The organism is Pseudomonas cremoris (assembly GCF_014230465.1).
Map to the genome: position 1 here is coordinate 283,244 of NZ_JAAXCY010000004.1, position 398,712 is coordinate 681,955.

Consider the following 398,712-nt stretch of genomic DNA (forward strand, 5'->3'; position numbering starts at 1 on the left):
TCGCCGCGATTGTTGGCGCTGCGGGGCTGCGCCCGACGCTGGCAGCCGTAGATGCTGGCAAGAAGATCCTGCTGGCCAATAAAGAAGCCCTGGTCATGTCCGGTGCGCTGTTCATGCAGGCTGTGCGCAAGAGCGGTGCTGTGCTGCTGCCCCTCGACAGTGAGCACAACGCAATCTTCCAATGCATGCCCGGCGACTACTCGCGTGGCCTGAGCCAGGTGGGTGTGCGCCGCATCCTGCTGACGGCCTCCGGTGGTCCGTTCCGGCAAACGCCGCTGGCTGAGCTGGAGCACGTCTCGCCCGACCAGGCATGCGCGCACCCGAATTGGTCCATGGGGCGAAAGATCTCCGTAGACTCGGCGAGCATGATGAACAAAGGCCTGGAGTTGATTGAGGCCTGCTGGCTTTTCGATGCGCGGCCCGATCAGGTCGAGGTGGTGATCCACCCACAAAGTGTGATTCATTCCCTGGTCGACTATGTAGATGGTTCGGTGTTGGCGCAGTTGGGCAATCCTGATATGCGCACGCCCATCGCCAACGCCCTGGCTTGGCCTGAGCGCATCGATTCCGGTGTGGCGCCATTGGACTTGTTCGCTATTGCCCGCCTGGACTTCGAAGCGCCGGATGAGCAGCGCTTTCCTTGCCTGCGCCTGGCGCGACAAGTGGCGCAAGCGGGTAACAGCGCGCCTGCGGTGCTCAATGCGGCCAATGAAGTGGCTGTGGCGGCGTTTCTCGACGGACGCATCCGCTTTCCGCAGATCGCGAGTATCATCGAGGACGTTCTACAGCTTGAACCCGTTGTGGCGGTGGATGATCTTGCGGCGGTGTTCGAGGCCGACAGCAAGGCTCGGGTCCTGGCCGAACAGTGGTTGAACCGCAACGCGCGTTAAACTGTTGGCGCGTTTGAGCCTGGCAGGCACTGGATTGGAATGCGGAGAAATTAGATGAGTGCGCTTTACATGATTGTCGGCACCCTGGTTGCTCTGGGTGTGCTGGTTACCTTCCACGAATTCGGTCACTTTTGGGTGGCGCGTCGTTGCGGCGTCAAGGTATTGCGCTTTTCAGTCGGTTTCGGCATGCCGTTGTTGCGCTGGCACGACCGCCGTGGCACTGAATTCGTGATCGCGGCCATCCCGCTGGGCGGCTACGTCAAGATGCTCGATGAGCGCGAAGGCGAAGTGCCGGCTGACCAGTTGGACCAATCCTTTAATCGCAAGACCGTTCGTCAGCGTATCGCTATCGTTGCTGCCGGCCCAATCGCCAACTTTTTGTTGGCGATTGTGTTTTTCTGGGTCCTTGCGATGCTGGGGAGCCAGCAGGTGCGTCCGGTCATCGGCGCGGTCGAGGCTGACAGCATGGCGGCCAAGGCCGGCCTGGTTGCGGGGCAGGAGATTGTTTCCATTGATGGCGAGCCTACCACCGGATGGGGCGCGGTCAATTTGCAGTTGGTTCGTCGTTTGGGCGAGAGCGGTACCGTCAATGTAGTGGTGCGTGAACAGGATTCCAGTGCCGAGCTCTCGCGTGAGCTGGCGTTGGACCACTGGCTCAAAGGTGCTGATGAGCCCGATCCGATCAAGTCCCTGGGGATCCGTCCGTGGCGTCCTGCGCTGCCGCCGGTGCTCGCCGAGCTGGATCCGAAAGGACCGGCCCAGGCCGCGGGTCTGAAAACCGGCGACCGTTTGCTCGCATTGGATGGTCAGCCGCTGGGCGACTGGCAGCAAGTGGTCGACTTGGTGCGTGTACGTCCTGATACCAAGATTGTGCTGAAAATTGAGCGCGAGGGTGCTCAAATCGACGTCCCTGTGACCCTGGCGGTACGTGGAGAGGCCAAGGCAGCCGGGGGTTACCTGGGTGCGGGGGTCAAAGGTGTCGATTGGCCGCCGTCGATGGTTCGCGAGGTGAGTTACGGGCCGTTGGCAGCGATTGGCGAGGGTGCAAAACGTACCTGGACCATGAGTGTACTGACCCTCGAATCCCTCAAGAAAATGTTGTTCGGTGAGCTCTCGGTAAAAAACTTGAGTGGACCGATAACCATTGCTAAAGTGGCGGGCGCTTCTGCCCAGTCGGGTGTCGCGGATTTCCTGAATTTCCTGGCTTATCTGAGTATTAGCCTGGGCGTTCTGAATTTGCTGCCCATTCCTGTATTGGATGGGGGGCATCTGTTGTTTTATCTGGTCGAGTGGGCGCGTGGTCGTCCCTTGTCGGATCGGGTGCAGGGTTGGGGGATACAGATCGGTATCAGTTTGGTGGTCGGGGTGATGTTGTTAGCCTTGGTCAACGATCTGGGAAGACTGTAACGCTTCGCTGAATTGCGAATCTGCCGCATTTTGCGGCAGTTTGTTTATTGCCAGTTGGAATAAGAAAGGACTTCATGAAACGTCTGCTGCTAACTGCGGTTCTCACCGTATTGATGATCGCCGAAGTTCACGCCGAGTCCTTCACCATCTCCGATATTCGCGTCAACGGCCTCCAGCGGGTTTCCGCGGGTAGCGTCTTTGGTGCATTACCGTTGAACGTCGGTGAACAGGCTGATGACCGTCGCCTGGTGGAATCCACTCGTGCGCTGTTCAAAACCGGTTTCTTTCAAGACATCCAACTGGGTCGCGAAGGTAACGTCCTGGTCATCACCGTCGTCGAGCGACCTTCCGTCGCGAGTATCGAGATCGAAGGCAACAAGGCGATCTCTACTGAAGACTTGATGAAAGGTCTGAAGCAATCCGGCCTGGCCGAGGGCGAGATCTTCCAGCGCGCCACCCTTGAGGGTGTGCGTAACGAGCTGCAACGCCAGTACGTCGCCCAAGGTCGCTATTCCGCGACCGTGGAAACGGAAGTGGTTCCGCAACCTCGTAACCGTGTTGGCCTGAAGGTCAACATCAACGAAGGCACCGTGGCGGCGATCCAGCACATCAACGTGGTGGGTAACACCAAGTTCGCTGATGACGACCTGATCGACCTGTTCGAACTCAAGACCACCAACTGGTTGTCGTTCTTCAAGAACGATGACAAGTACGCCCGCGAAAAACTGTCCGGTGACCTGGAGCGTCTGCGTTCCTACTACCTGGACCGTGGCTATATCAACATGGATATCGCTTCGACCCAGGTGTCCATCACCCCGGACAAGAAGCACGTCTACATCACCGTCAACGTCAACGAAGGCGAGAAGTACAAGGTTCGTGACGTCAAGCTGAGCGGCGACCTGAAAGTACCTGAAGACCAGGTCAAGGCCCTGCTGCTGGTGCAGAAAGACCAGGTGTTCTCGCGCAAGCTGATGACCACCACCTCCGAACTGATCACCCGTCGCCTGGGTAACGAAGGCTATACCTTCGCCAACGTCAACGGTGTACCGACCCCGCATGATGATGACCACACTGTGGACATCACCTTCGTCGTCGATCCAGGCAAGCGTGCCTACGTGAACCGTATCAATTTCCGTGGCAACACCAAGTCTGCGGACGAAGTGCTGCGTCGTGAAATGCGTCAGATGGAAGGTGGCTGGGCGTCGACTTACCTGATCGACCAGTCCAAGACCCGTCTTGAGCGCCTGGGCTTCTTCAAGGAAGTCAACGTCGAAACACCAGCCGTACCCGGTGTGGATGACCAGGTTGACGTGAACTACGCCGTGGAAGAGCAAGCGTCGGGTTCCATCACCGCCAGCGTCGGCTTCGCACAGAGTGCCGGTCTGATCCTCGGTGGTTCGATTACCCAGAACAACTTCCTGGGTACCGGTAACAAGGTGTCCATCGGCCTGACCCGAAGCGAATACCAGAGCCGCTATAACTTCGGTTATGTCGACCCCTACTGGACTGCTGACGGTGTGAGCCTGGGCTACAACGCCTTCTACCGCACCACCGACTACAAAGACCTCGACGTTGACGTTGCAAGCTATGCGATCGACAGCCTGGGTGCTGGCGTGAACATCGGCTACCCGATCAGTGAGACCTCGCGTCTGACCTTCGGCCTGACCGCGCAACAGGATGAGATCAAGACCGGTGTGTACACCGTGGACGAAATCTTCAACTTCGTGCGTACTGAAGGCGACAAGTTCCTGAACTTCAAGGCGTCGGCCGGCTGGTCCGAGTCGACCCTGAACAAAGGTGTACTGGCAACCCGTGGTCACTCCCAGAGCTTGACCCTTGAAGCCACCACGCCGGGCAGCGACCTGTCGTTCTTCAAGCTTGACTACCGCGGCCAGCTGTTCCAGCCGTTGAGCGACAACTACACCATGCGCCTGCACACTGAGCTGGGCTATGGCGATGGTTATGGTTCCACCAATGGTCTACCGTTCTACGAGAACTACTATGCGGGTGGCTTCAACTCCGTACGTGGTTTCAAAGACAGCACCTTGGGCCCGCGTGGTACTCCAAGCCGTGGTGTTGGTGTAACCGGTAACCAGGGCACCGTGGCTGACTCGGACAATGACCCGCTGCCGTTCGGTGGCAACGTACTGATCCAGGGTGGTGCGGAGATTCTGTTCCCGCTGCCATTCGTCAAGGACCAGCGCTCGCTGCGTACGTCGGTATTCTGGGACGTGGGTAACGTGTTCGACTCCAAGTGCGAGCAGATCAGAAACCCGAGTGGCGTGAAGTCTGAAACCCAGTGCAACGACGTGAGCCTGAGCAACCTGGCAAGCTCCGTGGGCGTGGGTGTGACATGGGTGACTGCGCTTGGCCCATTGAGCTTTGCTCTGGCCATGCCGATCAAGAAGCCTGATAACGCTGAAACCCAGATTTTCCAATTCTCCCTCGGCCAGACGTTCTAAGCGTCTGACCCAAGATAACGACAACGGATTCTGTAGGAGTGCATCGTGCGTAAGTTGACTCAATTGGTACTGCTGGCCACCGTGTTGGTAGCAAGCCCGGCCTTCGCCGAAATGAAAATCGCCGTCCTGAACTATCAGATGGCTCTGTTGGAATCCGATGCGGCCAAGAAGTACGCCGTGGATGCCGAGAAAAAATTCGGTCCTCAACTGACCAAGCTGAAAACTCTGGAAAGCAGCGCCAAGGGGATCCAGGATCGCCTGGTTGCCGGCGGTGACAAGATGCAGCAAGGCGAGCGCGAGCGCCTGGAGCTTGAATTCAAGCAAAAGGCCCGTGACTACCAGTTCCAGTCCAAGGAGCTGAACGAAGCCAAGGCTGTTGCTGACCGCGAAATGCTGAAACAGCTGAAGCCAAAACTCGACAGCGCTGTGGAAGAAGTCATCAAGAAAGGTGCCTTTGACCTGGTGTTCGAGCGTGGCGCTGTGATCGACGTCAAGCCTCAATACGACATCACCCGCCAGGTGATCGAGCGCATGAACCAGCTGAAGTAAGCCATGACCGCGACTATCAAACTCGGCGAGTTGGCCGAGTTCCTGGGAGCCACTTTGCGTGGCTCCCCGGAGAAAGAAATCACTGGGCTAGCCACTTTGCAGGAGGCTGGCCCAGCTCAGTTGAGCTTCCTCGCAAACCCCCAATACCGTAAATACCTCGTCGACAGTCAAGCCGCCGCCGTGTTGCTGAAAGCTGCTGATGCCGAAGGGTTTACCGGGGATGCGCTGGTGGTGGCCGATCCGTACCTGGCGTATGCGCAGGTGTCGCACCTGTTCGATCCAAAACCCAAGGCAGCCGTCGGTATTCATCCGTCGGCGGTGATCGCCGATGATGCCCAGGTCGACCCTGCGGCTAGCATTGGCGCCTTTGCGGTGATCGAAAGTGGCGCGCGTGTCGCGGCTGGCGTGACGGTTGGCGCCCATTGTTTTATCGGCGCGCGCTGCGAAATCGGCGCTGGCGGCTGGTTGGCACCCCGCGTGACCCTGTACCACGACGTGCGTATTGGTGAGCGTGTAGTGATTCAATCCGGCGCGGTCATCGGCGGTGAAGGTTTTGGCTTTGCCAATTCCAAGGGTATCTGGAACAAGATTGCCCAGGTCGGCGGCGTATTGATCGGCGACGACGTGGAAATTGGCGTGAACACCGCGGTCGATCGTGGGGCCCTGGCCGATACCGTGATCGGTAATGGCGTGAAGCTCGACAACCAGATCCAGATTGCCCACAACGTGCAGATTGGCGATCACACCGCCATGGCCGCCTGTGTGGGCATCTCCGGCAGCACCAAGATCGGCAAGCATTGCATGCTCGCCGGTGGCGTTGGGCTGGTGGGGCATATCGACATTTGCGACAACGTCTTCATCACCGGCATGACCATGGTGACCCACTCGATTACCGAGCCAGGGGCCTATTCGTCCGGTACCGCCATGCAGCCTGCGGCTGAGTGGCGCAAGAGTGCAGCACGTTTGAGGCAGCTCGACGACATGGCTCGACGTCTCAAACAGCTGGAAAAGCGTGTTGGGGACGTGACCCCTGGCGGTAATGCTTCATCAGAAGGCTGATACCATTTCCATATCAAGTGTGCACAGCCGCTAGACTGCCTCCTTGATTTGCTAGCGGGGCGTGCGTTTAGTTCGCCCGCCCCCAATCTTTATTACAGGCTTCCCCCCGAAATGATGGACATCAACGAGATTCGCGAATACCTGCCTCACCGTTACCCGTTCCTGCTGGTGGACCGTGTAGTGGACCTCAATGTTGAGGAAAAGCGCATTCGTGCCTACAAGAATGTCAGCATCAACGAACCGTTCTTCAACGGTCACTTTCCCGCGCATCCAATCATGCCGGGCGTGTTGATCATCGAAGCGATGGCCCAGGCTGCCGGTATCCTTGGTTTCAAAATGCTCGACCTCAAGCCTGCCGACGGCACGCTTTACTATTTCGTGGGCTCCGACAAGTTGCGTTTCCGCAACCCGGTCACCCCGGGTGACCAGCTGATCCTGGAAGCCAAGTTCATCAGCTGCAAACGCCAGATCTGGAAGTTTGAGTGCCAGGCTTCGGTTGACGGCAAGCCGGTGTGCTCTGCCGAGATCATCTGTGCGGAACGCAAACTATGAGTTTGATTGACCCTCGCGCAATCATCGATCCGTCGGCCGTTCTGGCCGCCGACGTTGAGGTCGGCCCTTGGTCGATCATCGGCGCAGGTGTTGAAATCGGCGAGGGGACTGTCATCGGGCCGCATGTGATCCTCAAAGGTCCGACCCGCATTGGCAAACATAATCGTATCTACCAGTTTTCCTCGGTAGGCGAAGACACCCCGGACATGAAGTACAAGGGTGAAGAAACACGCCTGGTAATCGGTGATCACAATATCATTCGAGAAGGCGTGACCATTCACCGTGGGACTGTGCAAGACCGTGCAGAAACCACCCTGGGTGACCACAACCTGGTGATGGCCTATGCCCACATCGGCCATGACAGCGTAATTGGCAACCACTGCATCCTGGTCAACAACACTGCGCTGGCTGGCCATGTGCACGTTGATGACTGGGCGATCCTGTCCGGTTTCACCCTGGTGCATCAGTATTGCCATATCGGCGCCCACAGCTTTTCCGGCATGGGTACCGCCATCGGCAAGGATGTTCCCGCGTATGTCACCGTGTTCGGCAACCCGGCCGAAGCCCGCAGCATGAACTTCGAGGGCATGCGCCGTCGTGGTTTCAGCGAAGAGGCGATCCATGCCCTGCGTCGTGCCTACAAGGTGGTTTACCGCCAGGGGCTGACGGTAGAGCAGGCGTTGACCCAACTGGCCGAGCCGGCAGCGTTGTTCCCGGAAGTCGCGGTGTTCCGTGACTCTATCCAGGCGTCGACTCGCGGCATCACCCGCTAATCATGGCCAATCTGCGTATCGCGCTGGTGGCCGGAGAAGCTTCCGGCGATATTCTGGGCGCAGGTCTCATGCGGGCCCTCAAGGCCCAGCATCCGGCGGTGGAGTTCATTGGCGTCGGTGGTCCGTTGATGCAGGCCGAAGGGCTCACGTCCTACTTCCCCATGGAGCGCTTGTCGGTCATGGGGTTGGTGGAAGTGCTGGGTCGCCTTCGTGAACTGCTGGCTCGCCGCAAGCTGCTGATCCAGACCCTGATCGAAGAAAAGCCTGACGTCTTCATCGGAATCGACGCGCCGGACTTCACCCTCAATATCGAACTCAAATTGCGTCAGGCCGGTATCAAGACCGTGCACTACGTCAGCCCGTCCGTATGGGCGTGGCGGCAGAAGCGCGTGTTGAAAATTCGCGAAGGCTGCGATTTGATGCTGACCTTGTTGCCGTTTGAGGCGAAGTTCTACGAAGAGAAGGGCGTGCCGGTGCGGTTTGTCGGGCATACCTTGGCCGATACGATCCCCCTGCAGGCTGAACGAGCAGCTGCCCGTGCCGAATTGGGCTTGGCTGAGGGGCCGCTGGTTGCGCTGATGCCAGGCAGCCGGGGCGGCGAAGTCGGTCGTCTGGGCGCGTTGTTTTTTGATGCAGCTGAACGCCTGATGGCCTTGAAGCCCGGCGTGCGCTTCGTACTGCCGTGTGCCAGCCCGCAACGTCGCGCGCAGATCGAAACGTTGCTGGAAGGCCGCAGCCTGCCGTTGACCCTGTTGGATGGCCAATCGCACCTGGCCCTGGCCGCCTGTGATGCGGTGCTGATTGCCTCGGGCACCGCGACCCTGGAGGCCTTGTTGTACAAGCGCCCGATGGTCGTGGCCTACCGCTTGGCACCGCTGACCTTCTGGATTCTCAAGCGCATGGTCAAGAGCCCCTACATCTCCTTGCCCAACCTGCTGGCCCAGCGACTGTTGGTGCCGGAATTATTGCAGGACGATGCAACGCCTGAAGCCCTGGCGCAAACCGTACTCCCCCTGATCGATGGTGGCGAAGAGCAGACCCGTGGTTTTGACGCTATCCATCGCATTTTGCGTCGGGATGCGTCCAACCAGGCGGCGGATGCCGTGTTGACCTTGATCGGCCAAAAGCAGGATTCCCTATGACGACGCAAATGGGCCTGGATTTCAGCCTGGTCGCACAAGCCCACGAACTGGTGGCCGGTGTTGATGAGGTAGGGCGCGGTCCGCTGTGCGGCGCTGTTGTCACAGCGGCGGTGATTCTCGACCCGAACCGCCCGATACTCGGCCTCAACGACTCGAAAAAACTCACCGAAGCTCGCCGCGAAAAGCTCTTCGACGAGATCTGCGAAAAAGCGCTGAGCTGGCACATCGCTCGTGCCGAAGTCGAGGAAATCGACGAGCTGAACATTCTTCACGCCACCATGCTCGCGATGCAGCGCGCGGTGGAGGGGCTGCACGTCACGCCAAAACTGGCGATGATCGACGGCAACCGTTGCCCGAAACTGACGATGCCGTCTGAAGCCGTGGTCAAGGGCGATAGCAAGGTGCCCGCCATCGCCGCCGCCTCGATCCTGGCCAAAGTCAGCCGTGATCGTGAAATGGCTGCGTTCGAATTGATCTACCCCGGCTACGGTATTGGTGGCCACAAGGGCTATCCGACGCCCGTTCATCTGGAAGCCTTGGCTCGCTTGGGTCCGACACCCATCCACCGCCGCTCGTTCGCCCCGGTTCGTCAGGCTTACGAAGCTCGGGAGAGCCTCAGCGAGGTATAGTCGCGAGGCTGATGTTTTACTCAAGGCCCGGTACAATCCGGGCCTTGTTGTTTTCCACGTATAAGAGATCACTATGCCGGCTTCATTCGTTCATCTACGCCTGCACACTGAATACTCCCTGGTCGACGGCCTGGTACGGATCAAACCGCTGGTCAAAACCCTGGTGGGCATGAACATGCCTGCGGTAGCGGTGACCGATCAGAACAACATGTGTTCCTTGGTCAAGTTCTACAAGAACGCCATGGGGGCCGGCATCAAGCCGATCTGTGGCGCCGACTTGTGGCTGTCCAACAAAGACCCCGACAGCCCCCTGAGCCGCATCAGCCTGTTGGCGATGAACGGCGTCGGCTATCGCAACCTGACCGAACTGATTTCCCGCGGCTTTATCGACGGCCAACGCAATGGCTCGATCATCATCGAGCGCGAATGGGTTGCCGAGGCGAGCGAAGGCCTGATCATGCTGTCGGCCGCCAAAGAAGGCGAGATCGGCATTGCGCTGCTGGGCGGTAACCCCCAGGAAGCGGAGGTGCTCGCCAGCGAGTGGATGCAGGTCTTCCCCGACCGTTTCTATCTGGAAGTCCAGCGCACCAATCGCCCCAATGATGAAGAGCACCTGCACGCCGCCGTCGCCCTGGCCGACAAGCTGGGCGCGCCGTTGGTGGCGACCAACGATGTGCGCTTCATCAAGAAAGAAGATTTCGAGGCGCACGAGACCCGCGTGTGCATCGGCGAAGGCCGGGCCCTGGATGATCCGCGTCGTTCGAAGAACTACAGCGAAGAGCAATACCTCAAAAGCGCCGATGAAATGGCCGAGTTGTTCAGCGACCTGCCCGAAGCCCTGGAAAACTCCGTCGAAATCGCCAAGCGCTGCAATATCGAAGTGAAGCTGGGCAAGCACTTCCTGCCCAACTTCCCGATTCCCGATGGCATGACCATCGACGAGTATTTCCGCAAGGTGTCGTTCGACGGCCTGGAAGAGCGCCTCACCGTTCTGCTGCCCAAGGACACCACTGAAGACTACGATGCCAAGCGCCAGGTGTACGTCGATCGGCTGAATTTCGAGCTGGATATCATCATCCAGATGGGGTTCCCCGGTTACTTCCTGATCGTAATGGACTTTATCCAGTGGGCCAAAAGCAACGGTGTGCCGGTGGGTCCTGGCCGGGGGTCGGGTGCAGGCTCACTCGTGGCTTACGTACAGAAGATTACCGACCTCGATCCGCTGGAATATGACCTGCTGTTCGAACGGTTCCTGAACCCGGAACGGGTTTCCATGCCCGACTTCGACGTCGACTTCTGCATGGATGGCCGCGACCGCGTGATCGAATACGTGGCCGAAAAATACGGCCGCAACGCGGTAAGCCAGATCATCACCTTCGGTTCCATGGCCGCGAAGGCGGTAATCCGCGACGTTGCCCGAGTGCAGGGCAAGTCCTACGGCCTGGCGGATCGCCTGTCGAAGATGATTCCGTTCGAAGTCGGCATGACCCTGGAAAAGGCCTACGAGCAGGAAGAAATCCTGCGCGACTTCATCAAGATCGATGAAGAAGCCGCCGAAATCTGGGACATGGCCCGCAAGCTTGAAGGTGTGGTGCGTAACGTCGGTAAACACGCCGGTGGTGTGGTTATCGCACCGACCAAGCTCACCGACTTCTCGCCAATCTATTGCGACGAAGCAGGCGATGGCCTGGTAACCCAGTTCGACAAGGACGACGTGGAGGCCGCCGGTCTGGTGAAGTTCGACTTCCTCGGCCTGCGGACCCTGACGATCATCGACTGGGCACTCAAGACCATCAACCGTGAACGTGCCAAGGTCGACGAAGAGCCGCTGGATATCGCGTTTATCCCGCTGGATGACAAGCCGACTTACCAGTTGCTGCAAAAAGCCGAAACCACGGCGGTGTTCCAGCTTGAGTCGCGCGGCATGAAGGAGCTGATCAAAAAGCTCAAGCCCGACTGCCTGGAAGACTTGATCGCACTGGTGGCCCTGTTTCGCCCGGGCCCGCTGCAATCGGGCATGGTGGATGACTTCATCAACCGTAAGCACGGCCGCGCCGAGTTGGCGTATCCGCACTCCGATTATCAATACGACGGCCTCAAGCCGGTGTTGGCGCCCACCTACGGCATCATCCTGTATCAAGAACAGGTGATGCAGATCGCCCAGGTGATGGCCGGTTACACCCTCGGCGGTGCGGACATGCTGCGTCGAGCCATGGGTAAGAAAAAACCCGAGGAGATGGCCAAGCAGCGGGGCGGTTTCATCGAAGGTTGCGCCACCAACAACATCGACGCGGACCTTGCCGGTAACATCTTCGACCTGGTGGAGAAATTCGCCGGTTATGGCTTCAACAAATCCCACTCCGCCGCCTACGGCCTGGTGTCGTACCAGACCGCCTGGCTGAAAGCCCACTACCCGGCGCCGTTCATGGCCGCGGTACTCTCGGCGGATATGCACAACACCGACAAGGTCGTGACCTTGATCGAGGAAGTGCGCACCATGAAGCTGCGCCTCGACGCGCCGGATGTGAACGCCTCGGAGTTCAAGTTCACGGTGAACGACGAAGGCCGCATCATCTATGGTCTGGGCGCGATCAAGGGGGTCGGCGAAAGCCCCGTGGAGGCTATTGTCGAAGCGCGTCAGGACGGGCCGTTCAAGGACCTGTTTGACTTCTGCGCGCGGGTTGACCTTAAGCGCATCAACAAGCGGACCCTCGATGGCCTGATTCGCAGCGGCGCACTCGACCGTCTCGGCCCGTATTTCCACGATGAGCCGAAAGCCTATCAGGCCAATATCGACCGTAACCGCGCGGTGTTGCTCACTGCCATGGAAGAAGCGATCAAGGCTGCCGAGCAGACCGCTCGCACCCACGACAGTGGCCACGCCGACTTGTTTGGCGGGTTATTCGTCGAAGAAGACTCGGACGTGTACGGCAACCATCGCAAGGCCAAGGAGCTCACGCTCAAGGAACGTCTCAAGGGTGAAAAAGACACCTTGGGGCTGTACCTCACCGGCCACCCGATCGACGAATATGAAGGCGAAATCCGCCGGTTTGCCCGTCAGCGCATCATTGACCTGAAACCGGCTCGCGACACCCAGACCGTGGCGGGCATGATCATCGCCCTGCGGGTGATGAAAAATAAGAAGGGTGACAAGATGGGCTTTGTCACGCTCGACGACCGTTCGGGGCGCATTGAAGCATCGTTGTTTGCCGACGCATTCCACTCGGCGCAGTCGTTGTTGCAGACCGACGCCATGGTGGTGGTGGAAGGGGAGGTCAGCAACGATGATTTCTCCGGCGGCCTGCGCTTGCGGATCAAGCGGGTGATGAGCATGGAAGATGCGCGCACCAACCTGGCGGAAAGCCTGCGCTTGAAGGTGAAAACCGAAGCGCTCAAGGGCGATCAGCTACGCTGGTTGGGCGACTTGCTCAAGCGCCACCGAGGCGCGTGCCCGGTGACCATGGAGTACACCGGCAGTGACGCCAAGGCCATGCTGCAGTTTGGTGAGACCTGGCGAATTGATCCCGCCGATGGCTTGATTCAAGCTTTGCGTGACCAGTTCGGGCGAGACAACGTCTTCCTCCAATACCGTTGATGCACTTGTAAAAAGCCGGGTGACAGCAAATCGCCTGATATCGACAAAACATTTAATCTCGACCTAAACGCGCCTCTCCCTTAAGGTAGGGCGCGAATAGACAACCGGCTGGCCAGGCACTCCTTGGCCGTCGACCCAAGACGGACGCTTATGAACCCGAATTTTCTTGATTTCGAACAGCCGATCGCTGACCTGCAAGCCAAGATTGAAGAACTGCGCCTGGTCGGCAATGACAATTCGCTGAATATCGGCGATGAGATCGCTCGCCTGCAGGACAAGAGCAGCACCCTGACCGAAGACATCTTCGGCAAGCTGACCAGCTGGCAGATCGCGCGCCTGGCCCGCCACCCGCGCCGCCCGTACACCTTGGACTACATCCAGCACATTTTCACCGAGTTCGACGAGTTGCATGGCGACCGCCACTTCTCCGACGACGCGGCTATCGTGGGCGGTATCGCTCGCCTGGACGACCAACCAGTGATGGTGATCGGTCACCAGAAAGGCCGTGAAGTACGCGAGAAAGTCCGTCGCAACTTCGGCATGCCGCGCCCGGAAGGCTACCGCAAGGCGTGCCGCCTGATGGAAATGGCCGAACGCTTCAAGATGCCGATACTGACCTTCATCGACACCCCGGGTGCCTACCCAGGTATCGACGCTGAAGAACGCAACCAGAGCGAAGCGATTGCCTGGAACCTTCGCGTCATGTCTCGCCTGAAAACCCCGATCATCGCCACCGTAATCGGTGAAGGTGGTTCCGGCGGCGCACTGGCCATTGGCGTCTGCGACCAACTGAACATGCTGCAATACTCGACCTACGCGGTGATTTCGCCGGAAGGTTGCGCCTCGATCCTGTGGAAAACCGCCGAAAAGGCACCGGACGCTGCCGAAGCCATGGGCATCACTGCCGATCGCCTCAAAGGCCTGGGTATCGTGGACAAAGTGATCGCCGAGCCACTGGGCGGCGCCCACCGTGACCCGGCTGCTGCTGCCGCGACCATTCGCGCTGAGCTGGGCTCGCAACTGGCGATGCTCAAGAAGCTGGATAACGAAGCGCTGTTGGCGCGCCGTTATGAGCGTCTGATGAGCTACGGTCTCTGATCAGGCACTGATCTGGCAGACAATGCAGTACTCGTGTGGGAGCGGGCTTGCTCGCGAAAGCGGTGTTCCAGTCAACTTATTCAGTGACTGACACGCTTTCGCGAGCAAGCCCGCTCCCACATTTGCTTTGTGTATGCTGGGCCGACGTATTCCAGATTTGCAGCGGTAACCTGTGATGAAGCCAACTCTGCCCGCTAAACTCCTGCAAGCCTTGTCTCCTTGGCGCAACGCCCCGGCTTGGCATATCGCATTCTCCGGCGGGCTTGATTCAACTGTCCTGCTGCACCTCCTGGCCAACGCCAAAGACCTTCCGCCTCTCGGCGCCATTCATATTCACCATGGCTTGCAAGCTGCAGCAGACGCATGGCCGGCGCATTGCCAGTCGGTGTGTGATGCCCTGGGCGTACCCCTGCGCATCATGCGCGTCCACGTCCAGCCAGGCGCCAGCCTTGAACGTGCCGCCCGTGATGCGCGTTACCAGGCGTTTGCTGAGGTGACCGGGGCAGGGGAGGTCTTGCTGACCGGCCAGCACCGTGACGACCAAGCGGAGACCCTGCTGTTTCGCTTGCTTCGCGGGGCCGGGGTGCGCGGGCTGGCGGCAATGCCGGCGTATCGCCCATTGGCGGCGGGTCATCTGGTGCGGCCGTTGCTGGATGTCTCGAGGGTTGAGTTGGAAGCCTACGCTCACGAGCATCGGCTCCAGTGGATCGAAGATCCCTCCAACGCCGACTCGCGTTTCTCCCGTAACTATCTGCGCCATCGTGTACTCCCCACGCTCACCGAGCGCTGGCCCCAAGCCGTATCAAGCCTGGCGCGCACCGCCGAGCACCTGAGTGAAGCCCAGGCATTGCTCGATGAGCTGGCAGGGATGGATCTGCAAGGTGCCGATCAACTTTCGCGGTTTCCCTGGCTACCGTTGCCGTCCTTGGTGCTTGCACCACTGCGTGAGCTTTCCGACGCCCGCCAGCGTAATGCCCTGCGTCACTGGCTGACGCCGCTCACTCGACTGCCCGACAGCGACCACTGGGCCAGTTGGTATTCCTTGCGGGATGCCAAGGGCGACGCACAACCGTTATGGCGCCTGGCCGACGGGGAGTTGCATCGTTGCGCCGAGCGCATCTGGTGGGTGCCCGCTGCTTGGTCGGAATTTTCTGACGCAACGGTGAGCTGGCCCACTCTGCAAAACCCACTAGAGTTACCCGGCAATGGACGGCTCGAATTCGTAGGGGAGGTCCCCAAAGGGTCTTTCGAGGTTCGCTATCGTCAGGGCGGTGAAATCATCGAAGTGCCCGGTCGAGGGCGGCGGGACTTAAAGCGTCTGCTTAATGAATGCGGGGTGCCAGGGTTCGTACGTGGCAGATTGCCGCTGCTGTATCGGGACGAGCAGTTGCTGGCTGTCCCAACCCTTGCAGGGCTATGGCCCAACGCGACAGGTGATTGGCAATTACATTGGATGCCACAGACCTGCGATCAAGGTTTGAGCTGATAGAGCCTTTCCGGTAGACTACGCTCCCTTCTTGATACAACTTCTGTGGATTCTCCTGAATCGCAGCAGTTGCCGATTACCAAGCAGTCTTTGCTGGGCGATTCCAAAAAATGTGTAGCGATCAACGTACCGGTGTTTCATTGCTGGTCTGTCACCACGCGGCGGTTTTTTTGAAAGGTGCACTGTGATTAATGCAGGTGATCGGGGGCTTCGGCCTTCCTTCGCTTTCCCCGGCGGCTCGGACCGCTTTAACGCAGACTTCTAGGGTTTTTCATGACGCGCTACATATTCGTCACGGGCGGTGTTGTTTCTTCATTGGGGAAAGGCATCGCATCGGCTTCATTGGCGGCCATCCTGGAGGCGCGGGGACTTAAGGTCACCATGCTCAAGCTGGACCCGTACATCAACGTTGACCCGGGCACCATGAGCCCGTTCCAGCACGGTGAAGTGTTCGTCACCCACGACGGCGCCGAAACCGACCTGGACCTGGGCCACTACGAGCGGTTCATCCGCACGACCATGACCCAGAACAACAACTTCACCACCGGCCGTGTCTACGAGCACGTGCTGCGCAAGGAGCGTCGTGGTGACTACCTGGGTGCAACCATCCAGGTGATCCCGCACATCACCGACGAAATCAAGCGCCGCATCATCAAGGGTGCAGGCGATGCCGACGTGGCAATGGTCGAGATCGGTGGCACCGTGGGTGACATCGAGTCCCAACCGTTCCTCGAAGCCATCCGCCAGCTGCGCTTCGAAGTCGGCGCCAAGCGCGCGATGCTGATGCACCTGACCTTGGTGCCGTACATCGCGACCGCCGGCGAAACCAAAACCAAGCCAACCCAGCACTCGGTCAAGGAACTGCGTTCCATCGGCCTGCAGCCGGACGTGCTGGTGTGCCGCTCCGATCACCCGATCGACATTTCCTCGCGTCGCAAGATCGCGCAATTCACCAACGTTGAAGAGCGTGCGGTGATCGCGCTGGAAGACGCCGACACCATCTACAAGATCCCGGGCATCCTGCATTCGCAAGGCCTGGACGATTTTGTGGTTGAGCGTTTCGGCCTGCAATGCGGTGGTGCGGACCTGTCCGAGTGGGACGCGGTAGTTGACGCCAAGCTCAACCCTGAGCATGAAGTCACCATCGCCATGGTCGGCAAGTACATGGAATTGCTGGACGCGTACAAGTCGCTGATCGAAGCGATGAGCCACGCCGGTATCAGCAACCGTACCAAGGTCAACCTGCGCTACATCGACTCTGAAGACATCGAGAACCAAGGCACTGCCTTGCTCGAAGGTGTGGACGCAATCCTCGTGCCTGGCGGATTCGGCCTGCGTGGCGTGGAAGGCAAGATCACTGCCGTGCAGTACGCTCGTGAGAACAAGGTGCCTTACCTGGGTATCTGCCTGGGCATGCAAGTGGCCGTTATCGAGTTCGCCCGTAACGTGTTGGGTTGGAAAGACGCCAACTCCACCGAGTTCGACAGCAAGAGCGGCCATCCGGTCGTGGGCCTGATCACCGAGTGGGAAGATGCCACCGGCGCCGTCGAGACCCGTACCGAAGCTTCCGACCTGGGCGGCACCATGCGCCTTGGCGCGCAAGACTGCCTGCTGGAGCCGGGCTCGCTGGTTCACGACTGCTACGGCAAGGACGTGATCGTCGAGCGTCACCGTCACCGCTACGAAGTGAACAACAACCTGCTGCCGCAAATCAAAGAGGCTGGCCTGAAAATCTCCGGTCGCTCCGGTGATGGCGCGCTGGTTGAAGTGGTCGAAGCTCCGGATCATCCATGGTTCGTCGCTTGCCAGTTCCACCCGGAGTTCACCTCGACGCCGCGCGACGGTCACCCGTTGTTCAGCGGTTTCGTCAAGGCAGCACTGACGCAACACCAGAAGAAGGCGTAACCCTGATGGCCCAGAAGATCATTCGCGTCGGCGACATCGAGATTGCCAACGACAAGCCCATGGTGCTGTTCGGCGGCATGAACGTGCTGGAAAGCCGCGACATGGCGATGCAGGTCTGTGAAGAATACGTAAAGGTCACCGAGAAACTCGGTATCCCCTACGTGTTCAAGGCCAGCTTCGACAAGGCCAACCGTTCGTCCGTGACCTCCTATCGCGGCCCGGGCCTTGAAGAAGGCATGCGGATCTTCCAGGACATCAAGCAAGCCTTCGGCGTGCCGATCATCACCGACGTCCACGAGCCTGAGCAGGCTGCCGTGGTCGCCGAGGTGTGCGACATCATCCAGTTGCCGGCCTTCCTGTCGCGCCAGACCGACCTGGTCGTCGCGATGGCCAAGACCGGCGCGGTGATCAATATCAAGAAAGCCCAGTTCCTCGCGCCCCAGGAGATGAAACACATCCTGAACAAGTGCGTGGAAGCGGGTAACGACCAGTTGATCCTCTGCGAGCGTGGTTCGAGCTTCGGCTACAACAACCTCGTGGTGGACATGCTCGGTTTCGGCATCATGAAGCAGTTCGAATACCCGGTGTTCTTCGACGTGACCCACGCGCTGCAAATGCCCGGTGGTCGCGCCGATTCCGCTGGCGGGCGTCGTGCCCAGGTACTGGACCTGGCCAAGGCGGGCATCAGCCAGTCCCTGGCGGGCCTGTTCCTGGAAGCCCACCCGGACCCGGACAACGCCAAATGCGACGGCCCATGCGCCCTGCGCCTGGACAAGCTGGAGCCGTTCCTGGCCCAGCTCAAGCAATTGGACGAACTGGTCAAGAGTTTTCCGACGGTAGAGACCGCGTAAGCAACGTTTCTCCGGTAAAGTATCCCACGCTAAATGCTCAGGCCCCCGGGCCTGAGCCTTGTCGCCTGCAAGCCTGCCCCGTTGTTCCACCCTTGCGGTCGGTCAAAAGTTTTCCTTCAGCTGCGTCGTTTTCGTCAACTTTGGAGTGTTTACAACAATGGCAAAAATCGTCGACATCAAAGGTCGTGAAGTTCTCGACTCCCGTGGCAACCCCACCGTCGAAGCCGACGTGCTTCTCGATAACGGCATCATCGGCAGCGCCTGCGCGCCGTCCGGTGCGTCTACCGGTTCGCGCGAAGCGCTGGAACTGCGTGATGGCGACAAGAGCCGTTACCTGGGCAAAGGCGTGCTCAAGGCTGTAGCCAACATCAACGGCCCGATCCGCGACCTGCTGCTGGGCAAAGACCCTGTTGACCAGAAAGCCCTCGACCTGGCGATGATCAAGCTCGACGGCACCGAAAACAAAGGCAGCCTGGGCGCCAACGCCATCCTCGCCGTATCCCTGGCCGCTGCCAAGGCTGCTGCACAGGACCAGGACTTGCCGCTGTACGCCCACATCGCCAACCTGAACGGTACACCGGGTGTTTACTCGATGCCGGTTCCGATGATGAACATCATCAACGGTGGCGAGCACGCCGATAACAACGTTGATATCCAGGAATTCATGGTTCAGCCGGTTGGCGCCAAGTCCTTCTCCGAAGGCCTGCGCATGGGCACCGAGATTTTCCATCACCTGAAAGCTGTGCTGAAGGCCCGTGGCCTGAGCACTGCTGTCGGTGACGAAGGTGGTTTCGCACCGAACCTGGCGTCCAACGAAGATGCACTGAAAGTGATCTCCGAAGCTGTGGCCAACGCTGGCTACAAGCTGGGCACCGACGTGACCCTGGCCCTGGACTGCGCGGCCAGCGAGTTCTACGAGGACGGTAAATACAACCTGTCCGGCGAAGGCCAGGTGTTCAACTCCGAAGGTTTCGCGGAATACCTGAAAGGTTTGACCCAGCGCTACCCGATCATCTCGATCGAAGACGGCCTGGACGAATCCGATTGGGACGGCTGGAAAATCCTCACCGACAAAATCGGCGAGAAGATCCAACTGGTGGGCGACGACCTGTTCGTGACCAACACCAAGATCCTGAAAGAAGGCATCGACAAGTCGATCGCCAACTCGATCCTGATCAAGTTCAACCAGATCGGCACCCTGACCGAAACCCTGGAAGCTATCCAGATGGCCAAGGCTGCGGGCTACACCGCCGTGATCTCCCACCGCTCCGGCGAAACCGAAGATTCGACCATTGCCGACCTGGCTGTGGGCACGTCGGCGGGCCAGATCAAGACCGGTTCCCTGTGCCGTTCCGACCGCGTTTCCAAGTACAACCAATTGCTGCGTATCGAAGAGCAACTGGCGGGCAAGGCCAAGTACAACGGTCGTGGTGAGTTTCGCGGCTGATCGGCAAATGGTAAAAAGTCGGCGGATTGCGTCGGAAAACTCACGACAGAGTCAATTTCGACGCTAATCTGATGGCTAACAAGCACAAGCCTGGTTTTTCCAGGCTTCGTGCTATCAGTTGCTTCAAAAGTTTTGCATGGCTGTCTTTTTTCACTGGATACCTGATATTCGATGCGCAGTCCCAATTGGTTGTTCCTCGTCTTGCTCTTGTTGCTGGCTGGCCTGCAGTACCGCCTATGGGTGGGGAATGGCAGCTTTGCGCAGGTAAAAGACCTGACCGAGCAAATTGCTGCACAGCACGCCGAAAATGAAGTTCTGCTGGAGCGCAACCGCGTCCTCGATGCCGAGGTGCTTGAGCTGAAAAAAGGCACGGAGACCGTCGAAGAGCGGGCTCGCCATGAGTTGGGCATGGTCAAGGAGGGCGAAACCCTCTACCAGTTGGCCCAATGAGTCACGATTTGCCGGCCTTCTGGGCCGTGATTCCTGCCGCGGGCGTCGGTGCCCGTATGGCTGCGGACCGCCCCAAGCAGTACCTGCAACTGGGCGGGCGCACAATTCTGGAACACAGCCTCGGCTGTTTTCTCGACCATCCTTCCCTTAAGGGCTTGGTGGTCAGTCTTGCTTCTGATGATCCTTACTGGCCCGCTCTGGCCTGCGCTGCCGACCCACGTATTCAGCGTGCGGACGGTGGCTCGGAGCGTTCGGGCTCGGTGCTCAATGCGCTGCTGCAACTCAATGCTCTGGGCGCCAGTGATGATGACTGGGTATTGGTGCACGATGCGGCGCGGCCGAACTTGAGCCGTGACGATCTCGACAAATTGTTGATGGAGCTGGCGGACGATCCGGTGGGTGGCTTGCTTGCCGTGCCGGCTCGCGACACCCTCAAGCGCGTCGATAAGCGCGGGCGGGTGGTGGAAACCGTTGATCGCAGTTTGATCTGGCAAGCTTATACGCCGCAGATGTTCCGTCTGGGCGCGTTGCACCGCGCGTTGGCCGATAGCCTGGTGGCAGATGCGGTGATTACCGATGAGGCCTCGGCTATGGAGTGGTCTGGCCAGGCGCCGCGCTTGATCGAAGGGCGTTCGGACAATATCAAGGTGACCCGGCCGGAGGATTTGGAGTGGTTGCGGTTGCGGTGGGCTAACCGTAGGTAGTCAGCTAGAACGCGGCGACGCCTTCGCGAGCAAGCCCGCTCCCACATTTTGACCGCGTTTCTTCAGGATGCACGCGGTCAAATGTGGGAGCGGGCTTGCTCGCGAAGAGGCCAGTACAAGCCCCCATAATCATCCGCGGTACTCCGGCCTCCCAGCCAACCCTTCCTTCAAGAAATCCACCAACTTCCTCACCTTCGGCGACAAATGCCGCTGCTGCGGATACAGCGCCCACACCGCCGTATTCGGCGGCTGATGCGCCTCCAGCAACGACACCAGCGCGCCACTGTGCAGATGCTCCAGCACGTAATAGTCCGGCAACTGGCACAAGCCCACCCCCTGCAACGCTGCATCCAGCACTGCCTGCCCACTGTTGCAGCGCCAGTTTCCCTGTACCCGCTGGGAAAATTCGCGCCCTTCCTGGGCCAATTGCCAAATGTCAGAGCCCCCGATCAGACAGTTATGCCGGCTCAATTCCGACAGGCTATGGGGCCGGCCATATCGCGCCAGGTATGACGGCGAGGCGCACAGGTACATGCGCCGGGGCGCCAGGCGGCTGGCGACCATGCGCGAATCCTGTAGGCGTCCAAGGCGAATCGCCAGGTCGAGACCTTCGTGTACCAGGTCCAGTTGCCGGTTGCTCAGTTCGATATCCACCCGCAGCTGCGGGTACAACCCCATGAAGCGTGTCACCAAGGGCACGATAAACCGCTCGCCGTAGGCCACGGCGCAGGTCATGCGCAACATGCCCTTGGGCTCGCTGGTGAGATCACCGACGGCGCGCAAGGCTTCTTCTCGACCGTCCTGCAAACGCTGGCAGTGTTGCAAAAAGGTTTGCCCGGCCTCGGTCAGCGTGACTTTGCGCGTGCTGCGGTACAGCAACCGCGTCTGCAGGCGCTCTTCCAGGCGTGCTACTTGCCGGCTGATATGGGATGACGACCCCCCCAGGCGCTCCGCCGCCGCCGTGAATTGGCTGCATTCTGCCACCGCGACGAACTCATCGATGCCTTCCCAGCGGTTTTCCAGCATGGTAATTATCCCTGTACAGCAATAAAGTTTTGCTTTTGTCTGGATTATTAATCAATGGGCCGTGATTTACACTCACCTCCTCAGTTTTTAACCCCTTGGAGAAACCCGGATGATCAAGTCCCGCGCCGCCGTAGCCTTCGAAGCCAAAAAGCCCCTCGAAATCGTTGAAGTGGATGTCGCTATGCCGAAGGCTGGCGAAGTGCTGTTGCGCGTGGTCGCATCCGGCGTGTGCCATACCGACGCCTACACGCTGTCGGGCGCCGATCCGGAAGGTATCTTCCCGTCGATCCTTGGCCATGAAGGCGGTGCGGTGGTTGAAGCCATCGGCGAGGGCGTGACATCGGTGGCTGTTGGCGACCACGTGATCCCGCTGTACACCCCGGAATGTGGCAAGTGCAAATTCTGCCTGTCGGGCAAGACCAATCTGTGCCAGGCCATTCGCTCCACCCAGGGCAAAGGCCTGATGCCGGACGGCACCACGCGTTTTTCCTACAAAGGCCAGCCGATTTTCCACTACATGGGCACCTCGACTTTCTCCGAGTACACCGTGCTGCCGGAAATTTCCGTGGCCAAGATTCCCAAAGAAGCGCCGCTGGAAAAGGTCTGCCTGTTGGGCTGTGGCGTCACCACCGGTATCGGTGCGGTAATCAACACCGCCAAGGTCAAGCCAGGTGACACCGTGGCCATCTTCGGCCTGGGCGGTATCGGCCTGTCGGCGGTGATTGGCGCGGTAAAGGCCAAGGCGGGTCGCATCATCGCCATCGACATCAACCCGGCCAAGTTCGAAATCGCCAAGCAACTGGGCGCGACCGACTGCATCAACCCGAAAGACTACGACCGCCCAATTCAAGATGTGATTGTCGATTTGACTGACGGTGGCGTGGACTTTTCCTTCGAATGTATCGGCAACGTACAACTGATGCGTGCTGCCCTTGAGTGCTGCCACAAAGGTTGGGGTGAGTCGGTAATCATCGGCGTGGCTGGCGCTGGCCAGGAAATTTCCACACGCCCCTTCCAGTTGGTGACCGGTCGCGTCTGGCGCGGTTCGGCCTTCGGTGGCGTGCGCGGTCGCAGCGAATTGCCAAGCTACGTGGAAATGGCCCAGACCGGCGAAATCCCGCTGGACACCTTCATCACCCATACCATGGGCCTGGAAGACATCAACAAAGCATTTGACCTGATGCATGAAGGCAAGAGCATTCGTACCGTCATCCACTTCTGAGGTCGGCCATGAGTCTGGAAAACCTGTCGTGCCAGAAGAGCTTCGGCGGCTGGCATAAACGCTACAAGCATCATTCCGATGTGCTCGGTTGCGACATGACCTTCGCCGTCTACCTGCCGCCGCAAGCGGAGCAGGGCGGCAAGTTGCCGGTGTTGTACTGGCTGTCCGGACTGACCTGCACCGACGAAAACTTCATGCAAAAGGCCGGTGCCCAGCGCATGGCCGCCGAACTGGGGCTGATTATCGTCGCGCCGGACACCAGTCCACGCGGTCCCGGCGTGCCGGGCGACCCGGACAACGCTTGGGATTTTGGCCTGGGCGCGGGCTTCTATCTCAATGCCACCCAGGAGCCCTGGGCCAAGCATTATCGGATGCATGACTACGTGGTGCAGGAATTGCCGGCGTTGGTTGAAGCGCATTTCCCGGCTTCGGACAAGCGCGGCATCAGTGGCCATTCCATGGGCGGCCATGGCGCATTGGTGTGTGCCTTGCGCAACCCTGGGCGCTACCTGTCGGTGTCGGCGTTTTCGCCGATCAACAACCCAATGGATTGCCCTTGGGGCCAGAAAGCCTTCTCCCGTTACCTGGGGGAAGAGCGCTCCAGATGGCGCGAATGGGACGCCTGCGTGCTGATCAGCGAGGCCTCGGAAAAGCTGCCATTGCTGGTAGACCAGGGCGATCGCGATGATTTCCTTGCCGTGCAACTCAAGCCTGAGGCCTTGCAACAAGCTGCGAAGGCGGCCGGCCATCCATTGGAACTGCGCCTGCAACCCGGTTATGACCACAGCTACTTCTTCATCGCCAGCTTCATCGAAGACCATTTGCGTCATCACGGGCGTGCTTTGCTCGGTTAATGTGAGGCAAAAGTAGGTAGAATCACGCCCTGAATTAAATCGGGGCGTTTTTTTATGCGTATTGGCCATGGCTACGATGTGCACCGTTTCGCTGAAGGCGATTTCATCACCTTGGGCGGCGTGCGCATTGCGCACCACCATGGGTTGCTGGCTCATTCCGACGGCGACGTAGTGTTGCATGCCTTGAGCGATGCCTTGCTCGGCGCGGCGGCGTTGGGTGATATCGGCAAGCACTTTCCAGACACCGATCCGACCTTCAAGGGGGCGGACAGCCGTGTACTGCTGCGCCATGTGGTCGGCTTGATCCATGCCAAGGGCTGGAAGGTCGGCAATGTTGATAACACCATCGTGGCCCAGGCGCCGAAAATGGCGCCCCACATCGAATCGATGCGCGCGTTGATTGCTGCGGATCTGCACATTGAGTTGGATCAAGTGAACGTGAAAGCCACTACCACTGAAAAGCTTGGGTTTACCGGCCGTGAAGAGGGCATCGCGGTGCACTCCGTTGCCTTGTTGCTGCGCGCATGAATGACTTGCAATTGCTAGGCCCTCGGGCCTACGGCGAAGCCTTGGGCAGCGCGGTACTGAAAGCCACGGCTGAAGATTTCCAGGTCGATGAAGTGCTCGATATCCCGCTGACCGGCGAGGGTGAGCACCTGTGGTTGTGGGTGGAAAAGCGTGGCCTGAACACCGAGGAAGCCGCACGGCGTATCGCCAAGGCCGCTGGTGTGCCGTTGCGTACCGTCAGCTATGCCGGGCTGAAGGATCGCCAGGCGTTGACCCGCCAGTGGTTCAGCGTGCAACTGCCGGGCAAGGCCGACCCAGACATGAGTGCGGCGGAAAACGACACCCTCAAGATCCTCAAGACTGCCCGTCACAAGCGCAAGCTGCAACGCGGTGCGCATTCGGCCAACGGTTTCACCTTGCGCCTGACTCAGTTCACCGGTGATACCGCCGCCATCGACGCGCGGTTGCAACTGATTGCACAACACGGCATTCCCAATTACTTCGGTGCCCAGCGGTTTGGCCACAATGGTGGCAATGTCGTTGATGCCCGTGAGTGGGCTGCGCGCAAGGCCTTGCCGGAGCAGCGCAATGTGCGTTCGCGGCTGTTGTCCACCGCGCGTAGCTTCCTGTTTAACAAGGTGCTGGCGGCGCGTGTTGCCGATGGTTCCTGGCAGCGCGCCCAGGTCGGCGACCTGCTGGCGTTTACCGACAGTCGCAGTTTTTTTCCGGCGGGGGAGGCTGAATGCAGCGACCCGCGGCTGGCGATCCTGGACCTGCATCCGACCGGGCCACAGTGGGGCGAGGGTGACTCGCCGGCCACAGGTGCAACCCATGAGTTGGAACAAGCGGTTGCTGCCGGTGAAGCCGACCTGCGCGATTGGCTGGTGAATGCCGGCATGAGCCAGGAACGTCGCATTCTGCGACTGCCCATTGGCGGGTTGACGTGGCATTATCCCGGTCCTGACATTCTGCAATTGGAATTCGTCCTGCCGGCCGGATGCTTCGCCACTGTCTTGGTGCGCGAGCTTGTTGATCTGGTGCCGGTGGGGCAGACGGACAGCCCATGCGTATTCTGATATCAAACGATGACGGTGCCACCGCACCCGGTCTTGCCGCGCTCTATGCCGCGCTGCAGAATTACGCCGAGTGCGTGGTGGTTGCCCCCGACCAGGACAAGAGCGGCGCCAGCAGTTCGCTGACGCTCGACCGTCCCCTGCACCCGCAGGTTCTGGCCAATGGCTTTATCAGCGTGAACGGTACCCCCACCGACTGCGTGCACCTGGCAATCAACAGTTTGTTGGATCAGGAGCCGGACTTGGTAGTCTCGGGCATCAACCTGGGTGCAAACCTTGGGGATGATGTGCTGTATTCCGGCACCGTCGCGGCGGCTCTCGAAGGGCGCTTCCTCGGGCGTACTTCGTTCGCCTTTTCATTGGCTTCGCGCCAATTGGACAACCTGCCCACTGCCGCCTACTTCGCGCGCAAGCTGGTGGAGGCCCATGGCTCCCTGGACCTGCCGCCGCGCACGGTACTCAACGTCAATATTCCCAACCTGCCTCTCGACCATATTCGCGGTATCCAACTGACCCGCCTGGGCCATCGTGCTCGTGCTGCGGCTCCGTTGAAGGTGGTCGACCCGCGTGGCAAGGAAGGCTATTGGATCGCCGCAGCGGGCGATGCCGAAGACGGCGGCCCAGGCACGGACTTTCATGCGGTGATGCAAGGTTATGTTTCGATTACCCCGCTGCAACTTGATCGCACCTTCAGTGATGCCTTCAGTAGTCTCGATGGCTGGCTGGAGGCTTTGAACTGATGGCTCGCGAACAAGACGACCTGCTGCGCCGGGGTATCGGGATGACCTCCCAGCGCACCCGCGAGCGTCTGATCCAGCGCTTGTACGAAGAGGGGCTGTCCAACGCCCAGGTGCTGGAAGTGATCCGACGCACGCCTCGGCACCTGTTTGTCGATGAAGCCTTGGCCCACCGTGCGTATGAAGATACGGCGCTGCCCATTGGCCACAACCAGACTATTTCCCAGCCTTACATGGTGGCGCGCATGAGCGAGCTGCTGTTGGCGGCGGGCCCGTTGGACAAGGTGCTGGAGATCGGCACGGGCTCTGGCTACCAGACAGCGGTGTTGTCGCAACTGGTGGAGCGGGTGTTTTCGGTGGAGCGCATCAAGGTCCTGCAGGACCGAGCCAAGGAGCGCCTGGCGGAGTTGAACCTGCGCAATGTGGTGTTCCGTTGGGGCGATGGCTGGGAGGGTTGGCCAGCGCTGGCACCTTATAACGGCATCATCGTTACCGCAGTGGCCACCGATGTACCGCAAGCGTTGCTCGATCAACTGGCGCCTGGCGGGCGGTTGGTCATCCCGGTGGGCTCCGGCGAAGTGCAACAATTGATGCTCATTATTCGTGAGGACGAAGGTTTTTCACGGCATGTACTTGGCGCCGTGCGCTTCGTACCGTTGCTCAATGGCCCGCTGGCCTGATCATTTGTTCGTCTGCAGTGAATTCTGTTGGCGGGGATGTGTCTTACAGCGGGGTTTATAGAGTCAACATGATGAGTGCGCTGGTTTAATCACGATGAATTTTTCGTTTCAGTCGTGTGCCGGTAAAACTCCAATGCCCAGTTATACTTGCGTCATATTTCAAGCCTGATACAGGCATTCATGTTCAGCCACCACAAAGGGAGCGGCGGGTGAGTCTCACAGGTCTTGCGCAGCGTATGAGTAAAACAAGCTTTCAGCGACTGGTGCTTGGCCTTGTCTTGAGTTCCCTGTTGGCCGCGTGCTCGAGCACGTCAAACAACGGTGCGCGGGTGGTTGATCGCAATAATGCCGTGCCGCAAAAGCCGACAGTGACCACCGGACAATATGTGGTACGCAAGGGCGATACGATGTTCTCGATCGCCTTCCGTTATGGTTGGGATTACAAGGCGCTTGCAGCTCGTAACAATATTCCTGTGCCATACACGATACATCCGGGTCAGACGATTCGCTTTGACGGCCGCACCGGTTCAACGCCTACCACGGTGGTGACAAACACCGCTTCTTCACCGTCGTCTTCGAGCAAAACCACCATCATCACAAGGCCAGCAGGCACTGCCTCGCCAACGATTGCGAGCAAGCCCGCGCCGGCGCCTTTGCCCCCTGCAGGGCCTGCTCCGACGGGCTGGGGATGGCCTTCGAACGGTGTACTGATTGGAAAATTCTCTTCAAACGGTAGTTTGAATAAAGGCATTGATATCGCCGGAGATTTGGGACAGCCTGTTTTAGCTGCGTCTGATGGGACAGTGGTGTACGCCGGGAGTGGTTTACGGGGCTACGGCGAGCTGGTCATCATCAAACACAGCGATACCTACGTCAGTGCTTACGGCCACAACCGTAGGCTGTTGGTTCGGGAGGGGCAGCAGGTCAAAGTCGGACAGACAATTGCCGAAATGGGGTCAACTGGTACAGACCGGGTGAAACTGCACTTTGAGATTCGCCGTCAAGGGAAGCCTGTAGATCCGCTGCAATTCCTACCCCGTCGTTGATATGTTGCCAGCCTGTTCCCTCACGTAGAAGGAACAGGCTCAAGCGTTGCCAAGGATAAAGGCGTCGCTAGAGCTTGAGGTCGAACTCACCAAAGGACTATAACAATGGCTCTCAGTAAAGAAGCGCCGGAGTTTGACATCGACGATGAGGTTCTCCTTATGGAGACCGGCATTGCTACGGAATCGATGTCGAATGAGGGACCTGCTGTACCTTCAGTTCGCACCAAGTCCAAGAACTCCACCGCGTTAAAGCAACACAAGTACATTGACTACACACGGGCGCTCGACGCGACCCAGCTGTACCTCAATGAAATCGGCTTTTCCCCTCTGCTTACTCCCGAAGAAGAAGTCCATTTTGCGCGTTTGTCGCAGAAGGGCGATCCGGCTGGGCGTAAGCGCATGATTGAAAGCAACCTGCGCCTGGTGGTGAAAATCGCCCGACGCTACGTCAATCGTGGGCTGTCGCTGCTCGACCTGATCGAGGAGGGCAACCTGGGCTTGATCCGGGCGGTGGAGAAGTTCGACCCTGAGCGGGGCTTCCGCTTTTCAACCTATGCCACCTGGTGGATTCGCCAGACCATCGAACGGGCGATCATGAATCAGACCCGTACGATTCGTTTGCCGATCCATGTGGTCAAGGAGCTCAACGTCTACCTGCGGGCGGCGCGTGAGCTTACTCAAAAACTCGATCATGAACCTTCGCCCGAAGAAATCGCCAACCTGCTGGAAAAACCGGTAGGGGAGGTCAAGCGCATGCTTGGCCTGAACGAGCGGGTGTCTTCGGTCGACGTCTCGCTGGGTCCGGATTCGGATAAAACCCTGCTGGACACCCTGACGGATGATCGCCCTACAGATCCCTGTGAGCTGCTGCAGGACGATGATCTTTCCCAAAGCATTGACCAGTGGCTGTCTGAGCTCACGGACAAGCAGCGCGAGGTGGTGATTCGCCGCTTCGGTCTGCGTGGTCATGAGAGCAGTACCCTGGAGGACGTAGGTCTGGAGATCGGCCTGACCCGTGAGCGGGTGCGGCAGATCCAGGTAGAAGGGCTCAAGCGCTTGCGTGAGATCCTGGAGAAGAATGGCTTGTCGAGTGAGTCGTTGTTTCAATAACGATTGATTCGATCGCTATGACAAAACGCCCGGTGCATGGGAATGCACCGGGCGTTTTGCTGTGCGCTGATCGTTCCTACGCTTTGCGTGGGAATGCAGCCTCGGACGCTCTGCGTCCCAAGGCATGACGCAAAGCGTCACAAGAGGCATTCCCGAACGATAGGCATAAAAAAACCCCGCTTTTAAGGGCGGGGTCTTTTCGACTAAGTCAGTACAAGTTAGATAACTTGAACTTCTTCAGCTTGCATGCCTTTCTGACCGCGGGTAGCGATGAAAGAAACCTGTTGGCCTTCTTTCAGGCTTTTGAAGCCGTCGGATTGGATAGCTTTGAAGTGAACGAACAGGTCGTCACCGGATTGTGGAGTGATGAAGCCGAAGCCTTTTTCATCGTTGAACCACTTAACGGTACCAGTTTGGCGATTAGACATGGTGTATCTCCTTGGACAAAGTTAACTGCGACTCAGGAAAAGCCCTGGCCGAGACTGAGTGCAAAGAGCAGGAAAAATTCTTGGAGATGGTTGGATCGAAATTCAACATATCGTGTAGAGATTCTCAGTGACACAAGCAGCACAGTGGCGCCACCTTAACCCTTTTTCCGGGACGTGCCAATGGTATTTCCGAAGGTTTCTCCATTTTCGTGACTGGCGGTGGTATTTACAGTCTCTAGGTGTGGCAATGCGGACGCCGGCCCCGCTGGCTGCGGCTTTAGCACTAGCACCTCCTTCAGGACATTCATCAACAAAAGTCCCGTGGCCTTTGAACCCCAACGCCGGCCCCGGTAAGATGCCCCACAGAATTTTTCCACCTCGCTATTCAGGACACCCGCCATGAGCATCAAATCGGACAAGTGGATTCGCCGCATGGCGCAAGAGCACGGCATGATCGAACCGTTCGTCGAGCGGCAGATCCGTGGCCAGGGCGATGCCCCGGTGATTTCTTATGGTGTTTCAAGCTACGGTTACGACGTACGCTGCGCCGATGAATTCAAGGTGTTCACCAACATCAACTCGGCGATCGTCGACCCTAAGAACTTCGACGAAAAGAGCTTTGTCGACGTCAAGAGCGACGTCTGCATCATTCCTCCCAACTCGTTCGCCCTGGCACGCACCGTGGAGTTCTTTCGTATTCCCCGTGATGTGCTGACCATCTGCCTGGGTAAAAGCACCTACGCGCGCTGCGGCATCATCGTCAACGTGACGCCGCTGGAACCGGAGTGGGAAGGCCACGTGACCCTGGAATTCTCCAACACCACCACCTTGCCGGCGAAGATCTACGCCAACGAAGGCGTGGCGCAGATGCTGTTCCTGCAGTCCGACGAAGCCTGCGAAGTGTCGTACAAAGACCGTGCAGGCAAGTATCAGGGCCAGCGCGGCGTCACTCTCCCACGCGCTTGATCGAAAGCTCTTACACGTAAAGGGAATTTGTCTGCGGGAAGTGACTCTATTGGGTGTACTGCCTCGGCGCGTGCAAAACGCGCCGAGCCACGCTTGAGGAGTACTTCATGAAGATCAACCCGCGAATCAGCGCCGAACTTGCCCGGCTTGAACCCAACCAGATTGGCGTTCTGGCCTGGTCCCTGATGGCCGACCCCGCCTACGCGGGCGGCATTCCCGGCCAACCTGAGCCGGATTACCCCCAGCCTACCGAACCCGGTGAGCCGACGTTGCCGGACGAGCCACCTCCTGCACCTGTCGCCTGATCCCTAGCCCACTGGCCAGACTTCATGATCGCCAATCACAAAGATTCGGCGGTCATTGTCCTGTTCCACCGCATACCCACCCGTAAACGCGCCAAATGCAGGCAGCAGGCTGAGTCGCGTGCCGATCTGGAAACACGGCAGGCGCAAGCTCTGCCGGCCCTTGCCGCGCAAGCGATACACCGGATGCACATGCCCCGCTAGTACGTGGTGGCTGGTATGAGCGTCTGGTTCGTGCTGCAAGGCAAAGGGGCCCATCAACAGTGGCTCTGCAACCACCTCAATGTTCAGGTCCCGCGGTGGGTCCCCCGCGCGTTTATCGTGATTGCCGCGAATCAGGGTCATGCGTAGCCCCGCACGACGCTCGCGCCAGGCCCGCAACGCGCTTAAGGTGCCGCTGGCGTGAGAGCCGGGGCCGTGCAGGAAGTCCCCGAGAAATATCACGTGCTCGCATGCATGCGCCGACAACAGCCGGTCCAGTCGCTCCAGGTTGGCAGTGGTGGTCCCCTGCGGCACCGGTTGCCCCAGGCTGCGATAAGCCGAAGCCTTGCCGAAATGCACGTCGGCAATCAACAGGCAGCGGCGCGCGGGCCAGTACACCGCCCTATCCGCCAGCAACCACAGTTCTTCACCCTCAAGCAGCAGTGAGCAATGCATCAGCGCTTCCCGTTATCTGCGACTTTTTCCAAGTCCTTGACCATCCGCGCAATGCGCTCCGAGAGTTTTTCCGAACTCATGCTTTCGCGCATCCGCTCCACCAGCAGTGGGAAGGCCAGGGGGGTAGGCCGTTCGATCAGGTGCAGGTCCAGTTTCAGTGCCGACAGATGGTGCAATGTCTCTTCCAAGCGACGAATATCCAACTCGTCTCGCAGGACTTCTTCCCCTGCCTGGGTGAGCAAGAGGTTCTGCGGGTCATATTGTTTGAACACCTCGAAGAACAAGCCGCTGGATGCCTGCACCTGTCGAGTGCTCTTTGGCGCCCCCGGGTAGCCGGCAAACACCAGCCCGGCAATGCGTGCGATCTCGCGAAAACGACGCAGGGCCAATTCCCCTGCATTCAGGCTGGCCGCGACGTCATGCAGTAAATGCTCAGGGCTCAGCAGCGCATCGTCCAGCAACGCAGGCCAATCCAACTCGGTGGCGCTCAACAACTCCAGCCCGTAATCGTTGACCGCAATCGAAAAGGTCACGGCGTGCTGCTGACTGACCCGCCATGCCAGCAGGCTCGCCAGCCCCAGGTGCACCTGGCGCCCGGCGAAAGGGTAGAGGAACAGGTGCCAGCCCTCTCGGGACTTCAACGCTTCTGCCAGCAAGTGCGACCTTGTCGGCAAGCCGGACCAGCGCAACTGAGTCTGCAATAGCGGTTGCACTGCCCGCATCTCCGGGCCGTCAAAGTGCCCGTGTGCCGCCGCATCAAAACGCTCGACGACCGCCTGCGCCAATTCATTGGAAAGTGGCATGCGCCCGCCATTCCAGCGCGGCACGGCGGCTTTTTTAGCGGTGCTGCGGCGTACGTAGGCGGTCATGTTTTCCACGCGCACCAACTCCAGCAAGCGTCCGGCAAACAAGAAGCCATCACCCGGCTTGAGTCGCGCGATAAACCCTTCCTCGACACTGCCCAGGTTCTTGCCGCCGCCGCCCTTGCTCCAGAATTTCAGTTGGATACTCGCATCACTGACGATGGTGCCCACGCTCATCCGATGGCGACGCGCCAACCGTGCATCGGGCACACGCCAGATGCCGTGTTCGTCTGGCTCTACGCGCCGGTAATCGGGATAAGCGGTCAGGGACAAACCGCCATGGCGCACAAAACCCAAGGCCCATGCCCACTCTTCATCTGTCAGGTCGCGGTACGCCCAGGCCTCGCGTACTTCCGCCAACAGCGCGTCCGGTGTAAACCCGCCGCCCAGCGCCATGCTCACCAGATGCTGTACGAGAACGTCCAGCGGATTGTGGGGCGATTCCCGCGCTTCGATGCGCCGCTCGGCGATCGCATCCTGCGCTGCCGCAGCTTCCACCAGCTCCAGGCTATGGGTCGGCACCAGCGTCACCCGCGATGGTCGCCCAGGCGCATGCCCCGAGCGCCCGGCACGTTGCATCAGGCGCGCCACGCCTTTGGCCGAACCGATCTGCAATACGCGCTCTACCGGTAGGAAATCCACCCCCAGGTCCAGGCTCGAGGTGCACACCACGGCCTTGAGTTGGCCGTCTTTGAGAGCTCGCTCCACCCAGTCGCGGGTTTCCCGTGACAGCGAACCATGGTGCAGGGCAATCACCCCGGCCCAATCGGGACGCGCGTCGAGCAACGCCTGATACCAGATTTCCGACTGTGCCCGCGTATTGGTGAACACCAGGCAACTGCTGCTGGCGTCCACCTCGGCAACCACTTGCGGCAGCATCTTCAAGCCGATATGCCCGGCCCAGGGAAAACGCTCGGCAACCGGTGGCAGCAGGGTGTCGACCTGCAGTTCCTTGGCGGTTTGCCCCTGCACATTGATCCCTCCACCTTGTGGGACCAGGACTTCCAGCGCGTGGGATTGATTGCCCAGTGTCGCCGAAATACCCCACACCATCAGATCCGGGTGCCAGCGCCGCAGCCGTGCCAATGCCAGTTGCAACTGCACGCCACGTTTGTTGCCGATCAGCTCGTGCCATTCATCCACCACCACCATGCGCAGGTGCGCCAGGCTCGCTTCGCTGTCGGCGCGGGCGAGCATCAGCGTCAGGCTTTCCGGGGTGGTCACCAGTGCCGTGGGCTGGCGGCGGGTCTGGCGCGCACGCTCGCTGCTGCTGGTATCGCCGGTGCGCAGGCCGATGCTCCAGGGAATCTGCAAGGCCGCAAGCGGCGCTTCCAGGGCGCGTGCGGTGTCGGCGGCGAGGGCGCGCATGGGCGTAACCCACAGCACGGTCAGCGGTTCGGCAGGCGGTTTGCGTTTCCCGGGCGTGGGCGCGCGGCTGATGGCGAAACGATTGAGGGCGGCAAACCACAGGGCGTAGGTCTTTCCTGCGCCGGTGCTGGCGTGCAGCAAGCCCGAACAGCCTTCCCTGACCGCCCGCCATACGTCTTTCTGGAACGCGAACGGCTTCCAGCCTTGAGCTGCAAACCATTGCCTGGCGTAGTCGTTGTGAAGAGGCATGCGGCAGTTAACGCTCTGGGGGGCTTATTCCACAGACCCTCCCGTTGCACCAAAGGTTTAACTAAAGCTGGCCATCGCGACAGTATTGCAGTTGCGAGCCGTTGGCCTGGCCCACGGTATGACAGGTAAACGGCAGCGGTTGCAGCTTGTCCATGCGTTGCACCAGGTAGAAGGGCTCTGCCAGATGAAACTGTTGTGGGGTTTTGTAGTTGCGTGCCCACCCGGCGCTGTAAAACTCGGCGGCATAGGAGCGCGCACCCAGATAGATCAGATCGCCGGGGGCCGAAGCCTGTTGCGCTTTCCAGAGTCCCACGATGTTTTTCTGGTTCTGGGGGCGGTCGGACGCCTTGCCGCTGATGATCAAGCCGCAGCCCACCACCGGCAACACCAGTGCGATGGCGGCGATTACTGTCCCACGGATGTTTCGACAGATCACATCGGCCAGCAATAATGCCCAGGCGGGCAGCGCTGGCAGCACATAGGTCCAAAGAATGTTGGTGGACATGGTAAAGAACAATGGCGCGGAAACAGCCCATCCCAGCACAAAGATGAAGTATTCGGGCTGATCCTCAAGGTGCCCGCGTAGCTTTATCAGCAGCGGTAAAAAAAGCGCCCAAGGCAGTAGCCCGCCCAGCAAGTGCAGCCAGATCATCCCCAACGGCTGCGCATGCGCGCTGCCGTAAAGGTCTCCTTGCCATTGGCTGATGGCATAGCGACTTAAATGTTCCCCGACGATGAAGTATTCCAGGAACCCAGGTGTTTTCTGCTCCGCAAGCCAATACCAGGGCAATGCCACGCCGAGGGTCAGCGCACTGCCCGATAACCAGGGTAGCTCCAACAAGCGGCGCCAATGGGCGGTGACTGCCAGCCATATGGCTGCAGGCATTGCAATCAGTACCAAGGCCAGAGGGCCTTTCGCGAGCAGGCCCAGGCCCAGCCCGAGAAAGCCAGCCAAGGCCCACCCGCGATCGCCGTGCATCAGCCCGCGCCACAGGCCAAAATGCGCGAGCAGCAGGGCGAATACCAGGGCTCCGTCGGTCAGCACGGCACCGCTTGAAAGAAACCCGAGCGTGCACGTCGAATAGATGATTGCGGCGGTCAATCCGACCTGTAGGCTTCGCTCTTGGCTGGCAAAGCGTACGATCAACAGACAGCTCGCGGCGTGCAGCAGCCAGCTCGAAAAGCGGCTGGAAAATTCGTGAATGCCGAACACTTTCATACTCAGGGCCTGGGCCCAAAACGACAGCGGCGGCTTGCCCCAGAATGGAACGTAGTGATCGAACATCGGTGTGATCCAGTCATTGGATGCGAGCATCTTGCGGGCAATTTCCGCATAGCGCGCTTCTGATGTATCCATGAGCGGATACAGCCCAAGTGTCCCCAGGCGCACGAGCAGCACACAAAGCAAGGTTCCCCAGAGCAAGCGAATGGAAACGGAAGGGTTCATGCCGGTAGCCTTATAAATGCGTGGATGAATTCAAGGTTGTTCTCGTTTGCACAGGGAGTTGGGTCTGGGACTGATGATGGCCAGCACCCTGGCGACGTACTCGCCGACCACCGCGGTACCCAGGCACAGCAGCAAGATCGCCTGCATCAGCAAGTGCTGGTAGGTGGGTTCGCCAAATGTTGCGACCCCGGCTATCCACAGAGAACCGAGTAAAAAACTGATCCCGCTCACGTAGCTATAAAGCCGCAAGGGGCGCGTGGAGAAGGCAAGGATCGAGTCGGCCCCGAGGTTTAGCAGCGACAACGTCGACCATTTCGTTTGGCCCGCCTGGCGGGGCTTGCGGTCGTAATTGACTTCGGTGGTGGGGTAGCCGAGCCAACTGACCAGTATTTTCAGGACGCCAGCGTTGTCGTCCATGGCGCGAATGGCGGCCAGCGCATTGGGCCCGATCAGCCGGAAATCACTGACCTCCCGGGGCACATCGAAGCCGTCGATCAACTGGTCCATTGCGGCGTAATAGCACCTGGCAGTCACGCGCTTGTGCCAGGAGTCGCCATGCCGTGAACGGCGCTGCATGTTTACGATTTCAAAACCCTTGCGCCACTCCTGCACCATCAGTGGGACCAGTTCGGGTGGGTCCTGCAGGTCACAATCCAAGATGATCACCGCACGGCCCTGTGCTTCATTAATACCGGCACGCATGGCTGCCTCTTTGCCGAAGTTACGGTTCAGGTGCAGGCTTCTGATTCTCGGGTCCAGGGAGAACTGATCGATTATTGCGGCGGTGTCGTCTTGGCTTCCGTCATTTATATAAAGCACTTCAAACGTGATATTTAATTGTTCAACTGCGTTCAGGAGACGCGCATGAAACTGTGCTAAAACACACTGCTCGTTAAAGCAGGGGATCAATAGCGTAAGTTCTGTAGAGGGCCCAGAGTCAGCGGCGAGGTGTGCGTTTGATGTCATGGTTGAATACCCAGTAATGATTGATCATAAATCCCTGGACGGTAACAATCGCCATTGCCGTTATTTGGGCGAGATACGCATGCATCCCCCAATGGGCCAGTAACCCGACGATAAGCGTGCTGGTTGCAACCTGGGTTGTGGCGCAGACGGCGAACCGAAATCCAATACAGCGGCGTTCGACGAATACCCAAGCCCTGTTGAGGCAGTAGGCGATACCGGCCCCGGTGGCCCCGGCGCAGAATGTTGAAAACGTCGGGCCCCGCCAAGGTAACAAACAGGCAAATATCACCAGGTGAGTTAACGTGGCGATGAAACCGGCCCCCAAGTAACGAATAAATAATCCACGTGTTTTTGGCATGGCTGGAATGTATAAGACTGAATGTGAATCAAATGTCACTTGGCGGTAGGTGTGGTTATGCCTGTTGTTGGGATTTAGTTGGAAGTTGAGGGATTAATCCTACAATCGTGTATGAAGTTGGAGTTTGCTCTGATGGAAATATTACTGGTGGAGAATGATCACGCATTAGCCGGGTCGCTGGGGGACTATTTAGCCGAGTTTGGTTACGACCTGGATTTTGCGCGCGATGGACTGAGTTGCCTGGAGCGTGTTCGGCAACATGAGTACGACCTGATTGTGATGGACGTGGCAATGCCCCGCATGAGCGGTTTTGACACTTGCCGCCAACTGCGTAGCCGGCAGTACCAGACGCCGGTTTTTTTTTTGACCGCACGTGACACTCTTTCGGACAAGGAGGAGGGCTATGCCGCCGGCGGCGATGACTACCTGGTCAAACCATTTGAGCCCCAGGAGTTGCTGTGGCGCATTCGCGCGTTGATGCGCCGCAGGGCTGCGCGCCCGTCGCACAGTCCCAGGCAATTGGGCGACCTTTTCCTTGATCCGGCCCTTCAGTCCTTCAGTTACAACGGTGTCGTCGCGGTGCTGCCAGCGCTCCAGTTCCGCCTGTTGAGCCTGCTCGCAGAGGAGGCACCGCATCCCGTCAGCCGTCGCAACCTGGAGGCGGCGCTGTGGCCAGCAGGCGACTCGCCCGACAGTGACGCACTGCGCACTTACATCTACCGACTCAGGCAGGCCTTGGGTAAACCCCACGGTAACGACTTGATCCGCACCGTCCACGGAAAAGGGTATCGCCTTGCTATTACCGATTGACTCGTTTTTCGCGCGTATGCTTTATGCGCTGCTGCCGTTCACGGTGCTGATCACCCTGTTCTATAGCTTGCTGATCTGGGCCGCAGTGATCCTCACCGAGGATTACATCGTCACCAGCTATCTGAGCCTGGAGTCACAGGCATTCCAGGAAAAATACGCCCAGTCGGGCCGCGCTGCTGTGATGCCCAACGCGATCTACCTGAAAGGCTACTGGTCGACGGATGCCAACCTGCCCGTCGCCGTCCGGCACTTGCCCATCGGCCACCATGAAATCGAGAAAGACGACATCCATGTGCTGGTGAGTGCGGTGGCCGGCGAAGCGGCGTTGCTGGTTCTGGTCATGGATGAATCCAGCCTCAGTCAAACCGAAGGCTATCGGGCTCAGGTCTTCGGGCTACTGTGTGCGGTGGCCGGGTTGATCCTGATACTGGGAGCGATTCTCGCCATCGCGATTGCTCGGACAATCGCCCGGCCGCTCAGTCAGTTGGCCGCCGAGGTGGCTCGATCACCCCTCGGGCAGCCCTGTTTCAGCGGGGTTGAACGTCGGGATGAAATCGGTGCGTTGAGCCGCACGCTGTCGTTACTGGTGGCCCAGCAAAACGCTGCGCTGCTGCGCGAGCAGGCCTTCACCCGACACGTCAGCCATGAGCTGCGCACCCCGTTGAGTATCCTGAACAACAGCTTGGCGATCCTTCGACTGCCAGGCTGCGGGGCGGACAAAGCGGCACGCAGCCTGCTGCGCATGGAGGGTGCACTGGCAGCCATGAAAATGACGATTGAGCTGTTTTTATCCCTGGCTCGTGAGTCGAGCCCGCCGCGCCAAGAGTCGACTGACCTGGCTGCTGTCATCGTTGAGCAGATCGAAAAATCTGAGCTGCTTTACCCGCTCATTGCGAGCGCCTCGGTGTTTATCGGTACAGAGCCACTTACCCTGCCAACAAGCGAGGCGATAGCGCGCAGCGTGGTGCAGAACCTGCTGGGCAACGCTGCCCAGCACGGTGCCGGCAAGGTCCGTGTCATCCTCACCAGGCAGCATTTGGTGATCATCAATAATCGTGTTGAGCAAGCCTCGTCGCAGGGTTATGGGTTCGGCCTGGAGATTGTTTCTCGTGCCTGCGCCATTACCGGCTGGCAACTCGATATACGTCGCACGCGCCACACCTTCAGGGTGTGCATTACGTTCATTTGAGATTGCCACTCAGAAACTGCTGCAAGCGCTCGCTCTTGGGGTTGCCCAGCACATCTTCCGGCGCACCTTGCTCTTCCACCAGGCCCTGGTGCAGGAACAACACCTGGCTCGACACTTTGCGAGCAAAGCTCATCTCGTGAGTCACCATGATCATGGTGCGGCCTTCCTCGGCCAGGCCCTGGATCACCTTGAGTACTTCGCCCACCAGTTCTGGGTCGAGGGCCGAGGTGGGTTCGTCGAACAGCATCACCTCCGGCTCCATCGCCAACGCGCGGGCGATGGCCACCCGTTGCTGCTGCCCGCCGGAGAGAAACGCCGGGTATTGGTCGGCCACGCGCGCAGGTAGACCCACTTTGTCCAGGTAGCGACGGGCACGGTCTTCGGCGTCTTTCTTGCTGCAGCCCAGCACCCGGCGCGGCGCCATGGTGATGTTCTCCAGCACACTCATGTGGCTCCACAGGTTGAAGTGCTGGAACACCATCGCCAGCCGCGTGCGCAGGCGTTGCAGCTCGGCATCATCGGCCACGCGCATGCCGTGGCGGTCGCTGACCATGCGGATCGGCTGGCCATCGAGCGTCATGGCGCCGTCGTTGGGGGTTTCCAGGAAGTTGATGCAACGCAAAAACGTGCTTTTGCCCGAGCCGCTGGCGCCGATCAGGCTGATCACATCACCGGTCTTGGCCTTGAGCGAGACGCCTTTGAGCACCTCATTGTCGCCATAGCTTTTATGCAGGCCTTCAACGGTCAATTTGTACATGGGGCGTGCATCCTCAAGGCGAAAGTAAATAGCCGCTGCGGTAGGCCTCGGTGCCTGCGACATGGGCGATGACCATCCCGGCAGTGGCCATGCGGCGTAGCGAGCGGGCGTAAAGCAGGCCGGCCTTCTGGCAGTGCACAGGCGTTACGCGGTCGGAAATGGGGTCGATGATTTCGGCGATCAATTGCCCGGCTTCCAGGTATTCCCCGGGCAGGGCGCTGAACACCAGCAGGCCGCCCACCGGTGTGGCAACCGGTTCAACCCCAGCCAACGGCGTGGCCGGGTAGGGCAGGTCGGGCAGTGGTGCTGCGTCGCCAGCAATTGCACCGAAATGGATCAGGTAGTCGATGATCGCCTGGCAATCGAGGGCGGCCAGGCCGTGGTTGACGTCGCCTTGGCCGCGCAACTCGACGGTCACCGAAAAACTGCCCATGGGAATCGGGAAGCGCTCGCCGAAGCGTTGCTGCAATTGCCACCACACCAAGGTGAAACATTCATCGAAGGATTGCCCGCCGGAATCGGTCGCGAGCAAGTTCGCCTCCGAGCCGATATAGCGCGCCAGCGGTTCTACCTGTGGCCAGGCCTCGGGCGTGGTGTACAGGTGTGCCACGGCTTCGAAGTCGCAATGCAGGTCCAGCACCATATCCGCATCGCAAGCCAGGCGTTGCAGCAACAGGCGTTGGGATTGCAATTGGGTGCTGGAGGTTTGTTCGGCCAGGGCGGCGGAGAGTGCGTCGCGGATCAGATCGACGTTATGCAGGGGATCGTCGCCAAGCAAGCTTTCGACCTGATCCCCCACCGCTTCACTGAGGTCGACAAACAGGCGATTGAAGTTCTGCCCGCTTTCCAACTCATAGCGGCCCAGCGGGATGTCCATCAACACCTGCTCCAGGCCCACCGGATTGGCGATGGGCACCAGTACGATCTCACTGCGCAGGCGTCCGGCCGCGGCCAGCTCCGCCAGACGCACCTTCAAGTGCCACGCCACCAACATGCCCGGCAGCTCATCGGCATGCAGCGACGACTGGATGTAGATCTTGCCTGCGGCCCGCTCCGGGCCGAAGTGGAAACTGTGGATCTTCCGCGCGGTTCCTGGCACCGGCGCGATCAGTTCATGCACCTGATGACGCATACACGCTCCTTAGTGGCTCGGCCCGAGAAAGGCCAGCCAGCGGCGCTCTGCCAGGCGAAACAGGCCGACTAACGCAAAGGTCACGGTCAGATAGATCAGCGCAGCGATGCCGAATGATTGGAAGGTCATATAAGTGGCCGAGTTGGCATCCCGCGCCACTTTGAGAATGTCGGGCACCGTCGCGGTAAAGGCCACGGTGGTCGAGTGCAGCATCAGGATCACTTCGTTGCTGTAGTACGGCAGCGAGCGTCGAAGGGCCGACGGCATGATCACGTAGGCATACAGCTTCCAGCCGCTGAGGCCGTAGGCTTTCGCGGCTTCGACTTCGCCATGGGCCATGCTGCGGATCGCCCCGGCGAAAATCTCCGTGGTGTAGGCGCACGTGTTCAGGGCGAAGGCCAGGATTGTGCAGTTCATCGCATCGCGAAAGAACGCGTCCAGCATCGGCTGCTCGCGCACCGCCGCGATGCTGTAGATCCCGGTGTAGCAGATCAGCAGCTGGATATAGAGCGGCGTCCCCCGAAACAGGTAGGTGTAGAACTGCACCGGCCAGCGCACCGCGCGGTTGCGCGACACGCGCGCGATGGACAACGGGATCGATACCAGGAACCCGATGACCAACGAGGCACTGAGCAGCCACATCGTCATGGCCAGCCCGGTGATGTGCTGGCCATCGCTATAAAGGAAGGGGCGCCAGTATTGCTGAAGAAGTTCGATCATCGTACGGCCTCCCGGCACCCGGCGGAGTAGCGACGTTCAAGCCTGCGCAGGACGAAGTTGGAGGCACTGGTGATCAACAGGTAGATAAACGCAGCCACCACCAGGAAATAGAACAGCTGATACGTGCTCTTGCCCGCATCCTGGGCGGCCTTGACCAAGTCTGCCAGACCGATGATCGACACCAGCGCCGTAGCCTTGAGCATGACCATCCAGTTATTGCCGATACCCGGCAGGGCAAAGCGCATCATCTGTGGGAACGTCACGTAGCGAAACCGCTGGCCGCGCTTGAGCCCGTAGGCGGTTGCAGCTTCCAGCTGGCCACGGGGCACGGCGAGTATGGCGCCGCGAAACGTCTCGGTGAAATAGGCACCGTAGATAAAGCCCAGGGTGATCACCCCGGCGCTGAATGGGTCGATCTCGATGTAGTCCCATTCCATGAAGTCGGTTAAACCGGTCAGCCAGATTTGCAGGCTGTAGAAAATCAGCAGCATCAACACGAGGTCGGGCACGCCCCGAATCAAAGTGGTGTAGAGCTGGGCGGGGATGCGCAACACGCGCACGCTGGACAATTTGGCGCTGGCACCGAGCAGGCCCAGCAGCACGCTGACGGCCAAGGAAGCGACCGACAACTTGACGGTCATCCACGTACCTTGCAGCAACAGTGGACCGAACCCCTTCAAGCTGAAGGCACCCAGCCCCAGGGTTTGCAAAAGATCTTCAAACATGAATTCAGGACCTGATGGCAATAAAAAAGCGCCCACTGCAAAACAAGTGGGCGCCAGGGTGTTATTTACCGCTGTACAGGTTCAGGTCGCCGAAGTGTTTCTTCTGGATGGTGGCGTAGGTGCCATCATCGTGTAACGCTTTGATACCTTTATCGAGCAAGGCCTTGAGGTCTTTGTTACCTTTTTTGATACCGACCGCCGTTTTCGAAGGCAGCAACGGGTCGTCGATGGCCTTGCTGACTTCGTAGTCAGCGCCGGCTGGCGACTTCAAGAACCCCAGTTCGGCTTGCAGCATGTCTTGCACCGAAGCGTCCAGACGGCCCGAAGTCAGGTCAGCGTAAACCTGGTCCTGGTTGGCGTAAGCCTTGGTGGTCACACCGGCCTTGTCCAGCACAGCCTTGGCGTAGGCTTCCTGGATGGTGCCTTGTTCATAGCCCACGGACTTGCCCTTGAGGGATTCAGGCGTGGAATAGTTCGCGCCTTTTTTGAACACCAGGGACGTCGGGCCGGAGAACAGCTCGCTCGAGAAGTCGATGGCCTTTTCACGGGCTTCGGTCACGGTCATCGAGGAAATCACACCGTCGAACTTGTTGGCGTTGAGCCCAGGAATCATGCCGTCGAAGTCGCTTTCGACCCACTTGCACTTGACCTTCAACTCGGCACAGATCGCATTGCCCAGGTCGATATCGAAGCCCACCAGGCTGCCATCGGCGGCTTTGGATTCAAACGGTGCGTAGGACGGATCGACACCAAAACGCAGTTCCTTGTATTCCTTGGCCAATGCGGTACCGGCGGCCATGCACAGAGCCAGTGCAGAAAGGGTCAGCAATGCTTTTTTCATTATGTAATCCCTGGAAACCAAGATAAGCGCTTGTGGCGCGTTTAGGACTGTTACTGAACGGTGTCAGACGCAACACAAGTAGCAATTTCTGCACCATAGTTCCGAATGATCGTTTTAAAAGGTGGGAATAGGGAGATCTGAGTGTAGGAGATGCCCGAAAGTGGGCACTAAAAATTCAGTGCACTATTTTGGGTCTGGCGAGGATCAAAATGTGGGAGCGGGCTTGCTCGCGAATGCGGTGTACCAGTCACAGATCAGTCAACTGACACGCCGCATTCGCGAGCAAGTCCGCTCCCCCAGGGGATATGTGTCAGGTCAGGAGGTCCTGCAGTGTGGCGAGACTGTCCGCTTCCTCCACCGCCTTATCCTGCCGCCACCGCAACATCCGTGGAAACCGCACCGCAATCCCACTCTTATGCCGCTTCGACAGGGCAATCCCCTCGAATCCCAGCTCAAACACCATGCTGGGCGTCACGCTGCTGACCGGGCCGAATTTTTCCACCGTGGTCTTGCGCACAATCGCGTCGACCTTGCGCATTTCTTCGTCGGTGAGCCCGGAGTACGCCTTGGCAAACGGCACCAACGTTCGCTCGCTGCCGGGCGGCCCGTCCCATACGGCGAAGGTGTAGTCGCTGTAGAGGCTGGCGCGCCGGCCATGCCCGCGTTGGGCGTAGATCAAGACGGCGTCGACGCTGAACGGGTCGACCTTCCACTTCCACCACAGGCCCATGTCCTTGGTCCGGCCCACGCCATATAGGCCTTGGCGATTCTTGAGCATCATGCCTTCCACGCCGAGGCTGCGGGATGCCTCACGCTGTTCGGCCAGGTCTTGCCAGGTGGCGCCCGTCAACAGCGGTGAGGCGCGCAGCACAGGCTGATTGCATTGAGTTATTACCTGCTCAAGTTGGGCGCGGCGTTCGGCCTGGGTGTGGTTGCGCCAATCATCGCCCTGATGTTCCAGCAGGTCGTAGGCCAGGACCGCTACAGGTGCATCCTCTAGGACTTTTTTACTCAACGTCTTGCGCCCGATGCGCTGTTGCAGCAAGGCGAAGGGTTGCACCGCGTCTTTCCACACCACGATTTCACCGTCGATCACCGTGCCATCCGGCAGGCCGCTCACCAGGCTGTGGAGTTCGGGGAATCGCTCGGTGACCAGTTCTTCGCCGCGTGACCACACCCACAGACGACCCTCGCGCTTGACCAGTTGCGCACGGATGCCGTCCCACTTCCACTCCACTTGCCAGTCGGCAGGGGAACCGAGCAGGGTGTCGAACTGCTCCAGTGGTTGTGCCAGTCCGTGGGCAAGAAAAAACGGATAAGGCTGTCCGCCGCGTTGTGCGTGTTCGTCGGACGATTCGGCAGCGATCAGCTTGAGGTACCCCTCAGCCGTAGGGCGATTGGACAAATCGGTGTAGCCCACCAGCCGTTGCGCCACGCGTTTGCTGTCCAGGTCGGCGAGGGCGGCGAGGGCGCGGGTGACCAGCAATTTGGACACGCCAACGCGAAAGCTACCGGTGATCAACTTGATGCACACCATCAAGCTTGGTTGGTCCAATTGCGCCCACAACGCGGGCAGGCGTTCAGCCAACTCCAGGGGCGGCAGGCCACGCAGCGGCAGCAGTTTTTCTTCCAGCCACACCGCGAGGCCATCCTGGGAGGTGTAGGGATAGTCCGGTAGCAGCAGCGAAATGGTCTCGGCCAGGTCGCCCACGGATTGATAGCTTTCTTCAAACAACCACGGCTCGATTGCGGCCGCTTCAGTGGCCATATCCCGCAGCAGTCGGCTCGGCACCAGTTGCCGAGGCCGACCACCGGAGAGAAAGTACACCGCCCACGCGGCGTCTTCCGGCGGGGCTTGGCGAAAGTAGGCCTGCAAGGCGGCGAGCTTGGCGTTGCTTGAGGTGGTGGCGTCGAGGTTGGCGTAGAGCTCGGCGAACGCTTTCATACGCTTGCCTCTTCTTCGTCATCGCCGTATTCGGTAGAAAAGCCCTGGGCATCCAGGCCTTTTTCCCGCAGGTGGCGCACCAGTACGCCGACAGAACCGTGGGTGACCATCACCCGTTCGGCACCGGTTTGTTCGATGGCCCACAACAGCCCGGGCCAGTCGGCGTGGTCTGACAGTACAAAGCCCCGGTCAACGCCGCGCCGCCGGCGCGTGCCACGCAGGCGCATCCAACCGCTGGCAAAGGCATCACTGTAGTCACCGAAGCGCTTGATCCAACTGCTGCCGCCGGCGGAGGGCGGGGCGATGATCAGGGCTTGGCGCAGTAGCGGGTCGGTCTTTTGGAAGTCCCCGGCGTAGAGGGTTTCCGGGATGTAGATACCGGCTTCGCGGTAGACGCGGTTCAACGGCTCTACCGCGCCGTGGCTGAGGATCGGGCCGATGCTGGCGTCGATGCCATGCAGGATCCGTTGAGCCTTACCAAAGGAATAACAGAACAACACGCTGGCCTTGCCGGCGGCGATATTGGCCTGCCACCAATCGTTGATTCCGGCAAAGACCTGCGCCTGGGGCTGCCAACGGTAGATCGGCAGGCCGAACGTCGACTCGGTGATAAAGGTATGGCAACGCACCGGCTCAAAGGGTGCGCAGGTGCCATCGGGCTCCACCTTGTAGTCACCGGATGCAACCCAGACTTCGCCCTGATATTCCAGGCGCACCTGGGCCGAACCGAGTACATGCCCGGCGGGATGGAAACTCAGGGTGACGCCGTGATGGTCCAGTCGTTCGCCGTAGGCCAGGGTTTGCAGATTGATGTCCTGGCCCAGGCGTGAGCGCAAGATGCCTTCGCCGGGAGCGGCGGCCAGGTAGTGCTGGTTGCCGGTGCGGGCGTGGTCGCCGTGGGCATGGGTGATGACTGCTCGCTCCACTGGACGCCAGGGGTCGATATAGAAGTCGCCGGCGGCGCAGTAGAGGCCTTCGGGGCGGGCGATGACAAGGTCCATGGGCGGTGCCGGGGGCGATGGGCTTATCAGTTAGGAGGGAAGTAAGACTTGAGAAGTTCTATCTGAATGCATGCAGAGCAAATGTGGGAGCGGGCTTGCTCGCGAATGCGGCGGTTCAGTCACATCTGCATTGACTGACACACCGCATTCGCGAGCAAGCCCGCTCCCACATGTTGATCCGGTTTCCTCAGGGAGAAATCGGGTTATTTACCGGGAGTCAGGGTAAGCCTGGTCTTCCCGTACACCTTCTCAAAGTTCTGCGGCTGCATCGGGAAGCTCAGGTATTGCGCCTTGAGCGACGGGTCGATGCCATTGGCATAGTTCGGGCTGGCCGGGTTGCCGGACTGGCCGATACCGCCTTGGCCCATCATCGGTTCCAACTGGCCGAAATCGACAATCATGCGCAACGCCGGTACTTGGCTCGTGTTGAAATCCTGGCCCCAGCTATACGGCGCCGGGTTCAAGGTGTTGTGGTCGCCACCACTGGCCAACGGGCCGCGAATCACTTGGCCGTTGATGTTTTTCCAGGTGGTGCTGTGCAACTTGCCCCACTGCCAGGCCTTGCGATCGGCGCCCAGTTGGCTGTCGCCAGCGGTAATCGCTGCCGCCAGGGTGCGGGCGAGGATCGCCGGTTTGTCTTCTTTCTGCGGGGTGCGTGTGTCGTCCCAGAACGGGCTGTCTTCGCGGCCCAGCAGGTGGTCGGCGGTGGCCGAGTAGGACAGGCTGGCAGTGCTGACAAACGCCTTCCAGCTGGCGCTGTTTTCCGGACCGAGCTTGTCGAGGAAGATCTGCTTGGCGCTTTCCTGCAGGAACAGTTCGTAGAGCGCGGCGTCGGCAGACGTCGACACCAGGCGACCGTCGAAGGCCATCAGGCGGCTCAGTGCCTCGCGTGCCTTCGTCTGCTCGGCGGCCGGCAGTGCATCGATCGCCTGTTTCAATGGCTGGGCCATGCCCGGCGCCTGGAACATGGTCTTGAGCTTGGCAGCGAAGGTGGTGGTCTGGTCGTACTGCATGGCGATCATGCTGCGGCTGTCATGCTTGCCGGCATTGGCCAGTTGCGCCAGGCGCTCGCTGCGCTCCGGTGCATCCCACGAATTGGACAACTGCATGCCATAACCGCGCGGAGCGGTGCGCTGGTTGGCTGTGCCGATCCAGCCTTGTGGCGGGTCCTGGTCATACGGGTGCAGCATCGCGTCGGCGTAGCCGTCCCAGTCAAAGCGCGCATCCCAGCCCGGCGAGGGCAGCAGGCCTTCGCCTTCGCGGCGGTTGGGGAAGCGGCCGGTGACTTGCCAGCCAATGTTGCTGGCGTCGGCGAAGATCATGTTCAGGGCGATGGCGCGGATCTCGCGGGTGGCGTCCGAGGCCTTGCCGGCGTTTTGCGCGCGGGACAGGTCGAAGAACGCGTCCAGGCTCTTGTCGTCCTTGAAGTCGGCGGTTTGCAGGGCCAGACCGAAGCCGCTGGTCAGCGCCTGGCTGCTGTTGAGCAGGGCGCCGTGACGGGTTTCGTACACCACTTCGCGGATCGAGCGCTGGCCTTTGATGAAGAAGGTTTCGTTACGCACGCCAGCGGGTAGCCATTTGCCGTTGTTCTCGTAGTACAGCGCGCTGCCTTGGCGTTTGACCTTTTCCAGGAACAGGTCCTGGGTGTCGCCCTTGACGGTGCTCATGCTCCACGCGACTTTGCCGTTAAAGCCGGACAACAGGGTCGGCAAGCCGGCAATCGAGGCACCAACGGCCTGGTATTTCGGCGCTCGGATCTGCACGTAGCTCCACGGCGACGGTGCTTGCGGTTGGGCCGACAGGTCACTGGCCAGCAGGCTTTTGCCGCTGCGGCTGCGTTGCGGGCCAATCGCCCAGTTGCTCGACGTGGTCACGGCCAACGCGTTGAGGCTGCTCAGTTGCTGGCTGACCGTGTCCAACCCGGCGAGGCCGGTGATCTGGCTCAGGTTCACGCCTTTGAGTTTCTCGGCCTCGGCCAGTGGGATGGCTTCATCCGGCGCGCTCGGTGTGAGCCAGGCGAGTTTGTCGACGCCGACCTTTTGCGCCAGCACCAGCGAGGAAATTTCTTCCTGCAGGTTGGCCGACTCGCTGAAATTCAGCAGGCAGAACAGCAGCGCCGAGTCTTCCGGCTTCCAGTATTCCGGCTTGTAGCCGGTCTGGGCCAGGTCCGGCGGCAGCTTGTCGCGGTAGCGGAACAGGTAGGCGTTGACGCCACGCGCGTAGACTTCGAAGAAGCGCTTGAGGCGCGGCGACGAGGCGTTATACAACTCGCCAGCGCTTTTTTTCAGGTTGACCGCACGCATGAAACGGTCGACATCCAGCACCTCGGGCCCGGACATTTCCGCCAGGCGGCCTTGGGCCAGCAGGCGCAGGGTGACCATCTGGGTGATGCGATCACTGGCGTGCACATAACCGAGGCTAAACAGCGCGTCGTGGAAGGTATTACTTTCGATCAGCGGCATGCCCTGGGCATTGCGGCGCACCGACACGTTTTGTGCCAAGCCTTTGATCGGCTGCACGCCGGCAACCGGCGGCAGGGTGTCCTGGGTGCTCTGGAGCTGGCAACCGGCCAGGCTTAACGCACTGGCCACTGCCGCGGCAACGCCGAACCGGGGAAGAAAATGTGAGAGGGCTGGCGAGGCCATGGCAAAGCTCCTGCGGGGGGTAGCGTCAGTAAAGGCGCTACGTTAGTGAGCGCGGCGAAACGACGCAAGCAGGAGTTTTGGCAATTGGGTGAGAACGTGAGACGGGTGGAGATTTAAGTGTGGGAGCGGGCTTGCTCGCGAATGCGGTGTGTCAGTCATATCTGCATTGACTGACACACTGCATTCGCGAGCAAGCCCGCTCCCACAGTTTGACCGCGTGAGACGTTAGATCAGGATTTGGGCGGGTTGACCTTTTGCACCAGTTCATAGGCCCTGATAGTCGCCGGCCGCTCCTTGATGCTGTTGAACCAGCGATGCAGATGGGGGAAATCTTCCAGCCGCTGGCTCTGCCACTTGTGGGAAACAATCCATGGGTAGATCGCCATATCGGCAATGCTGTAGGCCTCGCCCGCCACGAACGCACGGTCCGCCAGGCGCCGATCAAGTACGCCATACAGGCGCGCGGTTTCATCTACATAGCGCTTGATCGCGTAGGGGATTTTTTCCGGTGCGAACTGGCTGAAATGGTGGTTCTGCCCCGCCATTGGCCCCAAGCCGCCCATTTGCCAGAACAGCCATTGCAGGGTTTCCTGACGACCGCGTAGGTCTTGTGGGATGAACTGGCCAGTTTTTTCCGCGAGATAAAGCAGGATTGCGCCGGATTCAAACAGCGAAATCGGCGCCCCACCGTCGGTCGGATGGTGATCGACGATGGCCGGAATGCGGTTGTTGGGAGCGATCTTCAGGAAGTCTGGCTTGAACTGGTCGCCCTGGCCGATATTGATCGGGTGCACCTCGTAGGGCAGTCCGGCTTCTTCCAGGAACAATGACACTTTGTGACCGTTGGGGGTTGTCCAGTAATACAGGTCGATCATGAAGCTCTCCAATTGAGCGAATGCCTGTAGGTATAGGTGATGTTGGGTGTACGAAAATTCAATGAAACATTTGCGCATACCCTTAGAAGCAAATCACACGGCCCCGTCCACCAGCACCTGCAACGACTGCTGCGAACAGCGCTCAATACGCACCTGCACGCGGTAGACCTCGGCAAACAGCAGTGGGTCGAGCACGTCATCCGCTTTGCCGCTGGCGTACAAGCGGCCCTGGCGCAACACGGCGATTCGATCGGCGAAGCGCGCGGCCAGGTTGATGTCGTGCAGCACCACCACGGCAATCAGGTTGTGTTCGCGCACCAGGCTGCGCACACATTCCATGACTTTCAATTGGTAGTTGAGGTCGAGGGCACTGGTGGGTTCGTCCAGCAGCATCACTTGGGGGCGACGGGCGATGAGCTGGGCGAGGCTGACCAGTTGGCGCTGGCCGCCGGACAACGTGCTCAGCAGTTGATCTGCCAGATGGGCGATGCCAATGCGCTGCAACGCCTCGAAGGCTTCACGCAGGCAAGCGTCGCCGGACAACGGAATGCCGTCCACATTGGCCACGCGCAAGGCGGCGATCACACTTTCCATCACACTGAGGCTCAACCCCGGCGGCAGGTTTTGCGGCATGTACGTCACACGTCGTGCACGTTCAGCCACCGACATGGCCGACAAGTCCAGGTCACCCAGTCGCACAACACCTTGCATCTTTTCCAGCCCGGCCACGGCACGCAGCAAGGTCGACTTGCCGGCGCCATTGGGGCCGATCAGTGCGGTCAAGCTGCCTGGCGGCAGGGGCGGCAGGCTCAGGTCATGCACGATCTGCCGACGACCATAACTGACATTGGCGTTGTGGATGCTCAACCCCTTGCTCATAACTGCCTCCCACGCTTGAACACCAGCACCACAAAAATCGGCACGCCCACCAAGGCCGTGACGATGCCCACCGGCACGATCACGCCGGGCATGATCAGCTTGCTGGCAATCGACGACAGCGATAGCAGCAACGCACCGGTCAAGGCGCTGGCCGGCAGCAGGAAGCGCTGGTCTTCGCCCACCAGAATCCGTGCGATATGCGGACCCACCAGGCCGATAAATCCGATAGTGCCTACAAACGCCACGGCGGTAGCCGACAACAGGCTGATGCGCAGCAACGAGAAAAACCGCAGCCGCTTCACGTCCACGCCAAAGCTTTGTGCACGGTCTTCGCCCATGCGCAGCAAGGTCAGGCGTGGCGCGGCGGTGAAGGAAAACGGCAACACCACCGCGACCACCAGCGCCAGGATGCCGAGTTTGTCCCAGTTGGCGCGGGTGACGCTGCCCAGGGTCCAGAACACCAGTTGTTGCAGCACATCTTCAGTGGCCACCAGTTGCAGCAAGGCCACCACCGCGTTGCAACTGAACACCAAGGCGATGCCGAACAGCACCAGGCTTTCTACCCCGGCGCCGCGCAGGCGTGACATGGCTTGCAGCAAAAACACGGAAGCCGCTGCGAAGATGAATGCCGAGAGGGAGATCGCGGTGTTGGCCGACACCCACAGCGTGGTCACCGGAAAGACGATCACCAAGGACGCACCCAATGCCGCCGCCGACGAAACGCCCAGGGTAAACGGGCTGGCTAGCGGGTTATTCAAGATCGCCTGCATCTCGGCCCCGGCCAGCGACAGCGCGCACCCCACCAGCACGGCCATCAGCGCATAGGGCAGGCGCACGTTCCAGATGATCACCTGGTCGGTGGCGCTCAAATGGGAGGGGTGCACAATCCCGTCGAGCAAGGCCAAGAGGCCCATGCCCGACGGGCCGCTGGCCAGGTCTACCAGGATGGCGCAGGACAGCGCTGTGCCGAGCAGGGCCAGCAACCACGCACGCCGTGCGAGCAGGCGACGGTAGCCGTGGGTGGCACTGGCGAGGTCGAGGGTTTGAGAGGTCATGTGGCTCACACAATCTGGAAAAAATGAGGATCCAAATGTGGGAGCTGGCTTGTGTGGGAGCGGGCTTGCTCGCGAATGGGGTCTATCAGTCAACATCTCTGGTGACTGACACTGCGCCTTCGCGAGCAAGCCCGCTCCCACACAAGCCCGCTCCCACAACTATCGGTGTGTTATTTGGATTGGGTGTCGATCCAGTAGGCACCCTGCAACGGCATCCCCAGGAACTGCCCGTTGATCTGTTCCATGGTCGCCTGCGGGTCCAGCTTGGCGAACAACGCCGGGTGCACCCACTTGGCCAGCGCTTCAATGGCCAGAAGGTTGTACGGCGAGTTGTAGAAGTCGTGCCACAAACCGTGGGAATTGCCCTCGCGAATTGCACGAAGGTTGGAGAATTCCGGACGCGCCAGCACCCGGTCAAAGGCCTCGCGGGCTTCGTCGGTGCTCACGCCAGCGCCCAGGATCAGCCCCGGTTTGTGGTTGCCAGTGGCGACATACACATCCGGATCAGCCTTCAGCGCGTACTCCACGCTGATATCTCCCAGCGCTCCGGGCACCACGTCGGCGGCGATATTGCGCCCACCCACCAACTTGATCACTTCCCCCATGCCGCTCTTGCCGGTGGTGTGGCCCGGTGCTTGCCAGGCGCCGGCGAGCAGTTCAAGGAACACGCTTGGGCGTGGGCCCGCAGGCAGGGTGGCCACGGCGTCGGTGATGACCTTGATGTGTGCGTCATAGAAGTCCAGGAATGCCTTGGCCTGGGCTTCGCGACCCAATGCCTGGCCCAGCGCGTTCATGCTGGCGTGGGTGCCTTGTACCGGGTTGATGCGAAAGTCGACGAACAGCACAGGAATGCCGGCCTTGGCCAGCACATCAGCGACTGGGCTGTGTTCGGTAGGGCCGTGGCCAGAGATGCTGAACACCGCCAGATCCGGTTTAAGCGACAGGATTTCCTCGGCACTGACGCTTTGTTCCGACGCCTGGCCGATCAGTGGAATGTCCTTCACCGTCGGAAATTTCGCCACGTAGGCGTTGTAGGTGTGCTGGTCCAGCAGCTTCAAATCGTTCTGCCAGCCGACGATGCGCTGGAACGGTGCGTCCTTGTCCAACAGGGCGAATGCCGAAATCAACCGGCCTTCGCCGAGCACCACACGTTTGACGTGATCGGTGACTTCGACCTTGCGGCCCAGCACATCGGTGACTTCCTGAGCGGCGGCGGACTCGACGTGGCCGATGACCAGCGCGGCGAACAGCATGCCGAGCTTGAGCAGGTGACGGGGTTTGGACATGGCAAGGGCTCCTGATAGAGGGAATTTAGAACTCATAATCGACACTGGCGGTGAGGGTGCGTCCGGCCCCGGGAATGCCGTAGAGCTGGAAGCCGTCGAGGGAGGCGCCCACCTGGCTGTAATAGAATTTGTTGAACACGTTATTGAGGTTGAGGTTGACCGTGGTGTCCTTGTTCACCTTGTATTGCGCCGCCACGTTGCTCAGCCAGTAGCCGGGGGCTTTCTCGTTGTCGCGCACGTAGATGGCGTTCACCCCGGACGGGCCGTTGGCGTAGCTGCTGTTGTTGTTCAAACCGCCGACGTACTTGTTGTCGCTGTAGCGGCGTCGGCCCACGTACTGCTCGCCGTAGCTCAGGCTTAGGGCATCGGTGACGGCGTAGGTGGTCCACAGGTTGGCGGTCAGGTCAGGCACGTTCTTGGCTTCTGCGCCTTTGTTGATGCCTTTGGTCTGTACGCTCTTGAGTGCCGAGAACCCGCTGTAGGCGGTCCAGCGCGGGGTGATATTGCCTTGCAGGCCCAGCTCGATGCCGTCTACCCGTTTAGCGGGCAGGGCGCGTACCGGGGCCGATTCGCCGTCCTGGTACTCCCAGGAGTTCTCCAGCTCTGTACGAAAGATCGCTGCGGTGACGTTGAGCATGTCGTGGGCGATGTCCCACTTGGTGCCCAATTCATAGGTCTTGGATTTGGCCGGGCTGTAGTTGCTGGTGCTCGCCGCGCCGTAGATCTGGTTGTTGGTGGATGCGCCGAGTGCCGAAGGCTGCGCCGCTTCGCTGTAGGACACATAGATGCTGCCGTTGGGCAACGGTTTGAACACCGCGCCAACACGGCCACTGACCGCTCCGTCGCCGCTGCTGGTGGTGGCTTGGCCGCGCTGGCGGGTTTCAGCGTCCCATTTGTCGTAACGCAGTGAGCCCAGCACTTGCCATTGTTCATTGAGGGTGACAGTGTCGCCCAAGTAGATGCCGGCGTTGTCGATCACCGAGCGCGGCTCGCCGACGCCCTTGGTCACGTAGGTGCTGGCGAAGCTATGGCTGGGGTCGGCCATGTCGAACAGCATGTTGCCGGCCGGCACTTCGGCGTTGCGTTTCAAGCCGCCGTAGGTCTCGTGATAGAGCTCCAGGCCCGAGACCACCGCGTGTTGCAGGCTGCCGGTGTTGAACGTAAAGCTGAAGTCGGTCTGGTTATCCAGGATGGTGTAGCGCTTGGACAAACCAAAGTCGCTGCCGCGCAGGATGCCGTAGGCCGTGTTGCTGTTGTTTACGTAGTCGGTGTAGGCATTCACCGTACTGCCCGGCACTTGGCTGATCGGGCCTACACCGGTATAGCCCAACGTCGCACAGCGGGCGCCGGTACAGGTTTTCTGGCCGTTGGCATCGGCGGCGAAAAAGCGCGCTGGAGAGAGCACCGCGAAGTTGTCGCTGCGCTCCCAGCGGGTCTGGTTGCGCAGGTGGGCGTCATTCCAATCGAAGTCATGTTCGAAGCGCGCAGTCAGCGACGTGGTTTTGTTTTCCTGGGTATAGAGGCTGGAGTCACCGTACCAGTTGGAGCGTTTCACGCCGGGCATGCGGTCGCCGTGAGTGCCGCGCTGGATCGGCACGCCGCCGTCCGGGGTGTTGGTGTCTTTCTGGTAGAAGGTGTCGATAAAGAAGCGCGTGTCGGTGCCCAGGCCGAACCCGAACGAGGTCGCAATGCCCCAGCGGTCGTAGTCCACGTCGTCACGCTCGGACACCTGGTTGTAGTGCTTCATCAGGTTGATGCGTACGGCGGTGGTGTCGTTCAGCTGTTTATTGAGGTCGGCGGTGAGGCGGCGATAGGCATCGGTGCCGATACCGGCAGACACGCGATTGGCGTCGCCCAGGTGCGCTTCTTTGCTCACCAGGTTGACGCTGCCGCCGACGGCAGAAACGCCGGACTCAATGGACCCGGTGCCCTTGAACACTTCGGCCTGCTGCAGGTTGAAGGTGTCGGTGCGCGTGGACATGCCGGCATCGCGCACGCCATCGACAGTCAGGCTTTGCTCGGATGAGAAGCCGCGAATCGAAAACAGGTCGCCCCAGCCCAGGTTGCCTTCGCCGGACATGAAGGTGATGCCCGGCACGTTGCGCAGCACTTCTTGCAAGGTTTGCGCGTTTTGCTCCTTGAGCACCTGCTGCGGCACGATGGTCACGCTTTGCGGTGCATCCAGCAGCGGCTGGCTGATTTTTGCCGAGGTCACCCGGTCCACCTTGAAAGTGGAGGTGGCTTCACCGTCGACCGTGATTTCCGGCAGGCTCAGCACAGAATCGTTGGTGGTGGCGGTTGAGGCGTCGGCCCAGGCAACTGGGGTCACGCTGCCGGCGGCAAGCAAGCCGAACATCGGGGCCAGGGTATTTTGCAGCGCGTGGCTGCGGGGTGTAGGCAATGTAATGGGCTGTGGCATAGGATGCATCCGAGTCTAAATTACAATTACTCTCATTTAGGTTCGGTAGTCTAAAGAGCGATTTCCCCTGCCATGCCCTGGCTTTGTATCGCTGATGCGTGATTATCGTTTCCCACAACATTCCATTACATTTGCGTACACAGCTGGCTGAACTTTCGGCTATTTGCTGCGTTTTATAGTTTTTCGGATCAATTGCCCATGGCCAAGCAAGACCATCTCCTGATCGTTGATGACGACCCGCAGATCCGCCAGTTGCTGTGCGACTACTTGAGCGACGCCGGTTTCCAGGTATCCACCGCCGCCGATGGCAAGGAGATGCGCCGGCGCCTGGAACTGAACGTCATCGACCTGATCGTCCTCGACCTGATGCTGCCCGGCGAAGACGGCCTGAGCCTGTGCCGCGAATTAAGGGTGAACTCCAACACCCCGGTGGTGATGCTCACCGCCAAAGGCTCGCTGATCGACCGCATTGTCGGCCTGGAAATCGGCGCCGATGACTACCTGCCCAAGCCATTTGACCCGCGTGAATTGCTGGTGCGGATCAAGGTGGTGCTGCGTCGGGTACAGAGTTTCCCCGACCGCGCACGGTTGGACGAAGCACCGAGCATTGGCTTCGCCGGCTGGCAACTGGACACACGGGCGCGGCAACTGCTGTCGCCGGAAGGGGTGGTGGTCAGCTTGGGCAATTCGGATTACCGCGTGTTGCGCCTGTTGTTGCAGCACCCCAACCGGCCGTTGAGCCGCGACTTTCTGCTCAACCATGTGTTCGACAAGGACAGTACGCCGTTCGACCGTTCCATCGACGTATGCGTCAGCCGCCTGCGCTCGCAATTGCCGGTGGGGCTGATCAAGACCGTGCGCAACGAGGGCTACATGCTCACCGCTGATGATGTGGTGCTGGGCTCGTGAGACTGCTGCCGCGTTCGCTGTTTGGGCGGCTGGTGCTGATCCTGGTCAGCGGCATGCTCGCGGCACAGGCCCTGACCAGCAGCATCTGGTACGACCGTCGCCATGGCCAGGTGCTGGAGATTCCTGCGCGGCTGATCGCCACGCGCCTGGCGGATGTGGTGCGGCTGGTGCACAGCGATCCGCAGCAGGCGGACCAACTGATCAAGTTGCTGGATGCACCGCATTTTCGCCTGACCTTGAGTGATCAAGCGAGCAATACGCCCAGCAGCCTCACCGACAGCGACCGGCCCACCGAGCGGCTGATCAAGAAGGTGCTCTCGGAGAAGACCGGCTACGCCCAGACCCTGATCCTGCTGCGCTTGTCGCTGGTGGATGGCGAAGGGCAAACCGCAGGGCTGTCGACCTTGCTCGGTTCCAAACCGGTGGTGGGGCAATTCCTCATCGACCTGCGCCTGCCCGATGGCCGCTGGCTGCAGGTGGACGCCCGTGAAGAGCAGGGCTGGACCAGTACCTCGCCACTGGACCTGCTATTTGATTACGTGATGCGCATTTACCTGCTGCGGGTCTTGGTGTTGGTGGTGATCGCCCTGGTAGCGGTGCGCTTGGCCATCCGTCCGCTCAACGCCTTAGCCAAGGCCGCCGAGGCCTTGGGGCGGGATATTCAGCGCCCGCCGCTATCGTTGGATGGGCCCACCGAGGTGCGCCGCGCCGCCCAGGCCTTCAACGCGATGCAGCAACGGTTGATCGCCAACATTGCCGAACGCACGCGCTTTCTTGCGGCGATTTCTCACGACCTGCGTTCACCCATCACACGCCTGCGCTTGCGTACGGAGATGCTTGAGGACACCCGTACCCGTGAGCGTTTTCGCAGCGACCTGGAGGAAATGGAGCACATGGTCTCCAGCACCCTGGATTTCGTCAGCAGCGGTGAAATCAACGAGGCGCGGCAGAACATCGACATCAATGCCTTGCTGCAAAGTTTGCAGGCGGACCTGGAGGACGTCGGCGAAAGCGTGCGCATCGAAGGCCGTGCGAAACAACCGTTACCGGGCTACGCCCGCAGCCTCAAACGGTGCGTACAGAATTTGCTGGAAAACGCGGTGCGTTATGGCAGTGACGTGGTGGTGCGGGTCGAGGACCAGTCCGACAGCTTGAAGATTGTTATCAGCGACCGTGGCCCGGGGATTCCCCAGGAACAGCTGGAGCAAGTGATGGAACCGTTTTACCGGGTGGAAGGTTCACGCAATGCCGAGACCGGCGGATACGGGTTGGGGTTGAGCATTGCTCACACCATCGCCAGGGCGCATGAGGGGCGGTTGAGTTTGAGGAATCGGGAAGGTGGGGGCTTGGAAGTGGCGTTGCAGTTCCAGCGCAAACTCTGACCTGAAATGCGATCCAATGTGGGAGCGAGCAAGCCCGCTCCCACACAAGCCTGCCCACATCTGGTTTTTAGCGTGGCTTACGCCCCGTGGCACTTCTTGAATTTCTTCTCACTGCCGCACGGGCAAGGATCGTTGCGACCAACGTCCTTCAATGCATTGCGCACCGGCTCTTGGTGAGCGTGGCCGCAGTTCGGGCCGTGGACATGGCCGTGGTCGTGATCATGATGATCGTGATCGTGGTTGCAGTCAGGACCATGGACATGGGGTTGTTGAGTCATCGATGTCGCTCCGGAATAAAATCGCCGGGGATTATCTCGCCATTGTGGGCCACCTGCACGTCATAACCGATGAATAATCCGGTTTTGAGCTCGCCTTCCAAACGATAGGGCACGGGCTGGTCGGGATTTTTCAGCATCTGCACCACGTCGCGGATCTGCGGCCAGAGGTTGGTGCGTACCGACACCTTGAAAAAAGCATGGCTGCGCGGCGGCACGGTCAGCCACTCATTGGACTCGCCTTCGGTCAGCACGAAGTCGCCCAGGCTGACCTTGTAGATGAGGCCACGCACGGTCAGGTCGGCGTCGTCGCGGTTGTCCACGCGAAAGTACAGCTTGAACTTTTGTTCCAGTAATTTGGCCCGCACCACCTCGACTTTCACCAAGGACACGTGGGGCGGCGGGGCGTCGTTTTCGAACCACGAGGCACAGCCGGTGAGACCCAGGGTTAACGCCAGCATCAAGCTGTAGATCCGAAGCATGGCGTCAGTCCTGTGAGGGATTAGAGATAGCTGGAACAACACTTCTTGAATTTCTGCCCACTGCCGCACAAACACGCATCGTTGCGTCCGGCCTTCACCTCCACCGTTGGGTCGATGAAGTACCAGCGCCCGTCATTCTGTACGAAAGAAGACTGCTCGCGGTGGCTGTGTTCGCCGGTGCTGTCATGCCAGCGTGCGGTAAATGTCACGAACGCGTGTTCTGGCTGGCCGCCGAACACTTCGGAGCTTTCCACTTCCAGGCCCAACCAGGTGCTCTGGGCGCTCCAGGCACCGATGGCCTCGCGGTCCAGGCCGGTCTGTTGTGCGGGCAACGTGGTCGCAACCAGGTAGTCCACCAGGCCCAGCACGTAGGCGCTGTAGCGCGAACGCATCAGCGCGCTGGCACAGGGCGCCGGGTGGCCGGCGTGATAGTGGCCGCAGCAGGCATCCAGCAGGTTGCCACTGCCGCACGGGCAAATGGATGTACTCATCGGGGTTACCACCAATACTTTCCGAAATTTTCCGGGTTGGCCCAGAAGCGGGCGTTGAGCCAGTCCGGCACCTGTTTATAGTCAAGCAGATCGTAGGTAAACAGCGTCAGAACCTGCTCATCGCGCTGGAAACGCTCGCCGGCCTGCAGGGCCAGGGAGAAGAAGTCAGTGTCTTTCCAGTCGCAGGCGCCCAGGTCCACCAGCACGGCGATCTTGCTGGCATTGAGGTTGCGAATACCGCCAAGCAAGGTCAGGCCCTGGGGTTTTGACAGGTGCTCCAGGCAATCGACCACCAACGCCAAGTCAAAACGCTGCGCAGCAAGCTCCGGTGGCAGTGGCCCAGGCGGGGCGACGGACACCTGAGTCTCAGGGTGCGCCGCTTGAAATGCCTCCAGCGCGGGAAACTGGCTGGCGCCCAGCAGCAACAGGCGTTTGGGTTGGTGCAGGTCGAGCAAGGCGGCCAAGGCCTGCTGCGGGGTACGGGCAGAAATACCAGCGGTCATCAGAGATCCTCACATCAGGGCCATAGAGACTAACGCGGCTGAGCGTACGGGCCTAGAGCGGGCGATCGCGAAAAGCCAGCTGTGCACGAGCATCCCCAATGAATACAGGGGCGCGGCGTAGTGGCGCAGATGAAAGGAGCCGTCTTTACTCCACTCGTCGGCCCCCGCCGATCCCCTCAGGAGAAATCAGATGAGCATCATGCGGACAGCTCTACCCTTGGTTCTGCTAACCGGAGTATTGACAGGTTGTGCCGGCTTGCAAAAAACCGATTGGCCCACCTGCGCCGCCGTTGGCGGTGTGACCGGCGCCGCGATCGGTGCAACTCAAAGTTCAGCCTACGCGGGCTATGGCGCCTTGTTGGTCGGCGGTATGGCCGGCGCCTACTGCTGGGTACATGGCGATGGCGACGAGGACGGCGATGGCGTACCGGACAGCCGTGACAAGTGCCCAGGCACGCCAAAAGGTGTGCAGGTCGATGCCAATGGGTGCCCGCCCGTGCCGGTAGCCGCGGTGGTGGAAGAGGTGGTTGTGGTCAAGGAAGAAACCATCGTGATTCGCGATGTGCACTTCCAGTTCGACTCGGCCAAGTTGACCGCAGCGGATAAAACCAAGCTCGACACCATCGCCACTCGCCTGAAAAAAGAAGCGCCAAGTGCCCAGCTGCGAGTCAGTGGCCACACCGACAGCGTCGGCAAAGACGCCTACAACCAGAAGCTCTCGGAAAAACGCGCCCACTCGGTGACCGATTACCTGATCGGCTCCGGCGTGCCACGCAGCAATTTTGTTTCCGTGACCGGGGCCGGCGAAAGTCATCCGGTGGCCGACAACAAAACCGCTGAAGGCCGCGCCTTGAACCGCCGCGTGGAAATCCAGATCAACCGCTGACAACCCTTGCCCCTGTGGGATCCACAGGGGCATTGCTGGCGACCCTCGTTAACCCCCCGTTTATTAACTTTTTTGATCCTTCACTGGCAAAGCGCCTGTGGAAGTCGTTACTGTGCGCCCAAAGAAAAAACTAGAAATGTCTTTTGAAGACACATTTTTTAAGCGCTTAGGGGAGCACCACGATGCGTAAGGTTTTACTGCTGGCCCTGTTGGTCAGCCCCGTAGCTCTGGCCCAGAGCGTCAGCGTTGAAACCAATTCATTGATGCGCCTGCCTAGCAGCACTAGCGTGTTGCAACTGGAGCGCCTGGACGTGGCCGACTACGGCACGCTGCTGATCCCGGCCACTATCAGCCAGGTCACGGTGGATGAACTGCACCTGGGGCGCGAAGCCCGTATCGCCATTGCCCCCGGCAACACCGGGCTGCAACTGCAAGTGCGCAGTGCGCAACTGGACCACGGCAGCCAGATCACTTCACGCGGGGCACCCGGTACCCATGAAAAACCTGCCAAGGCCGGGCGCGACCTGACCTTGCGCATCAATGCCCTGACGGCTGATGAGTTGTCGATTGATGCGCGCGGCGGCGCTGGCGCCCAAGGTTATGCCGGGCTGGATGGCGCCAACGGCGTGGACCCAGGTTGCACCTGGGGTTCGGCAGGCCGCGGCGCCAATGGCGATAACGGCGGCGATGGCTTGCCAGGCGGGGCGGGTGCGTTGGTGCGGGTTGAACTGCCGCAGAACTTCCCGGCCGAGCAGATCAAGGTCTGGGTTGACGGCGGCGCTGGCGGTTTGGCCGGCACAGCGGGCAAACCTGGGCGTGGTGGGCAGTCCAAGGGCTGTCTGGTGTACCAGGCCGATGGTGGTGAAAAAGGCCGTGCGGGGTTGGAAGGGCAGCCGGGGCCAGCGGGGCCTGCGGGTTCTGTCACCATCCAACGGTTGTAACTTAACCGGTCTGACGCCTTCGCGAGCAAGCCCGCTCCCACCTTCGACCGCGTGCATTCCTTGGAATGCAGTCAAATGTGGGAGCGGGCTTGCTCGCGAAGAGGCCCTAACGAACACCTCTAGAACATCGGCCGGGCCGAAGCTATTGCCACCACCACCAACCCCACAATCAAATTGATCCCCACCAACCGGCGAATCTGCCCCAATACCGCAGCCCCTGCCGGCCAGTCCTCAGCCGCCACCGCCGCGCGTAATTCCGGGAATTTCAGCGCCTGGATACGGATAAACAGCGCCGTCATCACCAGATATAACCCCATCATCACCTGCACATAACGCGGCGCGGTCTCAAACCCGCTGAAGCGCAGTTGCAGCAGGCCGACACCGCTGATCGGCAAAATCGCCACCGCGACCCACACCCATACAAAAAAACGTTGAAACACATTTGCCCACAGCTTGAGTCGGGCAGGGCCCTCAAGTGCCGCCACGGCGGCGGGGCGCAGGATCATCCAGGCGAAAAACATGCCCCCAACCCAGATCAGGGCGGCTAATACATGCAGGGTGTAAGCGAGGCTAAACGCGGTCATTGAAGTACTCCGTTCTGCGCGGGATTAATTAGCGGGGTATGATAGCGGCCGATCCGAACCACTGAAAATTTATCCAGCGTTTTTTGCGCCCGACTATCCATGATCAGCACTGAACTCAAAACCACGATCCAGGGCGCCTATTCGCGTTTTCTCGAAGCCAAGAGCTTGAAACCGCGCTACGGCCAACGCCTGATGATCGCCGAAGTGGCCAAGGTCCTCGGGGATATCGACACCGACGACGAAGGTCGCCGCGAAGGTGAGCCCGCGGTCGTGGCCGTCGAGGCCGGCACCGGTACCGGCAAGACCGTGGCCTATAGCCTGGCCGCGATCCCCACGGCCAAAGCCGCCGGCAAACGCCTGGTGATCGCCACCGCCACCGTGGCCCTGCAAGAGCAGATCGTCTACAAAGACCTGCCCGACCTGATGCGCAACAGCGGCTTGAACTTCACGTTCGCCCTGGCCAAAGGGCGTGGCCGCTACATGTGCCTGTCCAAGCTCGACGTTTTGCTGCAAGAAGGCCACGCGCAAACCGCCACGGCCTCGCTGTTCGAAGAAGAAGGCTTCAAGATCGAGGTCGATGAAGTCAGCCAGAAGCTGTTCACCAGCATGATCGAGAAACTGGCCGGCAACAAATGGGACGGTGACCGCGACAGTTGGCCCACCGCCCTGGAAGACGCCGACTGGGCACGCTTGACCACCGACCACAGCCAGTGCACCAACCGCCACTGCCCCAACTTCGGCCAGTGCGCCTTCTATAAGGCCCGCGAAGGCATGGGCAAGGTCGACGTGATCGTCACCAACCACGACATGGTGCTGGCAGACCTGGCCTTGGGCGGCGGCGCTGTGCTGCCAGACCCGCGCGACACCCTCTACGTGTTCGACGAAGGCCATCACCTGCCGGACAAGGCCATCGGCCACTTCGCTCACTACACCCGCCTGCGCTCCACGGCTGATTGGCTGGAGTCCACCGCCAAGAACCTCACCAAGTTGCTGGCCCAGCACCCGCTGCCCGGCGACCTGGGCAAACTGATCGAACAGGTGCCGGAGCTGGCGCGGGAGATCAAGACCCAGCAGCAGTTCATGTTCAGCGCTTGCGAGCAGGTCGCCGACTTCAAGCCCGGTGAAGATGTGGAAGGCCGCGAACGGCCCCGTCACCGCTTTGTCGGCGGCTTGATCCCCGAGCACATGCGCGAGATGGGCATCGAGTTGAAGAAGGGCTTTTCGCGCCTGACCGACCTGTTTACCCGCCTCACCGACTTGCTCAAAGAGGGCATGGACGGCGAGGTCAACATCGGCATCGCCAGCAACCAGGCCGAGGAGTGGTACCCGCTGTTCGGCAGCCTGCTTTCCCGTGCCCAGGGCAACTGGGAGCTGTGGACCGCATTCACGGTCGAAGACCCGGAAGACAACCCGCCCATGGCCCGTTGGCTGACCCTGTCGGAAAGCGGTGCGCTGTTTGATATCGAGGTCAACGCCAGCCCCATCCTTGCTGCGGAAATGCTGCGGCGTAACCTGTGGAACGTGGCCTATGGCTGCCTGGTGACCTCCGCCACGTTGACCGCCCTGGGCACCTTCGACCGTTTCCGCATGCGCGCCGGCCTGCCGAAAAAGGCCGTCACCGCCGTGGTGCCGAGCCCGTTCCATCACGCCGACGCTGGCGTGTTGCGGGTGCCGGACCTCAAGGCTGACCCGCGGGATGCCGCCGCCCACACCGCCGCGATCATTCGTGACCTGCCGGAGTTGGTGGAAGGTTCGCGTGGCACTCTGGTGCTGTTCTCGTCGCGCAAACAGATGCAGGACGTGTTCGACGGCCTCGATCGCGACTGGCGCAAGCAAGTGTTTATCCAAGGCAACCTGTCCAAGCAGGAAACCCTCAACAAGCACAAGGCGCGAGTCGACGGCGGGGATTCCAGCGTGCTGTTCGGCCTGGCCAGTTTCGCCGAAGGCGTGGACTTGCCCGGTGCCTACTGCGAGCACGTGGTCATTGCCAAGATCCCGTTCTCGGTGCCGGATGATCCGGTCGAGGCCGCGCTGGCCGAGTGGATCGAAGCACGCGGCGGCAACCCGTTCATGGAAATCTCGGTGCCGGATGCCTCCTTGAAGCTGGTCCAGGCCTGCGGTCGCTTGCTGCGCACCGAGGAGGACCGGGGCACCATCACCTTGCTCGACCGCCGTTTGGTCACCCAGCGTTATGGCAAGGCTATCCTGAATGCCTTGCCGCCGTTCAGGCGCGAAATTTCTTAAGCCACCGTGGGCGGATTCGCCCACTTCGTGGTCTATCTCACTGCTATGGATTTATGTCATCAGGCCATTCACCGGCCGTTTGGGAGAACCTTGTTCGTATGATTCGCACGCTGCCTGCTCTATTTGCCCTGTTGTTCGCTGCGCCTTTGATGGCCGCGCCTGCCGGGCAACAGACACTGTTCAACTTCGTCCGGCCTGCCGATGTGGTCAAGGTGGCGACCCAGGACGCCAGCCTGCCGCAATACAACGCAGAGCAAACCGCGGAAGGCGAAGTGTTGCGCCGTATCACCTTCAACCCGGCGGCCGAACCGAGCCTGGTGCTCAGCCCGCAAACCGGTACCTGGGACTGGTCCCAATCCAGTGCCATGAGCCTGCGCATTCAGAGCACCATGAACTGGGCATTGACCCTCTACATCAAGGTGCAGAGCGCTGACGGCAAAACCCTGCTCAGCCGCATCGACCTCCCTGCCGGCCCGGCCCAGACGCTGCTGATCCCGCTGCAAGCCAACTCGCCGCTCAGCCAAGGCATGAAAGCCGGCCCGCCGATGCCGATTACCGTTGAGGGGCAACGCGTATTGCTGGGCAGCAGCACCGGGGAAATTGACCGCAGCCAGGTGGTTTCGGTGACCCTGTCGATGATCAAGCCCAACGCCGCCCAAAGCATCTTGCTGGAGCGCTTTGGCGTGCAGGACAGCGAGCCGGTGCTCAAGGCCGCCTACAGCGAACTGGTGGACGCCTATGGCCAGTCCACCCGTGCGCGCTGGCCGGAAAAAGTCAGCAGCGACGAACAACTCAAGGCCGCCGCCGTCAAAGAGCAGCAACAGCTCCAGGGCTGGCTGGCCACGCGGGACAAGTCCGCCCTGGACCAATATGGCGGTTGGAACAAAGGCCCGGCGTTCGACGCCAGCGGGTTTTTCCGCACCGAGAAGCGCGACGGTCGTTGGTACCTGGTGACGCCGGAAGGCCATCCGTTCTACTCGCTGGGCGTGAACACCGTGGCGCCGGACAACAGCCAGACCTACGTGGCCGGTCGTGAATGGATGTTCGCCGCACTGCCCAAGGCAGGCGAGCCCTTCGACAAGTACTACGGCAGCAGCGACAACCGTACTGGCAACGGCGCGGGCGAGGGTCGCAGCTTTGGTGCGGGGCGTTGGTATGACTTCTACGGTGCCAACCTGCAGCGCACGTATGGCGGTGACGGTTTCGACCAGAAACGTTGGGTCACCCATACCCTGGACCGTCTGCAAGCCTGGGGTTTCAACACCGTGGGCAACTGGAGCGATCCCGACCTGACCACTGCAGGCCGCGTGCCGTACACCTTGCCGCTGTCGATTGTGGGTGACTACGCCAGCATCAGCACCGGTACCGACTGGTGGGGCGGTATGCCTGACCCGTTCGACCCGCGCTTCGCCATGGCCACTGAGCGCGCTGTGGCCATTGCCGCTCGTGATCATCGGGACGATCCTTGGTTAATCGGCTTCTTTGCCGATAACGAACTGGCCTGGGCCGGTCCTGGCGATGACCCAAAGTCTCGCTACGCCCTGGCTTATGGCACCTTGCGCATGACCACTGACGTACCGGCCAAGCGCGCGTTCCTCAAGCAACTGCGTGACAAGTACCGCAACGAAGAAGGCCTGTCGAAAGCCTGGGGTATCCACCTGGCAGGCTGGGAGCTGATGGAAGATCCGGGCTTTGAGCCGCCGATGCCCAGCGCCGAGCATCCGGAGATCGAAGCGGACTTCAAATACTTCCAGAAGACCTTTGCCGACGCCTACTTCAAGACCATTTCCGACTCGCTCAAATGGCACGCGCCCAACCAACTGCTGTTGGGTGGCCGCTATGCCGTGAGCACGCCGGAAGCCGTGGCGTCCTGCGCCCAGTATTGCGACGTACTGAGCTTCAATATGTACACCCTCAAGCCCCAGGATGGTTACGACTTCGCCGCCTTGCGACAGTTGGACAAACCGGTGTTGATCACCGAATTCAACTTCGGGTCCACCGATCGCGGCCCGTTCTGGGGCGGTGTGACGCAGTTGGCCAGGGAGGAAGACCGGGGCGTGGCCTATGGCAACTTCCTCAAGCAGGCCATGGCCGAGCCGTCGATTGTTGGCGTGCATTGGTTCCAGTACCTCGATCAGCCAGTGACTGGCCGCTTGCTGGACGGTGAAAACGGCCACTTCGGTCTGGTGGGTATCACCGATGTGCCTTACCAGGGCTTTGTCGACAGCGTGCGTAAAAGCAATCTGGCGGCGGTCGACCAACTGGGTAAGGAAGCTGAAAAAGCCAAGGCCGCCAGCGTTGTGCGCGAGCGTGAAAACGGCAACGGCGGGCATGAAGGCAAAGGCGCGGGGCAGGGCGGTGGACACGCTGGCGGGCACGGCGGCAATGGCCATTGATTGAGGGCTGACGGGTTCACAAAACCTACAATGACTGGAACAATGTCGTCCTCTTTTTAGCGTGTTTTCCGAGGACGTCCAGGTGCAGGTTCAGGGTCATTACGAACTCCAGTTCGAAGCGGTACGCGAAGCCTTTGCCGCGTTGTTCGATGACCCGCAAGAGCGTGGCGCCGCACTCTGCATCCAGATCGGCGGCGAATCCGTCGTCGATCTGTGGGCCGGTACCGCCGACAAGGACGGTGCCGAGGCCTGGCACAGCGACACCATCGTCAACCTGTTCTCCTGCACCAAGACCTTCACTGCCGTCACCGCGCTGCAATTGGTGGCCGAAGGCAAGCTGCAACTGGATGCACCTGTGGCCAAGTACTGGCCGGAATTCGCTGCTGCGGGAAAAGAAGCCATCACCCTGCGCCAGTTGCTCTGCCACCAGGCCGGGTTGCCGGCGATCCGTGAAATGCTGCCCACCGAAGCCCTGTACGACTGGCAACTGATGGTCGACACCCTGGCCGCTGAGGCGCCTTGGTGGACACCGGGCCAGGGCCATGGCTACGAGGCGATCACCTACGGCTGGCTTGTCGGGGAGTTGCTGCGCCGCGCTGACGGGCGTGGGCCGGGTGAATCGATTGTGGCGCGGGTGGCGCGGCCATTGGGGCTGGACTTCCACGTGGGCCTGGCGGATGAAGAGTTTTATCGTGTTGCACATATTGCGCGCAGCAAAGGCAATATGGGCGATGAAGCCGCGCAACGGTTACTGCAAGTAATGATGCGTGAACCGAATGCGATGACTACACGGGCATTTGCCAATCCACCGTCTATTCTGACCAGCACTAATAAACCTGAATGGCGGCGCATGCAGCAGCCAGCGGCAAATGGCCACGGTCATGCACGCAGCCTGGCGGGTTTTTATAGCGGTTTGTTGGACGGAAGTTTGCTGGAAGCCGACATGCTCGAACAACTGACCCGCGAACACAGTATCGGGCCGGATAAAACATTATTGACACAAACCCGCTTCGGCCTGGGTTGCATGTTGGATCAGCCGCAGCTACCCAACGCCACGTTCGGCCTTGGCCCACGTGCATTTGGTCATCCTGGCGCCGGTGGTTCGGTGGGCTTTGCCGACCCTGAACATGATGTAGCGTTCGGTTTCGTGACTAATACATTGGGGCCTTATGTACTAATGGACCCGCGAGCACAGAAGTTGGTCGGAATATTGGCCGGTTGTCTGTAAACCCCTTGCCGTTTCACATTTTTTTGTTACAAAGGCAACTATAAGAAGACGCTGAGCGAAAAGTTGTAACTTTATTCTTCTCTAAGCGTCTGTTTAACGGGTCATCCAGACCCCTGGTTTTTTCTCATTTTGTGGATATCTCATGTTATCGAACAAGTCCTTGGCACTGGCGCTTTGCCTCACTATTACTGGCTGCGCACAAACACCACAAAATGATGCCGATGGCGGACATTGGTGGTCATTTGGATCTGATAAGGCTACTACCAAGGACGCAGTGACCCAAACCGACGCCAAGCCGGCCGCTGGCGCCAAGCCTGCCGCACCGGTAGCCGCCGCTGCCGCGCCTGCCCCGGCTCCAGTAGCGAAGGCTGACACCGGCTCCAGCTGGTGGCCGTTCTCCTCCAAGAGCGCCGATGATAAGGCCGCCGATGCCAAGGCCGACCTGAAAGCCGACCTCAAGGCTGCCACCCCGGCACCTGCCGCCGCTCCAGCTCCAGCCGTAGCCAAAACCGACAGCGAGACCCACTGGTGGTGGCCATTCGAAAGCAAGCCAAAACCATTGGCCAAGGTTGACGTGACCAACGTGCCGATGCCTGATCCGAAAATCACCCAGGCCTGGCTGGACGACTACGAGCCGCGCCTGCGTGTCGCGATCAAGGACAGCAACCTGCAACTTGAGCGCCGCGACAACGTACTGGTGGTCATTGCTCCGGTAGATGGTTCGTACAATCCAAAACGCCCAGGCATGCTGCTGCCGGTCACCCTGGGTCCGTTTACCCGTGTTGCCAAGGCCGTTGAAGGCGACCCGAAAACCGCCGTGCTGGTACTCGGCCACGTCGACACCACGGGTGCCGAGGCGCAAAGCCAGGCCCTGACCAAAGAGCGTGCGCAATCGATCGCTTCGATCTTCAGCCTCAGCGGCTTGAAGCAGGATCGCCTGATGCTGCGTGGCATGGGCGACTTGATGCCGCGTGCTGCCAACGACAGCAACCAGGGCCGTGCGCTGAACCGTCGCATGGAAATTATGTTCACACAGCGTACAACTATGTTGGCGCTGCTGAGCAAGTACAACTCGGCCAACCCACCGAAGGCGGAAATGGTTGCTGTGCAGGACGTGCCTGCACCTGCACCTGCCGCTAAAGCCCCGGCGAAAAAGGCCCCGGTCAAAAAGGCAGCTGCCAAGCCTGCCGCCAAAAAGGCCCCGGCCAAGCCAGCTGCCAAGAAGCCCGCTCCGGCCAAGGCCAAGGCTGCTACCCCGGCTGCAAACGACCAGGCGAAAAACTGATCCGCTGAACCACAAGGATAAAGCTGCATGACCCAGGCACTGGCCGATATGCGCCGTGACTACACACGGGATGGTTTGAGCGAGGCCCAGGCCCCGAGCGAGCCGTTTGCCTTGTTCCACCAGTGGTTCGGCGACGCGGTGAAAACCGAGCAGCCACCGGTGGAGGCCAATGCCATGACCCTGGCTACGGTCGACCAGGACGGTCGCCCGCACTGTCGCATCCTGTTGCTCAAGGGCCTGGATGCGCAGGGCTTTACCTTCTTCACCAATTATCAGAGTGCCAAGGGCGAACAGCTTGCGGCGCGGCCGTTTGCGGCCATGACGTTCTTCTGGCCGACCCTGGAGCGCCAGGTGCGCATCGAAGGACGGGTGGTCAAGGTCACACCTGAAGAGTCGGACGCTTATTACCAGGTACGCCCTCTGGGCAGTCGCCTGGGGGCGTGGGCATCGCCGCAGAGCAAGGTCATTCGTGACCGTGAGGAACTGCAGGAACTGCTCAAGGCCACCGAGCAGCGTTTCAGCGATACCCAGCCCGACTGCCCCGAGCATTGGGGCGGCTATCGATTGCTGCCTGAGCGTATCGAGTTCTGGCAAGGCCGCGCCAGCCGCTTGCATGATCGTCTGAACTACCGCCTGCAAGGGACCGAATGGTCCCGTGAGCGCCTGGCGCCCTGAGCTGCACCTTTCGTCGTACCACCTGAATGTTGCCCATCGCGCCGACGTCTCTATCAAGAGGCTTCGGCCGCGAGCGGCTGCGCAGCTACAATAAGCAAACCTTCATGACACGCCTTGGCACAAAAGCTGAGATACCGTTGGTCGAGTTTTCTGGTACTGGCAGTCTGTACTAAGGCTGAATGAAAGCAGTTTTCTGCCGTGCTTGCCGTGACAGGCGCCAAGCTGCAGCGTTTAATGAACCCCTGTCCTTTGGAGTTGATGCTATGCGTAAGTCCGTTTTACTGGTTGCCTGCTTTACCACCCTGTCGTTGCTGCTGGGTGGCTGCGCCTCGAGTCTGACCGGCGACTCGTATTCCCGTGATGAAGCGCGTCGTGTCCAGACCGTACGCATGGGTACCATTGAATCCCTGCGTCCGGTGAAAATCGAAGGCACCAAGACCCCAATCGGCGGGGCTGCGGGTGCAGTCATCGGCGGCGTTGGCGGCAGCGCCATCGGCGGCGGTCGTGGCAGTATCGTGACCGCAGTGATCGGTGCCGTTGCCGGCGGCTTGCTGGGTTCGGCTACCGAAGAAGGCCTGACCCGTACCCAGGGTGTGGAAATCACCGTGCGTGAAGATGACGGCAGCATGCGTGCCTACGTACAAGCCGTGCAGGAGAATGAAATCTTCCGCATCGGCGACCGTGTCCGCATCATGACCGTTGACGGTACCAGCCGCGTTACTCGCTAAGCGCAGGTTGTAGAAACACAAAACCCCAACCGGGTGACCGGTTGGGGTTTTTTATGGGCGGTCTATCAGGTGGATCAGGCTTTCTTGCGACTCGCCATTGCCGTCACGCCATAGCCGATGACTGCGGCCAGAATCGACCCTGTCAGAATCCCCATGCGGTCTTCACCCGCAAACTCACTGGCGCCAGGCACGAATGCCAGGGAGCCGACAAACAGGCTCATGGTGAAGCCGATACCGCACAGGATCGCCACGCCAAATACCTGGCCCCAGTTGGCGCCTGTGGGCAGCGCCGCCAGGCCAGTCTTGATGGCCAGCCAGGTGAAGCCGAACACGCCGACGGTTTTACCGATCAACAGGCCGGCGGCAATACCCATTGGCACGTGATGGGTGAAGCTCTCCAGGCTCACGCCGGCCAGGGAGACACCCGCATTGGCGAACGCAAACAGCGGCAGGATGCCGTAGGCCACCCACGGATGCAGGGCGTGTTCCAGGGTCATCAGTGGCGAAGGTTCGGCATTCTTGGTCCGCAATGGGATGCAGAACGCCAGGGTCACACCGGCCAGGGTGGCGTGCACGCCGCTCTTGAGAACGCACACCCACAGGATCAAGCCGACGATCATGTAGGGTCCGAGCTTGATCACTCCCAATCGATTCATCGCGATCAACGCGATCAGGCAGGCCCCAGCACCGGCCAACGAAGCGCCTGACAGGTCACTGGAATAGAACACGGCAATCACGATGATCGCGCCCAAGTCGTCAATGATCGCCAAGGTCATCAGGAACAGCTTCAGCGATACCGGTACGCGCTTGCCCAGCAGGGCCAATACACCGAGGGCGAAGGCGATGTCGGTGGCCATGGGGATCGCCCAGCCGGACAGCGCGGCAGGGTAGTCCTTGTTGATTGCCCAGTAGATCAGTGCCGGCACCACCATGCCGCCGATGGCCGCTGCACCCGGCAGCACCACCTGCGAGGGCTTGGACAGCTGTCCGTCGAGCAGCTCGCGCTTGACCTCCAGGCCAATCAGCAGGAAGAACAGGGCCATCAGGCCATCGTTGATCCACAGCAACGCCGGCTTGGCGATTTTCAGTGCGCCAATCTGTGCAACGACCGGCACATCGAGAAAGGCGGTGTACAGATGAGATAACGGTGAGTTGTTGATGATCAGCGCCAGGGCGGCAGCAGCGATCAACAACAGACCGCTGGCGGCTTCCAGCTGGAAGAAACGGGTGAAAGTGCTACGCAGAGGCAAGGGGTGCTCTCCAATCAAAGTTCAATAGGTGGGTACCCTAACCCGTACCGTTAGTTGTTAAAACAAAAATTATATTCTTATTTGTTATAAGGGCAGGGTCCGCCGACGTGGTTTTCACGGCGCGTAATTGTGTGTCCAATTGAGTCATGACTGTATCTGTGTGGAGTGTAGGAAACATCCTAAGATTGGCGATGAAAACTCTTAGAGATCCTCATCATGAGCGACCATCGTTCCTGGGCCCGTGAGGCCATTCGCATCATTGAAGCGGACTTCCAGCGTAGCGCTGACACGCACCTGATCCCTTTGCCATTGCCGGGTTTGCCGGGAATCGAGTTGTACTTCAAGGACGAATCCAGCCATCCCACCGGCAGCCTCAAACATCGACTGGCCCGCTCATTGTTCCTGTATGCGCTGTGCAATGGCTGGCTCAAACCGGGTGCACCGGTGATCGAAGCCTCCAGCGGCTCTACGGCCATTTCCGAGGCGTACTTTGCGCGATTGCTCGGCCTGCCGTTTATTGCGGTGATGCCGGCGACCACCTCCCAGGAAAAGATTGCGCAGATCGCCTTTTACGGAGGCAAGAGCCACCTGGTACAGGATCCGACGCAGATCTATGCCGAATCCGAACGCCTGGCGCAGGAAAGTGGTGGTCACTTCATGGACCAATTCACCTACGCCGAACGCGCGACCGACTGGCGGGCGAACAACAACATTGCCGAATCGATCTTCCAACAGATGCGCTTCGAGCAGCATCCAGAGCCCAGTTGGTTGATCTCCAGCCCTGGCACAGGCGGGACCACGGCGACGCTGGGGCGTTATGTGCGTTACCGCCAGCATCGCACGCGCGTGTTGTGCGCCGATGCCGAACGTTCGGTGTTTTTCGACTTCTACCAGAGTGGCGACGTCAGCCTGCGTCTGGATTGTGGTTCGCGTATCGAAGGTATTGGGCGTCCACGGGTCGAGGCATCGTTTCTGCCAGCGGTGATCGATGCGATGGTCAAGGTGCCGGATGCGCTGTCGCTGGCGGCCATGCATTACCTGGCCGAGCGGTTGGGGCGCCGGGTGGGTGGTTCGAGCGGGACAAACCTGGTGGGCGCGCTGATGGCGGCGCAGCAGATGAAGGCGGCGGGGGAGTCGGGGTCGATCGTAGCGATCTTGTGTGATGGGGGAGAGCGGTATGCCACGACCTATTACGATCGGGCTTGGTTGACGGCGCAGGGGTATGAACTGGACGGTTTGATCGCAGCGGTTGCTGCGAGTGTAGAGCGCGGCGAGCCGCTGCCGGAGAGCATCTTGCGCGCCAATATCTGACCCAACACAAAACCAATATGGGAGCGGGCTTGCTCGCGAATGCGGTGGTTCAGTCAAAACATCTTTAACTGACACGACGCCTTCGCGAGCAAGCCCGCTCCCACATTTGGACTGCAGTGTTTGCAGTATTTATGTCAGGCCTCGATACCCAACATATCCCGCACTACCGCCTCGGCAATCCGGATCCCATCCACACCTGCCGACAGAATCCCGCCCGCGTAACCCGCGCCTTCACCGGCCGGGAACAGGCCTTTCACGTTCAAACTCTGCATCGACTCGTTACGGGTGATCCGCAGCGGCGACGAGGTACGTGTCTCGATACCGGTCAACACCGCATCGTGCAGCGAGTAGCCCTTGATCTGCTTCTCGAATGCCGGCAGCGCTTCACGGATCGCTTCGATGGCAAAGTCGGGTAGCGCCAGGGCCAGGTCACCCAATGACACGCCAGGCTTGTAGGACGGCTCCACACTGCCGATGGCGGTGGATGGCTTGCCGGCGATGAAATCCCCCACCAGTTGCGCCGGGGCTTCGTAGTTGCTGCCACCGAGAATGTAGGCGTGGGACTCCAGGCGTTCCTGCAACTCGATACCGGCCAGCGGGCCACCCGGGTAATCCACTTCAGGGGTGATGCCGACCACGATGCCGGAGTTGGCATTGCGCTCGTTACGCGAGTATTGGCTCATGCCGTTGGTGACCACGCGGTTCGGCTCGGACGTCGCTGCCACCACGGTGCCACCTGGGCACATGCAGAAGCTGTAGACCGAACGGCCGTTCTTGGCGTGGTGCACCAGTTTGTAGTCGGCGGCACCGAGTTTCGGGTGGCCGGCGTATTTGCCCAGGCGCGCCGCGTCGATCAGCGATTGCGGGTGTTCGATACGGAAGCCCACCGAGAATGGCTTGGCCTCCATGTACACGCCACGACCGTGGAGCATGCGGAAGGTATCACGGGCGCTGTGGCCCAAGGCCAGGATCACGTGCTTGGAGAGGATCTGCTCGCCGCCATCGACCACCACGCCGTTCAACTGGCCATCTTCGATCAGCACGTCGGTGACGCGTTGTTCGAAGCGCACTTCACCGCCCAGGGCGATGATTTGCTCGCGCATGTTTTCCACTACGCCGGTCAAGCGGAAGGTACCGATATGCGGTTTGCTGACGTAGAGAATTTCTTCCGGCGCGCCCGCTTTCACAAACTCATGCAGGACTTTGCGGCCGTGGAATTTCGGGTCCTTGATCTGGCTGTACAGCTTGCCGTCGGAAAAGGTCCCGGCGCCGCCTTCACCGAACTGCACGTTGGACTCTGGGTTGAGCACGCTTTTGCGCCACAGGCCCCACGTGTCCTTGGTGCGCTGGCGTACTTCCTTGCCGCGTTCCAGGATGATCGGCTTGAAGCCCATCTGCGCCAGCAACAGGCCGGCGAAGATGCCGCAGGGACCGAAACCCACCACGATGGGGCGCTCTGTCAGGCCTTGTGGCGCGTGGCCGACTACTTTGTAGCTGACGTCCGGTGCCGGGTTGACGTTGCGGTCATCGGCAAACTTGAGCAGCAAGGCGGCTTCGCCCTTCACGTTCAAGTCGATGGTGTAGATGAAGCACAGTTCCGACGACTTCTTGCGCGCATCGTAGCTGCGTTTGAACAGGGTGAAATCGAGCAGGTCATCACTGGCGATGCCCAGGCGCTGCACGATGGCAGGCCGCAGGTCTTCTTCGGGATGGTCGATGGGCAGCTTGAGTTCGGTGATTCGTAACATGACGGGATCCGGTAGGCGGCGGACAAAGAGGCCGGCTGTTTTGCAAACCGGCGATTATAAGCCCCAATGGCGGTTTCCCGTAATGTTAAAACAGCGCAGGGCGTAATCAGTCGTCGCGGGAGCCGCCGAACGACGCGCAGCCACGCTGCACCTGGCCGTTGACCCGCAATTCGGCGGTCATGTGTTGCAGGCTGCCGCTGACGCTGTCCACGCACCGTTGCGGGGCCACCCACAGTTCGACGTGCTGGTTGTTGGCTTCGGTCATCAGGTTGAAGCGGCCGTCGCCGATCTGCTCTTCTACATACGGTACAGCCAATGGCGGCTGGCCTTCACGTTCCAGCACCATGCCCTTGGCGGTGACATTCATTGCCCAGGCCGGCTTATGGCCGTTGGCCCGCAGGATCATGCGTTTGAAGTCCGGGTCGTTGCAGGCCGAGGTCGAACGTTCGACGCGATAGAGTTGCTGCAGGTCCACAGAGCCCTGGGTACCGGCGGCGACGCCGGAGAACTTGCCGCGCAGGTCGGCAAACAGCGCACCTTGCTGGCCGGCCAGGGAGGCCGCCTCCTGGAGGATATTGGTACCACCGGTATCGTTGACCACGTAGTTACGTTTGTCGTCGCACGGCTGGAACAACAGCTTGCCACCGACCGCCGTGAGCTCACCTTGCATACGGGTCAACCCGACAAGCGACGGCTTTGCCGGCTCGCTTTCGAACAGCTGGCAGGCGGCGAACAGGGGAATCAAGGCAAACAGAGCGAAGGTACGGGCGGCGCGCATGGGGGGTCTCCAGACAAGTGTCGCCACGTTACGCAGGCTCGCGATGCATCACAACCCCGGGTCACCATTTGAACGGGTTGCCTCACAATGTAGGGAAACGGAGTATTGCTGATTGCGACGTTTCCTACACTTAAGTTTGGAGACTCGTGAGAGGGTCTACCTCTTTTGACTGGAGTCAGCCATGAATACCAAATGGAGCATCTGCGTTCTTTTGCTTTGGGCAAATGTTGCCCTATCAGACGAGCCCGCCCGTCTCTCCTACTCGTCGGCTACTGACTTTACGGATATTTCGGTGACGCTCAAACGGTCTGGGGACCATGATCTGGCTTCTGTTGAGGTGAATGTCTCGCTGAGCCCAGAGGCGAAGGCAAGGACACAATCCATTTCGCTGCTGGCCTACCAAAAGTACGTAACGCTTTACGTAGACGGTTATCAGTTAAGTACGTCCAAGGTTCAAAGCCAGTTGGGCGGGGCGTTCAGATTCTCAGCCCCGCGTGCGCTGGTGGTTGACTGGATGTCTCAGTTCTCACGTGAGGCAATTGTCGCTCAACCAACGATGTAAGTCTGACCGGTCTGCAAGCCCTCGACACTTTTTGCGTAGGCCAGCGCTACATCGGCACCTGGCGCCGGTTTGAAGCCGCGAAAGTACGGCGCGTAGCTCCCCATGGCCTCCAGCAAGACAGTCGGACTCACCGAGTTGACGCGCAGGCCGCGTGGTAATTCGATCGCTGCGGCTTTTACAAAGGCGTCGAGCGCGCCATTGACCAGGGCTGCCGAGGCGCCGGTACGAATTGGGTCACGGTTGAGAATGCCACTGGTGAAGGTGAAGGAGGCGCCGTCATTGGCGTACTCACGGCCAATCAACAGCAGGTTGACCTGGCCCATCAACTTGTCGCGCAGGCCCAATTCAAAGTCGGCTTCGCTCATGTCGCCCAGTGCCACGAAGTTCACGCTGCCCGCCGCACAGACCAGGGCGTCGAACTTGCCGGTCTGCTCGAACAGTTTGCGGATCGAGGCGCTGTCGCTGATATCCACCTGGAAATCGCCGCTGTTGCGGCCGATGCTGATCACGTCGTGACGCTGAGCCAGTTCTGCCTTGACTGCTGAGCCGACAGTGCCGCTGGCGCCAATCAATAGGATTTTCATAGTGCTGTTCCTCCAGGGGATAAGTGAAGGTTCAGTCTAGTGTGGCTTTTTGAACGGATAAACGTGCTAATAGGCAACCTTTGGTTTTCAAATGGAAACAATCCATGAGCGAGATGGATGACCTTGCAGCCTTCGCGGTGCTGATCGAAGCCGGCAGTTTTACCGTAGCGGCTGAACAGCTGGGCTGCAGCAAAGGCCAGTTGTCCAAGCGCATCAGCCAACTGGAAGCGCAGTTTTCCGTGGTGTTGCTGCACCGCACAACCCGCAAGCTCAGCCTCACCGCCGCCGGTGCGGCGTTGCTGCCCCAGGCCCAGGCGTTAGTGGTGCAAGTGGATCGCGCCCGTCAGGCATTGGCGCGGCTCAAGGACGATCTGGCCGGCCCCGTGCGTATGACGGTTCCGGTGTCGTTGGGCGAAACGTTCTTCGATGGCTTGCTGCTGGAGTTTTCCAAGCAGTACCCGCAGGTGCAGATCGAATTGGAGCTGAACAACAGCTACCGGGACCTGGCGCGAGATGGGTTTGATCTAGGGGTGCGTTCAGGCGCGATTGAAAACGAACGCCTGGTGGCCAAGCCTTTGCTGGCTTGGCATGAGATGACCTGTGCCAGTCCGGCTTACCTTGAACAACACGGCGAACCACAGACCCCTGCGGACCTGGCGGCTCACACGTGCCTGCTCAACAGCCACTACAGCGGCCGCGAAGAGTGGCTGTACCACCAGCAGCATGAACTGTTGCGGGTGCGGGTCAGCGGCACCTTTGCGTCCAACCACTACAACCTGTTGAAAAAGGCCGCGCTGGTGGGCGCTGGTATTGCCCGCTTGCCGTCCTACGTACTGCCTGCGGAATTGGCTGATGGTCGCTTGCGCTGGCTCCTGCGCGATTATCAGACGCGGAGCATGCCGATGTACCTGGTTCATCCCTACCAGGGCGGCCTGCCGCGTCGAACCCAAGTGTTGGCCGATTACTTGGTGGATTGGTTCAAGCGCAGCGGCGAAGCCCTCGACCGGCTTTAGCGGTAGCGGCGGGCGATCAGATGATCGATGGACAGGCACCCAGGCCCCTTGGCTACCAACAGCAGCAACAACGCAATCCAGGTGCCGTGGGTAGGGTAGGCGTCGGGGTAGACAAATAGTTGAATCACCAGCGTCATGCCAACCAGCGCCAGGGCCGAGAAGCGTGTCGCGAACCCCACCAGGATCAGCACTGGGAAGAAATGCTCGGCAAACGCCGCCATATGCGCTGCCACCTCCGGCGACAGCAGCGGTACATGGTATTCGCTGCGAAACAGCGGCAGGGTCGAGGCGGCGAGTCGCGGTTCGCCCAACTTGAACGTGCCGCCGATCAGGTCAATGGCAAAGCCTTCGACTTTGGTTTGCCCGGATTTCCAGAACACGGCGGCGATGGAGAAGCGCGCGACAAAGGCGATGAGGCTGTAGGGAATTTGTTCGAAAAGCTGGATGACCCGTTTCACCAGGCACGGTGCGGAAGTCTTCATGGCGATACCTTTTGTTCTAAGTGCAAATGGGTAATGGCATTGCGGCTGATCAACAGCGTGAGGCATTGGTGCAGATCGAATTCGGGGGAAGCACCCAGGGCTTGTTCAATGGCTTTCTCCAATGGTGTGCCGTGGGCCAGGCTGTTGATAAACACTACCGAGCCCCGGTCGATGGCGAACACCTTGACCTCAAGGCCTGCGCGCAACACCAACGCACCCTGGGCATGCCAAGGGTTAAGGGTGGCAACGCCGGCTTCGGTCTGATGCGCCGCCCACACGGCGACGACGGCGTACGCCGAATCGAGGGTGGACAGCGAAGGGTGCAATTGCAGGCGTAACCCGCCCACGTCGTCCTGGCCCTGCAGGGCCTGGAGCACAGCCTGCTGGTCCAGCGGCGTGCAGTCGGCCGCGTGATAGGCGCAGACCCGCAAGCGTTCCAGCCGCGCGATGTCCGCCAGGTAAGGCACGCTGGCCGCGGGCTCGAAACCCTGGATGAACTGGGCAAACGTGCTGCCGTACTGACTGATCAGCGGGCTGGTGGGCGGGTGCGCCTGAACGAAAATGCTGGCCATGGCGCGGAAAAACTCATCGCCCACCAGCTGCAAGGTCACGGGGTACGCAGTCGCCAATGCATTGATCAATGAGCTATGCACGTTGTTGCGATACACCGCAAAGCGGCTTTGCGGGTCGGCACCATTGCTACTGAACAGTCCCTCGGGGCAGGGCAGTTCGGGGTCCAACAGGGCCTTGGCAAAGGCGCCGTGCAAGCTCATGGGCTCACCTGCGAAAGATGCCATTCGGCGTGTTGGGCTTCGGCCAACAGCACATTGAATGCAGGCACTTGGTTGTCGCGTTCGATCAATGTCGCCATCGGGCCGACACGCTCCAGTACCCTTTCGTACAACTGCCACACGGCGTCATCGATAGGCGCGCCGTGGTCATCGATCAACAGGCGGTCACCGAGGCTGTCAGTGTCTTCGGCAAAACCTGCCAGATGAATCTCACCCACTGCGTGCAACGGCAGGGCATCGACGTAGGACTGCGGGTCGCGCTGGTGGTTGATGCACGACACATAGACGTTGTTCACATCCAGCAGCAAGCCACAGCCTGTGCGACGGATGATCTCGCTGATGAAGTCGGTCTCGTCCAGGGTAGAGCGCTGGAATTGCAGGTAGGTCGATGGGTTCTCCAGCAGCATCGGCCGCTTGAGGGTGCTCTGCACTTGGTCAACGTGTTCGCACACCCGTTGCAAGGTGGTGCTGTCGTAGGCCAGGGGCAGCAGGTCATTAAGGAACACCGGGCCGTGGCTCGACCAGGCCAGGTGTTCGGAAAAAGAGTGGGGTTGATAGCGTTCGATCAGCGTTGCCAGGCGTGCAAGGTGCGCACGACTCAACGGGCCTTCGCCACCAATGGACAGGCCCACGCCGTGCAACGACAGGGGGTACTGTTCGCGGATCAACCCCAGGTAGTGATGAAACGGGCCGCCGGCAACCATGTAGTTTTCGGCGTGCACTTCAAAAAAACCGATGTCGGGTGAAGTGTCGAGCACTTCGAGGAAGTGCTCGGGCTTGAGCCCCAGTCCGGCCCGACGCGGTAGGGCGGGCGCCTGAGCCTGGGAGACAGCGTGCAGGGATGAAAGGGTCATCATCAGTACTCAGGCGTGGCGGGCAATCAGGACTTGGCAGTGAAGGCCGCTTCCTGGCCGAAACCGGTCGGCGAGGTGGAGCTTGGGGTTTTGGCGCAGGTGCCGGCCGGAACCAGTTTCCAGGCGTTGGCCTGGTCTTTGACTTTCGAGGTGCCAGCGCAGGAAGTACCGGCGCCCGCAGCGCAATCGTTCTTGCCGGCTTCAGCGACGCCGAAGCACTTTTGCATGTCGTCGGCAGCGTGAGCGGTGGTGGCCAGGGTGGACAGGCTCAGGGCAGAACCCAGGGCCAGGATGAGGGAGGCGGCGGACAGTTTGGTAGTCATGGTGTATCTCCAGCAGTGGGTTGAGTTGGCGGGCTTGAGTGCCTGCTTGTACCACTAGAGACGACGGGAAGGAATCTGTTACAAGCCTGTCGAAAATAATTTCACGCGTGGCAAAATCCAAGGATCACACAAAGCAAATGTGGGAGCGGGCTTGCTCGCGAATGCGGTGGATCAGTCAACATATTCAGTGACTGACACTCCGTATTCGCGAGCAAGCCCGCTCCCACATTCTTACATCCGGTTTCTGCGGTGACCGTCTCTTAGCCCCCGAGGTAAGCCTCACGCACCTTCGGATCGGTCAGCAACTGCTCACCCGTGCCCTGCATCACCACCCGGCCGTTTTCCAACACATAGGCGCGGTCGGCGATTTTCAGTGCCTGGTTGGCGTTCTGTTCCACCAGGAACACCGTTACACCGTCCTTGCGCAGCTGTTCGATGATGTCGAAGATCTGCTGGATGATGATCGGGGCCAGGCCAAGAGACGGTTCGTCGAGCAGCAACAACTTGGGCTTGCTCATCAGCGCCCGGCCAATGGCGAGCATTTGCTGCTCGCCACCGGACATGGTGCCGCCACGCTGGCTGAAGCGTTCCTTGAGCCGAGGGAACAGGTGCAGCACCTTGTCCATCTGCTCCTGGTAATCGCCTTTGTCGGTGAAGAACCCGCCCATCGCCAGGTTCTCTTCCACGGTCAGGCGCGAGAACACGCGACGGCCTTCGGGCACCACGGCAATGCTCTTGCGCATGATGTGCGACGACTGTTGCCCCACCAGCTCTTCACCCATGTAGCGGATGCTGCCGCTGTGAGCCTGCGGCGAACCGCAGAGGGTCATCAGCAAGGTCGACTTACCTGCACCGTTGGCGCCGATCAGCGTGACGATCTCACCCTGGCGCACTTCCACGTTGACGCTGTGCAGGGCCTGGATCTTGCCGTAGAAAGTGGAAACGTTTTCGAATTGCAGCATTTTACGCTTCCCCCAAATAGGCTTTGATCACTTCAGGATTGTCGCGGATCTGCTCCGGCGTTCCGTTGGCCAGCGGCGTGCCCTGGTTGATCACCACGATGTGGTCGGAAATGCTCATGACCAGTTTCATGTCGTGCTCGATCAACAGCACCGTGGCGTTGTTTTCCTCACGCAGCACGCTGATCAGTGCCTTGAGGTCTTCGGTTTCCTTGGGGTTCAGGCCGGCAGCCGGTTCGTCGAGCATCAGGATCCGCGGGCGGGTCATCATGCAGCGGGCGATTTCCAGGCGACGTTGCTGACCGTAGGCCAGGGTGCCAGCAGGGCGGTTGGCGAACTCGGTCAGGTTGACCTTGTCCAGCCAGTACGCCGCGTACTCCATGGCCTCGCGTTCGCTTTTGCGGAACGACGGCGTCTTGAACAGGCCTGCAAAGAAGTTGGTGTTCAGGTGACGGTGCTGGGCGATCAGCAGGTTCTCGACCGCCGTCATGTCCTTGAACAACCGCACGTTCTGGAAGGTTCGCACAACGCCCTTGCGGGCGATCTCGTGGCCGGCCAGGCCCTGGATCGGTTGGCCGTCCAGCAGGATGCTGCCGCCGCTAGGCTTGTAGAAACCGGTGAGGCAGTTGAACACCGTGGTCTTGCCGGCGCCGTTGGGGCCGATCAATGCAACTACTTGTTTCTCTTTCACGGTCAGGGCCACGCCATTGACCGCGAGCAAACCGCCGAAGCGCATGCTCAAGTTTTCGACTTTCAGGATCTCGCGGCTCATTTGCGCAGCTCCATGTGTGGACGTTGCATGGGCAGCAGGCCTTGAGGGCGCCAGATCATCATCAGCACCATCATGGCGCCGAACATCAACATGCGGTATTCGCTGAACTCACGCATCATTTCCGGCAGCAGGATCATCACGATCGCCGCCAGGATCACGCCCAACTGCGAGCCCATGCCACCCAGTACCACGATGGCGAGGATGATCGCCGACTCGATAAAGGTGAACGACTCCGGGGTGACCAAGCCTTGGCGAGCGGCGAAGAAGCTGCCGGCGAAACCGGCGAACGCAGCACCCAGGGTGAACGCGGAGAGCTTGATGATGGTCGGGTTCAGGCCCAGGGCCCGGCACGCGATCTCGTCTTCGCGCAGCGCTTCCCACGCGCGGCCAATCGGCATGCGCAACAGGCGGTTGATCACGAACAAGGCGGCCAATGCCAGCAACAGCGCCACCAGGTACAGGAACACCACTTTACTGACCGGGTTGTAGTCGATCCCGAAGTATTCGTGGAAGGTTTGCATGCCTTCTGCGGCGGTGCGGTCGAACGACAGCCCGAAGAAGGTCGGCTTGGGAATGCTGCTGATGCCGTTGGGGCCACCGGTGATATCGGTCAGGTTACGCAGGAACAGACGGATGATTTCACCGAAGCCCAGAGTCACGATGGCCAGGTAGTCACCGCGCAAACGCAACACAGGGAAACCCAGCAGGAAGCCGAACGTAGCGGCTGCCATGCCCGCCAACGGCAAGCAGATCCAGAAGCTCCAGCCCAAGTAGTGCGACAGCAATGCGTAGGTGTACGCGCCCACGGCGTAGAAGCCCACATAACCCAAGTCGAGCAGACCGGCCAGGCCCACCACGATGTTCAGGCCCAGGCCCAGCAACACGTAGATCAGGATCAGGGTGGCGATGTCGACGGCGCCGCGCGAACCAAAGAATGGCCAGACCAACGCGGCTACGATCAAGCCGATGATGATGTAGCGCTGGGTGCGCGGCAGGGTCAGGAATTGGCTGACCTTGGGCGATACCAACGGGCCACGGTTGCTCTTGAGCAAGGCACTGAACTGATCGCTGAACAACACGCGCAGGAACATCAGCACCGAACACAGGGCGATGACGGTCAGGGTCACGGGACCCGTGCCGTGCACTTCCAGGTTGATGCCGACAATGCTCAGCTTGAGGCCGAGTACCGGAAAGGCCACGGCCCATACCAGCAAGGCGCTGAAAAACGCCGATTTAAGATATCTGCTCATACTTTCTCAACCTCCGGACGGCCCAGGATGCCGGTCGGACGGAACAACAGCACCAGAACCAAGAGACCGAACGCTACGACGTCCTTGTATTGGTCGCCGAAGATATCGGCGCCGAACGCTTCGGCCACACCCAGCACCAGGCCACCGAGCATCGCGCCCGGAATACTGCCGATGCCGCCCAGGACCGCCGCGGTAAAGGCCTTGAGCCCTACCAGGAAACCGGCGTTGGGGTTGATCACGCCGTACTGCATGCTCAGCAGCACCGCCGCGACGGCAGCCAGTGCGGCACCGATCACGAAGGTCAGGGCGATGATGTTGTTGGTGTTGATGCCCAGCAGGTTGGCCATCTTGATGTCTTCGGCGCAAGCCCGGCAGGCACGCCCCAGACGGGAGCGGGAGATGAACAGGGTCAGGCCCAGCATGGCCACCAGGGTGACGACGAAGACCAGGACCTGCATGTACGAAATCAGCACTTCTTGTGCGCCACCTGGGCCGAAGGAGAAGCTCCCCGGAATCAGGTTGGGAATGGACTTGTCCTTGGAGTCCTGGGACAGCAATACGGTGTTTTGCAGGAAAATCGACATGCCGATGGCGGAAATCAGCGGGATCAAACGGTTGCTGCCACGCAAGGGACGGTAGGCAACGCGCTCGATACTGTAGCCATAGGCACTGGTCACGATGATCGACGCAAGGAACGCAGCGGTCATCAACAGCGGCAGGGAGTGGATCCCCATCATGGCCAGCCCGGCAAGGGCGATGAAGGCCACGTAGGAACCAATCATGTACACCTCGCCATGGGCGAAGTTGATCATTCCAATGATGCCGTAAACCATTGTGTAGCCAATGGCTATCAAGGCATAGGTGCTGCCAACGGTCATGCCGTTAACCAGCGTTTGGAAAAAATGATAGATCTCAGGCATTACAGCGCTCCTAAAAACCCGATACGCATTTCACTGGTGGAGTCATGTTCCGGCCCTGTGCTGTGTTCTGTGAGCACATTTGCACAAAGCGTTTGCCAGCGAACCGCTGGTGACGGTTTTAAGATTTTCAGGTGAGCCAGCGCCCGGATCGCGGGTGTCAGGCCCATAAACCTCGTAAAACAAAGCCCACTGCTCTCACAGTGGGCTTGTTGGACCAGTAACGCCTGGCTTACTGAGGGGAAACTTCGGTTTTAGGTTTGCCGAAGTGCCATTCGTAGACCACGAACTTGAAGTCCTTCAGGTCGCCCTTGGCATCGAAGCTCAGGTCGCCAGTAGGGGTCTTGAAAGTGCCTGCGTGGATGGCTGCAGCCACTTTGGCGGTGTCTTCGCTCTTCGCGGCAGCGATACCGCCGGCGATGACTTCAACTGCCGAGTAGGCTGGGAACACGAATGGGCCGCTTGGGTCTTTTTTGTCAGCGACGAGCGCGTCGACGATGGCTTTGTTCGCTGGATCGGCGTCGAAGGATTTCGGCAGGGTGACCAGCAGGCCTTCGGAAGCGCCCTGGGCGATTTGCGAGATGGAGTCGTTGCCGACACCTTCTGGGCCCATGAACTTGGCGTTCACGCCTTTTTCCTTGGCTTGGCGCAGGATCAGGCCCAGCTCAGGGTGGTAGCCGCCGTAGTAGACGAAGTCGACGTTGGCTTGCTTGAGCTTCTGAATCAGCGAACCGAAGTCTTTGTCGCCAGCGTTGATGCCTTCGAAGAGGGCAACTTTCACGCCTTTTTTCTCGAGGGTCTGTTTAACGGCGGTGGCGATACCTTCACCGTACTGCTGCTTGTCGTGAATAACGGCAACGACTTTTGGCTTCACGTGGTCGGCGATGTAGTTGCCCGCTGCAGGGCCTTGGGCGCTGTCCAGGCCGATGGTGCGGAACACCAGTTTGTAGCCACGGGAAGTGATTTCCGGGCTGGTGGCAGCCGGGGTAATCATGATGACGCCTTCGTCTTCATAAATGTCGGACGCTGGCTGAGTGGAGCTGGAGCAAAGGTGACCGACCACGAACTTGACGCCGTCGTTGACCACTTTGTTGGCTACGGCAACGGCTTGTTTAGGATCGCAAGCGTCGTCGTATTCCTTGGCTTCGAGCAGTTTGCCGTCGACGCCGCCTTTGGCGTTGATGTCGGCAATGGCTTGCTTGGCACCCATGAATTGCATGTCACCGTATTGCGTCACCGGACCGGTTTTAGGACCAGCAATACCGATCTTGATGGTGTCGGCTGCGAACGAATGGCCGGCAACCCCAGCCAGGACCATAGCGGCAAACAGTTTGGAAATCTGCTTAGTAGCCTTATTCATAATGCTCCACTCTTACTGTTGTATTTTTTATAGTTCTAGCGGCCTTGTGAGCTGCAGAACCGGATCGGATATCTCGGATATCCCCCCGGCAGTGCCCTGGCAACTGTACCGGTACAGTGTAGAGCGCCGGTTGATCGCTTGAAAAGCTGGCTGCTGGGGGCAAAACCCGGGTGTGTCGCTTAAATGAAAGAAAAAGACAGAATTGCGGCGGGTTGATGCCAGAGTCTCAGGCAATCCTTGGCTTTTCTGACACTTTCTATCGGTGCTTCATTTGCAACTGGGTTTTTCTGCACGAGTGACGACGTTATGATTGCGCCGTTTTTTACTCAGGTGAATTCCCATGACGCAAGAACCTAGCACCCTCTATGCCAAGCTGCTCGGTGAAACCGCCGAAATATCCTGGAAGGAGCTTGAGCCGTTCTTTGCCAAGGGTGCCCTATTGTGGGTCGACGCCGGGCTGGATTTGATCGAAGCCGCCGAGGGAATGGCCGAAGATAACCGCGATAAAGTCGCTGCCTGGCTGGCCGCGGGCAGCCTTGGCGAAGTGTCTGCGACGCGGGCATTGGACCTGGTGGAGCGTGATCCCAGCCTGTGGGCGGTGGTGGTTTCGCCGTGGATTCTGATCCAGGAAAGGGCATCGCAAGAATAGTTGGCACTAAAAAGGTGCGCGTTTTTCGCGGCAACAAGTGTGTAGCGGAGTAACCGCTGGAGCCGTGATGGCATCTTGCCGTAGAGAAAGGTCACAGCCGAGGGTGACGTGCGCGTAATGGGAACAGTTCTCTCGCCGCCAAAAGGCCAGGGGAATTGTTTCTCGGTGTGAATAAAGGCGGTTGGCCATCAGAAATATCTGACGGAAGCGGTGAATTATCGGTGGATTCCGGTAAAGTTCGTGGCTTGTTCCATGGAGCTAGTCATGCCGTCAGCGCTGCCCCCCTTAGAGAAAACGTCGCACCAGTTGCTCTACCTTATTTACGGTAACCAGGATGTTTACCGGCGCGAGGCCAAATTCAGCATTCTTACCGCCTTGTCACAGCTCAAGCCAGGCGAGTCGTTGTGTATCCGGGTCATGACCGACCGAGCGCAGGATTACATCGGCTGGCCAGTTGAAACCATCGAGCTGGATGAGCAAACCCTGGCCCTGTGGCAGGGCGAGAATGGCTATACCCACCGCCGCAAGGCCTGCGCAATCGCCCATGGCCTGACGCTCGCGGACAAGACCCTGTTCGTCGATACCGACACGCTGTTCCTCAAGTCTCCCCACCGTGTGTTCGAACTGATCGAGCCCGGCAAGTATGTGATGGACGAGTTCGAGTACGACTGGAGCTATGTCTGCAAACGCCCGGACTACCTCAAGTTGGGCCGCCACCTGCATCAACATGGAATCTCTGCCAGTAATAGCTTCAAGCTCTATAACAGTGGCCTGTGCGGCGTGCGCGCCAGTGATTCGCCATTGCTTGACGCGTCGATCCAGTTGATTGATGAGTGGACGCAGGATTCGTTCGATATCCACACCATCGAGCAAGTCGCGATTTCCTTTGCGATGCGTGGCAAAACGGTGCGTGAGGCCAGGAAGTTCGTTCACCATTACTACTCCGACAAGCGCTTTTTCCACGCCATGCAAGCGCATTTCTTCGATTTGCACGGTGAGACGTTCGATCCGACGCTGGTCGCGCGATGCCTGGACGTACCGCGCGTCAAGCCGGTGCCGTCCCCTTGGCAGCGGCTGCGTATCAAATGGAAACTGCGCAATCAGCGCAAGCACATGAAAAGGGTGGGTCGCGACCTGCTGTACGGCAGTTCGGCGCCAGAGCATCCTTACTACGACGTATGCCGGCATGGCTGGTGGGAGTCGGCGTCGCGCGAAATTCGTGGGTGGGATGAAGCTGAACAAAAGAAATTCTTCGGCCCGAATGACACCCACTGGCCGAAGCAGTTGCCCCGGCCTTCAACGTCCGCAGACGAGCAAAAGATCCTGGCTTTCCTGCGCCAGCAGCGGGCTCGCTGATAGGCGACGGCGCCGAGCGGCGCCGTCGCAGGTTCTCAGGCGGTCTTGCCGGTGTGGTTATTCAATGAAATGACCTTGGTCTTGCCGATCCGGTGACGGTAGATCTCACGCAGGTACTTGATCGCCTTCTTCACGCAATCCCGTGACAGGCGAATGTCATTGATCGACACGAACTTCTCTTTGTCGTTGATCAACTCGCGGTACTTCTTCTCGTACATCGGCTTGATCGCGTACCAGTTGGTGTCGAGGATCTTCGCCGGGTTCTCAAATTCGTTGAGCAGCTCATCGATACGGTCTTCGTCGAAGTCCTCATGGATGATGAAGTCCAGGATCGAGTTGTCCAGTGTGTCGTCGAAACGGTACGGGTTGCGGGCAAAGCAGCGCTTGATAAACGCCACGATCAGCGTGAGGAAGTCGTCCGACAGGCACGGGCTTTTGGCGATCAGGGTGGTCAGCGACAGGTTGGCCGACGCGCCGATGACCAGGGCGTAACGTTTGAGCGTGGTGTTGGGGAACAGGCTGTTGAGGTGGGTCTTGAGTCGATTCAAGTCCATGTAGGACAGCTTGTAGTCTTTGGGCAGCGAGACAATCGACACCACCGACGAGCAGTTCTTGAAGAAGTGCAGGTCATGCAGCGCCGCCGCGTCATAACCAGAGTTCTTGTATTGCTCCAGCGACGCCTTGTAGCGCTTGGACTCAATCGGCAACAGGCTGATGCCCTCGATGGCCTGGGTGACTTTGTTGAAGTGCGGCAAGTCGATGGAGCGGAAGAACAGGTCATCAATGTTCAAGCGCTGCGGTTCTTTTTCGAACACCTTGAACTTGTCGCCCGTCGGCACCGGGGTTTCCGGGACGACAGACTCGGCATAGGCAATCGCCACCGGGCCGGCCAGGCTCATGAACAAGTCGTTGGCATCCAGGCGAATGGTTTCGCCGATGTCGATGCCCGCGCGACGGAAGTAGTTCTGGTCGTAGTCGGTGGTCACCGCCTGGGCGGTGAGGATGTTGAAGATCTGCTGGGAGATGTACTGGTTGGCGTGTTTCTCCATGGCATTGACATCAATGTTCTGGATGTTGCCATCGTCGCTTTCTTCGGCGTAACGCATGATGTCGTTGGAGATCAGCATCATCGCGTTCCACGGCCGGATACGGCCTTTTACGCTAGCTTCGCTGCTGTCTTCATTGGCGAAGTTGTACGAGAAATCCCATTCTTCCGACAGATACTTGCACAGCAGTCGACCGGCGTTGATGTGCAGTGCCTCTGACATTTCGCTGCGGTGATCGGAAATGTTCGGCAGCACGCAGATACCGCTGGTGAAGATCGGCTCGAACACAAAGGCGTGGCCGCTCTTGCTGTCATGCTCGTCGGCAGGCTTGGTGTCGAACGTCTTGTTCATGTACGAGTGTTGCTGGGCCAGGCCGAACTCCGAGGCCATGCCCGAACCGGTGCCGCCGCCGGCACTGAAGATCGAAAAGTACAGGCGCGACTGGTTAGCCTTGATGCCGCATGAGTCGATCAGGTACGAGTGGATCATCTTCCAGTCGGGGCTGGAAAAACGCTGGGTGTCTTTGTTGAGGATGATCTTGGCCAGGTACTGGCCGAGGATCGGCGCGTTACCGGCACCACCGGCATGGACTTCCGACAGGTCCATGATTTTCATCTTGCTGTAATCACGCAAGAACCCGCTTTTTTCGCCCTTGCGCGAAAAGCGGATACGCCCGGCGATGTCTTTGTCCAGGTCGCCGAGCATTACCAACGGTTCTACCAGGAACACCGGCTTGCTGGCTTTGCCGCTGCCCAGGCGCAGGTTGTTGCGGATCCACTGGGCGGGGCTGTAGCCCTTATCCAACGACTTGTCTTCAGTGCTGAATTCGTTGAGGTAGAACTTGCGCGCGTTGTACACCAGTTCGGCGACGTCCAGCGCAATGTTCGAACCACAGCGGCCCAGGCCGATCAGGCACACCGACGGAAATTCCTGGTCGTTGCGCGGCTCGCCCTCGGCTTCCATGTAGGGCGGGCGCGGGAACACCATGTCGCGCAGGCCGTCGAGGTTGTCGAGGATGCGGTCGGTATTGGTTTCGGTGAAGTACAGGTATTGCTGCGTGGCCAGCGGGCGCGTGTTGCTCAATGACTTTGAACCTGAGGGTTTTTCCGCAGGAGCTGGGAGCAACACGTCGGATACCACGGTGGCAGAGTTATTTTTAGAAGTCATTGTGCGCCATGTGCCTGGGCGGATGGCTGAAAGTAATCAAAGGGCCATCACGGAATGGGAGTTCGCGACTTTTACAGTGCGTCCTTGTCCGGATCGATTGGGTTTGACCCTGGTGATTCCCAGGAAAACGTGGCCGGACTCTGATGAATCGGCCGTTCGTCGGCGTTCTTTAGGCAAATGATGGCGAAATGCCAAAGATTCGGCGTCAGCGAATTGGCCTGACGATAGAGGTGGACCCTGGGCGGTTGGGGGAGGGCTCTTTCGGAGGGGAGCTGTCCTTGCTGCCCACCGTACTGAACGGGTAGAGCGGGTTGCGCATGTCGATGCCCTGGATCACGCCGATGATGTCACTCGCCGGTACGGCCGGGCTCAACAGGTAGCCCTGGACGAAGTCGCAGCCGTGTTTGAGCAGCAGTTCGAATTGGGCCTGGGTTTCCACGCCTTCGGTCACCACCTGCAAGTGCAGGGTGTGGGCCATGCCGATGATCGCCTGGACGATCTCGATATCGGCGGTGGACTTGGGGATGTCCTGGATAAACGAGCGGTCGATCTTCAAGGTGTTGAGGGGCAGGCGCTTGAGGTAGGCGAGGGACGAGTAGCCGGTACCGAAGTCGTCGATGGCCAGGGATACACCCAGCGCCCGAATCTGCCGCAGCAACGCCAGCGTACTGCTGATGTTGCCCATCAGCGCATTTTCGGTGACTTCCAGTTCCAGGCGGTTGGCGCCGATTGCGCTGAACCTCAGTGCGTCTTCGATTTCATCCGCCAGTTCGTCACGGGCCAGGTTCAGCGCCGAGCAGTTCACGGCCATGGTCAGTTCGGTGTAGCCCCGGTCCGACAGCAAACTCAAGTCATGACAGGCCTGGCGCAATACCCAATGGTCCAGTTCGGCGATCAGCCCGTTGTTCTCGGCGATGCTGATAAACCGATCCGGGGCCAGCAGCCCGTGCTGCGGGTGTTGCCAGCGCACTAACGCTTCCAGGCGGGTGACCTTGCCCAGTTTCATGTCGAAGATCGGTTGGTAGAACAGCACCAATTGGTGACGCGTGCGCAGGGCTGCGCGCAGTTCTTCTTCGAGTTGTAGTTCAAGAAACGCGCGGGTTTTCAGGTTGGAACTGAAGAACGTCAGGCTGTTACGCCCGGTGTCCTTGGATTGGTACAGCGCCAAGTCGGCGGTTTTCAGCAGCTCTTCGCAGGTCAGGCCATCGTCGGGAAACAGGCTGATACCGATACTGGTGGTCATCACCATGCGCCGGCCAGCCAGCTCGATGGGTTCTTTCATCTTTTGCATGATGCGCTGGGCCAGGTGCCGCGCTTCGTCACGGTGATGGACGCTGATGAGGATACAGAACTCATCGCCGCCAAACCGCGCGACCACGTCTTCGTGGCTGCGCACCGAGCCTTTGATATGCCCGGCCAGCACGGTGAGTAACTGGTCGCCGGCATCGTGTCCGAGGCTGTCATTGATGCGTTTGAAGTGATCGATGTCGAGAAATATCACCGCCATCATGCCGTGTGATGTGGTTTTTTCGGCGACTTTCTCCGCAAAGATCTGGTTGAAACCCCGGCGGTTGAGCAGGCTGGTCAGTGCGTCGTAATGGGCCACTTGTTGCAGGGAGGCGCGGGCCTGGTCCAATTCGCTGAGCAGGGCGTTGACCCGGCGCAGGTCGCGTTCCTTGTGTTGCAATTTTTTGTCGGCCAGCGCGGCGCTGATGCTGCTGCCGATCACCAGCAACGTGATGACCGCCACGGACAAGCCCAGTTGGATCGGATTGTTGTCCAGCGGCAACGACAAGTCGGCTTCATTGGGCACCATCAGGCGCATCGCCGCCATGCCGGTGAAATGCATGCTCAGGATGCCAGCGCCCAACACCAGGCTGGCAGCGTATTTGAGTAATTGATGGAACACGCCGGCGCCATTGCGCAAGTAGCTCGACAGCAGCAACGCCGCCAGGCTGGCACCAATGGCGATGCCGATGGAGGCCAGGAACAGCTCCGACTCAAAATACACTTGGGCCTGGGAGCGCATGGCCGACATGCCAACGTAGTGCATCAGGGCGATGCCGATGCCCATCCACACCGAAGCCAGCAAATACTGATGAAAGCGCAGGTGCGTATGACTGAGGGTTTGCATGGCAAACAACGACGCCACCAGCGCAATCAACAGCGAAGCGAACGTCATGAGCAATTCGTAGTGAATGGCAATTGGCGCCTGGAAGGCCAGCATGCTGATGAAATGAGTGGACCAGATACCGCCAGCAAGGCAGCCGGCACCCAGCCAACGCCAGTGGCGTCTTGCGGTGGGGTCCTCGACATGGCCGACTCGTTCGGCCATGTCCAGCGTGCCGAAACCTGCCGCGCAAGCGACCAGATAGGCCAGCAGCACCAGAAAGGGGTTATGACTGCAATTGAGTAATAAGTGCCCGCTTTCTGGAAGGTCAGTGAAAAAATGCAGACCCAGCCATTCCATAGCATGCCCCGTCATAGAGTCATTACGTCACTGCCTACGGCGATGACCTATGGAGTCGAGTATAGAAGTCTGGTGGGATTCGCCACGGGTAATGGCACTTTGCTCTCAACGATTTTGGCATGCCATCCATAGCGTTTGATGCTAAGCGCTGATGGGCAACTCCAGTTCAAACGGCGCTTCCAGGGGCGGCAGGCCGAAAGCGGCGCGGGCGGCATCGCAGTCGACGTTCTGTACGCCTTCGTGCCAGGACGCTTCAAACTCTCGGCAGGGGCTGGACCGTTGTTCATAAATCGAGCAACTCGTGGCCTTGCCCACTTCACCCTCAAGGCTGCAGCAGCGTGCGGGTTTCTGGTCGGTGCCAATCATCGCTACGCGCGTCGGATTGATCTGTACGACCAGGTCATCGGGCACCGTTCCGCCGGATGAGGCGCACTCTCCCCAGAAGAAAGACACGCGAAAGTATGAACAGCAGGCACCGCAACTCAGACACGGACTGGCTTCGGACATGGGCGTCATCGATAAGAAAAGTAAGAAGGGGGGACTACGGGAAGGCTCGCCATTCTATCCGTGCCATGGCCATTGGGAAGGGGGTGGCACACATATATTTTTGTAGGGAAAGTCCCGTAATGCCGGGTGAAATCATGCCCTATCAGCTTTACGAATCATTACAGACAACCGTCGCCCGCCTGACTATGTTGCAGGTACCGGGCAGGATGCATCGGGCATCGCAGCTCTCATAACAATAAAAGAGACGGACCCATGCAGAACTCGACCCAAGCGGCGAATGCCTGGCGCATTCTGTTCCTGCTGTTCCTCGCCAACCTGTTCAACTTTTTCGACCGCACCATTCCCGCGATCATCATCGAGCCGATCCGCATGGAATGGCACTTGAGCGACTTCCAGCTCGGCATCATCGGTACCGCCTTCACCATCGTCTATGCCATTGCCGGCCTGCCGCTCGGGCGCATGGCCGACACCGGCTCGCGCAGCAAACTGATGGGCTGGGGCTTGTTCGCCTGGAGCGGGCTGACGGCGGTCAACGGCATGGTCGGTAGTTTCTGGACCTTTTTGTTGGTGCGCATGGGCATCGGCATTGGCGAAGCCAGCTATGCGCCAGCGGCCAATTCGCTGATCGGCGACCTGTTCCCGGCACACCGTCGTGCACGGGCTATGGGCATTTTCATGCTGGGCCTGCCGCTGGGGCTGTTGCTGGCGTTCTTCACTATCGGTGCGATGGTCAAGGCGTTCGACAGCTGGCGCGCACCGTTCTTCATCGCCGCTGTGCCGGGGCTGATCCTTGCGGTGTTCATGTTCTACATCAAGGAACCCAAGCGCGGCGCGGCGGAAGCCGTGCAAGTCTCCCAGGAACGCGTCGACCGCCCGATCCGCCGCGTCCTGGCGGTGCCGACGTTCCTTTGGTTGGTGCTGGCCGGCCTGTGTTTCAACTTCGCCACCTATGCCTGCAACTCATTTTTAGTGCCGATGTTGCAGCGTTACTTCCTGATGCCGCTGCAGGATGCAGCAGTCGCCACTGGCGTGATTGTCGGCCTGACCGGCTTGGTGGGCCTGACGTTGGGCGGCTGGATCGCCGACAAGATTCATCAACGGGTGCCCAATGGACGCCTGTTGTTTGCTGCGTTCAGCCTGATTATTTCCACCGTCACCACCGCCTGGGCGCTGCACGCCGGGCGCATCGAGATCGGGGTGTTCGTGGCACTGTTCAGTGTGGGCTGGCTGTTTGCCTATAACTTCTACACCTGCGTGTACACGGCGATTCAGGATGTGGTTGAACCGCGCCTGCGCGCGACGGCGATGGCGTTGTTCTTTGCTGGGTTGTACTTGCTGGGCGGTGGTATGGGGCCGGTGGTGGTGGGGGGCTTGTCCGATCACTTTGCCCATTCGGCAATGTATGCGGCGGGGGCGGAGCAGATGACCGAGGCGTATAAAGCGGTGGGTTTGCATGACGCCATGTACCTGATTCCGGTAGCGCTGTTTCTGACCATGCTGTTTCTGTTTCAGGCCTCGCGGTGCTTTGTGCGCGATGCCAAGAAGATGAAAGAGGGGTTGGGGGCGGTGGAGGTGCCGGCTGCTGCGGTTACCGCTTGAGGCCGAGGTGACCCCTTCGCGAGCGAGCCCGCTCCCACATTTGACTGAGTTTCTCCAGTTGAAATGCAATCAAATGTGGGAGCGGGCTTGCTCGCGAAGAGTCCCGAAAGGCATATACAAAAGGCCCGCATTGCGCGGGCCTTCTTTTTTAGCCTGCGACCAGGACTCGGATCGCTTCCAAGCGCAACGCTGCCTTGTCCAACATGGCCAAACCTTGCTCACGCTGGTTACGCAACGCTACCAACTCACTGTCACGCACCGTCGGGTTAACCGCTTGCAGCGCGGTCAAGCGTGCCAGTTCTTCGTCGGTGTCCGCCGCCAGGCGACGCTTGGCCTCGGCCACACGCTCGGCATGCTGCGGGGTGATCTTGTCTTCACCGGCGTTGATCCGTGGCGTCAGCTGATCACGCTGGGCCTGGATGAACTTGTTGGCGCTGGCACGTGGCACGCTTTCCAACTGGTCGTTGAGGGTTACGAACGACACGCGGCTCGACAGGTCGTTGCCATTGGCGTCCAGCAGGCAGCGCAGGGCGGCCGGCGGCAGGTAGCGGCCCAGTTGCAGCGAGCGCGGGGCGACCACTTCGCTGACGTAGAGCAGCTCCAGCAACACGGTGCCCGGCTTGAGCGCCTTGTTCTTGATCAGCGCCACCGCGGTGTTGCCCATGGAGCCGGACAGCACCAAGTCCATGCCGCCCTGCACCATCGGGTGTTCCCAGGTGATGAACTGCATGTCTTCACGCGACAGCGCCTGGTTGCGGTCGTAGGTGATGGTCACGCCTTCGTCGTCGCCCAGGGGGAAGCTGGCGTCGAGCATTTTTTCGCTCGGCTTGAGGATCAGGGCGTTTTCCGAATGGTCTTCGCTGTCGATGCCGAACGCATCGAACAGGGTTTCCATGTAGATCGGCAGGGCGAACTGGTCGTCTTGCTCGAGGATGTCTTCTACCAGTGCATCGCCTTCGCCCGCACCACCGGAGTTGAGCTCCAGCAGGCGGTCACGGCCGGTGTGCAGCTCTTCTTCAAGACGCTCGCGCTCGGCACGGGCTTCGTCGATCAGGGCTTGCCACTCGCCATCGTCGGCGTTTTCCAGCAGCGGCAGCAGGCGCGGGCCGAACTGATGCTGCAAGGCGTTGCCGGTAGGGCAGGTGTTGAGGAAGGCGTTAAGCGCTTCGTGGTACCACTGGAACAGGCGCTCTTGCGGGCTGGTTTCCAGGTACGGCACGTGCAGTTCGATCACATGCTTTTGGCCGATACGGTCCAGACGGCCGATCCGCTGTTCCAGCAGGTCAGGGTGGGACGGCAGGTCGAACAACACCAGGTGGTGAGAGAACTGGAAGTTGCGGCCTTCACTACCGATCTCGGAGCAGATCAGCACCTGGGCGCCGAATTCTTCATCGGCGAAGTAGGCGGCGGCGCGGTCACGCTCCAGGATGTTCATGCCCTCGTGGAATACCGTGGCCGGAATGCCGGAGCGCACGCGCAGGGCGTCTTCCAGGTCCATGGCGGTTTCGGCGTGGGCGCAGATCACCAGGACTTTGGTGCGCTTGAGCATTTTGAGTTGGTCGATCAGCCACTCGACACGCGGGTCGAAGCGCCACCAACGGTTCTCTTCCTCGACGTCCGGCTGGGACTGGAAGCTGACTTCCGGGTACAGCTCAGCGTGTTCGCCCAGCGGCAATTCGAGGTATTCGTCCGGGTTTGGCAGCGGGTAGGCGTGCAGCTTGCGCTCCGGGAAACCCTGCACCGCAGCGCGGGTGTTACGGAACAGCACGCGGCCGGTGCCGTGGCGGTCGAGCAGCTCACGCACCAGGCGGGCGCTGGCTTCGGTGTCGCCATCGTTGACGGCGGTGAGCAGGGCTTCACCTTCATCACCCAGGAAACCCTGGATGGTTTTATGCGCTTTAGGCGACAGGCGGCCCTTGTCCATCAACTCCTGCACGGCTTCGGCCACCGGGCGATAGTTTTCGCTCTCGGCGCGGAAGGCTTGCAGGTCGTGGAAACGGTTCGGGTCAAGCAGGCGCAGACGCGCAAAGTGACTGTCCTGGCCCAGCTGTTCCGGGGTGGCGGTCAGCAGCAGGACGCCAGGGATGACTTCGGCGAGTTGCTCGACCAGCGCGTATTCCGGGCTGACCTTGTCTTCATGCCAGACCAGGTGGTGGGCTTCGTCGACTACCAGCAAGTCCCAACCGGCGGCGAACAGCGCGTCCTGGGCTTTCTCGTCGTCCACCAGCCATTCCAGGGCCACCAGCGCGAGCTGAGTGTCTTCGAACGGGTTGGTGGCATCACTTTCGATAAAGCGTTCTTCGTCGAACAGTGCAACCTGCAGGTTGAAGCGGCGGCGCATTTCCACCAGCCACTGGTGCTGCAGGTTTTCCGGCACCAGGATCAGCACGCGGTTGGCGCGGCCCGACAACAACTGGCGATGGATTACCAGGCCGGCTTCGATGGTCTTGCCCAGGCCCACTTCGTCGGCCAGCAATACCCGTGGCGCAATACGGTCAGCGACTTCGCGGGCAATGTGCAGTTGGTGAGCAATCGGTTGCGCGCGCACGCCACCCAGGCCCCACAGGGAGGATTGCAACTGGCGGCTGGTATGTTCCAGGGTGTGGTAACGCAGCGAGAACCAGGCGAGCGGGTCGATCTGCCCGGCGAACAGACGGTCGCTGGCCAGGCGGAACTGGATAAAGTTGGAGAGTTGGGTTTCCGGCAGGGTGACCTGCTCGTTCTGCCCATTGAGGCCGTGGTAGACCAGCAGGCCGTCGACGTCGTCGACTTCTTGCACGGTCATTTTCCAGCCTTCGAAATGGGTGATGCTGTCACCCGGCGAAAACCTCACGCGAGTGAGGGGCGCATTCCGTAGCGCATACTGGCGAGTGTCGCCAGTGGCCGGATAGAGCACGGTCAACAAGCGGCCGTCCTGTGCCAGAACGGTGCCTAACCCCAGCTCTGCTTCGCTGTCACTAATCCAGCGTTGCCCCGGTTGATACTGCTGCGCCATGCTGCCTGACTCCCGCCGTGAAAAAGCCGACTATCTTAACGGAACAAGGCCCCCCGCCCAAGGACTCTGACAAAAACTACTCCGTTTGCGCGTGGCTTCGGAAGCTGAATCGACGGGTGGCGGGCACTTGGGAGTGTCGACTGGGTCACAGGTTGGCGAGTGTGTGCTCAAGTCGCCCTGCAACCCGCCGACAGCCTGTTGACCAGGAGAATAAAATTTATGCTGCCACCCATGCTGCCCGTCAGCGTTGTGCCGGTTACGTCACAACTCGATCCGGTGCGTCAGAAGCCGGACATCCCGCCCGTGGTGCCAGTCCAAGCGGGCTCCAATGAAAGCACTATCGATCTGAAAAAGGGCGATGCCGAGCAGTCGACGTTTCTGCTGCGTGAAGAGCAGCGTCGCCAGCAAGAGCAGCAGAAACGTCGGCGTGAAGCCGATGAGGACCCGGAACAGCACCTGGCAATTCCGGGGGACCTGCTCAATGCCGACAACACCGTGCCGGTGGTGCCGTTGATTGAAGACGCACCGCGCCAGGGCTTGTGGGTGGACGTCGAGGTTTAATCGCGCAGTTCCCAGAGGGCTGCCAGCAGCCGTTCGATATCGTGCTCGTCGTTGAGCGGGCTGACGGAGATCCGCGCCACACTGGCAAGGCCTCGTGCCTGCATATCCAGTGGCGTGTAGGCCACACCGTTGGCGCCGATATTGATGCGCTTCAAGCCCAATCGGCGCTTGAGTTCGAAGGCGTCCCAGCCCTCGAGGTTGAAGGCGATCAGTCCTGATTGAGCCGTGCCCAGGTCATGCAGGGAAATGCCCGGGATCTGACGCAAGCCTTCGCGGATTCGCGCGCTGGTCTGTGAGACTTGGCTCCAAATCTGCTCAACCCCTAGCCGGTTCGTCTCCTGCAATGCATTGCCCAACCCCGCCAACAACGCGAAAGAGGCCTCGCTGGTTTCAAATCGGCGGGCGTCGTTGCGCAAGTCGAAACCTTCGGCGGTCCAGGGCGCGGAAAACACATCACGCTGGGCGGGGTTCAAGTGTTGCAGAAAGCCCGGCCTTACGTAGAGCAGCGCCGTGCCTCGTGGCCCGCGCAGGTGTTTGCGCCCGGCCGACTTGAGCACGTCGCAGTGCAACGCTTGCACATCCACCGGCAGTTGGCCGACGGCTTGGCCGGCGTCGATGAAGTAGGGGATGGTGTGGCGCCTGGCCACTTCACCGATGGCCTGGGCAGGGTTGATCAGGCCGCCATTCGCTGGCAGCCAGGTGAGGTCGATCAGCTTCACGCGGGCATCGATCATCGACTCCAGCGCCGCCGGGCAAACCGCGCCGCTGTCATCGCAGGCAATGACCTCCACGCGGGCACCCGCCTGTACGGCCACTTGCATGCTCGCCAGGTTGCCGCCCCATTCGTGGCGGCCCACCAGAATTCGGTCGCCCGGCTGCCACGGGCCCAATGCCTGGAACGCCATGCTCCAGGCGGTCGAGCCGCTGCTGGCAAATGCAATGGAGTGGGCGGGTGCATTGAGCAATTGCCCGGCGGCGCGGCGGGCTTTTTCCACCAGCACGGCGCCGTGGTCGCCAGCCTCCATCGGGCCTTCGCGGGCTTCACGTTGCAGTTGCTCGACGATCGCGTCGAGCGTTGCCTTGCTGGGCAGGGAAGCGCCGGCGTGGTTGAAGTGCACGATGCCGGACTGGCAGCCGGGGGTGTCATCGCGCAGGTTTTGCACCTCCAGCGGGCTCACGGCCGCAGCTCGAAAATGGCATCAACCTCCACCGCCACGCCAGCGGGCAGGCTGGAAACACCCACGGCCGTGCGTACATGTCGGCCTTTGTCGCCGAGGGCGTTGACTACCAAGTTGGAGGCACCGTTGGCGACCAGGCTTTGTTGCTTGAAGTCGGCGCTGCTGGCGATAAATACCCCCAGACGCAGAATGCGCACCAGGCGCGACAGGTCATCGCCCAGCGCATCGCCCAGTTGCCCCAACAAGCCGAGTGCTGCGAGTTCTGCGGCCTGGGCGCCTTCTTCATTGCTGAGGGATTCACCCAGGCGGCCCACATAGGCAGGTTTGCCATCCACCAACGGAATTTGCCCGGAGACAAAGAGCTGGTTCTGGCTGATGACGTAGTTGATGTAGTTGGCAGCCGGCTGGCCGGGCGTGGGCAGGGTCAGGCCAAGGGCTTGGACGCGTTGGCGCAGGGAGTCGCTCATGATCAATCCTCTGGGTTAAGAGGTGTCAGCATGTTGGCTGTCTCGAGGGGCGACAAACGGATAGATCTCACACGACGAATCGAAAAAACTCACGTGTCGCTGCAGGCTTCCTTCAACCACTGGCTGAAGCATTCAGCCGCGTCGCTGCCGGGCCCCTGCGGGGCGATCAGCCAGTAGCCGATTTCGCTGTGGTAGGGCGGCCAGTCAAAGGCTTCCACCAGGCTGCCATCCTGGAGCTTGCGCTCGATCAGGCGATGACGGCCCATGGCAATGCCCTGGCCGGCTACGGCGGCTTCGACCACGATGTTGTAGTCGTGCAGCATCACGCGAGGATGGTCAGCGAGGTCGACTTGGTAGTGCTCGGACCAATCGGTCCATTCAAACGGCCGGTGCGAAGTGGCCATCAGCAACGGGCTGTCGTGACGTGCCTTGAACGCTGGGCTGCATACCGGGGAGATCACTTCCGGCATCAGCCGTGTGGCCTGCACGTCGGGCCAGTCGCCCTTGCCATAGCGGATGGCCAGGTCGACTTCGGCGGCGGCAACGTTGGCCAGTTGAATCGCCGGCAGCAACTCCACCTGGATATGCGGGTAGCGGTTCAGAAACCCTGCCAGGCGCGGCGCCAGCCACAGTGTGGCAAAGGACGCCAGCAAGCCGATGCGCAATACCGTGATGCTCGGCTTGACGCGTTGGCTACGTGTGGCGGCGGCGATGGCGTCCAGAGCGGGGCGGATTTCGTCGTAGTAACGCTGGCCGTCAGCGGTCAGATCAATCGCACGGGTGCGTCGGATAAACAGTGGCTTGCCCAAGTGCTGTTCAAGCTTTTGTACTTGGTGGCTCAAGGCGCTTTGGGTGACTGACAGCTCGTTCGCGGCCTTGATAAAACTCAAATGGCGCGCCACGGCTTCGAAGGCGCGCAGGGCCAGCAATGGCGGAAGGTCCTTGTGCAATGCCACCTGAGCGCGTCTCCAGAGCCTGGGAAAGTGCCGATTTTGGGCGATGACCTGCATTTTGTCGCCCGCTGATTTGCGATGGAGCGGGGGAGGCCGCATTATTGAGCCATTCCCGCCACGACGTAAGCCAAGCCATGAGTGATGACGACAAGCTGATCGACCTGAATGCCGAACGGGCCAAACGTGTCCATGACCTGAACGACAAGCGCCTGAATGAAGTGCGCCAGGCATTTGAACAAGCAATGCCGCTCGGCAAAGTTAAGAAAAAACCAAAGAACAAACCAAAAAAACGTTGAAACAACCTGCATCTGTTGATGCAGGTCAGTTATTGCCCTTCTTTACGCCCCGTTGCGGGCGACATTGATCCCCGTCAATTTTCCATTCTGCCTTCTCCATTAACTTAGCCCTATCGCAACAGGGCAAGTGCAGGAGGCCGGTCATGTTTATCGATAATGTGGTATTTGCCGGAGTGCTGACTGTCAGCCTCATGGTGCTGTTTTTTGTAGGGTTTGGAATTTTTATCTGGAAAGACGCGAATAAGCGTAAAAAACCCTAGGTCTTTCCGGGTTACATGAGCACGCAAGGCATTTTGGGCGACTTCGGTCGCCCTTTTTTTGCCTGGGATTTGATCGGGTTGATTAAATCTGTTCCATAAAAAAAGGTGCGGTTCTCAATAGAGGCCGCACCTTTTTTTTAATCGTGGGTTATCAGCTACCCAGCGCCTTCGAGGCCAACCAGAACAACCCGGCCGACAGGCCTACGGTTGCTGGCAGTGTCAGCACCCAGGCCATCAGGATGGTCTTGACGGTACCGCCTTGCAGGCCGCTCTTGTTGGCGACCATGGTACCGGCTACACCCGACGACAGCACGTGCGTGGTCGACACTGGCAGGCTGAAGATGTTAGCCAGGCCAATCATGCTCGCGGTGGTGATCTGCGCCGACATGCCTTGGGCATAGGTCATGCCTTGCTTGCCGATTTTTTCACCGATGGTCAGCACCACGCGTTTCCAGCCAACCATGGTGCCCAGGCCCAGGGCCAGCGCGACGGCGAGGATCACCCAGAACGGGGCGTACTCGGTGGTGGCTGTCAGGTCTTTGCGCAGCTTGTCGAGGTCGGACTTCTCACGTGCATCCAGGCCCGGCAGCTTGCCGACTTTCTTCGCGGTGTCATCCAGGCAGAGCAGGTAGCGACGCACTTCAATGCGGTGCTCGGCGGTCAACGAGTGGTAGTCGGAAACACCTTTGAGCGTCTCCATCAGCGCGCTGATGGTCGGCTCAGTCTGCTGCGGGTTGCACTGGAATTTGCCTGGGAGGTCGTTCTTCACGCTTTTGCCCAGTGCCAGGAACTCGCCAAGGGTGGCGTTGTTACGCTGGTAGAACTGGCTCAGGTGCACAGTGGCGTCGCGGGTGCGTTCGATCTGGTAAGTGGTGCTGCCCAGGTCGAGTACGAACTGCGCCGGTACGATACCGATCAGCACCAGCATGATCAGGCCGATGCCTTTTTGACCGTCGTTGGAGCCGTGCACGAAACTCACGGCCATGGCGGAAATCACCAGGACCAGGCGGTTCCAGAACGGCGGGTGCTTCTTGTCGTCAAGCTTGCGGCGCTGGTCCGGGGTCTTGTGCATCTTCGACAATGGACGCCACCATTTAAGGGCAATCAGCACCAGCGCCGCGACCAGGAAACCGGCCATCGGCGAGAACACGAGGGAGGCACCGATATCAATCGCCTTCTGCCAGTTCACACCGTCAGCCAAGGGGATATCGTTGATCAGCGCGTTGGCCAGGCCGACACCGAGGATCGAACCGATCAAGGTGTGGGAGCTGGAAGCCGGGATGCCGAAGTACCAGGTGCCCAGGTTCCAGGTGATGGCCGCTGCCAATAGCGAGAAGACCATGGCCAGGCCGTGGCCGGTGTTCACATTGATCAGCAACTCCACCGGCAGCAAATGCACGATGGCGTAGGCGACACCCACACCGCCGAGCAACACGCCGAGGAAGTTGAACACCCCGGAGAAGAACACGGCCAGGTGCGGCGGCATGGCTTTGGTATAGATGACTGTGGCCACCGCGTTAGCGGTGTCATGAAAGCCATTGATGAACTCGAAGGCGAGGACAAAGGCCAGGGCGAGCAACAGGCTCACTAGAACCCAAGCATCCAGTCCGCTGAATAAATCGATCATGAAGGTTTTCTGACCCGGTCGTAAGGGGGCGCGATTATGCCAGAAAACCTCGGTAATCGATGCACTAGCTGCTCATCGGTAACAATCTTCACTGAAAAACCAGGCGGGAGAGGCGTGCATCCCACGGTTTTCGGGGCTTTGGCAAGTCTTTGATTTATAACGCGGAGGGGGGATTCGACAGGCAATTGTCACGAAAACGTCATGCCTGAAACATTTGTATGAAATTTCGCTGGTGGCAGTCGGATGAGAGGTAGCCGGTTGCTAGCAATACGCCAGCAACCGAGGCGATACCTTCAGGCTGAAACCGAGTTGCTTATGACTCCTCGGTTTTGAGTTCCTGTTCTATCTTTTGGATTTCCTGGGCAAATGCCTGGTCGAGCAGGCTGGCTCGCTTGCGCCATGGTTTGCGTTCAGGTTCAGGCTGGGCGGCGTAGGTGGTGACTTCCCCGCCGTAAACGTCCTTGTAACGTTGCTCCTGGCGCTCAAGTTCCGCGCGCAGTTCATCTTTCGTCACAGTATTACCTAATTGAGTTGAGTGTAATTACGCTGCAGCTTTTTGCCTGAATGACACCCTCGGTGTTGTTCCAAGTTGAACGCGTGAGACGTTCAAGTTTGAACTAGGTACGAAGGCCATTTGTTAGTGCAGTCATTCGAGGCAGGTTGTTGCGACCGACCATGCACAGCCTGTGCATGACCTGGCGAGCTCTGATCCCGATAGTGAAACCGGGCCGACCTCCGCATAGGGTGCATTATAGCGACGCATTTGAATAACACTATCGGCATAAAGTTAAAAAGCGTCAACTTTGTGTGAGCGTTTTGTTACACGCGAGCGTCAGCCATGTGCGCCTATTCTGGCGCCATAAACGCTTCAATCGATTAAGACTTTATAACGCGGCGCTAAAGTGTTCCGTGACTGCCCTGGCCCTCACGACACGAAATTGCGATTATCGAATGATCGTCCGATAATCGCACAATGTTGCAGGCGCTGCCTTGTGCATCACGGTGTGCGCGGCTTGTAATAGCCAACCAACCTCCCTCGCGGATGACAATAAGAGAAAGGACCCCGACATGAACGATCAATTGCGCAACTCTTTCGCGTCAGTCGCGCCGCCGATCGTTGCTTCACCGGCCAAGCGTATCCAGGCGTTTACCGGTGACCCCGACTTCATGACCTCCTTGGCCCGTGGTTTGGCCGTGGTGCAGGCGTTTCAAGAACGCAAGCGCCACCTCACCATCGCCCAGATCAGCCACCGCACCGAAATACCCCGCGCTGCCGTGCGCCGTTGCCTGCACACCTTGATCAAGTTGGGCTACGCCACCACTGATGGGCGCACGTACTCGCTATTGCCCAAAGTGCTCACCCTGGGCCATGCCTATTTATCCTCGACACCGTTGGCCGTGTCGGCCCAACCCTATCTGGACCGCATGAGTGAGCAGTTACACGAGGCGTGCAACATGGCCACCCTCGAAGGCGACGACATTCTCTATATCGCTCGCTCTGCCACCACTCAGCGCCTGATTTCCGTGGACCTCTCGGTGGGTGGGCGCTTGCCTGCCTATTGCACGTCCATGGGCCGTATCCTGCTCGCGGCACTGGATGACGCCTCGCTGCAGGACTACCTCGACCACGCCGACCTGCAAACCAAGACCAGCCGCACCCTGACCACACCTGCCGCGTTGTTTGAATGCCTGCAGCAAGTGCGTCAGCAAGGCTGGTGCATCGTCGACCAGGAATTGGAACAAGGCCTGCGCTCTATCGCGGTGCCGGTGTACGACGCCTCCGGCCAGGTATTGGCCGCGCTCAACGTCAGCACCCACGCCGGGCGGGTCAGCCGCAGCGAGCTGGAACAGCGGTTTCTGCCGAGCATGCTCAGTGCCAGTCGCGAGTTGAGTGCGCAGTTGTTTGCCTAAGTGTTCGGTGACCGCACAGATCCCGGTTTGATCAATTGACGGTGTTTCCCCTGGCTTATTAATGTGCGGCAGCGCTATCAGCGCCGCGCAAATAATAATGACGACCTCAGGTCGTTGGCCCGCCATCGGTGTGGAAATAACAATAATGAATCAGCCTTCTGTCAGCACCACCCTGGACGTACAGTCCTTTATCAACGCCCAGCCACTGTCGCGTTATCAGTGGCGTGTGGTGATCCTGTGTTTCCTGATCGTCTTCCTCGATGGCCTCGACACCGCCGCCATGGGCTTTATCGCGCCTGCATTGTCCCAGGACTGGGGCATCGACCGCGCCAGCCTCGGCCCGGTGATGAGTGCCGCGTTGATCGGCATGGTGTTCGGTGCATTGGGCTCTGGCCCGTTGGCCGACCGTTTTGGGCGCAAAGTCGTCTTGGTGGGCGCCGTGTTGCTGTTCGGCGCGTTCAGCCTGGCTTCGGCCTACAGCACCAACGTCGATCAACTGTTGGTGCTGCGCTTCCTCACCGGGCTGGGCCTGGGCGCGGGAATGCCGAATGCCACCACCTTGCTGTCCGAATACACCCCTGAACGCCATAAGTCGCTGCTGGTCACCAGCATGTTTTGCGGCTTTAACCTGGGCATGGCCGGCGGCGGGTTTATCTCGGCCAAGCTGATCCCGGCCTTTGGTTGGCACGCCCTGTTGATGATCGGCGGCATTCTGCCGTTGATCCTGGTGGTGGTATTGGTGCTGTGGCTACCGGAGTCGGCGCGTTATTTGGTGGTGCGCAATCGCGGCACCGACAAAGTGCGCAAAACCCTCTCACCCATTGAGCCGAGCATCGTCGCCCAGGCCACTGCGTTCAGCGTGCCCGAGCAAAAGACCGTAAAAGCGCGCAACGTGTTTGCGGTGATCTTCTCCGGGACTTACAGCGCCGGCACCTTATTGCTGTGGCTCACCTACTTTATGGGCCTGGTGATTGTTTATCTGCTGACCAGTTGGCTGCCAACCCTGATGCGCGACAGCGGTGCCAGCATGGAGCAAGCCGCGTTTATCGGCGCGTTGTTCCAGTTTGGCGGTGTGTTGAGCGCCGTAGGCGTAGGTTGGGCGATGGACCGGTTCAATCCGCACAAAGTCATCGGCACGTTCTACCTGCTGGCCGGGGTGTTTGCCTACGCGGTAGGGCAGAGCCTGGGCAACATCACGCTGTTGGCGACGTTGGTGTTGGTCGCCGGCATGTGCGTCAACGGTGCGCAATCGGCAATGCCATCCCTGGCAGCGCGCTTCTATCCGACCCAGGGTCGTGCCACGGGTGTGTCCTGGATGCTCGGCATTGGCCGCTTCGGCGCGATCCTTGGCGCGTGGATGGGCGCCACGTTGCTGGGCCTGGGCTGGAACTTCGAACAGGTACTCACCGCCCTGGTGATACCGGCTGCATTGGCCACCGCTGCGGTAGTGATCAAAGGCATGGTCAGCCATGCGGATGCCACCTGAGGCTAATCGATAGCCTGCCAACAATCCGTTCGATAATCGAACACTCAGTCGATTATCGGATTGTTTGGCCCATTTCCCCCGCTTAATCTTCAAGGCACTGCGGCGCCACCTCAGCGCCTTTTTCGATCCACACCGGGAGCCCACACCCCATGGCTGAAATACTCGCGCTGCGTGACGCGGTGAAGCAATTCGTGAACGACGGCGACACCGTCGCACTGGAAGGCTTCACCCATCTGATCCCTACGGCAGCGGGTCATGAAATCATTCGTCAGGGCAAGAAAGACCTGACGCTGGTGCGCATGACGCCTGACCTGGTCTACGACCAGTTGATCGGTGCCGGTTGCGCCCGCAAGCTGATTTTCTCCTGGGGCGGCAACCCGGGTGTGGGTTCCCTGCATCGCCTGCGTGACGCAGTCGAGAAGCAGTGGCCGCAACCGCTGGAGATCGAAGAACACAGCCACGCCGACTTGGCCAATGCCTACGTCGCTGGAGCCTCCGGCCTGCCGTTTGCGGTGCTGCGTGCCTACGCCGGATCCGACCTGCCCAAGGTCAACCCGCTGATCAAGACGGTCACCTGCCCGTTCACCGGCGAAGTGCTGGCGGCGGTGCCCTCGGTACGGCCGGACGTCACCGTGATCCACGCACAAAAGGCCGACCGCAAGGGCAATGTGTTGCTCTGGGGCATCCTCGGTGTGCAGAAGGAAGCGGCCCTGGCGGCCAAGCGTTGCATCGTCACCGTGGAAGAAATTGTCGACGATCTGAACGCACCGATGAACAGCTGCGTGTTGCCGACCTGGGCTCTGACTGCAGTGTGCCATGTTCCCGGAGGCGCGCACCCGTCCTACGCCCACGGTTACAACGAGCGTGATAACCGCTTCTACCAGGCGTGGGACCCGATCGCTCGCGACCGTGGGACCTTTACCACCTGGATTGACGAATACATCCACGGCACTGCCGATTTCAGTGAATTCCAGGCCAAGCTGGCCACCGCGCAGGAGGCCAAATAATGGCTTACTCCACCAACGAAATGATGACCGTCGCCGCCGCGCGTCGCCTCAAGAATGGCGCCGTCTGCTTTGTCGGCATCGGCCTGCCGTCCAAGGCCGCCAACCTGGCCCGCCTGACTTCATCGCCGGATGTGGTGTTGATCTACGAGTCCGGCCCGATTGGTGCCAAGCCCTCGGTGCTGCCGCTGTCCATCGGTGATGGCGAGCTGGCCGAGACCGCCGACACCGTGGTGCCGACCGGTGAGATTTTTCGCTACTGGCTGCAGGGCGGGCGCATCGACGTCGGCTTTCTCGGCGCAGCCCAGGTCGACCGTTTCGGCAATATCAATACCACCGTGGTCGGTGACTATCACCAGCCCAAAGTGCGCCTGCCAGGTGCCGGTGGCGCGCCGGAAATTGCCGGCTCCGCCAAGAGCGTGCTGATCATCCTCAAGCAATCGTCCCGTTCGTTTGTCGACAAACTGGACTTCATCACCTCCGTCGGCCATGGCGAAGGCGGCGATTCGCGCAAGCGCCTCGGCCTGCCGGGCGCTGGTCCCGTAGGGATTATTACCGACCTGTGCATCATGGAGCCGGAAGCCGGCACCCATGAATTCGTGGTCACCGCGCTGCACCCTGGCGTGACCCGTGAACACGTGGTCGCGGCCACCGGTTGGGCGATTCGTTTTGCCGAACAGGTCAGCACCACCGCCGAGCCTACTGAGGCAGAACTGACCGCCCTGCGTGACCTTGAAGCACGCACGGCCGCCGCCCACGGCCAAGCGCCGGGAGAAGCCTGATGCGCGATGTATTTATCTGTGACGCCATTCGTACCCCCATCGGCCGTTTCGGCGGTGGTTTGTCTACCGTACGCGCCGATGACTTGGCGGCACTGCCGATCAAGGCCTTGATCGAACGTAACCCCTCGGTGGACTGGAGCGCAGTGGATGAAGTGTTCCTGGGCTGCGCCAACCAGGCCGGCGAAGACAACCGCAACGTCGCCCGTATGGCGCTGTTGCTCGCGGGCTTGCCGGAGAGTATTCCCGGCGTGACCCTCAACCGTTTGTGCGCTTCAGGCATGGACGCGATTGGCACCGCTTTCCGCGCCATTGCCAGCGGCGAAATGGAGCTGGCGATTGCCGGTGGCGTCGAGTCGATGTCGCGCGCACCGTTTGTGATGGGCAAGGCCGATGCAGCGTTTTCGCGCAACATGAAGCTGGAAGACACCACCATCGGCTGGCGGTTTATCAACCCGTTGATGAAAGCCCAGTACGGCGTGGATGCGATGCCTCAGACCGCCGATAACGTTGCCGACGACTACCAGGTGTCCCGCGCCGATCAGGACGCCTTTGCCCTGCGCAGCCAGCAACGTACCGCTGCCGCGCAAGCCGCAGGTTTCTTCGCCGAGGAAATCGTACCGGTGCGTGTCGCGCATAAAAAAGGCGAGACCGTGGTGGAGCACGATGAGCACCCACGGGCTGATACCACCCTGGAAGCGCTGACCAAACTCAAGCCGGTCAACGGCCCTGACAAAACCGTCACCGCCGGCAATGCCTCGGGTGTAAATGACGGTGCGGCGGCGTTGATCCTGGCCTCCGCCGAGGCTGTCAAGAAACACGGTCTCACGGCCCGCGCCCGCGTATTGGGCATGGCCAGCGCCGGTGTTGCACCCCGTGTGATGGGCATCGGCCCGGTACCGGCGGTGCGCAAATTGGTAGAGCGCCTGGGCCTGGCGGTGAGCGATTTCGACGTGATCGAACTCAACGAAGCGTTCGCCAGCCAAGGCTTGGCAGTGCTGCGTGAACTGGGCATCGCTGACGACGCGCCGCAGGTCAACCCGAACGGCGGCGCCATCGCCCTCGGCCACCCGCTGGGCATGAGCGGCGCGCGGCTGGTACTGACGGCCCTGCATCAACTTGAAAAAACCGGCGGCAGCAAAGGCCTGGCAACCATGTGTGTGGGTGTCGGGCAAGGCTTGGCACTGGCGATTGAACGCATCTAATAAGAGAGGACTGCACCATGAGTGACAAGCCTGGATACCGGCGCCCGCAAGCGGGCACTCAACCTGATTACCTGCACCCGGCCTATCAGTCGACGAACCTGCGTTCGCCGTCCCAGCCGTTGGTGTTTCTGCCCCATTCCTTGTCGGAAATCACCGGCCCGACCATCGGCGCCGAGCGGGTCAACCCGAAGGACAACGACCTCACTGCCCAGCATGACGGCGAGCCCCAAGGCGAACGCATCATCGTGCATGGCCGTGTACTTGACGAAAACGGCCTGCCGGTGCCGGGCATTCTGGTGGAGATCTGGCAGGCCAACGCCGCCGGTCGCTACAACCACAAGCGTGACCTGCACGACGCACCGCTGGACCCGAATTTCACCGGCACTGGCCGCACTGTCACCGACGCCGATGGCTGGTATCAGTTCCAGACCATCAAGCCCGGTGCCTACCCGTGGGGCAACCACCACAACGCGTGGCGCCCGGCGCACATCCACTTTTCGCTGTTCGGCCCGAGCGTGCTGACGCGCCTGGTCACGCAGATGTACTTCCCCGGCGACCCGTTGCTGGAATACGACCCGATCTACAACTGCGTGCCGGACACCTCGGCCAAGCAGCGCCTGATCGCCCGCTTCGACCTGGAAAAAACCATTCCTTCCTATGCCCTCGGCTACCGCTGGGACATCGTCCTGCGCGGCCGCGACGCCACGCCGATGGAGAAATGAGATGACACTCAACGCAACCACGTCCCACACCGTCGGGCCGTATTACCACATCGGCCTGACCTGGCTGAACCGCGAAGACCTGACCGTCGCCGCTACCCTCGGCGAGCGCGTGGCGATCAGCGGGCAAGTGGTGGATGGCAACGGTGATGTCGTCAACGACGCCATGCTGGAAGTCTGGCAGGCCAATGCCGCCGGCAAATACGACCACCCGGAAGACGAGCAGGACAAGGCTGTCGACCCGAACTTCGAAGGCTTTGGCCGGGTGCCGGTGGATGGGGAAGGGCGTTTTCGCTTTACCACCATCAAGCCGGGTGCCGTTCCGGGCCTGAAGGGCACGACCCAGGCCCCGCACCTGGTGGTGCTGGTGTTTGCCCGTGGGTTGGTGAAGCACCTGCTGACGCGGATTTACTTTGAGGGCGAGCCGATGAATGGGGATGACCCGTTGTTGGCGTGTGTGCCCGCTGAGCGACGCGGTACCTTGATTGCCAAGCCGGATGAGGCGGGTGTGCATCAGTGGAATGTGATTTTGCAGGGGACCGATAAGGAAACGGTGTTCTTCGATTATTGAATTGGCCTTGAGGGCCTCATCGCAGGCAAGCCAGCTCCCACCTTCGAATGTGTTCACGAATCAAAACGTGTAAACACAGTAAATGTGGGAGCGGGCTTGCCCGCGAAGAGGCCCTCGCAGGCACCACATACCCAAAAGTCTTGTTGCGGAACATGGTTGTTGCAAAGTATGTCTAGGCTATAACCGTTCCCACTGAGTGAAAAAACCATGACAACAACAACGAGTCACTACACCGGAGAAGAACGCAGCAAAAGGATTTTTGCGATTGTCGGTGCCTCCTCCGGCAACCTCGTCGAATGGTTCGACTTCTACGTCTATGCCTTCTGCGCCATTTACTTTGCCCCGGCGTTTTTTCCGTCGGACGACCCTACGGTCCAACTGCTCAACACCGCCGGTGTGTTCGCCGCCGGGTTCCTGATGCGACCTATCGGCGGCTGGCTGTTTGGCCGAGTGGCCGACAAACACGGTCGTAAAAACTCAATGATGATCTCGGTGCTGATGATGTGCGCCGGTTCGCTGGTCATCGCCTTTTTGCCGACTTACAAAGACATCGGGGCCTGGGCGCCGGCGTTGCTGTTGGTGGCGCGCCTGTTCCAGGGCTTGTCGGTGGGTGGCGAATACGGCACCACCGCGACCTACATGAGTGAGGTCGCGCTCAAGGGCCAGCGCGGGTTCTTTGCCTCGTTCCAGTACGTGACACTGATCGGCGGGCAACTGCTGGCCGTGCTGGTGGTGGTGATCCTGCAACAGATCCTCACCGAAGAAGAATTGCGCGCCTGGGGCTGGCGGATTCCGTTCGTGATCGGCGCCATCGCGGCGGTGATCTCGCTGTTGCTTCGTCGTACCCTCAAGGAGACGACCAGCAAGGAAATGCGCCAGGACAAGGACGCCGGCAGCATCGCCGCGTTGTTCCGCAATCACAAAGCAGCGTTTATCACCGTGCTCGGCTACACCGCCGGTGGCTCGCTGATTTTCTACACGTTCACCACTTACATGCAGAAGTACCTGGTGAACACCGCCGGGATGCACGCGAAGACCGCCAGCTACATCATGACCGGCGCACTGTTCGTGTACATGTGCATGCAGCCACTGTTCGGCATGCTTTCGGACAAGATCGGCCGTCGTAACTCGATGCTGTGGTTCGGTGCCCTCGGCACCCTGTGCACGGTGCCGATCCTGCTCACGTTGAAAACCGTCACCAGCCCTTTCCTGGCCTTCGTGCTGATCTCGCTGGCTCTGGCCATCGTGAGCTTCTACACCTCGATCAGCGGCCTGGTGAAAGCGGAAATGTTCCCACCGCATGTGCGTGCCCTCGGTGTGGGCCTGGCCTATGCGGTGGCCAACGCGATCTTTGGTGGCTCTGCGGAGTACGTGGCCTTGGGGCTCAAATCCATGGGCATGGAAAATACCTTTTACTGGTACGTCACCGGCATGATGGCGGTGGCCTTCCTGTTCAGCTTGCGCTTGCCGAAACAGGCCGAGTACTTGCACCACGATTTGTAAGGGACGCGTTATGACACTGCGCACGAGCAACCAATTGTTCGACGCTTACTTCACGGCAGACAGCATGGCTGAGGTGTTCTGCGACACCGGACGCTTGCAGGGCATGCTGGATTTCGAGGCAGCGCTGGCGCGGGCCGAGGCCCGGGTCGGTTTGATCCCGCACGCCGCCGTCGCTCCGATTGCCCAGGCGTGCCTGGCGTCGCTGTATGACGTGGATGCCCTCGGCGTGGCAATTGCCACGGCGGGGAATTCGGCCATTCCGCTGGTGAAGGCCTTGGGCAAGTTGATTGCCAGTGAGGATGCTGGCGCCGAGCGTTATGTGCACCTGGGCGCCACCAGCCAGGATGTGATGGACACCGGCCTGGTGCTGCAACTGCGCCAAGCGGTGTTGTTGATCGAAACGGACCTGGCACGACTGGGTGACATCCTGGCCGCCCAGGCCCAGCGTTATGCCGCTGTGCCCTTGGCTGGGCGCACCTGGTTGCAGCATGCGACGCCAGTCACCCTGGGGATGAAAATCGCCGGGTGGCTGGGCGCGGTCACCCGCAGTCGCCAACGCCTGCGCGAACTCAAGCCGCGCTTGATGGTGCTGCAATTCGGTGGTGCGTCCGGCACGTTGGCGGCGCTGGGTGAGCAGGCGATGCCGGTGGCCGAAGCCCTGGCGGCGGAGTTGCAACTGGCCTTGCCTGAGCAGCCTTGGCACACCCAACGTGATCGCCTGGTGGAGTTCGCCAGCGTGCTTGGTCTGATCGCCGGCAGCCTCGGTAAATTGGGCCGCGACGTCAGCCTGTTGATGCAGACCGAAGCGGCTGAAGTGTTCGAACCCTCGGCGCCGGGCAAGGGCGGTTCGTCGACCATGCCGCACAAACGCAACCCCGTGGGCGCTGCCGTGCTGATCAGCGCGGCGACCCGTGTGCCTGGCTTGGTGGCGACGATGTTCAGCGCGATGCCCCAGGAACACGAGCGCAGCCTCGGCCTGTGGCATGCCGAATGGGAAACCCTGCCGGACATTTGCCGCTTGGTTTCCGGGGCGCTGCAACAGGCACTGCTGGTGAGCGAAGGGCTGGAAGTCGACGCCGAACGCATGGGCAAAAACCTCGACCTGACCCAAGGCCTGGTGCTGGCCGAAGCCGTAAGTATCGTGCTTGCCCAACGCCTGGGTCGTGAGACCGCGCACCATCTGCTGGAGCAATGCTGCAAACGTGCGGTCGCCGAGCAGCGGCATCTGCGTGCAGTACTGGCAGATGAACCACAGATCACGGCCGAACTGCCAGCCGCCGAACTCGATCGCCTGCTCGACCCTGCCCATTACCTGGGCCAGGCGCAAACCTGGGTCAGCCGCGCCGTAACCGAACACTTCTCTTGAGGAGACCGCTGTGGCATTTGTACAACTCGCCGAGGGCGAACTGCATTACCAATTGGACGGACCTGTGGATGCGCCAGTACTGGTGTTGTCCAACTCGTTGGGCACCGACCTGCACATGTGGGACCTCCAGATCCCGGCCTTCACCCAGCACTTTCGCGTGCTGCGCTTCGACACTCGCGGCCATGGCAAATCCCTGGTTACCGAAGGCCCCTACAGCATCGAGCAACTGGGTCGCGACGTGATCGCGCTGCTGGATGCGCTGGATATTCCGCGCGCGCACTTCTGTGGTTTGTCCATGGGCGGCTTGATCGGCCAATGGCTGGGCATCAACGCGGGTTCGCGCTTGCACCGTCTGGTGGTGTGCAACACCGCCGCCAAGATCGGCACGCCTGAGGTGTGGAACCCACGCATCGAGATGGTGTTGCGTGACGGCGCGGCGGCGATGACCGCCCTGCGCGATGCATCGATTGCACGCTGGTTTACTGCGGACTTCGCCGAAGCGCATCCGCATCAAGCCAAGCTGATCACCGACATGCTGGCGGCTACATCACCCGAAGGCTACGCAGCCAACTGCGGCGCCGTGCGCGATGCGGATTTCCGTGAACAGTTATCGTCAATCAAGGTGCCGACGTTGGTGGTTGCTGGCACTGAAGACGCGGTCACACCGCCTGCCGGCAGCCACTATATCCAGACCCATGTGCAAGGTGCCGAATACGCCGAGTTCTACGCGGCGCACCTGTCCAATGTCCAAGCGGGTGCTGCGTTCAGCGACCGTGTTGTCGAATTTTTGCTGGCCCCCTGAGGATTTTTTTGTGGACGAGAAACAACGTTACGCCGAGGGCCTGCAAGTACGCCGCGAAGTGCTGGGCGATGCCCACGTCGACCGCAGCCTCAATGCCCTGACCGAGTTCAATAGCGAGTTTCAGGAAATGATCACCCGCCACGCCTGGGGTGATATCTGGACCCGCCCGGGCCTGCCTCGGCACACCCGTAGCCTGATCACCATCGCCATGTTGATTGGCATGAACCGCAGTGAGGAGTTGAAGCTGCACCTGCGTGCCGCTGCCAGCAACGGGGTGACTCGCGCAGAGATAAAAGAGGTGCTGATGCAGAGCGCGATCTACTGCGGGATTCCGGCGGCGAATGCGACGTTTCATTTGGCGGAGTCGGTGTGGGATGAGCTGGGTGTCGAGTCTCGCCAGACTGACTGAGTTGAAATGCGATCAAAAATGTGGGAGCGGGCTTGCTCGCGAATGCGGTGGTTCAGTTTATACATGTGGTGACCGACACGGCGCTTTCGCGAGCAAGCCCGCTCCCACATTGATTTCAGGGTGTCAGTGGGAATCTGCGTCCCATACCCAGTTCCACACGCCAGGCAAATGCACTGGCTCGCTCACCTCTTTAACCGACCTGGCCAACGCCGCCCGCTCCAGCGCGTCATGGTCGGTATAGAACGGCTCCGCCGCCGTCCTCACCCCGGTGACCCGCGCGCTATCGAGCAATATCTGCAAGTACTCCTGCATATGCCGCGCCGTATAGCGGTTGATGTCATGGAACGTCACCACCACTGGTATCACGCCATCCACTGTCGGCAATTCCCCCAGGGCAATGTGCTCGCGTACCACTGAGAGCTGGTGATACAGGTTGGCGCGGCGCCGTGGGCTGCCATTGAAACCCCATATCTTGCCGTCATTGGCGCTCAAGTCAGTGAGCAATACGTGCATGCCGTGGCGCTGGTAGGCGGCGAAGGTGCGCCGGTCGTAGTTCCAGAATGGCGGGCGCACCAGTTGCGGCGGCGCGCCTGTGATCGCCGCAATGTCGGCAGCGCCCTGAGTGAGGGTGCTTTCCAGCTCGGCGTCATTGAGCCAGCGATGGTTGGTATGAAAGGCCGTTGCGGTGTGGAAGGCGAGGATATGGCCTGCAGCGAACTCACGCTCCATGGTCTTGCGGCCCCGTGAACTGCCGCCGGAACGCGACGCTTCGGTCTGCAGGAAAAACACCGCCTTGATGCCCGGCAGTATCGGGTTATGCGCCAAGTCGGCAACCACCGAGCGGCTCGGGTTGTTGTAACCCGAAGCGCTTGGGCCATCATCGAAGGTCAGCAGGAAACGGATCGGCGCCTGGGTTTGCAGGCGTTGTTCGGTCTGCGGCGTCAGGGCGATGGGCGCGCCGATGCAGCCACTGAGGCTCAAGGCCAGGGCAAGCAGGGCGCACGCTAAAGCGAAGGATTTCATGGTGTGCACGGGCTCGAATAAAAAGCCGCTGCTGATTTAGCTCAGCAGCGGCAGGCGCGCACCATACAGCAAGGTCGATGACGGTTTACAGCAGACTGATCGGGTAACTGACGATCAACCGGTTTTCATCGAACTCGTTGTTGCTGTAGTCCCGGCGCATGCTGGAATTGCGCCAGCGCACAGTGAGGTCCTTCAGCGCGCCGCTTTGCACGGTATAGCCCAGTTCACTCTCGCGGCCCCATTCCTTGCCGTCGGTAATGGTGCCGGTGTGCACGTTGCTGCCGCTGATATAGCGGTTCATCAGCGTCAGGCCCGGCACGCCGAGGGCGGCGAAGTTGTAGTCGTGGCGCACTTGCCAGGATTTTTCCTGGGCGTTGTCGTAGCTGGAGTTGTAGCTGTCGTTGGCCAGGGTGCCGCCGCTGGTGCCGTTGACGCGCATCCAGGCATTGTTGCCGGTGAGTTTTTGCAGGCCGACGTAGAAGGTGTTGCCGCCGTACTTGGCCGAGAACAGGCCGGACCAGGTCTTGTTGTCCAGCTCGCCTGCGCGGGCGCTGCCATCGTCCTTGCCGTAGAAGAACCCGAGGTTGGCGCCCAGGGTCCAGTCGCCCAGCGGTTGGCTGTGGATCAGGTTGACGTACTGCTGGCGGTAGATGTCCTTGAGCTGGGCGTTCCACAGGCCGATCTGGGTGCGCTTGTCGTTGAACGCGTACTCGCCGCCCTGGAAGTTGAAACGGTCGGAGGTGAACGCGGTTTTACCGGTCATGGACATGTCGGTCATGCTGCTGTCGTCCCGCGGGCTGTTGGCGCGGAACTGACCGCCGTACAGCGTGAGGCCGGCGATTTCTTTGGAGGTGATCTGCCCACCGCGCAGGGTTTGCGGTAGGGAGCGACCATCGTCGGCGCGCAGGATTGGCAGCACCGGCATCCATTCGCCAACCTTTACTTCGGTCTTCGAGATCTTTGCCTTGAAGGCTACGCCAAGTCGTCCGAAGTTATCGGCCGGGCGACCGTCGTGGTCCAGCGGCAGCAACTGGGTGCCGCCAGTACCGCGTCCGCCATCGAGCTTCAACGAGTACAAGCCCAACACATCCACGCCGAAACCCACCGTGCCTTGGGTAAACCCGGATTTGGCATCGAGGATGAAACTCTGCGTCCACTCCTGCGCGCCGCCCTGGGCCTTGGTGGGGTTGGTGAAGTTGCGGTTGATGAAGAAGTTGCGCAGGTTGAGGTTGGCGCTGGCGTCTTCGAGGAAGCCGTGTTCTTCGGCGACGGCGGGCAGGGCAAGGGTGGCGACAGCGGTTGCCAGCAACAGCTGGCGCGGGTGCAAAGTGCTCATGGCGTTAGGACCTGTTGTTATTGGGGTTATGCAGGTGCGGGCCATGGTGAGAGGGCGATGGGGAAGATTCAATTGGGGGGAATATGGGTTTGGGCGGTGATCGAACGTTATTCGATGTAAGCCTGGTTAATCGTGGAGTTCTGCTATCGACCTGTCAGAGTTGACAGTTGTTCAGGTGTGCCATCGAAGACTAATGTGGCCAGGCGACACGGTATTGGGGGTATGTTCCAATTGAGTTAGTTGAGGTATTCACCATGATCCATTTACACAAACCCAAGACAGTGACCCTGCCTGACGGCTTAACCACTAGCCCCGTTGAAGGTCACATTCTTGGCGAGTTGAGGCTGCAGTTTTATTCGTTTTTTCCATTCGCCTGTATTGACCTGGTTTACGTTGGCGACACAACGTCTGCTTATTTCTTTCTGAAAGGCGTTAGTACAGATTTGAAATACGAGATTATTTTGTCCGGTCCCCACACGCTGGAAGAAGGGAAGACTTACAGGATCGGTGAAGAGACTGGCGATGTGCAGGCCCAGTTTTACATCTATGACGATGACTACGAGGCCTACTCGCCAGCCAGCGGTAGCTTGACGGTGACTACCGTGGAGCAGGTCGACGAATACCAGGTTATTACAGCGAACACGGAGTTCGATTTTGTTGTATTTGATAAGGAGGATGTCGCTCAAAAGGCGAAGGTCATTGCCCATGAGATTCGCGTCAATACTCGCCCTCTCAAAAAAAAAGCACCATGAACATGGCCTGTTTCAAGTGCCCCTAGGCCGCATTGTTTCTGGCAATAGGGGCGCTTGCTAGTGTGCGTGAAGGCGCCCTTATAGTTTGGGTGACACCAGGCGCGTCCACGGAACCTGCGGCAAGTAATGCTGCGCCGCAACGATCACCCCCACCATCACCACCAGGAACGCCGCTTGCAATGGGCTCCAAAATGCCCAGTGCAAGCCGTTCAGCCACGGGTAGCCGTGGCTGAATTTATGGCTGATGTGGCCGATGCGTTTGGTGTGCAGCAGGTTGATTGCCAGCGCGCCGGCATAGGTGACCATGCCCAGTACGCCGAGCATCAGCCCGCAGGCGGCCAGCATGAGCGCTTGGGGCACGCCGTGGCGGATCACCAGCCAATACTTGTTGGGGTTAATGCGCTTGGGGATCAGGTACTGGCTTAGCCACAGGTCGGGTACCCGGTAGGTCGAGCTCATGCTGGCCCAGAACTGGGTGATGCGAAACGCGATCCCGGCCGGAATGAACGCCGCCACCATAAAGATAAACGTCGAATGCAAATCCAGCCTGCCGGGTGGCGTGTGGATCATGCTCAGGCCGATCCCCAAGGCCAAGACAGCCCATACGCGAATAAACACCTGGGTATAAATCGGCCGCGGCACAAATTTGCGCCAGAAGAACGCGTCGGGTTGCGGCAACCGTTCCAGCAGCTGCGGGTAGCGCCAGGTCAGGAGTTCGCCCAGGTGCTGGCAGGCGTTCCATTCGTTCTCGCCAAAGCCGTCGATGATGCGTTTTTGTTGGCTTGCCGACATCGGCGTGAGCAACAGGCGCGCGGCCAGGGCATCGGCCGAGGTGCGGCGAAGGTCCTGGGCTTTTTCCAGCAGGTTGGCGTAAAAGCTTTCCTGCTCGCAGCGCGAGACCAGTTCGCGCCACATCCAGGTGGGTTCCGGGCATACGCCTTTCTGGTCGTCCCAGCCGAAAACCTGGCACACCCGCTCGAACAGCGGCACGCTCCAGGTGGTGTCGTGGAGCAACTGCAGGATGATGCGTTGCCACTGCTGTTGCAGGTCGAACACCCGCAGCCAGGGTTGGTTGTTGTACTGCGTGAGCTGGATGATGAACTCGCGTTCGGCCTTCTGCTCCAGCAGTTCTTGCAAGGTGCGGCGGTATTCCTGCAAGAGTTCGCCGGAGAGCGTTTCGTGTTGCCACGGCGTCATGGCGACCTGTTGCCAGGGTGTCAGCCATTCCAAATGGTTTGCCGCCCAACTGGCTATCGCAACGCGCTCGCCTGGGTGATCGAAGCAATGACGCAACAGGCCCGCCTGGAAGGCGTCGGTGCAATCCTGTTGAATGGCGAGGGTCCAGCGCTCTATGAAGTTGCTGACGTTGAGGCCACTGAGCAGTGCCTGTGCCGGGTCGGCCTTGGGCGCTTCGAATGGGGCCGGGTGCAGGGCACTGACGTCCATCAGTTCGGCGAGGTCGTTGAGGTTGCCGTAGGTTTGTTCGGCCACGGGCGCTGCAGTGGTGGTGGTTTCCTCGTCCTCCCACTCGGCCCGCCAGCGTGCGTAGGCCAATGCTTCTTCATAGGCTTCGCGCAGGCGCTGGAAGCCTTCGGCGTCGTCGTCCGGGCGGCAGCTTTTCAGCAGCCGCGCATAGGTACGCTTGATGGTGCGTTCGTCGGCTTCTTCCGGCAGTTGCAGCACGGTCCAGCAATTCATGGGGTGTTCCCTCAGCGCCAGAACCCGTTGTCGAGCTGTTCAAGTTGACGGGTCAGTTCACTGCGGGCGTCGCGGATCCGGCGTTCGTCCTGGGTGTCGAGCACCTGCTGGAACTGGCCGGCCCAGTGCCCGAGTTGCTCGCGCAGTTCGCCGAGGCTTTCCTGATAGAGCCGTTCGAGGCGCGCGGTGAGTACGGTGTTGACCTGTTGGTCGCGCGGGTGAACCTTCAACTGCGCCAGGGCTTGCAGGCGTTGCTGGATTTCTTCCGGGTTCAGCACGCCGGGGTTGTTCTCGATCACCAGGGAGTGTTGCTCGCCGGTCAGCGGGATACTTACCTGGGCTTCCAACAGGCCGTTGTTGTCGTAGGTGAAGCGCACGTCCAGCGAGACTTCACCCGCCTTGCGCTTGGGCACGGCGATGTCCAGTTGGCCCAGCTCGATGTTGTCTTTGACCAGGCGGCTTTCGCCCTGGTAGATCTTGAGCAGCACCTGGCTCTGGTTGTCATGCAGGGTGACCACGGTCTTGACCCGGCTGACCGGCACGCTGCTGTTGCGCTCGATCAGCGGCAGGTAGTGGCCGCTTTCGATATGGCTGCCGTACTGGTTCGAGGTTTCGATGCCCAGGGTGTAGGGGCATACGTCGGTCAGCACCACTTCTTCCAGCGCCGCCGAACGGGCCTTGAGCGCGGCCTGGATCGCGGCGCCATGGGCGACCACCTGGTCTGGGTCGAGGCTGATGGACGGGAAGCGTCCGAACAAACCGGCGGCAAGTTTGCGCACCAGCGGCATGCGCGTGGTACCGCCAACCAGCAGGATTTCATCGAGGTCGCCGACCCGAATCCGCGCATCGCGCAGGGCGCGTTCGATGGGCGCACGCAGGCGCTCCAGTAGCGGGGTGTACAGCTTGGCGAGTTCTTGCTGGGTGATGGTTTTCACCCATTGCTGGCCGTCCACGCGCAGGGCGAAGTCAGCGCTGTCGTCTTGGCCGAGGGCTTTGCGCACACGCTCGGCTTCACGGCGCAGGGCTTGCAGCACGCTGCTGGTGGGCGGGAAACCCTGGGCATTGCGCTGGCTGTCGACGAAGTGTTCCAGCAGCAGGGTGTCGAAGTCTTCGCCGCCGAGGAAGTTGTCGCCAGCACTGGCGCGCACTTCCATCACACCGTCGAACAGCTCGATGATCGACACGTCAAAGGTACCGCCGCCAAGGTCGAACACCAGGAACGAAGTTTCTTTGTCACGCTGGTGCAGGCCGTAGGCGAGGGCTGCGGCGGTGGGTTCGTTGATCAGCTTGTCGACGTTGAGCCCGGCCAGTTCACCGGCAATGCGCGTGGCTTTGCGTTGGCCGTCGCTGAAATAGGCGGGCACGCTGATCACGGCTTCGGTGACGGTATGGCCGTAGGTGCGTTCGATATCTTCCTTGAGGCTTTTGAGTACCAGCGCGGAGAGCTCTTCCGGGCGGAACGATTTGTCGCCCAGGCGCACTTCGGTGGCACTGCCCATGAAGCGTTTGAACAATGAAGTGGTGAGGTGCGGGTGGGTGTGCAGGCGCTCTTTGGCGGCCTGGCCTACCAGGATGCGGCCTTGGTCATCCAGGCCGACCACGCTTGGGGTCAGCAACTGGCCAAGGGCATTGGGGACTAGTTCGGCGGCATCACCGCGCCATACCGCTGCAAGACTGTTGGTGGTCCCCAGGTCGATTCCTACGATCATTACGACAAGCTCCCTCTGTGGTCTGTAAGAATCTGTGACCAATTTTATCCTGAAAGGTTGAGCGAAAAGCAAGGAGGGCAGCCTGTAGTGAGCGGGCTTGCCCCGCGCTGGGGGGCGGAGCCGCCCTAAACCCAGGCGCCTCGGTGTATCAGTAAGACCGAAGCAGCCGGATTTGGGGCGGCTTCGCCCCCCAGCGCGGGCAAGCCCGCTCACTACAGACGGGCATAAAAAAACCGCTTCCGGTGAGGGAAGCGGTTTTGTTTATCTACAGCAGCGCTATCAGAACAACTTCAGCGCCGGTGCTTCTTCTTTCAACGGCTCGTTCTTCGCAGTCTGCTCGCTCCAGCCACCGCCGAGGGCCTTGTACAGGTTGACCTCGCTGGTGAGCTGCGCCAGGCGGTCGGTGATCAGCGATTGCTGGGCACTGAACAGTTGGCGCTGGGCGTCGAGGAACGTCAGGTTGCTGTCGACACCAATGCGATAGCGACGCTCGGCCAGGCGGTAGTAGTCCTGGTTGGCGGCGACGAAACCACGTTGCGCTTCCAGTTGCTGCTTGTAGGTTTCACGTGAGGCGAGGCCGTCCGAGACTTCCTGGAAGCCGGTCTGGATCGCTTTCTCGTAGTTCGCCACGTTGATCTCTTTCTGGATCTTCGAGTAGTCCAGGCTGGCGCGCAGGCTGCCGGCGTTGAAGATCGGGATGTTGATCTGCGGGGCGAACGACCAGGTGCCCGAGCCGCCTTTGAACAGGCCGCCCAAGGTTGGGCTTGCGGTGCCGGCACTGGCCGTCAGGCTGATGCTCGGGAAGAACGCAGCACGCGCCGCGCCGATATTGGCGTTGGCGGCTTTGAGGTTGTACTCGGCCTGAATGATGTCGGGACGACGTTGCAGCAGGTCCGATGGCAACCCGGCCGGCACTTCGCTGAGCAGGTTATCCGACAGCGGCTGGCTGGCGATATTCGCCGGCAAGCCAGTGCCCAGCAGCAGGGTCAGGCTGTTCTCGTCCTGCGCGACCTGGCGGGTGTAGCGCGCCAGGGCAACCCGGGCGTTTTCCACCGAGGTACGCGCCTGGCTGAGGTCGAGGGCCGAGGCCACGCCGACTTCGTTGCTGCGCGAGGTCAGCTTGTAGCTCTGCTCGTACGCGCCCAGGGTGTCCTGGGTGAGCTTGAGCAGCTCTTTGTCGGCCTGCCAGGTCAGGTAGGCGTTGGCCACGCTGGCCACCAGGCTGATCTGGGTACTGCGGCGCGCTTCTTCAGTGGCGAAGTACTTTTGCAGGGCTTCCTCACTCAAGCTGCGTACGCGACCGAACAGGTCCAGCTCATACGAGCTGATACCAAGGCCTGCCGAATATTGGCTGCTGATGGTCGATTCGCCGGTCTGTGACAGCTTGGCCGGAGTACGCGAACGGCTACCGCTGCCCGTGGCCGATACGGCCGGGAACAGGTCGGCACGCTGGATCTGGTACTGCGCCGCGTAGGCGTCGATGTTCAGGGCCGCGACACGCAGGTCACGGTTGTTCACCAGCGCCGTCTGGATCAGCTGTTGCAGGGCAGGGTCGTGGAAAAACTGCTTCCAGCCTTGCTCGACAGCGGCCTGGCTCGGCGCCTGGGCCGACGAATACGCCGGCCCCTGCGGGAACTGGGCGGCCACCGGCGCCTCAGGGCGCTGATAGTCAGGTATCAGCGAGCAGCCACTGAGCACGAATGCCGTGACGGCTAAGGAAAGGAGCGACTTGCTCATTGGCCAGCCTCTTTAGGAGTTTCAGTAGTTTCAGTCTTTTTGCGCTCGCCAGCGGAGGACACGGTCGCGTAGAACAGCGGCACCCAGAAGATCGCCAAGACAGTGGCCGTGATCATACCGCCAATTACGCCGGTACCGATGGCGTGCTGGCTGCCCGAACCGGCACCGCTGGAAATTGCCAGCGGCAGTACGCCAAGCATAAACGCCATGGACGTCATGATGATCGGACGCAGACGCATGCGGGACGCCTCGATGGCTGCCTCGACGATGCCCTTGCCTTGTTCGTGGAGTTCTTTGGCGAACTCCACGATCAAGATGGCGTTCTTCGCTGCCAGGCCCACCGTTACCAGCAAGCCCACCTGGAAGAACACGTCGTTGGACAGCCCGCGCAGGCTGGTGGCGATCAATGCACCGATCACACCCAGTGGGACCACCAGGATTACCGCGATCGGGATCGACCAGCTTTCGTACAGTGCCGCGAGGCACAGGAACACTACCAGCAGCGACAGGGCGTACAGCGCAGGTGCCTGTGAGCCGGACAGACGTTCTTCGTACGACAGACCGGTCCACGCATAACCAACGCCGGCCGGCAGGTCCTTGGCAATCCGCTCGACTTCCGCCATCGCGTCACCGGTACTGTAGCCAGGTGCCGGGGTACCGAGGATTTCCATCGCCGCTACACCGTTGTAACGCGAGAGCTTGGGCGAACCGTAGATCCACTTGCCCGACGAGATGGCCGACAGCGGCACCATCTTCCCGGAGGTGCTGCGCACGTACCATTTGTCGAGGTCTTCCGGCGACATCCGGCTGGCGGCATCACCCTGTACATACACCTTCTTCACACGACCACGGTCGATGAAGTCGTTGACGTAACTGCCACCCAAGGCAATCGCCAGGGTGCTCTGGATGTCCGACAGGCTGATGCCCTGGGCGCTGGCCTTCTCGTCGTCAACGGTCAGCTCGTACTGCGGCTCATCGTTCACGCCGTTGGGGCGCACACCCGCCAGGATCTTGCTTTGTGCGGCGGCACCGAGGAACTGGTTGCGTGCAGCCATCAGCTTCTCGTGGCCGACGCCACCCTGGTCTTGCAGGAACACGTCGAAACCCGTGGCGTTACCCAGTTCCAGAACCGAAGGCGGCACGATGGCAAATACCATGGCGTCCTTGAAGGCCCCGAAGAAGTAACCCTGGGCACGCTTGGCCACTTCGAATACCGACATGGACGAATCACGTTCATCCCATGGCTTGAGCATCACGAACGCCAGGCCCGAACTCTGGCCACGACCCGCGAAGTTAAAGCCGTTCACGGTAAATACCGACTTCACGGCCTTGCCTTCGCCCGGCTCACCTTCCTTGTCGTTCAACAAGAAGGCGCGCATATCATCGATGACTTTCTGCGTACGTTCAGCCGAAGAACCCACCGGTGTCTGAACCTGGGCAAAGATCACACCCTGGTCTTCCTCAGGCAGGAACGCGCTTGGAATACGGGTGAACATCCAGATCATGCCAGCCAGGATCAGCGTGTAGACCAGGAATGCCGGGATCTTGTGCTTGATCATGTTGCCCACGCCACGCTCGTAGCTCAGTACGCCACGGTCGAAGGTGCGGTTGAACCAGCCGAAGAAACCACGCTTGGGTTGGCCGTGCTTTTCAGGGTCGATTGGCTTGAGCATGGTGGCGCACAAGGCCGGGGTGAAGATCAGGGCAACCAGTACCGACAACGCCATCGCCGAAACAATGGTGATCGAGAACTGACGGTAGATCACACCCGTGGAGCCGCCGAAGAACGCCATCGGCAGCAGTACCGCCGACAGTACCAGCGCGATACCCACGAGGGCGCCCTGGATCTGGCCCATGGACTTGACCGTCGCCTCCTTGGGCGACAAGTGTTCCTCGGCCATTACCCGCTCGACGTTTTCCACCACAACGATGGCGTCGTCCACCAGCAAGCCGATGGCCAGGATCATGCCGAACATGGTCAGGGTGTTGATGGTAAAACCGAACGCCGCCAGGATCCCGAAGGTACCCAGCAATACCACCGGAACCGTCATGGTGGTGATGATGGTGGCACGGAAGTTCTGCAGGAACAGGAACATCACCAGGAACACCAGCACGATCGCTTCGACCAGGGTGTGTACTACACCGGAGATCGATTCGGTGACCACAGGCGTGGTGTCATATGGCACCACCGCCTTCATGCCAGGCGGGAAGAACGGTTCCAGCGAGGCCACGGTTTCACGGATGGCCTTGGCGGTGTCGAGGGCGTTGGCACCCGCTGCCAGCTTGATTGCCATACCGGATGCCGGCTTGCCGTTGAACTGCGCACTGATGCTGTAGTTCTGGCCGCCGAGTTCGATACGGGAAACGTCACGCAGGCGGACCTGCGAGCCATCGGTGTTGACCTTTAGCAGGATCTTGCCGAACTCTTCGGCGCTTTGCAGACGGGTCTTGCCGATGATGGTGGCGTTGAGCTGAGTGCCGGGCAGGGCAGGCAGGCCACCCAGTTGACCGGTGGCCACCTGGACGTTCTGTGCCGCGATGGCGCTGCTGACGTCTACCGGGGTCAACTGGTAGTTGTTCAGCTTGGTGGGGTCGAGCCAGATACGCATGGCGTACTGCGAACCGAACACCTGGAAGTCACCTACACCCGCTGTACGGGAAATCGGGTCCTGGATGTTCGACACGATGTAGTTGGACAGGTCGTCCTTGGTCATGCTGCCGTCTTCCGACACCAGACCAATCACCATCAGGAAGTTCTTCACCGACTTGGTCACGCGGATACCCTGCTGCTGCACTTCTTGCGGCAGCAGTGGGGTCGCCAGGTTCAGCTTGTTCTGCACCTGAACCTGGGCGATGTCCGGGTTGGTACCCTGGTTGAACGTCGCGGTGATGGTCATGCTGCCGTCGGAGTTACTGTCCGAGGCGACATAACGCAGGTTGTCGATACCGTTGAGCTGTTGCTCGATGACCTGTACCACGGTGTCCTGCACGGTTTGTGCAGACGCGCCTGGGTAGGTCACCTGGATATCAATGGCGGTTGGCGCAATGGCCGGGTATTGGTTGATGGGCAACTTCAGGATCGACAGTGCCCCGACCAGCATGATCACCAGGGCAATTACCCAGGCGAAAATGGGACGGTCGATAAAAAATTTCGACATGGGTTACTCCCCCTGGCCAGCAGCGGCGGCAGGAGCAGGAGCAGAACCGGCAGGCTTGGCGTTATCCGCGTCCTTGACCTTGACTTCGATGCCCGGCTTGATGAATTGCAGGCCTTCGGTGATCACGCGGTCACCGGCGTCCAGGCCTTTTTCCACCAGCCAGTAGGCGCCGGAAGTACGGTTGGCAACCAGTTGGCGCTGCTCGACCTTGTTGTCCTTGTTCACCACCAGTGCGGTTGGAATGCCCTTGATGTCGCGGGTCACGCCTTGCTGCGGTGCCAGGATGGCCTTGCTGTTCACACCGGCTTGCAACTGGGCGTGTACGAACATGCCCGGCAGCAGGGTGTGGTCAGGGTTGGGGAACACGGCGCGCAGGGTCACGGAGCCGGTGGTCTGGTCAACCGAGACTTCGGAGAACTCCAGCTTGCCGTCCAGCTTGTAGGCACTGCCGTCTTCCAGGGTCAGCTTGACCTTGGCGGCATTGTCGCCGGCTTTTTCCAGTTGGCCGCTTTCCAGGTCACGGCGCAGCTTCAGCATTTCGGCCGAGGACTGCGTGACGTCGACGTAGATCGGGTCCAGTTGCTGGATCACGGCCATGGCATCGGTCTGGCCGTTGCTGACCAGTGCGCCTTCGGTCACCGAAGAGCGGCCGATACGCCCGGAGATCGGCGCGAACACTTTGGTGTAGCGCACGTTGATCTGGGCGGACTGCAGGTTGGCTTCGGCGGTCATGCGGTTGGCGACCGCGGTGTCGTATTCCTGGCGGCTGACGGCTTGTTCATCGACCAACTGCTTGTAGCGGTCGGTGATGGACTTGGTCTGGGTCAGGCTGGCTTGTGCGCTTTTGAGGGTGGCGTCATACACCGACGGGTCGATCTGGTAGAGCTGTTGCCCTTCCTTCACGTCGCCGCCTTCCTTGAACAGGCGCTTGAGAATGATGCCGTTGACCTGAGGACGAACTTCCGCGATGCGGTAGGCCGTGGTGCGACCTGGCAGCTCGGACGTCAGGGTAAAGGCTTGCGGTTGAATGGTGACCACGCCGACCTGAGGTGTTTGAGCGGGCGGAGCCGCTTCTTCCTTTTTACATCCGCTGAGCAGCGATGCCAGGGCGACGGCAGTGACCAGAGCGGTAACAGCTGGCTTAAGTTGCATGAAGATCCTCGGGTCAGGCGCGCAGAGTGCGCACAAGAAGTGTGGAAGGGTAAAAAACAAGCTGTGAGTGGATAAGTAGCTTGCTACGCAATATACTTACGTTCATGGTTGTTTGTAAACTCTTGACAGGCTTCGCGGAATGTTGACAAAGCAACGCCCAAAGCCTCGATTCCATTACGTTCGGTACCCATGACGGTGCCGTCCCACAAATATTCGGATGATCGTTAGCCGCTATTAATTCTGCGTTAACAATAGTCCCAAGTGTCCTGATTGAGGTTTTACTGCCATGGTTCGTCGCACCAAAGAGGAAGCTCAGGAAACGCGAAGCCAAATTCTCGAAGCCGCCGAACAGGCCTTTTACGAGCGCGGTGTTGCGCGGACCACGCTGGCGGAAATCGCTGCGTTGGCGGGCGTAACGCGTGGGGCTATCTATTGGCATTTCAGCAACAAGTCCGATTTGCTCCAGGCGTTGCTCGACACGCTGCATGAACCCCTGGATGAATTGGCCCGGGCGAGTGAGAGCGAGGATGAAGTCGACCCGCTGGGCTGTATGCGCAAGCTGTTGATTCATTTGTTCCATCAAGTGGCCCTGGACCCGAAAACCCGGCGCATCAACGAGATCTTGTTTCATAAGTGCGAATTCACCGATGAAATGTGCGACATGCGCCGCCAGCGCCAGACCCACAGCCAGGAATGCAACCTGCGCATCGGCCTGACATTGCGTAACGCGGTCCATCGCGGGCAACTCCCGGAAAATCTCGACACCACCCGTGGTGCGGTGTGTATTCATGCCTACATCAACGGGCTGATTGGCCAGTGGCTGCTGGTGCCTGACAGCTTCAAGCTGCACCAGGAGGCGGAACGCTGGGTTGATGCCGGGTTGGACATGCTGCGCCTGAGCCCTAGCCTGCGCAATTAAGACAAAATGCGTAATTGCATCATGTTGTGTCAACAGTAAAGACCAGAGACAGTCAATCGTCCCTATGCCTGATTGGTGGGGTGACTTTATATACGGGCTGGCGGGCGGTTGATAGGTAGCCGCCTAAGTATTTTGTAGCGATATTGTTGCAAGGCTGTGAAGGAGTGTTTCCCGTAGCCCAAGAAAAAGCCCCGGTCATTGTGAGCCGGGGCTTTTTCGTTTCAGCGGGTTACGTCAGATCGCCAATGTCGGGTAGTCGATATAACCGACCGGGCCTTTGCCGTAGAAGGTTTCCGGGTGGGCTTCGTTCAGCGGCGCATCGGCTTTCAGGCGAGCCGGCAGGTCCGGGTTGGCAATGAACGGCACGCCAAATGCCACCGCATCTGCCTTGCCCGCCGCCAGCCAGGCGTTGGCAGTGTCTTTGGTGAAGCGTTCGTTAGCGATGTACGGGCCGCCGAAAGCCTTCTTCAATTGCGGGCCGAGGCTGTCAGCGCCTTCCTTCTCACGGGAGCAGATGAACGCGATGCCACGCTTGCCCAACTCACTGGCAACGTAGGTGAAGGTTTCCGCCAGGTTGTCGTCACCCATGTCATGGGCGTCGGCACGGGGTGCCAAATGCACGCCTACACGACCGGCACCCCAGACTTCGATGGCCGCATCGGTCACCTCCAGCAGCAGGCGTGCACGGTTTTCCAGCGAGCCGCCGTAGTTGTCGGTGCGGTGGTTAGTGCTGCTTTGCAGGAACTGGTCGAGCAGGTAGCCGTTGGCACCGTGGATTTCCACGCCATCGAAGCCGGCAGCTTTGGCGTTCTCGGCACCGGTGCGATAGGCGTCGATGATGTCGGCGATTTCAGCGGTTTCGAGGGCGCGCGGGGTCGGGTAGTCGGCCAGCGGGCGAACCAGGCTAACGTGGCCTTTGGCTTGGATCGCGCTCGGGGCTACCGGGGCTTCGCCGTTCAGGTAGGACTCATGGGAGATCCGGCCAACGTGCCACAGTTGCAGGAAGATCTTGCCGCCTGCGCCGTGAATTGCTTTGGTCACGTTGGCCCAGCCGCGTACCTGGTCGTTGGACCAGATGCCCGGGGTGTCCGGGTAGCCCACGCCCAGCGGCGTCACGGAGGTGGCTTCGCTGAGGATCAGCCCGGCGGAAGCACGTTGCACGTAGTACTCGGCCATCAGCGCGTTGGGCACGCGGCCGGCATCAGCGCGGCAGCGGGTCAGCGGCGCCATGATGATGCGGTTCGACAGTTCCAGGTCGCCCAGTTTGATCGGATCGAAAATAGTCGTCATGGGAAAACACCTTTGTCTTTGAAGTGGATCAGTTGGTCGCAGGGGCCAGGTCGGCATCGCCGCCCTGACGGAAAGTAATCAGGGTCACCAGCAGCGCAAGAATCGCCAGGGCGCCAGCGGCCAATGGCACGCTGGTCAGGCCGAAACCGTGGGCAATCACCGTGCCGCCCACCCAGGCGCCGAGGGCATTGCCGATGTTGAAAGCGCCGATATTCAGGGTCGACACCAGGTTCGGCGCGGCCTTGCCGAAGGTCACCACGTTGATCTGCAGCGCAGGCACGGCGGCAAACGCGGCGGTGGCCCACAGGAACAGGGTGATTTCGGTCGGGATCAGCGCAACGCTGGTCCAGGTCAGGGCCGTGGAAACCACCGCCATGCTGATGAACACGCCGATCAAGGTGGCTGCCAGGCGCTTGTCCGCCAGCTTGCCGCCGATGATGTTGCCCAGGGTCAGGCCCAGGCCGATCAACAGCAGGGTCCAGGTCACGCCGTTTGGCGATACGCCGGTGACATCGCCGAGCAGCGGGGCGACATAGGTGAAAAGGGTGAACATCGACGCGGAGAACAACGCGGTCATGGTCAGCGATAACCAGATTCCGGCCCCTTTGAGCGCGGCCAGTTCGGCGCGCATGTCGAGTTTTTCTTCATCACGCTTGGCCGGCAGGAAGCGGATCAGGCCGATCAGGGCTACCACCCCAATCACCGTGACGGCCCAGAAGGTCGAGCGCCAGCCAGCCGCCTGCCCCAGTGCGGTACCCAGCGGCACGCCCAGCACGTTGGCCAGGGTCAAGCCGGTGAACATCAAGGCCACGGCCGAGGCGCGCTTGTTGGCCGGCACCAGGTTGGCAGCGACGACAGAACCAATCCCAAAGAACGCACCGTGGCACAGCGCGGTGACCACACGGGCAAACATCAGCACGTTGTAGTCGCTGGCCAGGGCGCAGAGCAGGTTGCCAATAATGAAGATGCCCATCAACGCTACCAGCGCAGCCTTGCGTGGCAGCTTGGCGGTGGCCAGTGCCATGAACGGTGCGCCGATGGCCACGCCCAAGGCATAGCCGGTGACCAGCCAACCCGCGCCGGGAATCGACACGCCCAAGTCCGCCGCCACATCGGGCAACAAGCCCATGATGACGAACTCGGTGGTGCCGATGGCGAAGGCGCTCAGGGCCAGTATGAGTAGCGAGAGGGGCATTATCGTTTCCTTGTTACAGCGGTTCGCTGATTTCAGAGCTGAGCTCTGTGATGAGCGCATCGAGGAACGCTTGGATGGTGTCCTCGTTGCGTTTGAAAAAGTGCCACTGCCCGGCCTTCTGGCTGCTGATCAAGCCTGCCCGTTGCAGGGTGGCCAGGTGGGCCGACACGGTCGACTGGGACAAGCCGCAGCGCTGGTCGATCTGCCCGGCGCAGATGCCGTATTCGTGGTTGTGCAATTGCTCGGGGAATTGCACTTTCGGGTCTTTCAGCCAGTTGAGGATGTCTCGCCGTACTGGGTGCGCCAGGGCTTTTATTATTTCGTCGAGGTCGATGGACATGGCAGATGCTCGGTGTCTTGAAGCGTTATATCGCGATGAGGCGAACCTTAAATCGTTATATCCCGATATACCAATATGAATTTGGTCTTAATCCAGATTAAATCGGTATATCGGGTTATAACGATACGTAGACGGCAGTGCTAAACTGCGCGCCATGAATTATCTCGCACATCTGCACCTGGGCGGCCAACTTCCTGCGCAATTGCTGGGCAGCCTGTATGGCGACTTCGTCAAAGGCCGCCTGCAGGGCCAGTTCAACCCGCAAATCGAGGCGGCGATCCAGTTGCATCGCTCCATCGACCGCTTTACCGACAGCCACCCGTTGGTGGGGGAGGCGTTGTCGCGCTTCAGCCTGACCCGCAGGCGTTATGCCGGAATCGTCCTCGACGTGTTTTTCGACCATTGCCTGGCGCGGGATTGGGCGTTGTATGCCGACCAGCCGCTGGAGCGCTTCACCTCGCAGGTGTATCGCGTGCTGGCCGCTGAACCGCAGTTGCCGGGGCGGTTGGCACAGATTGCGCCGTGGATGGCGGCGGATGATTGGTTGGGGTCTTACCGCGAGTTTGCGGTGATGGAGCAGGTACTGCGGGGGATTTCGCGGCGGTTGACGCAGCCGCAGGAGTTGGGGTTTGCGATGCAGGAATTGCGGGAGTTGTATGAGCCATTGAGTGAAGACTTCCGGATTTTCTATCCCGAACTTCAGATGTTCGCCCAAGCTCAACTGATTAGTGAGATCTAAATGTGGGAGCGGGCTTGCTCGCGAAAGCGGCGTATCAGTCAGCCTATTTTTAACTGACAGACCGCATTCGCGAGCAAGCCCGCTCCCACAGTTTAAACCGTGCCCGCTTCAGGCCGCGAAGGCTGGTCGCACCGGTATTTGCTCTGCCTCCGGCACCGGCCCAAACAACGCCTTCTGCACAGCCTGTTGCGCCTGATACGCCAGCGCAGCACGCTCCTGCCCGGCACAGGCAATCGGCTTGAGCACATGAATCTCCACATCGCCCTGGTCATTGGCAAACAAACGCATCAGGTGCGAGAGCAAATCATCATCGCCAATAAACGGTGCAAGTGGATCGACCTGGCCATCGCGCAGGTAACGGATCGCCACCGGTTGCAGCGCCACCTCCGCATCAATCGCACTGGCCAACAAACGCCCATGGAACGTGCGCAGGCTGCGCCCATCGGTGGTGGTGCCTTCGGGGAACATCAGCAGCGGGTGCTGTTGTTCCAGGTGACGGGTCATCTGCTTGCGGATCAACTGGCTATCGCCTGAACCACGGCGGATAAACAAACTGCCAGCCTTGGCCGCCAGCCAACCGGCCACCGGCCAGGTGCGCACTTCGGCCTTGGACAAAAACGACATCGGCGCCACGGCGCCCAGCAATGGAATATCGGTCCATGACACGTGATTGCTCACCCACAGCATCGGCTGCGTTGGCAACTCACCGTGTACCGTCACGCGAAAGGGCAGGGCATTGGTCAGGCGCGCCATGAAAAACCGCGACCAGCGCTGGCGCCGTACCATCGAGTTGGCGATGCCCAGGCGCTCAAACACACCAAACACGCTGGCCATGCTCAAGCCCAGCGCGACCACCAACAGCACGCGGGCAATGCGCCCGTACACCCGCAGGCGGCTCATCACATTGCAGCCTTGAAGTGGCGTGCATAACGCGGGCACAACTCGTCGCGCTTGAGCAGGATGAACACGTCGGCCACTTGGAAATCTTCATCCCAGCACGGCTCGCCGCAGATCTTCGCACCCAGGCGCATGTAGGCCTTGAGCAGTGGCGGCATTTCTGCGATCACGTTGGACGGCAGGTCCAGCGCCGGCAATGGCTTTTTCGGTTCGGCGCGCAGGTGTTCGTTGCACAGGTAGCGTTCGCGCAGGCGCTGCATGATCGCGTGGGCCTGGATGCCGCCGTCGTGCATCGGGATGCTCGCGCAGCCCATCAAGTAGCTGTAGCCGCCTTGGTTCAGCACTTCGGCCAATTCGCCCCACAACACGGCGATGGTGCCGCCGTTGCGGTAGGCCGGGTCGACGCAGGTGCGGCCGATTTCCAGGATCGGGCCTTGCAGGTGGAGCAAGCCATGCAAGCTGAATTCTTCTTCGCTGTAGAACCGGCCCAAGGTGCTGGCGGCCGCGTGGTCGAGCAATCGGGTGGTGGCCACCAAGCGACCGCTGTTCAAGTCCCGCACGCCGATGTGGCTGCAGTGAACATCATAGTCATCCATGTCCAGACCCAGTTCCGCGCCTTTCAGTTTGGCGTTGAATTCGCCGCTGAACACGTTGAACCGCAGGGCCTGGGCTTCCTGCAACGCCTGTGCGCCAACCAGGCGTTCGGCTTGCAGACGGCGTTCATTGCCGGTGTCGCTGATGCGGGCGATCTGAGTCATGGCGAGTCTCCGAGTGCCGGCCACGATTTCGGCCGGTCGACTTTGTTGTCCAAAGTCAGGCTATGGAGGCCCGGTGTCATCTCCATGAAGTTATGGTGACGCTTGGATGACAGCCCTCTTGTCGCAAATCTGTCATCACCCTCGGCTAGGCTCGCGGGCTTGAATGCCCCCTTGAGTCTGCGTCCATGGTCAGAGGCCTGTTGTGTGTTGCCCTGCTGTTCGTCACCGTTAGTGCCCACGCCGAAACCTGGCCTGACAAAGATTGGGCCAAAGGCACCGCACTCTCTGGCCCTGCCGTTGATGCCCTGAATGCCTACGCTTTCCCGCCGCGTGATAACGCTACCCGCCAAGGCGTCCGCACCGATGCGTTGCTGGTGATCCGTGACGGCGAAATCATTTACGAACGCTACGCGTCACCGACCACCGCCAGCACGCCGCACCTGACCTGGTCCGTCAGCAAAAGCCTGATGGCCACCGTGTTGGGTGTGGCTTACGGTGAAAACCGTTTCAAGCTGACCGACCCCGCTGCACGCTTTTACCCGCCAATGAAGCAACACCCGAAGGTCACCATGGGCGATTTGCTGCACTGGGCCTCGGGCCTCGACTGGCAGGAAGACTATGAGTTCGCACCGCTGAAATCCTCGGTGGTGGCGATGCTCTACACCCGTGGCCGCAACGACATGGCCGAGTTCGCAGCAGACACCGAGGCCGCCAGCGCACCGGGCCAGACCTTCCGATACTCCAGCGGTGACAGCAATATCCTGTCCGCCACCCTTAAAGGCATGCTGGGTCACAAGGCTTACATGAGCTACCCCTGGGATGCGCTGTTCAAGCCGCTGGGCATACGCAGCGCTACGTGGGAAACCGACGCCGATGAAACGTTTGTTGCCTCCTCCTACGCCTACCTCACTGCCCGCGACTTGGCCCGGGTGGGCCTATTGATGGCGCGCGACGGCCGTTGGGGCGAGCAGCAGTTGTTGCCTAAAGAATGGGTCGCCTTCAATCGCGAACCTTTCGCCAACTACAGAGCTGGTCAGGATGAAGCCGTGCCGGGCGGTCAGTGGTGGCTCAATAAAGGCGCCCCGAGACCCTGGCCCGACGCCCCCGGCGACACCCTCGCCGCGCTCGGACACTGGGGCCAGGCATTGTTCGTGATGCCCGCCGAACACCTGGTCATCGTTCGCTACGGCGACGACCGCGACGGCAGCTACCGCCACAACGACCTGCTCAAACGCGTGCTCGCGGCGGTGCAACCATGATCCGTCGCCGACCGTTTACCAGTGTGTTTCTACTATTGCTCATTGCCCTGCTGGGTTGGACATGGCACGAGCGCGTCAATCTGCAAGCCTTCCCCGACATCATTGCGGCGTACACGGCCAAAGAGTATTGCTCGTGTCGCTATGTCGAGAACAATCCCGCTGAGTATTGCCGGGGGTACGTGAAGCAATACGTGCCCACCAGTGCGTTCAGCGATAACCCGGAGCGCAGTGAAGTGACGGCGAGCGGGTTGGGGCGTACGCATAGGGCGAGGTGGATGGGGGATCGGCATGGGTGTCGGTTGTTGCCGTAATTTTTTCTGTTCTCATGCGCAAATCAAGTGCGGTGTGGTCGGCGGAGTGCTTCATTTGGGGCTTCTCGATAGCGGGCCTTGGGTAAGGCCCGCTTGAGTTATCTGAACTCCAATAAAATTGCTATGCCTATCATCCAAGTGAGGCCGATTGTCATCACTGTTAAGTTGATGATCAAACGACGTTTCAGGTTGCGTGGAAAGTTCTTGAGATCAAGTGGGTCCAGTTCTCCTGTTTTGATCGAAGCCTTTGGCCATGCCACCATTCCGGTAATCTTTGATATTTCTAAAATCGACCAAATCAAACCTCGTTTTCCAAGGCTTGGCCCCCATATATAAATATAGCGGCTGTTTTTCAAAGCTTCCTTTAAAGCGTTTAAGTGACGGTGGCTGAGGTGGAGGCTGTATCCAAGAGTTACAATCGCAAGCAAAAAAGGGAATCCTATAAAAATGATTGCCATCCAAGGGTTCCAATTGTCGATACTGGTCATGGTTGAGTAACCTCATAAAGTTTCTCACCGATAGCTTCACCCGCCTTTCCTCCGACAGTCGTTCCCACCCATGCGCCAGTTCCCACTATGGCCGCGACGCAGACAACACCTCCCAGACCTGCTGTAAATGCACCAATCCCCGCACAGATTGGGACACTGGCAAAACTGGCTATCTTGATCCTAATAAATGGGTCTCTGATGAGGCCCGTTCCGGACTATCTGAGCTTTATCAGTACGGCCGCAACGATCGCCCAAGTTAACGCAATGAACGCTATCGCGATATTACAGAGCAGGCGACGTTTTAGGTGAAGTGGGAAACGCTCAAAATCCACAGGGTTTAAATCTCCAATCTGGATGTGCGCTTTCGGCCAGGTCACCATCCCAGCGATTTTTGCGATCTCCAATAAGGACCAAATCAAGCCTCGTTTACCCAGACTCGGCCCCCAGAGATAGATATAACGGCTGTTCTTTAGCGCCTCCTTTATTTCCTCCAAGTGGCGGCGGCTCAAGTACAGGCTGTACGCAAGGCCAACAGCTGATAGTAGGCCTGGGGCCCCCGTAACAATGATCGCAATCCAAATTGGCCAGCTATCGATGCTGGTCATGGTTGTTTAGCCTCATATATTTTCTCGCCGATGTATTCGCCTCCCATACCACCTAGTGTGGTACCTACCCAGGCGCCCGTGCCCACTACGGCTGCGACACAGATGACTCCTCCGATACCTGCTGTGGCTGCTCCGATTCCTAAACATATCGGGCCACTGGCAGCAAAGGCAGCCGATCCGCTGAAACCGCCAACAAGAGTAGACATTCCGAACTTCCCCCCTTCCGTAAACTTAATCTTCTCGCAAGCCGCCTCAGAATCACCACTACACACCTGCTGAATAGCCAGCACCGAAGAAACACCGCCAAGACCAATCCCAATGTAACCCCCCACTTTCATATATTTAGTCGCCCGACTCACCGCCTCCACATGCGCCGAATACCCCGGAATCTGCCCCGGCCCACCCGCCTTGTCCCAGTGATGCACCAAGCTGCGGCTGGAAATACCCAGCGCTGTTTTCAACTTAGGATGATCACCCAAAGTCGTCTGGCCACGTAGGCGAGTGGAGTTCAGCAGGTGAGCGTCCAACTGAGCGAGCAGGCGCTTGCGTTCGGCGAAGAACTGCGGTGATTTGAGGTGGCCGTGCTGGCGATACTGTTCCTGATGCATCCGTTCAATGGCTTGGAGTGTGTCGCGCAGGTTGCCCAGGTGTTTTTCCATCACCACCGCACTCACACCCAGCCAGGTCGAGGTGTGGCCAGCGTCCCCGCCATGAGCCTGCCATGACTGTGCATATGCGAGACGCCACCCACGATTCGATAGATTTTCCCATCCTTTCCGCAGGTCACTCGGTCGCCTTCAAAGGCATGAAAAAGGGCATGGGTTTTGATTCCGTTATCACCATCCAGAACTTCCCCTCCGCAGGTGGTTTTGTCACCCAGGCCTATGTAATAGCCTTCAGTCATTATTCACTCCTCGATATGCCTCGAACGAGTTGGGTATGTTTAAAACCATCACTGAACCTACGTTCAAACGCATTCAACGCAGGTTCAATTGTGGTTAGAAAGTTATCTGTAAGCGGTATTAAATTAGTCCCCCTTGATTTATTTTAGCTTCACTAGAATGGCTGCAGCTCCCATCCAAATTACGGAGGTAAAGATCATCGTCGTAACGGTTGTGAGAAGACGTTTCAGATGAAGCGGGAAATTTTCAAAGTCTACGGGGTCCAAGTCGCCTAAGCGGATGTGTGACTTTGGCATCATGATCATCCCGGCGATTTTTGACATTTCCAACAGAGACCAAATCAAACCCCGTCTCCCGAGGCTATCTCCCCAAATGTAAATATAACGACTGTTTTTCAAGGCTTCCTTTATAGCCTCCAAGTGATGGTGGGTGAGGTACAGACTAAGCGCGAGGCCAGCAGCTCCAATCAGGAGCCAGCCACCCGCGACAGTGATTGCAACCCAGGGAGACCTAGTGTCGATGTTAGTCATGATTGAGTTAAATCTTTCTCCGCCCCAAGTCACACAACAGAGAGCCAACTGCATTCGGGCCGTCGTGATATCGGATCTCGAATGAGGCCCGCGCAAATTATCTGAACTTTACCAGCAGAGCTGCGATTATCCCGCCGATAAAAGCAGTCAGCATCAACGTTGTGTTGATAATTAGATGCCGCTTCAGGCGCCGAGGAAAATGTTCAAGATCGACAGGGTTAATATCTCCCATTTGGATATATGCCCTCGACCATAAGACCATTCCGGCAATTTTCGAAATCTCAAACAGAGACCAAATAAAACCTCTTTTCCCAAGACTAGGACCCCACAAGTAAATATAGCGGCTGTTTTTCAAGGCCTCCTTTATAGCGTCAATATGACAGTGGCTCAGATACAAACTGTATGCGGTGCCGGCAGCGGATAGCAGAATTGGCGCCCCAAGAAAAAAGATCGCAACCCAGGGAGACCACGTGTCGATACTGGTCATGGTTGAGTAACCTGGTAAATCCTTTCCCCAATTGCTTCGCCAGCTGTACCAACGACAGTCGTACCGACCCATGCGCCAGTCCCCACTAAGGCCGCGACGCAGACAACGCCTCCGATACCTCCGGTGGCTGCCCCAATTGCCAGACAAATCGGACCACTAGCAAGTGCACCCGCCGATCCACCGGCAACACCACCACCAGTAGAGCCAACGAATTTTCCGCCTTCGGTAAACTTAACTTTCTCGCAAGCGGCCGCAGAGTCACCGTTGCACACCTGTTGAATGACCAGCAACGAGGACGCACCTCCGAGGCCAATACCGATATATCCCCCCGCCTTCATGTACTTGGCTGCACGACTCACCGCCTCAACATGCGCCGAATACCCCGGAATCTGCCCAAACCCACCCGCTTTGTCCCAGTGATGCACCAAGCTGCGGCTGGAAATACTCAGCGCTGTTTTCAACTTAGGATGATCACCCAAAGTCGTCTGGCCACGTAGGCGGGTGGAGTTCAGCAGGTGCGCGTCCAACTGAGCGAGTAGGCGCTTGCGGTCGGCGAAGAACTGCGGTGATTTGAGGTGGCCGTGCTGGCGATACTGTTCCTGATGCATCCGTTCAATGGCTTGGAGTGTGTCGCGCAGGTTGCCCAGGTGTTTTTCCATCACCACCGCACTCACACCCAGCCAGGTCGAGGTGTGGCCAGCGTCCCCGCCATGAGCCTGCCATGACTGTGCATATGCGAGACGCCACCCACGATTCGATAGATTTTCCCATCCTTTCCGCAGGTCACTCGGTCGCCTTCAAAGGCATGAAAAAGGGCATGGGGTTTGATTCCGTTATCACCATCCAGAACTTCCCCTCCGCAGGTGGTTTTGTCACCCAGGCCTATGTAATAGCCTTCAGTCATTATTCACTCCTCGATATGCCTCGAACGAGTTGGGCATGTTTAAAACCATCACTGAACCTACGCTCAAACGCATTCAACGCAGGTTTAATTGTGGTTAGAAAGTTATCTGTAAGCGGTCTTAAATTAGTTCCCCTTGATTTATTTTAACTTCACTAGAATGACTGCAGCTCCCATCCAAATTACGGAGGTAAAGATCATCGTCGTAACGATTGTGAGAAGACGTTTCAGATGAGGCGGGAAGTTTTCAAAGTCTACGGGGTCCAAGTCGCCTAAGCGGATGTGTGACTTTGGCATCATGATCATCCCGGCGATTTTTGACATTTCCAACAGAGACCAAATTAAACCCCGTTTCCCGAGGCTATCTCCCCAAAGGTAAATATAACGGCTGTTTTTCAAGGCTTCCTTTATGGCGTCCAGATGACGGTGGGTGAGGTACAGGCTGAATGCGAGGCCAGCAAATCCAAGCAGGAGCGGGCCGCCAGCAACAATCCAGAAAGCCAGCCAGGATTTCCAAAACTCTTCCGTCGTCATGGCAAACTTTTCTCATACAAAATCTCTCCGCCCATTTCGCCACCCATACCACCGATAGTCGTACCCGCCCATGCGCCTGTCCCAACTAAAGCTGCCACACAGACAACGCCTCCTATACCAGTCGTAACGCCCAGTCCCAGGCAGATCGCACTACCGGCAATGCCGCCTGCCCATCCGCCAACTGCACCGCCGCCAACGGAGACTGCGAACTTCCCAGCCTCAGTAAACTTGACCTTCTCACAGGCCGCTCCCGAATCCTCATTGCACACCTGCTGAATAGCCAGCAACGATGAAACACCACCAATACCGATGGCAAGATAACCCCCCGCCTTCATATATTTAGTCGCCTTACTCACCGCCTCAACATGCGCCGAATACCCCGGAATCTGCCCCGGCCCACCCGCCTTGTCCCAGTGATGCACCAAGCTGCGGCTGGAAATACCCAGCGCTGTTTTCAACTTAGGATGATCACCCAAAGTCGTCTGGCCACGTAGGCGAGTGGAGTTCAGCAGGTGAGCGTCCAACTGAGCGAGCAGGCGCTTGCGTTCGGCGAAGAACTGCGGTGATTTGAGGTGGCCGTGCTGGCGATACTGTTCCTGATGCATCCGTTCAATGGCTTGGAGTGTGTCGCGCAGGTTGCCCAGGTGTTTTTCCATCACCACCGCACTCACACCCAGCCAGGTCGAGGTGTGGCCGATGAAGCTGGCTATTTCTGCGCTGTGACGATGCAGGAAGTCAGCCTCATCCGGCGTGAGTGAATCCAGTGAGGCGTAGACCTGTTGGGCGGCCTGCATCAGTTGTGATTCTTGATAGGTGCAGGCCGTGTTGTTCGGATCACTGAGCACAATCAGTGAACCGGCTTTAACGTTCACCGTGCGAGGATTGAGCGCTTGGAATTTGCGCATCACCGCCGGATCAGGTGCAGGAAACAGCGTTCTCTCCAACGCTTCGCGGCTCATGCTTTTTGGGACGATATAAAAACCGGGCTCCTGACCCTTCTCGCCATTGAATTCCGTCGATACTGCGGCGCCAGAAGGTTTAAAGCCAGATTGACGCGGCGCTTCAGGGCCGCCATTTACAGTTGATGGGTTTGGTTGAGCAGCCCGCTGACTCACTGGCGGTGTCGCGCTCTGCTGTTGATAGGTAGCTGTTAACACCGAGGGAATCAGCCGAGCACCACAAGGGCAACTGCTGACGCTGTCCAGCGTACCAGCAACACGCTTTCCATTACGTTTCATATTGGGAACGCCGCCGAGAATCCGGAACATTCCTTGATGATTTCCGCAAGTAACTAGAGCACCTTCCAGCGCGCGCAAAAGGCCATGCAACTTGAATGTTGGATCACCTTCGAGAATTCTTCCGCCGCAGGTTGTTTGGTCCCCTAGAACAACAAAGTGCCCTTTGCTCATTGTTTTGCCCATTATCACTATGATTTTTTTGGCCGGACGGTCCGGTCCTGCTCGTTTCGATAAGAAAACTGACGCGTGATGCATATCAATCGAGGCAAACGAGTAAGAGGAGGCCAGCGTCAAGCCAAACTTTGGAGAGGCATCTGCTCGAGGTAAAGTCAGACACTTCCGAGAGTTGCGTCGTAAAAGTCAGATGCCGCTCCTGAGGTTCCACCCAGTGGAACCACCTTTGATTGTCCTCTCGCTCACATCGCGGTTAGCTGGCGGTGTGCAGCAAACAAGAACGGGAACACCCGCCTGTGAGGAGAATCACCATGCGCCCACACCAGCACATCCTGGATTGGCTCAGCGACGTGGCCGGCGACTTACACGCCGTGCGTCACGACATTCACGCCCATCCCGAACTCGGTTTTGAAGAAAACCGCACCAGCGCCTTGGTTGCGAAATCCCTGAGGGAATGGGGCTACGAGGTTCACACCGGCATCGGCAAGACCGGCGTGGTCGGTGTGCTGCGCAACGGCAGTAGCCCGCGAACCCTGGGCATTCGCGCCGATATGGACGCCTTGCCCATCATCGAAAACACCGGCGCGGCCTACACCAGCCAGCATGCGGGTTGCATGCACGCCTGTGGGCATGACGGTCACACCACCATGCTGCTCGGCGCCGCGCGCTACCTGGCGGCGACGCGGCAATTTGACGGCACCCTGAACCTCATCTTCCAACCCGCCGAAGAAGGCCAGGGCGGCGCCGAAGCCATGCTCGCCGACGGTTTGCTGGAGCGCTTCCCCTGCGATGGACTGTTCGGCATGCACAACATGCCGGGCTTGCCTGCTGGGCATCTGGGCTTGCGCGTTGGGCCGATGATGGCGTCCCAAGACTTACTCACCGTCACCCTTGAAGGCGTCGGCGGCCACGGCTCCATGCCGCACCTGACGGTAGACCCGCTGGTGGCGGCGGCGAGCATGGTGATGGCGTTGCAGACGGTGGTGGCGCGCAACATCGACACCCAGGAAGCTGCCGTGGTCACGGTCGGCGCGCTGCAAGCAGGACAGGCCGCCAACGTGATTCCTCAAGAAGCGCTGTTGCGTTTGAGCCTGCGCGCACTCAATCCACAAGTGCGCGAGCAGATGCTGGAGCGCGTATTCGCCATCATCCAGACCCAGGCCGCGAGTTTCGGCTGCACGGTGCAGATCGAACATCGCCCGGCCTACCCGGTGCTGGTCAACCATCCCGAAGAAACCGAGTTCGCCCGTCAGGTCGGCGTGGCCTTGCTCGGTGCGGACGCCGTGGACGGCAACACCCGCACGCTGATGGGCAGCGAAGACTTCGCCTGGATGCTGCAACGCTGCCCCGGCAGCTACTTGTTCATCGGCAATGGCGTGTCACGGCCGATGGTGCATAACCCCGCCTATGACTTCAACGACGACATCCTGCTGACCGGCGCCGCCTATTGGGGCGCGCTGGCCGAGAGCTGGCTCAAGCCTGCCTGACGACCGCCTTTTTCTGCCGCTGGACCCTTTCCCACGATCGGTTGAATGGAGTGTTCCTCATGCAGACTTCACACACAGGCGTATCCCGCACCCGCCAAGTGGTGGCGGCCGTGATCGGCAATGCGCTGGAATGGTATGACTTCATCGTTTACGGCTTTCTGGCCAGCATCATTGCCCGGCAGTTTTTTCCGTCAGAGGATGAGTACGCATCGCTGCTGATGGCCCTGGCCACCTTTGGCGTGGGCTTTTTCATGCGCCCGGTGGGCGGGATTTTGCTGGGCATGTATTCCGACCGCAAAGGCCGCAAGGCTGCGATGCAACTGATTATCCGGCTGATGACCGTGTCCATCGCGCTGATTGCCTTCGCACCGAACTACGCCGCCATCGGCATGGGCGCGCCGATGCTGATCGTGGTGGCGCGCATGCTCCAGGGCTTCGCCACCGGTGGTGAGTACGCCAGCGCCACGGCGTTCCTGGTGGAAAGTGCGCCGGCTCATCGCAAGGGGCTTTACGGTTCCTGGCAGTTGGTAGGGCAGTGCCTGGCGGTGTTTGGCGGGGCCGCGATGGTGGCCATGGTCACGCACTTCTTTTCGCCGCAAACCCTCGACCTGTGGGGGCTGGCGCTTGCCGTTTGTGTTTGGCTTGCTGATCGGCCCGGTGGGGCTGTGGATTCGCCGGCACATGGAAGACCCGGAAGAATTCATCGAGGCACGCAAGCAAGCCACCGGCCCGGCGCCGAGCCTGATGCAGGTGGTGCGCGAGCATCGGCGCAGCATCCTGGTATCCATGGGCCTGGCCTGTGGCGCGACGGTGTCGTTCTACGTGGTGTTGGTGAACATGCCGACCTTCGCGCACAAGAGCCTCGGCCTGCCGCTGGACCAGGTATTGATGGTGCAGATGTTGGCGGTGGCACTGATGACCGTGGTGATTCCGCTGTCGGGCCTGTTGTCGGATCGCCTCGGTCGGCGCCCGGTATTGATGGCGTTCACCCTGGCATTTTTTGTGATGGTCTACCCGCTGTACGTGTGGGTAGCCGCCGCACCTTCCATCGAGCGTTTGCTGGTGATGCAGGTGATGCTGTGCACGGCCATCGGCGGGTTCTTCGGCCCGGCACCCACCGCGTTGGCCGAGCAGTTTCCCATCGAAGTGCGCTCGACCGGCGTGTCGGTCGCCTATAACGTAGCGGTCATGGTGTTTGGTGGTTTTGCGCCGTTGATCGTCACCTGGCTGACCAAAGTACTGGGCACGCCGGTGGCGCCATCCTTCTACGTGCTGTTTGCTTGCGTGCTCACGCTATTGGGCACCTACTGCATGCAGGAGGCTCCGCGAGCCAGGAAGCCGCAGCCGTTTTCAAGTGAGGTGAAGCCTTGAGTATTGTTGATTGGGATGCCAGCGAGCTGTCGCGGGCGATTCATGCGCGGCAAGTCTCGTGCGAAGACGTGATGCGGGCGTACCTGGCGCAGATCCAACGTTTCAACCCAGGAGTGAGTGCGCTGGTGTCGCTGCGCGATGCCGACGAGGTGCTGGCCGAGGCGCGGGCCTGTGATCGTGAGTTGGATCAAGGCCAGTCACGCGGCTGGATGCATGGCATGCCCCAGGCGATCAAGGACCTGGCGGCGACCAAGGGCTTGCGTACCACATTGGGTTCGCCGTTGTTCGCCGAACATGTGCCCACCGAAGATGCCATCAGCGTGGCGCGGGTACGGGCCAGCGGCGCGATCATCATCGGCAAGACCAACGTGCCGGAGTTCGGCCTGGGTTCGCAAACCTACAACAGCCTGTTCGGCACTACCGGCAACGCCTACGACCCGCGTCTCGTCGCGGGCGGCAGCAGCGGCGGGGCGGCGGTGGCCTTGGCGCTGCGCATGCTGCCGGTGGCCGATGGCAGCGACATGATGGGTTCTTTGCGCAACCCGGCAGCGTTCAACAACGTGTTTGGCCTGCGCCCGTCCCAAGGCCGTGTGCCGTATGGGCCGACGCCGGAACTGTTTGTGCAGCAACTGGGCACCGAAGGCCCGATGGGGCGCAGCGTGACGGATGTGGCGCGGCTGCTGAGCATCCAGGCGGGATATGACCCACGCGTTCCATTGTCATCCAAGGACGATCCGGCACTGCTGGGCCAACCCCTGCAGCGTGACTTCAAGGGCACACGCCTGGGCTGGCTGGGGGACTACAACGGCTACCTGCCGATGGACGACGGCGTGTTGAGCCTGTGCGAATCGGCCCTCGGCGATTTCGTCACGTTGGGCTGCGAGGTAGAAAGCTGCCAGCCCGAGTTTTCCATGGCGCGCCTGTGGCGCAGTTGGTTGGTGCATCGCCATTGGCTGGTGCACGGCAACCTCGGCGCCGCGTATGCGAACCCGCAAAAGCGCGCGCTGCTCAAGCCCGAGGCGCAATGGGAAGTGGAGGGTGGCCTGGGCTTGAGTGCCCAGCAGGTGTACCAGGCGTCGGTGGACCGCAGCGAGTGGTATCGCGCGTTGGCCAAACTGTTCGAACGTTACGATTTCCTGCTGCTGCCTACCGCCCAAGTGTTCCCTTTCGATGCACAACACGCCTGGCCGCGCCTCGTCGGTGGGCGCGAAATGGACACCTACCACCGCTGGATGGAAGTGGTGATTGGTCCGACCCTGGCCGGTTTGCCGAGCATGAGTATCCCGGTGGGCTTCAACCCCCAAGGCCTGCCCATGGGCGTGCAGGTCATCGGTCCGGCCCAGGCGGACCGTGCGGTGCTGCAATTGGCCTACGCCCACGAACAGCTGACGCAATGGGTGCAGCGTCGACCACCGGCCTGCCTTGAATCGACAGGTTGATGCACGACCGGGCCTGTATCTTGCTGTGAAAAATGATCATCCACCGGCATCAGGGAGATCGAACATGGCCGACACAGGCACCGTACGCTCGGTTGAGCGCGCACTGGCAATTGTCGAGTTGCTGGGCGAGCACCAGGCCTTGGGGCTGGAGGAACTGCATTACCTCACGCATTTACCCAAGGCCACCGTGTCGCGCATGTTGCTCACGTTGCAGGATCAAGGCTGGGTCTACCGTGGCCTGAGCGACCGGCGTTACCGTCTGCGTGCCCGGCGCTTGTTTGGCGACACGCAGCAACGCTTCAAGCGCCAGATGGTGGAAAGCGCCGCGCCCTGGCTATTGGAACTCAGTGAGCGCACCGGGCTGGTGGTGGATTTGTCCTGCTTTGACGGCGAGCGCCTGGAAGTCATGGAAAGCGCGATCCCCGGCGTGCTGCGCAAGCTCTATCCCAACAACTGCCAGATCGTCGGCCAGCACGCCAGCCTGTTTCATTCGGCGATGGGCAAGGCGTGCCTCACGCAATTGCCGGCAGAAGAAGTGCAGCGTCTGGCGGGCCGGGAGCACGTGGCGGCGGATGAGCAATACCGAGCTTGCGAGCAAAGCCAGCACCAAGGGTTTGGCCAGCGGACAGAGGGGTATTGGGAGTATCCGGTGCGGTTGCCGTTCCTGATACGCGCCGTGGCGTTGCCGGTACGGGCCAATGGGCGATTGGTGGGGAGCATGGCGCTGCATTGGCCAATGCACCAGGCGCCGGTGGAGCGGGTGTTGAATTTGCATATGGCCAGTTTGGAGCAGGCCGTGGGGGAGGTGCAGCGCGCATTGGCCTAGACCGCCGCTCCCACATTGGATTTGCGTCGTTTGTGACATTGCGCTTAAGGTTCGTGCAGGTTTTTCGCCCCACGAGTCTTTATGTCAATCAAACCCCTGGCCTTCGCCCTGCTCGCCGCCGCTGCCGTGCCAGCCCATGCCGACTGGTACCTGGATAACGAATCTTCACGCCTGTCGTTCGTCACCACCAAGAACACCGAGATCGCCGAAGTGCAGCGCTTTTTGGTGTTGCACGGCAAGGTCGACAGCAAAGGCGCAGCGCAGTTGGAAGTGGAGCTGGAGTCGGTCAACAGTGGCGTCCCGTTGCGTGACGAGCGCATGCGCAATGAGTTGTTCGAGATCAAGACCTTCCCCGATGCGCTGATCAACGCGCAAATCAATCTGCAACCCATCAATGACCTGGCCCCCGGCGCGCAATTGGAATTGCGTTTGCCATTGAGCGTCACCCTGCACGGCAAGACTCAAACCTACAGCGCCGAGCTGCTGGCCACGCGCCTGGATGACCGGCGTTTCCAGGTCGTGACTCTGGAGCCGCTAGTGCTGCATGCCGAGGATTTTGACCTGGTGCCAGGCGTGGCAACGTTGCGCAAGGCCGCCGGTTTGGAATCCATCAGTCTGTCGGTGCCGGTGGGTGCGGTGCTGATCTTCACGGCGCGCTGACCATGGCCGGCGCGGTGTTCCCGTGGCGCAGCGCCAACCGTTTCGAGTTGTTGATCGACGGGCCGAGATTTTTCCCGCAGATGCTGGTGGACATTGCCCGCGCCGAGCGACAAGTCGAGTTGGAGTTGTACCTGGTGGAAGCGGGTGCCTGTGCCGAGGCCCTGGTGCAGGCACTGATACTTGCCGCCGAGCGTGGTGTGCAGGTGCGTTGCCTGTTCGATGACTATGGCAGCCTGGCGTTTAGCCTTGGGCTGCGCAAGCGCCTGACTGACGCTGGCGTGGAGCTGCGTTTCTACAATCGCCTGAGGTTGCGCCGCTGGATGCGCAACCTGTATCGCGACCACCGCAAGCTGTTGCTGGTCGATCAGCACGTCGCCTTTGTGGGCGGCACCGGCGTCACCGACGAGTTCTGGACGCCGGGCCAGGACACCGCCGACTGGCATGAAGTGATGGTGCAAATCAGCGGCCCGTTAGTGTTGGACTGGCAGGCGCTGTTCGACCGCCAGTGGCATGCCAACGCCGCCCGCCGGGAGTGGAAACCCGCCACCCGTTTCGGCCTGTCGCGCTTGCCCAAGATGCCCGCCACCGGACCGGGACTTGGGCGTGTCGCCTATGCTGACGCCCGCCAGCACCGCGACATCCTGAAATCGCTGATCCGCGCATTAAACAGTGGCCACCAACGTATCTGGCTGGCGACTCCGTACTTCCTGCCAACCTGGGGCGTTCGTCGTGCGTTGCGGCGAGCCGCGGGGCGCGGTGTGGATGTGCGGCTGTTGCTCACTGGCCCGCGCACCGATCATCCGTCTGTGCGTTATGCCGGGCACCGTTACTACCCGCGTCTGCTGCGCTCGGGGGTGCAGATTTTTGAATACCAGCCGTGCTTTCTGCATCTGAAAATGGTGCTGGTGGACGATTGGGTCAGCGTGGGGTCATGCAATTTCGATCATTGGAATTTGCGTTTCAACCTGGACGCCAACCTGGAGGCGTTGGACCCGCCATTGACGCAGGCGGTGGCGGGCAGTTTCGAGCGTGATTTTGCCCAGAGCCTGGCAGTGAGCCTGGAGGCATGGCAGGCGCGGCCATTGTGGCGGCGGGTGAAGCAGCGGGTGTGGGGGTGGATTGATCGGTTGGTGGTTAACCTGTTGGACAGACGCGGCTAATCAGGTCAACTCGATCTAAATGTGGGAGCGGGCTTGCTCGCGAATGCAGCGTGTCAGTCACTGAAGATGTCGACTGATCCACCGCATTCGCGAGCAAGCCCGCTCCCACATTTTTTGACCGCGTCAGGCGTTAGAGCAATTCGAACGTCTGCTGCTGCACATCCTGGGAGTCCAACCCAATCTGCACATTGAACTCACCCGGCTCCGCCGCGTACTTGAGCTGGGTGTTGTAGAACTTCAAGTCTTCCTCGGTGATGGTGAAGTGCAACGTGCGCTCTTCGCCAGCCTTGAGCATGACCTTCTGGAAGTTCTTCAGCTCCTTGATCGGGCGGATCATCGAGCCGGCCACGTCCTGGATATACAGCTGCACCACGGTTTCGCCATCGACCTTGCCGGTGTTGGCCACGGTCACGCTGGCGTCGAGCTTGCCGGTCTTGTTCAGGGTGGTGGACGACAGCGCCATGTCCGACAGGGTGAACGTGGTGTAGCTCAGGCCGTAACCAAACGGGAACAGCGGCCCGGTGACGTCATCGAAGTACTGCGAGGTGTAGTTGCCCGGCTTGCCTGGGGTGAATGGGCGGCCGATGGTCAGGTGGTTGTAGTAGGTCGGAATCTGCCCCACCGAACGTGGGAAGGTGATCGGCAGCTTGCCCGATGGGTTGTAGTCACCAAACAGCACGTCCGCGATGGCGTTGCCGCCTTCGGTGCCGGCGAACCAGGTTTCCAGGATCGCGTCGGCCTGTTGGTTCTCCTCCAGAATCGACAGCGGACGGCCGTTCATCAGCACCAGCACCAGCGGCTTGCCGGTGGCCTTGAGGGCCTTGATCAGGTCGCGCTGGCTTTGCGGGATGTTCAGGTCGGTACGGCTGGACGACTCGTGGGACATGCCACGGGACTCGCCCACGGCGGCCACGATCACGTCGGCATCCTTGGCGGCTTTTACCGCTTCATCAATCAGCACTTGCGGCGCACGGGTGTCATCCACCACTTCCGGCGCATCGAAATTGAGGAAGTTGAGGTAATCGACCACGGCCTTGTCGTTGGTGATGTTGGCACCACGGGCGTAGATCACTTTGCCCTTTTCACCGATCACCGCGTTCAAGCCGTCCAGCAGGGTCACAGACTGCGCAGGCTTACCGGCGGCCGCCCAACTGCCCATCATGTCGATGGGGGCCTTGGCCAGCGGGCCGACCAGGGCGATGGTCGCGGTTTTTTTCAACGGCAGGGTGTTGTTCTGGTTTTTCAGCAGCACCAGGCTGCGGCGTGCGATATCGCGAGCGTCGGCACGGTGCAGGCGGCTGTCGGCGTAGGTGTCGACCGGGTCATCTTCAGCCTTGCCGATGCGCAGGTACGGGTCCTTGAACAGGCCCATGTCGTACTTGGCACCGAGCACTTCACGCACGGCATTGTCGATGTCGCTCTGCTCGATCTCGCCGGACTTGAGCAGCCCCGGCAATTCCTTGCCGTACAGTGAATCGTTCATGCTCATGTCGATGCCGGCCTTGATCGCGAGCTTGGCGGCTTCACGCCCGTCCTTGGCCACGCCGTGCTTGATCAACTCGAAGATAGCGCCATGGTCGCTCACAGCCAGGCCCTTGAAGCCCCAGTCCTTGCGCAGCAGGTCGTTCATCAGCCAGGTGTTGGCGGTGGCGGGCACGCCGTTGATCGAGTTCAACGCCACCATCACACCGCCGGAGCCGGCCTTGATCGCCGCGTGGTACGGCGGCAGGTAGTCCTGGTACATCTTGACCGGGCTCATGTCGACCACGTTGTAGTCGCGACCGCCTTCCACCGCGCCATACAGGGCGAAGTGCTTGACGCTGGCCATGATGCTGTCGGCATTGGCCGGGCTTGCGCCCTGGAACGCCTTGACCATGACTTCGGCGATACGCGAGACGAGGTAGGTGTCTTCACCGAAGCCTTCGGAGGTGCGGCCCCAGCGCGGGTCGCGGGAGATGTCGACCATCGGCGCGAAGGTGATGTCGAGGCTGTCGGCGGCGGCTTCCTGGGCGGCGATGCGCCCGGAGCGGCCGATGGCGTCCATGTCCCAGCTGGAAGCCAGTGCCAGGCTGATTGGGAAAATGGTGCGGTGGCCGTGGATCACGTCGTAGGCGAAGAACATCGGGATCTTCAAGCGGCTGCGCATGGCCGCGTCCTGCATTGGACGGTTTTCGGGGCGGGTGATGGAGTTGAACGTGCCGCCGATGCGACCGGCGGCGATTTCCTTGCGGATCAGCTCGCGGGGCATTTCGGGGCCGATGCTGATCAGGCGCAATTGGCCGATCTTTTCATCGAGGGTCATTTGCTTGAGCAGGTCGCTGACAAAGGCGTCCTTGTCTTTAAGCGCAGCAGGCTTTGTTTCTGCCCATACGGGGTGACTGGCCAGAGTGGCAACAAGGCCGAGCAAACACAGCTTTTTCATGACTATCCTTTTTCGGCTCACTGCACAGCGAAAATGCGCTGCTCTGCCAAAATGTGGGGAACATATGTTGTTGTTCGAGTGTTATTGCAGAAAATGCACCACACTTCTGAACTCTTATTTGTGCTGGGCATCTTTTTAGCTGATTGATCTGATGCAATCCAGTCGCGGCAGCGGATTATGCCTTACCGTTGCCAAATTCCATCAAGGTTCGCCAGGAGAAACACCATGCAAGCAGCACAAGGTTACCGTTGGGGCGTGAAAGCCGCGGTTTTGTTACTGATTAGTACCGTACTCAGCGGTTGCGGCATCAATAACATCCCCACCCTGGACGAACAGGCCAAGGCGGCCTGGGGCCAGGTACAGAACCAATACCAACGCCGTGCGGACCTGATCCCCAACCTGGTGGAAGTGGTCAAGGGCTATGCCACCCATGAGCAGGACACCCTCACCGCCGTGATCGAAGCGCGGGCCAAGGCCACCTCGATCCAGGTGGATGCCAGCACCCTCGACAATCCGGAAAAACTCAAGCAGTTCCAGCAAGCCCAGGATGGCCTGAGCGGTGCACTCAGCCGCCTGATGGTGGTGTCCGAGCGCTACCCGGACCTCAAGGCCAACCAGAACTTCCTGGCCCTGCAATCCCAGCTTGAAGGCACCGAAAACCGCATCGCCGTGGCCCGCCGCGACTTTATCCAGGCGGTGCAGGCCTACAACACCGAGATTCGCACGTTCCCCGGCCGCCTGTGGCACAGCGTGATGTACAGCGACTTGCCGATCCGTGCCACGTTTGAAGCCACCAGCGCCGATGCCGATAAAGCACCGCAAGTGAAGTTCAAATAACGCTGCATTGAGGTGTCGATGCGTTTATTAAGGATAGGCCTGGCGCTGTGGCTGTTGGCCTGCGTGGGCGTGGCCCAGGCGGCGCTGACGTTCCCGGCGCTGACGGGGCGGGTGGTAGACACCGCGCAGATGATCGACCCGGCTACGCGCGCGCAACTGACCCAGCAATTGCAGGCGCTGGAACAGACCTCGGGCGACCAGATCGTGGTGGTCACCGTGCCCGACCTGCAAGGCGTGCCCATTGAGGACTTTGGTTATCAATTGGGCCGCCACTGGGGCATCGGCCAAAAGGGCAAGGACAACGGCGCGCTGTTGATCGTCGCCCGCGATGAGCGCAAATTGCGCATCGAAGTCGGCTATGGCCTGGAAGGTGTGCTCACTGATGCGCAGTCGTGGGTGATCATCAACCAGGTGATCGCGCCGGCCTTCAAGGCCGGCAACTACAGCAAGGGCATCAGCGACGGCGTAGCGGCGATGTTGCAAGTGGTGGGCGGCGAACCACTGGCGGTGCCGGCCCATGTGGCGGATGCCAACTTTGCCAAGGATAATCCCGGGTTTTCCATCGGGCTGTTTATCCTGCTGATCGGTGTGTTGTGGCTGTGTAATCGCCTGGGGTTGCCAGTGGGCGCGATCTTGCTGGCGATTCTCAGTAGTAGCGGACGCGGCGGCGGTGGAGGCGGCGGTGGTGGTTTCCGGGGCGGCGGTGGCGGCTTCGGCGGCGGCGGGGCTTCGGGTGGCTGGTGATGATAATAATGAGAGAGCAACGACAACCATGGCATTACTGACTGAACACGAGCAGCGCCAAGTCGCCGAAGCGATTGCCCGCGTCGAGAAAACCACCGACGCAGAACTGGTGACCGTACTGGCCGCCCGCGCCGACGACTACGCCTACATTCCGCTGCTGTGGGCCAGCTTGATCGCCTTGGTGGTGCCGGGTGTGGTGCATTACCTGTCGGGCTACCTGACCATGTACACCTTGCTGCTGGCGCAATGGGCGACGTTCATTGTGCTGTGCCTGGTGTTTCGCCTGCCCAAGGTCACCACACGTTTGATTCCGCGCTCGGTACGCCACTGGCGTGCATCCAACCTGGCCCGGCGCCAGTTCCTGGAGCAGAACCTGCACCACACGGTGGGCAGCACCGGCGTGCTGATTTTTGTCAGCGAGGCCGAGCGTTATGTGGAAATCCTGGTGGATGACGGGATTTCCAAGCGTTTGGACGACGGTAGTTGGGATGTGATCGTCAAGGCGTTTACGCAGCAGGTGAAGCAGGGGCAGACGTTGGCGGGGTTTATCAGCTGTATTGAAGCCTGTGGCGAGCTGTTGAAGGTGCATGTGCCGGTCACACAAACCCGTAACGAGCTGCCCAATCGCCTGGTTGTACTCGAATAAAAATGTGGGAGCGGGCTTGCTCGCGAATGCAGTGGATCAGCCAATGAATCTGTTGACTGACCCACCGCATTCGCGAGCAAGCCCGCTCCCACATTTGGTTTGCGGTGGGCCTCATAGATACCGTTGATCAAATAACCCCGTGCCCTAAACCCCCATCCCCCCTAAAATGCCGGGCATTCCCAGCCCGAGGCGTTTTTGTTCATGTCCGTCACCGCTCAACCTGTCAGCGACTACCACGCCCAGTTCATCGAACTGCTGAGCGCAAGCCTCGCGCAGAACGCGTTTATCAAGCTGGTGCTGGCCAAGTACGTCGGCGAGGAAGCCGAGTTGCAGCGGCTGATCATCAAGCCGGTAACCGTCAAGGAGCAGCCATGCCTGTCCTTCGTTTATCGCTACAAGACCCGCGATATCACCAAGAACTTCGCCTTGGCCGACGGTGTGGCGGCGATTGCCGAGCTGCTACCCGCGCAGTTCAAGAACGCCCACTTGCTGTCGCTGACCGACGAAGCCCAGTTGGAATACAGCAAAAAGAACAAAAGCTCGCTGTTCAAAAGCAAGCCGCAGCAACTGCGCGAAGCGCCCTCGGCCGAGCATAACCGCGAGAAGCATCGCTTCCTCGACCTCAGCCGTCCGTTCCTTTCTGACCTGGGTGTGACCGATGCCAAACAGGCGTTGATCCCGTCGATGTCGCGCAAATGGAAACAGATTAACAAGTTCATCGAAGTGTTCAGCCATGCGTTGACGTCATCGCCGCTCAAGCTGGACCAACCGGTGCGCGTCGCCGATTTCGGTTCGGGCAAGGGCTACCTGACGTTCGCCATCCACGACTACCTGCGCAACACCCTCAAGGCCGAGGGCGAAGTGACCGGTGTGGAGTTGCGCGAAGACATGGTCACCCTGTGCAACACCGCCGCCGCCCGCCTGGAGCATCCGGGGCTGGTGTTCAAGTGCGGTGACGTGCGCAGCGTGGCACCGAGCGAACTGGACGTGATGATCGCCCTGCATGCCTGCGACATCGCCACCGATTACGCGATTCACACCGGCATTCGCTCTGGCGCGTCGATCATCATGTGCTCGCCGTGCTGCCACAAGCAGATACGCCTGCAGATCCAGAGCCCGGCGCTGTTGAAACCGATGCTGCAATACGGTTTGCACCTGGGGCAGCAAGCGGAGATGGTCACCGACAGTCTGCGGGCGCTGTTTTTGGAGGCTTGTGGCTATGAGACCAAGGTGTTCGAGTTCATCTCGTTGGACCACACCAACAAGAACAAGATGATCCTGGCGGTGAAGCGCGCCGAGCCGTTGGATAACGCCCAACTACTGGAGAAGATCCAGGAATTGAAGGCGTTCTACCACATCACCGAACACTGCCTGGAAACCCTGTTGCGGGCGGATGGTTTCTTAAGCTGAACGCAGAACCCCCTGTGGGAGCGGGCTTGCTCGCGAATGCGGTGTGTCAGCAAGTACATCTACAACTGACCCACCGCATTCGCGAGCAAGCCCGCTCCCACATTTAGACTGTGCCAGCCTTTACTACTGGCGCAGGCTGCACCGCCGTCTTGCGCCCCAACATCACCGTCACAATCACCCCACACGCAAACACCCACGTAATCGGCTCGATATGTTCCCCAAAGAACAACGCCGAAAACGCGATGGTGAAGAAGATCTGCAACAGCTGGATCTGGCTGACCCGCGCAATCCCGCCCATGGCCAACCCGGCGTACCAGGCAAAGAACCCCAGGAACTGCGAGAACAGCGACACATACCCAAACGCCCACCACGTGCGCATGGAAATCGCCCCTTGATGTTGCGCCGCCAGGTACCACACCGGGCCGATCAACACCGGCGTCGAGAGCACCAGCGCCCAGCAGATCACCTGCCAGCCGCCCATCTCCTTGGCCAATCGGCCGCCTTCGGCATAACCCAGGCCACCCACGGCAATCGCGCCGAGCATCAGCAAATCACCGGCCTGGATACTGCCGGCACCGGTGATCAGCGCGTAACTCAATACCAGACCACTGCCCAATGCTGCGCAGGCCCAGAAGGCTTTGGACGGTCGTTCATGGGACAGCCACGCCGCATACAACGCCACGCACAGGGGTTGCAGGCCGTTGACCAGTGCGCCATGGGACGCCGGCAAGGTTTGCATGGCCCATGCCGACAACACTGGAAAACCAAGGATCACCCCGGCAATCACCAGGCACAGACCGCGTACTTGGCGCCAGGTGGGCCATTGCTCACGGCGCCACAGCAACAGGCCCGCCGCCGGAACCGCCGCGAACAACGCACGGCCCAGGCCGTTGAGCAGCGGGTGAATTTCCTGCACCACGATCCGGGTGAAGGGCAGTGTCAGGCTGAAGATGATGACGCCCAGCAGGCCGAGGGCCATGCCGGTGTTTTCGCGCGAGCTCATGGGTGAGATCCGAAATAGAGAGGAGCCGAAATCCAGAGGGCTTCCTGGGAAGCCCATCTAGCCACAACCCCCGTCGATTGCGGGCCTACAGCTGGGTGCGGATTTATCCGTACAGTTGGGTACTGCGGGAGGGAGTTGTGGGCTTAGCGCAATAATGCTTTGAGCTGTTCTATCCCGGCTTCTGCCAGTGGGAACACCGGCAACCGCGGATCGCCCACGTCCAGCCCGGTCAAACGCAACCCGGCTTTGATCGTCGCCGGCAATCCACCCTTGAGGATGAACTCCAGCAACGGCAATTGTTGGTAGAACAACGCGCGTGCCTTTGTAAGATCATTGGCCAACACCGCGTCATACAAATCCAGGTTCAACTGCGGGATCAGGTTCGGCGCCGCCGTACACCAGCCTTTGGCACCCGCCGCGAACGCTTCCAGTGCCAAGGGGTTACAACCGTTGTAGAACGGCACGTCGGTCTGGCGATGCAACTGGTGCATGCGCTGAACATCACCTGTGCTCTCCTTGACCATCGTCACATTGGCCACCTGCTTGATGATGCGCAGGATCAAGTCCACCGACATGTCCGTGCCGCTGGTAGCCGGGTTGTTGTACAGCATGATCGGCACGCCGATGCTGTCGCCAATCGCGGCGTAGTGCGCAAGGATTTCCGCTTCGCTGAGTTTCCAGTAAGACGCCGGCAGCACCATCACCACATCGGCGCCATTGGCTTCGGCGTAGCGAGCGCGGCGCACGGCCTTGGCGGTGGTGAGGTCGGATACGCTGACGACGGTGGGAACGCGTCGGGCGATTTTGGCCAGGCTGTAGGCGCTGACTTCATCCCACTCGGCATCGCTCAAATAGGCACCTTCGCCCGTGCTGCCCAAGGGCGCGATGGCGTGGACGCCGCTGGCGATCAAGCGGTCGATGGAGCGGCCCAGGGCATCGAGGTCAACGCGTTGGCCATCGCTGCTGAACGGGGTGATGGTGTAGCCGATGATGCCGTGAATGTTGGGGCTGGACATAGGAAGTCTCCGGTCGAAAAAGGGTAGTCAGTTCAGGCAATCGGCGTGTTTGCGCAGGTTCTGCCGGGCGTAGTAATTGAACGCGGCGCCATGACGCTTGGGCCGGGAGATCCAGTCATGGGCCTCGCGCCCCAGTTCCGGCAGGATCGGCTTGATGGTGCCAGCGGCCATTGCCAGCAACTGCAACTTGGCTGCGCGTTCGATCAATTGCGCAATCACGCAGGCTTCCTCGATGCTCGCCCCGGTGCTCAACTGGCCATGGTGCGAGAGCAGGATCGCGCGCTTGTCGCCCAAAGCCTCGGTGATGATCTCGCCTTCTTCGTTACCCACCGGCACCCCTGGCCAGGCTTCCAGGAATGCACAGTCTTCGTACAGCGGGCACAGGTCCATGTGGGACACCTGCAGTGGCACTTCCAGCATCGACAGCGCGGCAATATGGGTTGGATGCGTGTGGATGATGCAGTTCACATCCGGGCGCCCACGGTACACCCAGCTGTGAAAGCGGTTGGCCGGGTTGGGAATGCCATGGCCTTCCAGCACTTCAAGGTCTTCGTTCACCAGCAACAGGTTACTGGCGGTGATTTCGTCAAAACCCAGGCCCAATTGCTGGGTGTAGTAAGTGCCCTGTTCAGGGCCGCGCGCGGTGATCTGCCCGGCCAGGCCGGAGTCGTGGCCGTTCTCGAACAGGATGCGGCACGTGAGCGCCAGCTTTTGCCGGTCGGTCCACGTATTATCCGCCAGGGTGTTTTGCATCTGGATCAGTGCTTGCTTGACCAGTTGGTCTTTGGGAAGTGCTAATGTCTTGGCCATATCGGGTGCCCTCGGTGGCTACAAATGACACTTAAGATGCTATATGACACTTTGTGTCATTGGCAAGCACAGCGTATCGCTTACTGCATGGATTAATCGCAGCGCATGTCTATCCGTTTGAAATTATTGAGAAAAAAACTTGGCGTGACACTTGAGGCCCTGGCTGAAAAATCCGGGATGACCAAGAGTTACCTGTCCAAGGTCGAACGCGGGCTCAACACACCGTCGATCGCCGCCGCGCTGAAACTGGCCAAGGCGCTGAACGTAAAGGTCGAAGAGCTGTTCAGCGAAGACAACGTCAGCCTCGACAGCTACAGCCTGGTGCGCAGCCACGAGCGACCGGACACTTCACCGGGCTACGCGGTGCTGGCCCATCAAGTCAGTGAGCGCAGCCTGTTGCCGTTCATCATCTATCCGCCGCAGGAATTCACCGACAAGAGCTTCAAGGAACACGTGGGAGAGGAGTTTTTGTTCGTGCACGAAGGCCAGGTGGAAGTGGACTTCATGAACGAGCGAGTGATTCTGGAGCGGGGCGATGCACTGCATTTCAATGCACAAAAGCCGCATCGGCTGAGATCGGTAGGGCCGGTGCAGGCGCAGTTATTGGTGGTGGTGCACAGCGCCGAAGAGTGACTGCGACGGTGACTTGAAATGCAATCCAATGTGGGAGCGGGCTTGCTCGCGAAAGCGGAGTGTCATTCAACACATCATTGACTGAACCACCGCATTCGCGAGCAAGCCCGCTCCCACATTTTGATTAGCGTTCGACAGGGACGGACAGTGCGGGATTACCGAGCGCATGGGTCCGCGCCGCGAAGAACCGCAATTCAACCCCTGTCCCGTCAAACAACTCCGAATACCGCCGCTTCTGCTGTCGAATAAACCCATCACTGCGCCCCGATACCGAGATCGCCAGGGTGGTCAATTTGGCCTGGCGAATGGCATCCACCAAGTGCTTGTCCTGCGGCCCCAACTCATGGCCAAAGACGCATAACGCACCTTCATGATTGAGCAACTGCTCATAACAGAACGACAGATAATCCGAACTGCGGATGGTCTTGAGCTTCTCCTCAACCTTGCCTTCGCTGACAAACAGCGGCACATCGTCGAGGGTCTTGATCGTGTTGTTGATGGCAAAACTGCTGAGCAAGGTGCTGTCGGTAGACGGCAATTTGCGCGCGGTGCCATCGAGGTTACGCACCAGGTGCAAACCACCGTGCAGGTACAGGATGCGCGTGGCGTTTGTACGGGTGTCGCGCAGGTCGAAGCTGGCGTCCGCGCTACGGAAAAGGTCGTCAATGCCCGGCGTATGCAGGATCGCCCAGTAGTTGAGCAAGTCGTAGTTGCTGGTGAATACCGTGGCGTAGTTCGCCAGTTCAGCGTTGATCGTCGCCAGCGTCGAGGGCTGCACCAGACGCCACGGGATATGCACGCCGTGGATGGTATTGATCAGCGCTTCCTTGATCGCGTAGTAGCGATTGCGCGGCGCCGCCGAGCTGACCGCCAGCGCCTTGTTAACCCGGCTGGTGGTTTTGAGTGCGCCCAGGGCCTGCTCGAAACTGCGGGTTTGCAGGGCGTCGAACACACTGAGTTCAGATTGGCTCAGGGGTTTTTCTTCCACCGTGCGCGCGTTTTCGAACAGCGAGTCGTAGGCAAAGTCTTCCCAAATCGTACGGCTGGCGCCGTTGCCGATCAGAATCCCGCTGAAGTCGAGGCCAGCGCGCAGTGCGCTCCAGTCTTCAAGATGGGCGTCAATATCCTGGAAATCCTTCATTGCGGCGGGTCTACTCGAAATCGGCTGGACGGTGACTTTATCACGAGCGAGCGTTGATCCTGATCAAGATGCCGTAGGCAGGTGAGGTCGATGCTGTAGGCATAAACGTCATCCGAGGATTCGCCATGAGCAGCACCTTCTTCATTCCCGCCGTCAACATCATGGGCACCGACTGCCTCGACGAAGCCATGACCGCCATCCGTAACTACGGTTTTCGCAAGGCGCTGATCGTCACCGACGCCGGTTTGGCCAAGGCCGGCGTGGCCAGCATGATCGCCGAGAAACTGGCGATGCAAGACATCGACTCGGTGATCTACGACGGCGCCAAGCCCAACCCCAACGTGGACAACGTCGAGAAAGGCCTGGCACTGCTGCAGGAAAGTGCCTGTGATTTCGTGGTGTCCCTGGGTGGCGGTTCGCCCCATGACTGCGCCAAGGGCATCGCCCTGTGTGCCACCAACGGCGGGCATATCGGCGACTACGAAGGTGTCGATCAATCGAGCAAGCCGCAACTGCCGCTGGTCGCTATCAACACCACCGCCGGTACCGCCAGTGAAATGACCCGCTTCTGCATCATCACCGACGAAAGCCGCCACGTGAAAATGGCCATCGTCGACCGCAATGTCACGCCGCTGCTGTCGGTCAACGACCCGGCGTTGATGGTCGGCATGCCCAAGGGGCTCACCGCCGCCACTGGCATGGATGCCCTGACCCACGCCATCGAAGCCTACGTGTCCACCGCGGCTACGCCGATCACTGACGCCTGTGCCATCAAGGCCATCGAACTGATCAGCGCCAACCTGCGCCTGGCGGTACGCGATGGTAGCGACAAGGTTGCGCGAGAAAACATGGCCTACGCCCAGTTCCTTGCCGGCATGGCCTTCAACAACGCTTCCCTGGGTTTCGTGCACGCCATGGCCCACCAACTGGGTGGTTTCTACGACCTGCCCCATGGCGTGTGCAACGCAGTGCTGCTGCCCCATGTACAAAGCTTCAACGCCAGCGTCAGCGCCAAACGCCTGAGCGATGTGGGCCGCGCACTGGGCGCCGACGTCAAGGGCGTCACCGACGAAGAGGGCGCCCAAGCCGCCATCGCCGCCATTCGCAGCCTGGCACTCGACGTTGAAATTCCCGCCGGCTTGCGCGAGCTGGGCGCCAAGTTGCAAGACATTCCATTGCTCGCCACCAATGCGTTGAAGGACGCGTGTGGGCTGACGAATCCGCGTCGGGCGGACCAACGTCAGATTGAGGAGATTTTTCGCAGCGCGTTTTGATGTGCCCGGCAGCGGGCGACGCATACGCAAGCGCCGCCCGCCAACGTTAGGGACAACACCCCTAACGGCCATGCCTGCTGACTCACTAGCAGGCTTGCCACACCACCGATCAACGCAGCCATCAACTGATGAATGAAACCGCTCAACGCCATGGCGTAAGATCCGTTCACTGGCGACTCATCGTTTGCCAGTGACAAACTGATCGGGTAACTCATCGACTGCCCAATTACTGCCAGGCAATAAGGCAGCCAAAGTAGGACGGCAAGCCCGGTGGCAAACACGCTGCCCAGCAACATCATTGACGTTCCCACCAGGATCAGCGTGACGCCCCAACTCAACATCGCCAACCGCCCTGTACGAGTAACGAAGCGATTGACTATCAACGCTCCCGCCAGGTAAGCCGCACTGATTGGCCAGCCAATCCAGCCATATTGTGTCGCACTCCACTTGAAATGCCCCTGCAAGATCAACGGTGCACAGGTGTTGAACGCAATAATTACTCCGTAGCCCAAACCGCCGGCCAATGCTGCGTGCAGAAAGGGAGTGTGACGAAAGATTTTAGTGTAGGTGCGCCAGGCGCAAACCGATGAATCGGCTGTTAATTGCAGCGGGAAATCTACCCGTTTCAACACCACCATCAATAGGATGGCTCCCATTGCCAATCCGTAAAAAATTGCCTCCCAACCAAACGCTGCTTGTAGCAACGACCCCATGAATTGTCCGATACCCAGCGCGATCACGAAGGTCATGCCCAACCACGACAGCCCCTTGGCCAGCAGCGCACCGCTGAAGCTATCGCGCACCAACACTCGCGCCATCACTGAAATACCACCCGCACCAAGGCCTTGGATCAGTCGCAGCGACAAAAACGATCCGGCATCGATCGCTGATGGGACCGCCGCGCTGGCCAGCGCATACAGTGCAAGTGCCGCAAGCAATACCGGCTTTCGACCAAAATGCTCGCTCAGGCTGCCCCAAAGCAACATGGGTAATGCCATTCCAGCCAGGTAGATTGCCAGGGCAAGTGCTACGTGGTCTTCGGCGGCTGGCAAGTCACGGGCAATCGCCGGTACGGCGGGCAAGTAGCTGCTGATACCGATTTGGGCGAGGAAGGCGGTGCTGCAGGCTAGGGTGAGGGTCGTGGTTTTTTTCAACGAAAATCTTCCATCACTGCACATGTTGAGGAGAAGAACTCAATCTGAGGTTTTCGCATAATTCGTGAAGCGCTTTGTTGAAATGAGTGCCTGTGCGCCTCAGGCTAGCCTGTGATTTTGTTTTCTTCTATTAAGGCTAAGAGGGCTGAACAAAACGAATATATAGTTTCGCGTGTCATGTCGGCACGGAGCGTTATTCGGATGGCTGCCTTTCCTCTCGGAACCACCGGAAAAAATACGGCTGAAGTGAAAAAGCCATTGTCTGCAAGTTTTATCGAAAGTGCATTGGCTGTTTCAGCGGAGCCGCAGTTTACTAAGCGAATTGCCGTGTGAGTGTTGTGTTGTTGGGTATGGATAAGGCTGTCAAATAGCTGGAGGTTACTGAGGAGTTTTTTTTGCAGTGCGGGCAACTCTGCGGAGCGGTGGATTTCTATTGAAGCCAAGCCCGCACCGATAGCTGCTGAGTTTAGGCTCTGGGACCAATTGCTGGGGCCGCCATACCTATACATCAAGCTTTTCTGTTTTTCATTTCCGAACATTATCAAGCCACCGCTCGCACCAAACGATTTTCCAAGGGAGGCTACGATTATCGTCCGATCATCCAGTGCCTGCAGCCGAGGGCGAATAAATCCATTTCCCTGTTCTCCGAATGCGGAAAGCGCGTGGGAGTCGTCCAGATAAAGAAATAGGCCATAACTAGACTTGAGATGGAGAAGGCCATCGATATCCGCCTCTCCGCCCATGCTGTAGGTGCCGTCTGCGATGTAGGCGACATTGCTGTGCTTTTTACAGATATCTTCGATGAAGGAAATATCGTTGTGAGGTGCAGTGATGACCTCCGCTTCATCTGCGCAGGAGGCTTTAAGATGGTTCATCGAATAGTGAGCGTTTTTGTCGAATACCATGGTGGGTGGGCAGTGGCGGGTGAGCGCTCCACTCGCTAGCAAAGGCAATATTCCCGAACTGGCAGCGCTGCAAGACAAAGTGCTAAGGCAGGTCGAGTTGAAAAGACTGGACAGTTCTTTTTCATAGCGCTCGAGTATTTCAAGCTTGCATCGGTTTTTTGAGTTGGCAATTCGAAGTGTTTTTGCTGCTGTTAGGCCCTCTATGGCGCCTTTTAATATGTCAGGGTGGTAATCAAGGCCAAGATAGGAAGTTGTGCAAAAATGATGGAGTTCGCGTCCGAATTGATCGGTAAGGTAGTTGCGGTTTTTGACAGTGACATTGAGTTCACAAATTCGGCCTGTTTTAGCCAATTGCCAATCATTGTCGGAAATGCTGATTGTCTTTTTATAGTTTGAGAATTTATTTTTTTGCTGTGCGTTTTCCATTTTTACTCGTCCTTGGAGATGGATGAAAAATGGTAGAGGGAAAAAATTCAAATGTTAAGTCGGACGCTTCCCATGCCGGCTGCTCTCGATGACGGTTATGGTGTGAGCAGTGTCCTACATAGTTGGTGGCTAATCAGCACTACTTTGTTGACTGTTTTTACATAGGGGTACATTGAAGTGCGATGTTGTGGGTTGATGACAGGGCACACGATGTTATTTGTTTAGGTCCAAGCGCACCCTATTGAGTAAGGTGTCAACGCAGTGGTCAAATGTGACGATGGCGTTCAAAGATCTGTATCTCGGGTAGTCAAAACTGGCTGGATGAAGGAAGCACTTGATGAGAGTTCTACTATTCGGCGCCACCGGCATGGTCGGCCAAGGCGTGCTGCGCGAGTGCCTGCTGGCCGCTGACGTGCAGGAAGTGGTCGCCGTTGGCCGCACGCCCCTGACCCAGGAACACGGCAAGCTGCATCAGGTATTGCACAGCGACATGCTGGATTTCCAACCCCTGGAGAATCTGCTGCAAGGCTTCGATGCCTGCTTCTTCTGCCTCGGCGTTTCGTCGGCGGGGATGAATGAAACCAAGTACACCCACCTCACCTACGATCTCACTCTGGTCGCTGCCAGCACCCTGGCACGGCTCAATCCGCAGATGACGTTTATCTACGTGTCCGGCGCCGGTACCGACAGCTCCGAGGCCGGTAAGTCGATGTGGGCGCGGGTCAAGGGAAAGACCGAGAACGCTTTGCTGCGCCTGCCGTTCAAGGCGGTGTATCTGTTTCGGCCGGGGGTGATCCAGCCGTTGCATGGCGTGCGTTCGAAGACGCCGTTGTATCAATCGTTCTATACCGTGCTCGGGCCGTTGCTCTCGTTCTTTCGCCGGGTAAAACCAGGTTGGGTGGTGAGTACCGAGACCGTCGGCCGGGCGATGTTGCAGGCCGCGAGTGTTGGTGCGCCGCAGCCGGTGGTAGAGCAAGCCGAGATCAACCGCTTGGCCAACGAGCGTCACTGATGTTGCACAAGAGCCTGGTGCGTCGACTGGATCTGATCACCCTGATGGAGCTGGAGCAAGTGCTCGGCGTGAGCCTGTTTGTGCGGCGCGCCAAAGGTATGGACCTTACCGCCGCCGATATCCAACGCCTGAAAACCTCGGGAGTGGTGCAATGATTTCTGATTATTCCGACGCGCTGATCGTGCAGGAAGTGTCGCCGCGCGATGGCCTACAGATCGAACCGACCTGGGTCGAGACGGCTGACAAGATCGCCTTGATCGATCAGCTTTCCCTCGCGGGTTTTTCGCGGATCGAAGCCGGTTCGTTTGTCTCGCCCAAAGCCATTCCTGCGTTGCGCGATGGCGAGCAAGTGTTCCAGGGCATCGCGCGTAAGTCTGGTGTGATCTACGTAGCGCTGATCCCCAACCTCAAGGGCGCCCAGCGCGCCATCGAGTCCCGCGCCGATGAGTTGAACCTGGTGATGTCCGCCAGCCAGACCCACAACCTGGCCAATATGCGCATGCGCTGCGAGGCTTCATTGGCGGCGTTTGGTGATATCACTCGCTTTGCTGCCGAGCATCCGGTTCGGCTCAACGGCAGCATCGCCACCACCTTCGGCTGCCCGTTCGAAGGCAAGATCGATGAAGACCGCGTGCTGCAGATTGTCGACGCTTATCAGGCGTTGGGCATCCAAGGTATCAGCCTCGCCGACACCACCGGCATGGCCAGTCCACGTCAGGTGGAACGCCTGGTCAAACGCGTGTTGGCGCGTGTGTCCGCCAGCGATCTGACCCTGCATTTTCATAACACTCGCGGCTTGGGTTTGTGCAATGTGCTGGCCGCGTATGAGGCCGGCGCACGGCGCTTTGATGCCGCGCTTGGCGGCTTGGGCGGTTGCCCATTTGCGCCCGGTGCGTCGGGCAATATCTGCACCGAAGACCTGGTGAACCTCTGTGAAGCAGTCGGTATTCCCACCGGCATCGACCTGCCGCACTTGTTGCAAATGTCTCGCCGCCTGCCGGCTTTGCTGGGCCATGACCTGCCTGGCCAGGTAGCCAAGGCCGGGCGCAATTGCGACTTGCATCCACCGCCGGCTTACATCGCCACGCTGTAACGCCGCACCCGACAACAAAAACAATCGGGCGCCTGTGAGCAGCCCGCTAGAGCGACACCACTTACAGCCTTGGCGCGGGCCTGCCGCAGAAATTGCGCACCCTCGACAAGGGCTGATCAGCCCGCCGTTGCCAAGGAGCGGGCAGGGCTGGCGCTGAACTGGATCAACGCCACGCCGCCGATCAACAACAACGCCCCCAACACGCGGGGCGTCGTCAGTTGGCGCTCCACCAAGCCGAACAGGCCGAAGTGATCGAGTGCCAGCGACGCCAGAATCTGCCCGGCCATGGCCAGTGCAATAAACCCCGACGCACCGAGTTTGGGCAACAGCATCAGCGCCAGGGAAATAAAGCACACGCCAAACGCACCACCGGCCCACATCCACAGCGGGGCCTTGCTGATAAACGTCAGGCTCGGCAACGGTAAACGCAGTGCCAGAATCACCGGCAGCAACACAATGATGCTGATCAGCAACGACGCCAATGTGGCCCACAGCGGGTGCCCGAGCCCTCGTCCCAGGTTGGCGTTGATCGCACTTTGAAACGGCACCACCGCCCCGGCGATCACCGCCAGCGTCAATAAGCCTACCCAATGCAGCGTGGTCATTTGATGTCTCCCAGAGGTTTTTCTGGACTCTAGGCTATTCGTGCCGCAAATTTAAATTCCAAGTTCTTATGCAGGGCATGCAGCTAATGAATGATCTGCGTCGTATCGACCTTAACCTGCTGGTGATTCTTGACGCCTTGCTCAGCGAGCACCACGTCACCCGAGCAGCCGAGCGTTTACACCTGAGCCAACCCGCGGTCAGCCACGCGTTGGCGCGCCTGAGGGATTTGTTGGGTGACCCGTTGCTGGTCCGTCAGGGTGGTAGCTTGGTGCCGACTGCGCGGGCGTTGGAGCTGGCCACACCATTGGCCGAAGCCCTGGCCCACGTGCAAGCGCTGCTGGCGCCGAACCGGTTTGATCCTGCATCGGCCAAACGCCGGTTTCGCGTGGCAATGTCGGACTATAGCGCGGCGATTTTCCTACCCGGGTTGGTGCGTACCTTGCGTCGCGAGGCTCCGGGTATCGACCTGCAAATCATCCAGGCGAGCCGTGAAGGTATGGTTGATGGCGTGCTCAATGGCGATCTTGACCTGGCCGCCGGCGTGTTCCCTGACATGCCCGCCGAACTGCGCACCACGCCCCTGTTCGATGAGCATTACACCTGCCTGGTGGATCGCGACAGCCTGCCGGATGACGGCTCGCTGGACCTGGCTACGTACCTGTCGCGCCCCCATGTGCTGCTGGAAATGCGCGGCAGCGGCACACCGGAAATCGAGCGGGCGTTGACCGCGATTCGTGAGCGCCGGCATGTGGCAATCAGCCTGCCGCATTGGGGCGTGGCGCCTCAGTTGATCAAGGGCACAGACCTGATTTTGACGGTGTCTTCCCGGGGCTTGCTGAACATCGACCGCGGGCATCTGGTGGCTGTGCCGCCGCCGTTTCATATTCCGTCGTTTGCGGTGGAGTTGGCGTGGCATGCGCGGCGGGGCGGGGATTCTGGATTGCAGTGGTTGACGGGGCGGGTGCAGGATGTATTGGCATGAAACTGCTTCAAATAGGGGGGGAGACGTGACGACCGTTCGTCGCACTGACGAGTTTTTTCTAAACCTTTGCCGTCCTGAAAATTCGAATTCAGGGCGGGGTGTTTTCCCCGCACTTATTTTTGCCCTGGAGGAACCCATCATGAGCCGCATGGCTATCCGGTTACGCACCGCCAGTTTCGCGATGCTGCTGGGCCTCGGCGCCAGCAATGCTTTCGCCCAGTCGCCTGCTGAATTCATCGAGCAGGCTTCGGCCAAAGGTATGGCCGATATCGAAACCAGCCGCATGGCCCACGCCAAAACCTCGTCCCAGGAAATCAAGGACTACACCATCGAGGTGATCAACGAGCGCACCCTGGCCAACCAGCACCTGGCGGCCATCGCCAAGAAGCTCGACCTGCCGGTGGCGCCGCGCGAGAAGATCATCGACAAAGCCGAAACCCTGATGCCTGAACTCAAGGACGGCGACTCGTTCGACGCCGCCTACACCGCGCAGCAGGTCAAGGAAAACGAAGACGCCATCGCCCTGTTCAAGCAGGAAGGCGCTGCGTCCGATGTGCCGGAAATAAAGGCTTTGGTGGATGAGACGCTGCCCAAGTTGGAGGAGCGTCTGCAAAAAGCCCGTGCCCTGGCGTCGACCTACGGCAAAGGCCATCAAGGCGACGGTTGATAGCGTCACTTGATGTGAAAACGGCGGTTGGATGCTCTCCAACCGCCGTTTTTTATGCCTGATTCAGGTCAGTCTTGTCATGCGCTGCGTCGTCTGCAACATCGCCGCAACCACTGTTCAGGCTCACCGTGCCGGTACTGCCAATGCTGCGGTATTGCTGGCGCAGTTTTTCCAGCTCTTTGCGGTCCAGGCCATCCAGGCTGAGCACGGCATTTTGTGCGTCCTTGGAGACGCGCAACAGTTCGTCGATCTTGATGTGCAGGATGTCGTTGTCACGGTTTTGCGTGTTCTGGATCAGGAACACCATCAGGAACGTGATGATGGTGGTCGAGGTGTTGATGATCAGTTGCCAGGTGTCGTTGTAGTGGAAGTACGGCCCGCTCAGGCTCCACACCAGAATCAACGCCACTGCCGCATAGAACGTGCGCGGGCTGCCTGCCCAGCGGGACAGGGATTGCGAGACTGCGGAGAATTTCATGACCGTTTTCCTTCAACAGGGTGGGTGATGAAAGTATGGACCGCAGGGAATCCTTGAAATTTCTTTTTACAAATTGCCATAGCAACAACGTTCTACGGTTTTACTCAGAACGCCAGCTCCGCTTGGCCTGAGCCTTCCAGCGCAAGCAGATATTGCTTGGCTTCCAGGCCACCGGCGAACCCGGTCAGGCCACCAGAAGCACCAATTACCCGATGGCACGGTGCGATGATCGAAATGGGATTACGCCCATTGGCGGCACCCACTGCACGCACGGCTTTGGGGTTGCCGATTTGCTGGGCGATCTGGCTGTAGCTACGGGTTTCGCCAAACGGAATGGTCAGCAGCGCTTGCCAGACTTGTTTCTGGAAGTCGGTGCCGTCGAAATCCAGTTCCAGTTCGAATCGGTTTCGCGTGCCGGCGAAGTATTCCTGCAACTGACGCTCGGTTTCCAATAGCACCGGGCTGTCATTGGCCTCGTGCAACTCACCCAGGCGAACCCGGTTGGCGCGTTCGACTTCCCACAGAATGGCGCTGAGTTTGCCGTTGCGCGCCACCAACGTGAGCTGGCCGACGGGGGAGGGCATGAGCTTGTATTCATAGGGCATGGGCCGGGCTCCTGAGTGTGTTATTGAAGTCTAAAGCGATACGCCTGGAGGGGAACTACGTTTCTTGCGGTCGAATTCCGCCTCGCCAGGACAGCACCATTATCCTTCTTGCTGCAAAACCTTCAGGGCTGCCGAGGCCAAAAAACCCGAGCGGCTTTTTTCTTCCGGGTGATGCAACACGTATTCATCGATGCGGTTCAGCAGATAACCGGGCAGCGTAATGTTGAGCTTTTGCGCCTTGCCCAGATACTTGGTGACATCAATGTCCACCACTGCCCAGGTGCAGCCCGCGTACTGCGGGTTGGCGGCATGCAGGGTGACTTTCTGCGCGTTGGGGATCGGTGCACCGTCTTCGGCGAGGATCTCAAAGTGCCCTTCAATGGCTTCACGAGCCATGGCCATGGCGTCGTCCAGATCGTCGCCGGCGGAGTAGCAGCCAGGGATATCCGGTACTTCCACGCCCCAGGCGTGGTCTTCGTCGCCGGTTGAAATTGCAATGGGGTAAAGCATGTCTGTTGTCCTCCAGGGACGGTTAACTCAACAAAGCCTGTTTCAAAATGCTTTTGGCGGTCTTGTCCAACAGGTCCTTCTTTGGATGAGGAATCGTTACCAGTCCCGGTTTTGTGGGGTGCTTGAAGTGGTGATGGCTGCCCCTGATGCGTACCAAGTACCAACCATCCGCAACGATATGGCCTATCAAATAACGGCTATCCACAACACCTCCTTATGGTGTGTGTTGGTGGTGACTATAACCACTCGAGTTAAATTATCAACACTCTACCTACCGGCGTTAGACGACCGGTATTAGGGTAAGCGACAGATGGAGTGTAAGAGCGCGCAGCAATAGCGCTGGGGGGAGGTATTGCGAGGTTTTACGATCGGGTTACCGGGTGTGTAGAGCAACCGCAATCACGCTGAGAAATGCCTCAACCAGCGTGCTTTTGGTTTGCGTCGGCGTCAGCACCAACAATTTCGCACACGCGTCCACCTCCACCAACGGCCTGTATGTCACGCCTTTATTCATCAAACTCTGCGTGCATTCCGGCACCAGCGCCACGCCTTGCCCGGCGGCTACCAGCGCAATGATCGAGGTGATTTGTCGCCCGGTCGGCCCAGCTCGCAAGGGTTGCCCGTGGTGCCGGTACAGCTGTTCGATGGACTGGTTCAACCCCGAGCCGTAATCCGCCGGAAACAGAATCAACGGGTAAGCGCTGAGTTGCGCCAGGCTGACCTGCGCCTGGCTTGCCAACGGGCAATCAGTGGAGACCGCAGCCACCAGCCGTTCTTCGCCGAGTGACAGCGCTTGCACCTCATCCCCCTGAGGCAACAAGCGGCTCAGGCCGATATCCAACCGCCCATCCGCCACCTGCGCACCCAGGCTGCCGGAGGCGCATTCCACCAGGGTCAGTTGCACATCGGGAAAGCGTTGGGCGAACGCCTGGATCGCCTGGCTGAACAGGTCTGACAAGGCGATAGAGCTGACGTAGCCCAACGCCAGTTGCCCCGCCGTGCCTGCTGCCAGTTTGCCGGCGATCACTTGCGCCAGATCCACTTGCTCCAGCACTCCGCGCGCATAGGGCAGGAACGACCGGCCTTGGGCCGTGAGCGTGACCGAACGGCTGGTGCGATCGAACAGTTTGAAGCCCAATTCTGTTTCCAATGCCGAAATCTGCCGGGTCAGCGGCGGCTGGGCCAGGTGCAGGCGAATGGCTGCCCGGCCGAAATGCAGTTCTTCAGCGACCGTCAGAAAGTACCGTAGCTTGCGTAGGTCGAGCATCCTGGCTCCAGGGTATTGATCGGTTCGAAATCGGTATTGGTTCAAGAGCTGCCGGCCATTCTATAAAGACCTCACAAAATAAAACGAGAGGTTTCATGAAGCCGCGACTGCATTGTGCCCGTCTTGCCCTGTTTCTGTGTGGCTGCGCGGCGTTCCTTAACCTCTATGCTACCCAGAGCATTCTCCAGACGTTCGCCGCGCAGTTTCAGGTCAGCGCCAAAGCGGCGGGGTGGAGTATCACGGTGACAACGTTGGCAGTGGCGATCACCGCGCCCTTTGTCAGCCGGCTGACCGGTCGTTTCGAACAGCGCACGGTGATCAGCGTGGCCGCGCTGCTGTTGGCGGTGCCGGCGCTGATGACCGCCTATGCCAACAGCTTTGTCGAAGTGTTGGTGTGGCGGTTTGTCGAAGGCATGTTGATCCCGGTGGTGTTCGCCACCAGCGTGGCCTACATCGGTGACCGCTGGAGCGGCGCCACGGTGACTGAAGTCACCAGCCTGTATGTAGCGGGCACGGTGTTGGGCGGGTTTGCCGGGCGATTTGTCACCGGCGTGATGACCGACTATGTGGGCTGGCGCGAGGCCTTTGAATTGCTCGCGGTGTTGAGCCTGATGGTGGGTGGGTTTATCCAGTTCCTGTTGCCGGTCAGCCGTGCGCGTACGCAGCGTGTCAGAACCTCTAGCTCGAGTGTTTTTCGCAAACCCTTGCTGGCTGCATACGCCGTGGGCTTTTGCGTGCTGTTTTCCCAGGTTGCAGCGTTTACCTACGCGGGTTTGTACCTTGGCCTACCGCCTTTCAATCTCGGGCCTGCGGCGTTGGGTACGCTTTACGCGGTGTTCCTGCTGGCGCTGATCGTGATCCCCATCGCGGGTCGCCTCAGCAAGGCCCGGCCTCACGCCCAGTTGTTGAGCGTCGCGGCGTTGCTGGGCGTTGTGGGTTCAGTCCTGACTTTGTTGCCGTTCCTGTGGAGCATTGTGCTGGGGCTGGCCCTCAGTTCCACCGGCGTATTCCTCGCCCAAGCGGCCGCGAATGCCTTCACCACTGCCAGTGCTGGCGACAACAAAGCCGGTGCCGTGGGCGTCTACCTCACGTGCTATTACCTTGGCGGTAGCTGCGGTGCAATCGTCCCGGGGCTGCTCTGGGAGCGCTGGGGTTGGGTAGGCTGTGTGGTGCTGATTATCACCTTCCAGTTGCTGACCCTGCTGATCGCGCAGACCGGTTGGAAGCCTCTTAAACCTGAACTGATTCCTACACCATGACCGATGTCGTCGCCGTGCCCGCTGCCGAAAAATCCACCCGTCGTCGCTCGCTGATCGCCGGTTGCAGCGCCCATGCCGTGCATGATGGTCTCACTGATGTCATTTACGTGTTGCTGCCGATCTGGCAGGCGCAGTTTGCACTGTCCTACGCGCAGATCGGACTTTTACGCGGCGCCTATTCCGGGATGATGGCGGTGTTCCAATTGTTGGCCAGCCGTGCCGCCAAACGCTGGGGCCGCGTGCCGATGCTAGTGGGTGGCACTGCGCTTGCGGGTGTCGCTTACTTGCTGGTCGGGCAAGCGACCGGGCTGGCCATGTTGCTACTGGCATTACTGTTGGGTGGCCTGGGCGCCAGTACGCAACATCCGCTGGCCTCGTCGATGATCACTGATGCTTACGAAGACGGTGGCGGCGTGAAGCAGGCACTGTCCCAGTACAACTTTTCCGGCGACATCGGCAAAACCCTGATTCCCGGATTGGTCGGCCTGCTACTCACCGTCATCAGTTGGCGTGCCAGCGTCACGCTCTTGGGTGTGCTCGGCTTGGCGGCGGCGGGGCTGTTGTGGTGGCTGATTCCCGGCCAGTCGCAAGCGCCTACAGCTCTGAAAAAAACAAAATCCCTCAGCGGTACTGGCTCTGTCAGCGGCCTGCGCGCGCTGATATTGACCGGCACCCTCGACAGTGCCGTGCGCATGGGGTTTCTCACCTTCCTGCCGTTCCTGCTGCAAGCCAAAGGCGCCGGCACCGCAGGCATAGGTCTGGCGCTGACCCTGCTGTTTATCGGCGGCGCGTTCGGTAAGTTGTTCTGCGGTTACCTCGGCGCGCGCATCGGCATGATGAAGACCGTGTGGCTGACGGAAACAGGTACGGCCTTGCTGATCGTTGCAGCGGTGTACCTGCCGCTGAATGGGTTGATGGCGATGCTGCCGCTGCTAGGCCTGGTGCTGAACGGAACATCCTCGGTGCTCTACGGGGCCGTGCCGGATTTGGCTAATGCCGGAAAACGCGAGCAGGCATTTGCGCTGTTCTACACCGGCACGATTGGCGGCGGGGCGCTGGCACCGGTGGTGTTTGGCGGGGTGGGGGATGTGCTGGGGGTGCCAGTGGCGGTGATGGTATTGGCGGGTTTATTGATGGTGACGTTGCCGCTGGCGTGGGTGGTGCAGAGGGGATAGGGAGGGAAGATTGATTGTCTTTTTTCGGATGGGAAACTCAGTTGCGTCCTACGTCAAATCACTGATCCTGTGGTTGTAGAGTTTGCGCTTCACACATTGTGGCGCATCTTTCGTTTACCTATCTGTGAGTGACGAGTGGGCGTTGCTAGATTGGAAGCGGCAAGACTAAGCTGTTTATGCGCCAATGACGTACAGGCGTGGGTATGATATTTATAGAGTCACCCGTATTTACAGAAGATTTAGCAACACTTCTGAGCGAGGAAAGTTACGGTGAATTCCAGGCGTTTCTGGCCGAGAACCCCACTGCCGGGGATGTCATTCAAGGGACCAATGGATTGAGAAAAATCCGTTGGGCTATGCCGGGCAGGGGGAAAAGCGGCGGCGTCAGGGTGATTTATTATCACCTCTGTAGGGCGTATCAAATTAGATTGATCCTGATATACAGAAAGGGCATCAAAGACGATCTTTCGCTGGCAGAAAAACGAGTTCTGAGCGAGATAAACAGAAGGTGGGAGTGATGGAGAAAAAACTGTTCAATCGCCTGGTCGAAAGCATGACCCAGATGGATGAAATCGCAAGGGGTGAGCGCCCTCCATCCCGTGAGTTTTTTGTTGATGCTTTGAAGGTAAAAGAGATTCGACATGCCACGGGGCTTTCTCAAGCGCGCTTTGCGAAGGCGATTGATGTGCCTGTAGGAACGCTTCAAAACTGGGAGCAAGGGCGGCGTGAGCCAGAAGGACCAGCAAGAGCATTGTTGCGTGCCCTATACAACGACCCCTGCCACGTACTGGCAGCGTTGGAACATAGATAATCTTGAGATCGCGGCGCTTTAGGTAAACTGCATCCGACTATGTGCCGGCTTTTCTGTTTCTGGTTTCTGGACAGAGGTCATTTATCTCGTACTTTTAGTCTTGCGACGTTGCCTACACAACCATCGGAACACTTCAGGTTGCGCACGTAGGGCGCGCTGCATATGGTTTGTCAGCCGCTGTCCGCGTCAGGCGGTGCTCAATGGCAGCTGTGCGCGGGACATCGAGTGCGTTGGTATCCCGAAAGCTACCCGGCCTACTCGCCCGCGCACGGTTGTCGCCTTTATCAACGCAACAAATTTCGCGCATAAAAAAACCGGTCACCAAGGACCGGTTTTTTTTGCCTCTCCCGTCAGGAACAAACCTGACGCAAGCGCAGAATCTGAGTGGAGCGGGTAGAGGGAATCGAACCCTCGTCGGAAGCTTGGGAAGCTACTGTTCTACCATTAAACTATACCCGCTCAGAGCGGCTGACTTTGTACCAGATGTTTGCCGGGATTTGAAGTTTTTCTTCAAAAATGTGTGGGTTACGTGCCATGCGCAAGCTTGTGTGGGAGCTGGCTTGCCTGCGATAGCTTCACCTGAGTGTGGCTGGCACACCGAGGCGTCCGTATCGCGGGCAAGACCGGCTCCCACCTAAGCGGGCCTTCATTTCAGATCGCAAAGGCATGCTGTGTCTGGCCCTGTTGATAGCGCAACCGGCTGACCTGCCGTTCTGGCTTCAGAAACCCGACCACCGCTTCCCGGGTGTCCCGGCACGCCGCCTTGTGTTCCATGTCCAGAAAGTGCCCCGTGGCCTGCACGGTGCTGAAACTGCTATGGGCCACGTGCTGGCCAAACAGCTTGGCATCCTGGGCACTGGTGTATTCGTCCCATTCACCGTTTACAAACAACACCGGAATATCGATCTGCTTGGCCGCCTTGAGGTAGCACAGCCGGTCGCTGTGGAGCACTTGGCTGATATGGAAGTGCATCTGCCCATATTCATGCTCGGCCAGGTTGCTCACGTGTTTGTAGTTGAAACGCTTGAACAGCGACGGCAGGTGCTTGCCGATGGTGCTGTTGACCAGGTGGCCGACGCGGTCGCGGTCGAGGTTGCCGAGGTAATCGACGCCGCGCTCAAGGTAGTCGCGCATCGGTGCGTTGATCACCGGTGAGAATGAGCTGATCACGGCCTTTTCTACGCGACGTGGCCGGTGGGCCAGGGCGACCAGGGTGGCGGTGCCGCCCCAAGAAAATGACAGCACGTGTTCGGCGGCGAAGTGGTCGATGAGTTCCAGGAGGATCTGGCCCTCGATTTCCTTCGTCAGCATTTGCTCATGGCGGTTATGGATTTTGGAGCGGCCAGCGTAGGGCTGGTCGTACAAAACCACATTGAACTGCGGGTGCAGGCTTTTCACGGTTTGAGCGAAGGATGCCGTGGTGGCCATGGAGCCATTGACCATGATGATGGTCTTTGCAGCAGCGTCCGCGCGATAGAACTCCGTGTAAACCCGATACTGACCCTGTATATCCAACACAGCGATTTCTGGCCTCATGTCGTAAGACTCCTGGCAAGCGGGTAGGGCGCGCAGATAACTCTGCACGAGCTTTGTGACAGGTAGGCATACGCCTGGAAATGGAGAGCCCATGTCGATCCGATGACGGCTGGCCGACGGGTGTTGTTATGGCGGGCAGTTTTGCCTGGAAGGCCCGTAGATCAAGCGCGGGCGGGGGCAAAGTGTTTCTTGGAGGTTATAGGCGACTCGCCAGTCATAATTTGGCTGGCGTTTTGATTCAAGCAGCAGAGGTGCTGCCTCGCAAGGCAACACCGTGGTTTTTTACCAGTACCGGCTGAACGGTCATCAGACCTGTCGGATTTCGTCGTCAGTCAGCGCCCGGTACTCGCCCGGCGCCAAGGCAGCATCGAGCACCAAGGGGCCCATCCGTTCGCGATGCAAGCCGATCACCTTGTTATTGAAATGCCCGAACATGCGTTTCACCTGGTGATAACGCCCCTCGACAATACCCAGTCGCGCCGTCGTCGGCCCCAACAGTTCCAGTTCGGCGGGTTGGGTGGTCAGGTCTTCAAACGCAAAATACAGGCCCGCCTTGAAGGTCACTGCGTATTCCGGACCAATTTCCTGCTCGGTCTCCACCAGATAGACCTTGGGCAGCTTGGTCTGCGGTTGCGTGAGGCGTCGTGACCACTGCCCGTCATTGGTGATGAGCATCAGACCGGTGGTGTTGAAGTCCAGACGACCGGCGATATGCAACTCGTGTGTATCCGGCTCATCCAGCAGGTCGAGGACTGTAGGGTGCTGCGGGTCCGACGTGGCACTGACGCAACCCTGAGGTTTGTGCAGCATGAAGTACCGTGCCGACTTGCCTGTTTGCAGCACCTCATCATCAACGCAAACGTGGCTGAATTCGCGCACCTCATGGTGAGGATCGATCACCGCCACACCATCCACCGTCACCCGCCGTTCTACCAGCAGCAGGCGTACTTGCTTGCGATTGAAACGAGGGAGGTTGCTGAGGAAGCGATCAACGCGCATTTTGACGTTTCAATTGCTTGTCCACCTGGGCGCAGCGCGGGCACAGGCAGGCGGTGTTGCGCAGTTCATCGGGCAAGGCTTCAAGCACCGCGGGGTCGATGCTGACGCTGTAGCACCAGCAGGCTTGATCGGCCGTGCGCGGGTCGGCGAGGGAGCAGTCGTTGGGCGCACCGCAGGCGGGGCAGAGGGTAGGGGTGGTCATCGGTCGATTCAGGCTGTATCGGGCAGGGCCCCGGAGTTCCCTGCACGATACAGTCCCGTCCGGCTATTGCAAGCTGCGCAGGTAGCTGCGCCAGCCGCCGAAATGGCTGATGTCCACCGCGCCCGCCAGCCCATAGGGCTCGCAGATAAAGCCGCTTTCCCACCGCCCATCCGCCAGTTGCACTTTGCCCAGGCCCAAGGGCGCCGGGATGCCGGTGAGGAAGGAGCCCAGTTCACGGCTCGGCAGTTCCCACACTTCCACTTCGATGGCCGCGCCGCCCTCGCTCACCCGCAGCATGCCGGGGCGATACGGCGGCCCACCCGCCAGGGCGAACAGTTGATAGTCGGCCGAGCTGCGGGTGCGCTCAATCAGGCGTGCCCCCCGGCGCAACAGCTGGCTGTTCAGTGCCAGCCCCTGCAGGTGCGCGCCGCACACCACCAACCGTGTGCAGTCATGGCTGGCGACAGTGGTGGGCACGCCCAGTGATGCATCGTGCTGACGCTGCAACGCATCTGCCACGCCCAACAGGTATTGGTCGGTAAACGCTCGGCCAAATACGGTCACGCCCCACGGCAGGCCGTTGTCCATCACGCCGCTGGGCACGGCGACGGCGGCGTAGTCCAGCAGGTTCATGAAGTTGGTGTAGTAGCCCAGTTCAGCATTGCGCAGCACCGGTTCGGCGTGCAGTTCTGCCAGCGTCACCGGGCGACCGATCGTGGGCGTCAGCACGCAGTCCAGCCCTTCCAGCGCGCGGTCGCACTGGGCTTTCAAGGTTTGCAGGCGGTAGTGCGCACGGAAGGTGTCGACGCCGGTGACCGCCGGTGCCTTGGCCAATACCGCACGAATCACCGGCAGCACCGCCTCGGGATCACGTTCCATCAGCTCACCGGCCACGCTGTAGCGTTCGGCCACCCACGGTCCTTCGTAGAGCAGGCGCGCCGCTTCAAGGAACGGTGACAAGTCCAGTGCCACCGGCTCACCGCCGAGGGCAATCATGCGGGCGATGGCTTGCTGGAACAGCCGCGGGCCTTGCGCGCAGCCAAAGAATTCCAGGTCCTCCGGGCGCGACACGCCAAAGCGAAAAGGCCTGGGCGCGCCAAAGGCCGACGCGTCATTCCACGCCGGGTTCTGGCGGCTGTAGGCGTCCAGCGGATCAAGCCTGGCAGTCAGCGCCAGCAACTGGCTGGCTTCCCGTGCGGTGCGGGTAAACGTGGTGACGCAATCCAATGTGCGGCATGCCGGCACCACCCCTGCGGTGGAGATCAACCCTTTGGTCGCCTTGAGCCCAACCAAATTGTTCAGCGCCGCCGGCACACGCCCGGAGCCAGCGGTGTCGGTACCCAAGGCAAAACTGGCGACACCCAGTGCGACCGCCAATGACGATCCCGCACTGGACCCGCCCGACGGATATTCCGTCAACACACTGTTGGGGCAGACGCCGTACGGCGAGCGGCTGCCATTGAGCCCGGTGGCGAACTGGTCGAGGTTGGTCTTGCCCAGCGGCACGGCGCCCAGGGCGATCAGCTGCTCGACAATCGTCGCGCTGTGCTGCGGCACGTACGCAAACGCCGGGCAGGCAGCGGTGGTGGGAATACCGGCCAGGTCAATGTTGTCCTTGATTGCAAAGGGCACGCCGTACAGCGGCAACTCTGCCGGGTCGCGACGCTCCAGAGCGGCCAGGTATGGCTCCATCTGCGCAACGCTGAGCAGGTGAATGAACAGGTGATAGTCGGGGTTCAATTGCGCGGCTTTTTCACGCAGATGCAACAGCACTGCCCGTGGGGTGGTGTCGCCACTGAGGTAGGCATTGCGCAGGTTGTCCAGTTGCAGGTTCATGGCTTGTCCGCCTGTCGAAATAGAAATGTCAGTCACGTTCCAGTACCACCACACGCTGCCCGGCACCAATGCCGCTGCCGGGTTGCACGGGGATCTCACGCACAGTGCCGGCGAACGGCGCCACCACAGGGATTTCCATTTTCATCGACTCCAGGATCACCAGCACATCGCCCGCGGCCACTCGCTCACCGGCGGTGACCTGGACCTGCCAGAGGTTGCCGGCGATATGGCTGTCGATGCTGTACTCATTGGTGTGCAGCGGCGTGTTCGCGCCCAGTGGCGCCGCCAGCTCCTCGCTGTCGAAATGCGCCTGGCCGCTGGCGATCCAGCGTTCGCGCTCGGCGTTGAAGGCGTGCTGCTGTTGCTCACGAAACGCGCTGATGCCCGTTGCTTCGCGCGCCAGGAAGGCCTGGTAATCGGCCAGGTTCAACTGGCTGTTCTCAATCCCCAGCTCAAATCTGCCCAAGGGGAAATCCCGACGAATCCGTAGCAACTCGTCAGCACTCACCGGATAGAACCGGATCTGGTCAAAGAACCGCAGCAACCACGGCTTGCCTTTAAACGCCGCGACTTCCCGGTAGCGATTCCACATCTGCAAGGTCCGCCCCACAAACTGGTAGCCGCCGGGGCCTTCCATGCCGTAGACGCACAGGTACGCACCGCCAATGCCCACCGAGTTCTCGGCGGTCCAGGTGCGCGCGGGGTTGTATTTCGTGGTCACCAGGCGATGGCGCGGGTCCAGCGGCGTGGCCACCGGGGCGCCGAGGTACACATCGCCCAGGCCCATCACCAGGTAACTCGCATCGAACACTGTGTGGCGCACTTCGTCGAGGTTGGCCAGGTCGTTGATGCGGCGGATGAACTCCAGGTTGCTCGGGCACCATGGCGCGTCCTTGCGCACGGTGGTCATGTATTTCTCGATCGCCAGCTGGCACGCCGGGTCGTCCCACGACAGCGGCAAATGCACGATGCGTGAGGGCACTTGCAGGTTCTGCGTGGCGCATACGGCGGTCCACTCGTTGGCGATCAACGCCAGCAAGCCGGCCAGGGGCAGTTGTTCGGGTTGGTAGTGGATCTGCAACGAGCGAATGCCCGGCGTCAGGTCGATCACACCCGGCAGGGCACGGGCCTCCAGCGCTTGCATCAGGGCGTGGGCGCGAAAGCGCAGCACCAGGTCCAGCTCCGGCGCACCGATTTCCAGCAGCAGGTGAGTGTCACCGGCAAGGCGAGCGACCAGTTGGGTGTCGGCGCTGCCGATGTCCAGTACCACCGGCGACTCGATCACTTGAGAAGACTGGCTTGGCTCAGGCACTTGATCCCATTTCAAAGCAAGCTCCCGGGCCGTTTTGAGGCCGACCGGTGCGAAGCAGATTTTGTCGCCGGCCTTGAGCTGGCCGAGTTGCCACAAGTCCGCCTCGATCACCGTTACCGGGCACACAAACCCGCCCAGGCTTGGCCCGTCCGGCCCGAGGATCACCGGCATGTCACCAGTGAAATCCACCGCGCCGATGGCATAGGGGTTGTCATGGATATTCGACGGGTGCAGCCCCGCCTCACCGCCATCCGTGCGTGCCCACAACGGCTTGGGCCCGATCAACCGTACGCCGGTGCGGCTGGAGTTGAAGTGCACTTCCCATTGAGTGGCAAAGAAGGTGTCGATGTACTCGGGCTTGAAGTATTCCGGCGCGCCGTGGGGGCCGTAGATCACCCGCAGCGTGCGCGTTTGCGGCAGCGGCTCGGCCTTCAATTGTTGCCCTGCACTCGCGTCCGTCAATGGCCGCAGATGCAACACATCGCCGGCCCGCAACGCGCGCCCGCCATGGCCGCCGAACTGGCCGAGGGTGAAGGTGCTTTTGCTGCCCAGATAGTCCGGCACCTGCAACCCGCCGCGCAGGCACAGGTAACTGCGTGCGCCGGCGCCGGCAAGGGTGCCCAGGCTCAATACCGAACCCGCCTCGATCAACAGCGCGGTATTCATCGGCACCGGTTGATCATCCAACAGCAGCGGAATGACTGCGCCGGTGACCGCCACGACCGCCGCGCAATTGAAGCGCAGCATCGGCCCACTCATGGTGATTTCCAGCGCGGCGGTACCGTCGCTGTTGCCCAGCAGGCGATTGCCCAGGCGCAGCGCACGGCTGTCCATCGGCCCTGACGGCGGCACGCCCACCGCCCAATAACCGAGGCGGCCTGGGTAGTCCTGCACGCTGGTTTGCGTGCCCGCACTCAGCACTTCGACGGTGTCGGCGACGTAGACCAGATCTTCCAGGCAACGGGTCCATGGGCGGCCACTGGCGAAGGGCGCGGCGAGCAGGATCTGGCGCAGGTAATCGCGGTTGGTTTCCACGCCGTAGAGTTGGCTGTCGCTCAGTGCCCGGTGTAAATCCAGGCGTGCCTGCTCCCGGGTAGGCGCCCACGTGATGAGCTTGGCGATCATCGGGTCGAAGTACGGTGGGATCTCACACCCGGCTTCTACCCAGGTATCGATGCGCAGGCCATCGGCAACCGGGAAGTCCACCTGGGTCAGCAAGCCCGGGCTGGGTTGGAAATCCCGGCCAGGGTCTTCTGCATACAAACGTGCCTGGATTGCATGGCCTTGAGGGCTTAAAACAAGCTCGCTCAACGGCGGCATTTCACCTGCCGCCAATTGCACCATCCAGCGCACCAGGTCCACGCCCCACACTTGTTCGGTGACGCCGTGTTCCACCTGCAACCGGGTGTTCACTTCCAGGAAATAGAAGCGCCCATCGGCGCTATCAAAGATAAATTCCACGGTACCGGCGCTGCGGTAGTTCACCGCTTTGGCCAGGGTGATGGCGGCCGCGCATAACGCCTCGGCCATGCCGTCGGGCAGGTTCGGCGCCGGGGTTTCCTCGAGGACTTTCTGGTTGCGCCGTTGCACCGAGCAGTCACGCACGCCGAGAGCGATCACCTCACCCGCGCCGTCGCCAAACACCTGCACTTCCAAGTGACGGGCGTGCTGGATGTACTTCTCGATAAACACGCCGGCATCGCTGAAATTGTTCTGGCCCAGGCGTTTGACCGCGTCGAAGGATTCGCTCAATTCGGTCGCATGGCGGCACACGCGCATGCCAATACCGCCACCGCCGGCGGTGCTTTTGAGCATCACCGGGTAGCCCACGCGGTCGGCGGCGAGCAGGGCGGCGTCGAGGCTGTCGAGCAGCTCGGTGCCCTCCAGCAACGGGATTTGGTGCTGCTTGGCCAAGGCGCGGGCCGTGTGCTTGAGACCGAACACGCGCAGTTGTTCGGGCGTTGGCCCGACGAAGGCGATGCCGGCGTTTTCACAGGCCTCGGCAAAGGCGGCGTTTTCCGAGAGAAAGCCATAACCCGGATGGATGGCCTTGGCACCACAGGCCTTGGCGGTGGCGAGGATTTTTTCCACCGCCAGGTAAGTGCCTGCCGCCGCGCCTTCACCGAGGCTGTAGGCTTCGTCGGCTTGCTGGATGTGCAGGCTGGCGGCATCGGCTTGCGCGTACACCGCAACGCCTTTTACGTGAAGCTTGCGCAAGGTGCGCAGGATGCGGCAGGCAATGGCGCCGCGGTTGGCGATCAAGAGTTTTTCGAACATGGCAAAACCCTGCGGGCCGTCCCGCAAAGTGAAGGTGACGCTACGGTCGTCCGCAGCGCAAATTCCGAAATCAGTGGAGATCCAAAAGGTGGGAGCGGGCTTGCTCGCGAAAGCGGAGTTTCAGTTACAGATGCACGTGCTGACACACCGTATTCGCGAACAAGCCCGCTCCCACAATTTTGAACCTCAGTGCTTGTTAAGGCACTGCCCGGCGCGGGATTGGCACAGGGTGAACAGCCATTGGCGCAACCGCTTCATTTTCAGTTCCATACCAGTAGCTCCGCAGGAGTGGGGTTGTAGGCATTGCACGGGTTGTTCAATTGCGGGCAGTTGGAAATCAGCACGATCACGTCCATCTCCGCACGCAAATCCACGTATTTGCCGGGGGCGGAAATACCGTCCTCAAACGTCAGCCCACCGTCGGCTGTCACTGGCACATTCATGAAGAAATTGATGTTCGGCCCGATGTCGCCTTTACCCAGGCGGCCATCGTGGGCGCAGGCCCGTAGGTAGTTGTCACGGCAGCTGTGCATGTAGCGTTTTTCCAGGGCGTAGCGAACGGTGTTGCTCTCCTGGGCGCAGGCGCCGCCGAGGGTGTCGTGGCGGCCACAGGTGTCGTCGACGATGGTCAGCATCGGCTGGCCGAGGTTGGAATACAGCACGCTGCCGGTGCCCAGGTACACGCTGTTTTGCCGCCGCAACGTGCGTTGCACGTCGTAGCGTTCCTTGGGGTTCTTGAGGCTGTAGAACAAGGTGTCGACAGCCTGGTTGCCCTCCAGGTCGAGGATGCGCAAGGTCTGCCCGGCCTTGACCTCCATCAGCCACGGTTCGCCAGCGGGAATGGTCGCGCGGTACACGGCCGCATCCGGTTGTTTCAGTGCGATAGACATGGCAGCTCCTCAGGCGAACAGACGGTCGGTGTTGATAAAGCCGCGCTCGTTTTCCGGGCGCGAGGTGCGGCAGTGTTCGGCGACGCTTTTGTCAGCGTTCATCCAGCTCAGTTTCAGCGGTTGCGGGGCGTAATCGGGGTTCGGGTCCATCGGGTGTTGCAGGGCGGTGAGCACCACCAGGGTGTCCATCGGTGCGTAGAGTTCGATGTAGTCACCCGCCTTGGAATTGCCCGGCACAAAGTGCAGGCCACCGTCGCCATCCACGCTGACGCGGCTGAACAGGTTGAGGGTCATCAGCAGGTCAGACAGCCCCAGGCCCCACTTGCCCAACTCCACCAGCAGGTTGTCGGTGCCGTTGCGGAAGAAGCCGTTGCGCAGTTCCTGGTAGCGCCCCTGGCCGTACTTTTCGGTGACTTCGCTGGCGCAGAGCACGCCGCCGATGCTGTCACTCCAGCCGCAGGTGTCGGCAGTGATGGCGGCCAGTACTCGGCCCATGTCGGAGTACAGGCAATGGCCGGTGGTGAGCTTGGCGGTGTGTTGGCATTTGAGGCTGTCGGGCAGGTTCAGGCGCTCGGTTTTTTCATTGGCATTGAGCAGCGTGAGGCTGACGTTGGCGCCGCCGCGCAGGTCGGTAAGGCGCAGCAGTTGCCCGCGCTTGAGCACAAACGAACGGTGGCCGCCGCCGGGCAGCATTTCTTCGGCAAACGGTGGGAACAGTTGGGTGGAATCGGTCATTGGGCAGTCGCTCCAAGTTCAGCGGCGAGCGCCTTGCGGCGTTCGCTGTTCAAAGGAATGTCGTAGGTGATGCGGGCGCCATAGGCACCGGGGGCGTGGGGGTCGACGCGCACCTTGTCGAACACCAGCAGGCGCGTGCCGAGGCTGAAGCCTTCGCTGAGGTCGTGGGTGACCATGAACACCGTCAGCCGGGTTTCGCGCCACAGCTCCAGCAGCAACTGGTGCATGTCTTTGCGAATGCCCGGGTCGAGGGCGCCGAAGGGTTCATCCAGCAGCAATACGCGGGGTTTCATGATCAAGGCCTGGGCGATGGCCAGGCGTTGCTGCATACCGCCAGAGAGCTGCGCCGGGTATTTGTCGAGGGCATGCCCGAGACCGACTTTATGCAGTAGCGCGGCAGCCTGTTCCCGGGCGTCTCGCTTGGCCTTGCCGAACAGCCGGCCCAGCAGGCGCGAGCGGGGCAATTCAAGGCCCAGCGCGACGTTGTCCAACACGCTCAAATGCGGGAACACCGAGTAACGCTGGAACACCACACCTCGGCTGGCATCCGGCTCGGCGGCAAGGGCCTGGCCATCCAACAGGATCTCACCCTTGCTCGCGGTTTCCTGGCCCAGCAGCAGGCGCAGAAAGGTGGATTTGCCGCAGCCAGAGGTGCCCACCAGCGTGCAGAACTCACCCTCGGCCACGTGCAGGTTGAGGCCTTCCAGCACCACTTGGTCGCCGTAGCGCTGCCACACATTGTTCACGCTGATAAAGCTCATGCCCGCGCTCCTTCGTACCAGGGGAACGCGCGCCGGGTCAGGGCCTTGAGGCCCCAGTCCATCAGCCAGGCGAGCAGGGTGATCCACACCACGTAGGGCAGGATCACGTCCATCGCCAGGTAGCGGCGTACCAGGAAGATCCGATAGCCCAAGCCATCAGTGGAGGCGATGGCCTCGGCGGCAATCAGGAACAACCACGCCGAACCCAGCATCAGGCGCAGTGAGATCAGCAGGCGTGGCAGCAATTGCGGCAACACCACGCGCAGCATCAAGGTCCAGGTGGACGCACCGAGGGTCTGGGCTTTTACCAGCAATTCGACGGGAATTTCCCGCGCGCGCTGTTCCAGGTCTCGCGCCAATGCCGGGGTGATGCCGATCACGATCAGCATCACCTTCGACAACTCGCCCAGGCCAAACACGATGAACAGGATCGGCAGGATCGCCAGCGGCGGCACCATCGACAGCACTGTCAGCAGTGGCGACAGCGGCGCGCCAAACAGCGGCAAGGTCCCGGCGGCAATACCCAGGCACAAGCCGGCGAGGGCACTGATGCCCAGGCCGATGGCCAGACGCTGCAGGCTTGACGCGGTGTCTTGCCACAGCACGTATTCACCGGTGCGGCTGTCGGCGCTGAACGCCAGGCGCTTTATGGCGTCGCCCATTTGCACGGCGCTGGGCAGCAGCTTGTCGTTGGGGTTGGCCGCCAGGCGCTCGGCCGAGCCTACGAAGTAGGCGAACAGCAGCAACGCGAAGGGCAGCAGCACCAACAGCAAGCGGCTGGAGCGTTCCGGGTGACGGTTGATCAGGCGCATGGCCGGGTCCTCTTACAGCTTGCCGTCGGCGGCCATCTGCACGTAGCTGGGGTCGAAATGCAGCTTGAGGTTGGCGGTGTCGCCGCTGGTCACGCCATTGGCAAAGCTCATGCCCACGGCGCTGGTGTCCTTGGCGCCTTCACCGAGCAAGCCGTGCTCAAACGAAAACTCGGCGACCTTGCGCATGGTGGTCGGCAGTTGTTTGCTGGTGGCAAACGCCAGGGCTTCCTGGGGCGTGGCGAACAGCTTGGTGGTGTCCAGTTGCGACTGGAAACCCTTGAGGTCGGTGCCGGAAGCCTTGGCCATGTGTTCCAGGGCTTCGGTGCTGGCGGCGCCTTTGGCGTTCATCAGCGCGACTGTCTCGAACCAGGCGCCGGTGAGGGCTTTGCCCAGGGCCGGGTTGTCCTTGAGGACCTGGGTGTTGACCACCATCATGTCCATGATTTCGCCAGGCACTTTGCTGGAGTCGAATACCTCGGTCACACCCGGCTTGGCCTTGATCTCGGAGAGCATCGGGTTCCAGGTGGTCACGGCCTGCACCTGGTCGGTGTTGAAAGCGGCGGCGATATCGGCGTCTGAGGTATTGACCACTTTCAGATCTTTTTCGGTGAGGTCGGCCGACTCCAGCGCGCGGGCCAGCAGGTAATGGGATACCGAGAGTTCCACCAGGTTGACGTTCATGCCCTTGAGGTCGGCCACGGTCTTGCCGGTGCCCTTGATGACCACGCCGTCGTTGCCGTTGGAGAAGTCACTGACCACCAGCGCAGTGCTGTCCACGCCGCCGGCGGCGGGGATGGTGAGGGCGTCCATGTTGGTCATGGTGCAGCCGTCGAACTGGCCGGCAGTGTATTGGTTAATGGACTCGACGTAGTCATTGAGCTGCACCATGTCGATCTTGATGCCGTACTTCTTCGCCCACTTGTCGAGGATGCCTTGGCTGCCGGCGTACTCCCACGGCATCCAGCCGGCGTAAATGGTCCAGCACACACTGAAGTGGTCTTTGGGGGCGGCTTGGGTCTGGACGCTCAGCACGGCAGCAAAGGCGGCGGCGAGCAAGGCGGGTAAACGGGGTGATGGCATGGGGCTTCTCCAGTTGATCAAGGGCGAGCAGGAGCAACGCGGCACCGTGAACGGTGGCTTGTCTCCCGGGCTTTTATCCCGCCGTGTAACCTCAACTGGAGGTCGCCAACTCTCGGACCAGCCACTCGCTTGAAGCGAGCCGGAACCCTAGTCGGCCATTGCAAATTGTGGTGCCGCGAACCTGTTATCAATCCTGCACGTGAGAGGCATAGCGAGAGTCGTGCCAAGTGGTGTCGACGCCCGGTTTTTCAGGCGGGCAGTGCAGGAGGGGAGGCTTGTGTGAGGGGCGAGTGCATCACGCGGGTGCGCGGATGCACTGCAATGAAGCGTTTACAGCTGGAACTTGCTGACCAAGGTGTTGAACGAGGTGGCCAGGCGCGACAGGTCTTGGCTGGATGCGTTGGTCTGGTGCGCACCGGCGGCGGTCTGGGTGGACAGATCCTGGATGTTCAGCAGATTGCGGTCTACCTCACGGGCGACCTGGGCTTGTTCTTCGGACGCGGAGGCGATCACCAGGTTGCGCTCGTTGATCTTCGCCACGCTGTCCGTGATCCGCTGCAGCGCTTCACCGGCGTTCTGCGCCAGGGCCTGGGTGTTAGTGGCCCAGGTCAGGCTCTTGTTCATGGCGGCCACGGCGTCATCGGCGCCGACCTGTACGGCGCCGATCATTTTTTCGATATCGACGGTGGACGTTTGCGTGCGATGCGCCAGCGCCCGCACTTCATCGGCGACCACGGCAAAACCGCGACCTTGCTCACCGGCACGGGCGGCTTCGATGGCGGCGTTGAGGGCCAGCAGGTTGGTCTGGTCGGCGATGCCACGGATCACGTCGATCACATTGCCGATTTCACGCACTTGGCCGGCGAGGTCGGCCACCGACTGCGTAGAGTCGTTGATCTCATCCACCATCGAGCGCATGCCGGACACGGCCTGTTCCACCTGCTGGCGGCCGTCTTCGGCTTCGGTGGTGGCCTGGCGCGAGGCTTCGGAGGTGGACACGGCGTTGCTCGCGACTTCGTCCACCGCTGCGGTCATCTGGTTTACCGCAGTGGCGGCTTGTTGGATTTCGTCGTTTTGGCGCGTCAGGCCACGGCTGCTTTCATCGGTGACTGCGCTGAGTTCTTCGGCGGCCGAGGCGAGTTGGTCGGACGCATTGGCGATTTCCACCAGGGTACTTTTGAGGCCGCCCTGCATATCTGACAGCGCCATCAGCAGTTGCCCGGCTTCGTCGGTGCGTTCGGTGATGATGGCTTGGGTCAGGTCGCCCTTGGCGATGCGCTGTGCGCTGTCTACCGCTTGGGCGATGGGGCGGGTGATCAGGCGGGTGATCAACACTCCAATGGCGATGGCGATGATGAAGGCCAGCACAATGCCGCTGATCATCCAGGTCAGCGCGCTGGCGCGCAGATCATCGGCGGCGACGGCGCCTTCTTGGATCTGGCGGTTGTTGGACTCGATCATCACGCGGATCAGTTCGCGCGCCTGGCGGAACAGCTCATTGTTGGTGGAGTTGAGTTGGCTGCGGGCCTGTTCGAACTGGCCGCCATCGAGCAACGCGATGACGCGGTCGGAGTTGCTGATGTACGTGGGCCAGAGCTGGTCGAGCTTGTCGCCTGCCGCCCGTTCGTCGTCTTCCAGCGGCGTGGCGCGGTAAGTGGCGTAGGCCGCCTGGCTGCGCTTGAGTTCGTTGGCGATGTCTTGGCGTACACGGTCGCGGTCTTGTGCGGCGACGTCACCTTTGCTGGCGTCCATCAGGCGGTACAGGCCGCGGTTGTGGGCGACCAGGCCATTGAGGGTGGCCGCCGTGTTACTGACCGAGACCAGGTTGTTGGAGAACGTCAGTTCCAGGGCTGTAGCAAGGCGTGCGACCCCCTGGATACCCAACAGGCCGACCCCGAGGGTGACCAGTGCACACATAAGAAATGAAAGCAGCAGCTTGGTAGCGATTTTCATGGCTCGAATCCGGCGATAGGGGCGAATGGCGCACGCTAGAGCCTCCCTGGCTTTGTGCGATGTCATAGTGATATCATCGCAATCCGCACAGTTTCGAGCCAGGTAAATTTACTGAAACGATAAATCTAATGGGTTGCTGACCCTTGGGTCGCGGCTTCGAAGGGGGTCATCAGTCAATCCGCGTAGATGTATCAATCTATTACCAGATCGCACCAGATTCGGTTTTTGATGTCAGATATTTCGTCATTCAGTGAAAGATGAATGCCGCCCTCCCGCGTCGCTGGAGGTGCTCTTCCGCGGTCCAGGAGGCCGCCATGTATCGACGATTGCTACTCAGCGCTTTACTCGGTCTGACCCTTTCTGCCTGTGTGCCTTACTACGACGGTGGTGCCACGTACTATCGTTCCGAGGTCTACACCGCGCCCGCGCCGGCCTACTACTACGGCGGTCCGACCTACCTGTATGGACGTAGCTACTACGCGCCGCCACCGCGCTACTATTCGGCGCCGCGCTATTACCAGCCAGCACCGCGCTATTACCCGAGGCCGGATTACCGACCCTATCCAAACCAGGGTTGGGGCAATCGCTGGGGTAACGGCGGTGGTCATAACCGGGGTGGCCATGACGGCGGAGGCCATGGCGGGCACCGTTAAATCTCGGAGAGGTCCGCCAACGGGTGCCTGCCTTCCCACGCCTTGTGAAAGTGTGCCTGCACCACTCCCTCGGGAACGCTATTGATATCGGGCCAGTGCCAGTGCGGCTTCTGGTCCTTATCGATCAATCGCGCCCGAACGCCTTCGGCGAATTCCGGGTGACGGCAGCAATTGAGGCTCAAGGTGTATTCCATCTGGAACACCTGGGCCAGGGACAGGTGGCGGGCACGTTGAATCTGTTCCCACACCAGATGCGCGGTCAGCGGGCAACCCTCGCTCAAGGTTTTACCTGCCCGGTTGAACAGCGGGTCGCTGTGCTCGCGCAATTGGCTTAATGCGCGCCAGGCGCAGCGCACATCGCCGACATCCAGCCACTCGTCGATCTGCGCGCGTCGCGGCAGCCATTGCGCTTCGGGTTGCTGGTCGACGGCTTCCTGGGCCAGTGCTTTGAGCAGGCTGTTGAGTTGCATCGCCGTTTGCTCCTGCCAGTTCAGTTGCAACAGGCCATCGAGCAGTTCGTCCTGTTGGTCGTCACGCAGGAAGCGGTCGGCCAGGTCCAGGTCCAGGGCGTCGCGCCCGTTGATATGGGCGCCGGTCAGACCAAGAAACAGACCCAACTTGCCCGGCAGGCGCGACAAGAACCTGCTGGCCCCTACATCGGGATACAAGCCGATGCTGATTTCGGGCATCGCCAACCGGCTGCTCGGGGTGACGATGCGCACCGCCGCGCTTTGCAGCAGGCCCATGCCGCCGCCCAGCACATAGCCATGGCCCCAGCAGATCAACGGTTTGGGGTAGGTGTGCAGGCGGTAGTCGAGACGATATTCCGCGGCAAAAAACTGTGCGGCCAGGTCAGGCACCACACCGGGTTGTTCAAGGCAGGCCAGGGCCAGGCTGCGCACTTCGCCGCCGGCACAAAACGCCTTGGGGCCGTTGCCGCGCAGTAGCACGCAAACGATGTTCGGGTCCTTGGCCCAGGCGTCCAGGCGTTCGCCCAGCGCCAGGATCATCGGCAGGGAGAGGGCGTTGAGGGACTTTTCCGCATCCAGGCTGGCGATGCCAATGCGGGCACCGTCGCTGCCGGTCAGCTCTTCGAAGTGCAGGTTCATCGTGACCTCATTCGGGGAAGTGAAGGATGAGTATGATCCCTTCGTGGGAAAAAACCGGTTGTGTGTCAGATCAATTGACAAGCGGGGTCAGCTTTCCTAGGGTTCGCCACATTCTTTTTTACAAGACCATTCAACCATGACCGAAGACGACCGTATCAAACTCGAACCCAGCTGGAAACACGCCCTGCGGGATGAGTTCGAGCAGCCGTATATGGCCCAGTTGCGCGAGTTCCTGCGCCAGGAACATGCCGCCGGCAAAGAGATCTACCCGCCCGGTCCGCTGATTTTCAATGCCCTCAATTCCACGCCGCTGGACAAGGTCAAGGTGGTGATCCTCGGCCAGGACCCTTACCACGGCCCCGGCCAGGCCCACGGTTTGTGCTTCTCGGTGCAACCGGGCGTGCCGACGCCACCGTCCTTGGTGAACATCTATAAAGAGCTCAAGCGCGACCTCAATATCGACATCCCCAACCACGGCTGCCTGCAAAGCTGGGCCGACCAGGGCGTGCTGATGCTCAACACCACCATGACCGTAGAGCGCGCCAATGCCAACGCCCATGCGGGCAAGGGCTGGCAGTTCTTTACCGATCGGATTATCGAAGTGGTCAGCCAGCATCAGCCGCACCTGGTGTTCCTGCTGTGGGGCGCCCATGCGCAGGGCAAGCAGAAGCTGGTGGATGCGACCAAGCACCTGGTGTTGACCTCGGTGCATCCGTCGCCGTTGTCGGCGTATCGCGGGTTCTTGGGCTGTGGGCATTTCAGCCGCACCAACAAATTTCTTGAGCAGAATGGCGAGACGCCGATTGAGTGGCGGTTGCCGCCGATCTAAAGTTTGTCCGCAGGCCAATGTGGGAGCGGGCTTGCTCGCGAATGCGGAGTGTCAGACAGAAAATTTTTCACTGACACACAGCATTCGCGAGCAAGCCCGCTCCCACATTTAGAACTGTGCCAAGCCTTAGGTTTGTTCTGGCTGACGGTTCCAATGCCTGAACAACGGCTCCGCCAAAAACAGCACAAACAACAACCGCATTACCTGCATCGCCGTCACCAATGGCACCGACAGTTGCAGGGTCTCCGCCGTCAAGCTCATCTCGGCAATCCCGCCGGGCATCATGCCCAACGTCAACGAGCGCAGGTCCAGATGGGTCAGCGCACTCAAGCCCACCGCCGCCAATGTCGCCAGCGCCATGGTCAAGGCCGTACCGATCAAGGTGCGTCCCATGAATGAGGGCGCGCGGCGAAAGAACTGACGGTTGAAGTGGCAACCCAAACCGCTGCCGATCAACCATTGGCCAATCTGGCTGCCACCGTCAGGCAGGCCGATGTGCAGGTCCCACACCACGCTAGCGGTAGCGCTCACCAACAATGGCCCGAATAGCCAAGGGTTTGGCTGACGCAAACGCTGCCATCCCCATGCCACCAACGCGCCAAGGGGAAAGAGCGTCAGCAACCACGGCCAGCTCACCGGTGCCGGGTGAAACTGCGGCGTGCCGCCTTCCAGCACATACTTGAAGATCGCTGGCACACACAACACCACCACCAGCACGCGCAAACTCTGCCCCGCTGCAACGCGGCTAAGCACCGCGCCATTGCGTGCGCCGAGGTTGACCATCTCACCGGAACCGCCGGGCATGCTGGAGAAGAACGCCGTAGCGCGGTCTTCACCACTGCGTCGCATCAACCACACGCCGACAATGCTCGACAGGCTGGTGACCAGCGCGCCGAAGAAGATCAGCCCGAAATGGCTCATCACCTGCTCGATCACCACCGGGGTGAAGTGCAGGCCGATGCCGATCCCGACCACCCATTGGCCGCATTTGCGCCCGCCGGGAATCTCCGCCAACTGCCACGGCGTGAGGCAACGCACCAGGATAATCGCCAGCAACGAGCCGACCATGTACGGCAAAGGCCAGCCGACCAGGCTGGCCAGGTAACCGCCGGCCAGGCCGACCAGCGGTGTTCCCCACCAATGTTTAAAGGTGACCTCAGACATCGGCCACGGCACGACGCTGCAGGGCACGTTTACGGTAGATGCGCACCAGCGGGAACATCAGCATCAACGCAGTCAGCACCCACACACCAAAGGTGATCGGGCTCGACCAGAGGATGTCCAGCGCACCGTTGGAGATCGACAGCGCACGGCGCAGGTTCTGCTCCATCAGGCCGCCGAGGATAAAGCCCAGCAGCACTGGCGACAGCGGGAAGTCGAGCTTGCGCAGGATGTAGCCGAAGATACCGATACCTACCATCAGGAACAGGTCGAAGGTGGTGGCGTGAACGGCGTACACACCGATCGCGGTGATGATGGCGATCACCGGCACCAGCGCCCAGTTCGGCACGGCCAGGATGCGGGTGAAGATGCGGATCATCGGGATGTTGAGGATCACCAGCATGATGTTGGCGATAAACAACGACGCGATCAGGCCCCAGACGATGTCCGGTTGCTGTTGGAACAGCAGCGGGCCCGGGGTGATGTTGTACAGCGACAAGGCGCCGATCATCACAGCGGTGGTGCCCGAACCGGGTACGCCGAGGGTCAGCATTGGTACCAGCGCGCCACAGGCGGAAGCGCCGATCGCGGTTTCCGGGGCCGCGAGACCGCGCATGTCACCCTGGCCGAATTTACCGCTGGCACCGGCCAGGCGTTTTTCGGTCATGTAGGCAACGGCCGACGCCAAGGTGGCGCCTGCACCGGGCAATACACCCATGATGAAGCCCAGCAGGCCGCAGCGGATGTTAACCACAAAGACAGCGGACGCTTCCTTCAGGTTGAACATCATCCGTCCGGTGGCTTTCACCGCTTCCTGGCCACGGTGGGTTTTTTCCAGCAGCAACAGGATCTCGCTGATGGAGAACAAGCCCAGCACCAACACCACGAACTGGATGCCGTCGGTGAGGTGGATGTTATCGCCCGTGAAACGGTACACGCCGCTGTTGGCGTCGATGCCGACCGCTGACAGGAACAGGCCGATCAGCGCCGCCACGAAGGTCTTCAGCGGCTTGTCACCGGCCATGCCGCCCAGGCAGACAATCGCGAACACCATCAGGACGAAATATTCCGCCGGTCCAAAGGCTATCGCCCACTTGGCCAGCAGCGGCGCAAACAACACCATGCCGCAGGTGGCGATGAACGCGCCGATAAACGAACTCCACGCCGACAACGACAGCGCTACACCGGCCAGGCCTTTACGGGCCATCGGGTAGCCGTCGAGGGTGGTCATCACGGTGGAGGCTTCACCCGGGATGTTGAGCAGGATCGAGCTGATACGGCCGCCGTACTCGCAGCCCAGATACACGGCTGCCAGCAGGATCAACGCCGACTCGGGCGGCAGGCCCAGGGCGAATGCGATGGGAATCAACAACGCCACGCCGTTGATCGGGCCCAGGCCCGGCAGCAGGCCGACGACAGTACCGATCAAGGTGCCGCACAGTGCGGTCACCAGGTTGTAAGGGGACAGTGCAACGCCGAAGCCCTGGCCCAAATAGCTGAACGTATCCATATCAGTTCTCCAGAACGTCGAGCAGACCGAGGGGCAGCGGCACATCCATGGCTTTATCGAACAGCAGATAAAGACCGATGGCCATCAGGCTGACGATCACCACACTTGGCAACCAGCGGCCGCCGTACAGGCGTGCCATGGGGATGCCGATCAACATGCTGCTGAGGATGAAACCGAGCGATTCAAAGGTGCCGGCGAACACGATCAGCAAGCCGACACAAATGCCGATCTTGACCAGGGTTTCGCGGTCCAGTGCCGGTTCTTCTTCGGTATGTTTGGTCGGCTGCGGGCGAAACAGCATGTAGATCAGGCCCAGGCTCATCAGCCCGAGCATGAGCAGCGGGTAGGCACGAGGCCCCACCGGCTCGTAGGAAAACGCCGCCTGATACGGCCAGGCCATCAGCGCGAGGCCGGCGCACACCAGCAACATCACAGAAGCGAAAATGCGTTGTAAAAGCATGTGAAACTCCTCGGCCACACCCGTTATGGCAACGGGCATGGCCTTGAGACAGAGGGGCGATTACTGGATCAGGCCAAACTCTTTGGCCAGCACTTTGTAGTCAGCCACTTGTTTCTTCACGTAGGTGTCCAGCTCCGGGCCGGTCATGGCGAACGGGAACAGCTCGCGCTGGTCACGCAGCTTGGCGAACTCTTCGGAAGCCAGCAGTTTGTCGAATGCGTCTTTCCACCAGGCGTAGTCGGCATCGCTGACTTTTGGCCCGAGGTAGAAGCCACGCACCACTGGCCAGACGATGTCGTAGCCTTGCTCTTTGGCGGTCGGAATATTCTTCATTTCCGGCTCGTCCAGGCGCTCGTCGGAGAACACCGCCAGCAGGCGCATGTCACCGCTCAAGATGTGCGGCATGGAGTCGGAGATGTCGGTACTGCCCACTTGGATGTGGCCGCCGAGCAGAGCCGTGGCGATTTCGCCGCCGCCTTCCAGCGCCACATAACGCAGTTCGCGCGGGTTGATCCCGGCAGCCTTGGCGATCAGGGCTGTTTGCATCCAGTCCTGGCTGCCGACGGTGCCGCCGGAACCGATTACCACGCTGCCTGGATCTTTCTTCAGGGCTTTGACGAGATCGTCGAGGGTCTTGTAGGGCGAATCCGCTTTCACGGCGATGGCACCGTAGCTGGTGCCGACCGCTGCCAACCAACGCACGGCGCTTTCATCGAAGCGGCCGAACTTGCCTTGGGCCAGGTTCAACAGCGAACCGCTGGACCAGGCCACCAAGGTGCCCGCATCCGCAGGGCGCTGGGCGACCACAGCGTTGTAGGCCACCGCGCCGACGCCGCCCGGCATGTAGGTCACGCGCATTGGCTTGCTCAGCAACTTCTCGTTGACCAGCGCGCTTTGCGCCAGTTTGCAGGTCAGGTCAAAACCGCCGCCGGGGGAGGCCGGGGCGATGCATTCCGGGCGCTTGGGTTCATCGGCGGCCAGCAGTTGGCCAGCGAACACCATGCAGCCGGCGGCGAGGGCCAATTTACGCAGTGAAAAGCTCATGTTTTATCTCCGTCTTTGTTGTTATGAGTAGCGACTACCACAGTGCGACGCTGTAACTGACCAGCACGCGCATTTCATCCGCATCACGGGCCGAGTAGTTGGAACGGTACGTGGCATTACGCAGGCGCACGGCCACATCCTTGAACGTGCCGCTTTGCACCACGTAGCGGATCTCGCTGTTGCGTTCCCATTCCTTGCCGGTGTCGCCGTTCTTGAGCTTGATGTTGTCACCCGACAGGTAACGGCTCATGAAGCTCAAGCCGGGAATGCCCAGCTTGGCGAAGTCGTAGTCGTAACGCGCCTGCCAGGAGCGTTCTTCGGCGCCGGCGAAGTCGTTGATCTGCACGAAGTTGACCAGGTACGGGTCGCTGCCATCCACATACGGGAACGCGCTGTCGCCGGACATGTGCTGGTAGCCGGCGCTGAGCTTATGGCCATTGAGGGCATAGCTGAACAGGCCATTGAGGGATTTGTTGTCGATTTTGCCGCCACGGGCGGCGCCTGCGTCATCACTGATAGCCAGGCGCAAGTCGGCGGCGAAGGTGCCGGGGCCCATTGGGCGCGCGGCTACCAGGCCGAGGAAGTGCTGGCGGTACACGTCGTCGAGCTGGGCGAAGTGGTAGCTGCCGGTGATCTTGTCGGCGAACTTGTAGTCTGCACCACCGAAGTTGAAGTGCTTGCCGGTGGCGCCACTGACGAAGCGGCTGTTCTTGTTGTTGAGCGCGATGTCTTCATAGTGGGTGACGTCGCGGTCCTTGGCTTTGTCCAGGCGGCCGCCGGTGAACACCAGGTTCTTGAATTCCTTGGAGGTGATCAGGCCGCCATTGAAGGTCTGCGGCAGGATGCGGCCGTCGTTGGGCTTGAGGATCGGCAGTTCGGGGATCAGCGCGCCGATCTTCAACTCGGTGGCCGAGATTTTCACTTTGCCGGTCAGGCCCAGCTTGGAGTATTCGTTGGCGGCGCGGCCATCGTCGTGGGTAGGCAACAGGCCGGTGCCGGTGCGGTCGGGGCTGGAGTCGAGCTTGACCCCAAGCATGCCCAGCGCATCCACGCCAAAGCCGACGGTACCGTCGGTGTAGCCCGATTGCAGGTTGAGCATGAAACCTTGGGCCCACTCGTCGCGCTTGGATTGCTGCGCGCTGGTGCCGTCGCGAAAGTCGCGGTTGAAGTACATGTTGCGGGTTTCCAGGGTCCCGCTGCTGTCTTCAAAGAAGGCGGCCTGGCCAAGCGGCGAAAATCCGGCAAGGGCTGCGGCACTGGCAAGGGCGGTCTGGGTAAGGCGAGAGGAACGCACAGGCGAGAAGGCCTGGGGCTGTGTCGACAGCATCGTTGTGTACTCCGTTATTGTTCTTATTTTGGCGAAAACGCTTCAAGGCGTTTTTCGGGCGCTACGGATCAGGTAGCTCGGCAGGCATGACCCACCGTAGCTGGATGCTAAAGGGCGAAGCTTTCACTAACCTTTCAGTTGCCTTTCAATGTTTTCGGGCTTCACAGGGCAGGCGGCGCCTGTAAACTGCCCGGCAAAGCGTGGCGTCTCCCATGCCCGAATGAGGTGAAAATCCATGCGTGTCCTTTTGGTTGAAGACCATTTGCAGCTCGCCGAAAGTGTCGCCCAGGCGCTCAAGAGCACGGGTTTGACCGTGGATGTGCTGCACGACGGCGTGGCCGCAGACTTGGCCTTGAGCAGTGAGGAATACGCGGCGGCAATCCTGGATGTGGGCCTGCCGCGCATGGACGGTTTCGAGGTGCTCGCCCGTTTACGCGCCCGTGGGAAAAACTTGCCAGTGCTGATGCTGACGGCGCGCAGTGATGTGAAGGACCGTGTGCATGGGCTCAATCTCGGTGCGGACGACTACCTGGCCAAACCCTTTGAACTGACCGAGCTGGAAGCACGGGTCAAGGCGCTGTTGCGCCGTAGCGTGTTGGGCGGAGAGCGCCAACAGGCCTGTGGCGTGCTGGTGTATGACCTCGACACACGCCGCTTCACGGTTGGCGGCGAACTGATGACCTTGACGTCCCGTGAGCAGGCGGTGCTTGAAGCGCTGATTGCGCGCCCGGGCCGTGTGATGAGCAAAGAACAACTCGCCTCGCAGGTGTTCGGGCTTGATGAAGAGGCCAGCCCCGATGCCATCGAAATCTATGTACACCGGCTGCGCAAGAAACTCGACGGCCAACCCATCGCCATCGTGACGTTCCGCGGCCTTGGCTACTTGCTGGAAGCTCGTGATGCATAAGCCCAGCAGCCTGCGCTGGCGGCTGCTGTGGAACCTGGCGCTGTTGTTGGTGCTGTTGATGCTGGCCAGCGGCATGAGTGCCTATTGGAATGGTCGCGAGGCCGCCGACACCGCCTACGACCGCACCTTGCTGGCCTCGGCACGGACCATCGCCGCTGGCTTGACCCAGGTCGACGGCACCCTCAGCGCCAATGTGCCGTATGTGGCCTTGGACACGTTTGCCTACGACAGCGCCGGACGCATTTATTACCAGGTCAACGATATTGATCAGAAGCTGATCTCTGGCTACGAACACCTCCCTGGTCCGCCGCCCGGCACGCCGCGAACCGACGATTATCCTGCGTTGGCGCGCTTTTACGATGCCGTGTACCAGGGGCAACCCGTGCGTGTGGTCAGCCTGCTCAAGGCGGTCTCCGAGCCGAACATGAACGGCATGGCGGAAATCCGCGTGGCCGAAACCGATGAAGCGCGGGTCGCCATGGCCCGCAGCTTGATGGCCGATACGTTGTTGCGCTTGGGCATGCTGGCGGTGGGCGCGTTGTTGCTGGTGTGGTTTGCGGTCAGCGCCGCGCTGCGCCCGCTGGAGCGTTTGCGTACGGCGGTAGAAGAGCGTCAGCCCGACGACCTGCGTCCGCTGCCGTTGGTGGAAGTGCAGCATGAGTTTGGCCCGCTGGTGCGCTCCCTCAATCACTTCACCGAACGCCTGCGTGGCCAGTTCGAGCGCCAGGCGCAGTTTATTGCCGACGCGGCCCATGAACTGCGCACGCCGCTCGCCGCACTCAAGGCGCGTCTGGAATTGGGCCTGCGCAGCGATGCGCCGGACACCTGGCGCAGCACCCTGGAAACCGCCGCCCAGGGCACCGACCGCTTGACCCACTTGGCCAACCAGTTGCTGTCGCTGGCACGCATCGAAAACGGCGCCCGGGCAATTGCCGAGGGCGGCGCGCAGTTGTTGGACCTCAGCCAATTGGCCCGTGAACTGGGCATGGCCATGGCACCGCTGGCGCACGCACGCGGCGTGGCGTTGGCGCTGGAAGCCGACGAGCCGGTATGGCTGCGGGGCGAGCCGACTTTGTTGAACGAGTTGCTGAGCAACCTGGTGGACAACGCCCTGGCGCACACGCCGCCGGGCGGCAACGTGATCCTGCGGGTGACCGCGCCGGCGGTGCTGGAAGTTGAAGATGACGGCCCTGGGATTCCGCAGGAGGAGCGTGACCGGGTGTTCGAACGTTTCTATCGCCGCAGCCAGCAGGGTATGGGGTCTGGCTTGGGTTTGGCGATTGTCGGCGAGATCTGCCGGGCGCATCTGGCGCAGATCAGCCTGCACGATGGCGAGCAGGCGGGGCTGAAGGTGCGGGTGAGTTTTATCGCCGGTTGATCAGTAGAACATCGAGCGGGCTTCATCCAGCTCGGCGCGCAGGGCGTCGCTGTAAGGGTCGACTCGCAGCTTCTTGATCGCCGGCAGGCTGGATACCGATACATGTGCCAGCGGGTGATCGGTGCCGCGATGGCAATACAGCACGGCAATCTGCACCAGGTCGATGTAGTCGAGGCTGGCTGATTCCCGTTCCAGGTTCAGGTATTGACCCGGCAGCTTGGCGAGCATTTCGGGGAAGTCCCAGCCATGCAGCAATTTATCCCCCAGTAACGGGTGGATACTGTCGATCACGTGGTTGAGGCTGACCGGGTCCGAGAGCAACTCGTAGTGATCTTCGGCATAGGTGAGGATCGGCAACACACCGATCTGGTGCACCAAGCCGCCCAGCGCCGCCTGGTCTGGCTTGAGCTGGCTGTGGCTACGGCACAAGGCGTAGCTCACGCCCGCTACTTCCAGGCTTCGACGCCACACTTCGCGCATTTTCAGTTCGACCGCTTCGGAGCGGGCGTGGAAGATTTGCTCCATCACCAGGCCGATGGCCAGGTTGCTGCTGTAGTTGGTGCCCAGCCGGGTGATGGCGGTGTGCAGGTCGGTGACTTCCTGGGTCGCGCGTAGCAAAGGGCTGTTGACCACTTTGATCAGGCGTGCCGACAGCGCGGTATCGCGACCGATCACCTTGCTCAAATGGCTGATGCTGATCTCCGGGTCTTCGGCGGCCTGACGAATTTTCAGGGCCACTTCCGGTAAAGTCGGCAGAACCAGGTCATCGTTGCCGATGGCCGTAACCAAAGCCTGTTGGACTTTTTCCGCCAGCTTGTTCATTCATGATCTCTAGGGTGTTGCAAAAAAGTACGGCGATTAACGCTGGATCTCTCGATCACGGTCGAGTGTGTAAGGCAGGTCAAGCAGGTGCAAGGCGGGGCCTTCCAGGGTGCCTAAGTGCACATCGCCACTGTCGGCTGCTTCGGCTTGCAACACCGCCAGAAGTTCAATGGACTGGTCGGCTTTTGCCGCTAGTACCACTTCACCGATCGAACTGTTGTGGCTGGGCGAAAACAGCGGGGTGCCTGGCTCGGGCGTTTCAGCCGCATCAAGGCTCAAGCGATAAAGGCGACGCTTGAGTTTGCCCAGGTACTGCATGCGCGCGACGATTTCCTGGCCGGTGTAGCAGCCTTTCTTGAAGCTCACGCCGCCAATGGCTTGCAGGTTGAGCATTTGCGGAATGAACAGTTCGCGGGTTTGCGGCATGACCTGGCCGATGCCGGCGCGGACCTGGCCGAGCAACCATTCATTCAGATCGGCTTCTTTCAATGCCGCCGTCAACTGACTGCGTACGGTTTGGGCGTGTTCTGCGGGCACCCAAAGTTCGGCGCGGCCAGGGGACACACGGATGGCAATCAATGTGTCGGTACGTACGACGCTGTCGGTTTCTGGCGGCAGCTCAAGGCCTAGGCTGGCCAGGGCCTGGTCTGCGTTCACCAGGCCAAAACGCGCCCAACCGGCGCTTTCGTCGGTGAGCTTGGATTTGGAGAACACCGCGTATTTTTTCAGGTCTGCCAACTGCGGTTCCAGCAGCTCGCTGGCCATGGCCAGCAACACGCCGTCACCTTGCAGCAAGATACGAAAGCTCGACTGCATGCGGCCTTTTTGCGTACAGCGCGCGCCGAGGCTGGCCTGCGTCTCGCTCAGGTAATTGAGGTTGCAGGTCAGTTGCCCTTGCAGGAACTTGGCAGCGTCGGCGCCGCGGACGGCGAGAACGCCTTCGTGGGACAGGGGGCAGAAGAAAGCAGAGTCAGCCATGGGTCATCGCAGGTCAAAAAGTCATGGGTGCATCATAGAGGGGCGCCCGGCAAATGGATAGTTTCCGTATGGGGCGACCAAAGCCGAGTGTTCGGGTGCCGTCGGGCCTGTATACTTGCCGCCTATTTGAGGAGCGCTCCATGGTCGAAGATGTAGAAATCAATCGTCTCTACTGGCACAGCCGTCGCGGCATGCTTGAGCTGGACGTGTTGCTGGTGCCTTTCACCAAAGAGGTGTACGCGACCCTCAACCAGGTAGATCGCGACCTCTACGTCAGGCTGCTGACTTGCGAAGACCAGGATATGTTCGGCTGGTTCATGGAGCGCGCCGAATCTGAAGACCCAGAACTGCAGCGCATGGTTCGGATGATCCTGGATCGTGTCCAGCCCAAGTAATTCGTTCGAATGCCGCTGGCAGGCCTCACGGTTGTTGCTGGCGGTGTATCTCCTTGCCCAGCTGTTTGCGCTGGGCGCGCTGTTGTCGCTCGACCTGCCTTATTCAAGCCTCGGAATGCTGGTGTGCATGGCGCACGCTGCCTGTGTCTTGCCGCGTCATCTGTTACTGACTCACCGTTCGTCGATTCGTGGCTTGCGTCGCGATGAAGATGGCTGGCAATTGTTCAGTGACGAGCGCGGCTGGCACGCCGTGCAGTTGCGTCCCGATAGCGTGGCATTGCCACTTATTGTGGTGTTGCGCTATCGGTTGCCGGGTGAATGGCGGGTGCGTTCGGTGTGTGTACCGAAGGACTCGCAGGTCGCCGATGTGCATCGACGCCTGCGGGTACGCTTGAAGTTCAGCCGCCGTAGGTGGTTGGCACCAGAATAGTGTCGCGGGCTTCCGGCAGCATCTCGGGGTAGTCGAGGGTGTAATGCAGGCCTCGGCTTTCCTTGCGCTCCATGGCAGAGCGGATCATCAGCTCGGCCACTTGGGCCAGGTTGCGCAACTCGATCAAGTCGCGGCTGACTTTATAGTTGCTGTAGAACTCATCGATCTCATCCAGCAGCATGCGCACACGGTGCTGAGCCCGTTGCAGGCGCTTGGTAGTACGCACGATCCCCACGTAGTCCCACATGAAGCGCCGCAGTTCGTCCCAGTTGTGGGCGATGATCACGTCTTCGTCCGAATCGGTCACCTGGCTGGCATCCCAGCGGGGCAGGGCGGCGGGTACTGGAATGTGCGGCAGTTGGCCGAGAATGTCCTCGGCCGCCGAGCGCGCATAAACGAAACATTCGAGCAGCGAGTTGCTGGCCATGCGGTTGGCGCCATGCAGGCCGGTGAAGCTGGTTTCGCCAATGGCGTACAGGCCGGGCACGTCTGTGCGGCCGTGCCGGTCGACCATCACGCCGCCACAGGTGTAGTGGGCGGCCGGTACCACAGGGATCGGGCCCTTGGTGATGTCGATGTTGAACGCGAGGCAGCGCTCGTAGACGGTCGGGAAGTGCGTCTTGATGAAGGCTTCGGGCTTGTGGCTGATGTCCAGGTAGACGCAGTCGATGCCCAGGCGCTTCATTTCATGGTCGATGGCGCGGGCGACGATGTCACGCGGGGCCAGTTCGGCGCGCGGGTCGAAGCGCTGCATGAAGCGTTCGCCGTTGGGCAGCTTCAGGTGTGCGCCTTCGCCGCGTAGCGCTTCGGTAATCAGGAAGCTCTTGGCCAGCGGGTGATACAGGCAGGTAGGGTGGAACTGGTTGAATTCCAGGTTGGCCACCCGGCAGCCCGAGCGCCAGGCCATAGCGATGCCGTCGCCGCAGGCTCCGTCGGGGTTGCTGGTATAAAGGTAGACCTTGGCCGCGCCGCCCGACGCCAGGATAGTGAAGCGTGCGCCGTAAGTGTCCACTTCGCCGCTCGCGCGGTTGAGCACGTAGGCGCCGAGGCAACGCTCGCCCTCAAGGCCCAGGCGTTTTTCGGTGATCAGGTCGACGGCAACGCGTTGCTCCAGCAATTCGATGTTGGGTCGTTGGCGGGCTTGGTCGAGCAGGGTCTTGAAGATTGCGGCGCCAGTGGCGTCGGCGGCGTGGATGATGCGGCGGTGGCTGTGGCCGCCTTCGCGGGTCAAATGGAATTCGAAGCCGCCGTCGTCGTTGCCCGCGTGTTCATCACGGGTGAAGGGGACGCCCTGGTCGATCAGCCATTGAATTGCCTCGCGACTGTGCTCGACGGTGAAGCGCACCGCGTCTTCGTTGCACAGGCCGCCGCCGGCATTGAGGGTGTCTTCGACGTGAGACTGCACCGTATCGGTGTCGTCCAGCACGGCAGCGACGCCGCCTTGGGCCCAGAATGTCGAGCCGTTGGCGAGGTCGCCTTTGCTCAGTACTGCAATCCGCAGATGGCTGGGGAGGGTCAGTGCAAGGCTCAAGCCCGCCGCGCCGCTACCAATCACCAAGACATCGTGTTGAAACTGTTGGCTCATTTGAGGGATTCCGCAAAAAGCGATCCGAAGAGGTGGCGCAAACAGGACGCCTGGATCGGCGAATCAAAGGGTCACACGGGCTACTAGTATATAGAGGGGGGGAGCGGCACAATAGCCGGGCATTCGTGGCAATGTGAGATTACGGTGCACGGCTTGGGTAAAATCGGTCGGTTATTGAAGCGGGAACTTTTTGCATAAGCCCCGACTCAATAGCAGGTTGCCCGAAAGCTGGGAAAACGTTGAGTTTATTGGCCCGTCGGGAGCATTGGACGCGTCAGAAAACCGGCGACAAGATTATTCGCGCAGCCGGCGTTGCCCGCGCTGCGTTTTTCGTGTGTGCCAAATCAGTGCGTGCCGGAAACTTGCTTGAAGGGGGAGAACTTTTGCGAAAAGACCGAGTCTATGTTTGCAAGCCTGATCGTTTAGTTATGCAAGCCTCCTTCAAGTACAACGAGGAGTGTTCATGCTAACCCAGGAAGAGGATCAGCAGCTGGTCGAGCGCGTTCAACGCGGCGACAAGCGAGCTTTTGATCTGCTAGTGCTGAAATACCAGCACAAAATTCTCGGGTTGATCGTGCGTTTTGTGCACGACACCCATGAAGCGCAGGACGTTGCACAGGAAGCCTTTATCAAGGCCTACCGTGCGCTAGGCAACTTTCGCGGTGATAGTGCGTTTTACACGTGGCTATACCGCATCGCCATTAACACGGCGAAGAACTATCTGGTGTCTCGCGGACGCCGCCCGCCAGATAGTGATGTAAGTTCAGAAGATGCAGAATTTTACGATGGTGATCACGGCCTCAAAGATCTCGAGTCGCCGGAGCGTGCATTGCTGCGCGACGAGATCGAAGGAACCGTTCATCGCACAATTCAGCAACTGCCAGAAGATTTACGTACGGCGTTAACTTTACGTGAATTCGATGGTCTGAGTTACGAAGACATTGCGAGCGTCATGCAGTGTCCGGTGGGGACTGTAAGGTCACGGATTTTCCGGGCCCGGGAAGCCATCGATAAAGCCTTGCAACCGTTGTTGCAGGAAAACTAAAGACAGCGGCGACAGCCAAGAGAGGAACCGCCATGAGTCGTGATGCCCTGCAGGAATCGCTGTCCGCAGTGATGGATAACGAAGCGGATGAACTGGAACTTCGTCGAGTGCTTAACGCATTTGATGATGCCGAAACCCGTGATACCTGGTCTCGTTACCAAGTCGCTCGGGCGGTGATGCACAAGGATCTTCTAATCCCTCGTCTGGATATTGCTGCGGCCGTTTCTGCTGCGCTGGCTGATGAAGCCGTTCCGGCAAAAGCTGCTCGTGGTCCATGGCGTAGCCTGGGTCGCTTGGCAGTTGCTGCCTCGGTGACTGTTGCCGTGTTGGCCGGTGTTCGCCTGTACAACCAGGATGAAATTGCTGGTGCCGAACTGGCCCAACAGACCCAACAGCCGGTGATGGCTGGACCTCAGGTCAAAGGCCCAGCGGTATTGGCCGGCTACAAGGAAAGTTCTGACAGCACCGGCCCGATGGCCAATGGTGTACTGCAAGGGCAATCCGGTTGGCAGGACCAGCGTCTTCCAGGCTACCTGCGCCAGCACGCACAGGAATCAGCTCTGAAAGGCACTGAAAGTGCTCTGCCTTATGCTCGTGCCGCAAGCCTGGAAAACCGCTGATACGTAAGGAGCTCTATGCGCGCCATACCGCTCCTTACGCTTTTGCTCAGTGGTTGGATTGCACTCCCCGCCCACGCCGATGAAGCCCAAGACTGGCTGACTCGACTTGGGCGTGCAGAGCAACAGCAAAGCTTTCAAGGCACGTTCGTCTACGAACGTAACGGCAGTTTTTCTACCCACGACATCTGGCATCGCGTCCAGGATGGCCAGGTTCGCGAGCGGCTTTTGCAGCTCGACGGTTCGGCCCAGGAAGTTGTGCGGGTAGATGGTCATACTCAATGCGTCAGCGGCACCCTCGTCGCCGGCCTTGGCAATTCCCGTGATGCACCGTCACGTGCGCTGGACCCGCAAAAACTCAATGAATTCTATGAACTGGCCGTCATCGGCAAATCCCGCGTGGCCGGTCGTAATGCGGTGATCGTGTCGATTACCCCGCGTGATCAATACCGCTATGGTTTTGAATTGCATCTGGATCGCGAAACTGCTTTGCCACTCAAGTCACTGTTGCTTAATGATCAAGGGCAACTGCTGGAGCGTTTTCAGTTCACGCGTTTGAATACTTCAGCCGCGCCGGATGACCGTGACTTGCAGCCCAGCAGCGAATGCACGCCTATTGCTGTCGTCAAGAGCAGCGCGCCGGAAGTGGCGTCTACCGAGACTTGGCACCTGGAGTGGCTGCCGCCCGGTTTTCAACTGACCAATACCAGCGCTCGTCAGGATACCCAGACGAAAGCCACGGTCGACAGCCTGATGTATGAAGACGGGCTGGCGCGTTTCTCGGTATTCCTTGAGCCGATCAGCGATGCGGGCGTGACGGAAACCCGTACCCAATTGGGGCCCACGGTTGCCGTGTCCCGCCGCTTGAATACGGTGGATGGCGAAATGATGGTCACGGTCGTCGGTGAAATCCCTATCGGTACCGCAGAGCGCATCGCGCTCTCGGTGCGCGGTGAAAAAAAGCCAGCCGCCAAACCTTGAGCCGTTAATCCTATGTTCATCCTGACCTTTCACTGTACGTTCACGCCAGGTTGGCTGCCGAGAGCATGAAATGTCCGGATCAGCATTTTCACTTGCAAAAATCCCCCATGTTTTTTATAGGTCAGGGCTTGTCGGCTCTGGCCTTGTTTTGTTCGCGGAACAAAGATGTCGGTCGCAGTTTTCGGCGTTTCTTGAACCCTGTCGCTCAACCCTGCTCGTCGTAACGGGAGCTGTATGTCGATACCACGTTTGAAGTCTTACCTATCCATAGTCGCCACGGTATTGGTGCTGGGCCAGTCCTTGTCTGCGCAAGCGGCCGAGCTGCCTGACTTTACCCAACTGGTCGAGCAGGCCTCGCCGGCCGTGGTGAACATCAGTACCACGCAGAAACTGCCGGACCGCAAAGTTTCAAACCAACAGATGCCCGACCTCGAAGGCCTGCCGCCGATGCTGCGCGAGTTCTTCGAGCGCGGCATGCCGCAGCAGCGCTCCCCGCGTGGCGGTGGTGGCCAGCGTGAGGCTCAGTCCTTGGGTTCGGGTTTCATCATCTCGCCGGATGGCTACATCCTCACCAACAACCATGTGATTGCCGATGCCGACGAGATCCTTGTACGCCTGGCTGATCGCAGTGAGCTGAAAGCCAAGCTGGTCGGCACTGATCCACGTTCCGACGTGGCGTTGCTGAAAATTGAAGGCAAAGACCTGCCAGTGCTGAAACTGGGCAAATCCCAGGACCTGAAAGCCGGTCAGTGGGTTGTCGCCATCGGTTCGCCGTTTGGCTTTGACCACACCGTCACCCAAGGTATCGTAAGCGCCATTGGCCGCAGTCTGCCGAACGAAAACTACGTGCCGTTCATTCAGACCGACGTACCGATCAACCCGGGCAACTCCGGTGGTCCGCTGTTCAACCTGGCGGGCGAAGTTGTGGGGATCAACTCGCAGATCTACACGCGCTCCGGTGGTTTCATGGGCGTGTCGTTCGCGATCCCGATCGACGTGGCCATGGACGTTTCCAACCAGCTGAAAAGTGGTGGAAAGGTTAGCCGCGGCTGGTTGGGTGTCGTTATTCAGGAAGTAAACAAAGACCTGGCTGAGTCCTTCGGTCTCGACAAGCCGGCCGGTGCCCTGGTCGCGCAAATCCAGGACGATGGCCCAGCAGCCAAAGGTGGCCTGCAAGTCGGCGACGTGATCCTGAGCATGAATGGCCAGCCAATCGTCATGTCGGCGGACCTGCCGCACCTGGTCGGCGCACTCAAGGCTGGCAGCAAGGCCAAGCTGGAAGTGATCCGTGAAGGCAAGCGTCAGACTGTTGAACTGACCGTTGGCGCGATCCCTGAAGAGGGCGCGACGCTGGACGCCTTGGGTAACGCCAAGCCAGGTGCCGAGCGCAGCAGCAACCGCCTGGGCATTGCCGTGGTTGAGCTGACCGATGAGCAGAAGAAGAGCTTCGACCTCAAGAGCGGCGTCGTGATCAAGGAAGTGCAGGACGGTCCTGCGGCGCTGATCGGCCTGCAGCCCGGCGACGTGATCACCCACCTGAACAACCAGGCGATCAACTCCACCAAGGAATTCACCGACATCGCCAAGGCGCTGCCGAAGAATCGCTCGGTGTCGATGCGTGTGTTGCGTCAAGGTCGCGCCAGCTTCATTACCTTTAAGCTGGCCGAGTAATCTGCTAGCCCAATAGAAAAAGCCCCGCCTTCGTTAACCGAAGGTGGGGCTTTTTTGTGGGTGATGGCTTTAGCTCATCATCCCTTTCACCAGGCGTTCCTGTTCGATCAGTTCACGCTGCCGAGCGTCAATGCGCGACGACAGTGGGAAGTTGCTGCCAGCTCGGCGCTTGGCAAAGTCCAGCTGTTGGATGGCCTGCTGGAAGTCGCCGACCAAGGCGAAATATTCGGCACGGGCTTGATGAAGGCCGATGATGTTGCCAGACAAGCCGCGCGTCTCAGCGACCTGGTACCACACGTCAGGATCATCCGGGCGAGACTTGAGCAGCGCGTCCAAAGCCTTTTCTGCATCGGCAGTGCGGTTCTGCTTGAGCAGCAGGTCTACACGTACTTGGTTCAGCGGATAGTTGCCGGGGTACTGGGTGAGCATCTTGTCGGTGCGTTGCTGGGCGTCGGGCAAGCGGTTGTTATCGATGTCCAGTTGGATCTGCGCGAGGTTATAGGTAATGTCCGTGGGCGCCTTGGCCAGCAGGGGCGCGAGGTTTTCACGTGCCTCCTTGAATTGGGAGCCTTTGATCTGGGCGATTGCCAGCCCATAGCGCGCCACGTCGTTTTTTGGGTTTTCGTCCAGTTGCGCCTGGAAGCGCTTGGCGGCGAGGCCAGGGGTGTCTTCGTATTGCAACTGCACCCGCGCGCGAATCAGTTGATAGCGCAAACTGTCTTCCTTGCCGCCTGGCTTGGCTTGTTCAGCGCGGTTACGGGTGTCGGCGATCCGTGATTCGGTGACCGGGTGCGTCAGCAGGAATTCCGGTGGCTTGGCGTCGAAGCGGTATTGACGCATCAAACGCTCGAACATGGTCGGCATTGAGCGCGGGTCGTAGCCGGCTTTTTCCAGATTAAGGATGCCGATACGGTCAGCTTCTTGTTCGTTCTGGCGAGAGAAACGGCGCTGTTCCTGGATCGCCGCCGCTTGAGTGCCGGCGATCGCGGCGATACCGGCATCACCTGCACCTGCCGCTGCAGCAATGATGCCGCCGAGTAGGGCGGCCATCATCGGGATCTGCATGCGCTGTTGCGCTTCCACACCACGGGCGAAGTGGCGTTGAGACAAGTGCGCCAACTCGTGGGCCAGTACCGAAGCGTACTCGCCTTCGGTCTGCGCGTTGAGGAACAGGCCGCCGTTGACCCCGACAATCCCGCCAGGCGCAGCAAAGGCGTTCAGTTGCGGGCTGTTGATCAGGATGAACTCCAGGCGCCGGTCATTGACCTGACTGGTCTCTACCAGCTTGTACACGCTGGTTTCAACGTAATCCTTGAGCTGCGGGTCATTGAGCTGCGAGACCTGGCCCCGCAGGTAGGCCAGCCATGCGCGGCCCAGTTGATATTCCTGTTGTGGCGAGACAATGGCAGAACTGGCGTCGCCAAGTGACGGCAGGTCGTCAGCGAAGCCTGGGGAGGCCAGCAGGCAAGCCAGCGTCAGCAGGGTAGGGCGCAAAAAAGTCATGCACAGAGCCTTTCGACAAAGAGCTTACTGTAGCCGGACACTGAGCTTCGGACCAGATATTCTAAGCAGCCCAAACGCTTGCCCGGAGTAAAACCATGACCGACGCTGTAGCCTTCGATGCCGAACTTGACGCCAGCGGCCTCAATTGCCCGTTGCCGTTGCTCAAGGCCAAGCTGGAGCTCAATCGTCTAGCCAGTGGCGCAGTGCTCAAGGTCATCGCCACGGATGCAGGTTCCCAGCGGGATTTCCGAACCTTTGCCAAGTTGGCCGGGCATACTCTGTTGCACGAAGAAGACGCCGCCGGAGTGTACCGTTACTGGTTGCGCAAGGCCTGAACCGTTTGCCCCCACCACCCGAGGTTGATTGATGTTCAAAGTGTTACGAGACTGGATCCAGCGCTACTTCTCCGACGAAGAAGCTGTGGTGCTGGCGGTCCTGCTGTTTCTGGCCTTCACGGCCGTACTTACCTTGGGTGGCATGCTGGCGCCGGTGCTGGCGGGGATGGTGCTGGCTTACCTGATGCAAGGGTTGGTCACGACTCTTGAGCGTTTGCGCTTGCCGGGTGGGGCGGCGGTGGGGTTGGTGTTCGCCTTGTTCATGGGGTTGCTGGTGCTGTTCATCGTGGTGGTGTTGCCGTTGTTGTGGCACCAACTGATCACGCTGTTCAACGAGTTGCCGGGCATGCTCGCCAAGTGGCAGTCGTTGTTGCTGTTGTTACCGGAGCGTTACCCGCACCTGGTGTCGGATGAGCAAGTGTTGCAAGCCATCGAAGTGGCGCGCGGTGAGATAGGAAAGTTCGGGCAATGGGCGCTGACCTTTTCCCTGTCCAGCCTTCCGCTGTTGGTCAACATCATGATCTACCTGGTGCTGGTACCGATCCTGGTGTTCTTCTTCCTCAAGGACCGCGCCATGATCGGCCGCTGGGTGCGTGGGTACCTTCCGCGTGAACGGGCGTTGATTACTCGGGTGGCTGAGGAGATGAACCGGCAGATCGCGAACTACATACGTGGCAAGGTCATCGAGATCATCATCTGCGGCGGCGTCACCTACATTGCCTTTGTTGCCCTGGACCTGAACTACGCGGCCCTGCTCGCCTTGTTGGTGGGCCTGTCGGTAGTGGTGCCGTACGTAGGTGCGGTGGTGGTGACGGTGCCGGTGATGTTGATCGCGCTGTTCCAATGGGGCTGGAGCGACCAGTTCATCTACCTGATGGCGGTGTACGGCATCATCCAGACCCTGGATGGCAACGTACTGGTACCGCTGTTGTTTTCGGAAGCAGTAAACCTGCACCCGGTGGCGATCATCTGTGCGGTGTTGTTGTTCGGCGGGCTATGGGGGTTCTGGGGAGTGTTCTTTGCAATCCCCTTGGCGACACTGTTCAAGGCGGTGCTGGATGCGTGGCCACGACAGGAACCGGTGGTCGCGCCATTGTTGTAGTGAGCGGGGCAGGCCCGCTCACTACATGCCCGCGTGTCAGGCGTTGTTCAATGCCTGCGCTGCCGCCAAAACGGCATCCACGTGGCCAGGCACTTTCACACCACGCCATTCCTGACGCAGTACGCCGTCCTTGTCGATCAGGAACGTGCTGCGATCCACGCCCAGGTATTCCTTGCCGTACAGCTTCTTCAGCTTGATCACGTCAAACAGCTGGCAGACTGCCTCGTCCTTGTCGCTGATCAGTTCGAAAGGGAATTCCTGCTTGCCCTTGAAGTTCTCATGAGACTTCACGCTGTCGCGCGATACGCCAAACACCTCGGTGTTGGCGGCCTTGAATGCTTCGTACTGATCACGAAAGCCCTGGCCTTCGGTGGTGCAGCCCGGCGTGCTGTCTTTCGGATAGAAGTAGATCACCACTTGCTTGCCCTTGAGGGCCGCGAGGCTGAAGGTCTGGCCGCTGGTGGCCTGGGCTTCGAAATCGGCTACAGGTTTGTCGATGACAACTGCCATGGGGTCTTCCTTACATCGGGTTCTGTGGGCGCCAAGGCTCGATCAGGGCGTCGAGGTTCAAGGCATCGGCAAAGTCCAGGAACTGGTCGCGCAGCCAACTGATCTGCACGCCGGCCGGCAAGGTCACGGTGAACGTGGCATTGAGCATGGTGCCGCCAGTTTGCGGGGCCTGGTAGGTGTCGCAGGTCAGGTTCTCCAGTTCGACGTTATGGTCGATGAAGAACTGGCACAGCTCGTTGACGATGTCCGAACGGTAAGCCGAGCTGACATAGGCGACATAGGGCAGTGCCTGCGGACGATTTTCCAAGGCGGCGCTGCGTACCACGTTGACGGTGAAGTCATGCTTCTTGGCCAGGCCCGGCAGGCCGGTTTCCAGGCGCGCCAAGGCGTCCCAGGTGCCGGAGATCTGAAGCACCAGCGCACTGCACTCGCCGTGGCGGGTCAGGCGGGAGGTCACGACGGCGCAGCGGTTTTCATGGCTGGCGCGGCACAGGACGTTGGTCAGCTCCATGGGGTTGGCGCCGAGGGCACTGATAACAAGGAATTGTTCGCGAACTGTGGGGGTGGACATGCAGCCTTCCTAAAGCGATGAGCGGTCGATACGTTGAGGCTGTATCGATCAAAGCATGAAGGGTAGCGAAAAGCGCCGCCAAGGGATAGGAGGTGGCGTTTTCATTGCGTGATCGGCTTGATTTGGCCGTGCTAAAACCCCGGCTTTGGCCCAATGATGGCATTGCCCGTCGTTTAGTTGCGCCAGAACGCGTCCTCACGCGGTACTTCGCTTGTGCAAGCATCTTGGCGCCAGTACCATTACGGCTCTCTTTTTCCGGCAGGAGCGGTTGCATGATTGCGGGCAGTATGGTGGCACTGGTCACACCCATGGATGCACAAGGTCATCTCGACTGGGACAGCCTGGGCAAACTGGTGGACTTCCACCTGCAAGAAGGCACCAACGCCATTGTGGCGGTCGGCACCACAGGTGAATCGGCCACCCTCGACGTGGAAGAACACATCCAGGTCATCGAATTCGTAGTCAAGCGTGTTGCGGGCCGTATCGCCGTGATCGCCGGTACGGGCGCCAACTCGACGCGTGAAGCGATCGAGCTGACCAAGAACGCCAAGAAGGCCGGCGCCGATGCCTGCCTGCTGGTGACCCCGTACTACAACAAGCCGACCCAGGAAGGTTTGTACCAGCACTTCCGCGCCATCGCCGAAGCCGTTGATATCCCGCAGATCCTCTACAACGTACCGGGCCGTACTGCTTGCGACATGCAGGCCGCGACCGTGATTCGCCTGTCCACCGTGCCGAACATCATCGGTATCAAGGAAGCCACCGGCGACCTGCAACGTGCCAAGGACATCCTGGCCGGTGTGAGCAGCGACTTCCTGGTGTACTCCGGTGACGACGCCACCGCTGTCGAGCTGATCCTGCTGGGCGGCAAAGGCAACATCTCCGTGACTGCCAACGTGGCTCCGCGTGCCATGAGCGAACTGTGCGCTGCCGCCATCGCCGGTGACGCCGTGACCGCCCGTGCGATCCACGAGAAGCTGATGCCGCTCAACAAGACACTGTTTATCGAATCCAACCCTATCCCCGTGAAGTGGGCGCTGTATGAGATGGGCCTGATGCCGGACGGTATCCGTCTGCCGCTCACCCGTCTCAGCGAAGCCTGTCACGAACCGCTGCGACAGGCCCTGCGCCAGTCCGGCGTCCTGGTTTAATTGAGGAAGCACTACGCATGAAGCGATTGGCCGGACTTTCCGCACTTGCCTTGATTATCTCCAGCACCAGTGGCTGCGGTTGGATCTGGGGCCCGGAAGGCTACTTCCGTGACCGCGGTAGCGATTACCTGGAAGCCCAAGCAACCAAACCGATGCAACTGCCGCCGGACGTCAATGTCGCCAAGCGCCTTGACCCGTTGCTGCCGATCCCGCGTAACGTTGCCGACGACACCGTCAAGGGTGAGTACGTAGTGCCGCGTCCACAGCCGATCTCGGCCGTGGCCGAAGCCAGCGACTACAGCCTGCAGAAGAGCGGTGACAACCGCTGGATCATGGCTCAGCGCCCACCTGCCGAAGTTTGGCCGGTGGCGGTGCAGTTCTTCCAGGACAACGGTTTCCGTATCGACCAGCAACGTCCGCAGACCGGCGAGTTCACCACGGCATGGCAACAAGGCAGCGAGCTGTCGGCCAGCATGGCCAAGCGCCTGCAAGCGAGCGGTGTAGCCGCTGACAGCGAGGCCCGTGTGCGTGTGCGCATCGAGCCAGGCGTGCAGCGCAACACCAGTGAAGTCTACGTGGTGAGCGCCGAGCGTCCTGCCGGCAGCACCGCCAATGTTGACTTTACCAACCGCTCGGTCAACACCGGTGTTGACTCCGCATTGGTCGACGAAATGCTCGCCAGCATGAGTCGTATCTCCGAGAAGGGCGGTTCCGTTTCCCTGCTCGCCGCACGTGATTACGACACCCCAAGCCGAGTCAGCCTCACCGAAGACGGCAGCGGCAACGTGGTGCTGAACCTGGGTGAAGACCTGGACCGTGCGTGGGCCAGCGTCGGTCGCGCGTTGGAGCAAGGCCCGTGGCGTGTTGAAGACATCAACCGCAGCCTGGGCCTGTACTACATCAACGTGGCTGAAAAGGCCGAGAAGAAAGACGACGAGCCAGGCTTCTTCGGCAAATTGTTCGGCAGCAAGCCGACCAAGGAAGAGATCGAGACCCGTGCCGAGCGTTACCAGGTTCGTTTGAGCAAAGTTGGCGAAAGCGTACAAGTCACCGTCGAGAAGAACATCAACACCGTTGCGCCAGCAGAAACAGCGCGCAAAGTGTTGGGCGTGATTCAGGACAACTTGGGCTGATCCGATGCGTTTTGCCGTTCTCGGCAGCGGTAGCCAAGGGAACGGCACGCTGGTCGCACATGACGACACGTATGTGCTGGTGGATTGTGGTTTCTCGTTAAAAGAAACCGAGCGGCGCCTGCTGCGCCTGGGGGTTCACCCCACGCAGCTGACCGCGATTCTGGTGACCCACGAACATGCCGACCACGTGCATGGCGTGGGTTTGCTGTCTCGGCGCTACAATCTTCCGGTGTACCTCAGTCGCGGCACCTTGCGCGGGATGCGCAAACCCATTGAACCCGCAGGTTTCCTGGCCGGTGGCGAGCAGTTGCAAATCGGCGCATTGAGCATCGATGTGATTGCCGTGGCGCACGACGCCCAGGAGCCGACGCAATATGTGTTCAGTGACGGCGAGCGGCGCTTTGGCGTGCTCACCGACCTGGGTTCCTACTGCTCCAAGGTGCTGGACGGCTACCGCGACCTCGATGCATTGATGATCGAGTCCAACCACTGCCGAGACCTGCTGGCTCGCGGTCATTACCCGTACTTTCTCAAGCAACGGGTGGGCGGCGAACTGGGACATTTGAACAACCACCAGGCGGCGTACCTGGTGTATGAGTTGGGCTGGCAAGACCTGCAACACCTGGTCCTGGCCCACTTGAGCAGCAAGAACAACCTGCCGACGCTTGCCCGGCAATGTTTTGTCGACACCCTAGGGTGCGACCCGGACTGGCTGCAACTGGCCGATCAAGATTCAGGGCTCGACTGGCGACATATCGCCTAGCCCACCTCACTCAAAGCGGAGCCCATCATGGAAAAACGTGAAGAACTCTACCGCGGCAAAGCCAAGTCGGTTTACAAGACCGACGACGCCAACCGCCTGATCCTGCTGTTTCGCAACGACACCTCGGCGTTCGACGGCAAGCGCATCGAACAGCTGGACCGCAAGGGCATGGTGAACAACAAGTTCAACGCCTTCATCATGCAGAAACTCGAAGAGGCCGGCATTCCGACCCAATTCGACAAACTGCTGGGCGACAACGAGTGCCTGGTCAAGAAGCTGGACATGATCCCGGTCGAGTGCGTCGTGCGTAACTACGCCGCCGGCAGCCTGGTCAAGCGTCTGGGCGTGGAGGAGGGCCTTAAGCTCAACCCTTACACGTTCGAACTGTTCCTGAAGGACGACGCCAAGGGCGACCCGTTCATCAACGAATCCCACGTCGTGGCATTCGGTTGGGGCACCGCTGAGCAACTGGCGCGCATGAAGGAGTTGTCCCTCAAGGTCAACGACGTGCTGAGCAAGCTGTTCGACGACGCCGGCCTGCTATTGGTGGACTTCAAGCTGGAATTCGGTGTGTTCCACGACGGCTCCATCGTCCTGGGCGACGAGTTCAGCCCGGACGGCTGCCGCCTGTGGGACAAGGACACCAAGAAGAAGATGGACAAAGACCGCTTCCGCCAGGGCCTCGGTGACGTTATCGAAGCCTACGAAGAAGTCGCCAACCGTCTTGGCGTACCGCTTTAATCGACGCAAGCATCTGATAGCACGGAAAAAAATCTCGTTTCGAGCTTTGCTTTCCTGAATCACGCTGTTATGATGCGCGCCGTTGGAGAGATGCCAGAGTGGCCGAATGGGACGGATTCGAAATCCGTTGTACCTTCACCGGTACCTAGGGTTCGAATCCCTATCTCTCCGCCATTACATAGAAAAAGCCCCGTAGCTGAACAAGCTACGGGGCTTTTTTGTTTTGTGTGTCTATCTAGCGCTAGCTCAATCGCTCAGCCGCCTTTCGATAAACCTGATCACGCTCTCGTTTATCAATGGCGACCACAACCACAGTGATTTCCTGATCTATCACCTGATAGACCAGCCTGTAACCGCTGCTACGTAGTTTGACTTTGTAGCAGTCAGGCAGGCCATGCAGGCGGTTAGCTTCAACGCGCGGATTGTTCAGGACTTCAACCAACTTCTTCTTAAGTTGCTGGCGGACGGTGTCGCCGAGTTTTTGCCATTCCTTCAATGCTCGCGCATCGAAATCAAGGCTATAGGTCATCAATAGAAACCTTTACGCGTTGGGGAGATGCCAAGCGTTCTCGAACAGTGGCCATCAAGGCTTCGTCATCTTCAGTCATCAGGACGGGCTTGAAAGGCAATTGGCCCCGTTCTGCCACGTATTGAAGGGCTTGGCGCATCAGTTCGGAGGGTGTGACGCCGAGTTTCTCAAGTTCACGATAGGCGCGAGCTTTTAAATCGTCGTCGATACGGACGTTGATGGATGCCATGGTATAACTCCACTGTAATGACGCATGTCATTACAGTGGATCAATGATGTCTTTTTGGCAAGGCCATCGGGACGTACGGTTTCACCTTCCCACATGAACCCTACTTTTTACCCTTCGGCTTCGACGGTGCCTTTTTATCGGTTTCCTTCACCGTTTCCCTCGGCCTTTTTTTCGCCTCACCCTCTGTCACGTATTCCCCTGTTACCGCATCACGATATCTGGTTGGCATAGAAGCTCCTTGGCTGCCCGTCGCCATGCCGGCGACTCTTTCGAGGCTAGTTCAGGGGCTTGAGTGCGCACGCGACATTGTGCGACTTCTCATTACGACGCTTGGCTACAACCGTGATAACTCATTTCTGGAAATGAAAAAGCCTGCTGAGCTCAACGCTCAGCAGGCTTTTTAGTCGGGGCAGTCTAACTAGGCAGTCTGAGCCACCAGGCTATTACTCACCTTGCGCCCCAACACCAGCACCGTAACAAAACCGGCACCCACCAACGCCGTGGCCAAGCTCAACAGCACTGCGCTGCCCATCTGGTCGACGATCCGCCCGCCGAAGAACGAGCCCAAGGCAATGATCACCTGGAACAAAGCAACGAACAGCGGCATGCCGCGTTCGACGTCCTTGGGGGCGACGACGAACATCCAGATACTGGCGCATGCCGGGAAGGCGCCGAAGGCGAAGCCCCAGAGTGCGATCAGCATCGCGGCGCCGGTCATGCCGGTGGCGAAATAGGGGAACAGGGCGGTGCTGGTGCCGATCATCAGCGCGACCAGCAGCAAGGTGTGGCGCACGCTGCGGTTGGCGGCGAAACCGGCAAACACATTACCCATCACCCCGGCCACGCCGTAAAGCAGCAACAGTGAGCCAATGGTTGGCCCATCGAAGCCCGAACTCTGTTTGAAGAACGGCGCCACATAGGTGTAAGCGGCAAAGTGCGCCAGGCCAATCAGCAAGACCGCGATCAACCCGACCCGAGCTTGTGGGTTGATAAACAGGGCGGGCAGGTCACTGATGAGAATGGCCTTTTCCGGGGTGAGTCGGGGCAGCAAAAATACCTGCGCCAGCAACACCGGCACACCGACCAGCGCAGTGACGAGGAAGGTCATGCGCCAGCCCATCAGGCCACTGAGCCATGTGCCTACGGGCACGCCCAGTACGGTGGCCAGGGTTACGCCCATCATGATGATCGAGGTGGCCTTCGCTACGCCCACGCCCTTGGGGGCCAGGCGGCCGCTGAGGGCGATGGCCGTGGCCCAGAATCCGCCAATACTGATGCCCAACAGCACGCGGCCAAACAGCAGCAGGCTGAAGTCGCTGGCAAACGCTACGACCGAGTTGGCGATGATCATGATCAGCGTCAGGCCGATCAGCAGGTAGCGGCGGTCCATGGCGCCGATACTCACCGACAGCAAGGGGGCGGCGAGGGCGGCCATGATGCCAGGCAGGGTGACCATCAGGCCGGCGTGACCGGCACTGATGCCCAGGTCGCTGGCGACGTCGTTGAGGACGCCCACCGGCAGGAACTCGCTGGTCACCAAGGCGAAGGCACCCACCGCGACCGAGAGAATCGCCAGCCACTGCTGTTTGACACTCTGTTGATTATGTTCGGGACGGCCGCTAGGGGCCTGTGTGGCACTTGGCATGGTGTTGGGTTCCAAGATGAATGTCGCCTGAAATCAGGCGGGGGGAGGGAGTCAGGGGGCGATTATATAAACCGGTCTTGAATATTGAGCAGGCGCTCGTTTCGATAGTAATCATCAGTGCTATCGATGCGATGGGCCGGGCTAGACACTTCGAGGCGCGTTTGGAGTTGGGAGTACAGCGCCAGCCTTTGCAAAACGATGGTTTAGCTCACTTGTACATATCGATCTGGGAGGCACGCCAGCGAGCGGGAGTCGTCCCTTCCCAGGCGCGAAAGGCCCGATAAAACGAGTTGGTGTCTTCATACCCGAGCAGGCATGCCACTTCCTCTATCTCGATCGACGGTTCGCTCAGCAAATGGCGTACTACTTCCTGGCGAGTCTCCAGCATGAGTTGGCGGAAGCTGGTGCCTTCCTCGGTAATGCGCCGTTGCAAGGTGCGCTCGCTCATGCCCATTTCCCGCGCCACCTCGGCCATCTCCGGTCGACCGCTGGCGAGGATGCGCTTGAGGGCGCTTTTCACCTGCAGGCTGATCGTGGACGGTGCCGATGCTTCGGCCAATGCGGCAGTCAGGGCAGGGTTCAACATCTCGAGCAGTTCTGGGTTATGGCTGGGAAAGGGTCGGCTCAGGTCGGCGGCGTCAAATACCAGTGCATTGCGCTCGGCGCCGAAACGTACGGCACAGCCAAAAAAATCGGCCAATCCATCATGACCGCTTTCCGGTCGCGCCAATTCGATGCTTAGCGGGAGAATGTGCACCCCGGAGCCACGTCTGCCCAGTTCAACAAACGTGGCAAATGCTGCATCGATCAAGAGCGTGGGAGGTGGCGCCTGGGTGCGCAACCAATCGACAGTGACTGTGCAGGTGTTGCCTGCTTCTGTTACCCCGACACGCTCCAGCGTGCACAGTTGTTTGAAGCGTGCGAGGCGATGCAAGCCATCCCGAAAATCGCGGGCAATAAATGCTACGAAGCTTGCGGGCGGCAATGTAGCGCTATCCAATTGGGTCACCATCTGGATAGCGGCGGCCGGGTCCGGATTGAGCGTGGCGATCGCCTCCCACAAGCGGAAAAACTCCTCGGTACTGACCTGGCGGCGGTCCCGGCGCTCATGCAGGTTAAGCGTGACGGGCAGCCGCGCCTGACGCAACACGGCTGCTGGCTCCAGACCGATGCTTCTCAGGGCTTGCCAAAAAACATCCGGAATATTGAAGCGTGATTGGCGTGCGTCAGACATGGGCTACCTTTTGTTTCAAGCAATCAAATCAGTCAGAGGCCGACACGCTAAGGTCATGCCATTTCTTGTCGGAGGCAGCCAGGTCTTCTGCGGCCTTGGCTGCGTATTGCACGGCATCGCTACCGATCAGCAGGCGCAGGGGCGCGTCTTTATTGAGCGCCAACTCCAGTACGATCTCGGCAACCCGAGCCGGGCCGGTCGGTAGAATGCCAGGGGAATTGAGCAGCTCAACCAGGGCACCAACGCTTTGCTGGTAGGGCTCGCTGATCGGCGGGATGGTCATGGAAGCCCCCGACCAATCAGTCCTCATGCCGCCCGGCTCCAACACCGTCACTTGAACCCCCAGCGGGTTTACTTCTTGCGCCAGCACTGTCGAAAAACCGCCGACGGCCCATTTGGCGCTCTGATAGGCGGCGAGGCCCGCCATGCCAATACGTCCGCCCAAGGACGATACCTGAAAGATGTGCCCGCTGCCCTGTGCGCGCAGCACCGGCAATACGGCCTTGCTCACGTGTACCACGCCATAAAAGTTGGTATCGATCTGGGCCTTGAAATCCTCCAGCGTCACGTCTTCTACCGACGCCAAGTCACCATAGCCCGCATTGTTGACCACCACATCCAGGCCGCCGAAGTGTGCCACCGCCGCTGTGACCGCATTCTCGACCTGTTGGTTATCGGTCACGTCCAACTGCACGGGGTAGACCGCAGCGCCATACTCGGCAACCAAATCATCCAATTGGCGCGGATTGCGAGCAGTGGCAACCACACGATCACCCGCGCGCAATACGGCCTCGGTGATGGCGCGGCCAAGGCCACGGGAACTGCCGGTGATAAACCAGATCTTGGACATGTGAACACCTCTTCGTGTGGGACGGCTGAATTAGCCAGTGCACGAAGGATGGTCTATGCAGGGTGTTCCTACACTAGCAGGAAGGCGCCAAGTGACTTGCAAAGTGCGCCAATTGTATTGCGTCAGGCCCGATTATGTAGTGAGCGGGCTTGTCCCGCGCTGGGTGGCGAAGCCGCCCCAACAAGACCGTCGCGGTGTATCAGGCTCGCTGTGGTAGTAGGTTTTAGGGCGGCTTCGCAACCCCGCGCGGGCGGCGCGACGATTCGACAAGCCCGCTCATTACAGGAGCATTTTGGTCGCCACGTCAGCTCCCCAGCCGTCCCGTCAGGCTTTCGATAAACACCGTCTCCGCCCGGCTCATCTTTTGCTCACGATTCCACAGCAGATGAATGTCCACGTCCGCGATTCCCTCATCCGGCGGTAGCCGCCAGAGGAGCCCGTTCTTCACATCCTCCGCGACCACATGGATCGGCAGGCAGCCCAGGCCGAACCCGGCGATCACCAAGCGTCGCACTTCTTCCAGGCTGGACGACGACGCCACAATACGCCCGCTAAACCCTTGTTGATCGCGAAAGATCGTCAACGGCGAGAGCATCCCGCCGATCTGGTCGCTGGTGAAACTCACGAAGTTTTCTGATTGCAAATCACCCTCTGCCAAACCGGTGCGGCCAAACAATGGATGGTGCCGGCCACAGAAAAACGCGTAGCGCTGGCGCAGGAACAGGTGCTGTTCCAGGCGCGGCTGTGGGCGCCGATTGAGGCTCAGACCCAGGGTCGCGGTTTTTTCCAGAAGGGCGGCGACGATGTCCGAGCTGCGCATGACTTCGACTTCCAGGTCGACCCGAGGATGTGCGCGGTGAAAACCCGTGAGGAAGTCATCGAAGGTGTCCGAATTGATCCGGCTGATCATCAGCAAGCGCACTTTGCCGATCACTTCATCGCCGGGTTTTTGCAAGGCGTTGCTCATCTGGGAGACCTGGCCATACATCTCGCCGGCGATGGCGAAGATTTGCTCGCCGGCCTCGGTCAGCACAAAGCGCGGGCCACGGCGGGCGATGAGCTGGCAGTCGAGTTGTTCTTCCAGGCGCTTGAGGGCCTGGCTGATAGCCGGTTGGGTCAAGTGCAGGCGGGCGGCGGCGCGGCTGATGCTCAGTTCCTGGCCGATCGCGCGGAAGGTGCGCAGCAGGTTCCAGTCCAGGCGATCGTTGAGCAGAGGGTGGATATCGCGGCGGGCTTCGGACATGGAGTGGCTCGATAATAAGCTGTCGTTATAATTCGAATAATAAATAGAAAATTGACTAATCATAGCCCCGCGACAAAAAATCACTCCCAACAAGCGCCAACAGAGCGCATGCGTTCGACTTTTCTCCTGCCAAAAAAATAACCAAAGGAGCCTGCCCCATGAAGCCTTCCGCTTCGCCGCAGCCACGCCGTGCCGCGGCCGCCGCTTTTATCGGCACCATGATCGAGTGGTACGACTTTTACATCTATGCCACCGCCGCTGCGCTGGTATTCGGCCAGCTGTTTTTCCCCTCCGAAGACAAACTGTTTAGCACCATGGCCGCGTTCGGCACATTTGCCGTGGGCTTCTTTGCGCGGCCGTTGGGCGGCATTGTGTTCGGGCATATTGGCGACCGCATCGGGCGCAAGAAATCCCTGGTCATCACGCTGGTGATGATGGGCGTGGTCACGGTGTGCATCGGCCTGCTGCCCACCTATGCGCAGATCGGTGTCGCGGCACCGGTGCTGTTGATCCTGCTGCGTGTGGTGCAAGGCATCGCGGTGGGTGGCGAGTGGGGCGGAGCCGTGTTGATGGCCGGCGAGCATGCGCCGAAAGGGCGCCGTAACTTCTTTGCCTCTTTTGCCCAACTGGGCAGCCCGGCGGGCTTGATCCTGTCGCTGCTGGCGTTCAGCGCGGTCACCCGTTTGCCGGAAGAAGACCTGCTGAGTTGGGGCTGGCGTGTTCCATTCCTGGCCAGTGCGTTGCTGTTGGTTGTCGGCCTGGCGATTCGCCTGGGCGTGAACGAGTCGCCTGAATTCCTAGAAGACAAAGCCCAGGCCGAAAAGGCGCGTGCGATCAAAAAAGACCAGGCACCAGTCATTGAGGTGCTGCGAACCGCATGGCGCCCACTGCTGTTGTGCATCGGCGCCAATACCCTGGGCATCGCCGGCGTGTATTTCACCAACACCTTCATGATTGCCTACAGCACTCAGCAACTGGGCCTACCGCGCTCGCTGATTTTGGAGTGCCTGTTCGTCGTCGCCATCATCCAATTCTGTGTCCAGCCGCTGGCCGCCTGGGTGGCCGAGAAGGTCGGCGCGACACGTTTCCTGTGCGCCATGACCGTGCTGGCCATGGCTTCGCCGTACCCAATGTTTGTATTGGTCAGCAGCGGCCAAGCGCCGTTGATCATCCTGGGGATCGCCCTGGCGGTGGTGTGCATGGCGTCGTTTTATGCGGTGATCGCAGGTTTTGTCAGCGGCTTGTTTGAAACCCGTGTGCGGTATACCGCGATCTCCCTGGCCTACCAGGTATGCGGCGCCTTGGCCGGTGGCCTCACGCCATTGATCGGCACGTGGCTAGCCCATGAATGCCAGGGCCAGTGGTGGCCGATGGCAGTGTTCTACAGCCTGATCGCGGCGGTCTCGCTGGTGTGTGTATTGGCGTTGTCGCGTCGTCACGCCACGGCTCATCGTCTTGAGATGGCACACAGTGTTTGAGGGAGATTGCACAATGTTGAAGATCAATGGAGAGCGTCTGTGGGCCAGCTTGATGGCCATGGCCGAGATCGGCGCGACCGCGCGCGGTGGCAGTTGCCGATTGGCCTTGAGCGCCGAAGACCAGGCCGGTCGTGAACTGTTCAGCCACTGGTGCACAGCTGCCGGGCTGACCCTGAGCGTGGATGCCGTCGGCAACCTGTTTGCCCGCCGCGCCGGTACCGAGAGCGACGCCGCTCCGGTGATGATGGGCAGCCATCTGGATACCCAACCCGAGGGCGGGCGTTTTGACGGTGTGTACGGCGTACTGGCTGGCCTGGAGGTGATTCGCAGCCTTGATGACCATGGCATCCAGACCCGCAAGCCGCTGGAAATTGCAGTGTGGACCAACGAGGAAGGCGCGCGCTTTACCCCGGCGATGCTCGGCTCGGCAGTGTTTACAGGCAGCCTGGCGCTGGACAAGGCCCTGGCCACGGCGGATAGCGATGGTATCAGCGTGGCCGAGGCGTTGCGTGCTACCGGCTATAACGGTTCGCGCCCGTTGGGTGGCGCGGTGTATGCGTATTTCGAAGCGCATATCGAGCAGGGCCCGATCCTGGAAGACAACGCCAAGAGCATCGGCGTGGTTACCGGCGGCCAAGCGATTCGTTGGTTGGACGTGCGCGTCGAAGGCATGGCCGCCCATGCGGGAACGACGCCAATGCCGCTGCGCAAGGATGCGCTGTATGGCGCTGCAACAATGATCCAGGCCCTGGAAAACCTCGCCGCGGATTTCGCTCCCGAAGGCCTCACCACCGTCGGTGAATTGAACATTGCCAAGTCGTCGCGCAATACCATTCCAGGGCTACTGAACTTCACTGTCGACTTGCGCCACCACCGCGATGCCGACATTGACGCCATGGAGCAGCAAGTACGGGCGCGTTTGCAGGCCATCGCCGAGAGACGTGGCCTGAGTGTCACCATTAGCCCCCATTGGATCAGCCCAGCCACGCCGTTTGATGCAGATTGTGTCGCCTGCGTGCAAGCCTCGGTGGACGCGCTTGGCTACAGCCAGCAATCCATTGTCAGCGGCGCCGGCCACGATGCCATCCACCTGGCGCGCTATTGCCCGACCGCAATGATCTTCATCCCTTGCGTCGGCGGCCTCAGCCACAACGAAGCTGAAGACGTGCTACCCGAGGACGTGCGCCAGGGCACCGATGTATTGCTCAACGCCGTGCTGCAGCGCGCCGGCCAGGTTCAGTAAGGAGAATTCCATGCGTACGTTTTTCCACCCCGAACAACTCTTGCATCACCCGCGCAGCTACTACTCACGCGGACAGATGCGCACCCCCCAGGAAGTCCCCGAGCGTGCCCGCAATCTGTTGCTGGCGGCGCAAAGCCTGGGCTTCGAGATCCAGCAACCTCAGGACCATGGCCTTGAACCGTTACTGGCCGTACACGGTGAGCCTTACCTAGCCTTCCTTGAAGAAGCGCATCAACGCTGGAAGGAAGTCCCCGAAGACTGGGGCGATGAAGTCATGTCCAACATCTTCGTGCGTGAGCCCAATGCCTTGCGCGGCATTCTTGCCCAGGCTGCGCGCTACCTGGCCGATGGCAGTTGCCCCATCGGCGAACTCACCTGGCGCTCGGCCTACTGGTCGGCCCAAAGCGCCGTCGCCGCTGCCAAGGACATCCTCGATGGCGCTCCCGCCGCCTATGCACTCTGTCGTCCTCCGGGCCACCACGCGCGCTTCGATTCGGCCGGTGGTTTCTGCTACATCAATAACGCTGCAGTAGCGGCACAGGTGCTGCGTGAAGGCCTCCAGCGCGTTGCCGTGCTCGACACCGACATGCACCACGGCCAGGGCATCCAGGAAATCTTCTACGACCGCGACGACGTGCTCTACGTCTCGATCCACGGCGACCCCACTAACTTTTACCCCGGTGTTGCCGGTTTTGCCGACGAGCGCGGAAACGCCGGCGGTGAAGGCTTCAACCTCAACCTGCCAATGCCCCACGGTGCCAGCGAGGCGTTGTTTTTCGAAAAACTTGAACAAGCCCTGGCGGCGGTCAAGGAATTTTCGGCGGATGTGCTGGTGCTGTCCCTGGGCTTCGACATCTACGAGCTGGACCCGCAAAGCAAAGTCGCGGTGACGCGTGAAGGGTTTGCGCGGCTGGGGGACTGCATTCGTGGCCTGGGACTGCCGTGTGTGATCGTGCAGGAAGGTGGTTACCACCTGGAAACGCTGGACAGTAATGCGCAGGCGTTTTTCGGTGGACCGCAGGCCTGGGTGAAGTAACAAGGCGATATGCGTTGTAAAAGGTGTGATATCTTTGTGCTATCATTCGTCGTGATGGTCACGGAGGGATATTATGCGAAAGCTGTCGTTGCTGGGCTTGCTGGTGGTGTTGGCTGTTAGCCCGATGCTTGCAATGGGATGTCCGAAAGGCACGCATCCAGTGGGCGGAACAGGGTCGCATCACAAGGGTGGGACTTGCCAGTAAGCGCTTTCTAGCCCAGTCAGATAACTGCTTAAGGATTCACGCGAAAAAAAGCCTGTCTAGCTCGATATTTGGCGGGCTTTTTTGTCGTGGTCTGCTTGATCAACCTGCAATTGCCTTCACGCATGTTTCACCGGCCTTATCAGGCTTTCGGCCGGAATTCCAAACATTTCATGCAACTTCCAGATCATTGGCAATGTCAGTGCGCGTTTCCCATTCAGCACTTCATAAACCCGATTTTGACGACCAATTGCGGGCACTAGATCGGCTGCCGATAGTCCCGATTGTTCCATCCTGAAACGAATGGCATCGATCGGAGTAGGAAGGTCAACGGGGAAGTGCTTCGCTTCATAGGCCTCGATCAAAGTGATCATCACATCAAAATAGTCACCTTCTGGTGTGCCGGGCTCGGGCTCATTGTCGAATAGCGGGGAAACAGACTTGAGTACGTCTTGGTAGTCCTGCTCAGTGTGGATAGGTCGGATCTTCATGGTTACTCCGTTTCAACGGTATCGGCGTCTATCGTGTCGTACTGCTTATGTGTGCCGACGAACTTAATATAGAGAGCGCCGTAACGGTAAGCCACTGCGACCACGAGCCGGTAGTCGTTGCCCTTGATGTTGAAGACAACCCTCCGGCTCTTGAGAATGCTGGCGCTGCGAAACTGCTCTTTGATATCTGTCGGGGTTGACCAGTCGGCGTTCCTTGCTTCATCTATCCAGGCGAGCAATGGTTGTTCGGAATCAGGGTATTTCTGCCAAAACGACTTGAGTTGGCTGATCGCGATAATTCTCATGAGGAAATCCTAGTCCCGTGTTGGGACTTACGCAAGCAGGAGGAATTGCAACCGGTTATGTTTTTCTATGCCTGTGGCTATCAAAGAAATCTTCCACAAAGGCATTTCCGTCATCGCTGCGCATAATTGGCCCTGGGAACATAAAAGGGTTGCATACGCAGGTGAGGTTTTGACCTTCCCAGTATTGTCGCTCGCCGGTGTTGTGCTCGTGAATGGCTCAAATAACTTATTGATATTTATGACATCTCGTTTCCCGGTTGCATCTCTTAACGTTCTTGCGCGTGCGGACGACGTGCTCTCGTAGGGTGTCGCCTACCAAACGAGAGAGCGCCCTAAGGCCTGAGGTTATTCCGGCGTCAGTTCCAGCACGCGACTTCTCCCACCCTCGGCCAGCAGATAAGTCCCATGTCCGGTTGGCACAATCGACTGGGGGGCTTTGAGGAAGGAGAGAACGGTCTTCTGGCGCCCCTGTTTATCAATCAGCAACAACCGCGCGCGGTGCGTGGCATCTTCATTGACCCACAGCCCGCGCTCGTCGCACATCAGAAAGGTCGGCTGGTTCAGATTGCTCAGCACCACCGGGTCGCTGCCGTCGGCGGACAGCTCACGCACCACACCTTTTTTCTTCTCGTTGTAGAGCAGGCGTCCGTCGGTGCAACGCACGATGGCTTCGCCTTCCTGCACCTGGTCGCGTAACACCGTCAGGGACTGATCGCTCCAGCGATAACGCAGCAAGCGCCCGGCCGGCTTGCGGTCTTCGATGGCGTAGAGATCGTCGCCCTCAACCCACAGGCCTTGCACGCTGTCACCCTTGAACAGTTCGGTGACCACGCCGTCCTTATAGAAGCTGACGGGCAAGCCATCGGACTCCTGGCTGAACACCCAGCCACCACGGGTTGGCACGATGCCGTCGGGTTTGGACAGGTCAGCCACCAGCACCTCACGCGAGCCGTCGGGGTGGATGCGCACGATGCTGCCCTTACCCTTGTCGAGCTCTTGGCTAACCACCAGCGACCCGTCCGACAACGGCATCAACGATGCCGCTTTCGCCACGTCGCGATGGACTACCTGGACACTCCAACCGGCCGCCGCACTCACGGGATAGAAACTTTGCCAGGCAAAGAAACCGAGGGCGGCGATGCAAGGAGCGCCCAGGAGGCAGGCCCCCAGTCGCCATAGGCGCATTGGTTTTTTGTTATTGGATGCGGTGGTCATTGATCGCTCAGTCGATTGGGTTTGGCATGCAGACTACGCAGGTGAGGGTGTTTTTTAAATGCACGTAGGACTGTTGCCGGCGCATTCGTACGATAATGCTCCCCAAATCGACCACCCTGGCCCATCCTCGTGATCATCAACTTCGACCTCAACGACCTCCAAGCCTTCCGCGCCGTGGTAGACAAGGGCAGTTTTCGCGGGGCTGCCGAGGCCATCCGTATTTCGCAGCCCGCCCTCAGCCGGCGTATCGAAAAGCTTGAGTCTGCCCTCGACGTCAAGCTGTTCGAACGCACTACGCGGCGGGTCAGCCTGACCATGGTTGGACGCGCGTTCCTGCCGCAAGTGGAGCGCATGCTCGACGACCTCGACGTGGCGCTGATGGGCATCAGCAACGTCGCCTCCACGCGCATGGGCAACGTCACCATCGCCTGTGTGCCGTCCACGGCGTACTACTTCATGCCCCACGTGATCTCCGAGTTCCACAAGCTGTACCCGAAAATTCGCCTGCGGGTGCTGGATGCCAGTGCCGGTGAGGTGTGCAACGCGGTGGAAAGCGGCGAGGCGGATTTTGGCGTGAGTTTCAGCGGCAGCCTGGCCGATGAAGTGGAGTTCGAACTGCTGCTGCAGGAGCGCTATGTGCTGGCCTGTCGTCGTGATCACCCGCTGGCCGGGCGCGAGAGCGTACCGTGGGCCGAAGCCTACGAGCACGACTACATCACCGTGGACAAGACCTCGGGCAACCGCTTCCTGTTGGACCAGGCCTTGCGCGGCGTGAGGGTGAAAAAACCGAGTATCTGCGAAACGCACCACGTGACCACGATGATCGGGCTGGTGGAGGCGGGCCTGGGTGTGGCGATGGTGCCCTCGATTGCGATGCCGGCCGGCACGCACCCGATCCTGGTGAGTGTGCCGCTGGTGGAGCCGCAGGTGATGCGCAATGTGGGCTTGATAAAACGCCGCGGGCGGACATTGCCGCCGGCGGCGTTGGAGTTGGAGCGACTGGTGCGAGAGATGCCGTTCCGATCAGCGTGACACCGAGTCCAGGCCGGTGGCTTGCACCACCGGTTGCGCCTCGGGCGAGGCCAGGTACTGCAACAGCGCCTTGGCCTGCTCAGGGTGTTCGGCGTTCACCGGAATGCCCGCCGCAAAGCGCGTCACTGATTGCACGTCTTCCGGGATCTTACCGACGTAGGTCACGCCCTTTACCGGCAGCAGTTCCGCCACCTGCTGCAAGCCCACTTCGTAGTCACCCTTGGCGACCTGCTCGGCCACCGGGATGCGTTCGATCATGGTGCCTTTGGCGGGCATGCCGAGTTTCTTGAACAACTCCTTCTCGACATACACGCCGCTGGCACTGTCCGAATACGCCACGGACTTGGCCTTGCTCAGCACGGCCTTGAGTTCTGCATCGGTACCGATGGCCGGTTTGGCTGCGCCTGCCTTCACCACCAGGCCGATGCGCGAGTCCGCCAATTCCACGCGGGACGCCTTGTCGACTTTGCCTTGTTTGATCAAGTCATCCAGGGCGTAGCCGACCATGATCACCACGTCGGCGTGTTCACCACGGGCCAGGCGGTTGGGAATCGCTTCCGGCGCCTTGCCCATCGATGGGCCGAGGATTGTGTCCAAGGTGTCGCCGCTGTGCTGGGCATACTGCGGGCCCAGCAATTTATAAGCGGCAGTAAAGCCACCGGAGGTCATCACCTTCAGCTCTTCGGCCTGGGCCGTCAGCGCCAGTGCGCCGAGGGCCAGGGCCGTCAGGGTCTTGAACAGAGGCATCATCACACCGCCTCCCGGATCACCTGCCCACGGGTACTGGCGCGGCGATACAGCGCCAAGGTCGAGCACAGGGCGCACGCTGCGGCAAACATCATCCAGTACGCCGGTGAGGCCTTGTCTTCGGTGATGTGAATAAACCAGGTGGAGATCGCCGGGGTGAAGCCACCGAAGATCGCGGTCGCCAAGCTGTAGGCCAGGGAGAAACCGGCCACGCGTACTTCTACCGGCATGATCTCGGTGAGGGCTGGGATCATCGCGCCGTTGTACATGCCATACAGGAAGGAGAACCACAGCAGGGTTTCCAGCATATGGGCGAAGCTTGGCGCGTTGACCACGAACGACAGCGCCGGGTAGGCGGTGATCACGGTCAGGGCGGTCATGGCGATCAGCACCGGCTTGCGGCCGAAGCGGTCACTGAGGGTGCCGCCGATCGGCAGCCAGACAAAGTTCGACACCGCTACCAGCAAAGTCACCAGCAGGGCATCGGAGGTGCTCAGCTGCAGCACGGTCTTGCCGAAGGTCGGGGCGTACACAGTGATCAGGTAGAACGCAGTGGTGGTCATGGCCACCATCAGCATGCCGCCGATCACCACGGTCCAGTTTTTCACCAGGGTAGCCAGCACTTCGCGCATGGTCGGGCGATGTTTGCGGTTGGCGAACTCTTCGGTTTCCTGCAGGTTACGACGCAGGATGAAGATGAACGGGATGATCACGCAGCCAATGGCGAACGGAATACGCCAGCCCCAATCGGCGACCACGGCGGGTTCCATCCACACGTTCAGGCCATAACCCAGAGCGGCGGCGACCACGATGGAGATCTGTTGGCTGCCCGATTGCCAGCTGGTGTAGAAACCCTTGCGGCCGGGGGTGGCCATTTCGGCGAGGTAGACCGAGACACCGCCCAGTTCCGCGCCGGCCGAGAAGCCTTGCAGCAAGCGGCCCAACAGCACCAGCGCCGGGGCCCACAGGCCAATGGTGTGATAACCGGGCACCAACACGATCAGCAGCGTGCCGCTGGCCATGATCGACAGTGTCACGATCAGGCCTTTGCGACGACCAACGTCATCGATATAGGCACCCAAAATGATCGCGCCCAACGGACGCATCAAGAAGCCCGCGCCGAACACGGCGAAGGTCATCATTAATGACGCAAACTCATTAGCGGCGGGGAAGAACGCGGCAGCAATATAGGTGGCGTAGAAACCGAACAGAAAGAAGTCGAACTGTTCGAGGAAGTTGCCCGAAGTAACGCGGAATACCGCACCAACTTTCGAGCGGGCAGAGTCGGGCCGGGTAGGGCTAGTCATGGTTTTGTGTCTCCAGCGTTCTTTTTAAAGTGCTTGTTTCGCTTAAGACCGCGGATAGTGGCTGACACATTTAGAAATGATAAGTGAGTTATTTGGATGTATTGATGCGCACAGGCTATCAATCATCGGTTCCGGTCAAACTATCGGCCCTGATCTATGCTTGAACTGTGACCAATTCTTACGGATGGGAGGTGGCAATGACTGACCAACAGAAGCGGCGGGATGAGACGAAGCCTGAGCAACCAAAGCGGCACGAGGAAGAGAAACCGCAAACTTGGAAGCATCCCGATGATGGGACCGAACTGTCTGAGCGGGACCAGGAGCGCCCGCTCAAACCCTGATTCATGAGGCTGCGAAGATCAAATGTGGGAGCGGGCTTGCTCGCGAATGCGGTGGGTCAGCCAATATATCTGTTGACTGGCACTCCGCTTTCGCGAGCAAGCCCGCTCCCACACAAGCCCGCTCCCACATTAGTTTTGTGTCAGCCTTGGATTGGCGTGCAAAGCTCCACCAGCGTCCCGTCCGGGCAACGCACATAAGACACCACTTGGCCCCACGGCTTGGCACTCGGTGCCGACAATTGCGTCGCGCCGTTTGCCAGTGCTTTTGCATGGGCGACCAGCACATCTTCAGTCACGAACCCCACTTCCATGCCTAGCGGCTGCCGGGAGGTGTGCGCTTCAACGTGGCCACCCTTGAAATTCATCTCGCCCAACTCATGGGCAGCAAACGACAGCGTGGTATCGCCGGTTTCCAATTCGCCATAGGTGCCGGACTCATGCAGGAAACGGCGACTGAAACCGAAGGCCTTTTCGAAAAACGCCAGGGAGGCGGCCACGTCGGGCACGTAGATGATGGTGTAGGCAAATTTCATGGTTGGCGATCCTTGTCAGAAGAGGGGAGATAGCAGCCTTTTTGGTCCATCAATTGCCTCCAGGAATAGGACTCCGTGGAAGCGGGCGGTACTTGGGTCGGTGTTTCGAATTGAGCGAGCGAAGCGCCCGTGTCGGCGTTGACCACTTCGATCCGGCAGAGCCCGCCATTTTCAAGCATCCCGCCTTTGAGCAGGTAACGCCCATTCGCGGCGAACTCAGTGATGAATTCAAGGGTACACACGCGGCCGGCGCTCGCTGAGCCTTGCAGCACCAGGTGCAGTGGGGTGTTGGCGGCAATCTCTTGAAAGCCCTGGGGGCGAGGCGTGGCGTTGTAAACGGAGAACAATTCGGTCTCCTTGCCCCGAGCCGCCTGCCGTCCCAGGCGGCAGTCGGTGTCGGTGGATACACCTACAGACAGCAAGTAGTTGTAGCTGTTTGGCGTGTACAGCTCGCTTTTGATTTGCGCACGCGGACCTTGGACAGGCGCCGCATAGTGTTGATACGGCGCACAGCTGGCGATCAGCACCAGCGAGGCCAGGCAGAGTTTTTTTATCACAGCGGGGCATCCATTCCAGAAGCAATCAAAGGGGGGTTACACCAGTAACGAAGTCGGAAAACCCGCGGCCAGCACCAGAAACGCGATCACCGCCGCCAGGCATAAACCGATAAACACGCGCAGCAGCGTCCTCACGGTGGGCGTGGCGATGAATTGGACAACCCAGAGACAGAACCCGGCCACGACAACGGCCAAGGCAATAATGACCAGCACAGTAGTGTTCCTGCGACCTTCAAGAGCTGATTTATAGTCCCAAAGCCACCGGATGAACAGTGTGCACATAGACGCAGCCCCGCGGGCTTTCTAAACTGCGGCTTGTCTTGGGGAAGGGGCAGGCGCCGATGAATCGCAATGAATTACGCAAGGCTGACATCAACCTGATGGTGGTGTTCGAAGCGCTGATGCTGGAGCGCAATGTGACACGGGTGGCCGAGAAGCTGTTTCTGGGGCAGCCGACCATCAGCTCGGCCCTCAACCGATTGCGCACCTTGTTTAATGATCCGCTGTTTATTCGCGTAGGCCACCGCATGGAGCCCACGGCGCGTGCCGAGGAAATCATCCAGCATCTGTCGCCCGCTCTGGATTCACTGTCGTCGGCCCTGAGCCTGACCCACGATTTCGACCCGTCCATCAGCACCATGACCTTCCGTATCGGATTGTCCGATGACGTTGAATTTGGCCTGCTGCCACCCCTGCTGCGCACCTTGCGCCGGGAAGCACCGTCGGTGGTGTTTGTGGTGCAGCATGTCGACTATTGGCGCATTCCCGATCTGCTCGCCTCCGGTGACATCACCGTGGGCATTACCCAGACCCGAGGCCTGCCGGCCAACGCCAAGCGCAAGCTGTTGCGCCATATCCACCCGCGCATCCTGCGGGCAGACCCTTCGGACACGCCGCTGACCCTCGACGAGTACTGCTCACGGCCCCACGTGCTGGTGTCCCACACCGCCAACGTGTCAGGGTTTGCCGATGAGTGGCTGGCGGAAATCGGCCGCAAGCGCCAGGTGGTGCTGTCGGTGCCGCAGTACAGCGCGCTGCCGGCGTTGCTGGCCGGGACGGACCTGATTGCCAGCTTGCCGGACTACACCGCCGAGGCCATGGCGGTGTCGGGCCAGTTGTTTTGCGAGCCGTTTCCGTTCGAAACGCCAACCTTGGATTTGTCCATGGTCTGGCTCAGTCACGTGGACACTGACCCCGCCGAGCGCTGGGTGCGTTCGCGGCTGGAAGCGTTCATGAGTGATCGAGGATTGGCGGCCAAACCCTGACTGACAGAGCTTTCACGCCTGAGGCGTGATGCCTCGTGATATACCTAAGAATCTTCCTACAAAAAACTTGGAGAAACCCATGCCGCACCTGCACTTGGAATACACCGCCAACCTGACGCAACTGGACACCGACAAGGCCCTGTTGCGCCTGAACCACGCACTGGTGGCTTCCGGTCAGTTCGGCGCCGAGTTTGATATCAAGAGCCGTGCGCTCAAGGTCGAGAGCTTCCGTGTCGGCACCGGCCTGAACGAGCGTGGGTTTGTTGCGGTGCGTCTGGCGTTGCTCAGTGGGCGTTCGTCACAGATCAAACAGCAGCTATCGGAAAGCCTGCTGGCCGTGGTGCAGGACCTTGGCCCATGGCCGGAAGGCGTGCAGGTGCAATTGAGTGTCGAGTTGCTGGACATTGATCGCGACTCCTACAGCAAAGTCGCCATCGGCTGACCTTTGCCGTCCCGGAGCATCATGTGGTGAACGGGCTGTTGTAGTGAGCGGGCTTGTCCCGCGCTGGGGGGCGAAGCCGCCCCAATAAAAACGCCGCATTCTGTCTGACAGAATGCGGCGTTTGGTTTTAGGGCGGCTTCGCCCCCCAGCGCGGGACAAGCCCGCTCACTACAATAACCCCTGATCCGCGCACACCTTGACCACCTGCTCACGAAACCAGGTATTGGCGCTGTCCTGTTCGCTGGTTTCATTCCACTGCATATCCAAGGTAAAGCCCGGCAGTCCGTTGGGCGCTTCGCAGTGGCCAAATGTCGACGCGGGCGCCAGCAGCTTTTGCACGCGGCGGGGCAGGGTGACGATGAAGTCGGTGGCGGTGATCATCTTCAACGCCGCGCCATAGCTGTTGGCGCGAGCGATGACCTGGCGCTTGTGACCCTGACGTGTGAGCCAGCCGTCGATCATGTTGGTGTCGGAGGTCCACGGCGTAGGGAACACGTGGCGCCGTTCGACGAAGGATTGCAGGCTGAATGCCGGTTCCCGAGGGGCTGAGCGTTTGTCGAACACACAGACTAAATCGTCCTCCAACAGCATCTGGGTCTTGAAGTCTTTGTGGGCGCGGTGGAAGTTCGGGCCGAAGCAGATCACCAGGTCGAGACGGCCCTCACGCAGGTCGTCGGCGGGGATATCGGTTTCCAGCTTTTGCACATTGACGATCACCGGTAAGTCGGCGCGGTCGAAGTTCTTCAGTAGGCGCGGCAGGATCAGTTGCTCGAAATATTCCGGGGCACACACATTGAAGGTCACGGCCTTTTGCGTCGGGTCGAATGCCTGGCCGCCGGCGTGGCACAGGTTGATGCTTTCGAGGATCTTCTGCACATGGCCATACATGGTGGTGGCCTTGTACGTCGGGCGCATGCCCGCCCGCGTGTTGATAAACAACTCGTCTTCGAAGCTGGTGCGCAGCTTCTTCAAGCTGTAGCTCACGGTGGACTGGCTGACGAACAACGTTTCGGACACTTCGGTAACGCTGCTCTGGTCGTAGACGGCGATAAATACCATCAAGTCCTGCATGTCGAGCTTTCTGAGCAAGTTACTGTTTAGCATCCATTCCATCCGGTAAGCCTTGGCACTGTGGCAGTGCGCGACAAGGGCAAAAGCTTAACGGAACGGTCGTACCATAAGAAGGCTCTGTAGGTCGTTTCTATGTTTGGAGTGAGACAAATACTGTTTGCAACACGACGTCAGCGGATATGCCGGGCGTAATGCGCAGGGTTGAAGCGCGTGACCATCAGCAGCATCACCACCACCACCGCCGCGAGTGACCACCAGGCCCATTCGAAGCTGCCCAACTGGTCGCGGATCATGCCGGCGATCAACGGCGACAAACCGGCGATCAAGTAACCGATGCCTTGCACAAACGCGGTGAGGCCTCCGGCGCGGCGCGGGTTGTCCAGGTGGTCGAGGGACAGGATCAGGCTCATCGGAAACAGGCCGCCGATGCCCAGGCCCAGCAGGCACGGCCACAGCAGGCTAAGGTATTGCGGGCTGAGGATCAGGCCACAGAACCCGAGGATGATCAGCACCAGCAGCACAGCAACCACCGCGCGTTTATCCTGGCGACGGTTGGCGATTGCTGGGGTGATCAGGCCGGAGATCACTTCCATGGCGGTCAGGAAGCCCAGCAGCAAACCCGCGTTCTGCTCGCTCCAGCCTTGTTCCACGTAGTACGGCGCCAGCCACGCGAGTACGCAGGTATAGGACGCCGTACCCAAGCCAAAGAAGATCGCCAGCAGCCACGCGCGCGCGTTGCCGAAAAATGACGCTTGTGGGCCGGAACCGGCGTGGGGCAGCGGCGGCAACACCGAGCGCTGCGCGTACCAGAACACCAAGGCCAACGCCGCGAGCGCCGCCCACACCGCCAGGCCGATGCGCCAACTGCCGGTCTGCACTTGCACGAACGGTGAGAACGACGCCGCCAACGCGGCGCCGCCCATGATCGCCGTGACATACAAGCCCATGAACAACGAGACGTTATCGCTGAACCGCGACTTGATCAGCGCCGGCATCACCGCCTGGATCATCGCGATGCCCACACCGGCGGCGATGGCGCTGACGATCAGCTCAAGCGCTGAATCGAGGAACAACCGCGACAGCGTGGCAACACCAATCACCAGCAACGACAGCACAATGCTGCGATGTTCACCGAAGCGCTTGGCCAGGCCCATGCCAAAAAACATCGCCAAGCCCATGGCCATCACCGGCAACATGGTCAGTAACGCCGCGCTGCTGAAGCTCAGCGGCACATCGCCGCGAATCGATGACAACAAAGGCCCCACGGCCGCCATCGACGGGCGCAGGTTAAGGGCGACCAATACGACACTGATCATCAGCCAAACGGCTGTGGTGGGTTTTGCGTGAACGTTTTCCATGGGCCAGCCTTGAGTGAACAGGCGCGAATCAGGCCACGGCCAGGGGTTGGGGGCAAATCAGAAAGTCGCAGGCCCTATCTAAAAATTGCGTGTTGAGTGGGCCTGTAGTGAGCGGGCTTGCCCCAGCGCGGGACAAGCCCGCTCACTACAGGTCAGTGGGCGCGGATCACGTGTTTGATCTCCTGGAACGCCGCTAACCCCCACGGCCCCAGTTCACGACCAATGCTGCTCTGCTTGTAACCACCCCAAGCCGTCTGCGGGAAGATCACTTGGGGTGCGTTGATCCACACCATCCCGGCCTGCAGCGCATTGGCCACACGCTCGGCGGTTTCGGTGTTGGCGCTGACCACGCTGGCCACCAGACCGAAATCACTGTCGTTGGCCAGGGCGATTGCCTCGTCCTCGGTGGCAAAACGTCTGACGCACAGCACCGGGCCGAAGATTTCTTCATTCCACAACGCGCTGTCCAGCGGCACGTCGGTAAACACCGTTGGCCGAATGAAAAAGCCGTTCGGCAGATCCGCCGGACGCTCACCGCCGCACAACAACCGTGCACCGTCATCGATGCCTCGCTGGATATGCCCCTGTACTCGTTGGTACTGCGCACGATTGATCAGCGCGCCCATCTCAACATCGTCGGAAAACGGATCGGCGACGCGAATACTTTCCGCCCGCGCTTGTAACCGTTGCAGGAATTCATCTGCCAGGCTGTCGGCCACCAGCACGCGACTGGTGGCAGAGCACATCTGCCCCGCGTTGAAAAAACCACCGCCGCAGGCCAGTTCCACTGCCAGATCAAGGTCGGCATCGGCCATGACCAACAACGAGGATTTACCGCCCAACTCCAGGCTCACACCCTTGATGGTTTCGGCGGCGCGTTGCATCACCTGCACACCGACGGCGTTACTGCCGGTGAAGGAAATCTTCGCCACGCGAGGGTCCGCCGCCAGCGGTGCACCCACGGCCAGGCCCGTGCCGCACACCAGGTTGAACACACCTGCAGGGAAACCCGCGTCGGCAATGATGCGCGCCAACTGCAGTTCGGCCAACGGCGTGACTTCGGAAGGTTTGAGCACCACGCAGCACCCGGCGGCGAGGGCCGGGGCGAGTTTCCAGGCGGTGGTGACCATCGGGAAATTCCACGGCACGATCAGCCCGACCACACCGCACGGCTCACGACGCAGGCGCGCGCTGAAGTCCGCGCTGGGCAGCGTCACTGGCTGGTCCTGGCCTGCGTCCATCGCTTCGGCGATGCCGGCGTAGTACTCGAAGGTGGCGATCACGTCGTCCACGTCAATGCCCGCTTCAAACAGCGGCTTGCCGTTGTTGCTCGACTGAACGTGCATCAGGTGTTCGCGTTGTTCACTGACGCCCTGGGCGACCCTGCGCAACAGCGCGCCGCGATCGCGTCCGGTGCTTTTTGACCAGTCGCCGAACGCGGCGCTGGCTGCATCCACGGCCTGCGTCACCGCCACGGCATCGCCCACGTTGACCTGGGCCAACGTCGCCTCGGTGGCCGGGTTGATCACGTCCAGTACAGCCTGGCCCGCACGCCACGCGCCATCGATATACACACCGTTCAATACTGTGCTCATGCTGCTACCTCCTGCATCCAACGTCCCTGGTCGATTTCAATCAGCGTCGGCCCCTGGCGATCAGCCGCAGCCCGCAATGCAGAGCGCAAATGCTCGATGCCCTGGATGCTTTCGGCGGCGCACCCGAGTGCCTTGGCGACCCCGATAAAGTCTGGGGTGTAGATGTCTACGCCGACCGGCTCGATGGCGCGGTTGACCATGTATTTCTTGATCTCTTCATAACCCTGGTTATTCCACAGCAGCACGATGACTGGCGTGCGGGCTTCGACGGCGCTGGCCAGTTCTGGCAGGGTGAATTGCAGCCCGCCGTCGCCGATCAGGCACACCACCGGTTGCCCGTCACCACGCCCCAACCAGGCGCCGATGGCGGCCGGCAGGGCGTAGCCCAAGGTGCCGTAGCCGGTGGACGAGTTGAACCAACGGCGCGGGTGGTCGGGGTTCAGCGTCAGGTTGCCGCTGTACACCGGCTGGGTGGAATCGCCCACCAGCACGGCCTCGGGCAGTTCTTGCAGGACGGTGTTGAGGAACAGGGTTTGCGCGCGGGTGGCGGCGTCCCAGGCAGGCGTCAATTCGGCCCACAAACGGGCGACGCGTTGAGGGCCCCAACTGGCATCGCGAGTCGGTAATGGCGTGTTGTTTAACTCGGCCAGGAGTGCGGCGGCGGCGATCTGCGCGTCGGCTACCAGGGCGACCTGCGGCGGGTAGTTGCGCACGGTCTGGTCGGGGTCGATATCGATGCGCAGCAACGCGCCGGGAATCTCGAAACCGCCGGCGAAGGTCACGTCGTAGTCGGTCTCCGCCAGTTCGGTGCCGATGGCCAACACCACGTCCGCTTCGGCCACCAGGGCGCGAGTGGCGACCAGGGTCTGGGTCGAACCGATCAGCAGCGGGTGAGCCCCGGGCAGCATGCCTTTGGCGTTGATTGTCAGCGCCACTGGCGCCCCCAGTGTTTCGGCAAGACGGGTCAACTCAGGCGCCGCATCAATGGCGCCGCCACCGGCCAGGATCAATGGCCGCTTGGCCGCCGCCAGCAATTGGCTCATCTGCTTCACCGCCGATGGCGCCGCGCCGGCACGGGCCACGCTGACGGGTTCACTGCCCAGCAACGCGTCGGCGTTTTCTACCAGCACATCCAGTGGAATCTCGATATGCACCGGGCGCGGCCGCCCGGCCTGGAACAACGCAAACGCCCGCGCCAATACGCCGGGCAATTCTGCCGCCGACATCAAGGTATGGGAGAACGCCGCGACACCCGCCATCATCGCGCCCTGGTTCGGCAGCTCATGCAGCTTGCCGCGTCCGCCGCCCAACTGGCTGCGCGACTGCACGCTGGAAATCACCAGCATCGGGATCGAGTCGGCGTAGGACTGGCCCATGGCCGTGGTGATATTGGTCATGCCGGGGCCGGTGATGATGAAGCACACGCCGGGCTTGCCGCTGGTGCGCGCATAGCCGTCGGCCATGAAGCCGGCGCCCTGTTCATGGCGCGGTGTGACGTGACGGATGCTGGAGCGGGCCAGGCCGCGATACAGCTCCACGGTGTGCACGCCGGGGATGCCAAACACCTGGTCCACGCCGTAGCCTTCCAGGAGGTTGACCAATACTTCGCCGCAGGTCGCCATAGATGTCGCTCTTGTTATTGATTCGAGGCGGTATTGGACCGGCTGGCCGGTAGCGGCAACAATCGATAAAAAGTCATACTAGCCATGTCCTCACGTCATGGCTGCGCCCTATGAAACGCCTTCCTCCATTGCCTGCGTTGCACACCTTCTGGGTCACTGCCCAGTGTTGCAACTTCACCCGCGCCGCCGAGCAATTACACATCACCCAAGGCGCGGTGAGCCGGCAGATTGCCGGGCTGGAAAGCCACCTGGGGTACGCGCTGTTCCAGCGTCAGGCACGGGGCTTGAGCCTGACCGAAGAAGGCCGCGAATGGTCGCTGCGCACGCAACAGGTATTCGGCCTGATCGGTGATGCGGTGGAACAGATCGGCAGTCGCCGCCAGACCCTGCAGCTCAAGGCGTCCACCTGTGTCATGCGCTGGCTGCTGCCACGCTTGATGCAATGGCAAAAGGAGCGCCCGGACGTGCCGGTGGAACTCACCACCACCGTGGCCTACACCGTGGATTTTCGTCGTGAGCAATTCGACGCGGCAGTCATCTATGCGCCCATCGCTGAACAATCGGCCGAAGCGCGGCATTTGTTTGATGAACAACTCACACCGGTTTGTGCTCCGGCGTTGCTCGATGGTTTAGCCAGCCCGGCGGACTTGCAGCAACAAGTGCTGCTGCACCCCACGCGGGATGAGCGGGACTGGGCGTTGTGGCTTGCGGCGGCGAATACGCGGCTGGGCAATTTGGCCCAGGGACATCATTTCGAAACGCTGGACTTGGCCATGACGGTGGCGTCCCAGGGTTCGGGCGTGGCGATTGGCGACAGCGCGTTGATTGGCGAGGATTTGAAAGCGGGGCGGCTGGTGATGCCGTTTGAACTGCGGGTGCCGACGGGAATGGGGTATTACCTGGTGTATCCGCCGGGGACAGCGCCGTCGGCAGAGCTTGAAGCCTTGATGGATTGGTTGGTCAGCCAAGCACAAACCTCCTGACCCCAAAGATCCAAATGTGGGAGCGGGCTTGCTCGCGAATGCGGTGGATCAGTCAGTAAATCTTTATCTGACACACCGCTTTCGCGAGCAAGCCCGCTCCCACAGTTTTTACCGAGTCGTGTCAGTAGCCCACGGTGAAGCGCTGGCGCGAGTGCTTTGGCGATTCGACTTCGTCGATCAGCGCAATGGCGTAATCGGCAAAACTGATCCAGCTGCGACCTTCACTGCTCACCAGCAAATCATCCTGGCCCACACGGAATTTACCGGTGCGCTCGGTCTCCACAAATTCCGCCGACGGCGACAGGAACGTCCAGTCCAGCTCCTTTTCCTGGCGCAGTGCGTCGAGAAACTCCGCACCCGCAGTGGCTTCAGCTTTGTATTCGGCAGGGAAGCCGGGGCTATCGATCACGCGACTGCCATCTGGCAGCAACAGCGAGCCGGCACCGCCCACCACCAGCAAGCGTTTCACACCGGCCTTTTTCACCGGGCCGATCACGGCGCTGGCGGGCAGGGTGGCGAAATGCGCGGCGCTGATCACCACATCGCTGCCGCTGACGGCGTGTTGCAGGGCCTCGGCATCCAGCGCGTCGGCTTGTTTGACCGTGACGCCAGGGCGTGCGGCGATCTTGTCGGTATTGCGTGCAATAGCCACCACGCTATGCCCACGACGCAGCGCTTCTTCCAGCAGTTGGCTACCGGCACGGCCGGTGGCACCAATGATTGCAATCTTGCTCATGACGTTCTCCAGTTAGTCAGGGTTTAAAACCATTCACCACTTCATTTCGCCCTTGGCGACTTTTGCGCTCAGTTCCAGCGAACTTTCGTCGGCGAGGGTGGGGTAACGCTTTTTCATGGCCGCGATCAGGGCGGCGGAGTCCTTGGCCTTGGCAGTCTCGATATCAAAGGCTTTGATGTAGTCGGCAGTGAACGCCACGGAGGCCAAGGTTGGCGTGCCCAGGTAATGACCTGGAACGACTGTGCGCGGTTTCAATTGCTGGATGCGCTGCAGTGTAGCCAGCCAATCCTTATGGGATTGGGCGCTTTGGGTGTCGGCCATCCACAGGTGGATGTTTTGCGAGACGACCACGCCACCGACCACGGCCTTGATCGACGGGATCCACACAAACGTGCGATCCGGCTGCGGGCCGTCCAGGCCGATCACGTCCAACTGCTGGCCTTCCAGAGTCAGGCTGTGACCTTCGAGCACGTCGGGCACGATGGTTTTGGCGGGCTTGTCGGCGCCCATTTTCGGGCCCCAGAACTCCAGTTTGCCGGCCACGGTTGCTTTGATGTGATCGACCACCGGTTGCGGTGCCAGCACCTTTGCATCGGGGAAGGCGGCGGTCAGGGTGTCGAGGCCGAAGTAGTAGTCCGGGTCGCCGTGGCTGATGTAGATGGTGGTGAGGTGCTTGCCGCTGGTGCGGATCTTCTGGACCAGTTGCTCGGCTTGACCCTTGCCGAATTGTGCATCCACCAGGATCGCGTCCTTGGCGCCGCTGACCAGCACCGAGCTGACCGGGAAAATCGCGGCATCGCCTGGGTTGTAGACGTCCAGTTTCAGGTCGGCCGCTGCCGCATGGGCGGCGAAGGCCAGGGCGGCGGTCGCCAGGGTCAAGCGCTTGAAAGTCGAAAACATGGGGCAGCTCCTGCCATCGCTAAGGGATGTACAGAGCTTAGTTGCACCAAACGCAACTAAAAATGCGATGCTGGGACATAGTTTGTTTCTAAAATCGGGCAAATCATGGACCGTCTTCAAGCAATGCGTGTGTTTGTTACCGTGGTAGACCTGGGCAGCCAGTCTGCCGCTGCCGACCATTTGGACCTGTCGCGCCCGGTGGTGTCGCGCTATCTGGCCGAGCTGGAAGACTGGGTCGGTGCACGTTTGCTGCACCGCACCACACGCAAGCTCAGCCTCACCGCCGCCGGTGGCGAAACCCTGCCGCGCTGCCGGCAGATGCTAGAGCTGTGCTGCGACATGCAGGCCGCCGTCAGCGAGCCGGATGACGCACCGCGTGGCCTGTTGCGCCTGAGTGTCAGCACCTCGTTCGGCCAGGCGCAATTGGCCGAGGCCATCGCCGAATACGTCAAGCGCTACCCGCTGGTGACGGTTGACCTGCAAATGCTCGATCGCACGGTGAACCTGGTGGATGAGCGCATCGACCTGGCCATCCGCACCAGCAGCGACCTGGACCCTAACCTTATTGCCCGGCGCCTGACCGTCTGTCGCTCCGTGGTGTGTGCTACCCCGGCCTACCTGCTGGAGCATGCGGCGCCCCAGACAGTCGACGACTTGGCTCGGCACAACTGCCTGACCCACTCCTACTTTGGCAAGAGCTTGTGGCATTTCGAAGAACACGGTGAACACGTGTCGGTGCCCGTGCACGGCAACATCACGGCCAACGAGGCCAGTACCTTATTGCGCGTGACCCTGGCCGGGGCGGGGGTGTCGATGCTGCCCAGCTACCAGGCCGGCGATTACATCCGCCGTGGCGAACTGGTGCGCCTGTTGCCTCACGCAGAGCCTCGGCAGATGAACATCTACGCGGTGTATGCCTCGCGCAAGCACATGCCGTCGGCACTGCGCAGCCTGCTGGATTTTTTGGTGCTGCGGTTTCCGGAGGAGCCTGTGTGGGACGTCGGTCTTTGAGCCGACATAAAGCGGTTGAATGTCGTCCGATAATGGCAACTCGCCGGGTCTGACCTATGCTTTAAACAGCACTGTTTAGATCCGTGCTGAGGTCTGTGCCATGACTCTAAAAATTAGAAAGTACCTGAAGATTTTCATCCTGAGCGCCTTGGCGACTGCGCTTTACGGCACTGCCGCCTACCGTGTCGAACAGACGCGTCTGCAGCCGACGGCGTTCGCGATCAGCTGCCATCAGGACCAATGCGTTCCCCGTACCGGCAGCTTCAGCGCACTCAGGTAGCCGACTGTTCGGCCTTGAGTTGCTCACGAAACGCCTTGGGCGAGAACCCGACCCGTCGACGAAACAGACGGGAGAAGTTGGTCGGGTCGGAAAAACCCAATACCTCTGACATCTCATTGATGGTCATGCCTGTGTAGGTCAGCAGGCGCTTGGCTTCCAGCAACTGGCGGTCATGCATGATCTGCAAGGCAGGCTGCCCGCCCAGTTCCCGACATGTCCCGTTCAGGTGTGAGACCGAGATACCCAGCTTATGGGCCAAATCCTCAATCTTCGGGTGTTCGCGGTAGTGCTGTTCCACAAGCTGGGTGAAACGTCGGAAATACTCGCGGCCTCGGGGGGCGCGTGGATGGCGACGCTGGATGGCCTGGCGGCTGATCCACACCAACAGCACGCTGACCAGCGCGTGCATCATCATGTCTCGTGCCGGTTGCTCATCGGCGTATTCGGCCTGCAAGCGGGCGAACTGGCTGTTGAGGTAGTCACTGTCTTTGCCCGCCGGGTAACTGCCGAGTGCCTGCAAGCCGTCCACGGTCGAACCCAGCTGCGCCTGCAAGTGGTTGACCAGCGGTGCCGACAAGGTCACCACATAACCCTCAACGTCTTCGGAAAACCGGAAACCATGCACGCATAGCGGCGGCAATACCTGCAGCGTCGCCTCGTGCAGTGTGGTGCGCTGACCTTCGATTTCCAACTGTGCCTGGCCTTTGTACACGAACAGCAACTGGCACAGATCCGCGTGCCGGTGGGGTTGGATTTCCCACTGGTATTCCCGACTCCGTCGGGAAATGGTTTCACAGTGCAACAAATCGGGGGTGGGCCATTGCTGGTTTTCCCCGTAAAGCTTGAAGACCGGAATCGCGGTTTTGGTCATGGTTTCAATCCGATACTCAGAGAGTGGTGCGGTAATCGCCCCAATTGGCAAAAAGCGCAGGCTTTGTCTCAGTTTTCACCTTCTTATGCCGGCCACTCAAGTGAAAAATGTCAGCAACAAGACCAATGACAACTCTTTCACCCTATCCGTTCGGGTGGAGCTTGCGGGCGATAAAAATAATGAAAACGCTGAAAACCCAAGTCGCCATTATCGGCGCCGGTCCATCGGGACTGCTGTTAGGCCAACTGCTGCACAACGCCGGGATCGAGACGTTGATCCTTGAGCGCCAGACCGCCAATTACGTGCAAGGCCGCATTCGCGCCGGGGTGTTGGAACAAGGCATGGTCAACCTGCTGCGCGAAGCGGGCGTCAGCCAGCGCATGGATGCTGAAGGCCTGGTGCATGACGGTTTCGAACTGGCCTTGAACGGTCGACTCACCCACATCGATCTCAAGGCGTTGACCGGCGGCCAATCGGTCATGATCTACGGTCAGACCGAAGTCACCCGCGACTTGATGGCGGCCCGTGCCGCCGCCGGCGCCACCACCCTGTACGAAGCGCGCAACGTGCAGCCGCATGATCTGAAAAGTGATCGACCCTGGCTCACTTTCGAGCATCAGGGCGAAGCCTTTCGCCTTGAGTGTGACTACATCGCCGGTTGCGATGGTTTCCACGGCGTAGCGCGCCAATCGATCCCTGCTGAATCCCTGGAAGTTTTCGAGCGGGTCTACCCCTTTGGCTGGCTGGGCATTCTCGCCGATACCCCGCCGGTTCACGCCGAGCTGGTGTATGCCAAACACTCGCGTGGCTTTGCGCTGTGCAGCATGCGCTCGCCGACCCGCAGCCGGTATTACCTGCAAGTGCCGGTGGAAGAACCCCTGGATGAATGGTCGGACGAGCGTTTCTGGGACGAGCTGAAAACCCGCCTGCCCAACGAACTGGCCGAGCAGTTGGTGACCGGCCCCTCGATCGAAAAAAGCATCGCGCCGCTGCGCAGTTTCGTGGTGGAACCGATGCAATACGGGCGCCTGTTCCTGCTCGGGGACGCAGCGCACATCGTGCCGCCTACGGGCGCCAAGGGCCTGAACCTGGCAGCCAGCGACGTGAGCACCTTGTATCGCATCCTGCTCAAGGTGTACCGCGAGGGGCGGGTGGAGTTGCTGGAGCGCTATTCGGCGATTTGCCTGCGCCGGGTGTGGAAGGCCGAGCGATTTTCCTGGTGGATGACCTCGATGTTGCACCCGTTTCCGGAGGCGGATGGTTTTAGCCAGCGCATTGCCGAGAGTGAACTCGATTACTTCATCCACTCCGAAGCAGGCCGTAGGACCATTGCCGAAAATTACGTAGGACTTCCTTACGAGGCTATTGAATAGCCTGCTATCGTATCGAGCATTCCCGCGGGCCATCTGTACCTGCGGGCCCCGCTCGAAGGTTTTATCGTGAATCAGCCCGAACATCATCTGCCCAAGTCTCCCGCTCCACCGGTCCCTGCTGTGCGCAGCATCCTCGCTGCGCTGATGCTGGCCATCTTCCTCGGCGCCCTGGACCAGACCATCGTCGCGGTGTCCATGCCGGCCATTTCCGCCCAGTTCCATGACGTCAACCTGCTGGCCTGGGTGATCTCTGGCTACATGGTGGCGATGACCGTGGCGGTGCCGATCTACGGCAAGCTCGGTGACCTGTACGGGCGTCGGCCCATGATGCTGATCGGCATGGGGCTGTTCACCGTGGCGTCGTTGTTCTGCGGTATGGCGCAAAGCATGGAGCAACTGGTGCTGGCGCGGGTGCTCCAGGGCGTTGGTGCGGGCGGGATGATCTCGGTCAGCCAGGCGATCATCGGCGACATCATCCCACCTCGTGAACGCGGGCGTTACCAGGGTTATTTCAGCGGCATGTACGCACTGGCCAGTGTGGCCGGGCCGGTGCTCGGCGGTTATATGACCGAGTACCTGTCGTGGCGCTGGGTGTTCCTGATCAACTTGCCCCTGGGCGCTGGCGCCTGGTACGTGGCCCACCGCACGCTGGTGGGGCTGCCGGTGCCGCAGCGCAAGCCGGTGATCGATTACCTCGGCACGGTGTTGATGATTATCGGCCTGACTGCCTTGCTGTTGGGCATCACTGAAATTGGCCAGGGGCATCATTGGCGTGATGATCAAGTGCTGGGCCTTCTGGCCTGTGGGCTGGTGGCATTGGCGCTGTTTGTCTGGCACGAACGCCGCGCACGTGAGCCTTTGTTGCCGATGCATCTGTTTGCCAACCGCAGTGCGGTGCTGTGCTGGTGCACGGTGTTTTTCACCAGTTTCCAGGCGATTTCCCTGACGGTACTGATGCCTCTGCGGTATCAGACAGTTACCGGCGGCGGTGCTGACAGTGCCGCCTTGCACCTGCTGCCCTTGGCCATTGGGTTGCCGATTGGGGCGTATTCGGCTGGGCGCATGACGTCGGTGACAGGACGCTATAAACCGATGATCCTCAGCGGTGCCCTGTTGAGCCCGCTGGCGATCCTGGGCATGGCGTTCAGTGCACCCCAGGCGGTGCTGCTGACCGGCGTGTTCATGCTGCTCTGCGGGATCGCCGCAGGTCTGCAATTTCCTACGTCACTGGTGGGCTCGCAAAACTCGGTGGAACAACGCGACATCGGCGTGGCCACCAGCACCACCAATCTGTTTCGCTCCCTCGGTGGGGCGGTGGGCGTCGCGTGCATGTCGGCGTTGCTGTTGGCGCTGTTGCAGGATTCGAGTTTCTCGCACCTGGCCAGCGGCGCACTGGTAGGCGAGGGCGGTTCCGGCAATGTGCTGCTCGATGGCCTCAACGCTGCGCCTGGCCCGGCGAAGGATGCGCTGCGGGGGGAGTTGGCGGTGACGTTCCGGCATTTGTTGATGGTGAGTGCGGCGGTGTCGCTGCTGGGGTTGGCGGCGGCCATTGCGATGCCGAACCGGGTGTTGCGTGGGCGCGAAGATAAGGCACGCTGACTGACACGCTAGAGATCCCAATGTGGGAGCGGGCTTGCTCGCGAAAGCGCTGTGTCAACCACTGATGATTTGACTGAATCACCGCATTCGCGAGCAAGCCCGCTCCCACATTTTTACCCGTATTCCTTCAGTTTCAGGGGCTGTAGTAACCGACCGCAACCATGAAGTGCCCGGCCTTGCGCACGTACGCATGCTTGTTCTCGACCTTGTCGGTCACCGGGTTCTTCCAGCGGTACTTGTACTCACCCTGGTCCTGCTCGGCCATCAGCTTGAGAATCGGCTCACCCACCGGCTTGCCATCCGGGTCCTTGATCTTGCTGAAGTCGGTGTTGATCAACCGCAGGTTGGTGCCATGGGCCACGTAGCGCTGGGTGTCGAGATCTACCACAAACACATACAGGTCATCCTGCAGGAAGCCCCCCTGCAATGAGTTGATCGCCTTGAGCGTGCCCGCCTCATCCTTGAGCAGCGCATCCGCCGCTTTATTGCGCAGCGCTCGCGCTTGTTCCGGGGTGGCCCGGGGCAGGTAGTAACCCACCGCGAGGATGCGTTCGCCGACGCGCTGATAAAACACGTGCTTGCGCTCGACCTTGCCGTCGTTCCAGTTTTGCCAGCGGTAGTCGGCTTGCTGGATGCCCTGGCCTTGCGGCACCTTGAGTGCGTCCTTGAACGACTGGCGCAGGTCCGGTCCCAGCACTTCGCTGACATCGCGACCGATCAACGCCGAGGAAGGCCCACCGCTGGCGAGCAGCACGCCCTGGGTATCGACCACGAACACGTAACGATCATGGTCGACAAACTCGCCTTGGCGGCTGAACGCGGCGAACGCCTTGTCGCCATTGCTCTGGTAGTAGGCCAAGGCTTTTTCCAGCAAAGCCTTGGCCGCCGTGGCGTCCTCTTCCTGCGTACTGGCTGCGTGCACCTGGCTGAAACACAACAGCAGCAGCCAGGTGATTCGGAGCATTCCCTTCATGGTCCGTCCCTCGTTCTTGTTGGTGTGCCAAGAGCGTAGACGGCTGTGGCTCAGGGCGCCGCCAACCATTGATTGACGATGCCGGTGTAAACACCGGTGGCCACGCTCAGGTGCAACCACTGGTCGACGTAGCTTTTCCACGCCACATCATCGCGAGGCAGCAGGAACGCTTTTTCGCTGTACTGCATCTGCTGCTCAGGGTTGACCGCGCACAGCCCAGGCTTGAGCTTCTGCTGGTAACGCGCTTCGCTGGCGTCGGTGATCATCACGTCGGCCTTGCCCGCCAGCAGTTCGTCAAAGATGGTCACGTTGTCATGCAGGCGGATTTGCGCCTGGCCCAAGTGGGCGCGGGCAAACACTTCGTTGGTACCGCCCGCCGGTTCGATCACGCGCACCTGGGGCTGGTTGATCTGCTCCACGGTCTGATAGCGCTTCACATCGGCGCAGCGCACCAGTGGGATCTTGCCGTCGACGCCGAGGGACTGGCTGAAAAAGGCTTTTTTTTGGCGTTCCAGCGACACCGAAATACCGCCCACGGCGATGTCGCAGCGTTGGGCCAGGAAGTCCGGCATCAGGGTTTTCCACGTGGTAGGCACCCATTGGATCTTCGCGTTGAGGCTTTTGGCCAAGGACTCGGCCATGGCGATGTCGATCCCCTCATAACTGCCATCGGCCTTTAAACCGGAGTAAGGCTTGTAGTCGCCGGTGGTGCAGACGGTGAGGGTGCCGCGCTGCAACACCTCGTCGAGGCGCGAAGGGGCGGCGTCGGCCAGGGCATTGGTGGCCAGGCTTGCCAGTACACAGAGGGCTAAAGGCGCTTTCATGCGGTCGGGTCCTTGGGGGCATGGTCGAGGGCGGTCATTATTTCCAGCTGCGCAAGCGAGTGGCAAGGTATGTCGAATGTTTAGCCGTATTGCAACCAAACTCCGTCAACCCTGAATTTACCCACCTATCCAGGCGTGTGACGCTGGCAGGCATCTACCTCAGTGTGATCCCCGTATGGACGGCTCCCCCGACACTCATCCCGCGACACTGCCGTCCGCACTTGCGTTCTGGGCCTTGTTCCACTGCCGACACGCCCGCCCACCAGATACCTCTCTCCTACGTTGATCCACCCCCTGGATGACGCGCATCTGCGCGCCTGCCCGACTCACACGTATGAGAATTCCCATGAGCGTTTTTGCTTGCCTGCACGAAGCCCAATCCTTTCTTGAGCAACACCCGGACATCGAGATGTTCGAGCTGTTTATCCTCGACAATAACGGCGTACCCCGTGGCAAGTTGCTGCACCGCGATGAACTGTTGGCGGTGTACGAAACTGGCCGGCCATTGCCCAGCACGATCCTGGGCCTGACCATCAATGGCGACGACGTCGAGAATTCCGGGCTGGTTTGGGACGTGGGCGATATCGACTGCCGCGCCTACCCGATCAGCGGGAGTTTGCAGCGCATGCCGTGGCGCTTGATTCCTACGGCGGCGGTGCAGGTGAGCATGCACCCGACAGAGGGGCAGCCGGCAACCATCGCCGACCCCCGGCATTTACTCGCCAAGGTTATCGACGAGCTCAAGGCCGACGGGTATTACCCGGTGATGGCGGCGGAACTGGAGTTTTATCTGCTCGACCAAAAGCCTGACAGTCATGGCCGCCCCCGCCCGGCGCGGGACATGGACGGCGGGCGCCCACGCTCCACCCAAGTCTATGGCCTGCGCGAACTGGAGCAGATCGAGCCGTTCCTGGCCGATCTCTATAGCGCGTGCAAACTGCAAGGCATCCCGGCACGTACGGCGATTTCCGAATACGCCCCCGGCCAGGTCGAAATCACCCTGGAGCACCGTGCCGACGCCCTGCAAGCCATGGACGAGGCGGTACGCTACAAGCGCCTGGTCAAGGGCGTGGCACATAAACACGGGATGACGGCCTGCTTCATGGCCAAGCCGTTCGACGATTTGGCCGGCACCGGCATGCACATGCACGTGAGCCTGGCGGATGCTGCAGGGAACAACCTGTTCGCCAGCGAAGCCGCCGACGGCACGCCTTTGTTGCGCCAGGCAGTGGGCGGCATGCTCAGCACCTTGCTCGATTCGCTGCTGATGTTCTGCCCCAACGCCAACTCCTATCGCCGCTTCCAGACCAACAGCTACGCGCCTTTAGCAGCCACCTGGGGGGTGGACAACCGCACCGTCAGCCTGCGCGTGCCGGGTGGGCCGGCCAACTCCCGGCATATCGAACACCGTATCTGCGGCGCCGATGCCAACCCTTACCTGGCCGCTGCGGCGATCCTGGCTGGCATCCACCGAGGCATCCGCGAGCAACGCGATCCTGGCGCGCCGGTAGAAGGTAACGGCTACGCCCAGGCCAAGGAATTACTGCCCACCGATTGGCTGACCACGCTGCGTGCGCTGGAAGGCTCAAGCTGGGCGCGGGATGCGTTCGGCAGCGAGTTCCTCGGCGTGTACCTGGCGGTGAAACGTGCGGAGTACCGCCAGTTCATGGGGGAGGTGGGCGAGCAGGATTGGCGGTGGTACCTGCATCAGGCATGAATGTGTTTCAAGGTGGCGGTGGTTTCGACCTTTTTTTCACGTAGCGCTGGTTAAGCTGCGGATCAAGGTCGTTCACTACCGTTCTACTCACATGAGTCCGTGATGTCGCCACAACCTCCATCCGCCATCGAGAATGAATTCGCCGAGCACTGTGACCGTGAGCACGCGCGGGTCTGCGGCGACACTCGCCCGCCTGGGTTGATGCAGCGCCTGGCCTCGTGGCGCGATGAGCGGCTGGTGCGCCATGCGCTGAAAGTGGCGGGCGAACCGGGGCTGATCCTTGACTTGGCGTGCGGCTCGGGGCGGTTTTGGCCGGTGTTGGCCGAGCACGTCAACCGGGTTATCCTGGCCTCGGACAACTCCCAGGACATGCTCGACCATGCCCGCACTCATCACCCGGCGGAATTGCTCAAGCGGGTCAAGACGTTCCAGGGCTCGGCATTTTCCATAGGCCTCTCGGCGAACGCGGTCGACTGTATTTTCTGTCTGGAATTGTTTCGTCATGTGCCCAGTAGCGAGGTGCGCCAAGCACTGTTGCGCGAGTTTCATCGGGTCAGCCGTGACACGGTGATCGTCTCCGTCAACTCTCGTACAGCCGTAGAGGACGAGTTCCGCCAGGCGGGCTTCAAGGTCCTGAATCATCAGGAGTTCATGCCGGGTTCGAAACTGTGGCGGGTCTACGTACTGCGTAAGACAGGATAACTTCCGTCTGTCGGACTATTCTTCATCTCCTGTCCGAGTTTTCATGGCTGCCTGTGCACTGCGGATGCTCGCAAGTCCCTTTCGCGATATATACTGCGCGCCATTCTTCAAGGGAGAGCCGTGTGGCCATCGATATTCACTGGATCTGCGACAACGATAGCCTCGGCCAGCATTGCGCCGAATGGCAGCAGTTGCCATTCGTCGCCCTCGACACCGAATTCATGCGGGTCGACACCTTTTATCCCATTGCCGGGCTGATCCAGATTGGTGATGGCGTACGCGCTTACCTGATCGATCCCCTGACCATCGACAATTGGCAACCCTTGGCCGCTTTGCTGGAGAACCCAGCGGTGATCAAGGTGGTGCACGCCTGCAGCGAAGACCTCGAAGTGTTGCTGCGCCTGACCGGCAGCCTGCCGGTGCCGTTGTTTGACACCCAATTGGCTGCGGCTTACCTGAACCTGGGTTTCTCCATGGGCTATTCGCGCCTGGTGCAAGCCGTGCTGGATATCGAACTGCCCAAAGGTGAAACCCGCTCGGACTGGCTGCAGCGGCCGTTGTCCGAGACGCAGATCAGCTACGCCGCCGAAGACGCGGTGCATTTGGCCGAGGTCTACACACGGTTGCGTCCGCAGCTTTCGGACGATAAATACGCCTGGGTACTGGAGGACGGTGCCGAACTGGTCGCCAACCTGCGCCGTGAAGTCGACCCGTACGAGGTGTACCGCGACGCCAAGCTCGCGTGGAAACTGTCCCGTGCCCAGCTCGCCGTCCTGCGTGAGCTGTGCGCCTGGCGCGAACAGCAGGCGCGCGCCCGTGACCTGCCACGTAACCGCATCATTCGCGAACATTCGCTATGGCCACTGGCCAAATCCCAGCCGGATAACCTCGCCGCCCTGGGCAAAATCGAAGACATGCACCCGCGCACCGTGCGTCAGGATGGCCAGTTCCTGCTGGACCTGATCAAACGTGCCGGCAGTGTGTCCATGGACCAATGGCCGCCTGCCGTTGCCGAACCGCTGCCGGTGGACGCCGCCACGCTGATCAAGCAACTGCGTGCACTGGGCCAGGCCGAAGCCGAACGCCTGGACATGGCGCCAGAACTGATGCTGCGCAAGAAAACCCTCGAAGCCCTGGTTAAAAGTGGCTACCCCGATGGGCCTTACCAATTGCCAGACTCGCTGCGTGGCTGGCGCCGCGAGTTGATGGGCCAGGCGCTGCTCGACAGCCTGGCCACTGCCGGAGAACAGCCTTGAAACGTATTTGTTCCATCTACCGCAGCCCTAAACGCGCCGGCATGTACCTCTACGTCCTGAAAAGCGATGTGCTGGAGCGAGTGCCCGAAGGTCTGCTGACCGTGTTCGGCAAGCCGGTGCACGCGTTCAACCTGGTGCTGACGCCTGAGCGCAAGCTGCAACAGGAAGACATCGCCCAAGTGCTGGAAAACCTCGACAAGCAGGGCTACCACCTGCAAATGCCGCCGCCTGAGGACGAGTACATCGAACACTTGCCCGAAGAGCTGCTGCGTCGCAACGACCCGATGTGATCGGTCAGTGCCCTGTTCGGGGCACATTCTTCAATGGAATCGTATTCGTGGGCGGTGGCCGTAAGGATGCGGGCGGCCGTCTGCAGTGTTTTTGAAAGGTTTTAAGCATGCGTGTTCTGATTGCTGAACAGGATCACCCGCTCTACGCCCAACTGCTCGGCGAGGCGGCACCGGACCTTGAAGTGCTGACCAGCGGCGACTCGGCAGAACTGTCGCGCCTGGCTGCTGACTGCCCAGTGTGGCTGGGCCAGCCGGACCTGCTCGCCACTCTGTTGCGCCAGGGCCATCAGCCGCAATGGCTGCAATCGACCTGGGCCGGCATCACCCCCCTGTTGGCCGAAGGCTTGCCCCGCGACTATCGCTTGACCCGTGCGGTCGGCATTTTTGGCCAGGTCATGGCTGAATTCGTCCTTACCTACATGCTCGGCCATGAGCGCGAAGTGCTCGCGCGCCTGGTGAGCCAGGTCGAGCGCAAGTGGGACAACCGCATGGGCCAGAGCCTGGCGGGACGCAAGGTGTTGATCGTCGGCACCGGCGATATCGGCCAGAGCGTTGCCGAGTTCCTGGTGCCGTTTGGCGTGAAGCTGTATGGCATCGCCAGCACCGCGCGTGAGCAGGCGCCGTTTATCGAAGTGGCCGGGCTTGATCAATTGAGCCGACTGGTGGGAGAGGTGGACTACGTGGTCAACCTGCTGCCCAACACGCCGAATACCCATGACTTATACGACGCGGCCTTGTTCAAGCAATTCAAGCCGACCGGCCTGTTTATCAACGTCGGGCGTGGCGTGGCCGTGGTAGATGCAGACCTGGTCGACGCCTTGAAGGAAGGGCACTTGGCGGGGGCTGTGATTGATGTGTGCCGCCAGGAACCGTTGCCGCAACGTCATCCGTTCTGGACCGCGTGGGGCTTGTTGCTGACAGGCCATAGCTCGGCGCCGACGTCGCCAGAATTGATGGTGGCGTTGTTTTTGCAGAATCTACGGGCGTATCAGGGGAAGGAAGCGCTGCGCGGGGAAGTGGATTTCGAGCGCGGTTACTGACAGTACTGGGAACACATTGTGGGAGCGGGCTTGCTCGCGAAGGCGGTGTATCAGTTGAAGTATTTTTGACTGATACACCGCATTCGCGAGCAAGCCCGCTCCCACAGGGGGTATTGCGTTAGCTTCAGAGGCTGAAATCACCTTCCGACACCAGCTCGCTCAACGGTCGACGCGGGCTCGGCGCTTCACGGCCCTGCAGGTACTCCGGCAAGGTCGACTTGTCACCCAGCTTGCCGATCGCCACGGCAGCATGCAGTGCATAACCTTCCGGGATTTTCAGCTCTTTGCGGGTCAGCTCCTGGTCGAAGCCGGCCATGCCGTGGGTGTGCCACCCGCTGAGGCTGGCTTGCAGCGCCAGGTGGCCCCAGGCCGAACCGGTGTCGAAGGTGTGCCACAGCGCCGGGGTTTCTTCCGTAGCGCCAGGGGCGGTGAAGTCGGTTTTCGAGGCGATGATCACCAGGGCCGACGCGTGCTGCGCCCAACCACGGTTGAATTCATTCAGCAAACCCAGGAAACGTTCCCAGTTTGGCGTGTCACGGCGCGCGTAGAGAAAACGCCACGGCTGCGAGTTATAGGCCGACGGCGCCCAGCGTGCGGCTTCGAAGAAGCTCAGCAGGGTTTCTTGCGGGATGCTCTCGCCGGTGAAGGCGCGGGGCGACCAGCGTTCGGTGAACTGAGTGTGGATCGGGTAATCGGCAACGCGTGGATTTGTGCTCATGAACAGTTCCTGATGACGACAATGGGCTAGGGTTGGAAACAGGCGCAGATTCAAAAAACGGGGCACCGATGCGCTCGGCGAGGGTTTTTTCAAGGCTCCATGGGGCGTCGTGGGCAATGCGGTACAGCATTTATGGCGCCCGACGCAGGGCCTTTGCGGCCCACAAAGCTACTGCGATGGATGGTCGCTGACAAGTCTGGTAACACCGCCAGTCGTAAGCACTTGGTTCCACGGGCCTTGGGCACTAGACTGGCGGCCTTTTCACCTACCGATACTGATGTAGAGCCATGGCCGCCAAAGTCGAACCTTTCTGGATACGTAAAACCCTTGAACACCTCGACCAGGAGGAGTGGGAATCGTTGTGCGACGGCTGTGGCCTGTGCTGCCTGCAAAAGCTTGAGGATGAAGACGACAACAGCGTCTATTACACGCGCATCGCCTGCAAACTGCTGGACCTGAAAACCTGCCAGTGCACCGACTACCCCAACCGTCGCGCCTCGGTGCCCGACTGCATCCAGCTCACCCCGGGCCAGGCCGACCAGTTCAAATGGCTGCCGCCGACCTGCGGTTACCGCTTGGTCAGTGAGCGCAAGGACCTGCCGTTGTGGCACCACCTGGTCTGTGGCGACCGCGACGCCGTGCACCACGAACGTATTTCCCAGTCCGGGCGCATGCTCAGCGAAGGCAGCGTGCCCGAAGACGACTGGGAGGATTACCTGATTTTCCGCGCAGGCTGACAAGGAGTGTGTATGAGGGGGGTAACAACGCTGCTGGCAAGCCTGGTGTTGCTGGCGCTGAGCACGCCCGCGTGGTGCGCGAAGAAAGTTGACCTGGATTACCACGTCAAGTTGCTGCCCCAGAGCGATCAGGCCGAAGTGCGGGTGAGCCTGTCCCAGGGCGCGGCGGTGCGCAGCCTGAACTTCGACCTGGGCCGCGACGGTGACTACAGCGACTTCAAGGCCGATGGCCAGTGGAAAGTCACCGGCAACCGCGGCCTGTGGCAGCCCAGCGCGAGCAAGTCCAGCCTGACCTACCGCGTGCGCCTCACTCATTCTCGCAAGGCGGGCATTTACGAGGCGCGCATGACGCCGAGCTGGGCGTTGTTTCGCGGCGAAGACCTGGTGCCGCCCGCGCACCTTGACCAACAGGACGGCATCGAACTGGTCTCGCGGCTGGTGTTCGAACTGCCCGCCGGCTGGAAAAGCATCGAGACCGCCTGGCCGCGCGTCGGCAAGAACAAATTCCGTATCGACAATGTTTCCCGGCTGTTCGACCGCCCCACCGGCTGGATGCTCGCCGGCACCGTGGGCAGCCGTCGGGTGCGCCTGGGCGAAACCGAAGTTACCGTCGCCTCGCCCAAGGGCCAGGGCATGCGCCGCATGGATGTGCTGACGCTGCTGACCTTCGTCTGGCCTCAGGTCGAGGCGGCGTTCCCACGCCACCCCGCCAAGTTGTTGGTGGTAGGTGCTGGCGATCCGATGCGCCGTGGCGCGTTCTCGGCCAGGGACTCTATCTACCTTAATAGCCGCACGCCGCTGATCAGCGAAAACGGCAGCAGCCCGTTGATCCGTGAAGTGGTGCAGGCGATTGGGCGCTTCAACGATCACGACACCAGCGACTGGATCAGCGAAGGCATGGCGGAGTACTACGCCATCGAACTGGTGCGCCGTGCAGGGGGAATCACCGATGAGCGGTATCAGGCGATCCAGGCCAGATTGGCGAAGGAAGGCAAGGACGTGACCAGCTTGCGCGGCGAGCATGTCAGCGGCGCAACGGTATCGCGGGCGGTGGTGGTGTTGCAGGAGTTGGATCGCGAGATTCGGGTGAAAACCCACAACAAACGGTCACTGGATGACCTGGCCCAGGCGGTGATGCGGGCCAATAGCATTACCACGGCGGAGTTTGTGCAGCTTGCCGAGAGCATCATCGGTGAGTCTTCGGTGGTGCTGGACAGCAAATTGCTGCACTGATCCCAAGCCTTGCACAAAACAAAATGTGGGAGCGGGCTTGCTCGCGAAGGCGGCGTGTCAGTTAACTCATCTTTAACTGATAGACCGCTTTCGCGAGCAAGCCCGCTCCCACATTTAGATCTCCGTTGTTTGGAAGATCTCTATTAACCAGTGGTTTTCTCAGCGGCCACTTCGGCTTTGGTTTTCAAGTTCTTCAACTCAGCCCCGGCTCGCTCGATCTTGGTACGCACGCTGTTCATCTCCTGACGACCCTGCTCCAGCTTGTCCTTGAGCGAACTGTGCCCGGTAAAACCACGGGCCAGCGCTACGCCGCCGATCGCCACCTGGATCAAGCCGAAAAGCCCGCCACGGCGCAGGCCTTTGCCCACCATCATCACGCCACCGGCCACCGAGCCGATGCGCTCCCAGCCGTGCACGTTTTGCGTGGGTTGGGTTTCAAACGGGGTGTGTTCGATGATAGGTCGCAAGGTTTTGCTGTCGCTCATGATCTGTCTCCAACAAGGGCAAGTGATAAGTAGCTGACTGCGCACAGGTGCCGGATGTTCCGAAAAAATCAGTACTTGGGGCCCGAACGGGTGTTGTTGCCCTTGGCCAGTCGGTCGTAGAGCACTACGTTGACGGTGGCGGCGAGGTTCATGCAACCGGTGGTCGGGATGTACACCACATCTTCACACCAGTCGCGGATTTCTTTGTCGAGGGAACCGTCTTCGGGGCCGAAGATGTACAACGCACGGTCGGGGTGGGTGTATTCGGGCAGCGGGCGGGCACCTTCCACCAGTTCCACGGCGACGGGGATGCAACCCAGCGGCAGGATTTTTTTCAGGTCATCAATGCCGATCAGCGGAATGTCGTGGTGGACCTTCTTGGTGTCGGTGATGAAATCTCGCGCGCGCTCGTAGCGTACGCCGGTGTAGAACACCGAGGCCACGCCGTAGCAGCCGGCGGCGCGCATCACGGAGCCGACGTTTTCGGGGGATTTGGGGTTGTACAGACCGATGCAGCTGTAGCGTTTATTGCCCACGGGGAAGGGTGCCTTGGAGGAAAACGGCGATTATACGGCCTTGGAGTGATGGGGTGTTTGTGGGATCGCCTTCGCGAGCAAGCCCGCTCCCACATTTGACCCAGTACATTCTTTGGAATGCGGTCGATTGTGGGAGCGGGCTTGCTCGCGAAGAGGCCGGAACAGGCAGCGACGAACTATCAGTCGTCCTTCTTCATCAACCCCGCCAACGCCGCAAACGGGTTATGCGTGGCCTTGGCAATCGTCGGGCTGCTGGTGGAGCCTTCGCTGAAGTACTGCTGGTCGGTGTAGCGCGAGTGTTCGTTGTCGTGGCAGTACAGGCACAGCAACTCCCAGTTGGAGCCATCCTGGGGGTTGTCATCATGGTTGTGGTTGCGGTGGTGCACGGTCAATTCGCTCAAGCGCTTGCCGGAAAACTCACGGGTGCAGCGGCCACACACGTGGGGGTACATCTTCAACGCTTTGTCGCGGTAGCCCATTTCGCGGTCGCGCTGGGCATCGGCAAGGATGCGATCCAGCTTGGCGGTGTGGGAGGGCGGGTTGGTCGAGCTCATCATGGCTCCTGTCTTTTGGGTGGGTCACGGATAGGGTTGATTCTAGCCGTTCACGGCGTAATTAGCCCTTGAGCTTTTCGGCAATCCAGATGGTATGCCGCGTGCCCTTGTTGCCATGGGCGAACACCTGCACTTCCTCGGCCTTGAACCCGGCCTTGCGCAGTTTGTCGCTGAACAGCTTGTCGGCACTGGCCGACCACACCGCCAGCACACCCTTGGGGCGCAGGGCCTTGGCACAGGCGGCGAGGCCACCGGCAGAGTACAGCCAGCTATTGGCTTTTTGCGTGAGGCCTTCAGGGCCGTTGTCGACGTCGAGCATGATTGCGTCAAACCCCTGGGGCTCGGCCTGCAGCACCTTGGCCACGTCTTCCAAGCGGATCACCGTGCGCGGGTCCAGCAGCGGGCGGCCGGATTTCTCTCCCAGCGGACCCCGGTTCCACTCCACGACACCGGGTACCAACTCTGCGACGACGACTTCGGCCGTCTTGCCCAGATGCTTGAGGGCCGAGGCCAGGGTGAAGCCCATGCCCAAACCGCCAATCAACACCCGCGAATCTGCACGGCCGGCGACCTTGCGGCAGGGAATTTCTGCCAACGCATCTTCTGAACCGTGCATGCGCGTGTTCATCAATTGGCCGCCGTCACCGCCCTGGATCTTGATGACAAAGTCTTCACCGTATTCGAACAGGCACAAGGCACCGCCGTTGTCGGGGATCGGGGTGGTGTCCAGCAGAACGAAACGTTTCATGGGAATCTCATTGGGAAGGGCATTCTTGCGCGGTTGGGAGTAGCCTTGTGACTTTCCGGTCAGGCCATGGAGCCATCGATGAAGTGCAGCATTCTAACGGTCATTGTGTTGAGCGCGCTCGCATTGGGTGCGGCGCAGGCTCAGGAGTTGCAAACCGTACCGGTCGCGCCAGCCCCTACACCGGGCGCGCCGGGCACCCCGACGCCGACGTTGTACCCGCAAGTCACCCCGCCAGCCGTGCCCAAGACGAACGGCTCGCCAGCCTTGGTGCCTATCGTGCTGCCGACGCCGCCGAAGGATCAGACGGTGCCCGGCCTGCTGCAAAACGACAGCAAGCCGAAAACGCCCGGCGGTTAAATCTGTTGGGAAAGCAGTTGCCCATCGACCATGCGCAAGCGCTTGGACAGGGCGATGGCAATGGCCCGGATGATCTTGGCGGCGACCCTGGGTGCTTCGTTGAGCATTTTTTCCAGGGAGTCCTTGCCCAGGTTCAGCAGCACGCAGTCACTGGCGGCCACGCAGCTGGCGGAACGGCGCTCGCCATCGAGCACCGCCATTTCGCCGAAAGCCCGGCCACTGCGCAGGGTGGCGATGGTCAGGCGTTGGCCATCGCTGTTGGTTTTTTGCACCGCCACCTGGCCGCTGTGGATGATGCACATGAAGGTGCCGGCATCGCCTTCGAGGAAGATCACCTCGTCGCGGGCAATACTGCTGATGTTGAAGTAGCCGGCGGCCACGTGGAAATCTTCCGGCAACAGCGGATCGAACAGGCCACAGTCCATCAGCATGTCGCGAATTTCGTTATTCAATAAGGTCGGTTGTGGCATGGCTGCAATCTGGGTCCATCAAACAAGGGCGGTCCTGTGTTCAGACAGGACCGCCGCGCTAAGTTCCTAAATCAACCCCAGCGCCTTGAACACAAATCCGTATTCGAGTGCTACGTCACGTAATCCCTGGTAACGCCCGCTCATCCCACCGTGGCCGGCGCCCAGTTCGGTCTTGAGCAGCAGCAGGTTGTCGTCGGTCTTGGTATCACGCAATTTGGCCACCCATTTGGCCGCTTCCCAATACTGCACACGGCTGTCGTTGTAGCCGGCGATCACCAGCAGGTGCGGATAGGCCTGGGCGCGGACGTTTTCGTACGGCGCATAGGCCTTTATCCGCTCATACACGTCAGGTTCTTCAGGGTTGCCCCACTCGTCATACTCGGTGATGGTCAGCGGCAGCTCCGGGTCGAGCATGGTGTTGAGTACGTCGACGAACGGCACTTCGGCAATCGCTGCCTGGAATAGCTCCGGACGCTGGTTAAGCACCGCACCGATCAGCAGGCCGCCCGCGCTGCCGCCGCTGATAGCCAGTTGATTGGCGGTGGTCAGACCGTTGGCGATCAAGTGTTCGGCGCAGGCGATAAAGTCGCTGAAGGTGTTTTGCTTGTGCTCCTGCTTGCCGTTGCGGTACCAGGCTTCGCCCAGCTCGCCACCGCCGCGCACGTGCGCAATGGCAAACGCCACGCCCCGGTCCAGCAAGCTCAGGCGTGCATGCGAGAACCACGGGTCGAGGCTCGAGCCGTATGCGCCGTAGCCGTATAGGTACAGCGGCGTAGGTTTGCCGAGTTGGTCGCGCTTGACCACCAGGCTGATGGGTACCTGGGTGCCATCGGCAGAAGTGGCCCACAGGCGTTGGCTCACGTAATCGTCGGCATTGAACACACCCAGCACCGGGGTTTCCTTGAGCACGTGCTGCGCGCCGCTGGCCAGTTCCAGCTGGCGCACCTGGGCCGGACGGTTCAGAGCCTCGTAGCGCAGGCGGATCTTGTCGCTGGCAAATTCCAGGCTGTTCTGTACGTAGAGGCTGTAGGCGGCGTCGGGCAATTCCACGCGGTAGGTCGGTAGACCCTCTGGGTGCACTTCAATCACCGGCAGGCCGCCGATGCGCAGGCTCAGGGTCATGGCGCCGGCGTTCAGGCTCACGCCGTCGAGCATCACGTCGTCGCTGTGGGGGATCAGGTTCTGCCACTCGGCCTCGGTCGGCACGTCGCCAATGTCGGTCGCCACGAACAACGCATAGTTGATGCCGTCGCGGTTGCTGCGGATAAACCAGGTCCATGCGCCATTCAGTTGGCCGTGGTCAACATCGTATTCATGGTCTTCGACCCGTGGTGCCAGGCAGGTGAAGTCCAGGTGTGGCTGCTCGGCGTCCAGCGCCCAGATCTCACTGGTGGTCTTGCTGCCCAGGGCCAGCAGCAGTTGGCGCTCGGAGCTGGAGCGGTAGCAGTGCAGGAAGAAACGCCCGTCCGGTTCATGGAACACTTCTTGCGCCGCCGTACCATCCAGACGGTAGCGATACAGCTTGTGCGGACGGTGGGTGTCGTCCAGCTCGCCAAAAAACAGGGTCAGGCTGTCATTGGCCCACGTCATGCTGCCGTCGCAGTCCTGGAATTCCAGTTCACTGACCTTGCCGTTGGCCAATTCCTTCACGTACAGGGTGTAGATCTCTTCGCCGCTGGTATCCAGGCTGTAGGCCAGGCGCTGGTGGTCGGGGCTGATGCTGAATGCGCCGAGCGAGAAGAAACCGCCGTTGGCCAGCACGTTCGGGTCCAACAGCAGTTCTTCGCTGCTGTCGTCCACCTGGTTGCTGTCATCGGCGGGGCGACGGCAGCGGTAGTGGCGGGCGTATTCGTCGCCGGCGGTGGTGCGCGTGTAATACAGGTACGGACCCCACGGGGAGGGCAGGGACAGGTCGGTTTCGAGGATGCGGCCCTTGATCTCTTCAAACAGGGTTTCGCGCAGGGCCTTCTGGTCGGCGAGTTGGGCTTCCTGCCAGGCGTTTTCGGCCTTGAGGTAATCGAGCACCTCAGCGCTGTCACGTTCCTGCAGCCAGGCGTAAGGGTCTGGGCCAGTGGCCTTGCGGGCAATCGGGGCGGTCGATATAGGCATGGAGCACTCTCTGTCTGGCGGACGGTGGCAGGCATTGCAGCCGCGACACGCAAAAGCCGTTATCATAGCCGCCTCTTTGCCAGCCTTGCCATGGACACCATGACCGAGAACGACTATCTGACCGCTTGGGGCCTTTACGCCTTCGCCGCTTTGGGCTGCCTGTTGGTGTGGTGGCGCATGACCCGCTGGATCTGGCGTTGGTTGCGCGAGCCGCTGCAATTGCTGATGGCGGTGTTGCTGTTCAGCCCGACCATCGTCGACCCGGTCAAGACCCAATTCGCGCCTGCCGTGGCCATTACCGCGCTGGACCTGGTGCTCAAGGTGGGTAACAACGCCTGGCGGGCCATTTCCGATTTGTTCATGTACACGATGATCGCGTTTGCCGTGTACATCGTGATCGTGTTGATCCGTTGGCCCATCGAGCGCGCCGCCAAGGCGCGTCGTGAGCGCAAGGCCGCCGCCGACGCCGCGTTGGCCGCCGAGCCTGACGACGATGACGAACCTTTCCGCCGTCCGGCGCCTGTGAGTGGCATGCGCGTCGAACCGCGCCTTTAACGTTGTAGCGAGAGCCCTGGCATGTGTGAATTATTGGGCATGAGTGCCAACGTCCCCACCGATATCGTGTTCAGCTTTACCGGGCTGATGCAGCGCGGTGGGCGCACCGGCCCCCACCGTGACGGTTGGGGCATCGCCTTCTACGAAGGCCGCGGCCTGCGCCTGTTCCAGGACCCGGCTGCCAGCAGCGAGTCGGAAGTCGCGCTGCTGGTGCAACGCTATCCCATCAAAAGCGAAGTGGTGATCGGCCATATCCGCCAAGCCAACGTGGGCAAGGTGTGCCTGTCCAACACCCACCCGTTCGTGCGCGAACTGTGGGGGCGCAACTGGTGTTTCGCGCACAACGGCCAGTTGGCGGACTTCAATCCCCGCGCCACCTTCTACCGCCCGGTGGGCGATACCGACAGCGAAGCGGCCTTTTGCGATTTGCTCAACCGTGTACGCGAAGCCTTCCCGGAACCGGTCGATATTGAAAACGTGCTGCCGGACCTGATCGCGGCCTGTTCCGAATACCGCAGCAAAGGCGTGTTCAACTGCCTGCTGAGCGATGGCGATTGGCTGTTTTGCTACTGCTCGACCAAATTGGCGCAGATTACCCGGCGTGCCCCATTTGGCCCGGCGCGCTTGAAAGATGTCGACGTAATCGTCGATTTTCAGGCCGAAACCACGCCAAATGATGTGGTGACGGTAATCGCCACCGAACCTTTGACCGACAACGAAAACTGGACCCGCTACGAACCGGGCCAATGGAGCCTGTGGCGGCGCGGTGAATGCGTCAGCCAGGGTATTACCGAGTAAGGATATCGACCATGTTGCTCAGCTATCTGCGGTTGGTGTTGTTTGCCATTGGTTTGTTGGTTGGCGTGCAAGTACCGGGGTTTATCAACGACTACGCCAAGCGTGTCGAAGCCCATCTGATCGAGGCTCAGACGGGCCTGCGCGGGTTTGAATCCACCGCCCAGCAGTTCTTCAACGGTGACTTGAAAGCACTAGTCGCGCATTACCGTGCCAGTGATGACCCGGTGTTCCAGAGCGACGCCAACAGCCTGGGCGCCATGCTTGACCGCCAAGTGGCGTTGGACAAGCAGTTCCAGGCGATGCAAGGCCCGTGGTACATCCGCGCGTTGCAAGTGGCGGTGGCGGCCGACCCGGACATTCGCTTGGAAACCTGGAATGGCTACAGCTACCAGATCCTGCTCACGCCGGAGGCCATGGGCTGGGGCTTGGGCGGGGCGATGCTGCTGTCGTTCGGCATCGAATGCCTGTTCCGGCTGATCGACTGGGTGGTGTTGGGCGGTAAGCGCTTGCGCCAGAGCCGGCCGATCGAAGAGCGGGACCTGAAGGGTTTGTAAGCCACACACAAATCCAAATGTGGGAGCGGGCTTGCTCGCGAAGACGGTGTATTAGTCAAAGCTGTATTCGCTGACCCACCGCATTCGCGAGCAAGCCCGCTCCCACATTTTTAATCCGGTTTCTTCAGTGAGGTGTGTGTGCTGAGGATCATCCGCTCTTCACCGACTTCTTCGGCATACCGCGCCACCACCTTCTGACACAACCCCACAATCTCCTCCACCAACTCCACCCCCACCCGCCACGACACCACCACCTGCAAATTCGGCAGCCGCTGCTCCATCGGCAACATCACCAAGTCCCCCCGCGCCAGTTCTTCCATGACCAGCACTGGCGGCAACGCGCCAATGCCGAAGCCATCGCGCAACAACCGGGTGATAGCCGACACCGAATTCACGCAGTTCATGCGCGGTGCCGCCACGCCGTTGGCTTGCATCAGGCTCAATACATCCTGGTGTGGATGGGAGTTTTTCGAGTAGGTGATGATGCGTTCCTGGGCCAGTTCGGCGAGGGACGCGTAATCGCGGTGGTAGATCGATTGGCTGGCGACGATCCACGCCATGGGGTGGCTGGCCAGCTCCAGGCTGCGTACGGTTTCGAGGCGCAGCAGGTCAGTTTGCAGGATCAGGTCGAGAAAGCCTTTTTGCAGCTGATCACTGAGGTTCAGTGCAGTATCGGCGACCAATTCAATTTCAACCAACGGGAAATGGTCCATCAATTCCGCCACCAATGGGCTCAGCCAGGTGTGAATCACCGTGTCCATCGCACCGATGCGGATGCGCCCGACCTTGCTGCTGGTGGTTTCCAGGGACTGCTTCAAACCCTGCATGGTCACCATCATCTGCTCGGCGTAATCGAGCACCTTCAAACCTTCCGGGGTGAGGCTCACGCCGCGTGAATCGCGTAGAAACAGCTTCACCCCCAGTTCGCTTTCCAGCACCGCAATGCGGCTGGAAATCGACGCTTGAGTGGTGAACAACTTCTCGGCGGTCAGGCGAAAGCTCTTGAGCTTGGCCACCCAGACGAAGGTTTCGAGGAACTTCAAATTCATGGGATCAACTTTTTCTTATGCATGGATCGGTTTTTATTAGTTGGACGCCGCAGGGTGTCGGCGCCAAAAATCGAGTTATTCCACGATAAGCGTCGTTGGGGGCTCAGGACAAGTTGCGAGTTCTGCGTAAAAAATCCCACACTACAAAAAAATAAAGCCTACAGGAGCACCCTACCGTGAGCCGCCTTCTACTGAACTGTGACATCGGCGAAAGCTTTGGCAACTGGACCATGGGCCTGGACGCCGAGGTCATGCCGTTCATTGATTGCGCCAACGTGGCCTGCGGCTTCCATGCCGGCGACCCGAGCATCATGCGCAAGACCGTCAGCCTGGCGCTCAAGCACGGCGTGCAAGTGGGCGCGCACCCGGCGTACCAGGACCTGCAAGGTTTCGGTCGCCGCTCCATGGCCTACACCTCCCAGGAAATCCAGGACCTGTTGCACTACCAGATCGGCGCCCTCGACGGTATTTGCCGCGCGCAAGGCGGCCGCGTCAGCTACGTCAAACCCCACGGCGCGATGTACAACGACATGATGGCCAACCCGGTGCAATTGCGTGCGGTGATCCAGGCCGTGGCGGCGTACGGCGACCTGCCGCTGATGCTGCTGGCCACCCGCGACAACAGCGCAGCCCAGGCGTTGGGGGATGAGTTCGGCGTGGTCCTGTGGTTCGAGGCCTTCGCTGACCGTGCCTACGACAACAAGGGCCACTTGGTCTCCCGGCAGTTGCCCGGCGCCGTGCACCATGATTCCGACACCATCGTGCAGCAAGCCCTGACCATTTCCCGTGGCGAACCGCTGATTGCCAGTGATGGCAGCCCGCTGGTCCTTCAAGCCAACACCTTATGCGTGCATGGCGACAACGCCAGTTCGGTCGCCGCCGTACAGCGTATTCGCGAGGCGTTGAAGCCCGCATGAAGCCACGGATTGAAGTCGTCGCCATCGACTGCCTGATGGTGCGTTTGTTTGATGTGATCGCCGAAGCCAATATGCCGTGGATGCTCGCTGCTACTCAGCGCTTGCGCGAAGGGTTTGGTGCTGCGCTGGTGGACCTGGTGCCGTCCTATACCACCTTGATGGTGCATTACGACCTCACTGTATTGAGCCCCGCCCAGGCGCGAGCATTGATCGAGCACGCCCTGACCGACCTGCAACCCCAGGCCCAGGGCAGTGGCCAGTGCCATGTGCTGCCGGTGTGGTACGACCTGAGCGTCGGGCCCGAACTGACCTTGCTCAGCCAGCGCAGTGGCCTGTCGGTGCACGACGTGATCCGCCATCACAGCGCCCACGAATACCAGGTATTCGCCCTCGGCTTCGCCCCCGGTTTTGCCTTTATGGGGCTGGTGGATGAAATCCTCGCCACGCCTCGCCTCAGCACACCGCGTAAACGTGTGGCAGCCGGTAGTGTTGGCATCGCCGAACGGCAGACTGCCGCTTACCCGGTGGTATCGCCGGGCGGCTGGAACCTGATCGGTCGTACCCCAGCCAAATTGTTCGACCGCAAACGCGACGGCTACAGCCTGATGCAGCCCGGCGATACGGTGCGCTTCAAGCCCGTCGATCACGCCGAATTCATCAACCTGGGTGGCGATGATACGCCGTTGGAGGCGCAGGCATGAGCCGCTTGTTGATCGAGGCCAGCACGCCGCTGTGCCTGTTGCAGGACGCCGGCCGCTTTGGCGTACGCCACCTGGGCGTGACCCAGGGCGGCGCGTTGGATTGGGTATCGATGTCGTGGGCCAACTGGCTGCTGGGCAATGCGCTCGATGCGCCAGTAGTGGAAATTACCTTGGGCGGTTTTACCGTGCAGGCCGAGGGCTATTGCCTGCTGGCCCTGGCCGGTGCGGACCTGGGCGCCTATATCGACGAGCGCGCCATCAGTCCCGGTCGCAGCTTCATTCTGCAAAAGGGCCAGCGCTTGCGTTTTACCCAGCCGTTCAACGGTGCGCGGGTTTACCTGGCTGCACCGGGCGGGTTTGATGCGCCGGATGTGCTGGGCAGTTGCGCCACCGTTGTGCGTGAGGAACTGGGCGGCGTGGATGGGTTTGGCAACGCGTTGGCCGAAGGCGAGCGCTTGGTCTATTCCGGTACGGGTGGGGCGATGAAGGTGTTGGTCGATCCAACGCTGCCGGCCAAGGCACCGTTGGATGTGATTGTCGGCGCCCAGATCGGCCAATTCAGCGGGCAGAGCCTGTTCGATGCGTTCAACACCGAATGGTCGTTGGACAGTCGCGCCGACCGCATGGGCATGCGCCTGTTGGGCACGCCGTTGCAGTACCAAGGGCCGTCGTTGATTTCCGAAGGCATCCCGCTGGGCGCGATCCAGGTACCGCCGGATGGGCAGCCGATTGTGTTGCTTAATGATCGGCAGACGATTGGCGGGTACCCGCGTTTGGGCGCGTTGACGCCGTTGTCGCTGGCGCGGCTGGCGCAGTGCTTGCCAGGGGAGAAAGTGAGGCTTGCACCGGTGGTGCAGGAGACGGCGCACCAGCAGCACCTTAACTTTTTGCAGCGCTTTAAATAACACTGCAATTCAAAAATGTGGGAGCGGGCTTGCTCGCGAATTCGGTTTGTCAGTCACGGTTGTGTTTACTGAACCACATTTGCGAGCAAGCCCGCTCCCACATTTGGATCTCCATTTATTTGGAAAGAAAGCGCATTCCTTCTTCCAGCCCGCGAAGCGTCAGCGGATACATCTGGTCTTCCACCAACTCCCGCACAATCCCCGTCGACGCCGTGTAGCCCCACGTGTCCTTCGGGTACGGGTTAATCCAGATCAGCTTCTTGTATTTGGCCATGAAGCGCTGCATCCACACGTACCCCGGCTCTTCGTTCCAGTGCTCGACACTGCCGCCGGCCTGGGTAATCTCATACGGCGCCATCGACGCATCGCCGATAAAGATCACTTTGTAATCCGCGCCGTACTTGTGCAGCAGGTCTTGAGTAGAGGTGCGTTCCGACGTGCGGCGCTGGTTGTTCTTCCACACCGATTCGTACACGAAGTTGTGGAAGTAGAAGTACTCCAGGTGCTTGAACTCGGTCTTGCAGGCCGAGAACAGTTCCTCGCAGATCTTCACGTGGGCATCCATCGACCCGCCGATATCGAACAACAGCAGCAGCTTGATGGTGTTACGTCGCTCCGGACGCATCTGGATATTCAGCAAGCCGGCGTCGCGGGCGGTGTGGTCGATGGTGCCATCAATGTCCAGCTCTTCCGCCGCCCCTTGGCGCGCAAACTTGCGCAGGCGGCGCAGGGCGACCTTGATGTTGCGCGTGCCCAGTTCCACTTGGTCGTCGAGGTTCTTGTACTCGCGCTGGTCCCAGACCTTAACCGCCTTGCCCTGCCGCTTGCCGGCGTCGCCGACGCGAATGCCTTCCGGGTTATAACCGCCGGAGCCGAACGGGCTGGTGCCGCCGGTACCGATCCATTTGTTGCCGCCGGCGTGGCGTTCCTTTTGTTCTTCCAGGCGCTTCTTGAATTCCTCGATCAGCTTGTCGAGGCCGCCGAGGGACTGGATCTGCGCACGTTCTTCATCGCTCAGCGAGCGCTCGAACTCCTTGCGCAGCCACTCTTCGGGGATCAACGCCTGCAGGTGATCGTCGAGCTTTTCCAGACCGTTGAAATACGCGCCGAAAGCCCGGTCGAATTTGTCGAAATGGCGCTCGTCCTTCACCAGGATCGCCCGGGCCAAGTAGTAGAACTCGTCCATGTCGGCGAAGGTCACGCGCATTTTCAACGCGTTGATCAGGTCCAGCAGCTCGCGCACCGACACCGGCACCTTGGCGGCGCGCATCTCATTGAACAGGTTGAGCAACATTAGCGGTTACCGCGACGGCTCATGAACGCCAGACGCTCCAGCAACTGCACGTCTTGCTCGTTCTTCACCAAGGCACCGGCCAACGGCGGGATCGCCTTGGTCGGGTCGCGTTCGCGCAGCACGGCTTCGCCGATGTTGTCGGCCATCAGCAGCTTGAGCCAGTCCACCAGTTCGGAGGTGGAGGGCTTTTTCTTCAGGCCCGGCACTTTGCGCACGTCGAAAAACACGTCCAGCGCTTCGCTGACCAGGTCTTTCTTAATGTCGGGGTAGTGCACATCCACGATCTTTTGCAGGGTGGTGCGGTCGGGGAAGGCGATGTAGTGGAAGAAGCAGCGGCGCAGGAACGCGTCTGGCAGCTCTTTTTCATTGTTGGAGGTAATGATGATGATCGGGCGTTTCTTGGCCTTGATGGTCTCGTCGATTTCGTAGACGTAGAACTCCATCTTGTCGAGTTCTTGCAGCAGGTCGTTGGGGAACTCGATGTCGGCCTTGTCGATTTCATCGATCAGCAGGATCACCCGCTCATCGGACTCGAAGGCCTCCCAGAGCTTGCCCTTTTTCAGGTAATTGCGCACGTCGTGCACCTTGTCCACACCCAACTGCGAGTCGCGTAGGCGGCTCACCGCGTCGTACTCGTACAAACCCTGATGGGCCTTGGTGGTGGACTTGATGTGCCAGGTGATCAGCTTGGCACCGAAGGATTCGGCCAATTGCTCGGCCAGCATGGTCTTGCCGGTGCCGGGCTCGCCCTTGACCAGCAGCGGCCGCTCCAGGGTGATGGCGGCGTTGACGGCCAGTTTCAGGTCATCGGTAGCCACATAGGCCTGGGTGCCTTCGAACTTCATCGGTGTTTCCTCGCATTCATCAATGCCCGGACTATACCGCGCAGCCCCGGCGACTGTGAACGCAGACGGGTTATTCAGTCTCTGAATGGGCGGTCACGGCACACCTTGAATGTGTACGCGGGCTTATGTGGGAGCGGGCTTGCTCGCGAATGCAGTGGTTCAGTCTACATTTGCGCTGACCGACACTCCGTCTTCGCGAGCAAGCCCGCTCCCACATTTAGTCGGTGCTCGGTTTGGGCTGTTCGTAGCGTGCGGTGAAGGCCTGGATGAAGCCGTTGCGCAAAATCGCCAAAAACGCGGAGAACGCGCTGGCATTTTGCTGATGCACGCTGCCGCTGAGCTCTACACGGGTGGCGAATTGGTTCTTTTGCTGATTTTTCAGCACGGTTTCACTGGCACCGACCACCGCCTCCCAAATCGAGCGGAAGATGTTCTTGTCTTTGTTTTCAACGTCCTGCTTCCAGTCGAACACTTCCACGTCCCGCAGCAGGGGCTTGATATAACCGGTGAGTTGGCCTTTTTCGGCTTGGGCTTCGATGACCACGTCGCCGGTGCCGGCCTTGAAGTCGAACTTGCCGTAGGCCGAGGCGAAGTCGTTCATGCGTTTGAGTTGCAGGTCCTTGGCGCGGAAGCGGAACTCGAAGTTCTCGAAATTGCTCAGCGGGTCAAAGGTGGCGGTGGCTTCCAATGGCGCCTGGCCTTGCAGCAGCGCCTTGCCTTCGAAGCGGGCGTCGCGCTTGCCTTTGACGTCGACCACGTTGGTCAGGTTGTAGAAGCTGGCATTGACCTGGGTGGCGTTGATGTTCACCGGTGGCTTGGAACTGAAGTTGCGAAAGGCGATCTTGCCGTCTTCGATGCGCACTTCATCGAGGGTGATCGGCAGCAGTTTGCCCAATTGGGCGCGCCAGTCGGTGCCTTTACCGGTCTGGGAGGCCTGCTTGTTGGCGCCGCCGTCGACGAAGTTCACCTCGGGGTTGATAAAACGCACCCTGGCCACCACCGCGTGGTCGTTGATCAGCGAGGGCCAACTCACCGCCAGGTCGATCAGCGGCGCCTTGACGAACGGTACCGGCACCTTGCCGTCGACCTTGGTGATCTCCAGGCCGTTGATCCTGTACGCGCCGCGCCACAGGGCCACGTCCACATCGGAGACCTGGCCGCGGTAGTCGCCCATGTCGGCAAGCTTGTCATTCAGGTAGTTACGCACCAGATAGGGCAGGGCGAGGTCCAGGACGACCAGCACCACCACCAGCCCGGCGACGATCCATAGCAGCCAGCTGTAGCGACGTTTCATTGGGTTGTTCTCCCGTGCATGTAGGAGATGGACTCTTGTGGGCGGCGCAACGTTCCTCTGACTGGACGCGTTGCAACACGAGGCATACCCTTGTGGCCTTCCTGAAATCGCCAAATAGGACCCGTCATGAGCCGTATCTTTGCAGACAACGCGCACTCCATCGGTAATACGCCCCTGGTTCAGATCAACCGTATCGCACCGCGTGGCGTGACCATCCTGGCCAAGATCGAAGGGCGTAACCCAGGCTACTCGGTGAAGTGCCGCATTGGCGCCAACATGATCTGGGACGCGGAAAGCACCGGCAAACTCAAGCCGGGCATGACCATTGTAGAACCGACGTCGGGTAACACCGGGATCGGCCTGGCGTTTGTTGCCGCTGCCCGTGGCTACAAGTTGCTGCTGACCATGCCGGCGTCCATGAGCATCGAGCGTCGTAAGGTTCTCAAGGCCTTGGGCGCGGAACTGGTACTGACCGAGCCAGCCAAGGGTATGAAGGGCGCCATCGAGAAGGCAGGTGAAATCGTTGCCAGCGACCCGGCCCAGTACTTTATGCCGGGCCAGTTCGAAAACCCGGCCAACCCGGCGATCCACGAAAAAACCACCGGCCCGGAAATCTGGAACGACACCGATGGCGCAATTGACGTGCTGGTGGCGGGCGTAGGCACCGGTGGCACCATTACCGGTGTATCGCGCTATATCAAGAACATTGCAGGCAAACCGATTCTGTCGGTGGCCGTCGAGCCGATTGTGTCGCCGGTGATTACCCAGGCGCTGGCCGGTGATGAGATCAAGCCCAGCCCCCACAAGATCCAAGGCATCGGCGCCGGTTTTGTGCCAAAGAACCTCGACCTGTCGATGGTTGACCGGGTGGAGCTGGCGAGCGATGAAGAGTCCAAGGCCATGGCCCTGCGCCTGATGCAGGAAGAGGGGATTCTGTGCGGTATCTCCTGCGGCGCGGCGATGGCCGTGGCGGTGCGTCTGGCCGAGAAACCGGAGATGCAGGGCAAGACCATCGTGGTGATCCTGCCGGACTCAGGTGAGCGTTACCTGTCGAGCATGCTGTTCAGCGATTTGTTTACCGAGCAAGAAAACCAGGCTTGATTTGAGTCAGCGCCGATAACCCGGGCCTTCTGCATACTGGCCCAACTGTTTATCATGGCCGGCTGCTATGTCTGCTGTTGGCTAGGCGCTTATTTTCAGGAGTTGCTGCATGACCTTTTCTTTGGCCGCCAAACTGTCGGTGCTGGCGTTATTTATAGGCAGCACGCTGTATGTGCACCTGCGCGGCAAGGCCCGTTTGCCGCTGTTGCGCCAGTTTGTCAACCATTCGGCGCTGTTCGCCCCGTATAACGCCTTGATGTACCTGTTTTCGGCGGTGCCGTCCAAGCCGTATCTGGATCGCAGCAAATTCCCGGAATTGGACGTGCTCAAGGACAACTGGGAAGTGATCCGCGAAGAGGCGATGCACCTGTTCGACGAGGGTTACATTCGCGCTGCCGAAAAGAACAACGACGCCGGCTTCGGTTCGTTCTTCAAGAAGGGCTGGAAGCGTTTCTACCTCAAGTGGTACGACAAACCGTTGCCATCGGCCGAGGCGCTGTGCCCGAAAACCGTGGCCCTGGTCAGCAGCATTCCCAACGTGAAAGGCGCGATGTTCGCGCTGTTGCCAGGTGGCAGCCACCTGAACCCGCACCGCGACCCTTTCGCCGGTTCCCTGCGTTATCACCTGGGGTTGTCCACGCCAAATTCCGACGACTGCCGCATCTTCGTTGACGGTCAGGTCTACGCCTGGCGCGACGGTGAAGACGTGATGTTCGACGAAACCTACGTGCATTGGGTGAAAAACGAGACCGAACAGACCCGCGTGATCCTGTTCTGCGACATCGAACGGCCGTTGAGCAATGGCCTGATGACCCGCGTCAACCGTTGGGTCAGCAAGCAGCTTGGTCGTGCGACTGCACCACAGAACCTGGATGACGAGCGTGTAGGCGGGATCAACCAGGCGTATGCCTGGAGCAAAACCTTCAGCGACAAGTTCAGTGGGGTGGTGAAGCAGTGGAAGCGTAAGCATCCCAAGGCTTACCGCATTGCGCGGCCAGTGTTGGCAGTGGTTGTGCTGGTGCTGCTGTGGAAGTGGTTGTTCGGCTAATTTGAAACACAATCAAAAAATGTGGGAGCGGGCTTGCTCGCGAAAGCGGAGTGTCAGTTGATACATACTTGACTGATCCACCGCATTCGCGAGCAAGCCCGCTCCCACATTTGGTTTTGCAGTGTTGCTTAGGAGGCGATCAACTGGCGCAGCACGTAGTGCAAGATACCGCCCGCCTTGAAGTACTCCACTTCATTCAGCGTATCGATCCGGCACAACACCTCGACCTTCTCCGTACTGCCATCCTCCCGCGTAATCACCAGTGTCAGGTTCATCCGAGGCACGATCTCGACGCCGGTCAGCCCCAGGATATCGATCTTCTCCTTGCCTGTGAGCTTGAGTGTCTTGCGGTTCTGGTCCAGCTTGAACTGCAACGGCAACACACCCATGCCCACCAGGTTGGAGCGGTGGATGCGTTCGAAACTCTCGGCGATCACCGCTTTCACTCCCAGCAAGTTGGTGCCTTTGGCCGCCCAGTCGCGGCTTGAACCCGTACCGTATTCCTGGCCCGCGATCACCACCAGCGGCGTGCCCGAGGCCTGGTATTTCATCGACGCATCGTAGATCGCCATTTTCTCGCCGGTTGGGATATACAGCGTGTTCCCGCCTTCCTCGCCGCCGAGCATTTCATTGCGGATACGGATATTGGCAAACGTGCCGCGCATCATCACTTCATGGTTACCCCGGCGTGAGCCGTAGGAGTTGAAGTCGCGTGGCTCCACGCCTTGTTCGCGCAGGTAACGTCCGGCGGGGCTGTCGGCCTTGATATTCCCGGCCGGGGAGATGTGGTCGGTGGTCACCGAATCGCCCAGCAGGGCCAGTACGTTGGCGCCCCGGACGTCTTTGATCACCGGCAAAGGCCCGGCGATATCGTCAAAGAACGGTGGGTGCTGGATGTAGGTGGAGTCCTTCTGCCACACGTAGGTCGCGGCTTGCGGCACTTCGATGGCCTGCCATTGCTCATCACCGGCAAACACCTCGGCGTATTCCTTGTGGAACATGCCGGTGCTGACCTGTGCCACGGCGTCGGCAATCTCCTGGCTGCTGGGCCAGATGTCCTTGAGGTACACCGGCTTGCCGTCCTGATCGCTACCCAGCGGCTCGCTGCTGATATCAATGCGCACGGTGCCGGCCAGCGCATAGGCCACCACCAGCGGCGGCGAGGCCAGCCAGTTGGTTTTTACCAGCGGGTGCACGCGACCTTCGAAGTTGCGGTTGCCGGACAGCACCGAAGCCACGGCGAGGTCGGCTTTCTGGATGGCCTTTTCAATCGGCTCGGGTAACGGACCGGAGTTGCCGATGCAGGTGGTGCAGCCATAACCCACCAGGTCGAAGCCGAGCTTGTCGAGGTACTGGGTGAGCCCCGCCGCCTTGTAGTAGTCGGTGACCACTTTGGAGCCAGGGGCCAGCGAGGTTTTTACCCAGGGTTTGCGCGTCAGGCCTTTTTCCACGGCTTTTTTCGCCACGAGACCGGCGGCCATCATCACGCTGGGGTTGGAAGTGTTGGTGCAGGAGGTGATCGCGGCGATCACCACGGCGCCGTTTTTCAGGCGATAGGTGTGGCCGTCGTATTCATAGTCGGTTTCGCCCACCAAATCAGCATTGCCCACAGCAACACCGCCACCGCCTTCGCTTTCCAGGCGGCCTTCTTCCTTGTTGGTGGGTTTGAACTGCAGGTCGAGGAAATCGCTGAACGCCTGGCCGACATTCGGCAATGCCACGCGGTCCTGCGGGCGCTTCGGCCCGGCGAGGCTGGCTTCGACGCTGCCCATGTCGAGTGCCAGGCTGTCGGTGAACACCGGTTCCTGGCCCGCGTTGCGCCACAAGCCCTGGGCTTTGGTGTAAGCCTCCACCAACTTCACGGTTTCTGCCGGACGACCGGACAGGCGCAGGTAGTCCAGCGTCACTTCATCCACCGGGAAAAAGCCGCAGGTGGCGCCATATTCCGGGGCCATGTTGGCGATGGTGGCGCGGTCCGCCAGGGGCAGGTCGGCCAAGCCGTCGCCGTAGAATTCGACGAACTTACCCACCACGCCTTTTTTGCGCAGCATCTGGGTCACGGTCAGCACCAGGTCGGTGGCGGTGATGCCTTCCTTCAATTTGCCGGTGAGCTTGAAGCCGATCACTTCCGGGATCAGCATCGACACTGGCTGGCCGAGCATCGCCGCTTCCGCTTCGATCCCGCCCACGCCCCAGCCGAGGACGCCGAGGCCGTTGATCATGGTGGTGTGGGAGTCGGTGCCCACCAAGGTGTCGGGGAACGCGTAGGTGCGACCGTCTTCGTCCTTGGTCCACACGGTGCGACCCAGGTATTCGAGGTTGACCTGGTGGCAGATGCCGGTGCCCGGTGGCACTACGCTAAAGTTGTCGAAGGCGCTTTGGCCCCAGCGCAGGAAGGCGTAGCGCTCGCCGTTGCGCTGCATTTCAATGTCGACGTTCTGCTCGAACGCGTCAGCGTTGCCGAACTTGTCGACCATCACTGAGTGGTCGATCACCAGGTCCACCGGCGACAGCGGGTTGATGCGCTGCGGGTCGCCACCGGCCTTGGCCACGGCGGCGCGCATGGCGGCCAGGTCGACCACGGCGGGCACGCCGGTAAAGTCCTGCATCAGCACGCGGGCGGGGCGGTATTGGATCTCGCGGTCGGACTGGCGCTCTTTGAGCCAGGCGGCAATGGCCTTGAGGTCGGCGCCGGTGACGGTCTTGTTGTCTTCCCAGCGCAGCAGGTTTTCCAGCAGCACCTTGAGGGACATTGGCAGCTTGTCCAGGTCGCCCAGGCTCTTGGCAGCTTCGGGCAGGCTGAAGTAGTGGTAGGTTTTACTGTCTATTTCAAGGGTCTTAAGGGTTCTCAGGCTATCAAGCGATGACATGACGCGACTCCTTATGGTCCGCACGGCTACGGACCTGACGGGACGAACAGAGCTATCACGTTAGCCCTGTTTTCATTAGCAGGCTAATAACTGGACTCTATGGTTAAGTCCAAGGTTCCGAACTCAGCTATCATGCGCGCGTTTTCATGACAGACATTGCGATAGCGCAACATCTGTCGAGTCACCAGGAGAGTTGATGAACACCCTTTTTATGCACTGCCGCCCGGGGTTTGAAGGCGAAGTCTGTTCCGAGATCGCGGAACACGCCGCGCGCCTGAACGTTTCTGGCTACGCCAAGGCCAAGACCGGCAGCGCCTGCGCCGAATTTGTCTGCACCGAAGAAGACGGCGCCCAGCGCCTGATGCACGGCCAGCGCTTTGCCGAGCTCATCTTCCCAAGGCAGTGGGCGCGCGGGGTTTTTATCGACCTGCCGGAAACCGACCGTATCAGCGTCATCCTTGCCCACCTGCAAGGCTTCCCGGTGTGCGGTAGCCTGTGGCTGGAGATGGTCGACACCAATGATGGCAAAGAGCTTTCAAACTTCTGCAAGAAATTCGAAGTGCACCTGCGCAAGGCGTTGTTGAACGCCGGCAAGCTGGTGGACGATCCGAGCAAGCCGCGCCTGCTGCTGACCTTCAAGAGTGGTCGCGAAGTGTTCATGGGCTTGGCCGAGTCGAACAACTCGGCGATGTGGCCGATGGGAATTCCGCGCTTGAAATTCCCGCGTGAGGCACCGAGCCGCTCGACCCTCAAGCTGGAAGAGGCCTGGCATCACTTCATCCCTCGCGACCAATGGGACGAACGCCTACATGGCGACATGACCGGCGTAGATCTCGGCGCAGCCCCCGGCGGCTGGACCTGGCAACTGGTCAACCGTGGCATGTTGGTGACCGCCATCGACAACGGACCCATGGCCGAAAGCTTGATGGACACCGGCCTGGTGCAACACTTGATGGCCGACGGTTTTACCTTCGTGCCCAAGCAGCCGGTGGACTGGATGGTGTGTGACATCGTCGAGAAACCTGCGCGCAATGCCGCACTACTGGAAACCTGGATCGGTGAAGGGCATTGCCGCGAGGCGGTGGTGAACTTGAAGTTGCCGATGAAACAGCGATATGCCGAGGTGAAGCGTTTGCTGGAGCGCATCGAGGAGGGCTTCAAGGCGCGGGGCATTCGGGTGGAAATTGGCTGCAAGCAGCTGTACCACGACCGTGAGGAAGTGACCTGCCATTTGCGACGGCTGGAAACGGCCAAGAAACCCAAGAACCGCTGAATAGTTAAAGTGACCACAAAACCCCCTGTGGGAGCGGGCTTGCTCGCGAAAGCGGCGGTTCAGTCAAGTCTCAGTGACTGGCACACCGCATTCGCGAGCAAGCCCGCTCCCACACAAGCCCGCTCCCACAGTTCGAGCGGTGCCCGTTTCAGGAGTGATGCATGAACCAGTCCCTCGATTTGCCTGTAGACGCTGTGCTCGACGCCACCGGCCTCAACTGCCCCGAGCCGGTGATGATGCTGCACCAGCACATTCGTGACCTGCCGCCAGGCGGCTTGCTCAAGGTGATCGCGACCGACCCGTCCACCCGTCGCGATATTCCCAAGTTTTGCGTCTTCCTGGACCACGAACTGGTGGATCAGCAGGAACAGGCCGGCACTTACCTGTACTGGATTCGCAAAAAGTCTGCCTAACCCAGCGCCTTGGCTGCACGGATGTAACGGCGTGCACTGCGCGCCAGGCGCACCAGCAGCATCCCCGCTGCGCAACTCAGGCCCACGATCAGCCCTTGCCACAAACCGCTTGGGCCGCTGGGTTCGCCGAACCAGTCGGTCAGCCCCAGCGCGTAACCTACCGGTAGCCCCACGCCCCAGTAGGCAAACAGCGTCAGCACCATGGTTACCCGAGTGTCCTGATAGCCCCGCAATGCACCGGCAGCCGTGACCTGGATCGAATCGGAAAACTGGAACAGCGCGGAAAACACGATCAACGTCGAGGCCAGGTGAATCACCACCGGGTCCGGGGTGTAGATCGCCGCAATCTGCTCGCGAAACACCAGCATCAGGCTGCACGACAGGCAGGCGTACGCCAACGCCGTGCCCATGCCGATCCCTGCCGCGAAGCGCGCTTCACGCGGCTCGCCACGGCCCAGGGCCTGGCCCACGCGTACAGTGACGGCCATGCTTAGGGAGTAGGGAATCATGAACACCAGGGAGCTGACGTTCAGGGCGATCTGATGCCCCGACACCACCGTGGCCCCCAGGCTGCCGATCAGCAGGGCGATCACCGCGAAGATGCTCGACTCGGCAAAGATCGCGATGCCAATGGGCAGGCCGATGCTCAACACGCGCTTGATCACCGCCCATTGCGGCCAGTCGAAACGCTTGAACAGTTCGCTGCTCTGGTAAGCCGGGCCAAAACGCGTCCAGCCGGCCAGGCCGAGCATCATCACCCACATCGCAATGGCCGTGGCCCAGCCACAGCCGACGCCGCCCATGGCCGGCACGCCCAGGTGGCCATAGATGAAGATGTAGTTCAGCGGAATATTCAGCGCCAGGCCACACAGGCCCATGACCATGCTCGGCCGGGTGCGGCCCAGGCCATCACTGAAGCAGCGCAACACGTAATAGAAGGCGATGGCCGGCATGCCGGCGGCGATCCCGTGCAGGTAGCCCATGGAGGGCTTGATCAAGTCGGCCTCAACCTTCATCGCGTGCAAAATAGGCTCGGCGCACAACAGCGACAAGGCGGCTGTGATCCCCACCACCAAGGCCAGCCACAGTGACTGACGCACCAACGGCCCGATCTCACTGAACTGGCCGGCGCCGAAACGCTGGGCGACTTTTGGCGTCGTTGCCAACAACGTGCCGGTCATCAGCAGATACACCGGAATCCAGATCGAATTGCCCAGGCCCACCGCCGCCAGATCCTGCGGGCTGACTCGCCCGGCCATCACCGCGTCGACAAAGCTCATGGCAGTGGTGGCCAGTTGGCCGATCATGATCGGCAGGGCGAGTGTCAGCAGGTCGCGCACTTCCCGGCTGATGCGGGCAGGGCGGGTGAGGAGGGCGGCGGCAGTGTTCACGTACGGGTGTCCAGGAATAAGGGGGAAGCGCAAGGACGGCGGATTCTACGCCTTGACACACTGGTCAGGAAAAAACCTGTGTTAGCGATTTGTAAGCGCCCTGTACACTGCGGGTCCGCCAAAGGAGCCTGCCATGCTGATTGTTGCCGACGAAAATATTCCGCTGCTCGACGCCTTCTTCGAAGGGTTTGGCGAGATTCGCCGCGTGCCCGGCCGTTCCATCGACCGTGCCACCGTCGAGCAGGCCGATGTCTTGCTGGTGCGCTCGGTGACCAACGTCAACCGTGCCTTGTTGGAGGGCACCCCGGTGCGTTTTGTCGGCACCTGCACCATTGGCACCGATCACCTGGACCTCGATTATTTCAAGCAGGCCGGTATCCAGTGGTCCAGCGCACCAGGCTGCAATGCCCGTGGCGTCGTGGACTACGTGTTGGGCAGCCTGCAGACCCTGGCCGAAATCGAAGGGGCCGACCTCAATCAACGTACCTACGGCGTAGTGGGTGCTGGTGAAGTGGGCGGGCGACTGGTCAAGGTACTCAAGGGCCTGGGCTGGAACGTGCTGGTCTGCGACCCGCCGCGGCAGATCGCCGAGGACGGTGATTACGTCAGCCTGGAACAGATCATCGAGCAGTGTGATGTGATCAGCCTGCACACGCCGCTGACCAAGTCCGGCAACGGCTCTACCTGGCACTTGTTCGACCGCCAGCGCCTCAACCAGCTCAAGCCTGGTACTTGGCTGATCAATGCCAGCCGTGGCGCGGTGGTGGATAACGCGGCCCTGCGCGAAGTGCTACTGGAGCGCGAGGACCTGCAAGCCGTGTTGGATGTCTGGGAAGGCGAGCCGCAAGTGGACGTCGATCTCGCCGACCTATGCGTGCTGGCCACGCCGCATATCGCCGGCTACAGCCTGGAAGGCCGCCAGCGCGGTACGGCGCAGATCTATCAGGCGTTCTGTGCGCACCTGGGCCAGGCGCCAAGTATTCAGTTGAGTGAGCTGCTGCCGCCGTCGTGGCTGGCCGAGGTGCACTTGAACGCTGAGACTGATCCGGCTTGGGCGTTGGCAACCCTGTGCCGCAGCGTGTACGACCCGCGTCGGGACGATGCGGATTTCCGTCGTAGCCTTGTAGGTACAGTGGAAGAGCAACGTAAAGCCTTTGACCTGCTGCGCAAGCATTACCCCGCGCGCCGCGAGATTGATGGCTTGAAGGTGCGCATCAACGGGGGATCAGCGGCGCTGTCGCAGATCGTCTCGGCGCTGGGTGCCAACGCCCTTTAAACGCCCATAAAAAACCCGGCCACCAGGGCCGGGTTTGAAAGAGCGTGGGCGCTTCAGCCTTGCTGTGCAGGCTTGACCAGTCGCTGTTCCAGCTCGCGGCACGCTTGCTGGATCATGTCCTCAGTGATAGGCACTTCACGGCCTTGAGCGTCGATAATCGAGCAACCCAGGTGTGCCTGACGTTCTTTGCGGACGACTTCTACTTTGTCAGTGCTGCTAGTGTGCAAGGTCATGGCCTGTCTCCTCATCAGGTTGTGTACCTACTCTAATACCCCCGCGTGACTGAGCTGTTACAACTCCATACACGATCAGCGGTTCGAATACTCAGTCCACCAGAAACCGATACAAATTTCCAGCCAGGCATTAGACCGATAGCCTCTAGGCATCAGCATCGGCGGGCATAATTAACCTGACTCATTGCCATTACGAAAGTTGTTATTTAGCGAAGTTCCCCCCATGTAGGTGTACAGGTTCCTCATCGGTGATGCCCTCCATGTTCTCAGTCCGTCAACGCCGTGCCATTCGCCTGGCCAGCCGTTTTATTGCGCCCTACCGCTGGCAGGCGCTCGGCGCCTTGTTGGCGCTTATCGTGACCGCAGGCATCACCTTGTCCATGGGGCAGGGTATTCGCTTGCTGGTGGACCAGGGCTTCATGACCCAGTCGCCGCACCTGCTCAACCAGTCCATCGGTTTGTTCATGTTGTTGGTGCTGGGCTTGGCCGTGGGCACGTTTGCGCGGTTCTACCTGGTGTCGTGGATCGGCGAGCGCGTCGTGGCCGATATCCGCCGACAAGTATTCAACCACCTGATCTACCTGCACCCTGGTTTCTACGAGAACAACCGCAGCTCGGAAATCCAGTCGCGGCTGACCACCGACACCACCTTGCTGCAATCGGTAATTGGCTCCTCGCTGTCATTGTTCCTGCGCAATGCCTTGATGGTGCTGGGCGGTATCGTGCTGCTATTTGTCACTAACCCCAAGCTCACCAGCATCGTGGTGGTGGCGCTGCCGTTGGTGCTGGCGCCGATCCTGATCTTCGGTCGGCGTGTACGCAGTTTGTCGCGCCAGAGCCAGGACCGGATTGCCGATGTGGGCAGCTACGTGTCCGAGACTCTCGGCCAGATCAAGACGGTGCAGGCCTACAACCATCAGGTGCAGGATGAGCAGCGCTTCGCCGTGACCGTGGAAGAGGCGTTCACCACTGCGCGTAAACGCATCGTCCAGCGTGCCTGGCTGATTACCCTGGTAATCATGCTGGTGCTGGGTGCCGTGGGCGTGATGTTGTGGGTCGGCGGCATGGACGTGATCGGCGGGCGCATTTCCGGCGGTGAGCTGGCGGCATTTGTGTTCTACAGCCTGATCGTCGGCAGCGCCGTCGGCACCTTGAGCGAAGTGCTGGGTGAGTTGCAGCGTGCCGCCGGCGCCGCCGAGCGCATCGGTGAATTGTTGCAGTCGAGCAACGAGATCAAGGCGCCCGCTGACGGCACCGTTCAATTGCCCGAGCGGGCCAGCGGTCGCATGGAACTGCAAGATGTGCGTTTTTCCTACCCGTCACGGCCCTACAGCTACGCCATCGATGGCTTGAACCTGACCATCAATCCCGGCGAAACCCTGGCGCTGGTCGGCCCTTCCGGTGCCGGCAAGTCGACGATCTTCGACCTGTTGCTACGTTTTTATGACCCACAACAAGGCCGCATCCTACTCGAAGGCCACCCGCTGACCGAGCTCGACCCCATGGACCTGCGGCGTCACTTTGCCCTGGTATCCCAGAGCCCCGCGCTCTTCTTCGGCAGCGTCGAAGAAAATATCCGCTACGGCAACCCGACAGCCACCACGGAGCAGGTCGAGGCCGCTGCACGCATCGCCCACGCCCACGACTTCATCCTGCAGATGCCCAACGGCTACCAGACCCACCTCGGCGACGGTGGCATGGGCCTTTCCGGCGGCCAGCGCCAACGCCTGGCTATCGCCCGCGCGTTGCTAGTGGATGCGCCGATATTGTTGCTGGACGAGGCCACCAGCGCCCTGGATGCCCAGAGCGAACACCTGATCCAGCAAGCGCTGCCGCAATTGATGCAGGGCCGCACCACGCTGGTGATCGCCCATCGTTTGGCGACGGTGAAGAATGCAGACCGCATTGCGGTGATGGACCAGGGCAAGCTGGTGGCGGTGGGCACGCATCAGCAACTGATTGCGAGCAATCCGTTGTATGCGCGGTTGGCGGCGTTGCAGTTCAATGATGGGGTGGAGGAACGCGTTTCGCACTGAGTCATCGTCCATAAAAAATGCCCGCATTTTTCAATGCGGGCATTTTCATTGCTGCGTCACGCCTTACTGATCATCAAAATAGCGCTCATGCCAATCCACCAGCGGCTGTGGCGAATTGAGCTTCTGCCCGTAGATCACCGAATAAGACAGCACGTTCTGCACGTACTGACGGGTTTCGTCGAATGGGATGCTTTCCACCCACACGTCGAAACTCAGGTGATCGGCACCGCGCAGCCATTGGCGCACGCGACCAGGGCCGGCGTTATAGGCGGCGGAGGCAAGCACGCGGTTACCGTTGAACTGGCTGTGTACCTGGCTCAGGTACGCGGCGCCGAGCTGGATGTTTTTGTCCGGGTCCAGCACCTGGGCCGGGGAGGCCAGGGGGATGCTGAACTTGCGCGCGGTTTCCTTGGCGGTGCCAGGCATCAACTGCATCAAGCCGCTGGCGCCGACGCCGGAGCGGGCGTCATCCATGAAGGCGCTTTCCTGGCGAGTAATGGCAAACACCCAGCTTGAGTGCAGGCCACGTACCTTGGCTTCACGCACCAGTGTGTCGCGGTGGGCCATTGGGAAGCGGATATCCAGGTCATCCCAATACTGCGCCTGGCTGATGGTGCGAATAGCCGGGAAGTACCACTTCATGTCATAGGCCAGCTTGGCCTGGGCAACCATTTCATCGCGGTTGAAATGACGGCTGACGTGGTACCACTCGCGGCGGCCATCGACGATCTGGCCACGGGCGTAGAACTCCAGGGCACGGCGCACGCCCGGCGTGTTGCGCACCTTGTTCATCAGTGCCTGGCTCATCACCAGCGGTCGGTTGGTCAGTTGGTACGGTGACTTGGAGCGATCAGCGGCGAGGAACCCGTAGAAGTCGCGTTCCTTGGCCACGTTTTTGTAAAGCACCAAGGCCTGTGGGTTTTTCGGTTCGGCCAGTTCCAGGCTGCGGGCCTGCCAGTAACGCCAGCGGTTGGTGGTCGCCAAGTCCTGTGGGAGCTTGCGGGTGAGCTGGTAGGCATCTTCCCAACGCGCCAGGCGCAAGAGCAAGCGCAGGCGCCATTCGGACACGGTGTTGTCACGCAGCTCCGGGTCGTACTTGGTCATCACGTCCAAGGCCCGCGGGTCATAGCGACGGGCCAGGGTCAGGCCGATTTCCCGGGCGATCGACACTTTTTCGTCACGGGAGAAGTGCATGCTGCTGGCGTAGCCGTCGAGCAGGGCCATGGCCTTGTCCGGGTCTTGGCGTGCCAGGCGGCGTAGGCCCAGGCCCACGGCGTCAGACATGGCTTCGTTGGCCGGCAAGAAGCGCGACGGGTCGCCGAGCATGTCGGGCTTTTGCGCCACGTCCACCATCAGGCGGCCTTGAGCGCCGAGGGTGGGCAGGGTTTTCACCAGGCTGTTGGCCAGCGCGTAGTTGCGCGCTTCGGCGGCGAGCTTGGCGCGGTCCCAGATCTTCTGTTCGGTGAGCTGGCCGTCGGCGGCCCACTGGCCAAAGGTGGCATCGCAGGCGGACGGCTGCGATTTACCGGTAAGCCACAGCTTCTCGGTGGTCTTGTAGCCTTCGGCTTTCAGATTATGGGTGAGCTGGTATTGGCCATGCAGGCAGTCCAGTTCTACGAAATTGAGCTTGGGGTCGTAGTACTTTTCAAAGGTCTGCCAATCGCCACGGTCGGCGAGCCAGCGCAACCAGCGCAATTTCATCCAGTTGGCTTGGGGCAGGTCACCGTTTTTGGCGAGGAATTGTTCGATCTCCTCGTTGCTCGCGGTTTTCAGGCGCGCGGTCAGCTCGTCGTAGGCCAGGTACGGCGTCAGCGGATAATCGGCCAGGGCCTGGCTGTATTGCATGTACGGTCCGCTATCGCCTTTGGCCAGGGCGCGTTTGGTTTCATCGTAATACTGGCGTTGGGTGGTGAGGTCCACGGCCTGGGCGGATTGAACGGCGGTGGCGGAAAGAAGCAGACAAGATAAAAAGTTGAAAAGGCGGCTGCGCATGAGACGTCCGTGCAGAGAAATCACGAATAGCGTCGGCACTGCCGACACTGATTGCTCCTAGCTTAGCCTTTTGCCCAACACCTACGAAAGCTTTGCCGGCCGGTTCGTTCAGGTTCGGCGCAAATGTCCTACAGAACGTGTCGGCAGCGAAAATGCCAGCCGCATCCCACCCTCAACTCAGGTAGAATGCGCGCCCAGTTTTTGGAGAAGCGTATGACCCTGCTCAAATTCAGCGATGTGTCCCTTGCTTTCGGCGCTATGCCGTTGTTGGACAAGGTGTCCTGGCAGATCGCCCGTGGTGAGCGGGTGTGCATCATCGGCCGCAACGGCACCGGCAAGTCCAGCATGATGAAGCTGGTTAAAGGCGACCAGAAGCCCGATGACGGCTCTGTTTGGCGCGCACCAGGCCTCAAGATTGGCGAATTGCCGCAAGAATTGCCGGTGGCCGACGGACGGACAGTATTCGACGTGGTTGCCGAAGGCCTTGATGGCGTGGGCGCCTTGCTCGCCGAGTACCATCACCTGGCGCAGAACTGCGTTACCGAGGAAGACCTGGACAAGCTGATGCACGTCCAGCAAGACCTCGAAGCCCGTGACGGCTGGCGCTTGCAGCAACTGGTCGACAGCACCCTGAGCCGCCTGCAACTGCCAGCCGACAAGACCCTCGCCGAGTTGTCCGGCGGCTGGCGTCGTCGTGTGCTGCTGGCCCAGGCGCTGGTATCCGAGCCGGACCTGCTGCTGCTCGACGAGCCTACCAACCACCTGGATATCGGCGCCATTGCCTGGCTTGAAGAAGCCCTCAAGGATTTCCAGGGCGCCGTGCTGTTCATCACGCACGACCGTTCTTTCCTGCAGAACCTGGCCACGCGCATCCTTGAACTGGACCGTGGCGGCCTGATCGACTGGAATGGCGACTACGCCAGCTTCCTGGTGCACAAGGAAGCCACGCTGGCAGCCGAAGAAACCGCCAACGCACTGTTCGACAAGAAGCTGGCCCAGGAAGAAGTCTGGATTCGCCAGGGCATCAAGGCACGGCGTACCCGTAACGAAGGCCGCGTGCGTGCCCTGAAGGCCCTGCGCGTTGAGCGCAGCGAGCGTCGTGAGCGCACCGGCAAGGCCAATATCCAGTTGGACACCGCCGACAAGTCGGGCAAGCAAGTGATGGTGCTGGAGAACGTCAGCTTCCATCACCCGGAAGGCCCGTTCCTGATCAAGGACTTCTCGATGGTCTTGCAGCGCGGCGACCGTATCGGCCTGCTCGGCGCCAACGGTACCGGAAAGACCACTTTGCTCAAGCTGATGCTCAACGGTTTGCAACCGACCAGCGGCACAGTGGAAGAGGGCACACGCATCGACGTGGCCTACTTCGACCAGTTGCGGCACCAGTTGGACCTGGAAAAAACCGTGATCGACAACGTCGCTGAAGGCCGCGACTTTATCGATATCGACGGCCAGAGCCGCCACGTGCTTAGCTACCTGGGCGACTTCCTGTTCAGCCCGCAACGTGCGCGTACCCCGGTGAAAGCCTTGTCCGGTGGCGAGCGGGCGCGCCTGCTGTTGGCCAAGTTGTTCAGTAAGCCAGCCAACTTGCTGGTGCTCGACGAGCCGACCAACGACCTGGACGTAGAAACCCTCGAGCTGCTGGAAGAGGTCCTGTTGACCTTCAATGGCACCGTATTGATGGTGAGCCACGACCGGGCATTCCTCGACAACGTAGTGACCAGCACCCTGGTCTTCGAGGGTGAAGGCAAGGTACGCGAGTACGTCGGTGGTTATCAGGACTGGCTGCGCCAGGGCGGCTCGCCGCGCTTGCTGGGCGTGACCGAGAGCAAGTCTGGCAAGGCCGACTTGAACTCGGCGGTGGTGGCACCGGTGGCCGTTGCTGCTGCGCCTGCCCCGGAAGCTGCACCTGCAGGCAAGAAAAAGCTCAGCTACAAGCTGCAGCGTGAGCTGGAAGCCTTGCCGGGTGACATCGACGCCAAGGAGCAACAGATTGCCGCAGTTGAAGCGGAAATGGCTGACGGCGGGTTTTACCTGCGGCCTGCGGCAGAAACCGCCAAGGTCATTGCTTCTCTGGAGACGTTGAATCAGGAATTGGAAGTGCTGGTGGAGCGTTGGGCTGAGCTGGATGCTTGATTGATCCATAGCTAATAAAAAGCCCGGCGTTCATCTGCATGAACGCCGGGCTTTTCGTATGCAATGCGATCCAAATGTGGGAGCGGGCTTGCTCGCGAATGCGGTTTGTCAGTTGATACATTTGGCGACTGACACACCGCATTCGCGAGCAAGCCCGCTCCCACATTCGATCTGCGTTGGTCTTAAGGTGCTTTGACCAGCTTAACCGCCAGCACATCACACGGCGCACCGTGCAGCACATCATTGGCGGTAGAGCCCAGCAACAATGCCAAACCGTGACGGCCATGGCTGCCGACCACGATCAGGTCGCAAGCCTTTTCCTTGGCCAGATGGTGGATTTCCTGGCGCGGTTGGCCGTAGGTCAGGTGGCAGTCTTCCTTTTTCAAATGCGGGTATTTGAGAATCAAACGATCAAGGCGCTCCTTGGCCTGGTCGAATTGTTGTTGCTGCAACTGGGAAAGGTCCATCGGCACGTCACCCCCAAAGGCCATGGCCATGGGCTCGACGATATGCACCAGCGATAATATGGCGCCATTGGCCAATGCAGATTCCTGCGCGCGCTTGATCACCGGATCGCACTCTTCGGTCAGATCGACGGCGACCAGAATATGTTGGTAGGGCATGAGGCGTTCCTCCAGGGGACTGCAATAAATTCAGTATGGCTGCTTTCAAGCGGATGGGGTTGCGTCAGATCAAATCCGCTCATCTAGAAATTCGGGAGTACACATATGACGGTCTGGATAGTGGTGTCAATCCTTGTGGTGGTGCTGAGCCCTCTGGCATGGCTGCGCCCGTCGCGTCATCAGAGCGGGCGCATGGCCCTGCGCATGGAGGCGCGCCGCATCGGCCTGGCCATGCAGTTGGCGCCTCAGGAGTGGCCGCACTGGCTTAAACAAGAGCCGCCAAGCCCGTGTGCGCAATACTGTCGACCACGGCGCGGCAGCGTGCCGGCTATCTGGAGTTACTGGCAGTTGGAGCGTGGGGTTTGGGTCAATCAGTGGCGTGAGGTGTGCGTTGATGAGAAGTTGTTGCCGCATTTTGCGACGCTGCCGGACAACGTCTACAAGGTCGAAGCTGACAAGCAGATGATTGCCCTCTATTGGGGCGAGAAGGGCGAAGCGAGTGATTTGCAAGTCATCGACAACTTGCTCAAGGCCTTGGCTTAAGCCCAACCTTGTAGAAACAGCAGGCAATAAAAAGCCCGACATCATCATCGGGCTGGAGTTGGCCAGGCAGGCCGGTAAATCTGTGTTTCCCGCGTCGGATGTTCATCCAGGCGCTTTGTGGTTGCGGCTAGCCTAGTCGGATATCACGCTCTGTACAGTCTTTTCCCACAAACTTTAGATTATTGATTTCGTGAATATTTGAATATTGATGAAGTGCGGGCTTAGGGTCGGGGTTCTGAAATGACTGGAAAGTCGCGTTTTTCCTAGTCTTTTTGAGCGATTGACAATTGCCCTGAATTGGATGAAGGTGGCATACCCAAATCAAACGGGCGTATGAATTGAGCGTTTGTCTGTCAGACCACTCATACATAATCCCGACTATCGCATTGGCGGGTGTGCCTGGCGGATGGGCGTGAACATTGACCAAATCATCAATGTCCAACCATAGGCCAGCGTCCAATGTGTACTGTTCAGCTTCCATATCGTGGAGATCAGTTGATGATTTACGAAGGTAAAGCCATCACGGTTAAGGCTCTTGAAAGTGGCATCGTCGAACTGAAATTCGACCTCAAGGGTGAGTCCGTCAACAAGTTCAACCGTCTAACCCTGAATGAATTGCGTCAGGCCGTAGACACCATCAAAGCAGATGCTTCGGTCAAGGGCGTGATCGTCTCCAGCGGCAAGGACGTGTTTATCGTCGGCGCTGACATCACCGAATTCGTCGACAACTTCAAGCTGCCCGATGCCGAGCTGGTGGCTGGCAACCTCGAAGCCAACAAAATTTTCAGCGATTTCGAAGACCTCAACGTTCCCACCGTTGCCGCAATCAACGGCATCGCGTTGGGCGGTGGCCTCGAAATGTGCTTGGCGGCAGACTTCCGTGTCATGTCCGCGACCGCAAAAATCGGCCTGCCTGAAGTCAAACTGGGCATCTACCCAGGTTTTGGCGGCACCGTACGCCTGCCGCGTCTGATCGGGGCCGACAACGCCATCGAGTGGATTGCCGCCGGTAAGGAAAACAAAGCTGAAGACGCACTGAAAGTCGGTGCCGTCGACGCTGTAGTTGCGCCGGACAAACTGGCCGAAGCGGCTCTGAGCCTGATCAAAGGCGCCATCAGCGGCGAATTTGACTACAAGGCCAAGCGTCAGCCAAAGCTGGAAAAACTCAAGCTCAACGCTATCGAACAAATGATGTCGTTCGAAACCGCAAAAGGTTTCGTGGCAGGCCAAGCCGGCCCGAACTACCCGGCACCGGTCGAAGCGATCAAGACCATCCAGAAGGCTGCGAACTTCGGTCGCGACAAAGCCCTGGAAGTGGAAGCGGCTGGTTTCGTCAAATTGGCGAAAACCTCCGCTGCCCAGAGCCTGATCGGCCTGTTCCTGAACGACCAGGAGCTGAAGAAAAAGGCCAAGGCCTACGACGAAATCGCCCGCGACGTGAAACAGGCTGCCGTCCTCGGCGCCGGAATCATGGGTGGCGGTATTGCCTATCAGTCGGCGTCCAAAGGCACGCCGATCCTGATGAAGGACATCAACGAGCACGGCATCGAGCAAGGCCTGGCGGAAGCCGCCAAGCTGCTGGTGGGTCGCGTGGATAAAGGTCGCATGACCGCCGCGAAGATGGCTGAAGTCCTCAACGGCATCCGCCCTACGCTGTCCTACGGCGATTTCGGCCACGTCGACCTGGTGGTCGAAGCGGTTGTCGAGAACCCGAAGGTCAAGCAAGCCGTATTGGCTGAAGTGGAAGCCCAGGTCAAAGACGACACCATCCTGGCGTCCAACACCTCGACTATTTCCATCTCACTGCTGGCCAAGGCCCTCAAGCGTCCGGAAAATTTCGTCGGCATGCACTTCTTCAACCCGGTGCACATGATGCCGCTGGTAGAAGTGATCCGTGGCGAGAAGTCCAGCGAGCAAGCGGTTGCGACCACCGTTGCCTACGCCAAGAAAATGGGCAAGAACCCTATCGTGGTCAATGACTGCCCGGGCTTCCTGGTCAACCGCGTGCTGTTCCCGTACTTCGGCGGTTTCGCCAAGCTGGTCAGCGCCGGTGTGGACTTCGTGCGCATCGACAAAATCATGGAAAAATTCGGCTGGCCAATGGGCCCGGCGTACCTGATGGACGTGGTCGGCATCGACACCGGCCACCACGGTCGCGACGTCATGGCCGAAGGTTTCCCGGACCGTATGAAAGACGACCGCCGCTCGGCGATCGACGCGCTTTACGAAGCCAAGCGCCTGGGCCAGAAGAACGGCAAGGGCTTCTACGCCTACGAGGCCGACAAGAAGGGCAAGCAGAAGAAAGTGGCCGATCCTTCGGTGCACGAAGTACTCGCGCCGGTCATCTACGAGCAGCGTGAGGTGTCAGACGAAGACATCATCAACTGGATGATGATCGCCCTGTGCCTGGAAACCGTGCGTTGCCTTGAAGACGGCATCGTTGAAACCGCCGCCGAAGCTGATATGGGCCTGGTGTACGGTATCGGTTTCCCTCCATTCCGTGGTGGTGCACTGCGTTACATCGATTCGATCGGTGTGGCCGAGTTCGTTGCCCTGGCTGATCAATACGCTGATTTGGGCCCGCTGTACCACCCGACCGCGAAGCTGCGTGAAATGGCCAAGAATGGCCAGAGCTTCTTCGGTTAAGTGCCCAGACGACTAGAGCGAGAATATTTATGAGCTTGAATCCAAGAGACGTCGTGATTGTCGACTTCGGTCGTACTCCGATGGGCCGCTCCAAGGGCGGCATGCACCGCAACACCCGTGCCGAAGATATGTCGGCGCACCTGATCAGCAAGCTGCTGGAGCGTAACGTCAAGGTCGATCCGAACGAAGTCGAAGACGTGATCTGGGGCTGCGTCAACCAGACCCTGGAACAGGGCTGGAACATCGCACGCATGGCTTCCTTGATGACCCAGATCCCGCACACCGCTGCCGGCCAGACCGTCAGCCGCCTGTGTGGTTCGTCGATGAGCGCGCTGCACACTGCCGCCCAGGCGATCATGACCGGCAACGGTGATGTGTTCGTGGTCGGTGGCGTGGAGCACATGGGCCACGTCAGCATGATGCACGGTGTCGACCCTAACCCGCACATGTCGCTGTACGCGGCGAAAGCCTCGGGCATGATGGGCCTGACTGCGGAAATGCTCGGCAAGATGCACGGTATCACTCGTGAAGCCCAGGACGCGTTCGGCCTGCGCTCCCACCAGCTCGCCCACAAGGCGACCCTGGAAGGCAAGTTCAAGGATGAGATCATCCCGATGAACGGCTACGACGAGAACGGTTTCCTGAAACTGTTCGACTACGACGAAACCATTCGTCCGGACACCACCCTGGAAAGCTTGGCGGCCTTGAAGCCGGCGTTCAATCCAAAGGGTGGCACCGTGACAGCGGGCACTTCGTCGCAAATCACCGACGGTGCCTCGTGCATGATCGTGATGTCGGCGCAGCGTGCCCAAGACCTGGGTATCCAGCCGCTGGCCGTGATCCGTTCGATGGCAGTGGCGGGTGTGGACCCGGCGATCATGGGCTATGGTCCAGTACCGGCCACACAAAAAGCCTTGAAGCGCGCAGGCCTGACCATCTCCGACATCGACTTCTTCGAGCTCAACGAAGCTTTCGCCGCACAGGCCCTGCCAGTGCTGAAAGATCTGAAAGTGCTCGACAAGATGAACGAGAAGGTTAACCTGCACGGCGGTGCGATTGCCCTGGGCCACCCATTTGGTTGCTCCGGTGCACGTATCTCCGGTACTTTGCTTAATGTGATGAAGCAAAATGGCGGCAACCTCGGGGTTGCAACCATGTGCATTGGCCTCGGCCAAGGCATTTCCACCGTCTTCGAACGCGTCTAAGCGTTCCGTTGACGGAAGCCGGGGCCCAGTGCCCCGGTTTTTGTTTTTTGGCAGTTTTGTATTTTTTTTTTAACAAATTTTGTAAGAGGGCCAGAGCATGAAAGTCGAACCAGGGCTCTACCAGCATTATAAAGGTCCGCAGTACCGTGTTTTCAGTGTGGCGCGACACTCCGAGACCGAAGAAGAAGTGGTGTTCTACCAAGCACTGTATGGCGATTACGGCTTTTGGGTACGCCCATTGAGCATGTTCCTGGAGACCGTCGAAGTTGACGGCGAGCAAGTCCCGCGCTTTGCTTTGGTCCAGGTCGAACCCAGTCTTTTTTCAGGGCAATAACGGCAGGTCGCGCAGAATGCTGCGCTTGACCTCACCTTGTTGCCACTATATATAGCGTTGCCGCGACAGGCGCCAACTGCCTTTCTCTTCTCGAATTCAGGAATTTTCCGATCCATGGGCAAATCGCTGGTCATTGTGGAATCCCCGGCTAAGGCCAAGACCATCAACAAGTACTTGGGCAACGAGTACGTGGTGAAGTCGAGTATCGGCCATATCCGAGACCTGCCCACCAGCGGTTCGGCTAGCGCCAGCAAGGAGCCTGCTGCCAAGCGCGGCAAGGCGGCTGCGAGCGAAGGTCCGGTGCTCAGCCCTAAAGAGAAAGCGCGCAAGCAGCTGGTCTCGCGCATGGGTGTGGACCCGGATCATGGCTGGAAGGCCAAGTACGAAATCCTTCCTGGCAAGGAAAAGGTCATCGAAGAGCTGCGCCGGCTCGCCAAGGATGCCGACACCATCTATCTCGCAACGGACTTGGACCGCGAAGGGGAAGCCATTGCCTGGCACCTGCGGGAAGCCATCGGCGGTGACGACAGCCGCTACAAGCGTGTGGTGTTCAACGAAATCACCAAAAAAGCCATCCAGGAAGCCTTCTCCAAGCCGGGCGAGCTGGACATCGATCGCGTTAACGCCCAACAGGCACGTCGCTTCCTCGACCGCGTGGTGGGCTACATGGTTTCGCCGCTGCTGTGGGCGAAGATCGCCCGTGGCCTGTCCGCTGGCCGTGTGCAGTCGGTTGCTGTGAAGCTGGTGGTGGAGCGTGAGCGTGAGATCCGCGCGTTCATCCCTGAAGAATATTGGGAAGTCCACGCTGACCTCGGCACTGCCAAGGGCGCCAACGTGCGCTTTGAAGTGGCCCGCGAGAAAGGCGAGGCCTTCAAGCCGCTGAACGAAGCCCAGGCCATGGCCGCGCTGGAGAAACTCAAGTCTTCCAGCTACAGCATCGTCAAGCGCGAAGACAAGCCTACCAGCAGCAAGCCATCGGCTCCGTTCATCACGTCCACCCTGCAACAGGCTGCGAGTAACCGTCTGGGCTTTGGCGTGAAGAAGACCATGATGATGGCGCAGCGTCTGTACGAAGCGGGCTACATCACCTATATGCGTACCGACTCCACCAACCTGTCGGTGGACGCGGTAGCGATGGCGCGTACTTATATTGAAGGCGAATTCGGCAAGAAGTACCTGCCGGAAAAACCGAACGTCTACAGCAGCAAGGAAGGCGCCCAGGAGGCTCACGAAGCGATTCGTCCTTCCGACGCCAACACCACGCCTGCCAAGCTGAGCGGCATGGAGCGCGACGCTGAGCGCCTCTACGAGCTGATCTGGCGCCAATTCCTGGCCTGCCAGATGCTGCCGGCGCAATACCTGTCCACCACGGTCACCGTGGCGGCGTCCGACTTCGAGTTGCGTGCCAAGGGCCGTATCCTCAAGTTCGACGGCTACACCCGCGTCATGCCGCAAATCGCCAAGCCTGGCGATGATGACGTGCTGCCGGATATGGCCCAGGGCGACACGCTGAAGCTGATCAAGCTCGACCCATCCCAACACTTCACCAAGCCGCCGGCGCGTTATTCGGAGGCCAGCTTGGTGAAAGAGATGGAAAAACGCGGTATCGGTCGTCCTTCGACCTATGCGGCGATCATCTCCACTATTCAGGACCGCGGTTACGTTGCGTTGCACAACCGTCGTTTCTACTCGGAAAAAATGGGCGACATCGTCACTGAGCGTCTGTCCGAGAGCTTCTCCAACCTGATGGACTACGGCTTCACTGCCGGCATGGAAGAGAACCTCGATGACGTGGCCCAGGGCGAGCGTGACTGGAAAAACGTGCTGGACGAGTTCTACGGCGACTTCAAGAAGAAGCTCGAAGTAGCGGAAAGCCCAGAGAACGGCATGCGCGCCAATCAGCCGGTGATGACCGACATTCCGTGCCAGACCTGTGGCCGGCCGATGCAGATCCGTACTGCATCCACCGGTGTGTTCCTCGGTTGCTCGGGCTACAGCCTGCCGCCGAAAGAGCGTTGCAAGGCGACCGTCAACCTGGTTCCGGGCGATGAAATCGCGGCCGATGACGAGGGTGAATCCGAGTCGCTGGTATTGCGTGGCAAGCATCGCTGCCCAATTTGCAGCACGGCGATGGATGCCTACCTGCTGGATGAGAAGCACAAGCTGCACATCTGCGGTAACAACCCGGATTGCAACGGTTACGAGATCGAAGAGGGCACCTACCGCATCAAGGGCTACGAAGGTCCGAGCCTGGAGTGCGACAAGTGCGGTAGCGAGATGCAGCTCAAGACTGGCCGTTTCGGCAAGTTCTTCGGTTGCACCAACCCAACCTGCAAGAACACCCGCAAGCTGCTCAAAAGCGGCGATGCGGCGCCGCCGAAGATGGACCCGGTGAAGATGCCGGAGCTCAAGTGCGAGAAGGTCAACGACACCTACATCCTGCGTGATGGCGCTTCGGGGCTGTTCCTGGCTGCCAGCCAGTTCCCGAAAAACCGCGAGACCCGCGCACCGCTGGTGTTGGAGATCGTGCCGCACAAGGATGAGATCGATCCGAAGTACCACTTCTTGTGTGAAGCGCCAAAGAAGGATCCGGATGGTCGCCCAGCCGTGATCCGCTACAGCCGCAAGACCAAGGAGCAGTACGTGCAGACCGAAGTGGACGGCAAGCCTACCGGCTGGAAAGCGTTCTACGACGGTGGCAAGTGGAAGGTCGAGGATAAGCGTCAGGGCGCTTGATCGACTGATCTGCCAAATACAAAGGCCGCCTGCACAGGCGGCCTTTTTTGCGCTTGCAGTGCGCTCGGCTGATCCGTGACACTGTTAAGCCAGCATCATGCTTCTTTCGTTGTGGAGACTGCCGTTATGGCCAACGAACTCTATACCCGTACCAATCAGAAAATTTACTTCGCGGGTTTGTCCCTGGAAGCCCTTGGCCGTGCCGAGGAAGGGAAGGAGATGAACGCTGTCGCGCTGGTCCAGGCGGGGCGTGAAGCGGCGTTGTTCCACCTGTACGGCGCTTTGTTGGGCCTGTGCCATGAAATCGCCGGGTTCTATCGCTTGCCCCAGGCGGGCTCACCCCGTGCAGAAATGATCATGAATCGGGAAGTGCTGGAGACCATGGCCATTCCTGAGCTGGCGGAGTTGGTAGAAATGGCCCAAAGCCCAGACAGTTGGGTTGCGCGTTTGCTCAAGGCTCATGCCGACATGTTCCAGCCGCCACGCGTGCCTCATGTGCCCAAGGGCGATGTGACCCAGCCATTGATCGTCGCGGTGGCGCTGGAAGAGGATGAGCCAAAGCCGTTGAGCCGTGAGGAACTCGAAGGCTGGCGCCAAGAGCTGAAAAAGATGGCGTTGCGCTTTCGCGAAGGGTTGAACGAGTGCTGATGAACCCCCATTGATAAGGGTACACAGCACAAAGCACCGTTCATCAAGCTGTCAAGAAACCTCTTCAGATCCTCAGCGATGCCGGGTGGATGACTGATATAATCCCGGCCTTTCGTGGAGAACAGATTGTTATGCCAACGTCCTTTCTGGAAATTGTTGAATTGCCTGACGGCCGAATCGAGCTGCGCCGGGCTGAGGACGAGGGTTCTCTGGTTATTCTGGATTTTTCCGAGGACGCCAAAGCGTTCCTGCAAGGTCAGCACGTGGAAGTGGCCAAGGCCATGTTGAGCGTGGGTGTGCAGATGGCAGGCCGGTTGGCGGAAGGCGAGCCGGAGAAGGAAGATGGGCCGCGGGTGCTTCACTGAGTAGCCGATTGAGTCCTGTAGTGAGCGGGCTTGCCCCGCGCTGGGCTGCGAAGCGGCCCCAGAACCAAACGCCGCGTAATAACTGATATACCGCAATAACTTATTTTAGGGCCGCTTCGCAGCCCAGCGCGGGGCAAGCCCGCTCACCACAACAAGCCTGCTCAGCCCAATCGAATATTCAAGCTCTGAGCATCGCCCGTACGCGCGGCGCTGATCAGTTGCTGTTTTGCGCTCGCATTCAACGGATTCAACCAGCTCACCACTGTATGACTACGCCCCAATCGCAAGGCTTCGCAGGTCAATTGCTGGGCACTTTGCGCGCCACGCGGTTGCAGCAACAGGATACGCTCGCGGTTCAGACCGGCGTCCCGCAGCCAGGCCTGGGTCAGGCTGGCGGGCGGGGCGATCAGTGTCAGCCAGCGAGCATCCTGCTCTTCGCTGAGTTCGCGAAGGATCGGCGCCAGCAGGCTCAGGCAGCTGCCAGCAGCACCGCGCAACGACAATTCACTGAACGCCTCAGGCTCGGCGCTCCAGGGCGCTTCGACCGTTTTCTTGAGGATGGGCGCGAGAGGTTGGGCCATAAAGGCCTCGAACAGCGACAGTTGTGTATGTTGTGGGGTGTGCACGAGCTGCATGATGCCTCCTTTAGCGGCGAATGACGCCGACGCTCAAGCCTTCGATCACCAGGTCCTGATCTTTCAGGTTCACTTCAATCGGGGCGAACTCAGGGTTCTCGGCCAGTAGCCAGACCTTGCTGCCTTCGCGCTTGAAGCGTTTGACGGTGACTTCATCACCGATACGGGCGACGACGATCTGGCCATTACGGGCTTCGCGGGTGGTGTGGACGGCCAGCAGGTCGCCATCGAAGATGCCCACGTCCTTCATGCTCATGCCGTGGACCCGCAACAGGTAATCGGCTCGAGGATGGAAGAAGGTCGGGTTGATGTTGCAGGACTCCTCGACGTGCTGCTGCGCCAGGATCGGCGCACCGGCGGCGACGCGACCGATGATGGGCAGTGTCGACTCGTCGGCCTTGGCTTCGAAGCCAGGGATGCGAATACCGCGTGAAGCACCCGGGGTCATCTCGATTGCGCCTTTGCGCGCGAGGGCCTTGAGGTGTTCTTCGGCGGCGTTGGGGGACTTGAACCCCAATTCCAGCGCAATTTCCGCTCGGGTCGGCGGGTAGCCGTTGTCATCGAGGCAGCGCTTGATAAAAGCCAGAATCTCAGCTTGGCGTGGCGTCAGTTTTAGCATGTTGATCGCTCTGTCTTTTTATACAGTGACTGGGATTATATACAGTGAACTGCGCTTGGCAATCATCCTTTTCCTTGCGGCCGCTGGACGGTCATTCGTCATCCTTCCTACAAGTGAGGGATAGCGCTGCCTACAGGCCTGGACGAATGTGATTAAATAGCGATGAAATACATGACTGCCCGGCCGGAATGCGAACCCGCAGGGTTGACAAGACACACCCTGAAACGTATGTTTCAAACAAGTGTTTGTCAGGCGGAGTAGCCATGGCCCAGTCGGAAACCGTTGAACGCATTCTCGATGCTGCCGAGCAATTGTTCGCGGAAAAAGGATTTGCTGAAACTTCATTGCGGCTGATTACCAGCAAGGCCGGGGTGAACCTGGCGGCAGTGAACTATCATTTCGGCTCGAAAAAGGCCCTGATCCAGGCGGTGTTCTCACGCTTCCTGGGGCCGTTCTGCGCCAGTCTCGACCGTGAACTGGAACGTCGCCAGGCCAAGGCCGACAGCAAGCCAACCCTGGAAGACCTGCTGGAAATGCTGGTGGAACAGGCGCTGGTGGTGCAGCCGCGCAGTGGCAACGACCTGTCGATCTTCATGCGCCTGCTGGGCCTGGCGTTCAGCCAGAGCCAGGGTCACCTGCGGCGCTACCTGGAAGACATGTATGGCAAGGTGTTCCGCCGCTACATGCTGCTGGTCAACGAAGCCGCTCCGCGTATTCCGCCTATCGAACTGTTCTGGCGCGTGCACTTCATGCTCGGCGCTGCGGCGTTCAGCATGTCCGGGATCAAGGCCTTGCGGGCCATCGCAGAAACCGATTTTGGCGTGAACACTTCTATCGAGCAGGTAATGCGCCTGATGGTGCCGTTTCTCGCCGCTGGCATGCGTGCCGAAACCGGCGTGACCGACCCTGCCATGGCCGCCGCCCAGCTGCGTCCCCGCAGCAAAACAGCTCCGGCTGTCGCCAAGGTCTGACCTTTGCGGGTGTGCGCGGCCGCTTGCATCCGCTAAGCTAGCCGCCCATGCCGATTTCAGTTATTTACTCGCAACCTGTTGTGCTCACTGCGCGAATCGCGCTGGTCGAGCGCAACGGGTTGTGTGCGTTATTTAAGGAAGGTTTATGAGTGCTGCCCTGCAAGGTTCATTGATGGTCGACGTTGCCGGTACTTGGCTGACGGCCGAGGATCGTCATCTGTTGCGCCAGCCTGAAGTCGGCGGCCTGATCATTTTTGCGCGCAATATCGAGCATCCCCGCCAGGTACGTGAATTGAGTGCGGCGATTCGTGCCGTGCGCCCGGATCTGCTGTTGGCCGTCGATCAGGAGGGCGGTCGCGTACAGCGTCTGCGCCAGGGCTTTGTGCGCCTGCCGGCCATGCGCGCGCTGGCCGACAATCCCAACGCCGACTATTTGGCGGAGCAGTGCGGCTGGATCATGGCCACTGAAGTGCTGGCGGTCGGCCTGGATTTGAGCTTCGCTCCGGTACTGGATCTGGACTACCAGCGCAGCGCCGTGGTCGGCACCCGTTCTTTCGAAGGTGACCCCGAGCGTGCCGCCTTGCTCGCAGGGGCTTTCATTCGCGGTATGAACAGCGCCGGTATGGCCGCCACCGGTAAACACTTCCCGGGTCATGGTTGGGCTGAGGCCGATTCCCACGTCGCCATTCCTAATGACGAACGTAGCCTGGAGCAGATTCGCACCCATGACCTGGTGCCTTTCGCGCGCCTGAGCAAGCAGTTGGCGGCAGTGATGCCGGCCCATGTGATCTACCCGCAGGTTGACGCTCAGCCCGCAGGTTTCTCGCGACGCTGGTTGCAGGACATCCTGCGCGGCGAGCTGCAGTTCGATGGGGTGATTTTCAGCGACGACTTGTCGATGGCAGGTGCCCATGTGGTCGGCGATGCGGCCAGCCGGATTGAAGCTGCACTGACGGCGGGTTGTGACATGGGGTTGGTGTGTAATGACCGCGCCGCCGCGGAGTTGGCACTGAGTGCTGCGCAGCGGATGAAGGTCACGCCGTCGGCGCGGATTGCGCGGATGCGGGGGCAGGCGATTGCTTCGACAGACTATAAGCAGGATCCGCGTTGGTTGGCGGCGCTGACGGCGTTGCGCGATGCTCAATTGATCGACTGAGAATCGTGTTGCGCCCTTCGCGAGCAAGCCCGCTCCCACCTTTGACCGCGTACTGTCTGAAGGACCTCGGTCAAGTGTGGGAGCGGGCTTGCTCGCGAAAACGGTCTAAACTGTCAGCGCTTTTCTTGCTTGTTAGGCAGCGGCGCAAACAACGCTTCGATATCCTCATTGCCCAACTGCCAATCCCCCGTTGTACGCCCATCCAGCACACCCGCCGCCAGGTCGGACTTTTCTTTCTGCAGGTGCTGAATTTTCTCTTCCACCGTGCCCCGCGCAATCATCTTGTAGACGAACACGGGCTTCTCCTGGCCGATGCGATACGCACGGTCAGTCGCCTGGTTCTCCGTAGCCGGGTTCCACCACGGGTCGTAATGGATCACCGTATCGGCTTCGGTCAGGTTCAGGCCTACGCCACCGGCCTTCAGGCTTATCAGAAAGATCTGCAGCTTGCCGCTCTGGAAGTCCTTCACTGGCGTGCGCCGGTCGCGGGTCTGGCCGGTCAATAGGGCGTAGGCAGTCCCACGTTTTTTCAGCTCGATTTCGATCAGGCTGAGCATCGAGGTGAACTGGGAAAACAGCAGGATGCGCCGCCCTTCGGCAAACAGCTCTTCAAGCATTTCCATCAAACTGTCGAGCTTGCCCGAGCTGCTGCCACGGGCGGGCAGGGTGGCGTCGTTGACCAGGCGCAAGTCGCAGCACACCTGGCGCAGCTTGAGCAGTGCTTCAAGAATGATGATCTGGCTGCGCGCCACGCCCTTGCGGGTGATTTCGTCGCGCACCTTCTTGTCCATGGCCAGGCGCATGGTTTCGTACACATCGCGCTGGGCTTCATTGAGGTCCACCCAGTGGACGATCTCGGTCTTGGGCGGCAACTCGGTGGCCACTTGTTCCTTGGTGCGGCGTAACAGGAAGGGTTTGATCCGACCGTTGAGGTGTTGCAATCGCACATCACTGGCGCGCTTTTCGATGGGCACGCGGTAATCGCGATTAAAACTCTTCACGTCACCCAGCCAACCCGGCAGCAAGAAGTGGAACAGCGACCACAACTCACCCAGGTGATTTTCCAGCGGTGTACCGCTCAGGCACAGGCGTTGTCGTGAATTCAGCTCGCGCGCAGCCTGGGCCGCCTTGCTGGAGGGATTCTTGATGTACTGGGCTTCATCGAGGATCAGCACATGCAAGGGCTGTGCGGCGAGCAGTTCGATGTCTTTGGGCAGCAGCGCGTAGGTGGTCAGCAGCAGGTCATAGTCCTGCAAGTGGGGGAAATGTTTCTTACGTCCCGCGCCATACAACGCCAGTACCTTGAGTTGCGGGGTGAAGTGCGCCGCTTCATCCAGCCAGTTCGGAATCAGGCTGGTGGGCATCACGACCATGCACGGTCGATCCAGGCGCCCGGCGATTTTCTCGGTAAGAATATGCGCCAGTGTTTGCAAGGTTTTGCCCAGGCCCATGTCATCCGCAAGTATCCCGCCAACATCGAGCTGGCGCAGCGACTGCATCCAGCTCAATCCTTCCAGCTGATAGGGACGCAAGGTCGCGTTGAGCCCTTCGGGCGCCGCGCACGTGAAGTCCCTGATGTCCCGCAGGCGTTGGGCGAAGTTGCGGATCTTTTCGCCACCCTCCCATTGCAGGGGCAGGTCCTCCAGAGGGTTCAGGCGGATCGCATCGGCCTTGGCCAGGCGCAGCGTGGTGGTGCCGGATTCCTGCAGGTAAAACTCGCCGAGGGTCGCGAGCACAGGTTTCAAGCGGCCGTAGGGCAGTGCGACCTGGATGGGGCCGTGACCATTGGGCAGGCCCGGGATATTCACCAGGATCAGCTCATCATCGCGGCGGCGGGCAAGTTTCTCCGGGTTGAGGATCTCGGTGTGGGAACGCATCAAGTTCAACAGGATCGGCAGCAAGCTCAGCCGTTCGCCGTTGACGATGATCCCCAGTTCCAGATCAAACCAGTCGCGCTCCGGCCCTTCATCGACCGTCGCGTACCAGTCATCGACGGCGCTCAGGTCAAAGCCGAAATCATCATCGATCAGCAACTCCCAGCCCTCGGCTCGCAAGGTCGGGGTGGCATTGAGGGTGAAGGTCAACCAGGCACTGTCATTGACCATCTCAAACAGCTCGCCGGCGCTTTCGGGCAAGGCCTTGCTTTGGCGTGTGGCGATCTTGAACCCGAGAAGACGCAGTTGTTCGCGGTACGGCTGCTCCAGCTCCGGATGCCGCTTGATCCGCAGGCTCTGAGTCTCCTGGCGCACCACGATATCGGCGTTCTTCTGCCCGCTGACGTAGTTGCCCAGGTAGTTGAATGACAGTGCCGCCCGGTGCTGGATATACCGCTGCATCTTGCCATTTCGCGGTTCAAACGCGCTGAACTCCACACTGGCCATCCACAGGCGCGGCACCGGTGGCACATCTTCCATCACCACTTGTGGCAGGGCCACGCGGTTATCCAGTACGGCCTGGAGTTTTTCCAGCAGTTCGGCATCCTGGGCCGCCGCCGGGTAGGCCAGGGTTTCCTGGACTTTGAGCAGCACCGCAGCGATGTGTTTGCAGTTGGTGTGTACCGGGCAGGTGCATCGGCTGTCCACCAGGATCAGCGTGCCCTTGGCCGACTCGCGCAGCGAGATCGTTTGCCGATACACGTTGCCGCCCGAGCCTTCGCAGCTGGCGACGATGGTGCTGTCGCCGGACTCGACAATGCGCACCCGGTTCTCCAGGGCATAGCGCCGGCCACGCTCAAGGCTTTGCTCTTTAAAGCGATTGGCCCACGAAGGGGCCAGGGGTTTGGTCAGCGACGACGGCAGGGACATAGTGCGGGATCAGTCCTGAATGTCAGGCGGTGGTGCGCTGGGCGGCTTGGCGGTCAGCGAGGTGATCTTGATCAGCAGCGCCAGATGGCCTCCGTCCAGGTAGTTGAGCTGGTTGTTCTTGGTGCGCACGTCTTTCTGGGCCAGATGCTCGCTGGCGATCACGCTGCCGTTGCTGTCGAACTGATTGATCCAGAAGTCCGCGTCAATATCGGTGAAGCGGCCCAGTTGCAGGCTCAAGACGCCCTCGATGGGGAACTGGCCGAACTGCTCCTGGCCGTCTGTAATCGCGATCTTCACCGGCTGCTCGCCGAGGTTCTGCTCCCACGCCTTGTGCGCCAACACCGTATAGCTGTTGTCGGCGTTGAGCTTGTCGACAATGTTGTTCAGGCGTGGCGGGCTCAGTTTATCGGTGCCCAGGTGCGCAGCGCCGGCATCCCAGTTTTCCGGGGCGGCGCGGCTGTTGATCACCGGCTCCGCATTCTGGCGCACCAGGATCATTTCCACCTGGTACGGGCTGTCGGCGAACGCCGAAGGTGCCACGACCACCAACAACAGGCTCAGGATGCGGAACAGGCGCATGACGGCGTCCTTCAAACAGATTTCGGGATGAGGCGCTCAAACAGCGCCTCCAGGGTATTAAAGCGTTCTTCGGCGCGTTCCATCGGCACCATGAACTTGAACAGCGTAGCCCCTTCGAACTTGTAGCGGTTGGGTTGGCCCTGGATCAGCTTGATCAGCACCAGCGGGTCCACCGGCGTCTGCGCTTCGAACTCGATGCGCCCACCTTGCGGCCCTGCATCGACCTTCTTGATCCCCAGTTGCTCGGCCTGCAATTTGAGCAAGGTCAAACGCACCAGGTTTTTGGTCGGTTCCGGCAACAAGCCGAAGCGGTCGATCATTTCCACCTGCAGGTCCTTGAGGCCTTCTTCGTCGGTGGCCGAGGCGATGCGCTTGTACAGGATCAGCCGCGCATGCACATCCGGCAGGTAGTCCTCGGGGATCAGCGCCGGCAAGCGCAGGTTGATCTCCGGGCCGCCGCCCAAGGGTTGATCGAGGTTCGGTTGCTCGCCCTTGCGGATGGCTTTCACCGCCCGTTCAAGCATCTCCATATACAAGGTGAAACCCACAGCCTGGATCTGCCCGCTCTGGCCATCGCCCAGCAGTTCGCCAGCACCACGGATTTCCAGGTCGTTGGTGGCCAGCACAAAACCGGCGCCCAGGTCCTGGGTGTTGGCGATAGCCTCCAGGCGCTTTTCCGCGTCGGAGGTGATCTGTTGGCGCGGCGGCGTCAGCAAATAGGCATAGGCCTGGTGGTGACTGCGGCCGACGCGGCCGCGCAACTGGTGCAACTGAGCCAGGCCGAATTTGTCGGCACGCTCGATGATGATGGTGTTGGCGCTCGGCACGTCGATGCCGGTCTCGATGATGGTCGAGGCGATCAGCACATTGAAGCGCTTGTGGTAGAAGTCGCTCATCACTTGTTCGAGTTCGCGCTCGCGCATCTGCCCGTGGCCGATGGCGATGCGGGCTTCGGGCACCAGTTCGGCGAGGTCGGCGGCGCATTTCTCGATGGTCTTCACATCGTTGTGCAGGTAGTACACCTGCCCGCCGCGCAGCAGTTCGCGCAACAGCGCTTCCTTGACCGTGCTTTTGTTTTGCTCCATCACGAAGGTGCGCACCGACAGGCGTCGTGCCGGCGGCGTGGCGATGATTGACAGGTCGCGCATGCCCGACACCGCCATGTTCAGCGTGCGCGGAATCGGTGTGGCGGTCAGGGTAAGAATGTCCACTTCGCTGCGCAGGGCCTTGAGCTGTTCCTTCTGGCGCACACCAAAACGGTGTTCTTCGTCGATGATTACCAGGCCCAGGTTTTTGATCTTCACGTCGTCCGACAGCAGCTTGTGGGTGCCGATGACGATGTCGATCTTGCCTTCGGCCAAATCGGCGACCGCCGCATTCACTTCCTTGGCGGACTTGAAGCGGCTCATCACTTCCACAGTCACAGGCCAGTCGGCAAAACGGTCGCGAAAGCTGTTGTAGTGCTGCTGGGCGAGCAGGGTGGTCGGTACCAGGATCGCCACTTGGCGACCGCCGTGTACCGCAATAAACGCGGCGCGCATGGCCACTTCGGTCTTGCCGAAGCCCACGTCGCCGCAGACCAGGCGGTCCATCGGCTTGGGCGCGAGCATGTCGGCGCGCACCGCTTCAATAGTGGTTTGCTGGTCTGGGGTTTCTTCGAAGGCGAAACCGGCGCTGAAGGTGGCGTAGTCGGCTTTAGGGTCGGCGAACGCATAACCTTCGCGGGCGGCGCGGCGCGCGTAGATGTCGAGCAGTTCGGCGGCCACGTCGCGCACTTGCTCGGCGGCCTTGCGCTTGGCTTTCTGCCAGGTCTCGGAGCCCAAACGGTGCAACGGCGCCAAGGCGTCGTCGCTGCCGGTGTAGCGCGCGATCAGGTGCAGGTTGGCGACCGGCACGTAGAGCTTGGCGCCCTCGGCGTATTCCATGGTGAGGAATTCGGCGGCCTGGTTGTCGATCTCCAGGGTCTGCAGGCCGAGGTAGCGGCCCACACCGTGGTCGATATGCACCACCGGCGCGCCTTCGCGCAGCTCGGTGAGGTTCTTGATCACGGCATCGTTGTTGGCGTCGGCACGTTTTTCGCGGCGACGGCGCTGCATCACGCGTTGGCCGAACAGCGGGCTTTCGGCGATCAGTGCCAGGGCCGGATCGTCCAGCAGCAAGCCTTCATCCAACGGTGCGATGGTGATTGCCAGGCGGTCTTTGCTTTTCACAAAGTCCGGCCAGCTGTCGACGGTTTTCGGTCGCAGCTTCAGGCGTTCCAGCAACTCCAGCAGTACTTCGCGGCGGCCGGCGGATTCGGCGGTAAACAGCACGCGGCCGGGGAAGTCACCGAGGAAGTTGGAGAGCGCTTCCAGTGGCTGGTTGGCCTTGGCTTCAATCGCCAAATTAGGCAGCGTTTGCGCGGGGAAGCGCTCACGGCCACTGCCGGCTTCCACGTCCTGCTGGCTGGCGACCACGCGCGGCCAGCTTTTCAGGCGGGCGAAGCAGTCTTCCACCGGCAGGAACAGCTCGGCGGGCGGCAATAGAGGACGGGAGGGGTCGACGCGGCGTTCTTCATAACGATTACGTACGTCGTTCCAGAAGTTTTCTGCCGCTTGTTCGATGCCGGGCAGCGAGAACACCTGGGTGTCCTGGGGCAGGTAGTCGAACAGGGTGGAGGTTTCGTCGAAGAACAGCGGCAGGTAGTACTCGATACCGGCCGGTGTAATCCCGCTGCTCAAGTCCTGGAAGATCGGGCAACGGCGGAAGTCGACGTCGAAGCGTTCACGAAAGCGTGCCTTGAAGCGCGTGACCGCATCCTTCTGCAGCGGGAACTCGCGCGCCGGCAGCAGTTTGATCGATTCCACCTTGTCGATGGAGCGCTGGTTCTCGGGGTCGAACGTGCGCAGGGTTTCGATTTCGTCATCGAACAGGTCGATGCGATAGGGCAGTTTGCTACCCATCGGGAACAAGTCGATCAATGCGCCGCGTACCGCGAATTCACCGTGCTCGTACACCGTGTCGACGCAGCGGTAGCCGCTGGCTTCCAGGCGCGTGCGCATCTGCTCCACGTCGAGCTTCTGGCCAACATCCAGCACCAGGCTGCTGCCCAGCAGGAACTTGGTCGGCGCCAGGCGATGCAGGGCCGTGGTGATCGGCACCACTAGCAAGCCGTGGGCCAGTTCCGGCAAGCGGTACAGGCTCGCGATGCGTTGGGAGATGATGTCCTGGTGCGGCGAGAACAGGTCGTAGGGCAGGGTTTCCCAGTCGGGAAAATGCAGCACCGGCAAATCGGGGGCGAAGAAGCTCAGCTCCTGCTCCAACCGTTCGGCGCTTTGGCTGTCGGCGGTCAGTAGCAGGGTAAAGCGTTTGGCTGCGCTGGCAGCCTCGGCAATGGCCAGGCTCAGGGCGGCACCGGGCAGATTGCCCCAGTGCTGTTTGCCTGCCGCAGCAGGGAGAAGCGGTAGACGCAGGACGGGCACGGAAGGTTGAGCTCCAAGCGTTGCGACAAAGTCGGTAATTGTAACGGTGCGAGGCGCCGTCTGTCAGTTGCTGACTGAGCCTATTACGGTTTGTAGGAAATGTAGTGGCTAAGACAAACAATGGTGCCTTTTGGCTCAATATGTAGTGTCAAAAAGCACGAGGTTTTCGGAGGGTTACGGATAAGTCGCCCTGCCTGACAAGAAGCTGGTCTTCTGGAACCCGCGTATTTACTGGGCTCCAGCGGGGTGTCAATTTTTGGCAAGCACTTTTTGTTGCCTGGGGCGCATTGCTCCGAGGCCAGTCGGGCGGCATAATGTAGCCCCTTTTTTCTGCCCCTACATGTGGAAGGTTCCCGTGACTCAGAAGCCCGACCAGTGTCTTGGTGAATGGATCGACCGTGAAGCACTCGCAGAAGCGATGATTCCGCTTATCGGCCAGCTGTACCGCAATAACAATGTGGTGAGCTCGATCTATGGCCGCAGCCTGATCAACCAGTCTGTCATCGCGATTCTCAAAGCTCACCGCTTTGCGCGCCATCGCTCCGCCGACGACAGCGAACTCTCCGTCCACGAAACATTCCCACTGCTTAAAGCCATGAGCGAGCTCAAGCTCGGCGCGGCTTCGGTAGACCTGGGCAAGTTGGCCTACAAATTCCGCAAAGAAGGCGCTGGCCGTACCGCCGAGCAGTTCGTGCGTGAAGAAATGGCTGACGTGGTAGGTCAACAGAACGCCGCTGCCCGTAAAGGCACCGACGTTGTGCTGTACGGCTTCGGTCGTATCGGCCGCCTGCTGGCGCGCATCCTGATCGAAAAAACCGGTGGTGGCGACGGCCTGCGCCTGCGTGCCATCGTTGTGCGCAAAGGCGCCGAGAACGACCTGACCAAGCGCGCCAGCCTGCTGCGTCGCGACTCGGTACACGGTCCGTTCAACGGCACCATCGTCATCGACGAAGAAAACAACACCATCACCGCCAACGGTAACCTGATCCAGGTGATCTACGCGAAGAACCCGACTGAGGTGGACTACACCCAGTACGGCATCAAGGACGCCCTGCTGGTGGACAACACCGGCGTATGGCGTGATGCCGACGGCCTGGGCCAGCACTTGGCGTGCCCGGGTATCGACCGCGTTGTCCTGACCGCACCGGGCAAGGGCAAGCTGAAGAACATCGTTCACGGTATCAACCACGGTGAAATCACCGCTGACGACAAGATCGTGTCCGCTGCTTCCTGCACCACCAACGCCATCGTGCCGGTGCTCAAGGCAGTGAATGACAAGTTCGGCATCGTTAACGGCCACGTTGAAACCGTTCACTCGTACACCAACGACCAGAACCTGATCGACAACTTCCACAAGGGCGATCGCCGTGGCCGTAGCGCCGCGCTGAACATGGTGATCACCGAGACCGGTGCTGCCACCGCTGCTGCCAAGGCCCTGCCTGAGCTGGCCGGCAAGCTGACCGGTAACGCGATCCGTGTTCCGACGCCAAACGTGTCGATGGCTATCCTCAACCTAAACCTTGAGAAAGCCGCCACCCGTGAAGAGATGAACGAGTACCTGCGCTACATGGCGCTGCACTCCGACCTGCATAAGCAGATCGACTTCGTTAATTCGCAGGAAGTGGTGTCCACCGACTTCGTGGGCTCGCGCCACGCCGGTGTGGTGGACGCTGAGGCGACCATTACCCAGGACAACCGCGTTGTGCTGTACGTGTGGTACGACAACGAGTTCGGCTACAGCTGCCAGGTGGTTCGCGTGATGGAAGACATGGCTGGGGTCAACCCGCCGGCGTTTCCGCGCTAAGCGTTCGCAGTAAATGAAAAAGCCCCGACTGGTTCGGGGCTTTTTTATGCCTGTGGGATTTGGGGTGAATGTGAGGGCCTCTTCGCGAGCAAGCGATCTATCGAGCGCCACCAATCACTGAGGCCTGCGCCGTCCTCAGCTCATGCCGATTGCCTTTAAACAGCACCAACGTCGCAATCAACCCCAGCACCGCCGCCCCACTCAACCAGATCCCCGGCGCCGCCTTGTTGTCCAGCACATGGATCAGGTACGTGCACGCCGCAGGGGTGAAGCCGCCAAACGTTGCGGTCGCCAGGCTATAGGCCAGGGAGAACCCGGTGGTGCGCACTTCCACCGGCATGATCTCGGTGAGCGCCACCACCATTGCACCGTTGTATGAGCCGTACAGGAACGACAGCCACAGCAGCACAATCAGCAGGTGGGTGAAACTTGGATTGACCACCAGCCATGACAGCGCCGGATACGCCGTGAGGATCGCCAGAATAGTTGCGCCGAGCAGCAGGGGTTTACGCCCGATCTTGTCGGACACCGCGCCCATCACCGGCAACCAGATGAAGTTCGAGATGCCCACGCAGACGGTCACCAGTAGGGCGTCGAAATCCGACAGGTGCAGTTCGGCCTTGCCGAAAGTGGGGGTGTAGGCGGTGATCAGGTAGAACGACACGGTGGTCATCACCACCAACGCCATGCCCGCAATGACGACGCCGAAGTTCTGACCAATCGAACGGACAATTTCCTGCAGGGTAGGGCGATGTTTCCGGGCCTGGAATTCAGGGGTTTCTTCTAGAGAGCGACGAATCACGAAGATCACCGGCACGATCATGCAGCCAATCAGGAACGGTACCCGCCAGCCCCAATCACCCATCTGCTCTGGGCTGAGCCAGTGGTTCAGGCCTACGCCGAGCAAGCCGGCGAACACCACGGCGGCCTGTTGGCTGGCGGATTGCCAACTGACGAAGAAACCCTTGCGCCCAGCGGTGGCGATTTCCGCCAGGTACACCGACACACCGCCCAGCTCTACACCAGCCGAGAAGCCTTGCAGCAAACGGCCAAACAACACCAGCAAGGGCGCGGCGACGCCGAGGGTGGCATAGCCTGGTACACAGGCAATCAGGATGGTGCCGGCAGCCATCAGGGCCAAAGTGATCACCAGGCCTTTCTTGCGGCCGTGACGGTCGATGTAGGCGCCGAGGAAGATTGCGCCGAGTGGACGCATGAGAAAACCGGCGCCGAAGGTCGCGAGGGACAGCATCAGGGAGGCAAAGGCGCTGTCGGTGGGAAAGAAGGTCTTGGCGATGGCCGTGGCGTAGAAGCCGTAGACCATGAAGTCGAACATTTCGAGGAAGTTACCGCTGACAACGCGAAAGATCGCCTTGCCTTTGCCCGTTGAAGTGGACATGTCATTCACTCGTTTTGGCTATCTTATTAGTGATTCCCTGGTCGCAGATCGTCCTTTCGGTGTTTTGTAACCATATGTGTATTAGTCGCTACCGGCAATAAATTTGATAGCACGCTGACTAAATGCCAAAGGATCTGTGGGCGATAAAAATCCAAATGTGGGAGCGGGCTTGCTCGCGAACGCGGTGTGTCAGGCACTTGATGAGCTATCTGGCACGCCGCGTTCGCGAGCAAGCCCGCTCCCACAGGGGATGTGCGTTAATTCAGGAGGGAGTTGCGCAGGCTGTCGGAGAGGCCTTTAGGTGCCAGCCAAATTCCCAGGTAAACCCTCGCCAGTTCGTCATCGCGACTGCTGAACACCACCTGATCATTGATCTCCAGGTTCAGGCCACGGCCGGGGTGAAAATCCAGGGCGTACCGGTCACCGCTGCGAATGTCGCGAAAACGGGCGTGCAGTTGATCCAGTTCAGGTTTCAAGCGGGTGAGGGTGGCGGCTGTTTGCTGGCGCTCCAAGGCCGTAGTGGCGGCTTTGATTACATCGTTGCGGTCGATGTTGCGAAAGTAATACAGCGCCAGGCGCAGGCTCTTCTGCTGGCTCCAGGCTTGTTTGGCAGGGGTGTCGTCCGGGGCATACAGCGCGGCGGCGTAGACATCCGCCCAGAGATAGATCAGCACCGCCTGGTTTTTCAGCACCAGGTCATGGGACTGCGCCGGGAAATCGGCTTGTCTGAGCCGGTCCGCCTCACTGGCCTGCACCGTGACCGATAACATCAGCAATAAACAGAAAACGACATGCCGCATAATGGCTCGTCCTGCGAAGGTGCGTGGTGGGAGTGTAATTGTAATTTCCTGGTGCTGTAGTAAAGGCAATACTGGCCTACGACGCGACCAAGGGTTAATGTGCGCGGCGTTGAGCCTTATATAGACTGTGCCCCGGTTCACACACTTGAGCCAAATTGTCCTTCATGACCGCTGGCCGCGGCATGATTTAGCCCGGCGTCCAACCGTACGCCTGGCCTGTTCTGAGGAGTACGCATGGCTGTCTACAACTACGACGTGGTGGTACTGGGTTCCGGCCCGGCTGGAGAAGGTGCGGCGATGAACGCCGCCAAAGCGGGGCGCAAGGTGGCGATGGTCGATAGCCGTCGCCAGGTCGGCGGCAACTGCACCCACCTGGGTACCATCCCGTCCAAGGCCTTGCGTCACTCGGTGCGCCAGATCATGCAGTTCAACACCAACCCGATGTTCCGGGCCATTGGTGAGCCGCGCTGGTTCTCGTTCCCGGACGTGTTGAAAAGCGCCGAGAAAGTCATCTCCAAGCAAGTGGCCTCGCGCACCGGTTACTACGCTCGTAACCGTGTCGACCTGTTCTTCGGCACCGGCAGCTTCGCCGACGAGCAAACCATCGAAGTGGTCTGTTCCAACGGCGTGGTCGAGAAGTTGGTGGCCAAGCACATCATCATCGCCACCGGTTCGCGCCCTTATCGCCCGGCCGATATCGATTTTCACCACCCGCGTATCTACGATAGCGACACTATCCTGAGCCTGGGCCATACCCCGCGCAAACTGATCATCTACGGCGCCGGCGTAATCGGCTGTGAATACGCCTCGATCTTCAGCGGCCTGGGTGTACTGGTAGAGTTGGTAGACAACCGCGACCAATTGCTGAGTTTCCTCGACTCGGAAATTTCCCAGGCGTTGAGCTACCACTTCAGCAACAACAACATCACCGTGCGCCATAACGAAGAGTATGAGCGGGTCGAAGGCCTGGACAACGGGGTGATCCTGCACCTCAAGTCCGGCAAGAAGATCAAGGCCGACGCCTTGCTGTGGTGCAATGGCCGTACCGGCAACACCGACAAGCTGGGCATGGAAAACATCGGGGTCAAGGTCAACAGCCGTGGCCAGATCGAGGTGGACGAGAACTACCGCACCTGCGTGCCGAACATCTACGGCGCCGGTGACGTGATCGGCTGGCCAAGCCTGGCCAGTGCCGCCCATGACCAGGGCCGTTCGGCCGCTGGCAGCATCGTCGACAATGGCAGCTGGCGTTATGTGAACGACGTGCCGACCGGGATCTACACGATTCCCGAGATCAGCTCGATCGGCAAGAACGAGCACGAACTGACCAAGGCCAAGGTGCCTTATGAAGTGGGCAAGGCGTTCTTCAAGAGCATGGCGCGTGCGCAGATCGCCGGTGAGCCGCAAGGCATGCTGAAGATCCTGTTCCACCGTGAAACCCTGGAAGTGCTCGGCGTGCATTGCTTCGGCTATCAGGCGTCGGAAATCGTGCACATCGGCCAGGCCATCATGAACCAGCCGGGTGAGCAAAATACCCTCAAGTATTTCGTCAACACCACGTTCAACTACCCGACCATGGCCGAAGCCTATCGGGTAGCGGCCTACGACGGCCTCAACCGGCTTTTTTGAGCGGCTCCGGCCGGTGGCCTGAGCCGGCCGGGGAGACCGATTTCAGTAATTCTCGAGAGTGGCAGTGGCCAAACCGGGAAAGTCTGTAATCAGGCTATCTACGCCGAAGTCGGCGAGCCTGCGCATCAGCGCAGGTTCGTTGACGGTCCACACGGACACGTGCAGGCCCTGGCGCTGGGCTTTTTCCAGACGCTCAGGGGTGCACAACGTCCAGTTCAACGCCAGAATCTCACAGCCATAGTTTTGCGCGACCTTCAGTGGGTCGAGCCAGGCGTATTCGGCCACCAGCCCGCGTGACAGGTCGGGAGTGAGTTCAACCGCCGCCTTCAGCACTTCCCGCGAACTCGACGTCACGGTGACCTTGTCCATCAGGCCGTGGCGTACGGCCATTTCTCGAATTGCGAGCACGGTGGTCGCAGCGCGGGTGCGCGAAGCGCTTTTGACTTCCAATTGCCAGTGATCGAAATCGCACTGTTCGAACAATTCTTCCAAGCGTGGGATCGGGCAGGGCTTGACCCAGCCCGGGCCGCCTTTGCGCGCGTCCATCTTCACCAAGTCTGCTGCCGAATACTCGACGACCTTGCCGCGTCGGTCGGTGGTGCGCTTGAGGGTTGGGTCGTGAATGACCATCAACTCACCGTCCATGGACAGGTGCAAATCCAGTTCGCAGCGGCGTACGCCGTGCTTGAGGCATTCCTGAAAGCTGGTGAGGGTGTTTTCCGGTGCTTCGCCTTTGGCACCGCGGTGGCCGTAGATCAGGGTCACAGTTGCTCCTATGCGCCAGCTTGTCTGGCGGGGTGAATACGTATTCAGGTGTCTTGGGCGTCGCTTTGTTCCCGCGCCAGGCGGCGTTCCTGGGCTTGTTTCTGCAGGATGTAGCGCGCGAGCAGTTGGCGCTGGGCGTCGGTCATGGATTCGAATTCCGTGCCCACGTCAAAACCACCGCCCTTGGGGTCGCAATGGGTGACCCGCGCGCGCAGCAACAGGCCGAGCGCCTGGGGCATCAGCACCAGCTTGATGGCCAGGTGCGCGCCGGGGGCGAGGGGCGTGGGGTGCTGGAAGTCGATGCCGCCTTCGGAAATGATCACCGGCTGCGGGGCGCCGACCTCATCGCGCAAGCTTTGCGCCATGACCTGGCTGAGCAGATCCAGGCGTTTGTTCTGGACTTTGAGGAAGGCGGCCAGGCTGCGATCTTTCTCGCTGATCTGGCGCAACAGGTGCTGGGCTTCGAATTCGCTCAGGTGCAATTCGCTGAGCAGATTGAACAGTGGAGAATCATCCAGCAACACTTCCTTGCTCGCCACTTCGGGGGCGGAGAGGCTTTTGATTTGAAGTGCGATCATGTCGTCGATACGGTAGTATTCGCGGCGTTCTTCTTCATCTAATGTCGACATGGCGAACCCCAGCTAGCGGTAATGGTCAGAGTGTAAAGCTGCTTACCAGACCCCGCCACCGGGACGTCTTCTTTTCCTCCGAACAAGCCCCGACATGTTCAGACCTCTCTTCGTATTTATCGGCACGCGTTATACCCGTGCAAAGCGTCGCAATCATTTTGTGTCGTTCATTTCCTTGACCTCGATGATCGGGCTCGCCTTGGGCGTAGTCGTGATGATCGTGGTGCTGTCGGTGATGAACGGCTTCGATCATGAGATGCGTACCCGCGTGCTGGGCATGGTGCCCCACGCGACCATTGAAGGCGATTCGCCGATTAGTGACTGGCAAAGCCTGGCCGACAAGGTCAAGCAGAACCCCAAGGTGGTGGCCGTTGCGCCGTTCACCCAGATGCAGGGGTTGCTGACCAATGACGGCAAGGTGCAGAAGATCCTGCTCAATGCCATCGACCCGGCCCAGGAGCGCAAAGTCTCGATCATCGACAAGTTCATGTTGTCGGGCAAACTCGATGACCTGGCGCCTGGCGAGTTCGGCATCGTGATCGGTGACAAGGCGGCGGCCAAGCTCGGTGTGGGCCTGGGCGACAAGCTGACCTTCGTCGCCCCGGAAGTCACCGTGACCCCGGCCGGCATGTTCCCGCGTATGAAGCGCTTCACCGTGGTCGGTACCTTCCACGTGGGCGCTGGCGAGATCGATGGCTACCTGGGCCTGACCAACCTCACCGACCTGGCGCGCCTGCATCGCTGGCAGCCAGACCAGGTGCAGGGCCTGCGCCTCAAGTTCAGCGATCTGTTCGACGCCCCGCGCACATCCTGGGAAATCGCCCAGCACCTGGGCGACAGCCAGTACTACGCCCGCGACTGGACCCGAACCCACGGCAACCTGTACCAGGCCATCCGCATGGAAAAAGCCATGATCGGCTTGCTGTTGCTGCTGATCGTTGCCGTGGCCGCCTTCAATATCATCTCCACGCTGGTGATGGTGGTGAACGACAAGAAGGGCGATATCGCGATTTTGCGCACCCTTGGCGCCACGCCGGGGCAGATCATGGCGATCTTCATGGTGCAGGGTACCGTGATCGGCGTGGTCGGTACCTTGATTGGCACCGCCGTGGGCATTCTGGCCGCGTTGAACGTCAGCGCCGCCATCGCCGGCCTCGAAACCCTGATCGGCCACAAGTTTCTCAACGCTGACGTCTACTTCATCGACTACTTGCCGTCCCAGGTGCAGGCCCAGGATGTGTTGATGGTGGGCGGTGCTGCGTTGGTCCTGAGTTTCCTTGCCACCCTGTATCCAGCCTGGCGCGCGGCACGTACCCAGCCAGCACAGGCCTTACGTTATGAGTGAATCGGGCATGAGTGAAAAAGCAATCTTGAGCTGCCGCGACCTGGGCAAATCCTACGAGGAAGGCCCGGAGTCGGTGGTGGTGCTGTCGAACCTGCAGTTGGAACTGCATCCTGGTGAGCGCGTGGCGATTGTCGGCAGCTCCGGTTCGGGCAAAAGTACCTTGCTGAACCTGTTGGGCGGGCTCGATACGCCGTCCAAGGGCAGCGTGTGGCTGGCGGGTGAAGAACTGTCGGCCCTCGGTGAAAAGGCCCGTGGCCAACTGCGCAACCGTTCACTCGGCTTTGTGTACCAGTTCCACCACTTGCTGCCGGAATTCACGGCCCTGGAAAACGTGTGCATGCCGCTGCTGATCGGCAAGACCGCCATCCCGGAAGCCCGCCAGCGTGCCAAGGCGCTGCTGGAGCGCGTCGGCCTGGGCCATCGTCTGGAGCACAAGCCGGCTGAATTGTCCGGCGGCGAGCGCCAGCGCGTGGCCATCGCCCGCGCCCTGGTCAACAACCCAGGCCTGGTGATGCTCGACGAGCCTACTGGCAACCTGGACTCCCACACCGCCCAGGGCATCAAGGACTTGATGCTGGAACTGAGCACCCAGATGCGCACCGCGTTCCTGGTGGTGACCCATGACATGAGCATGGCCCGCCAGATGGACCGCGTGTTGCACCTGCAGGAAGGTCATCTGGTCGCCATCTGACCTGTTTCAAGCCCGGTGTCTGACACCGGGTTTTCTATTTTTCCAACGGTGCCCGCGAATGTTCAGACCGTTATCGATTTTCATCGGCACGCGCTATACCCGCGCCAAGCGCCGCAACCGTTTTGTTTCGTTTATCTCGATGACCTCGATGATCGGCCTCGCCCTGGGCGTATTGGCGATGATCGTGGTGTTGTCGGTGATGAACGGCTTCCAGCGTGAAATGAGCTCGCGCATCCTCGGCATGGTGCCTCATGCCACCATCGTTGGCGTGAACCCGATTGATGATTGGCAGCCAGTGGCCGCCGCCGCGATGAAGAACCCGCAAGTGACCGCTGCGGTGCCGTTCACGCAGATGGACGGCATGTTCTCCTACAAGGGCGCGATGCAGCCTATCGAGATCAGCGGCGTCGACCCGGCCCAGGAAGGCAAGGTGTCCATCGTGGCCCAGCATATCGTGCAGGGTAAGCTCGAAGACCTGAAGCCCGGCGAGTTTGGCGTGGTAGTGGGTGAAATCACTGCGCGACGCTTTCGCCTGAATGTCGGCGACAAGCTGACCCTGATCGTGCCGGAAATCAGCAGCGCACCCGGCGGAATCACGCCGCGCATGCAGCGTTTGAATGTAGTCGGCATCTTCAAGGTCGGCGCCGAGCTGGATGGCTCCATGGCCCTGATCAACATGGCCGACGCCGCAGAGATCCAGCACTGGCAGCCAAACCAGGTGCAAAGCGTGCGCCTGGCGGTGAAAGACCTGTACGCGGCACCCAAGGTGTCGGCGGACATCGCCGCCAGCCTGGGTGCGGCCTACAAGGCGGACGACTGGACCCACACCCAAGGCAGCCTGTTCAGCGCGATGAAGATGGAAAAGACCATGATCGGCCTGCTGTTGCTGATGATTGTCGCCGTCGCCGCGTTCAACATCATTGCCACGCTGATCATGGTGGTGAACGACAAGGGCGCGGACATTGCGATCCTGCGCACCATCGGCGCCACGCCACGGCAGATCATGGCGATCTTCATGGTGCAGGGCACGGTGATCGGTATTGTCGGCACCTTGATCGGTGGCGTACTGGGCGTGATTGCGGCACTGAACGTGAGTGAACTGGTGGGCTGGATGGAGCGGGTGACCGGGCAGCACATATTCAGTTCGGATGTGTATTTCGTCAGCAACTTGCCTTCGGAGCTGCAGGGTGGGGATGTGGTGCTGATTTGCACGGCAGGGTTTGTGCTGAGCTTTTTGGCGACGCTGTATCCGGCGTATCGGGCGGCGAAGATTGAGCCGGCGCATGCGCTGAGGTATTCGTAGTATTCAAGACCGCTTTCGCGAGCAAGCCCGCTCCCACATTTTGACTGCATTCCAAAGGATGTACTCGGTCGAATGTGGGAGCGGGCTTGCTCGCGAAGAGGTCGGCACGGATTGCATTAATCTATCTTGGGCAACTCAATCACAAACCGTGTCCACCCAGCCCCGGACTCACAAAAAATCCGTCCCCCATGCGCCCGCACAATCGACTGGGTAATCGCCAGCCCCAATCCTGCATGCTCACTGCTACCCTCATGGCGCGCCGGGTCTGCGCGGTAGAACCGATCAAACAACCTCGGCAGCAACGCCGCTGGAATGCCTTCTCCGGTGTTCTCGACGCAAAGTCTCACCCCATCCTCGATGCGTACACGCACCTCGCCACCCTGAGGGGTAAACCGCAGCGCGTTATCCAGCAAGTTTGACAGGGCCCGGCGCAACATCCCGCGATCGCCCGTCGTACGGGCAGTGCCTTCGCGGATCAGATTGACGTGTGCGTCCTCCGCCAGCAGCGTGAAGAACTCCAGCAACGCGTCGACTTCATCCTCGAGCACCAACGTTTCGCGCTTGGGCACCAACAAGCCGTGGTCGGCCTTGGCCAAATACAACATGTCGTTGACCAATTGGGCCATCCATTGCAGCTCTTCCAGGTTGCTGTGCAACGCCTCGCGATAATCCTCCAGCGGTCGGGGCTGCGTGAGGATGACCTGGGTCTGGGTCAGCAGGTTCGATAACGGGGTGCGCAGTTCGTGGGCGATGTCGGCAGAGAACGCTGAGAGGCGCTGGAACGCATCGTCCAGGCGACCGAGCATGGCGTTGAAGGCTTGGGCCAGTTCCGCCAGTTCCACTGGCATGTGCTGCTGGGGCAGGCGTTGAGTCAGGGAGTGCGCCGACACGCCTGCGGCCACTTCACCCATGCGCCGCAATGGCCGCAGCCCACTGCGCGCTGCCCAGGCGCCGAGCAGCGCCGTGGCCAGGGCCGATAGGCCGACGGTGAGCCAGATGAGGTGCTGCATGCGTTGCAGGAAGTGTTGGTGGTGGGTGATGTCGAGCATCAGGCTCAGTTGCGGGGAGTTCGGCTGGCCCGGCATCAGCGGCACGTTGTAGATGCGGTAGTCGGTACCTGCCTTGTGCAGGCGATGCAGTCCGGGCGACGCGGGCAGCGTGACGCCCGGTGCGTCGTCAAACCAGAGCTGGTCGGCAGCGCTGATGCGCAGGGCGAGATCGGGTTGGCGGCTGAGTTCGGCGCGCAGCTGCGCTTCCTTCTGGCTGAATTGCTGCGGCGTGTCGACGCCCAGCAGTGTGCTGCGCAGGGCCACCAATTTGCTGTCGAGCAACTGCTGATCCAGTTCGATAAAGTGCGCTTCGCTGGCATGGTTGAACAACACGCCGGCCAGCAGCGACACCACGGCGGTACACGCCGCAAACAGCAGCGCCAGGCGGCTGGCCAGGGAGAGGCGCTTGATCAATTGAAGCGTTCCTCCAGCACGTAACCCATACCGCGCACGGTGTGGATCAGCTTGTTGGGGAAGTTGTCGTCGACTTTCAGTCGCAGCCGGCGAATCGCCACTTCGATGATGTTGGTGTCGCTGTCGAAATTCATGTCCCAGACCTGGGAGGCGATCAGCGACTTGGGCAGCACTTCACCTTGGCGACGCAGCAACAATTCCAGCAGGGAGAACTCCTTGGCGGTGAGGTCGATGCGTTGGCCGTCCCGTTCGACGCGGCGGCGAATCAGGTCCAGGCGCAGATCGGCCAGCTGCAGGGCGGTTTCCTGGGGCGTGCTGCCGCCTCGACGCAACAGGCTGCGTACACGGGCGAGCAGTTCGGAGAAAGCGAAGGGTTTGACCAAGTAGTCGTCGGCGCCTAGTTCCAGGCCGTGCACGCGGTCTTCTACTGCGTCACGGGCGGTGAGGAATAACACTGGGGTCTCTTGCCCGGCGCTGCGCACCGCCTGCAGGATTTGCCAGCCATCGCGGCCAGGTAGCATCACGTCGAGAATCAGCAGGTCGTAGTCGCCGGTCAAGGCGAGGTGCTGGCCGGTGGTGCCATCGGCTACCAGTTCGGTGGTAAAACCAGCCTCGGCCAAGCCTTGGCGCAGGTAGTGGCCGGTTTTTGGTTGGTCTTCGACGATCAGCAGTTTCATGGGCGGCTCTTGGTAACGGTGCGCGACGGGCTTTATACCGTGGGTTACAGGGTAAGGGCGCAACCTGACAAAGTTGTAATCTAGCAGTCAGCTGGCTGGCAGCGGCGCAATCTTAGAGTGCCTCTCAAGCGAGTCACACACTTTTGGAGAGATAGCGATGGCGTTGCGTACACCCCTGTTGTTGGCGGGTTGCCTGTTGGTGTTGAGTGTTGATGCAATGGCGGATGCGGCCCATACCTATGCGTTTGGCCATGCAGCAGCGGCGACGGAGGCGACGCGCACCGTGGAAGTGACACTGCAGGATATTTCCTTTTCGCCCAAGTCTCTGGATGTAAAAGCCGGTGAGACGGTGCGCTTCGTGCTCGTCAACAAGGGCCAGTTGCTCCACGAATTTAACCTGGGCGATGCGGCGATGCATGCCGAACACCAGAAGGAAATGTTGCAGATGCAAGCCAGCGGCATGCTCACTGCCACCGGAATGGGCAAGATGGACCACGCTGCAATGGGCCATGGCGCGATGAAGCATGATGATCCCAACAGCGTGTTGGTCGAGCCCGGTAAAACCGCCGAACTGACCTGGACCTTCACTAAGGCCACGGGCCTTGAATTTGCCTGCAACCTTCCAGGGCATTACCAGGCGGGCATGGTCGGCAAGCTCAACGTCGATTGATCCGGTGTTGCTTAGGCGCGGGCGCAAAGGCTGGTAGACTGGCGCGGTTTATTTAGCCAGGTTTCCGCCATGCATCCCGCAGCCGAACATTCGCCGCTGGGCAAGTCCAGTGAATACATCTCCACTTACACACCTTCGTTGCTGTTCCCGATTCCGCGTACCGCCAAGTGGGCCGAGCTGGGCCTGAGCGCCGAGACCTTGCCCTACAAAGGCGTGGATTTCTGGAACTGCTTCGAACTGTCCTGGCTGCTGCCCTCGGGCAAGCCGGTGGTGGCCATCGGTGAATTCAGCATCCCGGCGGACTCGCCGAACATCATCGAGTCCAAGTCCTTCAAGCTGTACCTCAATTCGCTGAACCAAACCGCGTTTGTCGATACGGCAAGCCTGGAAGCGACCCTGCGCACCGACCTGAGCGCCGCTGCCGGCAAGCCTGTGCTCGTGCGCATTCGCCAACTGGCCGAAATCGAGGCCGAAGGGGTGATGGCGTTGCCCGGCGTGTGCATCGATGACCTGGATATCAATGTCAGCAGCTATGAGCACCCGCGTCCGGAACTGCTGCGCTGCGATGATTCGCGCATTGTCGAGGAGAGCGTGCACAGCCATCTGCTCAAATCCAACTGCCCGGTCACCAGCCAGCCCGATTGGGGCAGTGTGGTGGTGGAGTACCGTGGATCAGCGCTGGATCACGCTAGCCTGTTGGAATATATCGTGAGCTTTCGCCAGCATTCGGACTTCCATGAGCAGTGTGTTGAGCGAATCTTTCTCGACCTGCAGCGCTTGCTCAAGCCTGAGAAATTGACGGTGTATGCGCGGTATGTGCGCCGTGGCGGGTTGGATATCAACCCGTACCGCAGCACCGAAGATGTGGCGTTCCAGAACGTGCGTCTGGCACGGCAGTAAAATTGAAAAGCCCCGCGATTGTGGGGCTTTTTGCTGTCAGATCCCAATATTGCCCAAGGTGATCATGATGTTGCGCAATGTCCCGGAAATCACCGGGTGCTCAGCGTCGAACTCTATGGCGGCTTGGTTCACATCGTCGGAAATACTGGGCGTCTGGGTGGCCGGTTCCAATTCAAGTTGCACTTCGAATTTGGCAATCAGCTCTTCGAGGGCTTCACGTTTTTCTTCCGACAGCGGGGGATCCTGTTCCAATTGCCCGCGCAGGATCTCGACCTGTTCTTCCAGTTTTTTGCGATCAGGCATGACGTGTTTCCTTTTATCGATAGTCACTGGCATAGACCGCGGCACGCCGTGAAAGGTCTACGGGCTGGCCTGTAGATTAATCCACCTGCGCCAACTGTGCATGATCTCGATCAGGGCTTCTCGCCTTTGAGCTGGCGCAGGCTGATATCCGCCAGGCAGGTGCCGAGCTCGCCAAGGTGGTCGATCACTGAGTGCACGCCCAGCCCATACAGCGCTACGGTGGCTTTGCCACGCTTGTACTCGCGCTCTTGCTCGCTCAATGCCTGCCATTGTTCGGGCGCCATGCCGCACAGCGAGCCGCAGGACGCCAGGCCAATGGTCCACAACCCGGCATTGAGCGCAGATTGCAGCAAGCGCGGCTCACCGCTGACCAAGACACAGCCTTCCAGGCGCTCGATGTTCAGCTCCATCAAGGCCTGCCAGCACGCGTGTGGTGCGGGCCAGCGAATCGAGGAGGGTGACGATGCCTTGAGCCAGTCGGGTAACTCAGCGGCGAGTGGGGTGGTGACCGAGGGGGGGAGCTCATCCAGCCAGGCGCAGGGAACCCCTTGCTCCTTGAGGCTGCGCAGGATTTTCAGGGCGCCGGGGGTTGCCAGGGAATTGGGGGAGGGTGAATCAGTGCGCGCCCGGGAACCAAAATCTACCAGGCAACCACTCAGGCCAAACAGAACAGCGGTCAGGGCAGGCGCGCTGGCGGTGGCAATCTCGGCGTGGGGCATATCGACATCCCTGAAATAGCTGTGACGCTATCGGGACAGGATGACAAGCCGATGACATCGGCGTTATTTGTAGGGAAATTGTGCATTTTCTGCATGACGTTTCCCGGTTGCTGCCTAAATCCATACTTCCGTCATATACTGACGGCCTTATTCAGGGCATAGCGCCCATGACAGATCAATCAAGGAGCAAAAGCTATGCGCTGGAGCCACTACTTCGCTCAGCTATCCGTGTGTGCCACTGTCCTGCTGGCCCCGTTCGCCGTCCAGGCTGCATCGGAAGATGATCCATGGGAAAGCGTCAACCGCCCGATCTTCACCTTCAACGACACCGTTGATACCTATGCGCTCAAGCCATTGGCCCAGGGTTATCAGTTTGTCACTCCACAATTCGTGCAAACGGGTATCCACAACTTCTTCCGCAACATCGGCGACGTCGGCAACTTTGCCAATGACGTGTTGCAACTCAAGCCTCACGCAGCCGGCGTTGACACCGCTCGCCTGCTGTTGAACACCACCTTTGGCGTGCTGGGCTTTATTGATGTCGGCACCAAAATGGGGCTGCATCGCAACGATGAAGACTTCGGCCAGACGCTTGGTTACTGGGGCGTCGGCAGCGGTCCTTACGTGATGCTGCCACTGCTGGGCCCAAGCACCTTGCGTGATGCGCCGTCCAAATACGTGGACAGCTACACCCAGCCGTACCGCTACATGAACGATATCGGGTGGCGCAACAGCACCTTCGGCCTGAACATCGTCGATACCCGTGCCAGCCTGCTCGACAGCGAGAAGCTGATCACCGGCGACAAGTACACCTTCATTCGTAACGCCTACCTGCAGAACCGTGAGTTCAAGGTCAAGGACGGCAAGGTTGTCGACGACTTCTAAGTTGTGATGTTTTGAAATGAAAAAAGGCGACCCAGGGGTCGCCTTTTTTGTGCGCGAATTTCAGTGCATTTTCAGGATCTTGAGGCCCAGGTGCTGGTCTTCTCCGGCGGTTTTTGTCCATACCACTTCGGTGTCGGCTTCCAGGCCTTTCAGGGCTGCGTGCTCTGAGTCGATGCGCACCTTCAGTCGGTCGCCGACCTTGAACTGGCGGGGTGCCTGCACTTGCATGCCGGAGCTGGAAAGGTCCACGCAAACGGCGGCAATCTCCTGCCCTGCGTGGATCAAAGATACATCGGCATCTACACGCATACGGATGAAATCGCGTTTTTCGGCGTAGTCGCGCGCGTGTTCGCTCATGGGCTCCATCCTTACTTTGTGTTGTGGTCGTGCGTGTTCTTATAACTCCCGGTGATTTGCGATGTAAAGACGCTCGGCGACCATCGGCATGAGCTTGAAACCCCTGACGGATGGGAGTACCGTCTGCGCCTTAGAAGGGCACCTCTGCTTTACAGTTGTGCGTGGGCCAAAAGCCCGTGCTTTGTAGGACAGAGAGGCTAGAAAGCGAATCCAGTACGTGAGCCCGGCCATTGTCGAGCCACCTACGCCAACCTAATTCTGGCGCCGTTTGCCCACATGCAAAAAACCAGTGCCACGCTGCTGATAATCGATGACGACGAAGTAGTGCGCGCGAGTCTCGCGGCCTATTTGGAAGACAGTGGCTTCAGCGTCCTGCAGGCCAGCAACGGCCAACAGGGTCTCCAGGTGTTCGAGCGCGACAAGCCCGACCTCGTGATCTGCGATCTGCGCATGCCCCAGATGGGCGGCCTGGAGCTGATTCGCCAGGTGACCGAGCTTGCTCCGCAGACGCCGGTGATTGTCGTGTCCGGTGCCGGGGTGATGAACGATGCCGTCGAGGCCCTGCGCCTGGGCGCTGCGGATTACCTGATCAAACCCCTGGAAGACCTGGCGGTACTGGAGCACTCGGTGCGCCGTGCCCTGGATCGTGCACGTCTGCTGCTGGAAAACCAGCGCTACCGCGAAAAGCTTGAAACCGCCAACCGTGAGCTTGAAGCCAGCCTGAATCTGCTCCAGGAAGACCAGAACGCCGGTCGCCAGGTGCAGATGAACATGCTGCCGGTCAGCCCATGGACCATCGACGAGTTCCAGTTTGCGCACCAGATCATCCCGTCACTGTATTTGTCGGGTGATTTTGTCGACTACTTCCGTGTCGATGAGCGGCGTGTTGCGTTTTACCTGGCCGATGTTTCCGGCCATGGCGCGTCTTCTGCTTTTGTTACGGTGTTGTTGAAGTTCATGACGACACGGCTGTTGTTCGAATCCAAGCGCAATGGCACCTTGCCGGAGTTCACCCCTTCCGAGGTGCTTGGCCACATCAACCGAGGCCTGATCAGCTGCAAGCTGGGCAAGCACGTGACGATGGTCGGCGGCGTTATTGATGAAGAAACCGGTCTTTTGACCTACAGCATCGGCGGTCACCTGCCGATGCCGGTTTTATACACTCCAGACAGTGTGCGTTACCTGGAAGGCCGTGGTCTGCCCGTAGGCTTGTTTAATGAAGCGACCTACGAGGACCACATCCTGGAACTGCCGCCGACATTTAGCCTTACGCTGATGTCTGATGGCATCCTGGACCTCCTTCCAGAGCCTACACTCAAGGAGAAAGAAGCCGCCTTGCCCCAAAAGGTCAAGTCGGCAGGCGGCAGCCTGGATGGCCTGCGGCAAGTGTTTGGATTGGCCACGCTGGGGGAGATGCCGGATGATATCGCCCTATTGGTGTTGAGCAGGAATCTTTGATGAGTACCGGAAGAATCCAATTCGCCGAGCAAGACGGGACCTTCGTCCTGAAGTTTGTCGGTGAAGTGCGCCTGACCTTGTGTTCGGCGCTGGATGCGACGATTGAGCGGATCTTCACTGCGTTGAATTTCTCGGCGATCGTGATTGATCTGACCGAAACCCGCAGCATCGATAGCACCACCCTTGGGCTGTTGGCCAAGCTGTCCATTCTGTCTCGGCAGAAGGTCGGCCTGTTGCCTACGGTCGTCACCACCCACGAAGACATCACCCGTCTGTTGCAGTCCATGGGTTTCGATCAGGTGTTCAACATCGTTGACCGCCCAATCCCTTGCCCGGAATGCCTGACCGACCTGCCGTCCCAGGACCAGTCCGAGGAAGTCGTGCGGATCAAGGTGCTGGAAGCGCACAAGATCCTGATGGGGTTGAACGAGTCCAATCGGGAAGCATTCCACGACCTCGTCAACGCCTTGGAGCGCCACTGATATCCAGCTGAAAATATGATCAAAATGTGGGAACGGGCTTGCTCGCGAATGCGCTCCCCCAACACCGCATTTCCAGCTGACATAAAAAAGGGCGGCACCCTCACAGGTGCCGCCCTTTTTGTCTTCGCCTGCCTTACAGCTTGGCAGTCAACAGCGCTTCCAGCTTCTCCTGGTCCCGAGCAAACTGGCGGATGCCTTCTGCCAGCTTCTCAGTCGCCATCGCATCCTCGTTGGACTCCCAACGGAACTGCGCTTCACTCAAATGTACCCGCGCTTCACCGGCATGACCCGGCGACAGCTTACGTTCCAGCTTACCGTTATCAGCGGCCAGTTTCTCTAGCAGGTCAGGGCTGATGGTCAGGCGATCGCAACCGGCCAGCTCTTCGATCTGGCTCAAGTTACGGAAGCTTGCGCCCATGACTACGGTCTTGTAGCCATTGGCCTTGTAGTAGTTGTAGATGCGTGTCACCGACTGCACGCCTGGATCATCAGCGCCGGTGTAGTCGTTGCCATTGGCTTTCTTGTACCAGTCGTAAATACGGCCCACAAACGGCGAAATCAGGAACACGCCCGCCTCTGCACAAGCTACGGCCTGGGCAAAGGAGAACAGCAGGGTCAGGTTGGTCTGGATGCCTTCTTTTTCCAGCTTCTCTGCAGCGCGGATGCCTTCCCAGGTGGACGCGATCTTGATCAGTACACGGTCACGACCAATACCGGCCTTTTCGTACAAGTCGATCAAGCGGTGCGCACGTTTGAGCACGGCATCAGTGTCGAACGACAGGCGGGCATCCACTTCGGTGGAAATGCGCCCCGGAACCACTTTCAGAATCTCTTGGCCCACCGCCACCGCGAAGCGGTCGCTGGCCAGGCCCACGTCACCGTTGCAGTCCTTCACGCACTCGTCCAGCAGCTTGGCATAAGCAGGGATCGAGGCGGCCTTGAGCAGGAGGGAAGGGTTGGTGGTGGCGTCTTGCGGTTTGACCCGGGCGATAGCTTCAAAATCGCCGGTATCGGCTACGACAGTGGTGATTTGCTTGAGTTGTTCCAGCTTGGAAGTCATGGGCGTGCTCTGTCCTATGGGTCTGTTGACATTACCCGAGCGCTGACAGGCGCTCAAGGCGCAAATGCGTTCGATCGTTTGCGAGGGCAACAACCTGAAAACGGCCGTTTGAAACATTGGCCTTGGTGCTAAATAGGAGGGCAAAACGGCCGGCAGGTTCAACCGAATCCCATAAGACCGGATTCAAACCCGCAGGCACCGCCCGTGTGCTCAACGTCCTTCCAGCAACGCCCCAGCCTGATCCAGCAACGCCAACGGATCACTCGCCTTGTGAATGTCCACCGACAACAACTGCCTGAACTTGCGCGCCCCCGGAAAGCCCGTCCCCAGCCCGAGAATATGCCGGGTGATATGGTGCATCGAGCCACCGGTCGCCAAATGCTCGGCAATGTAAGGCCGCAGCTGCGTCAACGCCTCCGCCCGACTGATCACCGGCGCGTCACTACCAAACAACCGCTGATCCACTTCCGCCAGCAAGTACGGATTGTGATAAGCCTCGCGACCCAGCATCACCCCATCAAACGTCTGCAAATGCTCTTGGCATGCTTCCAGCGTCTTGATCCCGCCGTTAAGCACAATCTCCAAATCAGGAAAGTCCCGCTTCAACTGAGCCGCCACGTCATACCGCAACGGCGGAATGTCGCGGTTTTCCTTGGGCGACAACCCTTCCAGAATGGCAATTCGCGCATGCACCGTAAAACTGGTGCACCCCGCCTCTTTTACTGTGCCGACGAAATCACACAACTCGGCATAACTGTCCCGCCCATTAATTCCGATGCGGTGCTTCACCGTCACGGGAGTCGACACCGCATCTCGCATTGCCTTCACGCAATCTGCTACCAGCGCAGGGTGCGCCATCAGAATCGCGCCGATCATATTGTTCTGCACCCGATCGCTGGGGCAGCCGACGTTCAGGTTCACTTCGTCGTAACCGGCAGCCTCGGCCATGCGGGCGCAGGCGGCCAAGTCGGCGGGGACACTGCCGCCCAACTGCAGCGCGAGAGGGTGCTCTGCTTCGTTGTGGCGCAGGAAGCGCTCGTGGTCGCCGTGCAGGATCGCACCGGTGGTGACCATCTCGGTGTAAAGCAGGGCGTGTTTGGAGAGTAGGCGTAGGAAGAACCGGCAGTGGCGGTCGGTCCAATCCATCATCGGCGCGACGGAAAAGCGGCGGGAAAGCGGTTGCGGTGGAACGGTCGTCAGGGGCATTGGGCAATCTGAGTGGGTAGGGCAGAGTGCGCGAGTTTATCAGGAATCCAGAGGCAGGATTCCGGGCCTACCTCTTCTCAGCGCTTGTGTGATTGCCTGGGCTCACCCTGTAACAACCGTCCCTTTATGAAAAATCTCGCGTCGTGCCCGGCGACTTATATTCTCATGTTTGCTTAGCGCGTAAATCTCATCAAAACGGCGGCGATCAATGCCGTCATATTTACCGAGCTCTTCAAAAACCAACCGATCGTAATCGTGCTCGATCACGAACCGGAAAATTTCCCGACGGTAATAAAAGCCGAATTGAAACGCTAGGACTTCAGTGAGGTGGTCCGTGGGGGTGAGGAAGCAGTTTTCCAGATCGATTGCCTTGGCTCGTGTGGGTTGCTGCGGATCGATCATTACGTTGTTGGCCCAGAAATCCATGTGGACGATGTCTTTGCTGTGTAAAGCATGCAGCAGATTAAAGGACACGTGAATTAGGTTCTGAATGTTGCGTTCGCGCTTGAGCCATGTGAGCCCATTAAGGTGGCCGTCGAGCATTTCGGTGAATATGAAGAATTCCTGGATCAGGCCGAGAGCTGATTTCCTGTAGCCGAAACCATACAGGCCGGCGACGGGGGCGCCGCGTTTTTGTGCGCCTAGAGTATTGATGACTTCTTCTACTGGCCAGTCGAACGCTCCGTCACGCTTTGCGCGCCCGAACGTCACTCTAAGCTTTGGTCTGAGGCTGTCAAGGGGCTGGGATTTGGCGAACAGGTCGTTCTCCATCCCTTTGAGGGGAGCACTGACGCGGTCTCGCAATTGAAGGCGGGCGTCGATCAAATCCTCAATTGCTTGCTGAGCGCTGGAGTCGGTGCGGTTAGCGGTGAAGATCGTCGCGTTGCGGTGGTTGAGGGTTGCAGGAAAGCTCTGGAGCACGGTGTTGTCAGGAAAGCTCAAAACACATCCTTGTTGTTCGTGAAATATGACAGATATGTTACAGGCTGCACCTATTGGATCCAACCTGAACATCACCTGTCTAAACATTAAATTTAAGTCATAAAGGTAGCTTTAAGGGTTTTCCATAATTGACTGTGCTTTGTTTTTGTGAGTTTTTTTACCGTGTGGTTGACGGTCAGCACTGAAATTCTGCTGAGTTTCATGGCGCAAGTGGGCGGGATTTTTGTTCTTCGGGAGGGAAAAATTGGCGTGAAAAAATAATTGCGTGGTGCAATAATGGCATTGCGCCATTATTTCAAACTTTAAGTGCTAACAATGAAAACAACACTTTATGCGAAATTTTTTATCGTTTTAGTTACGCTTTCGCTGGTCTACGCCATTTATAGGTTGACCAGCGAGTTGGTATGAATGGTCTTAAGCGGGATTTGAGCTTTTGTATTGGCGGAGCAGGACGCGGCCAACCACGAATATGCACCCAAGTACTAACCCTAAAAAGGCGCCAAGTGCGGCAGATTTTTTACTGTTTTTGCTGTTGCCGATTTTAACTTCGTCAAGCGTGTTGAAGGCTCTCAGGCTATTTTCAGGAGCTAAAGCTGGCAGGTTAAGCGCAATGGCTTCGTTATTCGCAGTGTCCATTGCTGTCTTGAGTTGAGACTTGGCTTGCTCTGCGGAGGGTGCGGTGGCTGACGCTACGTAGAGAACGGCCTCATTTCTACCTGTCTTAGGACCGCTTTCTTTTAATGAAATGGATTGCGATGCCATGACGCCCATGGAGGTGTAGAAAAGATCATTCTGTATTGAGCTATACAGCTGCAGTTCTACTTGCGGTGGTGAAGTTCCGGCTGCCAGCTCTTTTTTATTCACTTCGTTATATAAATTATAAAGTGATGATTTTGTGATGTAAGTGCTGGCCGTCCATTCCTCTGCCGACGTCATATAGAGGGACAGTGAAATGACAGCGCCTGCGACTGTTGTTGCCAGGATAATTATCTTATTGGTCCAGAGGGCTTGGATCAGCGGGACCAGATCTATCTCATCACTAGGACGGTTATTTGAATTCGTTGAAATGCTCACGAAAAATTCCTTTCTAAACGTGCCCGAATTGTAGAGAAAAAAACACATCGAGACACTTTTTATTCCCGTGTGGAATAGATGCGAATATTTCTTGTTTGAAGATGCGTCATTTAGTGCGATCACTACCCTCCGCACCCTGAACCGTAGCTGTCGCTCATTGAGGTTTCATGAATGCCAGCGTCTCACCGGCATACGATCACCCAAACGATATAAACGTTCACGCCTCAGCCTTCAGGGACTTGAAAAATGCGCTCGAACCTTATCAAAGCCATGATCATTGCCGGCGCAGCGTTGGTTATTAGCGCATGTTCAGGCATGAGCACCAGCACGTGCCTCTCCGAAGGTTGCCAATCCCTCGATGGCCACGGATCTGGCAACGCGACCAGAGTAAACTTCGGAGGAAGCGGGATTGGTAATAGTTTCAACCAGTACAGTTCCGACTTGCTGCACGATTGAGATCGAAGTGGGCAGATTTACCTGCCCACTTAGCTTTTATCTACCTAATCAATGCCCGCCCGGCATGCGCCGTGCTATCAGGTAAACGCCTAGTCCGACCAGTGCCGTGGCCGCTCCGATATAGCCGGTACTGGTCCATCCCAGTCCCGCGCTAATCGCCATCCCGCCAAACCACGGGCCCAGTGCGTTGGCGAGGTTGAACGCCGCATGATTGGACGCAGCTGCTAGGCTAGGCGCCTCGTGCGCGATGTCCATCAGGCGGATCTGCAGCGGTGCGGCCATTGACACCATGGTGCCCACCAGGCCGATTCCCAGAAGTACGCTCCACAACGACCCGGCGGCAAACGGGAAGAGCACCAGCACGGCCATCGACCACACCAGGATCAAGCCCACCGCACGGAACTGCATGCGATCAAACAGCTTGCCGCCGGCGATGTTGCCGATGATGCCACCCACGCCAAACGCCGCCAGCCCAAACGGAATCCACTGCGGCGACACTTTGGTCACTTCGAGCATGGTCGGGGCGAGGTAGCTGAACACGCAGAACATGCCGGCAAAGCCAATAGCACCGATAGAGAGTGCCATCCACACCTGGGGTTTGGTGAAGGCGCGCAGTTCCTTGCGCGGGTCGCTGCGTTGTTCGTCGTGGCGGTGGGGAACGAATTGCCAGACCAAGGCGATGGTGCACAGGGCGATCACGCTGACCAATGCGAACGCCGAGCGCCAGCCCAAGTGTTGGCCGAGGAAGGTGGCAATGGGGTTGCCGAGCAGCATGGCCAGGGTCAGGCCCATCATTACGCGTGCGACAGCGCCAGCACGTTTGTCAGTGGGCACCATGCTGGAAGCGACCACGGCAGCGATGCCGAAATAGGCACCGTGTGGCAGGCCGCTGATAAAGCGGAAGGCCACCAGCGAGCCGAAGGTCGGGGTAAACGCCGTGGCCAAGTTGCCCAAGGCGTACAGGCCCATCAGCAACAGCAGCATGTGTTTACGTAGTAATTTGGCGCCGAGAATCGCCAGCAGTGGGGCGCCGACCATGACGCCCAGCGCGTAGGCGCTGATGGCATGGCCGACTTGGGGTTCGCTTAAGCCCAAGTTCTGCGCGATGTCGGGCATCAAGCCCATGATGGAAAATTCGCCGGTACCGATCGCGAAGGCGCCCACGGCCATGGCAGCTTCCATTTTGGCGGCGCTGCGCGCGGGCAGTACGTGCCCGGGTGTTTGCTGGATAGTCATGGGTAACTCTGTGTGGATGGGGGGTACGAAGAAGAGCCGTCGATGCTACGCAAGCGGCGGCGAAGGTGTCTAGAACAGCCGTTGGCGTGAGAGTTCCAGGCCTGTGACCTCAGGTCGCGGCTGCCACGCTTGACACCGGCGCGTTAAAAGCTGCGATTTAGAGCTGTCAATTGGCCAAACGGCGCATAAACGCCGTTTGCCGTGATATTCTGCGCGCCGTCTTGGTCTAGTCTCTTTCTGGTGCGTACATCCGTATGCGTCCCAGCGATTGGCTGTCGCCCAGGTAGCTGAAGCCAATAATGATAAAAAGTCAGCGCAGAAGGGACATAAAAGTGAGGTCGATACATCGACCTTGTGTGCCCACCCTGCGGCCCTCAAGTGAATGTGCAAACCCCGCGGTGCGTTGCCTGGCGCAGCGTAATGGTGGCTTGCTCATGATCCGGGGTGGTAGGGCGGATGGCGTTTTATCATAGGTGCTACTGATGTTTAAAAAAGTAAACACTGCCTTGCTAGGGCTGGCTTTGTCGCTGGGGATCAGCTCCGTTCACGCGCAAGAGGCAAAGAAAGTCGATGTGCTGCTGATCGGCGGCGGCATCATGAGTGCAACCCTGGGTGTATGGCTCAATGAGCTGCAGCCGGACTGGTCGATGGAGATGGTCGAGCGCCTTGATGGCGTGGCCGAAGAAAGCTCCAACGGCTGGAACAACGCCGGTACCGGTCACTCGGCCCTGGCTGAGCTGAACTACACCCCGGAAGACAAGAACGGCAACGTTGAGATCCCGAAAGCGGTCGAGATCAACGAAGCGTTCCAGATCTCCCGTCAGTTCTGGTCCTGGCAGGTCCAGCAGGGCGTGCTGAAGAACCCGCGTTCGTTCATCAACTCCACGCCGCACATGAGCTTTGTGTGGGGCGATGACAACATCAAGTTCCTGAAGAAGCGCTACGAAGCCCTGCAAGCGAGCCCGCTGTTTGCTGGCATGCAGTACTCCGAAGACCCGGCGCAGATCGCCAAGTGGGTTCCGCTGATGATGGAAGGGCGTGACCCGAACCAGAAAATCGCGGCCACCTGGACCCCGATCGGCACCGACGTGAACTTCGGCGAGATCACCCGCCAGTTCGTTGCTCACCTGCAAACCACGCCGAAGTTTGACCTGAAACTGTCGAGCGAAGTGCAGGACATCACCCGCAACGCCGACGGTTCGTGGCGTGTGAGCTACAAAAACCTGAAAGACGGCACCAAGACTGAAACCGACGCCAAGTTCGTGTTCATCGGCGCCGGCGGCGGTGCACTGCACTTGCTGCAAAAGTCGGGTATTCCTGAAGCCAAGGACTACGCGGCCTTCCCGGTTGGTGGTTCGTTCCTGGTTACCGATAACCCAGCTATCGCCGAGCAGCACCTGGCCAAGGCCTACGGTAAGGCTTCGGTTGGCGCACCGCCGATGTCGGTTCCGCACCTGGACACCCGCGTACTGGATGGCAAGCGCGTAATTCTGTTTGGCCCATTCGCCACCTTCTCGACCAAGTTCCTGAAAGAAGGCTCGTACCTGGACCTGCTGACCAGTACTACCACCCACAACATCTGGCCGATGACCCGTGTTGGTGTGCGTGAGTACCCACTGGTCGAGTACCTTGCTGGCCAACTGATGCTGTCGGATGACGACCGCTACAACGCCCTGAAAGAGTACTTCCCGAACGCCAAGAAAGAAGACTGGCGCCTGTGGCAAGCCGGTCAGCGCGTGCAGATCATCAAGCGTGACCCAGAGTTGGGCGGCGTCCTGAAACTCGGTACCGAAGTGGTCAGCTCTGCCGACAACTCCATCGCAGGCCTGCTGGGTGCATCGCCAGGCGCGTCCACCGCGGCTCCGATCATGCTGACCGTGCTGCAGAAAGTGTTCAAGGACAAGGTTGCGACCCCTGAGTGGCAGGCCAAGCTGCACCAGATCGTACCGAGCTACGGCACCAAGCTGAACGACAGCCCGGAAGCGGTTGCCAAGGAGTGGGCCTACACCGCCGGCGTCCTGCAACTGACTCCACCGCCTGCAATTCCGCAACTGGCTGCTCCAAAAGCCACCGAGGCTGCCAAGCCTGCGGCTGAGCCGAGCAAGCCTGCGTCTGACCTGGCGCTGTAAGCCAAGTCGAGATGCAACAAAGCCCGCTGAACCGGTAACGGTCAGCGGGCTTTTTATTGGGCGTTGGTTGGCGATGGCGTGCCCTGGCTTATCGAGCAGCCGGATTACCTACGCCTTTGCTGCTGCGTTTCGGTCGCAACGGGTTCAGCAATCCGACAGACACGACCTGTTAAAAATATCCCAGAGCCAAGCAGGAGCGAGGCTGTAGCAAGGGGGCATTTTTTACCGGTGTATGTGTTGGGCGATCACGCCCGAGGAATGTGTATGTTGCTACGTTATGCGGCATTGGCGGCGGTCGTCGTCGCGGCGTCCGGGTGTGTGCAAGAGCGTGTTGTGCATGAGCGTGGGCCGGTGCAACGGGAGTATGTTGAAGTCGTTGCTCCGCAACCGCCACCGGTCCAAGTGATCGAAGTCGAGCCCGCACCCCGTTACGGTTATATCTGGTCGCGCGGCTACTGGCGTTGGGAAGGTGGGCGATACGTCGCGGTACACGGTCACTGGGAGCAGGTGCGCGAAGGTTATCGTTACGTGCATCCGCACTGGGTACAACGCAATGACGGCTACCACTGGCAGGTGGGGGGCTGGATACGTTGATCCCGGCTAGATCGAAGCGGCCACTGTGTGTGGCGTGGGTTAATCGGAACAGGTAAAAAGATTGCCCGACTTACCCCATCGACACGCCTGTAGACGACCGTAAAGAGAGACAGTCCATGACCGACCGCCACCTCATCATCCCTGCCGCCATGCACCCTATTGTCGAGCGCGCCGGTTACGTCCCGGCAGTAAAGGTCGGCAACACCCTTTACTGCGCCGGGCAGGTCGGTCGCACACCAGAACTGGCTGTGATCGACGACCCAGAGGCGCAATTCGTCGCCGCCTGGGAGAACCTGCGAGTGGTGTTGGAGGAGGGCGGATGCAGCTTCGACGATGTGGTGGACATGACCACTTACCACGTCAACATGAGCCAGCACATGGCGGTTTTTCGTGAAGTGAAAAACCGCCTGTTTCCACGCGGGCATTGCGCCTGGACGACGATTGGCGTGTCAGAACTGGCGCATCCCGGTTTGTTGGTGGAAATCAAATGTGTGGCCGTACAGCGCTGAGTTATTGAACCACGCGATAACACGGCACATACGCCGCGCCACCTGGCAATTTCATGCGGTGCTGCGCCACGAAGGCCTGCAGCAACTCGTCCAGCGGTTTCATGATGGCCGGGTCGCCGTGGATCTCGTAAGGGCCATTTTGCTCGATCAGACGGATACCCTTGTCCTTCACGTTGCCTGCCACAATGCCTGAGAACGCGCGGCGCAGGTTGGCGGCCAACTCATGCGGTGGCAGCGAGTGGCTCAGTTGCAGCGCGGCCATATTGGCGTGCGTTGGGTCGAACGGGCGCTGGAAACCCTCATCGATCTTCAGCAGCCAGTTGAAGTGGAAGGCGTCATTACGTTCGCGACGAAATTGCTTCACTGCCTTGAGCCCGGCGGTCATCTGGCGAGCCACTTCGGCCGGGTCGTCGATGATGATCTGGTAGTGCGCCTGTGCGGCCTCGCCCAGCGTTGCGCCGACAAACGCGTGCAATTGCTGCAGGTAGGGCGCTGCGTGTTTTGGCCCCGTGAGGATGACCGGGAACGGCAGGTCACGGTTGTCCGGGTGCATCAGGATACCCAGCAGGTACAGGAACTCTTCAGCCGTGCCGGCGCCGCCCGGGAAGATGATGATGCCGTGGCCGACACGCACGAACGCTTCCAGGCGTTTTTCGATGTCCGGCAGGATCACCAGTTCGTTGACGATCGGGTTCGGCGCCTCGGCTGCGATGATGCCCGGCTCGGTCAGGCCCAGGTAGCGCCCGCCGGTGATGCGTTGCTTGGCGTGGGAAATAGTCGCGCCTTTCATCGGGCCTTTCATTACACCAGGGCCGCAACCGGTGCACACATCGAGGCTGCGCAGGCCCAGTTCGTGGCCGACTTTCTTGGTGTATTTGTATTCTTCGGTATTGATCGAGTGCCCGCCCCAGCACACCACGATTTTCGGCTCGACACCGGGGCGCAGGGTGCGGGCGTTGCGCAGCAAGTGGAACACGTAGTCGGTGATGCCTTGGGAATTGCTCAGGTCGATGCGCTGACTGTCCAACTCGTTCTCGGTGTAGACGATATCGCGCAGGGCGCTGAACAGCATTTCACGGGTGCTGGCGATCATTTCGCCATCGACGAAAGCGTCGGCCGGAGCGTTCAACAGTTCGAGGCGTACGCCACGATCCTGCTGGTGGATACGCACCTCAAAGTCTTTATAGGCGTCGAGAATGGTCTTGGCGTTGTCGATATGCGCGCCGGTGTTGAGGATGGCCAGCGCGCACTGACGAAAGAGGGTGTAGATGCTGCCGGTACCGGCTTCGCTCAGTTGCTGGACTTCACGTTGGGACAGGGTTTCGAGGCTGCCCTTGGGGCTGACGGAGGCATTGATGACTTGACGTTGGGGCATTCTGATTCCTTGAAGGCGCAGCCACCGCGCCCTTGATGGCGCCGCGATGGCTTGAGAAGGGTGGGCGCCGAATTCGGTCGCACGGGACGGTTTTTTACCTCAGGCCCAAGGCCGAGTGCAAACCCCGTCCGGCACCATCATGCCGCAGAACTTACTGAATCAGCTTCCAGTTTTTGTAGAAAACCCGACGCAGGGTAAAGACCATCCCGGCAAAACCCGCAATCACGGCGTTGAGCACCGAAGGCAATGGGGTCGGCCGCACGATATCGATAAACAGGCAGTAACGCTTTGCGTCGTTTTTGTTGAAGGACGCATGCATCAGCGTGTCATCGAAGATAAACAGCGGGTCGTCGTGCCAGTAATGCTTGTGCTTGCCAACCTGGATGTACACGCCGTCGTGATGGGGCGCCGGCGCCATGTTGTAGAGCACGCGGAACATCATGCGCAGGGGGCCGAAGTGAAAGGAGGTCGAGCGGTTTTCGTTAAACACGGACACACCGATGGTTTTCACGAACGGCAGTTTTTCCCGGAGTTTCGGAATGTCGAGGGTGGTTTCGATGGGCCGTCCGTACCATTGGAAAAACAGCATGCCGCGCTTTTTTTCCGCCATGCGCTCGTCCAGGTAGCCGATGATTTCATCCTTGTGGGCCATGGCGTCGTCGATCACCTGTTGCAGGTCTTCACGCCACGCGGCGGGCAAGTCGTTCATCGTGTAAACGTGGCGGTTGCGCGAACTCAGCAGGTCGAACAGCGTGTTGAACGGCGCCAACAGCCAGGTGTTGCGACCACTGCCAATGAAGTATTTCTTGATGGTCGCGCGGTCGTATAGGCCGTTGCGCAAAAAATCGTAGACACCGCACACCAGCACCAGGGCCAGGAACACCAGGGTAGTAACCGGGAAGCAATAAATGATCAGCAACACGCCCAGCACCCAGGCGGCCGAAACCATTCTCTTGCGGATGACACTCGCACTCATGCAGCTCAGCTCCAGCGGGGAAGATGTATAGACTCCAGCCCCCGGCATCGCGATCCGCCAGGCTTTGAAATATATGGAAACAATCTCCTTATAATAGGGCTTTATCCCTCAGTCGGGCGTTTTAAATATTGCGAAATTGTGAAGGCTTTACACAGTTTTTAACCCGCTCAGCGTTTTGTTGATTGGATTTTGTAAACGCAAGATTTGCGACTATCGTGACGCTTCGGTTTTTCGGACGTCATAGACCGGTACGAATGAAGTTGAATGGCCACCACTGGCCGTCGACCCCTTGGAAGAGGCAGAAATTTTATGATCATCAAACCGCGGGTTCGTGGCTTTATCTGTGTGACCGCTCACCCTGTTGGCTGTGAAGCGAACGTCAAGGAACAGATCGACTACGTCACCCAGCACGGCGCCATCGAAGGCGGCCCCAAGAAGGTGCTGGTTCTCGGCGCTTCCACCGGCTACGGCCTGGCCGCGCGCATCAGTGCTGCGTTTGGCTGCGGCGCCGATACCCTGGGCGTGTTTTTTGAGAAAGAAGGCGAAGAAGGTAAGTTGAGCTCGGCCGGCTGGTACAACAGCGCCGCGTTCGAGAAGTTTGCTGTCGAAAAAGGCCTGTACGCCAAGAGCATCAACGGCGACGCGTTCTCCGACGAGATCAAGCGCCTGACCATCGAAACCATCAAGAAGGACCTGGGCAAGATCGACCTGGTGGTCTACAGCCTGGCTGCGCCACGCCGTACCGACCCGCAAGGCGTGGTGCACAACTCCACCCTCAAGCCGATCGGCAAGGCCGTGACCCTGCGCGGGATCAACACCGACAAGGGCGTTGTGGTTGACACCACGCTTGAGCCTGCGACCCAGGAAGAAATCGACGGCACCGTCAAAGTGATGGGTGGCGAAGACTGGCAGCTGTGGATCGACGCCCTGCGTGACGCCGACGTGTTGGCCGAAGGCGCCAAGACCACCGCGTTCACCTACCTCGGCGAGAAGCTGACCCAGGACATCTACTGGAACGGCTCCATCGGCGAAGCCAAGAAAGACCTCGACAAGAAAGTCCTGACCCTGCGCGACAACCTCGCGGCACTCAAGGGCGACGCCCGTGTGTCGGTGCTCAAGGCCGTGGTCACCCAGGCGAGCTCGGCGATCCCGATCATGCCGCTGTACCTGTCGCTGCTGTTCAAAGTGATGAAAGAGCAGGGCACCCACGAAGGCTGCATCGAGCAGGTCTACGGCCTGTTCAAGGACAGCCTGTACGGCAGCGAGCCGAAACTCGACGCCGACGGCCGCCTGCGTGCCGACCTGGCTGAGCTGGAGCCTAAAGTCCAGGACGCCGTGGCTGCACTGTGGAACCAGGTCACCGACGACAACGTCAATGAGATCAGTGATTTTGCCGGTTACAAGGCTGAATTCCTGCGCTTGTTCGGCTTTGAAATCGACGGCGTGGATTACGACGCTGATGTGAACCCTACCGTGAAGATCAATGGCCTGATCCAGGCTTAAACACGGTCGAAAAATGTGCGAGCGGGCTTGCTCGCGAATACGGAGTGTCAGTCACTGAATAGGGCGACTGATGCACCGCTTTCGCGAGCAAGCCCGCTCCCACATTCGATCTGTGTTTTCTCAGACCCGTCTTACGCTCCGCTGAGTGCACCCCTCCTGCAAGATCTGCCAGAATCCCTTCGCTATCACTCACGCTAACGGAGGATCTGATGACGATTCGTGCAGTAGTTTTTGATTTCGGCGGTGTCCTGTTCGACTGGAATCCGCAGCACCTCTACCGCAAGCTGATTGCCGACGACCACGAACGGCAATGGTTTCTCGAGAACATCTGCACCCAGGCCTGGAACACCGAGCAGGATGCCGGCCGCTCGCTGGCCGAGGGCACTCGCAGCCTGATCAAGCAATATCCCCAGCATCAAGCGTTGATCCAGTCCTATTACGACCGCTGGCATGAAATGCTGCGCGGCCCGTTGCCGGACGGTGTGGCGATCCTTGAAGCCTTGCATAGCGCCAACATGCCGTTGTTCGGGCTCACCAACTGGTCAGCCGAAACCTTCCCGTATGCCCGAGCCAACTATCCGTTCCTGCAGCATTTTCGCGACATCGTGGTGTCCGGCGAATTGAAGCTGATCAAGCCTGATCCGGCGATCTATCACGCAAGCCTTAGCCAGGTGCGTGTTCATCTGCCGGATATCCAAGCCAGTGAAGTGGTGTTTATCGACGATGTGGCGGGCAATATCGAGGCGGCCGTCGCGCTCGGTTGGCAGGGGATTCACCATGTGTCGGCCGAGCGCACAGCGGCGCGCTTGCGTGAGTTGGGCGTGGGCTTCTAGCGCGCCCACTTCTCCATCACGAAATCCACGAACGCGCGCAGTTTGGGCAAGCGGTAGCGGTCCTGGCGATACAGCAAGTGCATGGGGCGGCTGGGCAGTTGATAGGTGGTCAACAAGGCCACCAGCTTGCCGCTCTCCAGGTCCGGTTGGACCAGGGCATCGGCCAGCATGATGATGCCCATGCCGTTTACAGCCGCCTGGCGCAAGCCTTGCGAGCTGTTGATGGTCAATGTGCCGGCCACTGGAACCTCCACCTCGCCATCATCGCCCGTCATGCGCCAGAGCTTGTCGGTGTCACGCCAGTTGTCGTTCGCCGGGTAGGCGAACGCCAGGCAGTCGTGATGCTGCAGGTCGTTGGGCGTCTGTGGCGTGCCGCGTCGCGCTAGGTACTCAGGTGAAGCGCAGAGGGTGAGGGTGTAGGCCTGCATGGGTCTGGCGATCAGGCTGGAGGTTTCCAGCTCGCCGAGGCGGATCGCCACGTCGAAGCCGCTGTCGACCAAGTCCATCCGCTCGTTGCTCAGCACTACGTACAGGTTGATCAGCGGGTAGCGTTGGGAGAACTCGCTCAAGGCCGGCACGAGGCGTTCGGTGCCGAACACGGGGGGCGCGGTGATACGCAGGTTGCCTTTGGGGGTTTCGCTGTGGATCTGCTCAGCCAGCAGCTCGGAGTCGGCCACCAGTCCCAGGACTTCCAGGCAGCGTTGGTAATACTGCCCGCCAAACTCGGTGAGGCTCTGTTTGCGCGTGGTGCGCTTGAGCAAGCTGACCCCCAGCCGTTGTTCCAGCGCGCGCAGATGGTTGCTGACCATGGTGGTCGACATTCCGCACTCCTGCGCGGCGGCGGTCATGCTGCCGGTTTCCACCACCTTCACGTACACCGTCATTGCTTGGAACAGGTCCATTATCAAGCCCAGCTTTAAAGTAATTGCAGGTAAACCCAGTTTATCCAGCTCTGATGGCTAACGATACTGGGCACACCCACACAATGCTTGGAGCTCGACGCCATGACCGCCGCCTGCCTGATGACCACGTATCAACCTTCGCCCTTGAGCTTCACCCGTGGTCTGGGCACCCGTCTGTGGGATCAGCAGGGGCGTGAGTACCTGGATGCCGTGGCCGGTGTGGCAGTGACCAACGTCGGGCATTCCCACCCCAAACTGGTGGCCGCCATCAGTGAACAGGCAGGCTTGTTATTGCACACCTCCAACCTCTACAGCATCGATTGGCAACAACGGTTGGCCCAGCGCCTGACCGAGCTGTCGGGGCTGGACCAGGCGTTTTTCAACAACTCTGGCGCCGAAGCCAACGAGACGGCGCTGAAGCTGGCGCGTTTGCACGGTTGGAAAAAGGGCATCGAAGAGCCGTTGGTGGTGGTGATGGAGAACGCCTTTCACGGTCGCACCCTCGGCACCATGGCGGCCAGCGATGGGCCCTCGGTGCGCCTGGGCTTCCAACGGTTGCCGGGGGATTTCCTCAAGGTTGGCTTTGGTGATATCGCCGCCATCGAAGCACTCACCCAACAGTTTGGAGTGCGTATTGCCGCAGTCCTGCTGGAACCCATCCAGGGCGAAAGCGGTGTGTTGCCAGCCCCGCCGGGTTACCTGCGAGCCTTGCGCGAACATTGCACCCGTCACGGCTGGTTGCTGATGCTCGACGAAATCCAGACCGGCATCGGCCGTACCGGCACCTGGTTTGCCTTCCAGCACGAAGGCATCGTGCCTGACGTGATGACCCTGGCCAAAGGCCTTGGCAACGGCGTGCCCATCGGAACTTGCCTGGCCCGGTCCGGTGTGGCCCAGCTGTTCACGCCCGGCAGCCACGGCAGTACGTTCGGTGGTAACCCGTTGGCCTGTCGGGTGGGCTGCACGGTGCTGGATATCATTGAAGATCAGGGCTTGCTGCAGAATGCCGCGCAACAGGGTGAACGCCTGTTGGCGCGGTTACGTGTGGAGCTGGCGGATCACCCGCAGGTGGTGGCCATCCGTGGGCAAGGCTTGATGATCGGTATCGAACTGGCCAGCCCTTACCGTGACCTTGCCCTACGCGCCGCCCAGGAGCATGGCCTGTTGATCAACGTGACCCGGGGCAAGATCATCCGCCTGCTGCCGCCGCTGACGCTGGATGCCAAAGAAGTGGAGATGATTGTGCGAGCCGTCACCCGTTTGCTGGATTGAAATACGAGCAAAGTGTGGGAGCGGGCTTGCTCGCGAATGCGGTGTGTCAGTGACAAACCAGCTGACTGATCCACCGCTTTCGCGAGCAAGCCCGCTCCCACATGGGGATCTCCATGTCTTTCAGAGGGCATGCCCATTCAGCCATTCCTGGTTCATCGTCTCCTTGTCCCCTAAATAGTCCAACAGCCACGCCATCGCCGGGGACAGCTTGTTCTGTGCCCACGCCACGCACGACGGGCTGGCCGGAAACGGCCGGCTCAACTGCAACGCCACCAATTCGCCGCGTTCGATCCACGGCAATACCTGATGCGCCGGTGCCATGCCGACACACAGTCCGTCGCGCAGGCAATCGATGGCTGAGGACCAATTCGGTACCACCAGCCGCCGCTGGTTATCCAGGGTCCACGTGTCACGCTTGGGCAAGTTGCGCGAGGTGTCGGTCATGCACAGCGAGGCGAACGGACGCAGTTGATCATCACTGAGCAAACCCTGCACGGCCGCCAGCGGATGCTTCGCACTGACCACGCACAGCCAGTTGAGCAAACCCATGTCGCGGAAAGTGAAATGACTGGCTACCGGCACCGCGCTGGTCGCACCGATAACAATGTCGGTGCGCTCATCCGCAAGGGCATCCCACACACCGTTGTACACCTCGTATTCCAGCAGCAATTCCACCTCGGGAAACTGCCGATAGAAATCCAGCACCAATTGCCGACAGCGCTGAGGTTTGACAATGGAGTCCACCGCCACCTTCAACTGCCCACTCCAGCCATTGGCCACTTGCTGACACAGGCGCCGTGTGCCGAGCATTTTTTTCATCACGCCTCGAGCTTCATCTATAAACAGGCGACCGGCGGGCGTCAGTTCCACATCGCGATGTCGCCGCACGAACAACGGCACCGCCAGCCACTCTTCAATCTGACGCACCGTATAGCTGATGGCCGACGGCACTCGGTGCAATTCCTGCGCGGCGGCGCTGAAACTGCCATGGCGCGCCACCGCATCGACTACATCCAAGGAGTATTCGGACCACATGGCAGTTGCCTTCAAAATTATTGATAAGAGTGTTCAATTATTATCGCTTCACACAGAAACTGTCAGCTTCATAATGGGCGCCAGTCAACAAATAGTTTGATGGCAGGATCTACAAGGCTTCGATGAAAAATTCTTTTGGTTTTACCTGGTATCTGGCGGGGCTGAGCATGCTCGGTTACCTCGCCATGGACATGTACTTGCCGGCGTTCGGCGCCATGGGCGAGCAGTTGCAGATCGGCGCGGGCGCAGTAGGCGCCAGCTTGAGCATTTTCCTGGCCGGTTTTGCGCTGGGGCAATTGCTGTGGGGGCCACTGTCTGACCGCCTGGGGCGTAAACCCATCCTGCTCGCGGGCCTGAGCCTGTTTGTGCTGGGATGCGCCGGGATGTTCTGGGTCGAGACCGCGCCGCAGTTGCTGGCACTGCGTTTCATGCAGGCGATTGGTGTGTGTTCCGCCGCCGTAAGCTGGCAGGCGCTGGTGATTGATCGCTACCCGGCGGACAAGGCCCACCGCGTATTCGCCAGCATCATGCCATTGATGTCGCTGTCGCCCGCACTGGCACCGCTGTTAGGCGCGATGGTGCTGAACCACTTTGGCTGGCAGGCGATTTTCGGGGTCTTGCTGGGCGTTTCACTGCTGTTGCTGCTGCCGACATTATTCCTGCGCAGCGTGCCGAAACGTCATGTGGCTGAAGGCGAAACGACGCGCTTGGGCTATGGCCAGTTGCTTACCTCTCGTGTATTTACCGGCAATGTGATGATCTTCGCCGCGTGCTCGGCCAGTTTCTTTGCCTGGTTGACCGCTTCGCCGTTCATTCTTGGCGATATGGGCTACAGCCCGAATGACATCGGCTTGAGCTATGTGCTGCCGACGCTGGCGTTTCTGGTGGGCGGTTACAGTTGCCGCAGTGCCCTGCAACACTTTCAGGGCAAGACGCTGTTGCCGTGGTTGCTGCTGGCCTACTGCATCAGCATGGTGGCGTTGTACCTGGTCGCGACATTGACCGTACCGACCCTGACCACCCTGTTGATTCCGTTCTGTCTGATGGCACTGGTCAACGGTGCCAGTTACCCCATCGTCGTCGCGAATGCGCTGATGCCTTTTGCGGAAAACTCCGGCAAGGCGGCGGCACTGCAAAACACCCTGCAACTGGGTCTGTGCTTTCTCAGCAGCCTGTTGGTGTCGTCGATGATCGAGCAACCGCTGCTGATTACCGTGATCGTGATGTTGGCGACTGCGCCGTTGGCGGTGTTGGGTTACTGGTTGGCGCGGCCGAAGTCGGATAATTCCGAACTGGCGAGCGCTTGATTTGACAATACGATCCAAAAATGTGGGAGCGGGCTTGCTCGCGAATGCGGTGGACCCGTCAGTAAGTCTTTACCTGACACACCGCTTTCGAGAGCAAGCCCACACACATTTGATTCGGTTTCTTCAGTTGCAAAGCGCCATGGCTTAAAAGGTGATTTCCATATTCACCGTCGGCGTCGACGTGCGGCTACCGCGGCCGCCATCCACGCCGAACTTGTTATGCCAGTACTCGTAACCCACCCCGAGGTACAGGTTCGGCTTTACGCTTTTACCTGGTCGCACTGCCACCATCAGTGCCGTGCGCATCAGCGCTTCCGGCGCGGTGTCACGGCCATGGTAGTCCTCACCTTTTTCCCCGACGTAATTAATGAAGCCCTGGAATTTCGCCCCGTGGTTGGCGATCTCGAACGGGCGCATCCACGTCAGGTTGAGCATGTAGGTCGCGTCGAACGTGTGGTTCGACTCCTGCGCGCCAGGGATGCCGGTGTGGTTCTTTTCCTTGTAATACATCAGGCTCAGGTCCAGCACGCCGACGGTGTTGAACTTCAAGGTCGGGCCGATCACCAATGCGCGTTTTTTGGCTGAGGCAAAGTTATTGTTGCGGTTGGCATCGAAGCCCAGGGTCAGCGCGTAATCCTTGATTACGCCGGTACCCAGCGGCACATCGAACACGCGTGACGCGTACAACTGGTGCCGGTACACCGCATACACCTCGCTGCCACCATGGTCGGTGCCCTTGCGCGGGTCGCTGCTGTCGGAGAGGAAGACATCGAGGTTCAGGTAGTTGCTGCCGTACTGGTAGCCGCTGGCGTGGGTGAAGCTGTAGATGCGCTTGCTGAAATCATCGGGGTTATTCGGATTGGTGAAGTGTTGGCCGTAGCGAAATCCTACGCTGTTGTTCATCCATTCCACCGCGGCAGCCTCCCCGCCGCCGAGGAGTGTGAGTAATACGGTTGCGCCGTGCAGTGCCTTTTTCATTGTTTTAATTCCTTTGGCGTTTGGCTCATGGCGGCCTTGCAGGGGCCGCCGGGCGCAGTATCAGCACAAGGGTGGTGTGCGCCAAAGAACAGAATCTCGCCTGGGGCGATGCCGAAACGGCAGCAGCGTAACTGTCTTGTAAGTCAGGAAATACGGGGCGCCCAGGCAGTTTCTTCACGCTCGCGCAGGGCAATTTCCTCGCCCAGCAAGTGGGTCAAGGCTTGCACTGCCACCGGCAGGTCGCGGTCTTTGCGGGCATACACACCGAGGTCGCTGAAAATGCCGCCCTGGTCACTCAAGGGAATGTGCAACAGTTCGCCGCGCGCCAGGTCGGCTTCGATGCCGATACGGGTCTGAAAGGCGATGCCCAATTGCTGGCGTGCCAACTGCCGGGCCAACTCCATGGAATTACTCTGCAGCAAAGGTTTGTTTGCCGCCGCGCGCTTGTGCAAAGGCGCGATCAGGTGATGCACCGACAACTCGCTCTTTGCCTGAATCACCCCATGCTCGCAGCACTGCCCGTAGCTGACGCGGGTTTCAGCGGCCAACGGATGGGCCGGCGTCATCAGCGCGCCCAGGCGGAAATGCCCGACGCACAACTGGGTGATTTCGTTGTTGCGGGCGAGGGCAAACGCCAGCCCCAAATCTGCCTGGCCATTGATCACCGAACCGGGAATCGACTGCGAGCCTTGTACCGTCACGCCGATCGTCACCTTCGGGTAGCGCTCGCGCATGCGCCTGAGCGCGGCTGGGAGCAGCTCGACGGCAGCGCCTTCCACCGTAGCGATCTCCACATGGCCGGTCTGCACGCCATGCAATCCATCCAGCTCGCCGCGCACGCGCTCCACATCCTGCAACAGCAGCGTCACGTGGCGAGTGAGGATTTCACCGGCGGCAGTCACGCGCAGCCCGCCGGGTAGACGCTCGAACAAGGCTGCGCCCATCTCGTCTTCCAGCTTGAGGATCTGCCGGTTCACGGCGGATGACGCCACATTCAGGCGGCGTGCGGCCTCGCGGATCGAGTGACAGCGCCGCACCATGTCGAAGTAGTAGATCGCGGGGGCGTGAATACGCAGCTTGCGGTTGAGCATTTTTTTTCAGGTCCTTTTGCGCACGGCTTCAAGCCACAGGGCAGGGCGGCTGAATGGATTTTTGTAACGGTTGCAAATGGCTTATTGTGGAATTGATTGTATACAACTCTATGGACATCTCTCGTTTCCTTTGCATACAGTGAATGCACAACAAAAACAGAGATCCCCTCACCATGACTATCCCGAAGGCGTCACCGCAGCGGCCCGAAGATGAAAATCTGGGCGTCGCCGCCAACATGGCTTACGGCCTGCAGCATGTGCTCACCATGTACGGCGGCATCGTTGCCGTGCCCCTGATCATTGGCCAGGCCGCTGGCTTGTCACCGGCGGATATCGGCCTGTTGATCGCCGCGTCGTTGTTTGCCGGTGGCCTGGCCACGCTGTTGCAAACCCTTGGCTTGCCGTTCTTTGGTTGTCAGTTGCCGCTGGTGCAGGGTGTGTCGTTTGCCGGCGTGGCAACCATGGTGGCGATTGTCGGCGGCGACGGTGCCGGCGGAGTGCCGGTGATTCTCGGGGCGGTGATGGCCGCGTCGTTGATCGGACTGCTGATCACACCAGTGTTCTCGCGGATCACCAAGTTCTTCCCACCCTTGGTGACCGGAATCGTGATCACCACCATCGGCCTGACCCTGATGCCCGTTGCGGCGCGCTGGGCCATGGGCGGCAATAGCCGCGCGGCAGATTTCGGCAGCATGCCCAACATTGGCTTGGCAGCGCTGACCCTGGTGTTGGTGTTGCTGCTGAGCAAGATCGGCAGTGCGACCATCTCGCGCCTGTCGATCCTGCTGGCGATGGTAATCGGCACCGTGATTGCGGTGTTCCTGGGCATGGCTGACTTCTCCGGCGTGACCCAGGGGCCAATGTTCGGTTTCCCAGCGCCATTCCATTTCGGCATGCCAACCTTCCATGTGGCCGCGATCATTTCCATGTGCATCGTGGTGATGGTGACCTTGGTCGAGACCTCGGCAGACATCCTGGCGGTGGGCGAGATCATCGACACCAAGGTTGATTCCAAGCGCTTGGGCAACGGTCTGCGTGCCGACATGTTGTCGAGCATGTTCGCACCGATCTTCGGTTCGTTTACCCAGAGCGCCTTCGCCCAGAACGTCGGCCTGGTGGCGGTTACCGGGGTGAAGAGTCGTTTTGTGGTGGCAACCGGCGGGGTGTTCCTGGTGATCCTCGGACTGCTGCCATTCATGGGGCGGGTGATTGCGGCGGTCCCGACGTCGGTGCTCGGTGGGGCTGGGATTGTACTGTTCGGGACCGTGGCGGCGAGTGGTATCCGTACGCTGTCGAAGGTGGATTACCGCAACAACATGAACCTGATCATCGTCGCTACTTCCATCGGTTTTGGCATGATCCCGATTGCGGCGCCGAACTTCTACGATCATTTTCCAACGTGGTTCGCGACCATTTTCCACTCGGGCATCAGCTCATCGGCGATCATGGCGATCCTGCTGAACCTGGCCTTCAACCATTTCACCGCCGGCAACTCGGACCAGCAATCGGTGTTTGTGGCGGGGACAGAGCGCAGCTTGTGCTTCCGGGATGTGTCGGAACTGCGCGATGGGGATTACTTCAGCGGCGGTAAGTTGTTCGATGCCGAGGGTAAGGAGATTCCGTTGGTCGCGGATACTCCGAGGAAAGCCACTAAGCCTGAGACCACTGAGGTCTGAAGCGGTACCTGATGTGGGAGCTGGCTTGCCTGCGATAGCTGCGGTGAATTCACCCTTGTCATCGCAGGCAAGCCAGCTCCCACATTTGAATTCAGCCAGCCTTGAGTTCTTTGTACGGCACCGCACACACCTCATCCAAAAACTTCACCACGGTCCCCATGCACGCTTGGCGTTCTTCGACATGAGGCATGTGGCTGGAGTCTTCAAACAGCGCCCAGCGCACATCGGCAATCTCATCCAAAAACGGCTTGACCACCAGCGGCGTGGCCTCATCGTGCCGACCGGAAATCACCAGCGTCGGTACATTGATTGCCGACAGGCGACCGATGGATTTCCAGTCTTTCAAGCTACCGATTACATGGAATTCGGTGGGGCCGCTCATGGCGTGGTACACCGTCGGGTCGGAGTCGACTTGGGCAAAGGTACGCGCCACTGCGTCCGGCCATGGGTTGACCCGGCACACGTGATAGTCATAGAACACCCGTGATGCCGCGAGGTATTCCGGGTCTTGGTAGGTGCCGGTGGCTTCGTGTTTGAGCAGGGTTTCATGCACGCCTTCGGGCAACAATTTGCGCAGGCGGTTGGCTTCGCTGACCCACGTGCGCATGCACGTCGGCGAGTTGGCCGGGATAAACGCGCGCAGGCCCTTGGGCTGCAGGATCGCGTGTTCGCTGCCGAGCATGCCGCCCCAGGATTGGCCGAGAATCGCGTAGTTGTCGCTGATCTCCAGATGCTCCAGCAGGTTGTTCAGCTCTTCGAGAAACAGGCCGACGGTCCAGAAGGATGGGTCTTTGTCAGGGAGGTGGGTGGAGCGCCCGTTGCCCAGTTGGTCGTAGTGGATCACGGCGTGACCGCTGGCGGCGACATCCTTGAACGCGTCGACATAGTCGTGGGTGCAACCCGGGCCGCCGTGAATGATCACCAGCGGTGTACGGCCGCTGGACAGGTCACCGGTGACGCGGTACCAAGTCTGGTAGGTGCCAAACGCCGCATACCCTTCGTGGATTTTTTCGATGAATTCCATTTCGTGCCCTGCTCTCAAAAAAAGGATCAGGGACACAATAGTCGTCGCGGGAAATTTAGGTAACTAGCAAAACAGCTAGGTTTTGCGCGCGGGTCAATCTTCGAGCAGGCGGTAATGGGTGGCGCGCACCACCGCTTGTACGCGGTTCTTGGCCCCCAGTTTGTGCATCGCCGAGGCCAGGTGCAGGGTAACCACCGCCAGTGAACGGCTCAGCTGGCTGGCGATTTCAGCGGCCGTCAGGCCGTCGGCGGCCCATTTGAGGCACTCGCGCTCCCGTTTGGTCAGGTGGATATGCGGGTAGGTGCGCAGCTCCTTGCTGAACAGCGGGTAGGCCGCTTCCTGCAAGGCATGGGAAATAAGGCTGAAATCCGACAAGGTTTGCTGCGCATCCTGCAGTACGGTCTGGGCTCTGCCGGTACGCAGCCCGGTCAGCGACGCAAAACCGCCACGGGGCAGGTGGATTGGCACGCTCACGCCGCAGGTCAGTTGCTGGTCGTGCAGGTAGGACGAAACGGGCGCGTGGCAGGGATCGATGATCTTTTGTAGCGCGGTATCGGCCTTGGCTTCGTAGGACCACACGAACGGCGACACCGTACTCAGGGCCAAATGCTGCACCGGATCAATCTGGTAGAACCCTTTGCAGCACCACAAGCTGTGCCAGCCCGGCGGGGTATTGCGCAATGCCAGTACCGAAGGGGTGATGAGTGCACCATCCTGGTCAATCGGCACCGGGGTGTAGTCATACACCAGTGCATCGAAGCCCAACTGCTGGGCGAGGATAAACGTGTTGTCCATCTGCTCATCCAGGCTCCTGCCCGGCATCAAGCGGTGATTGAAGGCAGTTAGCTTGGCCAGCATCCGTTCTGCTCCCGAATTCATTTGAATCTCGACTTGCTGCAAGTAGAATGCCACGCCCCGGCGAAGGACAGCCAGGCCAAACCTATAAGAATTGCTAGGTTATGGACGCGCGGCATCCTCGGTAGTGTTGGCCGCTAAACGGCCGCTACCTGCCAGGCCGACACAACACAAGGAATGTATGCATGTGGCGTGAAATTGCCCCCGACCAGCAGTACAGCGTGCAAGTCGACGGCTATGACCTCGTGGTCTACAGCTTTGGCGAAGGCGATGAGGTGCTGTTGTGTCTCAACGGCGGGCCAGGCCTGCCGTGTGACTATTTGCGCGACGCCCATGGCTGGCTCAAAGACCATAACCTGCGAGTGGTTGCATTCGACCAGCTTGGCACGGGCGCATCAGCCAGACCGACCGATGTTTCCCTGTGGGAAATCCGCCGTTATGTCGAAGAAGTCGAAACCGTGCGCCAAGCCCTGGGCCTGGGCCGCGTGCATTTGCTTGGGCATTCCTGGGGCGGCTGGCTGGGTATCGAGTACGCCATCCATTACCCCAATGCCCTGAAAAGCCTGATTCTCGAAAACACCGTCGGCGACATCCCACACCTGTCCCAGGAACTGGAACGCCTGCGCGGCGCCCTCGGCAGCGAAACCGTGGCCATGATGCAGCGCCACGAAGCCATGGGCACCCTGGACCACCCGCAATACCAAGCCGCGATTACCTTGCTCAACTACCGCCACGTGTGCCGCCTCGACGAGTGGCCAGAGCCGGTCAAACGCTCGCTGGGTGACTGGAACATGGGCCCCTACGAAACCATGCAGGGGCCCAACGAATTCCTCTATATCGGCAATCTCAAGGACTGGAACCGTCTCTCTGAAATGGCCGAATTCAAGATGCCTATCCTGATCACCACCGGCCAGCACGACGAACTCACCCCGGCCTGTGCCATGCGCATGAAGATGGCCGCCAGGCACGCCGAATTGCATGTGTTCCCCAACAGCAGCCATATGCCGTTCTACGAAGAGCCCCAGGCGTATTTTCCGGTGCTGCTGGACTTCCTTGCGCGTCATCGAGGCTGACGGATGAACCTGGCGCGCTACCGCTTTGTACTCTCCCGGCCGCTGCAATTGCTGCCGGTGTTGTTTGGCATCAGCCTGATTACCTTTGTGCTGGTGCGTTCGATTCCGGGCGACCCGGCGCGGGCCCTGCTGGGCTCGCGCAGCACGCCAGACGCCTTGTTGAAAATCCGCGCCCAGTACGGCCTCGACCAGCCGTTATGGCTGCAATATTTCTACTTCCTGAAGAACCTGCTCAAGGGCGATCTCGGCCAATCGCTGCTGTACAAGGTCGATGCGCTGAAACTGATCGTCACCCGCATCGAGCCGACCCTGGTGCTGGTACTCGGCAGCGTGCTGCTGGCGCTGCTGATTGCGGTGCCGCTGGCAACCGTCGCCGCGCGCAACAAGGGCGGCTGGGCAGACAACCTGATCCGCGTATTTACCACGGTGGGCCTGGGCATGCCGGCGTTCTGGCTGGGCTTGATGCTGATCCTGTTGTTGAGCGTGCAGTGGGGCCTGTTTCCGGTGTCCGGTTACGGTCGCACCTGGGTGGACAAGGCCCACCATATGGTGCTGCCGTGCCTGACCATCGCCCTGGCGCTGTCGGCGGTATTGGTGCGCAACCTGCGGGCCAGCATGTTGATGGAGTTACAGGCCGACCACGTCACCGCCGCCCGTGCCCGCGGGCTGTCGGAAGCGGCGGTGTTTCGCCGCCACGTGTTGCCCAACTCCCTGGTGCCGGCGGTCAACCTGTTGGCGGTGAATATCGGCTGGCTGATCAGTGGCACGGTGGTGATCGAAAGCCTGTTCGCCATCCCCGGCATCGGCCAATTGTTGGTGCGCGGCATCTTCACCCGCGACTACATGGTGGTGCAGGGCGTGGCCATGGTGCTGGCCTGTGCCACGGTGGTGGTCAACTTTATCGCCGACGTGATCACGGTAGCCCTCGACCCACGGGTGAAGATGCAATGACCAGCCGCCCGTTGATTGCCCCGTGGCGCCTGCGCTTGCGTTTCGGTTTTCGCAACGGCCGTCTGACTGCCGCGTGGGGCTTGTTGATTCTGCTGGTGTGGTTTGCCCTGGCAGTGTTCGCGCCGTGGATCGCACCTTATGACCCGATTGCACAAAACACTGATATCAGTTTGCTCGGTCCCAGCCTGGCCCATCCATTTGGCACGGATAATTACGGGCGCGACATTCTTTCGCGGGTGATCTGGGGCGCGCGCATTGACCTGCAACTGGCGATCATCGGCGTGATCTTCCCGTTCATGATCGGCACCTTTATCGGCGCAGTCTCCGGCTACATCGGCGGGCGTTTCGACAGTTTCTGCATGCGCGTCATCGATGTGATCCTGGCGTTCCCGTTCCTGGTGTTGATGCTGGCGATCATGGCCATTCTCGGGCCGGGCCTGAAGAGTTTTTACATCGCCATGGCGCTGGTGGGTTGGGTGTCGTATGCGCGGCTGATCCGCTCGCAGATTCTGGTGCTGAAGGAAAGCGACTTTGCCTTGGCGGCCAAAAGTTTGGGCTTTGGTCATGGGCGCATTCTGTTCCGGCATTTGCTGCCGAATGCGATGTTCGGCTCGATCGTGTTTTCCATGTCCGACGCCGTGCTGGTACTGCTCAATGGCGCCGCCGTGAGTTACCTGGGCCTGGGCGTGCAGCCGCCCACCGCCGAGTGGGGCACCATGGTCGCCGAAGGTCAGGCCTTCATCACCACCGCCTGGTGGATCTGCACGTTTCCGGGGCTGGCCATTGTGACCCTGGCCATGGGCTTTAGCTTGCTGGCGGACGGCGTGGCGCAGGTATTGGGGGATCGCTCATGAGTCTGTTGCAGGTGCAGGACCTGAGCGTGATTGCCACTCACCCTGGGCGCGACGTCACCTTGGTGGACCGCGTGTCGTTTGACGTGGCCGAGGGCGAGATCCTCGGCCTGGTGGGCGAGAGTGGTTCGGGCAAGACCATGGCCTGTCGCGGCCTGATGCGCTTGCTGCCATCGCCCAGCCTGCGGGTGCAGGGTGGTGCAGTGCGCTTGGCCGGCCAGGATCTGTTGCAACTGGATGATACCGGGATGCGCGCTGTGCGGGGCGGGCAACTGGGCATGATCTTCCAGAATCCCAGCAGCCATCTGGACCCGTTGATGCGTATCGGCGAGCAGATCGCCGAGGGTATCCGCCTGCATCAAGGTGCCTCGAAAAAGGACGCGCGCCTGCAGGCCATCGACGTGTTGCGCCAAGTGGGCATTCCCGATCCCCAGGCACGTGTCGACAACTACCCCCACGAGTTTTCCGGCGGCATGCGCCAGCGCGCGATGATCGCCGTGGCCTTGGGCTGCAACCCCAAAGTATTGATTGCCGACGAGCCAACCACCGCCCTCGACGTCACCGTGCAGGCGCAAATCCTGCGCCTGCTGCTGGACCTGCGAGACACGCGCGGCTTGTCGATCATCATGATCACCCACGACCTTGGCGTGGTGGCGCAAACCTGTGATTCCATCGCGGTGATGTATGCCGGACGCCTGTGCGAACACGGCAGCAAGTACGACCTGCTGGCCCGTCCGCAACACCCCTACACCGCTGGCCTGATCGACTGCCAACCGGCGCAAAGCAGCGGTCACGCCTTGCTGCGCACCATCCCCGGCCAGCCGCCGTTGCTGGACTCATTGCCCGCCGGTTGTCGCTTTAATCCGCGTTGCCCGCAGGTTGGCGCCTTGTGCACCGAGCGCTTGCCGGAAGGGGCGCGGGTCGCCTGTCACTACCCCTTGGGAATGCACCCATGAGCCTATTGCAGATCAAGGACCTGGAGGTGAAGTTTGCCGCGTCCGGCACCGGGCTGTTCGGGTTGAACAAGCAGTGGGTGAGGGCGGTGAACGGTGTGTCGCTGAACCTGGCGGCGGGTGAAACCCTTGGATTGGTAGGCGAGTCCGGCAGCGGCAAGAGCACTTTGGGCCGGGCAATTTTGCACCTCAACCCGATCAGTAGCGGCCAGGTGTTGTTCGACGGCATCGATATGGCCCACGGCAGCGCCGTCGACATTGCGCGTTTGCGTCACGAAACCGCGATGATCTTCCAGGACCCTTACGCAGCCTTGAACCCGCGCCATACCATCGGCGAAACCATTGCCGAAGTGTTGCGGGTGCAGCGCAAGGTCCCAGCGGACCGAATTCCGGCTCGGGTCAATGAACTGCTCGACCTGGTCGGCCTGCGCCCCGAACTTGCCAGCCGCAAAGCCGGCTCCCTCAGCGGCGGCCAGTGCCAGCGCGTCGGCATCGCCCGTGCGCTGGCGGTGGAACCGCGCCTGATCATCGCCGACGAGTGCGTGGCGGCGCTGGATGTGTCGATTCAGGGCCAGATCATCAACCTGCTGTTGGAGCTGCAACAGCGCATGAACCTGGCGATCCTGTCTATCGCCCATGACCTGGCGATCGTGCGCCGCCTGTGCGACCGCGTGGCGGTGATGTACCTGGGTAAGATCGTCGAGGAAGGGCCGGTGGAAGCGGTGTTTACCGCACCGCGTCATCCCTATACGGCGGCGTTGATTGAGGCGATTCCGGAGATTGATCCCTATCGGCCATTGCCTACAGAGCCCTTGCCAGGTGAACCGCCAAGCCCACTGAACTTGCCTACAGGGTGTGCCTTTCACCCGCGCTGCCGGCACGCGCAAGCCATGTGTTCCGTGGTGTTGCCGCCTACTCATTTCCTGCACGAGCATCGGTACAGTTGCGTGCTTGAACAACCATTGACCCTTTCTGCCGTCCATAAACAAGGAGTTATGACATGCAATCGCGCCACTTGAAGCTGCTTGCAGCCGCCACGTTGACCGCTTGGTCCCTCACTGCCGGGTTGGCGCAAGCCGCCGGTGTATTGACCATCGGTTGCCGTGAAGACAGCACCACGTTCGACCCGATCAAAAGCGCGCAAAACCGCGACACCTGGGTATTCGCCAACGTCTACGACACCCTGGTCCGCGTGGATAACCTGGGCACCAAGATGGAGCCGGGGCTGGCAGAAAGCTGGGAGATTTCCAAGGATGGCCTGACCTACACCTTCAAGCTGCGTGACGCGAAATTCTCGGACGGTTCGGCGATCACCGCTGATGACGCGGCGTTTAGCCTGCTGCGTATCCGCGACAACAAGGCGTCGCTGTGGGCTGACCCCTTCAACCTGATCAACACGGCCAAGGCGGCTGATCCGAATACCCTGGTGGTCACGCTGAAGACTCCGGCTGTAGCTTTCCTTTCCCAACTGGCTTCGCCGACGGTGTCGATCCTGTCGGAAAAAGCCATGACCAAAATGGGTGAAGAGGCCTACTCGGAAAACCCGGTGACCTCCGGCGCGTTTACCGTGGACGAGTGGCGCAAGGGTGACCGGGTGATCCTGAAAAAGAACCCGAACTTCTGGCAAGCCAAGAACGTCAGCCTGGACGGCGTGGAGTGGGTCTCGGTGACCGACGACAACACCCGCATGCGCATGGTGCAGAACAACGAGCTGGACACGGCGATCTTCGTGCCGTTTTCACGGGTTGAAGAGCTGAAGAAAGACAAGAATGTGGTGGTGCATTCCGACCCGTCCACCCGTGAAGATCACCTGCTGATCAACCACGAGCACGGTTTGCTGGCCAAGCCGGAAGTGCGTCAGGCGCTGGACATGGCCATCGATAAACAATCGCTGGTGAAGACCGCCACGTTCGGTCAGGGCACTGTGGCCTATTCCTACATTCCAAAGGGCTCGCTGTATCACTACGCCAACAACCTGCAACGCCCGTACGACCCAGCCGAAGCCAAGAAACTGCTGGCCGCCGCCGGTGCCAAGGATTTGAAGCTTAACTACGTGGTCAACGCCGGTAACGAAGCCGACGAGCAGATCGCGGAGATCATCAAGGACCAGTTGGCCAAGGTCGGCGTGACCGCCAACCTGCAAAAGGTCGACCCCACCCAAAGCTGGCAGATGCTGGTGGACGGTGACTACGATATTTCGGTGATGTACTGGACCAACGACATCCTCGACCCGGACCAGAAGACCACTTTCGTGCTGGGCCACGACACCAACCAGAACTACATGACCCGCTACAAGAACGACAAGGTCAAGGAGTTGGTAGCACAAGCGCGGATCGAGGCCGACCCGGTCAAGCGTGAGCAGATGTATGTCGAGCTGCAGAAGCTGGCGAAGCAGGATGTGAACTGGATTGACCTGTACTACAGCCCGTACATCAATATTTCACGCAGTAACATCAGCAACTTCCTGCAAAACCCACTGGGCCGCTTCACACTCGAAGAAGTGGTGAAAAACTAAGATCCAGAGAACACCGCAATATAAATGTGGGAGCGGGCTTGCTCGCGAATGCAGAGTGTCAGTCAACAGAGATATCGACTGATCTACCGCATTCGCGAGCAAGCCCGCTCCCACATTTAGTTCTGCTGCGTTCCGACTACTGCGCGTCGAACGCCTGCCCGTTGATACCGGTACTGTCCGGCCCCATCAGGTACAGGTACACCGGCATGATCTCTTCCGGCGTCGGGTTATCCGTCGGGTTTTCCCCTGGATACGCCTGGGCCCGCATGCTGGTGCGCGTGGCGCCTGGGTTGATGCTGTTGGCGCGTACCGGTGCGACCGTGTCGAGCTCATCGGCCAGGGTTTGCATCAGGCCTTCAGTGGCGAATTTCGACACGCCGTAAGCGCCCCAATACGCCCGACCCTTGCGGCCCACGCTGCTGGAGGTGAATACCACCGACGCATCCTGGGACAACTTGAGCAGCGGCAGCAGCGTGCTGGTCAGCATGAACATCGCGTTGACGTTCACGTGCATCACCCGCATGAAGTTCTCACCGGACAACTGCTCGATCGGCGTGCGTGGGCCGATGATCGAGGCGTTGTGCAGCAGGCCGTCGAGGTGGCCGAACTCTTTTTCGATCATCGCTGCCAGCTCATCGTATTGATGGGGCAGGGCGGTCTCCAAGTTGAACGGGATTACTACCGGCTGTGGCTGGCCTGCGGCTTCGATCTCGTCATAGACCTGGGCCAGGTTGGCCTCGGTCTTGCCCAGCAGCAAGACGGTGGCACCATGGGCGGCATAGGTTTTCGCCGCTGCTGCGCCAATCCCGCGACCGGCGCCGGTCACCAGGATCACCCGGCCTTTGAGCAGTTCTGGACGTGCGGAGTAATCAAACATAAATAGCCTCGACAAAATTCACAGTGATACAGCTCTCAATGTGGAATCCAATTCCTGTGGGAGCTGGCTTGCCTGCGATGGCGGTCTCTAAGCTGGCACGTGTGCTGGCTGGCACTACGCTATCGCAGGCAAGCCACACATTGACCTCGGTGTTCGCAGGTTTGATGAGCAATCAGCAACTGCACAGCGCGTTATCCAGCACCTTGCGCAGCTCCAGCGGGTGGTCCACCACCACATCGGCGCCCCAATGACGCGGGTTGTCGTCCGGGTGGATATAGCCGTAGGTGACCGCAGCAGTGCGGGTCCCGGCGTCGCGGCCGGACTCGATGTCGCGCAGGTCATCGCCCACGAACAACACGCTGGCCGGGTCCAGGTCGAGCATCTTGCACGCCAGGATCATCGGCTCCGGGTCCGGCTTGCTGTTTTTCACATGGTCCGGGCAGATCAACAGCGCCGAGCGCTCGGCCAGGCCCAACTGCTGCATGATCGGCTCGGCAAAACGCAGCGGCTTGTTGGTGACCACGCCCCAGATCAGGTTGGCTTTTTCGATGTCTTCCAGCAGTTCGGCCATGCCATCGAAGAGTTTGCTGTGGATTGCACAGCCCTTGACGTAACGCTCCAAAAATTCCAGGCGCAATTCCTCAAAGCCTGGAGATTCCGGGTCCATCGAGAAGGTCACTGCGACCATCGCCCGGGCACCACCGGAGATCTCATCGCGGATGTGCTGGTCGTTGATCGGCTCCAGGCCACGGTCAGCGCGCATGGCCTGGCAGATGGCGATAAAGTCCGGCGCGGTGTCCAGCAGGGTACCGTCCATGTCGAAGAGAACCGCTCGCAACTTCACAGGCTCACTCCTCGCGCAGGGTCTGGATCATGTAGTTGACGTCAACGTCGTTGGCCAGCTTGTAGTGCTTGGTCAGCGGGTTGTACGTCAGGCCGATGATGTCCTTGACGGTCAGGCCGGCCTGGCGGCTCCACGCGCCCAATTCGGACGGACGGATGAATTTCTTGAAGTCGTGGGTGCCGCGCGGCAGCAGCTTCATGATGTATTCGGCGCCGATGATCGCGAACAGGTAGGCCTTGGGGTTGCGGTTGATGGTGGAGAAGAACACCTGGCCACCTGGCTTGACCATGCGGAAGCAGGCACGAATCACCGAGGACGGGTCCGGCACGTGTTCCAGCATCTCGAGGCAGGTCACCACGTCGAATTGCTCGGGCATTTCTTCGGCCAGGGCTTCGGCGGTGATCTGGCGGTATTCCACGCTCACACCGGACTCCAACTGATGCAGTTGGGCTACAGCCAGAGGCGCTTCGCCCATGTCGATACCCATCACGGTAGCGCCGCGCTGGGCCATTGCCTCACTGAGGATGCCGCCGCCACACCCCACGTCCAATACCTTCTTGCCGGCCAGGTTGACGCGCTCGTCAATCCAGTTGACCCGCAGCGGGTTGATGTCGTGCAGGGGCTTGAATTCGCTCTCGCGGTCCCACCAACGGTGAGCCAAAGCTTCGAATTTAGCGATTTCGGCGTGGTCGACGTTGCTCATGGTGAATCCTCTAAATCTGATAAATCGGGTTTTCGGTCCTGAATCCGTAGGTTCAAGACTGACGTTATTCGTGGTGCCCGCTGATGCGTTGGCCCCAGGCTATGGCCGTGGCGGTCAACTGTTGTTCATCCATGCGGGTCAGTTGCCGGTCGTCGAGCAATTGCTTGCCGGCGACCCAAAGGTGTTTCACGCAATCACGTCCGGTGGCATATATAAGCTGTGAGACCGGATCGTAGATCGGTTGTTGCGCCAGCCCCGACAAGTCGAAGGCGACGACGTCCGCGGCCTTGCCCACTTCCAGCGAACCGATCTCGCCTTCCAGGCCCATGGCCCGCGCACCATTGAGCGTAGCCATGCGCAGCGCGCGGTGGGCATCCAGGGCCGTGGCCGAACCGGCGACAGCCTTGGCCAGCATCGCCGCCGTGCGGGTTTCGCCCAGCAGGTCCAGGTCGTTGTTGCTGGCGGCACCATCGGTACCGATGGCCACATTGACGCCAGCCTGCCACAGACGCTCCACCGGGCAAAAGCCGCTGGCCAGTTTCAGGTTCGATTCCGGGCAATGGATGATGCTGGTGTTGCTTTCTACCAGCAAAGCCAGGTCATCCTCGCTGATTTGGGTCATATGAACGGCCTGGAACCGCGGGCCTAGCAGCCCGAGGCGACCCAGGCGGGCGAGTGGCCGTTCGCCGGTCTGCTCGACAGCTTGCTGCACTTCAAAGGCGGTTTCGTGAACGTGCATGTGGATTGCGGCGTCCAGTTCCTCGGCGATCACCCGGATTTTTTCCAGGTTGTCATCGCACACGGTGTACGGCGCATGAGGGCCGAAGGTGATCTTGATGCGCGGGTGGTGCTTGAGATCGCCAAACAGCTCGACACCCTGGCGGATCGCCTCATCGGCGGTGCTGGCGCCGGGGATCGGGAAGTCGAGGATGGGAATCGCGATCTGCGCGCGCATGCCACTGTTGTGCACGCAGTCGCTGGCGACCTTGGGGTAGAAGTACATGTCGGAAAAGCAAGTGATGCCGCCCTTGAGTTGCTCGGCGATGGCCAGGTTGGTGCCGTCGCGTACGAACGCCTCATCGACCCATTTGGCTTCGGCGGGCCAGATGTGCTTTTCCAGCCAGGTCATCAGTGGCAGGTCATCGGCCAGGCCGCGAAACAGGCTCATCGCCGCATGCCCGTGGGCGTTGATCAGGCCGGGGCTGAGTAGCATGCCCGGCAGCTCACGTGTTTCGGTGGCTGAAAGCTTCAGCGCTGCGGCCCGCGGGCCGATAAAGGCGATGCGCCCGTTGCGGATGCCCAGGCCATGCTCCTTGAGCACCACACCAGCAGGTTCGACGGGTACCAGCCAGGTCGGCAATAGCAACAGGTCGAGCGGGGCGGCAGTGGCGGTCATCGAAGGCTTCTTCCCAGGCAGCTATAAAAGAAGGGCGAAGTATACCCGAGCGTCCTGGCTGGCGGATCGCTATAATCGGCGGCTTTGTTTCTGAGTGCGGAGTAAGGAATGCGCGATCGACTGTTGGCTGCGGAGAAGGTGAAGGCCATCGATTGGCGCGATGGCGCGCTGCACTTGCTCGATCAACGTGCCTTACCGTCTCGGGAAAGCTGGATTGCCTGCTCTACGGTTGATGAGGTGGCTGCGGCTATCCGCTCGATGATAGTGCGCGGCGCGCCGGCTATCGGGATCAGCGCCGCCTATGGCCTGGTGCTCGCCGCTCGCCAGCGAATGGCCGAGGGGGGGGACTGGCAAGCGTCGTGGGAAGAAGACTACGCACTTCTGGCGGATACCCGTCCGACCGCAGCGAATCTGTTCTGGGCGCTCAAGCGCATGCGCGACCGTCTGGACCGCGTCAAGAAGCACGCCGATCCGCTGGCGATGCTGGAAGCCGAGGCGATTGCGATCCACGAAAGTGATCGCGAAGCCAATATCACCATGGCCCAGCTGGGCGTCGAGCTGATCCGCAAGCACCAGGGCAATGCCCAGGCGATCCTCACCCATGGCAATGCTGGCGCTTTGGCCACTGGCGGCGTCGGCACGGCCCTTGGGGTGATACGGGCTGCTTTCCTGGAGGGCATGGTCGAGCAGGTTTATGCCAATGAAACCCGGCCTTGGCTGCAAGGTTCACGGCTGACTGCCTGGGAGCTGGCGGGCGAGGGCATCCCGGTGAAGGTGAATGCTGACTCGGCCGGTGCGCATATCCTCAAGACCAAGGGCGTGACCTGGGTGATTGTCGGTGCCGACTGCATTACCGCCAATGGCGATGTGATCAGCAAGATTGGCACCTATCAACTGGCCGTGTGCGCCATGCACCACGGCGTGCGCTTCATGGTGGTGGCGCCGAGTTCGACCATCGACTTGATGATGGCGAGCGGCGATGACGTTGCACTGGAACAGCGCGATCCGGGTGAGCTGCTGGAGATCGTTGGGCAGCGCTTGGGGGTGGATGCGTTCAATCCGGTGTTCGACGTAACGCCTGCTGATTTGATCGATGTGATCGTGACGGAAAAGGGCATCGTTGAGCGGCCGGATACGGCCAAGATGGCCAAGTTGATGTGCCGTAAGCGTCTGCATTGAGGGCGTTGGTGTCTGTTGGATTGCCTTCGCGAGCAAGCCCGCTCCCACATTTTAAATGTGTTCACAAATCAAATGTGGGAGCGGGCTTGCTCGCGAAGAGGCCTTTAAGTCAATAAATTCTTCGGATCTACCCTCAAAAAACAAGCTGGATCCTTCTCTAAGCCCCTCTCGTCCCCCTCAAGCCTGTCACCCGTCAACTAACTATGCTCCATGCGCATCAGGGGGATAGGTGCGTGGCGGCGATTGTGATAACATCCGGCGGTTTCCAGGGCCGCCCCGAGGGGTTGCCTATAACGCGCAGATCCGTGTCATAACTCGTTGATTTGTCGTAAGTCGTTGTCAGGCACCGTGCCGGCAGCGGCGAGCTTCGTTCGTCCCATATGGATGTGACGAGGTTTCACCCGAAAAAGGAATCAGGCTTCTCATGGGCGAACTGGCCAAAGAAATCCTCCCGGTCAATATCGAAGACGAGCTGAAACAGTCCTACCTCGACTACGCGATGAGCGTAATTGTCGGTCGGGCACTGCCTGATGCGCGCGATGGCTTGAAGCCCGTGCACCGGCGTGTGCTGTTCGCGATGAGCGAGCTGGGTAACGACTGGAACAAGCCGTACAAGAAATCTGCCCGTGTTGTCGGTGACGTGATCGGTAAGTATCACCCTCACGGCGACACTGCGGTGTACGACACCATCGTTCGGATGGCCCAGCCGTTTTCCCTGCGCTACCTGCTGGTAGACGGCCAGGGCAACTTCGGTTCGGTCGACGGCGACAACGCCGCGGCCATGCGATACACCGAGGTGCGCATGACCAAGCTGGCGCACGAGCTGCTGGCCGACCTGCATAAAGAAACCGTGGACTGGGTGCCGAACTACGACGGCACCGAAATGATCCCGGCTGTCATGCCCACCAAGATTCCCAACCTGCTGGTCAACGGCTCCAGCGGTATCGCCGTGGGCATGGCCACCAACATCCCGCCGCACAACCTCGGTGAAGTCATCGACGGTTGCCTGGCCCTCATCGACAACCCTGAGCTGACCGTCGATGAGCTGATGCAATACATCCCCGGCCCGGACTTCCCGACCGCCGCAATCATCAACGGTCGCGCCGGTATCATCGAAGCCTACCGCACCGGTCGCGGCCGCATTTACATGCGCGCCCGCTCGATGATCGAAGACATCGACAAGGTCGGTGGTCGCCAGCAAATCGTTATCACCGAACTCCCGTACCAGCTGAACAAGGCGCGTTTGATCGAGAAGATCGCCGAGCTGGTTAAAGAGAAGAAGCTGGAAGGCATCACCGAACTGCGCGACGAGTCCGACAAAGACGGTATGCGCGTGGTGATCGAGCTGCGTCGTGGCGAAGTGCCTGAGGTGATCCTCAACAACCTCTATGCCCAGACCCAGCTGCAAAGCGTGTTTGGTATCAACGTGGTTGCACTGATCGACGGTCGTCCGCGCATCCTGAACCTCAAGGATCTGCTGGAAGCCTTCGTGCGTCACCGCCGCGAAGTAGTGACCCGTCGTACTGTGTTCGAGCTGCGCAAAGCTCGCGAGCGCGGCCACATCCTGGAAGGCCAGGCTGTTGCGCTGTCGAACATCGACCCGGTAATCGCTTTGATCAAGGCCTCGCCAACCCCGTCGGAAGCCAAGGAAGCGCTGATCAGCACGCCTTGGGAATCCAGCGCCGTGGTGGCCATGGTTGAACGTGCCGGTGCCGACTCGTGCCGTCCAGAGACCCTGGACCCGCAATACGGCCTGCGTGAAGGCAAGTACTTCCTGTCGCCGGAACAGGCCCAGGCCATCCTGGAACTGCGCTTGCACCGCCTGACCGGTCTGGAACACGAGAAGCTGCTGGCCGAGTACCAGGAAATCCTCAACCAGATCGGTGAGCTGATCCGTATCCTCAGCAGCGCTGTGCGCCTGATGGAAGTGATCCGCGAAGAACTGGAAGTGATCCGCGCCGAATACGGCGATGTGCGTCGCACCGAGATCCTTGATGCCCGTCTCGACCTGACGCTGGGTGACATGATCCCGGAAGAAGAGCGCGTCGTGACCATTTCCCACGGTGGCTACGCCAAGACCCAGCCGCTGGCTGCGTACCAGGCCCAGCGTCGTGGCGGTAAAGGTAAATCGGCTACCGGCGTGAAGGATGAGGACTACATCGCTCACCTGCTGGTCGCCAACAGCCATACCACGCTGCTGCTGTTCTCCAGCAAGGGCAAGGTGTACTGGCTCAAGACTTACGAAATCCCGGAAGCCTCCCGTGCTGCCCGTGGTCGTCCGCTGGTCAACCTGCTGCCGCTGGACAGTGATGAATACATCACCACAATGCTGCCGGTCGAGGAATACACCGAGGGTCACTTCATCTTCATGGCCACCGCCAAAGGCACCGTGAAGAAGACCCCGCTGGAATCCTTCAGCCGTCAGCGCAGCGTGGGCCTGATCGCCCTGGAACTGGACGAAGGCGACGTGCTGATTTCGGCCGCCATTACCGATGGCGAGCGTGAAGTCATGCTGTTCTCCGACGGCGGCAAGGTAACGCGCTTCAAGGAATCCGACGTTCGCGCCATGGGCCGTACCGCCCGCGGTGTGCGCGGCATGCGCCTGCCAGAAGGGCAGAAGCTGATTTCGATGCTGATCCCGGAAGAAGGCAGCCAGATCCTCACCGCTTCGGCGCGTGGTTACGGCAAGCGTACTGCTATCAGCGAGTTCCCGGAGTACAAGCGTGGCGGCCAAGGCGTTATTGCCATGGTCAGCAACGATCGCAATGGCCGTCTGGTCGGCGCGGTCCAGGTGCTCGATGGCGAGGAGATCATGCTGATTTCCGACCAGGGCACCCTGGTACGTACCCGTGTGGATGAAGTGTCGAGCCTGGGTCGTAACACCCAGGGCGTGACCTTGATCAAGCTGGCCAGTGACGAGACGTTGGTAGGCCTGGAGCGCGTCCAGGAACCATCGGAAGTCGAAGGCGAGGAGCTGGAAGGTGAAGCGTTTGAAGGCGAGGTGATCGCGGCAGGCGATGACAACGTCGACGAGCCAACCCTCGACGCTGCCGCAGACGAAGAAGAACCGCAGGAATAAGCGGACACACAGGGGGCGGATGAAGATTCGCCCCCTTGTTGTTTGTCCCTTCTGAAAACATTGAAATACCTGTTTATTGCACCACCCCACCAGATCTAGAGTGAGATTGGATGTGAGCAAGAGAGCCTATAACTTCTGTGCCGGTCCCGCGGCGCTTCCTGAAGCAGTCCTGCAGCGTGCGCAGGGTGAACTCCTCGACTGGCATGGAAAAGGCCTCTCCGTGATGGAAATGAGCCATCGCAGCGATGAGTTCGTGTCCATTGCCACCAAGGCCGAGCAGGATCTGCGTGACTTGCTGGACATCCCTTCCAACTACAAAGTGCTGTTCCTGCAAGGCGGCGCCAGCCAGCAGTTCGCCCAGATTCCGTTGAACCTGCTGCCGGAAGATGGCACTGCCGACTACATCGACACCGGTATCTGGGGTCAGAAGGCCATTGAAGAGGCCTCCCGTTACGGTAACGTCAATGTGGCAGGCACTGCCAAGCCTTACGACTACTTCGCCATTCCTGGTCAGAACGAGTGGAAACTCTCGAAGGACGCGGCCTACGTTCACTACGTGCAGAACGAGACCATCGGCGGCCTGGAGTTCGACTGGGTGCCAGAAGTGGGCGACGTTCCGCTGGTGTGCGACATGTCTTCGGACATCCTCTCGCGCCCAATCGATGTATCCAAGTACGGCATGATCTACGCCGGCGCCCAGAAGAACATCGGCCCGAGCGGCATCCTGGTCAACATCATCCGCGAAGACCTGCTGGGGCGCGCCCGTTCGCTGTGCCCGACCATGCTCAACTACAAGGTCGCGGCCGATAACGGCTCGATGTACAACACTCCGCCGGCCTTCGCCTGGTACCTGTCTGGCCTGGTGTTCGAGTGGCTGAAAGAGCAGGGCGGTGTCGCCGCCATGGGCAAGCTGAACGAAGAGAAGAAGCGCACCCTGTACGACTTCATCGACGCCAGCGGCCTGTACAGCAACCCGATCAACCTGACCGACCGCTCGTGGATGAACGTGCCATTCCGTCTGGCTGATGACCGCCTGGACAAGCCATTCCTGGCCGGTGCCGACGCGCGCGGCCTGCTGAACCTCAAGGGTCACCGTTCGGTCGGTGGCATGCGCGCCTCCATCTACAACGCCGTCGACATCCACGCCATCAACGCGCTGGTTGCCTACATGGCAGAGTTCGAAAAGGAACACGGCTAATGTCTGAGCAAGAACTCAAGGCCCTGCGGGTGCGCATTGACAGCCTGGACGAGAAAGTCCTGGAGCTGATCAGCGAGCGCGCACGCTGTGCCCAGGAAGTGGCGCGGGTGAAGATGGCGTCCTTGGCAGAAGGCGAAGTGCCGGTGTTCTACCGACCTGAGCGTGAGGCCCAGGTGCTCAAGCGCGTAATGGAGCGCAACAAGGGCCCGTTGGGCAACGAAGAGATGGCGCGGTTGTTCCGTGAAATCATGTCGTCGTGCCTGGCCCTGGAGCAGCCGCTGAAAGTGGCGTACCTCGGTCCGGAAGGCACCTTCACCCAAGCAGCCGCCATGAAGCACTTTGGTCACGCCGTGATCAGCAAGCCGATGGCGGCCATTGATGAGGTGTTCCGTGAAGTGGCTGCCGGTGCGGTGAACTTTGGCGTGGTCCCGGTGGAAAACTCCACCGAAGGTGCGGTCAACCACACCCTGGACAGCTTCCTCGAGCACGACATGGTGATCTGCGGCGAAGTCGAACTGCGTATTCACCACCACCTGCTGGTGGGCGAGAACACCAAGACCGACAGCATCAGCCGTATCTATTCCCACGCCCAGTCCCTGGCCCAGTGCCGCAAGTGGCTGGACGCCCATTACCCGAACGTCGAGCGTGTGGCGGTTTCCAGCAACGCCGAAGCGGCGAAGCGGGTCAAGGGTGAGTGGAACTCGGCGGCCATCGCCGGTGATATGGCAGCAGGCCTTTATGGCCTGACGCGCCTGGCCGAGAAAATCGAGGACCGCCCGGACAACTCCACGCGCTTCCTGATGATCGGTAACCAGGAAGTGCCGCCGACCGGCGACGACAAGACCTCGATCATCGTTTCCATGAGCAACAAGCCCGGTGCGCTGCATGAGCTGCTGGTGCCGTTCCACGATAACGGGATTGACCTGACGCGCATCGAGACTCGTCCTTCGCGCAGCGGTAAATGGACTTACGTGTTCTTTATCGACTTCGTCGGCCATCACCGCGACCCGCTGGTCAAGGGTGTGCTCGAGAAAATCAGTCAGGAAGCCGTGGCACTCAAGGTGCTGGGCTCTTACCCGAAAGCGGTTTTGTGAGGCTTTAACATGAGTGGCAACTTCCTCGCCCTGGCGCAGCCGGGCGTGCAACAACTGTCGCCTTACGTTCCGGGTAAGCCTGTGGACGAGTTGGCGCGTGAGTTGAATCTGGATCCGTCCAAGATCGTCAAATTGGCGAGCAACGAGAATCCGCTGGGCCCGAGCCCTAAAGTGCTGGCGGCGATTCGTGAAGAGTTGGCCGAGTTGACCCGATATCCTGATGGCAACGGCTTCGCCCTCAAGTCGCTGCTGGCGGAGAAATGCCGGGTCGAGCTGAACCAGGTCACCCTGGGTAACGGCTCCAACGACATTCTTGAATTGGTCGGTCGCGCTTACCTGGCGCCTGGCTTGAACGCCGTGTTCAGCGAGCACGCGTTCGCGGTGTATCCGATTGTCACTCAGGCTGTCGGTGCCGATGCGCGCGTCATTCCAGCCAAGGACTGGGGTCACGACCTGCCGGCCATGCTGGCTGCGATCGATGCCCAGACCCGCGTGGTGTTTATCGCCAACCCGAACAACCCAACCGGCACCTGGTTCGATGCGCAAGCATTGGACGACTTCCTGCAGGACGTGCCTGAGCACGTGCTGGTGGTGCTGGACGAGGCCTACATCGAGTACGCCGAAGGCAGCGACCTGCCAGATGGCCTGGACTTCCTGGCGGCCTATCCGAACCTGCTGGTATCGCGCACGTTCTCCAAGGCCTATGGCCTGGCTTCGCTGCGGGTGGGTTACGGCCTGTCCACAGCCGTCGTCGCCGATGTGCTGAACCGTGTACGCCAACCTTTCAACGTCAACAGCCTCGCCTTGGCGGCGGCCTGTGCAGCGGTGAAAGATGCTGAATACCTTGAAGAAGGTCGTCGTCTCAATGAAAGCGGCATGCTGCAACTGCAGGAAGGTTTCCGTGAGTTGGGCCTGGGCTGGATTCCGTCCAAGGGCAACTTCATCTGTGTCGACCTTGGCCAAGTGGCGGCGCCGGTGTTCCAGGGCCTGCTGCGCGAAGGTGTGATCGTGCGTCCGGTAGCCAACTACGGCATGCCGAACCACCTGCGTATCACCATCGGCTTGCCGGCCGAGAACGCGCGCTTCCTGGAGGCGCTGGCCAAGGTTCTGGCTCGTGGTTGATGTCACTGCATTGCAACCTGCTGTGCCTATGATCGGTCGCCTGGTAGTGGTCGGTCTGGGGTTGATCGGCGGCTCCTTCGCCAAAGGCCTGCGTGAAAGCGGGTTGTGTGGCGAGGTGGTCGGTGTGGACCTGGACCCGCAATCGCGCAAGTTGGCGGTTGAATTGGGGGTAGTGGATCGCTGCGAAGCAGACCTGGCGCTCGCGTGCCAGGGCGCTGATGTGATCCAGCTCGCGGTGCCGATTCTGGCGATGGAGAAATTGCTGGCGTTGTTGGCCCGTATGGATCTGGGGCAGGCGATCCTCACGGACGTCGGCAGTGCCAAGGGCAATGTGGTGCGCGCGGCGCAACTGGCTTTTGGCGGCATGCCTGCGCGTTTTGTGCCGGGTCATCCGATTGCCGGTTCCGAGCAGAGCGGGGTGGAAGCCTCCAACGCGCAACTGTTCCGTCGTCATAAAGTGATTCTCACGCCTTTGGAACAGACCGATCCGGCTGCGCTGGCGGTGGTGGATCGCCTTTGGCGCGCGTTGGGCGCGGATGTCGAGCATATGCAGGTTGAGCGCCACGATGAAGTGTTGGCGGCGACCAGCCATTTGCCACACCTGCTGGCATTTGGCCTGGTGGACTCCTTGGCCAAGCGCAACGAGAACCTCGAGATATTCCGTTACGCCGCCGGTGGGTTCCGCGATTTCACGCGGATTGCTGGCAGCGACCCGGTGATGTGGCACGACATCTTCCTCGCCAATCGTGAGGCAGTGTTGCGCACCTTGGACACCTTCCGCAGTGACCTTGACGCCTTGCGCGACGCGGTCGATGCCGGGGATGGTCACCAATTATTGGGCGTGTTTACCCGTGCGCGGGTCGCGCGTGAGCATTTCAGCAAGATCCTGGCGCGCCGGGCCTACATGGAAACAGCAGTGAACGCTGATGAGCTGACCTTCCTCGCCAACCCGGGTGGCCGCTTGAGCGGGCGTATCCGGGTGCCGGGTGATAAGTCGATCTCTCATCGCTCGATCATGCTGGGTTCATTGGCTGACGGCGTAACCGAGGTTGAAGGTTTCCTTGAGGGTGAGGATGCCCTGGCGACCTTGCAGGCATTTCGCGACATGGGTGTGGTGATCGAGGGGCCGCATCACGGCCGCGTGACCATCCATGGTGTGGGTTTGCATGGCTTGAAGGCGGCGCCGGGGCCGATTTACCTCGGTAACTCCGGTACATCCATGCGTTTGCTTTCCGGGCTGCTGGCGGCGCAGAGTTTTGACAGCGTGTTGACCGGCGATGCGTCGTTGTCCAAGCGCCCGATGAATCGCGTGGCCAAGCCGCTGCGGGAAATGGGCGCCGTGATCGAGACGGGGCCGGAAGGGCGTCCGCCGCTGACCATTCGTGGTGGCCAGGCGTTGAAGGGGTTGACCTACGCGTTGCCGATGGCCAGCGCCCAGGTCAAATCCGCCCTGTTGCTGGCCGGGTTATATGCCGAGGGCGAGACTGCGGTGACCGAGCCTGCACCGACCCGCGATCATACTGAGCGCATGCTGCATGGGTTTGGTTATCCGGTTGTGGTGGAGGGCGCTACGGCGTCGGTGGAATCTGGCCATGCGTTGACGGCGACCCATATTGAAGTGCCAGGGGATATTTCCTCCGCGGCGTTTTTCCTGGTGGCTGCCTCGATCGCCGAGGGTTCAGAGTTGCTGCTGGAGCATGTCGGTATCAACCCGACGCGCACCGGCGTGATCGATATCCTGCGGCTGATGGGCGCGGATATCACCTTGGGAAACCAGCGCGAAGTCGGCGGTGAGCCGGTGGCTGATCTGCGCGTGCGTGCGGCGGCACTGAAGGGAATCGAGATTCCTGAGGTTCTGGTCCCGTTGGCGATTGATGAGTTTCCTGTGCTGTTCGTCGCGGCGGCCTGTGCCGAAGGGCGAACCGTGTTGCGGGGTGCCGAAGAGCTGCGCGTGAAGGAATCCGATCGTATCCAGGTTATGGCCGATGGTCTGCTGGCGCTGGGAGTCAAGTGTGAAGCAACCGCCGATGGGCTTATCATTGATGGCGGCCTGATGGGTGGCGGTGAAGTCCATGCCCATGGCGATCATCGGATTGCCATGGCGTTCAGTGTGGCTTCCCTGCGGGCAGCGGCGCCGATTCGTATCCATGACTGCGCCAATGTTGCTACGTCTTTTCCGAATTTTCTTACACTGTGTGCCCAAGTCGGCATCCGTGTTGCCCAAGAGGCTCAATTGTGAATATCAAAGCACCGGTGATTACCATCGACGGGCCAAGCGGCTCGGGCAAAGGCACGATCGCCGGCATCCTGGCCAAGCGCCTGGGCTGGTGTCTGCTGGATTCCGGCGCGCTGTACCGCTTGCTGGCTTTTGCCGCACGCAATCATGGCGTTGACCTGACCAATGAAGAATCCTTGAAGCTGCTGGCGGCGCACCTTGATGTGCAGTTCGTCGGCGCGACGGAAGGTCATCCCCAGCGAATCATCCTTGAAGGGGACGATGTGACGGATGACCTGCGTAACGAACAAGTCGGTTCCTGGGCCTCTCAGGTAGCCGCGTTGCCGGCGGTACGTGACGCCTTGCTGCAGCGTCAGCGAGCGTTTCAAGAGCCGCCGGGCCTGGTGGCTGACGGTCGAGACATGGGCACCGTGGTGTTTCCCGAGGCGCCATTGAAGATTTTCCTGACTGCCAGCGCCGAGGAGCGTGCTCGCCGCCGCTACTTGCAGTTGAAGGGCAAAGTCGATGGTGTTAGTCTGTCGAGTCTGCTAGATGAGATCCGTGCACGTGATGAGCGTGATACCCAGCGTGCGGTAGCCCCGCTCAAGCCGGCGGCTGACGCCATACAGCTGGATTCCACGGAGTTGTCCATCGAGCAGGTGCTGGAACGCATCTTGAGTGAAATCGCCATTCGCGATATCGCCGGGTGATCAAGAAGGCCGCAGGGGACCAGTCATAGTCCTGCGGTGGCTTCTTTTAACTGAAACTGACCCACACCGTCTGGGGTGTGGAGATGGGCGTATTCTTCGCCCTTATCAACAGGAATTAAAATGAGCGAAAGCTTTGCGGAACTCTTTGAAGAAAGCCTAAAAACCCTGAACCTTCAGGCAGGCTCCATCATCACCGGTGTTATCGTTGATATCGATTACCAAGCTCGCTGGGTAACCGTTCACGCTGGTCTGAAGTCTGAAGCTCTGATCCCGCTGGAACAGTTCTACAACGATGCTGGTGACCTGACTATCAATGTCGGTGACGAAGTTCACGTTGCTCTGGACTCGGTTGAAGACGGTTTCGGTGAAACCAAGCTGTCCCGTGAAAAAGCCAAGCGCGCTGAATGCTGGATTGTTCTCGAAGCAGCCTTCGCAGCTGAAGAAGTGGTCAAGGGCGTTATCAACGGTAAGGTTAAAGGCGGCTTCACTGTCGACGTTAACGGCATCCGTGCGTTCCTGCCAGGTTCTTTGGTCGACGTTCGTCCAGTGCGCGACACCACGCACCTGGAAGGCAAAGAACTCGAATTCAAGGTCATCAAACTCGACCAGAAGCGCAACAACGTTGTCGTTTCCCGTCGCAGCGTCCTGGAAGCAGAGAACTCCGCCGAGCGTGAAGCTCTGCTGGAATCCCTGCAGGAAGGCCAGCAAGTCAAAGGTATCGTCAAAAACCTCACCGACTACGGCGCATTCGTCGACCTGGGTGGCGTGGATGGCCTGCTGCACATTACCGACATGGCTTGGAAGCGTATCAAGCATCCATCGGAAATCGTCAACGTTGGCGACGAGATCGATGTCAAGGTTCTGAAATACGATCGCGAACGCAACCGTGTTTCCCTGGGCCTGAAGCAACTGGGTGAAGATCCATGGGTTGCTATCAAAGCCCGTTACCCAGAAAGCACTCGCGTAACCGCGCGTGTTACCAACCTGACCGACTACGGCTGCTTCGCAGAGCTGGAAGAAGGCGTGGAAGGCCTGGTACACGTTTCCGAAATGGACTGGACCAACAAAAACATCCACCCTTCGAAAGTCGTACAAGTCGGCGACGAAGTGGAAGTTATGGTTCTGGACATCGACGAAGAGCGTCGTCGTATCTCCCTGGGCATCAAGCAGTGCAAATCTAACCCATGGGAAGATTTCTCTGGCCAGTTCAACAAGGGCGATAAAATCTCCGGCACCATCAAGTCGATCACCGATTTCGGTATCTTCATTGGTCTGGACGGCGGCATCGACGGCCTGGTTCACCTGTCCGACATCTCCTGGAACGAAGTTGGCGAAGAAGCTGTTCGTCGTTTCAAGAAGGGCGACGAGCTGGACACCGTTATCCTGTCGGTTGACCCAGAGCGCGAGCGCATCTCCCTGGGTATCAAGCAACTGGAAAGCGACCCGTTCTCTGAATACGTTCAGGACAACGACAAAGGCGCAATCGTTAAGGGCATCGTGAAAGAAGTTGACGCTAAAGGCGCCATCATCACTCTGGCCGACGATATCGAAGCGACTCTGAAAGCCTCTGAAATCAGCCGTGACCGCGTTGAAGACGCGCGCAACGTTCTGAAAGAAGGCCAGGAAGTAGAAGCCAAGATCATCAGCGTTGACCGCAAGAGCCGCGTAATCCAGCTCTCCATCAAGTCGAAAGATGATGCTGAAGAGAAAGAAGCAATCCAGAGCCTGCGCGACAAGCCAGCTACCTCTGAAATTGCTGCTGGTCCTACCACTCTGGGCGACCTGCTGCGTGCACAAATGGAAAAGCAGAACTAAGTTCTGTCAGACCATAGAAAAAGGGCGACTTCGGTCGCCCTTTTTTGTGCCCGAAATTCCTTGAATCAACAACCGAGAACCAAGGTGTGCAGCTCAGTGTCAGAACTGACTATAGTCTTCACAAAACAAGTGCTCGTGTTATAGCTTCAATAAGGATCTGAATGAACAGGCTTATCGTAGTAATCGCCGTGGTAATGCTTGCAGGCTGTGCCGCCACCAGCGCTAAGACCCACGCCAAGCGCGGCGTGAGCGGCATCGAGATCGACTGCTCGGGCTTGGGCAATAACTGGGACAAGTGCGAAAGCCGTGCCGCCCGTGAATGCAAGATGCAAGGCTACAAGGTGATCACCCGATCCAGCGACGCCAAGGACGAAGAGGGCGACTACCTCTTCGGCTGGAACCCTGCCGGCGCTGTAACCCGCACCATGCTTGTCATGTGTAATTGAGGGTTTGAGGCACGTGTCAGGCGTATGCATCTAACCAGTAGATAAGTTGCACCGTGGGCTGTTCAAATTCATCAAGTCATGCTAAAACCTTCGAAGCGCTTTTCCTAGCTGCTTGAAAAAGAAGGGAAAAATATGACGAAGTCGGAGTTGATCGAACGAATTGTCACCCATCAAGGGCTGCTCTCATCCAAGGATGTGGAGCTGGCTATCAAGACCATGCTTGAACAAATGTCCCAGTGCCTGGCGACTGGCGACCGGATTGAGATCCGTGGGTTTGGCAGTTTTTCGCTGCACTACCGTGCGCCTAGGGTTGGGCGAAATCCCAAGACTGGACAGTCGGTGAGTCTGGATGGGAAGTTTGTGCCTCATTTCAAGCCGGGGAAGGAGTTGCGGGATCGGGTGAATGAGGATGAGGAAGAGGGGGTTTGAGTGGCTTTGGGGTAGGAGAATGCTATGCGTGGTGTTAAGCGCGTTGTTGTAGTGATCGTGCTCTCTATTGTTGTCTTGGCGATCCTGGCTTTTGTTTTGGAAAATCAGCAAGGCGCAGTCCTTTCGTTTTTCGGATGGACCACTTTTAAGTTGCCGGTTTCTGTTCTGATGGTGTTGTCTCTAATTATTGGGCTTATTACGGGTCCTATTGTTCGCCTTCTGCTGTGGCGCGATAGCTGTTTTCGAAAATTTCATTAGGTGTGGCGGCCGAGGGTCATTAGTGGGTTATGTATACCGAGTTACGTTCATATGAAGAAAAAATAATAATGTGAAGGGGATGAGGCCCTTATTTTTTTGTTCTCAGTGATGGCGTTGTTTTTGATCCGCTTCCCCGCATAACCTATTCGATGAAGGCTGATTGTTTAGCCACTTAGAAGCTTGTCTGAGATGGTTTTTATGGTATCAATCAGAATTTTATCGTGGTCTAAATGGCATGACTAATAGAAGAGTTCGATAGGGTATGGTTTATACCCGATACAGAAATTATTCTCGCGTCTTACCTCTGCACTCGCTGGTTTTGTAGAGAAACTTTAGTGCGCGATGACGCTTTCCGTCCTGTTTTTGTACGCGTTTATCTGTGTCCATGCGTTTATTAATTTATTTTTGTTGTGTCGCTTGGAGCAGTACGTCGGAAGGGATAAGTTTCGCAGTTTTTTAATCAACGCGTATTTTTAATTTTGTGCTGTGTGTGGTTTATAAGTATTAAATGTACAGTGTGCCGCGGTTTACCGTAATCAGAACAATTAGAATGCAGAGTTTATTTCGAGTAACAAATTTCAAGTGGCGGGTGTGGTTACGCAAGGAGCACGCTTTGGAAAGTGTGAGGCGTTGAGTTGGCGCGGCTGCATGAAGTGAAAGCTATGATTGGACTGCCGCAAGGCGGGCTGGATCGATTGAGTATACAAATCGCGATGGGTGCGGAATTCGAGAATAGGAGCGCCTCATTGTCTTTACAGTATTAGATTGTTTCGAAACTTACAGGGGGGGAGGAAGCAAAAAACAGGATCGCGTGTCTCGTGGTCGAATCACCCAAATATCTAGGAATTAAGCAGTTTCAGAGCAATATGGAAGGTCGGTCTTTGCACGCTGAGCAGCTATGTCTAAATAATCTCAATCTCGATTTGAGTCGGTTGAGGCTGCTGAGGATCGACAAAGTATAGGGGCAGCAAATCAACCCGAAATCGTGCGTGGGCGCTGTGGATAGCCCTAGTGGCGATAACCCTCCGTATCATGAACGGTCATTCGTGGCCTTTTGACCGAATGTCCGTTAAGCGCCGAGGTCTCGTCGCCTTCAGTGACGCTTTTAGACGGTCACGGCGCGTAGTCGCCTTGGGATCGTGGCCGCTTATCACGAGCGGCCTAACATTTTTTATGTAGATTCATGGCAAAGCTATGATTTAATTCGTAAGGCTGCTTAGGCGCATGGGTGGTAGCCTGGCGTTCTTCATCTAGAGTTATTGCTCCAGAGCAGGCGGGAGCCGGATTCAAAAACCACCACGTGACGCGTTCGGGCAGGGCGTAGCCCTTGCTGAGCGAAGAGCTATGAGTACGTTGAAATTGTATTGTTTAATTTGGGGTATTAGAGATGCACCTGCAAAAACAGGCCAGTGTTGCCAAGTTCAAGAGTAAGGAAGCACTGATCGGGATTATTGGTCTTGGTTATGTGGGATTGCCTTTAATGCTTCGGTATAACTCGATTGGTTTTCGAGTGCTGGGTATAGATATAGATTCAACTAAGGTTGAAAAATTGAATGCAGGCGATAGTTATATTGAGCATATTTCATCTCTCAGGATTTCTGAGGCGCGAAAATCCGGGTTTGAGGCAACCGAAGACTTTCGTCGCGTTGCCGAATGTGACGCATTGATTCTGTGTGTGCCGACACCGCTGAACAAGTATCGCGAACCAGATATGAGCTTTGTGATTGATACGACTGATGCGATTAAACCCTACCTACGAGCGGGTCAGGTAATTTCGTTAGAGAGCACCACTTATCCGGGTACTACGGAAGAGGAGCTATTACCCCGAGTTCAAGAGGGTGGCTTGATAGTCGGTCAAGATATTTTCTTGGTCTATTCACCTGAGCGAGAAGATCCGGGTAACCAAAACTTTGAAACACGTACTATCCCTAAAATTATCGGGGGTGATACGCCAGCCTGCCTGGAGGTTGGAACGGCCCTATATGAGCAGGCAATTGATCAAGTGGTGCCGGTCAGTTCTACTAAAGCGGCTGAGATGACCAAGCTGCTGGAGAATATCCATCGCGCGGTGAATATCGGTTTGGTCAACGAGATGAAAATCGTTGCTGACCGCATGGGAATTGATATTTTTGAAGTTGTCGATGCAGCTGCCACCAAACCGTTTGGCTTCACTGCCTATTACCCTGGGCCCGGCCTAGGCGGCCATTGCATTCCGATCGATCCCTTCTATTTAACATGGAAGGCACGTGAGTATGGTTTGCATACTCGATTCATTGAGTTGTCCGGCGAAGTCAATCAAGCAATGCCCGAGTACGTGGTCAGCAAGCTGGTAGATGGCCTCAATGAGCATGGCAAGGCGCTGAAGGGGAGCAGGGTCTTGGTATTGGGTATCGCCTACAAAAAGAACGTAGACGATATGCGTGAGTCGCCCTCGGTCGAAATAATGGAGCTGTTAGAGGCTAAGGGGAGCTTGATCGCATATAGCGACCCCCATGTCCCAGTATTCCCAAAGATGCGAGAGCATCACTTCACACTTAGTAGCGAAGTTTTAACGAGCGAGAATCTCGCAAGTTTTGATGCTGTTGTACTTGCTACAGATCATGACAAATTTGACTACGAGTTAATCAAGTCTTCCGCTCGACTAATTGTTGACAGTCGAGGGAAATACCGTACGGCTGCGCCGCATATCATTAAGGCCTGATCTTTTGCTTGATGTGCATTTCCAGCCACTTAAGCGTTAGTGGCTGGAAACCTCTCATTTCATAAGGAATTGACCCAATGAAAAATTTTGCTCTAATTGGCGCTGCTGGCTATATAGCTCCGCGACACATGCGTGCCATTAAGGACACCGGTAACGTTCTTGCGTCTGCATTCGATATTAATGATTCAGTCGGTATCATCGATAGCTTGTCACCGGACAGTGAATTCTTCACCGAGTTTGAGCGTTTTCAAGAGCACGCGTTTCGTTTAAAACGCGATGCCGCAACGGCCCTTGATTATGTCTCGATCTGTTCGCCAAACTACCTACATCACGCCCACATAGCCGCTGCTTTGCGGATGGGGTGCGACGTCATTTGCGAAAAACCACTGGTGCCTACTAGTGAGATTCTAGATGAATTGCGCAAAGTAGAAGAGGAAACCGGTCGACGCGTCTACAATATTCTTCAGCTACGCCACCATCAGGCTATCTTGGATCTAAAGGAAAAAGTCGCTAAAGGTCCGTCAGACAAAAAATATGAAGTCGAGTTGACCTATATAACATCTCGTGGTCGGTGGTATATGGAAAGCTGGAAAGGTGATCCGCGGAAATCGTTTGGTGTGGCGACTAATATCGGCGTGCATTTTTACGATATGCTGCATTTTATTTTTGGAAATTTAGAGCGCAATGTAGTGCACTTTGCAGACGACCACAAAGCAGCGGGCTATCTTGAGTACGAGAAAGCGAAAGTGCGTTGGTTTTTGTCTATAGATGCTAACGATCTTCCTGCCTCGGTAAAAGGAAAAAAGCCTACCTATCGCTCCATTACTGTCAGCGGAGAGGAAATGGAGTTCTCAGAAGGTTTTACAGACCTGCATACCACAAGCTATCAGGAAATTTTGGCAGGGCGGGGTTATGGAATTGAAGATGCCCGGCATTGTGTGAAAACGGTCGAAGATATTCGTGCCGCAAAAGTGGTTCCTGCTTCACTTGGAGAGGGCCATTCGGCACTTGCAAGTTTAATTCGCTAACTGTGCATTCATTGGGCGGTCGTTGATGACCGCCATTTATAACTCTGTATTTTCAAAAACGCGTGAATGAATATCACGAGCACTTTCAACGATTCGATAGCTCGATAATTTGAGATATAGACTGCTCGTAATTAAGGATTTTGCCCTTCGTTATACAGAACTGTCTGATGTGGCCTTTGTTCATATTTTGATCTTCAATGCACTCGGCTATCCGGACAAATTCAGAAAAGGTCAGGAAAATTCGGTTGCAAAGGTGTTGGATCGCTGCCAGTACGTGCTAGGGCCATTGAATTCCAGCTTTGTCCCATACCTTTTTTTTGCGAAAACTCCTTTTTCGATGGTAAATTGCTCTGTTTAGTTAGCCGCTTTCTGAGTGAGGCTGGGTCCCTTGATTGCGCCCAGTTCGTAGCTCGATTAAAAAGAATTGCTCGTCTCCAATCGTAAATGACCATCAGGTGTTATCTATGCCGCACTATCAACACCCTTCCGCCATTATCGATCCTGGCGCCCAGATCGGTGACTCGTCAAGAATTTGGCATTTTGTCCATGTTTGCGCGGGTGCGCGCATTGGTGAAGGGGTGTCGTTAGGGCAGAACGTGTTTGTCGGAAACAAAGTTATAATCGGCAACCACTGCAAGATCCAAAATAATGTTTCTGTCTACGATAACGTTACGTTGGAGGAAGGCGTCTTTTGTGGACCGAGCATGGTGTTCACCAACGTTTATAATCCACGATCACTGGTTGAAAGAAAAAGTGAGTATCGAGACACTCTCGTAAAAAAGGGAGCGACGTTAGGCGCGAATTGCACGATCGTATGTGGTGTGACGATTGGTGCGTTTTCGTTTGTGGGGGCCGGAGCTGTTGTCAACAAAAATGTGCCCGACTACGCGTTGGTGGTTGGCGTTCCGGCTCGCCAGATTGGTTGGATGAGTGAGTTTGGCGAGCAGCTTGACCTTCCAGTCAATGGTACAGGTGAGGCGATTTGCATTCATACGAGGGCACGCTATGTGTTAGCGGGCGAGCGCGTTAACAAGGTGGAAGTGGGCCATGATTGAATTTATCGATCTGAAGAAGCAGCAGTCACGCATCAAAAGCAACATCGATCGAGCGATCGCAAAGGTACTGGACCACGGCCAGTATATTCTTGGGCCAGAGGTTTCGGAGTTGGAGACACAGCTCGCGAAGTTTGTAGGGGTGGAATATTGCATTACCTGCGCTAATGGTACTGACGCCCTTCAAATCGTTCAAATGGCTATGAATATTGGGCCTGGGGATGAAGTAATTACCCCTGGATTTACCTACATTGCTACCGCTGAAACTGTGGCTCTCTTGGGTGCCAAGCCAGTCTATGTAGACATAGATCCGCGTACTTATAACCTTGATCCTGGAAAGCTAGAAGCCGCCATTACACCCAAGACTAAGGCCATTATCCCAGTTTCACTTTACGGGCAGTGTGCCGACTTCGATGCGATTAACGAGATCGCCCAGCGTTATGGTATTCCGGTGATTGAGGATGCTGCGCAAAGCTTTGGTGCTACGTATAAGGGGCGTAGATCTTGTGGTTTATCCAACGTTGCCTGCACCAGCTTCTTTCCCAGCAAGCCGTTAGGGTGCTACGGGGATGGTGGCGCAATCTTTACCAATGACGGGGAACTGGCAAGCGTCATGAGGCAGATAGCGCGGCATGGACAAGATCGTCGCTACCATCACGTACGTGTAGGAGTAAATAGCCGGTTGGATACTATACAAGCCGCTATTCTTTTAGAGAAGCTCAGTATTTTTGAAGAAGAAATATCACTTCGTACTGCCGTTGCGGAAAACTATGAACGGTTGCTGAGGGCAGTGGGAGTCGAAGGCTTACCGTTCATTGCTGAAGGCAATACTAGTGTATATGCGCAGTACACTTTATGCGTTGAAAACCGAGACAACTTGCAGTTAAGTCTCAAAGAAAAGGGTATCCCAACGGTTGTTCATTATCCTATTCCTGTGAATCAACAGCCCGCGGTAGCGGATATATCCGTTGATTTGCCTGTAGGTGACAAAATTGCTAAGTGTGTAGTGAGCCTACCCATGCATCCCTACCTGACACACGAGCAACAACTGTCGGTTGTGTCTGCTTTGGCAGGCGAATGGCGTTGATCTCTAAATATCTACCGAAGGGGGCATTTGCACGTAATGTGCTGACCCTCATGACTGGCACAACGTTGGCCCAAGCAATCCCTATCGCTGTGAGCCCGATACTCACTCGGCTTTATAGTCCGAGTGAGTTTGGAGTTTTCGCTGTTTATCTGGCTATTGTTTCTGTACTGGCAATCTTGGCTACCGGCAGATATGAACTCGCCATCATGGTGCCCAAAAAAGACCGTGATGCTGCTGCGCTGGTAATTGTAGCCTTTTCTTTAAGTGTCTTAGTAAGTCTGGCTATATTGGTAGTCATACTTATTTTCAATGAGCAGATAGCCCGGATTTTGAAGATTGTTGAATACCGACGCTGGCTCTATTGGATCCCGTTGAGCGTTGTTTTGACTGCTGGCTACCAAAGCCTGAATTACTGGAGTAATCGTAGAGGCTATTACCGTAGGATGTCTTCTACTCGTATGGCGCAGAGCGCAGGGATGTCGGCAGTACATGTCGGTGCTGGGTATGCCGGAAGAGGTATGTTGGGTCTTATAGTAGGTGCTGTCGTAGGTCAATTGGTTGCTTTTTGCTTGCTGCTTTGGAGTGTGCGGGGAATAGATCAATCTAGCTTTAAAAAATTGAGCGGAGCAAAGTTATTATCGGTTTCCAGGCGCTATATTGATTTTCCAAAATTTTTGGTTATTGCTCATAGTTTAAATATTGCTTCGTTTCAATCGCCAGTCATGCTGTTGGGTTCGATTTTTGGAGCGGGCGCTGCCGGATATTTTATGTTGACTCAGCGTGTGATTGGGGCTCCTATGAGCATTGTAGCCGGCGCCATTGGTGATGTATTTCGACAGCAAGCAAGCGAAGCGTACAGTCGAACTGGTAGTTGTCGAGAGATATACAAGAAAACTTTTTTTCGTCTGTTGTCCGTGGCGGTTATACCCTTCTGCATGTTTTTTTTTGTGGCGCCAGGCTTCTTTGCCCTCGTGTTTGGGGAGGCATGGAGAGCGTCGGGGGAGTATGCCCAGATTCTTATTCCGATGTTCTTTGTACAATTTATTACTAGCCCTTTAAGCTCTATGTTTATGATAGCGCAAAGACAAAAAATTGATCTACTTTGGCAAATATCACTATTCGCGTCGGTGTTGATTGTTTTTGGGGTAGGGTATTTTTTTGATAGTTTGATTCTTGGGCTATACTTGTTTAGTGCGGCATATACTTGTATGTACGCCGTCAATGGATTCGTGTCGTTCAAACTGTCTGGGGGATCTAGGTGAGGGCCAAGATAGCATGACACTATCATCACTGTGCTCCCGAGTTGCCACCGTGCGAAGGGAGTTAAGCTTTTATCTTGAAGTGGGTAGCATTCCCGTTTCGCGATCTGCTGGCGTACTTTATCGTGGTGCGAAACGTTCTGAAATTTTTCGTTTCCGCGAGTTCTATCTGACTCATAATCCGGAAGGGACATTTGGTTGTTTTCGACTTCTATTATGCCTAATGACTTGCCCGAAATTAGTGGTTGTTGCATGTTCAGTAGAACAAAAAAAATTGATCGGTGTTGATTTTTTTTATTTTAACGAACGAGACCTTGAGGAGCTTACCGTTCACGAGGGTTTTATCGGTGTGGCAAGGTGTTTTGAGGGTAGAGGTATTGCCACCAGTATGCGTTTTTTAGCGAAGTTGCATTTTGCCAGTGCAGGTATTTCCGGAATCTCATCGCGGATATCAAAAGATAACTTTGCATCTATGGCCTCCGCGCGGAAGGCAGGGTTTAAACCAGTGTGCCTGGGGGCGGAAAATGAAAAAACCAATGATGAGTATTACCTTGTCTGTGACTTGGAATCGGTGAAATGAGTTTAGTGCGAGAACAATATCGTCAGCTTTGTGCCGTTGAAACGTCGATTCCTATATTCAGCCAAGCGTGGTGGCTTGATGCAGTGGCACATGAAAATTGGGACGTAGTAGTATGCGAAAAAGACGGCAAAATAATTGCCAGCATGCCCTTTATTATTAAAAGAAAACTTTTTGTTTCTATTGTAACTATGCCTGTTCTCACTCAGCACTTGGGGCCTTGGTTTAGAGCTACCGAAGACAAGGAATCCAAGCGCTTAGGAAGAGAAAAAGATTTAATGACTGAGTTGATCTCAAAACTGCCTCGCTATGATCATTTCTCTGCAAGCTGGAGTTATAAGGTTGCTAATTGGTTGCCGTTCTATTGGGCAGGTTTCCGGCAAACGACGCGTTATACTTACGTATTAGATGGGTTGGACAATTTTGATGCGTTATGGCATCAGTTTCAACAGAATATTCGCGGGGATATTCGGAAGGCACAAAGCCGTTTTTCGCTTAAAGTTAGAACTGACTTATCTGTAGAAGACTTTTTGGCTCTTAATGAGATGGTCTATCAGAGACAGGGATTGTCAGTGCCTTATTCCGATGATGTTGTCAAAAAAATTGATGATGCGTGTGCCAGTCGTTCGTCCAGGGCAATAGTGATCGCTGAGGATGACCAAGGGCGGCATCATGCTGGTGTTTATATTGTATGGGATCAACATAGTGCCTACTACATCATGGGTGGCGGCGACCCTGATCTAAGAAACAGCGGCGCTACAAGCTTATGCATGTGGGAGGCGATAAAGCTTTGCTCTGGCGTCACTGAAAGATTTGATTTCGAAGGTTCGATGATGGAACCTGTTGAGCGCTTCTTTCGGGCCTTCGGTGCCTCCCAGAGGCCATATTTTTCGATCAGCAGAACGCCTTCGAAGCTGCTTAGGCTTTATTTCTTCCTGCAAGATCTAAGAGGGAAAGCCTGATGAACCTATCCGGCTGGCCTGGTGTTGCCGCGCGGCGTTGGATTGAGCAAATTCTACTCGAACGAATGGGTTACCCGTTTGAATTGACATCGACAGACGGTGCTGAACTTAAGCTTAGTTTGCCTGGCTTTCAGGGATTTATCCAATTTGAGTGTGATCCTGGGACCTTCAATCGTAATGACTCTGCGCTACCTTGTGTGAGCTGGGGTGCTGTGAAAGAAGGCTGGATACCTCCAGGCGGTCAGAACCTTCCTGTGCCTGGCAAGCACACTCTTCGGGTGCCCTTGATTCAAAAAGAAAGCTTTGGTTTTGTGGTCCATTATGACTTGTTGGGGATGGTCTACTGGATTTTATCCCGCAGTGAGGAAGTAGGGCGTTCCGATTTAGACGAGCATGAACGGTTCTCTGCAAGGAACTCTCATGCAATGAAGTATGATTATCTAGAGCGTCCCATTGTTGATGAGTGGCTTTCGATCTTACGAGATATAATTTGTATTAATTGGCCTGAATTAAAGTTGTTGAAGCATAAGTTTTCAATGAGGGTTTCTCACGATGTGGATGAACCTAGCCGGTATGCGTTCCGTTCTTTATCCCGGTGGCTTCGGGCAATCGGTGGGGATATCATCAAGCGAAGAGATGTTGGCGGTGTTCTTAAAGCGCTCATTGTAAAGTTTACTAGTCGAAAAAGCCTCAGTTCTTTAGATCCTGCAAACACGTTTGATTGGATAATGGCCCAGTCCGAAAAAGAAGGGATCGCCAGTGCCTTCTATTTTATTTGCGGCAGAACTGACTTAACTCGAGATGCTGACTATGAGTTAGAGCATCCTGCTATTCGTGAATTGTTGCGCAGGATCAACAAGCGGGGGCATGAGATTGGGCTTCATCCTAGCTACAATTCCTATCTCTCAAATTCTGTAATACTCGGGGAGGTAGCACGACTACGAAGGGTTTGCTTGGAGGAAGGGATCGTACAAGCAGCCTGGGGTGGGCGTATGCATTTTTTGCGTTGGAGTCAGCCGGCGACGTTGAGAGCCTGGGATGAGGCTTCCATGTCCTACGATAGTACGCTGGGATATGCTGAGTTAGTTGGTTTTCGCTGTGGTACTTGTTTCGAGTATCCCGCCTTTGACCCCGTGTCACAAGAGATTTTGAACGTCAGGATTAGGCCGTTGATTGTGATGGACGTAACGCTTACGAGCACTAGCTATCTTGCGCTTGGATATGGGGATGCTGCATTTGAAAAAGTGAAAATGCTTAAAGACGCTTGTCGTACGGTGGATGGACAATTCACTTTGCTTTGGCATAATAATAATTTGGTGACTGAAGAGGAAAGGCGACTTTATTTATGGAGCCTTAAATGTTAAAGATTAAATTATCGAGTGGTCTCTATTGTGCTTTTTTGGTTGCGGTGGTCGTGGGCTATCCTGTCGTGGCTGCTGTTTCTGAATTGTTAGACATAAATAATCGACTTGCTTCGGTGCCCTACAGGGTGATAGTTCTTCTGCTTTCATTGGCAATACTTTGCACAATGGTGCATGTTCGTTTTCGATTAACGCTTTTCTGGGGCGCTTGGTGGTTGTTTTGGGGCATGTACTTGTTCCGAATTTTTCTAGACAGTGTTTTGGTACCGGATAGTTTTCCGGTTCCAGTTTATGAGTATTGGATGCAGTCAGTTTTTGTTTGCCTGATACCAGCAGTCGCCATGGCTGCAAAAGTAGATAATATATCGGAACGCGCTTTGTTATCCGGTATTGCTGCTGTTGGAGTATTAGGCCTTTTACTGACAGGCGTTGTACTCATTGCAAAAGAACAAGTATCGTTTGGCGAGCTTTTTTCCGGCCGGTTGGAAACACCCACGCTGAATCCTATTGCCTTGGGGCACGTCGCTGTGACTGTCATGCTCATAAGTCTATGTGGCTTTAGAATTGGCTCTCTGCCGTCTAAATTCACATATGGGATTTGTTTTCTGATCGGAGTCGCCGGGTTGATCGGCAGCGGTTCGCGCGGCCCTATATTGTCATTGATCGTAGTTGTGATTGCTTGGGCCATATCTAAGTCGAAGAATTTTTTGGTAATGATGGCCGCAGTTATATTTTCTGCTCCGTTATTTTTTTTGCTTATAGTTGATAGTAATAGTTATATCGTTCAGCGTGTAGTTAATGGATTTTTTGATGATTCAGGTCGTGCTGAAATATATAGGCAATCGCTCGACGTATTATTGTCTAATTTTTTTGATGGTGGTGGAGTTGGGCCTCTGGGAACTTACCCGCATAACCTTATCGTCGAGAGCTTTATGGCCTTGGGGGTAGTGGGGGGGGCGGCCTTCCTTGCTATGTTCGTTTCTGGCTGGTTTTCAGCTTTAAAAGTTATGGCGTCGGGGCGACACGTTTGGGTTGCTGTTCTTTATGTTCAATACGCCACGTTCGTGATGGTCAGTAGTTCGCTGTATATAGCAAACGTATTTTGGATGGCATTGGCGTGTGTCATCACAGTTTCCCATTCTTATAAAGCGGGGCTGGTTCGAATTAATGTTGCGCATAAGGATGAGGAATTGATATGACACTTGGTTATGTTTTTGCGAAGCTTTTAAAGAAGTTGCGTGGGAAAGCGATTCTAAATAGTTCGGTGGCGAATACCTCAAAAGTTGAATCCGGAAGTGCGTTAGTAAATAGCTCTATGGCTGGCCATTCCTTTTGTGGTTACGATTGCTTATTTATCAATGTTAGTATTGGGAGGTTTTGCTCAATAGCTGGGAGGGTGATTGTAGGAGGGGCCAGGCATCCAATGGAGTACGTATCCACAAGCCCTGTATTTTTATCGCATAAGGAGAGCATCAACCAGAAGTTCTCCCGCCATGAATACGGCTCGGAGGCCCATACGAATGTGGGCCACGATGTCTGGATCGGTGAGGGCGTGTTTGTGAAGGGAGGTGTTACAATCGGCACCGGTGCCGTTATCGGGATGGGAAGTGTAGTGACCAAGGATGTACCACCTTATGCAATTTTTGCAGGCAACCCTGCCCGTCTGATTCGGTACCGGTTTGCGGACGATGTCATTGAGGGGCTGCTGAAAAGCGAATGGTGGCTTTATTCAGACGAGAAGCTACGTGCCTCTGCGCCCCTGTTTAATGACCCGCGAGCGTTTCTGGCTAGTCTCGGTGCGTCATGAAGGTCCTTCATTTCTGTTTGTCGTGTTTTTACATCGATGACTATCGATATCAAGAGAATGAGCTCGTTCGCGAGCATGTCGCTGGAGGGCACGACGTTCTGGTTGTGGCGTCTACCGAAACTTATCTGAATAACATGTCGTTAGGCTACACGGACTGTGGTGACTATCTAGGCAGTGATGGCGCGCGGGTCATTCGTCTTCCGTATTCGAAAGTAGGACCTTTCTGGCTTCGAAAAAAGGTTCGGTCCCATCCTGGTGTCTATGAAATTCTCGAGAGTTTCAAGCCTGACGTCATTATGTTTCACGGGCTTTGCGGTTGGGAACTGCTTACAGCCGCTCGTTACAAGCGCCAACACCCGCAGGTCCGACTTTACGTCGACAGCCATGAGGATGCCAATAACAGTGCGGTTGGCGCATTGTCCTCCCTGCTGCATCGTTTTTTCTATCGCCCGATCATCCGGCGCGCGCTCCCTTGGATCGATAAAGTCTTATGCATATCTCTCGAGACTATGGATTTCGCAAAAGAAATGTACGGCTTGCCTGGTCACTCTCTTGAGTTTTTTCCACTGGGCGGTTTTGTTGCTGACGAAGAGGTTTATCTTTCGCATCGAAACAGTGCTCGAATGGAGTGGTGCTTAGACGCACGCCAGACCGTATTCCTTCAATCTGGTAAGTTTGATGAGAAAAAAAAGCTGGTAGAAAGTCTCCAAGCATTCTCTCAAATTAAAGATCAGAATTTTGTATTCCTTATTGTTGGTCGCGTGCATGAATCAATTGAGTCGGAAGTGAGGCAGTTGTCGGCTAAAGATGATCGCGTTCGATATTTAGGTTGGAAAACCGCCGATGAATTGTATCGGTTGCTATGTGGTGCGGATGTTTACATCCAGCCTGGAAGTCAGTCAGCAACTATGCAGATGAGCTTGTGCGCGCGGTGTCCGGTAGTCATTGCGGACGTGCCCAGTCATCGGCCATTTGTTGACGGTAACGGCTGGAAAGTTTCTACACTGGAGCAACAAATTTCGGTGTTTAAAGAAGTAGAAAATAACCCGGGTGCCTTGAGTAATATGTCAATTCGCTCATTTGAAATTGCATCAGAGCTTTTGGACTATCAGCGTATGGCCAAGCGTATCCTGATTTAATATGGAAGCTTTATGAAAAATTATCAGATATGCACCCAGTGCATTATGGATACTAGTGATCCAAAAATTTCTTTTGATGATCAAGGCGTTTGTGATTACTGCAATAATTTCAAGTCCGCCATTCAGCCAAATTGGCACACCGATGGGCGCGGTGAAAAGGAGCTGATGGCTCTTGCTGAAAAGATTAAGGCAAACGGTAAGGGAAAGGACTTCGATTGTATTATTGGTCTCAGCGGTGGACTTGATAGCTCTTATGCTGCTTATATAGCAAAAGAAAAAATGGGCCTCCGACCTTTATTGTTTCACGTTGATGCAGGCTGGAATACGGACCAAGCGGTAGGTAATATCGAGAAGTTGGTAGATGGTATGGGGCTTGATCTCTATACCGACGTCATCAACTGGGAGGAAATGAAAGATCTTCAAACTGCTTTCTTCCGGTCCCAAATTCCTGACCAAGATATGCCACAGGACGCTGCTTTTTTTTCAGGCCTGTACAAGTTTGCACGTCAGCACCGTATCAAGTACGTGTTGACCGGCGCCAACTATTCTACCGAGTGTTGTAGGGAGCCAGAGGAGTGGGGCGCCTATCCTGGTGTCGACAAGACGTTGTTTCGGGATATTCATCAGCGGTTTGGTTCGCGTAAACTCAAGTCGTTTCCATTGACGGATATTTTTGTTTACAAAATTCTTTACCAGCGTTTATTGGGAATGCAAGTAGTTAAGCCGTTAAACCTTGTTCCATATATAAAGCAGGATGCAGAGGCGACGCTGGAGCGATTGTATGGCTGGAAAAAATTTCAGCATAAGCACCACGAATCTCGGTTTACTCGTTTTTACGAAGACTATTGGATGCCACGCAAGTTCGGATATGAGAAGCGTCGCGCCCATTTTTCCAGCCTGATCATGACCGGTCAGATGACCAGAGACGAGGCAGTTCAGCGGATTGCCAAGCCTGAGCTGGAGGAGCAATTCCTTCAGAGCGAATTTGAGTATGTGGCCAATAAACTCGACCTAACAGTTGACCAACTCCAGGAAATTTTCGAAGGCGAGAACAAAACTTTCCACAGTTACCGAAATAAGCGCTTCCTCATCGGTATAGGTTCGCGTGTAATGAGCGCACTGGGTTTGGAGAGAAGGCTGTTCAGATGATCACTATCATCAATTATGGGCTAGGTAATATTCAGGCGTTTGTAAACGTCTATCGGCGGTTGCATATTCCCGTTTGTGTAGCAACGAACGCTGAAGAGCTGAAGGGTGCATCCCGCTTGATTCTTCCTGGTGTGGGTGCTTTTGATCACGCCATTGAAAAGCTTGATGCCTCTGGTATGCGGCCGGCGTTGGAACATATGGTGCGGGAACAACGCGTGCCTGTACTGGGGATCTGTGTTGGCATGCAGATTCTCGCCAGCGGCAGTGATGAAGGTAAGCTACCTGGCCTTGGTTGGGTCTCTGGACGAGTCAAGGGATTTGCTACGGTTCCCGATCTCCAAGGACTGCCTCTCCCTCATATGGGATGGAATGACGTGCAGCCGATAAACGGTTCGCCGCTATTTAGGGGGATTGAAGATGACGCTCGGTTCTATTTCCTTCACTCCTTCTATTTCGATTGTGAGGGTGGCTCTGCTGGCATAGCCTCAGCGTCCTACGGGCGAGATTTTGTCTGCGCCGTCGCCGAAAATAACGTTTTTGGCGTGCAGTTCCATCCAGAGAAGAGTCATCACTTTGGTACTACTCTTTTGAAAAACTTCGCGGAATTTTGAGATGCTCAGGCCCAGAATTATTCCATGTTTGTTGATCCAGGACGGCGGATTGGTTAAAACCGTTCGTTTTAAGGATCCAAAATATGTTGGGGATCCTATCAATGCCGTGAAGATCTTCAATGAAAAAGAAGCGGACGAACTGATAGTCCTTGATATAGACGCCACCACAAAAGGCAAAGAACCAAATTATAAGCGAATTGCCCATTTAGCAGCAGAGTGCCGGATGCCACTGTGCTACGGAGGTGGCATCCGTACCGCTGAGCAGGCCAAGGCAATCATTAGCCTTGGTGTAGAGAAGGTTGCGATCAGCGCCTCTGCAGTGGAGAACCCTCAGCTTGTTTCGCGTATTGCCGAAGAAATTGGCACGCAGAGCGTGGTGGTCGTTCTTGATTACAAGAAGCGCTTGCTTAGCAAACATCACGATGTTTGGACGCACAACGGAACTGTCAATACTAAGCGAAACGTACTGGATGTTGCTCTCGAGATGGAGCGCTTGGGCGCAGGCGAGATTGTTATCAACTCTATAGATCACGATGGGCGAATGGAGGGATATGACCTTAATTTGGCGACTCGGCTCAGGCAGGCTATCAACATTCCAATTACTGTTCTGGGTGGCGCTGGCGCGTTGGAGCATATGCGGGACGTTGTTGCCGCGTGTGGTGTCGTAGGTGTAGCCGCCGGCAGTTTCTTTGTGTTCAAAGGACCTTATAAAGCCGTCCTTATCAGCTACCCGAACGATCAACAGAAGAATGAGGTTGTCTATTCAGCCTTGCGAACTAACTAATAGACAACTACATCGGTTTCAGGACTTATTATGTTTAATGGAAAAAAGCTTCTAATCTCGGGTGGCACAGGTTCATTCGGCAATGCCGTGCTTAAACGCTTTCTCAATACGGATATTGCTGAAATTCGTATTTTCAGCCGTGATGAGAAAAAGCAAGATGATATGCGTAAACGTTATGCCAATAGTAAGCTGAAGTTTTACATTGGTGACGTGCGTGATTATCAAAGTGTCCTGAATGCTACTCGAGGTGTAGATTATATTTTCCATGCGGCGGCATTGAAGCAAGTACCGTCCTGTGAGTTTCACCCGATGGAGGCCGTAAAAACAAACGTTATCGGAACAGATAATGTGCTTGAAGCTGCAATCCAAAATGGCGTCAAGCGGGTGGTTTGCTTGAGTACGGACAAAGCGGTGTACCCCATTAATGCCATGGGTATTTCCAAAGCAATGATGGAAAAGGTGATGGTCGCCAAGTCGCGTAATGTGGACGAAAGCAAGACAGTTATCTGTGGGACGCGTTACGGCAATGTCATGGCTTCGCGCGGATCGGTTATTCCTCTGTTTATTGATCAAATCCGTGCCGGAATTCCGCTTTCAATAACCGACCCCAATATGACGCGTTTCATGATGACTTTGGCGGACGCGGTTGACCTGGTGCTGTATGCCTTTAAGCATGGCAACAATGGAGATATGTTTGTCCAAAAGGCGCCCGCCGCCACAGTGGAAACATTGGCCCGTGCACTGACTATCATGGTTAACAAACCTGAGCACCCGATACAAGTTATCGGGACTCGTCATGGCGAAAAGCTTTACGAGGCACTTTTGAGCCGTGAGGAGATGGCGTGTGCCGAGGACATGGGAGCTTATTTCCGAGTACCGCCTGATTTGCGCGATTTAAACTATAGTAAGTTTGTGGAGCAAGGCGAGGAAAAGATTTCGCACGCAGTGGACTATAACTCTCATAATACTGAGCGGCTGGATGTTGAAGGGATGCAACAATTGCTTCTCAAGCTTGATTTCATGCATGCCATTCAGCGTGGTGAGCATGCGACGCCCGAGGAGTGACCATGAAAGTACTTGTTACGGGAGTCAACGGATTTATCGGCATGAACTTGATCGCGCATTTGAACGAGCGCAAGGACGTCGATATTTTACGGTTTGCCCGCACAGACAGTCTTCATGAATTACGCGATCGGGTGGCTCAAGTGGACTTCATCTTCCATTTGGCCGGTGTGAACCGCCCGGAAAAGCAGGAGGAATTTCAAGTAGGCAATACTGATTTGACACGAGCGTTGTGTAATGCAGTTGTAGCCAGTGGGCGTAAAATCCCGCTGTTGTACACCTCGTCTACACAGGCAGAGCACAATAATGCTTATGGGTTGAGCAAGCTTGGTGCTGAGAGGGAACTTGCAGATCTAGCGTCCAAGCATGGGAGCAGGGTCCACCTTTTTCGGTTGCCGAATGTCTTTGGCAAGTGGGCGCGCCCAAACTATAACTCTGCCGTTGCGACATTTTGCCATAATATCGCTCGCCAACTACCCATACAGATTAACGATCCTGCCGCAGAAGTCACACTTGTTTATATTGACGATGTAATCAAGCAGTTCATTTCAGTTATGGATGGCGGGCTTGTTGACCCATCCTTCCCGGTAATCACGCCCCAGTATCGGGTAACGGTAGGCTGGATAGCGGAACAGTTGAGCGCGTTCCGTAAGAGCCGCGAAAATATGACCACTGAGGCGGTGGGGCTGGGGTTGGTCAGGGCGCTTTATTCAACCTATCTGAGCTACCTACCTCCTGAGGATTTCACTTATGAAGTCCCCAAGTATCAAGACAATCGTGGCACTTTTGTCGAAATGCTCAAGACCCGGGACTCAGGTCAATTTTCTTTTTTTACTGCACACCCGGGAATCACGCGTGGTGGGCATTACCACCACACCAAGACGGAAAAGTTCCTGGTCATTAGAGGCCATGCGCGTTTCTGTTTTCGCCATATCGTTACGGGCGAGTTTTATGAGCTTTTCACCACCGGTGACGAACCGCTAATTGTCGAGACGGTGCCGGGATGGACTCACGATATTACTAATATTGGAGGTGAAGAGATGATTGTTATGCTTTGGGCTAACGAGATTTTTGATAGAGAGAATCCGGATACCTATGCCCTCCCTGTTGGCACGAAAGTCTGAGTGAGTCAGTAGAGAATCTCATGAATAAGTTAAAAGTCGTTACTGTCGTAGGCACCCGTCCGGAGATTATTCGCCTCTCCAGAGTGATGGCAGCGCTCGATGATCACTGTGAGCACGTTTTGGTTCACACCGGCCAAAACTACGATTACGAACTCAATCAGATTTTTTTCGATGATTTGGGTATTCGTAAACCTGACTATTTCCTTAATGCCGCAGGCGCCAGTGGTGCTGAAACAATTGGCAATGTGATTATCGCAGTTGATCGTGTACTGGCGGAGGTAGTGCCCGAAGCGTTGTTGGTATTGGGAGACACAAACAGTTGTATGGCAGTCATTCCAGCGAAGCGGCGTAAGATACCCACGTTTCACATGGAGGCTGGAAACCGTTGTTTCGATATGCGAGTCCCCGAAGAAATTAATCGGCGCATTGTTGACCATACTGCTGATATCAATCTTACCTACAGCACCATTGCTCGAGATTACTTGTTGCGTGAAGGTCTATCTCCAGACATGGTCATTAAGACAGGGAGCCCGATGTTTGAGGTGCTTACCTATTATCGTGAGGGTATCGATAGTTCTGATGTGCTTGAGCGACTGGGCCTGGAATACGGAAAGTTTTTCATTGTTAGCGCCCATCGTGAAGAAAATATAGACTCAGACACAAATTTTCTTAAACTTGTCGGCGTACTGAATACTGTAGCAGAGCAATTTGGTTTTCCGGTTGTCGTGTCTACTCATCCCCGGACGCAGAAGAGAGTCGATGCGTTGGGTGTGACGTTTCATAAAAATGTTCGCTTGCTGAAACCGATGGGTTTTAAAGATTATAATAAATTGCAGGTTAGTTCTAAGGCCGCGCTTTCGGACAGTGGAACTATTAACGAAGAATCGTCAATTCTTAACTTTCCTGCCCTGAACCTACGGGAGGCTCATGAACGACCAGAAGGGATGGAAGAAGCTGCAGTAATGATGGTTGGACTTGAAAGTGGTCGCGTTCTGCAGGCGCTTCAGGTTTTGGAGGGACAGAAGCGCGGTTGCGATCGCAGTCTGCGCTTGGTCAGTGATTACAGTATGCCAAATGTGTCCGATAAAATTGTCAGGATTATTCATAGCTACCGTGACTATGTAATGCGCGTTGTCTGGAAAAGGTACTAAAAGGAATGGCTGTTCGCGTTTTGCTTTTAACCCAATGGTTTGATCCGGAGCCCACATTCAAGGGGATGATATTCGCCCGCGAGTTAGTTAAGCAGGGGCTTCAGGTCGAAGTGGTTACTGGTTTTCCAAATTATCCCGGTGGTAAAATTTACCCTGGATATAAAGTGCGGTTACTACAGCGGGAAGTTATTGATGGTGTGTTTGTTACGCGCCTGCCACTCTACCCGAGCCATGGTCAAAGCGGTTTGGGGCGTATTTTCAACTACGTAAGCTTCGCAGCCGCAAGCCTGTTTTACGGATTATTTTTAGCAAAGCGTGCGGATGTTATTTACGCCTATCACCCACCTCTAACGGTGGGCTTTGCCGCTTCAATCATTCGTTTTTTTCGAAGAATCCCGGTAGTGTATGACGTTCAGGATATGTGGCCTGATACGCTCCGTGCTACTGGGATGTTTTCCAATGAGCGCGCTTTGAAAATCGTGTCGAAGGGGTGTAAGTGGGTTTATAAAAGTGTCGATCATATCGCTGTGCTTTCGCCTGGATTTAAACGGCTATTGATAGAGCGTGACGTACCCCGCGAAAAGATTGAAGTTATCTATAATTGGTGTGCTGAAGATACAATTACTGATAGTGACGGTTCGTTGCCTACCGGTTTCCCCGACTCCAGTACGTTCCGTGTCTTATTTGCAGGTAATATGGGGAAAGCGCAGGCGCTGGATTCGGTTCTGGAAGCTGCCAGAATTCTACAGGCCAAAAACACCGCTGTGACGTTTGTGTTTTTAGGTGGGGGAGTTGAGGTCGCGAGCCTGAAAAAGAAAGCTGCAGATTACGAAATTCATAATGTTGTATTTTTGGCCGCGGTGCCTATGTCGCAGGTCGGTAACTATCTAAGTAGTGCTGACGCATTATTGGTACATTTGAAAAAAGACCCTTTATTTACAATAACTATTCCATCTAAAACTCAAGCTTATATGGCTGCTGGAAAACCATTATTGATGGCTGTCGATGGGGATGCTGCGGATTTGGTCTCCCAAGCCCAATGTGGCGTTACAGCGCAATCCGAAGATCCTGAATCAATGGTTATGGCTGTTGATTCGCTAATCGCGGCAGCACCTATTGACAGGAAAGTGATGGCGGAAAATGGAAGACGTTACTACCGCGAAAATTTATCGCTGGAGAAGGGGGTTCAAGCATTTGCTTCAATCTTCCATCAGTTAGCACTGCGTAAAAGGCGTTGATTTTGATAATGGTTTTTTATTGTTTTGCATACGAGGTAGAAAGTGCTGAAGCGGTCTATTGATATTGTCGCCTCATTTTTCGGTCTTTTATTTTTATCGCCGATCATAGCGTTTGTTGCATGGCAGATTAGTCGGAAGCTTGGCTCACCTGTGCTTTTTTGTCAGGTACGTCCGGGATTTCGGGGGAAGCCTTTCAAGATGATAAAGTTTCGCACCATGAAAGACGCTTTTGACTCTCAAGGCAATGCGTTGCCGGACAGTGAGAGAATGACTGCCTTCGGTAGCTTTTTGCGGTCGAGCAGCCTGGATGAACTACCTGAATTGTGGAACGTCTTGAAAGGTGATATGAGCTTGGTCGGACCTCGTCCTTTGCTCATGGAGTACCTGCCCCTATATAATGCTGAGCAGTTGCGCCGGCATGATGCGCTTCCAGGTGTAACCGGTTGGGCGCAGATAAATGGGCGCAATGCGCTTAGTTGGGATGATAAATTTAAGCTTGATGTTTGGTATGTAGACAATCAAACGATATGGCTGGATTTGAAAATCGTTTTCCTTACCGTCAAGAAGGTTTTGGTAAGGGAAGGAATCAGCGGAGACGGTGAAGTGACGATGTCTAAGTTCACTGGGAATGATTAATTTTGCCTGTACTGCAGTATTGTTTAAGTGTTCGATGTTTATAGTCGTAATGATTTGTGCGGTGGAGCCGATATGGACGTGTCCAAAAGACTGATTATTGTAGGATTTAGTGGTTTCGGTAAAGAGGTCTATTGGTTGGCGCGCCGATTGGGCATCACTGTAGTTGGCTTTCTCGATGACAATCCTGCCGTGCAGGGAGTGACATATCGCGACTCCCCAGTCTTGGGCACGGTTGACAGTTGGGTCAATTATCCAGACTGTTTGTATGTGATCGCGGTTGGTAGCCCACGAATACGGAAAAAAATATATGAGAATATTGCCGCATCAGGGATGCCTCAATTTGCGACCTTAATTGATCCTGCAGCAGTTGTTAACAGCGAGTTTGTATCGATCGGAGAGGGTAGCATTATCTGTGCTGGCACGATATTGACGGTTGATATAGTAGTCGGTGCTCATGTCATTATCAATTTGAACTGCACAATTGGTCATGACGCCGTAATTCGAGACTTTGTTACTGTGGCACCATTGGTTGCTGTGTCGGGTAATGTCAAGTTATCGGAGTGTTGTGAGGTTGGGACCGGTGCGTCTATTCGGCAGGGTGTAACGTTGGGGCAAGGTTCCATGTTAGGAATGGGAGGGGTGTTAACCAAAAACGTCGCTGAGAATACCGTCTTTTTTGGGAACCCCGCAAAAGCCTTTAAAACAATAGCTGGTTGATGAGGCGTGCTTTTATGTTTGATTTAGAGAGGCGCCTGCATGTTGGTATCGTTGGCACCGGTACAATGGGCAAGGGAATAGTTCAAATTCTTGTACAGTCGGATTGCGTTGACTCCGTTTCCTGGAAAGGACGATCGTCTGAGTCCGTAACCAATGCGTTGGCAGAAATTGAACTTCAGTTTGAACGGTTGGTTAATAAAAAACGCTTGGATGCTACGCAAGCACGGCACTTCATTAAAAAAATTAAAGTGGTTCGTGATTACTCCGACTTTGAGAATGTCGAGATTTTTATTGAGGCAGTCGCGGAGGATATTGACGTCAAGCGTTTGGTGTTCAGTGAGCTTTCAAAGGTGTCCAGCGAGAATACTCTGTTGGCATCGAACACATCATCTCTTTCAGTTACCCACCTGGCGAGCTTAACAACGCATCCAGAAAACGTTGTCGGTTTGCATTTTTTTAACCCCGCACCCGTTATGAAACTCGCCGAAGTCATTGCAGGGCTAACGACCTCCAAGGCTACGGTTGCTCGCGCCCTGGATTTTGCTCGTATGCTTGGTAAAGATCCGGTGCTCGTGAATGAGGCCCCGGGTTTCATCGTCAATCGTATGCTCATTCCGATGATTAACGAGGCTATTGGTATTCTCGCGGAGGATGTTGCTACGGCGGAGGAGATTGACAAGGCGATGCGCTTGGGCGCAAATCACCCTATCGGGCCATTAGCGCTGGCTGACCTTATTGGAAATGATGTCAATCTTTCCATCATGGAAACCCTTCATAACGAAACCGGCGATCCTAAATACCGTGCGCACCCGCTTCTACGGAAGATGGTTCGCGGCAACCTCCTGGGACGTAAAACAGGACGCGGTTTCTTTTCATACTAATTGGGAGCGGTAGCCAGAGATGCTCAATACGCCTTTTTCTGCTTGGCCTTTTTTCAGCGAAGAAGAGGCCAACGCGGTTCGCGACGTCATTTTGTCAAACAAGGTCAATTACTGGACCGGGCAAGAAACCCGAGAGTTTGAGAAGGAATTCGCAGCCTGGGCCGGCACGAGCTACGCGGTCGCGCTGGCTAACGGCACAGTTGCGCTGGACGTGGCTCTAAAGGCTTTAGGCATCCGTGAAGGCGATGAGGTCATTGTTACGCCACGTACTTTTTTGGCGTCTGTGTCTTCGATCGTTAATGCTGGTGCGGTCCCCGTCTTTGCTGAAGTCGACCCGGATTCGCAAAACATTACGGTTGATACTATCAGGGCAGTGTTTACGGAGCGGACCCGCGCGATTATCTGTGTTCACCTGGCCGGTTGGCCGTGCGACATGGACCCAATCATGGACTTTGCTGACAGCCATGCTTTGAAGGTCATAGAGGATTGTGCGCAGGCGCATGGCGCTCTTTATAAAGGCCGTCCTGTTGGGTCCATCGGGCATATCGGAGCTTGGTCTTTTTGTCAGGACAAAATCATGACAACCGGTGGTGAGGGAGGGATGGTCACCACCAACGATCGGTCTTTGTTCTTGGACATGTGGTCGTTCAAGGATCATGGAAAAAGTTGGCAGGCGGTCTATGAGCGCGAGCATCCCCCTGGATTTCGCTGGGTACATGATAGCTTTGGTACCAACTGGCGCATGCTGGAAGTACAAGGGGTCATAGGCCGGATTCAGTTGCGTCGAATGGCGTCTTGGCATCGTAGCCGTATCGCCAACGCCCAGCGTATTTGGTCCGTTGCTAAAGAGATCAAGGGGTTACGTGTTCCTGATATTCCTGCGCAAATCGTCCATGCGGCGTATAAATGCTACGTATTTGTGAAGCCCAATGAGCTTCGAGCCGATTGGAGCCGCGATCGAATCCTTGCGGAAATTTCTGCGCAAGGTGTGCCTTGCTATTCTGGTTCTTGCTCCGAAGTCTATTTAGAGAAAGCGTTCGATGGCACCGGGTGGCGTCCTACCACACGCTTTGAAGTTGCCAAGGAGTTGGGCGAAACGAGCCTTATGTTTTTAGTTCATCCTTCCCTCAGCGCGGACGAGATAGATAAAACCTGTGGTGTATTATCCGCAGTGATGCGATCAGCAACCCTAACGTGACTATATTGGATCTTGTCGCCTGTCACTTTTTGACAGGCGAAAGTGTTGTGGCTAGGCGGCTCACTTCACGGGCTAAGCTGTGAAGTGACCAATTTTCTGGCGAGGGAAGTGTTATGAATTCTGGAAGCTTTTTAATTCAGAAGAATTTTTTTGATCAGGACAAGTTGGTAGCTATTAGAGCGCTTGCTTTAGAGTTGGAAAATAAAAAAACAAGTGTTCACGAAGGTGGCAAGTACGGGGACATACAGTGGCATAAGATTGAGCTTGATCCAAATATCCATTCATTCATGAGTGAGATTTATAATTTTTTGGGTGCTGAGAAAGACGGCATATGCGTTTTTTACTATTTGTCGCCAGGCGCAGTCTTGCATCCGCATCGCGATCTGACCGGCGCCTCGAGTAATGCCAGAATTCGATTTCATGTTCCTGTTATCACGAATGATCGTGTCTTTTTCAATGTTTCAAAAGAGCGTGTGATTATGGCAGAGGGTGAACTCTGGGCATTGGACACATCTTATTTGCATGAGGTAAGAAATGAAAGTGATTGCACGCGGGTTCATATCGTCATCGAATGTCCGATTAATAAGAGCGTGAGTTCAAAGCTTCCGGCCAAAAATCTGTCTGGTCGAATTCATGATGTTTATTTCTTGGTTATTTTGTTATCTAGTTTTGTAAAATCTGTTTTGATTAACATTTGGAGAGACCCAAAATACTTTTTGGCTCAAATGCGGATGATTAAGAAGTTTGTTGCTTGGCGCGTATTTGGGAAAAAAGATGTAAAGTGAGGCGGGCAGCCTGCCCGCAAAGGTTATTTAGTGACAGCATTCATTTTGGCTTTGTTTTGCACGAGGTTAGGTTGTAGGGAACCCATTGAGTAATAGGCTTGCATCATCAAAAAATTGCTAAATTTCAAGCCAAAGGCTGCTCAGAAATATAAGATTGGAAATGTTAAGAAATATCAGGGATTTTCTGAATGGGTAAAGGGTTATGAGTAGATTGCGGACCGCGCTTCTGGGGCTGCCTCGGCGGAAGAAGCGAATGATCCAGGTCGCTACCGACATTTTGGTAGTTTGGGCGGCATTGTGGCTGGCTTTTGTCGTCAGGCTAGGATTGGACGAGATGGTGAATCCTCTGAAGCTTCATCTGTGGCTGTTCATCGCCGCCCCGATTGTCGCGATTCCGCTTTTTGTCCGTTTTGGTCTATATCGCGCAGTGATGCGATATTTTGGTAACGACGCACTGATTGCGATCATAAAGGCTGTCACCCTTTCATCGTTGATTCTGGGCATTGTCGTTTATTGGTACGGCAACCACGAAAATGTGGTGCCCCGCTCTATAATCTTTATCTACTGGTGGCTCAGCTTGATTGCTGTAGGCGGCCTGCGCCTCGCAATGCGCCAGTATTTTCTGGGCGATTGGTTCACCGCGGCTCAATACGTTCCTTTCACAAGCCGTGAGGACGGCTTGCCCCGTGTTGCGATTTATGGGGCGGGTGCTGCCGGGAACCAATTGGTGGCAGCGTTGCGCATGGGAAGAGTCATGCGACCGGTAGCATTTATTGATGATGACAACGGTATTTCTGACCGTGTCATTTCAGGGTTGCACGTATACAAACCCAAGCATATTCAGCAGATGATCGAAGCTACCGGCGCCCAGGAAATACTGCTGGCGATTCCTTCATCCAACCGCGGTCGTCGTCGCGAGATCCTCGGTTTTCTTGAGGGCTTTCCTCTGCACGTACGAAGCGTCCCGGGTTTCATGGATTTGGCCAGCGGGCGAGTGAAGGTTGATGATATTCAAGAGGTCGATATTGCGGATCTTCTCGGGCGTGATTCCGTTCCGGCGCAGGATGAGTTGCTTGAACACTGCATCAAGGGGCAAACCGTCCTGGTGACAGGTGCTGGTGGTTCAATCGGCTCTGAACTCTGTCGACAAATATTGGCTCTTCGCCCGAAAACCTTGCTGCTGTTCGAGCACAGTGAATTCAACCTGTACAGCATTCTCTCGGAACTCGAACAACGGGTGATCCGCGAAGCGTTGCCGGTAAGACTTCTACCTATATTGGGTTCAGTGCGAATCCCATCCAAGCTGTTGGACGTAATGAAGAGTTGGCGTGTTGACACGGTTTATCATGCAGCCGCCTACAAGCACGTACCGATGGTGGAGCATAATATCGCAGAAGGCTTATTGAATAACGTGATTGGAACGTTGAACACCGCTCAAGCAGCACTGCAGGCCGGGGTGGCCAACTTTGTGCTTATTTCGACGGATAAAGCTGTCAGGCCAACTAATGTGATGGGGAGTACTAAGCGCTTGGCGGAACTCACGTTGCAGGCACTCAGCAAGGAGCTGGCGCCCGTGATGTTTGGCGACAAATCTAATATATCCCGTGTCAACAAAACCCGTTTTACGATGGTGCGTTTTGGCAATGTATTAGGTTCTTCCGGTTCAGTAATTCCGTTATTTCATAAGCAAATCAAGTCGGGTGGACCATTAACTGTTACCCACCCCAAAATCACTCGTTACTTCATGACTATCCCCGAAGCCGCGCAATTGGTCATTCAGGCTGGCTCAATGGGGCAGGGGGGCGACGTGTTTGTACTCGACATGGGCGAGCCCGTAAAAATTGTCGAACTCGCCGAAAAGATGATCCACCTCTCCGGCTTGAGCGTGCGTTCCGACAAAAACCCCCACGGCGACATCGCCATTGAATTCACTGGGCTACGTCCCGGCGAAAAGCTTTACGAAGAGTTACTGATTGGCGATAACGTCGTCGCCACCCAGCACCCAATGATCATGAGTGCAAACGAAGACCATCTCTCTTGGGAAGTGCTTAAGGGCAAGCTGGTCGAGCTTCTGGCCGCAGTGGACCAAGACGACTACACCCGGGTCCGCCAACTCCTTCGCGACACCGTCAGTGGCTACTCCCCCGATGGGGAAATTGTCGATTGGATCTACCAACAGCGTCGACAGGAGCCCTGATTTAATACCCTGTTACTCAAGTACTTTTGACGAATCCCCAACATCGCCTAAGTTTGAAAAGCAGCTTCGGAAAAGCTGCTTTTTCACTTATCGATCCCAAGGAGCGTCAAATGCAAACCCCCTACCTAACCTCCCTTATCTTCGCCTTCCTCACTACTCTCACCCTCACCACCACCGCAGCCCCTTCCCTCAAGCCCGAAGCCCCGACCCCCATCACCGCCCAACTCTCCAAAACCGAGCAACCCGCCAAGGTCAACCTCAACGCCGCCGACGCCGAAACCTTACGCCGTGACCTCTTTGGCATCGGCGCGGCGAAAGCCAAGGCGATCATCGCCTACCGTGAAAGCAATGGCCCGTTCACGGCGGTGGATGAGTTGTTGGAGGTGAAGGGGATCGGCAAGGCGTTGCTGGAGAAGAATCGCGAGAGGCTGGAAATCAACTAATACATATCAGGAGGGCCGGTCATTGACCGGCCTTTTCATCCTCGGGCTCACATATCTGCGCTTTCAAGCTATCACGGACCACATCCATGATCCGCGCCGCCAGGGCCGGATTTTCGACACTTCTGGCCAGCACCAGCGCTCCAACCAGTGTCGACATCAACAGCAATCCCTGAGTATCGCCTCGTCCATCCGCCAGTGCTGCTTCTATTTGCTTGAGCCTTGCGCCAAGCACCGCATCGGTCGTTGCGCTTTGCTGGCCTCTTAGCCCTAGTTCAGATGACATGGTGGGCAGCGGGCAGCCTTCACCTGGGGACGTGTGGTGCCATTCCGACAGGTAGCTGTCGATAAACGCTTCCAGTGGCCTTTCTTGGCTGAAGAGCATCTCGCAATGGGCATCCAACTCGGCAGCAGCAACCTGCAGCGCCTTTTCCACCAATTCGTCCTTGGAGGCGAAATGCGCGTAAAACCCGCCGTGTGTAAGATTTAGTGCTTTCATCAATGGCTGTAGCCCCGTGGCACCAATACCATCGCGGCGGAAGCGAACGGAAGCTTCCTTGATGATGCGTTGGTGGGTCTGGGCTTTGTGGTCTTGTGAATAACGCATTGGGATGCCTCGGGGACGTAGCGGCATTCTAACGAAGGTGAACCTTTTTAAACATCACGACAAGACCGCGTTGCATTGGCATGAAAAGTGATGACGTTTGCTTTAGGTATTGTTCAACAATCGTGAGGCCGTGATGACGCTTAGCATGTCCTTAGCCGACCAGATCGCCCTGGAACTCCGTGCCGACATTATCGGTGGGCGGTTGCTGCCGGGGATGGCGTTGGTCGAAGTGGAATTGGTCAAAGCTTACAACGCGTCGCGTAATACGATTCGCGAGGCACTGCATCGTCTGGGGCAAGAGGGTCTGACCCGATATGTGCGCAACAAAGGCGTGATGGTCCGACGTCTTGAGCGCTCAGAAGTGCGTGATCTATTTGTAGTCCGTCGCACGTTAGAGCTGCAGGCCATCGCCCAGAGCAGCGCGCTCACTGACGATCAATCTGAACGCATGCAAAACGCCATCGACGCCACCACTCTGGCGCGGGAGCGCGAAGACTGGCGTGCTGTAGCTACTCACAGTTTGGTATTCCACCAACTGATTGTGGGCTTGATGCGTAGCCCACTGTTCGACGAGTTTTTTGCCCAGGTCATCGCCCAGCTGCGCCTGGTGTTTTGCGCTGCGCCTGATGAGCAGCGTTTCCAGTCGCCCTGGCTGGAGCGCGACCGTAAGATTTATCAACTATTGGTCCAGCAGGACAAACCGGCGGCAGGAGAGGCGATGAGCTTGTACCTGGATGATTCGGAACGCCTGTCGTTGGCCCTGTTTTCCACCCCCTGATGGAGGATGCGCATCATGTACAAAGACTATCCGGCCGCTTATCAGGTCAGTAAAGGTTCGGCGTTACAGGTAGATACGGCGTTTTATGAGCGTATTCGTGATCGAAAGGAGCAGCGCACGCTGATCGAGCAGTTCGAAGTGCCCATCCGTACGGGCAAGGCGTGGAAGGTGCCGGCGGGGCATGTGTTTCGTGTGACTACGCCAGTGGGCCCGCAGGTGGGCGACTTCAATGTGTGGAACGCCAACGATCCTCGCGAACGCCTTTGGGCGGCGCGTACCCGTCAGCTACAGGGCGCTCATGTCAGCACCCATGATCGGCTTTGGTCGAACCTGCCGTTCCTGCGGCCTTTGGTGACGATCACCGATGACAGCCTGGCGAGCTACGGTATCGATGAGCACGGTGGGCGGTTGCACGATTTGCTGGGTACGCGCTGCGATCCGTATGTGAATCGCATGCTCACGGGCGAGGACTTCCATCATCATTGCCATTCGAACCTGACCCGTGCGGTATTACCTCATGGGCTGACAGAATTTGACGTGCATGACGTGTTGAATATTTTCCAGTGCACGGGCCTCAATCATGACGACATGTACTTCATGAAGGCTTGTCCGGCGCAGAAGGGCGACTACCTGGAGTTTTTTGCCGAGATTGATTTGCTGTGTGCGTTGTCGACCTGCCCAGGTGGGGATTTGTCGTTACCGATGTGGGGGCCGGATGCACAGGACCCGCTGACGGTGTGTCGTCCGTTGGGGGTTGAGATTTATAGGTTGGAGGAGGCGCTACTGGGCGGCTGGAGTCAGCCGGAACGTGCTGCCTACAAGGGGCAGCACGGATTGCAAATTGCTAAGGCGGATTGGGAGTAACCGAGGATTCACCGATCCTGCGCATCTTTGGCATCCGCTTGAGCATTGCGCTCGGCCACACTTTTGCGTTGTTCATCGGTGAGTTGGACCTTGTTGGCGCTGTCGCGAAGCATCAACAAACCGCCGACGATTGAGCCGATCGCGACGACTAAAATTAACCAGGCATACCACGGCATAGGACGCTCCTTGAAGTGCTGACCGTAGGGTAGTTCCCTGCGGTGATGGTTGCTTTGAACGACAGACCCCTTTGGGGTTCATTTTAATCCTTGCAAGTCCGCGTAGCGAGACATCGCTGCAGGAGTTGTCGGGTATCGTCGTCAGCAAAATACTAGCGCCATGAGGCGCGATCAAATGGATCTGGTAAGCTT

380 protein-coding genes, 2 tRNA genes, 2 pseudogenes and 1 riboswitch (1 of these 385 running past the window's edge) are annotated in these 398,712 nt (G+C 59.1%); of the genes and pseudogenes, 206 read left to right on the top strand and 178 right to left on the bottom strand.

Annotated elements, in window-relative coordinates; genetic code table 11:
- The 17 genes from ispC to ispD all read left to right on the top strand — a co-directional run.
- Positions 1-890: the 3' portion of a 1-deoxy-D-xylulose-5-phosphate reductoisomerase gene (gene ispC / locus HF257_RS11230; RefSeq protein WP_185707394.1), read on the top strand. 301 nt of this gene lie to the left of the window's left edge; 890 of the gene's 1,191 nt are visible here — the last part of the coding sequence; the start codon falls outside the window, past its left edge; the stop codon is at positions 888-890.
- Between the two features lie 54 nt (positions 891-944).
- Entirely contained in the window at positions 945-2,297 is a 1,353-nt protein-coding gene (gene rseP / locus HF257_RS11235; protein ID WP_185707392.1) for a sigma E protease regulator RseP, read from the top strand.
- A gap of 74 nt (positions 2,298-2,371) precedes the next feature.
- On the top strand, positions 2,372-4,759 hold the full coding sequence (gene bamA, locus HF257_RS11240) for an outer membrane protein assembly factor BamA (protein WP_185707390.1): 2,388 nt from the start codon (positions 2,372-2,374) through the stop codon (positions 4,757-4,759).
- Positions 4,760-4,804: 45 nt separating this feature from the next.
- On the top strand, positions 4,805-5,308 hold the full coding sequence (locus HF257_RS11245) for an OmpH family outer membrane protein (protein WP_105696264.1): 504 nt from the start codon (positions 4,805-4,807) through the stop codon (positions 5,306-5,308).
- A gap of 3 nt (positions 5,309-5,311) precedes the next feature.
- Positions 5,312-6,367, top strand: a complete 1,056-nt coding sequence (gene lpxD, locus HF257_RS11250; RefSeq protein ID WP_185707388.1) for a UDP-3-O-(3-hydroxymyristoyl)glucosamine N-acyltransferase — start codon at positions 5,312-5,314, stop codon at positions 6,365-6,367.
- A 111-nt stretch (positions 6,368-6,478) separates the two neighbouring features.
- On the top strand, positions 6,479-6,919 hold the full coding sequence (gene fabZ, locus HF257_RS11255) for a 3-hydroxyacyl-ACP dehydratase FabZ (protein ID WP_003172281.1): 441 nt from the start codon (positions 6,479-6,481) through the stop codon (positions 6,917-6,919).
- Entirely contained in the window at positions 6,916-7,692 is a 777-nt protein-coding gene (gene lpxA, locus HF257_RS11260; RefSeq protein ID WP_185707386.1) for an acyl-ACP--UDP-N-acetylglucosamine O-acyltransferase, read from the top strand. The genes fabZ and lpxA overlap by 4 nt, the downstream gene beginning before the upstream one ends.
- Positions 7,693-7,694: 2 nt before the next feature.
- On the top strand, positions 7,695-8,834 hold the full coding sequence (gene lpxB, locus HF257_RS11265) for a lipid-A-disaccharide synthase (protein ID WP_185707384.1): 1,140 nt from the start codon (positions 7,695-7,697) through the stop codon (positions 8,832-8,834).
- A complete protein-coding gene (gene rnhB / locus HF257_RS11270; protein ID WP_185707382.1) occupies positions 8,831-9,463 on the top strand; it encodes a ribonuclease HII in 633 nt (210 codons plus the stop codon). The genes lpxB and rnhB overlap by 4 nt, the downstream gene beginning before the upstream one ends.
- A 73-nt stretch (positions 9,464-9,536) precedes the next feature.
- Positions 9,537-13,058: a DNA polymerase III subunit alpha gene (gene dnaE / locus HF257_RS11275; RefSeq protein ID WP_185707380.1), complete on the top strand. Its 3,522-nt coding sequence runs from the start codon at positions 9,537-9,539 to the stop codon at positions 13,056-13,058.
- Positions 13,059-13,208: 150 nt separating this feature from the next.
- Positions 13,209-14,156: an acetyl-CoA carboxylase carboxyltransferase subunit alpha gene (locus tag HF257_RS11280; protein WP_003172288.1), complete on the top strand. Its 948-nt coding sequence runs from the start codon at positions 13,209-13,211 to the stop codon at positions 14,154-14,156.
- 175 nt (positions 14,157-14,331) lie between these two features.
- Entirely contained in the window at positions 14,332-15,642 is a 1,311-nt protein-coding gene (tilS, locus tag HF257_RS11285; protein ID WP_185707378.1) for a tRNA lysidine(34) synthetase TilS, read from the top strand.
- A 273-nt stretch (positions 15,643-15,915) separates the two neighbouring features.
- Positions 15,916-17,547 (top strand): CTP synthase, encoded by a 1,632-nt coding sequence (locus tag HF257_RS11290; protein ID WP_185707376.1) that lies wholly within the window; start codon positions 15,916-15,918, stop codon positions 17,545-17,547.
- Positions 17,548-17,552: 5 nt separating this feature from the next.
- Complete coding sequence (gene kdsA, locus HF257_RS11295) at positions 17,553-18,398, top strand: 3-deoxy-8-phosphooctulonate synthase (protein ID WP_010212442.1); 846 nt, start codon at positions 17,553-17,555, stop codon at positions 18,396-18,398.
- A 157-nt stretch (positions 18,399-18,555) separates the two neighbouring features.
- Positions 18,556-19,845, top strand: coding sequence for a phosphopyruvate hydratase (gene eno / locus HF257_RS11300; RefSeq protein ID WP_105696254.1), 1,290 nt, complete (start codon positions 18,556-18,558; stop codon positions 19,843-19,845).
- A 171-nt stretch (positions 19,846-20,016) separates the two neighbouring features.
- Positions 20,017-20,295 carry a cell division protein FtsB gene (gene ftsB / locus HF257_RS11305; protein WP_049709653.1) on the top strand — a complete coding sequence of 93 codons (279 nt, stop codon included), beginning with the start codon at positions 20,017-20,019 and terminating at the stop codon, positions 20,293-20,295.
- Positions 20,292-20,999 carry a 2-C-methyl-D-erythritol 4-phosphate cytidylyltransferase gene (ispD, locus tag HF257_RS11310; protein WP_185707374.1) on the top strand — a complete coding sequence of 236 codons (708 nt, stop codon included), beginning with the start codon at positions 20,292-20,294 and terminating at the stop codon, positions 20,997-20,999. Before ftsB ends, ispD begins: the two co-directional genes overlap by 4 nt.
- Positions 21,000-21,128: 129 nt before the next feature.
- On the opposite strand, the gene HF257_RS11315 is transcribed toward ispD, so the two are convergent.
- A complete protein-coding gene (locus HF257_RS11315) occupies positions 21,129-22,025 on the bottom strand; it encodes a LysR substrate-binding domain-containing protein (RefSeq protein ID WP_185707372.1) in 897 nt (298 codons plus the stop codon).
- A gap of 109 nt (positions 22,026-22,134) precedes the next feature.
- Here HF257_RS11315 and HF257_RS11320 point away from each other — a divergent pair, with 109 nt between their 5' ends.
- The 8 genes from HF257_RS11320 (at position 22,135) to rpoS (ending at position 29,254) form a co-directional block, all read left to right on the top strand.
- Positions 22,135-23,247 carry an S-(hydroxymethyl)glutathione dehydrogenase/class III alcohol dehydrogenase gene (locus HF257_RS11320; protein WP_110623477.1) on the top strand — a complete coding sequence of 371 codons (1,113 nt, stop codon included), beginning with the start codon at positions 22,135-22,137 and terminating at the stop codon, positions 23,245-23,247.
- Between the two features lie 8 nt (positions 23,248-23,255).
- Positions 23,256-24,101 carry an S-formylglutathione hydrolase gene (gene fghA / locus HF257_RS11325; RefSeq protein ID WP_185707370.1) on the top strand — a complete coding sequence of 282 codons (846 nt, stop codon included), beginning with the start codon at positions 23,256-23,258 and terminating at the stop codon, positions 24,099-24,101.
- Between the two features lie 54 nt (positions 24,102-24,155).
- Positions 24,156-24,629, top strand: coding sequence for a 2-C-methyl-D-erythritol 2,4-cyclodiphosphate synthase (gene ispF / locus HF257_RS11330; RefSeq protein ID WP_025855145.1), 474 nt, complete (start codon positions 24,156-24,158; stop codon positions 24,627-24,629).
- Entirely contained in the window at positions 24,626-25,684 is a 1,059-nt protein-coding gene (gene truD, locus HF257_RS11335) for a tRNA pseudouridine(13) synthase TruD (RefSeq protein WP_185707368.1), read from the top strand. The genes ispF and truD overlap by 4 nt, the downstream gene beginning before the upstream one ends.
- Positions 25,672-26,421: a 5'/3'-nucleotidase SurE gene (gene surE / locus HF257_RS11340; protein WP_185707366.1), complete on the top strand. Its 750-nt coding sequence runs from the start codon at positions 25,672-25,674 to the stop codon at positions 26,419-26,421. The genes truD and surE overlap by 13 nt, the downstream gene beginning before the upstream one ends.
- A 41-nt stretch (positions 26,422-26,462) precedes the next feature.
- Complete coding sequence (locus HF257_RS11345) at positions 26,463-27,098, top strand: protein-L-isoaspartate(D-aspartate) O-methyltransferase (RefSeq protein WP_177325361.1); 636 nt, start codon at positions 26,463-26,465, stop codon at positions 27,096-27,098.
- A 209-nt stretch (positions 27,099-27,307) separates the two neighbouring features.
- Positions 27,308-28,144 (top strand): peptidoglycan DD-metalloendopeptidase family protein, encoded by an 837-nt coding sequence (locus tag HF257_RS11350; RefSeq protein WP_185707364.1) that lies wholly within the window; start codon positions 27,308-27,310, stop codon positions 28,142-28,144.
- Between the two features lie 105 nt (positions 28,145-28,249).
- Positions 28,250-29,254: an RNA polymerase sigma factor RpoS gene (gene rpoS, locus HF257_RS11355; RefSeq protein ID WP_025855149.1), complete on the top strand. Its 1,005-nt coding sequence runs from the start codon at positions 28,250-28,252 to the stop codon at positions 29,252-29,254.
- A gap of 218 nt (positions 29,255-29,472) precedes the next feature.
- Here the strand turns inward: rpoS and HF257_RS11360 are convergent, their stop codons facing one another.
- Entirely contained in the window at positions 29,473-29,682 is a 210-nt protein-coding gene (locus tag HF257_RS11360) for a cold-shock protein (RefSeq protein WP_002554837.1), read from the bottom strand.
- A gap of 399 nt (positions 29,683-30,081) precedes the next feature.
- On the opposite strand from HF257_RS11360, the gene dcd reads away from it, so the two are divergent.
- Both dcd and HF257_RS11370 read left to right on the top strand, forming a co-directional pair.
- On the top strand, positions 30,082-30,648 hold the full coding sequence (gene dcd, locus HF257_RS11365; protein ID WP_010212421.1) for a dCTP deaminase: 567 nt from the start codon (positions 30,082-30,084) through the stop codon (positions 30,646-30,648).
- A gap of 107 nt (positions 30,649-30,755) precedes the next feature.
- On the top strand, positions 30,756-30,953 hold the full coding sequence (locus tag HF257_RS11370; RefSeq protein WP_065886112.1) for a hypothetical protein: 198 nt from the start codon (positions 30,756-30,758) through the stop codon (positions 30,951-30,953).
- Between the two features lie 3 nt (positions 30,954-30,956).
- Here HF257_RS11370 and pdeM read toward each other — a convergent pair whose 3' ends face one another.
- The 5 genes from pdeM to HF257_RS11395 all read right to left on the bottom strand — a co-directional run bounded on the left by pdeM (position 30,957) and on the right by HF257_RS11395 (position 36,858).
- Entirely contained in the window at positions 30,957-31,607 is a 651-nt protein-coding gene (gene pdeM, locus HF257_RS11375; protein ID WP_185707362.1) for a ligase-associated DNA damage response endonuclease PdeM, read from the bottom strand.
- Positions 31,607-34,087 carry a ligase-associated DNA damage response DEXH box helicase gene (locus tag HF257_RS11380; protein WP_185707360.1) on the bottom strand — a complete coding sequence of 827 codons (2,481 nt, stop codon included), beginning with the start codon at positions 34,085-34,087 and terminating at the stop codon, positions 31,607-31,609. The genes pdeM and HF257_RS11380 overlap by 1 nt, the downstream gene beginning before the upstream one ends.
- 61 nt (positions 34,088-34,148) lie before the next feature.
- Positions 34,149-35,444, bottom strand: coding sequence for an ArnT family glycosyltransferase (locus HF257_RS11385; protein ID WP_233100286.1), 1,296 nt, complete (start codon positions 35,442-35,444; stop codon positions 34,149-34,151).
- Positions 35,445-35,564: 120 nt separating this feature from the next.
- Positions 35,565-36,500: a glycosyltransferase family 2 protein gene (locus tag HF257_RS11390; RefSeq protein ID WP_185707356.1), complete on the bottom strand. Its 936-nt coding sequence runs from the start codon at positions 36,498-36,500 to the stop codon at positions 35,565-35,567.
- Positions 36,472-36,858, bottom strand: a complete 387-nt coding sequence (locus HF257_RS11395; RefSeq protein ID WP_185707354.1) for a GtrA family protein — start codon at positions 36,856-36,858, stop codon at positions 36,472-36,474. The genes HF257_RS11390 and HF257_RS11395 overlap by 29 nt, the downstream gene beginning before the upstream one ends.
- 132 nt (positions 36,859-36,990) lie before the next feature.
- Between HF257_RS11395 and HF257_RS11400 the strand changes: the two genes are divergently transcribed.
- Both HF257_RS11400 and HF257_RS11405 read left to right on the top strand, forming a co-directional pair.
- The gene (locus HF257_RS11400) at positions 36,991-37,668 is read left to right on the top strand and encodes a response regulator transcription factor (protein WP_185707352.1); all 678 of its coding nucleotides are present in this window, start codon (positions 36,991-36,993) and stop codon (positions 37,666-37,668) included.
- Positions 37,652-38,857, top strand: coding sequence for a sensor histidine kinase (locus HF257_RS11405; protein ID WP_185707350.1), 1,206 nt, complete (start codon positions 37,652-37,654; stop codon positions 38,855-38,857). Before HF257_RS11400 ends, HF257_RS11405 begins: the two co-directional genes overlap by 17 nt.
- Here HF257_RS11405 and HF257_RS11410 read toward each other — a convergent pair.
- The 13 genes from HF257_RS11410 to HF257_RS11470 form a co-directional block, all read right to left on the bottom strand.
- Complete coding sequence (locus HF257_RS11410; protein WP_016976886.1) at positions 38,850-39,614, bottom strand: ABC transporter ATP-binding protein; 765 nt, start codon at positions 39,612-39,614, stop codon at positions 38,850-38,852. The two genes, HF257_RS11405 and HF257_RS11410, sit on opposite strands and share 8 nt — an antisense overlap.
- Before the next feature lie 13 nt (positions 39,615-39,627).
- Positions 39,628-40,746 carry a succinylglutamate desuccinylase/aspartoacylase family protein gene (locus HF257_RS11415; protein WP_185707348.1) on the bottom strand — a complete coding sequence of 373 codons (1,119 nt, stop codon included), beginning with the start codon at positions 40,744-40,746 and terminating at the stop codon, positions 39,628-39,630.
- 9 nt (positions 40,747-40,755) lie between these two features.
- On the bottom strand, positions 40,756-41,466 hold the full coding sequence (locus HF257_RS11420; RefSeq protein ID WP_185707345.1) for an ABC transporter permease: 711 nt from the start codon (positions 41,464-41,466) through the stop codon (positions 40,756-40,758).
- Entirely contained in the window at positions 41,463-42,191 is a 729-nt protein-coding gene (locus HF257_RS11425) for an ABC transporter permease (protein ID WP_185707343.1), read from the bottom strand. The genes HF257_RS11420 and HF257_RS11425 overlap by 4 nt, the downstream gene beginning before the upstream one ends.
- Positions 42,192-42,252: 61 nt before the next feature.
- Positions 42,253-43,032, bottom strand: coding sequence for a transporter substrate-binding domain-containing protein (locus tag HF257_RS11430; protein WP_065903021.1), 780 nt, complete (start codon positions 43,030-43,032; stop codon positions 42,253-42,255).
- Positions 43,033-43,342: 310 nt separating this feature from the next.
- The gene (locus HF257_RS11435; protein ID WP_185707341.1) at positions 43,343-44,977 is read right to left on the bottom strand and encodes an ATP-dependent DNA ligase; all 1,635 of its coding nucleotides are present in this window, start codon (positions 44,975-44,977) and stop codon (positions 43,343-43,345) included.
- Positions 44,974-45,978, bottom strand: a complete 1,005-nt coding sequence (locus HF257_RS11440; RefSeq protein WP_185707339.1) for a ligase-associated DNA damage response exonuclease — start codon at positions 45,976-45,978, stop codon at positions 44,974-44,976. Before HF257_RS11440 ends, HF257_RS11435 begins: the two co-directional genes overlap by 4 nt.
- 203 nt (positions 45,979-46,181) lie before the next feature.
- Positions 46,182-48,623: a penicillin acylase family protein gene (locus HF257_RS11445; protein ID WP_185707337.1), complete on the bottom strand. Its 2,442-nt coding sequence runs from the start codon at positions 48,621-48,623 to the stop codon at positions 46,182-46,184.
- A gap of 230 nt (positions 48,624-48,853) precedes the next feature.
- Complete coding sequence (locus tag HF257_RS11450; protein ID WP_185707335.1) at positions 48,854-49,498, bottom strand: glutathione S-transferase N-terminal domain-containing protein; 645 nt, start codon at positions 49,496-49,498, stop codon at positions 48,854-48,856.
- Between the two features lie 93 nt (positions 49,499-49,591).
- A complete protein-coding gene (locus tag HF257_RS11455) occupies positions 49,592-50,377 on the bottom strand; it encodes an ABC transporter ATP-binding protein (RefSeq protein WP_185707333.1) in 786 nt (261 codons plus the stop codon).
- Positions 50,374-51,432: a FecCD family ABC transporter permease gene (locus HF257_RS11460; RefSeq protein WP_185707331.1), complete on the bottom strand. Its 1,059-nt coding sequence runs from the start codon at positions 51,430-51,432 to the stop codon at positions 50,374-50,376. Before HF257_RS11460 ends, HF257_RS11455 begins: the two co-directional genes overlap by 4 nt.
- A 170-nt stretch (positions 51,433-51,602) precedes the next feature.
- A complete protein-coding gene (locus tag HF257_RS11465; protein WP_185707329.1) occupies positions 51,603-52,718 on the bottom strand; it encodes an ABC transporter substrate-binding protein in 1,116 nt (371 codons plus the stop codon).
- A 25-nt stretch (positions 52,719-52,743) separates the two neighbouring features.
- Positions 52,744-55,125, bottom strand: coding sequence for a TonB-dependent receptor (locus HF257_RS11470; protein ID WP_185707837.1), 2,382 nt, complete (start codon positions 55,123-55,125; stop codon positions 52,744-52,746).
- Between the two features lie 210 nt (positions 55,126-55,335).
- On the opposite strand from HF257_RS11470, the gene HF257_RS11475 reads away from it, so the two are divergent.
- Complete coding sequence (locus HF257_RS11475) at positions 55,336-56,046, top strand: response regulator (protein WP_185707327.1); 711 nt, start codon at positions 55,336-55,338, stop codon at positions 56,044-56,046.
- On the top strand, positions 56,043-57,428 hold the full coding sequence (locus tag HF257_RS11480) for an ATP-binding protein (RefSeq protein WP_185707325.1): 1,386 nt from the start codon (positions 56,043-56,045) through the stop codon (positions 57,426-57,428). Before HF257_RS11475 ends, HF257_RS11480 begins: the two co-directional genes overlap by 4 nt.
- Positions 57,429-57,505: 77 nt before the next feature.
- Here the strand turns inward: HF257_RS11480 and HF257_RS11485 are convergent, their stop codons facing one another.
- The 4 genes from HF257_RS11485 to HF257_RS11500 are packed head-to-tail and all read right to left on the bottom strand — an operon-like array spanning position 57,506 to position 59,179.
- A complete protein-coding gene (locus tag HF257_RS11485) occupies positions 57,506-57,706 on the bottom strand; it encodes an SEC-C metal-binding domain-containing protein (protein WP_003189235.1) in 201 nt (66 codons plus the stop codon).
- A complete protein-coding gene (locus HF257_RS11490) occupies positions 57,703-58,185 on the bottom strand; it encodes an LEA type 2 family protein (RefSeq protein ID WP_185707323.1) in 483 nt (160 codons plus the stop codon). The genes HF257_RS11485 and HF257_RS11490 overlap by 4 nt, the downstream gene beginning before the upstream one ends.
- A 20-nt stretch (positions 58,186-58,205) precedes the next feature.
- A complete protein-coding gene (locus HF257_RS11495; protein WP_185707321.1) occupies positions 58,206-58,676 on the bottom strand; it encodes a YchJ family protein in 471 nt (156 codons plus the stop codon).
- A gap of 5 nt (positions 58,677-58,681) precedes the next feature.
- Positions 58,682-59,179: a DUF6231 family protein gene (locus HF257_RS11500; protein WP_185707319.1), complete on the bottom strand. Its 498-nt coding sequence runs from the start codon at positions 59,177-59,179 to the stop codon at positions 58,682-58,684.
- 190 nt (positions 59,180-59,369) lie between these two features.
- On the opposite strand from HF257_RS11500, the gene HF257_RS11505 reads away from it, so the two are divergent.
- Together HF257_RS11505 and HF257_RS11510 are read left to right on the top strand one after the other, a co-directional pair.
- Positions 59,370-60,065 carry an OmpA family protein gene (locus HF257_RS11505; RefSeq protein ID WP_185707317.1) on the top strand — a complete coding sequence of 232 codons (696 nt, stop codon included), beginning with the start codon at positions 59,370-59,372 and terminating at the stop codon, positions 60,063-60,065.
- 182 nt (positions 60,066-60,247) lie between these two features.
- On the top strand, positions 60,248-61,006 hold the full coding sequence (locus HF257_RS11510; protein ID WP_185707315.1) for a collagen-like protein: 759 nt from the start codon (positions 60,248-60,250) through the stop codon (positions 61,004-61,006).
- 119 nt (positions 61,007-61,125) lie between these two features.
- Here the strand turns inward: HF257_RS11510 and HF257_RS11515 are convergent, their stop codons facing one another.
- Entirely contained in the window at positions 61,126-61,590 is a 465-nt protein-coding gene (locus HF257_RS11515; protein ID WP_185707313.1) for a CopD family protein, read from the bottom strand.
- A gap of 99 nt (positions 61,591-61,689) precedes the next feature.
- Here HF257_RS11515 and dinG point away from each other — a divergent pair, with 99 nt between their 5' ends.
- The 6 genes from dinG to HF257_RS11545 all read left to right on the top strand — a co-directional run bounded on the left by dinG (position 61,690) and on the right by HF257_RS11545 (position 70,146).
- Positions 61,690-63,834, top strand: coding sequence for an ATP-dependent DNA helicase DinG (dinG, locus tag HF257_RS11520; RefSeq protein ID WP_185707312.1), 2,145 nt, complete (start codon positions 61,690-61,692; stop codon positions 63,832-63,834).
- A 98-nt stretch (positions 63,835-63,932) separates the two neighbouring features.
- Positions 63,933-66,230 (top strand): beta-galactosidase, encoded by a 2,298-nt coding sequence (locus HF257_RS11525; RefSeq protein WP_185707310.1) that lies wholly within the window; start codon positions 63,933-63,935, stop codon positions 66,228-66,230.
- A gap of 82 nt (positions 66,231-66,312) precedes the next feature.
- Positions 66,313-67,458, top strand: coding sequence for a serine hydrolase domain-containing protein (locus tag HF257_RS11530; protein WP_185707308.1), 1,146 nt, complete (start codon positions 66,313-66,315; stop codon positions 67,456-67,458).
- A gap of 142 nt (positions 67,459-67,600) precedes the next feature.
- Positions 67,601-68,743 carry an OmpA family protein gene (locus HF257_RS11535; RefSeq protein WP_185707306.1) on the top strand — a complete coding sequence of 381 codons (1,143 nt, stop codon included), beginning with the start codon at positions 67,601-67,603 and terminating at the stop codon, positions 68,741-68,743.
- Between the two features lie 27 nt (positions 68,744-68,770).
- Positions 68,771-69,418 (top strand): pyridoxamine 5'-phosphate oxidase, encoded by a 648-nt coding sequence (gene pdxH, locus HF257_RS11540; protein WP_185707304.1) that lies wholly within the window; start codon positions 68,771-68,773, stop codon positions 69,416-69,418.
- 263 nt (positions 69,419-69,681) lie between these two features.
- Entirely contained in the window at positions 69,682-70,146 is a 465-nt protein-coding gene (locus HF257_RS11545; protein ID WP_003189251.1) for an outer membrane lipoprotein, read from the top strand.
- Positions 70,147-70,220: 74 nt separating this feature from the next.
- Here the strand turns inward: HF257_RS11545 and nhaA are convergent, their stop codons facing one another.
- Positions 70,221-71,396, bottom strand: a complete 1,176-nt coding sequence (gene nhaA / locus HF257_RS11550; protein ID WP_185712079.1) for a Na+/H+ antiporter NhaA — start codon at positions 71,394-71,396, stop codon at positions 70,221-70,223.
- Positions 71,397-71,609: 213 nt separating this feature from the next.
- Here nhaA and HF257_RS11555 point away from each other — a divergent pair, with 213 nt between their 5' ends.
- Positions 71,610-72,707 (top strand): PLP-dependent cysteine synthase family protein, encoded by a 1,098-nt coding sequence (locus HF257_RS11555; protein WP_185707836.1) that lies wholly within the window; start codon positions 71,610-71,612, stop codon positions 72,705-72,707.
- A 134-nt stretch (positions 72,708-72,841) separates the two neighbouring features.
- Here the strand turns inward: HF257_RS11555 and HF257_RS11560 are convergent, their stop codons facing one another.
- Positions 72,842-74,455: an NAD(P)/FAD-dependent oxidoreductase gene (locus HF257_RS11560; protein WP_185707300.1), complete on the bottom strand. Its 1,614-nt coding sequence runs from the start codon at positions 74,453-74,455 to the stop codon at positions 72,842-72,844.
- Between the two features lie 106 nt (positions 74,456-74,561).
- Positions 74,562-75,233 (bottom strand): COG3650 family protein, encoded by a 672-nt coding sequence (locus tag HF257_RS11565; protein WP_185707298.1) that lies wholly within the window; start codon positions 75,231-75,233, stop codon positions 74,562-74,564.
- A gap of 181 nt (positions 75,234-75,414) precedes the next feature.
- Between HF257_RS11565 and HF257_RS11570 the strand changes: the two genes are divergently transcribed.
- A complete protein-coding gene (locus HF257_RS11570) occupies positions 75,415-75,795 on the top strand; it encodes a hypothetical protein (protein ID WP_185707296.1) in 381 nt (126 codons plus the stop codon).
- Here HF257_RS11570 and HF257_RS11575 read toward each other — a convergent pair.
- Positions 75,780-76,379: a short chain dehydrogenase gene (locus tag HF257_RS11575; protein ID WP_185707294.1), complete on the bottom strand. Its 600-nt coding sequence runs from the start codon at positions 76,377-76,379 to the stop codon at positions 75,780-75,782. The genes HF257_RS11570 and HF257_RS11575 overlap by 16 nt on opposite strands.
- 104 nt (positions 76,380-76,483) lie before the next feature.
- Here HF257_RS11575 and HF257_RS11580 point away from each other — a divergent pair, with 104 nt between their 5' ends.
- Positions 76,484-77,392 carry a LysR family transcriptional regulator gene (locus HF257_RS11580; RefSeq protein ID WP_017735940.1) on the top strand — a complete coding sequence of 303 codons (909 nt, stop codon included), beginning with the start codon at positions 76,484-76,486 and terminating at the stop codon, positions 77,390-77,392.
- Here the strand turns inward: HF257_RS11580 and HF257_RS11585 are convergent.
- The 9 genes from HF257_RS11585 to HF257_RS11625 form a co-directional block, all read right to left on the bottom strand.
- Positions 77,389-77,874: a DoxX family protein gene (locus tag HF257_RS11585; RefSeq protein WP_185707292.1), complete on the bottom strand. Its 486-nt coding sequence runs from the start codon at positions 77,872-77,874 to the stop codon at positions 77,389-77,391. The two genes, HF257_RS11580 and HF257_RS11585, sit on opposite strands and share 4 nt — an antisense overlap.
- Positions 77,871-78,647: an HvfC/BufC family peptide modification chaperone gene (locus HF257_RS11590; protein ID WP_185707290.1), complete on the bottom strand. Its 777-nt coding sequence runs from the start codon at positions 78,645-78,647 to the stop codon at positions 77,871-77,873. The genes HF257_RS11585 and HF257_RS11590 overlap by 4 nt, the downstream gene beginning before the upstream one ends.
- Positions 78,644-79,522: an MNIO family bufferin maturase gene (bufB, locus tag HF257_RS11595; RefSeq protein WP_185707288.1), complete on the bottom strand. Its 879-nt coding sequence runs from the start codon at positions 79,520-79,522 to the stop codon at positions 78,644-78,646. The genes HF257_RS11590 and bufB overlap by 4 nt, the downstream gene beginning before the upstream one ends.
- A 23-nt stretch (positions 79,523-79,545) precedes the next feature.
- Complete coding sequence (locus HF257_RS11600) at positions 79,546-79,842, bottom strand: BufA1 family periplasmic bufferin-type metallophore (RefSeq protein ID WP_185707286.1); 297 nt, start codon at positions 79,840-79,842, stop codon at positions 79,546-79,548.
- A gap of 260 nt (positions 79,843-80,102) precedes the next feature.
- Complete coding sequence (locus HF257_RS11605) at positions 80,103-80,804, bottom strand: ABC transporter ATP-binding protein (RefSeq protein ID WP_017844798.1); 702 nt, start codon at positions 80,802-80,804, stop codon at positions 80,103-80,105.
- Between the two features lies 1 nt (position 80,805).
- Entirely contained in the window at positions 80,806-81,573 is a 768-nt protein-coding gene (livG, locus tag HF257_RS11610) for a high-affinity branched-chain amino acid ABC transporter ATP-binding protein LivG (protein ID WP_185707283.1), read from the bottom strand.
- Positions 81,570-82,823: a high-affinity branched-chain amino acid ABC transporter permease LivM gene (locus tag HF257_RS11615; RefSeq protein WP_185707281.1), complete on the bottom strand. Its 1,254-nt coding sequence runs from the start codon at positions 82,821-82,823 to the stop codon at positions 81,570-81,572. The genes livG and HF257_RS11615 overlap by 4 nt, the downstream gene beginning before the upstream one ends.
- Positions 82,820-83,743, bottom strand: coding sequence for a high-affinity branched-chain amino acid ABC transporter permease LivH (gene livH / locus HF257_RS11620; protein WP_025855194.1), 924 nt, complete (start codon positions 83,741-83,743; stop codon positions 82,820-82,822). Before livH ends, HF257_RS11615 begins: the two co-directional genes overlap by 4 nt.
- Positions 83,744-83,972: 229 nt before the next feature.
- Entirely contained in the window at positions 83,973-85,100 is a 1,128-nt protein-coding gene (locus HF257_RS11625; protein WP_185707279.1) for a branched-chain amino acid ABC transporter substrate-binding protein, read from the bottom strand.
- Positions 85,101-85,440: 340 nt separating this feature from the next.
- Between HF257_RS11625 and HF257_RS11630 the strand changes: the two genes are divergently transcribed.
- Both HF257_RS11630 and HF257_RS11635 read left to right on the top strand, forming a co-directional pair.
- Positions 85,441-85,749: a DUF2288 domain-containing protein gene (locus tag HF257_RS11630; protein ID WP_185707277.1), complete on the top strand. Its 309-nt coding sequence runs from the start codon at positions 85,441-85,443 to the stop codon at positions 85,747-85,749.
- A 264-nt stretch (positions 85,750-86,013) separates the two neighbouring features.
- Positions 86,014-87,105 (top strand): hypothetical protein, encoded by a 1,092-nt coding sequence (locus tag HF257_RS11635; RefSeq protein WP_185707275.1) that lies wholly within the window; start codon positions 86,014-86,016, stop codon positions 87,103-87,105.
- 35 nt (positions 87,106-87,140) lie between these two features.
- Here HF257_RS11635 and HF257_RS11640 read toward each other — a convergent pair whose 3' ends face one another.
- The 3 genes from HF257_RS11640 to HF257_RS11650 form a co-directional block, all read right to left on the bottom strand.
- Positions 87,141-89,318, bottom strand: coding sequence for a hypothetical protein (locus tag HF257_RS11640; RefSeq protein ID WP_185707273.1), 2,178 nt, complete (start codon positions 89,316-89,318; stop codon positions 87,141-87,143).
- 205 nt (positions 89,319-89,523) lie between these two features.
- Positions 89,524-91,788 carry a putative bifunctional diguanylate cyclase/phosphodiesterase gene (locus tag HF257_RS11645; RefSeq protein ID WP_185707271.1) on the bottom strand — a complete coding sequence of 755 codons (2,265 nt, stop codon included), beginning with the start codon at positions 91,786-91,788 and terminating at the stop codon, positions 89,524-89,526.
- 141 nt (positions 91,789-91,929) lie between these two features.
- Positions 91,930-92,295, bottom strand: a complete 366-nt coding sequence (locus HF257_RS11650) for a YkgJ family cysteine cluster protein (protein WP_185707268.1) — start codon at positions 92,293-92,295, stop codon at positions 91,930-91,932.
- Between the two features lie 252 nt (positions 92,296-92,547).
- On the opposite strand from HF257_RS11650, the gene HF257_RS11655 reads away from it, so the two are divergent.
- A complete protein-coding gene (locus HF257_RS11655) occupies positions 92,548-93,894 on the top strand; it encodes a spinster family MFS transporter (protein ID WP_185707266.1) in 1,347 nt (448 codons plus the stop codon).
- 148 nt (positions 93,895-94,042) lie between these two features.
- On the opposite strand, the gene rapA is transcribed toward HF257_RS11655, so the two are convergent.
- Entirely contained in the window at positions 94,043-96,889 is a 2,847-nt protein-coding gene (gene rapA / locus HF257_RS11660; RefSeq protein WP_185707264.1) for an RNA polymerase-associated protein RapA, read from the bottom strand.
- A 219-nt stretch (positions 96,890-97,108) separates the two neighbouring features.
- Here rapA and HF257_RS11665 point away from each other — a divergent pair, with 219 nt between their 5' ends.
- The gene (locus tag HF257_RS11665) at positions 97,109-97,450 is read left to right on the top strand and encodes a hypothetical protein (protein WP_025855310.1); all 342 of its coding nucleotides are present in this window, start codon (positions 97,109-97,111) and stop codon (positions 97,448-97,450) included.
- Here HF257_RS11665 and HF257_RS11670 read toward each other — a convergent pair.
- From HF257_RS11670 to HF257_RS11680, 3 genes are all read right to left on the bottom strand, one after another.
- Positions 97,447-98,628 carry an aminotransferase class V-fold PLP-dependent enzyme gene (locus HF257_RS11670; RefSeq protein WP_185707262.1) on the bottom strand — a complete coding sequence of 394 codons (1,182 nt, stop codon included), beginning with the start codon at positions 98,626-98,628 and terminating at the stop codon, positions 97,447-97,449. The genes HF257_RS11665 and HF257_RS11670 overlap by 4 nt on opposite strands.
- On the bottom strand, positions 98,625-99,095 hold the full coding sequence (locus HF257_RS11675; protein WP_185707260.1) for a RidA family protein: 471 nt from the start codon (positions 99,093-99,095) through the stop codon (positions 98,625-98,627). The genes HF257_RS11670 and HF257_RS11675 overlap by 4 nt, the downstream gene beginning before the upstream one ends.
- An 89-nt stretch (positions 99,096-99,184) precedes the next feature.
- Positions 99,185-100,051, bottom strand: coding sequence for a LysR substrate-binding domain-containing protein (locus HF257_RS11680; protein WP_185707258.1), 867 nt, complete (start codon positions 100,049-100,051; stop codon positions 99,185-99,187).
- Between the two features lie 131 nt (positions 100,052-100,182).
- Here HF257_RS11680 and HF257_RS11685 point away from each other — a divergent pair, with 131 nt between their 5' ends.
- Together HF257_RS11685 and ccoM are read left to right on the top strand one after the other, a co-directional pair.
- Entirely contained in the window at positions 100,183-100,344 is a 162-nt protein-coding gene (locus HF257_RS11685; RefSeq protein ID WP_017844811.1) for a hypothetical protein, read from the top strand.
- A gap of 143 nt (positions 100,345-100,487) precedes the next feature.
- Entirely contained in the window at positions 100,488-100,604 is a 117-nt protein-coding gene (ccoM, locus tag HF257_RS33470; RefSeq protein WP_003172387.1) for a cytochrome c oxidase subunit CcoM, read from the top strand.
- A gap of 151 nt (positions 100,605-100,755) precedes the next feature.
- On the opposite strand, the gene HF257_RS11690 is transcribed toward ccoM, so the two are convergent.
- A complete protein-coding gene (locus HF257_RS11690; protein WP_185707256.1) occupies positions 100,756-102,231 on the bottom strand; it encodes an inorganic phosphate transporter in 1,476 nt (491 codons plus the stop codon).
- 313 nt (positions 102,232-102,544) lie between these two features.
- Positions 102,545-102,745: a hypothetical protein gene (locus HF257_RS11695; protein WP_058425216.1), complete on the bottom strand. Its 201-nt coding sequence runs from the start codon at positions 102,743-102,745 to the stop codon at positions 102,545-102,547.
- 554 nt (positions 102,746-103,299) lie between these two features.
- On the opposite strand from HF257_RS11695, the gene pcaR reads away from it, so the two are divergent.
- The 11 genes from pcaR (at position 103,300) to pcaC (ending at position 113,986) form a co-directional block, all read left to right on the top strand.
- The gene (gene pcaR / locus HF257_RS11700) at positions 103,300-104,142 is read left to right on the top strand and encodes a pca regulon transcriptional regulator PcaR (RefSeq protein WP_028619267.1); all 843 of its coding nucleotides are present in this window, start codon (positions 103,300-103,302) and stop codon (positions 104,140-104,142) included.
- A gap of 145 nt (positions 104,143-104,287) precedes the next feature.
- Entirely contained in the window at positions 104,288-105,628 is a 1,341-nt protein-coding gene (locus HF257_RS11705; RefSeq protein ID WP_185707254.1) for an MFS transporter, read from the top strand.
- Between the two features lie 149 nt (positions 105,629-105,777).
- Positions 105,778-106,635, top strand: a complete 858-nt coding sequence (locus HF257_RS11710; RefSeq protein WP_185707252.1) for a CoA transferase subunit A — start codon at positions 105,778-105,780, stop codon at positions 106,633-106,635.
- Complete coding sequence (locus HF257_RS11715; RefSeq protein WP_185707835.1) at positions 106,632-107,414, top strand: CoA-transferase subunit beta; 783 nt, start codon at positions 106,632-106,634, stop codon at positions 107,412-107,414. The genes HF257_RS11710 and HF257_RS11715 overlap by 4 nt, the downstream gene beginning before the upstream one ends.
- Positions 107,411-108,616 carry a 3-oxoadipyl-CoA thiolase gene (gene pcaF / locus HF257_RS11720; protein WP_185707834.1) on the top strand — a complete coding sequence of 402 codons (1,206 nt, stop codon included), beginning with the start codon at positions 107,411-107,413 and terminating at the stop codon, positions 108,614-108,616. Before HF257_RS11715 ends, pcaF begins: the two co-directional genes overlap by 4 nt.
- Positions 108,617-108,633: 17 nt before the next feature.
- A complete protein-coding gene (pcaH, locus tag HF257_RS11725) occupies positions 108,634-109,338 on the top strand; it encodes a protocatechuate 3,4-dioxygenase subunit beta (RefSeq protein WP_185707250.1) in 705 nt (234 codons plus the stop codon).
- Position 109,339: 1 nt separating this feature from the next.
- On the top strand, positions 109,340-109,906 hold the full coding sequence (pcaG, locus tag HF257_RS11730; RefSeq protein ID WP_185707247.1) for a protocatechuate 3,4-dioxygenase subunit alpha: 567 nt from the start codon (positions 109,340-109,342) through the stop codon (positions 109,904-109,906).
- A gap of 207 nt (positions 109,907-110,113) precedes the next feature.
- Positions 110,114-111,409 carry an MFS family transporter gene (locus HF257_RS11735; protein ID WP_012722673.1) on the top strand — a complete coding sequence of 432 codons (1,296 nt, stop codon included), beginning with the start codon at positions 110,114-110,116 and terminating at the stop codon, positions 111,407-111,409.
- 10 nt (positions 111,410-111,419) lie between these two features.
- Positions 111,420-112,775 (top strand): 3-carboxy-cis,cis-muconate cycloisomerase, encoded by a 1,356-nt coding sequence (locus tag HF257_RS11740; protein WP_185707245.1) that lies wholly within the window; start codon positions 111,420-111,422, stop codon positions 112,773-112,775.
- Positions 112,776-112,785: 10 nt separating this feature from the next.
- Entirely contained in the window at positions 112,786-113,577 is a 792-nt protein-coding gene (pcaD, locus tag HF257_RS11745; RefSeq protein WP_185707243.1) for a 3-oxoadipate enol-lactonase, read from the top strand.
- 10 nt (positions 113,578-113,587) lie between these two features.
- Entirely contained in the window at positions 113,588-113,986 is a 399-nt protein-coding gene (pcaC, locus tag HF257_RS11750) for a 4-carboxymuconolactone decarboxylase (protein ID WP_185707241.1), read from the top strand.
- Between the two features lie 123 nt (positions 113,987-114,109).
- Here pcaC and HF257_RS11755 read toward each other — a convergent pair whose 3' ends face one another.
- Positions 114,110-115,009, bottom strand: a complete 900-nt coding sequence (locus HF257_RS11755) for a polysaccharide deacetylase family protein (RefSeq protein ID WP_185707239.1) — start codon at positions 115,007-115,009, stop codon at positions 114,110-114,112.
- An 85-nt stretch (positions 115,010-115,094) separates the two neighbouring features.
- Entirely contained in the window at positions 115,095-116,345 is a 1,251-nt protein-coding gene (locus HF257_RS11760; protein ID WP_185707237.1) for an OprD family porin, read from the bottom strand.
- 254 nt (positions 116,346-116,599) lie between these two features.
- Between HF257_RS11760 and HF257_RS11765 the strand changes: the two genes are divergently transcribed.
- Positions 116,600-117,097, top strand: coding sequence for a hypothetical protein (locus HF257_RS11765; RefSeq protein ID WP_185707235.1), 498 nt, complete (start codon positions 116,600-116,602; stop codon positions 117,095-117,097).
- Positions 117,098-117,175: 78 nt separating this feature from the next.
- Here HF257_RS11765 and HF257_RS11770 read toward each other — a convergent pair whose 3' ends face one another.
- The 5 genes from HF257_RS11770 to HF257_RS11790 all read right to left on the bottom strand — a co-directional run bounded on the left by HF257_RS11770 (position 117,176) and on the right by HF257_RS11790 (position 126,551).
- Positions 117,176-118,795, bottom strand: a complete 1,620-nt coding sequence (locus HF257_RS11770) for a J domain-containing protein (RefSeq protein WP_185707233.1) — start codon at positions 118,793-118,795, stop codon at positions 117,176-117,178.
- A gap of 11 nt (positions 118,796-118,806) precedes the next feature.
- A complete protein-coding gene (locus HF257_RS11775; RefSeq protein WP_185707231.1) occupies positions 118,807-120,504 on the bottom strand; it encodes a molecular chaperone HscC in 1,698 nt (565 codons plus the stop codon).
- Between the two features lie 279 nt (positions 120,505-120,783).
- A complete protein-coding gene (gene adeC, locus HF257_RS11780) occupies positions 120,784-122,241 on the bottom strand; it encodes an AdeC/AdeK/OprM family multidrug efflux complex outer membrane factor (protein ID WP_185707229.1) in 1,458 nt (485 codons plus the stop codon).
- Positions 122,238-125,399 (bottom strand): efflux RND transporter permease subunit, encoded by a 3,162-nt coding sequence (locus tag HF257_RS11785; protein ID WP_185707227.1) that lies wholly within the window; start codon positions 125,397-125,399, stop codon positions 122,238-122,240. The genes adeC and HF257_RS11785 overlap by 4 nt, the downstream gene beginning before the upstream one ends.
- Before the next feature lie 3 nt (positions 125,400-125,402).
- A complete protein-coding gene (locus tag HF257_RS11790; RefSeq protein ID WP_185707225.1) occupies positions 125,403-126,551 on the bottom strand; it encodes an efflux RND transporter periplasmic adaptor subunit in 1,149 nt (382 codons plus the stop codon).
- A 286-nt stretch (positions 126,552-126,837) separates the two neighbouring features.
- On the opposite strand from HF257_RS11790, the gene HF257_RS11795 reads away from it, so the two are divergent.
- The gene (locus HF257_RS11795; protein WP_185707223.1) at positions 126,838-127,470 is read left to right on the top strand and encodes a TetR family transcriptional regulator; all 633 of its coding nucleotides are present in this window, start codon (positions 126,838-126,840) and stop codon (positions 127,468-127,470) included.
- Positions 127,471-127,704: 234 nt separating this feature from the next.
- On the opposite strand, the gene HF257_RS11800 is transcribed toward HF257_RS11795, so the two are convergent.
- From HF257_RS11800 to HF257_RS11810, 3 genes are read right to left on the bottom strand one after another with little or no spacing between them, the layout of a single operon-like run.
- On the bottom strand, positions 127,705-128,760 hold the full coding sequence (locus HF257_RS11800; RefSeq protein ID WP_185707221.1) for an alkene reductase: 1,056 nt from the start codon (positions 128,758-128,760) through the stop codon (positions 127,705-127,707).
- Positions 128,761-128,788: 28 nt separating this feature from the next.
- The gene (locus tag HF257_RS11805) at positions 128,789-129,955 is read right to left on the bottom strand and encodes an MFS transporter (RefSeq protein ID WP_185707218.1); all 1,167 of its coding nucleotides are present in this window, start codon (positions 129,953-129,955) and stop codon (positions 128,789-128,791) included.
- 13 nt (positions 129,956-129,968) lie between these two features.
- The gene (locus tag HF257_RS11810) at positions 129,969-130,295 is read right to left on the bottom strand and encodes an ArsR/SmtB family transcription factor (protein WP_185707215.1); all 327 of its coding nucleotides are present in this window, start codon (positions 130,293-130,295) and stop codon (positions 129,969-129,971) included.
- Between the two features lie 154 nt (positions 130,296-130,449).
- On the opposite strand from HF257_RS11810, the gene HF257_RS11815 reads away from it, so the two are divergent.
- The gene (locus HF257_RS11815; protein WP_185707213.1) at positions 130,450-131,034 is read left to right on the top strand and encodes an acyl carrier protein phosphodiesterase; all 585 of its coding nucleotides are present in this window, start codon (positions 130,450-130,452) and stop codon (positions 131,032-131,034) included.
- 108 nt (positions 131,035-131,142) lie between these two features.
- Here HF257_RS11815 and HF257_RS11820 read toward each other — a convergent pair whose 3' ends face one another.
- Positions 131,143-131,934: a lysophospholipid acyltransferase family protein gene (locus HF257_RS11820; protein ID WP_185707211.1), complete on the bottom strand. Its 792-nt coding sequence runs from the start codon at positions 131,932-131,934 to the stop codon at positions 131,143-131,145.
- Positions 131,934-132,689, bottom strand: coding sequence for an L-ornithine N(alpha)-acyltransferase (olsB, locus tag HF257_RS11825; protein ID WP_017736899.1), 756 nt, complete (start codon positions 132,687-132,689; stop codon positions 131,934-131,936). Before olsB ends, HF257_RS11820 begins: the two co-directional genes overlap by 1 nt.
- Positions 132,690-132,874: 185 nt before the next feature.
- On the opposite strand from olsB, the gene HF257_RS11830 reads away from it, so the two are divergent.
- Both HF257_RS11830 and HF257_RS11835 read left to right on the top strand, forming a co-directional pair.
- Complete coding sequence (locus HF257_RS11830) at positions 132,875-133,948, top strand: serine hydrolase domain-containing protein (RefSeq protein ID WP_185707209.1); 1,074 nt, start codon at positions 132,875-132,877, stop codon at positions 133,946-133,948.
- Complete coding sequence (locus HF257_RS11835) at positions 133,945-134,259, top strand: amidase (protein ID WP_185707208.1); 315 nt, start codon at positions 133,945-133,947, stop codon at positions 134,257-134,259. Before HF257_RS11830 ends, HF257_RS11835 begins: the two co-directional genes overlap by 4 nt.
- 98 nt (positions 134,260-134,357) lie before the next feature.
- On the opposite strand, the gene HF257_RS11840 is transcribed toward HF257_RS11835, so the two are convergent.
- The 10 genes from HF257_RS11840 to HF257_RS11875 form a co-directional block, all read right to left on the bottom strand.
- A complete protein-coding gene (locus tag HF257_RS11840) occupies positions 134,358-134,747 on the bottom strand; it encodes a hypothetical protein (protein ID WP_185707206.1) in 390 nt (129 codons plus the stop codon).
- Positions 134,748-134,962: 215 nt separating this feature from the next.
- Positions 134,963-135,352 (bottom strand): hypothetical protein, encoded by a 390-nt coding sequence (locus HF257_RS11845; protein ID WP_185707204.1) that lies wholly within the window; start codon positions 135,350-135,352, stop codon positions 134,963-134,965.
- Positions 135,349-136,011: a hypothetical protein gene (locus HF257_RS11850; protein WP_408635684.1), complete on the bottom strand. Its 663-nt coding sequence runs from the start codon at positions 136,009-136,011 to the stop codon at positions 135,349-135,351. The genes HF257_RS11845 and HF257_RS11850 overlap by 4 nt, the downstream gene beginning before the upstream one ends.
- Before the next feature lie 11 nt (positions 136,012-136,022).
- Positions 136,023-136,256, bottom strand: a complete 234-nt coding sequence (locus tag HF257_RS33565; protein ID WP_408635685.1) for a PAAR domain-containing protein — start codon at positions 136,254-136,256, stop codon at positions 136,023-136,025.
- A gap of 138 nt (positions 136,257-136,394) precedes the next feature.
- Positions 136,395-136,784, bottom strand: a complete 390-nt coding sequence (locus tag HF257_RS11855) for a hypothetical protein (RefSeq protein WP_185707202.1) — start codon at positions 136,782-136,784, stop codon at positions 136,395-136,397.
- A gap of 97 nt (positions 136,785-136,881) precedes the next feature.
- Positions 136,882-137,271: a hypothetical protein gene (locus tag HF257_RS11860; RefSeq protein WP_185707200.1), complete on the bottom strand. Its 390-nt coding sequence runs from the start codon at positions 137,269-137,271 to the stop codon at positions 136,882-136,884.
- Positions 137,268-137,930: a hypothetical protein gene (locus tag HF257_RS11865; protein WP_408635686.1), complete on the bottom strand. Its 663-nt coding sequence runs from the start codon at positions 137,928-137,930 to the stop codon at positions 137,268-137,270. The genes HF257_RS11860 and HF257_RS11865 overlap by 4 nt, the downstream gene beginning before the upstream one ends.
- An 11-nt stretch (positions 137,931-137,941) precedes the next feature.
- Positions 137,942-138,175 (bottom strand): PAAR domain-containing protein, encoded by a 234-nt coding sequence (locus HF257_RS33570; protein WP_332872252.1) that lies wholly within the window; start codon positions 138,173-138,175, stop codon positions 137,942-137,944.
- Positions 138,176-138,313: 138 nt separating this feature from the next.
- Positions 138,314-138,706, bottom strand: coding sequence for a hypothetical protein (locus tag HF257_RS11870; RefSeq protein WP_185712081.1), 393 nt, complete (start codon positions 138,704-138,706; stop codon positions 138,314-138,316).
- Positions 138,703-140,238 (bottom strand): PAAR domain-containing protein, encoded by a 1,536-nt coding sequence (locus HF257_RS11875; protein ID WP_233081534.1) that lies wholly within the window; start codon positions 140,236-140,238, stop codon positions 138,703-138,705. The genes HF257_RS11870 and HF257_RS11875 overlap by 4 nt, the downstream gene beginning before the upstream one ends.
- A gap of 191 nt (positions 140,239-140,429) precedes the next feature.
- On the opposite strand from HF257_RS11875, the gene HF257_RS11880 reads away from it, so the two are divergent.
- The 6 genes and pseudogenes from HF257_RS11880 (at position 140,430) to HF257_RS11905 (ending at position 147,061) form a co-directional block, all read left to right on the top strand.
- The gene (locus tag HF257_RS11880) at positions 140,430-141,605 is read left to right on the top strand and encodes a M20 aminoacylase family protein (RefSeq protein ID WP_185709503.1); all 1,176 of its coding nucleotides are present in this window, start codon (positions 140,430-140,432) and stop codon (positions 141,603-141,605) included.
- A 59-nt stretch (positions 141,606-141,664) separates the two neighbouring features.
- Positions 141,665-142,976, top strand: a pseudogene (locus HF257_RS11885) (citrate-proton symporter).
- A complete protein-coding gene (locus HF257_RS11890; protein WP_185709502.1) occupies positions 142,973-144,415 on the top strand; it encodes an amidase in 1,443 nt (480 codons plus the stop codon). The pseudogene HF257_RS11885 and the gene HF257_RS11890 overlap by 4 nt, the downstream one beginning before the upstream one ends.
- A 64-nt stretch (positions 144,416-144,479) precedes the next feature.
- The gene (locus HF257_RS11895) at positions 144,480-145,241 is read left to right on the top strand and encodes a helix-turn-helix domain-containing protein (protein ID WP_185709501.1); all 762 of its coding nucleotides are present in this window, start codon (positions 144,480-144,482) and stop codon (positions 145,239-145,241) included.
- Positions 145,242-145,322: 81 nt separating this feature from the next.
- A complete protein-coding gene (locus HF257_RS11900) occupies positions 145,323-145,901 on the top strand; it encodes a YceI family protein (RefSeq protein ID WP_185709500.1) in 579 nt (192 codons plus the stop codon).
- Positions 145,902-145,903: 2 nt separating this feature from the next.
- Entirely contained in the window at positions 145,904-147,061 is a 1,158-nt protein-coding gene (locus HF257_RS11905; RefSeq protein WP_185709499.1) for a phospholipase D-like domain-containing protein, read from the top strand.
- A gap of 130 nt (positions 147,062-147,191) precedes the next feature.
- Here the strand turns inward: HF257_RS11905 and bglX are convergent, their stop codons facing one another.
- A complete protein-coding gene (gene bglX, locus HF257_RS11910; RefSeq protein WP_185709498.1) occupies positions 147,192-149,483 on the bottom strand; it encodes a beta-glucosidase BglX in 2,292 nt (763 codons plus the stop codon).
- A gap of 225 nt (positions 149,484-149,708) precedes the next feature.
- Here bglX and HF257_RS11915 point away from each other — a divergent pair, with 225 nt between their 5' ends.
- The 4 genes from HF257_RS11915 to HF257_RS11930 all read left to right on the top strand — a co-directional run bounded on the left by HF257_RS11915 (position 149,709) and on the right by HF257_RS11930 (position 153,120).
- Entirely contained in the window at positions 149,709-150,320 is a 612-nt protein-coding gene (locus HF257_RS11915) for a LemA family protein (protein WP_185709497.1), read from the top strand.
- 18 nt (positions 150,321-150,338) lie between these two features.
- Positions 150,339-151,064, top strand: coding sequence for a TPM domain-containing protein (locus tag HF257_RS11920; protein ID WP_185709496.1), 726 nt, complete (start codon positions 150,339-150,341; stop codon positions 151,062-151,064).
- Positions 151,065-151,092: 28 nt separating this feature from the next.
- Positions 151,093-151,710 (top strand): TPM domain-containing protein, encoded by a 618-nt coding sequence (locus HF257_RS11925; RefSeq protein WP_185709495.1) that lies wholly within the window; start codon positions 151,093-151,095, stop codon positions 151,708-151,710.
- A 201-nt stretch (positions 151,711-151,911) separates the two neighbouring features.
- Positions 151,912-153,120: a class I SAM-dependent methyltransferase gene (locus HF257_RS11930; RefSeq protein WP_185709494.1), complete on the top strand. Its 1,209-nt coding sequence runs from the start codon at positions 151,912-151,914 to the stop codon at positions 153,118-153,120.
- A gap of 103 nt (positions 153,121-153,223) precedes the next feature.
- On the opposite strand, the gene HF257_RS11935 is transcribed toward HF257_RS11930, so the two are convergent.
- The 3 genes from HF257_RS11935 to HF257_RS11945 form a co-directional block, all read right to left on the bottom strand.
- Positions 153,224-154,123 carry a DMT family transporter gene (locus tag HF257_RS11935; protein ID WP_185709493.1) on the bottom strand — a complete coding sequence of 300 codons (900 nt, stop codon included), beginning with the start codon at positions 154,121-154,123 and terminating at the stop codon, positions 153,224-153,226.
- A gap of 143 nt (positions 154,124-154,266) precedes the next feature.
- Positions 154,267-155,139, bottom strand: coding sequence for a dihydrodipicolinate synthase family protein (locus HF257_RS11940; protein WP_185709492.1), 873 nt, complete (start codon positions 155,137-155,139; stop codon positions 154,267-154,269).
- 27 nt (positions 155,140-155,166) lie between these two features.
- Complete coding sequence (locus tag HF257_RS11945; RefSeq protein ID WP_135288111.1) at positions 155,167-155,949, bottom strand: aldolase; 783 nt, start codon at positions 155,947-155,949, stop codon at positions 155,167-155,169.
- A 105-nt stretch (positions 155,950-156,054) separates the two neighbouring features.
- Here HF257_RS11945 and HF257_RS11950 point away from each other — a divergent pair, with 105 nt between their 5' ends.
- Positions 156,055-156,582 (top strand): helix-turn-helix domain-containing protein, encoded by a 528-nt coding sequence (locus HF257_RS11950; protein ID WP_185709491.1) that lies wholly within the window; start codon positions 156,055-156,057, stop codon positions 156,580-156,582.
- A 124-nt stretch (positions 156,583-156,706) separates the two neighbouring features.
- Here HF257_RS11950 and HF257_RS11955 read toward each other — a convergent pair whose 3' ends face one another.
- Complete coding sequence (locus tag HF257_RS11955; protein WP_185709490.1) at positions 156,707-157,723, bottom strand: DUF4917 family protein; 1,017 nt, start codon at positions 157,721-157,723, stop codon at positions 156,707-156,709.
- Positions 157,724-157,848: 125 nt separating this feature from the next.
- Here HF257_RS11955 and yiaY point away from each other — a divergent pair, with 125 nt between their 5' ends.
- Complete coding sequence (gene yiaY, locus HF257_RS11960; protein WP_185709489.1) at positions 157,849-158,997, top strand: L-threonine dehydrogenase; 1,149 nt, start codon at positions 157,849-157,851, stop codon at positions 158,995-158,997.
- Here the strand turns inward: yiaY and HF257_RS11965 are convergent.
- Positions 158,964-160,151, bottom strand: a complete 1,188-nt coding sequence (locus HF257_RS11965) for an MFS transporter (RefSeq protein ID WP_185709488.1) — start codon at positions 160,149-160,151, stop codon at positions 158,964-158,966. The two genes, yiaY and HF257_RS11965, sit on opposite strands and share 34 nt — an antisense overlap.
- A gap of 104 nt (positions 160,152-160,255) precedes the next feature.
- The gene (locus HF257_RS11970) at positions 160,256-161,482 is read right to left on the bottom strand and encodes an aminotransferase class I/II-fold pyridoxal phosphate-dependent enzyme (protein ID WP_185709487.1); all 1,227 of its coding nucleotides are present in this window, start codon (positions 161,480-161,482) and stop codon (positions 160,256-160,258) included.
- 337 nt (positions 161,483-161,819) lie between these two features.
- Between HF257_RS11970 and HF257_RS11975 the strand changes: the two genes are divergently transcribed.
- From HF257_RS11975 to HF257_RS11985, 3 genes and pseudogenes are all read left to right on the top strand, one after another.
- The gene (locus HF257_RS11975; RefSeq protein WP_185709486.1) at positions 161,820-162,494 is read left to right on the top strand and encodes an NAD(P)H-binding protein; all 675 of its coding nucleotides are present in this window, start codon (positions 161,820-161,822) and stop codon (positions 162,492-162,494) included.
- Positions 162,494-162,610, top strand: a pseudogene (locus HF257_RS11980) (LysR family transcriptional regulator); the annotation flags it as partial. The gene HF257_RS11975 and the pseudogene HF257_RS11980, both read left to right, overlap by 1 nt.
- A 35-nt stretch (positions 162,611-162,645) precedes the next feature.
- The gene (locus HF257_RS11985) at positions 162,646-163,587 is read left to right on the top strand and encodes a hydroxymethylglutaryl-CoA lyase (RefSeq protein WP_185709485.1); all 942 of its coding nucleotides are present in this window, start codon (positions 162,646-162,648) and stop codon (positions 163,585-163,587) included.
- Positions 163,588-163,703: 116 nt separating this feature from the next.
- Here the strand turns inward: HF257_RS11985 and HF257_RS11990 are convergent, their stop codons facing one another.
- A complete protein-coding gene (locus HF257_RS11990) occupies positions 163,704-164,192 on the bottom strand; it encodes a DMT family transporter (RefSeq protein WP_185709484.1) in 489 nt (162 codons plus the stop codon).
- A gap of 77 nt (positions 164,193-164,269) precedes the next feature.
- Between HF257_RS11990 and HF257_RS11995 the strand changes: the two genes are divergently transcribed.
- Positions 164,270-165,175 (top strand): LysR family transcriptional regulator, encoded by a 906-nt coding sequence (locus HF257_RS11995; RefSeq protein WP_408635668.1) that lies wholly within the window; start codon positions 164,270-164,272, stop codon positions 165,173-165,175.
- A 139-nt stretch (positions 165,176-165,314) separates the two neighbouring features.
- The gene (locus HF257_RS12000; RefSeq protein WP_185709482.1) at positions 165,315-165,842 is read left to right on the top strand and encodes a DUF4142 domain-containing protein; all 528 of its coding nucleotides are present in this window, start codon (positions 165,315-165,317) and stop codon (positions 165,840-165,842) included.
- Positions 165,843-165,894: 52 nt separating this feature from the next.
- On the opposite strand, the gene HF257_RS12005 is transcribed toward HF257_RS12000, so the two are convergent.
- The 5 genes from HF257_RS12005 to HF257_RS12025 all read right to left on the bottom strand — a co-directional run bounded on the left by HF257_RS12005 (position 165,895) and on the right by HF257_RS12025 (position 168,702).
- On the bottom strand, positions 165,895-166,320 hold the full coding sequence (locus tag HF257_RS12005; protein WP_185709481.1) for a low affinity iron permease family protein: 426 nt from the start codon (positions 166,318-166,320) through the stop codon (positions 165,895-165,897).
- Between the two features lie 104 nt (positions 166,321-166,424).
- On the bottom strand, positions 166,425-166,925 hold the full coding sequence (locus tag HF257_RS12010) for a methylated-DNA--[protein]-cysteine S-methyltransferase (protein ID WP_185709480.1): 501 nt from the start codon (positions 166,923-166,925) through the stop codon (positions 166,425-166,427).
- A gap of 99 nt (positions 166,926-167,024) precedes the next feature.
- Complete coding sequence (locus HF257_RS12015) at positions 167,025-167,435, bottom strand: type II toxin-antitoxin system HicB family antitoxin (protein ID WP_185709479.1); 411 nt, start codon at positions 167,433-167,435, stop codon at positions 167,025-167,027.
- A gap of 22 nt (positions 167,436-167,457) precedes the next feature.
- Positions 167,458-167,640 (bottom strand): type II toxin-antitoxin system HicA family toxin, encoded by a 183-nt coding sequence (locus HF257_RS12020; protein ID WP_003189411.1) that lies wholly within the window; start codon positions 167,638-167,640, stop codon positions 167,458-167,460.
- A gap of 168 nt (positions 167,641-167,808) precedes the next feature.
- Complete coding sequence (locus HF257_RS12025; RefSeq protein ID WP_185709478.1) at positions 167,809-168,702, bottom strand: LysR family transcriptional regulator; 894 nt, start codon at positions 168,700-168,702, stop codon at positions 167,809-167,811.
- Positions 168,703-168,797: 95 nt separating this feature from the next.
- On the opposite strand from HF257_RS12025, the gene HF257_RS12030 reads away from it, so the two are divergent.
- The 4 genes from HF257_RS12030 (at position 168,798) to HF257_RS12045 (ending at position 171,947) form a co-directional block, all read left to right on the top strand.
- A complete protein-coding gene (locus HF257_RS12030; protein WP_185709477.1) occupies positions 168,798-169,961 on the top strand; it encodes an MFS transporter in 1,164 nt (387 codons plus the stop codon).
- Entirely contained in the window at positions 169,958-171,136 is a 1,179-nt protein-coding gene (locus tag HF257_RS12035; protein WP_185709476.1) for an MFS transporter, read from the top strand. Before HF257_RS12030 ends, HF257_RS12035 begins: the two co-directional genes overlap by 4 nt.
- Before the next feature lie 203 nt (positions 171,137-171,339).
- A complete protein-coding gene (locus tag HF257_RS12040) occupies positions 171,340-171,654 on the top strand; it encodes a hypothetical protein (RefSeq protein WP_185709475.1) in 315 nt (104 codons plus the stop codon).
- Positions 171,654-171,947, top strand: a complete 294-nt coding sequence (locus HF257_RS12045; protein WP_185709474.1) for a helix-turn-helix domain-containing protein — start codon at positions 171,654-171,656, stop codon at positions 171,945-171,947. The genes HF257_RS12040 and HF257_RS12045 overlap by 1 nt, the downstream gene beginning before the upstream one ends.
- A 385-nt stretch (positions 171,948-172,332) precedes the next feature.
- Here the strand turns inward: HF257_RS12045 and HF257_RS12050 are convergent.
- The 12 genes from HF257_RS12050 to HF257_RS12105 form a co-directional block, all read right to left on the bottom strand.
- Positions 172,333-172,406 (bottom strand) — tRNA-Gly (locus HF257_RS12050).
- Between the two features lie 192 nt (positions 172,407-172,598).
- Positions 172,599-173,483, bottom strand: a complete 885-nt coding sequence (locus tag HF257_RS12055; RefSeq protein WP_185709473.1) for an alpha/beta fold hydrolase — start codon at positions 173,481-173,483, stop codon at positions 172,599-172,601.
- Between the two features lie 306 nt (positions 173,484-173,789).
- A complete protein-coding gene (locus HF257_RS12060) occupies positions 173,790-174,482 on the bottom strand; it encodes a pseudouridine synthase (protein WP_185709472.1) in 693 nt (230 codons plus the stop codon).
- Positions 174,472-174,684 (bottom strand): cysteine-rich CWC family protein, encoded by a 213-nt coding sequence (locus tag HF257_RS12065; RefSeq protein WP_185709471.1) that lies wholly within the window; start codon positions 174,682-174,684, stop codon positions 174,472-174,474. The genes HF257_RS12060 and HF257_RS12065 overlap by 11 nt, the downstream gene beginning before the upstream one ends.
- Positions 174,685-174,747: 63 nt before the next feature.
- Positions 174,748-176,520 (bottom strand): allophanate hydrolase, encoded by a 1,773-nt coding sequence (atzF, locus tag HF257_RS12070; protein ID WP_185709470.1) that lies wholly within the window; start codon positions 176,518-176,520, stop codon positions 174,748-174,750.
- Between the two features lie 28 nt (positions 176,521-176,548).
- Positions 176,549-180,109: an urea carboxylase gene (gene uca / locus HF257_RS12075; protein ID WP_185709469.1), complete on the bottom strand. Its 3,561-nt coding sequence runs from the start codon at positions 180,107-180,109 to the stop codon at positions 176,549-176,551.
- Positions 180,110-180,369: 260 nt separating this feature from the next.
- Positions 180,370-180,999 (bottom strand): urea amidolyase associated protein UAAP2, encoded by a 630-nt coding sequence (locus HF257_RS12080; RefSeq protein ID WP_185709468.1) that lies wholly within the window; start codon positions 180,997-180,999, stop codon positions 180,370-180,372.
- 9 nt (positions 181,000-181,008) lie between these two features.
- On the bottom strand, positions 181,009-181,734 hold the full coding sequence (locus HF257_RS12085; protein ID WP_185709467.1) for an urea amidolyase associated protein UAAP1: 726 nt from the start codon (positions 181,732-181,734) through the stop codon (positions 181,009-181,011).
- Entirely contained in the window at positions 181,731-182,495 is a 765-nt protein-coding gene (locus tag HF257_RS12090) for an ABC transporter ATP-binding protein (RefSeq protein WP_185712082.1), read from the bottom strand. The genes HF257_RS12085 and HF257_RS12090 overlap by 4 nt, the downstream gene beginning before the upstream one ends.
- Positions 182,492-183,307 (bottom strand): ABC transporter permease, encoded by an 816-nt coding sequence (locus HF257_RS12095; protein ID WP_185709465.1) that lies wholly within the window; start codon positions 183,305-183,307, stop codon positions 182,492-182,494. Before HF257_RS12095 ends, HF257_RS12090 begins: the two co-directional genes overlap by 4 nt.
- 12 nt (positions 183,308-183,319) lie before the next feature.
- Positions 183,320-184,387 (bottom strand): putative urea ABC transporter substrate-binding protein, encoded by a 1,068-nt coding sequence (locus HF257_RS12100; protein WP_185709464.1) that lies wholly within the window; start codon positions 184,385-184,387, stop codon positions 183,320-183,322.
- A gap of 60 nt (positions 184,388-184,447) precedes the next feature.
- Positions 184,448-184,549: riboswitch (guanidine-I (ykkC/yxkD leader) on the bottom strand.
- Positions 184,550-184,717: 168 nt separating this feature from the next.
- Positions 184,718-186,340, bottom strand: coding sequence for a methyl-accepting chemotaxis protein (locus HF257_RS12105; RefSeq protein WP_185709463.1), 1,623 nt, complete (start codon positions 186,338-186,340; stop codon positions 184,718-184,720).
- A 314-nt stretch (positions 186,341-186,654) separates the two neighbouring features.
- On the opposite strand from HF257_RS12105, the gene HF257_RS12110 reads away from it, so the two are divergent.
- Positions 186,655-186,993 (top strand): hypothetical protein, encoded by a 339-nt coding sequence (locus HF257_RS12110; protein WP_185709462.1) that lies wholly within the window; start codon positions 186,655-186,657, stop codon positions 186,991-186,993.
- Here HF257_RS12110 and HF257_RS12115 read toward each other — a convergent pair.
- Positions 186,990-188,102 carry an enoyl-CoA hydratase/isomerase family protein gene (locus HF257_RS12115; RefSeq protein ID WP_185709461.1) on the bottom strand — a complete coding sequence of 371 codons (1,113 nt, stop codon included), beginning with the start codon at positions 188,100-188,102 and terminating at the stop codon, positions 186,990-186,992. The two genes, HF257_RS12110 and HF257_RS12115, sit on opposite strands and share 4 nt — an antisense overlap.
- Positions 188,103-188,238: 136 nt before the next feature.
- On the opposite strand from HF257_RS12115, the gene ung reads away from it, so the two are divergent.
- Positions 188,239-188,931 (top strand): uracil-DNA glycosylase, encoded by a 693-nt coding sequence (gene ung, locus HF257_RS12120; protein WP_185709460.1) that lies wholly within the window; start codon positions 188,239-188,241, stop codon positions 188,929-188,931.
- A gap of 126 nt (positions 188,932-189,057) precedes the next feature.
- Here the strand turns inward: ung and HF257_RS12125 are convergent, their stop codons facing one another.
- The 5 genes from HF257_RS12125 to HF257_RS12145 are packed head-to-tail and all read right to left on the bottom strand — an operon-like array spanning position 189,058 to position 194,433.
- Positions 189,058-190,095: an AbrB family transcriptional regulator gene (locus tag HF257_RS12125; RefSeq protein WP_185709459.1), complete on the bottom strand. Its 1,038-nt coding sequence runs from the start codon at positions 190,093-190,095 to the stop codon at positions 189,058-189,060.
- Positions 190,088-191,602 carry a tripartite tricarboxylate transporter permease gene (locus HF257_RS12130; protein WP_135288140.1) on the bottom strand — a complete coding sequence of 505 codons (1,515 nt, stop codon included), beginning with the start codon at positions 191,600-191,602 and terminating at the stop codon, positions 190,088-190,090. The genes HF257_RS12125 and HF257_RS12130 overlap by 8 nt, the downstream gene beginning before the upstream one ends.
- A gap of 1 nt (position 191,603) precedes the next feature.
- Positions 191,604-192,062: a tripartite tricarboxylate transporter TctB family protein gene (locus HF257_RS12135; RefSeq protein WP_185709458.1), complete on the bottom strand. Its 459-nt coding sequence runs from the start codon at positions 192,060-192,062 to the stop codon at positions 191,604-191,606.
- A 60-nt stretch (positions 192,063-192,122) separates the two neighbouring features.
- Positions 192,123-193,106 carry a Bug family tripartite tricarboxylate transporter substrate binding protein gene (locus HF257_RS12140; RefSeq protein ID WP_185709457.1) on the bottom strand — a complete coding sequence of 328 codons (984 nt, stop codon included), beginning with the start codon at positions 193,104-193,106 and terminating at the stop codon, positions 192,123-192,125.
- A gap of 34 nt (positions 193,107-193,140) precedes the next feature.
- A complete protein-coding gene (locus HF257_RS12145; RefSeq protein ID WP_185709456.1) occupies positions 193,141-194,433 on the bottom strand; it encodes an OprD family porin in 1,293 nt (430 codons plus the stop codon).
- 235 nt (positions 194,434-194,668) lie between these two features.
- Here HF257_RS12145 and HF257_RS12150 point away from each other — a divergent pair, with 235 nt between their 5' ends.
- Positions 194,669-195,340: a response regulator gene (locus HF257_RS12150; protein ID WP_010212220.1), complete on the top strand. Its 672-nt coding sequence runs from the start codon at positions 194,669-194,671 to the stop codon at positions 195,338-195,340.
- Positions 195,333-196,718, top strand: a complete 1,386-nt coding sequence (locus tag HF257_RS12155; protein WP_185709455.1) for a sensor histidine kinase — start codon at positions 195,333-195,335, stop codon at positions 196,716-196,718. Before HF257_RS12150 ends, HF257_RS12155 begins: the two co-directional genes overlap by 8 nt.
- Here HF257_RS12155 and HF257_RS12160 read toward each other — a convergent pair whose 3' ends face one another.
- Together HF257_RS12160 and ygfZ are read right to left on the bottom strand one after the other, a co-directional pair.
- Positions 196,719-197,540, bottom strand: coding sequence for an HDOD domain-containing protein (locus HF257_RS12160; RefSeq protein WP_185709454.1), 822 nt, complete (start codon positions 197,538-197,540; stop codon positions 196,719-196,721).
- A gap of 36 nt (positions 197,541-197,576) precedes the next feature.
- Positions 197,577-198,518 (bottom strand): CAF17-like 4Fe-4S cluster assembly/insertion protein YgfZ, encoded by a 942-nt coding sequence (ygfZ, locus tag HF257_RS12165; protein ID WP_185709453.1) that lies wholly within the window; start codon positions 198,516-198,518, stop codon positions 197,577-197,579.
- 140 nt (positions 198,519-198,658) lie between these two features.
- Here ygfZ and HF257_RS12170 point away from each other — a divergent pair, with 140 nt between their 5' ends.
- Together HF257_RS12170 and HF257_RS12175 are read left to right on the top strand one after the other, a co-directional pair.
- Positions 198,659-198,913, top strand: a complete 255-nt coding sequence (locus tag HF257_RS12170) for an FAD assembly factor SdhE (RefSeq protein WP_014717362.1) — start codon at positions 198,659-198,661, stop codon at positions 198,911-198,913.
- Positions 198,897-199,343: a protein YgfX gene (locus HF257_RS12175; protein WP_185709452.1), complete on the top strand. Its 447-nt coding sequence runs from the start codon at positions 198,897-198,899 to the stop codon at positions 199,341-199,343. The genes HF257_RS12170 and HF257_RS12175 overlap by 17 nt, the downstream gene beginning before the upstream one ends.
- On the opposite strand, the gene nadB is transcribed toward HF257_RS12175, so the two are convergent.
- On the bottom strand, positions 199,312-200,928 hold the full coding sequence (gene nadB, locus HF257_RS12180) for an L-aspartate oxidase (protein ID WP_185709451.1): 1,617 nt from the start codon (positions 200,926-200,928) through the stop codon (positions 199,312-199,314). The genes HF257_RS12175 and nadB overlap by 32 nt on opposite strands.
- A gap of 463 nt (positions 200,929-201,391) precedes the next feature.
- On the opposite strand from nadB, the gene rpoE reads away from it, so the two are divergent.
- From rpoE to HF257_RS12200, 4 genes are all read left to right on the top strand, one after another.
- Entirely contained in the window at positions 201,392-201,973 is a 582-nt protein-coding gene (gene rpoE / locus HF257_RS12185; protein ID WP_003172477.1) for an RNA polymerase sigma factor RpoE, read from the top strand.
- A 32-nt stretch (positions 201,974-202,005) separates the two neighbouring features.
- Positions 202,006-202,593, top strand: a complete 588-nt coding sequence (locus HF257_RS12190; RefSeq protein WP_065882095.1) for a sigma-E factor negative regulatory protein — start codon at positions 202,006-202,008, stop codon at positions 202,591-202,593.
- Positions 202,594-202,608: 15 nt separating this feature from the next.
- The gene (locus HF257_RS12195) at positions 202,609-203,571 is read left to right on the top strand and encodes a MucB/RseB C-terminal domain-containing protein (RefSeq protein WP_185709450.1); all 963 of its coding nucleotides are present in this window, start codon (positions 202,609-202,611) and stop codon (positions 203,569-203,571) included.
- Between the two features lie 234 nt (positions 203,572-203,805).
- The gene (locus HF257_RS12200) at positions 203,806-205,242 is read left to right on the top strand and encodes a DegQ family serine endoprotease (RefSeq protein WP_185709449.1); all 1,437 of its coding nucleotides are present in this window, start codon (positions 203,806-203,808) and stop codon (positions 205,240-205,242) included.
- A 69-nt stretch (positions 205,243-205,311) separates the two neighbouring features.
- Here HF257_RS12200 and HF257_RS12205 read toward each other — a convergent pair whose 3' ends face one another.
- On the bottom strand, positions 205,312-206,745 hold the full coding sequence (locus HF257_RS12205) for a M48 family metalloprotease (protein ID WP_185709448.1): 1,434 nt from the start codon (positions 206,743-206,745) through the stop codon (positions 205,312-205,314).
- A gap of 95 nt (positions 206,746-206,840) precedes the next feature.
- Between HF257_RS12205 and HF257_RS12210 the strand changes: the two genes are divergently transcribed.
- Complete coding sequence (locus tag HF257_RS12210; protein WP_010212198.1) at positions 206,841-207,080, top strand: sulfurtransferase TusA family protein; 240 nt, start codon at positions 206,841-206,843, stop codon at positions 207,078-207,080.
- A gap of 31 nt (positions 207,081-207,111) precedes the next feature.
- Entirely contained in the window at positions 207,112-208,182 is a 1,071-nt protein-coding gene (locus HF257_RS12215; RefSeq protein WP_185709447.1) for an AI-2E family transporter, read from the top strand.
- A 36-nt stretch (positions 208,183-208,218) separates the two neighbouring features.
- On the opposite strand, the gene HF257_RS12220 is transcribed toward HF257_RS12215, so the two are convergent.
- Complete coding sequence (locus tag HF257_RS12220; RefSeq protein ID WP_185709446.1) at positions 208,219-208,692, bottom strand: peroxiredoxin; 474 nt, start codon at positions 208,690-208,692, stop codon at positions 208,219-208,221.
- Positions 208,693-208,702: 10 nt separating this feature from the next.
- Positions 208,703-209,263: a glycine cleavage system protein R gene (locus HF257_RS12225; RefSeq protein WP_003172487.1), complete on the bottom strand. Its 561-nt coding sequence runs from the start codon at positions 209,261-209,263 to the stop codon at positions 208,703-208,705.
- Positions 209,264-209,535: 272 nt separating this feature from the next.
- Here HF257_RS12225 and dapA point away from each other — a divergent pair, with 272 nt between their 5' ends.
- The 5 genes from dapA to HF257_RS12250 all read left to right on the top strand — a co-directional run bounded on the left by dapA (position 209,536) and on the right by HF257_RS12250 (position 213,225).
- The gene (gene dapA, locus HF257_RS12230) at positions 209,536-210,414 is read left to right on the top strand and encodes a 4-hydroxy-tetrahydrodipicolinate synthase (protein ID WP_185709445.1); all 879 of its coding nucleotides are present in this window, start codon (positions 209,536-209,538) and stop codon (positions 210,412-210,414) included.
- Between the two features lie 17 nt (positions 210,415-210,431).
- Positions 210,432-211,547: an outer membrane protein assembly factor BamC gene (gene bamC, locus HF257_RS12235; RefSeq protein ID WP_185709444.1), complete on the top strand. Its 1,116-nt coding sequence runs from the start codon at positions 210,432-210,434 to the stop codon at positions 211,545-211,547.
- Positions 211,548-211,551: 4 nt separating this feature from the next.
- The gene (locus tag HF257_RS12240; RefSeq protein WP_185709443.1) at positions 211,552-212,310 is read left to right on the top strand and encodes an MBL fold metallo-hydrolase; all 759 of its coding nucleotides are present in this window, start codon (positions 211,552-211,554) and stop codon (positions 212,308-212,310) included.
- Between the two features lie 27 nt (positions 212,311-212,337).
- Positions 212,338-213,051: a phosphoribosylaminoimidazolesuccinocarboxamide synthase gene (gene purC / locus HF257_RS12245; protein ID WP_003172493.1), complete on the top strand. Its 714-nt coding sequence runs from the start codon at positions 212,338-212,340 to the stop codon at positions 213,049-213,051.
- Between the two features lie 84 nt (positions 213,052-213,135).
- Positions 213,136-213,225 (top strand) — tRNA-Ser (locus HF257_RS12250).
- 67 nt (positions 213,226-213,292) lie between these two features.
- Here HF257_RS12250 and HF257_RS12255 read toward each other — a convergent pair.
- The 6 genes from HF257_RS12255 to HF257_RS12280 all read right to left on the bottom strand — a co-directional run bounded on the left by HF257_RS12255 (position 213,293) and on the right by HF257_RS12280 (position 218,781).
- Entirely contained in the window at positions 213,293-213,580 is a 288-nt protein-coding gene (locus HF257_RS12255) for a type II toxin-antitoxin system RelE family toxin (RefSeq protein WP_185709442.1), read from the bottom strand.
- The gene (locus HF257_RS12260; protein ID WP_185709441.1) at positions 213,570-213,809 is read right to left on the bottom strand and encodes a type II toxin-antitoxin system RelB/DinJ family antitoxin; all 240 of its coding nucleotides are present in this window, start codon (positions 213,807-213,809) and stop codon (positions 213,570-213,572) included. The genes HF257_RS12255 and HF257_RS12260 overlap by 11 nt, the downstream gene beginning before the upstream one ends.
- A gap of 418 nt (positions 213,810-214,227) precedes the next feature.
- The gene (locus tag HF257_RS12265) at positions 214,228-215,454 is read right to left on the bottom strand and encodes an MFS transporter (protein WP_185709440.1); all 1,227 of its coding nucleotides are present in this window, start codon (positions 215,452-215,454) and stop codon (positions 214,228-214,230) included.
- Positions 215,455-215,662: 208 nt separating this feature from the next.
- Positions 215,663-216,688 carry an AraC family transcriptional regulator gene (locus HF257_RS12270; protein WP_185709439.1) on the bottom strand — a complete coding sequence of 342 codons (1,026 nt, stop codon included), beginning with the start codon at positions 216,686-216,688 and terminating at the stop codon, positions 215,663-215,665.
- A 28-nt stretch (positions 216,689-216,716) separates the two neighbouring features.
- Positions 216,717-217,538, bottom strand: coding sequence for an SDR family NAD(P)-dependent oxidoreductase (locus tag HF257_RS12275; protein ID WP_185709438.1), 822 nt, complete (start codon positions 217,536-217,538; stop codon positions 216,717-216,719).
- Between the two features lie 304 nt (positions 217,539-217,842).
- Complete coding sequence (locus tag HF257_RS12280) at positions 217,843-218,781, bottom strand: LysR family transcriptional regulator (protein ID WP_185709437.1); 939 nt, start codon at positions 218,779-218,781, stop codon at positions 217,843-217,845.
- 158 nt (positions 218,782-218,939) lie between these two features.
- Between HF257_RS12280 and HF257_RS12285 the strand changes: the two genes are divergently transcribed.
- From HF257_RS12285 to HF257_RS12295, 3 genes are read left to right on the top strand one after another with little or no spacing between them, the layout of a single operon-like run.
- A complete protein-coding gene (locus HF257_RS12285) occupies positions 218,940-220,259 on the top strand; it encodes an MFS transporter (protein ID WP_185709436.1) in 1,320 nt (439 codons plus the stop codon).
- A 13-nt stretch (positions 220,260-220,272) separates the two neighbouring features.
- The gene (locus HF257_RS12290; RefSeq protein WP_185709435.1) at positions 220,273-221,502 is read left to right on the top strand and encodes a Zn-dependent hydrolase; all 1,230 of its coding nucleotides are present in this window, start codon (positions 220,273-220,275) and stop codon (positions 221,500-221,502) included.
- A gap of 10 nt (positions 221,503-221,512) precedes the next feature.
- Positions 221,513-222,538 (top strand): histone deacetylase family protein, encoded by a 1,026-nt coding sequence (locus HF257_RS12295; RefSeq protein WP_185709434.1) that lies wholly within the window; start codon positions 221,513-221,515, stop codon positions 222,536-222,538.
- A 321-nt stretch (positions 222,539-222,859) separates the two neighbouring features.
- On the opposite strand, the gene HF257_RS12300 is transcribed toward HF257_RS12295, so the two are convergent.
- From HF257_RS12300 to HF257_RS12310, 3 genes are all read right to left on the bottom strand, one after another.
- A complete protein-coding gene (locus HF257_RS12300) occupies positions 222,860-223,231 on the bottom strand; it encodes a helix-turn-helix domain-containing protein (protein WP_185709433.1) in 372 nt (123 codons plus the stop codon).
- A 2-nt stretch (positions 223,232-223,233) separates the two neighbouring features.
- A complete protein-coding gene (locus tag HF257_RS12305; protein WP_185709432.1) occupies positions 223,234-223,536 on the bottom strand; it encodes a type II toxin-antitoxin system HigB family toxin in 303 nt (100 codons plus the stop codon).
- A 345-nt stretch (positions 223,537-223,881) separates the two neighbouring features.
- A complete protein-coding gene (locus HF257_RS12310; RefSeq protein WP_185709508.1) occupies positions 223,882-224,721 on the bottom strand; it encodes a hypothetical protein in 840 nt (279 codons plus the stop codon).
- 159 nt (positions 224,722-224,880) lie between these two features.
- Between HF257_RS12310 and HF257_RS12315 the strand changes: the two genes are divergently transcribed.
- Positions 224,881-225,783, top strand: coding sequence for a LysR family transcriptional regulator (locus HF257_RS12315; RefSeq protein ID WP_185709431.1), 903 nt, complete (start codon positions 224,881-224,883; stop codon positions 225,781-225,783).
- Here HF257_RS12315 and HF257_RS12320 read toward each other — a convergent pair.
- From HF257_RS12320 to HF257_RS12340, 5 genes are all read right to left on the bottom strand, one after another.
- Complete coding sequence (locus HF257_RS12320; protein WP_185709430.1) at positions 225,775-226,533, bottom strand: substrate-binding domain-containing protein; 759 nt, start codon at positions 226,531-226,533, stop codon at positions 225,775-225,777. The genes HF257_RS12315 and HF257_RS12320 overlap by 9 nt on opposite strands.
- Complete coding sequence (tcuC, locus tag HF257_RS12325) at positions 226,533-227,837, bottom strand: MFS transporter (RefSeq protein WP_185709429.1); 1,305 nt, start codon at positions 227,835-227,837, stop codon at positions 226,533-226,535. Before tcuC (HF257_RS12325) ends, HF257_RS12320 begins: the two co-directional genes overlap by 1 nt.
- Before the next feature lie 481 nt (positions 227,838-228,318).
- Positions 228,319-228,711, bottom strand: coding sequence for a VOC family protein (locus HF257_RS12330; RefSeq protein WP_185709428.1), 393 nt, complete (start codon positions 228,709-228,711; stop codon positions 228,319-228,321).
- Entirely contained in the window at positions 228,708-229,268 is a 561-nt protein-coding gene (locus HF257_RS12335) for a hypothetical protein (protein ID WP_185709427.1), read from the bottom strand. The genes HF257_RS12330 and HF257_RS12335 overlap by 4 nt, the downstream gene beginning before the upstream one ends.
- A 36-nt stretch (positions 229,269-229,304) precedes the next feature.
- Entirely contained in the window at positions 229,305-229,481 is a 177-nt protein-coding gene (locus HF257_RS12340) for a hypothetical protein (RefSeq protein ID WP_185709426.1), read from the bottom strand.
- A gap of 128 nt (positions 229,482-229,609) precedes the next feature.
- Here HF257_RS12340 and HF257_RS12345 point away from each other — a divergent pair, with 128 nt between their 5' ends.
- Both HF257_RS12345 and HF257_RS12350 read left to right on the top strand, forming a co-directional pair.
- Complete coding sequence (locus HF257_RS12345; RefSeq protein WP_185709425.1) at positions 229,610-230,533, top strand: LysR family transcriptional regulator; 924 nt, start codon at positions 229,610-229,612, stop codon at positions 230,531-230,533.
- A gap of 79 nt (positions 230,534-230,612) precedes the next feature.
- Entirely contained in the window at positions 230,613-230,975 is a 363-nt protein-coding gene (locus tag HF257_RS12350; RefSeq protein ID WP_185709424.1) for a 5-carboxymethyl-2-hydroxymuconate Delta-isomerase, read from the top strand.
- Positions 230,976-231,143: 168 nt separating this feature from the next.
- Here HF257_RS12350 and HF257_RS12355 read toward each other — a convergent pair whose 3' ends face one another.
- From HF257_RS12355 to HF257_RS12370, 4 genes are all read right to left on the bottom strand, one after another.
- Complete coding sequence (locus HF257_RS12355) at positions 231,144-232,079, bottom strand: LysR family transcriptional regulator (protein WP_185709423.1); 936 nt, start codon at positions 232,077-232,079, stop codon at positions 231,144-231,146.
- Between the two features lie 137 nt (positions 232,080-232,216).
- Positions 232,217-233,404, bottom strand: a complete 1,188-nt coding sequence (locus tag HF257_RS12360) for a cyanate transporter (RefSeq protein ID WP_185709422.1) — start codon at positions 233,402-233,404, stop codon at positions 232,217-232,219.
- Positions 233,405-233,556: 152 nt separating this feature from the next.
- Entirely contained in the window at positions 233,557-234,999 is a 1,443-nt protein-coding gene (locus tag HF257_RS12365) for an aldehyde dehydrogenase family protein (protein ID WP_185709421.1), read from the bottom strand.
- Positions 234,996-236,621 carry a 5-guanidino-2-oxopentanoate decarboxylase gene (locus HF257_RS12370; RefSeq protein ID WP_185709420.1) on the bottom strand — a complete coding sequence of 542 codons (1,626 nt, stop codon included), beginning with the start codon at positions 236,619-236,621 and terminating at the stop codon, positions 234,996-234,998. The genes HF257_RS12365 and HF257_RS12370 overlap by 4 nt, the downstream gene beginning before the upstream one ends.
- 110 nt (positions 236,622-236,731) lie before the next feature.
- Here HF257_RS12370 and HF257_RS12375 point away from each other — a divergent pair, with 110 nt between their 5' ends.
- Positions 236,732-237,604, top strand: a complete 873-nt coding sequence (locus tag HF257_RS12375; RefSeq protein ID WP_185709419.1) for a LysR substrate-binding domain-containing protein — start codon at positions 236,732-236,734, stop codon at positions 237,602-237,604.
- A 121-nt stretch (positions 237,605-237,725) separates the two neighbouring features.
- Here HF257_RS12375 and HF257_RS12380 read toward each other — a convergent pair whose 3' ends face one another.
- On the bottom strand, positions 237,726-238,340 hold the full coding sequence (locus HF257_RS12380) for an NAD(P)-dependent oxidoreductase (RefSeq protein ID WP_185709418.1): 615 nt from the start codon (positions 238,338-238,340) through the stop codon (positions 237,726-237,728).
- A 33-nt stretch (positions 238,341-238,373) separates the two neighbouring features.
- Positions 238,374-239,240, bottom strand: a complete 867-nt coding sequence (locus HF257_RS12385; RefSeq protein ID WP_185709417.1) for an MBL fold metallo-hydrolase — start codon at positions 239,238-239,240, stop codon at positions 238,374-238,376.
- A 105-nt stretch (positions 239,241-239,345) separates the two neighbouring features.
- Here HF257_RS12385 and HF257_RS12390 point away from each other — a divergent pair, with 105 nt between their 5' ends.
- Positions 239,346-240,251, top strand: a complete 906-nt coding sequence (locus HF257_RS12390; protein ID WP_185709416.1) for a LysR family transcriptional regulator — start codon at positions 239,346-239,348, stop codon at positions 240,249-240,251.
- A 100-nt stretch (positions 240,252-240,351) separates the two neighbouring features.
- Positions 240,352-240,531 carry a hypothetical protein gene (locus tag HF257_RS12395; RefSeq protein WP_185709415.1) on the top strand — a complete coding sequence of 60 codons (180 nt, stop codon included), beginning with the start codon at positions 240,352-240,354 and terminating at the stop codon, positions 240,529-240,531.
- Here the strand turns inward: HF257_RS12395 and HF257_RS12400 are convergent.
- On the bottom strand, positions 240,524-241,402 hold the full coding sequence (locus HF257_RS12400; RefSeq protein WP_185709414.1) for a helix-turn-helix domain-containing protein: 879 nt from the start codon (positions 241,400-241,402) through the stop codon (positions 240,524-240,526). The two genes, HF257_RS12395 and HF257_RS12400, sit on opposite strands and share 8 nt — an antisense overlap.
- Positions 241,403-241,590: 188 nt before the next feature.
- Between HF257_RS12400 and pobA the strand changes: the two genes are divergently transcribed.
- Positions 241,591-242,775, top strand: a complete 1,185-nt coding sequence (pobA, locus tag HF257_RS12405; protein ID WP_185709507.1) for a 4-hydroxybenzoate 3-monooxygenase — start codon at positions 241,591-241,593, stop codon at positions 242,773-242,775.
- Between the two features lie 144 nt (positions 242,776-242,919).
- The gene (locus HF257_RS12410; protein WP_233081541.1) at positions 242,920-244,374 is read left to right on the top strand and encodes an MDR family MFS transporter; all 1,455 of its coding nucleotides are present in this window, start codon (positions 242,920-242,922) and stop codon (positions 244,372-244,374) included.
- A 133-nt stretch (positions 244,375-244,507) separates the two neighbouring features.
- On the opposite strand, the gene HF257_RS12415 is transcribed toward HF257_RS12410, so the two are convergent.
- Both HF257_RS12415 and HF257_RS12420 read right to left on the bottom strand, forming a co-directional pair.
- Positions 244,508-245,347 (bottom strand): cache domain-containing protein, encoded by an 840-nt coding sequence (locus tag HF257_RS12415; RefSeq protein WP_185709413.1) that lies wholly within the window; start codon positions 245,345-245,347, stop codon positions 244,508-244,510.
- A gap of 50 nt (positions 245,348-245,397) precedes the next feature.
- Positions 245,398-246,171, bottom strand: a complete 774-nt coding sequence (locus HF257_RS12420; RefSeq protein ID WP_185709412.1) for a transporter substrate-binding domain-containing protein — start codon at positions 246,169-246,171, stop codon at positions 245,398-245,400.
- 346 nt (positions 246,172-246,517) lie between these two features.
- On the opposite strand from HF257_RS12420, the gene HF257_RS12425 reads away from it, so the two are divergent.
- The 5 genes from HF257_RS12425 (at position 246,518) to HF257_RS12445 (ending at position 251,176) form a co-directional block, all read left to right on the top strand.
- Positions 246,518-247,888 carry a glutamine synthetase family protein gene (locus HF257_RS12425; RefSeq protein WP_185709411.1) on the top strand — a complete coding sequence of 457 codons (1,371 nt, stop codon included), beginning with the start codon at positions 246,518-246,520 and terminating at the stop codon, positions 247,886-247,888.
- A 102-nt stretch (positions 247,889-247,990) separates the two neighbouring features.
- Positions 247,991-248,590, top strand: coding sequence for a class I SAM-dependent methyltransferase (locus HF257_RS12430; protein ID WP_185709410.1), 600 nt, complete (start codon positions 247,991-247,993; stop codon positions 248,588-248,590).
- A 122-nt stretch (positions 248,591-248,712) separates the two neighbouring features.
- Positions 248,713-249,846 (top strand): ribonuclease D, encoded by a 1,134-nt coding sequence (gene rnd / locus HF257_RS12435; RefSeq protein ID WP_185709409.1) that lies wholly within the window; start codon positions 248,713-248,715, stop codon positions 249,844-249,846.
- Positions 249,843-250,136 (top strand): YcgL domain-containing protein, encoded by a 294-nt coding sequence (locus HF257_RS12440; RefSeq protein ID WP_185709408.1) that lies wholly within the window; start codon positions 249,843-249,845, stop codon positions 250,134-250,136. Before rnd ends, HF257_RS12440 begins: the two co-directional genes overlap by 4 nt.
- Positions 250,137-250,243: 107 nt before the next feature.
- Positions 250,244-251,176, top strand: coding sequence for a D-2-hydroxyacid dehydrogenase (locus tag HF257_RS12445; protein WP_185709407.1), 933 nt, complete (start codon positions 250,244-250,246; stop codon positions 251,174-251,176).
- Between the two features lie 124 nt (positions 251,177-251,300).
- Here the strand turns inward: HF257_RS12445 and HF257_RS12450 are convergent, their stop codons facing one another.
- Complete coding sequence (locus tag HF257_RS12450; RefSeq protein ID WP_185709406.1) at positions 251,301-251,894, bottom strand: nitroreductase family protein; 594 nt, start codon at positions 251,892-251,894, stop codon at positions 251,301-251,303.
- A 287-nt stretch (positions 251,895-252,181) separates the two neighbouring features.
- Here HF257_RS12450 and HF257_RS12455 point away from each other — a divergent pair, with 287 nt between their 5' ends.
- Both HF257_RS12455 and HF257_RS12460 read left to right on the top strand, forming a co-directional pair.
- Positions 252,182-252,631, top strand: a complete 450-nt coding sequence (locus HF257_RS12455) for a YcgN family cysteine cluster protein (protein WP_003172524.1) — start codon at positions 252,182-252,184, stop codon at positions 252,629-252,631.
- 12 nt (positions 252,632-252,643) lie between these two features.
- On the top strand, positions 252,644-253,864 hold the full coding sequence (locus tag HF257_RS12460; RefSeq protein WP_185709405.1) for a hypothetical protein: 1,221 nt from the start codon (positions 252,644-252,646) through the stop codon (positions 253,862-253,864).
- 143 nt (positions 253,865-254,007) lie between these two features.
- Here the strand turns inward: HF257_RS12460 and HF257_RS12465 are convergent, their stop codons facing one another.
- The 4 genes from HF257_RS12465 to HF257_RS12480 all read right to left on the bottom strand — a co-directional run bounded on the left by HF257_RS12465 (position 254,008) and on the right by HF257_RS12480 (position 256,187).
- Positions 254,008-254,349: a YgaP family membrane protein gene (locus HF257_RS12465; RefSeq protein ID WP_185709404.1), complete on the bottom strand. Its 342-nt coding sequence runs from the start codon at positions 254,347-254,349 to the stop codon at positions 254,008-254,010.
- A gap of 68 nt (positions 254,350-254,417) precedes the next feature.
- The gene (locus HF257_RS12470; RefSeq protein WP_003189607.1) at positions 254,418-254,885 is read right to left on the bottom strand and encodes an RNA methyltransferase; all 468 of its coding nucleotides are present in this window, start codon (positions 254,883-254,885) and stop codon (positions 254,418-254,420) included.
- A gap of 179 nt (positions 254,886-255,064) precedes the next feature.
- Entirely contained in the window at positions 255,065-255,439 is a 375-nt protein-coding gene (locus tag HF257_RS12475) for a YajD family HNH nuclease (protein ID WP_017736286.1), read from the bottom strand.
- Positions 255,440-255,500: 61 nt separating this feature from the next.
- Positions 255,501-256,187, bottom strand: a complete 687-nt coding sequence (locus HF257_RS12480) for a spermidine synthase (protein WP_177114262.1) — start codon at positions 256,185-256,187, stop codon at positions 255,501-255,503.
- 78 nt (positions 256,188-256,265) lie between these two features.
- On the opposite strand from HF257_RS12480, the gene HF257_RS12485 reads away from it, so the two are divergent.
- Positions 256,266-256,544 (top strand): hypothetical protein, encoded by a 279-nt coding sequence (locus tag HF257_RS12485; RefSeq protein ID WP_185709403.1) that lies wholly within the window; start codon positions 256,266-256,268, stop codon positions 256,542-256,544.
- Here HF257_RS12485 and HF257_RS12490 read toward each other — a convergent pair.
- Positions 256,541-257,014 carry a cyclic nucleotide-binding domain-containing protein gene (locus HF257_RS12490; RefSeq protein WP_185709402.1) on the bottom strand — a complete coding sequence of 158 codons (474 nt, stop codon included), beginning with the start codon at positions 257,012-257,014 and terminating at the stop codon, positions 256,541-256,543. The two genes, HF257_RS12485 and HF257_RS12490, sit on opposite strands and share 4 nt — an antisense overlap.
- A 66-nt stretch (positions 257,015-257,080) precedes the next feature.
- Positions 257,081-259,123 (bottom strand): S9 family peptidase, encoded by a 2,043-nt coding sequence (locus HF257_RS12495; RefSeq protein ID WP_185709401.1) that lies wholly within the window; start codon positions 259,121-259,123, stop codon positions 257,081-257,083.
- A 24-nt stretch (positions 259,124-259,147) separates the two neighbouring features.
- On the opposite strand from HF257_RS12495, the gene HF257_RS12500 reads away from it, so the two are divergent.
- The 3 genes from HF257_RS12500 to HF257_RS12510 are packed head-to-tail and all read left to right on the top strand — an operon-like array spanning position 259,148 to position 261,030.
- A complete protein-coding gene (locus HF257_RS12500; RefSeq protein ID WP_185709400.1) occupies positions 259,148-259,678 on the top strand; it encodes an MFS transporter in 531 nt (176 codons plus the stop codon).
- Between the two features lie 21 nt (positions 259,679-259,699).
- Positions 259,700-260,476, top strand: coding sequence for a class II glutamine amidotransferase (locus HF257_RS12505; RefSeq protein ID WP_185709399.1), 777 nt, complete (start codon positions 259,700-259,702; stop codon positions 260,474-260,476).
- A gap of 11 nt (positions 260,477-260,487) precedes the next feature.
- Complete coding sequence (locus tag HF257_RS12510; protein ID WP_185709398.1) at positions 260,488-261,030, top strand: DUF2937 family protein; 543 nt, start codon at positions 260,488-260,490, stop codon at positions 261,028-261,030.
- Between the two features lie 110 nt (positions 261,031-261,140).
- On the opposite strand, the gene HF257_RS12515 is transcribed toward HF257_RS12510, so the two are convergent.
- On the bottom strand, positions 261,141-262,079 hold the full coding sequence (locus HF257_RS12515; RefSeq protein ID WP_185709397.1) for a LysR family transcriptional regulator: 939 nt from the start codon (positions 262,077-262,079) through the stop codon (positions 261,141-261,143).
- Between the two features lie 176 nt (positions 262,080-262,255).
- Between HF257_RS12515 and HF257_RS12520 the strand changes: the two genes are divergently transcribed.
- Genes HF257_RS12520 through HF257_RS12530 form a run of 3 tightly spaced genes read left to right on the top strand, consistent with a single transcriptional unit; the run spans position 262,256 to position 264,602 of the window.
- Positions 262,256-262,996 (top strand): 5-oxoprolinase subunit PxpA, encoded by a 741-nt coding sequence (locus HF257_RS12520; RefSeq protein ID WP_185709396.1) that lies wholly within the window; start codon positions 262,256-262,258, stop codon positions 262,994-262,996.
- Entirely contained in the window at positions 262,993-263,697 is a 705-nt protein-coding gene (pxpB, locus tag HF257_RS12525) for a 5-oxoprolinase subunit PxpB (RefSeq protein WP_185709395.1), read from the top strand. The genes HF257_RS12520 and pxpB overlap by 4 nt, the downstream gene beginning before the upstream one ends.
- Positions 263,694-264,602 (top strand): 5-oxoprolinase subunit C family protein, encoded by a 909-nt coding sequence (locus tag HF257_RS12530; protein WP_185709394.1) that lies wholly within the window; start codon positions 263,694-263,696, stop codon positions 264,600-264,602. The genes pxpB and HF257_RS12530 overlap by 4 nt, the downstream gene beginning before the upstream one ends.
- A 115-nt stretch (positions 264,603-264,717) precedes the next feature.
- Here HF257_RS12530 and HF257_RS12535 read toward each other — a convergent pair whose 3' ends face one another.
- The 3 genes from HF257_RS12535 to HF257_RS12545 all read right to left on the bottom strand — a co-directional run bounded on the left by HF257_RS12535 (position 264,718) and on the right by HF257_RS12545 (position 268,035).
- Entirely contained in the window at positions 264,718-265,896 is a 1,179-nt protein-coding gene (locus tag HF257_RS12535; RefSeq protein ID WP_185709393.1) for a vWA domain-containing protein, read from the bottom strand.
- A complete protein-coding gene (locus HF257_RS12540; protein ID WP_034112447.1) occupies positions 265,896-266,741 on the bottom strand; it encodes an AAA family ATPase in 846 nt (281 codons plus the stop codon). Before HF257_RS12540 ends, HF257_RS12535 begins: the two co-directional genes overlap by 1 nt.
- Positions 266,742-266,958: 217 nt before the next feature.
- Positions 266,959-268,035, bottom strand: a complete 1,077-nt coding sequence (locus HF257_RS12545; protein ID WP_185709392.1) for a DUF748 domain-containing protein — start codon at positions 268,033-268,035, stop codon at positions 266,959-266,961.
- 126 nt (positions 268,036-268,161) lie between these two features.
- Between HF257_RS12545 and cysK the strand changes: the two genes are divergently transcribed.
- Positions 268,162-269,136 (top strand): cysteine synthase A, encoded by a 975-nt coding sequence (gene cysK, locus HF257_RS12550; protein ID WP_185709391.1) that lies wholly within the window; start codon positions 268,162-268,164, stop codon positions 269,134-269,136.
- 109 nt (positions 269,137-269,245) lie between these two features.
- The gene (locus HF257_RS12555) at positions 269,246-270,184 is read left to right on the top strand and encodes an aspartyl/asparaginyl beta-hydroxylase domain-containing protein (protein WP_185709390.1); all 939 of its coding nucleotides are present in this window, start codon (positions 269,246-269,248) and stop codon (positions 270,182-270,184) included.
- Positions 270,185-270,312: 128 nt separating this feature from the next.
- Here HF257_RS12555 and acnA read toward each other — a convergent pair whose 3' ends face one another.
- Positions 270,313-273,054 carry an aconitate hydratase AcnA gene (gene acnA, locus HF257_RS12560; protein WP_185709389.1) on the bottom strand — a complete coding sequence of 914 codons (2,742 nt, stop codon included), beginning with the start codon at positions 273,052-273,054 and terminating at the stop codon, positions 270,313-270,315.
- Between the two features lie 196 nt (positions 273,055-273,250).
- Between acnA and rlmM the strand changes: the two genes are divergently transcribed.
- Positions 273,251-274,327: a 23S rRNA (cytidine(2498)-2'-O)-methyltransferase RlmM gene (gene rlmM / locus HF257_RS12565; protein ID WP_185709388.1), complete on the top strand. Its 1,077-nt coding sequence runs from the start codon at positions 273,251-273,253 to the stop codon at positions 274,325-274,327.
- Positions 274,328-274,488: 161 nt separating this feature from the next.
- Positions 274,489-274,740 carry a sulfurtransferase TusA gene (gene tusA / locus HF257_RS12570; RefSeq protein ID WP_185709387.1) on the top strand — a complete coding sequence of 84 codons (252 nt, stop codon included), beginning with the start codon at positions 274,489-274,491 and terminating at the stop codon, positions 274,738-274,740.
- Here tusA and HF257_RS12575 read toward each other — a convergent pair.
- Complete coding sequence (locus HF257_RS12575; RefSeq protein ID WP_185709386.1) at positions 274,737-276,131, bottom strand: MATE family efflux transporter; 1,395 nt, start codon at positions 276,129-276,131, stop codon at positions 274,737-274,739. The two genes, tusA and HF257_RS12575, sit on opposite strands and share 4 nt — an antisense overlap.
- A gap of 133 nt (positions 276,132-276,264) precedes the next feature.
- Between HF257_RS12575 and pdxB the strand changes: the two genes are divergently transcribed.
- The gene (pdxB, locus tag HF257_RS12580; protein WP_185709385.1) at positions 276,265-277,407 is read left to right on the top strand and encodes a 4-phosphoerythronate dehydrogenase PdxB; all 1,143 of its coding nucleotides are present in this window, start codon (positions 276,265-276,267) and stop codon (positions 277,405-277,407) included.
- 53 nt (positions 277,408-277,460) lie between these two features.
- Here the strand turns inward: pdxB and HF257_RS12585 are convergent, their stop codons facing one another.
- Positions 277,461-277,640, bottom strand: a complete 180-nt coding sequence (locus HF257_RS12585) for a PA1571 family protein (RefSeq protein ID WP_185709384.1) — start codon at positions 277,638-277,640, stop codon at positions 277,461-277,463.
- A 251-nt stretch (positions 277,641-277,891) separates the two neighbouring features.
- Here HF257_RS12585 and HF257_RS12590 point away from each other — a divergent pair, with 251 nt between their 5' ends.
- A complete protein-coding gene (locus HF257_RS12590; RefSeq protein WP_185709383.1) occupies positions 277,892-279,676 on the top strand; it encodes an ABC transporter transmembrane domain-containing protein in 1,785 nt (594 codons plus the stop codon).
- A gap of 63 nt (positions 279,677-279,739) precedes the next feature.
- Here the strand turns inward: HF257_RS12590 and HF257_RS12595 are convergent, their stop codons facing one another.
- The gene (locus HF257_RS12595; RefSeq protein ID WP_185709382.1) at positions 279,740-281,668 is read right to left on the bottom strand and encodes a transglycosylase SLT domain-containing protein; all 1,929 of its coding nucleotides are present in this window, start codon (positions 281,666-281,668) and stop codon (positions 279,740-279,742) included.
- 213 nt (positions 281,669-281,881) lie between these two features.
- Between HF257_RS12595 and HF257_RS12600 the strand changes: the two genes are divergently transcribed.
- Positions 281,882-283,804 (top strand): ATP-binding cassette domain-containing protein, encoded by a 1,923-nt coding sequence (locus HF257_RS12600; protein WP_185709381.1) that lies wholly within the window; start codon positions 281,882-281,884, stop codon positions 283,802-283,804.
- A 182-nt stretch (positions 283,805-283,986) separates the two neighbouring features.
- On the opposite strand, the gene HF257_RS12605 is transcribed toward HF257_RS12600, so the two are convergent.
- Positions 283,987-284,427, bottom strand: a complete 441-nt coding sequence (locus tag HF257_RS12605) for a universal stress protein (RefSeq protein WP_124528029.1) — start codon at positions 284,425-284,427, stop codon at positions 283,987-283,989.
- Positions 284,428-284,532: 105 nt separating this feature from the next.
- Here HF257_RS12605 and HF257_RS12610 point away from each other — a divergent pair, with 105 nt between their 5' ends.
- The 7 genes from HF257_RS12610 (at position 284,533) to HF257_RS12640 (ending at position 292,904) form a co-directional block, all read left to right on the top strand.
- Positions 284,533-284,970 carry a hypothetical protein gene (locus HF257_RS12610; RefSeq protein WP_185709380.1) on the top strand — a complete coding sequence of 146 codons (438 nt, stop codon included), beginning with the start codon at positions 284,533-284,535 and terminating at the stop codon, positions 284,968-284,970.
- A 498-nt stretch (positions 284,971-285,468) separates the two neighbouring features.
- Positions 285,469-287,616, top strand: a complete 2,148-nt coding sequence (fadB, locus tag HF257_RS12615) for a fatty acid oxidation complex subunit alpha FadB (RefSeq protein ID WP_185709379.1) — start codon at positions 285,469-285,471, stop codon at positions 287,614-287,616.
- 29 nt (positions 287,617-287,645) lie between these two features.
- The gene (fadA, locus tag HF257_RS12620) at positions 287,646-288,821 is read left to right on the top strand and encodes an acetyl-CoA C-acyltransferase FadA (RefSeq protein ID WP_185709378.1); all 1,176 of its coding nucleotides are present in this window, start codon (positions 287,646-287,648) and stop codon (positions 288,819-288,821) included.
- Between the two features lie 97 nt (positions 288,822-288,918).
- Positions 288,919-289,155, top strand: coding sequence for a DUF1653 domain-containing protein (locus HF257_RS12625; RefSeq protein ID WP_027604241.1), 237 nt, complete (start codon positions 288,919-288,921; stop codon positions 289,153-289,155).
- Positions 289,156-289,269: 114 nt separating this feature from the next.
- Positions 289,270-291,891, top strand: coding sequence for a type I DNA topoisomerase (topA, locus tag HF257_RS12630; RefSeq protein ID WP_185709377.1), 2,622 nt, complete (start codon positions 289,270-289,272; stop codon positions 291,889-291,891).
- Positions 291,892-292,017: 126 nt separating this feature from the next.
- On the top strand, positions 292,018-292,539 hold the full coding sequence (locus tag HF257_RS12635; protein WP_185709376.1) for a DUF6586 family protein: 522 nt from the start codon (positions 292,018-292,020) through the stop codon (positions 292,537-292,539).
- Positions 292,540-292,670: 131 nt separating this feature from the next.
- Positions 292,671-292,904, top strand: a complete 234-nt coding sequence (locus tag HF257_RS12640; RefSeq protein WP_017254451.1) for a hypothetical protein — start codon at positions 292,671-292,673, stop codon at positions 292,902-292,904.
- A gap of 161 nt (positions 292,905-293,065) precedes the next feature.
- On the opposite strand, the gene sulA is transcribed toward HF257_RS12640, so the two are convergent.
- Positions 293,066-293,539 carry an SOS-induced cell division inhibitor SulA gene (gene sulA / locus HF257_RS12645; protein WP_185709375.1) on the bottom strand — a complete coding sequence of 158 codons (474 nt, stop codon included), beginning with the start codon at positions 293,537-293,539 and terminating at the stop codon, positions 293,066-293,068.
- A 10-nt stretch (positions 293,540-293,549) separates the two neighbouring features.
- The gene (lexA, locus tag HF257_RS12650; protein WP_003172575.1) at positions 293,550-294,158 is read right to left on the bottom strand and encodes a transcriptional repressor LexA; all 609 of its coding nucleotides are present in this window, start codon (positions 294,156-294,158) and stop codon (positions 293,550-293,552) included.
- A 263-nt stretch (positions 294,159-294,421) separates the two neighbouring features.
- Here lexA and HF257_RS12655 point away from each other — a divergent pair, with 263 nt between their 5' ends.
- Both HF257_RS12655 and nagZ read left to right on the top strand, forming a co-directional pair.
- A complete protein-coding gene (locus tag HF257_RS12655; RefSeq protein WP_159959411.1) occupies positions 294,422-295,129 on the top strand; it encodes a TetR/AcrR family transcriptional regulator in 708 nt (235 codons plus the stop codon).
- Between the two features lie 145 nt (positions 295,130-295,274).
- Entirely contained in the window at positions 295,275-296,285 is a 1,011-nt protein-coding gene (nagZ, locus tag HF257_RS12660) for a beta-N-acetylhexosaminidase (protein ID WP_185709374.1), read from the top strand.
- A 113-nt stretch (positions 296,286-296,398) separates the two neighbouring features.
- Here the strand turns inward: nagZ and HF257_RS12665 are convergent, their stop codons facing one another.
- The 3 genes from HF257_RS12665 to mfd are packed head-to-tail and all read right to left on the bottom strand — an operon-like array spanning position 296,399 to position 303,129.
- A complete protein-coding gene (locus HF257_RS12665; protein WP_185709373.1) occupies positions 296,399-299,089 on the bottom strand; it encodes a DEAD/DEAH box helicase in 2,691 nt (896 codons plus the stop codon).
- 9 nt (positions 299,090-299,098) lie between these two features.
- Positions 299,099-299,668 carry a CsiV family protein gene (locus HF257_RS12670; RefSeq protein ID WP_185709372.1) on the bottom strand — a complete coding sequence of 190 codons (570 nt, stop codon included), beginning with the start codon at positions 299,666-299,668 and terminating at the stop codon, positions 299,099-299,101.
- Positions 299,669-299,679: 11 nt separating this feature from the next.
- Positions 299,680-303,129 carry a transcription-repair coupling factor gene (mfd, locus tag HF257_RS12675; protein WP_185709371.1) on the bottom strand — a complete coding sequence of 1,150 codons (3,450 nt, stop codon included), beginning with the start codon at positions 303,127-303,129 and terminating at the stop codon, positions 299,680-299,682.
- Positions 303,130-303,469: 340 nt separating this feature from the next.
- On the opposite strand from mfd, the gene HF257_RS12680 reads away from it, so the two are divergent.
- Complete coding sequence (locus HF257_RS12680; protein WP_185709370.1) at positions 303,470-304,933, top strand: glyceraldehyde-3-phosphate dehydrogenase; 1,464 nt, start codon at positions 303,470-303,472, stop codon at positions 304,931-304,933.
- 97 nt (positions 304,934-305,030) lie between these two features.
- Here the strand turns inward: HF257_RS12680 and tcuC (HF257_RS12685) are convergent, their stop codons facing one another.
- The gene (gene tcuC / locus HF257_RS12685) at positions 305,031-306,332 is read right to left on the bottom strand and encodes an MFS transporter (RefSeq protein ID WP_185709369.1); all 1,302 of its coding nucleotides are present in this window, start codon (positions 306,330-306,332) and stop codon (positions 305,031-305,033) included.
- Positions 306,333-306,589: 257 nt separating this feature from the next.
- Complete coding sequence (locus HF257_RS12690) at positions 306,590-307,132, bottom strand: chalcone isomerase family protein (protein ID WP_185709368.1); 543 nt, start codon at positions 307,130-307,132, stop codon at positions 306,590-306,592.
- 234 nt (positions 307,133-307,366) lie between these two features.
- Between HF257_RS12690 and sthA the strand changes: the two genes are divergently transcribed.
- Positions 307,367-308,761 (top strand): Si-specific NAD(P)(+) transhydrogenase, encoded by a 1,395-nt coding sequence (sthA, locus tag HF257_RS12695; RefSeq protein WP_017526644.1) that lies wholly within the window; start codon positions 307,367-307,369, stop codon positions 308,759-308,761.
- Positions 308,762-308,803: 42 nt separating this feature from the next.
- On the opposite strand, the gene HF257_RS12700 is transcribed toward sthA, so the two are convergent.
- Together HF257_RS12700 and HF257_RS12705 are read right to left on the bottom strand one after the other, a co-directional pair.
- Positions 308,804-309,526 (bottom strand): glycerophosphodiester phosphodiesterase, encoded by a 723-nt coding sequence (locus HF257_RS12700; RefSeq protein WP_017737347.1) that lies wholly within the window; start codon positions 309,524-309,526, stop codon positions 308,804-308,806.
- 44 nt (positions 309,527-309,570) lie between these two features.
- Positions 309,571-310,155 (bottom strand): PilZ domain-containing protein, encoded by a 585-nt coding sequence (locus HF257_RS12705; RefSeq protein ID WP_185709367.1) that lies wholly within the window; start codon positions 310,153-310,155, stop codon positions 309,571-309,573.
- A 94-nt stretch (positions 310,156-310,249) separates the two neighbouring features.
- Between HF257_RS12705 and HF257_RS12710 the strand changes: the two genes are divergently transcribed.
- Genes HF257_RS12710 through HF257_RS12720 form a run of 3 tightly spaced genes read left to right on the top strand, consistent with a single transcriptional unit; the run spans position 310,250 to position 313,494 of the window.
- Entirely contained in the window at positions 310,250-311,500 is a 1,251-nt protein-coding gene (locus HF257_RS12710; RefSeq protein ID WP_185709366.1) for a lipoprotein-releasing ABC transporter permease subunit, read from the top strand.
- A 7-nt stretch (positions 311,501-311,507) separates the two neighbouring features.
- Entirely contained in the window at positions 311,508-312,191 is a 684-nt protein-coding gene (gene lolD / locus HF257_RS12715; RefSeq protein ID WP_185709365.1) for a lipoprotein-releasing ABC transporter ATP-binding protein LolD, read from the top strand.
- Positions 312,192-312,249: 58 nt separating this feature from the next.
- Positions 312,250-313,494, top strand: coding sequence for a lipoprotein-releasing ABC transporter permease subunit (locus HF257_RS12720; RefSeq protein WP_185709364.1), 1,245 nt, complete (start codon positions 312,250-312,252; stop codon positions 313,492-313,494).
- A 116-nt stretch (positions 313,495-313,610) separates the two neighbouring features.
- Here HF257_RS12720 and HF257_RS12725 read toward each other — a convergent pair whose 3' ends face one another.
- Together HF257_RS12725 and HF257_RS12730 are read right to left on the bottom strand one after the other, a co-directional pair.
- On the bottom strand, positions 313,611-314,957 hold the full coding sequence (locus HF257_RS12725) for a heavy metal sensor histidine kinase (protein WP_185709363.1): 1,347 nt from the start codon (positions 314,955-314,957) through the stop codon (positions 313,611-313,613).
- Positions 314,954-315,634 carry a heavy metal response regulator transcription factor gene (locus HF257_RS12730; RefSeq protein WP_185709362.1) on the bottom strand — a complete coding sequence of 227 codons (681 nt, stop codon included), beginning with the start codon at positions 315,632-315,634 and terminating at the stop codon, positions 314,954-314,956. Before HF257_RS12730 ends, HF257_RS12725 begins: the two co-directional genes overlap by 4 nt.
- A 157-nt stretch (positions 315,635-315,791) precedes the next feature.
- Between HF257_RS12730 and copI the strand changes: the two genes are divergently transcribed.
- Complete coding sequence (gene copI, locus HF257_RS12735) at positions 315,792-316,304, top strand: copper-resistant cuproprotein CopI (RefSeq protein WP_185709361.1); 513 nt, start codon at positions 315,792-315,794, stop codon at positions 316,302-316,304.
- A 69-nt stretch (positions 316,305-316,373) separates the two neighbouring features.
- A complete protein-coding gene (queF, locus tag HF257_RS12740) occupies positions 316,374-317,204 on the top strand; it encodes an NADPH-dependent 7-cyano-7-deazaguanine reductase QueF (protein WP_185709360.1) in 831 nt (276 codons plus the stop codon).
- A gap of 36 nt (positions 317,205-317,240) precedes the next feature.
- Here the strand turns inward: queF and HF257_RS12745 are convergent, their stop codons facing one another.
- Positions 317,241-317,507 carry a DUF4404 family protein gene (locus HF257_RS12745; RefSeq protein ID WP_185709359.1) on the bottom strand — a complete coding sequence of 89 codons (267 nt, stop codon included), beginning with the start codon at positions 317,505-317,507 and terminating at the stop codon, positions 317,241-317,243.
- Positions 317,508-317,617: 110 nt separating this feature from the next.
- A complete protein-coding gene (locus HF257_RS12750) occupies positions 317,618-318,226 on the bottom strand; it encodes an HAD family phosphatase (RefSeq protein WP_185709358.1) in 609 nt (202 codons plus the stop codon).
- A 195-nt stretch (positions 318,227-318,421) separates the two neighbouring features.
- On the opposite strand from HF257_RS12750, the gene HF257_RS12755 reads away from it, so the two are divergent.
- Complete coding sequence (locus HF257_RS12755; protein WP_185709357.1) at positions 318,422-319,111, top strand: MlaA family lipoprotein; 690 nt, start codon at positions 318,422-318,424, stop codon at positions 319,109-319,111.
- Between the two features lie 60 nt (positions 319,112-319,171).
- Here the strand turns inward: HF257_RS12755 and HF257_RS12760 are convergent, their stop codons facing one another.
- Positions 319,172-319,468: a PilZ domain-containing protein gene (locus HF257_RS12760; RefSeq protein ID WP_185709356.1), complete on the bottom strand. Its 297-nt coding sequence runs from the start codon at positions 319,466-319,468 to the stop codon at positions 319,172-319,174.
- A gap of 276 nt (positions 319,469-319,744) precedes the next feature.
- Between HF257_RS12760 and rssB the strand changes: the two genes are divergently transcribed.
- Both rssB and rssC read left to right on the top strand, forming a co-directional pair.
- Positions 319,745-320,926 carry a two-component system response regulator RssB gene (gene rssB, locus HF257_RS12765; RefSeq protein WP_017737359.1) on the top strand — a complete coding sequence of 394 codons (1,182 nt, stop codon included), beginning with the start codon at positions 319,745-319,747 and terminating at the stop codon, positions 320,924-320,926.
- The gene (gene rssC, locus HF257_RS12770; RefSeq protein WP_010566476.1) at positions 320,926-321,408 is read left to right on the top strand and encodes an anti-sigma factor antagonist RssC; all 483 of its coding nucleotides are present in this window, start codon (positions 320,926-320,928) and stop codon (positions 321,406-321,408) included. The genes rssB and rssC overlap by 1 nt, the downstream gene beginning before the upstream one ends.
- A gap of 133 nt (positions 321,409-321,541) precedes the next feature.
- Here rssC and tal read toward each other — a convergent pair whose 3' ends face one another.
- The 4 genes from tal to HF257_RS12790 form a co-directional block, all read right to left on the bottom strand.
- The gene (gene tal / locus HF257_RS12775; RefSeq protein WP_185709355.1) at positions 321,542-322,468 is read right to left on the bottom strand and encodes a transaldolase; all 927 of its coding nucleotides are present in this window, start codon (positions 322,466-322,468) and stop codon (positions 321,542-321,544) included.
- A 210-nt stretch (positions 322,469-322,678) separates the two neighbouring features.
- Positions 322,679-323,674: a tRNA dihydrouridine(20/20a) synthase DusA gene (gene dusA, locus HF257_RS12780; RefSeq protein ID WP_185712083.1), complete on the bottom strand. Its 996-nt coding sequence runs from the start codon at positions 323,672-323,674 to the stop codon at positions 322,679-322,681.
- 102 nt (positions 323,675-323,776) lie between these two features.
- On the bottom strand, positions 323,777-324,616 hold the full coding sequence (locus tag HF257_RS12785; RefSeq protein WP_185708692.1) for a lipopolysaccharide kinase InaA family protein: 840 nt from the start codon (positions 324,614-324,616) through the stop codon (positions 323,777-323,779).
- A gap of 414 nt (positions 324,617-325,030) precedes the next feature.
- Positions 325,031-325,690 carry a Wzz/FepE/Etk N-terminal domain-containing protein gene (locus HF257_RS12790; protein WP_185712084.1) on the bottom strand — a complete coding sequence of 220 codons (660 nt, stop codon included), beginning with the start codon at positions 325,688-325,690 and terminating at the stop codon, positions 325,031-325,033.
- Positions 325,691-325,936: 246 nt separating this feature from the next.
- Between HF257_RS12790 and HF257_RS33295 the strand changes: the two genes are divergently transcribed.
- Positions 325,937-326,146: a hypothetical protein gene (locus HF257_RS33295; protein ID WP_233081476.1), complete on the top strand. Its 210-nt coding sequence runs from the start codon at positions 325,937-325,939 to the stop codon at positions 326,144-326,146.
- A gap of 48 nt (positions 326,147-326,194) precedes the next feature.
- Here the strand turns inward: HF257_RS33295 and HF257_RS12795 are convergent, their stop codons facing one another.
- Positions 326,195-327,382 carry an MFS transporter gene (locus tag HF257_RS12795; RefSeq protein WP_185708693.1) on the bottom strand — a complete coding sequence of 396 codons (1,188 nt, stop codon included), beginning with the start codon at positions 327,380-327,382 and terminating at the stop codon, positions 326,195-326,197.
- A gap of 482 nt (positions 327,383-327,864) precedes the next feature.
- Here HF257_RS12795 and mqo point away from each other — a divergent pair, with 482 nt between their 5' ends.
- The 3 genes from mqo (at position 327,865) to HF257_RS12810 (ending at position 330,614) form a co-directional block, all read left to right on the top strand.
- Positions 327,865-329,511, top strand: coding sequence for a malate dehydrogenase (quinone) (gene mqo, locus HF257_RS12800; protein WP_185708694.1), 1,647 nt, complete (start codon positions 327,865-327,867; stop codon positions 329,509-329,511).
- 264 nt (positions 329,512-329,775) lie between these two features.
- The gene (locus HF257_RS12805; RefSeq protein WP_185708695.1) at positions 329,776-330,105 is read left to right on the top strand and encodes a YXWGXW repeat-containing protein; all 330 of its coding nucleotides are present in this window, start codon (positions 329,776-329,778) and stop codon (positions 330,103-330,105) included.
- Positions 330,106-330,221: 116 nt separating this feature from the next.
- Positions 330,222-330,614, top strand: coding sequence for a RidA family protein (locus HF257_RS12810; RefSeq protein ID WP_185708696.1), 393 nt, complete (start codon positions 330,222-330,224; stop codon positions 330,612-330,614).
- Between the two features lies 1 nt (position 330,615).
- Here HF257_RS12810 and ppnN read toward each other — a convergent pair whose 3' ends face one another.
- Together ppnN and HF257_RS12820 are read right to left on the bottom strand one after the other, a co-directional pair.
- Positions 330,616-331,989 carry a nucleotide 5'-monophosphate nucleosidase PpnN gene (gene ppnN, locus HF257_RS12815; protein ID WP_185708697.1) on the bottom strand — a complete coding sequence of 458 codons (1,374 nt, stop codon included), beginning with the start codon at positions 331,987-331,989 and terminating at the stop codon, positions 330,616-330,618.
- A gap of 151 nt (positions 331,990-332,140) precedes the next feature.
- Complete coding sequence (locus tag HF257_RS12820; protein WP_185708698.1) at positions 332,141-332,965, bottom strand: aspartyl/asparaginyl beta-hydroxylase domain-containing protein; 825 nt, start codon at positions 332,963-332,965, stop codon at positions 332,141-332,143.
- A 309-nt stretch (positions 332,966-333,274) separates the two neighbouring features.
- Between HF257_RS12820 and fabV the strand changes: the two genes are divergently transcribed.
- On the top strand, positions 333,275-334,468 hold the full coding sequence (gene fabV / locus HF257_RS12825; RefSeq protein WP_185708699.1) for an enoyl-ACP reductase FabV: 1,194 nt from the start codon (positions 333,275-333,277) through the stop codon (positions 334,466-334,468).
- A 209-nt stretch (positions 334,469-334,677) separates the two neighbouring features.
- Positions 334,678-335,301: an HAD family hydrolase gene (locus tag HF257_RS12830; RefSeq protein ID WP_185708700.1), complete on the top strand. Its 624-nt coding sequence runs from the start codon at positions 334,678-334,680 to the stop codon at positions 335,299-335,301.
- On the opposite strand, the gene HF257_RS12835 is transcribed toward HF257_RS12830, so the two are convergent.
- Positions 335,298-336,203, bottom strand: coding sequence for a LysR family transcriptional regulator (locus HF257_RS12835; protein WP_185708701.1), 906 nt, complete (start codon positions 336,201-336,203; stop codon positions 335,298-335,300). The two genes, HF257_RS12830 and HF257_RS12835, sit on opposite strands and share 4 nt — an antisense overlap.
- A 102-nt stretch (positions 336,204-336,305) precedes the next feature.
- On the opposite strand from HF257_RS12835, the gene HF257_RS12840 reads away from it, so the two are divergent.
- Positions 336,306-337,475, top strand: coding sequence for an aspartate aminotransferase family protein (locus tag HF257_RS12840; protein WP_185708702.1), 1,170 nt, complete (start codon positions 336,306-336,308; stop codon positions 337,473-337,475).
- A 120-nt stretch (positions 337,476-337,595) separates the two neighbouring features.
- On the opposite strand, the gene punR is transcribed toward HF257_RS12840, so the two are convergent.
- Positions 337,596-338,510, bottom strand: coding sequence for a DNA-binding transcriptional activator PunR (gene punR / locus HF257_RS12845; RefSeq protein WP_185712085.1), 915 nt, complete (start codon positions 338,508-338,510; stop codon positions 337,596-337,598).
- Positions 338,511-338,632: 122 nt separating this feature from the next.
- On the opposite strand from punR, the gene punC reads away from it, so the two are divergent.
- Positions 338,633-339,817 carry a purine nucleoside transporter PunC gene (gene punC / locus HF257_RS12850; RefSeq protein ID WP_185708704.1) on the top strand — a complete coding sequence of 395 codons (1,185 nt, stop codon included), beginning with the start codon at positions 338,633-338,635 and terminating at the stop codon, positions 339,815-339,817.
- Positions 339,818-339,961: 144 nt separating this feature from the next.
- Here punC and HF257_RS12855 read toward each other — a convergent pair whose 3' ends face one another.
- Together HF257_RS12855 and HF257_RS12860 are read right to left on the bottom strand one after the other, a co-directional pair.
- Positions 339,962-340,795 (bottom strand): nucleoside-binding protein, encoded by an 834-nt coding sequence (locus tag HF257_RS12855; protein WP_185708705.1) that lies wholly within the window; start codon positions 340,793-340,795, stop codon positions 339,962-339,964.
- Between the two features lie 143 nt (positions 340,796-340,938).
- Complete coding sequence (locus HF257_RS12860; protein ID WP_185708706.1) at positions 340,939-341,886, bottom strand: LysR family transcriptional regulator; 948 nt, start codon at positions 341,884-341,886, stop codon at positions 340,939-340,941.
- A gap of 173 nt (positions 341,887-342,059) precedes the next feature.
- Between HF257_RS12860 and HF257_RS12865 the strand changes: the two genes are divergently transcribed.
- Positions 342,060-343,562: a nucleobase:cation symporter-2 family protein gene (locus HF257_RS12865; protein WP_185708707.1), complete on the top strand. Its 1,503-nt coding sequence runs from the start codon at positions 342,060-342,062 to the stop codon at positions 343,560-343,562.
- A gap of 91 nt (positions 343,563-343,653) precedes the next feature.
- On the opposite strand, the gene HF257_RS12870 is transcribed toward HF257_RS12865, so the two are convergent.
- A complete protein-coding gene (locus HF257_RS12870) occupies positions 343,654-344,586 on the bottom strand; it encodes a proline iminopeptidase-family hydrolase (RefSeq protein WP_185708708.1) in 933 nt (310 codons plus the stop codon).
- Between the two features lie 93 nt (positions 344,587-344,679).
- A complete protein-coding gene (locus tag HF257_RS12875) occupies positions 344,680-345,444 on the bottom strand; it encodes a LuxR family transcriptional regulator (RefSeq protein WP_185708709.1) in 765 nt (254 codons plus the stop codon).
- Positions 345,445-345,626: 182 nt separating this feature from the next.
- On the opposite strand from HF257_RS12875, the gene HF257_RS12880 reads away from it, so the two are divergent.
- Genes HF257_RS12880 through HF257_RS12905 form a run of 6 tightly spaced genes read left to right on the top strand, consistent with a single transcriptional unit; the run spans position 345,627 to position 351,784 of the window.
- On the top strand, positions 345,627-346,514 hold the full coding sequence (locus tag HF257_RS12880) for a proline iminopeptidase-family hydrolase (RefSeq protein ID WP_185708710.1): 888 nt from the start codon (positions 345,627-345,629) through the stop codon (positions 346,512-346,514).
- Between the two features lie 3 nt (positions 346,515-346,517).
- Entirely contained in the window at positions 346,518-347,465 is a 948-nt protein-coding gene (locus HF257_RS12885; RefSeq protein ID WP_185708711.1) for an ABC transporter permease, read from the top strand.
- Positions 347,462-348,319 (top strand): ABC transporter permease, encoded by an 858-nt coding sequence (locus tag HF257_RS12890; protein ID WP_185708712.1) that lies wholly within the window; start codon positions 347,462-347,464, stop codon positions 348,317-348,319. Before HF257_RS12885 ends, HF257_RS12890 begins: the two co-directional genes overlap by 4 nt.
- Positions 348,316-349,272 carry an ABC transporter ATP-binding protein gene (locus HF257_RS12895; protein WP_185708713.1) on the top strand — a complete coding sequence of 319 codons (957 nt, stop codon included), beginning with the start codon at positions 348,316-348,318 and terminating at the stop codon, positions 349,270-349,272. Before HF257_RS12890 ends, HF257_RS12895 begins: the two co-directional genes overlap by 4 nt.
- Positions 349,269-350,288 carry an ABC transporter ATP-binding protein gene (locus HF257_RS12900; protein WP_185708714.1) on the top strand — a complete coding sequence of 340 codons (1,020 nt, stop codon included), beginning with the start codon at positions 349,269-349,271 and terminating at the stop codon, positions 350,286-350,288. The genes HF257_RS12895 and HF257_RS12900 overlap by 4 nt, the downstream gene beginning before the upstream one ends.
- Complete coding sequence (locus HF257_RS12905; RefSeq protein WP_185708715.1) at positions 350,270-351,784, top strand: ABC transporter substrate-binding protein; 1,515 nt, start codon at positions 350,270-350,272, stop codon at positions 351,782-351,784. Before HF257_RS12900 ends, HF257_RS12905 begins: the two co-directional genes overlap by 19 nt.
- 136 nt (positions 351,785-351,920) lie before the next feature.
- Here the strand turns inward: HF257_RS12905 and HF257_RS12910 are convergent, their stop codons facing one another.
- The 4 genes from HF257_RS12910 to HF257_RS12925 form a co-directional block, all read right to left on the bottom strand.
- A complete protein-coding gene (locus tag HF257_RS12910; protein WP_110623284.1) occupies positions 351,921-352,661 on the bottom strand; it encodes a YciK family oxidoreductase in 741 nt (246 codons plus the stop codon).
- Positions 352,662-352,833: 172 nt separating this feature from the next.
- On the bottom strand, positions 352,834-353,505 hold the full coding sequence (gene mupP / locus HF257_RS12915; RefSeq protein ID WP_185708716.1) for an N-acetylmuramic acid 6-phosphate phosphatase MupP: 672 nt from the start codon (positions 353,503-353,505) through the stop codon (positions 352,834-352,836).
- A 4-nt stretch (positions 353,506-353,509) separates the two neighbouring features.
- Positions 353,510-354,208 carry a bifunctional 2-polyprenyl-6-hydroxyphenol methylase/3-demethylubiquinol 3-O-methyltransferase UbiG gene (gene ubiG / locus HF257_RS12920; protein ID WP_003189760.1) on the bottom strand — a complete coding sequence of 233 codons (699 nt, stop codon included), beginning with the start codon at positions 354,206-354,208 and terminating at the stop codon, positions 353,510-353,512.
- Between the two features lie 64 nt (positions 354,209-354,272).
- Positions 354,273-355,604 carry a TRZ/ATZ family hydrolase gene (locus HF257_RS12925; protein ID WP_185708717.1) on the bottom strand — a complete coding sequence of 444 codons (1,332 nt, stop codon included), beginning with the start codon at positions 355,602-355,604 and terminating at the stop codon, positions 354,273-354,275.
- Positions 355,605-355,712: 108 nt separating this feature from the next.
- Here HF257_RS12925 and mtnA point away from each other — a divergent pair, with 108 nt between their 5' ends.
- From mtnA to HF257_RS13105, 36 genes are all read left to right on the top strand, one after another.
- The gene (gene mtnA, locus HF257_RS12930) at positions 355,713-356,783 is read left to right on the top strand and encodes an S-methyl-5-thioribose-1-phosphate isomerase (RefSeq protein ID WP_185708718.1); all 1,071 of its coding nucleotides are present in this window, start codon (positions 355,713-355,715) and stop codon (positions 356,781-356,783) included.
- Between the two features lie 424 nt (positions 356,784-357,207).
- A complete protein-coding gene (gene gyrA, locus HF257_RS12935; protein WP_185708719.1) occupies positions 357,208-359,862 on the top strand; it encodes a DNA gyrase subunit A in 2,655 nt (884 codons plus the stop codon).
- 112 nt (positions 359,863-359,974) lie between these two features.
- A complete protein-coding gene (gene serC, locus HF257_RS12940) occupies positions 359,975-361,060 on the top strand; it encodes a 3-phosphoserine/phosphohydroxythreonine transaminase (protein WP_185708720.1) in 1,086 nt (361 codons plus the stop codon).
- Positions 361,060-362,154 (top strand): prephenate dehydratase, encoded by a 1,095-nt coding sequence (pheA, locus tag HF257_RS12945; protein WP_034096534.1) that lies wholly within the window; start codon positions 361,060-361,062, stop codon positions 362,152-362,154. Before serC ends, pheA begins: the two co-directional genes overlap by 1 nt.
- A 9-nt stretch (positions 362,155-362,163) precedes the next feature.
- Positions 362,164-363,276, top strand: coding sequence for a histidinol-phosphate transaminase (hisC, locus tag HF257_RS12950; RefSeq protein ID WP_185708721.1), 1,113 nt, complete (start codon positions 362,164-362,166; stop codon positions 363,274-363,276).
- 28 nt (positions 363,277-363,304) lie between these two features.
- The gene (locus HF257_RS12955; protein WP_233081487.1) at positions 363,305-365,515 is read left to right on the top strand and encodes a bifunctional prephenate dehydrogenase/3-phosphoshikimate 1-carboxyvinyltransferase; all 2,211 of its coding nucleotides are present in this window, start codon (positions 363,305-363,307) and stop codon (positions 365,513-365,515) included.
- Complete coding sequence (gene cmk, locus HF257_RS12960) at positions 365,512-366,201, top strand: (d)CMP kinase (RefSeq protein WP_003172653.1); 690 nt, start codon at positions 365,512-365,514, stop codon at positions 366,199-366,201. Before HF257_RS12955 ends, cmk begins: the two co-directional genes overlap by 4 nt.
- A gap of 120 nt (positions 366,202-366,321) precedes the next feature.
- Positions 366,322-368,016, top strand: a complete 1,695-nt coding sequence (gene rpsA, locus HF257_RS12965) for a 30S ribosomal protein S1 (RefSeq protein ID WP_071483562.1) — start codon at positions 366,322-366,324, stop codon at positions 368,014-368,016.
- A gap of 161 nt (positions 368,017-368,177) precedes the next feature.
- Positions 368,178-368,462 (top strand): hypothetical protein, encoded by a 285-nt coding sequence (locus HF257_RS12970; RefSeq protein ID WP_185708723.1) that lies wholly within the window; start codon positions 368,178-368,180, stop codon positions 368,460-368,462.
- Positions 368,463-368,594: 132 nt separating this feature from the next.
- Positions 368,595-368,891: an integration host factor subunit beta gene (gene ihfB, locus HF257_RS12975; protein WP_003218804.1), complete on the top strand. Its 297-nt coding sequence runs from the start codon at positions 368,595-368,597 to the stop codon at positions 368,889-368,891.
- Positions 368,892-368,915: 24 nt separating this feature from the next.
- Positions 368,916-369,149: a lipopolysaccharide assembly protein LapA domain-containing protein gene (locus tag HF257_RS12980; RefSeq protein WP_185708724.1), complete on the top strand. Its 234-nt coding sequence runs from the start codon at positions 368,916-368,918 to the stop codon at positions 369,147-369,149.
- A 1,387-nt stretch (positions 369,150-370,536) separates the two neighbouring features.
- Entirely contained in the window at positions 370,537-371,850 is a 1,314-nt protein-coding gene (gene wbpA, locus HF257_RS12985) for a UDP-N-acetyl-D-glucosamine 6-dehydrogenase (protein ID WP_185708725.1), read from the top strand.
- A 77-nt stretch (positions 371,851-371,927) separates the two neighbouring features.
- Positions 371,928-372,878, top strand: coding sequence for a UDP-N-acetyl-2-amino-2-deoxy-D-glucuronate oxidase (gene wbpB, locus HF257_RS12990; protein ID WP_185708726.1), 951 nt, complete (start codon positions 371,928-371,930; stop codon positions 372,876-372,878).
- Positions 372,879-373,342: 464 nt separating this feature from the next.
- Positions 373,343-373,933, top strand: coding sequence for a UDP-2-acetamido-3-amino-2,3-dideoxy-D-glucuronate N-acetyltransferase (gene wbpD / locus HF257_RS12995; protein WP_185708727.1), 591 nt, complete (start codon positions 373,343-373,345; stop codon positions 373,931-373,933).
- The gene (locus HF257_RS13000) at positions 373,926-375,017 is read left to right on the top strand and encodes a DegT/DnrJ/EryC1/StrS family aminotransferase (protein WP_185708728.1); all 1,092 of its coding nucleotides are present in this window, start codon (positions 373,926-373,928) and stop codon (positions 375,015-375,017) included. Before wbpD ends, HF257_RS13000 begins: the two co-directional genes overlap by 8 nt.
- Complete coding sequence (locus HF257_RS13005) at positions 375,008-376,279, top strand: oligosaccharide flippase family protein (RefSeq protein ID WP_185708729.1); 1,272 nt, start codon at positions 375,008-375,010, stop codon at positions 376,277-376,279. The genes HF257_RS13000 and HF257_RS13005 overlap by 10 nt, the downstream gene beginning before the upstream one ends.
- A 13-nt stretch (positions 376,280-376,292) precedes the next feature.
- The gene (locus HF257_RS13010; protein ID WP_185708730.1) at positions 376,293-376,856 is read left to right on the top strand and encodes a GNAT family N-acetyltransferase; all 564 of its coding nucleotides are present in this window, start codon (positions 376,293-376,295) and stop codon (positions 376,854-376,856) included.
- Complete coding sequence (locus HF257_RS13015; protein ID WP_185708731.1) at positions 376,853-377,815, top strand: GNAT family N-acetyltransferase; 963 nt, start codon at positions 376,853-376,855, stop codon at positions 377,813-377,815. Before HF257_RS13010 ends, HF257_RS13015 begins: the two co-directional genes overlap by 4 nt.
- Positions 377,815-379,179 carry a polysaccharide deacetylase family protein gene (locus HF257_RS13020; RefSeq protein WP_185708732.1) on the top strand — a complete coding sequence of 455 codons (1,365 nt, stop codon included), beginning with the start codon at positions 377,815-377,817 and terminating at the stop codon, positions 379,177-379,179. The genes HF257_RS13015 and HF257_RS13020 overlap by 1 nt, the downstream gene beginning before the upstream one ends.
- Positions 379,173-380,375, top strand: a complete 1,203-nt coding sequence (locus HF257_RS13025; protein ID WP_185708733.1) for an O-antigen ligase family protein — start codon at positions 379,173-379,175, stop codon at positions 380,373-380,375. Before HF257_RS13020 ends, HF257_RS13025 begins: the two co-directional genes overlap by 7 nt.
- A complete protein-coding gene (locus tag HF257_RS13030; RefSeq protein ID WP_185708734.1) occupies positions 380,372-380,983 on the top strand; it encodes a CatB-related O-acetyltransferase in 612 nt (203 codons plus the stop codon). The genes HF257_RS13025 and HF257_RS13030 overlap by 4 nt, the downstream gene beginning before the upstream one ends.
- Entirely contained in the window at positions 380,980-382,122 is a 1,143-nt protein-coding gene (locus tag HF257_RS13035) for a glycosyltransferase family 4 protein (protein WP_185708735.1), read from the top strand. The genes HF257_RS13030 and HF257_RS13035 overlap by 4 nt, the downstream gene beginning before the upstream one ends.
- A gap of 12 nt (positions 382,123-382,134) precedes the next feature.
- On the top strand, positions 382,135-383,271 hold the full coding sequence (locus tag HF257_RS13040) for an N-acetyl sugar amidotransferase (RefSeq protein ID WP_185708736.1): 1,137 nt from the start codon (positions 382,135-382,137) through the stop codon (positions 383,269-383,271).
- Positions 383,268-383,882, top strand: coding sequence for an imidazole glycerol phosphate synthase subunit HisH (gene hisH / locus HF257_RS13045; RefSeq protein ID WP_185708737.1), 615 nt, complete (start codon positions 383,268-383,270; stop codon positions 383,880-383,882). The genes HF257_RS13040 and hisH overlap by 4 nt, the downstream gene beginning before the upstream one ends.
- Before the next feature lies 1 nt (position 383,883).
- Complete coding sequence (locus HF257_RS13050; RefSeq protein WP_185708738.1) at positions 383,884-384,666, top strand: AglZ/HisF2 family acetamidino modification protein; 783 nt, start codon at positions 383,884-383,886, stop codon at positions 384,664-384,666.
- A gap of 30 nt (positions 384,667-384,696) precedes the next feature.
- Positions 384,697-385,731 carry a polysaccharide biosynthesis protein gene (locus HF257_RS13055; protein ID WP_185708739.1) on the top strand — a complete coding sequence of 345 codons (1,035 nt, stop codon included), beginning with the start codon at positions 384,697-384,699 and terminating at the stop codon, positions 385,729-385,731.
- A 2-nt stretch (positions 385,732-385,733) separates the two neighbouring features.
- Positions 385,734-386,852 carry a UDP-2-acetamido-2,6-beta-L-arabino-hexul-4-ose reductase gene (gene wbjC / locus HF257_RS13060; RefSeq protein WP_185708740.1) on the top strand — a complete coding sequence of 373 codons (1,119 nt, stop codon included), beginning with the start codon at positions 385,734-385,736 and terminating at the stop codon, positions 386,850-386,852.
- Positions 386,853-386,872: 20 nt separating this feature from the next.
- Positions 386,873-388,003: a non-hydrolyzing UDP-N-acetylglucosamine 2-epimerase gene (wecB, locus tag HF257_RS13065; RefSeq protein ID WP_185708741.1), complete on the top strand. Its 1,131-nt coding sequence runs from the start codon at positions 386,873-386,875 to the stop codon at positions 388,001-388,003.
- Positions 388,004-388,008: 5 nt separating this feature from the next.
- Positions 388,009-389,241 carry a glycosyltransferase family 4 protein gene (locus HF257_RS13070; protein ID WP_185708742.1) on the top strand — a complete coding sequence of 411 codons (1,233 nt, stop codon included), beginning with the start codon at positions 388,009-388,011 and terminating at the stop codon, positions 389,239-389,241.
- Positions 389,242-389,283: 42 nt separating this feature from the next.
- On the top strand, positions 389,284-389,877 hold the full coding sequence (locus HF257_RS13075; RefSeq protein WP_185708743.1) for a sugar transferase: 594 nt from the start codon (positions 389,284-389,286) through the stop codon (positions 389,875-389,877).
- A gap of 72 nt (positions 389,878-389,949) precedes the next feature.
- The gene (locus HF257_RS13080) at positions 389,950-390,594 is read left to right on the top strand and encodes an acetyltransferase (RefSeq protein ID WP_185708744.1); all 645 of its coding nucleotides are present in this window, start codon (positions 389,950-389,952) and stop codon (positions 390,592-390,594) included.
- A 14-nt stretch (positions 390,595-390,608) separates the two neighbouring features.
- Positions 390,609-391,475, top strand: a complete 867-nt coding sequence (locus tag HF257_RS13085; RefSeq protein WP_185708745.1) for a 3-hydroxyacyl-CoA dehydrogenase family protein — start codon at positions 390,609-390,611, stop codon at positions 391,473-391,475.
- Between the two features lie 19 nt (positions 391,476-391,494).
- Entirely contained in the window at positions 391,495-392,673 is a 1,179-nt protein-coding gene (locus tag HF257_RS13090) for a DegT/DnrJ/EryC1/StrS family aminotransferase (protein ID WP_185708746.1), read from the top strand.
- Positions 392,674-392,786: 113 nt separating this feature from the next.
- A complete protein-coding gene (locus tag HF257_RS13095; protein ID WP_185708747.1) occupies positions 392,787-393,458 on the top strand; it encodes an aspartyl/asparaginyl beta-hydroxylase domain-containing protein in 672 nt (223 codons plus the stop codon).
- A gap of 202 nt (positions 393,459-393,660) precedes the next feature.
- Positions 393,661-395,655 carry a polysaccharide biosynthesis protein gene (locus HF257_RS13100; protein WP_185708748.1) on the top strand — a complete coding sequence of 665 codons (1,995 nt, stop codon included), beginning with the start codon at positions 393,661-393,663 and terminating at the stop codon, positions 395,653-395,655.
- A 110-nt stretch (positions 395,656-395,765) separates the two neighbouring features.
- Entirely contained in the window at positions 395,766-396,098 is a 333-nt protein-coding gene (locus HF257_RS13105) for a ComEA family DNA-binding protein (protein WP_185708749.1), read from the top strand.
- Between the two features lie 19 nt (positions 396,099-396,117).
- On the opposite strand, the gene HF257_RS13110 is transcribed toward HF257_RS13105, so the two are convergent.
- Complete coding sequence (locus tag HF257_RS13110) at positions 396,118-396,702, bottom strand: TetR/AcrR family transcriptional regulator (protein ID WP_185708750.1); 585 nt, start codon at positions 396,700-396,702, stop codon at positions 396,118-396,120.
- 133 nt (positions 396,703-396,835) lie between these two features.
- Between HF257_RS13110 and HF257_RS13115 the strand changes: the two genes are divergently transcribed.
- Both HF257_RS13115 and HF257_RS13120 read left to right on the top strand, forming a co-directional pair.
- Positions 396,836-397,480: a GntR family transcriptional regulator gene (locus tag HF257_RS13115; protein WP_185708751.1), complete on the top strand. Its 645-nt coding sequence runs from the start codon at positions 396,836-396,838 to the stop codon at positions 397,478-397,480.
- A gap of 15 nt (positions 397,481-397,495) precedes the next feature.
- Complete coding sequence (locus HF257_RS13120) at positions 397,496-398,344, top strand: urea carboxylase-associated family protein (protein ID WP_185708752.1); 849 nt, start codon at positions 397,496-397,498, stop codon at positions 398,342-398,344.
- Between the two features lie 8 nt (positions 398,345-398,352).
- On the opposite strand, the gene HF257_RS13125 is transcribed toward HF257_RS13120, so the two are convergent.
- Positions 398,353-398,520, bottom strand: coding sequence for a DUF2897 family protein (locus HF257_RS13125; RefSeq protein ID WP_185708753.1), 168 nt, complete (start codon positions 398,518-398,520; stop codon positions 398,353-398,355).
- Between the last annotated feature and the right edge of the window lie 192 nt (positions 398,521-398,712).

Coding starts and splice junctions, on each gene's coding strand:
- rseP (WP_185707392.1), top strand. CDS start 945: ATGAGTGCGCTTTACATGATTGTCGGCACCCTGGTTGCTCTGGGTGTG.
- bamA (WP_185707390.1), top strand. CDS start 2,372: ATGAAACGTCTGCTGCTAACTGCGGTTCTCACCGTATTGATGATCGCC.
- lpxD (WP_185707388.1), top strand. CDS start 5,312: ATGACCGCGACTATCAAACTCGGCGAGTTGGCCGAGTTCCTGGGAGCC.
- fabZ (WP_003172281.1), top strand. CDS start 6,479: ATGATGGACATCAACGAGATTCGCGAATACCTGCCTCACCGTTACCCG.
- lpxA (WP_185707386.1), top strand. CDS start 6,916: ATGAGTTTGATTGACCCTCGCGCAATCATCGATCCGTCGGCCGTTCTG.
- lpxB (WP_185707384.1), top strand. CDS start 7,695: ATGGCCAATCTGCGTATCGCGCTGGTGGCCGGAGAAGCTTCCGGCGAT.
- rnhB (WP_185707382.1), top strand. CDS start 8,831: ATGACGACGCAAATGGGCCTGGATTTCAGCCTGGTCGCACAAGCCCAC.
- dnaE (WP_185707380.1), top strand. CDS start 9,537: ATGCCGGCTTCATTCGTTCATCTACGCCTGCACACTGAATACTCCCTG.
- HF257_RS11280 (WP_003172288.1), top strand. CDS start 13,209: ATGAACCCGAATTTTCTTGATTTCGAACAGCCGATCGCTGACCTGCAA.
- tilS (WP_185707378.1), top strand. CDS start 14,332: ATGAAGCCAACTCTGCCCGCTAAACTCCTGCAAGCCTTGTCTCCTTGG.
- HF257_RS11290 (WP_185707376.1), top strand. CDS start 15,916: ATGACGCGCTACATATTCGTCACGGGCGGTGTTGTTTCTTCATTGGGG.
- kdsA (WP_010212442.1), top strand. CDS start 17,553: ATGGCCCAGAAGATCATTCGCGTCGGCGACATCGAGATTGCCAACGAC.
- eno (WP_105696254.1), top strand. CDS start 18,556: ATGGCAAAAATCGTCGACATCAAAGGTCGTGAAGTTCTCGACTCCCGT.
- ftsB (WP_049709653.1), top strand. CDS start 20,017: ATGCGCAGTCCCAATTGGTTGTTCCTCGTCTTGCTCTTGTTGCTGGCT.
- ispD (WP_185707374.1), top strand. CDS start 20,292: ATGAGTCACGATTTGCCGGCCTTCTGGGCCGTGATTCCTGCCGCGGGC.
- HF257_RS11315 (WP_185707372.1), bottom strand. CDS start 22,025: ATGCTGGAAAACCGCTGGGAAGGCATCGATGAGTTCGTCGCGGTGGCA.
- HF257_RS11320 (WP_110623477.1), top strand. CDS start 22,135: ATGATCAAGTCCCGCGCCGCCGTAGCCTTCGAAGCCAAAAAGCCCCTC.
- fghA (WP_185707370.1), top strand. CDS start 23,256: ATGAGTCTGGAAAACCTGTCGTGCCAGAAGAGCTTCGGCGGCTGGCAT.
- ispF (WP_025855145.1), top strand. CDS start 24,156: ATGCGTATTGGCCATGGCTACGATGTGCACCGTTTCGCTGAAGGCGAT.
- truD (WP_185707368.1), top strand. CDS start 24,626: ATGAATGACTTGCAATTGCTAGGCCCTCGGGCCTACGGCGAAGCCTTG.
- surE (WP_185707366.1), top strand. CDS start 25,672: ATGCGTATTCTGATATCAAACGATGACGGTGCCACCGCACCCGGTCTT.
- HF257_RS11345 (WP_177325361.1), top strand. CDS start 26,463: ATGACCTCCCAGCGCACCCGCGAGCGTCTGATCCAGCGCTTGTACGAA.
- rpoS (WP_025855149.1), top strand. CDS start 28,250: ATGGCTCTCAGTAAAGAAGCGCCGGAGTTTGACATCGACGATGAGGTT.
- HF257_RS11360 (WP_002554837.1), bottom strand. CDS start 29,682: ATGTCTAATCGCCAAACTGGTACCGTTAAGTGGTTCAACGATGAAAAA.
- dcd (WP_010212421.1), top strand. CDS start 30,082: ATGAGCATCAAATCGGACAAGTGGATTCGCCGCATGGCGCAAGAGCAC.
- HF257_RS11370 (WP_065886112.1), top strand. CDS start 30,756: ATGAAGATCAACCCGCGAATCAGCGCCGAACTTGCCCGGCTTGAACCC.
- pdeM (WP_185707362.1), bottom strand. CDS start 31,607: ATGCATTGCTCACTGCTGCTTGAGGGTGAAGAACTGTGGTTGCTGGCG.
- HF257_RS11380 (WP_185707360.1), bottom strand. CDS start 34,087: ATGCCTCTTCACAACGACTACGCCAGGCAATGGTTTGCAGCTCAAGGC.
- HF257_RS11385 (WP_233100286.1), bottom strand. CDS start 35,444: ATGGATACATCAGAAGCGCGCTATGCGGAAATTGCCCGCAAGATGCTC.
- HF257_RS11390 (WP_185707356.1), bottom strand. CDS start 36,500: ATGACATCAAACGCACACCTCGCCGCTGACTCTGGGCCCTCTACAGAA.
- HF257_RS11395 (WP_185707354.1), bottom strand. CDS start 36,858: ATGCCAAAAACACGTGGATTATTTATTCGTTACTTGGGGGCCGGTTTC.
- HF257_RS11400 (WP_185707352.1), top strand. CDS start 36,991: ATGGAAATATTACTGGTGGAGAATGATCACGCATTAGCCGGGTCGCTG.
- HF257_RS11410 (WP_016976886.1), bottom strand. CDS start 39,614: ATGTACAAATTGACCGTTGAAGGCCTGCATAAAAGCTATGGCGACAAT.
- HF257_RS11415 (WP_185707348.1), bottom strand. CDS start 40,746: ATGCGTCATCAGGTGCATGAACTGATCGCGCCGGTGCCAGGAACCGCG.
- HF257_RS11420 (WP_185707345.1), bottom strand. CDS start 41,466: ATGATCGAACTTCTTCAGCAATACTGGCGCCCCTTCCTTTATAGCGAT.
- HF257_RS11425 (WP_185707343.1), bottom strand. CDS start 42,191: ATGTTTGAAGATCTTTTGCAAACCCTGGGGCTGGGTGCCTTCAGCTTG.
- HF257_RS11430 (WP_065903021.1), bottom strand. CDS start 43,032: ATGAAAAAAGCATTGCTGACCCTTTCTGCACTGGCTCTGTGCATGGCC.
- HF257_RS11435 (WP_185707341.1), bottom strand. CDS start 44,977: ATGAAAGCGTTCGCCGAGCTCTACGCCAACCTCGACGCCACCACCTCA.
- HF257_RS11440 (WP_185707339.1), bottom strand. CDS start 45,978: ATGGACCTTGTCATCGCCCGCCCCGAAGGCCTCTACTGCGCCGCCGGC.
- HF257_RS11445 (WP_185707337.1), bottom strand. CDS start 48,623: ATGGCCTCGCCAGCCCTCTCACATTTTCTTCCCCGGTTCGGCGTTGCC.
- HF257_RS11450 (WP_185707335.1), bottom strand. CDS start 49,498: ATGATCGACCTGTATTACTGGACAACCCCCAACGGTCACAAAGTGTCA.
- HF257_RS11455 (WP_185707333.1), bottom strand. CDS start 50,377: ATGAGCAAGGGGTTGAGCATCCACAACGCCAATGTCAGTTATGGTCGT.
- HF257_RS11460 (WP_185707331.1), bottom strand. CDS start 51,432: ATGACCTCTCAAACCCTCGACCTCGCCAGTGCCACCCACGGCTACCGT.
- HF257_RS11465 (WP_185707329.1), bottom strand. CDS start 52,718: ATGTCCAAACCCCGTCACCTGCTCAAGCTCGGCATGCTGTTCGCCGCG.
- HF257_RS11475 (WP_185707327.1), top strand. CDS start 55,336: ATGGCCAAGCAAGACCATCTCCTGATCGTTGATGACGACCCGCAGATC.
- HF257_RS11485 (WP_003189235.1), bottom strand. CDS start 57,706: ATGACTCAACAACCCCATGTCCATGGTCCTGACTGCAACCACGATCAC.
- HF257_RS11490 (WP_185707323.1), bottom strand. CDS start 58,185: ATGCTTCGGATCTACAGCTTGATGCTGGCGTTAACCCTGGGTCTCACC.
- HF257_RS11495 (WP_185707321.1), bottom strand. CDS start 58,676: ATGAGTACATCCATTTGCCCGTGCGGCAGTGGCAACCTGCTGGATGCC.
- HF257_RS11500 (WP_185707319.1), bottom strand. CDS start 59,179: ATGACCGCTGGTATTTCTGCCCGTACCCCGCAGCAGGCCTTGGCCGCC.
- HF257_RS11505 (WP_185707317.1), top strand. CDS start 59,370: ATGAGCATCATGCGGACAGCTCTACCCTTGGTTCTGCTAACCGGAGTA.
- HF257_RS11510 (WP_185707315.1), top strand. CDS start 60,248: ATGCGTAAGGTTTTACTGCTGGCCCTGTTGGTCAGCCCCGTAGCTCTG.
- HF257_RS11515 (WP_185707313.1), bottom strand. CDS start 61,590: ATGACCGCGTTTAGCCTCGCTTACACCCTGCATGTATTAGCCGCCCTG.
- dinG (WP_185707312.1), top strand. CDS start 61,690: ATGATCAGCACTGAACTCAAAACCACGATCCAGGGCGCCTATTCGCGT.
- HF257_RS11525 (WP_185707310.1), top strand. CDS start 63,933: ATGATTCGCACGCTGCCTGCTCTATTTGCCCTGTTGTTCGCTGCGCCT.
- HF257_RS11535 (WP_185707306.1), top strand. CDS start 67,601: ATGTTATCGAACAAGTCCTTGGCACTGGCGCTTTGCCTCACTATTACT.
- pdxH (WP_185707304.1), top strand. CDS start 68,771: ATGACCCAGGCACTGGCCGATATGCGCCGTGACTACACACGGGATGGT.
- HF257_RS11545 (WP_003189251.1), top strand. CDS start 69,682: ATGCGTAAGTCCGTTTTACTGGTTGCCTGCTTTACCACCCTGTCGTTG.
- HF257_RS11560 (WP_185707300.1), bottom strand. CDS start 74,455: ATGTTACGAATCACCGAACTCAAGCTGCCCATCGACCATCCCGAAGAA.
- HF257_RS11565 (WP_185707298.1), bottom strand. CDS start 75,233: ATGCGCGCCGCCCGTACCTTCGCTCTGTTTGCCTTGATTCCCCTGTTC.
- HF257_RS11570 (WP_185707296.1), top strand. CDS start 75,415: ATGAATACCAAATGGAGCATCTGCGTTCTTTTGCTTTGGGCAAATGTT.
- HF257_RS11575 (WP_185707294.1), bottom strand. CDS start 76,379: ATGAAAATCCTATTGATTGGCGCCAGCGGCACTGTCGGCTCAGCAGTC.
- HF257_RS11580 (WP_017735940.1), top strand. CDS start 76,484: ATGAGCGAGATGGATGACCTTGCAGCCTTCGCGGTGCTGATCGAAGCC.
- HF257_RS11585 (WP_185707292.1), bottom strand. CDS start 77,874: ATGAAGACTTCCGCACCGTGCCTGGTGAAACGGGTCATCCAGCTTTTC.
- HF257_RS11590 (WP_185707290.1), bottom strand. CDS start 78,647: ATGAGCTTGCACGGCGCCTTTGCCAAGGCCCTGTTGGACCCCGAACTG.
- bufB (WP_185707288.1), bottom strand. CDS start 79,522: ATGATGACCCTTTCATCCCTGCACGCTGTCTCCCAGGCTCAGGCGCCC.
- HF257_RS11600 (WP_185707286.1), bottom strand. CDS start 79,842: ATGACTACCAAACTGTCCGCCGCCTCCCTCATCCTGGCCCTGGGTTCT.
- HF257_RS11605 (WP_017844798.1), bottom strand. CDS start 80,804: ATGCTGCAATTCGAAAACGTTTCCACTTTCTACGGCAAGATCCAGGCC.
- livG (WP_185707283.1), bottom strand. CDS start 81,573: ATGAGCCGCGAGATCCTGAAAGTCGAAAACTTGAGCATGCGCTTCGGC.
- HF257_RS11615 (WP_185707281.1), bottom strand. CDS start 82,823: ATGAGCAGATATCTTAAATCGGCGTTTTTCAGCGCCTTGCTGGTATGG.
- livH (WP_025855194.1), bottom strand. CDS start 83,743: ATGCCTGAGATCTATCATTTTTTCCAAACGCTGGTTAACGGCATGACC.
- HF257_RS11625 (WP_185707279.1), bottom strand. CDS start 85,100: ATGAATAAGGCTACTAAGCAGATTTCCAAACTGTTTGCCGCTATGGTC.
- HF257_RS11630 (WP_185707277.1), top strand. CDS start 85,441: ATGACGCAAGAACCTAGCACCCTCTATGCCAAGCTGCTCGGTGAAACC.
- HF257_RS11635 (WP_185707275.1), top strand. CDS start 86,014: ATGCCGTCAGCGCTGCCCCCCTTAGAGAAAACGTCGCACCAGTTGCTC.
- HF257_RS11640 (WP_185707273.1), bottom strand. CDS start 89,318: ATGACTTCTAAAAATAACTCTGCCACCGTGGTATCCGACGTGTTGCTC.
- HF257_RS11645 (WP_185707271.1), bottom strand. CDS start 91,788: ATGGAATGGCTGGGTCTGCATTTTTTCACTGACCTTCCAGAAAGCGGG.
- HF257_RS11650 (WP_185707268.1), bottom strand. CDS start 92,295: ATGTCCGAAGCCAGTCCGTGTCTGAGTTGCGGTGCCTGCTGTTCATAC.
- HF257_RS11655 (WP_185707266.1), top strand. CDS start 92,548: ATGCAGAACTCGACCCAAGCGGCGAATGCCTGGCGCATTCTGTTCCTG.
- rapA (WP_185707264.1), bottom strand. CDS start 96,889: ATGGCGCAGCAGTATCAACCGGGGCAACGCTGGATTAGTGACAGCGAA.
- HF257_RS11665 (WP_025855310.1), top strand. CDS start 97,109: ATGCTGCCACCCATGCTGCCCGTCAGCGTTGTGCCGGTTACGTCACAA.
- HF257_RS11675 (WP_185707260.1), bottom strand. CDS start 99,095: ATGAGCGACTCCCTGCGCCAACGCGTCCAAGCCCTTGGCCTGACCCTG.
- HF257_RS11685 (WP_017844811.1), top strand. CDS start 100,183: ATGAGTGATGACGACAAGCTGATCGACCTGAATGCCGAACGGGCCAAA.
- ccoM (WP_003172387.1), top strand. CDS start 100,488: ATGTTTATCGATAATGTGGTATTTGCCGGAGTGCTGACTGTCAGCCTC.
- HF257_RS11690 (WP_185707256.1), bottom strand. CDS start 102,231: ATGATCGATTTATTCAGCGGACTGGATGCTTGGGTTCTAGTGAGCCTG.
- pcaR (WP_028619267.1), top strand. CDS start 103,300: ATGAACGATCAATTGCGCAACTCTTTCGCGTCAGTCGCGCCGCCGATC.
- HF257_RS11705 (WP_185707254.1), top strand. CDS start 104,288: ATGAATCAGCCTTCTGTCAGCACCACCCTGGACGTACAGTCCTTTATC.
- HF257_RS11710 (WP_185707252.1), top strand. CDS start 105,778: ATGGCTGAAATACTCGCGCTGCGTGACGCGGTGAAGCAATTCGTGAAC.
- pcaH (WP_185707250.1), top strand. CDS start 108,634: ATGAGTGACAAGCCTGGATACCGGCGCCCGCAAGCGGGCACTCAACCT.
- pcaG (WP_185707247.1), top strand. CDS start 109,340: ATGACACTCAACGCAACCACGTCCCACACCGTCGGGCCGTATTACCAC.
- HF257_RS11735 (WP_012722673.1), top strand. CDS start 110,114: ATGACAACAACAACGAGTCACTACACCGGAGAAGAACGCAGCAAAAGG.
- HF257_RS11740 (WP_185707245.1), top strand. CDS start 111,420: ATGACACTGCGCACGAGCAACCAATTGTTCGACGCTTACTTCACGGCA.
- HF257_RS11755 (WP_185707239.1), bottom strand. CDS start 115,009: ATGAAATCCTTCGCTTTAGCGTGCGCCCTGCTTGCCCTGGCCTTGAGC.
- HF257_RS11760 (WP_185707237.1), bottom strand. CDS start 116,345: ATGAGCACTTTGCACCCGCGCCAGCTGTTGCTGGCAACCGCTGTCGCC.
- HF257_RS11765 (WP_185707235.1), top strand. CDS start 116,600: ATGATCCATTTACACAAACCCAAGACAGTGACCCTGCCTGACGGCTTA.
- HF257_RS11770 (WP_185707233.1), bottom strand. CDS start 118,795: ATGAATTGCTGGACCGTGCTGCAACTGCCGGAAGAAGCCGACGAACGC.
- HF257_RS11775 (WP_185707231.1), bottom strand. CDS start 120,504: ATGATCGTAGGAATCGACCTGGGGACCACCAACAGTCTTGCAGCGGTA.
- adeC (WP_185707229.1), bottom strand. CDS start 122,241: ATGAGCAAGTCGCTCCTTTCCTTAGCCGTCACGGCATTCGTGCTCAGT.
- HF257_RS11785 (WP_185707227.1), bottom strand. CDS start 125,399: ATGTCGAAATTTTTTATCGACCGTCCCATTTTCGCCTGGGTAATTGCC.
- HF257_RS11790 (WP_185707225.1), bottom strand. CDS start 126,551: ATGCAACTTAAGCCAGCTGTTACCGCTCTGGTCACTGCCGTCGCCCTG.
- HF257_RS11795 (WP_185707223.1), top strand. CDS start 126,838: ATGGTTCGTCGCACCAAAGAGGAAGCTCAGGAAACGCGAAGCCAAATT.
- HF257_RS11800 (WP_185707221.1), bottom strand. CDS start 128,760: ATGACGACTATTTTCGATCCGATCAAACTGGGCGACCTGGAACTGTCG.
- HF257_RS11805 (WP_185707218.1), bottom strand. CDS start 129,955: ATGCCCCTCTCGCTACTCATACTGGCCCTGAGCGCCTTCGCCATCGGC.
- HF257_RS11810 (WP_185707215.1), bottom strand. CDS start 130,295: ATGTCCATCGACCTCGACGAAATAATAAAAGCCCTGGCGCACCCAGTA.
- HF257_RS11815 (WP_185707213.1), top strand. CDS start 130,450: ATGAATTATCTCGCACATCTGCACCTGGGCGGCCAACTTCCTGCGCAA.
- HF257_RS11820 (WP_185707211.1), bottom strand. CDS start 131,934: ATGAGCCGCCTGCGGGTGTACGGGCGCATTGCCCGCGTGCTGTTGGTG.
- olsB (WP_017736899.1), bottom strand. CDS start 132,689: ATGACTCAGATCGCCCGCATCAGCGACACCGGCAATGAACGCCGTCTG.
- HF257_RS11830 (WP_185707209.1), top strand. CDS start 132,875: ATGGTCAGAGGCCTGTTGTGTGTTGCCCTGCTGTTCGTCACCGTTAGT.
- HF257_RS11835 (WP_185707208.1), top strand. CDS start 133,945: ATGATCCGTCGCCGACCGTTTACCAGTGTGTTTCTACTATTGCTCATT.
- HF257_RS11840 (WP_185707206.1), bottom strand. CDS start 134,747: ATGACCAGTATCGACAATTGGAACCCTTGGATGGCAATCATTTTTATA.
- HF257_RS11845 (WP_185707204.1), bottom strand. CDS start 135,352: ATGACCAGCATCGATAGCTGGCCAATTTGGATTGCGATCATTGTTACG.
- HF257_RS11850 (WP_408635684.1), bottom strand. CDS start 136,011: ATGGAAAAACACCTGGGCAACCTGCGCGACACACTCCAAGCCATTGAA.
- HF257_RS33565 (WP_408635685.1), bottom strand. CDS start 136,256: ATGACTGAAGGCTATTACATAGGCCTGGGTGACAAAACCACCTGCGGA.
- HF257_RS11855 (WP_185707202.1), bottom strand. CDS start 136,784: ATGACTAACATCGACACTAGGTCTCCCTGGGTTGCAATCACTGTCGCG.
- HF257_RS11860 (WP_185707200.1), bottom strand. CDS start 137,271: ATGACCAGTATCGACACGTGGTCTCCCTGGGTTGCGATCTTTTTTCTT.
- HF257_RS11865 (WP_408635686.1), bottom strand. CDS start 137,930: ATGGAAAAACACCTGGGCAACCTGCGCGACACACTCCAAGCCATTGAA.
- HF257_RS33570 (WP_332872252.1), bottom strand. CDS start 138,175: ATGACTGAAGGCTATTACATAGGCCTGGGTGACAAAACCACCTGCGGA.
- HF257_RS11870 (WP_185712081.1), bottom strand. CDS start 138,706: ATGACGACGGAAGAGTTTTGGAAATCCTGGCTGGCTTTCTGGATTGTT.
- HF257_RS11880 (WP_185709503.1), top strand. CDS start 140,430: ATGCGCCCACACCAGCACATCCTGGATTGGCTCAGCGACGTGGCCGGC.
- HF257_RS11895 (WP_185709501.1), top strand. CDS start 144,480: ATGGCCGACACAGGCACCGTACGCTCGGTTGAGCGCGCACTGGCAATT.
- HF257_RS11900 (WP_185709500.1), top strand. CDS start 145,323: ATGTCAATCAAACCCCTGGCCTTCGCCCTGCTCGCCGCCGCTGCCGTG.
- HF257_RS11905 (WP_185709499.1), top strand. CDS start 145,904: ATGGCCGGCGCGGTGTTCCCGTGGCGCAGCGCCAACCGTTTCGAGTTG.
- bglX (WP_185709498.1), bottom strand. CDS start 149,483: ATGAAAAAGCTGTGTTTGCTCGGCCTTGTTGCCACTCTGGCCAGTCAC.
- HF257_RS11915 (WP_185709497.1), top strand. CDS start 149,709: ATGCAAGCAGCACAAGGTTACCGTTGGGGCGTGAAAGCCGCGGTTTTG.
- HF257_RS11920 (WP_185709496.1), top strand. CDS start 150,339: ATGCGTTTATTAAGGATAGGCCTGGCGCTGTGGCTGTTGGCCTGCGTG.
- HF257_RS11925 (WP_185709495.1), top strand. CDS start 151,093: ATGGCATTACTGACTGAACACGAGCAGCGCCAAGTCGCCGAAGCGATT.
- HF257_RS11930 (WP_185709494.1), top strand. CDS start 151,912: ATGTCCGTCACCGCTCAACCTGTCAGCGACTACCACGCCCAGTTCATC.
- HF257_RS11935 (WP_185709493.1), bottom strand. CDS start 154,123: ATGAGCTCGCGCGAAAACACCGGCATGGCCCTCGGCCTGCTGGGCGTC.
- HF257_RS11940 (WP_185709492.1), bottom strand. CDS start 155,139: ATGTCCAGCCCCAACATTCACGGCATCATCGGCTACACCATCACCCCG.
- HF257_RS11945 (WP_135288111.1), bottom strand. CDS start 155,949: ATGGCCAAGACATTAGCACTTCCCAAAGACCAACTGGTCAAGCAAGCA.
- HF257_RS11950 (WP_185709491.1), top strand. CDS start 156,055: ATGTCTATCCGTTTGAAATTATTGAGAAAAAAACTTGGCGTGACACTT.
- HF257_RS11955 (WP_185709490.1), bottom strand. CDS start 157,723: ATGAAGGATTTCCAGGATATTGACGCCCATCTTGAAGACTGGAGCGCA.
- yiaY (WP_185709489.1), top strand. CDS start 157,849: ATGAGCAGCACCTTCTTCATTCCCGCCGTCAACATCATGGGCACCGAC.
- HF257_RS11970 (WP_185709487.1), bottom strand. CDS start 161,482: ATGGAAAACGCACAGCAAAAAAATAAATTCTCAAACTATAAAAAGACA.
- HF257_RS11975 (WP_185709486.1), top strand. CDS start 161,820: ATGAGAGTTCTACTATTCGGCGCCACCGGCATGGTCGGCCAAGGCGTG.
- HF257_RS11985 (WP_185709485.1), top strand. CDS start 162,646: ATGATTTCTGATTATTCCGACGCGCTGATCGTGCAGGAAGTGTCGCCG.
- HF257_RS11990 (WP_185709484.1), bottom strand. CDS start 164,192: ATGACCACGCTGCATTGGGTAGGCTTATTGACGCTGGCGGTGATCGCC.
- HF257_RS11995 (WP_408635668.1), top strand. CDS start 164,270: ATGCAGCTAATGAATGATCTGCGTCGTATCGACCTTAACCTGCTGGTG.
- HF257_RS12000 (WP_185709482.1), top strand. CDS start 165,315: ATGAGCCGCATGGCTATCCGGTTACGCACCGCCAGTTTCGCGATGCTG.
- HF257_RS12005 (WP_185709481.1), bottom strand. CDS start 166,320: ATGAAATTCTCCGCAGTCTCGCAATCCCTGTCCCGCTGGGCAGGCAGC.
- HF257_RS12010 (WP_185709480.1), bottom strand. CDS start 166,925: ATGCCCTATGAATACAAGCTCATGCCCTCCCCCGTCGGCCAGCTCACG.
- HF257_RS12015 (WP_185709479.1), bottom strand. CDS start 167,435: ATGCTTTACCCCATTGCAATTTCAACCGGCGACGAAGACCACGCCTGG.
- HF257_RS12025 (WP_185709478.1), bottom strand. CDS start 168,702: ATGCTCGACCTACGCAAGCTACGGTACTTTCTGACGGTCGCTGAAGAA.
- HF257_RS12030 (WP_185709477.1), top strand. CDS start 168,798: ATGAAGCCGCGACTGCATTGTGCCCGTCTTGCCCTGTTTCTGTGTGGC.
- HF257_RS12035 (WP_185709476.1), top strand. CDS start 169,958: ATGACCGATGTCGTCGCCGTGCCCGCTGCCGAAAAATCCACCCGTCGT.
- HF257_RS12040 (WP_185709475.1), top strand. CDS start 171,340: ATGATATTTATAGAGTCACCCGTATTTACAGAAGATTTAGCAACACTT.
- HF257_RS12045 (WP_185709474.1), top strand. CDS start 171,654: ATGGAGAAAAAACTGTTCAATCGCCTGGTCGAAAGCATGACCCAGATG.
- HF257_RS12055 (WP_185709473.1), bottom strand. CDS start 173,483: ATGAGGCCAGAAATCGCTGTGTTGGATATACAGGGTCAGTATCGGGTT.
- HF257_RS12060 (WP_185709472.1), bottom strand. CDS start 174,482: ATGCGCGTTGATCGCTTCCTCAGCAACCTCCCTCGTTTCAATCGCAAG.
- HF257_RS12065 (WP_185709471.1), bottom strand. CDS start 174,684: ATGACCACCCCTACCCTCTGCCCCGCCTGCGGTGCGCCCAACGACTGC.
- atzF (WP_185709470.1), bottom strand. CDS start 176,520: ATGAACCTGCAACTGGACAACCTGCGCAATGCCTACCTCAGTGGCGAC.
- uca (WP_185709469.1), bottom strand. CDS start 180,109: ATGTTCGAAAAACTCTTGATCGCCAACCGCGGCGCCATTGCCTGCCGC.
- HF257_RS12080 (WP_185709468.1), bottom strand. CDS start 180,999: ATGTCTATCGCACTGAAACAACCGGATGCGGCCGTGTACCGCGCGACC.
- HF257_RS12085 (WP_185709467.1), bottom strand. CDS start 181,734: ATGACCGATTCCACCCAACTGTTCCCACCGTTTGCCGAAGAAATGCTG.
- HF257_RS12090 (WP_185712082.1), bottom strand. CDS start 182,495: ATGAGCTTTATCAGCGTGAACAATGTGTGGCAGCGCTACGGCGACCAA.
- HF257_RS12095 (WP_185709465.1), bottom strand. CDS start 183,307: ATGCGCCTGATCAACCGTCACCCGGAACGCTCCAGCCGCTTGCTGTTG.
- HF257_RS12100 (WP_185709464.1), bottom strand. CDS start 184,387: ATGCCATCACCCCGTTTACCCGCCTTGCTCGCCGCCGCCTTTGCTGCC.
- HF257_RS12105 (WP_185709463.1), bottom strand. CDS start 186,340: ATGAAAATCGCTACCAAGCTGCTGCTTTCATTTCTTATGTGTGCACTG.
- HF257_RS12110 (WP_185709462.1), top strand. CDS start 186,655: ATGTATCGACGATTGCTACTCAGCGCTTTACTCGGTCTGACCCTTTCT.
- HF257_RS12115 (WP_185709461.1), bottom strand. CDS start 188,102: ATGAACCTGCACTTCGAAGAGCTGACCGGCAGCGACGGTGCCCGCATT.
- ung (WP_185709460.1), top strand. CDS start 188,239: ATGACCGAAGACGACCGTATCAAACTCGAACCCAGCTGGAAACACGCC.
- HF257_RS12125 (WP_185709459.1), bottom strand. CDS start 190,095: ATGTCTGAGGTCACCTTTAAACATTGGTGGGGAACACCGCTGGTCGGC.
- HF257_RS12130 (WP_135288140.1), bottom strand. CDS start 191,602: ATGGATACGTTCAGCTATTTGGGCCAGGGCTTCGGCGTTGCACTGTCC.
- HF257_RS12135 (WP_185709458.1), bottom strand. CDS start 192,062: ATGCTTTTACAACGCATTTTCGCTTCTGTGATGTTGCTGGTGTGCGCC.
- HF257_RS12140 (WP_185709457.1), bottom strand. CDS start 193,106: ATGAGCTTTTCACTGCGTAAATTGGCCCTCGCCGCCGGCTGCATGGTG.
- HF257_RS12145 (WP_185709456.1), bottom strand. CDS start 194,433: ATGCTGTCGACACAGCCCCAGGCCTTCTCGCCTGTGCGTTCCTCTCGC.
- HF257_RS12150 (WP_010212220.1), top strand. CDS start 194,669: ATGCGTGTCCTTTTGGTTGAAGACCATTTGCAGCTCGCCGAAAGTGTC.
- HF257_RS12155 (WP_185709455.1), top strand. CDS start 195,333: ATGCATAAGCCCAGCAGCCTGCGCTGGCGGCTGCTGTGGAACCTGGCG.
- HF257_RS12160 (WP_185709454.1), bottom strand. CDS start 197,540: ATGAACAAGCTGGCGGAAAAAGTCCAACAGGCTTTGGTTACGGCCATC.
- ygfZ (WP_185709453.1), bottom strand. CDS start 198,518: ATGGCTGACTCTGCTTTCTTCTGCCCCCTGTCCCACGAAGGCGTTCTC.
- HF257_RS12170 (WP_014717362.1), top strand. CDS start 198,659: ATGGTCGAAGATGTAGAAATCAATCGTCTCTACTGGCACAGCCGTCGC.
- nadB (WP_185709451.1), bottom strand. CDS start 200,928: ATGAGCCAACAGTTTCAACACGATGTCTTGGTGATTGGTAGCGGCGCG.
- rpoE (WP_003172477.1), top strand. CDS start 201,392: ATGCTAACCCAGGAAGAGGATCAGCAGCTGGTCGAGCGCGTTCAACGC.
- HF257_RS12190 (WP_065882095.1), top strand. CDS start 202,006: ATGAGTCGTGATGCCCTGCAGGAATCGCTGTCCGCAGTGATGGATAAC.
- HF257_RS12195 (WP_185709450.1), top strand. CDS start 202,609: ATGCGCGCCATACCGCTCCTTACGCTTTTGCTCAGTGGTTGGATTGCA.
- HF257_RS12200 (WP_185709449.1), top strand. CDS start 203,806: ATGTCGATACCACGTTTGAAGTCTTACCTATCCATAGTCGCCACGGTA.
- HF257_RS12205 (WP_185709448.1), bottom strand. CDS start 206,745: ATGACTTTTTTGCGCCCTACCCTGCTGACGCTGGCTTGCCTGCTGGCC.
- HF257_RS12210 (WP_010212198.1), top strand. CDS start 206,841: ATGACCGACGCTGTAGCCTTCGATGCCGAACTTGACGCCAGCGGCCTC.
- HF257_RS12215 (WP_185709447.1), top strand. CDS start 207,112: ATGTTCAAAGTGTTACGAGACTGGATCCAGCGCTACTTCTCCGACGAA.
- HF257_RS12220 (WP_185709446.1), bottom strand. CDS start 208,692: ATGGCAGTTGTCATCGACAAACCTGTAGCCGATTTCGAAGCCCAGGCC.
- HF257_RS12225 (WP_003172487.1), bottom strand. CDS start 209,263: ATGTCCACCCCCACAGTTCGCGAACAATTCCTTGTTATCAGTGCCCTC.
- dapA (WP_185709445.1), top strand. CDS start 209,536: ATGATTGCGGGCAGTATGGTGGCACTGGTCACACCCATGGATGCACAA.
- bamC (WP_185709444.1), top strand. CDS start 210,432: ATGAAGCGATTGGCCGGACTTTCCGCACTTGCCTTGATTATCTCCAGC.
- HF257_RS12240 (WP_185709443.1), top strand. CDS start 211,552: ATGCGTTTTGCCGTTCTCGGCAGCGGTAGCCAAGGGAACGGCACGCTG.
- purC (WP_003172493.1), top strand. CDS start 212,338: ATGGAAAAACGTGAAGAACTCTACCGCGGCAAAGCCAAGTCGGTTTAC.
- HF257_RS12255 (WP_185709442.1), bottom strand. CDS start 213,580: ATGACCTATAGCCTTGATTTCGATGCGCGAGCATTGAAGGAATGGCAA.
- HF257_RS12260 (WP_185709441.1), bottom strand. CDS start 213,809: ATGGCATCCATCAACGTCCGTATCGACGACGATTTAAAAGCTCGCGCC.
- HF257_RS12265 (WP_185709440.1), bottom strand. CDS start 215,454: ATGCCAAGTGCCACACAGGCCCCTAGCGGCCGTCCCGAACATAATCAA.
- HF257_RS12270 (WP_185709439.1), bottom strand. CDS start 216,688: ATGTCTGACGCACGCCAATCACGCTTCAATATTCCGGATGTTTTTTGG.
- HF257_RS12275 (WP_185709438.1), bottom strand. CDS start 217,538: ATGTCCAAGATCTGGTTTATCACCGGCAGTTCCCGTGGCCTTGGCCGC.
- HF257_RS12280 (WP_185709437.1), bottom strand. CDS start 218,781: ATGTCCGAAGCCCGCCGCGATATCCACCCTCTGCTCAACGATCGCCTG.
- HF257_RS12285 (WP_185709436.1), top strand. CDS start 218,940: ATGAAGCCTTCCGCTTCGCCGCAGCCACGCCGTGCCGCGGCCGCCGCT.
- HF257_RS12290 (WP_185709435.1), top strand. CDS start 220,273: ATGTTGAAGATCAATGGAGAGCGTCTGTGGGCCAGCTTGATGGCCATG.
- HF257_RS12295 (WP_185709434.1), top strand. CDS start 221,513: ATGCGTACGTTTTTCCACCCCGAACAACTCTTGCATCACCCGCGCAGC.
- HF257_RS12300 (WP_185709433.1), bottom strand. CDS start 223,231: ATGAAGATCCGACCTATCCACACTGAGCAGGACTACCAAGACGTACTC.
- HF257_RS12305 (WP_185709432.1), bottom strand. CDS start 223,536: ATGAGAATTATCGCGATCAGCCAACTCAAGTCGTTTTGGCAGAAATAC.
- HF257_RS12310 (WP_185709508.1), bottom strand. CDS start 224,721: ATGCGCCTATGGCGACTGGGGGCCTGCCTCCTGGGCGCTCCTTGCATC.
- HF257_RS12320 (WP_185709430.1), bottom strand. CDS start 226,533: ATGATGCCTCTGTTCAAGACCCTGACGGCCCTGGCCCTCGGCGCACTG.
- tcuC (WP_185709429.1), bottom strand. CDS start 227,837: ATGACTAGCCCTACCCGGCCCGACTCTGCCCGCTCGAAAGTTGGTGCG.
- HF257_RS12330 (WP_185709428.1), bottom strand. CDS start 228,711: ATGAAATTTGCCTACACCATCATCTACGTGCCCGACGTGGCCGCCTCC.
- HF257_RS12345 (WP_185709425.1), top strand. CDS start 229,610: ATGAATCGCAATGAATTACGCAAGGCTGACATCAACCTGATGGTGGTG.
- HF257_RS12350 (WP_185709424.1), top strand. CDS start 230,613: ATGCCGCACCTGCACTTGGAATACACCGCCAACCTGACGCAACTGGAC.
- HF257_RS12355 (WP_185709423.1), bottom strand. CDS start 232,079: ATGCTAAACAGTAACTTGCTCAGAAAGCTCGACATGCAGGACTTGATG.
- HF257_RS12360 (WP_185709422.1), bottom strand. CDS start 233,404: ATGGAAAACGTTCACGCAAAACCCACCACAGCCGTTTGGCTGATGATC.
- HF257_RS12365 (WP_185709421.1), bottom strand. CDS start 234,999: ATGAGCACAGTATTGAACGGTGTGTATATCGATGGCGCGTGGCGTGCG.
- HF257_RS12370 (WP_185709420.1), bottom strand. CDS start 236,621: ATGGCGACCTGCGGCGAAGTATTGGTCAACCTCCTGGAAGGCTACGGC.
- HF257_RS12375 (WP_185709419.1), top strand. CDS start 236,732: ATGAAACGCCTTCCTCCATTGCCTGCGTTGCACACCTTCTGGGTCACT.
- HF257_RS12380 (WP_185709418.1), bottom strand. CDS start 238,340: ATGAGCAAGATTGCAATCATTGGTGCCACCGGCCGTGCCGGTAGCCAA.
- HF257_RS12385 (WP_185709417.1), bottom strand. CDS start 239,240: ATGTTTTCGACTTTCAAGCGCTTGACCCTGGCGACCGCCGCCCTGGCC.
- HF257_RS12390 (WP_185709416.1), top strand. CDS start 239,346: ATGGACCGTCTTCAAGCAATGCGTGTGTTTGTTACCGTGGTAGACCTG.
- HF257_RS12395 (WP_185709415.1), top strand. CDS start 240,352: ATGACTCTAAAAATTAGAAAGTACCTGAAGATTTTCATCCTGAGCGCC.
- HF257_RS12400 (WP_185709414.1), bottom strand. CDS start 241,402: ATGACCAAAACCGCGATTCCGGTCTTCAAGCTTTACGGGGAAAACCAG.
- HF257_RS12410 (WP_233081541.1), top strand. CDS start 242,920: ATGCTGGCCATCTTCCTCGGCGCCCTGGACCAGACCATCGTCGCGGTG.
- HF257_RS12415 (WP_185709413.1), bottom strand. CDS start 245,347: ATGAAGGGAATGCTCCGAATCACCTGGCTGCTGCTGTTGTGTTTCAGC.
- HF257_RS12420 (WP_185709412.1), bottom strand. CDS start 246,171: ATGAAAGCGCCTTTAGCCCTCTGTGTACTGGCAAGCCTGGCCACCAAT.
- HF257_RS12425 (WP_185709411.1), top strand. CDS start 246,518: ATGAGCGTTTTTGCTTGCCTGCACGAAGCCCAATCCTTTCTTGAGCAA.
- HF257_RS12430 (WP_185709410.1), top strand. CDS start 247,991: ATGTCGCCACAACCTCCATCCGCCATCGAGAATGAATTCGCCGAGCAC.
- HF257_RS12445 (WP_185709407.1), top strand. CDS start 250,244: ATGCGTGTTCTGATTGCTGAACAGGATCACCCGCTCTACGCCCAACTG.
- HF257_RS12450 (WP_185709406.1), bottom strand. CDS start 251,894: ATGAGCACAAATCCACGCGTTGCCGATTACCCGATCCACACTCAGTTC.
- HF257_RS12455 (WP_003172524.1), top strand. CDS start 252,182: ATGGCCGCCAAAGTCGAACCTTTCTGGATACGTAAAACCCTTGAACAC.
- HF257_RS12460 (WP_185709405.1), top strand. CDS start 252,644: ATGAGGGGGGTAACAACGCTGCTGGCAAGCCTGGTGTTGCTGGCGCTG.
- HF257_RS12465 (WP_185709404.1), bottom strand. CDS start 254,349: ATGAGCGACAGCAAAACCTTGCGACCTATCATCGAACACACCCCGTTT.
- HF257_RS12475 (WP_017736286.1), bottom strand. CDS start 255,439: ATGAGCTCGACCAACCCGCCCTCCCACACCGCCAAGCTGGATCGCATC.
- HF257_RS12480 (WP_177114262.1), bottom strand. CDS start 256,187: ATGAAACGTTTCGTTCTGCTGGACACCACCCCGATCCCCGACAACGGC.
- HF257_RS12485 (WP_185709403.1), top strand. CDS start 256,266: ATGAAGTGCAGCATTCTAACGGTCATTGTGTTGAGCGCGCTCGCATTG.
- HF257_RS12490 (WP_185709402.1), bottom strand. CDS start 257,014: ATGCCACAACCGACCTTATTGAATAACGAAATTCGCGACATGCTGATG.
- HF257_RS12495 (WP_185709401.1), bottom strand. CDS start 259,123: ATGCCTATATCGACCGCCCCGATTGCCCGCAAGGCCACTGGCCCAGAC.
- HF257_RS12505 (WP_185709399.1), top strand. CDS start 259,700: ATGTGTGAATTATTGGGCATGAGTGCCAACGTCCCCACCGATATCGTG.
- HF257_RS12510 (WP_185709398.1), top strand. CDS start 260,488: ATGTTGCTCAGCTATCTGCGGTTGGTGTTGTTTGCCATTGGTTTGTTG.
- HF257_RS12515 (WP_185709397.1), bottom strand. CDS start 262,079: ATGAATTTGAAGTTCCTCGAAACCTTCGTCTGGGTGGCCAAGCTCAAG.
- pxpB (WP_185709395.1), top strand. CDS start 262,993: ATGAAGCCACGGATTGAAGTCGTCGCCATCGACTGCCTGATGGTGCGT.
- HF257_RS12530 (WP_185709394.1), top strand. CDS start 263,694: ATGAGCCGCTTGTTGATCGAGGCCAGCACGCCGCTGTGCCTGTTGCAG.
- HF257_RS12535 (WP_185709393.1), bottom strand. CDS start 265,896: ATGTTGCTCAACCTGTTCAATGAGATGCGCGCCGCCAAGGTGCCGGTG.
- HF257_RS12540 (WP_034112447.1), bottom strand. CDS start 266,741: ATGAAGTTCGAAGGCACCCAGGCCTATGTGGCTACCGATGACCTGAAA.
- HF257_RS12545 (WP_185709392.1), bottom strand. CDS start 268,035: ATGAAACGTCGCTACAGCTGGCTGCTATGGATCGTCGCCGGGCTGGTG.
- cysK (WP_185709391.1), top strand. CDS start 268,162: ATGAGCCGTATCTTTGCAGACAACGCGCACTCCATCGGTAATACGCCC.
- HF257_RS12555 (WP_185709390.1), top strand. CDS start 269,246: ATGACCTTTTCTTTGGCCGCCAAACTGTCGGTGCTGGCGTTATTTATA.
- acnA (WP_185709389.1), bottom strand. CDS start 273,054: ATGTCATCGCTTGATAGCCTGAGAACCCTTAAGACCCTTGAAATAGAC.
- rlmM (WP_185709388.1), top strand. CDS start 273,251: ATGAACACCCTTTTTATGCACTGCCGCCCGGGGTTTGAAGGCGAAGTC.
- tusA (WP_185709387.1), top strand. CDS start 274,489: ATGAACCAGTCCCTCGATTTGCCTGTAGACGCTGTGCTCGACGCCACC.
- pdxB (WP_185709385.1), top strand. CDS start 276,265: ATGCTGATTGTTGCCGACGAAAATATTCCGCTGCTCGACGCCTTCTTC.
- HF257_RS12585 (WP_185709384.1), bottom strand. CDS start 277,640: ATGACCTTGCACACTAGCAGCACTGACAAAGTAGAAGTCGTCCGCAAA.
- HF257_RS12590 (WP_185709383.1), top strand. CDS start 277,892: ATGCCCTCCATGTTCTCAGTCCGTCAACGCCGTGCCATTCGCCTGGCC.
- HF257_RS12595 (WP_185709382.1), bottom strand. CDS start 281,668: ATGCGCAGCCGCCTTTTCAACTTTTTATCTTGTCTGCTTCTTTCCGCC.
- HF257_RS12600 (WP_185709381.1), top strand. CDS start 281,882: ATGACCCTGCTCAAATTCAGCGATGTGTCCCTTGCTTTCGGCGCTATG.
- HF257_RS12605 (WP_124528029.1), bottom strand. CDS start 284,427: ATGCCCTACCAACATATTCTGGTCGCCGTCGATCTGACCGAAGAGTGC.
- HF257_RS12610 (WP_185709380.1), top strand. CDS start 284,533: ATGACGGTCTGGATAGTGGTGTCAATCCTTGTGGTGGTGCTGAGCCCT.
- fadB (WP_185709379.1), top strand. CDS start 285,469: ATGATTTACGAAGGTAAAGCCATCACGGTTAAGGCTCTTGAAAGTGGC.
- fadA (WP_185709378.1), top strand. CDS start 287,646: ATGAGCTTGAATCCAAGAGACGTCGTGATTGTCGACTTCGGTCGTACT.
- HF257_RS12625 (WP_027604241.1), top strand. CDS start 288,919: ATGAAAGTCGAACCAGGGCTCTACCAGCATTATAAAGGTCCGCAGTAC.
- topA (WP_185709377.1), top strand. CDS start 289,270: ATGGGCAAATCGCTGGTCATTGTGGAATCCCCGGCTAAGGCCAAGACC.
- HF257_RS12635 (WP_185709376.1), top strand. CDS start 292,018: ATGGCCAACGAACTCTATACCCGTACCAATCAGAAAATTTACTTCGCG.
- HF257_RS12640 (WP_017254451.1), top strand. CDS start 292,671: ATGCCAACGTCCTTTCTGGAAATTGTTGAATTGCCTGACGGCCGAATC.
- sulA (WP_185709375.1), bottom strand. CDS start 293,539: ATGCAGCTCGTGCACACCCCACAACATACACAACTGTCGCTGTTCGAG.
- lexA (WP_003172575.1), bottom strand. CDS start 294,158: ATGCTAAAACTGACGCCACGCCAAGCTGAGATTCTGGCTTTTATCAAG.
- HF257_RS12655 (WP_159959411.1), top strand. CDS start 294,422: ATGGCCCAGTCGGAAACCGTTGAACGCATTCTCGATGCTGCCGAGCAA.
- nagZ (WP_185709374.1), top strand. CDS start 295,275: ATGAGTGCTGCCCTGCAAGGTTCATTGATGGTCGACGTTGCCGGTACT.
- HF257_RS12665 (WP_185709373.1), bottom strand. CDS start 299,089: ATGTCCCTGCCGTCGTCGCTGACCAAACCCCTGGCCCCTTCGTGGGCC.
- HF257_RS12670 (WP_185709372.1), bottom strand. CDS start 299,668: ATGCGCCTGTTCCGCATCCTGAGCCTGTTGTTGGTGGTCGTGGCACCT.
- HF257_RS12680 (WP_185709370.1), top strand. CDS start 303,470: ATGTGGAAGGTTCCCGTGACTCAGAAGCCCGACCAGTGTCTTGGTGAA.
- tcuC (WP_185709369.1), bottom strand. CDS start 306,332: ATGTCCACTTCAACGGGCAAAGGCAAGGCGATCTTTCGCGTTGTCAGC.
- HF257_RS12690 (WP_185709368.1), bottom strand. CDS start 307,132: ATGCGGCATGTCGTTTTCTGTTTATTGCTGATGTTATCGGTCACGGTG.
- sthA (WP_017526644.1), top strand. CDS start 307,367: ATGGCTGTCTACAACTACGACGTGGTGGTACTGGGTTCCGGCCCGGCT.
- HF257_RS12705 (WP_185709367.1), bottom strand. CDS start 310,155: ATGTCGACATTAGATGAAGAAGAACGCCGCGAATACTACCGTATCGAC.
- HF257_RS12710 (WP_185709366.1), top strand. CDS start 310,250: ATGTTCAGACCTCTCTTCGTATTTATCGGCACGCGTTATACCCGTGCA.
- lolD (WP_185709365.1), top strand. CDS start 311,508: ATGAGTGAAAAAGCAATCTTGAGCTGCCGCGACCTGGGCAAATCCTAC.
- HF257_RS12720 (WP_185709364.1), top strand. CDS start 312,250: ATGTTCAGACCGTTATCGATTTTCATCGGCACGCGCTATACCCGCGCC.
- HF257_RS12730 (WP_185709362.1), bottom strand. CDS start 315,634: ATGAAACTGCTGATCGTCGAAGACCAACCAAAAACCGGCCACTACCTG.
- copI (WP_185709361.1), top strand. CDS start 315,792: ATGGCGTTGCGTACACCCCTGTTGTTGGCGGGTTGCCTGTTGGTGTTG.
- queF (WP_185709360.1), top strand. CDS start 316,374: ATGCATCCCGCAGCCGAACATTCGCCGCTGGGCAAGTCCAGTGAATAC.
- HF257_RS12745 (WP_185709359.1), bottom strand. CDS start 317,507: ATGCCTGATCGCAAAAAACTGGAAGAACAGGTCGAGATCCTGCGCGGG.
- HF257_RS12750 (WP_185709358.1), bottom strand. CDS start 318,226: ATGCCCCACGCCGAGATTGCCACCGCCAGCGCGCCTGCCCTGACCGCT.
- HF257_RS12755 (WP_185709357.1), top strand. CDS start 318,422: ATGCGCTGGAGCCACTACTTCGCTCAGCTATCCGTGTGTGCCACTGTC.
- HF257_RS12760 (WP_185709356.1), bottom strand. CDS start 319,468: ATGAGCGAACACGCGCGCGACTACGCCGAAAAACGCGATTTCATCCGT.
- rssB (WP_017737359.1), top strand. CDS start 319,745: ATGCAAAAAACCAGTGCCACGCTGCTGATAATCGATGACGACGAAGTA.
- rssC (WP_010566476.1), top strand. CDS start 320,926: ATGAGTACCGGAAGAATCCAATTCGCCGAGCAAGACGGGACCTTCGTC.
- tal (WP_185709355.1), bottom strand. CDS start 322,468: ATGACTTCCAAGCTGGAACAACTCAAGCAAATCACCACTGTCGTAGCC.
- dusA (WP_185712083.1), bottom strand. CDS start 323,674: ATGCCCCTGACGACCGTTCCACCGCAACCGCTTTCCCGCCGCTTTTCC.
- HF257_RS33295 (WP_233081476.1), top strand. CDS start 325,937: ATGCGCTCGAACCTTATCAAAGCCATGATCATTGCCGGCGCAGCGTTG.
- HF257_RS12795 (WP_185708693.1), bottom strand. CDS start 327,382: ATGACTATCCAGCAAACACCCGGGCACGTACTGCCCGCGCGCAGCGCC.
- mqo (WP_185708694.1), top strand. CDS start 327,865: ATGTTTAAAAAAGTAAACACTGCCTTGCTAGGGCTGGCTTTGTCGCTG.
- HF257_RS12805 (WP_185708695.1), top strand. CDS start 329,776: ATGTTGCTACGTTATGCGGCATTGGCGGCGGTCGTCGTCGCGGCGTCC.
- HF257_RS12810 (WP_185708696.1), top strand. CDS start 330,222: ATGACCGACCGCCACCTCATCATCCCTGCCGCCATGCACCCTATTGTC.
- ppnN (WP_185708697.1), bottom strand. CDS start 331,989: ATGCCCCAACGTCAAGTCATCAATGCCTCCGTCAGCCCCAAGGGCAGC.
- HF257_RS12820 (WP_185708698.1), bottom strand. CDS start 332,965: ATGAGTGCGAGTGTCATCCGCAAGAGAATGGTTTCGGCCGCCTGGGTG.
- fabV (WP_185708699.1), top strand. CDS start 333,275: ATGATCATCAAACCGCGGGTTCGTGGCTTTATCTGTGTGACCGCTCAC.
- HF257_RS12830 (WP_185708700.1), top strand. CDS start 334,678: ATGACGATTCGTGCAGTAGTTTTTGATTTCGGCGGTGTCCTGTTCGAC.
- HF257_RS12835 (WP_185708701.1), bottom strand. CDS start 336,203: ATGGACCTGTTCCAAGCAATGACGGTGTACGTGAAGGTGGTGGAAACC.
- HF257_RS12840 (WP_185708702.1), top strand. CDS start 336,306: ATGACCGCCGCCTGCCTGATGACCACGTATCAACCTTCGCCCTTGAGC.
- punR (WP_185712085.1), bottom strand. CDS start 338,510: ATGTGGTCCGAATACTCCTTGGATGTAGTCGATGCGGTGGCGCGCCAT.
- punC (WP_185708704.1), top strand. CDS start 338,633: ATGAAAAATTCTTTTGGTTTTACCTGGTATCTGGCGGGGCTGAGCATG.
- HF257_RS12855 (WP_185708705.1), bottom strand. CDS start 340,795: ATGAAAAAGGCACTGCACGGCGCAACCGTATTACTCACACTCCTCGGC.
- HF257_RS12860 (WP_185708706.1), bottom strand. CDS start 341,886: ATGCTCAACCGCAAGCTGCGTATTCACGCCCCCGCGATCTACTACTTC.
- HF257_RS12865 (WP_185708707.1), top strand. CDS start 342,060: ATGACTATCCCGAAGGCGTCACCGCAGCGGCCCGAAGATGAAAATCTG.
- HF257_RS12870 (WP_185708708.1), bottom strand. CDS start 344,586: ATGGAATTCATCGAAAAAATCCACGAAGGGTATGCGGCGTTTGGCACC.
- HF257_RS12875 (WP_185708709.1), bottom strand. CDS start 345,444: ATGCTGGCCAAGCTAACTGCCTTCAATCACCGCTTGATGCCGGGCAGG.
- HF257_RS12880 (WP_185708710.1), top strand. CDS start 345,627: ATGTGGCGTGAAATTGCCCCCGACCAGCAGTACAGCGTGCAAGTCGAC.
- HF257_RS12885 (WP_185708711.1), top strand. CDS start 346,518: ATGAACCTGGCGCGCTACCGCTTTGTACTCTCCCGGCCGCTGCAATTG.
- HF257_RS12890 (WP_185708712.1), top strand. CDS start 347,462: ATGACCAGCCGCCCGTTGATTGCCCCGTGGCGCCTGCGCTTGCGTTTC.
- HF257_RS12895 (WP_185708713.1), top strand. CDS start 348,316: ATGAGTCTGTTGCAGGTGCAGGACCTGAGCGTGATTGCCACTCACCCT.
- HF257_RS12900 (WP_185708714.1), top strand. CDS start 349,269: ATGAGCCTATTGCAGATCAAGGACCTGGAGGTGAAGTTTGCCGCGTCC.
- HF257_RS12905 (WP_185708715.1), top strand. CDS start 350,270: ATGCAATCGCGCCACTTGAAGCTGCTTGCAGCCGCCACGTTGACCGCT.
- HF257_RS12910 (WP_110623284.1), bottom strand. CDS start 352,661: ATGTTTGATTACTCCGCACGTCCAGAACTGCTCAAAGGCCGGGTGATC.
- ubiG (WP_003189760.1), bottom strand. CDS start 354,208: ATGAGCAACGTCGACCACGCCGAAATCGCTAAATTCGAAGCTTTGGCT.
- HF257_RS12925 (WP_185708717.1), bottom strand. CDS start 355,604: ATGACCGCCACTGCCGCCCCGCTCGACCTGTTGCTATTGCCGACCTGG.
- mtnA (WP_185708718.1), top strand. CDS start 355,713: ATGCGCGATCGACTGTTGGCTGCGGAGAAGGTGAAGGCCATCGATTGG.
- gyrA (WP_185708719.1), top strand. CDS start 357,208: ATGGGCGAACTGGCCAAAGAAATCCTCCCGGTCAATATCGAAGACGAG.
- pheA (WP_034096534.1), top strand. CDS start 361,060: ATGTCTGAGCAAGAACTCAAGGCCCTGCGGGTGCGCATTGACAGCCTG.
- hisC (WP_185708721.1), top strand. CDS start 362,164: ATGAGTGGCAACTTCCTCGCCCTGGCGCAGCCGGGCGTGCAACAACTG.
- HF257_RS12955 (WP_233081487.1), top strand. CDS start 363,305: ATGATCGGTCGCCTGGTAGTGGTCGGTCTGGGGTTGATCGGCGGCTCC.
- rpsA (WP_071483562.1), top strand. CDS start 366,322: ATGAGCGAAAGCTTTGCGGAACTCTTTGAAGAAAGCCTAAAAACCCTG.
- HF257_RS12970 (WP_185708723.1), top strand. CDS start 368,178: ATGAACAGGCTTATCGTAGTAATCGCCGTGGTAATGCTTGCAGGCTGT.
- ihfB (WP_003218804.1), top strand. CDS start 368,595: ATGACGAAGTCGGAGTTGATCGAACGAATTGTCACCCATCAAGGGCTG.
- HF257_RS12980 (WP_185708724.1), top strand. CDS start 368,916: ATGCGTGGTGTTAAGCGCGTTGTTGTAGTGATCGTGCTCTCTATTGTT.
- wbpA (WP_185708725.1), top strand. CDS start 370,537: ATGCACCTGCAAAAACAGGCCAGTGTTGCCAAGTTCAAGAGTAAGGAA.
- wbpB (WP_185708726.1), top strand. CDS start 371,928: ATGAAAAATTTTGCTCTAATTGGCGCTGCTGGCTATATAGCTCCGCGA.
- wbpD (WP_185708727.1), top strand. CDS start 373,343: ATGCCGCACTATCAACACCCTTCCGCCATTATCGATCCTGGCGCCCAG.
- HF257_RS13000 (WP_185708728.1), top strand. CDS start 373,926: ATGATTGAATTTATCGATCTGAAGAAGCAGCAGTCACGCATCAAAAGC.
- HF257_RS13005 (WP_185708729.1), top strand. CDS start 375,008: ATGGCGTTGATCTCTAAATATCTACCGAAGGGGGCATTTGCACGTAAT.
- HF257_RS13010 (WP_185708730.1), top strand. CDS start 376,293: ATGACACTATCATCACTGTGCTCCCGAGTTGCCACCGTGCGAAGGGAG.
- HF257_RS13015 (WP_185708731.1), top strand. CDS start 376,853: ATGAGTTTAGTGCGAGAACAATATCGTCAGCTTTGTGCCGTTGAAACG.
- HF257_RS13020 (WP_185708732.1), top strand. CDS start 377,815: ATGAACCTATCCGGCTGGCCTGGTGTTGCCGCGCGGCGTTGGATTGAG.
- HF257_RS13025 (WP_185708733.1), top strand. CDS start 379,173: ATGTTAAAGATTAAATTATCGAGTGGTCTCTATTGTGCTTTTTTGGTT.
- HF257_RS13030 (WP_185708734.1), top strand. CDS start 380,372: ATGACACTTGGTTATGTTTTTGCGAAGCTTTTAAAGAAGTTGCGTGGG.
- HF257_RS13035 (WP_185708735.1), top strand. CDS start 380,980: ATGAAGGTCCTTCATTTCTGTTTGTCGTGTTTTTACATCGATGACTAT.
- HF257_RS13040 (WP_185708736.1), top strand. CDS start 382,135: ATGAAAAATTATCAGATATGCACCCAGTGCATTATGGATACTAGTGAT.
- hisH (WP_185708737.1), top strand. CDS start 383,268: ATGATCACTATCATCAATTATGGGCTAGGTAATATTCAGGCGTTTGTA.
- HF257_RS13050 (WP_185708738.1), top strand. CDS start 383,884: ATGCTCAGGCCCAGAATTATTCCATGTTTGTTGATCCAGGACGGCGGA.
- HF257_RS13055 (WP_185708739.1), top strand. CDS start 384,697: ATGTTTAATGGAAAAAAGCTTCTAATCTCGGGTGGCACAGGTTCATTC.
- wbjC (WP_185708740.1), top strand. CDS start 385,734: ATGAAAGTACTTGTTACGGGAGTCAACGGATTTATCGGCATGAACTTG.
- wecB (WP_185708741.1), top strand. CDS start 386,873: ATGAATAAGTTAAAAGTCGTTACTGTCGTAGGCACCCGTCCGGAGATT.
- HF257_RS13070 (WP_185708742.1), top strand. CDS start 388,009: ATGGCTGTTCGCGTTTTGCTTTTAACCCAATGGTTTGATCCGGAGCCC.
- HF257_RS13080 (WP_185708744.1), top strand. CDS start 389,950: ATGGACGTGTCCAAAAGACTGATTATTGTAGGATTTAGTGGTTTCGGT.
- HF257_RS13085 (WP_185708745.1), top strand. CDS start 390,609: ATGTTTGATTTAGAGAGGCGCCTGCATGTTGGTATCGTTGGCACCGGT.
- HF257_RS13090 (WP_185708746.1), top strand. CDS start 391,495: ATGCTCAATACGCCTTTTTCTGCTTGGCCTTTTTTCAGCGAAGAAGAG.
- HF257_RS13095 (WP_185708747.1), top strand. CDS start 392,787: ATGAATTCTGGAAGCTTTTTAATTCAGAAGAATTTTTTTGATCAGGAC.
- HF257_RS13100 (WP_185708748.1), top strand. CDS start 393,661: ATGAGTAGATTGCGGACCGCGCTTCTGGGGCTGCCTCGGCGGAAGAAG.
- HF257_RS13105 (WP_185708749.1), top strand. CDS start 395,766: ATGCAAACCCCCTACCTAACCTCCCTTATCTTCGCCTTCCTCACTACT.
- HF257_RS13110 (WP_185708750.1), bottom strand. CDS start 396,702: ATGCGTTATTCACAAGACCACAAAGCCCAGACCCACCAACGCATCATC.
- HF257_RS13115 (WP_185708751.1), top strand. CDS start 396,836: ATGACGCTTAGCATGTCCTTAGCCGACCAGATCGCCCTGGAACTCCGT.
- HF257_RS13120 (WP_185708752.1), top strand. CDS start 397,496: ATGTACAAAGACTATCCGGCCGCTTATCAGGTCAGTAAAGGTTCGGCG.
- HF257_RS13125 (WP_185708753.1), bottom strand. CDS start 398,520: ATGCCGTGGTATGCCTGGTTAATTTTAGTCGTCGCGATCGGCTCAATC.